Source organism: Sphingobium sp. B8D3A, assembly GCF_025961995.1.
Lineage (GTDB): Bacteria > Pseudomonadota > Alphaproteobacteria > Sphingomonadales > Sphingomonadaceae > Sphingobium.
On the sequence record NZ_JAOQOS010000001.1, the window covers coordinates 1979120 to 2437073 of the forward strand.

The window sequence follows — 457954 nt, forward strand, 5'->3', positions numbered from 1 at the left end:
GGTCTGGTCCTCTTGGCTGGCGCGTGCGTCGTGAAGTGGCTGCTGCTATAGTGAGCGAATGTCGGCAATGTTGTCGTGTCCGGACTGGCGGCCTCGTGACGACAATGCAGGATAGCCGACGTTTCGCGAAAGCAGCCAGCTTGTGCCCGCACCCTAGCAGGCGACTCATCTCTTCACCGTGGCGGCGCAGTGGGTTAGGGGGAGAGCGATGCTTGCGATCCGCACTTCCATGCCGTGCGCCTTGCCAGGGCGTTCTTTCTGGCTTGCCCTGCTCGCGATGCCGGCCCTCGCCGGCTGCGCCGGCAGCACCAAGTTCCGCCCGGTCAGCGATACACCAGTGCGCATCGGGCCGCCTTATGTGGTGCGCGGCGTCACCTACACGCCGACCGATGATCGCACGCTGGACATGCTGGGCGATGCGAGCTGGTACGGCGGCGAGTCCGGCAATCAGACCGCCAATGGCGAGCGCTTTGTAAAGCACGGCATTTCCGCCGCGCACACCACCTTGCCGCTGCCCAGCTATGTCGAGGTGACGGCGCTGGACACGGGCCGGACGATCCTGGTGCGCGTCAACGATCGCGGGCCGTTCGCCCGCAACCGGATCATCGACCTGTCGCAAGGGGCGGCAGAACTGCTCGGGATCAGGCAGCAGGGCACGGTGCAGGTGCGGGTGCGCCGGGTCGATCCGCCCGAGGCCGATCGGGCGCGGCTGCGGGCGGGAAAACCGGCCATGGCCCGGCCGGACGTGCCGCAACAGACGCTGGCGCCTTGGCGTGCCCGTCTCGCGGCCTATCGCGCCGCGCAGGCGCAGAATGGCGGCAGTCGGTAAGCGCGCCCGCGATCATGCCCGCCATCAATCCTGCAGGCGGCGCGCAACCTCGTTCATGAAGCGCACGTCGTCACCCGCAGCCAGCCATTCCGCCTCGCGGGACATGGCGCCGAGCAAGTCGGCCAGCGGATCGATCTCGATCTTGGCATAATTGCCGAGCACATGGCCGGTCACGCGGTCCTTGTCGCCGGGATGGCCGATGCCGATGCGCACGCGGCGAAAGTCCTTGCCCAGATGCGCGTCGGTGGAGCGCAGGCCGTTATGCCCGGCGGTGCCGCCGCCGCGCTTCACCTTCATCTTCATCGGCGCAAGATCGAGCTCGTCGTGGAAGACGGTCACGTCCTCGACACCGAGCTTGTAGAAATCACAGGCGGCACGGATAGACTGGCCGCTTTTATTCATGAATGTCTGGGGTTTGAGCAGCAGCACCTTGTACGGGCCGATGCGGCCTTCGGAAACGAGGCCCTGAAACTGCTTCTTCCACGGCGAAAAGCCGTAATCCACGGCGATGACGTCCAGCGCCATGAAGCCGACATTGTGGCGGTGGAGCGCATATTGCGATCCGGGATTGCCGAGGCCAACCCAGAGTTGCACAGATGCGCTCCCCCCGCGCGAAGAGGCTTACGCCTCGCCGGCCTCTTCGCCGTCCTTCGTCGTGTCGCCTTCGCTCGACTTGAGCGCGGACGGAGCAACGATGGTGGCAATGGTGAAATCGCGATCGGTGATCGCCGGCTCGGCGCCCTTGGGCAGCTTCACCGCGCTGATGTGGATCGAATCGCCCACATCGAAGCCGGTGAGGTCAACCGTGATGCTGTCCGGAATCTCAGCGGCATCCACGATCATTTCCAGCTCGTGACGGACGACGTTGAGCACGCCACCGCGCTTGAGACCGGGAGCGGCCTCTTCGTTCTCGAACACCACGGGCACATTCACATGCACCTGGGCGTGTTCGGAAACACGCAGGAAGTCGGCATGGAGCGGACGATCCGTCACCGGATGGAACGCCACGTCCTTGGGGAGCGTGCGGACCTTCTTGCCGCCCACTTCGACCATGACGACCGAATTGAAGAAATGGCCAGTGCCGAGCAGCTTGTTGAGGATCTTTTCCTCAACGTGAATCGACTGCGGCTCTTCATTATTGCCATAAATGACGGCGGGAACGCGGCCCTCACGGCGGAGAGCGCGGGAGGCTCCCTTGCCTGCCCGATCGCGTGCCTCGGCCGACAGCGTAAGCGTATCGCTCATGTGCGTGTCTCCAGAAGCTTAGTGCTAGAATCTCCGCCACGCCTCCAGGGATGACCATGACGGAAGCCGGGGCGCTTAGCGGCAAATTGCGGGGAAAGCAAGCGAAGCGGCCGAGGGCGCGTTCATTGCACCCGGTCGATGCGCCATCCGCGCGCGGCAAGGCGGGCCTGCAGGCTGGCATCGCCAACCAGATGCCCGGCGCCGACCGCCACGAAAGCGGTGCCGGGCCGGGCCATCATGGCCGCATCGAGATGCCGCGCCCAGCGCTCATTGCGCCCGTCGATCAGCCTTGCGCGCAGAGCCGGCGCGCGGGCGAACGGGGCGATGAACTCGCGTTCCAGCCGGGCTATGTCGCCGCTCGCCCAGGCGGTGAACAGGCTGCGGTAGAGGGCAGGGGCCTGCGCCGCGTCGGTGAGGGACTGGCTGAGCAACAGCCGTTGCTCGCTCTCCGGCATCCTGTCGAACAGGCCCAGCTGCTGGTCGATGGTCTCCAGCCCCAGAACCGGCCGGGAGGCCTTGTTGAAGCGCTGCTCCAGCACTGCTTCGCCCGCCTCCGCGGCGGTGAGCGAGAGGCCGGAGGCGGCCGCAGCGTTGAGGAGCAGCGCGGCGGCCCAGCTCTCATAGCTGTCCAGCTGATCGAGCGCCGCGCCGTGGTTCGCCTGCAGCGCCCGATAGCGCTCGGCATCCTCAGGCGAGAGGCGCGCGGCGATGGGCGGCAGGCCGGCGCGCCGCCCCAGCCGCTCGAACACCGCCCGGCTCTTGCGCTCACCTTCAAGCCCGGTGACCTCCAGATACAAGCGGTCGCTTTCGTCGGCCGCCTTGGCGATGGCCGGCGAGAGCCAGGCCTCGCCGCGCGGCACGGCATGGATGGTGCCGAACAGCCAGAGCCGCGCCTCGCCCTTGCTGGCCTGCCACAGCGCCGGGCGCGCCGTGACGGTGGCGGGATCGGGCTGCGTCGGCGCGCCGATCCGCCAGCCCAGCCACAGCAGGGCCGCCAGTGAGGCCAGCGCGAGCAGCAGCAGCGGCGCTAGGCGGCGCTTGTTCAAGGCTGGGTGCGGCGCACTCATCGATCAGCCCTTATGCTGCCCCGTCCATCACCGGGGCCATTTCACCCGCTTGGCGAACAGACCGTGCTTTTCCAGCATCGCCTGCACGCTCTTGTCTCCCGACAGATGACCCGCGCCTACCGCCATGAAGACCGTGCCGGGCTGCTTCATCCGCGCGGCGATCCACTCGGCCCAGCGGGCATTGCGGTCGGTGAGCAGGATGCGCTCGATTTCTTCGCTGCTCTCGGTCGTCTCGTTCATCAGCGCCGCGAGCCGCTCTTCGTCGCCAGCGCTCCACGCGGCGACCATGCCGTCGATGGTTTCGGCCAGGGTCGGCAGCTCCGCCAGCGTTTCCTTGAGCAGGGTCAGCTGCACACCCTCGGGCATCTGGTCGAAAAAGCCGATCTGCTCGCTGGAGGTCTCCAGCCCGACCAGCGACTTGCCCGCGTTGACCGCCGCAGCCTTCACCGCCTTGTCGACGCCGCTATCCGGCGAATAGCCGAGGGCATCGAGCGGCAGCACGGTCAGGGTCGTGGCCGCGAACCAGGGCTTCACATGGTCGAACAGCAGGGGCGAGACGCCATTTCTCCAGCGCGGCGAAATAGGCGGTGCGGGTCGCCTCATCGAGCTTGTTGGAGAGCGGCAGGCCCGGCGCCACCGCCCGCTGCATGATTGCCTCCCGCGTGGCGCCCTGATCCTGATCGATGACCTCGAGCACGACGGTATCCGCCTTGTCGAACGCCTTGCGCACCGGTCCCTCGAACCAGCTGATGCCCGGCTTGAGCAGATGAATCGTGCCGAACAGATAGATCGTCGTGTCCCTGTCCCGCACCACCCACGGGGCGGGGCGCGCGTGAACGGTGGGCGCCTCCGCAGCGGCTGCCGGTGTGGCCGGCGCCTTGGGTTGCTGGGCGAGCGCGGGCCCGGTGAGGGCCGGGGGCAGCAGCAGCGCCCAACCGAGGATCAATGTTTTCCAGTTCATGCACGCGCTCCTCAAATCACCGCCTGCATTGGGCAAGTTGGCGCGCGGACGCAACCCCGCCCGGCCCGGCGCCACCGCGCGGCTTGACCCCGTTAGCCCCATGGGCCAAAGCGCGCGCGTTCCGACAGGCGGTGCACAGCCGCTCAAGCTTAGACGTGAAACGGTTGAACCATGCAGGATAAGGCCTCCAAACCGCTGAGCTTTCAGCAACTCATCCTGACGCTGCATGACTATTGGGCAGCGCAGGGGTGCGTGATCCTCCAGCCCTTCGACATGCGGGTCGGGGCGGGCACCTTCCACCCCGCGACCACGCTGCGCAGCCTGGGGCCGAACCCGTGGAACTGCGCCTATGTGCAGCCCTCGCGCCGGCCGACGGACGGCCGCTACGGCGAGAACCCCAACCGGCTGCAGCATTATTACCAATATCAGGTGATCATGAAGCCGAGCCCGCCGGATCTGCAGGATCTGTATCTCGGCTCGCTCAAGGCCATCGGCATCGATCCGCTGCTGCACGACATCCGCTTCGTCGAGGACGATTGGGAGAGCCCGACGCTCGGTGCCTGGGGCCTGGGCTGGGAAGTCTGGTGCGATGGCATGGAGGTGACGCAGTTCACCTATTTCCAGCAGATGGGCGGCTTCGACTGCAAGCCGGTGGCGGGCGAGCTCACCTACGGGCTTGAGCGCCTCGCCATGTATATCCAGGGCGTCGACAGCGTGTACGACCTTGTTTTCAACGAGGCCGTGGGGGACCGGCCCGCCGTCACTTATGGTGACGTGTTCCTGGAAAATGAGCGCCAGCTCTCCAAGTGGAACTTCGAGGTGGCGGATACGGACAAGCTGTTCCGCTGGTTCAAGGATTGCGAGGAAGAGTGCAAGGCGAGCATCGCGGCCGGCGTTCCCCTCGCTGCCTATGAGCAGGCCATCGAGGCGAGCCATGTCTTCAACCTGCTGCAGGCGCGCGGCGTGATCAGCGTGCAGGAGCGCGCCAGCTACATGGGCCGCGTGCGCGATCTCGCCAAAGGAAGCTGCGAGGCGTGGATGACGCATAATGGGTGGGCGGAATGATGATCAGCACCTCATTTCCGTTCGTGTCGAGCCCTTCGACTGCCCGCAGGGCGGGCGCTCAGGATAAACTTCAGCCGAAGGCTGAAGTCGAGACACGTTCGGCGGCGCGGCAGAGATTCTCGACTTCGCCCGTCACGAACGGAGAGCATCAATGATCGCTGACTTCCTTCTCGAGCTGCGCTGCGAGGAAATCCCGGCGCGCATGCAGGCCAAGGCCAGCGAGGATTTCGCCCGGCTGTTCAGCGACGCACTGGCACAGGCTGGTCTCAAGCCCGAGGGCCTGACCGTCCATGTGACGCCGCGCCGTCTTGCTCTGATCGCACGCGCTCTGCCGCTTTCGACGCAAGCCGTCAGCGAGGAATTCAAAGGCCCGCGCACCTCGGCCCCGCCGCAGGCGCTGGAGGGCTTCCTGCGCAAGACCGGCCTCACGCAGGACCAGCTTGAGGATCGCGACGGCGTGTGGTTCGCCACGGTCGAGAAGCCCGGCCGCGCGACGGCCGATGTGCTGGCCGATGCGATCCCGCAGGTGGTGCGCGCCTTCCCCTGGCCCAAGTCGATGCGCTGGGGCGATGCCAGCCTCTCCACCGAGAGCCTGCGCTGGGTGCGTCCGCTGCAGGGCATCATCGCGCTGCTCGGCAATGATGTGGTGCCCTTCGCCATCGAGGGGATCGCAACCGGGCGGACGACGCGCGGTCACCGCTTCCATTCCAGCGGCGAGATCAGCATCGAGAGCGCCGCGACCTATGCCGAGCAATTGCGTGCGGCCTATGTCATCGTAGATCAGGAGGAGCGCAAGGCGATCATCGACCGGTGCGCCAATGAGCTGGCGACGCAGGCCGGTCTGGAGCTGATCCCCGATGCCGGCCTCGTCGCCGAGAATGCCGGGCTGACAGAATGGCCGGTGCCGCTGCTCGGCCGCTTCGATGCCGCGTTTCTGGAGGTGCCGCCCGAGGTCATCCAGCTCACGCTGCGCATCAACCAGAAATATTTCGTGCTGCGGGATAGTGCTGGCAAGCTCGCCAATGCCTTCATCTGCACGGCGAACATTGAGGCCAGCGATGGCGGCACCGCGATTGTCGAAGGCAATGGCAAGGTGCTCGCCGCACGTCTCTCCGATGCCCGCTTCTTCTGGGAGCAGGACAAGAAGACGAAGCTGGAAGACCATGCGCGCAAGCTCTCGCGCATCACCTTCCACGAGAAGCTGGGCACCGTCGCGGACAAGGTGGACCGCGTCGCGAAGCTCGCCCGCTGGCTGGTGGAAGAAGGCATCGTTGGCGCCAATCAACAAGCCAGTGTTCCTGCGAAGGCAGGAACCCGGGGCGATGTCGCCCAAGCTGGCCCTGGGCTCCTGCCTTCGCAGGAGCACAGCAAAGCGCAACTGGCCGACCTTGCCGAACAGGCCGCCCGCCTGTGCAAGGCCGATCTTGTCACCGAAATGGTCGGCGAGTTCCCCGAACTGCAAGGCCTGATGGGCGGCTATTACGCCCGCGCGGAAGGTCTGCCGGATGCGGTCGCCGATGCCATCCGCGATCATTACAAGCCGGTCGGGCAGGGGGACGAGGTTCCGACAGCGCCGGTGACGGTGGCGGTATCGCTGGCGGATAAGCTTGACACGATTGCTGCAGGTTTCTTTCCGATTGACGAGAAGCCTACCGGTTCACGCGATCCATTTGCGCTTCGTCGAGCGACTCTGGGAATACTGCAGCTAATCCAAACAAATGGCCTTCGCCTCAGAATAGTAGAAGCGGCTCGAACTGCATTTTGTAACCTTGCAGATTGGCCGGATCAATATCGCGTACTGCTGGCCAAAGTATCCGAAAAATTGGAAGGTCTCGCAGTTGTCGATGCTAGCGCCATCATCGCTTATCGAAATCAGAGTTTACGTCTAGCTCGCAATATGAATGTCCCGGACGGTACGCGACCCCAAATTAAAGATGTAGCGTTGCTCTCGCTTGATGATGTCGAAAGGAGCGTCCTCGACTTCTTCGCCGACCGCCTCAAGGTCCAGCAGCGGGAGGCCGGCGTCCGCCACGACCTCATCGACGCTGTGTTCGCGCTCGGCGGCGAGGACGATCTCGTTCGCTTGCTCGCCCGCGTCCATGCGCTGCAATCCTTCGTCAGCACCGAGGACGGCAAGAACCTCCTCGCGGGCTACAAGCGCGCAGCCAATATCCTCAAGAAGGAGCAGCCCGAGGGCGGTAAGCAGCAGAGCCAGCTTGGCGAGGAAGACCCCGGCGAAGCGCTGACCGATCCGGAAATGGCCGACGCCATGCGCGCGCATGAGGCGCAGTTCGTGGCTGAGCCCGGTTACGCACTGGAGCCCGCCGAGGCGGCACTGGTGAGCGCGCTCGATGAGGCCGAGCCGCGCGCGCAGGCTGCGATCGAGGCGGAGGATTTCGAGAGCGCCATGGCCGCGCTGGCCACGCTTCGCGCGCCGATCGATGCGTTCTTCGAGACAGTGACGGTGAACGATGCCGATCCGGTCAAGCGCCAATCACGGTTAAGTCTGTTGACCCGTATTCGCGCTGCGGTGCACAAAGTCGCCGACTTCTCGAAAATCGAAGGTTAGGTTCGCGAGCAATAATCGCGCGTCGGCGGCGAGATCATAACGGCCGCTTGCGCGCGCATTCCAATGCAGGTGGAGTGTCTGAATGACGAAATATGTGTACCGTTTCGGTGGTGGCGTCGATGATGGCGGCAAGGGCGACAAGAACCTGCTTGGCGGCAAGGGCGCCAATCTGGATGGCATGGCCGCCATCGGCCTGCCGGTGCCGCCGGGCTTCACCATCACCACCGAGATGTGCACGCGCTATTATGAGGATGGCGAGACCTATCCCGAGAGCCTGAATGCGGAAGTCGCCAGCGGCATCGCGCATATCGAGGGCGTCACGGGCAAGCGCTTTGGCGACAAGGCCGATCCGCTGCTGGTCTCCGTTCGCTCCGGTGCCCGCGTCTCCATGCCGGGCATGATGGACACGGTGCTCAACCTCGGCCTCAACGATGAAACCGTCGTAGGCCTCGCTACCGTCTCCGGCGACGCGCGCTTTGCGTGGGATAGCTATCGCCGCTTCATCCAGATGTATTCGGACGTCGTGCTCGGCCTCGATCATGGCAAGTTCGAGGAAGCGTTGGAGATTGCAAAGGAAGACAAGGGTGCCTTCCTGGATACCGAGCTGAGCGCGGAGGACTGGCAGGCGCTGGTCGCCGAGTACAAGGCGCTGGTGCAGCAGCTTTGGGGCAAGCCGTTCCCGCAGGATGTGCACGAGCAGCTTTGGGGTGCCGTGGGCGCCGTGTTCGGCAGCTGGCAGGCGGATCGCGCCAAGGTCTATCGCCGCCTCAACAATATTCCGGGCGACTGGGGCACGGCCGTCAACGTGCAGGCCATGGTGTTCGGCAATATGGGCGAAACGTCCGCCACCGGCGTCGCCTTCACCCGCGATCCCGCGACCGGCGAGAACGCTTATTATGGCGAATATCTCATCAATGCGCAGGGTGAGGATGTCGTCGCCGGCATCCGCACGCCGCAATATCTGACCAAAGCCGCGCGCGAGCGGGCCGGGGCCAAGCCGCTCAGCATGGAGGAATCCATGCCGGAGACCTATGCCGAGCTGGCCAAGGTCTTCCAGATCCTCGAGACGCATTATCGCGACATGCAGGACATCGAGTTCACCGTGCAGCAGGGCAAGCTGTGGATGCTGCAGACCCGATCGGGCAAGCGCACCGCCAGGGCCGCGCTCAAGATCGCGGTAGACATGGCCACGGAAGGGCTGATTACCAATGAGGAAGCCGTGGCGCGCGTCGATGCCGCCGCGCTCGACCAGTTGCTCCACCCGACGCTCGATCCGCAGGCGCCGCGCGATGTGCTGACCAAGGGCCTGCCGGCCTCGCCGGGCGCGGCATCCGGCCAGGTGGTGTTCGATGCCGAGACCGCCGAGCGGCTCAACGAGCTGGGCGAGGCGGTCATCCTCGTGCGCATCGAGACCAGCCCCGAGGACATTCACGGCATGCACGCCGCCAAGGGCATCCTCACCGCGCGCGGTGGCATGACCAGCCACGCTGCCGTGGTGGCGCGCGGCATGGGGCGCCCCTGCGTCTCCGGCGCGGGCAGCATCTCCATCGATACCGCCGGCAAGCTGATGCGGATCGGTGACCGTCTGCTCAAGGAGCGGGAGATCATCACCATCGACGGCGCGACCGGCGAAGTGATGGCCGGCGAAGTGCCGACCGTGCAGCCCGAGCTGGCCGGTGATTTCGGCACGCTGATGGAATGGGCCGATCAGGTCCGCCGCCTCAAGGTCCGCGCCAATGCCGAGACGCCGCTGGATTGCCGCACCGCGCGCGAGTTCGGCGCTGAGGGCGTGGGCCTGTGCCGCACCGAGCATATGTTCTTCGATGCCGCGCGGATCACCGCCGTGCGCCAGATGATCCTCGCCGAGACCGAGGCGGGCCGTCGCGAGGCGCTGGCCAAGCTGCTCCCCGAGCAGCGCGCCGACTTCACCGAGATCTTCACCGAGATGGCCGGCCTGCCGGTCACGATTCGCCTGCTCGATCCGCCGCTGCACGAGTTCCTGCCACATGAGGATGTCGATTTCGCCGACGTGGCCGAGGCTGCCGGCGTGAGTGTCGATCTGCTCAAGCGTCGCGCGGCCGAACTGCACGAGTTCAACCCGATGCTCGGCCATCGCGGCTGTCGTCTGGGCGTCACCTATCCCGAGATCTACGAGATGCAGGCCCGCGCCATCTTCGAGGCGGCGCTGGATGTCGCCAAGGCCAGCGGTGACGCGCCGATCCCCGAGGTCATGATTCCCCTCGTCGCCACCAAGCGCGAGCTGGAGCTGATGAAGGACATTGTCGACAAGACCGCCAAGGCCGTGTTCGCCGAGCGCGGTGCCTCGGTCGAATATCTCGTCGGCACCATGATCGAGCTGCCGCGCGCCGCGCTCAAGGCCGGCGAGATCGCGGAAGCCGGCGAGTTCTTCTCCTTCGGCACCAACGATCTGACGCAGACGACCATCGGTATCAGCCGGGACGACGCCGGGCGGTTCCTCACCCAATATGTCGACAAGGGCATCTTCGCGCGCGACCCGTTCGTGAGCCTCGATGTCGAGGGCGTGGGTGAGCTGATCGAGATCGCTGTGGAGCGGGGCAGGGCGACGCGCCCGGCTATCAAGCTTGGCATTTGCGGCGAGCATGGCGGCGATCCGGCCTCCATCGCCTTCTGCGAAAAGGCGGGCCTCGATTATGTCAGCGCCTCGCCCTATCGGGTGCCGATCGCCCGTCTGGCGGCCGCACAGGCGGCGCTCGCCGCGCGCGGTTGAAAGGACAAAAAGAATGCAAAAAAGGGGGTTGCCACAGACGGCGCCCCCGACTATCTGCGCCTCTCCCACGGCGGCCAACCGGCACCGTGAGATTGGCAAGCGCCCGTAGCTCAGCTGGATAGAGCATCAGACTACGAATCTGAGGGTCGGACGTTCGAATCGTTCCGGGCGCGCCATTTCTCCCCATCGCAAGCATGATGACCCGCACGGCCCGGCGCCGACGGATGGGGTTAGAAGGCGGTCCAGACCACATAGCCGCCTACGCCGATCACCAACATCGCAAAGCTGCGTTCGAGCAGCTTTTTGTGCGCAGCAAGCGCCGCCCCCGCGCGCATGCCCAGCACCGATCCCGCAGCACCGCCGGCGATCAGCAGCGCCGTCAGCGGCCAGTCGACATAGCCGGACAGCGCGTAGGATGTCGCCGTGGTCAGCCCCAATGCCGTCACCACCACCAGCGAGGTACCCACGGCCGTGGCGAAGGGCATCGCCGTCGCCGCGATGAGCGCCGGGACGATCAGAAACCCGCCACCAATCCCGAAGAACCCCGCCGCCAGACCCACGCCTGCGCCCATGGGAATCAGCCGCGGCAGCAGCCGCCCGGCGGATTGGCGGGTGAGACGCACGTCGGGATTGTCAGCGCTCTTGCGCCTGCGCAGCATCGCGATACCGACGCCGATCATCAACAGGCCGAACAGCGCGAGCAGCCGCCGGCCGTCCACCGCCTTGCCGATCTCTGCCCCCAGCGCTGCCGCCACGACGCCCGACGCCGCGAACACCAACGCGCAGGGCCATTTGACCCGCCCGGCCCGCGCGTGACCCGCAAGCCCCGTCGCCGCATTGGCCGCGACTGCCACGGCTGCTGTTGCAATCGCGGCATGGGTCGATCCGACCCCGACGACATAGACGAGCAGCGGCACGGCAAGGATCGATCCTCCGCCGCCCACCATTCCGAGTACGATGCCGATGAGGCCGCCCGAGAGGAGCGCGAGGAGGATCTGCGCGGTCGTCATGCGGTCAGGCCGCCTTGCGACGGTTCCAGGGCATGCGCTGGAGCAGCGTCGCCATGCCGCACCAGCCTGTCCCCCCCGCGAACATCAGGCCCGCGCCGACAAAGGCGGAAAGGCCGAAGAATCCCGGCGCGACGAGGAAGCCGAGCAATACGCCGATGAGCACCAGCCCGCCGGCGGTCAGTTGCACCTGCCGCATGATCTCGAGCGGCTGCCCGCTGTCGATGTGCACATCCAGCCCGGCCTTGCGCCAGGCGTCGATGCCGCCCTCCAGAATGAAGCAGGGGGCATCGCTGGCTGCGGCCAGACGGTCGGCATTGGCCTGTGTCCGCATGCCCGAGCGGCAGTGAAACACGATGGCATTGTTGCCGGCGTCGACCGTGTCGATGCGCTCCAGCGGCACGTTGACGGCCCCCGGAATGCGCTCGCGGGCATGTTCGTCCGCCGCGCGGATATCGATGAGCTTGGCGCCACCCTCAATGAGGCGCTTGGCGTCGGCGGGGGAGAGTGTCTGGATCGTCATGGGGTCAGTCCCCTGTGCAATAGAGTTGATAAAGCGTGGCAAGCAGGGTCTGGATCCGGGGATCGGCAATCCTGTACCAGATGGTCTGGCTCTCGCGGCGGGAGGTCACGAGGCCTTCCTCGCGGAGCCGGGCGAGATGTTGCGAGAGGGCCGATTGAGAGAGGCCGACATCATCCGCCAGATCGCCCACCATGCGCTCGCCATGTTCGACGAGCTTGCACAGCAGCATCAGGCGACGCCCGTTGCTCAACTCCTTCAGCACCTGCGCAACCTCTCCGGCGCGCGCCTCGAGCATGTCGAGATCCATGGCAGCTTTTAACATCAGTATCCTCTAAATTAGATATTGCTAATGTAGAAGGCGCTTCTATATTGTCAAGCATCGAACGGAGGCCCTTATGACCCCACCCATCATTGAGGCATTTTTTGACGAGCCCACCAACACGGTGAGCTATCTGGTGGTCGATCCGCAAACGCACATCGCGGCGGTGGTCGATCCGGTGCTGGATTTCGATCCAGCCAGCGGCGAGGTCGACACAGGCTCAGCCGAGCGCATTCTTGCCCGCGCCCAGGCGCAGAACTGGTCGATTGCCATGGTGCTGGAAACCCACGCCCATGCCGATCATCTCTCCGCCGCGCCCTTCTTCAAGGCGAAGACGGGCGCGAAGATCGGCATTGGCGAGCACATCCGGGACGTTCAAAAGATCTTCCGCCCCGTCTTCGCGCTGGACGATTTGCAGACCGACGGCTCGGATTTCGATTGCCTGTTTGCCGATGGCGAGCGGTTCTCGATCGGGTCGCTGGAGGTCGAGGTGCTGCATCTTCCCGGTCACACCCCGGCGGACATCGCTTACCGGATCGGCGACGCCGTGTTCGTTGGCGATACGCTGTTCATGCCGGATTATGGGACCGCGCGGGCCGACTTCCCCGGTGGCGATGCCCGCACCCTCTACCGCTCGATCCGCCGCCTGCTGAGCCTGCCGGACGAGACCCGCCTGTTCATGTGCCATGATTACAAGGCCCCGGGGCGGGATGATTATCGCTGGGAGACCACCGTCGGCCAGCAGCGGAAAAACAGCGTGCATGTGCGCGATGATGTCAGCGAGGATGACTTTGTGGCGATGCGCACCAAGCGGGATGCCGGATTGTCCGCTCCGCGCCTGTTGCTGCCCTCGATCCAGGTCAACATCCGCGCTGGGCGATTCCCGAAGGCGGAGGCCAATGGCGTGCGCTATCTGCGCATTCCGGTGACGGTGAAGGGCGACGCTGCGATAGGTTGACGCCCGGAAGGGGAAGGGCCGTGCCCCGCTCAGCCCAACGCTTCCAGCGCGGCGAGCAGCGCCTTCTCTTCGATGGTCAGGCGTTTCTGGAACTTGCGATTGCTCGCCTTCACCCGCTTCATCGCCTCGCGCTGCAGGGCTTCTCCCTGCGGCGTGAGCGTCAGACTCAGCGATCGCCCGTCTATGGGTGCATCGCTGATGAGGTCGCGGGCTTTGAGCCGGCCGATGAGTGGCGTCAGGTTGGCGCGCTTGATTGCCAGCGCCCGCCCGACATCGCTCTGCCGGCAACCCGGATTATGGCCGACGAGAATCAGCAAGGATGCCTCGCCGACGCTCAGGTCAATGGCACGCAGTGCCGCGATGACATCGCCCATCATCGCCATGGAGGCGCGGCGCAGTCGATAACCGAGCGTCCCGTCGAGCGGGCTGGCGAGCGTACTGGCGACCGGGGGCTCAGCCGGTGAATCCAGCGCCTTGTCGCGTCCCTGCCTCTGGTCCCTTGCCATCATGCCCCCGGATGAAAACCAGTCGCCAGCCCCTTGTGAGCCATGGTCGATAATGCTATGGCGCATAGCATAAATTGCCTTGAAGGGAAATCAAATGGCTGAGGAAAATACGTCCGTCGAGCGGGAAGAGGATACCGTTCGGGTCGAGATCGAGAATAATATCGCATGGGTCTATTATAATCGCCCCGCCAAGCGGAACGCGCAGAGCCCCAAGCTGAACCGCCAGATGCTCAAGGTTCTGACGGATCTCGAATTCCGGGACGATGTCGGCGTTGTGGTTCTGGGTGGCGAAGGCCCCGCCTGGTGCGCCGGCATGGACCTCAAGGAATATTTCCGCGAGACCGAGGCACAGGGCCTGGCCGGCACGCGCAAGGCACAGCGTGAGGCCTATACTTGGTGGGAGCGTCTGCGCTGGTTCCAGAAGCCGACCATCGCCATGGTGCATGGGTGGTGCTTCGGCGGCGCTTATGGCCCGCTGTTCGCCTGCGATCTCGCTTTTGCGGCTGATGAAGCGCAGTTCGGCCTGTCGGAAGTCAATTGGGGCATTCTCCCCGGCGGTGGCGCCACCAAGGTGGCCGTGGACCTGATGCCGATGCGCGTCGCCATGTATCACGCCATGATGGGCGAGAACCTCTCTGGTCAGGAAGCGGCCCGCTACAATCTCGTCAACGAGTCGATGCCGGTCGACCAGCTCAAGGCCCGCGTGAAGCAGGTCGCCGAGACGCTGATCGCCAAGAACTGGGCGACGGTGAAGTACACCAAGGACGCCGTCCGCCGGGTGAAGGAAATGACCTACGACAATGCAGAGGATTATCTGATCCGCCTGCAGGAAGGCCTCAACTGGTTCGACAAGTCGGATGGCCGCCATGTCGCGATGAAGCAGTTCCTCGACGACAAGACCTTCAAGCCGGGCCTGGGTCACTACGACAAGACCAAAACCGACGTCTGAGTTGCCGGAAGGGTGGCCCAAGCAGGGCCGCCCTTTCCTGTGTGTTATTCTTCGCCCCGGCTGCATCCGCCTCCGGGGCGAAAGGTCTGATTGCCACGAGCTGGTTTCGCGAAGGAGAGTTGAGTTATGACGGTTGAGGCCGGAGAGCGCCCGCAGGCGGGAACGCGTGACATCAATCGGTTGCTGCGTCCGCGGTCCATCGCGATCGTCGGGGCGTCCGAAACGCCGGGTTCGCTCGGTGCGAGCGTTCTGGCCAATCTCGTTCGGAACGACTTTTCCGGTGACATCCATCTCGTCAATCCCAAGCGCGAAACGATCAGCGGTCGACCTGCGGTGCCCAGCGTCGAGGCGCTGCCCGAGGGCGTGGATTGCGCGATCCTCGCCATTCCCCGCGTCGCCGTGCTCGATACGATGCGCCAGCTTGCTGCGCGCAAGGCCGGCGCCGCCATCATCTTTGCGGCAGGCTTTGCCGAGGGCGGCGAGCAGGGCATGGCCGACCAGCAGGAAATCGGGCGCATTGCGCGCGAGGCCGGCATCGTGGTCGAGGGGCCGAATTGCCTGGGTTCGGTGAACTATCTGGACCGCATTCCGCTCACCTTCATCGATACCGATATTAAGGCCCCGAGCCCCGGTGGCGTCGGCATCGTCTCGCAGAGCGGCGCCATGGCTGCCGTGCTCGCGGTGATGCTGGAGAGCCGCACGCTCGACCTCACTTACTCCGTCTCCACCGGCAATGAGGCCGGCAGCGGCGTCGAGGATTATGTCGAGTTCATGATCGCCGACGAGAAGACGCGCATCATCGCGATGATCGTCGAGCAGTTCCGTGATCCGGCCCGCTTCCTGGCATTGATGGACAAGGCGCGCGAGGCCGGCAAGCTCGTTGCCTTGCTGCACCCCGGCAAGAGCAGCGCGGCGCGCGAATCCGCTGCCACACACACCGGCGCCATGGCTGGCGACTATAAGCTCATGCGCGCCAAGGTGGAGCGGGCAGGGGTCGTCGTCGCCGAGACGCTGGAAGAGCTGGGCGACATCACCGAGATCGCGGCGCGTTGCCCGGCGCTGCCGAGTGGCGGCACCGCCGTGCTCGGCGAATCCGGTGCGCTCAAGGCGCTGACGCTGGACCTCGCCGAAGAGCTGGAGCTGTCGCTGCCGACCCTCGATGACAACAATGCGCCTGCCTTGCGCGCGGCGCTGCCCGAGTTCGTCCCGGTCAGCAATCCGCTCGATCTGACCGCGCAGGGGCTTGTCGATCCCGACATGTATTACCGCACCCTCGCGGCGCTGTTCGAGGATGATCGCGTCGGCACGATCTTCGCCGGCATCATCCAGACCAATCCGGCGACCATTGGCATCAAGCTGCCGCCGTTCCTCAAGGCCGTCCGTGAACTCAAGGCGACCAAGCCGGTGATCTTCGGCGGCGTGGACGAAGGTGCGCATGTGCCGGCCGACTGGATCGAGCAGCTTCGCGCCGAGGGCATCCCCTATTTCCCGACAACGGAGCGGGCCTTGCGGGCCATCAAGCGGCTTTCCGCTGCCGGTCAACGCGATGCGACGAAGACGGATGCGGCGCCGGCCAGCGTGCCTGCGCTGGCCAGCGAGAAGGGCGTCGTGCCTGAGTATAAAGCCAAGGCTCTGCTCGCACCGCTCGGCATTCCCTTCCCCAAGGGTCAGTTTGCTGCGACCGTTGAAGAGGCGATTGCTGCGGCCGACGCCATTGGCGGGCCGGTGGTCATGAAGGCGCAGGCCGCTGCGCTCAGCCACAAGAGCGATGCCGGCGGCGTAGCGCTCAATCTGGTCGGCGCCGAGGCGATCCGCGCGGCGTGGGACAAGATGTTCGCGGACGTGAAGCGCTATGACGCATCCATCATTCTCGATGGCGTGCTGATCGAGGCGATGGGCGCGCGCGGCATGGAGCTGATCGTCGGCGCCAAGAACGATCCGCAATGGGGTCCGGTGATCCTCGCCGGCTTTGGCGGCGTGACGGCGGAAATCCTGCAGGACGTGCGCCTGCTCTCGCCGGACATGACCAAGGCGGCGATTATGGCCGAACTCGGCAAGCTCAAGCAGGCCGCGTTGCTCAATGGCTATCGCGGTGCCCCCGCGCTGGACGTCGACGCGGTCGCCGATCTCATCGGCGGCATCGGGCGTTTGCTGCGCGGCGAACCGCGCATCCAGGAGCTCGATCTCAATCCGGTGGTCGTCTATCCCAAGGGGCAGGGCGTGGTCGCACTCGATGCCCTGATGCTGGTCGACTGACACCAGCGGGTCAATTCGTCCCGCAAGGGCACCGCCTTATAGTAGACCCTCCCGCGCCCGGCGTGGGAGGGTTGCTTGCATTGGGTGCCTGTGCATTTCTCATGTGCAGCAAAAATGCAGGCTCGACTTCGAATTGGTCTGGCCTAGCGCCCCGTTTTCGGGTAGATGAAGTTTTCGTATATACGAACGATTGGAAGCGATGAACGACTCGCCCTCTCTGGCCGCGCCGGTCTTGTTGTTGCCGGGCCTCATCTGCGATGCGCGCATCTGGGCGCCGCAGGTCGCCGCCTTGGGTCAAATCATACCAGTCACAGCCGTGGATGGATATGGCGAGGCGGACAGCCTCACCGCCATGGCCGATCAGGTGATCGAGTCAGCCCCCTCGCGCTTTGCTGTTGTCGGCCATTCAATGGGCGGCCGGGTTGCGCTCGAAATCTTCCGCAAGGTGCCCGAGCGGCTTGCCGGCATCGGCCTCATCAGTACCGGCGTTCATTTGCCCAAGCCTAACGAGGCGGACGGTCGCTTCGCGCTGCTTAACCGCGGCGTGGAAGAGGGCATGGACGCCCTGATCGATTCTTGGCTCCCGCCGATGGTATGGGAGCGCAACCGGCTCAAGCCGCAGTTGATGGACATGCTCTGGCAGATGTGCAGCGATGCCGGGATCGACATGTTCGAGCGGCAGATCCGCGCTTTGCTGGCGCGCCCCGAAGTCGAGAGCCTGTTGCCGCAAATTCATTGCCCTGCCTTGGTCGCAACCGGCGCGCACGACGCCTGGGCACCGCCTGTGCAGCATGAGCGGATTGCTGCAGCGATCCAGGGCGCGACCTATGCTGTCATCCCCGATTCAGGGCATATGCTGCCGGTCGAACAGCCCGATGCGATGTCCGCCCTGTTGCGCACCTGGCTTGACCGCGTCGCGCAGCAAGAGGCTGCGGCAACCGCGAACCCCTGACCAATTATAATTTCGTTTCCAACTTCAGTCCGAAGGAGAGTATCATGGCGAAGAATCTTCAAGACGTGCTGGATGGCGCCGGCAATGCCGTCGACTTCCTGCGCAACCAGCAGACCGGTCCGAACGTCTATCCGGGCGTGCCGGCGGAATATTCGAACTGGCGCAACGAGCAGCGCGCATGGGCCAAGACTGCCGTGCTGTTCAACCAGAGCTACCACATGGTCGAGCTGATGGTCGAAGGCCCCGACGCTTTCGAGTTCCTCAACTATCTCGGCATCAACAGCTTCAAGAACTTCAAGCCCGGCAAGGCCAAGCAGTGGGTCCCGGTGACGCCTGAGGGTTATGTCATTGGCGACGTGATCCTGTTCTATCTCGCCGAGAACCAGTTCAATCTCGTCGGCCGCGCGCCGGCCATCGAGTGGGCCGAGTTCCACGCCTCCACCGGCAAGTGGAACGTCACGCTGACTCGCGACGAGCGCACCGCGCTGCGCACGGACGGCAAGCGTCGCCACTATCGCTTCCAGCTGCAGGGCCCCAACGCCATGGCGATCCTGACGGACGCGATGGGCCAGGCTGCGCCGGACCTCAAGTTCTTCAACATGGCGGACGTCCAGATCGCCGGCAAGACTGTTGGCGCCCTGCGTCACGGCATGGCCGGTCAGCCGGGCTATGAGCTTTATGGTCCCTGGGCCGATTACGAAGCGGTGCACAGCGCGCTCGTCGCCGCCGGCAAGAAGCACGACCTCGCCCTTGTCGGCGGTCGCGCTTACTCGTCGAACACGCTGGAGTCGGGCTGGATCCCATCCCCGTTCCCGGGCTATCTGTTCGGCGAAGGCTCTGCGGACTTCCGCAAGTGGGCCGGCGAGAACAGCTATGGCGCCAAGTGCTCCGCGGGCGGTTCGTTCGTGCCCGAGACGCTCGAAGGCTACGGCCTGACGCCGTGGGATGTCGGCTATGGCATCATCGTCAAGTTCGACCATGACTTCATCGGCAAGGAAGCCCTTGAGAAGATGGCGAACGAGCCGCACCTGGAAAAGGTGACGCTGGCGCTCGACGACGAGGACATGCTGCGCGTGATGAGCAGCTACTTCGCCGAGTCCGGCCGCGCGAAGTATTTCGAGTTCCCGAGCGCAGTCTACTCGATGCACCCCTATGACTCGGTGATGGTCGACGGCAAGCACATCGGCGTCTCCACCTGGGTGGGTTACTCGTCGAACGAGGGCAAGATGCTCACGCTCGCCATGATCGACCCGAAGTACGCCAAGCCCGGCACGGAAGTCTCCCTGCTGTGGGGCGAGCCCAATGGCGGCACCTCCAAGCCGACCGTCGAGCCGCACGAGCAGACCGAGATCAAGGCGATCGTCGCGCCGGTGCCTTACTCGGCTGTTGCCCGCACCGGCTATGCTGACAGCTGGCGCACCAAGAAGGCCTGATCGGGCTCAAGAGCTTAAGGGCGGGGCTGCCGAAAGGCGGCCCCGTTTTTTATGGGCTGGACGACAGCCCGGTGAATAGCGATGAGTTTTGCGCGAGTGCCGGCCGTGGAACGACGCGGCGGGCGGGGCAGGCAGTGCGCGCAAGGGGCAAAGATGGTCGAAGACGAGAAACTCCCGCCATTCGAGCAATCGCTGGCTGCGATCCTGTTGAGCGCCAAGGAAGCGGTGATCGCCCCGATGCGCACCAAGTTGCGCGACTTCGACATCACCGAGCCGCAGTGGCGCGTGCTGCGGGTGATCAACGACCGGGGCACCACTGATGCGACGGACCTGGCGGAAGTCGCGCTGCTCCATGCGCCGAGCGTCACGCGCATCTTGCGCGAACTGGAAGCGCGTGTGCTGATCGTGCGCACGGCCGATCCCGATGATCGCAGGCGCTCCACCATCGCGCTCTCGCCGGCAGGCGCGCAGATCGTGACAGCGATTTCCGCCCATGTCGCGGCGATGATGCGGGTCTATTCCACCCGGTTCGGCGCGACCCGCCTTGAGGGGCTAGCCGCTGAGTTGCGCGCATTGTGCGCAGCAATCGATGAGGATTGAGCACGCGCGTTCCCGCTTGCGCTTGCGACGATATGCTTATCATGTTAAGTGATTTCGTATGACGCGCGCGATGGTCCTCCAGGGATCTTGTCGCGCGACCAGCATGATCCTTGGGAGATGAGTGAACGATGACCGGCTTTGCGCTTCGCGACCTGATCGACGACCGCCCGGAAGACGGCGTGTTCCGCGTCAACCGTGCCCTGTTCCGCGACCCCGATCTGTTCGATCTGGAGATGAAGCACATCTTCGAAGGCGGGTGGGTGTTCATCGGGCTCGCCACGCAAGCCGAGGATCCCCACGATTATTTCACCGGCTTCATCGGTCGGGTGCCGATCATCGTCAGTCGCGACGGCGAAGGGGTGCTGCACTGTTTCGTCAATGCCTGTCCGCACAAGGGCGTGCGCCTCATCCAGAAGCTGTGCGGCAATGCGCGCCGGCACGTTTGCCCCTATCATAGCTGGACGTTCGACAGCGCCGGCGCGAACAAGAACATCAAGTGGCAGAAGAGCGGCTGCTATGGCGCCGGGTTCGACGATGAGAACCACGATCTGGCACCCGTTGCAAAGTTCGGCGAGTATCGCGGCTTCCTGTTTGCCAGCCTGAATGCCGACGTGCCGAGCCTCGATGAGCATCTGGGTGAGGCCCGCAAATTGCTCGATCTGGTGGTGGACAAGAGCCCGGAAGGGGTCGAGCTGGTGCCGGGCCGCGTCACCTTCACTTATGCTGCGAACTGGAAGATGCAGCTCGAAAACTGCTCGGACCAGTATCACTTCACCTCCACCCATCCGAGCTACATCCGCATTCTCGATCAGCGCGCCAAGGAGCAGGCGGAGGATGTCGTGCAGTCCTCGCTGGGGGCCTCCGATTTCTGGCAGGAGGAAGCCAGCGGCACCAGCGGCGGCACGATGAGCTTCGATCATGGCCATGTGCTCAACTGGGGCATCATGCCCGTCTCCTCGGCCATTCCGGAGTTTGAGCGGGCCGAACAGCTCGCCCGCGATCATGGCGAGGCCAAGCGCAACTGGATGTTCAACATGCGCAACCTCACGATCTTCCCCAATCTGCAGATCGCGGAAAATGCGTCGAGCCAGATGCGGGTCATTCGGCCCTTGGCTGCGGGCCTCACCGAGATGCAGACCTGGTGCATCGCGCCGCGCGGCGAGAGTGCGCAGGCGCGGACATTCCGCATCCGGCAGTATGAGGATTTCTTCAATCCGACCGGCATGGCGACACCGGACGACACCGTCTGCTATGAGGAAGCCCAGCTGGGCATGGCCGAGCAGGACCGTCCCTGGCTGCAAGGCCATGCCCGCGGCCTGACCGCCTCGAAGGAGGGCGGGAACATGTACGCCGACATGATCGACCTCAAGCCCGCGCGCAACGTCGTCGCGGACGCGCAGCTGTGCGACGAGAGCCTGTTCGCGAGCTACTATCGCGCCTGGGCGCAGCGCATGGCGGAGGTGATCGCATGAGCCAGCTGAGCCACGCCGACGCCGCACAACTGCTTTATCGCGAGGCACTGCTGCTCGACCGTCTCGATCTCGAGGCCTGGCTTGAGCTGTTCACAAAGGATTGCGTGTTCTGGATGCCCGCCTGGCGCGACGACGGCACGCAGACCGAAGACCCCGAGGCTGAACTCTCGCTGATCTATTATCGCGGTCGCCGAAACCTGGCGGACCGCATCCAGCGCATCCGCTCGGGCTTTTCGGTGGCGTCCGCGGTCATGCCGCGCGTGTCCCACATGATTGGCAATGTCATCGCCGAGCCGGCGGGCGAGGGGATGGCGCGCGTGAATTCTACCTTCATCGTGAATGTGCACGATGTGCGCAGCAATCGCTCGCACGCCTATTTCGGGCGTTACGAGCATGAGCTGAGACACGAGGACGGCGCGTGGAAAATCTCCCGCAAGGTCATCCGCCTGCTGAACGACCGGGTGCCGACGATGCTGGACGTCTACGGCATCTGATCGTCCTGCAGACGCCCGCTTACATCGCCCGGTAGAAGCGGATGCGGACGGCGCTCACCTTGCCGTCCGCCATCACCGGCTCCAGCGTGCCGAGAAACGCGCTCTGCCCCAGCCACTCATATTTGCCGAGCGGTGCCTCGAACACCGGGTGGGTGCGACCGGGCCGAGGCTTGCCGTCCTTGTCCGGCCCGCACAACGTGCCCTTGTTGACGACGTTGATGATCACGCCATCATCGGTGCGGATCATGTAATCGGCCTTGATGTCCGTGCAGCCATCGCTGCGCCGCAACTGCCAGTCCCATCCGCCGGGGATGATCGTGCCCTTGATGCCCGGTCCCTCAAACGTCCCGCCGGTGATCGGAATGATCAGGCGCTCGCCATAGGGCGTCTTCCCGGCCGGCATGGCCGGCGAGAGCGTGACCATCTCTTCAAAGGCGAACTCCAGGCTGGGCTTGCTGGGGTCAGCGTCGGCGGCTTGAGCCGGGAGCGCCAACACGGAAATCAGCGCGACTGCACAGAGGCCGCGGCTCATGGCTTTTCCTCCACGTCAGGTTGGGTGCAGGTGAAGCTGCTAGCCTTGGTGGCATCGCCGCCGGTATAGCGCGCATATCCCGGGAACGGACAGAGCGGGCGACTGGCCGATCCATCGCGGCGGCTCGCGGTCACGCCTTCCGGCACCTTGCCTTGCTCGACCCAATCCACCACGGCGCCGAGCAGATCGAACTGATCGAAAGCATTGCCGCCGCCGCAATGCGCCATGCCCGGGACCATGTAGAAGCGGCTCGCCTTGTCCCACGCCTCGCCATTGGTTTCGGACGCGCGCAGCCAGTAATCCCACGTATCCCAGGCCGAGAACCAGGGGTCGCTCACGCCGTGGAAGAAGAGGATCTTGCTGCCCTTGTCGAGGAAGGTGTTGAGGTTGGTCCAGTAGGATGTGTCGGTGAGCCGCTGCTGGGCGTTGTTGCGCACCTCATTGATGCGGGCATCGAGATCGATTGCGAGGTCGCGCAGTGGCGGGCCGAACACGCCCGGCGCGCCGGTGGTGATGTAGCCGGACACCGGCCCCGAGGTATCGACGATGCCGGTATCAAAAGGCACCGGCGCATAGAGCGGGTAACCGGACTTGTCGCGCGGCCCGGCAAAGGCGCGCTCAAGGGCCTCGACCTGCGCCTTGCTCAGGCACGAATCCCCCTTCGCGCCGGTGCATTGCAGCCGGGAAGGCTGGAAGCGGCATTGGCCCACATTCTCGATCATCCCGTCCTTCAGGCCATCGAGTCCGTCGCACTGGTTGAGCAGTCCCTTGAGGATGAGCTGGCGGTCCGCCGGCGAGAAGGTCCGGTCGATCAGGGGCGCGCCCTTGTTATCCTTGGGCGCGGCCTGGTTGAACATCACCTGCGCATAGCTCATGCCGAGGTTTGAATTGCCGGTCCGCATGGCCGGCGCGCCGACTACGATTCCATCGAACAGCTCGGGATAACGCTGTGCGGCGAGCATGCCCTCCCGACCGCCGGTCGAGCACCCAGTCATGTAGCTGCGCGTGGCCGATTTGCCGTAGAAGCCCTGTGCGATCGCCTTGCCGGCGAGCGTGACGGTTCGCACCGAGCTTTCCGCAAAATCCAGCGTCGCGCGCTGGTCGATCATGAAGGCGTTGTCGAACACCGCGCCTTTGTGGCCGCTGTCATGGCTGAGCACCGCAAAGCCGCGGGAGAGGGCAGGGCGGTTGCCGGCCGCGACCGGACCGATCGGCTCGCGAATGCTGCCATTCAGTCCGCCGCCGCCCATCAGAAGGAAGCGACCGCTCCAATCCTTCGGCAGCGCAAGGGCGAAGCCGATGCCATAGGTCTTGCCACCGGCGCCCGTGCGCTGGTTGATGACGCCATCCACGCGGCAATGTTCAGGAAGCACTAGCGTGGCGGGTGGCTCGCCCGGTGGCGGTGGCGCCTTGGAGGGGCCGGCCTGTACCAGCATGGCGCTGGTGATCTTCACCTCGGCGCCGAAATTCTGGCTGGTGAGGGCCGCACAGCGCTGGGCTGCGTCCTGTGCGGCTGCGGGCGTCGGCGTAAGGGCAGCGCCGGCCAGCAAGGCGGCCAGAGAGGCGATGGATTTGCCGTTCATATATTCTCCCCTGTCTTTGCGTCTTATTGGATCGTCGCCGTCGCGCACGCAAGGCGCTCCGCCTTAGTTAGGTGAGGTCGCTCAAGCCGATCTTTGCGCCTTCCAGCGCGGCCTTGTTAGCGGCCCGGCGCATCCGCTCGACCTCAAGGCGCTCCGGCGGCGCGAGTTCATCCGGCAGGGCGGCGAGGCTGGTTTCGTAGATGTCCTTGAAGTCTTCCGCAAATTCGGGGTGAGTGAAGATCAGGCCCCGGTTCTCGACCATGCCGGCAAAAATCTTCTCACCGGCCTCCAGCGGGTCCATGCCATTCTCAAAGGCGGTCGCGAACTGGCGGATTTCCGCCTCGTCCACCGGGGCGAAACCGCTGCCCGAAAATTCGGCCGGGCGCTTCAGCGCAGAGAGCGCAGCGTCCGTGGCGACCAGCGCCGGACAGACCAGCGAGACGCCAATGCCATAGGGCACCAGATTATAGCGCAGGCACTCCGTCAGGCCGCGCACCGCGAATTTGCTGGCGGTATAGATCCCGGCTTGCGGCCCGGAGAGATATGCCGCCATGCTCGCGACATTAACCACATGGCCGCCTTCGCCGCTCGCCTTGATCTTGGGCAGGAAGGACACGATGCCGTTCACCACCCCGCCAAAGTTGACGCCCATGATCCAGTCATAATCGGCAAAGCTGGCTTCATCGGTGGGGCCGAATACGGAGACGCCGGCATTGTTCACCAGCACATGGCAGGCGCCGAAATGGTCGACGACCTGCTCTGCCGCCTGCTGGAACGCCGCCCGGTCGGTCACGTCGAGCTTGATCCAGAGCGGCACTTCCCGCCCGCGCTCCTCGAACCATTTGGTACAGTGCGCGCGCTGCTCTTCATTGCGGTAGGAGAGGGCAAGGCGCATGCCAGCGTTGCTGAAAGCCCGCGCGATCCCGAAGCCGATTCCGGTGCCCGCGCCGGTGATGAACGCGACCTTTCCGGACCAATCCGTGCTGCTCATGATGTCTCTTTCCTCTCGCCGGCTATTTGTGCTTTGTTGGCAAAACATACAGTCAAAGAGAGAGGAGTCGATAATGTCTGAGGTGGAATCGCGCCTGGCCAAGCTGGAAAAGAAGGTCCAGGAACTCGAAGATATCAACGCGATCCGTCGGCTCCAATGGGCCTATGGCTATTATATCGACTATAACCGCCCCGAGGAGGTTGCCGGTCTCTTCGCCAAGGAGGGTGTCGTGGTGTTCCTCTCCGGCGAATATGTCGGATATGAGGGCGTGATGCGGCTCTATGGAACATGGTTCCAGAACCTCTTCACCGGCGGGCGGCGCGGCCCGGTCCATGGCCTGTTGCTCGATCATTTTCAGTTGCAGGACGTCATCACGATTGGCGAGGACGGCCAGACCGCCAAGGGTCGCTTCCGCGGCATTCTCGCCGGTGGCTGGCATGACGACGCGCTGCACGAAAAGCCCGAAGGGGTGCCGCAGCAATTCTGGGAGTCCGGCATCTACGAGAATGACTATGTCAAGGAAGACGGCGTCTGGAAGATCAAGCGCCTCGACTATATGATGCAGTGGCAGGGCGACTATGAGAAGGGCTGGGCGCACACCACCGCGCACCTGCAGCCGGCGCAGAAACCTTATCCGGAAGATCCCAACGGCCCCGACCGCATCCTGCCCGAGAAAGAAGTGCGGCAGACCTGGCCGCACCGCTACGAAGTGCCGATGAGTTTTGCGCACCCGGTGCTCGGTCGCAGCTTCATCGTCGAGAATTTCACGCCGATGATGACCAAGCAGCCGCGGGGTAACTGACGGCCCGACACGTCGCCTGGCGGTTCACTCTGCCGGGCGATCCTGCGCGAAATGCACCGCCAGCCAGACGGTCGGCGGTGCTGCCTGCGTCCAGACGACGCGATGACGGACGTGAGCAGGGATAAGCATCGCGTCGCCGGGCGAGAGCGCGCACTCGCCCCGATCCTCCAGCCAGAGCCGGGCGCCGCCGGCCAGCAGCAGCACCCACTCGTCATGCGGCTGATCGTATGGCGCGACCTCGGGCGTCACTTGCCCCTGCGACACGATCCGCTCGATCCGGGCGCCTGCCTTTTCGAGGATCAGGTCGAAGACTTCCTCGACGCTGGCATCGGGAAGCGGTGCGAGGAGGTTGATGACCCCCTGCGCCTTGCCTTCATTCTCCGCCAAGGGCCTGGGCCGCCTGGGTGAGCAGGACGGCCGCGCGCTCCTCAAGCTCTGATGTAGCCCGCGCAACCGGGATGGCGGCGCTGATCGCGCCGACCAGACTCCCGCCCACATGCACGGCATGGCCGATGCCGATGATGCCGGGGGTGAACTCTTCCGCAGTGCGCGCAATACCGGTTTGCGCGATCTGTGCCAGTTCGCGGCGCAGCTCTGCCTCGGCAGTGCGCGTCTGTGGCGTGAACGCGGCGCGACTGGCCGCCGCGAAATAGGCGTCCAACTCCTGCGGATCGAGCGCGGCCAGAATGGCCTTGCCGGCGGCAAAGGCATGGAGCGGGACTAGGCGGCCAACCTCGATGGTATAGCGCAGGGCTTGCGGCGCCACTTCCCCCGCAATCGCCTCCATATTCTCACCATGGCGGACGAAGAAGGAGACGGTCTCGTTGAGTTGCCGCGAGACTGATCTCAGCACCGGATAGACCCGGTCCTTGAGCGGGATGGCCTCGGGCGCTGGGTTTAGACGGGCGAGCGCTGGCCCGAGCGAATGGAGCCGGCCGCTGCGTAACAGATAGCCGCGCTCGACCAGCGTCCCGAGCAGATAGGAGAGGCTGCTGACGGGAATCGCCAGGGAGAGCGCAATCTCGGCAGCACTGACCGGACGGCCACTGCTGACGACATATTCCAGAATGTCGAGCGTCCGCGTGGCCGATTTGACCGACGAGGACTCCGCCTTCGCTTCCATGCCGCGATCCCCCAATAGCCGTCGGCGGGCCTGCCCTATTGTGCCCGCCTCACTGCTTAAGCCCGAGCATCTGCCGGGTCTCACCCGGCGTGGCAAGCTCACCGCCGATCTTCTCAAGAATCTCGACGCCCTGCCGCACCAGATCGGCATTGCTCTGCGCCAGCACGCCCTTGCGCAGGTAGATGGTATCCTCGAACCCGACCCGCATATGCCCGCCCAGCAACACGGACTGCGCCGCCATGGGGAAGCTGTGGCGGGAAATGCCAAAGCCGGTGAAAGGCGCACCGCGCGGAATCTGGTTCTTGGAATACATCATCGCCTCCGGCGTCGCGGGCAGACCATATTTGGTGCCGAGGACGAAGGTGAACGGTGCGTTCTTTGGAATGAGGCCCTTGGCCATCAGATCGTCCGCGAAGACGAAATCGCCGGCCTCGAAGCATTCGATCTCGGTCAGCACGCCGGCATCCTGCAGCATGGTGCCCATCTTACCGACGATCATCTCCAGATTCATGGCGATGCCGCCCCACAGGTTCATGGTGCAGATATCGAGCGTGCACATGTCGGGCTTGAGGTCGAGGATGTGCTCGATCCGCCGCTCCGCCGTGAACATCAGGGTCTTTTCCAGGTCCGGCATCGCCGGCTCGTCGGCACTCTTGGGAAACCACATGCAGCCCGGGCCGGTCGTGACGTTGAGGATCACGTCGGTGTTCTTTTCCCGGATCAGGCTGACGACCTTGCGATAGTCGTCCATCTCCTGGCTCGGCGTGCCGTCCTCGCCATTGCGGACATGCACATGGATGATGGACGCACCGGCTTCGGCAGCATCGAGCGCCTCCTGCGCCACATGCTCGGGGCGGAAGGGGAAGTTGGGATGCTTCGGCATCGGCGATGCGCCGGTGATCGCGCAGGTAATGAATGTCTTGCTCATTTATTCTCTCCTATCGGACACCGGCGCTCGCCGCTCATGCTGCGCGCAGCATAAGTCTTAGCGCGCCCGCTCCACCATGACTTCCAGCAAGCGGGGGCCGCTGCCGGCAAACAGATCCCGGATCGCATCGTCCAGCGCTGCGGGGTCGGAAACGCGCGCACCGGGCACGCCCATGCTCTCACCGAGTTTGACGAAATCGATGCCCGGCAGTTTGCTGCCCACCACCTCGATATCGAACAGCGCGCCGAACTGGTCGAGCGCCGCATAGCCGCCATTGTTGACGATGAGGAAGCGCACGTCGAGCTTGAGGTCGCCCGCCGTCCAAAGGCCCTGAATCGAATACATCGAAGACCCGTCGCCCAGCAGGCACAGCACCGTGCGGTTCGGTTGCGCAAGGGCAGCGCCGACCGCAGCAGGCAGCGCAAAGCCCAGCCCGCCGCTGGCGGTGGCCATGAACTCATCCTCGAGCCGGATCGGGAAATGATCGTGCAACGGCCCGCGCGTGCTCGGCGCTTCCTCGCTGATGATGATGCCCTTGGGGCGCAGGGCATCGAGGCGCTGTATCAGATGTGGCTCGAAAATGGCGGCGCCATCGGCGCTTTCCGGCGCATGACTCGTGGCAGGCGCCGGCGCCGTGCGCGGTGCAGCATCGGATGCAGCATTAAGGCGCGCAATCGCGTCCGCGACATTGCCCACGATGGCCGTGCCGACCGGAGTGCGGGCCGCCGTGGCTGGATCATCGACAATCTGGATGATCTGCGCGCCCTCGGGCACATAAGGGCCGAAGCCCTCGACATGATAAGTAAAGACCGGCGCCCCCAGCACCAGTACCAGATCATGGCCATCCAGCGCGCCCACAATGGCTTCACGCGAAGCTGGGAGAAAGCCCGCGAACAGGGCATCGTCTTCCGGGAACACGGCGCGGGCAGCCATTGGCGCGACCCACACCGGCGCCTGATGCGCAGTCGCCAGGGCATGGAGCGCGGCGCGGGCATTTTCGCGACCCACGCCTGCGCCGGCAACAATCACGGGCGATTTCGCGGCGTTCAGTGCATCGGCGGCGGCACCGATGAGGGCAGGGGACGCCATCGATCCCTGAGAGACAGTCGAGGCACTGATCGGCTGGCAGGCCCGATCCCAATCGTCGATGGGCACGGAGACGAACACCGGACCGCGCGGCGCCTGCATCGCCATATGATAAGCGCGCAGGATGGCCAGCGGCACATCCTCGGCGCGCGCCGGCTCGCACGTCCATTTGACGAAGGGTTGCGGAAACTCCGTGGCGCGCTCGGCATAGAGGAACGGGTCGTAGGGGAAGATGCTGCGGGCCTGCTGCCCTGCGGTGATCACCAGCGGCGTCTGGTTACGGAACGCGGTGAAGATGTTGCCAAGCGCATGGCCCGTGCCGGCAGAGGAATGCAGGTTAACAAACGCAGCATTGCCGCTCATTTGCGCGAAGCCGTCCGCCATACCGACGACGACGCTTTCCTGCAGGCCCAGGACATATTGGAAATCCTGTGGCATGTCGCGGAACAACGGCAGCTCAGTCGAGCCGGGATTGCCGAATAATGTCGTCATGCCGAGATCGCGCAGCAGGCTCATCACGGCATCGCGCACCGTCGGTCCTTCGACTGCCTTGGGCTTCTCGACTGCCAGACCCCGCGCCGTCATGCCGCCGCTCCCATGATGTTTGTTGCTGCCGTCATTGTCATTCTCTCTATATATGAAATTATCACATACGCGAACGCATAATCGCGCCTGCGGCAGGGCCGTCAGCCCACGCAAAGTAATTAACATGTTCAGCAAAAGATGGAAGCGGCAACGCTAGCTCGTCACCGCATGGCCGATCCAAGCCACACCCGAAGAAGAACGGGCGCGGCTTGTCGAGGATCAGGCCACCGGTCAGGCATCCATCACAAGGACGGGCTTCACCACCGCGCCGCTCTCGCCGGCATGGAAGGCTTCATCGATCTGCGCGAACGGGAAGGTCTTGATGAGCCGGTCATGCGGGAAACGACCCGCAAGATGATGGTCGATCAACTCGGGCAGGAAGCCGAACAGATCGGAATCGCCACCCAGGATTCCCATCAGCCGCTTGCCGCCACCCATGAAGGCTGACTCGTTGAGTGTCAGATTGGCGGCGGGGTCGGATGCACCGACGATGCCGACGATGCCAAGCGGCGCAATCAGTCCGGCGGCGCTCTCGATGATCGCCTTCAGACCCGTCGTATCGAACGCATAGCCCAGACCCTGCGGGCAGAGTTTGCGGATTTCCTCCTCCGCATTGCTGGTTTTGCCGTTGATCGTGTGGGTCGCGCCCAGTTCGCGGGCCAGCGCGAGGCGATTATCGTGGATGTCGACGGCAATGATCGGGTTCGCGCCCGCGATCTTGGCGGCCATGATCGCGCCGAGGCCGACAGCGCCCGTGCCGAAGACGGCGATGGGCATGCCGGCGCGCACCTTCATGCTGCGCAGCACGGCACCGGCGCCGGTCATGAAACCGCAGCCGAGCGGCGCGAGGGTCGAGAGGGGTACATGGGCGGCGCTTTCGGGCACCTTCACGACGTTGCGGGCATGGCCGATGGCGTGAGTGGCGAAGGAAGACTGGCCAAAGAAATTCGCATTCACGCCCTCGCCATCGCGATGCAGCGTGTGGCTGCCGTCCGGCCTCGTGCCGATCCAGTTCTCGGGCACGAAATTGTAGCAATAAGTGGGCTTGTCGACTTCACAGCTCGGGCAGGTGCCGCAGCTGTTGAAGCTCATCAGCACCCGGTCACCGGGCTTCACATGCGTCACCTCGGACCCGACCTTCTCGACCACGCCGGCGCCTTCATGGCCCAGCACCATGGGGAGCGGGGTCGGGAGCTGCCCATCGCGTGCGGCCATATCGGTGTGGCAGATACCGCAGGCGTGGATGCGCACCAACACCTCGTCAGCGCGGGGCTCGTCCAGCGTCACGGCTTCGATAGCGAACGGCGCTTCGCCGCCCTTGCAGATGGCGGCCTGTGCGGATGTGGTCATGCGTGTCACTCCTGTTCTGGTCTTGGCTTGAGGCAGCGCGATATTGCTCAGCCGAGCCGGCCGAGCGACATGCCGCCATCGATCATCATCTGCGCTCCGGTTACATAGCTCGATGCGTCGGAGGCAAGGAACAATGCCAGCGGCTTGATCTGATATGTCTCGGCAATCCGCCCCATCAAGGTCGCATCGTCCCAGGCCTTGCGAACCACGGGGTCCTTGAGCGATCCATCCGCGATGTTTGTGACGAACGGCCCGGGCAAGATGGCGTTGACGCGGATCTGATAGGCCCCCAGCTCCAGCGCGAGGTGGCGCACCATATGGCTGACCCCGGCCTTGGACGGCATATAGGGCATGGGCACAATCGGCTCGCAGATCACGGCGGCGTTGGATGACGTAGCGATGATCGAGCCGCCTTTGCCGCCCTTCTTCATCAGCCGCGCAGCATCGCGCATCGTATTGTAGGCGCCGGTCAGGTTGATCGCGATGATCCGGTCCCAGATCGCCGGATCGTAGGTGTCGATCTGGCCCTTCGGGTCGCGGCCGCCTTCTGGCTTCCAGAAGCCGGGGCCGATCCCAAGGCCGGCATTGGCAAAGGCGATGTCCAGTCCGCCATAAGCAGCCTCGTGCGCATCGAACACCTGGGTGGTGCGGGCGCGGTCGGAGACATCGAGCTGGTCGGCGCGCACCTCATAGCCTTGCGCGCGCAGGCGTGCTGCTTCCCGCTCGGCGGCGGCACCATCGACATCCGTCAGTGTGACCCGTGCGCCGGCTTCCGCCATCGCCTCCGCATAAGCGAGGCCGATGCCGGAGGCGGCGCCTGTCACGAGCGCGCTGCGCCCCGCGATGTCGAACTGCTCAAGTGCCTTGGGGGGCTGTCCCGTGCCAGCATCGGTCATTCTGTGCGGTCCTCTCCGGTCAGGCGCGTTCAGGCCGGGTCTTCGTCGAACACATTCAGTTCGATCTGCACGCCTGTGGGATCGTGCAGGAAGACCTGTGTCATCTTGATCACCTCGACCCGATTCTCCCGCCAGGGCACGCCATGCGCCTCGAGCCGCTCGACTAGCGGTCCAAGGCCGACACACTGGAACGCAACATGATCGAGGCCGCCAGTCGTCCCAGTGATATCGTCGTAAACCCCATGTTCGGACAGCGCGCCGGGCGTGCTGATGTGGACGATCGGATCGTCCTTGTGATCATACATCCACCGGACCATTGTCCGGTCCAGATTGGACGGCGGATCGCGCTCCTCAAGCAGCAGAATGTCGCGGTAAAACGCCACCACCGGCGGCAGGTCACGGGTGCGGATGTTGACGTGGTCGAGCCGTTTGATGAGCATGTACGAGTCCTGTTCGTGGGAAGGCAGGCGGTCGGCTTATTGATAGTGTCCAAAGTATCTGCGGCGCAACCGCTTCTGGCCTTTTTGTGCGGCGATTGTGCGCACAATAAGATCGGGAGAGGCGATGGTGCGCCCCTCCCGATCCATTGGCTTGACGAGGCGGTCAGAAACTGCGGCGCACGGAGACCGCCCAGGTCCGTAATGGCGCGGGCACGCCCGTTACGACGCCAAGCGACGCGCTGACATCGCTCTTGGTCAGGAAGTAATATTTGTTGAACATGTTCTGCACTTCCAGCGAGATGCGCCAGTCCTTGTCCGTCGTGGTGAAAGACAGGCGGCCATTGGCGAGGAAGTTGCCCTCCACCCGGCTCCACTCAGAGTTGGATGTCTCGGTGAAGACATCGGACTGATAGGAGCCATCGAACCGCACGCTCACCGTGCCGGGCGTGATCTCATGATCATATTGCAACCCGAAGCTGTAGGTCCATTCCGGCGTGTAAGGCGTCACCGCATCCAGTGAAATGCCGGACGTGCCGACTTCCTTATACTGGAAGTTGATGTAGCTGAGGCTTCCATCGACGGTGAATCCCGCGAACGGATGAATGGTCGTTTCCAGCTCGAAGCCCTTGACGTCCGCCTTGCCGACATTGGTTGGCTTGAGGCACGGCACGGACGGGCAGGCCGAGAGCGTGAGGATCATGTCATTATATTTGTTCAGGAACACGGCGCCGTTGAGCCGCACGCGCCGGTCGAACAGGTCGGACTTGAATCCCAGCTCATAGGTGGTGAGCGTTTCCGGGTTGAAGCTGCCGAGTTGGTTGCAGGGTGCCGGAGCGACATAGCCCGGTGCCGTGCACGAACCCGCCGACGGGCCGAAGAACGGCCGAGGATTGACGCCGCCGCCCTTGAAGCCGGTGGCGACTGAGCCATAGACCAGCAGTTCCGGCGAGAATCGGAAGTCGGTGGAAATCCGCCAATCCCAACGATCGCCCTTGAAGCTGTCGCTGACATTGTAGAGGCCGGAGAGCAGGCAGTTGGGCGTGTTGCCGATGCCGGTCGGTCCTGCGGTCGGTGCGCCCTGGAAGAACTCGCAGATCGGGAGGGACGGCAATTGCGCCGGCGTCCAGTTGCCGAACGGAACCGTGCCGTCCGGGTTGCGGCGGAAGTAGGTGTAGGTCTTTTCATCACGCGTGTAGCGCAGACCGCCCGAGATGCTCCATCCTTCCAACGGCCGGATCACGCCATTGGCGAACAGCGCTTTGGAAGTGGACGGCGTGGTGTCGGGACCATGCAGGAAGTCGATGCCGGCATAGTTCAGGTCGACACGGGCGGAGTAGGTGCCTTTCTGATCGAAGTAGAAGCCGCCGAGGGTGAAGTCCGCGAACGTGCCGACCTTGCCGTTGAGGCGCAGCTCCTGGCTCCAGGCATGATGGTCGAGCTGGTTATCCAGTTGCGCGACGGGAACAGGGGTCGCGTCCTGATCCTGCCCAAAGTTCGACTGATATTCGCGATAGGAAGATATCCACACGACATTGAGGCTGTCGCTCAACGTCCACGTCACATTACCGTGAATGCCCCAGCCCTTGAAGTCCTGGTTCTGCAAGGCCGTGTAGGGCTTGTAGGGGGATTGGGACGTGGGCAGCATTCCATCCACGAAATTGGCGTAGCTGATGAAACGGCGGTCGCCGCCATAGGACGAGCTGGCCAGGGAATCGCAGCCATAGACCCCATAAGGCACGAAGGCGCAGCCTACCGGCACGGGGCTGCCATTCTTGCCCGGCAGCCAGGCACCGCCGTTGGCATTCGTGCCGGGGTTAGGGATGGCCGGGTTGAACGGATTGGGGTTGGTCGAGGTCGGCCCCGGCAGACCCGCCGCGACTAGGACGGTTGGCGCCGGCTCCGACTTATCCGACGTGTAGTCCCCGGACAGGTTCACTTCGAGCGCATCGGATGGCAGCCAGCGCAGCGCGATCCGCCCGGCGACATAGGATTGGCCGCCCTGCGTCCCGACAACGGGATCGGCGCCCCGATTGTTGCTGGCCGGCACGTTGGAGCCGGGGTGGGTCGCGCCATAATCCAGAAGTTTGAGGTAGCCATCGCGGCTCTTCGCGGCGCCGGACAGGCGGACGAACAGATTGTCCGTCACAGCGAAGTCGGCCATGCCGCGCAGATCGAGACGGTTGTAGGAGCCGTAGGTGGCCTCGAGCGTGCCGCCGCCAGAACCATCGGGCTTGGCACTGAACAGCTTGATGGCGCCGCCGATCGAGTTCTTGCCCGCCAGCGTCCCCTGCGGGCCGCGAAGGATCTCCACCCGGTCCAGATCCATGAGGTCCAGCAGCGAGCTGGAGAGGGTCGGAATGTAGACATCATCAATATAGACGCCCACGCCGGGGTCGAGGGCATAGTTGAAGTCGGTCTGCCCCACGCCGCGGATGAAGGCGATGAGGCCGGCGCCGCCATTTTGCGGTTGTGGCCGCAAGGTCACGTTGGGTGACTGGTTGGCGATGTCGGCAATGCTGGTCTGTCCGCGCTGTTCCAGCAGGGCGGCGTTGACCGCCGTGATGGCGATCGGCGTATCCTGAAGCCGTGTCTCGCGAAACTGGGCAGTGACGATGATATCGCCGGTAACATCCGTATTCTGGGCACTTTGGGGCTGTTCGCCGCTCTGGGCATAAACCGGCGCGGCTAGCGCACAGGCCAGGGCATAGGACGCAACGGATCGCGCGCAAAATCTGCGCATGGGCAATCTCCTCTCCATGTTGCCGTTGCTGATTTTCATGTCTCGTAGCGGACATGCAACGGCGTGGTGGCGGCATAACATGAGGGTTTGGAGCCAGCAATATGTGCAATAGTGTGAACAGCGGCGGGCCGGGCGGCTGCCCGGGTGATGCTGAGACATCATTGGATATTGTCAACAATGGCCGTCTCCGCAAATGGCGGTAAGCCTTGCGTTTTTGGTCCGACCTCTCTCGGGCTTGCCTGATTGCATCGGTCGTGCGAGGGGCGGCGCATAGCGTTGAATTGAAGAAAGGGTTGAGTACTGTGATCGCAACGACACATGTCGGAAGTCTGCCGCGCGGGCCGGAACTTGTTCCCTTGCTGCTCGCGAAGGATCATGGCGAGCCTTATGACGCCGCGCAGTTCGAGACGGTTGTGCAGCAGGCCATCGACGATGCCGTTGCCAAGCAGGTCGAGGCCGGAGTCAGCATCGTGTCCGATGGCGAACTCGGTAAGGTCGGTTATTCGACCTATATCATCGAGCGTCTGGAGGGCTTTGGCGGCCACACCGATCGAAAGCCGGCGCTCGACCTCGCGCCCTTGCCGGAGCTGCGCAAGAAGCTCGCCGCGATCATGGGCGATCAGGAATTCACCCGCGCCTCGTGCATCGCACCGGTGAAGCTCAAGAACCTGCAGCCCTGCCATGACGACATTCGCCGTTTCGATCAGGCGCTCAAGGCGCAGGGCAAGGGCGCACGCGGCTTCATGAATGCCGCGTCGCCCGGCCTGATCACGGCCTTCCAGCCCAATGCCTATTATCCCAGCCACGAGGCCTATCTCGCGGATCTGGTGACGGCCATGCGCCCCGAATATCAGGCGATCATCGATGCGGGCTTCGACCTGCAGCTCGATTGCCCCGACCTCGCCATGTCCCGCCACACCGGCTATCAGGATGTGAGCGACGCAGAGTTCGTGAAGATTGCCGAGGCCAATGTCGAGGCACTGAACGCGGCCACCGAAGGCCTCCCGCGCGACCGGCTGCGGATGCACATCTGCTGGGGCAATTATGAGGGCCCGCATGATTGCGACATCGATCTTGCCAAGGTGCTGCCGACGATCCTGCGGGCCCGCCCCGGCGTCGTGCTGTTTGAATCGGCCAATCCGCGCCACGAGCATGAGTGGACCGTGTGGCGGGATGCGAAGCTGCCCGACGATCTCGTGCTGGCCCCGGGCCTCATCGATAGCTGCTCGAACTATGTCGAGCATCCGGAACTGGTCGCCCAGCGGATCGAGCGCTTTGCTGGCATCGTCGGCGCTGAGCGCGTGATCGGCAGCACGGACTGCGGTTTTGGCACCTTTGCGGGCTACGGCAAGATCGATCCCGCCGTCACGTGGAAGAAGCTGCAAGTCCTGCGCGAAGGCGCCGATATTGCAGCCAAGCGCCTCGCGAGCGTGCCGGCCTGATTTAAAAGCTCCATGCCGGGCCGCGCTGTTCAGATGCGTGGCCCGGCATCGGATGCTGTCAGGACGCGACTGCCGTCCTTTCGCGTTGCGAGGGGGCGGTTTCGGTGAGGAACATCGCCACGATCCCGCCGAGGATCGCCAGCACCACCATGATCCACAAGGGCGCGGCAAGGCTGGTCGCGTCCGCCGCTACACCGGCGAGCGATGGGGCGAAGACCCCACCAAGAATTTCCGCCGATCCCATGGTAAGACCCAACGCCGTCGCGGCCTGCCGCGGATCGACGCTTTCGGATGGGACGGTGGCCATGAACAACGGGAAGATCCCGTTCAGGCCCCAACCAAAGAAGAAGATCGGAACCAGCCCCCAGATCGACCCGCTCCAGTAGAGCGCGCCCAGCGGCAGGATGATGCCGAGCAGAGGCATGGCGATCATGACGGGCCGCCGCCCGATCCAGTCCGACAGCCCCGAGATCGCGAAGCTGCCGATAGTCGCGGAAATGCCCAGGGTTGCGATCAGCCAGCTCATTTCCGTCGGGGTGTAGCTTCTGACGCTGGTGAGGTAGATCGGCAGGAAGGTCAGGCAGATGACGAAATAGCTGACCATCAGCACGCCCAGCAGCACGCAGACCAGCACATTGCGGGTGCGCAACACGCTGAGGACACCTTGCGCTTCGCCATCTTGTGCCTGCGGCCGAGCAGGAGCGGCCGGCTCTTCCAGCGTGAACCAGATCAGCAAGGCACAGATGATGCCGGGAATGGATGCGAGGAAAAAGGCGTTGCGCCACCCGAACTCCAGGCCGAACCACACCAGCAAGACAGGCGCGAGAAAAGACCCCAGCAGGTTGGACCCGAAATTCTGGGCGATCCCCTGCGCGAGGCCGCGACGGCGCGGGTCGACTTCGCTGGCGACCATGGCATGGCTGATCGGCATCACGCCGCCTTCCGCCGCGCCCATCAGCATCCGTGCGCACAGCATGAAGAGGAAGCTCGTCGCCATGCCGCTCAGAAAGCAGCAGAGCGAGAAGCCGAGCGTCGCGCCGACGAGCAGGAGCTTGCGATTCCCTATCGTGTCCGACAGGCGCCCGATGGCGAAGGCGGCAATGGCCCAGGTGAAGGAGAGGCCGCCCGCGAGCAGGCCGATCTGAGCGTTCGACAACCCGAGCTCGGGCTGGACGAACGGCATCAGCACGTTGAGCGCCTGCCGATCGAAAAAGACGATGCCGAAATTCAGGCTGAGCAGTCCGACCAGCCATGCCTGATAGCCGCCACTCCGCAGACGCGGCGTGCCCGCATCCCCCATCACCATAAGCCCCTCCATGAGTCCTCTTGTTATGAGGCATCATGACGCAGGCTTTGGCAAATGGATAGCCCTCTATCGAATGACTGCGCGCCCTCCATAGTTGGGCAGCCTTACGCTCCGGGCAGAGCGAACCGGGCGCGAATGTCATCGGGCACGCGCTCCGCGCGCATCCCGCCCGGGCGCTCGCTATCCCGCACGGTCCACACCCGCTTTTCCATGCCGCTTACGCAGACATGCCCGTCTTTGAGCAGGCGATGCCGAATGGTGAAACTGGAATTGCCGAAATCGGGCGCTTCCACCTCCAGCACCACATCGTCGCCATAGGCGGCGGGGCGCTGGAACTTGGCCGACACATCGACCATCGGAAAGCCGACCACGCCTTGGGCTTTCAGCATGTCCCGCTTGCGCACGCCAAGCGCCTTCTCGAACAGCATGATCGTGCTCTCGCCGAACATCTCGAGGAAGCGCGGCGCATAGACGATGCCTGCGGGGTCGCAATGTCCCCATTCGATGCGGTAGGGCCGGGACAGGAACGCCTGGAAGTCATCCGGCTGTGGTGTGGGTGCTCCGGTCATGCCGCAAAATCCAGACCGCCGCGCCGCTCTGCAAAGCGCCAACCCCCCAGTGTCTTGCGCAGGCGATCCGTGTAGGTGCCGATCAGCGGCCCTTTTGGATCGCGCACCGGCAGTCCACCGGTCTCGCTCGCAATGCCCTGATACAGGACGATGACCGACAGCGCCGTCGCCTCGGTCTCGCTTATAACGTCCACGACCACGTTGGAAACCACATGGCGCGCCGCACGGGCCGGCCGGCTCTTGAAGGTCGCGAGAATGGCGTCACGGCCCTTGATGGGCTGATCCGGTGCGCTCGGCCGGGCCATCTGACCATCCTCGGTGTAGAGGGCCGCGACGGCGTCCCAGTCGGCCGCATCGTTGAGCAGCGTGTAGCGATTGATGAGCGTGGTGCAGTCCCACTCGATCGCCCGCCGCATCGCGTCGTCCAGTGTCACGCTCATGCCGCGTCCGCCTCTTCGGGCAGCAATTCGGTATCGATCTGCTTCTGCACTGGTGCGGGATAACGCGCGCCCGCAACCGCGCCAGGCGCGAAGATCGCGTCCACGGCCGCGATGGATTCGGGCGTAAGGGTGATGGAGGCCGCTTTCACATTCTCCTCGAGATGCGCGATGGAGCGCGTGCCGGGGATCGCGATGATCTGCGGCGCCCGCGCCAGAACCCACGCGAGGCTGAGCTGTGCAGGTGTGACGCCGAGATCGGCCGCTACCGCATTGAATCGCTCGGCCAGCTTGAGGTTGTGGCTGAAATTCGGTTCTTGAAAGCGCGGCATGGGGATGCGGATGTCGCCGGGCTTGAAGTCGATGCTGCTGATCGCCCCGGCAAGCATTCCGCGCGCGACCGGCGAAAAGGCGACGAAGGCGATATCGAGATCGCGGCAGGCGTCCAGCACCGCTACTTCGGGATTGCGCACCCAGGGCGAATATTCGGACTGGATGGCCGCAATGGGATGCACGGCATGCGCGCGGCGGATGGTCGCCGCCGACATTTCCGACAGGCCGATAGCGCCGATCTTGCCCGCTTCCTTCGCGCGCACCAGAGCGCCCATCGAATCTTCGATCGGCACGTTCCGGTCGAGCCGGTGCATGTAATAGAGGTCGATAAAATCGGTATCGAGCCGCTTGAGCGAGCGTTCCAGCGATCCGGTGATCGTCTCCGGCCGCCCGTCGAGCACACGCTCGCCGTCGATCAGATCGAGCACGCACTTGCTCGACAGCACATAATCCTTGCGGCGATGGCCGACTGCGCGGGCAATCAGACCCTCATTCTTGCCACCGCCATACAGCGCTGCGCTGTCGAGATGCGTCACCCCGATGTCGAGCGCATGATTGAGCAGGCGCGCGCCTTCCTCCTCGCTCGGCGGGGCATCATAAGCGTGAGAGAGGTTCATGCAGCCCAGACTGATGGCGGAGACGGCCATATCGGCGATGCGGCGAGTGGGGAGGGGGGTGGATGGCGAAGTCATGGCCCGGCTTGTGTCGCCCCGGGCATCAAAAATCAATCCTCGCGGCGCTTTTGGCGAGGATTGCGTGCTTTATCGCCCAAAACCGAGGGTGGTTTCGATCCAGTCCCAGAAGTCCCGGGACGCATCCTTCACATGCTGGGATGCATCGCGATAGGCGATGGGATCGTCCCGGACACGGATGACCGGCCAGTCCGCCTGATTGATGGCATTGCGTGAGCGGAAAGCCGCCAGCAGGCGCATGGCTTGCGTCATCAGAGCTGGCGAGGCGAGCAGGATGGGTTCGCGCTGGAGCGCGGCGCTTACCAGCCCGAATTGCTCGACGAACTGCCGACGGAGCTGGAGTAATTCATGCATCCGCGCCGCTTGCGCGATCGTGCCCAACTGCACGATTTCAGTTTCGGTGGCAGAAAACGCGCGCAGCAGCTCCGCGAGATCTGAACTTAGCCCGGTCGCCACTGACATGCATCTCCCCCGCCGCCTATGGTCTGACGGTAGAGCGGCGCCTTAAATGGCAAAGCTTGAGAAATGACTACGGGCATGACGACGATGATTGAGTGTCGCCGGAAATGAGGCGGTGTGCAGCCGCGAACAGGCCGCACACCGCCCGTCTTTATCAGCCGGCCTTGTTGAGCTGAACTTCCAGCTCGCCGAGCACGCGATAGCAATCGAGCACCTGTGCGACCGAGCTGTTGGGCTCGCGGCCCTCGCGGATCGCGGCGATGAACTCGCGGTCCTGCAGTTCAATGCCGTTGTTGGAGACGGCGACGCCGCTCAGGTCCACAGGCTCTTCCTTGCCCGTCACCAGATCGTCATAGCGCGCGATCCAGGTGCCATTGTCGCAGATGTAGCGGAAGAAAGTGCCGAGCGGCCCATCATTGTTGAATGAGAGGGAGAGGGTGCAGATCGCGCCGCTCTCGCTCTTGAGTTGGATGGACATATCCATCGCGATGCCCAGCTCCGGGTGCATCGGGCCTTGCACGGCATTGGCCTGCACGATCTTGCCGGCCTGATAGGCGAACAGGTCGACCGTGTGCGCGGCGTGGTGCCACAGCAGATGGTCCGTCCAGGAGCGCGCTTCGCCCTTGGCATTCATGTTCTTGCGGCGGAAGAAATAGGTCTGCACGTCCATCTGCTGGATCGCGAGTTCACCGGCCGTAATCTTGTTATGGATATACTGGTGGCTCGGGTTGAAGCGGCGGGTGTGGCCGACCATGCAGACGAGGCCGGTTTCCTTCTGCGTGTCGATGACCGCCTGGGCGTCGGCCCAGCTGTCCGACAGCGGGATTTCCACCTGCACATGCTTGCCCGCCTTCATGCAGGCAATGGCCTGCTGGGCGTGCATCTGCGTGGGCGTGCAGAGGATCACCGCGTCCACGTCATCACGTGCAAGCGCTTCGTCCAGTTCGGTGCCGCTGTGCTTCGCGCCATATTTGGCGGCGACTTCGGCGGCCTGCTCGGCACGGCGGCTGATGATCGATACGATCTCCACGCCATCGATGTTCTTGAGGCCGTCGAGATGCTTTTCGCCGAATGCGCCGGCGCCTGCGAGTGCGATTCTCATGAGGGGGAGTCCTTTCTCCAGCTAACCCCTCCCTTTCAAGGGAGGGGCAAGGGGTGGGTGAGAGGCGAGGGGGCTCAATGCCCCCGAAGTCACTTCAAATGGGGTGATGGCCAGCACCACTCCAACCCCTCCTCTGAAGAGGAGGGGTGTTTGCGCGTGTCAGGCCTTCGCCATGCTATGGCCGCTCATCACCTTGCGCGGTTCCAGCGGCGCTCCGGCCGTTTCTTCCGGTTGCAGGATCATCGCGCCGAGCGCAGTGTTGGAGGCCGGGATGTGGTAGAAGGTGTAGAGGTCACGCACCTTCTCCGGCAGCGCGCCGCGCATGATCAGCCACATGACCAGCTCGATGCCTTCCGATCCGCTTTCGCGCAGATACTGGATGTGCGGCATCTTGCTCAGCTCTGCGGGATCGCTGATCAGCTTGTCGATGAAGTTCAGGTCGAACTCCTTGTTGATCAGGCCGGCCCGCGGACCCTGAAGCTGGTGGCTCATGCCGCCTGTGCCCCAGACGTGGACATTGAGGTCTTCCGGGAAGCTCTCGACCGCGGCGCGGATGCTGTCGCCCAGGCTGAAGCAGCGCTTGCCCGACGGCGGCGGATAGGTGACCACGTTGACCGGGAAGGGAATGACCTTGCACGGCCACTCTTCCGGCTCGCCGAAGATCATCGAGAGCGGCACGGTGCAGCCATGGTCGACGTCCATCTGGTTCATGATGGTCATGTCGAACTCGTCCAGGATCAGGCTCTGGGCGATGTGCCAAGCGAGATCGGGATGGCCCTTCACGTCGGGCACGGGGCGCGGGCCCCAGCCTTCATCAGCCGGCTTGAAGCTTTCGGCGCAACCGATCGCGAAGGTCGGGATGATGTTCATGTCGAACGCCGAGGCGTGGTCGTTATAGACCAGGATCACAACGTCGGGGGTGTTGCCCGGCTGCTTGATCCACTCCCGGATCGGCTCATAGCCCTTGAACACCGGACCCCAATAATCGTTGTCGCTGGTCTTGGTCTGCATCGCCGCGCCGAGCGCGGGAATGTGGCTGGACGTAATGCCCGTGGTAACGCGTGCCATGATCAAAATCCTCCCTTGATCGAGCGCACGCCCTCAGGCGAACGACCACCGTCGATCATCATCTGTGCATATTCTTCCTGCGTCATGCCGGTCATCGATCCGGCAGCGAACTGGAAGCTCTTGCCATCGGTCGAGAAGAGCTTGGAGAGGAAGTAAACATTCCCGCCCTCGTCGATCATGGCATTGTAGTCGCGGGCCAGCACGGCCGCTTTGGCGGCGGGCGTCAGGTTCCACTCGTCGAGATAGGCGCTCTCGTCCGCCTTGAACCGCTCGCGATTCTCGGCCTTCATCAGGCTCATCGCGAACTGATTGAGATTGTAGCCCCGGCGCGCGCGCTGGGCGGTGAACACGCGGGTGCCGGGAATGTCGTCAAACTCGGCAAGATAGGCGTGAACGTCGATTCTCTCTTTCTTCTCGGTCATGATATCCTCTCTTAGAGCCCGCGGGCGTTCAGCTTGGCGTCGAGACGCGGGAAGACGCGGCGGGTATTGCCCTCAAAAATCGCGTGACGCTCCTCGTCAGAAATGTCGAGCGCATCGATATAGCGCTTCGTATCGTCGAAATAATGACCCGTCGTCGGGTCGATCCCACGCACGGCACCGACCATCTCGCTGCCGAACAGGATGTTCTTGTTATCGATCACGTCGGCCAGCAGGTTGATGCCGGGCTGGTGATAAACGCAGGTATCGAAGAACACGTTGTTCATCAGCAGCGTATCGAGGCTGGGTTGCTTGAGCATGTCCGCAAGTCCGCGGAACCGGCCCCAGTGATAGGGCACTGCGCCGCCGCCATGCGGAATGATGAAGCGCAGCGTCGGGAAGTCGGCGAACAGATTGCCCTGCAGAAGCTGCATGAAGGCGATCGTATCGGCCGCCAGATAATAAGCACCCGTGGCGTGCATCGCGGGATTGCAGCTGCCCGAGACGTGGATCATCGCCGGGACGTCCAGCTCGACCATCTTCTCGTAGAAGGGGTACCAGAATTTGTCGGTCAGCGGCGGCTGCTTGAAGTGGCCACCGCTCGCATCCGGGTTCAGGTTGCAGCCGATGAAGCCCAGCTCATTGACGCAGCGGTCCAGTTCGGCGATCGAGCTGGTCATGTCCGCCTCTGGCGACTGCGGCAACATGCACACGCCAGCGAATGTCTCGGGGTAGAGATCGACGACGCGCGCAATGAGGTTGTTACAGGCCTGCGCCCACGGGACCGCGACCGACTGATCGCCGACATGGGGCGCCATGGCCGAGGCGCGGGGCGAGAAGATCGTCATGTCCGCGCCGCGCTCCTTGATGAGGCGCAGCTGGTTCTGCTCGATGGTCTCGCGAATGTCGTCGTCAGAAATCTCGGGATAGGGCGGGCAGGGCGTACCATTCTTGAACGCCGCCTTCTGCTGCTCGCGCCACTCGTCATGCGCCTTGGGCAGCACGGTATAGTGGCCATGGCAGTCGATGATCATCGTCATTCCGTCACCTTCCAGACTTTTCTGTTTCTGTAATTTTGGGCTGCGCAGCGGACACGGGCTTCGCGATCATCTCGGGATGCGCGGCATCCAGAAAGGCCAGCTTTGCCTCAAGCCCCTGCGGCATCTCGGCCGAACCGAGCAAGGCGCCCATCGCCCGCTGGCGTGTCACTGTCCCGCGTGTCATGGCCGGTTCGATGCCCAGCTCGGTGAGCGTCACGACCACCTCGTCCATCTCGGCAGCGCGGCGCGTGCCGTGCGCCAGCATGCGGTCGAGATTATAATTGATCTTTTCGGGCCAGTCTCCGCCGAGTGAGGCCAGCACATTCTCGGTCACGCCCGCGCGGCGGGCCGCGAGGATCATCTCTGCCGTCAGCGCCTCGATGCCCTTGATCATGACGGAACGGACCATCTTCGTCGCGCTGGCGGCGCCGACCTGATCGCCCGCAATCGCAACCTTGCTGAAGCCGATCGCGCGCAGCGCCGCTTCGCCCTGCGCAGCGTGCGGGCCGCTGATCAGCAGCGGCACAGTCATCGCGGCGGGCTGCACGGGCGACATGACCGCTACATCGACGTAACGACCGCCAGCCTGCTCGATCGCTGCAGCATTGCGCTTCTTGGCGCCCGGCGACACGGAATTCATGTCGAAGAACAGCGCGCCGGGGGACAGGTGCCGCGCGGCTGCGGACGCTGCCGCCTCGGTCTGATCGGCGGTGACGAGGCTCAGGATCACCTCCGCGCCGGCCAGCGCGTCCGCCAGGGACTCGCAGCCTGTGACGCCCGTTTCGGTGTACGCGGCGCGGATCGGGCCGGCAGTCTGCGGTTCGATTGCCTTGAGGTCGAATGCACGCGCATCGCTGCGCCACCCGGCAGCACCGGCGAAGGTCCGGCCCGCTTCCCCAAAGCCAATAAGGGCAATTCTCCCGCTCATGATCGACGCTGTGCCGCCTATCGCGCAGAATCGCAAATTTGTTCCCGCTCCGTGCCATAAGTAGAAGCGAATGGTTCCGTCGCGGCCCGGTCCAGCTCGGCGATAAAGGCTGCTTGTGCCGGGGCCGGCCGCCACTGTGCCCGGGTGGTGAGGGCGACCGCGCGGGAAAAGCCTCCGGGCGGGGCGCCGAGCGAGACGAGCCAGCCCGCCTCTTGCTCGACCGAAACCTGATCGGGCGAGAGCAGCGTCAGAAAGTCAGTCTGCATCAGGATTTCGCGGATCATCATCACCGAACCGCATTCGATCGGAACGGGCGGCGGGGCAAGTCCGGCCGTGCGGAACATCTCGTCGAAGCGCGCCCGCAGGGGCGCGCCGGGCGACGGCAAGATCCAGGCATAGCGCGCGAGATCGCTCAACGGGCGATCCCGTGCCGGACCGGCCTCAGGATGACCGGCCCGCGCGATGATAATCACCTCATCCTCGAACAGGGGGCGCTGCATGAGGTCCGGGCCGGGTGGCGGATCGCGCATGGCGCCGACCATCATGTCTATGCTGCCGTCGCGCAGGGATTCCGCCAGTTCGCCATGCGATCCTTCGACGATCACGATCTCTATGGCCGGAAATGCGGTGTTGAACCTTGCCAGCGCGCGCGGCAGCACCCGAGCGCGGGAGAGCGGCATCGCCCCGATGGTGATCCGCGCGGGCACGCCGCCGGATTGGCCCAGGGCTTCGTCGAGGCCGGCTTCCAGCTCTGTCCGGGCGAGGCGGAAGTTCCGGGCGGTGCGCCGGCCCGCGTCGGTCAGCGCAATCCCCCGTCCGCGCCGTTCGACGAGCGAGCGCCGGAGGATCAGCGACAGATCGCCAATGGCGCGATGCAGTGTCGGCTGCGAGAGGCCGCTCTGCGCCGCTGCAGCCGCATAACTTCCGCTATCCGCGACGGCGAGGAAGGCGCGCAACTGCGCCATGGTCACCCGTCGCGAGCCGATCAGTTCGGCCGCTTGCTCAACGCGCTCAGCCAGCGCCATCGCAGGAGGGAGGGGCGTCATGCCGTCCGTGCGCCGCTCGAACAGTTGCACGTCCATGATGCTTTCCACGCGAGCAATGGCTTGGGTCACAGCAGGCTGGGTCAGATGGAGCGTGCTCGCGGCGGCGGACACGCTTCCCTTGTGCGTTACCGCCGCAACGGCGGCGAGGTGGCGCAGATTGAACGAAAAGGGTGAGAGGCCCGATGCCATGAGGGCCAGACTTAGCAGATGCTTATGATCTGCGCAAAGTTCGGGGTGGATTGACCGGACGCCGTTCCCTTATTCTATACGGGAGCAAGGCTGTTGCCAGTTAATGTTGATCGAGAGGAGCAATCATGGGTGTGGTCGTACAGAATATCGAGCGTGCTGATCCTGAGGTGATTGACGGTCTGGCGGCGTGCGGTGTTGCGACGGTTCATGAGGCGCAGGGGCGCACGGGTTTGCTGGCGAGCTACATGCGGCCGATCTATGCCGGTGCGCGGATCGCGGGCAGCGCGGTAACGATCAGCGCGCCTCCGGGCGACAATTGGATGGTGCATGTCGCCATCGAGCAGTTGAAGGCCGGCGACATCCTGCTGCTGGCGCCGACCAGCCCGTGCGAGGATGGCTATTTCGGCGATCTGCTGGCGACCTCGGCGCAAGCCCGCGGCTGTCGCGGCCTGATCATCGATGCCGGCGTGCGCGATGTGCGCGACCTCACCGAGATGAACTTCCCGGTCTGGTCCAAGGCCGTCTATGCGCAGGGCACGGTCAAGAACACGCTGGGCAGCGTCAACATTCCGGTCGTCTGCGCCAATGCACTGGTCAATCCGGGCGATGTGATCGTCGCTGATGATGACGGCGTGTGCGTCGTCCCCCGCGCCAACGCCGCCAAGGTGCTGGAAGCGGCCCGTGCGCGGGAAGCCAATGAAGGCGAGAAGCGCGAGAAGCTGGCCTCCGGCGTGCTGGGCCTCGACATGTACAAGATGCGCGAGCGCCTGGAGAAGGAAGGCCTGAAATATGTGTGAGGCACGTCGGCCTCGGAACGCATCTCCGTTCGCTTCGAGCAGGAGGCTGTGATGGACGGCATTACCTGCATGTGGATGCGTGGCGGCACCTCCAAGGGCGGCTATTTCCTGGCAGACGATCTGCCCACGGATACCGCCGCCCGCGATGCCTTCCTCCTGCGCGTCATGGGCTCGCCAGACCCGCGCCAGATCGACGGCATGGGTGGCGCCGATCCGCTGACCAGCAAGGTTGGCGTGGTCAGGAAATCGAGCCGCGAAGGGGTCGATGTCGATTATCTCTTCCTGCAAGTGTTCGTCGATCAGGCGATTGTCACCGACGCGCAGAATTGCGGCAATATCCTCGCGGGCATCGGTCCGTTCGCCATTGAGCGCGGTCTCGTGCAGCCAACCGGCGATGAAACCCGCGTCGCCATCTTCATGGAGAATACCGGCCAGGTCGCCGTCGCCACGGTGCAGACGCCCGGCGGCCAGGTTCGCTATGATGGTGACGCCTCGATCAGTGGCGTGCCGGGTACATCGGCGCCCATTCCGCTGTTGTTCCGCGATACCGCTGGCTCATCCTGCGGCGCCCTGCTGCCGACGGGCAATGGCGTCGACGAGATCAATGGCATCAAGGTGACGATGATCGACAATGGGATGCCCTGCGTCGTCATGCTTGCCAGCGACGTCGGCGTGACCGGCTATGAGGATCGTGACACGCTTGACGCCAATAACGAGATGAAGGCGAAGGTCGAGGCCATCCGCCTCAAGGTCGGTGAGATGATGAACCTTGGCGACGTGACTGAAAAGTCCGTCCCCAAGATGATGCTGGTGGCGCCGCCGCGCGAGGGTGGGGCCGTTACCGTGCGTTCGCTCATCCCGCATCGTGTCCATGCCTCCATCGGGGTGTTGGGTGCGGTGAGCGTGGCGACGGCATGCCTTATCGAAGGCTCTCCCGCTGCCTCCGTCGCCAAGGTGCCCGCGAGTGCGACGAAGACGCTGGGGGTCGAGCATCCGACCGGCGTCACCGAATGCGTCGTGACCGTGGACGCTGACGGACAGCCGGTGGAAGCCGGCATGTTGCGCACCGCCCGCAAGCTGATGGACGGGGTGGTGTTCGGCTGAACATCCCCTGCGTCTATGGCAGGCTCCCTGCACCTCAGAACAAGTCCGTTCGCCCTGAACTTGTCAAAGGGCTGTTTCGTCTGAAACAATTGAACGGAAAGTGAGAAACGGGCTTCGACAGGCCCAGCCCGAACGGAACCAATGAGATGACCGACCGCATCCTTTCCTGGCATAGCAATCCGAGCAAACCCGCCTACACGCCGCCGCCGGGCGCCGTGGATGCGCATTGCCATGTGTTCGGGCCGATGGCGCAGTTCCCGTTCAGCGCGAAGGCCAAATATCTGCCGCAGGATGCAGGCCCGGACATGCTCTTTGCCCTGCGCGATCATCTGGGCTTTTCCCGCAATGTGATCGTCCAGGCGAGCTGCCATGGCATCGACAACGCCGCGACCCTGAACGGCATTGCCGTGTCCGACGGAAAGGCGCGCGGTGTCGCCGTGGTCGATCCGGCGATCAGCGAGGCCGAGCTTGAGGCGTTGCACGCAGGCGGCATGCGCGGCATCCGCTTCAACTTCCTCAAGCGCCTGGTGGACGATGCTCCCAAGGACAAGTTCCTTGAGGTCGCCAGCCGACTGCCGGAGGGCTGGCATGTCGTCATCTATTTCGAGGCGGACATTCTCGAAGAACTGCGCCCGTTCATGGATGCGATCCCGGTGCCGCTGGTGATCGACCATATGGGCCGCCCCGATGTGCGCCAGGGACCGGACGGTGCGGACCTGAAGGCCTTTCGCAACCTGCTCGACAGCCGCGAGGACATCTGGTTCAAGGCGACCTGCCCGGACCGGCTCGACCCCGCTGGTGCGCCGTGGGATGATTTTGCCAATGCCGTCGCCCCGCTTGTCGCCGATTATCAGGATCGGGTCATCTGGGGCACCGACTGGCCGCACCCCAACATGCAGGATGCCATCCCGGACGATGGCTTGCTTGTGGACATGATCCCACGCATCGCGACGACGGAAGCGTTGCAGCGCAAGATGCTGGTGACCAACCCGATGCGTCTATACTGGCCTGAAGAACTTCGCGCTGGGTCATAGCCAGTTCGATAACGAGAGACCAAACAGGCCCGAAACCGCAAGCTGACTGGAGAGAAGAATGCCGTTTCCCGCAACGCCGGACTATATGGGCCTCAACACGCCAGTCCGTCAGGAAGTTTCGCTCAAGGGCCTCACGGCATCCGAGGGCACCATTCCGGCGGATGTGCGCGGCGCTTTCTTCCGGGCAGTGCCCGATCCGCAGTTCGAGCCGTTCTTCCAGCCCGATACCGCGCTCTCCGACGACGGCATGATCAGCCGCATCCTCTTCAATGAGGACGGCACGGTCGATTATGACATCAAATATGTCCAGACCCCGCGCTGGAAGGCCGAGAACGCCGCCGGCAAGCGTCTGTTCGGCCGCTATCGCAACCCCTTCACCAATGACGCGTCGGCCGAGGGCGTGGAGGGGACCGTCTCCAACACCACGCCGGTCTGGCACGCGGGCAAGCTCATCATGACCAAGGAGGATGGGCCGGGCCATCAGGTCGATCCGCACACGCTGGAGACCATCGGCGCCTATGATTTCGGGGGCGCGCTCAAGTCGCAGACGATGACGGCCCATGTCCGCATCGATCCCGAGACGAAGGAAATGTTCGTTTACGGCTATGAGGCGGACGGCCTCTGCTCGAAGACCATCGCCTATTGGTGGACCGACAAGGACGGCAAGCTCGTCAAGGAGCAATCCTTCGAGGCACCGTTCTGCAGCCTCGTCCACGACTTCGTGATTACGCAGAATTACGCGATCTTCCCGCTCCAACCGACAACCGCTGACCTGGAGCGCGTGAAAGCCAAGGGCGCGCACTGGGTTCACCAGCAAGATCTGGAATATCACATCGGGGTGATGCCGCGTTATGGCGATGTGTTCGAGATCCGCTGGTTCAAGGGACCGAAGGGCGCCTCCAGCTTCCACATGATGAACGCCTTTGAGACGCCGGACGGAAAGGTCCATATCGATCACCACATCACCGATACGATCGCCTTCCCGCATATCCGCGCGGACAGCGGCATCGACGTGCAGCCTTGGGAACTGGGCGGCGGTTTTCAGCGCTGGACCGTCGATATGAAGGGTGAGAGCGACGGTGTGGAGGTCACGCCGCTCGGGCCTCCGGGAGACATGCCGCGCATTGCCGATGCCGATCAGGGGCGCCCGTACAAGCGGGGCTGGTATTGCAGCATGAACCCGCAGCCCATGGGGCCACCGCTGATGGGCGGCGTCGTCGGCGCCATGTTCACCGCGCTCCTGCGGAAGGATTTCGAGACCGGCGCAATCATCGGCTATAATCTGCCGCCGGCGCATGGAATGAGCGAGACCGTGCATGTGCCGTCGAGCGAGCCCGGTCATGAAGGCTGGCTGGTCGGCGTCGTCGACCATGAGACCGCGCCGGACCAGTTCGAGCACGCGGTGTGGATCTGGAACGCGGGCGACCTGCCGGCGGGGCCGGTCGCCAAGGTGCCCGTGCCCACCCGCATGCGGCCTCAGGTCCATGGCTGGTGGGTGCCGATGGCGGCCTATCAGGCGGCGAAAGCGGCCTGATCCTTTCGCACGCCCAAGGGCGCAGGCTGTTAGAGCCTGCCCCCTTGGACGGCGATGATGTTTCGCCATCCCACCTTGGCAATCAAAGCGTGCTGATCATCCGCACAGTCTCGTCAAACCGTCCCTCGCGCTCAGCCGAGCGAAGGAAGCGGACATTCTCGACGAGAATTTCCTCGGGTGTAGGCACTTGCTGAAAGAGCGCCATCACTTCCGCAGCATAATCCTCGAGCGGCATATAGTTTTCCCGGGTGGACTGGCCCGGGGTTAGCTCGGTGCGCACGGCTGGCGGGGCCAACTCGATCACCTCCACCTTGCCGCGCAGCTGTTCCCGCAGGGAGACCGTCCAGCTGTGCAGGGCCGCCTTGCTCGCGCTGTAGCTCGGCGTGCCGATCAGTGGGACGAAGGCGAGGCCGGAGGTCGTGTTGACGATCGCGGCGTCTTCCTGCGCCATCAGATGCTCGATCAAGGCATTGGTCAGGCGGATCGGCCCCAGCACATTAGTGATGAAGGTCTGCTCCGCCACAGTCGTGTCGCCACGTCGCGTCAGATCCTCGCGCTGCATGATGCCGGCATTGTTGAACAGGACGTTGATGGCCGGAAAGCGCGTCACCGCTTCGGCCGCGAATGCCTCAATGCTTGCCGGATCGCTCGCATCAACTGTGAGCATGTGCATGCCCGCGCGACCCTGGATGGTCTCAGCCAATGTCGCTGCTGTCCGCCCCGCGACGATCACCGTGTTGCCGAGCTCGTGGAAATGGCGCGCCAATGCGCGGCCAATACCGGAGCCGCCGCCGGTGATGAGAATGGTGTTGCCCGTGGTCTTCATGCCGTCTGCTCCAAATTCTGCTGGTGGACGACTGCTCATTTAAGTCCTAGCTTTCAGAACGAAAGAAGGCACCGGAAAGATTGATACTCACCGGAAAGAGAGTGTGAATGACAACCCAAGCGAAGCGCGCAAGCGTGCCAGCCAGCCCGGATCGCTACGATCAGATCGATCCCCGCGTGGAAGCGCTGGTCAATGACCTTATCGGCCAAGTCGCGGACAAATGGACCATGCTGCTGATCGAAGTGCTGCACGATCATGGCGAACAGCGCTTCACACGGATCTTCGAGAAGATGCCCGGCATCAGCCAGAAGATGCTCACACAGACCCTGCGGCAGATGGAGCGCAACGGTCTGGTCCACCGCACGGTGCATCCGGTCGTGCCGCCCCATGTGGATTATCGGCTGACGGAGATGGGTGCCAGTCTGGGCGAAGCATTTTGTGGCGTGTGGACCTGGGCGGAGGATCATCTGCAAGACATCGACGCGGCTCGCGCGAGATTTGATGAGGCACGCGCTCGCTGAGTGAGCCGGGCAGGGCGACCGTTAACTCGCCGCATTCTGTTTTCACGAACGCAGCGGCAACGAATCACGCATTCAAGTTGGGGTCTTAGCCGGCCTTCGCCTCCATCGCGGCGGCCGTTCGCCTTTGCCGTGCTTCAAAGATGCGCAACCAGACATGTTTCTGCACTCCTGAACAAGAGCGCTGATGCATAACTCCCACGCCGGGACCAAAAGTTCGGCCGTCGCGCCGCCGCCGTCTCCTTTAAGTTGATCCTGTCCGGAATTCCTGCCTATATCAACGAGCCTAAAAATACGGCTCCTGTATGCTCTGCGAGAGGTCGCAAAGACCCGCGCAATGTGAGGCTGCATCGAGCCGCACAGGTGAGGAGAAGATGTGATGAACAGGAAGTCCAGAATCCGCCCATTGCTGTGCGCCGGTTCGGTTATGGTGATGGCCATCGCGGCGGCGTCGCCCGCTATCGCGCAGCAAGATGCCGCCCCGCAGGCCGACAGCACCCCCGATATCATTGTTACTGCACAATTTCGGTCTCAGCGCCTGCAGGATACGCCACTGGCGATCACGGCGGTGGATGCGGCGCTACTTGAAGCGCGCAATCAGGATGACATCGCTGCGGTCGCCCGGCAGGCGCCCAGCGTGACCCTCACCCCCATGGGCGGCGCGTTCGGCGATTCCATGGGCGCCTCCATCCGCGGCATCGGGCAGTTCGATTTCAACCCGGCTTATGAGCCGGGCGTCGGGCTTTATGTTGATGATGTCTATTATCCGACCCTCACCGGTGCCAATTTCGACCTGCTCGACCTGGAGCGCGTGGAAGTGCTGCGCGGCCCGCAGGGAACGCTTACGGGTCGCAACTCGATTGGCGGCGCGATCAAACTGTTCTCGAAGAAACCGGAAGCCGATCCGAGCGGTTTTGCCGAAGTGAGCTATGGCTCGCGCAATCGCGTGGAAGTGCGGGCGGGAGCGAATTTCCCGATTACGGATATGCTCTTCGCTCGCGTTTCCGGCGTCCACAAGAGCCAGCGCGGTTATGTCCAGCAGATCGATTATGGCTGCGCCAATCCCGGCAATCCCGAGGGCATCCTGCCGGCCGTGCCGACCAACACCGACTGCGTGGTCGAGGATCTGGGCGGCATTAACTATTCCGGCGTGCGCGGCGCGTTGCGTTATGCAGGCGAGAAGCTCGATATCCAGATTATCGGCGACTATCAGTATTCCGATCGCCCCAGCGCTGCCGAAGTGCCGATCGTGGCGCAGGGCGACGCCTCGAACTTCCTGTGCGGGCCCTGGTGCACCTATGCAAGCTGGGGGCTGCCGGCGGGAGGTCAAGCCGGCAACTGGAATACGGGCAATCGGAACAAGTTCCGTGGCTGGGGCGTGTCCGGCCATATCGATTGGGATGTGACCGACAATATTCAGGTCCAGTCGATCACGGCCTATCGCTCCTACAATAACCGCTGGGGCACGGACGATGATTTCACGCCGACGCTGACGCGGGCCGCTGGCGGCTTCAACGATCTCGATTTCTGGTTCGTGAGCCAGGAGCTGCGCGTCAACGCCAAGCTTGGCGACATGGCCGATCTGACCGTTGGCGGCTATTATTCCGATCAGCGCAGCACATACTTCACCATTCAGGATATCCGCTACATCATCCCCGGCGTGCCGCTCCAGTTCCTCGGCAACGATCCGATCAATGCGGACAGCAAGGCCGTGTTCGGCACCGCGATCGTCCGCCCCGTTGATGGCATGACGATCACGGGCGGCATCCGCTACACTGAGGAGCACAAGGACTACACATTCATCCGGCGGAACCTCGACAATACCGCGCCGCTCTTCCCCGATCCGTTCGGCCTCTCGGCTCTCAACAATCTGAAGGCCGTGTATGACGGCAGCCGCGTCGACTGGCGCCTGTCCGTGGATTACCGCTTCTCGCCGGAAGTGTTGCTCTATGGAACCGTGGGCACGGGATTCAAGGGCGGGGGCGTCACCGCCCGCCCGTTCCTGCCGACGCACGCGACCCAAGGCACGTTCGGGCCGGAGACCGTCACAGCCTACGAGATCGGCCTCAAGACGGACTTGCTGGACCGTCGCCTGCGGGTGAACCTCGCGGGCTTCTATAACGACTATAAGGCGATCCAGCTGCCGCTCTCCGACTGTTCGGCTTATGGTGGCGGGCCCTGCGCGGTCATCGCCAATGCCGGCGACGGCAAGATGTGGGGCTTCGAAGCCGAGGTTTCGGCAACTCCGGTCGACAATCTGATGATCGACGCGTCGCTGAGCCTGATCGGTTCGGAATACAAGTCGATCTCGCCCGCCGTCGGCAGCACCATCACCGCCGGCAGCCCCATCGTTTCGCCCGAAACACAGTGGAGCGCAGGCATTCAGTATGAGATCGACATGGGCGGGTCCGGCTCGATTACACCGAGGCTGGACGTCGCCTATCGCGGCCGGCAGTTGGCCAGCAGAACGCTGAACGCGGTCAATCCGGACTTCGAATATTTTCCGTCCTACGTGCTCGGCAGCACCCGGCTGACCTGGCGCAATCAGGATCGCGACCTCGCCGTGTCGTTCGAAGTGACCAACCTCTTCGACGAATATTACTACACGTCGCGGTTTGACGCCGTCTACGGCTTCGCGGGCACGGCCTATGCCAATGTCGGCGCGCCGCGCGAATGGCGCGTGTCGATCAAGAAGGACTTCTGAGGCCCTAGGGCGAGATAAACTTGAGGAGGGCGGCCGCGTGGTCGCCCTCATTTCCTTTGACCGCCCCATGATCCCACAATAGCAATAGTCGCAAGAGCGAGAGGCCGCACAGGCCCGCAAGGAGAGGTGAGCGCATGAAGCTAGTTTTGCCGCCTGGAATGTCACCCCAACGCTTCGATGCCGCCGTCAAGGCGTTGCAGGCTGCGGTCGGTGCGGGCTGGGTGATGACCAGCGATGAAGATCGCGATGCCTATGCGGATATTTACGCGCCGGGGCCCGAGACGCTTTGGACGGCATCGGGCGCGGTAGCCCCGAGCACGGTCGAGGAAGTGCAGGCGGTGGTGCGCATCGCCAATGAGCACAAGCTCCCCCTGTGGACTGTCGCGCGCGGCAAGAACCTTGGTTATGGCACGGCAGCGCCGCGGATGCCGGGCTGTATGGTGCTGGATCTCGGGCGCATGAACCGCATTCTCGAGGTCGATCCGGAGCTGGGCTATTGCGTCATCGAGCCGGGCGTCGGCTTCATCGACTTGTATGAGCATATCCAGCGCGAGAAGCTGCCGCTGATGATGTCTGTCCCCGGCAATGGCTGGGGCTCGGTGCTTGGCAACGCGCTCGATCATGGCATCGGCTACACGCCCTACGGCGTCCACGCGAGCAACCTGTGCGGCATGGAAGTCGTGCTCGCCAATGGCGATGTGGTGCGCACGGGCCTTGGCGCCATGGAGAACAACAAGGCCGCGCATCTTTTTCCGTTCAGCTACGGCCCGAGCTGGGACCAGATGTTCACCCAGTCCAACCTGGGCGTCGTGACCAAGGCCGGCATGTGGCTGATGCCGGAGCCGGAAACCTCCGTAGAGCTGAACCTTGAAATCCCGCAGGCGGAAGACATCGGCTGGGTGATCGATACCCTCACGCCCCTGCGGCTCAATCGGATCATCGATCAGTCGATCTTCATCCCGAGTTGGCTCGGCAAGATGACCATTCTGGGACAACGCAAGGACTTCTGGGATAAGCCCGGCGCTATCCCTGACTGGCGCGTGCAGGAGCTGCTCAAGGAGCACAAGCTCAGCTACTGGAACATGCAGCTGCGCCTCTATGGCGAGGAATCGGTGACCAAGGCCAAGGCGGCTGTCGTGAAGGCCGCCTTCGCGCCGCACCTCAAGACGCCGATCGGCGAGCGCTGGTGGCGCAAGGGCGATGCGACCAATGTGATGGACCTGACGCTCGGCGTACCATCGGCCGTTCCGCTGCAGATGGGCGATTGGGTTGGCGGGCGCAGCGCCCATATGGGCTTCTCGCCGGTCGTCCCGGCCACCGGCAAGCATGTGCTCGACCAGATGCGCCGCAGCCGCAAGATCATCAACGATCATGATGTGGATTTCTATGCCAGCTTCACCATTGGCGGTCGGTTCTGCAACAATGTGAACATGCTCATGTACGACCGCGACAACGACAAGCAGGTCGAGACGATCAAGACGCTGTTCAACGCGCTGATCGCCGACGCTGCCGCCCATGGCTATGCCGAATATCGCACCCATCTCGGCTGGATGGACGCGATCTCCGATACCTTCGGGTTCAACAACCACGCCATGCGGCGGATGACCGAGCAGGTTAAGAACACGCTCGACCCGAACGGCATTCTCTCTCCCGGAAAGAACGGCATCTGGCCCAGCGCCTATGCCGACCAGCGTGGAAAGGCACTGGCATGAGGATAGGGCAGGTCACGAGCCTCATGACGCTGATGGCGGTCGGCGTGCTGATGACGACCTATGATCTGGGGACAAGGGACGCGCGGGCTGCCCAGCCCGGCGCCGCCCCCGCAGGTGGTCCGCCGCCCCCCTCCGCTTACGGTATGCGGGCGCAAATGGCGCCAGGGGACCGGCAGCATAATGCCAATAGCGGTGAAGCCCTGTTCTCCAATCGGTGCGGCGCCTGCCATTTCGATTGGGGGATGGGCACAAATCTGATCACCAAGCAGCAGGTGATGATGGGCAACCCGCCCGCCATGGGCCTGATCGCCAACCGGGACGATCTGACCGCCGATTATGTGAAGGCGGTCGTGCGCATGGGCAAGGGCGCTATGCCCCGCCAGACGCGCGTGGACATTACCGACTCCGAACTGGAAGCCGTGGCGGCTTATTTGGGGAAGGGCAAATGAGCGGCGTCTCGCGGCGGCAATTGCTGGGCGGCGCCGCGGTTGCAGGGGCTGTCGGCTTATTCGGCGCCCGGGCCGTCGCTGGGCCGGAGAAGGCCGCTCGCATCGTCGTCTATGACAGCCGCAGAGCCGCAAGCCGGTCTTTCGCCGGGCAGTTCTTCGGCTTGCAGCAGATCGATCTTGCCGGAGAGCATAGCCGCAACTGGGCCGGCGTCCGCGCGATCCGTCGTAGCGGTGCGATGTCTGGTCCGGTGGCCGGTCTGACCGGCTGGAATGACTATGTCGCCGCCCGGACCTGGCTTGAGGACCGCGGGTTGCGTCTGCGCTCTGAACGGCGCGACGCGACGCATGAGCTTATCGCTTGGACGATGGCCTGAAATTGATCGAGAGGAGAGGGCAGCGGCCCGCGTTACGATGAGCAGCAGCAACGACGTCACTTTGTACCATTGGGAGCCCAACGCCAATTCGGGCAAACCCATGCTCACCCTCATCGAGAAAGGTGTGGCGTTCAATAGCCATTATCTCGACCTGCTCTCGTTCGATCAGCACAAGCCGGACTATCTGGCGATCAACCCGATGGGGACGATCCCGGCGATGACCCATGGCGGCCGGCTACTCAATGAATCGACCGCCATGATGGAATATGTGGAGGAGGCCTTTCCCGGCCCCTCGATGATGCCTGAAGACCCGGTCGATCGCTGGCGTGTGCGCTGGTGGATGAAATATCTCGACCAGTGGCTTTGCCCGTCGTTCAGCATGATCGGCTGGAGCATCTTCATCGGCCCGCAAGTCCGGGCGCGCGACCCGGAAGAACTCAAGGCAGCGATCGACCGCATTCCCTTGCCGGAGCGCCGCACTGCCTGGCGCAAGGCGATCTACGGCTTGTTCAGCGAGGCGGAACTGGCAGAGTCGACGCGGCGGGTGAAGCTGGGCATCACCAAGCTGGAGGAGGCGCTGGGGCAGCGCGAGTATCTCGGCTCGGATCAATACTCGCTGGCGGATATCAATTGCTTCAATTCGGCTTACGGGCTCCCCTCCATGCAGCCCGATGACGTGAACGACGCAAAAACCCCCAACATCATGCGCTGGCTGCGCGCCATTGCGCGGCGCCCTGCGGTGCGGGAGACCTGGGCCTATAGCCGCGTGCCCCGTTTTGCCGAGCGCATCATTCCCTTGATCGAGGAGGCAGCGTGATGGCGATGACCCTGTATCATGGCGAGCCGACCGGCCCCTCGCTCACGGTGCTCGCCGCGCTGTTCGAGAGCGGTCTGAACGCGGAGCTTCGCCCTATCGACCTCGGCATGGCCGAGCGCCATGGCGGGACCGTGCCGCGCGCATTCGAGGCGGATTACAGCGTCGAAGGGGAAGGCCCGGTGCTCGTCGTCGACGGGCACGCGCTGTGCGATAGCGTGTTCATCGCCTGCTATCTGGATGACGCCGCGCCCGGTTGTGGCCTGCGCCCCACTGATCCCTATGCCCGGTGGGAAATGATGGCCTGGTGTCGCTGGATGATCGAGCGCGTCGCGCCCGGCGCGGCGGCCCTGGCCAACCTGGCGTGGACGACGCCGCGCTTGGCTGCGCTCGATGACGCGCGCTTCGATGCGCTGATTGCCCCCATTGCCTCGCAGGATCTGGCCGAGCGCTGGCGCGAGACGCGTAGCGGCCAGCTCTCGGCCGAGCATCGTGCTGCCAGCGAGGCACGGGTCCGTGAGGCCACGCAGAAGATCGAGGCCCGCCTTGAGGCGCGCGACTGGCTCATGGGCAGCTTCTCCATCGCCGATCTGGAAAGCTACGCCTGGGTGGCGCCGATGCGCGACCTGCTTTCCGATGCCTTCGCCGACAAGCCGCGCCTGGCGGCGTGGCTGGCGCGGGTTGAGGCGCGGCCCAGCGTGCAGCGGGCGCTCGCGCAGGCGCGCAGCCCGCAGCCGGCTCACGCCTTTGCGCCCGGCCCGGAAATCAATCGCTGGGGCTAGGACGGAACGTCCCCCGCGCTCTCTCGTTGGATGATCGGCGGCGCCTCTCGCGCCGCTGAGTCATCGGAGAGGAGCAGCATGAGCACACAAGCCCGCGACCTGACCAGCTTGCTGACCGTCTGTCTGGAAGACCTCTATGCAGGACGGGTTCTTGCCGCCGAGGCTTTGCCCTCAATCGCTGCTGCCGTCGGCCTGCCGGTTTCCCAGCTTGTCGATGCCTTGGCGCGCAGCTGGGACGATCAGGCGCGTACCATCAATGCGCTCGAGCCGATCGACGATCCCGCTGAGAACCTCTGGATGGGTGGCATCGTCAAGGATGCCCACCGCGATACCGAGACGATCCCGCAGGGGTCGTTACGCGACATCGCCATCATTGGCGCCGTGCGAAAAGCCGTGGCGGCCGATGCCGTCTCCCTGGAGACCGCCATCGCCGTTGCGAACAGGCTATCCCATGAGCGTGCGCAGGAGGTTCTGACCGCGATGCGCACGCATGCCCACGCCACCGATGAGCAGTTCCGCACGCTGCTGCTCGATGTGACGCGAGCCGCCGGTTGAACGCTTCTCTCATCTGAACAGCTGGCAGAGGCTGAAAGGCGGCGATGGCATGGTCCTATGTGGGAGGCGTTTGGCCGGTCTTGCCGTCGATCAGCACGGCCTGCTGCCATCGTCCGGGGGCCTTGTCCTTCCGGTGAATGCACCCGGCCCAACAGCAGGGCCGCTTCTTGCCTTCAAGCAGTTCCTCGCAGGTTCGCTGGATCCGTCTTTCGCGGGTCTTCGCCTGCTTCGCGTCCTCCACCCAGCAGATGAACTCGTTCCGGCCGAGTGGGGTCAGCTTCTCCCAGAGAGCGAACAGGTCGGCATCTGCGGTCAGCGCGTGCTGAAGATCGTCTGCGGCCCGATGGACGGTGCCATGCGGAAATGCGTCTGCCGTCTTGCCTACCAAATTACCCATGGGCGCATGGTGCCCGCGATGACCGGACAATTCAATGGGGTGAGGGAAGCGCTGGCTACGTGGGCGCACCCGCATTTGCGCTGCCCCGGCGCGACCTCGCAATGCGTAGTTTGACGTATTCCCTCCGAGCCCCTGGCAGCGCTCAATCATGGCACTTTCCGGCCGGTTTCGGAGTGCCTTATGACCCAGACTTCTCCATCACGCCGCCAGTTTCTCGCTGCCGTCGGCAATCTGGCCAGCGCGGCCTGGGTGACCTTGAACTGGCCACAGATCGCATCCGCCGCCGAGCATGTCGGGCATGGTCATGGCAGCGCCGGATCTGGCGAGGGGCATACGAGCTTTACGACGCTGAGCCCTGCGGAAGCGGCCAATGTCGATGCGGTCGCCAACCAGATCGTGCCGGGCGGCGCCATGCCGGGCGCGCGGGATGCGCATATCGTCTACTTCATCGACAATGCGATGGGCAGCTTCTTTGCTGAGCAATGGCCGTCCTTCAAGGCTGGCCTGACCGAGTTCAACGCTGGCTATGCCGCGAAACATGGAACGCAGGCGCCATTCTCCGCCGCGCCGGACGCCCAGCAGATCGCCTGGCTCAAGGAGGTCGACAAGACGCCCTTCTTCCTGGCGGTGCGGCGGCTGACGGTCCTCGGCCTCATCGCCATGCCCAAATATGGCGGCAATTTCGAGGGGGTTGGTACCAAGCTGATCGGCGTGGTCGACAGCCATTATTGGGAGCCGCCCTTCGGCTATTACGACAAGGATTATCCGGGGTTCGAGCCCTATCCCGGCACCAAGCCCTACATGGCCTGACGGAGGCGCCCCATGGATCGCAAGACATACAAGACCAGCGAAACAGTCGATTTCATTGTCGTCGGCTCGGGCGCTTCGGGCGGCATCATGGCGCGGGAACTGGCGCGCGCCGGCAACAGCGTCGTGGTGATGGAGCAGGGGCCTCGGCTGGAAGCCTACGAGTTCGAGCATGACGAACTGAAGTACCGGCACCTGTCCGGCATCACCAACAGCCCGACGGCCAATCCGCAAACCTTCCGCAGCGACCCGAGCAAGCCGGCGCAGCGCATGGAGCGGAATGCGCTGACCTATGCGCGCGTCGTCGGTGGCAGCAGCGCGCATTTCAACGCCAATTTCTGGCGACTGCACGAGATCGATTTTATCGAAGGCAGCCGGTGGGGCTCCATTCCCGGCGCCGATCTGGTCGACTGGCCGATCACTTATGCCGAACTCGAACCTTATTATACGATGGTGGAATGGGAAGTCGGCGTGTCCGGCCTCGCCGGTGCAAGCCCGTTCGATCCACCGCGCAGCAAGCCTTATCCGATGCCGCCGTTGCCGGTGAAGTCATCCGGCGTGCTGTTCGAGCGCGGCGCCCGCAAGCTCGGCCTGCATCCCTTCCCGGCGCCGCTGGCGATCAATTCGGTAATCTACAAGGATCGTCCGCCTTGCGCGCAATGCGGCCTGTGCGGCGGCTTTGGCTGTGAGGTGATGGCCAAGTCCTCCTCGGTCTGGACGGTGATCCCCGAGGCCGAGGCGACAGGCAATTGCGAGATCCGCTCGGAGAGCTACGTGTTCCGCATCGGCATGAACGATGCCGGGCGCGCCACCGGCGTCCATTATTTCGACAAGGATCGCAAGGAGCAGTTCCAGAACGCCCGCGCCGTGGTGGTGTGCGCCAATGGTGCGGAGACGCCGCGGCTGCTGCTCAACTCCGCGACCAATGCCTTCCCGGATGGGCTGGCCAACTCCAGCGGCAAGGTCGGACGCTATCTAATGTGCAACAAGGGCGGCGGGGCGATGGCTCGGTTCGAGCAGCCGCTCAACGAATATAAGGGCGCGAACGTCACCCGTATCTTGCACGATTTCTACGATGCCGACGAGAAACGCGGCTTCTACGGCGGCGGCGGGTTCGACGCGCGCTCGGGCGGCCCGCTCACCTGGGGGCAGAGCGTTCCCAAGGGCACGCCGACATGGGGGCCGGAGTTCAAGGAATATCTGGAATCCTATACCTATTGGATGAACTGCTCGGGCCACGGCACGTCGCTGGCGCAGGAGACCAACCGTGTCGACATCGATCCCGAACTCAAGGACGAGTGGGGCATTCCGGCGATCCGGGTGACGTACAAGGATCACCCTGACGACACCAAGCATGCGAACTGGCAGGCCGATCGGGCAGTGGAGATCATGGATGCAGCCGGCGCGACGCAGGTGGTCCGCAGTGAAGTGGGCGAAGGGCGCGGCGGCGTCCACCTGCTCGGCACCTGCCGCATGGGGAATAACCCGGAGACCTCGGTCATCGACAAATATCACCGGACCCATGACGTGCGGAACCTGTTCCTGTGCGACGGATCGAGCATGGTGACGTCCGGGCGCGGTCAGCCCACGCAGACGATCGAGGCCCTGGCCTTCCGCGCGGCCGAACATATCGCCCGGTTCGCGCGGACCAATCAGATCTGATCGCATGCGAAGGGGGCCGCCTGACACCAATCAGACGGCCCCTGAGCTGGCGCATTAGATGCGTTCGCCGGCGTGAATGGCGGCAATGACGGTTATCGCTACGCTCCCGCAATCACCCCATCGACTCTCATCATGACTTTGTCCTAAACCTGTCGTCGAGATCGATGATTTGGGTCATGCGCGTTCCTTCGCCGCCAAGTAGCGTCGGAGCGCTCTGGGCAGATGATATGCCCGGCACGCTGAGCCGGGTTCAAAGAGGAGCTGGATGAATGAACCAGATGAGCAACGTGAAGCTCGAGCAATTCCCCTATTCGGAAGCGGCCAAGAAGGCGCTCGCCCGCAAGCCGCAGCTGTTCATCGACGGGCAGTGGGTGGATTCCACCGGCGGTGAGACTCTGGGCGTGATCGATCCGAGCTCCGGCAAGGAAATCAGCCGCTTCGTTGACGCGAGCGACGCCGATGTTGATCGCGCCGTAGCCGCTGCCCGCCGCGCTTTCGACGATGGCCGCTGGTCCGACCTGCCGCCCATCGTTCGCGAGACGATGATGCGCAAGCTCGCCGATATCCTGGGCGCCCATGCCGATGAACTGGCCGAGCTGGAAGCCATCGACAATGGCAAGCCCAAGGGCATGGCCGGTGCCATCGACGTGCCCGGCGCCATCGGCATGATGCATTATATGGCAGGCTGGGCGACGAAGCTGGGCGGCGAGATGATCGAGCCCATGTCGGCACCGCGCGGTGCCTTCCACAGCTATGTCCGCCGCGAGCCGATTGGCGTCGCCGCGCAGATCGTGCCGTGGAACTTCCCGCTGCTGATGGCTGTGCTGAAGATCAGCCCGGCGCTGGCCGCTGGTTGCACGGTGGTGCTCAAGCCGGCCGAGCAGACCTCGCTCACCGCGCTGCGGCTGGCCGACTTCATCGCCGAGGCAGGCATTCCGGCGGGCGTGGTGAACATCATCACCGGCAATGGTCACACCGCTGGCGATCGGCTCGTGCGGCACCCCGATGTCGACAAGGTCGCGTTCACCGGCTCGACGGAAGTGGGCAAGATCATCAACCGCACCGCGACGGACAGCCTCAAGCGCGTCACGCTGGAGCTGGGCGGCAAGTCGCCGGTGATCGTGCTGCCGGACGTCGACCCCAAGGTCGTCGGCCCCGGCACGGCGCAGGCGATCTTTTTCAATTCCGGCCAGGTCTGCGTCGCTGGCTCGCGGCTTTATGCGCACAAGAGCGTGTTTGACAGCGTGCTGGAGAACTTCGTGGAAGCCTCCGCATTCTGGCAGCCGCGCGCCAGTCTCGATCCCGATGCGCATATGGGGCCGCTGGTCAGCGACGAGCAGATGCAGCGCGTGATGGGCTATATCGAGGACGGCAAGAAGGCGGGCGCCTCTGTCGCCGTCGGCGGCGATGCGCCGGCCAGCGAGGGCGGCTATTATGTCAACCCGACCGTGCTGGTGGACGTGAAGCCGGACATGCGGGTGGTGCGCGAGGAGATCTTCGGCCCCGTCGTTGTGGCCCAGCGCTTCGATGATCTGGATGAAGTCGCGCGGCAGGCGAACGATACGAGCTTCGGCCTTGCGGCCGGCATCTGGACCAAGGATCTCTCGGCCATGCACAAGCTGGCCGCGAAGCTGAAGGCCGGCACGATCTGGGGCAATTGCCACTCGATGATCGACCCCGCGCTGCCGTTCGGCGGTTATAAGGAAAGCGGCCTTGGCCGCGAGCAGGGCCGTCAGGGCGTCGAGGCCTATACCGAGCTGAAATCGGTCATCATCGCCCTTTGATCCACACATGAGCGCCCCCTCCTCCGTTGGGGAGGGGGCGAGATCGGTCGAGGGACATGGCGGACCCGGACGACATCCGGAACTTTCTGCGCGTCGATGCGCGGATCACGACGTCCGGGCGACTTCAGCCGGGCGATCCTGCGCGCCTTGCCGAGATTGGTGTGCGCCATGTCATTAATCTCGCGCTGGACAGTCACCCGGAGGCCCTGCCGAATGAAGCCGCGGAGATGGCCGAGGCAGGGCTGCGTTACACGCATATCCCCATCCCCTTCGATGCGCCGACCGAGCAGCATTATCAGGCGTTCGTCGCGGCGCTGGAGGCCGATGACGCGCCGGTGCACATTCACTGCATCATGAACTGGCGCGTTTCGGCCTTCGTCTATCGCTACCGCCGGGACGTGCTCGGTGTCGCCGACGAACAGGCACGGGCGCTGATGACGCAAATATGGGATCCTGCCGACATGGCGAAAGCCGGGAGCAGCCCGGACCTTGGGCCGTGGACCGAGATCATCGCGCCGCGCTAGACGGTGCGCAGGGAGAGGAGAGAGGCCATGACAGACTTTGCGGGGCGGCATGTGATCGTCACCGGCGCATCCAGTGGCATAGGACTGGCGACGGCGCGGATGCTCGCCGCCCGTGGCGCGAGGGTCTCCATGCTCGCGCGGCGCAAAGAGGCGCTGGCCGATCAGGCGCGGGCCATCGGCGATCATGCCGCCGCCTTCGCCGCCGATGTCGGTGACAAAGCCGCGCTTGAAGCCGCGCTGGCAGACGCCGTGGGGCATTTCGGGCCGGCTTATGGGTTGTTCGCCAATGCCGGGCTCGCGGGCAACTTCGCGCCGGCGCTGGCCTATTCGCCCGAGCTGTTCGACGAGGTGATCCGTGTCAACCTCACCAGCGTCTTCTGGGCGATCCAGGCGCTCGCGCCGGGAATGGTGGAAGCGGGCGAGGGCAGCATCCTCGTCACCGGATCGATGGCCAGCAAGCGCGGCATGGCGATGAACCCGGCTTATGTCGCGTCCAAACATGGCGTGCTTGGCCTCTCGCGCGCCATCGCCGTCGAACTGGCGCCGCAGGGTGTGCGGTGCAACTGCATCGTGCCCGGCTTCATCGAGACCCCGGCCTTCGACCTGATCCCGCCCGAGCAAGCCGCGCGCATCAATCAGCGCGTGCCCCAGCGGCGGATGGGCAGTGCCGATGAACTGGCGGAGGTCGCCTGCTTCCTCCTCTCGCCGGCTGCCAGTCATGTGACGGCGCAGAACTGGGCAGTCGATGGCGGCGTGCTCGATACGCTCGAAGTTTAAGGAACCCTCAGGATGACGCTCAAATATTACCACGCCGAGCCGCTGGCCAATTCGCTCAAGTCGATGATCCCCTTGAAGGAGAAGGGGTTGGCTTATGAATCGATCTATGTCGATCTCCACAAGTTCGAGCAGCATTCGGACTGGTTCAAGGAGATCAACCCGGAGGGGCAGGTGCCGGTGCTGGTCCATAATGGCGCCGTGATCACCCACACGACCGTCATCAACGAGTATCTGGAAGACGTCTTTCCCGAAGTCCCGCTGATGCCCTACGATCCGCTCGGCAAGACCAAGGTGCGCTACTGGAACAAGTTTGTGGACGAGCATGTCATGAACTATGTCTCCATGCATGGCTGGCACCGGCTCGTCGGCGTGATTGCCCGCAACATCGAGAATGGCGAGTTCGAGAAGTTGCTCGAGCATATTCCGCTCCCCGATCAGCGCAAGAAATGGGCGACCGCGCGCTCTGGCTTTTCCGAGACGGACCTCGCCAACGCGACCGATAAGATCATCTATGCGCTGCGCAAGATCGAGGCCCAGCTTGGTGAGACGCCCTGGCTGGCCGGCGAGATGTACACGACGGCGGACATCAATTTCTTCAGCCATTGCGGCGCGATGGTAGAGCGAATGTTCCCGGAGCTGGATGTTACGACCAACTATCCGCGGATCGTCGATTGGCGCGAGCGGGTGAAGGCGCGCCCGGCCGTCGCCGAGGCGCTGGCCAGCGAAGATCGCACCGCGCCGGGCCTGCGGACATGGTCTGGCGACCGCTAGGCGCTGTAGCCGGCGACACAGTGAATTGAGATGAGTGAAGGAGTTTGACGATGCGTGCATGGCAACTGGCGGCGGGGGCCACCTCGATCGACGATCTTCATCTGGTCGAGCGCGATCAGCCCGCGCCCGGCCCCGGTCAGGTGGCGATCCGGGTTCATGCCTGTTCGCTCAACTATCGCGATCAGGCGGTGGTGCTCGGGCGCTATCTCGGCGGTCCCGTGCCCAGCCCGACGATCCCGCTTTCCGACGGGGCTGGCGAAGTCATTGCCGTGGGTGCGGGTGTGACGCAGTTCAAGCCGGGCGACCGGGTGGCCGGCACCTTCTTCCAGAGCTGGGACGATGGCCCGCCCAATCCGGCTGCGGGCCTTGCGCTCGGTGCGGTAGGCGCTGACGGGATGCTCGCCGAAGTGGTCGTTCTGCCTGAGCAGGGCGTGGTCCCCATCGCCAAGTCGCTCAGCTATGCCGAGGCGGCTTGCCTGCCCTGCGCCGGTGTGACGGCCTGGAACGCGCTGTTTGAAGGCCCACGGCCGGTCAAACCCGGCGAACGCGTGCTGCTGCTTGGCACCGGCGGGGTGTCGATCCTCGCGCTGCAACTCGCCAAGGTGGCGGGCTGCGAGGTCATCATTACCTCCTCCAGCGACGCCAAGCTGGAGCGCGCCAAGGCGCTGGGGGCCGATCATCTCATCAACTATCGCGAGATCGAGGACTGGGGTCAGCATGTCTCCACCACGATGGGCGGCGTCGACAAGGTTGTCGAGGTCGGCGGTGCCGGCACGGTGCAGCAAAGCATGGCCGCACTGCGCCACAATGGTGAGGTTGCACTGATCGGCGTGCTCAATCCCGTTGGCGGGCCTAACCCATCAGGCCTGATGTTCGTCGGCGGCACGCTGCGGGGTATTTTCGTCGGCTCGCGCGGCATGGCGCGGCGACTGGCTGCGGCAATCGACGTCAACGGCATCAAGCCGGTCATCGGCGCCCGTTATGCATTCGAGGATGCCAAGGCGGCCTTCGCGCATGGCAGCGGTTCGGAACATTTCAGCAAGGTGGTGATCGACGTTCGCTGAGATCGCGTGGCCCGCTTCATGTTCATACCCGGGGCCTGGCATAGCGGGTCGTGCTCCGAGCGTCTGCGCGCGCCGCTGGGGCGGGCCGGGCACAGCATGATCGCGCTCGACCTGCCGGGTGCCGGTGGCGCTGCGCGCGCCATGGCGCAGGTCTCGCTGGAGGGCTGGGCGCAGTTTATCGTTGGGGAGGCCCGGCGTCAGCCTGCGCCGGTGATCCTGTGCGCCCATAGTCGCGGCGGCATCGTCGCCAGTCAGGCGGCCGAACTGGCGCCGGAGGCGTTCGCAGCGTTGGTCTATATCAGCGGCGCGCTCATCCCCGATGGGCAAAGCCTGTATGACGTGATCGGGCGCTCGATGGAGACGGGCCGCTTCGGCGCCGCGCTCAGCCCGGTCCATGGAGGCCTTGGCTTGCGGTTCGATCCAGCGGCTGCGGCGGAATTCTTCTATCAGCTGTGCAGTCCTGAGGACCAGCGGCAGTCGGCCGCGCAGCTTATCGATGAGCCGGCCAGGCCATTCGGCACAGCGCTGCGCCTCACTGTGGCTCGCTTTGGCCGCGTACCGCGCCATTACATCGAATGCGCGCAGGACCGGACCTTTCCATTGGACGTGCAACGCGCGATGCAGGCGGTGCTGCCTTGCCGCAGTGTGACCACGCTCGAAAGCGACCATAGCCCGTTCATTTCCATGCCGGAAACCCTCGCGGGTGCTCTGGCGACCATCACAGAACAAGAATGAAGAGGAGAAACGGATGACCAAGAAATTTGGCTTCGGCGGCGACATCGGCACCATCTGCCAGATGGCCTATGTGGTCCGCGACATCCATCAGGCGATCGACTGGTGGATCGAGCGCACGGGCGTCGGGCCCTGGTTCGTCCTGCCGAGCTTCGGGGGGCCGGATCATGTCTATCGCGGCGAGACGTGCAAGAGCAGCAGCGCCATCGCGATGAGCTTTGCCGGCTCGACCAATATCGAGCTGATCCAGCCTTTGGACGACCATCCGTCGGTCTACAAGGAGACGATCGATCGCGTGGGCTATGGCTTCCATCACTTTGGCGTCGCGCGCGAGGACATCGAGGACGAGGTGGCGCGCCGGATTGCCCGTGGGGAAACATTGGTCCAGCGGGCGCCGGTTCCGACCGGCGGCTCTGTCGCGTTCTTCGAGGGTGGGCCGGGCGCGCCGGGCTTCGTAGAACTGATTCCCGCCACGGCGGGCATGGATGCAGGCTTCACCGCCTTCTGGGAGCAGACGCAGGATTGGGACGGCCGCGACCCCGTCCGGCCCTTCCTGTGAGCCGGTTTAGGCCCCGCTCGGCCTCAATCATATTGCGCAGCAACATCGCGGTGCCTGATACCGCCCGCCGTGGAAATGGCATGAACCGGTGATCCGTGCGAACCGGCTCCGAAGGGACCCGAAACTGGTTCGCTGGTGCAGCATGAACGTGCAATTTTTTGACGCCGTTGCGAGGTGATAAATCCCTATCAATTCGCTAATTTCTGCGCCGGAGGGTCTGGGCGGCCTTCCAATTTTTCGTTTGTGTAACATACAAAATTTCGTATGTTCCGCCCGTCCATCGATTCGACGTTGTCGTCGAACGCAGACCCTTGTTTCTCGCGATCCAAATGGAGAGGCTCTCTGATGTCCAACCCTACCAATCTTGAGCAAGTGCTCAACGCCGCCGGCAATCCGGTGGAAATGCTGCGCAACAGCCAGATCGGCGCCTATGTGTATCCGGTCGTTGCTCCGGAATTCTCCAACTGGCGCTCCGAACAGTGGGCCTGGCGCAACGCTGCGGTGCTGTTCGATCAGTCGCACCACATGGTCAACCTGTTCATCAAGGGCAAGGACGCGCTCAAGCTCCTGACCGATACGATGATCAACTCGCCCAAGGGCTGGGAAGTCAACAAGGCCAAGCAGTATGTGCCCGTGACGCCTTATGGCCACGTCATTGGCGACGGCATCATCTTCTGGGAAGAGCCCGAAGTGTTCTGCTATGTCGGCCGTGCGCCGGCTGCCAACTGGCTGCAGTACCATGCCGAGACCGGCGGCTACGACGTCGAGATCGTCTATGACGACCGTTCGCCTTCGCGTCCGATGGGCAAGCCCGTCAACCGTAGCTACTGGCGCTTCCAGATCCAGGGCCCGAACGCCTGGGACGTGATCGAGAAGTTGCATGGCGGCAAGCTCGAGCAGCTCCGCTTCTTCAACATGTCCACCATGAACATCGCTGGCCGCTCCGTGCGCACGCTCCGTCACGGCATGGCCGGCGCGCCGGGCCTCGAAATCTGGGGTCCGTACGAAGAGATGGAAGACATCCGCGGCGCCATCGTTGAGGCTGGCAAGGATCTCGGCCTGGTGCAGGTCGGTTCGCGCGCTTATCCCTCGAACACGCTGGAATCCGGCTGGATCCCGAGCCCGCTGCCGGCCATCTACACCGGCGAGAAGCTGAAGGCCTATCGTGAGTGGCTGCCGGCCAAGAGCTACGAAGCCACCGGCGCGATCGGCGGTTCGTTCGTCTCGAACAACATCGAGGATTACTACACCAATCCTTATGAGATCGGTTACGGTCCGTTCGTGAAGTTCGACCACGACTTCATCGGCCGCGATGCGCTCGAAGCCCTCGACGCTTCGACGCAGCGCAAGAAGGTCACGCTGGCCTGGAACGGCGACGACATGGCGAAGATATACGGTTCGCTGTTCGATGCCGACGCCGACTCGCACTACAAGTTCTTCGACCTGCCGCTGGCCAACTATGCCAACACCAATGCCGACGCCGTCCTCGACGCCGCTGGCAACACGGTCGGCATCTCGATGTTCACCGGCTACTCGTACAACGAGAAGCGCGCGCTTTCGCTCGCGACGATCGACCACGAGATCCCGGTTGGCACCGAGCTGACGGTCCTGTGGGGCGAGGAAAATGGTGGCACGCGCAAGTCCACCGTCGAGCCGCACAAGCAGATCGCTGTTCGTGCCGTCGTGAGCCCGGTTCCCTATTCGGTGACCGCGCGCGAGACGTACGAAGGCGGCTGGCGCAGCGCTCGCGTCGACGCCTGATCCTGATCCGTTGCGGGCGGCCATCCTCCGGGGTGGCCGCCCCGACGACCTTCTAAAAACACAGTAAGCCCTAATCGAGGCGAGGACTTTTCATGGCTACGGCAACCCTGGACAAGACCGCACTGGCGCGGCTGTTTGAAGACTACTCGCTCGAAATCACGCCCAAGGACGTGGAAGCGCTGCAGAATGCCGCGCACATGATCCCGCAGGGTACGCTCATTTCCTGCACCTTTTTGCCGGGTGCCGAGTTCGAGGATCGCGTCCGCGCGGCTCGGGCCATTCAGGACCTCGGTTTCAAGCCGGTCCCGCACATTTCCGCCCGGCGCCTTCTGGTGAAGGAAGACCTCAACCGTTTCCTCGACATGCTCGCCGCGCAGATCGACCTCAAGCATGTCTTCGTGATCGCCGGCGATCCCTCCGAACCGCTTGGGCCCTATGATGACGCGCTGGCCGTGATTTCCTCGGGCACGCTCAAGGAATATGGCATCCAGCATGTCGGCATTTCCGGCTACCCGGAAGGCCACCCGGACATCACCAACGAAAAGCTCGTCAAGGCGATGCATGACAAGGTCGCCTCGCTCAAAGAGCAGGGGATCGACTATTCGATCATGACCCAGTTCGGTTTCGATGCCGATCCGGTGCTCGACTGGCTCAAGCAGATCCGCGCCGAGGGCATTGACGGCCCCGTGCGCATCGGCCTTGCCGGCCCGGCCTCGATCAAGACGCTCCTCCGTTTCGCCGCGCGTTGCGGTGTCGGCACCTCCGCCAAGGTCGTCAAGAAGTACGGCCTCTCGATCACCAGCCTGATCGGCAGCGCCGGTCCCGATCCGGTGATCGCCGATCTCGTCCCCGCGCTGGGCGAGGAACATGGCAAGGTCCACCTCCATTTCTATCCGTTCGGCGGTCTGGTGAAGACCAATGAGTGGATCGTGAACTTCAAGGGCAAGCAGGGCATCTGACGCTCCGGCGTCCGTTGCCGCTCAATTAATTCCAGACAAAGACGGTCGGCCCGTTCCGGGCCGTATCATGGAAAGGCTAGGAGAATCATGGCTCAAGGCTCCGACATCGAAATCGCACGCGAAGCGAAGATGCAGAACATCGCCGAGGTCGGCGCAAAGGTCGGCATCCCGCAGGACGCGCTGCTGAACTACGGCCCTTACAAGGCGAAGCTGTCCTGGGACTTCATCAACAGCGTCCAGGGCAATCAGGATGGCAAGCTCATCCTCGTCACCGCGATCAATCCGACGCCGGCAGGCGAGGGCAAGACCACGACGACGGTCGGCCTTGCTGACGGCCTGAACGCCATCGGCAAGAAGACGGTCGCTGCGCTGCGTGAGCCGTCGCTCGGCCCGTGCTTCGGCGTCAAGGGCGGTGCCGCCGGCGGCGGTTATGCGCAGGTCGTGCCGATGGAGGACATCAACCTCCACTTCACCGGCGACTTCCACGCCATCACCTCGGCGAACAACCTGCTCGCCGCGCTGATCGACAACCACATCTACTGGGGCAACAAGCTCGGCCTCGATCCGCGTCGTATCGCATGGCGTCGCGTGCTGGACATGAACGACCGCGCCCTGCGTTCGATCGTGAACTCGCTCGGTGGCGTGTCCAACGGCTATCCCCGCGAGGACGGCTTCGACATCACCGTGGCGTCGGAAGTCATGGCGATCCTCTGCCTCGCTTCGGACCTCAAGGATCTGGAGCGTCGGCTCGGCAACATCCACGCCGGCTACACGCGCGACCGCAAGGCCGTGCTTGCCCGCGAGCTGAACGCCTCGGGCGCGATGACCGTCCTGCTCAAGGACGCGCTGCAGCCCAACATCGTGCAGACGCTCGAAAACAACCCCGTGCTGATCCACGGCGGCCCGTTCGCGAACATCGCACATGGCTGCAACTCGGTGCTCGCCACCAAGACGGCGCTCAAGATCGCCGACTATGTGGTGACCGAAGCCGGATTCGGCGCTGACCTTGGCGCCGAGAAGTTCTTCGACATCAAGTGTCGCAAGGCTGGCCTGAAGCCCTCCGCGGCCGTCATCGTGGCCACCATCCGTGCGCTCAAGATGCATGGTGGCGTCGACAAGGCCGATCTCGGCACGGCAAACCCTGACGCGGTGCGCAAGGGCGGCGTCAACCTCGCCCGTCACATCGAGAACGTCCGTCAGTTCGGCGTGCCCGTGGTCGTGGCGATCAACCAGTTCGTCACCGACACGGCCGAGGAAATGGCTGTCGTTCAGGAAATCGCGGAAGCCGCTGGCGCCGAAGCGGTCGAGTGCAGCCACTGGGCCAATGGCTCCAAGGGCACCGAAGAGCTGGCCCGCAAGGTTGTCGCCCTCGCCGAGGGCGGTTCGTCCAACTTCGCACCGATCTACGAGGACGGCCTCTCGCTGTTCGACAAGATCGACACGATCGCCAAGCGCATCTACCGCGCTAGCGAAGTGACCGCCGACAGCAGCGTGCGCAACAAGCTCAAGGGCTGGGAAGCCGATGGCTATGGCCATCTGCCGGTCTGCATGGCCAAGACGCAGTACAGCTTCTCGACCGACCCGAGCCTGCGCGGCGCGCCGACAAACCACGTCGTGCCGGTGCGCGACGTGATCCTGTCGGCAGGCGCTGAGTTCATCGTTGCGGTGTGCGGCGATATCATGCGCATGCCCGGCCTGCCCAAGACGCCGTCGGCGGACTTCATCCGTCTGGACGACAAGGGTCAGATCGAAGGTCTGTTCTGATCAATTAAGATTGAAGGAGGCTAGCGGCCTCCTGCTTTGAGAGATTGGCCTGTCGGCGTTGCTGGCGGGCCATTTTCTTTTCCGGTTAACAAGTATTTACCGCGTATTAACCATCGGTTAAACAGTCCTTGTCTGTGGGGGGCAAGCGAACGATGGTGCGCTATAAAGTGATGCTGGTTTTCGGCACGAGGCCCGAAGCCATCAAGATGTTTCCTGTCTATGATGCGCTGAAATCTCTACCGCAGATCGAGACGAAGGTCTGCGTTTCCGCACAGCATCGGGCCTTGCTCGACCAGGTTCTCGACCTCGCCGGGGTTGTGCCGGACTTCGATCTCGACATCATGGCGCCGGACCAGACGCTCGATACGTTGACGGCGCGGCTCATCCTCGCCTTGGGTGCCGTGTTCGACGCCGAACGGCCCGACAGGGTGTTGGTCCACGGCGATACCAAGACTGCAATGATGGCCGCCCTTGCGGCTTATTACCGCCGCATTCCGGTTGGGCATGTCGAGGCGGGCTTGCGCAGCGGCGATATCTACAACCCATGGCCCGAAGAGGTGAATCGCCGCATCATCGCCTGCGCGGCCAATCTGCACTTCGCCCCGACGGCGGGGGCGGCGGCAGCGCTGGAAGCCGAGCATACCCAAGGGCGGATCATCGTGACGGGCAACACGGTGGTGGATGCCTTGCTCGCGACTCAGGTCAGGCTGCGGGAGCAGCCTTTTTTGGCGGGCTCGATCGCACCCGTGCTGCGGCGCTTTGCAGGGCGCCGGATCGTTATCGTCACCAGCCACAGGCGGGAGAATCTGGGGCAGGGGCTTTCGAACATTGCCGCCGCCATCCGCACCCTCGCCCAGCGCGACGATGTGGCCATCATCTGGCCGGTCCACCCCAATCCACAGGTCCGCGCCACGCTGGAGCCCGCGCTTTCCGGCCTGGAGAATGTCGCGCTGATTGAGCCGCTGGATTATCCAGGATTTGTAGGCCTGTTGGATGCAGCTTCCCTGGTGTTGACGGATAGTGGCGGCATCCAGGAAGAAGCGCCCAGCTTCGGCAAACCGGTGCTGGTCATGCGCGAGACGACCGAACGGCCAGAGGGCATCGAGGCAGGCACCGCCCGTCTCATCGGCACCGTCCCTGATCGCATAGTCGCTGAAGTCGCGCGGTTGCTGGACGACCCGCAGGCCTATGCCGCCATGGCCCATGCCCATAGTCCTTTCGGGGATGGCCAAGCCGCCGCGCGCATCGCTGCAATGCTGGCCGAGGAAGCCGCAGCGCGATGGGTGGTGGTGCCCAGTCTGGGAAATCTGCAATCGGTTTCCCAGGTGCAGAGCGCGCCCTGAGCGCGGCTTGCATCATGATCTCGTCTGCGATCGGGGCGAATAACCTGGCCGGGTCTATGGCGTGCGAGTCATTGTGGAAGTCGGGCGAATGGCCTGCACCTCGCGTATCGGCGGTTTATATGGGATTCGCAATGCAGGCTGATTGGAATCCCCGACATGTCCCTTCGAAGCAGTTCGATTCGTCTCCTTCACCAAGTCAACGGCAAGGAGCAGGTCATCCACCAATCAAGCAGCAGAATCCGACACAATCTAAAGCAGTTGTATTTGTCGGAGCAATCGATTGCAAAAATGCTTAGACAAAGTGTATTCATTTTCGTAAGTCGATATTGACGATCGACAGTAGGGCCGATCGCGCTGTCATATTGGGGAGGATCATGGCCAAAAATGGCTTCCGGCGCGCATCTGCGCTTGGCTTCGTGTCGTTTGCTGCGCTTGTTACGTCGCAGGGTGTCAGCGCTCAGACGGGCACCGCACAGACCAATCAGTCCGAGGATGATGCCGCGAACACCGCTGACATTGTGGTGACCGGCACCCAGTTGCGCGGGGTTGCGCCGGTGGGTTCCTCGGTGATTGCAGTCGGTCAGCAGGAAATCCGCGACACGGGGCTGGCCACGACATCGGATATCCTCAAGACCATTCCGCAGGTGTCCGCCTTGGGGCCGGGCGAAGCCACGCTGGGCACCAACGTCAACAGCGCGACGCTCAACAGCACCCGCGCCAACGGCGTTAACCTGCGCGGCCTCGGCACGCAGGCGACGCTCACCTTGCTCGATGGCCGCCGCGCCCCTCCGGGCGGTGTTGCCGGCCAGCTCTTCGATGCCTCGGTGATCCCGGCCATTGCGCTCGAACGGATCGACATCGTGGCGGACGGCGCTTCGGCCACTTACGGCTCGGATGCTGTCGCGGGCGTCGCCAACCTGATCCTGCGCCGCAACTTCGACGGTCTGGAGGCCAGCGCGCGTTACGGCTTCGCTGATGGCTATGACGAATGGCAGGGCAATGCCATTCTCGGTAAGAAGTGGGACACCGGCTCGGTGATGATTGCCGGCGACTATTATTACCACAGCCGCCTGCGCCAAGAAGATCGCGCCGAGCTGTTCCAGTGCGATCAGCGTGCTTTTGGGGGCTTGAACAACTGCGCCTTCACCAGCTCGCCGGGCAATGTGATCGATCCCGCGACCTTTACCCGTTATGGGCTTCCGGGGGGCAGCGGCGAGAATCTGACACCGGCGAATCTGTCTACGACGCCCAATTTCCAGCAAAGCTATGTGAACAATGATCTTCTGCCGCAGCTCAAGCGCTGGAGCGTCATTGGGCGACTGGATCAGGAACTGACGCCTGCGCTCAAGATGTGGGCCAGCGGCTTCTACTCCAAGCGGACCCTGAACCAGCGCGCGGGGTCTCTGACGTTGGGCGCCGCGACGCCTGTTCCGAGCAGCAATCCCTATTTCATCGAGTTCGCGCCGGGGCAGACCTCGCAGATCGTCGAATATGCCTTTAACGAATATGGGCCGATCCAGGGCAACATCTACGAAAGCTCCTACCAGCTGGCGACCGGGTTCGATTATTCGCTGGATGGCAATTGGCAGCTTTCCATCTACGGCTCCCATGGCGCCACGGAAGGCGGCGCCAAGACGGACGGTTTCCTGAACACGGCTTTGCTCTCCGCCGCGCTGGCCGATTCCAACCCCGCGACGGCCCTGAACGTCTACGGGACGGGTCAAAACAGTCGTGATCAGATCGACCGCCTTGTCGCCTTCTTCGACGTGACCGGCCTCTACACGGTCGACCTCGTCAACGTGAAGACGGACGGTGCGCTGTTCAACATCGGCGGCGGCGCGGTGCGCATGGCGGTGGGCGGCGAGTTCCACCATGATTATTACCGCAACACCGCTGCCGAGAATATCAACGGGCCATCGCTCTCGCAGATCAACCTCTTTGGCGATACGGCCAGCTCTCGCGACGTCTGGTCGGCCTTTGCGGAGGTGAACGTGCCGCTGGTCGGTGCGGCCAATGCCATGCCGGGCATTGATCGGCTCGAACTCAACATTGCCGGCCGCTATGATCACTATAGCGACGTCGGCGGCACGACCAATCCGAAGTTCGGCATTCGCTACGATCCGGTGCCGGGCGTCTCGGCTCATGCCAGCTACGGCACCTCGTTCCGGGCGCCGACGCTGTCCGATACCAACCCCGCCAGTACGGCGACGGTGTTTTCGATCCCCAATTTCGGGCCGTTCGGCAATGTGATCGAATATGTCGGCGGCAATGCCGATCTCAAGCCTGAGAAGGCCACGACCTGGTCGGTTGGCGTCAAGTTCACCCCGCCGAGCAGCGGCTTCACTGCGTCGCTGGATTACTTCAACATCGATTATAAGGACGTGATCGAGACAGCGCCGGTGTTCAGCGTGCAGGTCTTCACCGACCCGGCCTACGCGCCGTTCGTGACCTTCAACCCGACCGTCGCGCAGGTGAACGCGATTTACGATCTGCCCTGGGCGCCGCCGGCGATCATTGCAGCTTCCGATGTCGATGCCATTGTCGATGCCCGCCGCAACAATGTCGGGCGCATCAAGATGGACGGGCTGGATTTCCTCGCCAACTATGCGTTCGATCTGGGCGGTGGATCGGCCAATATCGGCGTCTCGGGCACCTATCTGCTCAGCTATGGGCGAGCGACCGGCCCGACCTCGCCAACGGTGGACCGACTGAACCTGGCCAACTTCCCGCTGCGGTTCCGTGGCCGCGCCAATCTCGGGTGGCGGGGCGACAATTTCGGCGCCACGATGTTCGTGAACTATACCAATGCCTACACCAACACGGTGGGCACCATCGCGCCATCGCAGCCGGTCGACTCCTACACGACGGTCGATCTGACGCTGACCTACGACGTGCCGAAGGCGGACGGCGTGCTGAGCGGTCTGTCCTTCTCGCTGAGTGCGCTGAACCTGTTCGATGCCGCGCCGCCCTTCGCGGCGATCGCCAACAATCAGGTCTATGACTCCACCGTGGCAAACCCGCTCGGCCGGTTTGTCTCGCTGACAGTCCGCAAGGCGTTCTAACCCTGTGTCACCCGCGCCCTCCAGCAGGGCGCGGGTAGCCGGATTGCTCTCGACGGGCAGGGGCGAGCGCGCTACCCCGCCGACATGATCGACTGTCCCTCATCACCGCTGGCCCTGCATCTGGATCGTGACGCGCTGATCGCCAATTGGCGCTGGCTGGCAGCGCAGAGTGGGGCGGCAGCCTGCGGGGCAGCCCTTAAGGCCAATGGCTACGGCCTCGGCGCGACCGAGGTTCTTCAGCATCTGCTGGCCGCCGGGTGCCGGGATTTCTTCGTCGCGACATGGCAGGAAGCGGCGGCTCTGCTGCCATTGCTGGAAGGCGCATCGCTGAGCGTGTTGCACGGGGTGCGTTCTGAAGACCTCGCCTTTGCGCTGGCGGTACCGGCAAGACCGGTGCTGAACAGCGCCGCGCAAGTCACCCGATGGAAAGCTGCAGGCGGCGGCCCGTGCGATGTCATGATCGATACCGGCATGAACAGGCTGGGCCTACGCCCCGATGAGCTTGGCTCTGGCCTGCTGGATCGGCTGGAGATCGAGACACTCTGCAGCCACCTTGCCTGCGCCGATGAAGCGTCCGATCTGAACGCGGTTCAGCGCGCGCGCTTCGAGGCCGTGCGGCAGCAGGTACCGGCGCGGCGGTACAGCCTGGCCAACAGCGCCGGCATTCTGCTCGGGAGCGACTACGCCTTCGATCTCACCCGGCCGGGGCTCGCGCTCTATGGCGGCCTGCCGACGCCAACTGCGACCGGCCATATCCGCCCGGTCGTGCGTCCCCATGCGCAGATCCTCCAGCGGCGCCGGGTCGAAGCTGGCGAAACAGTGGGCTATGGCGCGACCTTCACCGCGAAGGCGCCCGTCGAGACGGCGATCGTCAATCTTGGCTACGCAGACGGCTATCTGCGCGCCTTTGCCGGGGGAGGGGCGATGCTCCATGGCGGAGAGCGGCTGCCGCTGCTGGGGCGCGTCTCCATGGATCTGATCGCCGTCGATGTCAGCACGGCATCGGATTTGGAGGAAGGGGCGTGGCTGGAGGTGGCGTATGATCTGCCCAGCGCCTCAGCGCACACCGGTTTGTCGCAATATGAGTTGCTGACCGGGCTCGGCCAGCGGTTCGAGCGGCGCTGGGTTTAGTTATGAACCGCCCGCCAGCGCGCTCAAGGCAACGCTGACGGGCCTGTTCTTCATTCCGCGGTGTCGGATGCTTCGCCGTCGGCCGCCGGCATGTCCGCGTCGACCTCGTCCGTGCTTTCCTCAATCCGCGCGGCACTCACGACATGCTCGTTCTGCGCCACGTCGAACAGGCGCACGCCCGCAGAACCACGGCCGATCACGCGCAGGCTGCTGAGCCCCATGCGGATGAGCTTTGCCTGATCGGTCACCAGCATGAGCTGATGCTCGCGGGTCGCCGGGAAGCTCGCCACAACCGGGCCGTTACGCTCGATATTGTCGATATTGGTGATGCCCTGGCCACCACGCCCGGTGCGGCGATACTCGAACGCCGAGGAGAGCTTGCCATAGCCATTGGCGCAGACGGTCAGGATGAACTGCTCGCGGGCGCGCAGCGCCTCGAAACGGTCGGCGGCCATCTTCGGCTCGCCCTCCTTCTCACCCTTCCATGGAGCAAAGCGCAGATACTCCTCGCGCTCTTCCATGTCCTGAATACCGGCACGTTGGAGCACGGAGAGCGAGATGACCTCGTCGCCTTCCTTCAGCGTCATGCCGCGCACACCGGTGGAGTTGCGGCTCTGGAACTCGCGCACATCATCGCCTCGGAAGCGGATCGCCTTACCCTGGCGGGAAGCCAGCAGCACGTCATCCTCCTCGGTGAGCAGCGCGACGCCGATCAGGCGGTCGTCGGCGTCCTCACCCTCGAACTTCATGGCGATCTTGCCGTTCGAGGGGATGTTGGTGAAGGCATCCATGCCGTTGCGGCGTACGCTGCCCTTGGCGGTGGCGAACATGACATGGAGCTGCGCCCATTCATTCTCGTCTTCCGGCAGCGGCAGAACGGTCTGGATGGTCTCGCCCTCGGCCAGCGGCAGCAGGTTGACCATCGGACGTCCGCGTGTGGCCGGCCCGCCTTCCGGCAAGCGCCAGACCTTGAGGCGATAGACCTTGCCCAGCGTCGAGAAGAACAGCACCGGCGTGTGCGTGGAGGTCACGAACAGCTCGGTAACGACATCCTCTTCCTTGGTCGCCATGCCGGCGCGGCCCTTGCCGCCGCGGTTCTGGGCGCGGAAGGTATCGAGCGGCGTGCGCTTGATGTAACCGGACATGGTCACGGTCACGACCATGTCTTCGCGCTCGATCAGATCCTCATCCTCAATGCCGTCGGCAGCGGGGGCAAGGGTGGAGCGGCGGGGTGTCGCGAACTCTGCTTCAATCGCGTCGAACTCTGCGCGCATCACCTCGAACAGGCGAACGCGGCTGGCGAGGATCTCGAGATAGCCGGCAATCGCATCGGCCAGCCCCTTGAGCTCATTGCCGATCTCGTCACGGCCCAGCGCCGTCAGCCTGTGCAGGCGCAGATCGAGAATGGCGCGAACCTGCGCGTCCGACAGATGATAGACGCTGCCCGAGGGCTCATCATCTGCCGCTTCGACCAGCTTGAGATAGGGCGCGATGTCCCCGATCGGCCAGGCGCGCGCCAGCAGCGCCTCGCGGGCCGCCGCCGGACTGCTCGCCCCGCGGATCATGCGCACGACTTCATCGAGATTGCTGACCGCGATGACGAGGCCGAGCAAGATGTGCGCGCGGTCGCGTGCCTTGGCCAGCTCGAACTTGGTCCGGCGCGTGATCACTTCCTCACGGAAGCGCACGAAGGCCTCGATGATGTCGCGCAGCGTCAGCAGCTCGGGCCGCCCGCCACGGATGGCGAGAATATTGGCCGGGAAGCTCGACTGCGCGGGCGTGTGCCGCCACAGCTGATTGAGCACCACATCCGCCGTGGCATCGCGCTTCAGCTCGATGACGACGCGGACGCCCTCGCGGTTGGATTCGTCGCGAATGTCCGAGATGCCCTCGATCCGCTTGTCTTTGGCCGCCTCGGCGATCTTTTCGACGAGGCCGGCCTTGCCAACCTGGAACGGGATTTCGGTGAGGACGATCTGCTGACGGTCCCCGCGCAACGTCTCGATCACATGGCGCGAGCGCATGATGATCGATCCGCGCCCGGTCGTGTAAGCCGAGCGGGCACCGGACTGGCCGAGGATGAGCGCGCCGGTCGGGAAGTCCGGGCCCGGCACGATTTCCATCAGCTCCTCGGCAGAGATCGCCCCGTTATCCATGTACGCCTTGCAGGCACGCAGCACTTCGCCGAGATTGTGCGGCGGGATATTGGTGGCCATGCCGACCGCGATGCCACCGGCACCGTTGACCAGCAGGTTGGGGAAGCGGGCAGGAAGCACCTGCGGCTCGCTCTCGCTGCCATCATAGTTCGGCAGGAAATCGACCGTGTTCTTGTCGAGATCGTCGAGCAGCGCATTGGCGACCTTGGCGAGGCGCGCCTCGGTGTAGCGCATGGCCGCCGGCGAATCCGGGTCCATCGAGCCGAAGTTGCCCTGGCCGTCGATGAGCGGCACGCGCATCGACCAATCCTGCGTCATGCGTGCCAATGCGTCGTAGATCGAGCTGTCACCGTGCGGGTGATATTTACCCATCACGTCGCCGACGATGCGGGCCGATTTGCGATAGGGCTTGTTATAGGTGAAGCCCATTTCGTGGGCGCCGAACAGGATGCGGCGATGCACGGGCTTCAGCCCGTCGCGCACATCCGGCAGCGCGCGGGACACGATCACCGACATGGCGTAGTCGAGATAGCTCGACTTCATCTCATCGACGATGTTGATCGGGCTGATATCCGAGGGTTCGGCGAGGATTGTCTCGTCGCTCAAGCGTTTTCTCTTATGATTACGTGGTGGGAACTCGAAGCGGTGTGACTAGCCCGCGACTGCAGAAAAGGCCAGAGAAAAGGGCAAAATTGCACGCTGCCTCGAACCGGTCGAAGCCGAATGGGGGCGGCAGCGCGACGGCTTGCGGATTTCCCATGCCAACCGGCATCGCGCCCTCATGACAAGCCCGGGAACGGTGGTTATAGCGGCATTCAATTCCCGTTCACGCGTGATCCTGCAGTGCAGGGCCATGAAGTCAGCGGGATCCGCGACTTGGGGGCCGAGATCTTAGTTCTGGAGGAATATTTGATGCGTCTGTTCAATACCACTGCTCTTACGATCACCCTGGCCGCGTTTGCGGCGGGCGCCTTTGCAACGGCTCCCGCATCGGCGCAGAACCGGGATGGCAAGCAGGCCGAACAGAGTTCGGCACCCAAGATTTCGCTGAGCCGCGGCTTCCAGAAGGGAGCGGTCGAAGCCCAGGAGCTGGTCAAGAAGCAGGATTTTGCGGGCGCAAAGGCGAAGCTGGATGAGATCCAGTCCACGGCGACGAAGCCCGACGATCGCTATTTCTTCGGCAGCCTGCTGCTGCAGGTCGGCATCAACCAGAAGGATGAGGCCATCCAGCGCCAGGCTCTGGAAGCGATGATCGACTCCGGCATGACGCCGGCGACCGAAGTGGCGAAGTTCCACTATTTCGTCGGCCAGTTCGCCTTCAACGCCAAGCAATATGATCAGGCCCGCACGCACTTCCAGTCGGCGATCGACGGCGGCTACGGCGGCCCCACGCCCGACGTGCTGATCGCAAACACCTATTTCAACGAGGCGCAGGACCAGATCGTCAACAACCAGTTCACCGATGCCGGCAAGGCCAAGGTGGAGCAGGGCCTGCCGCACCTCAAGCGCGCGATCGAACTGCAGAAGGCATCTGGCCAGCCTGTCGATGCGAGCTGGTACAACAAGGGCCTGAGCATGGCGGTGTTCGCCAAGTCGCCGACGCTCTCCGACTGGACCAAGCTGGCACTGCCGGTCAGCGGCACGCCAGACAACTGGGCGCTGGTGCTGCGGATGTTGCAGGACGAATATCCCAATGCGACCCGCGACGAGAGCATCGACATCATGCGTCTGATGGCGGCCACCAAGTCGCTGAAGAGCGCCTATAATTACAATGAATATGCAGAGGCGGCCAATCGCCTCGGCCTGCCCGGCGAGGTCAAGGCAGTGATCGATCAGGGTCGCTCCAGCGGCGTTCTGAGCGGCACCACGCTGTCCGACCTCTATCAGGTCGCGACCAGCGGGATCACGCAGGATCGCGCATCGCTGGCAACTTCGGAGAAGAGCGCAGCGTCTGCCGCCACCGGCAAGCCCGCCGCAAACACCGCCAGCGCCTTCATGAGCTATGGCGACAATGCCAAGGCCGTGACCCTGTATCGCCTGGCGCTGCAGAAGGGCGGCGTGGATGCGGATGAGGTCAATACGCGCCTCGGCATCGCGCTGGCACGTTCGGGCGACAAGGCCGGTGCTCTCGAGGCATTCGGCAAGGTCAGCGGCACCGGCGTGCGCAAGCGGACCGCCGACCTCTGGACGGTGTGGCTGAACAGCCCCAACGCCTGAACCCCTGCGGGTGGATCGAAAAAGTTAGAATGCCGGCGGCTCTGTCGCCGGCATTTTTATTGGGCGTTGGACGGACTGCCTCAGCCCTCAGCCACGCCCGGGCTCAGCGGCCGACCGGCACCCCTGGCAGGTTCTTGGACGTGCGGATCGTCAGCGACGTCTTCACGCTGGCCACATTGGGCGCTTGCGTCAGCTGCGAGGTGAGGAACTGCTGAAAGCTGCGCAGATCCTGCGCCACCACCTTGAGGATGAAATCGATCTCGCCATTCAGCATGTGGCATTCGCGAACTTCCGGCAGCGCCGCGACATGGGCCTCGAATGCCTGCAAATCCTCTTCCGCCTGACTTTTCAGGCTGACCATGGCGAACACCGTCGTCGTGTAGCCCAGGGCGACCGGATCGAGATGGGCGTGGTAGGAGGCGATGAAGCCGCGATCTTCCAGGCTTTTCACCCGGCGCAGGCAGGGCGGGGCGGTCAGGCCGACGCGCCGTGCCAGCTCGACATTGGTCAGGCGGCCATCTTCCTGAAGCAGGTCGAGCAATTTGACGTCGGTCTCATCCAGCGAACTACCGGGCATAGAGGACATTTCCTTTCACGGTAGATGTTCTTGCAGACATATAATGTCGCTGCAACGTAATTGTCCCACAATGCAACGTCCCATTTTTTAACGCTAGGCGGGTCGGTTTACCATCAGTACACGCGGTTCCGTTACAGGGGCCAACTGAATGCGTTTCAACGATCTTCTGCGGACGGTGCTGGCCAATGGCGGCGAGGGCACAGGTGCCGCCGTGACGCGGTGGCGCCAGTGCATGGATCTGCTTGCCCAATATGATGTCTCTGGCGTGGAAACCCAGAAGCTTTCGCCGGACGAGGCGCATACCATCCTGACGATCCTGCAGGAGGCCCGCCCGAAGGTGAGCCTGGAAGGCCGCATCGCGTCCGTCGTGGAGCTTGGGTCCAGACTTCGCTCGCCCACGCTGGTGCAATGGCTGGCGGGCGACCATCCTTCGGTTGTCGTGGCGATGATGAAGTCTGTCCGTCTGACGGGCGAAGACTGGGCCGCGATCATACCCCATCTAGGTCCGCTGGCGCGCAGTGTTCTGCGTCGCCGTCCGGATCTGCCGGATGCCGCAATGGCTGCGTTACGACGCTTCGGCGAAGTCGATCTGTCGCTGCCGGCGGTCGAGGTTCGGCAGGCGGAAGCAGAGACGTCGAGTGCGGACCGGGTCGTTGCGACCGAGGAGCTTGATCGCCCGGGCAGCACGGACGAGGCAAGCCAGATCGGCCGGCTCGTTGCGCAAATCGAGCGGTTCAAGAAGGCGAACCCGTTCAAGGCGGCCGGCGCCGCTGACCCTCGGCCGGATGCAGTCCAGCCAGAGTCTCGGGTCCAGAATACGCCGGACGCCGATGTCGACAGCTTTCAGTTCGAGACCGATGCTTCGGGCCTCGTCCGCCTGACCGACGGCGCATTTCCCGAGGCGATCATTGGCCTGAGCATTGCGACGCCGGGCGTGGATGTCAGCCATGGGGTGGATGGCGCCACGCTTGGGGCATTTCGGCACCGCGCCGCGTTCGAGAATAGCCGCCTGACCTTGCAGGACGGTGCGCTGGCGGGCGAATGGCGCATCTCCGGCGAACCGCATTTTGACCGACAGAGCGGTCGCTTCCGGGGCTATACCGGCATTGCCAGGCGCGAGCGGCGGTTCGAGGCGCCGGTTCGCCCCATTGAAACGCAGGCGAGCGACGAGGGCGCCACGCTCTCTGCCACCAGCACGCGGCAACTGATCCATGAGCTGCGCACGCCGTTGAACGCCGTTCAGGGCTATGGCGAAATGATAGAAGCGCAGATCCTGGGCCCGGTCCCTGAGGTCTATCGCGACATCGCCCGGGCCATCCTGGCGGATGCACGGGCATTGCTGACGACCTTCGACGATCTCGACGCGGCAAGCCGACTGGAGCGGGGAGACCTCTCGGCCCAGCAGGATGATGTCGATCTGACCGCTGCCCTGCATAGGGTGGTGGACGCCGCCGGCTTTGGCCAGGCCGTCAATCTCTCGGTCGAGAGCGGCTCCAGCCTTGTGCATGGCGACCGCAACCAGATCGAACGCATGTTGAATCACCTGATCCGCATCGGCCATGCCGGCTTGGCTGCGGGGGAACAGCTTGTCCTGTGCGTCTGTCCGGCGCCGGAGCGCGCCTCCGTGAGCTTGACGATGAGTCGCCCGACGGCCTTGCGCGGCATCGAGGCGCGCGCCTTTCTCGAACAGGGTTATGTGGTCGAGCAGCGCCTCTATGGCGACACGCCGCCGCTCGGCCTTGCGTTCACCCTCAAACTGGTGCGGGGAATCGTCCGCCATCTCGGCGGGGAGTTCGCCATCACGGCACAGGCCTTTGGCATCGTGCTTCCGACCGCGCCCGAGGCCTATCGCGAGCAGGGCCATAACGGCTGATCCGACGCCTGTTCGCTCCGCTCGCCACCATGCATCAAGACTTGCCAAGCAGGATCGCCGCAAGCTAACGCGCCTAGAGCCGGCGCCATGCGCTGCGGTGGAGAATGGGGCCTGTAGCTCAATGGTTAGAGCTGGCCGCTCATAACGGCTAGGTTGCGGGTTCGAGTCCTGCCGGGCCCACCATCCATCGAAGAGCGGACGTTGCTGCGCTTTGCGCTTGCCGCAAAGGCACAGCGACCGCCCGGCTCAGCCGTGGCAATGCCGATCACACTATTCAGAAAATAAGGGAAAAGTGGTCGGGGAGACAGGATTCGAACCTGCGACCCTCTGCTCCCAAAGCAGATGCGCTACCAGGCTGCGCTACTCCCCGATCCAGGGCGGGCCTTAGCTTTCGCTTTGCCCTTGATGCAAGCACAAAGGCCGCGCCGATCCCGGATGTGTCCGGTGGCGAGGCGGCGATGATCGCAAGAAGATCACCGGTGCCTGTAACTGGCGGGCACGATCCAAACGGCATTGCCGGTGACCGTACCACCAAATGTAAAGGCGGCGCCGATGATCGACGCCGCCCTTGAACAATGCGCAGAAGCGCAGTCGCAGATTACTCTGCTGCGTTCGCCGCGTTGTTCGAGACGTTGGCGAGGTTGTCCATCGCGTTCGCAGCATTGTCAGCAGCGTTGGCAGCAGCGTCCAGCTCGTTCACAACCAGCTCGTTGGAGACGTTGTTGGTCTCAGCAGCCGGCTTCTCGCCGCACGCTGCAAGGCTCATGAGCGCGATCGCGGCGCCGGCCACAGCAAACTTCTTCATATTATTAGGCTCCCATAGCAAAGGTCGTGCACAGCAAAGGGCACGAGCGGCCCAATTAACGCATGCCGCAGGGAAATCAATAGCCTTATCAACCAAAGTGCTTGGCAATAAGGGACGGTTTTTCGTGTGGGACAGCGCTTTTACCGCGGGAAGGCGGAGAGTGCCGGAGCGGCACAAGCCGGGATTTGCCAATGGACCCTCCGTAAGCTAACCGGGCGCCAATTCAAAGATACACCATTCCGCTCAAGAGGACCGTTTCCCGATGGCCGTCCAGTACAGCTTTGTCATGAAGGGTCTGACCAAGACCTTCCCCGGCGCAAACAAGCCGCTTTTCAATAACATCCACCTTCAGTTCCTGCCGGGAACGAAGATCGCGATCATCGGCGTCAACGGCGCCGGTAAATCGACGCTGATGAAGGTGATGGCCGGCATCGACAATGATTACACGGGCGAGGCCTGGGCCGCCGAGGGGATTCGCGTCGGCTATCTGCCGCAGGAGCCGCAGCTCGATCCCGACAAGACGGTGATCGAAAATGTGAAGGACGGCGTGCGGCCTGTCGCCGATCTGGTCGACCGGTTCAACGAGATCAGCGCGATCATGGGCGACCCGCCGGAAGACTGCGATTTCGACGCGCTGATGACGGAGATGGGCGAGCTTCAGGAGAAGATCGACGCGGTCGACGGCTGGACGCTCGACAATCAGCTGGAGATCGCCATGGAGGCGTTGCGCTGCCCGCCGGGCGACTGGAGCGTCGACAACCTCTCGGGCGGTGAAAAGCGCCGTATCGCTCTGTGCCGTCTGCTGCTGGAAAAGCCGGACATCCTGCTGCTCGACGAACCGACCAACCACCTCGATGCCGAGAGCGTCCAGTGGTTGGAGCAGCACCTGATCAACTACACCGGCAACGTGATTCTCGTTACCCACGACCGCTACTTCCTGGACAATGTCGTCGGCTGGGTGCTGGAGCTGGACCGCGGTCGGGGCATCCCGTTCGAGGGCAATTATTCGAGCTGGCTGGACGCCAAGGCCAAGCGCATGGCGCAGGAAGAGCGCGAGGATGCCGGTCGGCAGAAGGCGATCAAGGAGGAGCTGGAGTGGATCCGGCAGTCGCCCAAGGCGCGCCAGACCAAGAGCAAGGCGCGTATCCGGGCGTTCGACGAGTTGGTCGAGAAGCAGGAGAATCGCGCGCCGGGCAAGGCCCAGATCGTCATCCAGACACCCGAGCGCCTTGGCGGCAAGGTGATCGAGGCCAAGAACCTCACCAAATCCTATGGCGACAAGCTGCTGTTCGATGATCTCTCCTTCACGCTGCCGCCGGGCGGCATTGTCGGCGTGATCGGCCCGAACGGCGCGGGTAAATCTACGCTGTTCCGGCTCATCACCGGGCAGGAACAGCCCGATTCGGGCAGCATCGAGGTCGGGCCGACCGTGCGCCTGGGCTATGTCGACCAGAGCCGCGATGCGCTCGATCCGAATCATAACGTCTGGGAAGAAATCTCCGGCGGGCATGATCTGATGACCATCGGCAAGCATGAGTTGCAGACGCGCGCCTATGTCGGCGCCTTCAACTTCAAGGGGCCGGACCAGCAGAAGAAGGTCGGCCAGCTCTCCGGCGGTGAACGCAACCGCGTCCATATGGCCAAGATGCTCAAGGAGGGTGGCAACGTCCTCCTGCTCGACGAACCGACCAACGATCTCGACGTCGAGACGCTGCGCGCTCTGGAAGACGCGCTTGAGAACTTCGCTGGCTGCGCCGTGGTCATCAGCCACGACCGCTTCTTTCTCGACCGCCTGGCGACTCACATCCTCGCTTTCGAGGGGAACAGCCACGTCGAATGGTTCGAAGGCAATTTCGAGGCCTATGAGGAAGACAAGCGCCGCCGCATGGGCGACGCCGCGGATCGCCCGACGCGACTCGCGTACAAGAAGCTGACGCGGTAACGAGGCTCACGAGGCCGGGCAGGGGGCAGCGATTAGCCGGAGGCTCTATCGCCAGCTCTCGCCAGGCCGATCGAGCGTCGGCCGACTCGGCGCGGATCGACCCAGTGTGGCGAGGGCGCTGGATGTCGGCGTGACGCCGGGCTAGGCATTGCGCCATTGGCCGTTGGCGATCACCGGTAGACCCTCAACACTGCGATTATACTCATAGGTCCAGACCCGGCGCCCACTGTCCAGCAGGTCGACCTCGACGCGGCGATACTCTGACGCACCGGGCTTCTCGGGATCGTACAACTCATAGACATCCATTTTCTCGAGCAGCAGCGGATCGCGGATGCCGATCAGTTCGCCATGCACCACGCCTGACTCGCCCGTGACCAGCCCGGGATAATCACCCAGATGATAGAGCCGGCCGACCACCCGGTCCGGCCCGAGGCGGCGAACGCCGCCCTCCATGCCGAGCGCCGCGAAGCCCGGTCCGCCTGTCATCAATAGTCCGTAGACGAAGAAAGCGACTTCTGTGTCCATCGCCTATTCGAACGGAGCGAAGTCGCCGCTCTGCTCATCGAGCACGTGCAGGACGCCATCCGATATGGCGAAGAATGCGCCTCGGAGCGCCAGCGCGCCGCTGGCTTCCTTTTCCGCGATCCACGGGAAGGTGCGCAGATTGGCGAGGCTGACCTTGACGGCGGCCAGTTCCATCGCCCGGCCTGCCGCGCCGCCATGGTCGCTGCCATGCGTCGCGACGACCTCCGCCCGCGCGTCGTCCAGCAGGGATATCCAGTTCGCGATGAATCCGCCTTCGCCGGGCGCCGCATCGTGCATGGCGCGGGTGAGCGCGGCGTTGCAGCCGCCGCACATGCCGTGGCCCATCACAAGAATTTCCCCCACGCCAAGGAACTGCACCGCGAACTCGACGGCAGCGGAGACGCCGTGCCGCCCTGGATTGGTTTCGAACGGGGGCACCAGCGCGGCGACGTTGCGGACGACGAAGATTTCGCCGGGACTGGTGTCGAAAATCTGGGTCGGATCGACGCGGCTATCGGAGCAGGCGATCACCATCACGCGGGGGCTCTGGCCCTCGCTCAGTTCCGCCCAGCGCGTGCGCTGTTCGGACCAGTCCTGACCGCGAAACCGGCGATATCCTTCGAGCATGTCTGAAAACTGTACCATGGCAATTTCTTTGCCGATGATCGTGGGGGCTGGCAAGCGGGCTTTGCGGTCGCTATCTGGGCGGCATGAACGATCTCTCGTCCGATCCCGCAGGCTTCCGCCCGCGCAAGCCCGACTGGATCCGCGTCAAGGCGCCGGTGAGCGCCGGTTACGAAGCCACACGCAAGTTGATGCGCGACAAGGGGCTGGCGACCGTCTGCGAAGAGGCGGCCTGCCCGAACATCGGTGAGTGCTGGACCAAGAAACACGCCACGGTGATGATCCTGGGCGACACCTGCACCCGGGCCTGCGCCTTCTGCAATGTGAAGACCGGGATGCCCCGGCCTGTCGATCCGCGCGAGCCGCAGAATCTGGCCGATGCCTGCGCCGAAATGGGTCTTGAGCATATCGTCGTCACGTCGGTGGACCGCGATGATCTCGCCGATGGCGGGGCAGGGCAATTCGTGAAGGTGATCGAGGCGCTGCGCCGCACGACGCCGGAAACGACGATCGAAATTCTGACGCCGGATTTCCGCAACAAGCATGAGGCCGCCGTGGAGGCCATCGTCGCGGCGCGGCCGGATGTGTATAATCACAATCTGGAGACCGTACCCCGGCTGTATCCTACGATCCGCCCGGGCGCGCGCTACTATGCTTCGCTGCGGCTGCTGGAGACGGTGAAGCGGCTCGATCCCTCCATTTTCACCAAGTCCGGCATCATGCTGGGCCTCGGCGAACAGCGTCTCGAGGTCCATCAGGTGATGGACGACATGCGCTCGGCGGATATCGATTTCCTGACCATGGGCCAGTATCTACGGCCGACGCCCAAGCATGCCGAGGTCGCGGAATTCGTGACCCCGCAGGCGTTCAAGGCTTATGCCGCCATTGCGCGGGCCAAGGGCTTCCTGCAGGTCGCTTCCAGCCCGCTGACCCGCTCAAGCTATCATGCCGGCGACGACTTTGCCCAGATGCGGGCCGCGCGCGAAACCGCGCTTGCCAAAGCCGCGATTAAAAGCAGCCTCTGAACGCCCATGCCCAAGCATAACGAAACCCGCCATCTGCCTTACTCGCCCGAACAGATGTTCGATCTGGTGGCTGACGTCGCGTCCTATCCGGAGTTCCTGCCGTGGGTCAGCGCCATGCGGGTCCGCTCGAACAGCGACACGGAGATGCTGGCGGACATGGTGGTCGGCTTTAAGGGGTTGCGCGAGACCTTCACCTCGCGTGTCGTCAAGGAGCGGCCGCACCATGTGCATGTCGATTATGTCGACGGGCCATTGCGCCATCTCTCGAATGACTGGCGCTTCCGGCCGGACGGGGAGGGCGGGGTGCTGATCGACTTCGAAGTCGATTTCGCGTTCAAGAGCCGCATGTTCGAGATGCTGGCCGGTCAGGTGTTCGACAGGGCGCTGCGTAAGATGATCGGCGCTTTTGAAGAGCGGGCGGCAGCCCTTTACGGCGCGGATGCCTCGGGCAGCAGCAGTTCGAGCGCACATAGCGCCGCCTGAAGCCGCACCTTCGCGCGGCCTTCATCCTCGAATTTCCGCAGGTCGGCGACGGCATCGGCATCCTGCATGCCCTTTTCAGCGCGGGCGAACACGACCGTGCCTACAGGCTTCAGCTCCGTTCCGCCATCTGGGCCGGCCACGCCGGTGATCGAGACGGCGACATCGGCTCCCGTCCGGTTGAGGGCGCCATGCGCCATCGCCCAGGCGGTGGCGATGGAGACCGCCCCGAAGGCATCGATCACATCTTCGCTGACGCCGAGCAATTTGACCTTCTGCGCGTTGGAATAAGTGACGAAGCCAGCCTCGAACACGGCGGACGATCCGGGAATTTCGGTCAATGCGGCAGCAACCAGCCCCCCGGTGCAGCTCTCCGCGACCGCAACGGTGCGGCCAATGGCGCGATTTTCCGCGATAACGCGACGGGCCAGCACGACAAGTTCGGCAGGCAGCACGCCATCGGCATTGTTCAGGGTCGACTCACTCATGATCGTCCACGCATGATCGCATCGGGTTGAAAAGCCAACGCCATTAACGATGGCCTCGACGAACGGGAACGGTGGCGACTGGCATTTGGTTGCCTTGAGGCCGCGTCACGATGCGGGTTCAACGTCATCATCCGGCACGCGCAGAGTCACCACGGCCTGCGCCGCGATGCCCTCGCCGCGGCCGGTCAGCCCCAGTCGCTCGGTCGTGGTGGCCTTCACGCTGATCCGGGCTTCCTGCAACATCATGATCTCCGCCAAGCGGGCGCGCATCGTCCCGCGATGCGGCCCGATCTTGGGCGCCTCGCAGATGATCGTCACGTCGACATGCTCGATCTGCCCGCCACGCGCCAAGACGCGATCGCAGGCGAAGGCCAGGAACCGATCCGAAGCCGCGCCCTTCCATTGCGGATCGCTGGGCGGGAAATGGCTACCGATATCCCCCTCGGCCAACGCGCCAAGCATCGCATCGACCAGCGCATGGATCGCCACGTCGGCATCGCTATGGCCGGAGAGGCCATGACTGTGGGGGATCTGCACGCCGCACAGCCAGAGATCTTCGCCTTCCACGAGGCGATGCACATCGAAACCCATACCCACGCGCGTGCTCATGCCGGCCGTCAATATTCGCTCCATCCGTTCATGATCGCCCGGTCCCGTGATCTTCTCAAGCGCGTTGTCGCCTGGCACCAATGCCACGTCGATGCCCGCGCGCCGTAGCATCTGCGCGTCGTCGGTCGGCTCCTCTGGCCCCGTCCAATTCTGATGGGCGGCTATGAGCGCGGCAAAATCGAAGCCCTGCGGGGTCTGCACGCGCGCGAGGATCGACCGGTCGACCACCTGGCCGGCCTCGTCGCCACCGGAGCGCACCAGTGTGTCGACCACCGGGAGTACCGGAACCACGCATCGGGCGCCATCGACGAGGGCGCCGAGCACGCGGTCGATGACGTCGACCGGAAGCAGCGGCCGGGCGCTGTCATGAACGAGCACATGGGCCGCACCGGGCTCGCTGCCTGCCAACGCCTCAAGACCGGCGAGAACGGAGAGGCGCCGGCTGCTGCCACCTGCAACGATCATCAGACCTTCCGCGCGGGGGCCGAGCAGGCTGCGCATCGCATCCTCGCTGCCTGGCGGCACGACGAGCGCCACAGGGCCAACGCCGGGATGGGCGCGCAACGCATCCAGCGCATGGGCCACAACCGGCTTGCCGGCGAGCGTTCGCAACTGTTTGGGTGTCTCGTGACCGGTGCGCAAGCCGGCACCGGCAGCGAGCAAAATCGCGGCTGACAGGCCTGCGGGAGGGGCTTGATCGGGCATGGGGGCGCGCTTAGCGCACGGCTTGCTTGCCCGCCAGCGTCATTCGCGGTAAGGGCTGCCTGTTTTTTAGGCAACATTCCGGTCATGACGCTGCTCAAACCCATCCAGATCGGTCCCGTGCGGATCGAGACACCGGTCGTTCTTGCGCCCATGACGGGCGTGACCGACATGCCGTTCCGCACGCTCGTGCGGCGCTATGGGTCGGGCCTTAACGTCACAGAAATGATCGCCTCACCCGCGATGATCCGCGAGACACGGCAATCGCTGCAGAAGGCCGCCTGGCACCCGATCGAGGAACCGGTGTCGCTTCAGCTCGCCGGCTGCCAGCCCGCTGAAATGGCTGAGGCAGCCAAGCTCAATGCCGATCGGGGCGCGGCCATCATCGACATCAACATGGGCTGCCCGGTGAAGAAGGTGGTGAATGGCGATGCCGGCTCGGCGCTGATGCGCGACCTGCCGCTCGCTGCCCGACTGATCGAGGCGACCGTGAAGGCGGTCGATGTGCCGGTGACCGTGAAGATGCGAATGGGCTGGTGCCATGACAGCCTGAACGCACCCGAGCTGGCACGCATCGCCGAGGATTTGGGCGCCAAGCTGATTACGGTTCACGGGCGGACCCGCAACCAGATGTACAAGGGCAGCGCGGACTGGGCGTTCGTGCGGCGCGTGAAGGATGCGGTGAAGTTGCCCGTCATCGTGAATGGCGACATCTGCTCGCTCGACGACGCGCGCACCGCGCTGGCGCAGAGCGGCGCCGATGGCGTGATGATCGGGCGCGGCGCCTATGGCAGGCCGTGGCTGCTCGGGCAGGTCATGCAGGGTCTGGTGAGCGGCCGGACCGTCGAGAACCCCAGTATTGCCGAGCAATATGCCGTGATTGTCGAGCATTATCGCGCGATGCTCGACCATTATGGCGAGACGACCGGCGTCAACATGGCCCGCAAGCATCTGGGCTGGTACACCAAGGGCCTGCCCGGCTCGGCCGAGTTCCGCAACATGGTCAATCAGGTGCCGGATGCGGCGACCGTGCTCGATATGCTGGAGCGCTTCTACGCCCCGTTCGTGACGCACCCTGAACGGCTCGATCAGGAACCGGAACAGGCCAGGAATGCAGCCTGAGGCCGATTTCAGGGCTGGGGCGGATGCGAATGCACCGACCCGATCCCTGCCTGCCGCTGCCGAAATCGTCTCCGCGCATCCCGTCGCGACATTGATGATCGATCCGGACGGCCGGATCGTCCTGGCCAATGCCCGCGCAGAGAATCTGCTCAATATGGCGCGCTCGGCACTGGTCGGCAGCGCCATCGGGCGTGTGCTGCGCATTGCCGATCCACGCGTCGATGCGGCGATCTGGATGACGGACAAGCCGCTGTCTGCCTATGATATTCAGGTCCATGCCGGGCGGAATGAAGCGTTGGAGATGGATATTCTCATTCATCCGCTGCTGGAGGACGATCGCTGGCGGATCGTCGCCCTGCATGTCCATGGCCAGTCGCAGGCACTCGGCACGCGGCGCACATCCATGGGCGTGCGCTCGGCGACCGGCGCGGCAGCGATGCTCGCTCATGAGATCAAGAACCCGCTTTCGGGCATTCGCGGCGCGGCGCAATTGCTGGAGGGCGATGCCGGGGAGGCAACCCGTCCGCTCACCAAGCTGATCTGCGACGAGGTGGACCGGATCGCTGCACTGATCGACCGGATGCAGCACTTCACCAGCAACCAGCCGCTCGAATGCCGGCCGGAGAATATCTATCCGCTGCTCGACCGAGCCGTGGAGTTGGCGTGCGCCGGGTTCGCCCGCAATTGCACGATCACCCGCACCTATGACCCGTCTCTCCCATTCGCACAGGTGAATGGCGACGCGCTGGTGCAGATCATGCTCAATCTGGTCAAGAATGCGGTGGAGGCCGTGGATGGCATGGCGGATGGCGCGGTTCAGGTTGCGACGGCCTACCGCCATGGCCTGTCAGTGATGGGCGCGCGCGGCAAGGGCGCCGCACCGCTGCAGATCGAGATACAGGTGATCGACAACGGCCCCGGCGTGCCGGACAATATCCGCGATGTGCTGTTTAATCCGTTCATTTCCAACAAGCGCAGCGGACAGGGCCTTGGTCTCGCGCTGGTCGACAAGCTGGTGCGCGATATGAACGGCCTGGTGCAGTATGAGCGGGACAAGGTGGCCGGGCGGTCGATCTTCCGGGTTCTCCTGCCCATGGGAGGGAGCCTATGACGCGCCTGACCGGCAAGGTCCTGGTGGTCGATGACGATCCGGCGATCTGCATGGTCGTCAGCGAGGCGCTCAAGCGGCAAGGCCACATCATCCGCACCGCCGGCTCGATAGCCGAGCGCCATGAGGCGCTGGCGAGCTTCACGCCCGATGTGCTGATTACCGACGTGATCCTGCCGGACGGCGATGGTCTCGATGATGTCGGCAATATTCTGGCTTCCGAGCCTGACCTCAAGGTCATCATCCTCTCGGCGCAGAACACGCTCAACACGGCCGTACGCGCCACGGGGCAGGGGGCATTTGAATATCTGCCCAAGCCGTTCGATCTGAATGAGCTTAGCCGCGCGGTAGCCGAAGCCCTCAGTGTTCGGGCCAAGGGCAAGCTGGCGGAACCCGCGGCTGGTGAGGGCACGGACGACGGCCTGCCCCTTATCGGGCGCTCGCCGCAGATGCAGGAGGTCTATCGCACCATCGCGCGGGTGGTGGGCAATGATCTCAACATTCTGGTTTTAGGCGAATCCGGCACCGGCAAAGAACTGGTGGCCGAGGCGATCCACAGCCTGGGGCCGCGCCGCAATGAACCCTTTGTGGCGATCAACATGGCCGCCATTCCCCGCGAGCTGATCGAGGCGGAGCTGTTCGGATACGAAAAGGGCGCGTTTACGGGGGCCTTCGCCCGAACGGCGGGCCGGTTCGAGCAGGCCGAGCGCGGCACGCTGTTTCTCGACGAGATCGGCGACATGCCGATGGATGCGCAGACGCGGCTGCTGCGGGTGCTCCAGTCCGGCGAAATCACGACAGTGGGCGGGACAAGGCCGGTGCGGGTCAACGTGCGCATCATCGCCGCCACCAATCAGGATCTGCCGACGCTGATCAGCGAAGGCCGGTTCCGCGAAGACCTGTTCTACCGGCTCAACGTCGTCCCGATTCGCCTGCCGGCGCTGCGCGAGCGAACGGGTGACGTCGCGATCCTCGCGCGGTATTTCCTCGATCAGGCTGTCTTCGAGGGATTGCCGAGCAAGCTGCTCTCCGAGCAAGCCGCCGCGCTGCTCGAGCGCTACGACTGGCCGGGCAATGTGCGCGAACTCCAGAACCTGATGAAGCGCCTGACCGTGCTCACGCGCGATCAGGAAATTCAGGTCCAGCATGTCCGGCAGGTGCTGCGCGTGCAGGATAGCGTCGGTGATCCGGCCGACAGCAGCGCCGCCGATCTGGCGGACGCGGCGCGGCGCTGGGCGCGGGATCACCTCGCGGTCGGCGGCAATGGCAGCCCCTGCGAGCTTTACGACCGGTTGCTCGATGTCATCGAACCTGTGCTCCTGAGCGAGGTGCTTGCCGCGATGGATGGCAACCAAATCAGGGCGGCGGCCACACTGGGGCTCAATCGCAACACCTTGCGCAAGAAGCTCAATCATTATGATATCGACCCCACCATGCCGCTGCGCCATCGCTGATTGCGGTGCGATAGACCGGGGCGGGCCAGCGCCGTAACTTCCACCGTGGCGCGTTAAGCGTGTTTGCTCCGCCACGCCGATGTTGTATCGGTGCCACGATGGATCAAAGATCGACTGTGCTGGACAACGTGAGCGATCCGTCGCGGCCGTTGCGCATCTGGCAGCGGCTCAGTCGTCTGGCTGTTCCGCTCACGGCGGGGGTCTTTGTCGCCACGGCGGGCTTCACTTGGTGGTTGCTCACCCGTCCGCAGGATGATGACACATTGCTCAGCGCCGCCGTGGTGGCGCTGCTGCTGGTCCTCAATCTTCTGCCCGCCATTCTACTGCTCGTTCTGCTCGGCCAGAGGATCGCCCGTCGGCGCGCCAATCGCAGTCTCGTGGGCGGCAACGGGCGGCTGCACGTCCGCCTCGTCGCCCTGTTCTCAGTGATCGCGAGCCTTCCGCTCCTGCTCGTCGTGATCTTTGCCTCGCTGCTCTTCCAATATGGCGTGCAGTTCTGGTTCTCGGCCGACGCGCGCGGCATGCTCCAGAACGCCTCCGATCTGGCGCGCGGCTATTATCAGTCCAACCTCAAGGAGTTGAGCGACGAGACCGTGACGATGGCGGGGGACCTGCGCAATTATCTCTCCCAATCAAGCATTTCCAGCCCGTCCTTCGCGGAGGGTTATATCTATCAGGTGGTCACGCGGAAACTGAACCGCTCGGCGATCATCGAGATCGGCAAGGATGGCGTCGCGCGGACAGCAGCGACGGTCGATCCGGAACGCCAGACCGCCACGGATATGCTGACGCCGGAGATCATCCGCGATCTGCGCAATGGCCAGCCGGTCGTGGTGCAGGCCAAGCCTAACCAGATCGAAGCCTTTGTGCTCCTTTATCCCGAGTCCAACACCTTCCTCTACGCCACCCGCGATTCGGCCGTCTCAGCTTTCAGCGAGATGGAGCGCGCTCAGGCCGTGCTCGCCGATTATGACGAGTTCGCCGCGCGGTCCCGGCAGTTGCAGTTGCGCTTCAACATCGCGTTGTTCATCGGCACCTTGATGCTGGTGGGCACAGCAGTTTGGATTGCGCTGGCCGTGGCGGATCGACTCGTCCGACCGGTGGGAGAGTTGGTGGATGCCGCGCGGCGTGTGACGGCAGGCGATCTGTCGGCGCGGGTCACTGACTCTCATTCTCGCGACGAACTGGGCACACTGGCAAGCGCGTTCAACCGGATGACCCAGCGACTGGAGGCGCAGACCGGCGCGCTCGTTTCGGCCAACAACCAGCTCGCCGATCGTCGGGCGCTCATCGAGGCCGTGCTATCCGGTGTCAGCGCGGGCGTGGTGTCTGTCGACCGCGACGGGACCATCCAGATCCTGAACAGCTCGGCAGCGGGTCTGCTCGTGCGCCCCGGCGAACAGGCAGTCGGCCAACGGCTTGCCGATGTGTCCGAGGAGCTGGCAGCGCTGATGGAGGCCGGCACCGGTGCCGACATCATCCAGATCCGCGCCCGGGGCGAAGTGCGTACGCTCGCCGTCCGCGTGGTCGTCGAGGATGGCAATCAGGTGCTGACCTTCGATGACATTACCGAGCAACTGCTCGACCAGCGCCGCGCCGCCTGGTCGGATGTCGCCCGCCGGATCGCCCATGAAATCAAGAATCCGCTGACCCCGATTCAGCTCGCCGCCGAGCGGCTGCAGCGGCGCTATGGCAAGGAGATCGAGTCCGATCCCAGCACCTTCCGCCGGCTGACCGAGACGATCGTGCGGCAGGTCGGCGATCTGCGCCGTATCGTCGATGAGTTTACCTCCTTCGCGCGCATGCCCAAGCCGGTCTTCCGGGAGGAAGCGGTAATCGACATCGCCCGCCATGCGATGTTTCTGCATGAGGTCGCGCACCCCGAGATTACTTTCACCTTCGCCAGCGAGGAAGCCGACCCGGCCTTGGTCTGCGATCGTCGGCAGATCGGCCAGGCGCTGACCAATATCGTCAAGAACGCGGTCGAGGCCATCGAGCAGCGGCATCTTGCGGACGCGCCTAAGGGGGAGGGCGATCAACCGCCCGCCAGTGCCCAGCATGGCCATGTGACGATGCTCGTGCTGCGTGAGGAAGGGCAGCTCGCCATTTCCGTGACCGACGACGGGATCGGCCTGCCGGAGCAGCGCGAGCGGATCATCGAACCCTATATGACGACGCGCGCCAAAGGCACCGGCCTCGGGCTCGCGATCGTGAAGAAGATCGTCGAGGAGCATTTCGGCTCCATCACCTTCGGCGATGCCGAAAGCGGAGGCACGGTCGTGACTCTCCGCTTCGACGTGGAACGGCTGTCGCGCCTCGCAGAGGGCGACGAGAGGGCCGAGACAATATGAAAGAGACGTTGAATGGCGCTTGATGTTCTGATCGTCGATGACGAAGCCGATATCCGGGAACTGGTCGCGGGTGTCCTCGAGGACGAGGGGTTCGAGACGCGCCTTGCCGCCAATAGTGACGAGACGTTGGAAGCGCTTGCCGCGCGGCGCCCATCGCTGGTGTTGCTGGACGTGTGGCTGCAGGGGTCAAAGCTGGATGGCCTTGAACTGCTCGACATCATTAAGGAGCGAGACCCCAGCATTCCGGTGCTGATGATCTCGGGCCATGGCAATATCGATACGGCTGTCGCGGCGATCCGGCGCGGGGCGGTCGATTTCATCGAGAAGCCGTTTGAATCCGACCAGCTTCTTCACATCGTCAACCGGGCGACGGAAACCGAGCGCCTGCGCCGGGAGAATCAGGTGCTGCGCGCGCGGTTCGGCCAGGAAGAGGAACTGACCGGCACCAGCAATGCGATCAACACGGTGCGTGCCACGATCAAGAAGGTCGCCGGCACCGGCAGCCGGGTGCTGATTACCGGACCGGCCGGCGTCGGCAAGGAAGTGGCGGCGCGAATGCTCCACAATTGGTCGACCCGGGCGAGCGGTCCGTTCGTGATCGTGACGGCGGCGCGGATCGAGCCGGAGCGCGCCGAAGAAGCGCTGTTCGGCGTGGAGGGATCCGACGGGGTGATCCGGCCCGGCCTGCTGGAGCAGGCCCATGGCGGCACGCTGTTTCTCGACGAAATCGCCGACATGCCGCTCACCACGCAGGGCAAGATCCTGCGGGTGCTGACCGACCAAAGCTTTACCCGTATCGGCGGGCAGCGGCAGGTGAAGGTCGACATTCGGGTCATCTCATCCACGGCGCGTGATCTCAAGGAAGAGATCGCCGAGCGGCGGTTCCGTGAAGATCTTTATTACCGGCTCAATGTCGTGCCGCTCACCTTGCCGCCGCTGGCAGAACGGCGGGATGACATTCCCGGTCTGGTCGAGCATTATCTGGCGCGCTTTGCCGCCGAGCGCGGCATGGCCTCCCCGAACATGGCGCCCAATGCGATGGCCGCCCTGCAATCGGCTGATTGGCCGGGCAATGTCCGCCAGCTCCGCAATGTCGTCGAGCGCACCGTCATTCTGGCGCCGATGAACTCGGGCGGCGTGATCGAGCTGGAGATGCTGCCCGCGGAGGCTACCGGCGGTGGCGACGACACCGGCATGTCCACCGCGATCATGGGCGCGCCGCTGCGGGAAGCGCGCGAGAATTTCGAGCGGGAGTATCTGCGCATCCAGATCAAGCGCTTTTCCGGCAACATTTCGCGGACCGCTGCGTTCATTGGCATGGAGCGCTCGGCCCTGCACCGCAAGCTGAAGTCGCTCGGGCTGGGAGATGAACGCGATAGTTGAACACTGAAAACCTTTGTGCAGCGCAACAAGCCGGGGCTGGATTTCTCCCCGGGAATCACATAGCGTGCACCAGTCACCCCGCTCATGGGGCATATCGACGCTTTGACAGAGCGCGACGCGGACAGCGAGCCGCCAATAATGGAGTAGAAAATGGCCGAAAAACTCAATAACTTACAGGACATATTTCTCAACAGCCTTCGCAAGAGCAAGACCCCGGTGACCATGTTTCTGGTCAAGGGCGTCAAGCTTCAGGGCATCGTCACCTGGTTTGATAATTTCTCGGTCCTGCTTCGGCGCGACGGTCAAACCCAACTGGTATACAAGCACGCCATTTCCACGGTCATGCCTGCGCATCCGATGGATCTCGCCAAGATTGAATCCGCCTTCTCATCAAATGAGCGCAAGCCGAAGCTTTTGCAGGAAATTTTCCTGTCGGCGGTCCATAAGTCCGGCGACCCGGTGACTATGTTTCTGGTCAACGGCGTGATGCTTCAGGGCGAGATCGCGGCTTATGACCTGTTCTGCATGTTGCTCCAGCGCGATGGTCTCGTGCAGCTCGTCTACAAGCATGCCATCTCGACCGTTCAGCCCACCCATCCGCTCGATCTCTCGGGCGAAAATGATGAAGATGAGGACTGAACAGATGGGGATGACCCATTAGTTTTCATCTCGATCAGGAAGAAGTGACGCGTGGAACGCGGGCCATCGTGGTCCACGCCGATCTCGGCCGACGCCAGCGGCGGGACGTCTCGGCCCGGCTGGAGGAAGCCAAAGGCCTCGCGCTTGCCATCGGGCTGGATGTGTGCGCGACCTCCGCGTTCCGCGTGCGGCAGTCCCGGCCAGCGACGCTGTTCGGCTCCGGGCAGGTGGAAGAGATCGCCGCGCTTGCCGTGCGTGAGCAGGCCGAGCTCATCGTCGTCGATAATAATCTGACACCCGTGCAGCAGAGCAATCTTGAGAAGAATTGCGCCGCCAAGGTCATCGACCGCACCGGCCTTATCTTGGAGATTTTCGGCGAGCGCGCCGCCACGGCCGAGGGGCGCCTGCAGGTCGAGCTGGCCCATCTCGATTATCAGGCCGGCCGGCTTGTGCGCAGCTGGACCCACCTGGAGCGGCAGCGCGGCGGCTTTGGCTTTCTTGGCGGCCCCGGCGAAACGCAGATCGAAGCCGACAGGCGGATGATCCGCGATCGCATGGCCCGCATCCGGCGCGAGCTTGAGCAGGTTACGCGGACCCGCGGGCTTCATCGTGCCCGGCGCCAGCGCGCGCCTTGGCCGGTGATCGCGCTCGCTGGCTATACCAATGCGGGCAAATCGACCCTGTTCAATCGCCTGACCGGATCGGCTGTGGTCGCGCAGGACATGCTGTTCGCCACGCTCGACCCCACGATGCGGCAAATCAGCCTTCCCGGCATCGACAAGGCTATTCTCTCGGATACGGTGGGCTTCGTGTCGGACCTGCCGCACCAGCTGGTCGCGGCCTTCCGCGCAACCCTGGAAGAGGTGCTCTCCGCCGATCTCATTCTCCATGTGCGTGATATCGCGCATCCTGACAGCGACGCGCAGAAAGCCGACGTGCTGGACGTGCTGGCCGATCTGGGCGCGGTCGCCGGTGAGGACGACGATGCGCCCGTGGATAGCGCCGTGCCGGTGCTGGAAGTCTGGAACAAGGTCGATCTGATCGACGATCCCGACCATCAGGCTGCGATCCGCAACCGGGCGGAGCATGAGCCCGATGTCGCCCTCGTTTCCGCGCTGACGGGCGAGGGGATCGAGGCGCTACGCCGGCGCCTTTCCGATATTCTCGGCAAGAGCCACCGGCGCTACGAGTTCGATCTGAGCGGACGTGAAGGCGCGGCGCTTGCCTGGCTTCATGCCCATGGCGAAGTGCTGTCCGAAACGGCAGAGGCCGATGGGGGCGAAGTCACCATCCACGTCTCTGTGCGGATGGAGCCGGCCGATTATGATCGCTTCGTGCGCCTGCACGGCGACCAGGCCGGGCTGATCGCCTGAGGCTCGCTTTCAACGCTCTGCGCGCTTGACCTTCTGCCAAAGCGCTTCCTTCTCATCCAGCGACAAGCCGGGAAATGCCTGGCCCGCGTCGGCCTCCATGGCGCGGAACCGCCGCTCGAATTTCCCGCTCGCCCGGCGGAGCGCCGTCTCGGGATCGACATGATGATGCCGTGCGAGATTGACGACCGCAAACAACAGGTCGCCGATCTCGTCCTCAAGCTCGGCCTGATCGGTGGCCTGTTCGACCTCCTCCAGCTCTTCCAGCACCTTGGCGCGCACATCTGCGATGTCATCCCAATCAAACCCGACGCGCGCGGCACGGTTCTGGATTTTCTCCGCCCGCGAGAGGGCGGGCAGGGAGAGCGCAACGCCTGACAAGGCCGAGCGGTCCTCCGAGGGCTTGCCGGCGCGCTCTGCAGCCTTGATCTCATCCCAACCGGGCGAGACCGACCCCGGCGCCGCAAAAACATGCGGATGGCGCCGCAACATCTTCTTGCAAATCGCGGAGATGACATCGGAAAGATCGAAGGCCTTTTGCTCCGAAGCCATCTGGCTGTGAAACACGACCTGAAACAGCAGATCGCCCAGCTCATCCTTGAGCGCCGCCATATCGCCGGACTCGATGGCGTCGGCGACCTCATAGGCCTCCTCGATCGTGTAAGGCGCGATGGTGGCGAAGGTCTGGGCGACATCCCACGGGCAGCCATCATCCGGATTGCGAAGCCGAGCCATGATGTCCTGAAGCGGTGCGATGTCTGCGGGTGTCTTGCTCAATGAAGGTTCCGTCACGATAGGATAGCTCGCCAGACGGTAGACAGGTCGATGTCCAAACTCCAGCGTCGACCGGAAAGAGCGCCCATCGGGCAGGGAGCCACCTTAAAAGTGGACCCGATTTTTCTTTTTTTATGAATGCGCTGAGGAATTCCGGGTAACGACGCTCATAGAAAACAGAACAAATGGACCTCTCACGGAGATGGCATAGGTGCAGGATAAATCCGTGCCTGTTTTGGATGACGAACGTGTGTCGCTGCACCGGCGCGCTTTGCATCGCTATTTCAGCAAACGGGTGCCCATCGGCGAGGTCGAGGATCTCGTGCAGGAAGTCCTGGCCAATCTGCACAGCCGCCAGAAAAGCGCGGAAATCGAGAATGTGCAGGGCTATCTCTTCACCATCGCCTCCCATGTGCTGGCGCGGCGGCACCACAAAAATGCCCAGTTGCGCTATGCCGACGAAGAGGTGCCGGATCAGATCGATCCCTTCTCACCAGAACGCATCCTGATCGGGCAGCAAAGCCTCACCGCTGCTCTGGAGGTGATCCGCACGCTGCCTCCGCGCACTCAGCAGGTGTTCGTTCTTCATCGCTTCGAGGAGATGACCTACGCCCGGATCGCGGCGCATCTGGGCATCTCGGCAAGCGCCGTCGAAAAGCACATCATGCAGGCTTTGAAAGCATTGCACGACAATGCCAGGGGGACGGAATGAAGTTTCTGCCTCGCCTCGTTCGGGTCGCCGACCGGCCGACGCCCGTGGATGCCCCCGGATGGGTGGCCCGTGTGCGCTCAGGCACATTGCCTCCGCAAGAGGTTCGCCAGTTCGAGCGTTGGCTGGCCGAACGCGACGAGAACCGCCGCGACTATGACGCGGTGGTCGCCCAGTTTCTGGAACTCGATCGCCTCCGTTCCCATCCGGAAATCATGGCCTTGCGCGAAGAGGCGCGCCAGGCGCCTCGGGGCAAACGCCGGCTCGCCATCGCGGCGGCTCTCGGCCTGCTGCTCACCGGCGCCGTGGCGGCCGTCGTTGCGCTCGATCTGCTGCCCACCAGCAACGAACAGCGAGCGTCCGTCGTCACAGCCTATTACGAAACGCCGGAGGGCAAGACGTCGGCGATCGTCCTGCCCGATGGCAGCAAGGTCTTCCTCGATGCGAGCAGCGCGCTCAAGGCGAGCATGGGGGAGACGACCCGGCGCATCGAGTTGCTGAGCGGCCGCGCCAACTTTGCGGTGGCGAAAGATCGCGAGCGGCCCTTCGTGGTGATGGCCGGTGGTGAGCGGATCAAGGCGCTCGGCACCCAGTTCGACGTCAATCTCGTCGAGCGCAGTGTCGAGCTGACGCTCATGGAGGGCCATGTCGTCGTGCAGGGCCTCAAGACAAAGTCGGACACGGCATCGACCGTCTTCATGCGCCCCGGCTACCGCCTCGTCGCGGGGGACGGCAATTGGACACTCGCCCCGGTCGACCTGCGCAATGTTTCGCGCTGGCGGGAGGGTGTCCTGATTTTCGACGAAGCCCGGCTCGGCGACATCGTGGCCGAGATGAACCGCTATCTCCCGGCCAAGATCCTCATCGGCACGCCCGCCATTGCCGAGCGGCGGATGAGTGCCGTGCTCCGCGCCGGCGACGTCTCCACATTTCTTTCGGCCATCGATGCCATGGGCGTGGCCCGGTGGACGCGGGTTTCCGACGGGGAATATCGGTTGCTGGATATCGCCCGTGAAAGAAATCTGAACGCACGACTGAGGTAAATCGCGCGAACCGCCTCATCAGGTAGAGAAGTCTAAAAACAGGTGAGGGGATTTTCATGTTCATGTCTGGTTTCAACACGCGCGGCGCCTTGATGCTCGGCGCGGCGGCGACCGCGCTGGTCGCTTCGGCAGCGCAGGCCAAGCCGGTCGATTTCGATATTCCATCGCAGCCTCTGCCTTCAGCCCTGCGGACGTTCGGGCTGCAGAGCGGCACGTCGATCGTCTTTTCCGCCTCGTCCACCGGCTATGGGCCGTCGGTGCCGATCAAAGGGCAGTATGAGCCCAAGGAAGCGCTGGCCCGGCTGTTGGGAAGCGCCCCTCTGCAGCCGCTGGAGCGCGGCAGCGGCTTCACCGTCGTGCGCATGGAGCCGCGGCCTGCCGCCGCCATGGCCGCACCAGCGCCCGCCGCGCCTGCGCCGCAAGCCATGGCTCAGACTGAGCCGGCGCCGGAGGCCGAGGAGGGCGATGCGATTGTCGTCACGGGCTCACGGATCGCCCGTTCCGGCTTCACCGCGCCGACGCCTGTCACGCAGCTCGGCAGCGAGCGTCTGGCGAATACCTCGGCGGCCAGCGTCGGTGAGGCGCTTGCCCAGCTTCCGGCCTTTCGCGCCACCACTTCGCCAACCACGTCCGGCGTGACCATTGGCGCCGGTGGCGCCCGCACGGTCGATCTTCGCGGTCTGGGCGCGCAGCGCTCGCTGGTTCTGGTCGACGGGCGCCGGTTCGTGCCCAGCACGATTGCCGGCGCTGTCGACACCAATCTCATTCCCGGCATCCTCATCAATCGCGTCGAACTCGTGACGGGCGGTGCCTCGGCGGCCTATGGCTCGGATGCCGTCGCCGGCGTCGTGAACTTCATTCTCGACAAGAAGCTGCAGGGCTTCCGGGTCAATGTGCAGGCTGGCATCTCCGAGCGAGGCGAGGATAGCGATCAGCTGATCGCCGCCGCAGCGGGCACCAGCTTTGCCGGTGGACGCGGCCACATCATCATCGGCGGCGAGTATAACAATAATCGCGGCATGGGCGGCTGCTACAGCTATGATCTGTGTGCGCAGGAATGGCAGGTTCTCACCAACACCGCCTACCGGACCAACGGCCAGGCCGCGCGGATCATCAGCCCGAACGTGCGCACGGCGACACAGACCTACGCCGGCAAGATCAACGCCCCGACCGCGCTCGCGACGATCCAGTTCGACGATGCAGGCAACCCGGTTCCGTTCGTGCGCGGGCAATATGCGACGCTGTTCATGCAGGGCGGGAGCGGGCAGGGGCAAAACGCCTTCCGGTCCGCCGGGGTGCTCAAAGTGCCGGTGGAGCGCTACGCCCTGTACGGACGCACCGAATATGAGCTGGGTGCGGTGACGCCCTTCATCGATGTGTCCTATGGCCGGGTTCGCGTCATCACGCCGGGCGCGCAGACCCGCGACACCAATCTGACCATCAATCGCGACAACCCCTATCTGCCGCGGTCGATCGTCAATCAGATGACCACGCTTGGCGCGCAGACGCTCACCTTCGGGCGCGTCGGGCAGGATCTTGGCGTGGCGGTGGGCGACAATGTCACCAAGACCTTCCGCATCGTCGGCGGTTTCGATGCCGATCTGGGCAATGGCTGGAAGGCGGATGCCTATTATCAATTCGGCCAGACCGACGCGAGCCAGATCGTCGAGAACAACCGCATCACCGCCAACTTCACGCGGGCGCTGGATGCCGTGGACGAAGGCCGGTTCCGCACCGGGGTGGACAATGGCAATATCGTGTGCCGTGCGACCCTCAGCCCCAATGCTGCGGTCCGCGCGGCCGCGACGGGCTGTCAGCCCCTCAACCTGTTCGGCCAGTATCGCTTCTCGGAGGCGGCGCGCGCCTACAGCTTCGGCACCTCCGAACAGCGCACGCGCTTTCAGCAGCATGTGGTCGCCGCCAACCTGCGGGGCGATCTGTTCGACTTCGGCTCCGGCCCGGTTTCCATCGCGGTGGGCGGCGAGTATCGCAGCGAGCGTGTGAGCGGCACGGCAGACCCGATCTCGCTGACCAACGGCTTTTACATCGCAAACGCCTCGTCCTTCGGGCCGGAAACGATCAACATCGTGGAAGGCTATGCGGAAACCGTCGTTCCGCTGCTCCGCGACATGCCCGGCATAGAACTGCTCGAGTTCAACGGGGCGATCCGCCGCACGAATTACAGCACCAGCGGCTCTGTGACGACCTGGAAGCTCGGTGGCATATATGAGCCGGTCGAGGGCGTGCGCTTCCGTGGCACACGGTCGCGCGACATCCGCGCGCCCAACGCCGCCGAGCTTTATACCCCGCTGGTGGCCTCGCAGGGCTCCATCTTCGACATCTCGAACAGCAGTCAGGTGCTTGCCCGCGTGTTCCGGGGCGGCAACCAGTCCCTGCGGCCGGAAATTGCGGATACCACCACGGCCGGCGTCGTGCTTCAGCCGCGGATGATCCCTGGCCTGCGCTTCTCTGCGGATTATTACGACATCAAGATCCGCGACGCGATCGACCTCGTCGGCGCGCAGGTGATCACGGATCGCTGTAACGCGGGCGGGGCCAGCTATTGCGCGCTGATCACGCGCGACACCGGCCCCAGCGGCCTGATCACGGACGTGGTGGACCAGTATCTCAACGTCAACCAGATCAAGACGCGCGGCATCGACTTCGAGCTGGATTTCTCGAAGCGCTTCGGGGCCGATAACCGCATCGCCATCAACCTGCTGGCGACCCGCGTGTTCGATCTGATCCAGGTGGATGCGACGGGCTCTCTGGACCGCGCCGGGCAGACCGGGCGTCAGGTCGGCGGCCCGATCGGCGTGCCTAAATATACGCTGGATGGGACCTTCACCTTCGAGAAGGGACCGTTCGGTGCCACGGTGCAGGGGCACTACATTCCCAAGGGCAGCTACGATGCGAGCCTGATCGGGCCGGACGATCCCAATTACAGCAACACCCTGGCCAACAGCATCAACAATAATGTCGTCGACGACATGCTGACCTTCAATCTCTCGCTGCGCTACACCATCGGTGGGGCAGGGGATTCCACGATGCAGATCTATGCCGCGATCAATAATCTGTTTGATACGGACCCGCCCATCGCGCCGGGCAACTCGGTGACCAACCCTGTTTTCTTTGACCAGACCGGCCGCAGCTACCGCGCCGGCGTGCGTCTGAAATTTTAAGAGGAGAGAAAGAGATGACCCTGGAACGCAGAGATATTCTGACCGGCGCGGCGGGCCTCGGCCTTGCTGCTATGGCCGGCAATGCCAGCGCGCAGCGACGCGGCGGCGCGAAAGTGCCTGTCATCGACGTTCACACCCACAATTTCACCCCGCGCTGGGTGGAAATGCTGCGCAAGCACCCGGATGCGGACACGAGCCTCCTCCCGACCAAGCCGGACGAAACGATCTCCTATCGTGGCGCGCCGATCGTGCGGCTGGCGCCGGATATGACCGACCTCGACATGCGCATTGCCGCCATGGACAAGGCCGGGGTCGATATCGCGATCATCAGCCTCACGGCGCCGAACGTGTTCTGGAGCACCCGCGAGGTTGCGATCCAGACCGCGCGCGAGGTGAATGACGACTTCGCGGCGGCGGAGAAGAAATATCCCGGCCGCATCAAATGGATGGCCTCGCTACCCTGGCAATATCCCGATGCCGCCATCGAGGAACTCGCCCGCGTGCGCGGCATGGGCGCCGCTGGCCTCTGCCTGCTCACCAACATGGTCGGCATGCTGCCGGACGACGAGCATTTCCATCCGGTCTGGAAGGCGGTGGAGGAATCCGGCCTGCCGGCGTTCATTCACCCGACTGTGCCGATGGTCGACATCAAGAAGTGGGGCGTGGAATCTTTCGGCCTCGCCAACACCATCGGTTTCACCAGCGATACCGCGCTGGTGTATGCGCGGTTCATCCTCACAGGCTTCATGGACAAGTTCGAAGGGTTGAAGCTTATCGCCTGCCACGGCGGCGGCACGCTGCCCTACCTCATCGCCCGGATGGACAAGATGTGGGAGAACACCACCAGCCGCCGGCTCGTCAACAAGCCGCCGAGCGCCTATTTCCGCAAGTTCTGGTATGACGCGATCGTCTATGACCAGCCCACGCTCGAATTTCTTGTGAAGCAAGTGGGCGAGGACCGGGTGCTCTACGGCTCGGACTATCCCTTCTCCATCCAGGACATGGTCGGCGTGAAGGCAAGGGTCAGCGCGCTGCCGCCGGTGCAGCGGGACAAGATCCTGGGCACCAACGCGCAGCAGCTTTTCAAGATCTGAGCCACAGCGGCGAAAGCAAAAACAGGGCAGGCCGCACCACTGGGTTGGTGCGGCCTGTTTCTTTTGGCTGAGGCGGGCCGGCCTGGCGGCCTCATATCGGCAACCTTGCTGAGCTTGTTCGTTCTGCTGACATTATACGCGCGCTAAGGCGCACGGATGGCGTAGGCAGCGAATGCCCACAAGCTGGCGATGGAAGGAGTCCGACATGGCGCATGATCATCACGGTGGTGGGCACGCCCATGATCATACCGCCGGAGCCAGCGCCCGGATGCTGGTCCTGGCTCTCATCCTCACCTCGATCTATCTCGTCGCGGAGGTGGTGGGCGCGTTCGTCTTCAACAGCCTCGCCCTGCTTTCCGACGCAGCGCACATGTTGACGGACGTGGCAGCTCTGGGGATCGCGCTGCTAGCCATCCGCATCGGCCGCAGGCCCGCCGATGACAAGCGGACGTTCGGCTATCGAAGGTTCGAAATTCTGGCAGCCGCTTTCAACGCGGTTCTGCTCTTCATGATCGCGATCTACGTCTTCACCGAAGCGATCTCGCGCTTCAACGCGCCGCAGGAGACGCAATCCCTGGGCATGATGATCGTCGCGGCGATCGGGCTGGTGGTGAACCTCGTCTCGATGCGGCTCCTTTCGGCCGGCAAGGACAAGAGCCTCAACGTGAAAGGGGCTTATCTGGAGGTATGGGCCGACATGATCGGCTCAATCGGGGTGATCGCGGGTGCCATTGCCATTCGCCTCACCGGGGCGACATGGATTGACCCGGCCGTGGCGATCGCGATCGGCCTGTGGGTCCTGCCGCGGACCTGGGTCCTCCTACGCGATACCACCAACATCCTACTGGAAGGCACGCCCCAGGGGCTCGACCTGGGCGAGGTCCGCCGCGTTATCGCTGCCGTGCCGGGTGTCGCCGATGTCCACGATCTCCATGTCTGGTCGATGTCGAACGACGATATCAGCTGTACCTGTCATGTCACCCTGACCGGGGAGGGGCGCGCGGATGCCATCCGCATGGCCGTGACCAAGGCCATCGCATCGCGCTTCGCCATTCACCATGTGACGGTGCAGACCGAAGCGCCCGATCTTACCTGCGCGGAAGAGCATCGGCACGGATGAGAACGCGACGCCCCCGACCGACTTAGAACATCTCCTGATCAAAGACTTTCCTGATCGAGCTCAAAACTCTCTTTTGAATATCATCTGAGCTTTTCTTGCTGCAGACGAACGTAATCCAGAACGTCGTTTCGTCATGAGATAATTTCACGATGTCACCACTCTCAACGGCAGAGCGGGCGTGATGATCGAGCAGGAACGTCTTGGCGCCCCTCTCAATGGCTTCCGCAATAATCTGGTCTGAAAAAACCTGAGACTGGATTATGTTGTGATTAAATTCGCGGGATTGAATTTCCTTGATGCAAATCTCGTTAACTCCGTGATTGGAGCTCGGAGTGACATAAGGCAAATCTTCGATGTTTATTTTTCCATCCACGCACATTTTATAAATGTTCGTAGGAACATAGACCGAGGCTAGAGATTTTTTGAGATAATGAAAATTCACCTGATCATTCTGCTGCACATATAATCTCGCGATGCAGAATGCATTGTGATTTGTGGAGAGACGATTCACGATCTCCGTTGTCGATTCAAGGATCGTCAACCGCAATTTGCTCGGATAAACGGCTTCATTGATAATTTTTATTTTAGGCTTCACGAATGTTTCGAAGAAATAAGGTCTCGTTATAAACTCCAAATCCTCTTCGATACCTGCGTTCAATTTCGGCGACTGGATTTGCTTTTTAAGCTGAAGGGTTTCGTTCGCGAGTTTCAGCGTGCGCTGACCGCCGCTGGTTAGCTCCGGCGATTTTCCAGCCGCGCGGTCGAAGAGGGCCGCCCCGCACGCGCGTTCCAGAGCTTTTATCTGCTTGCTGACGGAGGCTTCGCTGATGTCGAGCTTATCCGCAGCCCGGCGGAATCCGCCGGCCTCCACCACCGCCAAAAAAATCTCGAGCTGTCTCGTCGTCGCCATACCCACACCATACCGATAACCAATTGGTTATCACGGTGATAGCCCGCCGGTACATTGCTTCTCAAGCGCTTTCCTCCGAACTGACGATCAACCGGCCCGCGAGAGGGGACGGATCAATGTTTATAAGGGGGAGGAATCGTGTCCAAGATTCGCACTTTACTCGTACGGGCCAGCGTCGTGGCCGTCGCATTATCTGCCGTCACGCCTGTTATGGCACAGGGACAAGCCACAACCGACAATAGCGCGCAGGAGGCCGATGGGGGCGTCGGCGATATTGTGGTGACCGCCCAGTTCCGCTCGCAGCGTCTTCAGGACACGCCGATCGCCATTACCGCGATGGATAGCGCGATGATGGAGTCGCGCAGCTATAACACCGTCACTGATCTTACGAACAGCGCGCCCAACGTCGTCTTGAAGCCGACGACCTCGGCCTTCGGCCCTGGCGCGGCGATCTATGTGCGCGGTGTCGGACAGGCGGATACCAACTTCGCTTATGAGCCGGGCGTCGGCCTTTATGTCGACGATGTCTATCATGGCACGGTTTTCGGGTCTCAGCTGGACCTGCTCGATCTCGAGCGCGTGGAGATCCTGCGCGGGCCGCAGGGAACGCTGGCGGGCAAGAATTCCATCGGCGGCGCGGTCAAGCTCTTCACCAAGAAACCCTCGGGCGAAGGCGGCTTCATCGAGGCCACAACGGGCAGCTTCGACCGCCTCGACTTGCGCGGTGCAGGCGATTTCGCGCTCGTGCCGGACCGGCTCTTCGTGCGTGTATCGGGCGCCACGCGCAGCAAGAAGGGTTATCTCGACCGGCTGGATTTCGGCTGCGTCTACCCGACTAACGGCGTGTTCACGGCCTCTGCCGCGGTTGGCAAAGATTGCGTGATCGGACAGGAAGGCGGCACGAAGTACACCGCCGGGCGTGTCGCTATGCGCTGGATCGCCAGTGACGACATCGAGGTCAATGTGGCGGCCAGCCGTTTGGTGGACGATTCAGAGCCGAGCGCAACCAAGCTGCTCGCGATTACGGTGGCGCCGACGCTGACGCCCGGCATCACCAACCGCAACGTTTTCATCACCGGGCCGGAATCGTACACAAACTACGCCAATTACACGACGCCCGCATTCACCGATGCCGGCGGCAGCCACAATACGGTCGTGTGGCAGCCCAATACGCGTCTTCGCACCTGGGAAGTCTCTGGTTCGATCGACTGGAAGCTCGGCCCTGATCTGGCTCTGAAGTCGATCACCTCGTATCAAAGCATATCCGGCCGCTATGGCACGGATTTTGACACGACGCCCTATGGCATCAACACCAACAACATCACCAATACCCACCACCAGTTCACCCAGGAACTGCGCCTCAATGGCACGAGCATTTCGGGGCTGCTGGATTGGACGCTGGGCGGCTATTATTACAAGGCCACCAGCTATATCGAAGGCGGCAGCATCATTGCGCCGGGGGCTGCGACCTCTTCCGTCTTCTATTCGGATGACACCATTCCGGCACGCAGCGTTTCCGGATTTGCCCATGTCACGGCGCATCTCACGGATCGTCTCAACCTGACCGGCGGCATTCGCTACACCGACGACAAGAAGGACTATAACTTCCGCCGCTTCAACCCGTTCAACACGAGCCAGGTGAGCTATACCGCACAGCGCCTCATCGACGGTGCGGTGGGCAGTTACAGCGGGAAGCGCTGGGATTATCGCGCCAATATCGACTACCGCCTGACCGACGATCTGATGGTGTTCGCGCAATATTCCACGGGCTTCCGCGGTGGTGGCGTCAATCCGCGGCCGTTCGTCATTCAGCAGGTGGTGCCGTTCAATCCTGAATCGCTGGAAGCCTATGAAATCGGCTTCAAGAGCGATCTGCTCAATCGCGCTGTCCGGTTGAATGCGTCTGCCTTCATCAACAATTACAAGGACATCATCTTCTCGAACACGGCGCCAACCGTTGTGAACGGGGTTGTCCTGACACCGCAGAACGCGACCCCCACCAATGCCGGCGACGCCCGGTTCAAGGGGTTCGAGGCGGAACTGACCGTTAATCCGCTCCGTGGCCTGTCGTTCGACGGCAGTGTCAGCTACCTCGATTTCCAGCTCACGAAGCTGGGCGCGGCGGGCGCCACGATTGCCGGCATCACGCTCAATTCGATCGCGCCTTTCGTGACCGAGTGGAAGGTCAGCGCTGGTGCGCAATATGAGATCCTCGTCGGGAACGCGGGCACGCTGACCCCGCGCCTCGATCTCGCCTATCAGTCGTCCTTCTACACCAATTCGGACAATAACCCGGCGTCCCTGGTGCCGGCCTATACGATGCTGAATGGTCGACTGACCTGGCAGTCCGCCGATGAGGATTGGAAGGTCTCGCTCGCCGTGACCAACCTCACCGACAAGTTCTACTACCAGAACAAGACACGCCTGCCGATCGGCCTCGTCATCGGGACGCCCGGCGCGCCGCGTGAATGGTCGCTCACCGTCAGGCGGGCGTTCTGATCCGTTCCTGCCGCCCGGACACGCGCCGGGCGGCAGGGCATGTGAGGTTTTCTCTGATGCAACTGATCGCAGGCGGAACATTCACAATGGGGTCTGACGATCACGATCCGGAAGAAGCGCCGGCCCGGAAAGTGAGAGTTCGCTGCGCGCGGGATGCGTGAGCCAGAATAAGAGGACTGCCCCAATGTCACCCCGCTCTGCCAAGCTCCGCCTCTCTCTCCTTGTCGCCTCATTGCCGGTCCTGACCATGCAACCGGTGCCGGCCGTCGCGGCCGATGAGCCGGTGCAGACTTGGCAGGCCTATCCCAAGGAGCCGGTCGCTCCCAAGAACGCACCCAATGTGCTGCTGATCATGACTGACGATGTCGGCTTCGGCGCGGCCTCGACCTTTGGCGGACCCGTCCCGACACCGGCCTTCGATGCCCTGGCGCAGAGCGGACTGCGCTACAATGCCTTCCACACGACCGCGATGTGCTCCCCGACCCGCGCCGCACTCCTGACCGGGCGCAATCATCATGCGGTGGGAAGCGGATCGATTGCCGATGTGTCCCTCGATGCGCCCGGTTACACGTCCGTCATTCCCAAGAGCGCCGCGACGATCGCCCAAGTGCTCAAGTTGAACGGGTATGACACCAGCTTCGTCGGCAAAAATCACAATACGCCCGTGTGGGAAAACACGCCGGTCGGGCCGTTCGACAACTGGCCCAACGGCATGGGCTTCGATTATTTCTACGGGTTCAACGCGCCCTATGCTGATCAATTCAATCCCGCGTTGATCGAGAATCGCAACACCGTGCGGGCGCCAGAGGACCCCGATTACATTCTGGATCGGGATCTTGCCGACAAGCTGATCCACTGGATTGACGTGCAGCATAACCTGCGGCCGGAGCATCCCTTCTTCGCCTATTTCGCCTCTGGCTCGACGCATGCGCCGCACCAGGCACCGCCCGAGTGGATCGCGCGCTTCAGGGGCCAGTTCGATCAAGGATGGGACGTGCTGCGCCAGCAGACGTTCGAGCGGCAGAAACGGCAGGGCATCATTCCGGCCAACGCTCAGCTCTCTCCGCGCCCGGAGCAGATTCCGGCGTGGGATCAGGTCAGCCCCGAGGTTCAGCGCGCGTACGCGAAGCAGATGGAAGTGGCGGCCGCGCAGCTCGCTTTCTTCGATTTTCAGATCGGGCGCGTGCTCGATACGCTGCGACGGAACGGCCAACTCGACAACACCATGGTCGTCTATATCCAGGGCGACAACGGCGCGAGCGAGGAAGATCTGCGCGGCAGTGCGGACCTGCTCCGGGTGATCGCCGGCAATCCGACGACCGACCAAGACCTGATTGCCGCGATGGGCGACTATGGTGGCCCAAAATCCTTCGGCACTTATCCGGCCGGCTGGGCCTGGGCGACCAACGCGCCGTTCCAGTGGGGCAAGCGCGTCGCATCGCATCTGGGCGGCCTGCGCGATGGGATGGTGGTGAGCTGGCCGGCGGGGATCAAGAAGGGCGGGGCGATCCGCCAGCAATTCACCCATGTCATCGACGTCGCGCCGACCATTTTCGAGGCCGCAGGCGTTTCCGCGCCCGACGTCGTGAACGGCGTGCAGCAGCAGCCCATCGATGGGACGAGCTTTCTCTACACGTTCAAGGATGCGGCGGCGCCAGAGCGGCATCGCGAGCAATATTTCGAGATGCTGGGCAACCGGGCCTATTACAAGGATGGCTGGATGGCATCGACCCTGCCGGGCCGGGCCCCGTGGGATGGGGCGGCCAAGACACAGCCGGCCGATTTCAAATGGGCGCTCTACAACCTCCGGAGCGACTGGTCCCAGACGGAGGATGTCTCCTCCCAACATCCCGCGAAACTGGAAGAGCTCAAAGCGGATTTCGACGCCGCCGCGCGTCGATACGCAGTCTACCCCCTGAACGCCGATCTTCATACGCGCATGGAGCCCCAGTTCCGGCCGTCCTTGCTCGGGCAGAGGACCAGCTTCACTTACTACCCCGGCGATACGCGGTATACGAACTACGCTTTCCCGACGATCGCGGCCGGCTGGACCGTGACCGCCGACGTATCGACTGCGGGCCCAAGCTCCAGTGGGCCGATCTACGTGCAGGGGGACCATTTTGGCGGCATGGCGCTGGTGCTGAACGCAGGGCGCCCCACCTTCATCGTGAATCCCAGCAGTGCCGGGACGCCGGTGGAGATTTCTCCCCGAGATGCGCTGCCAGCGGGCCGTTACAAGATTGCGGTAGATTTCGAACCCGTCCCCGCAGGCGGCACTACCGTACGCCTCAGGGTCGACGGCGCCGAGGTCGCGTCCACGACGGTAAGCCAGGCCCTCCGCGGCCGTGGCGATGCCTATATCGGGCGCACCGGTACGGCGCCGCTCTCCTACACCCCGTCCGTGGCGCCAGTCGCAAGCCGCTGCACCTGCGACATCGCATCCGTCACGATCAGCAAGAACGCCCGGTAAACCAGGAAAGACCGATCATGCCCATGAAATCCCGTATCGCCCGCATCGCAGGATCGACGGCGCTCTCGCTCCTGGTCCTGGCCCACGGCGGCGCAGCGATGGCGAAAGAGCCCGCAGATCGCACGCAAGCGCCGGAATGGCGCTATTATCCGAAGGCACCCAGCGCCCCCAATGGCGCGCCGAATGTGCTGCTGATCATGACCGACGATGTGGGCTTCGGGTCGGCGAGCACCTTCGGCGGCCTGATCCCGACGCCGACCTTCGACGCCCTTGCCAAGCGGGGCCTGCGGTACAATGAGTTCCATACGACCGCGATGTGCTCGCCCACCCGCGCGGCTCTCCTCACCGGCCGCAATGCCCATGCCGTCGCCTCGGGCTCGATCACCAACGTCGCCATCGATGAGCCGGGCTATACCTCTGTCATGCCTAAAAGCGCGGCGACCATCGCACGGGTGCTGCGCGACAATGGCTATGACACGGCGTTCTTCGGCAAGAATCACAATACGCCGGTCTGGGAAACCGGGCCGATGGGCCCCTTCGATCGCTGGCCCAACGGGATGGGCTTCGACTATTTCTACGGGTTCAATGCCGCCGCCAGCGACCAGTTTCGTCCCGAGCTGATCGAAAACCGCAATGCCATCGAGCCCCCCAAGGATGGCGATTACATTTTCGACAAGGACATGACCAACCATCTGGTGGACTGGTTGCGGGTGAAGTGGAGCCAGAAGCCCGACAATCCCTTCTTTGTCTATCTCTCCCCCGGCACCATGCACTCGCCGCATCAGGCGCCGGCAGAATGGATCGCGCGTTTCAAGGGGCGGTTCGACATGGGCTGGGATGTCATGCGCCAGCAGATCTTCGACCGGCAGAAGCAGTCAGGCACGATCCCGGCCAATGCGGTTCTGACGCCTCGGCCCGATGCGGTGCCGGCCTGGGACAGCCTCAGTCCGGAAGCCAAGCGGACCTATGCCCATCAGATGGAGGTGGCGGCCGCGCAGCTTGCCTATTTCGATGACCAGCTTGGCCGGGTGATCCGCGAGATCGAGGCCAATGGCCAGCTCGACAACACCATGATCATCTATCTGCAGGGCGACAATGGCGCCAGCATGGATAGCCGGCGTGGCGCGGTGCAGGAGTTGCAGAGCCTGATCGGTATCGAGCCGACCGAAGCGGAACTGATCGAAACATCGGACCAGAACGGAACCCCGCATAGCTACTCGAACTACAATGCCGGCTGGGCATGGGCGCAAAATGCACCCTTCCCCTGGGGCAAGCAGATCGCCTCGCATCTCGGCGGGTTGCGCGATGGGCTGGTCATCAGCTGGCCGCAGCGCATCAAGACGACCGGGCAGGTCCGCAGCCAGTTCCACCATGTGATCGATATCGCGCCGACGATCTATGAGGCAGCCGGCGTCGTGCCGCCGACGGAAGTCGATGGCGTGACGCAGCAGCCGATCGACGGCGTCAGCATGGTCTATAGCTTTGGCAACGCGACCGCGCCCTCCACGCGCCGCGCGCAATATTTCGAGATGCTGGGCAACCGCTCCTATTACAAGGATGGCTGGCTGGCCTCGACCACGCCGCCCCGCGCGCCCTTTGACCGGTCTACCACCCCGCTGGACCCGTCGACGTTCAAATGGGAGCTCTACAACCTCACGCAGGACTATTCGCAGTCGCGCGATCTGGCCGCTCAATATTCCCAGAAACTGGCCGAATTGCAGAAGGATTTTGAGGAGGCGGCACGCCGCTATCAGGTCAATCCGATCCAGGCCGACCTGATCGGCCGTGTGGGGGCGGGGAAGCGGCCCTCGCTGGTCGATGGTCGCAACCAGTTCACTTATTATCCGGGGCCAACCCGTTATCCGCAGGGGACGTTCCCGGCCCTCGGCATGGACTGGACCATGCGCGCCGCGATCACCACCGCGAGCACGAACGCGAAAGGGCCGATCGTGATCATCGGGGATGAGGCCGGGGGCGGGGGGCTGATCATGCAGGATGGTCGCCCCACCTATCTCTACAACCCGAGCGGGCGGGAAGCCGAGCGTGTGCGGCTGGAGGGCGAGCCAGTCGCCGTCGGACGGCATGATGTCAGCATCTCCGTCACGGCCGCGCCCAAGGTCGGCCCGCGCGCTGCGACGATCGCCATGATCGTGGATGGCAAGGTGGTGCAGTCGCAGGATGTCGCGGTCTATTATCCGCTGCGGGGCAGCGGTGTGATCGGCCGGTACAATGTCCGCACCCTGCTGGAGAACATGGCCGAGCCGGCCATGTCCGAACTCTCGATCGACCGCGTCACCTTCGAGAAATCAACCAAGTGAACTGAGAGGGAAGGGGCCCGCAGCCAGCTGCCGCCTCCCTTGTCCTGGCCGAATCTAGGATAACAAGCGCATGAAAACATTCGTCAAAGTCTCGGCAGCCGCTTTCAAGGCCACCTCAAGCGCGCTGGGCCTCTCGCTGATGCTGTGGGCACAACCCGGCGTCGCGCGAACCGAAGATGCGCCCAAGGCCCGACCGAATATCGTCCTCGTCATCCTGGATGATGTGGGCGTTGACGCGGTGTCCGACATGTATCCTGGCATGATCGATCGTCTCGTGGAGCAGTACGGACCCTCGGGGCTCAATCATCCGAATTACCGGGCGATCAAGGGGCGTCCGGCCTCCACCCCCGTGCTGGATCGTCTGGCGGGGGAGGGGCGCACCTTCACCAACGCCTGGGCACAGCCCTTCTGCTCACCGACCCGCGCATCCATGCTCACGGGCCTGTACGCCCATAATACGGGACTGCGCGATTATGAGGATTGGCTGTCGCAAAAGCAGCATTCCTTCGTGGAGGATCTGCAGGCGGCCGGCTACACGTCCGCGGTGTTCGGCAAATGGCACATGGCTGGCCTTAACCAATATCCCGGCATGAAGCCCAAGGAAGCCGGTTTCGCGCTGTTCGAAGGCAATTTGAACGGGGCGATCACCGATTACTGGCATCATGATTATCAAGTGCAGGATTCTGCCAGCCCTGACTCGGAATGGCGAACCGAGCCGGCGCCGGTCCGCTCACTGCCAGGCATCGCGCCGACCAGTTTCGAGCCGGTCGTGCGGGCCGCCGATACGCTCAACTGGATCAAGCGCAACCAGGCTGAAGCGCCCGACAAGCCGTGGTTCGCCTGGCTCGCCTTCAACATGGTCCATATCACGGCAGGACCGCAGCCGTCCTTCGTACCGAATGCGGATACGCTCGATGCCAAGTCCCGCGCCGAGATTCAGGCGTGTGGCGGAAAGTTCGGCACCTCTGAGCTCGGCGAGTGCTCCCCGCCGGCCCTGAACCGGTCCTGGGCCAATTCGACCGATACGGTTCTCGGTATATTCCTCAAGGAGCTCAAGAAGCTCAGCCCGGACACCTATGTGATCATTCTGGGCGATAATGGCACGCCTATGTATGGCCGCCCGGCGGTCGATTTCATCGACAATATGTACCTGACGGCCAAGGGCAGGGCCAAGGGCACCGGTTATGAAAGTGGCATGCGGGTTCCGCTGGTGATGCTGGGGCCGGACATCAAGCCGGGCTACAGCGATGCGCTGACACACGTCGTCGATATCTACTCGACCGTCCTCGATCTGGCGCATGTGGCCAAGCCGCAGCAGGTTCCCAATCGCGCCGGCAACATGATTCCGCTGGATTCGGTGTCTCTCGCGCCTGTCCTCTTCGACGGAAAGGACAGCGTCCGTGACGAGGAGAAAGACTTCATCATATCCGAAACCGTAATCCCTCTGAAAGACAGGGAGCGGCAGGTCGCCATCCGCAACAAGCGCTATAAGCTGCTGTATATCAAGTCAGAAACGGGCAATCCCTCCTGCGCTTATTACAACCTCGCGAACGACCCGCTGGAAGAGTTTCCGATATCCAAAGCCGAGGTCGGCAGCCTGTTCGACGGGAGCATGAAGGGACTGAACATATCCTGTCAGGGCGGATCCTGATAATTTTGGCAGGCGTGCAAGATGACAGAATTTCGTCCTGCACGTTACCGCACTTGTCCGAAACCGCTTGGAGCGAGCGGACGCCCGACACGCGGGCATGACGGAATGGAACGGATCGGTTCAGATCGTGTCCCGGCGCGCGTGGGGGCAGAGCGTACCAACTCGTGAAGCGAACCCCACCGCCTTGGCACAAGTTCGATAATATATATTATGTTAAATTTATGCCGTCAGCCAGCAGTGGATTGATCATCACGACCACCGATACCCGGCCCGTTATATCGCCCTAACCTGTCCTTCGTGATCAGCCAGAAAAATTCCAGATTGCGGGCATAGCGCATGGCGTAGCGTCGTGGGTCGGATACGACGCGGTGAAACCATTCGAGACCGAGCTTGCGCATCCATACCGGCGCGCGCTTCACGACTTGCGCTTCGTAGTCAATTGTGGCGCCTACGCCCATGAAAAGCTTGACGCCTGGCATGCGGTGTTTGTGGCGACTGATCCAGATTTCCTGCTTCGGGGCCCCCAAGCCCACCACCAAGCATGTCGCGCCTGAGCGGTTGATCATGTCGATCGCCGCGTCGCACTCGGCTGGGTCGTCGACGAAATTCATGGACGGACCATGCGCGCCCACAACGATTTGGCGCCCGGCCAAGCGATTGATCCGCTCCTGGGCCGCTTGAGCGACGCCCGGCTTCGCGCCGAGCAGGAACATGGTCACATCGGGATTGTCGGCATGGTGCCGCCAGTAAGCCGGCACGATGTCCGAGCCGCATGCTTTCTTCATCGGGCCTCGACCAGTGAAGACCACGCCAGCCTTCACATATTTGCTGTCGCAAGAGATGACGGTCGCGGCCGAATAGGCTTCGCGGAAGGCGGCATTGCGCTGGAGTTGATACAGGTGATCGACATTGGCGGTGAAGAGAACATCGTCATCCAGATTGGCGACAATTTCTTCGACTGACAGGTCGTCGAGCCAGATGTTCAGTAGCCTGACTTTGCGCCACGTTTGGCCATTGGAGCGCTGGATTGTCCGGATATCCGTCATTCTGTTCCGCATTCGGGGATCTGAGGGAGCTTCCTCTTATAGATGGATATTGGGTTTGAAATGGTTAATCGCAGAGCATAACGGTTTTGCGAGGGCCGCCTTCATTGGGCGCTCATGCGCGGTCCTGACAGCTTCCCGCATTGACGGGCGCGCTTCACGGTCATACTCGGGCAGTGGGCGCCCGTAGCTCAGCAGGATAGAGCATCAGATTCCTAATCTGGGGGCCACAGGTTCGAATCCTGTCGGGCGCACCACCCTCCGGCGCCGATCAGTTGACCTGATCGGGTGGGGCGATGGGGATCAGCAAGGGGGCGACGGGTAGCCCCTCTTCCAGCATCTCGCGGGTTTCCCTGGCGTTGGCCGTCCCATGGATCAAGCGGCTCTCGGTTTCGCCATAATGCATCGCGCGGGCCTTGTCGGCAAAACGTTCGCCAACCCATTCAGATTGCCCGATCATTTCTGATTGAGCTTGGGCCAGCGCTGTCATCAACGCACCGATCCGCTCGGCATCCGCCTCGGACATGACTGGAATGGCACCCGCGCCCTCCGGCATGGCGAGATCGGTGCGACTCGATGTCCTCTGGTTGCCCTTGGCCGCCACGGCGGGAGCCATCACCGCTTTCTCGATCCTGTCATCCCCGCAGGTGGGACACAGCAACAGCCCCCCTCCCCACTGGGTTTCGTAGTCTGCGGATGACCGGAACCACACTTCGAAAACATGATGGTGGCCGCATTTGAGATCGAAGGAAATCACAACAAAACAACGCCCTGAATAGACTTTCTATGAGCCAGTACCGGGATTTTCGAGCGGACCTCGGCAATGCGATCAAGGTCAAGATCCGCGAAATACAGCCCCGGCACCTCCCCCGCATCGAGCAGTACGGTGCCCCATGGATCGATGACCAGACTGTGGCCGTAAGTCCGCCGACCATCCTCATGCAGACCGCATTGGGCGCTCGCAATGACGAAGGCGGCGGATTCTATGGCGCGGGCACGCAGCAGCACATGCCAGTGCGCCTCGCCCGTCGGCACGGTGAAGGCGGCGGGCACGGAGATGATGTCCGCCCCGGCATTGCTCAGCGCACGGAAAAGGTCAGGAAAGCGCAGATCGTAGCAGATTGTCAGGCCGATCTTGCCCAACGGCGTTTGCGCCAGAACCGCCTCTTGGCCGCTCTGGTACACGCTGGACTCGCGCCAGCGCTCGCCGCTCGTCAGATCAACGTCAAACAGATGAATCTTGTCATAGCGCGCGCGAATCTCGCTGGCGGCGTCGATGACAAAACCGCGGTTGAAGCGCTTGCCGGTTTCCGGATCGCGCAGAGCCAGCGATCCGAGATGCACCCACAAGCCCGAAGCCTGCGCGGCCTCCCGGACGGCGCGGAGCGTCTCGTCCTCATCCTCGGTCGCCAGCGCGGCTTCTGATCGGGTGCGATCCTGATCGAGCAGGCCGCTCATTTCCGGCGTGAACAGCATGGCTGCGCCGCCGGCCGCTGCATTGTGCACCGCCGTGACCAGTGTCTCGCGATTGCGTGCCGGATCGATGCCGGCATTCATCTGCAAAATGGCGACGCGCACGACGATGGCCCGGGTCAGGCGTTCAGCAACGGGTCGAGCTTGCCGCTCCGTTCGAGCGCCATCAGATCGTCGCTGCCGCCAATATGCTGGCCGTCGATAAAAATCTGCGGGAAGGTGGCGCGGCCATTGGCGCGCTCGATCATCTCGGCACGCTTCTCGCCGCCCATGGTCAGATCATATTCCTCGAAGTCGACGCCTTTCTCCCGCAGCAGCGCCGTTGCCCGCGCGCAATATCCGCAAAAGGCTCGCGTGTAGATCTCGACATGCGCCATGCGTGGCTGTTTCCCTTGTGATAAGTCTCAAGAACGGATGTCGTGCGCATGGAAACGAATGTCAATGTTCGCCCATGCCCACCCGCGTCCAGCACAGCACCTCGATCCGCCGCACGCCCGCAGACCGCAGCACGCGCGCGCAGGAGCTCGCGGTGGCGCCGGTCGTCCAGATATCGTCGATCAGGATCACATGGCGGCCCGCCAAACGCGCAGCCGCTCCGGGGGCGAGCGCGAAGGCGCCTTTCACGATCTTTTGTCGCTCCCGCCGGCTCAGCATATGGAGCGGCGGCGTCGCCTTCACGCGGCGCAAAAGCTCCGGCTCCAGCACGCCGCCAGTCCGGCGGGCAATATGGCGGCCAATCAGCGCGGACTGATTGAACCCACGGGACCAGAGTCGCCAGCGATGCAGCGGGACCGGCAGGAAAAGAGGGGGATCGGCTGATCCTGCGGCTTCGTCCAGCACGACCAGTCGCGTCATATGCTCTGCCATGACCCGCGCGAGGCTGAGCCGCCGGCCGTATTTCAGGCGATGGGCCACGGTTCGTGCAATCTCGCCATAGGTCATGACGGCGCGCGCGCGATCATAGGGCGGCGGCTCGGATAGGCAGGCCCCGCACCTGATGTCCCCGCCGAGCGGCCCCGGCAGGTCGGCCCCGCATGTCGCGCAGATCGGCTCGCCGATAAAATCGATGGACAGCCAACAGTCCGCGCAGAACGTCCCCACCGCGCCGACCACGACACCGCAGCCGGGGCATCGCGGTGGCAGCGCATAATCGAGCAGAGGCGCGAGTGCGGCCTGCAAAATCGTCCGAACGGCCATAAGCGGCTTGTTCCACGCGGCGGGAGTCGGCACAAGCCCGGCCATGACTGTCCCGGTGATCTTCAACGAGGCTTTGCGGGCCCAGCGCCGCGACCGCGCCTCCGGCAATTTCGCAGCGCATGACTTTCTTTACGCCGCGATGGCCGATGCAATGCTGGAGCGATTGGACGACGTGACGCGTGCCTTTCGGGACGCACTCGTCATCGGATGTCCGGATCGCCGCCTGATCGATGCCCTCGCTGCACGGGGTTGCTCGGTAACGGCCGCCGATCCCGGCGCGCGGTTCGCGCAGGCCTGCGGTGGCGACATTATTCGGGAGGATGCCCTCCCCTACCCGCCGGAACGCTTCGACCTCATCCTGTGCTCCGGCACGCTCGATACGATCAACGACCTGCCGGGCGCGCTGATTGCGCTGCGCCGCGCGTTGCGGCCCGATGGTTTGCTCCTCCTGACGATGATCGGCGCGGGATCGCTGGCGCGGCTCAAGGCAGCGCTGCTGGCGGCCGACGGGGAGAGGCCCGCCCAGCGCATTCATCCGCAGATCGACGTCCGCGCGCTCGGCGATCTGCTCGCCCGTGCCGGCTTCACCATGCCGGTGGCGGATAGCGACAATCTGGACGTGCGCTATGGCTCGATCTTCAGCCTGATGGCAGATCTCCGCGGCATGGGCGCGGCGCAGTGCCTCGCCTCGCCGCCGCCGCCGCTGACGCGCGCAGGGCTGTTGCAAGCGGCTGCGCACTTCGCGCAGGCCGCTGACCCGGATGGGCGGACGCGGGAACGCTTCGTGGTCCTGCATGGCAGCGGTTGGGCGCCCGATCCGGATCAGCCCCGCCCTGCAAGGCGCGGCAGCGCGACGGTGTCGCTGGCGGAGGCTCTGCGCCCCTCCCGCGCCACCGAGAACTAGGCGCTAGAGCAGCGCGTCCAGCATTGCCACGAGCGGTGCGTCGGCGGGGGGCATGTCGAGCGCGAACAACTGGCTCGTATGGAGCCAGCGGCTGTCCGGCGCTTCTGTCGGCTGAACGACGCCCCGCCATTTGCGGCAGACGTACAGCAAGAGGAGCAGTGGTCGCTCGCCGATCATGCCGGTCGCAAAGCTCGCTGGCGCGAGGCAGGCGGTTTCGGTCTCGATCGTGAGTTCTTCGCGCAGCTCGCGGATCAGCGCTGCTTCGGGGGTTTCATCGGGCTCGACCTTGCCGCCGGGGAACTCCCACAAGCCGCCCATCGCCTTTTCATGCGGGCGCTGCTGCACGAACACCCGGCCTTGCGCATCCACCAGCGCCGCGGCGACGACGACCAGTGGCGGTTTGCTTTGGTTCATTCCGGTCATGCTCGGGCGATCATCCTACAAATTGTTAACGGCTTGCGCTTTACACCGCGTTGGACCGACATCTGCTTTCAGGAAAACCCTCGTGCGGGCCTTCATCCACAGCCTTCTCGTATCCCAAAAAGGCGCCACCGCCGTCGAATATGGGTTGATCCTCTCGCTGATCGTGCTGGCGCTCGTCACAGGCGTATCGCACCTGGGTTCATCGACGACCCGTACCTGGAATGAAGTATCGAACGAAGTGACCAGCCATTAACCACCATTTTTTTACAACTGGGCCCTAGGTTAGGAATTTGGAAATCAATCGGCCGTATCGATAGCCTGCTTGCTGACCCCATTCAGTAGCCGGGTGTGATTGATACCAAGGATTTGAGGAGACCTCCTATGAAGACCCTTCGCAAGTTGTTCAAGAACGACAAGGGCGCGACCGCCATCGAATATGGCCTGATCGCAGCCCTGATCGCCGTCGCCGCCATCGCCGGCATGAGCGCCATTGGCGGAAGCCTCGGCAACACGTTTAATGGCGTGTCGGGCAAGCTTAATGCGTCTGGCGCTAGCGGTTCTAGTGCAGGAACCGGTAATAGCAGCAACTGAGGCAGTTTCGACGACTCCCTCATAAGAACGGGTGGCGACCTCGCGGTTGCCACCCGTTTTTGTTTATTCAACCCAGCGCTCAGTAGGTCACGATCTTGACCCGGCTGCCTGCGGACAAGGCGGTGTTGGACGACAATCCGTTCAGCACCAGGAACCGCTCGACCTTGTAATCGTCGAACGCCATGCGGCTGGCCAGCGTTTGCATAGTATCGCCCTGACGCACCGTCACCAGTTGCAAGCGGCGGGGCTTGATCGCCGCCGCCTCCTTGTCCGTCATGCGCGTCACGGAGTTGATGAGTGTGGAGAGCGATCCCAGTCCCCGCCCCGCCGGCGTGACCGTAATGAAGTGATAGGCCGTCGACGGGCCGAACTGATAGGCAACCACCGTCACGTCGAGCCGCGTTCCCTGGCTGTTGGCCATGCTGGCCGAGCCCGACGCGACCGGCAGGCCGTTGATGGTGGTGCGCTGGACGCGAATGTCCGGCGCCTGCCCTTGCCCAGCCAGCTGATTGAAGACTGACTGGACATAGCCATCCAGATTGCCATTGAACTGCGCCATCGAGAATTGCGCCTGGCCGGATTGGCCGACAACCGCCACGGCGCTGGCGCCGTTCTGGATCGAGAAACCCTGGGGCGCCGTGAACTTGAGCTTCATCACCGGATGCAGGAACTGATTGCCCTGCACGATCCCGTCCTTGGGATCGTCGCCGTAGATCATGCCGCCCAGTTGATTGAGGAACACGTCGCGATTGCGCAGCGTGTTGGTGGAGCGGGTCGCCTGCGCATTGGTGAGCGCGCGGCGCACGCGGGAGGCGGGATCGGGGTGTGTGCTGGCCCATTCGGGCACCGCCGTACCCTGACCGCGCACCTGCCCGTCCAGCGTGTTCTGCGCGGCCAGCGAGGCGAGCATGGACGAAAGCGCCTTAGGATCGTAGCCCGCGCTCGCGAGATAGCGGATGCCAAGATCGTCCGCCTCATATTCCTGCGACCGGGAGAATTTGAGGGTCAGCAATTGCGTGCCCGTGCCGATGCCACGTTGCAGGAGCTGGCCCAGCCCGGAGTCGCCCGCGACAGCGCCAACCAGCACCTGCCCCAGCACGCCGAGGATCGAGTTGCGGGTGGCTGCGCTCTGGCGGCGCTGGCCGTGCTGGGCTGCGACGTGGCCGACTTCGTGGCCAAGGACGCCCGCCAGCTCGGCTTCGTCATTCATGAGTGCCAGCAACTGGCGAGTTACATAGACATAGCCGCCGGGGATCGCGAACGCGTTATTCACCGATGAATTGAGCAGACTGATCGTGAAATCATTCTGCTGGTTCGACAGGCTCGACTGGACGGCGATGCGCTTGCCGACGCTGGTCACATAGGTGGCCTGCGGACCATTATAGACCCCGCCGAATTCCGCCAGAAGCTCCGGATGTGCCTTGGCGCCCTGCTGGCGCTCGGACTGGCTCATCGAGGTCGCCGTGCGGATACCGCCCTGCTGTGCCTCACTCGATTGCGTGGTTGCGCAGCCTGCCACGAGGGCGCCGCTCAACCACAGCATCAGATATTTGCGGCCCATAGCCTCCCCTTCTCATTCAGGTCTATTTTGCGACGAACCGAAAATAGACAGACGTTGAGGGAATGCAAATCGCCTTGGGCTGTTCCCGTTGTCAGGCGCCCATGGCCAGAAACTTCTGCGCTCGCTGCGTGCGCAGCGCATTCGAATCTTCGCTGGCGAGGGCACCAAGCTCTTCCAGAATTGCGCCCTTGAGGCTTGCGATAGCCGAGTCGGGCGCCCGATGAGCACCGCCCACCGGCTCCGGAACGATCCGGTCGATCACCCCCAGGCTGGCGAGCTGCTGCGCGGTGACCTGCATGGCTTGCGCCGCGTCCGCCGCCTTGTCGGCAGTCCGCCAGAGGATGGAGGCACAGCCCTCAGGCGAGATCACAGAATAGATCGCATGTTCGAACATCAACACGCGGTTGGCAGAGGCCAGCGCCACGGCGCCGCCCGATCCGCCTTCGCCCACCACGGCCGCGACCAGCGGCACGCCGAGGGTGAGGCAAGCCTCGGTCGCACGCGCGATCGCCTCCGCCTGGCCCCGCTCTTCGGCCTGCACGCCGGGGAAGGCGCCTGAGGTGTCGACCAGCGTTACCACGGGCAGGCCAAAACGATCGGCCATCTGCATCAGCCGGATCGCCTTGCGATAACCATCCGGCATGCCCATGCCGAAATTATGCTTTACCCGGCTAGCGGTATCATTGCCCTTCTCATGGCCGATCAGCATCACCTTGCGGCCCTCGATGGTCGCAAAGCCGCCCTGAATGGCCTGATCGTCGGCAAAGGCGCGGTCGCCAGCCAGCGGCATAAAGTCGCTGCACATGCCCTCGACGAAATCGCGGAAGTGCGGCCGCTGGGCATGGCGCGCGACCTGCGTCTTCTGCCAGGGCGTCAACCGCGCGTAGAGGTCCCCGAGCATCGCCGTCGAGCGCTGCTGCAGCTTTTCGACCTCCGCATCGATATCGATGGAATCATTGTCCGCCGTCTCGCGCAATTCGTCGATCCGGGCCTGGAGTGCCGCTACCGGCTTCTCAAAGTCGAGATAACTGATCATGCTGGCGCGCTATACGCCGCGTCGCTTGAGGTCAACGAGCGGATGGCGTGCGTTAACGAGTGCAACCAGTCGCGCGGCGTCGACATGGGTATAAATCTGGGTGGTCGCGATGTCGGCATGGCCCAGCATCGCCTGCAGTGCGCGCAGGTCTGCACCCCCTTCCAGCAGATGGGTCGCGAAGGCATGACGCAGGACATGCGGGCTGACCCGCGCCGGATCGATACCAGCCTCGGCGGCCAAAGCGCGCACCAGCTGGAAGAGTCGCACGCGGCTCAAATAGGATTTGCCCGATGGGAAGAGCCAGGCACTGTCCTCCGGCACATGCGCTCGCCACGCGGCCACCGCCGCGCGCGCACGGTCGGAGATCGGCACGAGCCGCTCGCGCCCGCCCTTACCCCGCAGGATGAGAAAGGGGCGATCGGTCGCCATGGCCTTGGCGGGCAACGAAACCAGTTCGGTCGCACGCAGCCCGGAACCGTAGAGCAACTCGATCAGCGCCGCGAGCCGTACGTCGAGCGGATTGACCGGCACGCGCGCAATCCGTTCGGCGATGACCGCAAAAATCGCATCGACATCCTGATGAGACAGTATTTTGGGGAGCGGACGCTGCAGGCTGGGCCTTGCCAGACTCGCGGCGGGATTGTCAGCCCGGACCGCCTCTGCCTCCAGAAAAGCGAAGAAACCTCGTAGCGCCGAAAGTTTGCGCGCGACCGTCGATGTCGCGAGATCTCGCCATGATGCAGCCAGCGAGGTGAGCCGGGTAGCGTCCGCATGTGCCAACCCCTGGCAGCGCACCGCGGCGTCTTCGAGATCGGTTCGATAGGCGAGCAATGTGTTGCGCGAGGCGCCGCGCTCGGCCGCCATCATGGTGAGATAGCGGCTGATCAGCGTGGCATCGCACGAACCGACGACCGACTCGCGCTCGTCCGCACCGGCCATCAGAGCCGGGCCATCGCCTCGGCGCCGATCATCCGCGCATAAGCCTCAAGACCGACAGCGTTCAGGCTCGATATGATGTAATAGAGCTGCTCGGGCGTCATGTTGCGCCAGTTGAGGCTCTGCATCCCGACGCCCGCCAGCAGCGCTACCGTGCCCTGCTCCCGGCGTGCCGCCGCCGCAACGATTGCCCGGACCCATGGACGCCGCGAGGACATGTTGATCCCGGCATCCTGCAAAAGCTGCGCCCGCTCGCCAGCAGGCAGGCGATTGAGCCCACCCAGCACGGCGACAAGGCTATGACCACGCAACTTGTCTTCTGCCTCATCGGCGTCGACAAAAGCGGCGATACGATTTGCGGACAGGTCCACCGCTGCATCGGGCAGGCCGGTCGCCAACAGGGCCCAGCTGCGTTGCTGCGCATCGCCATCCAGCCCCTCGAGCACGCTGCGCCAGCGCGCGGCGCTCCGATCATAGCCGCCCGCAAGCATGGCAGCGATCAGCCAGGGCGTATCCTCGCCTGCTTCGGCGTAGACCGGCAGCGCCGCAGCCGCGCGCGCGACAGCGGGCAAAGCGCCATAGTAAACGCCGCCCGGCCCCGCACTCCAGCCACCTGCCGGCTGGGCCTGCCAGAAATCGCGCATCGCGGAAATTCGCGCGCCGGTATCGCCCGAGCCATAGGCCGTCCGCAACCAGTCGACGCGATCATTCGCGGTAGCCTCGGCGGACTCGTCCTCTGCCAAGGCAGCGAAGAAGCCCAATGTTGCGGCGCCTGAGAAAACGCCCAGCTGTGAGGCGACTCCTACGCCGGCCAAACGATCCATCGGCGACAGATTGGCCGCGCGAGCCTGCCAGGCGAGCACCTGCGGCCCGGCTGTCTGGAACAGCGCTGGCGGAATAGCGACATTGGTCGCCGTCGCCAAGCCATAGCGCCATGTCGTAAGCTGGGTCACGCCATCCCACTCGATCTTCACCGAGCGGCGGCTGTTCGGCCCAGCGCCGACCACCTTTTCGGCAAGCCGGTAATCGATGCCCCGGGCGATGCCGCGCCGCTGCGCCTGGCTGAGCAATGCGCTCGCCGTGCCCTGATCTGCCGAGAAGGACGCGCAGATGGCCTGCGCCATGAACCAGCCCGGCTCGTCGCTCATATCCCGCGCGCGCGGCAGCAGCGGGCAGAAGCCGGCGGGATCGGCGGTAGCGAGTTGCACCTGCATCGCCACGGAATAGAGCCGGCGGCTATACTGATCGGCATCGACCTGCTGGATCAGCAGGCGCGCATTATCCGCCTCGCCCATGCGTAGCAGCAGCCATGCGCGCTCGGCCGCCCAGTCCGCACCACCGATGTCCGACGGCGTGGAGACCTGAGAAAGCAACGCCCGGCGCATCAAAATGCTCGCCCAGCGAGACATGACCGGCGCGCGCATCGTGCGCATTACGCCGGCAAGGGCCTGCCCATTGCGTTGCCCGAAGGCGCTTTCGCCCAAGCCGCCCTGCGCCCTCTTGAGTGGGCCGATCCGGTCCAGAGACCGGCGTGCGGACGGGGGCAGATCGTATTTCTCGGCGATTTCGTCGGCTACCGTCTCGTTCACCGCCTCGTCGGCCGCCAGGGCATTGGCGGCGCGGTCGACGACGGCGCCGGGCGGCAGCAGCGGCGTGGGCGCCGGTGCGGCCGGCCGCGCGGGCTGCGGTGTCGCCGGCTGCGGCCCGCTGGGCGACGGCGTCGGCGCGGCATCGCCAAATCCGGGCGGCAGCAGCGATTCAGGGCCGCTCTGCGCCAGCACGGGAATGCTGAGCGCCAGCGCGCTCAAACCCGCCAGCAAGCCAATCTGTCTGCCTCGCACTGCCCTGCCCTAACCGGCAAGTTGCTCGGCGGAAACCGGCAGCTCGATCTCGGTGACGGGTCGTTCAGCGCCATTCCACCAGGACAGCACGAGGAGCAGCACGATGACGACCAACAGAATGACGCCGATCAGCGACAGCGGATTGCGCGGACGGCGTGAGCGATAGGACTGTTGATAAGGGTCGCGGCGGCTGAGTTTCATGATGGGGGATCGGGCCTTACCGTTGCAGTGACATATGCCTGATGGCGTTCGAACGCCGTTGCCTCAGACGTTGGCGGCTGTATAGCCGCGCAGATCATGGGGCGAAACGATAAATATCGCGAAGAGGCCATCGCAGGGTTATCCGCAGGACCTTCCATCGTCCTGGTGGGCCTGATGGGCGTGGGAAAGTCCACCATCGGCCGTCGCCTCGCAGCCCGGCTCAACCTGCCCTTTGTCGATGCTGACGACGAGATCGAGCGGGCGGCCGGGATGACCATTCAGGAAATCTTCGACACCTATGGCGAGCCGGCCTTTCGCGATGGCGAACGGCGCGTGATCGCTCGGCTGATTGACGGTGTGCCCAAGGTTGTCGCCACCGGTGGCGGCGCTTTCGTCAATGACGAGACGCGGGCGCTGATCCTCGCGCACGCCACGGCCGTCTGGCTGGATGCCGATATCGACATTCTCGTTGACCGTGTTTCGCGGCGCGATGGCCGCCCCCTGCTCAAGGGCCGTGAGCCGCGCGAAGTGCTCAAGAGCCTCGCGGCGGCGCGCACGCCCTTTTACCAGCAAGCCCCCATCCACATCAAAAGCTCGGACTCGCCGCATGAGGCGACCATCGACAAGATCGTGAAAGCGCTCAACCCATGACCACCGTCCCCGTTTCCCTTGGTGAGCGCAGCTATGATGTCCGCATCGAAGCCGGGCTGATGGAGCGCGCGGGCGAGGCGCTGGCGCCTTTTGCCAGCAGCCGATCCTTTCTGGTCGTGACGGATACGCATGTTGCGACGGCCCAATGGCCGCGCCTTGCGGCCGCGCTGGAGCGGGCTGGACTGGCGGCCGAGCTGGTGACGCTTCCGGCGGGCGAATCCACCAAGAGTTGGCAGCATCTCGAAGCCCTGACCGACCGGATGATCGCCCATGGCATCGAACGGCGGGACCATGTGATTGCACTGGGCGGCGGAGTGATCGGCGATCTGGTCGGTTTCGCGGCATCCATCGTCAAGCGGGGCTGCAACTTCGTGCAGATCCCGACCACTTTGCTCTCGCAGGTGGATAGTTCGGTCGGCGGCAAGACCGCGATCAACAGCCGGGCAGGCAAGAACCTGCTCGGCGCGTTCCATCAGCCATCACTCGTGCTGATCGACCCCGACACCCTCGATACGCTCGGCCCGCGCGAAGTGCGCGCCGGCTATGCCGAGGTGGTGAAGTACGGCCTGATCGACGATGCCGAGTTTTTCGCGTGGTGCGAGGCGAACGGCACGGCGCTGATGGCTGGCGATCCGGATGCCCGCGCCCACGCCATTGCCCGTAGCGTCGCCGCCAAGGCCGCAATCGTCGCCGAGGATGAGCGCGAGACCAGCGGTCGCCGGGCATTGCTCAACCTTGGCCACACTTTTGGCCATGCGCTGGAGGCGGAAACCGGCTTTTCGGATCGACTGCTGCATGGCGAGGGTGTCGCGGCGGGCATGGCCCTAGCTTTTGGATACTCCATGCGGCGGGGCGAATGCCCTGCTGAGGATGCAGAGCGGGTCGTTGCACATCTGCGCGCCGTCGGCCTGCCGGCCTCGCTGGCGGATGCGGGTGTCTCCGCGTCCGGCGCGCGGCTCGTCGAGCATATGCTGCATGACAAGAAGATGAGCAGCGGCACCCTGCCCTTCCTGCTGGCCCGTGGCATCGGCAAGACCTATCTCGCCAAGGATGTCGATCTGGCGGACGTTGCCGCCTATCTCGACGGCGCCTGAACCTAGCAGGGTCGCGCTCAGTCAGCCCGCGTGAGTTGCCAGGCCAACCAGAGCCATCCCAGGATCATCACCACGCCGCCAATCGGCGTGATTGCGCCGAGCCAGCGCGGGGCACCCAGCGCCATGGCGTAGAGCGTCGCCGCGAACAGCGCGCTCCCGCCCAGCAGCGCCCAGGATGGACCGCTGCTGACCGGCAGGCGCAAAATCGCCAGCACTGCCACGGCATGGACAAGCTGATAGACGCCGCCGGTCCGTAACCACTCCGCCGCCTGCGGGCTGCTGGCAGCATGAGCGCCGAATGCCGACGCACCAATGGACAAGGCGGCGCTCAGCGCCGCCAGCATGCCGATCATGACGACGTCTCCGCCTGCGCGTCCCCATTTGCGCGGGCGAGAGCGGCGGCCGTGGCCTCGAACGCCAGTCGCATCGACGGGTGCCGGGCGGGATAATCGCGACCGGCTGCGAGCAAGGCGAGATCCGGCCAGTCCGGCAGGGCATCCTGCTCCCCGGCCAGATAGCCCCGCCATGCCTCGCTCACCGACTCGATGGTTGCGCGATCAGCGCCGATAGCTTGCGCGGCGAGAATCGCAGAGGCCGCCTGTCCCAGCGCGCAAGCCTTGGCATCGACCCCGAAGGCGGTGATGCGGCCGGCCTCATCCACCCGCAAGCTGACCGAGACACGACTGCCGCAGGTCGGCGAGCGCCGCTCTTCAACGAAATCAGCCTGATCGAGCGGCGGATAGGCCGAAATGCCGGCAGCGCGACGCAGCACATCCATGCTGTAGAGCGCGCTGCTCATGCGCCGGTGCCTTCACTGCGCGGCATTGCTGTCCTCGCCACTCGCGTTGCTACTCTCAGCGCCATCATCCTCAAGAATGCCGAGCAGGCCGCCGCGCCGGCTGTTCTCCGCCATCCAGCCGCTCATCGCCGCGCCGCTCGCGCTCAGCAGCGGATAGGACCGGGACAGCCGCATCCAGTCCGGCCGATTGGTCTGCACGCCGTAGATGGCATCATAACCGATCGTGAACAGCACGAAGGCGATGGTCGCCACCAGCAGGCCCTTGATGGCGCCGAAGCCAAGGCCCAGCGTCCGGTCGAACAGGCCGAGCAGCGAGGTCTTGGTCTTGTCGCCGATCCAGCGCGCCAGCAGCGTGCCCAGCATGAAGACGACGCCGAACACCGCGACGAATGCCAGCAGCGCCGCGACATACTCCGCCCCCACAATGGTATCGAGCAGAGCCGTGAATGGCGCGTGGAACAGCCGCACCGCGACGATGGCGCCAATCAGTGCAGCAAGCGACAGCGATTCGGTCACGAACCCGCGCAGGAAGCCCCGCACGGCCAAGCCACCGATGAGCAGAAGAACGGCAAAATCCAGCACGGTCATGCCGGCTGGCTAGTCCCGCCCAAGCAGATGGTCAACAAGATCGCCGAGCCGGCGGAATCCGGTCGTCGAAATGCCACTGGCCTGCGCCGCGCTGGATGCCGGCAACAAGGCACGCCCGAAGCCGAGCTTGGCGGCTTCTCGCAGGCGCAGCGCACTATGGGCGACCGGGCGCAACTCGCCGGACAGCGCGATTTCCCCGAGCATCACCGCGTCATGCGGCACGGGTTTTTCGGAAAGCGCCGAGATCAGGGCAGCAGCGACGGCAAGGTCGGCGGCAGGGTCCTGCAAGCGGTAACCGCCAGCGACATTGAGATAGACCTCGCAAGTCGCAAAGCTCAAGCCGCAGCGGGCTTCGAGCACGGCCAGCACCATGGCCAGCCGGCCGCTATCCCAACCCACGACGGCCCGGCGCGGGGTCGCGCCGCTGGCCAGTCGCACCGTCAGCGCCTGCACTTCCACCAGAACCGGCCGCGTACCTTCAAGCGCGGGAAAGACTGCCGTGCCCGCCACGCGCTCCTCACGGTCGGTCAGAAACAGCGCCGAGGGATTGCCGACTTCCTGCAGTCCCTCCTCGACCATTGCGAACACGCCGATCTCGTCCGTGCCGCCAAAGCGGTTCTTGATCGCGCGAAGGATACGATATTGGTGGCTGCGCTCCCCCTCGAAGCTGAGCACGGTGTCCACCATATGCTCCAGCACGCGCGGCCCGGCGATGGTGCCATCCTTGGTGACATGGCCAACCAGAATGAGCGCCGTCCCGCCGCGCTTGGCGAAGCGAATCAACTCCTGAGCGCTCGCCCGCACCTGACTGACCGTGCCCGGCGCGCCTTCGATCAGGTCGCTGTGCATGGTCTGGATCGAATCGATGATGAGCAGATCGGGCTCTTCCCGCTGCCCCAATGTCGTCAGAATATCCCGCACGGAGGTGGCGCTGGCGAGATGCACCGGCGCATCGCCCAGCCCCAGCCGCCGGGCGCGCAGCCTGACCTGATCGGCAGCTTCCTCGCCACTCACATAAACGACATGCCGCCCGGCCTTGGCCATCCGCGCCGCAGCTTGAAGCAGCAGGGTAGATTTGCCGATGCCCGGATCGCCGCCGATCAGACTTGCGGACCCCGCCACCAGCCCGCCGCCGACTGCGCGGTCGAATTCCGGCAGGCCAGTGTTCATCCGCTCGGGCAGAGCGATATCCGCATCGAGCCCAATCAGATTAATCGCCTGCCCGCCGGCCTGCAGATCGTGCTTGGCCGAGAACGCCGTGGGCGGCGCTTCCTCGATCAGACTGTTCCATTCTCCGCAGTCATCGCACTGCCCTTGCCAGCGGGACGCCACCGCCCCGCAGGCCTGGCACACATATCGACGTTTCACTTTCGCCATGCGCCCTCTTAGCAGAACGAAGAGGGAACGCCAGAGGCGAGATCAGCTCTTCATGAGGATCTGTTCGATCTCGTCGACCGGATGGCTGGTGAGCGTCTTGCCGATTTCGCCGGCGAGCCGATCCTTGAGCGTCTTGTGATAATGGCGGCGCATCTCACCCAGGGTGATCGGCGCGGCGACAATGACGAGCTGATCAAACGATCCCTCCATGGCGCGCTTGTTGAGCAGCGCGACCGCATCCGCTGCGAAGCGGTCTTCCGCCTGCTGCTTGAAGTCGGTTTCTTCCATCGCACTGCGATCCTGGCTGTTGGGTGCCGAAGCGAAGCTGCGCCCCGGCCGATCGGTCGAAAGATCCTGATCCTGCTCGGATTTCTGCTCCACCGCCTCTTCGACCTGAAGGTTGAGAAACTCCTCGTCGCCAGCATTACGGAACAGCAGCATCTTGCTGCCATCGACCACCATCACGAGCGCGTCATGAGCAACTTTCATCATCATCCTCCAAGATTGTGATATAAGTTGAATGGCTGAGCCGGCGCGGAGTTGCCTTTTTCTTGGCCATGGGGTTGCCTTGCGGCCGATAAGGCCAAATCTACGGCGCAATGATCAAGGTCGCTTCCTACAACATCCGCAAAGCCGTCGGCACCGATCGGCGCCGTATGCCAGAGCGCATCATCGATGTGCTGAACGAGCTGGATGCCGATGTGATTGCCCTGCAGGAAGCCGACCGCCGCTTCGGCATCCGTCATGCGGTGCTGCCGGATCGCCTGCTGGAGATGCATTCGGATTATCGCGCCATCGAGTTGCCGACGCGAGTCGAGAGCATGGGCTGGCACGGCAATGCGCTTCTCGTCCGGCGCGACCAGAGTCATGCCGATGCCAGCGTGATCCATCTCCCCTGCCTCGAGCCGCGCGGCGCTGTGATGGCCTGTATCGAGATCAAGGGCATTCGCTTGCGGACGGTGGGGATGCACCTCGACCTCTCCGGCCTCTGGCGGCGGCGGCAGGCTGCGGCGGTTCAGCATCATGTCGATATGGTAGATGTCCAGCATCCCGCCGATGCGACCATCCTGATGGGCGATACGAACGAGTGGACCGCCAATCGCGGGTGCCTGCAGGATTTCTCGCGCCACTACGACATCGCGCCATGCGGCCGCAGTTTCCACGCCCGCCGCCAGATTGCCGAACTCGACCGGATCATGTGGCGGGGCGGCCTGACGCTGACCGACAGCGGGGTCCATTCCTCCGTGCTGGCCCGGCGCGCGTCCGATCATCTTCCAGTCTGGGCCACGTTCGACCTTCGTTGATTTGCGGATAATCCGTGCAACGGCTCGACAAGCCGGCTGCGGCGCGCCAATCTGCGGTCATGCGGGAGAAGGAACTGAGGCTGGCGCTGGTCTGCTATGGTGGAGTCAGCCTCGCCGTCTACATGCACGGGGTCACCAAGGAGATCTGGCATCTGGCGCAGGCCAGCCGCGATTTCCGCAGCGGTCGACCGGGCAATCTCGTTTACCAGCGCATTCTGGAGACCTGCCTTGCGGAGACCGGCCTGCGAGTGCGGATTCTGCCGGACATCATTGCCGGGGCCAGCGCGGGCGGCATCAACGGCGTGTATCTGGCGCAGGCCATAGAGAGCGGTCAGTCGCTCGACCCGCTGACCGAACTTTGGCTGCGTTGCGCCGATGTCGACATTTTGCTCGATCCCGACGCGCGCCCGCTCTCGCGCTTCACCAAATTCTGGGCCGCGCCGCTGCTCTGGCTGCTGCTGCGCCGCCGCAATGACACGGTGTCCCGCACCGTGGCTCCGGAAACGCGCTCGGAAGTGCGACGCAAGCTCTCCAACTTCATCCGGGCGCGCTGGTTCGCGCCTCCCTTCGGCGGGAAGGGGTTTACCGAGCTGTTGCTCAATGCCTTCGATGCGATGGAAAAGGCTCGCGAGACAGCGCCGGAGAAGAGCGGAAGATCGCTGCTGCCCCGTGGGCATCCGCTGGACCTGTTCGTCACCGCTACGGATTTTACCGGCCATGAGGAACGGCTGCGCCTCAATAGCCCGCCGGAAATCAGCGAGACCGAGCACCGGCTTACGATTGGCTTCCATGCCCGGGGTGGGCAACCGCGCACACTCGCCGACCCTGCCGAACTCGCGTTTGCCGCCCGCGCGACGGCCAGCTTTCCGGGGGCCTTTCCGCCGTTCACGGCTCGGGAAATGGACAAGGTGCTGGCCGACCGCGACCGCGCCTGGCCCGGTCGCGATGCGTTTTTGCGCCGCGTACTGCCCGGTCACAGCGCCACCGGCGATGCGGAGGACGCCGTGCTGATCGACGGATCGGTGCTGGCCAATGCGCCCTTTGCGCAGGCAATCGATGCGCTCAAGAATCGCCCGGCGCGGCGGACGGTTGACCGGCGCTTTGTGTTCATCGAGCCGACGCCGAGTGCGCCCGGCTTTCGCCTCACCTCCCCTTCCCACCATGCCCAAAATGGTGAGCGCCCGGTCCCGGGCTTCTTCCGCACGATCTTTGGCGCGGTCAGCGATATTCCGCGCGAACAGCCGATCCGGGACAATCTGGAGGCGATAGGCGCCCGCTCCAGCCGCATTCACCGGATGCTGGAAATCACCGAACGCTTGCGGCCGGACATCGAGCGAACTGTGGACCAGACTGTCGGCCTCAGCCTACTGCTCAGCCGGCCCTCGCCGCGCCGTCTGGCGCATCTGCGCGCGAGGCTGCAGCAAAAGGCCTCGCGGGCGGCGGGCTTTGCCTATCCCGCTTATGGCTATCTCAAATATGCCGGCATCATCGATGAACTGGCCGATCTGCTCAGTCAACTCCGCGATGCCCCTGGCATGGCCGCGCGCGACAGTCTGCGGGAGCCGCTGCGTGCGCAGCTCCATGCGGCGGGCGTGGACCAGATGGACCCCGGATCGGGCGATGGCGCGAGCGCGGCGCTCATTCTGTTCTATCGCAATCACGACATTGCGTTCCGCATCCGCCGGCTGCGCTTCCTCGCCCGGCGCCTCGTCCAGCTCCGTGAGCAGACTGTGGAAGGCGCCAGCGAGGAGGATGAGGGGAACGGCGCCGCCCTCTCCGTCATGCAGGATATGCTCTACGAAGCCATCGGCCTTTATGCCGAACGTCAGACGCCGTCATGGTTTGGCGCGGGCACACGCGAAGCCCTGCGGCCGCACGGCGATAACCTGATGGCGTCCCTTGCGATCATCGCGGAGGCGCGGGGCTTGCGGGATCTGGACCAGCAGATCGACGCGCGCTTTGCGGCTGCCTGTGTGGCGCTCCCGGCCGAGGACCGGCGGACCTTGCTCAAGGCCTATCTCGGCTTCCCTTATTACGACATTGCGACCTTTCCGCTGCTGCAGGGAGAAGGTCTGGACGAGTACGACCCCATCAAGGTGGATCGCATATCTCCCGAAGATGCCGTGGCGATCCGCAAAGGCGGCGCACCGGCGACGCTGCGTGGCATCGAATTCAACTGCTTCGGTGCGTTCTTCAGCCGTGCCTATCGCGAAAATGATTATCTCTGGGGCCGGCTCCATGGGGCTGATCGACTGATCGACATCCTGCTCTCCACCATGCCGCCGGAAATCGCCGCCGATGACGCCCGCAAGGCGGCCTGGAAGCGCGCGGCCTTCGAAGCGATTTTGGATGAGGAAGAGCCCCGACTGACCCTGATCCCGGGCCAGATCGCGACGATCCGCGCCGAGATCGCTCAGATCGGCGCCTAGCGCTTGATCAGCGTCACCTGCGAGACATCGATACTGCGTCCAGCGAAACCGCCTTCGCAATACATGAGATAGTAGCGCCACATGTCCACAAACCGCGCATCGAACCGGGCGGGCAGACGACCTGCATCCACCACTGCGTCAAAGCGCGCGCGCCACTGTCGCAGTGTCCACGCATAATCGAGGCCGAAGCGAGTCTGGTCTGCCCATTCCAGCCCTTCGCGCTGGGCAAGATCGCGAAAGCGCCGCTCGGCAATCAGGCAACCGCCGGGGAAGATGTAGCGCTGGATGAAGTCGGCCCGCGCGGCATAGGCCGGGAAAATCTCGTCATCGATGCTGATATACTGGATGGCCGCGCGCCCGCCGGGCTTGAGCAGCCGGGCAATGCAGGCGAGATAAGTCGGCCAATAGCGCTCCCCGACAGCCTCCACCATTTCCACGCTGGCAATCGCATCGAACGGGCCGGCACAGTCGCGATAATCCTGCAGCAGGACCTGAGCCCGGTCCTGCGCGCCCAATCCCTCGATCCGGCCCCCGACGATCTGCTGCTGCTCAGTGGAGAGCGTCAGACCGGTGTAGCCGATATCGGCCCGCTCCAACGCACGCTCAGCCAGCCCGCCCCAGCCGCATCCAATTTCAAGCAGTTGCTGACCATTTTTAAGATCGAGCCTCGCCAGGAGCTCGTCGATCTTGCGAATCTGCGCGGCTTCCAGCGTCTCACGCGGATGCGCCGGGCGCGCGCTGGAGTAGGTCAGCGTCTCGTCCAGCCACAGCCGGTAGAAATCATTGCCGAGATCATAATGCTCGGCAATGTTGCGCCGCGCGCCGCGGCGGCTGTTATGCCGCCGCGCCAGCTTCCAGCGGCCCATCAGGCGCGGCAGGCCAGTCGAGCGCGCGGACTTCCCCAGCGAACGGGCATTGGCGCCGAACAGGGCGAATAGCGCAACCGGATCGGGGCTCGACCAGTCGCCATCCGCCCAGGCGCGATACCAGCCGGTCGAGCCGGATGCCGCCAGCCGGATCAAGGCCCGCCAATTGGCAAGGTGGACGATCGCGGAAAAGCCCTGCTTGCGCCCGCCGAGCAAGCGCACCGATCCATCCGGCAGATGCAGTTCGAGTGATCCACGCATCAAACCCCGGTCGGCCCTCACGAGCATGGGCTCGAACAGCCGGGTCGGCAAAGCCCGCCAGAAACGCCCACCCACCTGCGTGCCGGCCCGGCGCATCATGGCGCGCTGGCGGCTGGCTTTGGGATTGTGAATGGTCATGCGCCCATATGAGCGCATTCCTCACGCAAAGACAACCGGGGCCCGCTCAGCCTTTCGCGCGGGCATAGGCGGCGAGCGCCCGCTCTCGCGCGGCGCGATGCTCGATTAACTTGGCCGGATATTGCGCTGGCCTAACACCCGCGGACTCGGGATCGTGGATTGCGGCGTCCTTCACATGCGCCAGCTCCGGCACCCAGCGCCGGATATAGGCGGCCGCGTCGAACTTCTCGGACTGGGTGAGCGGCGCCATGATCCGCACGAACATGTTGGAATCGATCCCGGTGCCCGCGACCCACTGCCAGTTGACGGCATTGTTGCCATAATCGGCATCGACCAGCGTATCCCAGAACCAGCGCTCCCCTTCGCGCCAGTCGATGAGCAGATGCTTGATGAGGAAGCTCGCCGCGATCATCCGCACCCGGTTATGCATCCATCCGGTCTGCCAGAGTTGGCGCATCCCCGCATCGACGATCGGATAGCCGGTGCGACCCTCCTGCCAGGCCTTCAGGTCCTCCGCCGCCTCCTGGCCCGAGCGCCACGCAAAAGCATCGAACTGCGCCCGACCGTTGCGGCTGCCATAATCGCTCATCTGCGCGATCACATTCTGGGCATAATCACGCCAGCCCAGTTCGCGCAGATAAACCTCGCTGGCGCCATCCTCCCGGTCGAGTGCGTGCCACAGTGTTGCCGGCGAAATCTCGCCGAAATGCAAATGCGGCGACAAGCGCGAGGAGCCTTCGATGGAAGGCAGATTGCGGCCTTCGTCATAGTCACCGACATGGTCCATAAAGGCATCGAGCCGATCGTGGGCGCCCGTCTCGCCAGGCGACCAATCATGCGCGAACCCGCCCGCCCAATTAGGCGAAGTCGGCAGCAAGGCCCAGTCTTCGAGTTGATCACTCGCCGGCCATTTTTGCGGAGCGGGAACGGTATCGGGCGCCGGCACGGGCTGACCCGGCGGCATCACCTCCCGCAGCGCGCGCCAGAAGGGCGTGAAGATCTTGTAGGGACCGCCGCTGCCCGTGGTCAGTGCGCCCGGCGGCATGAGGTAATTGCCATCATGCAATATCAGTTCGTGAGAGCGCGCAACCGCCTTCTCTGCCTGGCGCCACCAGGGCTCATAATGGTGCAAGGCATGGATGCGGGTGGCGCCGGTCTCCGTGGCCAACGCGGCGAGAACCGCCTCGGCCTTGCCCCGGCGCAGGATCAGTCGCGATCCGCGCGCGCGCAGGGCGGCGTCGAGACTCTCGATACTATGATGCAGCCACCAGCGCGATGCGCCGCCCATCGCCCGGTGCCGCGCCGTCTCATCATCGAGAATATAGACCGGGATCACCTGCCCTTCCGCACACGCCTGTATGAGCGCGGCCTGATCGGTCAGGCGAAGATCCCGCCGGAACCATAAGATGCTCGCTGCCGACATCGCTCTACCGCACTGCTTGCGCAGGCACCTGCACGGAAAAGCTCGCGCTGGCGCCACGCCCCGCAAAGCGCTGGTCGGAAATCAGCAGATCGCCATTCTCAGCCCGCTGCGCGACCGGCATCCGCGACCAGAACAGGAAAGCCCGCGCATCCGCATCGCGCTGCCGCGCCCGCTCGACGCCGGGATCGTCCATGCCGGTCGGCATCCCTTCCGCTGCGCCTGCATCGGCTTCAAGCCCGGTGGCGAGGCTGTAGGGAAAGCCGCCGAAGCGCCCGTCCCCGCGCCAAAGCATTTCGCGCGACCAGGGTGCGAACGGACGCGGATTGGCGACCACCAGGTCCGCCTCGCGGCCTTGGGCGCGCAGCCATGCGGCGGCTTTCGCCTCCGCCGATCCGGTGATCAGCCCGTTGACGAAGATATAGGCGCAGGCGGCCGTCGCGATGATCCGCGCGCGCTGCATCATTGGCGCGGGCCCGGCGCGCTCGCCGCGCCGTGCCCAGAGATAGCCGCCGATCAGCAGCGCCCAGAGCCAGATATCGATGATGAACAGCGCATCGCCATGGAACCACTGGTCGCTGAACGGCGAGAGCAATCTGATGCCATAGCTGTTGAGCCAGTCGAACGCGGGGTGGCTGAGCGTCCCGATCTGCGCGACGACCCACAGCCAGACTATGTTCACCGGCGGCCGCGTCTCTGGCCGTGTCCCACGCTTCGCCTGCCAGCGGTCGAACGCGACCATGATTGCGGTGAGCATCAACGGCAGCAGGATCATCGCGATCGGCCCGTGCGTCAGCCCGCGTCGCAGTGCCAGCGCCTGTGTCCCCAGCAACGTGCAGGTCGCATCGATATCCGGGATGTTCGCCGCGATGATAATCGTCGGCATGGCAAGGCCAGAGGTGCGCTTGAGCCCGATCTGGCCCAGCACGGCGCCCACCATGCTGTGTGTGAGATTATCCATGCCCCCTGTCTTCACGACCCCACCGCTGCAGGTCAAGTTGCCCGAGAGGGCGGGAACGGATCAGGGGCGCGGCCGGGATCACGAAAAAAGGCGCGGACTTAGCCCGCGCCTTCTCACGTCTTCTCAGCCTTATGCGGCTTAGTAGCGGTAGTGATCCGGTTTGAACGGACCCTCGGGCGTCACGCCGATGTAAGCGGCCTGCTTGTCGGTCAGCTTGGAGAGCTTCACGCCCAGCTTCTCGAGGTGAAGCGCTGCGACCTTCTCATCGAGATGCTTGGGCAGAACATAGACCTCGTTCTTATAGGCATCGCTCTTGGTCCACAGCTCGATCTGCGCCAGCACCTGGTTGGTGAAGCTGGAGGACATGACGAAGCTCGGGTGGCCGGTCGCGCAGCCCAGATTCACCAGACGGCCCTTGGCGAGCATGATGATCTTCTTGCCATCGGGGAACTCGACCTCGTCGACCTGCGGCTTGATCTCGGTCCACTTCATGTTGCTGAGCGCCGCGATCTGGATCTCGCTGTCGAAGTGGCCGATGTTGCAGACGATGGCCATGTTCTTCATCGCGCGCATGTGGTCGAGCGTGATGATGTCCTCATTGCCCGTCGCCGTCACGAAGATGTCGGCGCGGGTCGCCGCCTCTTCCATGGTCACGACCTCATAGCCTTCCATCGCCGCCTGCAGAGCGCAGATCGGGTCGATCTCAGTCACCAGCACGCGGGCGCCGCCATTGCGGAGCGAGGCCGCCGAGCCCTTGCCGACATCGCCGAAGCCGGCGACGCAGGCGACCTTGCCGGCCAGCATCACGTCCGTGGCGCGGCGGATGGCATCGACCAGCGATTCCTTGCAGCCATAGAGATTGTCGAACTTGGACTTGGTGACGCTATCGTTCACGTTGATCGCCGGGAAGGGCAGCTTGCCCTTCTTGGCCAGCTCATAGAGCCGGTGGACGCCGGTGGTCGTCTCTTCGGACACGCCCTTGATCGCCGCGACGGTCTTGGTGAGATAGCCGGGACGCTCGGCGAGGAAGCGCTTGAGGGTTGCGACGAAGATCGTCTCTTCCTCGTTGGACGGCGCGAACAGCTCTTCACCGGCCTCGACACGGGCGCCCCACAGCGCGAACATTGTCGCGTCGCCGCCATCGTCCAGGATCATGTTGCAGGTCGTGTCCTGACCCCAATCGAAGATCTTGATGACATAGTCCCAATATTCCTCGAGCGTCTCGCCCTTGATGGCGAACACGGGGATGCCCCGCTCGGCGATCGCGGCGGCGGCATGGTCCTGGGTCGAGAAGATGTTGCAGGTGGCCCAGCGCAGCTCTGCGCCCAGCTCAGCCAGCGTCTCGATGAGCACAGCGGTCTGGATCGTCATGTGCAGCGAGCCGGTGATCCGCGCGCCCTTGAGCGGCTTGGATGCACCGAATTCCTCGCGCAGCGCCATCAGGCCCGGCATTTCGGTCTCGGCGATCTCGATCTCCTTGCGGCCGAAGCCAGCGAGGGAGATGTCCTTTACGATATAGTCCTGGGCCACGGTCGCCACTGATCATTCTCCTGATTGCCTGAGCCGGGGCCGCTACGCACGCCACCGGTAACACCGCGGCGCCTTACCAAGGCTATCGCTCCCTCGCAAATATAAAGATATCTTTATGTGATTGGGGTCGGGCGGAAGGGATAAAGGAAGCCAGCCCTGCCGTGTCAGGCGTGTCCCATATTGCCGGTCAGCATCGCGGGATCGATGCCTTCGAGCGAAAACGCCCCGGCCCAGCGGTTCTCCGGCGCCATCGAGAACAGCCGATAAGGCTGCGCCTTGCTGAGATACCAGCCCGGCGCGGCCAGCTCCGTTTCCAGCTGTCCCGCGCTCCACCCGGCATAGCCCAAGGCGACCAACCAGCGGGCCGGCCCGCCGCCCGAAGCAACGGCGTGCAGCACCTCCATCGACCCGGTGAGCGCAATCTCGTCATCGATGGGGTGGCTGTCCGCCGTCATCCAGTCCCGACTGTGCAGCACAAAGCCGCGGCGCGGTTCGACAGGCCCGCCTTGCAGCACCGGCTCATCGCCCACCGACTGCGCGTCGATGCTTAACGAGCCAAGCAGAGCATGCAGTCCCATGCCCTCCATCGGCTCGTGCAGCGCGATGCCCAGGGCGCCGCCCTCGTCATGCACGCACAGGAGAATGACTGCGCGCTCGAACCGCGCGTCCGGCATATCCGGCATGGCCAGCAACAATTTGCCGGCGAGGGAGAGTCTCGGTTGCGCGGGCGCGCTCATGCGATGGGCCTCCTGAGCGCGACCATGCCTTGTTGGGGACAATGCGTCCACCCCGCAGGCGCTTGACCCGTCCGGCTGAGCGGCCATCGTACCGCAGAGCCGCCCGGCCCCGCACAGCATCGACCTTGACAGGCGCAGGCCGAACACCGACTTGCTCGCTGCGCGCTGGTTCACCAGCCGAGCCCTTTCCCCCAGAACAGGAGACACCGATGACGATCAAAGTTGGCGACACGCTGCCCGAAACGACCTTCGTCAAGATGACCGAAAACGGCCCCGAACCGGTTGACAGCAAGAATTATTTTGCTGGCCGCAAGGTCGCGCTCTTCTCCGTTCCGGGCGCCTTCACGCCTACCTGCTCGGCCAAGCACCTGCCGGGCTATATCGAGAAGGAAAGCGACCTCAAGGCCAAGGGCGTCGACGAGATCGCCTGCACCGCCGTCAACGATCCGTTCGTCATGGGCGCGTGGGGCAAGGCCTCGTCGGCTGACGGCAAGGTGACAATGCTCGCAGATGGCAATGGCAGCTTCGCCGAAGCCGTCGGCCTCACCATGGACGGCAGCAAGTTCGGTCTCGGCACGCGCGGCCAGCGCTTCTCGATGCTGGTCAATGATGGCGTGGTCGAGCAGCTCCATGTCGAAGCGCCGGGCGAATTCCGCGTTTCCAGCGCCGGTTTCATGCTCGAGCAGCTCTAAGACCATTGCGAGCGGGGCGGCGGCACAGGTCGCTGCTGCCCCGCACCCCGCCCCTCTTCCGCCTGTCATACAGGCCAGCTATGAAGGGGCATGAACCAAGCTTCCAGCACCCACATCGTCGAAGCGCTGATCGCGGGCTATGAAACCGCGACCGCCAATCTGCGCGAGGCCATTTTCGCTTATGCCAAGGATGGCACCGTGCCTTCCGCCCGCTCGGTGGCGGACCGGGATTTCTGCTATCCCTCGCTGATCATCGATTATCATCAGACCAATGACGGCGTGCCGAGCCGCCGCTCCTTCGCGCGCCTCTCTCGCCCCGGCCATTATGTGACGACGATCACCCGGCCGCAGATGTTCGCGCGCTATCTGACCGAACAGCTCGATCTGCTGATGGCCGACTATGAGGTGGAAGTCAGCGTCGGCCGGAGCGATCAGGCGATCCCGTTCCCCTATGTGCTGGATTCGCTGCCCGCCGGCACACTTGCCGCAATTCCGCCGAGCGAGTTGGCGCGCCATTTCCCCTCGACGGAGCTCGCGCAGATCGGTGATGAGGTGGCGGACGGGCTGCTGCTGCCCGGCCCATCAGGCGAGCGACCGCTGGCGCTGTTCGATGCGCTGCGCACGGATTTCAGTCTAGCGCGTCTGCGGCATTACACCGGCACGCCGCCTGAGCACGTCCAGCGCTACATTCTGTTCACCAACTATCACCGCTATGTCGATGAATTCGTGCGCTGGGGCTGCACCGAACTCAAGCGACCGGGCACGCGTTTCACGGCGCTTTCCGGTGCCGGGGGCGTCGAGGTCACCGCCGACACCGCCAATCCGGAAAGCGCGATCGCTGACAGCGCCTGGCGGCGTCACCAGATGCCGGCCTACCACTTGATCGCCCCGGACGGCACCGGCATCACGCTGGTCAACATCGGCGTCGGCCCCGCCAACGCGAAGACCATCTGCGATCATCTCGCGGTTTTGCGCCCCGAGGCTTGGCTTATGATCGGTCACTGCGGCGGCCTGCGCCCGAGCCAGCGGATCGGTGATTATGTGCTGGCCCATGCCTATCTGCGCGACGACCATGTGCTCGATGAAATGTTGCCGCCGGAAATTCCGGTGCCCGCCATTGCCGAGGTGCAGGTGGCGATGGCCGAGGCGTGCGAGCATATTCTGGGCGCCAGCGGCGACATGAAGCGCCGCCTGCGCACCGGCACCATCGTGACGACGGACGACCGCAACTGGGAACTGCGCTACTCCCGCTCGGCCCTGCGCTTCTCCCTCTCGCGCGCGGTGGGCGTGGATATGGAGAGCGCGACCATCGCCGCCCAAGGATATCGCTTCCGGGTGCCCTATGGCACGTTGCTATGCGTCTCCGACAAGCCGATCCATGGCGAGCTCAAGCTGCCGGGCCAGGCCAATCGTTTCTACGAGGAAGCCATAGCGGGCCACCTCGCCATCGGCATCGAGACCTGCGAACGCCTGCGCCAGCAGGGCGACCGCCTGCACAGCCGCAAGCTGCGCGCGTTCAACGAGCCGCCCTTTCGCTGACGGCGCGAAGGGACGTCAGGCCGGGCTCTCCTCCGCCAGCCGGCCGGCAACGCAAAGCCGATCGCGGCCCCCGCGCTTGGCCTCATACAGCGCATCGTCCGCCCGGCGCAGGAAGGTCGTGCGCCCCTCCGCCTCCGCAAGCGTGGCCGCGCCGATGCTGGCGGTGACCGCCAGCGTGTCGCCATTGGGCAAATCGATGCTGTGGTCGCGCAACTGTCGCAGCAGCCGGTGCCCCAGCCGCGCCGCATCTTCCAGGCTGCTGTCCGGCGTGATTACAACGAACTCTTCGCCGCCATAGCGCACCACGATGTCATTCAGACGCACCTGGCTCTGGATCAGCGAACTCACGTGACGCAACACCTGATCCCCGACCAGATGCCCATAGAAATCATTGACGCCTTTGAAATGGTCGAGATCGATCATCAGCGTCGATAGGGGCAGTCCCGAGCGGCGGGAGCGGCTGATCTCTTCGTCCAGCCTTGTGTCGAGATAGCGTCGGTTGAACGTGCCGGTGAGCGGATCGCGCACCACGTCGCGCTCCAGTATGGCGATGCGCACGAGATCCTGCGTGGTCAGCGCGGAAAGCCGCGCCACGGCGAGCACGAAGAACCCGCCCGCCAGCAGAATCAGACTGCCGAGCAAATCCGTTGGCTCCGACACCGTGGCAAAGCGGGTGCTGCCGTACACGACATAGGCCATGATGAAGCCGACGACCAACCAGCGAAGGCGATTCCAGCGGCGGTACAAATCGCCACCTTTGAGGGCCTTGAGGATCGAATGGATCGAGGGAAGGGACGATGCGAGCAAGCCAATGCCGGCCGAGACGATTAACAGGAGAAGCCAGACCATATGCCCACCAGACCATCTAACATGCTGTCAAATAGCATGTTTATCTAAGCATTGCGCGCATTCCCTGCTGCGTTAACCATCATTTGCACGTCCACTCGCCTCGCCCGCGCCTAACGCATCAGCGGACGATCAAGGCTTCGGTGTAAGGACGGGGCAGAGCGGCTCGCCCTGCCCCGCTGGCGGCTCACCAGCCGCAGCTCTTTCCCTTGTTCTGCCGGTCCAGCCAGGTCTTCAGCGGCGAGAAATAGGCGGCCAGTGCCTTGCCGCTCATCTCGCGCGAGCCGGTGAAGGCCTGCAGCGCATCCGGCCACGGGCGGGAGGCGCCCATTTCCAGCATGGCGTTCAGCTTTTCGCCGACGGCCTTGTTGCCGTAGAAGGAACAGCGGTGGAGCGGCCCCTTCCAGCCCGATTGCTTGCACGCAGCCTCATAGAATTGGAACTGCAGCAGCCGCGCCAGGAAGTAGCGGGTGTAGGGCACACTCGCCGGAATGTGATATTTCGCGCCAGCGTCGAACGCGTCATCCGGACGGTCCGTCGGCGGAACGATGCCCTGATATTGCAGCCGCATGGCATTCCACGCCTTGTTGTAGTCCGCCGGCTGGATCGAGCCGTCGAACACACCCCAGCGCCAGCGATCGATCAGCAGGCCGAAGGGCAGGAAGGCGATCTTGTCCATCGCCTGCCGCAGCAGCAGGCCGATGTCCTTGTCCGTGCCTGGCACCTTGGACGGATCGAGCAGGCCGATGTCGACCAGATATTGCGGCGTAATCGACAGCGCGATGGTGTCGCCAATGGCCTCGTGGAAGCCGTCATTGGCGCCGTTCAGATAGAGGAAGCTCTTGTCCTTGTAGGCGCGCTGATAATAATTGTGCCCCAGCTCATGGTGGATGGTGACGAAGTCACCGCTGTCCACCTTGGTGCACATCTTGATGCGGATATCGTCCTTGTTGTCGATATCCCAGGCCGAGGCGTGGCAGACCACTTCCCGGTCGAGCGGCTTGATGAACTGGGTGCGCGTCCAGAAGGTTTCCGGCAGCGGGTCGAAGCCGAGGGAGGAGAAGAAGCCCTCGCCGAACTTGAACATCTGCGTTTCCCACTTGCCACGCTTGGCGGGGTCCGCCTCAGTCGGGCTGGTTTCCACATAGCCCTTGGCCTTGAGCAATGCGCCGATGTCATAGCCCAGATCCCCTGCTCCGGCCGGCGCGACCAGCGGGTAGATATTGCCCCATTCCTGCGCCCACATATTGCCGAGCAGATCGGCACGGATCGGCCCGGTCTTGGGCTGGACCGCATCGCCATATTTGGCGTTCAGCTTGTCCCGCACATAGCAGTGCAGCGAATCGTAGAGCGGCTTCACATCCTGCCAGAGCTTCTCGGTCAGCTTGGCGAAGTCGTCCGGCGGCATATCGTAATTGGAGCGCCACATCGCGCCTGCATCCGCAAAGCCCAGCTCCTTGGCGCCTTCATTGGCGATGGTTACCAGCCGCTCGAACTCGCCGCGCATCGGTTTGCCGACATTGTCGTGCCAGCTCGTCCACATCTCCCGATATTCGTTCGGCGTGTGGTCGAGATTGCCCATCTCCGCTTCGATATCGCTGCCGTTGATTGGCTTGCCGTCCAACGTGCCGCGGCCCTTGCCATAATCGGACTGCAGCTTGGTCGCGATGGCGTTCAGCTCGGCGGCAGCGCCGGGCGTGGTCGGCGCCGGCAGCACGATGCCTGCCCGCAAGATGTCGAGCTTGCGCTTTGTGTCGTAGGAGAGGCCCGGCACCTTCTCGAACTTGGCGGCCTCCAGCGCATAGCGGACCGACATCTCGGTGCCCTTGGCGCCGACGCGGGCGGCAAGGGCATCGGTATCCTCGGTCAGATAAGTCGCGTTGACCCAATAGACCTGATTGGCCTCCAGCGAATAATCGAAGAATTCCTTCTCGGCCTGCGCCACGAGCGCATCGGCCTGCGCCGCCGTGGGCGTGGCCTGCGCCGGAGCCGAATCGGTCTGGGCCAAAGCCGGCGCGCCGCAAACGGCCAATGAGAGCGCTGCCGCTACGGCAAGGCGCGAAACGGGATTGAGCATGATTGGTGTCCCTGAACCTGTGGCCTGAGCCTGTGGATTGCAGCCAAGCTGGCCTGTCAGGGCTAGGTTCGTCAACCCGCGAGATAGTCGGCGATGGCCTGTCCGAATTCCGGTTTGGTGATCGCTGTCATATGGGTGCCGGGGCACGTACCGCGCTGCGCATTGGGCAGAGCCGCGACCAGCGCATCGGCCGACCCGTTATCGTCATCATCCTCTCCGCATAGCACCAGGGTCGGCATCGTCACCTTGGTCAGCACCGCGCGATCCATATCGCTCATGCTCATCAGCAGCAGGCGCAAGGCGACCGGATCGATCTTCATGGTCTTCATGAACTGGATGGCCATATAGTCGCGGTCGCCCGGCCGTACCGTCTCGAAATGATTGAGCGCATTGAGGAAGAACTGCCGGCGGCGCGTCCACTCCAGCAGGCCTTCCAGCCCCATGCCACCGAGCACCAGTCGCCGTGGTGTCATGCCACGGTCGATCAGTCCCAGGCACAGCCGCGCGCCCATTGAATAGCCGACTAGATCGAACTGCGTGACGCCCAGCGCCCCGATCACCGCTTCCATGTCGAGCAGCATCACGTCCTGCGGATAGGCATCGGCATCCGTCGGCGCATCGCTGCTGCCATGCACGCGCTGATCGATCATGATCGCCTCGAAACCGGCATCGGCGATTTTCTGGGCCGTGCCATAACGCTGCCAGTTGATTTGCGCGCTTGAACTGAGGCCATGCAGCATGATGACCGCCGGCCCATCGCCGAGCCGATGGACGGCGATGCGCGTGCCGTCATGGCCCTGAAGATGGTCGAGGCGGATCGTCGATGTCTCTGTCATCGCCCGATTGTGGCGGAGATCGGGTCCGAAAGGCAAGGCCAATGCGCGGGAGATGAGGGCCCTGTCCCGCCATTGGGGTATGGAGTCTGGACTTGCTTTTAATAAGCCCGCTTACTAAATGCGCCGGCATCATGGACGGCAATCATCTCGCCTTTGCGATCGGCGACCTCGGGCGTCTGTATCGTCGCCGGTTCGACGAGCGCACCCGCAGCCTTGGCATTACCGGGCCGCAGATGCGCGCGCTCGCGCAGATCATGCGCTTTCCCGGCATCAACCAAGGCGCGCTTGCCGAGCGGCTGGATGTCGAGCCGATCACGACCTGCCGCATGGTGGACCGTCTCGAGCAGGCCGACATGGTCGAGCGCCGCCGTGATCCGCAGGATCGCCGCGCCTGGCAGCTGTTCCTGACCGAGGCGGCCAAGCCGCTCGCCGCCGAATTGCAGCAGATCGGCCAGCGGGTTCTGAATGAATCGCTCGCCGGCATTTCAGCGGCGGAGCAGGAAACCGTGCTTTCCGTGCTCTGCCGCATCCGCGACAATCTTTCCGGTGATAGCCAGCCTGCCACTGACGAGGCCGCAAAGGAGGCGGCAGTCCATGTCTGAAGCCGATCCTGCCCTGCGTCCGACCGCTCAGTCGCCTGCGCCTGCCGAGACCGTGGCTACCCCCGATGAATCTGCCGCAGCGGAGCCGCGCGGCAAGCGCTTGCGCAACCGCCTGCTCATGATTTCGGTACCGTTGATCATTCTGGCGGTGGGCGCGTGGTTCTGGGCGACGAGCGGGCGTACCGTGTCGACCGACAATGCCTATGTGAAGCAGGACATCGTAGCAGTCGGCAGTGATGTCGCAGGGCGGATCATCGAGGTGAAGGTTCGCGAGAACCAGATGGTGAAGGCCGGAGACGTGCTGTTCGTCGTCGACCAGCAGCCCTACAAGGTCGCGCTCCAGCAGGCCAACGCCCAGATCGCCAACGCGCAGGTCGCGGTCGGGCGCCTCCGCACGGATTTTCAGGCAACGAACGTCGACATCACCGGTGCGCGTGAGGATGTTTATTACGCCCAGCAGGATCTCAACCGGCAGCAGGCGCTGATGAAGGACGGGTTCACCACCCGCGCCCGTCTCCAGCAATCCCAGCAGGCGCTCGACAATGCCCGCACGCGGCTGCGCACGGCGGAAGCCGATGCCGCAAAGGCCAAGGCGGCCCTTGCCAACGGCGCGCAGGTGCCGGGCGTGAATCCTGAAATCGCCGCGGCGCAAGCCCAGCGCGATCAGGCCGCTCTCAACCTCGATCGCACCGTGGTCCATGCCCCGGTCTCCGGCCGGATCAGCCAGGCCAGTCGCCTGCAAGTCGGTCAGATGGCGGTGCAAGGTCTGCCACTGGTCAGCATCGTCGCTAGCGACCGGATCTGGGTGACCGCGAATTTCAAGGAAACCGATCTCGACAGGATGCGCCCGGGCCAGAGCGCCGATATCAAGATCGATGCCTATCCCGGATCGCATATCCGTGGCCATGTCGACAGCATCGGCGCAGGTACGGGCTCTGAGTTTTCAGTACTCCCTGCCCAGAATGCCAATGGCAACTGGGTGAAGGTGACGCAGCGCGTGCCGGTGCGCATCGCTATCGACGGCCATCCGGAGCGGCCGATGATCGCTGGCCTGAGCGCGAAGGTGACGGTGGACATTCACGCGACCAAAGCTGGCGCCGCAGTCGCCTCCGCCCGCTGACGCAAACCGGCATCATGGCTCCCGCGTCGGATCTTCCGCAACTGCAGGTGCGCCACAAGGCGCTGCTGACCATGGCGATCATGTCGGCCATGATCATGCAGGTGCTCGATACGACGATCACCAACGTGGCGCTGCCGCACATGCGCGCATCGCTCGGCGCCAGTGACGAGACGATCAGCTGGGTACTCACCAGCTACATCCTCGCCGCCGCCATCGCCATTCCCATCACCGGCTGGCTTGCGGACCGGATCGGGACGCGGCGCCTGCTGCTGATTTCCGTTTTCGTCTTCGTGGTGGCCTCCGTGCTCTGCGGCATCGCGCAGAGCCTGACGGAAATGGTGCTGTTCCGCGCCCTGCAGGGTGTCGGCGGCGCCTTTGTCGGCCCGCTGGCGCAGAGCCTGATGCTCGACATCAATCGCCCGTCCCAGCACGCCAAGGCGATGTCCGTCTATGGCATGGGCGTCATGATCGGCCCGATCATGGGGCCGGTGGTCGGCGGCTGGCTGACTGAGTGGATCGACTGGCGCTGGTGCTTCTTCGTCAATGTCCCATTCGGCATCGTCTGCCTGGTCGGACTTTACGCCCTTCTCCCCGAGAAGCCGCTGCAGCGGCGGAATTTCGACCTGTTCGGTTTCGCGCTGATCGCCTTGGGTCTGGCGAGCCTCCAACTCATGCTTGACCGCGGGCAACATGCCGACTGGTTCTCCTCGACGGAAATCTGGGTCGAGGCCGCTCTGGCCGTTAGCGGCCTGTGGATGTTCGCGGTCCACACGCTCACCGCCCGCAAGCCGCTCTTCGCCCCTGCCCTCTTTGCAGATCGCAATTTCCTGAGCGCCGCTGCGTTCATGTTCATCATCGGGCTGGTGATGTTCGCCGCCATGGCGCTGCTCCCGCCGCTGCTCCAGGGACTCTATGGCTATTCAGTGGTCGACACCGGCTGGATCCTGGCGACACGCGGCGCGGGCCTGCTGGTCGCGATGGCCCTTTCCAGCCGCCTGACCAGCCTCATCGATCCACGCGTGCTGATCGCCGGCGGTTTCTCGGTCACCGCCAGCTCCTTGTGGATGATGACCGGCTGGTCACTGGAGCAGAACTGGGTGCCGTTCGTGGTTACCGGCGTGGTTCAGGGGGCCGGCATCGGCATCGTGTTCGTGCCTCTGCAGATGCTCGCCTTCGGCACCTTGCCGCCCGGCGCTCGCACCGAGGGCGCTGCCGTGCTCAACCTCACCCGGAACATCGGCTCATCCATCGGCATCGCCGTGGTGATGGCGCTGCTGGCGCGCAACAGCCAGGTCAGCCATGCCGATCTCACGCAGCATATCTCGTCGGCCCATCTGCCGGTGGACCCGAGCGAGTTGCAGCGCTTCGGCAGCTTCGGCACGACCGTGCTCGCGACAATCGATGGCATCGTGAACCAGCAGGCGACGATGATCGCCTTCCTCGACGATTTCTACGCCATGGCCATCGTCAGCACGCTGATCATCCCGGCCGCCTTCTTCCTGCGCAAGCCCAAGCGAGGGCCAGGATCGTCCCCGCCACCCCCGATCAGCGAGTGAGGGGACTCCAGGCCCGGCGGACAGTCGCCGCCGGGCGGTGACAGGTATAAGGCTCAGCCCTTCTGCAGGTGCTTGCGGCCGAGCAGTTCGGCGATCTGCACCGCATTCAGCGCCGCGCCCTTGCGCAGATTATCCGAGACGCACCAGAGCGACAGGCCGTTCTCGACGGTCGAATCCTCGCGCACGCGGCTGACGAAGGTCGCATAGTCGCCCACGCACTCGACCGGGGTGACGTATCCGCCGTCCTCATGTTTGTCGACGAGCATCACGCCCGGCGCCTCCCGCAGGATCTTCTGCGCTTCCTTCGCGCTGATCTCGTCTTCGAACTCGATGTTCACGGCCTCGCTGTGGCCGACGAATACCGGCACGCGCACGCAGGTCGCCGTGACCTTGATCTTGGGATCGAGGATCTTCTTGGTCTCGACGACCATCTTCCACTCTTCCTTGGTGGAGCCATCGTCGAGAAACACGTCGATGTGGGGAATGACGTTAAAGGCGATCTGCTTGGTGAACTTCTTGGGCTCGGCGGAATCGCCGACGAAGATGTTACGGCTCTGCTCGAACAGCTCGTCCATCCCCTCCTTACCGGCGCCGGAGACGGACTGATAAGTCGCCACCACCACACGCTTGATCTTGGCGGCATCGTGCAGTGGCTTGAGCGCCACGACGAGCTGGGCTGTCGAGCAATTGGGGTTGGCGATGATGTTCTTGCGCTTGTAGCCCTCGATGGCCTCGGGATTCACCTCCGGCACGATAAGCGGCACATCGGGGTCCATGCGGTAGAGCGAGCTGTTGTCGATCACCACGCAGCCAGCAGCAGCGGCCTTGGGGGCATATTCCTTAGTCGGTCCGGAGCCGGCGGCGAACAGGGCCATATCCCAGCCCGTGAAATCGAAATGCTCGATATTCTTGACCTTGAGCATCTTGCCGGTCTCGCCGAATTCGATCTCGTCGCCCGTCGACCGCGCGCTGGCAACTGCCGCGATCTCGTCGATCGGGAACTCCCGCTCGGCAAGGATGTTGAGCATTTCGCGACCGACGTTGCCGGTGGCGCCTACGACGACGACACGATATCCCACAGGGGCTTCTCCAGCGGTTGAATGAGGGGAACTGCGGGCCGGATACCGCAAAAGGGCCGCAGAGGCAAAAGCGCAATCTTGTGGCGGGTACTTGTGACCCGCCGTTGAAGCGTCAGGGCTTTTCTGGTGGCGGCGCGCCGGTCAGCGCGCGCATATCCTCGTCTTTCCACGGTGCAGGCAGGCTGCTCTGCGGGCAGTAACGCGCCTTGTTGGCCCAGCCGCTGTCCGATTGGGCCGCGTAATTTTCCGCATCGGTCACGTCATAGGTCCGGGTGCTGGTGCGCACCTCCTGCCGGTTCGCGATGGCATCGCCTTCCCGGCATGTCTCGGTCACCCGATAGGTGGTGGGTCCGGTTTTCTCGATGGTGCCGAAGGTGCAACTGTAGCGCGCGCCGCTATAGCCATTCCGGCCGATCAGCGTGACCGTGGCTTTGGAGGCTGACTCACACGCCGTTTCATTGGAAACATAATAGCCCAGCCGCAAAGGCAGGCCGCCGACGAGCACTTTGCCGGGTTCTGAGCTGTTCCCCGCGCTATTGCCGGCGCTGTTCATCGCATTGGCTGCCTGGGCTTGCGATCCGACATCGCCTTCCAGCACGTTGAGGCTGTTCGAGACGTCCTCCGAGAGATTTGACCCGGATTGGCCGCAGGCAGAAAGAAGCGCCAGTGCCGCCACCAGGGTCAATCGTCTCATCATGCCTCCTCCATCTCATCAGCTTCGATAGAGAATGGGCGTTGGGGGCCGCAGTGACAACCCCGCGCGGCTGCATTTTTCCGCGAAACATGGACTTGGCTGCCTCACGCGCCTAAATGCGCGGCATGTCTGCCAACCCCGCCCTTCTCTCCTTCGCCAAGATGCACGGCCTTGGAAATGACTTCGTGGTCATCGATGCCCGCGAGCGACCAGTCGTCATGACCGAGCAACTGGCGCAGGCCATTGCCGACCGTCGGACCGGGGTGGGATGCGATCAGTTGATCGTCGTCGGCGCCTCCGAGCGCGCCGATGTCTCCATGCGCATCTTCAACCAGGATGGCAGCGAGGTCGATGCGTGCGGCAATGCCACCCGCTGCGTGCCGCTGTTCGTGGGGCGAGACGTCACCATCGAGACCAACGCCGGACTGCTGGAGGCGCATCGCCAGGGCGATCTGGTCAGCGTCGATATGGGCGAGGCGCGGACGGATTGGGAGCAGGTGCCGCTTGCTTATGCCATGGATACGCTCGCCATGCCGGTGAGCTGGGACGATCTGCCCGCGCCGTCCGCGGTGAGCATTGGCAACCCGCATGTGGTGTTCTTCGTCGATGCGCTGGATGATATCGACATGGCGCGCCTCGGGCCGTTGATCGAGCATGATCCGCTGTTCCCCGCCCGGGTGAACGTGAATTTCGCGCAGATGCTCGCGCCCGACCATATTCGGTTGGTGGTCTGGGAACGCGGAGCTGGCTTCACCCAGGCCTGCGGGACCGGCGCCTGCGCGACGGCAGTCAGCGCGCTTCGCCGGCGGATCGCGCAAGGGCCGGTGCGGGTCAGCCTGCCGGGCGGCGATCTTCTCATCGATTGGGCGCCCGGCGGCCATATCAGCATGACCGGCCCGGCTGCCCATGTGTTCGATGGCACGCTCGATCCGGCAGAGTTCGCACCCGCCGCATGACCGGCCCCGAGGTCATCACGCTCGGATGCCGGCTCAACATCGCCGAGAGCGAGGCCATTCGCCAGCAATTGGGCGGGCGGGATGATCTTGTCGTGGTGAACAGCTGCGCGGTCACTGGCGAGGCCGTTCGCCAGACCCGCCAGGCCATTCGCCGCGCCCACCGCGCCCGGCCGGAAGCTCGCATCGTGGTCACGGGCTGCGCGGCGCAGACCGACCCCGGAATGTTCGCTGCTATGCCGGAGGTGACTGCCGTCATCGGCAATGGCGAGAAAGCAGCCTTTGCAGAGCATCTCCGGACCTCTCCGTTCGTATCGAGCGAAGTCGAGATACGGCCAGGCTCGTCCTCTGGTGTCTCGACTTCGCTCGACACGAACGGAGGGGAGATTTCATCGCCCGAGCGGGTCCGCGTCGCCGATATCATGACCCTCGAACATCAGGCGCCGCACCTGCTGGCCGCCTTTGCCGAGCGGGTTCGCGCCTTCGTCGTGGTGCAGAATGGCTGCGATCATCGCTGCACCTTCTGCATCATCCCCTTCGGGCGTGGGCCGAGCCGGTCGGTGCCGGCCGGCGCCGTCGTGGATCAGGTTCGCGCGCTGGTCGATGAGGGCGTGCAGGAAATCGTGCTCACCGGCGTCGACGTCACCAGTTACGGCCCGGACCTGCCCGGCACGCCCAGTCTCGGGCTGCTGGTCGAGCGCATCCTGCGCCATGTGCCCGATCTGCCCCGCCTGCGCCTCTCCTCGCTCGACGGCATCGAGATCGACGACCGGCTGTTCGACCTCATCGCCGGCGAACCGCGGCTCATGCCGCATGTCCATCTCTCGCTGCAGGCAGGCGACGACATGATCCTCAAGCGGATGAAGCGCCGGCACAGCCGTGCTCAGGCCGTCGATCTGGTCGAGCGCTTGCACGCGCGGCGCCCGGAGATCGCCATCGGCGCGGACATCATTGCCGGTTTCCCGACCGAAGACGATGCGATGTTCGAGAACAGTCTCGCGCTGGTTCGTGATTGCCGCATCGTTCACGGCCATATTTTCCCTTATTCTCCGCGTGACGCCACCCCGGCAGCGCGGATGCCCCAGGTCGACCGGGCCGTCATCCGCGAGCGCGCCGCGCGGCTTCGGGCCGCCTCTGACGCCGAACGGACGGTATGGCTTCGCGCCCTCGTCGGCTCCACCCAGAGCGTGCTGGTCGAAACCAGCGGACTCATGGGCCATGGCGAAAATTTCGCGCCGGTCCGCTTTGCTACCCCACAAAAGCCCGGTGAGATTGTCCACGCCCGCATCACGGGGCTTGAGGGAAACACGCTCATCGCGCATGGAGCCGAGCATGGCTGAACTTTCCTGGCGCGACCGTCTTTTCGGCGGCTTCAAACGCACTTCCGACCGGCTCGGTGAGAGCATTTCCGGCGTCTTTGCCAAGGCGGCGCTGGATGAGCAGACGCTCGATGAGCTGGAGGAAGCGCTCTACACGACCGATCTTGGCCCGGCGATGGCCGCGCGCATCCGTGACCGGCTGGCCGAGGGGCGCTTCAACAAGGAACTTACCGAGGAATATCTGCGCGAGATCCTCGCCGAGGAAATCGAGAAGGTGCTGACCCCGGTAGCCAAGCCCATCGAGATCGAGGCTTTCCCGCGCCCGCAGGTCATCCTAGTCATCGGCGTCAACGGCTCGGGCAAGACCACGACCATCGCCAAGCTCGCGCATCTGTTCCAGGAGCAGGACTACAGCGTGATGCTGGCGGCCGGCGACACCTTCCGCGCCGCGGCCATCGGCCAGTTGCGCATCTGGGCCGAGCGGTTGGGCGTGCCCATCGTCACCGGGCCGGAAGGCGGCGATGCGGCAGGCGTGGTGTTCGACGCGGTCAAGCAGGCGACCGCGCAGGGCACGGACATCCTTATCGTCGATACCGCCGGGCGGTTGCAGAACCGCACGGAGTTGATGGACGAGCTGGCCAAGATCCGCCGCGTGCTGGGGCGCCTCAACCCCGCCGCGCCGCATGATGTCGTGCTCGTGCTCGACGCGACAACCGGCCAGAATGCGCTGTCGCAGATCGAGATTTTCCAGAATGTCGCCAATGTCACCGGGCTGGTGATGACCAAGCTGGATGGCACCGCGCGCGGCGGCGTTCTGGTCGCGGCGGCCGAGAAATTCGGCCTGCCCATTCACGCCATCGGCGTAGGCGAGAAGATCGACGATCTGCGCCCCTTCGACCCCGGCGAACTCGCCCACGCCATTGCAGGAGCGGCTTATGCACGCTGACGACAAAGCCCGGCCCCGCGTCGATGCGACCATCGATTCCGCGCCGATCGCACCCGGCCCGAAGGGCGAAAGCTGGCTGCCGATGGCACTTGATTTCGGGCCGTTGCTCGTCTTCTTCCTTGCCACCAAGTTCATCGGGATGTTTGCCGGCACCGCCGCCTTCATGGCCGCGATTGCGGTGGCCGTGGTGGTCAGCAAATGGCGGCTGGGCAAGGTGTCGCCGATGCTGTGGCTCTCGGCGATCCTGGTCCTCTTCTTCGGCGCCCTGACGCTGTATTTCCATGATCCGGCCTTCATCCAGCTCAAGCCGACGATCATTTACGGCTTCTTCGCGCTGATGCTGATCGGCGGCTGGATGGGCGGCCGCCCGTTGCTGCGCTACCTGCTGCAGTCGGCCTATAGCGGGCTGGATGAAACGGGCTGGCTCAAGCTCTCGCGCAATTGGGGCTTCTTCTTCGCGGCGCTCGGCGTAGCGAATGAACTGATGCGGATGTCGCTCGATTTCGATACGTGGCTGCTGGTCAAGGTCTGGGGCGTCACCGCTGCCTCGATGCTGTTCGCCATGGCCAATGTCCCCATGCTCATGAAGCACGGTCTGGAGCTGGGCGACAAGCAGAGCGGCCCAACGGCCTAAGACAAGCGCGCGACAAACACTGATGTTGGCCGAAGAATTTTAGCAATATTCTTCAAGGCTTAAGAAACGACCTTGCGCGTCGCGCGTTAATTTGTCACGTCAAAGAGAGGGAAGCCCGGAAAGTGACCGCAACGACGTTGGCAATGTCTCCCAAATTTTTGTTCCTTCAACAGTTCATCCGCCATCCGCGGATGGTGGGATCGGTGATCCCCACGTCCGACATCGCCATTCACGCCCTGCTCGATCCGGTCGATTGGCAGGATGTGCGTTGCGTCGTCGAATATGGGCCGGGCACGGGCGTGTTCACCCGGCGCATTCTTGAGCGGCTTGGGCCGGACGCGCGGCTGATCGCCATCGATACCAATCCCATGTTCGTAACCCACCTGCGCCAGCACATGGCGGACCCAAGGCTGATCTGCGTGGAAGGATCGGCCGCCGATGTGGAAGCCATTCTCGCACGTGAGGGTTTCGAGGCCGCGGATTACATCATCTCCGGCCTGCCCTTTTCCACCCTGCCCCCCGCTGTCGCCGACGACATCGCTGCCGCAACGGCGCGCGCCATCCGTCCGGGCGGGCAGTTTCTCGTCTATCAATATTCGCGCTTCGTGCTCGCACGCCTTGAAGCCAATTTCGCGAATGTCGCGCAAGGCATGGTGTGGCGATGCATTCCCCCTGCCCGCCTGTTCTGGGCGCGCAAGGGTGACGACGTGGGCGCCGCGCTCAGCGACGCCGAAAGTTTAGCCGTCGCGTGACGGTATAGTCGGCCACGCCGACCAGAAGATAATCGATCCACCATCGAAACCGACTGAACGGACTGGCGAGTGCCGCATAAGTGCGGCCGTCGATGACCGTGCTGTCCTTCGCCATGGTGTCGACAAGCGCGCGGGCCGCGCGGGCAAATTCGGCATCCTCAATGCGCAGCATCAGTTCAAGATTGATGAAGAGGCTGCGCATATCGAAATTGGCTGATCCCACATAGACGATGTCATCAATGACGATCAGCTTCATGTGCAGCTTCTGCGGCTGATATTCCATGATTTGCACCCCGGCCCGCAGCAGCCGCCGATAAAGGTGGCGGGCAGCACCGACCGTGGTGGTGTTGTCGGATCGCTCAGGGGTGATGAGCCGGGCGCTCCCGCGCTGGGCGATGCCCGCCATGCGGCGCATGATGCCGGGGCTCGGGGAGAAATAGGCCGCCGCCAGATCGAGCGTGCAGCCATGGTGCAAATCCGTCTTCACACACTTGGCCCAGCTGTTGAGAAAGCGCGTCGGTCCCCCGATCAGCCAGCGCGCCTTTCCTTCGCCGGGCTGCCAGGTGCGGACCAGCCGGCGCAGATGGCTGAACCGCTGCCGGCTCTCCAGGCTCCACTTCGCCAATCCCTCATACCATCGGCCGAGATCTTCGACGAGCGGTCCTTCCAGCGTGAGGCCGAGGTCGCACCAGCCATCCGCGTCCTCGGGGCCGACGAAGTAGCTGTTCTCGCAATTGAACCCGCCGATCATCGCCCGGCGGCCGTCGCAGATCACGATCTTCTGATGATTGCGGATCAGGTAGCGCATCGATCGGCGTGCACCAAACCGCGCAAAACGCCCGCCAGCACCGATGAAGGCATCGAAGAACCCATCGGGCGTCCGCGCCGATCCGAACGCGTCGATCATCAGTGTGACAGCGGCGCCGCGCTTGCAGGCCTCGACCAGAGCGTCACGGATCAGCGTGCTGCAGTCGTCCGCCGCGAAAATATAAAAATAGAGGTCGAGTGTCTCGCGCGCGTTGCCAATCAGGTCGAGCAGCGTATCGAGCCGATCCTGCCCGCCGGGCATCAACCTAAGCTTGTTACCGGCCACCTCGTGCAGGCGATCATCCTGCACGCGCGGTGCCAGCGTAGAGACGTTGCCTGTCATGCCCCCCCTCATGCGTCAACCACCCTGCCTTGCCAACCATCACGCGCGCATCCCACCCGTTCAATGCCGGATGGACACTATTGTTTCCATGATCGCAGCGCCGCGAGCCTCCCATCGCCCCTGCGATTTTCTTGACTTTCGCTCCCTCGACTGTTAGCCGACAGCCTTTCCCGCATTCTCCTTAATCTGCTCAGGAGCCAAGCATGGCGCGCGTTACTGTCGAAGATTGCATCGACAAGGTTCCCAACCGGTTCGACCTCGTTCTCCTGGCGGCGCAGCGCGCCCGGACCATCTCCGGTGGCGCCGAGCTGACCGTAGATCGGGATCGTGACAAGAACCCGGTCGTCGCTCTGCGCGAGATCGCCGAAGAGACGATCATGCCGGACGACCTCAAGCACGATCTCGTCGGCTCGATGCAGAAGATGCAGATCGACGACGACGACACGCCAGACGAAATCGGCTCGATCGCACGCTCTGCCGAGGCGCTGCGCCTCACGGCTGCGACGCCGCCGCGCTCGCACAGCCTGGGTGCCGATTACGACGGCTAAGTCCTCAGAACATCAGATCGAAAGGCGGTTTCGGCACAGTCGAAGCCGCCTTTTTTATGCGGCTAGGGACTGAATTCGACGTCAATCGTGCCTTGCCGTCACCGGATGCGGCGCGCGGGGTGCCGGCCTGCGGCGCAAATCGCTGGTTTGCAGCACGCCCCCGGCAAGAAAGGGATCGACAATGGTCTCGATCCGCGCGGAGCGGCCAGACCGGATCGCGATGTTGTAGAAACTGTTGGCGACCACATCGGCGATCTGCACCCCCGCCGAGCGCCTGCTGTCGATCATCTGCGCGCTGCCGCATCGCGCGAGCCTTTTGGCAATGTCGTGCCGCACGGATTCCAGCACTAGCGTGTCATAGCGACCCGCATCGATGAAGACCTGCAGACAATCCTCCTCCGCGTCCGGTCGCCATTCGTCCACCAGTTGGGTGAGCAGCGCGACATAGACGTCGAGGTCTTCGGGACGGCGTCCGGCGTCTTGCGGGTCGGCGCGGATGATGCAAATCTTGGCCCGGGCATCAAACCGGTCGAGCAGTTCGAAGAAGAAGGCGCGTTCGACCAGACCGATCCGGCTGCCCTTGAGCTCACCGCGCAAACCCACGACCGCACGAAACCGCGCCAGCAGCCGGTCGGCGGCATCCGCCTCGATCTCGACGCCAGCCATGATCATGGCGCCCGCGGGAAGACTGCCGCTCTCGTCAATATAGATGGGCATCCGTCCTCCTGCGCCGCTTCTTGAAATGGCCGCCTGTTGAAATGATTGTCGCCGCAAAGCCGGTCGGGCTCGCGGCGACAGTCAGTCTTAGGTGTCCGTCCCCATGAGGGTCAGACGTTTTGCGGCGTCGGATCGCTGATCGGGCCTTTGCGCTTGCCCGTCTTGGGGATCGACGTGCCCGTCACCGGGACCGGAGAGGGCCGGATCTTCTCACCACTCGGACGCACGAGTTCGCCCTTGTCGATCAAAGTCTTGATCTCGTCGCCCGAGAGCGTTTCGAACTCCAGCAGCGCATTGGCCAGCAGGTGAAGCTGATCGAGATGATCGCTCAGCACCGTCTTGGCCCGATCATAACCGGATTCGACAACCTTGCGGATCTCCGCGTCGATCTTCTGCGCGGTTTCATTGGACATGTGGACGCGCTGGCTCTGCGAGTAACCGAGGAAGGTCTCGCCCTGCGGCTCCTCATATTGCAGCGGGCCCAGCTCGTCGGACATGCCCCATTGGGTGACCATGTCGCGCGCGAGCCGCGTGGCGTACTGGATATCGCCGGACGCGCCGGACGACACCTTCTCGTGACCGAAGATCACTTCCTCAGCCACACGCCCGCCCATGGCGACGGCCAGATTGGCGTGCATCTTGTCGCGGTGATAGCTGTAGCTGTCCCGCTCCGGCAGACGCATCACCATGCCCAGCGCGCGACCGCGCGGGATGATGGTGGCCTTGTGGATCGGATCGGACGCCGGCTCGTGAATCGCGACGATGGCGTGACCAGCCTCATGATAGGCCGTCATCTTCTTCTCGTCCTCGGTCATGACCATGGAGCGCCGCTCGGAGCCCATCATCACCTTGTCCTTGGCCGCCTCGAACTCGGCGCTGGCGACAAGACGCTTGCCGCGCCGCGCCGCCATCAGCGCCGCCTCGTTGACGAGATTGGCAAGGTCGGCACCGGAGAAGCCGGGCGTACCACGTGCAATCGTGCGGGCATCGACGTCGGGCGCCAGCGGCACCTTCGCCATATGGACTTCGAGGATCTTGATGCGCCCCTCGATATCCGGGCGCGGCACGACGACCTGACGGTCGAAACGACCCGGACGCAGCAGCGCCGGATCGAGCACGTCAGGCCGGTTGGTCGCGGCGATGATGATGATGCCTTCGTTGGATTCAAAGCCATCCATCTCGACCAGCAGCTGGTTCAGCGTCTGCTCGCGCTCGTCATTGCCATTGCCCAGGCCCGCACCACGATGGCGACCGACGGCGTCGATTTCGTCGATGAAGACGATGCAGGGTGCGTTCTTCTTGGCCTGCTCGAACATGTCGCGCACGCGGCTTGCGCCGACGCCCACAAACATTTCGACGAAGTCAGAGCCGGAAATGGTGAAGAACGGCACGCCCGCCTCGCCCGCGATCGCGCGCGCCAGCAGCGTCTTGCCGGTGCCCGGCGAGCCGACCAGCAGCGCGCCCTTGGGGATCTTGCCGCCCAGTCGCGCAAACTTGCTCGGGTCCTTGAGGAACTCGACGATCTCCTGAAGCTCCTCACGGGCTTCATCGATGCCGGCCACGTCGTCGAACGTCACCCGGCCCTGCTTCTCGGTGAGCAGCTTGGCCTTGGACTTGCCAAAGCCCATCGCGCCGCCGGCGCCGCCACCCTTCTGCATCTGGCGCAGAACGAAAAAGGCGATGCCGAGGATCAGGATGAAGGGCAGCGACTGGTAGAGCAGGATCATCCAGAAGTTCGGCTGTTCTTCGGGCTGGCCGCTATATTTGACCTTATGCTCGTCCAGCAGCGCCGTGAGCTGCGGGTCCGGCACGGCGTAGGTGACGAAACGCTGATCGTTCTTGAGCACGCCACTGATCCGGTCCGGACCGATCGCCACTTCCTTCACCGCATCGGCGGAAACCCGGTCGCGGAAATCGGAATAGGCAATCGCGGTGCCGTTGTTGCTCATGCCCTTGCTGTCGAACACCGTCACGAACATCAGCAGCGCAAGAAACACGCCCGCCAATATGAGGGCGCTCTTGATCCATGGATTGCCTTGCGGCTCTTTGTTATCGTTCATCAACCACTCGCTTTCGCGGTCCAAAATAGGACTTCCTGCCCGGAACACAATGCCCGGAACGGCTTTGGGCTCAGCACGACCTGCGCGGTGGTGCCCGCCGCATCGTCCATCGCGCCCCTCCGGTGACAAGGCAGTCTGCCAAGGTGACGGTCTTACCATCGAAAAGTTGAACAAGCGCTTGATCCAGCGATGGCCCGCGCGGTTTTTCTGCCTGCGGATTGAGATGGGCAACCATGCGCAAGATCAGGCGGCGAAGGAGCTCCGGCGGCAGGTCCGTTCGGGTGAGGTCGGCGCGATCCTCGGCCAGCACAAGGTGCTCGGCGGCGAGCCGGTCCAGCATCCACGCGATGGCGTCCTCCGCTTCGCCCAGCGCTTCCAGCGCGCGGTTCATGCCACTGGGGTCGATGAGATCGCAGCCAGCCAGCGCCTGCCGAACCCTTACGCGGTCGAACCGCTGGTTCTCGTTGCTCGGATCGTCGATGAACGGGACGTTTTCGCGCTGGCACCACGCGCGCAGATCAGCGCGGCGCTCATTGAGCAGCGGCCGCAGCAATGTCCCGCGCCGGGCCCGAATAGCCGCCAGCCCCGCCACCCCTGCCCCGCGATTGAGCCGCAGGACGAGCGTTTCAAGCTGATCGTCCGCCTGATGCGCCGTCATCAGCCAGTCGAGGCCCCGCGCCTGCTGCCAATCCTCCAGCAACGCATAGCGCGCCGCGCGTGCCGCCGCCTGAAGATTGCCCTCAAGGGGCTGCGTGACCGTGAAAATGGCGTGGGGGACGCCCTCGCATTGGCACCAGCGGGCCACCATGGCTGCTTCCGCGGCGGAATCGGCTCGCAATCGGTGATCGACTGTCGCCGCCTCAACCTGCCCGGGCCAGCAACGCGCCGCCAGCGCGAGCAGCGCCATGCTGTCCGCCCCGCCCGAGACCGCGATGCCGATGCGCTCGGACGCTTGCAAGTCGCGCCCAAGCAGGTGCTGAACCGCCTCGGGCAATCGCTGCGCGAGCGTGTCAGCCACTACATTTGGCGCGGGTCCGGCCCTTGGTCATCATGTCGCGCACACTGCCCGGCATGTTGGCGCCGAACACCTCGTTCAGCTCGTCATAGGCGAGGCACGCGTCCTTCAGCCGGTTGAGCTGAATGAGCGACTCACCGACCCAGGCAAGGCTCTCGGCCGCGCGGTCGCCAGCCGGGCGTTGCCGGTAGTTTTCGTAGAAAATCTTGGCTGCAGCCGCCGGCTTCTTGTCATCGAGAAACGCACGGCCGAGCAGATTGTGGGCACGGCTGGCGACCGGGTCCTTGCCATATTTGTCGACGGTCTGCTGCAGCTGCACCTGCGCCTCGGGATAGAATTTCGCGGTCCAGAGGCGGAAGCCATAGGTGTAGCTATCCAGCGCGGCGTTGCCGGTGCTGGGGCGCTCGACCGCCGCCACCGCTTCGGTGCGGGCCACGAGGGACGGCTGCGCTGCTGGGCGTGGGGTCGCCGCAGGAGCAGCCTGCGCCGCGCGGTCGGGCAGCGGCGCGCTGGGTGGGCCAAAGGGACTGGCCGGATCGACGGCCGGAGCAGCCTGCGCGGCGCTCATCGCCTTGAAATTCTCTTCCAGCTGACGGAGCCGGTGCTCATTCTCCTCGACCTGACCGGTGAGGCGAGCGAGCTGCGCCTCGACGGCGTTGATTCGCGCCGTCAGATCGACAATCGGCGTCGTCGCGGGCGCGCCGGCTGCGACACCGGGCGTCGGCGCAGGCGGCGTGACTTCCGGCGCCATGATCTGGCCCGCCCCGCCGGGGAACACCTTGCGCTGCACGGCCCGCATTTCCTGCTCGAGCCGGTCCACGCGGCCTTCCACCGTGCGCTGGGCGCTCGCCGGGGCACTGAACAGCAGCGGCAGGCCGGCGCCGGCAAGGAGCAGGGTGCGGACAATCCCGCCGCCGGTCCGTTTGCTGGTCATCTCGTGGGGGGAAAGCTCTGCTGCCATGGTGAAATTCCTGATATGTTCAAATCATGTTGGCCGGTGGCGGAGGCGCAATGAGCGCTACCCCATCCGTTGGCGAGGCTGTGCCTGCTAGCATCAACCTGCCGGCGGTGCATCACCATTGCTGGTCTGCGATGCCGCCGGATCGGTGTCTGTGGGCTGAACGCGCCGTTCAAGCAAAGCCGCAGCCGTCAGCGGAACGTCCGATATCGTCCGCTCGGCAGTCCCGAGTGGCGGGATGGCCTGCCCGCCAACGGTCACCGCCAGCGCATCCGGGCGTCCGGTGAGGATCATCGGGTCCTGCGCCTCGGCCGGGACGGTGAAGCTCTTGTCCTTCTCCAGCGTCCCTTCGAAGAGACGCTTTCCGTCCGGCTGATAGATGCGCAGCCAAACCTCGTTTACCGCGGTCAGGACCACCGGGCCGTTTGGGCGTGCCTGTGCCGGGCTCTGCGCGGGCGCCGCCGATTTGTTGCGTGGATCGGCGATACGCGGCTCGGTCCGCTGCTCGATCGCAAGCTGGTCGTCAGTCGGCGGCGTGATGTACTGCGTCCGCCAGATCGCATAACCGCCCGCAAACAGCAGCGCGATCACGCCGGCGGCGATCACCAGATAGCGCGGTGGAACGCTGCTGGGATCGACCGGCTCCTCAATCTCATAAGGGTCCTGCTCGACGCCCATTTCCGCGATTTCTTCACGCACCTTGCTGACAAGGGCATGTTCGTCGATGCCGACCGCGCGGGCATAAGCGCGCGAGAAGCCCGCGCAATAGGTCGTTCCGGGAAGGGCCTGATAGTCACCGGCTTCCAGCGCGGTGAGATGGCGCAAGGTGATCCGCGTGCGGTTCGCAACATCATCAAGTGACATGCCCGCAGCCTCACGCGCCTGCCGCATCTGCGCCGATGCACTCAGTCCGCTGCGCGCGACCGTCTCTTTTTCGTTCGCATCTTCGCGCATTGAGGCCTTTTTCCGTCTATTTTCGGTCTTTTTGCCAGTTCCTTTGTTTCATCAGTCGCTATGCGGTGTCAACGCGCGAATTCGCTGGCGCAGCACCGCACAGGCTCTCAGCCGAGATCGACGCCGTTATCGTCGGCCCATTGCGACAGCGGCTCGCGAAGGTTGGCAACCCCGCCTTTTAGCAAATCGACCGTGACCTGCGACAAGGCCGTGAGGTCCACCGAGCGCACCATTGCCTTGACCGGGCCTATCGAGGCTGGCGTGATCGAAAGGCGGCGGATGCCAAGGCCGAGCAGGGCCATGGCTTCCAGCGTGCGTCCGCCCATTTCGCCACAGACCCCCACCGGCACCCCATGTTCGGAGCAGGTCCGCGTGACGCGTGCGAGAAAGCGAAGGATCGCAACGCTCAGCCAATCGTAACGCTCAGCCAGTTTGGGGTTGGCGCGGTCGGCAGCGAACAGGAACTGGGTGAGATCGTTGGTGCCGATGGAGAGAAAGTCCAGGTCCGGCAGCACGAAGTCGAGCGCCTCGGCGAGCGCCGGCACTTCCAGCATTGCGCCGTATTTGACGCTTTTGGGCAGCTTGCGGCCTCGCTTGGCAAGCCAGTCCTTCTGCTCGCGAAACAGAGTCATCGCTTGCGTCAGTTCCCATGGTTCGGAGATCATCGGGAACATGACATGCAATGTCCGCCCGGCTGCGGCCTCCAGCAACGCCCGCGCCTGCGCCTTCATCAGGCCATCGCGCTCCAGCGCGAGGCGAACCGCCCGCCAGCCCATGGCGGGGTTTTCCTCATCGTCGGAATCGCTCTTGCGCAGATAAGGCAGGGCCTTGTCCCCACCGATATCGACCGTGCGGAAAATGACCGGGCGGCTGCCCGCTGCGTCGAGTACTTCCTTGTAGAGCCGCTGCTGGCGCTCGCGCTGCGGCAGGGTCGCCGAGACGAGAAACTGGAACTCGGTGCGGAACAGGCCGATGCCATCGGCGCCCGTCACATCCAGCGCGGCGACATCGTCGCGCAGGCCGGCATTCACCATCAGCTCGATGCGCTGGCCATCCTTTGTCTCCGCCGGCAGATCGCGCTGGCCGGCATAGGCCGCGCGCCGCTTCTGCGTGAGCGCAAGGCCGCTCTCGAACGCCTCGTCCATCGGCTCGGAGGGGCGGATGTAAAGGCGGTTCTGGTTGACATCGAGCAGCAGCAGATCGCCCTCGTTGATCAGCGCCCGGGTGTTCTTGACCCGGCCCAGCACCGGCACCCCCATGGCCCGCGCCACAATGGTGACGTGCGCGGTCAGCGAGCCTTCTTCCAGCACGACGCCCTTCAACCGCCGCCGGTCATATTCCAGCAGTTCCGCGGGCCCGAGATTGCGGGCGATCAGGATCGTGTCCTGCCGCAGCCCCAGTTGCGCCGCCGTGCCGAGCTGCCCGGCCACGATGCGCAGCAGGCGATTGGAGAGATCCTCCAGATCGTGCATCCGGTCCTGCAGCAGCGGATCGTCGATCTGCCGCATCCGCATCCGGGTGCGTTGCTGCACCCGCTCGATTGCCGCCTCGGCGGTAAGGCCGGAGTCGATCGCTTCGTTGATCCGCCGCGACCAGCCTTCATCATAGGCGAACATCTTGTAGGTCTCGAGCACCTCCTTGTGCTCGCCGTCCATGCCGAACTCGGCCTGCCCCGCCATGCGCTCGATCTGCTCGCGCATCTTGGCGAATGCCGAATACACGCGCTGCCGCTCGACCTCGACATCCTCGGCGACGGTATGCTCGATGGTCACGCGCGGCTGATGGAACACCGCGTGACCGCGCGCCATGCCCATCACGAGTTGCAAGCCCGAGAGGATGCTCGCGCCCGTCTCGAGCGGGCGATCTTCGCCGGGATTTTCATCGACCAGATTGGCGTTGTTGATCAGCTCGGCGAGCACCATCGCCACCGTCTGCAGCGCCTCGATCTCGACTTCCTCATAACCGCGCGGGTCGAGATGCTGGACGCACAGCGCGCCAATCGCATTCTCACGGCGAACGATCGGCACACCGGCGAAGCTGTGGAAGCGCTCCTCACCCGTTTCCGGCCGATAGGCGAAGTCGGGATGGCCGGAGGCTTCCTCGAGATTGAGCGTTTCGACATTCTGGGCGATCGTGCCAACAAGGCCCTCGCCCGGCGCCAGGCGCGTGACGTGAACGGCCTCCTGCTTGAGGCCGCGCGTCGCGAACAGCTCCAGCATGCCATCGCGCAGCAGGTAGATCGAGCAAACCTCGCTGGAAAGCTCCTGACCGACGATCTCGACGACCTTGTTGAGCTTCACCTGGGTTTGCGTGCGCGCCGCCATCACCTCGTGGAGGCGAGAGAGAATTCTGCGCGCGGCCGTGGCCGCACTGCTCGATGGGGATTCCGGGCGCCGCGTTTGATCCATGCGTTCCTGCTATCAGAAACTGCCGCCGGGAACCAACCTCGTCTCGATCTTTCCGGGCGAGAAACCCGGCAAAAACGATGTTGGAATGGCGAGCAGCAGAGGAAGAAAGCCAGTCGGAAAAGAAGGAGACGCGGCAGACACGCAAGCAGGCGTTGAAACGCGCAACAACGCGCCCCTTATGCACCTGTCATTTGACCGGCCCTTCAGCACGGCACCTCTCCCGACGTCTTGTTCTTTTCGGCGGTCGCACCAGTCGGCGCGTTCGCACCGCTGTAAACGGAACGCCGTGATATCGCTACCCGTTAACCAATGAACGACAGGCTGTCTGCGAGAGCAGCGCCGCGATCAGCCGACCCGGCGGGTCAACGCGGCCCGCGCCTCGGCCACCAGGGTCGTGATGATCTCGGCGACGGGCTCTTCCTTCGTCACCATGCCCACCGACTGGCCGGCCATCAGCGAGCCATTTTCGATGTCGCCATCGATCACCGCCCGGCGCAGGGCGCCGGCCCAATAATGCTCGATCTGCAGCTGCGCTTCACCCATATCGACCTTGCCGTCGTCGAGCAGTTGCGCGACTTCGCGCTGCTTGGCGGTGAAGGCGTCGGTTCCGGCGTTGCGCAGGGCGCGCACGGGGATCACCGGTAGCCGCGAATCGATCTGCACGCTGGCAATGGCATCGCGCGCCGAAGCCCGGAAGAACGCCTTCTTGAAATTGGCGTGGGCGATGCTCTCGCTGGCGCAGGCAAAGCGGGTGCCGAGTTGCACGCCGGCCGCGCCCATGTCGAGATAAGCAGCGATCGCCTCGCCATGGCCGATGCCGCCGGCCACGAAGACCGGCAGCTCGCTTGCCATCACCGGGAGGATTTCCTGAGCCAGTACGCTGGTCGCCACCGGGCCGATATGGCCGCCCGCTTCCATGCCTTCGATGACCAGCGCATCGACGCCTGACCGGTGCAGCTTCTTGGCCAAGGACAAGGCTGGCGCGAAGCAGATCACCTTGGCGCCGCTCGCCTTGATCGCCTCGATGCTGCCCTTGGGCGGGAGGCCGCCGGCCAGCACGATATGCGTGACCGAATGGCGTGCGCAGACTGCGATCAAATCGAACAGCTGCGGGTGCATGGTGATGAGGTTCACGCCAAAGGGCTTGTCCGTCATCGCCTTGGTCGCGGCGATCTCGGTATCGAGCAGGTCCGGTGTCATGGCGCCGCACGCGATCAGGCCGAAGCCGCCGGCATTGCTGACAGCGGACACCAGATGCCGTTCGGACACCCAGCTCATCGCGCCACAGATGATCGCGGTCTCGCTGCCGAGAAATGCGGTGCCGCGGGCCATGAGGGAAGAAAGACGGTCGGTCATCACGATACCCAATCTGACCCTTCCCACCGGGAAGCGACGGCAAAGAGGAGATCAGCGGCCGACCGGATGCCGGCACGCTGCCTCGGAGCCTCTCCCGAACGGAAGCGGCTCCAAATAGATCAAGCGGGCGCCTGCTCCGCGTCGAGACCGTAGGCGGTGTGGAGCACGCGAACGGCCAGTTCGGTCTCGTCCTCGTCGATCAGCACCGAGACCTTGATCTCGCTGGTGGAGATCGCCTCGATATTGATGCCGCGCTCGGCCAGAGTCTTGAACATGGTCGCCGCGACGCCGGCATGGCTGCGCATGCCAACACCCACGACGCTGATCTTGGCGACCTGATCGTCGGTGATGATGCGGCGGAAGCCGATCTCGTCCTGCAGCTTCTCCAGAATGTCGACGCTGCGCGCGAGATCGGTGCGGGGGACAGTGAAGGTCACGTCCGTCTCCGCATTATCCTTGCTGTCATTCTGGATGATCATGTCGACATTGATGCTTGCGTCGGCCAGCGGGCCGAAGATGCTGGCAACCGCACCGGGCTTGTCCGGCACGCGGGTGACGATGATCTTGGCTTCGTTCTTGTCATGAGCGATGCCGGTGATGAGCTGCCGTTCCATGTCGCTTTCCTCAATTTCTGCTTCGCTGACGATCATCGTGCCGGGTTCGGGATCGTCCCCTGGCGCGTCGAAGGAGGAGAGCACCTGCACGCGCACCTTCTCCTTCATCGCCAGCGCGACGGACCGAGTCTGCAGCACTTTCGAGCCGACACTGGCCAGCTCCAGCATTTCCTCATAGGTGACCTTGTCGAGCTTGCGGGCCCGGCTGACGATGCGCGGATCGGTCGTGTAGACGCCATCGACATCCGTATAGATATCGCACCGATCGGCCTGCACCGCGGCGGCGACCGCCACGGCGGAGGTATCGGACCCGCCACGACCCAGGGTCGAGACCCGGCCGCTCTCCATCTGCCCCTGAAAGCCCGGAATGACCGCTACCTGCCCGGAGGTCATCGCCGCCAGCAGACCTTCGGTCTCGACCGTGTCGATCCGCGCCTTGCTATGTGCCTCGCTCGTGCGGATCGGCAACTGCCAGCCCAGCCAGCTGCGCGCATCGACGCCCAGCGCCTTGAGCGTCATCGCCAGCAACCCGGACGTCACCTGCTCGCCGGCCGCGACGACCACGTCATATTCCGCAGGGTCGTAAAGCGGGCTGGCTTCCTTGCAGAAGTTGACCAGACGATCGGTCTCGCCGGCCATCGCGGAGACGACGACGGCGACCTCGTTGCCCAGGCCAACCTCATGCTTCACCCGAAGCGCAACGTTGCGGATTCGCTCCATGCCGGCCATCGACGTGCCGCCAAATTTCATCACAATACGCGCCATGGACTTGCCGCGGACCTTTCTTGGACTATCAAGGGGGCATGAAATGCCGACGGATCGGTATTCACCGGCCTTCGAGCCGGCGCCCTATTAGTCAGCAGGATCGGCAATGGCAAGCGAACCGCACAGCAGCACCATCGACCCCAAAGAAGCCGCGCATTTCGGCGCGCACGCGGCCGATTGGTGGGACCCCAATGGCTCCAGCGCCATGCTCCACAAGCTGGGGCCGGTGCGCCTTGGCTTCATCCGCGCCGCCATTGACGCGCACTGGGGTGGATCGCCTCAGGATCTGCGCCCGCTGGCCGGCAAGCGCGTTCTCGATGTCGGCTGCGGGGCCGGGCTCGTCTCCGAGCCGCTCGCCCGCATGGGCGGCGCAGTGACGGCCGTGGATGCGGCGCCAGAGAATATCGCCGTCGCCCGCGACCATGCCGCCGCAATGGGCATGCCCATCGATTATCGCAATTGCGGGGTGGAGACGCTGACCGACCCGCAATTCGACCTGATCACGGCGCTGGAAGTCATCGAGCATGTCACCGATCCGGCGATGTTCCTCTCCGCCATCGCGCGGCTGCTCAAGCCGGATGGGCTGCTGATTATCTCGACCCCAAACCGGACGCCGCTCTCCAGACTGATGGTGGTGACGCTGGCAGAGGGCTTCGGCCGCATCGCCAGGGGCACGCATGACGCAGCCCGCTTCATCACCCCGGAGGAGATGGAGGCGCTGCTGTCCGACCGTGGCCTGCACGTCATGACGACCAAGGGCCTGATGGCCGATCCGCGATATGGCTTCGTGCTCAGCGACAATCTGTCCGTGAACTACATCCTCTCTGCGGCGTTCTCATCGCACGACATCCCCCAATCTGCGAGCACGCCAGCCTGATGACTGCTGCCCCGACGACAACTTCATCCCACGCCAATCCCCTCCGCAGCCTCGAACATGCCATGACATGGCTTGGCGAGAACTGGATCGAGGTGGCGATCGCCGTGGCCATCGGCATCGCCATCTATTTTGCGCTGGGGCTACTCAAGCGGATCGTGCAGCGGCTGCTCCTCAAGGCCGCGCACAGCGCCCCGATCATGGGCGCCGCCGCCAGCACCGTCGGGAAAACCGGGCATCTGTTCATGATGCTCATCGCGGCACGCCTCGTCGTCAATTATTTCCCGGTGCCGCCGGCATTGTTCAATGCGATCAACTTCCTGTTCATCGTGGTGACGGCCTGGCAGATCGCGGTCTGGGTGCGCCACATGGCGCTCGGCTTCATCCAGATGCGCTCGGACCCGGAGCTGGGCGGCAGCGAAGCCCTGGCCAATGCCAGCGGCCTCATCAAGGTTCTGCTCTCCATTGCGATTTTCGCCGTTGCGGCCATCGTCGTGCTGGACAATCTCGGCGTCAACGTCACGGGTCTGGTCGCCGGTCTCGGGATCGGCGGCATTGCCATTGGTCTGGCGGCGCAGGGGATTTTTTCGGACCTGTTCGCGTCCCTCTCGATCATCTTCGACAAGCCCTTCAAGGTCGGCGATGCGATCAATTTCGGTACGCAGACGGGCGTTGTGGAGCGCATCGGCCTCAAATCCACGCGCCTGCGCGTGGTGACAGGCGAACGCATGATCGTCTCCAACGCGCAATTGCTGAACAAGGAGATCACGAGCTACACCGGCCTCGACCGGCGCCGGATCAAGTTCGCCATCGGCGTGATCTACCAGACCGCGCCGGCTGAAGCAGCGAAAATTCCCGATTTGTTGCGAGAGATCGTCAACGCGCATGGCGGCGACTTCGTGCGCTCGGGCTTCATTGGGTTCGGGGCCAGCTCACTGGATTTTGAGCTGGAGTTCGACGTGCACTCGGCCGATTGGGATAAAATCTATATGATCCGCCACGCGATCGGCCTCGATATTCTCGGCCGCTTCAACGATCTCGGGCTGGAATTTGCCTATCCCACGCAGACCACATTTACCGCCGATCCGTCCGGCAAGATGATCATGCCCTACCCTGTTCTCCACGAACTGCCGGGCGCTCTGGCCCCGCGCAGCGTCGGCAGCGCCGATCAGGCTACGTCGGAATAATAGCCGGCCCAGACATGGTTCTGTTTGCGCTCGATCCGCATGAGCGCAAGCACGGCAACCATCATCGCGAGCAGCGCCAGCGCGGTGAACACCGGCCAGACTGATTCCGGCGACACCATGAGGCTCAGCACCGCGCTGGCCATCAGCAGCGGCACGAAGAGAACCGTCGCGAGCGCGGCGCGCTTGCGGGCTTTCTTGCGCTTGGGGGCCGTACGCCAGAACCAGAGGCACAGGCCGACGCCAATCGCCGCAGGGACGATCTGCAGCCAGGCGAAGGGCATGCGATAGAGGAAATAGGCCGACACGCCGACAGTCGCGAGTACCACCAATAATGCGAGAATTCGTGCTAGGCGCACGTACAGCCTCCTCCAATCGCGACCCGGCAATTGCCGGCCATCGGCCTTTACGACCGCTTCAAAACCCTATTGTCGTTCAACTTCGTTGAGCATCCGTTATAATCGCCTCGCCCCATAAAGTTCCGGGCGAAACATATCCGTTGGCGACTTTCATGGCGCCCTCGCGATCATGAGCTAGCAGCAAGGCGCCGTCGAGGTCCACCCAATCGGCGAACTGTGCAAGCAGAAAGGCAGGCGCAATGCCGAGCGAGCTTGCGAGCATGCAGCCGACCATGATCCGCTTCCCCGCGGCCCTTGCCGCATGGGCCATGGCGAGCGCCTCGGTCAGTCCACCGGCCTTGTCGAGCTTGATGTTGATTGCCTGATAGGCCCCAAGCCGCGCCAGATCAGCCAGCGACTGGCAGCTCTCGTCCGCGCAGATCGGCACCGGCAGAGCCAGCCCGGCCAGCGCGGCGTCAGCCTGCGCCGGCAAGGGCTGCTCGATCAATGTGACGCCCAGATCGGCCAGCGCACAAGCTTGCGCCTGCAAGTCCAGATCGGCCCAGCTCTCATTGGCGTCCACGATCAGGTCGACATCCGGGGCACCTTGGCGCACCGCTTCAATGCGGGCCTGATCGCCGTCGCCGGTGAGCTTGCATTTCAGCAGCGTGAACCCCCGCTCCCGTGCGTCTGCGGCCGCCTGCGCCATCTTCTCCGGCGTATCGAGGCTGATCGTATAGGCCGTCCGCACAGGCTGGGGCGCCTTCAGTCCGGCCAGCACCCAAACCGACTTGCCGGTCCGTGCTGCCTCCAGATCCCACAGTGCGCAATCGAGCGCATTGCGTGCGGCGCCCGGTGGCATCAGGGTGCGCAACGCCTCGCGGTCCGGCAGGCCGCCCTGCGCCTGCACCAGCGCCTCGATCGCAGCCGCACACCCTTCGGCCGTCTCGCCATGATAATAGATCGGTGTGCCCTCGCCCCGCCCGGTGAACGTGCCATCCGTGACCACGCACATGACCACATCCACAAATGTCTTGGCGCCACGGCTGATGGTGAAAGCGTCGCGCACGGCGAAGCGCTCGACCGCGACTTGCTGCAGGCCAATGTCGATCACTGCGAATCCGACCTCATGAGAACGGGCGATCAGCCGCGCGGCAGATCATCGTGGCGGGCAATCCATGCCTCGACCACTGGCGCAATGCGATTCCGCCATTTCGAGCCATTGAAGATGCCGTAATGGCCGACCGTTTCGGCGAGATAATATTGCTTCATCTCGTCCGGCAGGTTCGGGGAAATCTTGAGTGCCGCCCTGGTCTGGCCGATGCCAGAAATATCGTCATTCTCCCCTTCGACGGCGAGCAGCGCGACATCCGTGATCGCCGCGGTGTCGATGCGGACGCCGCGATGCATGAACTCGCCCTTGGGCAGGCTGTGCTTCTTGAAGACCTCATTGACGGTCTGCAGGTAGAATTCGGCGGTCATGTCGCAGACCGAGCGATATTCCTCGTAGAACTTCTTGGTCGCGTCCGCGCTCTCGTCATCTCCTTGAACGAGGTGGCGGAACATCTGCCAGTGGCTCATCAGGTGGTTGCCAAGGTTCATGGTCATGAAGCCGGCCAACTGCATGAAGCCGGGATAGACCTTCCGACCGGCGCCGGGATAATTGAACGGAACCGAGGTCACGACATTCTGGCTGAACCAGCTCAGCGGTCGCTCCTGCGCCAGCTGATTAACGGCGGTCGGCCCCTCGCGAGTATCGATCGGGCCGCCCATCATCGTCAATGTGCGCGGACGGCACGGATGTTTGGACGCGGACATGAGGCTCGCGGCCGCCAGACAGGGCACCGACGGCTGGCAGACCGCCAGCATATGTGCGCCCGGTCCGATATGCTCGAGCCACCCGACGAGATAATCGACATAATCATCCAGATCGAACGTCCCGTCGGAGAGCGGCACATCGCGGGCATCGCGCCAGTCGGTGATGTAGACGTCATGCCCCGGCAGCATCCGGGCCACTGTGCCGCGCAGGAGCGTCGCGAAATGGCCGGACATCGGCGCGACGATCAGCAGCTTGGGGTGCCGCCCCTCCTGCCCTTCCCGCACGAAATGACGCAGCTGGCCGAAGACCTGGCGCGCCTCGATGACTTCGTGCACCGCTACGGTCTGCCCGTCCACCTCGGTAGTCGGCAGGTCGAAGGCGGGCTTGCCGCGCGGCGCCGCGGCATGCGCGAACACATCCAGCGCGGAGGCGAGCATCGGACCGCCACCGAAATAAGCAAAGGGATTTGCGGGATTTTGGAGCAGTTCTACGCTCGCGGTCGCCATGGCACTGGCGCTTGCCAGAAAGCTGCGCTGAATTTCATAGGCACTATAGAGCATGTGTTTCCTTACTCGGGGCCATCTGTCTAAACCAGCACATCCAACGCCCTGACGCCAGCGCCGATGCCGGGCTTAGACGCATTAAATAGTGCCGACGCGTCTCCTTTGCCACACCAGAAGGCACAGCGCAGGTGCAAAAGCCCTCCCCTTGGTTGCAAAGTTGGTCTAGGGCGCGGCCATGGCTACCTCGGCGTCCACCCTAGACAATGACGATCGGCGCAAAGCGGGCGATCTTGGCAATCTTCGACTGATCTGGCGCGCCGCGCTCCGCTACCCCGGCCGCATAGCCGGCGCCGGCTTCGCACTGGTTCTCGCCTCTGCAGCAACGCTTGCCATCCCCAGTGGTTTCAAGCTGGTCATCGATCGCGGTTTCGCCTCTGGTCTGGATGGGGACATCAGCCGCTGGTTCCAGTATCTGCTGCTGATCGTGGTCATCCTGGCCTTTGCGACCGCCATGCGCTTCTACTTCGTCGCATGGCTGGGCGAGCGCGTGGTGGCCGATCTGCGGATCGCCGCGCAGGCCAATCTGCTGCGGCAGGAGCCGGCTTTCTTCGAGCATAACCGCCCCTCCGAGATCGCCTCTCGCATGACGGCGGATACGGCGATCATCGAGCAGGTCGTCGGCTCGACGGTCTCGGTGGCGATGCGCAATCTGCTCACCGGTTTTGGCGGCATCGTCTATCTGTTCATGCTCGCGCCGCGCCTTACGGCGATGCTGCTGTTCGGCATTCCCATCGTGCTCGGGCCGATCATTCTGGTCGGTCGGCGCCTGCGCGCGCTCTCGCGCAACAGTCAGGATCGGCTGGCTGCGGTCGGCAGCATCACCAACGAAGTGCTGAGCGCCATGAAGATCGTCCAGGCCTTCGGTCAGGAAGAGCGCGAGGCCGAACGGTTCCGGCGCGCGGTCGAGGACAGCTTCCGCACGGCCCGCCAACGGATCACTTTGCGGGCGGCTATGACCGCAACGATCATCCTGGTGATCTTCGGCTCCATCACGCTCATCATGTGGCAGGGCGCGCTTGACGTGGCGGCGGGCCGCATGTCTGGCGGCAGCATCGCCGCCTTTGTGATGACGGGCGGCCTTGTTGCGGGCGCATTCGGTGCGCTAACCGAGGTCTATGGCGATCTGCTGCGCGGGGCCGGCGCCGCCACCCGGCTGAGCGAACTGACCAGCGCTGTCTCCGAAATCCGTCAACCGGCCAGGCCGGTTGCCATCCCGCAGCCCGGCCAGGCGCGACTGACCTTCGAGAATGTGGCCTTCCGCTATCCGACGCGGCCGGATTTGCCGGCCCTCATGGATTTCTCCCTGGATGTCGCACCGGGCGAGACCGTGGCCATCGTCGGGCCATCTGGCGCGGGCAAATCCACGCTCCTTCAGCTTGCCGAGCGGTTTTACGATCCGTCGCACGGGCGGGTGCTCCTCAACGGCGTCGACCTGCGGCAGGCAGACCTGCTGAGCCTGCGCAGCATGATCGCGCTGGTACCGCAGGAAACCGTGATCTTTGCGGCCAGTGCGCGCGACAATCTGCGTTACGGACGCTGGGATGCCACCGACGAGCAGTTGATGGAGGCCGCGCGCGCAGCCAATGCCGACGGCTTTCTCAAGGCGCTGCCGCAGGGCTTGGACACCGAACTCGGCGAGAGCGGCGCCCGCCTCTCCGGCGGCCAGCGCCAACGCGTTGCGATCGCCCGCGCGCTCCTCAAGGACGCGCCGCTGCTGCTGCTCGATGAAGCAACATCGGCGCTGGACGCGGAATCCGAGAGCCTGGTGCAGGATGCCCTCGCCCGGCTGATGAAGGATCGCACGACCATCGTCATCGCCCATCGCCTGGCGACCGTCCGCGCCGCCGACCGCATCGTCGTCCTCGATCAGGGCCGGATCGCGGACATCGGCACCCACGCGGACCTGATTGCCCGCGGTGGCCTTTATGCCCGGCTCGCATCGCTGCAGTTCGACGAACCGGCCTGATCTCCGGAGGTTGACGGAGGTGGGCGCGGTGATCAGCTGTTGCTGATGCGGCGCCGGCTCTTAGCTGCTTAGGCTCGCGAAGGGCGTGCATGTTTGACCGGCAGCCGCGTGGCCAAGTGAGCGACGCTCAAACATAAGTAGGTTGCGTAGGGTTCAGGGTCTCAACTGGCAGCACCGAGAGCAGCAGCGCGCCCACGCGCAGCCCGAGCACATCCAAGCCCTGAAGAACGCATGCAGAATGGCATCGAAGCATCAACCAAGTCCTTACCACGCCCCGTCGATGTCGGAAGCGAGGTCCCTTTCGGTGCTGCCTGTTGTCTGCAGCAAACCGGCAATGGGTCGTCTGCATAAGTTGCACGGAACTGACCGAGTGTCCCACGATCAGGCCGAGCAAGCCTCAGTGCGCGCTCTTGCCCTTCTTCCGGCGAAGCGGCTCATTTGCCGAGCCCGCGCGCTTGCTTGGCCCGATGTCGTCAGTCCGCCTCAGCGCCGCGAACGATGTGATCGAAAATCGCCGGATGCATCGGTGTCTCGAACTCGCACCCCGCTTCATGGTCGCACACCCAGGTGACGAACGCCTTGCGCCCTTCAAAACCGGCGAACATCACCCACACTTCCATACCGACCTGAAGCTTGACGTAGCTCATCAAGCGAAAACCGGTGAGCGACATGTCCGAAATCCGGCTCTTGAACCAACTCTCGCCCTTGCGGCGCACGCGGACGCCAATCAACACCGACTGTCGCGCTAACGAACGAGCGGGCGGCTCATTCATTCTGTCTGGAACTGCGCCCATATCGACCTGCCTGCCTGGAACATCGCACGATACGACAGGGAAGCTTACCATCGTCCTAATCATACGAGGTCCTTCCGGCCCAGAAGATGAGGACTCTAAGACCTAGGAGTACCTCGACCGGCGGCCACTTCTCTATCCTGATCGCTTGAAATCAGCAGCGCTGCCTGAGTGCCCGACCCGAGGGCTAATGGCATTGCCAGCGCCGTTGGAAGGTCTAGAACCATCAACTGACTTGGCGTGTTTGTTCGCCACTCGCGTGCTCGCCTCCCAGCGCAATACAACAGTGCTCGCACGCGCAGCGCGGTGTCGAGGTCTTGAAGGCCGCTGACCCGCGCTCACGCCTAGGGCCGAAGCCTGCCCCCAGACGCCTTCCATCTTAACCCCAGACGCCTCGCTCAGAAGCCCAACAAAAAAAGGGGGCCGAAGCCCCCTTTTCCAAATGCATCCAGATCCGCGACGAAGCGCGTTTCCGCTATGATCAGAACACGCCGCCGTAACGGTCATTGCCGACGAAGCCCAGCTTGGTCACGCCAGCGCGCTTGATGATGGCGAGCACCTCATCAACCACCACATAACGAGCCGACTGGTCAGGCTCGAACTGCAGTTCAGGCTCCGGGGCCATACGGCTGGTCTGATCGAGATACTGGCGCAGCGTCACCCGGTCGACCGGGGCGCCATTCCAGTAGATCGTGCCTGCCGGATCGATGGTCAGACGATTCTTGACCGGGTCGATCGTGTTCTGAGGCGCGTCCGCGTTCTGCGGAAGGTCGATCTTCACCGCGTGGGTCTGGATCGGGATCGTGATAATGAACATGATGAGGAGCACGAGCATGACGTCGATCAACGGCGTCGTGTTCATTTCCATCATCGGCTCGCCGTCGTCGCGGCCACCACTCATTGCCATGGGACTGGTCTCCTAAACTTGGGCGTCAGAGGCGACGGACGGAAATCGAAGCCGGGTCGGGCTCGGAAATGAAGCCAACCTTCGGATAACCAGCGCGCTGCATCGTGAAGATCGTGCCGCCGATGCACCGGTACGGCGTATCGATGTCTGCACGGATGTGCGCTTCGGGCAGATCGTCGGGGTTCATGTTCTCCACGCCACCGGCCTTCTCGATATCCGCTTCCAGCTTCTTGACAGCGCGGTTGAGAAGGTCACCGGCCGTGACCTTGGTCACGTTCCAGTACACTTCGCACTGCCCATCCACTGCGCGAACCGTAAGGCTCACATTTTCCGGCTTCGTGGTCGTTGGCTCGAAGGCGATCTTCGGCAGCTTCACGTCCACTGTCTGGATCACCACCGGAATTGCGATGAGGAAGATGATGAGAAGCACCAGCATGACGTCCACGAGAGGCGTCGTGTTGATGTCCGACATCGGGGTGTCATCACCACCACCCCCAGAGCTAATTGCCATCGATCAAAATCCTAACTCTTGGCTTTGGAAGCACGCACGTCCTTGCGGAGGCTTGATGTGGCGACCGCTCGAGGATCGCCACACCTGCTTCATTTGATAGCTCAGGCCTTGGCGGCAGCCGGCTTGGCAGCGGGCGCGGCCGGGGCAGCAACCACGGTCGGACGGACCGCACCGTTGGACACCATGTAGCCGAGCAGGTCGTTGTTGAAGCCGCTCAGGTCTTCAGCAATCGACTTGTTACGACGCTGCAGCCAGTTGTAGGCAAGCACCGCCGGAACGGCCACGGCCAGACCCAGCGCGGTCATGATCAGAGCTTCACCGACCGGGCCGGCAACGGCGTCGATCGAGGCCTGACCGGACGCACCGATCTTGATGAGCGCGCGGTAAATACCGATAACCGTACCGAACAGACCGATGAACGGCGCGGTCGCACCGACGGTCGCGAGGAACGCGAGGCCACCGCCGAGCTTGGAGTTGATCGCGGCTTCCGAACGCGCGAGCGAAGCGTGCATCCAGTCATGCGCCTCGACCGGATCGGTCAGCTTGGCATGCTGTTCCTGCGCCATGATGCCGTCGTCGACCAGCTGCTTGTAGGCGCTGTTCTTCTCGAGCTTGGCCGAACCCTCCTTGAGGGTCGCCGAACGCCAGAACGTCGTACGGACCTTCTTGGCCTGGCCGATCACCTTCTGCTGCTCGATGAGCTTCGAGAACAGAATGAAGAACGAGAACACGGACATGCCGCAAAGAATGATGAAAACGGTCCAGGCGATCACGCCGCCCTGCTCGAGGGCTTCCATGAGACCGTAAGGGTTATCGGCCGGCGCAGCGGCTGCGGACAAATAAATCAACATTCGTGTATTCCTCTCAAACCAGTCGGTGAATGGGCCGTCCCTCGCCCCGGTTCGGGACGGCCGAAATCAGGATTAACGTTCAAGCTTCCAGACGACGCGACGCGAGCTGCTGGACTTGATCGGATTGCCGGCTTGATCGAGCGCGGGAGAATAACGTCCCCGGCGCGTGATCAGGCTGCAAGCGGTTTCGTCGAGGTCCTTGCGGCCGCTCGATGCGGTCACCCGGCAATTTTCGACGCGCCCCTGGGCATTGATATCCCAAGCGATCGTCACCGAACCCTCGGCCTCGTCACGACGAGCACCGGCAGGATAGTCGTCGGACGTAATCCAGCTCGCAGGGTTACCCCTGGCACCAGCGGCCTTGCTGACAACCGGCGCAGGCGGCGGCGGTGGTGCAGGCGGAGCCGGCGGCGGCGGATTCGGTGGTGGCGGCGGGGCCAGAACCGGAGCCGAACTCGGCAACGAAATCATCGGCGGCGGCGCTGTAGGCGGCGGCGGCGGTGGCGGCGGCATGTCCGGCGGAGGCGGCGGCGGTGGCGGCGGCTCCTCCTCTGGTGGCGGCGGCTCCTCTGCCACGTCGATGACGTTCAGCTGTTCTGCAGCCTGCTTGACATACTTGATGCCAAGCCCCGTCACAAACGCATAACCGAGGATCGCGTGAATGATTGCCACGATGATAAGAGAAACCGTCCTACCGGACGATTGTGACTGGTCAGCATAGGCCATTCAGCAATGACACTCCCTAGCTCGATACAGCGCTGACAATCAGACCACGAATCGACGAAATGCCGTAAAGCACGACGTCTTCCGTGCGATACTGATCGCTCGGGCTCCTAAATTCCGAGGCATGTCCTATCGTGGCAAAACGTGTGAAGCAAACGCTTTGTTGACGGTGGTCACCTCTGCTTAACCCCCTATGTTAGAGGCTGAGGAAGGCCTATCAGGAGAATTGCGTATGACCGACACAATCCGACGCCCAAAGGCCCGATCCAAACTGTTGGCAATCGGTTGCAGCGCCCTGTTGACAGCCGCTTTCCCCTTTATTTCCACTTCCGCTACGGCACAGGTGGCAGAATCGCCAGAGCCGGCAAGCTTGAGTTACGCGCGGATGGCCGAACTGGTATCGTCATCCCCCACGGTGGCGCGCATTACCGTGCGTTCTATCGTCGTCCTCAAGCGCGAGCGCGCGCCCGATCTGCCGGAAACGCGGAGCCGTTTTTACGTCCAGGCTGAAACGCTCGGCTTGATTCGCAGCGATGGCGTGATGTCCAAGCGAATCTCTTTCCTCGTGGACGGCTCAGCCGAAAATGCCGGACGCCCGAACCTCAAGAACAAGATTTTTCTCGCTTTCGGCAAAGTCGGCCAGCAGGTGAGCGAGTTCCAGTTGAGCGCGAGCACGGCGCTCGTGCCCTGGACCCCCGCCAACGAGGCGCTGGCCCGAAAGGTCATCGAAGATCTTTACGCGCCGGGCGCACCAGGTCCGATCACCGCAATCACCTCTGCCTTTCATGTGCCGGGCGCGATTGTGGGTGAAGGAGAGACCCAGATCTTCCTTGGCACGGCGGACGGCTCGCCGATTTCGCTGTCAGTGATCCGCCGGCCGCAGGAGCAGCCGCATTTCAGCGTGTCGCTGGGCGAGGTTGTGGACGATTCGGCGAAGCTCCCCGAGCGGGACACCTTGCTGTGGTATCGCCTCGCGTGCAGCTTACCCGATCAGCTCCCGCCCTTGTCCCTCACCGAACTGGCGCGCAACGATGCGGAAGCCGCCAGTCGCGATTACAACGCATTCCGGGCCGCACTGGGACCATGTGACCGCACGCAAACGCCGGTGATTTAGGCAGAGGGCTCTTTCCTGTACGGGATTACCCGCTATGAGCGGCGGCGGACCTCCGAGCGACCGCCGCTCACACATTTTTGCAGGACATGACCATGACCGACGCCTCTTCCCGCCCCCTTCGCCTCGCCATCGTCGGCTTGGGAACCGTGGGCGCCGGTGTCATTCGCCTGCTGGAGACCAATCGGGATCTGATCGCCCGGCGTGCAGGCCGCCCGATCGAGGTGGTCGCCATTTCCGCGCGGGACCGCAGCAAGGATCGCGGCCTCGATCTCTCCGCCTATGAATGGGTCGACGACATGGCGACCCTCGCGCAGCGCGAGGACATCGATACGGTCGTCGAGCTGATCGGCGGCGCGGATGGCCCGGCCCTGACGCTGGCCCGCCAATGCCTGAGCCAGGGCAAGCCTTTCGTCACGGCCAACAAGGCGATGATCGCCCATCATGGTCTCGATTTGGCACATGAAGCCGAGCGGAGCGGCGTTGCGCTGAAATATGAAGCGGCCGTCGCGGGCGGTGTGCCGGTCATCAAGGGCCTGCGGGAGGGCGCCGCTGCCAATCGCATCATGCGGGTCTATGGCATCCTCAACGGCACCTGCAATTACATCCTCTCCACCATGGAACAGCACGGCAGCCCGTTCGACCAGGTGCTGGAGGAAGCGCAGGCCAAGGGCTATGCCGAGGCCGACCCCACCTTCGACATCGACGGTATCGACGCCGCCCACAAGCTGTCGATTCTCGCCAGCCTCGCCTTCGGCACGGAGATCGATTTCGGCTCGGTGGATATCACCGGCATCCGCAATGTCATGGCTGCCGACATCCGCGAGGCGGCATCGCTCGGCTTCAAGATCAGGCTGGTCGGCATGGCGGAGTGCGAGGCGGACGGCAGCGAGAATGTCGGCCTCTTCCAGCGTGTTCACCCCATGCTCGTGCCCCTCGATCACCCCCTTTCCCATGTCGATGGCGCGCTCAACGCCGTCGTGGCAGAGGGCAATTTCGTCGGCCGCCTGTTCTTCCAGGGCGCCGGCGCCGGTGAAGGCCCCACCGCTTCGGCGGTGGTCGCCGATGTCATCGACGTGGCACGCGATGAATATGGCCCTGCCTTCGCCATGCCGGCCGAATGGCTGCAGCGCCAGGTCAAGGCCGATGCCGGGCAGCGCACCGGCCGCGCCTATCTGCGCTTCCAGGTCCAGGATCGCCCCGGCGTGCTGGCGGAAATCACGGCAGCGATGCGAGATTCGGGTGTATCGATCGAAAGCGTGATCCAGCGGGCCGCCACCGCGGACGAGGGCGTTCTCGTCGCCATCGTCACTCACCCGGGCGCCCTCTCCGCCATCGACGATCTGCTGCGCAGGCTCGGCGGATCGGACAGCCTGCTGGGCGCGCCGATGCTGATGCACATCCTCGACTGAGAGGCGGCGACCCGCGCTTACCGGCCGGGATGCGATATGCGCCCGGCCGCACCGGTAAGACGCTGGCTCATTATCGACATTGCAACAATCCTCGCCTATCGCGTCCCATCAATTCAGCAAAGGATGCCGCAGGATGGGGAAGTCGAATACCGTCGAAGCCAGTTCCGTACTCGATCGGGTACTTGTTCTTGAGATGGTGCGCGTCACCGAGGCCGCCGCGATCGCCGCGTCCAAGCTCGTGGGGCGCGGCGACGAGAAGGCCGCGGACGCTGCTGCCGTGGAAGCGATGCGCAAGGCCTTCGATGGCCTGTACATGGATGGCACGGTGGTGATCGGTGAAGGTGAGCGCGACGAAGCCCCCATGCTGTACATCGGCGAGAAGGTCGGCGGCGCGCCGGGCCGTGGTCCCAAGATCGACATCGCGCTCGATCCGCTGGAAGGCACGACCATCACCGCCAAGGCCGGCCCCAATGCGCTTGCGGTTCTCGCTGCGGCCGAGGAAGGCAATCTGCTCAACGCGCCGGACGTGTACATGGAGAAGCTGGCGGTTGGCCCCGGCTATCCGCCGGACATCATCGACATGCGCAAGAGCGCCACGGAGAATGTCGAGGCCGTCGCCAAGGCCAAGGGCGTGAAGCCCTCCGAGATCATCGTGTGCGTGCTGGATCGTCCCCGCCATGAGAAGCTGATTGCCGAACTGCGCGGCATCGGCTGCGGCGTGGTGCTGATCGGCGACGGCGACGTGGCCGGCGTGATCGCGACGACGGACCCGGACACCACCATCGACATGTACATGGGCTCTGGCGGCGCGCCTGAAGGCGTGCTCGCCTGTGCTGCCCTGCGCTGCGTCGGTGGCCAGTTCAACGGCAAGCTCCTGTTCCGCAACGAGGACGAGAAGGCCCGCGCCCGTAAGTGGGGCATCACCGACCTCGACCGCATCTACAAGCTGGAGGACCTCGCCAAGGGGGACTGCATCTTCGCTGCAACCGGCGTCACCGATGGTTCGCTGCTCGAGGGCGTCAAGCTCCTGCGCGGCGGCAAGATGACCACGAACAGCGTCGTGATGCGGGCCTCGTCGGGCACGGTGCGCTGGGTCAAGGGCGAGCATCGCGCCCGCGACTGACGCACCGAGTATTTAGAGACTGAACCGCCCGCCTGCGTTCGCGCATGGCGGGCGTTTTGGTATCTGACGCCCGTTCGCTCTACTTCTTGAGGCGATATCCGGTCTTGAACATCCAGGCGATTACCGCGAGGCAGATGACCAGCATCGCGCTGACGAACGCCACGGAGACGCCCATCGCGACATCGCCCTTCCCGAAGAAGGTCCAGCGGAACCCGCTGATCAGATAGACCACCGGATTGAACATGGTGATCGTCCGCCAAGGTTCGGGCAGCATATGGATCGAGTAGAACGCGCCGCCCAGAAAGGTCATCGGCATGACGACGATCAGCGGGATGACCTGCAACTGCTCGAAACTCTGCGCCCAGATGCCCAGGATGAACCCGAACAGGCAAAAGCTGATCGCGATCACCATCATGAACAGGAGCATCGCCGCAGGGTGAGCGATGGGCAGATCGACGAACAGATGCGCGGTCGCGAGAATCACGAGCCCGATGATCATCGACTTGGTCGCCGCGGCGCCTACATAGGCGATGATCGTCTCCAGCGCGGAAATGGGCGCGGAGAGCAGCTCGTAGATCGTGCCGCTATATTTGGGCATATAGATGCCGAAGCTGGCGTTGAAGATGCTCTCCGTGAACATCGACAGCATGATGAGGCCCGGCACGATGAACGCGCCATAGGGAATCCCGTCGACCTCCGTCATCCGCGAGCCGATGGCGCTGCCGAACACCACGAAATAGAGCGTGGTGGTCAACGCCGGCACGACCAGCCCCGTCATCAGTGTGCGCTGGAAGCGGTGCAGTTCGAACAGATAGATCGCGCGGATCGCGTGGATGTTAATGCCGCTCATGCCGCCTGCTCCGACCGGGTCGCGGGCTTGTGGACAAGATCCACGAAAATGTCCTCCAGCGAGCTTTCCTTGGTGTTGAGGTCCTTGTAGCCAATGCCGAGGGCGCTCAGCTGGCCGAGCAGCGCCGAGATCCCGGTGCGCTCGGCCTGGCTATCGAACACATATTCAAGCTCTGCGCCTTCGCTCTCCAGCGTCACACGCCAGTCAGACAGGGCAGCAGGCACCGCCGACATCGGCTCGTTGAGCGTGATCCGCAGCGTCTTCTTGCCCAGCTTCTTCATCAGCCGCGCCTTGTCTTCCACCAGAATCAGCTCGCCGCCGGTGATGACGCCCACGCGATCGGCCATGTCCTCGGCTTCCTCGATATAATGGGTCGTGAGGATGATCGTCGCGCCATTGTCTCGCAACTGGCGGACCAGCGCCCACATGTCGCGGCGCAGTTCCACGTCGACGCCGGCAGTCGGCTCATCCAGAAACAGCAGACGCGGCTCATGGGCGAGCGCCTTGGCGATCATCACTCGCCGCTTCATGCCGCCGGAAAGCTCCTGCAGCTTGGCGTGGCGCTTGTCCCACAGCGTCAGGTCGCGCAGCACCTTCTCGATATAGGCATCGTCGCGCGGCTTGCCGAACAGGCCGCGGCTGAAGCGCACCGTATCGATCACGCGCTCGAACTGATCGGTCGAGAGTTCCTGCGGCACCAGACCAATGGTGGCGCGCGTCTGGCGATAATCCCGCACGATATCGTGCCCGCCGACATGCACCGTCCCGCCACTGGCGCGCACGATGCCGCAGATGATGGATATGAGCGTCGTCTTGCCAGCGCCATTCGGCCCGAGAAGCGCGAAGATCTCGCCCTCCTCCACATCGAGATCGACGCTGCCGAGCGCCTTGTGACCGCTGGCATATTGCTTGGTGACGCCGCGGAGCGAGAGGATTGCCGTCATGATAGCGCAGCTACTCCATCGGCCGGGTCTTGCAAAGAGCGGCGTGCGGATAAACGCCGTTCCGCCCGAAAGACGCCCTGCGCAAAATGACGACATCTCGGATGATATCTCCGTTCGTCCTGAGTAGCTGCTGCGCCTGTAGAAGCGGCGTATCGAAGGCTTCGATGCTTCGATACGGCTCCTCGCTACGCGCCTGCGGCGCACCTAGACCCTGCCCAGCACGACCGGCGAAGACTAACCACACCCGCGTCACGACGCTCCTATCCTTTCCCCCACAAGCTCGGCTAAGGTGCCGCCATGCGCTTTGCTCTGGATATCGATCGATCGCTCACCGGCCGTGCCTGGCGTTGGCGCGGGCCTGAGCCCTGCGGCAGCGGCGGCAATCTCGTGGACGATCTGCTGCGCGCGCGGGGGTGCACGCATGACAGCCTGGAGCGCGAGCGCGCGCCGACCATCCGCAGCTTCCTCCCCGATCCGTCCATCTTCCAGGATATGGATCGCGCCGCCGAGCGGCTCGCCGCGGCCGTCATCGACCGGGAATCGGTCACCATCTTCGGCGATTATGACGTGGACGGCGCGACGAGCGCAGCACTGCTCGTCCGGCTGCTGCGCGAGCTCGGGCTCGATGCCGGCGTTTACATCCCCGACCGACTGATGGAGGGCTATGGCCCATCCGGTGAGGCGCTGGTAGCGCTGGCACGCAGCGGTGCCAGCCTCGTCGTCACGGTCGATTGCGGCGCCCAGGCCTTTGCCGCGCTGGAGGCCGCACGCGCCGTGGGGCTGGATGTCATCGTCGTCGATCACCACAAATGCGCCGCCTCGCTCCCCCCTGCCCTTGCGCTGGTCAACCCCAATCGCCTCGATGAGGCCGATGAGGCCGCCGGCCATGGCCATCTCGCCGCGGTCGGCGTCGCCTTCCTGCTCGGCGCCGCGCTGGTGCGCACCTTGCGCGCACGAGGGTGGTTCGCCGCCCGCCCGGAACCACGTTTGCTGGATCTGCTCGATCTGGTCGCGCTGGGCACCGTCGCAGATGTGGCGCCTATCCGGGGCCTCAACCGCGCCTTTGTCGCCCAGGGGCTCAAGACGATGGCGCGGCGCGGCAATGTCGGCCTCAACGCCCTGCTTTCCGCAAGCCGGCTGGAGCGTGCACCGCAATGCTCGGACCTCGGCTTTGCCCTGGGACCCCGCATCAATGCCGGCGGACGCGTGGGCCGCTCGGATCTGGGCGTGCGCCTGCTCACCACCGCCGACCCCGACGAAGCCGCCATGCTCGCCGCGGAGCTCGATCAGCTCAATCAGGAGCGGCGCGCGATCGAAGCAACCGTGCAGGAGGAAGCCGAGGCCCTTCTCGCAGAGCTGGGCGAGCGCTCCGTCGCCGTGATCGCCGGCGATCTGTGGCATCCGGGCGTAATCGGCATTGTGGCCGGGCGCCTGAAGGAAAAGATCACCCGCCCGGCCATCGTCATCGCCATTGACGAGGACGGCATCGGCAAGGGCTCGGGACGCTCCATTACCGGTGTCGATCTGGGCGCCGCCATTCTGGCCGCCAAGGACCACGGGCTGCTCATGGCAGGCGGCGGGCATGCCATGGCGGCCGGGCTTACCGTTCGCCGGGAGCAGGTGACCGCGCTGGCCGAATTTCTGGAGGAGCGGCTCCGCGAGGATGTCGCCCGCGCCGCCACCGCCCGCGCCCTCCTCATCGACCTGCTGGTAGCGCCGGCCGGACTGACACCGGAGCTGATCCAGTCGATGGAGCAGGCCGGCCCCTTCGGCAATGGCTGGCCCGCGCCCCGCGTCGCGCTGGGGCCGGTGCGCGTCGTGCGCGCCGATATCGTCGGAACGAGCCATGTCCGCGCCATCGTGGCGGGCGAGGATGGCCGCTCGCTCAAGGCCATGGCTTTCCGTCAGGCAGAGACCGAGCTTGGGCAGATGCTGCTCTCCTCCCGCGCCGGCACGCGCTTCTGGCTCGCCGGCCGCGCGAAGATCGACGACTGGGGGCCCCGCCCGGCCGCCGAGCTGCATATCGAGGATCTTGCGATCGCATGAGCAAATGGCCTTGACCGCGCCAGACCATCCCCGTAAAGGCGCCCTCTCACGGCAGCGATGCACATCGCTCGCTCAGTGGCCCCTTCGTCTAGCGGTCAGGACGCGGCCCTCTCACGGCTGAAACACGGGTTCGATTCCCGTAGGGGTCACCAGCCTTCCTGGCTGGGCAGGCTTGGAAAAGCCCTTCATCTCCCGACACAGCTATTCGGTGTGCGATCATCTCTTCGATGATCGGATGCGCGCATGTATAGCTCGCGATCGCGAAATTTCGCGCGATCCCAGAGGGCAGGCTACAAGGGAAAAGTCACAGCGGCCAAACCCCTTCCCCAGCGTGGAAAGAGCGAAATCATCGCTATTTGGGGTGTCAGGAAAATGGTGCCCAGAAGAGGACTCGAACCTCCACGACCTTGCGATCGCCAGCACCTGAAGCTGGTGCGTCTACCAATTCCGCCATCTGGGCACGGGGTAGGACCGGCGCTTTAGGGGGGCTGTTCGGGGGTGTCAACAGCCTCGAACAGATAAGATGGGATTGATGCAAAATATTGTGTTGGGGTCAGCCAGAGAGGCCGCGGAAGGCCAGAACGACGATCCAGACAGCGGCGAAAATCGCGAACCAGACGAGGATCATCTTCACCAGATGGTGGAGCGGGAGGCGGCGCAGGGCGAGGCTGCTGCCGACGAGGACGAAGGCCAGGACGAACCAGAGGCTGTGCGCAATCATATCGGCCATGGCCAACTCTCCTGCTGGAACGGACGCCCGCGAAGGGCGATCAGATCAGGGCGGTCAGACCATCGTAGCCGGGCTCAACGCCTTCGGGAAGCATGGCGCGCAGACGGGCATAGTCCATGCTGTTATCCATGTGGGTGAGGATGGCACGGCCGGGACGTATCCGCGCGATCGCCTCCAGCGTCAGCGCCAGATGGGCGTGGGTCGGGTGCGGCCGCTCGCGCAGCGCATCGATGACGAGACAATCCACGCCCGCATAGAGCGAGACCATCGCATCGGTCATCTCATGAAAATCCGTGGCATAGCCGAGCGACTGCCCCCCGCACGAGAATCGGAAGCCGCTCGAGGAGATGAAGCCATGGGGCTGATCGACATGGGTGACCGCGATGTCGCCCACCGTCACCCCCTCGTCGGGCAGGTCATGGCCCGCGATGGTCGCGCGATACCCCTCGCGCCCATCGAACGCATAGTCGAAGCGGCTGCGCAACGCCGCCATGGTCGCCTGGTGGCCATAGCCCGGCACAGGGATGCCACGATGATGCATGATCTGCCGCAGATCATCGATGCCGTGACAGTGATCGGCATGGTCGTGGGTCCAGAAGACGGCATCCAGATGCACGACATCGGCCGCCAGCATCTGCGCGCGGAAATCCGGGGAGGTGTCGACCAGCAACCGCGTGGTCGCGCTCTCGACAAGGATCGAGACGCGGGTGCGACGATTGCGCGGCTCGGCGGGATCGCACTGCCCCCAATCATTGCCGATGCGCGGAACGCCCGAGGAGGTGCCGCTCCCCAACATGACCAGCTTGAGCGTCATGGCGTCACGCGACCGGCGCGGCGCGGGAGAACAGGGCGAAGAAGTTGCGCGTCGTTGCCTGCGTCAGCGCCTCGAGGGACTCGCCACGGAGATCGGCCAGGAAGCGCGCGGTATCAGCGACGAACGCTGGCTCGCAGGGCCGTCCGCGGTGCGGCACCGGCGCGAGGAAGGGCGAGTCCGTCTCGACCAGCAAGCGGTCGACCGGGATGCGCGCCGCCGTCTGCTGCAAAGCCTTGGCGTTCTTGAAGGTCACGATGCCGGAAATGCTGATGAACAGGCCGAGTTCCAGCGCGATGTCGGCAAAGGCATCGCTGGCGGTGAAGCAGTGGATCACTCCGGTGAATGTCCCCTGCCCCATCTCGTCGCGCAAGATGGCGGCAGTATCCGCCTCAGCATCGCGGGTGTGGATGATGATCGGCAGACCGGTCTCGCGCGCGGCGGCGATATGGGCGCGAAAGCTCGTCTGCTGCTGGGCGCGATCGCTATGGTCGTAATAATAATCTAGCCCGGTCTCGCCAATGCCCACGACACGGGGATTGGTCGCAGCGGCCACCAGCTTGGCGGTATCGACATGGGCGTGGCTGTCCGCCTCATGCGGATGAATGCCGACGCTCGCCCAGACGTCCGCCTCGCGTTCGGCCAGTCCGATAATCGCGGCCCACTCGCGCTCGCGGGTGGAGATGTTGAGCATCGTGCCCACCCCCGCCGCACGGGCACGGGCGAGGACGGCGGGCTGATCCTCCACCAGCCCCTCATAATTGAGGTGACAATGGCTATCGACGAGCATCAGGCCTCCGCTGCGGGGAGTTCGAGGCGGGGGAAGAGCGGCTGCTGCGCGCCGACGACATGGCCGCTCGCGCGCAGCGGCGTATACCAGTCCGTGCCGATGGCGCTGAACGTGCGCGCATCCTGGGGCAGCCCCATGCGGTCGAGCAGGTCCTCTGCGCTGCGCGGGATGACCGGCAGTGCGGAGACGGCCAGCGTCGCGATGCAGACGTAGAGCGTTGCCAGCACCGCCTCCATACGGGCCGGATCGGTCTTGCGGAGCGCCCAGGGCGCCTGCGCATCCACATAGGCATTGCAGGCATAGGCCGCGCGCAGCCAGGCCTGGATCGCCTCGTGCGGGGCGAAGCGCTCGAAAGCACCCGGAACATCCTGCGTGGCGATCTGCCGCACCTGCGCCAGCAAGGCCTCGTCATCGACATTGGGTGCCGGTGTGGGCACACGGCCTTCCAGGTTCTTGGCAATGAAGCTCAGCACGCGCTGAGCAAGATTGCCGAAGGCGTTTCCAAGCTCGGTATTCGATTTATGAACAATGGCTTCCGCGCTATAGCTGCCATCATTGCCGAAGCCGACCTCGGCCAGCAGGAAGTAGCGCAGCGGATCGACGCCGAAGGCCTCGGCCAGCTCGACCGGATCGGCAACATTCCCCAGTGACTTGGACATCTTCTCGCCGCGGTTGAGCAGGAAGCCGTGGCCGAACACCGTTTTCGGCAAAGGCAGTTTCGCGCTCATCAGGAAGGCCGGCCAGTAGACCGTGTGGAAGCGTACGATATCCTTGCCGATGATGTGGACGATGTCGCCCCCTTCCGCCCAGTAGCGCGCCATGCGTTCTGGATCAGAGGGATAGCCGCAACCTGTGAGATAGTTTGTGAGCGCATCCACCCACACATACATGACGTGATCCGGCGAGCCGGGGACCTTCACGCCCCAATCGAAGCTGGTGCGCGAGACAGACAAATCGCGCAGCCCGCCCTCGACGAAACGGAGGATCTCGTTGCGGCGGCTTTCGGGCTGAATGAAGTCCGGCTGATCGCGATACAGCGCGAGCAGGCCGTCCTGATAGGCCGAGAGGCGGAAGAACCAGCTTTCCTCGACAGTCCATTCGACCGGCGTGCCCTGCGGGGAGAGCTTTTCCCCGCCATCGCTGAGGCTTAGCTCGCTCTCATCATAATATGCCTCATCGCGGACCGAGTACCAGCCTTCATAGCGATCCAGATAAAGGTCGCCATTGTCGACCATCGCCTGCCAGATGGCCTGGCTTGCGGTATGATGGGCCGGCTCACTGGTGCGGATGAAGCGATCATAGCTAATGTTCAGAAGATCATCCATCTCCCTGAAATAGCCTGACATCTCATCGGCCAGGGCGACGGGCTCAACGCCGCGCGCACGGGCGGCCTGCGCCATTTTAAGGCCATGCTCGTCGGTGCCTGTCTGGAAGAACACGTCCCGCCCCATCATCCGGGCCGCGCGGGCGAAGGCGTCCGTCGCGATTGCTTCATAGGCATGGCCGATATGAGGGCGGCCATTGGGGTAACTGATCGCCGTGGTAATGGTTAAGGGTTTGGGCATGATGTCCTGCTGGATAAGGGCCGTCTGAGGCGCGGCTTTCGCTTGCGGCTTCTCTAGCGGGGTACAGGGAGGATGCCTAGACTCCTCTCCGACCTCCCAGCACAGCGCCGCGCGAAAAGCCGTGACCTATAGCAGCGAGCGGATCTGATCCACGCACAACACCGCAAATAACAGCGAGGCCAGGCCGAGCATCAGGTTCGACCACCAGCCCGAGCGCCATTGCGCGGGCACGGCCTTCGAATTGAGCAGCCACATGAGCGTGACGGCGAGGAAGGGCATGAAGAAGGCCCCGAACGCGCCATAAGCGATGATGAGCGCAAAAGGCTGGCCCAGAAACAGCAGGAGCATGGGCGGGAAGGTGAGCCAGAGGACATAGAAGCGGAAGGCCGGCGTCCGGTCCAGCGTCGCCGCGATGGCCGGATCATGCACGGCAGTTTCCCCTGCCCGTTCCGCCCGGATACTGCGGACGAAGTCCGCGAACAGTAGGGACACGCCTTGCCAGACGCCGAGCACCGACGAAAAGGTCGTCGCCGCGAACCCGATGAGGAACAAGGTCGCCACGGTGCGCCCGAAGCGCGCCTCCAGCACCGCGCCCAGGTCGAGCAGGCCCCGGTCGCCACCGGAAAGCGCGATCTGCGCGGTGTAGAGCAGTTCGGCACCGACGATGAGCATGGCGATCACGAAGACCCCTGTCGCGATATAGGCCACGCGATTGTCGAACCGCATCATCGGGATCCAGGGTGGGGAGCGCCAACCCTTGGCGTTGACCCAATAGCCATAGGCCGCGAGCGTGATCGTGCCGCCGACGCCGCCGATGAGGCCCAAGGTGTAAATGGCCGAGCCCTCCGGCAGCGTGGGCGCGAGGCCGATCAGTGCTGCGTCGAGATCCGGCATGACGAGGATCGCAAGCCCGACAACGACGACGAACATGACGCCGATCAGCAGCTTCATCACGGCCTCGAACACCGCATAGCGATTGAACAGGACGAACAGCGCGCCGGCGAGGCCCGAGGCCATGCCCCACGCCCAGAATGGCAATAACCCCGGGAACATCGCGGCGAGCGGCAGCGCGGTCGCGCTCATCGCCGTGCCGCCATACACGAAGCCCCAAATCAGGATGTAGATGCCGAAATACCAGCTCGTCCAATGGCCGAGCGACCGCCAGCCTTGCAGCATCGTCGATCCAGTGGCGAGATGATAGCGCCCGGTCGCCTCGGCCAGCGCGATCTTGATGATGCAGCCGATGACGGCGGCCCAGAGCAACGCATAGCCAAAGCGCGCGCCGGCAATGAGCGTGGCGACAAGATCGCCCGCGCCCACGCCGGTCGCGGCCACGACGATGCCGGGGCCGAGCCGTTTCCAGCGCTCCAGTCCGACGGGCGGGGTTTCGTCTAGCGGTGTGGAAGGCAAGTCGGGCGCATCTCGGTTTTGCCTGTGCTCGCTTGCCATCCTGTCAGTCCCCCACACTTGCCGTCCGCGAGGGGTATAGCGCGATTTTGGCGGTGTGGTGATTTTCCTGCGGAGCGAGCCGATGATGTACGCTTGGATGCGCTCCTGCGAAGGCAGGAGCCTGGGGCGGCTAGGCTCGTCGGTTTGGCCCTGGGCTCCTGCCTTCGCAGGAATTCAGAAAGGCCAGCGAGCACCTATCGCCCCGCGCGCGCCACGGTCTCGCACAGGGTGTAGACCAGCGCGCCGGGCTCGAGCTGCAGCGGGGTGACAGCGCCGGCGCCGAGACGCTGCGCTTCCTCATAGGCGGCGATGCCCGGCCCGAGGCTGGGTGCGGGCGCGCCCCGCAGACGGCGGGCAATGTAGCGCGGCACAAGATCGACAAAGGCTTCGAGGCGGGGGCGAGCCGCGACGCCCGAGAGCGCGCTCATCAGGCCGGCGCGGGCGCCCTCCCCACCGCGTCCACCCTGCGCGATGGCATCGAGCGCGCGTTCCAGCCCAGGCAGATCCAGATCGCGATTGGCGATCGCCTGCCCCGGCGATCCCTCGGCACTGGCCGCCAGCGCGGCGCGCTCAGGCTCTGGCACCTCCGGCAGCGCGGTCGCCAGCGCCTGTGCCATGCTGGCATCATCGAGCGGTGCGAAGCGCATCACCCGGCAGCGCGAGCGGATGGTGGGCAGCAGGCGACCGGGCCGATGCGCCACGAGCAGGAAGATCGCGCCCGTCGGCGGCTCTTCCAGGCTCTTGAGGAGGGCGTTGGCAGCGCCCGCCTCCAGATCATCCGCGCTGTCGATCAGCACGACACGCCGGCTGCCCATGAAGGGCGCGCTGTGCAGCAGCCGCGAAAGGCTGCGCACCTGATCGACGGTGATGTTGCGGGCGAGTGCGCCGTTGTCAGTCTTGCTGTCGCGCTCAAGTCGTTCGAGCCGCATGAAATCGGGATGGGCGCCGCCGTCGAACAGGCGCATGGCCGGGTCTGTGGGGTCCGGCGCAAGCCGATCCGACGGGACGGGACGTCCCGCCCCGCTGACCAGCAGCCGGCGGGCGAAATCATAGGCGATCCCGGCCTTGCCCAGCCCTCGCGGCCCGGCGAAGATCCAGCCATGATGCAGACGCGTCGTCGCGCTCGCCTCAATCAGCGTCGCGATCTGCTCGTCATGGCCGAGCCAGCGCGTCATGGTAGCCAGTCGGCGAGCGCGGCCAGCAGCCGGTCGCGCACCGTTTCCATCGATCCGCTGGCATCAATTTCCCGGAAACGCGCGGGTTCAGCGGCTGCGAACCGGCGGAAGGACTCGGCGACATCGCGATGAAACCCAGCATCGCGCCCGCCGATCCGATCCACCGCCCCGGCATCCCGCGCGCCGGCCCGTTCGCTGCTCTCATCGAGCGGCAGGGCGAGCAGCAGGGTGCGATCCGGCAACAGCCCGCCCGAGCCGATGCGGTGAAGGGTCAGAATGTCGTCGTCGCTCAGCGCGCCGCCCACGCCCTGATAGGCACGGCTGCTGTCCAGAAAACGGTCGCAGATCACCCATTTGCCGGCCTCCACGGCCGGCAGAATGGTGCGCTCGGCATGATCGGCCCGAGCCGCAGCGAACAGCAGCGCCTCGGCGCGCACGCTCCAGCGATCCGCCGCACCGGAGAGCAGGAGGCCGCGAATGGCCTCGGCCCCCTCGCTGCCACCGGGCTCGCGGGTCAGCACTGTCTCGATGCCGCGCGCCTCAAGCGCCTCCGCGAGCAGACGGGCCTGCGTGGACTTGCCGACGCCCTCTCCGCCTTCCAGCGTGATGAAGCGGCCGCGCGTCATGCCGGCGCTCAGCTAAAGAAGGAGAGGAAGCCGTTCCACAGGCGAGCCAAGAAGCCGCCTTCCGAGACGGCTTCCTTGGCTACGAGGGGCAAGGTCTGCGTAGTGCCGTCACCGGCATCCACCACCAGATGAGCAATCTCCTGCCCCTGCGCGATCGGCGCCTTGATCGGGCCGCGATAGACGACACGCGCTTTGATCTCGCCATTCGCCGCCGCAATCGGCACGGTCGCGACGAGATCGCGCGGCGTCACCAGATCGACCGAGCGGGCCCAGCCGCCCTGGACCTGCGCCTGCCCCAGGGTAACGCCCTTCTTGGCCAGCGGTTTGGACCGCCAGGCCTTGAAGCCCCAATCCATGAAGCGCACCGATTCCTCGACACGGCCATTGAAGCTGGTGAGGCCCGCGACGACCATCACGAGACGGCGGCCATTCTGCTGGGCCGAGCCGGTGAAGCCGTAGCCTGCCTCCTCGGTATGGCCGGTCTTGAGGCCATCCGCGCCATCCACACGCCCGAGAATCGGGTTGCGATTGGCCTGGCTGATCTCCGATCCGCCCATGGTCTGGCCCCAGGTGAAGGACTTGACCGTGTAGAACTGCTTGTAGAGGTCTGGCGTCTCTTCCAGCGTGTTGCGGGCGAGCGTCGCAAGATCGCGCGCAGTGGTGTAGGTGCGGCCTTCGTCGGGCCAACCGGTGGTGTTCGCAAAATGGCTGTTGGTCATGCCCAGCCGCTTGGCTTCGGCATTCATGAGGTCGGTGAAGGCTTCTTCCGAGCCGGCAATGCCCTCGGCCAGCACCACGCAGGCATCATTGCCCGAGAGCGTGACAATGCCGTGCAACAGGTTCTCGACCGAGACCTCCTCATTGACGGAGAGGAACATGGTCGAGCCCTGGCTGTGCCACTTGCGCCAGGTTTCCGGACGGACCGTGAACTTCTGATCGAGCCGCAGCTTGCCCTGCTTGATGAGATTGAACGCCACATGCGCGGTCATCATCTTGGCCATCGAGGCCGGCGGCATCCGCCGGTCCGCATCCTTGTCGAACAGCACCCGGCCGGACGACAGATCGACCATATAGGCCACGGAGGCCTCGGAGGTGTAGCTTGGCGTGTTCGCCTGTGCGGCGGACAGGAAGAGCGGCAGGACGAGGGCAATCGGCAGAAGTGCGCGCATGGGAAAATCCGGTCGTTGACAGGTCATCGCGCGCCCTGCGGGCATCGCGGCTTCGCTCCGTCCTTAGCCATCCGCCATGGCTCTGCCTAGCCCCGGATCAAGGCCGTACCGCATCGGCGAGCAGGCCGACGGACAGCGCGTAGAAGTTCGAGCAGTTGTAATCGAGGATCACGCGATAATTGCCGGTGAGCAGATAGGCCGTCTTGCCCGGGCCATCCGGCTCGATCAGCGTCGCCTGAATGCTGCCATCCGGCCAGGAGCCGCCCTCCGGCATGATTCCGAGCGCCTGCCACTCGCGCATCGAAAGCCAGCGACTGTGGCGACCGAACACGCGCGGGCAGCGAGTGGGATTGAGCGTGCTGGCGATCCGGCCTCGATCGAACCCGGTCGGCAAGCGCACCGCGACGCCCCAAGGCTCGCCCTTGCGCCAGCCGGCGCGCTGGAAATAATTGGCGATGGAGGCCAGCGCATCGGGCTCGCTCGACCAGATATTGGGCGTCCCGTCACCATCGGCATCCACCGCATCGCGCAGATAGACGCTGGGCAGGAACTGCGGATAGCCAAACGCGCCAGCATAGCTGCCGACCAGCCGCTCACGCGGCACGCCGCGCTGCATCATCGCCATCACGGCCAGCAGCTCCGGCTCGAACAGCGCACGCCGGCGCCCTTCATAAGCCAGCGTCGCCAGCGAGCGGAGCAGGTCGAAATCGCCGCTGATCGTGCCGTAATTCGTCTCATGGCCGTAAATCGCGACCATGATCTCTTCCGGTACGCCCGCATCGCGCTCGATCGCCACCAGCAGCGCGCGATTGGCATTATAGACCGCGCGGCCGCGGGCAATCTTCCGCGCATCGATGTGGCGCTGGCGATAGGGCTCGAAGTCGGGAATCGGGGCATTGTCGGCCGTCGGCAGATTACCGCGATCCAGCGCCGCAACACGCGGATTGAAGCTCAGCCCGGCAATTGCACGGTCGAATGTCGCATCGCTCACGCCCTGCGCCCGCGCCTTGCCCCGCAGGCTCTCCAGATAGCTCGTAAACCCGGCCGCCGTCTGCGCATCCACCGGATCATTCGACGACGGCAGCGCCTGTGCCACGGCCGGGGCGTGCGTCGCGAGGGAAAGACCAAGAGCGAGACCGCAAAGCGGCAGGAGCCGGCGGCGAAGCGAGTGCGTTGTCATCGGTGCATATTGGCAGAGTTGACGCAGGACGCGCAAGGCAAGCCTCCGCAATTGGGCGCATCGCCCCTGCGACGAACCGCCCGCGCAACAATCCCTCGCTCGCGCGGGCTTCCTTTGCCGAACAGTTTCGACTAGGGCGCGGGACAACGGACAGGTGGCCGAGTGGTTTAAGGCAGCGGTCTTGAAAACCGCCGTGGGTGGAAGCTCACCGTGGGTTCGAATCCCACCCTGTCCGCCAATTACCATTGATTGTTCGATCGCTTTTAAGATTGCGGCCGCGATCCTCATAATCGCCGCCCCGCGATTAGGGAGACCTCCCGCCTGGTGCGGTGCAGTTCGATTTCGATACACGCTTTGCGCTATCAACCGGGAGTAAAATGGTGGTGTCGTAAGGGTCTGGAGAAGTGGCAGCCTCTCAATCATTAATACTTGCCACTTGGATTTGATTGAAGGCGCGGAAACCCCAGCGATACGGCGCAATCATAGTCGACTACTGCAAGTGTTGCTGATGGCTCGCCCCCACTGTAATGATAACGGCGCGACAAAAGGGGGAGAGGAATCACATGGACTGGCGTATTCTCGCAACGTCAATATTCGCGCTTCCGCTTGTCAGCGCACCGGCAATAGCAAGCGACTGGGAAAAATTTTTCACGGCCATACCACAGGAAGGAACAATAGACGCGTCGACGGCACCTGAAGTGCTGCCCTCGTCCGGCGATGTAGACAAGGACGTCGAAGCAATGTTCCGCAGGGGGTTCGTGCCGATTGGCTACACGAGCTTCAATACGTCAAACGACAAGACGAAGGACGGCGAGCGGTTGGCGGCAAAGCTCCGTGCCCGTTACCTCATCGTTAGTACGAAGCTGGCATCCTCGCAAAGTGCTGTGCTTCCGTTGACTTTACCGAACACAACTACGTCATACACAAACGGCACGGCATCAGCTTACGGGCCGGGAGGCTATGCCCATGGAACATATTCCGGCACGACAACCACCTACGGAACGCAGACCAGCTTCATCCCATATACGATCAATCGCTTTGACAAGACAGCGATCTATTTCAAAGAAATTCCGCGCAAAGGGGCAGGGCTGAAAATTCGCGATCTCACTAATCAAGAGATGGCAGCAATCGGAACACGACACGCGGTTTTTGTGCAGTTCGTGCGAGATGGATCGCCTGCATATGAAGCCGACATTTTTCCCAGCGATATTATCACTCAGGTCAATGGCGATCCTGCCGACGTCGACCATTGGCGCTCAGCGGTAAATGGGTCGCAGCCGATGCGCTTGCGTATAATCCGAAACGGCGTGCCGAAAGACATCGTGATGACCATCCCGCCCGAATGGCAAGGGCTTCCCTAAATACGTAATATGGGCTGAAATCGAAGCACCTACTTTCATCGTCGCTTGTAATCCGCGCTTGGCCGCTACGAGCGTAATGCGCCAGCCGCTCACGTCCGCAGATCATCAATGATCTGGAACAGTAACCGGATGCGCACGGTAGCTGCGCCCTCTGTCAATCTTAACTCACGTGCGTCCCCCTTCCGGTCGCTAGTCTTTGGCGGCAATGGATCGTGCGCCACCCCGATTCCCCACATGTCCAAAAGTTCATGCAGGCGCCATGCTCCGGTTCGGTGCTGGGAGCCATAAGGGGCTTGCGATCCACGAAGGGTCGCTTGTTGAAGGAGATACCCTCATGAACCGTCGCCTGATCATTGCCGGCATGGCATCCCTCGCAGCCATTGCCACGCCAGTTGTCGCGTCGGCCAAGACGGCACCGGCGAAGGAAAGCCATCACAAGGTGGCCAAGCCCGCCAAGCCGGCCAAGAGCACGACGACTGCATCGCTCGCTGCCCCGGCCAAGAGCACGACCGACAAGAAGTGACCCCCGTCACCGGAGCCATGCCGTCCCTCCCCTTGCCCGCATGGCTCCGGTCGACCGCTTCATCGAGACAGGCATGATCCTGTCAGCAGCGGAAGCAGACCGAAGGCCGCTCAGCCTCCCACGCCGATCAGAATTTCAACCGCGAACAGACCATGGCGGCGGGTGAAACGGACCTGACCGCCATGCATGCGCGCCACAGCCGCGACGAGCGATAACCCAAGGCCTGCCCCGGCCTGCCCGCGCGCGGCATCCAGCCGACCGAAGCGCCGCAGGGCCTCTGCTTCCCGATCCGGCGCGATGCCCGACCCTTCATCGGCAAGGCCGATGATCACGTCTGCGCCCTCGCGATCCAGATACAGCGTCATCGCACCCGCGCCATATTTGAGCGCATTGTCGAGGAGGTTGGCGAGCGCCCGCCCCAGCAGTTCCCGATGGACGCTGGCCTCGACCGGCCGCTCGATTGCGATGGAAAGGCTGCGGCCTTGCTCCTCGACCAGTGGCGCGTACAAGTCTTCCAGATCGGCGAGCATCTCGCCCAGCAGCGTGGGCCGAAAGCGCTCGCGCCCGATGCCCGCTTCCGCGCGGCTGATCTCCAGCGCGGTGGTGAGCATGGCGAGCAGCTGGTCCGCCTCACGGCTGATGCCCTCGATGGCCGTGCGCATTGCCGCCGGATCGTCCGTCTCCAGCGCCCGATCGATTCGTGCGCGCAGGCGGGTCAATGGCGAGCGCAGATCGTGCGCCATGCTATCGGTGACGGTGCGCAGTTCGCCGATCAGGCTGCCGATCCTGTCCAGCATCCCATTGATCGCCTCCCCCAACCGGTCGAAGCTGTCCCCGGAACCGTGCAGCGGCACGCGCTGCTCGATATCACCCGCGCCGACGCCCTCTGCCGTCGCGGCGATGTGCCCGATCCGCCGATCGATGATCTGCACCACGAACCAGGCGCCGGCGAGGGCGAGCGGCAAGGCGAGTGCCAGCGCGGTCAGCAGGGCCTCGTGAACAGTCTGGCGGATCTGATCGCTGGCCTCGGCGCGGCGGCCGACGAGCAAGCGGCGCCCATCGCCAAGACGTGCGGCGGTGATGCCGAAGGGGGCCGGCTCTGCATCTCCGAGCCGATAAAGCTCGGCACGCGTCCAGCCCGCCTCGGCCGGGACATTGGGCGGCCAGTCCGAGAGGTTTCCAGACACTTTGCGCCCGTTACGATCCACGAGCAGAATGAGCGCGTCGTCATCTTCCGCCGTTCGCTCGGCGATTGCCCGGTTCAGCGCCTGCGCGCCTTCATCCCGGCCGATCATCAGCAGGCTGTCGCGATCCTCAACGGCGATGCTGCGGTCGGCCGCCGCGAGGTCGGCGCGCACGAATTGCGTGACCGAGGCGAGTAACGCCGCGCCGAACACCAGTTCCAGCAGCAAGATCCAGCCCATGAAGCGGACATGCGACGAGCGCAGCCAGCGCAGGCCCGCCCCGGATGCGGCACCCGGTCGACTCATTCGCCCAGCCGGTAGCCCGCGCCGCGCACGGTGTGGATCAGGGGGACATCGCCCTCAATATCGATTTTCCGGCGCAAGCGGCTGACATGCACGTCGATGACGTTGGTGCCAGGGTCGAAATGATAATCCCACACGCCTTCGAGCAGCATCGTGCGCGTGACGACCTGCCCTGCGTAGCGCATCAGATATTCGAGCAGCCGGAACTCGCGCGGCTGAAGCTCGACGCGTCGACCGCCGCGCTGCACCGTGCGCTTGAGCAGATCCATGTGGAGATCGCTGCAGGCAAGCGTCGTCTCCACCGATGTACCATGGCCGCGCTTGCGCATCAGCAGTTCCAGCCGGGCGAGCAGTTCGGCAAAGGCGAAGGGTTTGACCAGATAATCGTCGGCACCCGCCGTCAACCCCGTCACGCGGTCGTCGACGGAGCCGAGCGCAGTCAGCAGGATCACCGGTGTTTCAATGCCGGCAGCACGCAGCGCACCCAGCACGGCCATGCCATCCATGCCCGGCAGCATCCGATCGAGAATGATCGCGTCATAGCCGCCATCGGTCGCCATGAAGAGGCCGTCGCGCCCATCCGCGCTGTGATCGCCGACATGGCCATGCTCGGCCAGCCCCTTCAGGATGAACTCGGCCGTCGCACGATCATCTTCGACCAGGAGTATTTTTCTGCCCATTCCACCGTCCCTGCCGCCATCAACTGCCGCATCGCCGAGCGCGGGCCTCATATCGCACGGCGCCGTGCGCCAGCGATAGCGGAATGTCGCAATGGGCGGGATCGTCGATCATGTGCCGCGCGACGCCGAGCCTTCGCACCGCATGCCCATCCACAGCGCGCAATTGATCGCCCACCGCAATCGGCCCGCCCCCTGCCTGCCCGTCCCGCAGGCTGGTCACGACGATCCGGCCTGCCTTGTCCTCGCCCAGCGTGAACCCGGCATGCGTAGCATGGCGAGGCGCGGCGGCTGACGGTGGCACGAGATGGGAGGACAGCAAGGGCGGCGCGCCCGCCAGCGGAACGAGAAAGAAATAGAGGAGGCGGTTCGAGAGGCCCATGACATGCTGCCTAAGCCCCCGCGAATGGCGGGCGGCTGACCGCCACATGACATGAAGTTCATGAAGCGGCCACCGCGTTGACCGGCTGTCACTGCCAGAGGATACCCTCGGACGATCATGGACATGAGAGCAGCATGACGAGGCGCGGAGGATGGATGCGGAAGACGGCAATCACGCTCGTTGCCCTTATGGCGCTGGTGCTCATGGCGTTCGGCTGGTTGGGCTATTTCGGCAGCGACCCGTTCACGATTTTGCGCCCCGCCGGCTATCATCCGCGCGCCGGTGCGCCCGTGGCGGTCATCTTTTCCGGCGACATGGGCTTTCGGGTCGGCATGGGGCCAAGGATTGCGCAGCGCCTTGAAGCAGCCGGCATCCCGGTGGTTGGCGTCAACAGCCTGACCTATTATCGCAAGACCCGCACCCCATCTGAGGCTGCTGCGCTCATCACCCAGGCACTGGCGCTGGCGCGCGCCGTGAACCCGCAGGGGCGCGTGGTGCTGATCGGCCAGTCCTTTGGCGCGGATATGCTCCATGTCGGCCTCGCCAACCTGCCGCAGGCGCAGCGTCGCAATATCGCTCTGGCCGCGCTCTTCGTGCCCGGCGCGACGGTCGAGTATCGTGCATCGCCAAGCGAGGTGCTGAGCTTCTGGGAGACCGAGCATGATGCCCTGCCTACCGCGCGTACGCTCAGCTGGCTCCCCTTGCTCTGCGTCTACGGCAAGGAAGAACCGCACAGCCTCTGCCCCCAACTCCACCTGCCTAATCTGCGCATTGGTGGCCTGCCCGGTGGGCATCAGCTGAACTGGGATGTCGCGGCGGTCACGGGACTATTGTTCGACGCGATGACCTCGGCCGGGGTCAATCCTCATGGCTAAGCTGCTCGCGATAGCCGTTGCCGCCATGATCGGCGCCTTCACGCCGGCCCATGCCGAGAATGCCATTGCCGGGCATTGGATCAATCCGCGCGGCACGGTGGTCGTCACCACGGGCGATTGCGACGGCGGCCTGTGCGGCTGGGTGAGCTGGGCGAACGCGACCGCCCTTGCCGATGCCGCCGACGCTGGGGTCTCCAGGCTGATCGGGACCAAACTCCTGCAGGATTATCATGCCAAGTCACCGGGGCATTGGGCGGGCCGCGTCTATGTGCCGGACCTTGGCCGCACCTTCTCGTCCACCATCGAGCAGCTCGACCGGGATCGGGTGAAGATTTCCGGTTGCCTGATCGGCGGCTGGCTGTGCAAAAGCCAGATCTGGGTCCGCCAGGTTCAGGCCGAATAGCGCCCGATGGCCTCCGGGGGGCAGATGAAGACCATGACTCAGCGCCATCGCACGATCCTGACCATCGGCGTTGCCTTGCTGTTGGCCGTGCTCGGCTTCGTGGCGCTCAGCCACTTGCTGCGCGAGGTCCATCTGCGCGACGTGCGGGCGGCATTCCACGCCTTGCCTCCACTCGCCTTTCTGGCTGCCGCGCTCCTCACCGCGTGCAGCTATGCCGCGCTGACTATGTATGATGTGATGGCTCTGCGCACCATTGGGCGCCCCCTGCCTAACCGCACCGCCGCGATCGCCTCGTTCACCAGCTACACGCTGAGCCATAATCTCGGCCTCTCGCTGCTGACCGGCGGGTCGGCGCGATATCGGGTGTACAGCGCCGCCGGTTTGGGCGCCGGGGATATTGCCCGCGTGATCCTGATCGCCAGCCTGACCTTCTGGAGCGGTGTGTTCGTGCTCTCAGGCGCCATGCTCGCCTGGCGGCCCGAAGCGCTGGCTTTTGACGGGATGGTCGTCCCGCCTGGTGTGCTGCGTGCGATTGGGCTCGCCTTGCTGCTCGCCACCGCTGCAGGCCTCCTCTGGTCCGGACAACGAGGACGGACGTTGCACGTCCGTCGCTGGTCGCTCCCGTTGCCGCCGGCGAAGCAGATCATCGCGCTCATTGGGATCAGCGCGCTCGATCTTGCAGCGGCCAGCGCGGCGTTGTTCGTGCTCATTCCCGGCATCGAGATCAGCGCCTGGCCAGCCTTCTTCATCGGCTATACCCTGGCAATCGTCGCCGTACTCATCACCCATGTTCCGGGCGGGATTGGCGTGTTCGAGGCAATCATGCTGATTGCCTTGCCGAATGTGGACCGGCCGGAGCTGGTCGCCGCCCTGCTGGCCTATCGCCTCATCTACTATGTCGCCCCGCTGATTGTGGCGGCCATTCTGATCGTGGTGCAGGAGGGCGCGCGCTGGCATAAGCCCATCGGACGAACGCTGCGCGGCGCTCAGGTCGTCGCCTCCGGCATGGCGCCACTGATGATCTCCGCGCTGGTGTTTTTCGGCGGCACGGTGCTGCTGATCTCCGGATCGCTGCCGACCATCCCCTAGCGCGCCAACACCGTGTCCGACATTGTGCCGCTGCCGTTCGTGGAGCTTTCCCACATGGGCGGGAGCCTGATCGGCGCGGCTCTACTGGTGCTCTCCGCCGGACTTTACCGCCGCCTCGACGGGGCTTTCTGGCTTACGCGGCTGCTGCTGCTCGCCGGCGCGGTCTTCTCGATCGTGAAGGGGCTGGATTATGAGGAAGCAGGCGTCATGCTGCTCATCGCGGCCGCGCTGCAATGGTCCAAGCCCGCGTTCTACCGGCGCACACGCCTGCTGGCGGAGGCCTTCTCGCCCGGCTGGCTGGCGACGATTGCGGTGGTGGTCGGCCTGTCGATCTGGATCGGTCTATTCGCTTACCGACATGTGGATTATCAGAACGATCTGTGGTGGCGCTTTGCCGAGCGCGCCGATGCCGCGCGATTCCTGCGCGCCAGTCTTGCCGTCGCGGTGTTGCTCGTGGGCGTCGGCCTTGCCCGCCTGTTCGAGCCGGCCCGGGCCGAACGCGCCGTAGAAGCTGGGGGCGATGAGCCGTCCCCCGCCGCTCTCGCGCTGGCGGATCGGACCGACGCAAATCTTGCCTTCACCGGAGACAAGCGCTTCCTCCACTCGCAAAGCGGCCGCGCTTTTTTGATGTATCAGATCAAGGGAGCGAGTTGGATCGTGATGGGCGATCCTGTCGGCGCCGAGGACGAATGGTCGGACCTGCTCTGGGACCTGCGCGAAAAGGCGGACGCGGCGCAGGGGCGCCTGCTGCTCTACCAGATCAGCCCGGTCGCTCTGCCGACGGCCATTGAGCTGGGCCTGCGCATCACCAAATATGGCGAGGAAGCCCATGTCGACCTCGCGACATTCTCGCTCGATGGCCCCAGCGCCAAGTCGCTGCGCCATGCAGAGCGCCGGGCGACGCGCGAGGGCGCGACGTTCGAGTTCATCCCTGCCACCGATGTGCCCGCCCATATGGGCGAGCTCGAGCGCGTTTCCGATTTCTGGCTCAAGGCCAAGGGCCAGCGCGAGAAGGGCTTTAGTGTCGGCCGCTTCGACCCGGCCTATCTGGCAAGGTTCGATTGTGCCGTCGTGCGCAGTCAGGGGCAGATCGTCGCCTTCGCCAATATCTGGCCGACACAGACCCGCTCGGAACTCTCCATCGACCTCATGCGCCATGACCACGCCGCACCTTATGGCACCATGGACTTTCTGTTCATCCGCCTGATGCAATGGGGGCAGCAGCAGGGCTATCGCTGGTTCAACATCGGCATGGCGCCGCTCTCCGGCCTGGAAGCGCGCCGCCTCGCGCCTTTGTGGTCAAAGCTCGGGGCTTTTCTCTACCAGCATGGCAATGCCTTTTACGGCTTTGAGGGGCTGCGCGCCTATAAGGAGAAATTCTCGCCCAAATGGGAGCCGCGCTACATCGCCGGGCGCCAGGGCATCTCGCTCGCCCGCGCGCTGATCGACCTGCAGAGCCTCATCGGCGGCAGCCCCCAGACCTGATCCATCGTCAGCGCTTCAGGGGCGCTTGCGAGCGAGGATGATCTGCGCCAGCAACGCCGCATTGCTATCGAAATGGTGCCCGCCCGGCACGACATATTGCTGGGCCAGCCCCTGCGGGATCTTGCCGCAGGCACTCTCGTCTTCATCCTGCCCGCGCACGCACTGGACCGCCAGGCCCCGCAGCCGCGTAATCGCCGGAATGGTCGGCAGCCCGCCGTTATCGCCCACATCCAGCCAGCTGCTGAGGTGAAACTGGAAATCCGCCGTGCTGCTCAAGCCCAGCAGGGACACGCGCTCGATCTTGCTGCGGACAGCCGACGGCAGAGCATCGACCATGAACGGGAGGGCATCCGCGCCGAAGCTGTAACCGATGAGCAGAACCCGCGGACGCGCCCAACGTTCGCTGAACGTCTCGATGAGCGCCGCGAGATCGCGCCCGGTCCCGGCAGGCGTGCGCGCGGTCCAGAAATATTCGAGGCTGTCCACGCCGACCACCGGTATCCCTGCCGCAGCGAGTTGGCTCGCCACGTCGCGGTCGATGCTCGCCCAGCCGCCGTCGCCCGAATAGATGATCGCCATCAGATCGCGGTTCATCGGCGTCGGCGCCGCCTGCACCAATGTGAGCGGCATGGTGAGGTGCGGGAGCGCGCCGGCGGGAGGGCGCGGCTGGTCACGCGGCAGCAGCGCCATCGTCGCATCGCCGATGGCTTGCGGCCACGCCTGCGCGGCTGAGGGCAGCGTTCTCTGGTTCGCGCTCGGCACCGCGCGCACGAAGGATTGCGTCCGGCTGACTTGCGCCGCCGTGCCCATGACGAGCCAGGGCACGCCAATCTGCCTATTCGGCTTCAACGACCAGCGGCCGGTCTGCCCGGCTCGCGCCAAGGACGCCCCTCCGGTCGCGCACCATGGGCTGGCGCTGGTCACCTGCGGCGTGAAACCGATCGAAATCACCCCGCGGTAGGGCGCGTTTGGCCATTGCGACAGCGCGGCATAGGCCAGGGCCGCTCCCGTACCCTGGCCGATCAGCACGGGCTTGAGATAGGCCTCAATTCCCGCACGATGCTGGAGATCCTTGGAGAGATCGTTGATCGGCGCATTCAGGTTGAGGCAGCGTTGATGCCAAGCCTGAACGGTCTTGAGCAACGTAGCGGCCGAAACCGTCGCGACCAGCAACCCGCGCTCGATCAAGCCCCGCGCGATCGGGGCGGCCGTCGGCGAATCCGAAAGGAAAATCACGACACCCTGCGGCGCACCGGCCGGCCGGTCGACATGCACGGCGCCGAAGGGCGCCAGCCGATAGGATGCGCCCGGCGCGGCGGAGGGTGTGCGCCCCTGCGCAGTCGCGCTGACCGCACCCAGCAATCCCAACGCCAGAAAGCCGAGCAGTTTCTTGCGCATGTTCTACCTCGCCTTCGATCCGACCGTCGGCGACCGCGCCGCCCGATGTCTCTAGCGGGCCGGAATACTACAGCGCCCGCTGCTCTGCGAGACGCAAGGTGGGCTCGTCGCAAAAGCGATCATTCACCCCTCTTGACGTGCCCCCTGCCCCGGCCGACTAGAGCGCGGCGAGGATGGAGCAGAGCATGACCGGCAGAGCAGTTCAGATGGCGGGATGGCAGACCGAGCATGTCATCGGATTTCGCCCGACCATGTCCGCATTCCTGCTCAAATCCTTCAAGGGCTGGCTGACCCTGGCCGGATCGATCCTGCTGCTCGGGATTCCGTTTATTGCCGTGGGCGTGGTCGCGCTGCGCTATCGCATGACATGGTACGAGCTGAGCGGCGAGCGCCTGTTCATTCGGCAGGGCATCCTCGCCCGGACGGAAGAGGAGATCGAACTCTACCGCATCAAGGATGTGCGCGCGGATTTCTCCATCATTCAGCAGATGTTCGACGTCGGCAATCTGCAGATCGTCTCCTCGGACCTGACGGGCGAAGGCGTAGATCGGCGCACCGTCCTGCGCATCAGCAACCTGGAAAATGCGCGCCATATCCGCACGGAACTGCGCAACCGCGTGGAGCGCGCTCGCAGGATCAAGGGCGTGCGCGAAATCGACATGTAAGCGCACCGGGCGCGCTGCCGGACCGGCGAGAACGACGCGCACAAAAAAGCCCGGCCGTTTCCAGCCGGGCTTCCTTGAAATCGAGCGTTCGACTCAGGCGAAGCTGACAGTCGTGCGACGACGACGCATCATCGTACCAGCAATCGCAAACCCGCCGATCAGCATCATCCACGTGGCCGGCTCAGGCACCGGCGCCGCAACCGGCGAAACGCTGCCGGACAGGGCGAAGCGCGTGCCGCCATTCCACTTCACGACGGTCTCGTTCGAGAGCGCCAGCGACGTGCCATCAGCCGTGAGCGGGCTCGCGAAGACCAGCGAGATGCTCGAAATCGGCGAGAGGAACGATGCGCTCAGACCGAGGGTCGAAGACCAAGTGAAGCCAAGGGCATCCGCCAGCGTGTAGGTGTCACCCGGGAAGTTGCCGAAGAAGCCGTAATTGTTCTTCGTGGTGCTGATCGAGAAATCGAGCAGCGTCGACAGATCGTTGCTGGTGGTGAACGATCCCGTCAGTGCACCGCCGCCGACGAAGTTCACATCATCCAGCGTGAACGTGACTGCTGCAGAGGCAGGCGCTGCCGCCAGCAGCATCGCACCGAGCGACGCTGCCGCCAAAAGTGATTTACGCATGATAATCTCCCACATGTGTCGCTGCGAGTCTGCAGCTGACGGGAGGCGCATAGCAGACCTTAGAATATGATTAACAAGAATATTAACCATTGCTGTTCTAAAATGGGCCACTCTTATCGTTTCGACCGCCACCAGCCCAGCAGGCTCGCACCGGGCCAATCAGGCATTCCTGCGAAAGCCCCAGCCTCGTTTGACTTGAATTATCCCGCCACTTATGGACGGCACCAAAGATCAGTTGCTTGGCTGCACTTGCTGCGTCGCGGCCCTTAAAGAGCAGTCGGCTCTATGAGGGCATTCCACCTGGGAGAGATCAAGCGCGACGCGCGCGACCGCCGGGCATGGGATCGGGACGAACAGCAAATGGGCCGACATCACAGGCCGCAACAGGAAAGGCAGGACCGCGTGAACGCTCTCGCAACGGACAATCGGCCAGTTGGCGGCGCCAAGCTGATCGACGGCAAGACCGTCGCCCTCAAGATGCGCGACGAGCAGCGCGCACGGGTCGAGGCGCTTCAGGCGCGCGGCGTGACGCCGGGTCTTGCGGTTGTGCTAGTGGGTGAGGATCCCGCATCCGCCATCTATGTCAGCCGCAAGGTGAAGGCCTGCGAGGCGGTCGGCATCAAGTCGATCAGCCATCGTCACCCCGCAACCATCACCAATGAGGAACTGCTGGTACTGATCGGCAAGCTGAATGCCGATCCCAATGTGCACGGTATTCTCGTTCAGCTGCCCCTGCCCAAGCATATCGACATGGAGAAGGTGCTGGAGACGATCGCGCCCGAGAAGGACGTGGATGGCTTCCACCTTTACAATGTCGGCGCGCTGGTGGTGGGACGCCAGGTCTTCCCGCCCTGCACGCCTTATGGCGTGATGAACCTGCTCAAGCATGAGGGCATCCCCATCGAGGGGCGCAATGTCGTCGTGGTCGGCGCATCCAACATCGTCGGCAAGCCGATGGCGCTTATGCTCATGGCCAATGATGCGACGGTCGCGATCTGCCATGCCAAGACGCGGGATCTCGGCCAGTGGACCATCCTCGCCGATATTCTCGTCGTCGCGGCGGGCGTTCCGAACCTGATCGTGCCGCAGATGGTGAAGACCGGTGTGGTGGTGATCGACGTCGGTATCAATCGCCTTCCCGATGGCCGCGTGGTCGGTGATGTGGATTTCGAGGGCGTTTCCAAAAAGGCGAGCCACATCACGCCCGTGCCGGGTGGCGTCGGCCCGATGACCATCGCGATGCTGCTGGAGAACACCATCCAGTCAGCCGAGCGGATCGCGGCCAACAAAGAGGGCTGATCGGCCTTGAGGCGCGCCGGCGGATCGCCCGCCGGTGCGCCCCGCTTTCGTCGATCAGCCGATGCGTCGCGCCTCAATGGCCGCATAGCGGTCATCGATGGGTGTGATGCCGGTCATTTTCAGCCCGGTCGCGCTCAGCAAGGCACGATATTCGGCCTCCGTCCGCTCCTTCCCGCCGACGCTGAGCATGATCAGGTCACCCCGGATCACGTCTTCGTCGCCCGGCCCGACACGCTCGGGCACGATCCGCTCGATGATCAGGATGCGCCCGTCCCCAATCGCATCCCGGCAGTTGGACAGGATTGTCCGACACCGCGCGTCGTTCCAATCGTGCAGAATGAATTTGAGAAGAATAAGGTCCGCGCCGGGCGGAATGGCATCGAAAAAGCTGCCGCCGAGATAGGCAATGCGATCTCGAACGGGCTGCCCGTCCTGCCAATTGAGCGCAGCGTCGCCGAGCGTTGCCAAGTCGAAAATTTCGCCGCGCAGATGGGGATGGGCTTCGAGCAAGCCGACAAGCAGTGCGCCATAGCCGCCGCCGACGTCCCGCACCGTCTTCGCGTCGGAAAAGTCATAAGCCCGCGCGAGAGCCCGGCCGACACGCAGGCTCCCTTCTGCCATGGCGCGGTTGAAGACATCCGCCCGCGCCGGATCAGCTTGCTGCTGGACGAAATGATCAGGGCCGGACGGCACGGAGGGCTCCCCGCTCTTCACGCTGACACCCAGATTGGCGAAGCTGTTCCACATCCGCTCATTCCAATGTCCGCTCATGCCATAAAGCGAATCCGGCGCGTCCTTGCGCAGGCAGTCCCCGAGCGGCGTAAGCGAGAAGCGATCCGAGCCCTCATGCGTGACAAGGCCAAGCACCGCCAGTGCGCGCAACAGGCGCATGACCCCGTCCTCACTGGCACCCAGTGACTGAGCGATAGCCGCGCTATCGTGGCGTCCGGCTGCCAGCGCCTCGATGAGGCCTAGCCCAACCGCCTCGCCAATCACCTTGGTCTTCCAGGCCGCCGTGATCATGTCGATTAGTCGATGCCGCTCTTCACGGTCGATTGTGCCGCCCATCCTCTTCCTCCGTTATCGGATGCCATGATGGCAGAGCCGCCATCAGCGCTCAACCGCGCCCATCATCGACGATTGACTTGTGCGGACACGCAGCGTCAAGAGAAGCGCCATGGCTGAACCGACCCGCCCGCCTGAAGCGGCTCCCGTCCTGTTCTTCGATTCCGGCGTGGGGGGGCTGTCCATCCTGCGCCCCGCCATGGCCCTCCTGCCGACGATGCCCATCGTCTATGCCGCCGACAATGCCGGCTTTCCCTACGGCATCAAGAGCGAGGCGGAGATCGCGGCGCGCGTCCCGGCGCTGCTGGGCCGGCTGGTGGAGCGCTACCGCCCCCGCATGGCCGTGATCGCCTGCAACACCGCTTCGACCATCGCCCTCGCCTCCGTACGTGCGGCGCTCGATATTCCCGTCGTGGGCACGGTGCCGGCGATCAAGCCGGCGGCGCTGGCCTCGAAGACGCGAGTCATCGGCGTGCTGGGCACGGATGCGACGGTGCGGCAACCTTATGTCGATCGGCTCGCCCGCGAGCATGGCGCGGACTGCACGGTCTTGCGCCATGGCAGCGCCGCTTTGGTCGCTTATGCCGAGGCGCGGTTGCGCGGCGCGCCAGCCGACCCGGAAATTCCAGCCACTGCCCTCGCCGGCCTGCTCGAGCAGCCGGTCGGAGACCGGATGGACATGGTGGTCCTGGCCTGCACGCACTTTCCGCTGGTGGAAGCTGAACTGGCCGCGGCCGCGCCGCGCCCCATCACCTTCCTCCACGGCGGCGACGGAATCGCGCGGCGGATCGCCTGGCTGAACGGCAAGGCGCCCTGGCCAGCCGAGCCGGCGCCAGGCAAAGCCGTCTTCACTGGTCCCTCGCCGGACATTGAAGCGCTCACCCCCGCGCTGCTCACTTACGGCATCACCAAAACCGAACTGCTTTGAGGCAAATCAAAGCGTCGCGGCGCTGCATCAGTAGACGCCAATATCGACTTGCAAGCCATTATCAGTGGAATTGCGAGCCATAGACCGCTAGAGGCGCGGTATCGAGACGGGACAAGCTGCCGACCATGAATTATCAGCATGTTTTCACGCAGGCGATCGAGCGGCTGCATGGCGAGGGCCGCTATCGAGTCTTCATCGACATTCTGCGGAACAAGGGCGCCTTCCCCAATGCGCGCTGCTTCGCGGGGCATAACGGCCCCAAGCCGATCACCGTCTGGTGCTCCAACGATTATCTCGCCATGGGCCAGCACCCCAAGGTGATCGCCGCCATGGAAGAGGCGCTGCACGATGTCGGCGCCGGCTCCGGCGGCACCCGCAATATCGGCGGCAACACCCATTACCATGTCGATCTGGAAGCCGAGCTTGCCGACCTGCACGGCAAGGAGAGCGCGCTGCTCTTCACCTCCGGCTATGTCTCCAACGAGGCGACGCTTGCCACGCTGGGCAAGCTGCTGCCCGGCTGCATCATCTTTTCTGATGCGCTCAACCACGCCTCGATGATTGCGGGCATCCGCAATTCGGGCTGCGAGAAGCGCGTGTTCCGTCACAATGACGTGGCCCATCTGCGCGAACTGCTGGCCGAGGCCGATCCGGATGCGCCCAAGCTGATCGCCTTCGAGAGCGTCTATTCGATGGACGGCGACGTGGCGCCCATCCACGACATCTGCGACCTCGCCGATGAGTTCAACGCCCTCACCTACTGCGATGAAGTGCATGCCGTGGGCATGTATGGCCGGCGCGGGGGTGGCATCACTGAGCGGGACGAGGCGGCGCACCGGATCACGATCCTCGAAGGCACGCTGGGCAAAGCCTTTGGCGTGATGGGCGGTTATATCGCGGCCGACAAGGTGATCATCGATGTGATCCGCAGCTATGCGCCGGGCTTCATCTTCACCACCTCCCTCTCGCCGGTGCTCGTTGCCGGCGTGCTCGCGGCCGTCCGCCACCTCAAGCAGAGCCAGGTCGAGCGCGACGCGCAACAGGCCGCCGCTGCCTTCCTCAAGGCCGAGATGGCCAATGCCAATCTGCCAGTCATGCCGTCGGTCACCCATATCGTGCCGCTGATGGTCGGCGATCCGGTGAAGGCCAAGCGGATCAGCGACATTCTGCTCGCGGAATATGGCGTGTATGTGCAGCCCATCAACTTCCCCACTGTGCCGCGTGGTACGGAGCGGCTGCGGTTCACGCCCGGCCCGTCCCACAGCGAAGAGATGATGCGTGAGCTTGTCTCCGCGCTGGTCGAAATTTGGGATCGGCTGGACCTGGAGTTCCGCAAGGCGGCCTGATCGGCGGCACGGGAAATCGGGCGAGCGGTTCCGATTTCCCACCCATTTTTTGCCAGCTGTGTTACACTTGTCGCGTTGAGGCGGGGAGTTTCGCTGTTTAACATCGAGTCGGCTGTGCATTTGCAACAGACGGTGCGCGGAATTCCGCTTTGCCCCTCGATAGGAGGGACATCCGATGAGAAAATTAACCGACGAATGCACGGACATGGCGAGAGCCATGCTGGATGCCGAGCTGTACGCAATCGCGCGGCGCGCGGCCGCGCGCGAGTCGAATACGCCGCTGCAACAGGCGGTGAACACCGAAATTGCCCGTCGTAATCTGCCCTTCCGGGGTGAACTGCGTTACGGTTGAGCGCGCCGCGCTAGGTGGCGCTACGCTGACTCGTGCGAACGAGATCGGCGAGCTTGTCGCTGGCAATGGCCGGCGAACGCAGAAAACCCTGATAACAGGTGCAGCCCGCCCGCGCGAGAAGTGCGAGTTGCTGCTCAGTTTCCACACCCTCGGCAATCACGCCCAGCCCGAGCGAGCGCCCCATATCGATGATCGCCCGGACGATCACGCGATCACGCGCAGTGCCCTCGATATCGCGCGCGATGCTCCGGTCGATCTTGAGATAATCGAGCGGCAGGGCCTTGAGATAGGCAAGGCTTGAATAGCCGGTTCCAAAGTCGTCAACGGCAACCTTGAGCCCCGCCTCACGCAATTGCGTGAGCAGCAGCGAGGCGCCGGCGAGATGCTCGACCAGGCCGCTTTCGGTCAGTTCGACGGTCAAACGCTCGCGCGCGAAGCCCGAAGCATCGACGGTCTGGAGGAAGTTCTGCAGGAAATCCGGCTCGGAGATATCAGCCGCGGTCACGTTGATCGCTAACCGCAGATCGCGCAGTTCCTCGGGCCATGCCGCCGCCTCCGCCAGTACCCGCGCATGAATATGATCGGAGAGCGGCAGCATGAAATCGGATCGCTCGGCGATGGCAAACAGCGCGCCGGCGCCGATCTCGCCATAATGGGGGTGCTGCCAGCGGGCGAGCGCCTCGACGCCCACGATGCTGTCATCCTCCATGGCATATTGCGGCTGGAACAGGAGCTGGATCTGCCCGGAATCGAGGGCGTGGCGCAGGTCGTTCTGCAAGCGATCATCATCCACGATGCGGCTGGCTTCGTCCGCCACGCGGATGCGGATGCCGCCCTGCGCACTCCCGCGCCGGGCGTCCGCGAGCGCATTGCTTGCGCGGCGCAGGATCGTCTCGGCCGCATCGCCCGATTGACCGGGCGCAAGGCCGCAGCGCGCCGTCAGGCGAATGAGATAGTCGCCCGCGTTGAAAGGCCGACTGATTTCCGCGACGATTTGCTGCGCAAGCAGCGTTGCCCGCTCTACGGATGGCAGCGCGGTTTCAGGCCCGCCCAGCACGGCGATGACGAACTCTGTGCCGGTGATCCGCGCCACCAGCGAGTCGCGCGGCGCCATGGCATCCACGAGCCGCTGGAGGCGTATCGCAACGCGAGAGAGCATCGCATCGCCGACCAGCCGCCCATAAGCGCTGTTGACCCGGTCGAAATCGCCAAGCCCGATCAGCAGAACCGCCGGCAGCCGCCCTTGCGCCAAATGATGGTCGAGCCAGCGGATCACGCCTTGGCGGCTGGCAAGGCCCGTCATCGGGTCCCGATCCCGCCGGTTGGCGCGATGATGCACATCGAGTTCCTCGACCTCACCGCTAAAGCCCTGCGCGTCCGGATAGAGATGCTGGACCAGCCGTCGATCCGGCTGGGACGGGACGGCATGGGCAAAGGCGGAGGGCATCAGGTCGTCAACGGCGCGACGGATCGCGGCCACGGCCCCTGCCCGATCCGCCCGATCCAGCGCACGGACCAGATCGGCAATGCCCAGCCGGGCATGGTCGGCATCCGGCACCATGATCCGCAGCAGATCGCCAAGCGCCGGGCTGATCGCAAGGGTCCGCTCCGCGCCATTCCAGCGCCAGAACAGGCCATCACTGCGTGCGACGGCATGGCGGTTGCCCGCCGCGGCAAGACTGCCGATCAGGCGCTCGGCCAGCTTGTCGGCGGTGCGCAGCGCGATGGTGAAGCGGGCCTCGTCGATCTCGCCATCGAGCAGATGGGTGGCACCGGCCCCGATCAGCCCGGGGACGTGCGGCGCGCCGACGTCTTCAACGAGCAGCAGCAAGGCGCCCCCGGAGGCTTCGACGGCGGCCGCCAGGGCTTTCACCATTTCGAGGGCATCATCCGGCGTCACACCCCGCAGATCGATGACCGCGATGCGCGCCAGGCTCCCGAGATAGCGGCTCTCGGCCCGGTCCAACCGCCGCGCCGCGATGGGCTTCCACCCGGCCTGCGCAGCACAGGCGGAAAGCGCGTCACGGTGCGCGGCCGAGAGAATGAACAGCGGCAGCCCGCCCATGTCCCCGGACAGGCCGGAGGACTGGTCTCCCTCTTCATGGGGCCGGGTTGCGGCAGGCTCACTCACAATGGTCGCGATCCGTTCAGGCTCGTGGATTAGCGGACGGGATCGAGCGCAACCGATGCGCGATGGTTGCGCCTTCCCCCCGCATCGCCTAGCTAATGCGTATGGCGAACGCAATCGACAGCCTCCCCGACGCAGCTCCGGCCATGCGCGACAGTCATGGTCGCCGCATCGACTATCTGCGGATTTCGGTGACGGACCGCTGCGATCTGCGCTGCCGCTACTGCATGAGCGAGACGATGCAGTTCCTCCCCCGGCGGGAAATCCTGACGCTGGAGGAAATTGCGGTCATCGCCGAGCGCTTCATTGCCCGGGGCGTCCGCCGGATTCGCCTGTCCGGCGGCGAGCCGCTGGTGCGCCGCGATTTCGGCGACCTCGCCCGTGCCCTTGGCCGCCATGTGAAGGCCGGTCGGCTGGACGAACTGACGCTGACGACCAACGGCACGCAACTCGCGACCTATGCCGACATGCTGTTCGATGCCGGCATCCGGCGCATCAACGTCAGCCTCGATGCGCTCGATCCGGACATTTTCGCGCATGTGACGCGCGGCGGCGATATCGCCAAGGTGCTCGGCGGTCTTGAGGCCGCACGGCAGGCGGGGCTCAAGGTCAAGCTCAACACCGTGGCGCTGCGCGACACCAACGAAAGCCAGATCCTGCCGCTGCTCGATTATTGCGCGGAGCAGGGCTTCGATCTCACCCTGATCGAGACGATGCCGCTCGGCGAAGTGGCGGAGGATCGCTCGGATCGCTTCCTGCCGCTGATCGAGGCAATCGCCCCGATTCGCGAGCGGCACGCTCTCATCCCGCTGGATGACCGCACCGGCGGGCCGGCGCGCTATTTTGCCCTCTCCGGCCTCAAGACCCGGCTGGGCCTCATCACCCCGCTCTCCCAGAATTTCTGCGCGGATTGCAACCGGATGCGCCTCACCTGCCAGGGCCGGATCTACATGTGCCTGGGGCATGAAGATCATATCGATCTCAAGGCCGCTTTCCGTGAACAGGGTGTCGCGGGAATCGATGCCCTGCTCGACCGGGCATTGGCTGCCAAGCCGCTGGCACATGACTTCAGCGTCGCGGCAGGCGCGCAGCCCGCCACGCGGCGCCACATGAGCGTGACGGGCGGATAACGCCACCTCATGGCCGATCGCAAACTTGCCCTGCTGGCCTCGCCCACGGACGCTGCGCAGGAAGCCGCGCGGCGGCTGCAGGCGGTCATTCCGTTCGTCAGCCTCAACGAGGCCGATATCATCATCGCGCTGGGCGGCGACGGCTTCATGCTGCAGACGCTCCATGCGCTGCTGGAGAGCCATCGTCGGGTGCCCGTGTTCGGCATGAACCTGGGCACCGTGGGCTTCCTGATGAACGAATGGCGGCAGGACGGGCTGGACCAGCGCCTCGACAAGGCCAAGGCCTTCAAGGTGAACCCCTTGCGGATGCACGCCGTGACAGTGAGCGGCGAAACCTTCGCGATGCCCGCGATCAACGAAATCTCCCTGCTGCGCGAAACGCGCCAGACCGCCTGGCTCGAAGTTTCGGTCAATGGGCGAGTCGTGATTCAGGAACTGGTTTGCGACGGCGCGCTGGTGGCGACGCCGGCCGGCTCCACGGCCTATAATCTATCGGCACACGGGCCCATTCTCCCGCTCGACTGCGGCCTCGTCGCGCTCACGCCGATCAGCCCCTTCCGTCCGCGCCGCTGGCGGGGCGCGATTCTGCCGGAGCGCAGCAAGATTCGGCTGCGTGTGGTCGATCCCGTCAAGCGCCCGGTCTCCGCCGTGGCCGACCAGCGCGAAGTGCGCGATGTCTCGCAGGTCGAGATCGCCGTGGATTTCGCCATGCCGCTCACGCTTTTGTTCGATCCCGAGCACACGCTGGACGATCGAATCGCGGCTGAACAATTTATCTCATGAGTGCTCTTGCGTTTCTTTCAAACCCGCTGCTATAGGCGCGGCCTCGCCGGACGAAAGCCCGGCTGCTCCCCGATAGCTCAGCGGTAGAGCATTCGACTGTTAATCGAATGGCCGTAGGTTCGAATCCTACTCGGGGAGCCACTACACCGCGAAATATCGCGCAATTACACATACTTACCCCCATATTCCAAATTTATGGCCCCTAGCGTGGCCCCCAGTTCAGTTCGCTGCGTTGGATTTTGATTCGCGCGCTTCGATCCAGGCCTCGACCTCCGAGCGGCGCCAAGCGACGCGGTTTCCGCCGAGATCCCGCCTCTGCGGGAAGGTGCCCGCATCCATTCGGCGATAAATTGTCGCGCGGCTCAGGCCGGTGACGTCGCTAACGCGCGGAAGGCGCCAGAGCGCCTCGCTGGAATGGCTTTGCGTTGTCATGATGCTCCTCCGTCTTCCGCCGGCGGCGGCAGCAAGGCCGGCATGTCTCCAGTTTCATAAGCCTGAGCGATTCGCGGGCGGACGAGCGCGCCCACCAACTGGCCGTCAGGCATCACGATGTTCGCCAGGAATTCGCTCTCGAACGTACTGATGCCGACCTCGACCGCTTCGAGCTTGGCCTTGATGACCAGGAGCAGCGCGCGCCATCGCGAGCGGCAGGCCTGCTCCCATTGTTTCTGCGCCGCATCCGCCGTGCGGAGGCGCTCGTATCCGTGGCGATCCCGATAGGTGGTGAAGGCCTTCCCGGCCGGATCGGGAAGCTGCAGTTGAAAGCGAACCTGACGGTCCGCCATCGTGAACCCGATGAACGCCCGTCTGGCGTCGTGGCCGCTCATATACTGCGCGGCGCCGTAGCGCTCGACCAGTTCCTCGATCTCCACGCGGGTCTTTGAGACCGGAACCTCGGTGCGTGACGCATATCTAGCGGACATGGCGGGGCGCCTCACGGGAGGATCCTGAAGTCGACGCAGTTTTCGCAGTCGTTGTTCGATCCGAGCTCCTGACCGCAATCGTCGCAGGGAGCGGGTGGTGGCAGCATCGTGCAGATCACGACGACGAAGGCGGTGACGCATGCCATCGCTCCCACAACAATCATCCAGATCATGCCGCGACGTCCTCAGCAACGGCCGCTGGCACTGAGCGCTGGGTGTTCGCGCGAAAGCGGAGCATCGGGTGGACGAACGCCTTTGCGTGGCGCAGGGCGCGCGTGACGGGCGCCACCAGCTCGGCCGCCTTCAGTTTCTGCCAGCCCCGGAACGTGGCGCCATCGACATGCGGCTCGGCGAGCGCCAGGCGCTGACTGCGCGGCAGCATTTCCACAAGCGCCTCGCCGGGTTCGATGAGGCCGCGCACGGCCTCGTCGTCGGCGAAGCCGCACAGGTCCGCCAGCTCGTCATGCAGCGGCACGCGATAGCCGTCGGCGTCAGCCGAGCGGGCCAGAACGCTGCCGGCGACGACCGACGCCGCCCATTCCTTCCAGCGCCAGTCTTCGGCGCGAAACGCATGATAGGCTGCCACCGGATCGCCATCGGTCATCGACGGATGATCGCGCAGCGCGGCCACAGCCTCGTGCCAGATCGCGCCGGCGGTGGTCGCGTCGGCCATCGCTTCGACGCCGATCGGTGCGGGATCGTGCAAGGTCGAAAGCCCGGCGATCCCGCGCTCGTGGGCTGCCTCCGTCGATCGGTTGCCGAACTTGTCCCGCGCCAGTGACCAGAGCAGATAATCCAGAGCGACCCCACTACTCTGCTGGTGCCAGCTTTCAGCGATCAGCCCGGCGCGCAGAGCCATCCGGCGCATCGAGCGGAGGCTCTGGATCGCGTCCTGGGTGAGGCCATGCTCCTCGCGGATCTGCGCATCCGCGCGCGGCTGCGCCGTGTAATCGGTCCGGATAAGTGCTGCTGCGCCGGTGACCGGCCTCGCAACGGGGCCATGGCTGTCCGCCTTGCGGATCGGGCCGGCCGAAACAGGCTTCTTGTCGACCTTGCCCGCTTTTTGCGCAGCGGCCATGGCCTTTCGGCTCGCCCACCAGAAGCGCATTTCCACCTCGCCTTCCTGTTCGATGACCAACGTCGCGAAAACATCGCCGGCCGGCAGGGTGAGCGAGCGAGTCGCCTCGATCTGCGCCTGTTCCTCGCGCAGTGCCGCCCATTCTTCCTCGAGCGGCTCCATGGCGGCCTGCAGCTGCGCGTCTTCCCGATCGGCGCCGGGCTCAACGATGATTGCGGCGCGCTGTTCAATCTCGGCCATTTCATTGGCGAGATAATCCAGGCGGTCTTGCTGCTCGGCACTAAGCTCGCCCCATTGCGGCGTGATTTCGAGATCGATCGCGACGCCGCCATAGTTGCTATCGCGCGGATAGGTCGCCTCGAATCGCAAGGGCACGTTGGCCTGCCCGCGCAGGCGATCGCGCATGACGGACAGCTTGGCCTCCACCATCTGCATGAGCAGCCCCTCGTCGGTGACGCGGCCGCGCTCGCCCGGCTGATCGGCAAACAGGTCCAGCTCAAACCGGCCGCCCGCTTTCCGGTACTGATAATCATCGACGAAGCGCAGCAGCTTGCGCTGCTCGTTATCGCCGACCTTCATGATCCGGCGGATGCCAGTGGGTTGGCGGCCGGGATGCGATTCCGGGAGCGTCATCACCTGATCGAACGCCCAGCGCTGCAGGGCATGGTCGTTCGTCGCCGCAAAGGCCTTGGCCTGCTCCTTGCCGATCTCGCCACGCGAAAGCGCCGCGAAGATCTCCGGCTCCAATGCCCCGAGGCGATCCCACTGGCGGACCGTCTCCACTGTCTGCCCGTTCGTCTGCGCGATCTCGGCGAAGCTGCGACCGCCGGCGTGGGCACGATGGACAGCCGCATAGACCTCATAGGCGCGCAGCTCGAAGCGGACGAGGTTCTCGGCCAAGCTCAGTTCGATAAGCTCGGCCTCGCTGGCGATATCGCGCACGATGACGTCGATCGGGTGCGATGCCGGCAAGCGACCATCTGCGATCAGCCGCTCGAACGCCCGGAAGCGTCGGCCGCCGGCGAGCACACCCCAGAGCTGGCGACAGCGCGAACCGCCCTTCCCCGTCGCCCGCGGCATCTTGTGAACGGCGAGCGGGTAGAGCTGGCCGACGCGCAAGAGTGATTCCGCCATGCCGTCAATGGCGTTGGCGTCGGCCTGATTGGTGCGGACGTTGTAAGGGGAGAGGCAAAGATCGGCGATTGTCATCGTGCTGATGGTCATGGCTGTGCTCCTTGGAGGGCGTGCGGTCTCCGGTTGGGTTGTGGACAAAGGGTTGGCATGAGCGGGTCAGTCTCGGCCGGCGTCAATCGCGCCGCCCTTGCGCAGGCGTGCAGACTTGCCCCGGACGGCGGGCAGGAGCAGCTGCCGGCCCTGATCCGGAAATGTGCGGTCGAGCGCGCGGCACTCGGCGCAATGACAGATCGCAGGGCGCCGCCTCATGATTGATCCAGCTGATCGGCGATGGACTGCAGGTCCGCGATCAGGCCACGCAGCCCTTCACGCGTGATGCTGAACACCACGCTCTCATCGGTTGGCTGTGCCGGATTACCGCCATAGGCTGAGATAATCGCGCCGCCGATCTCCTGAATGGGCCACCAGGCGATGCCCACGCCGCGCGTGATGGGCGTGTAAGCGCAGAAGCCTGGCCTGAAGGCATGGGGCACCCAACCGAAGCCGCGCTCGTCGATCAGCAGAGGATCCTGAGCCTGCGGAAAGGGCGTCGCGCCCTCCGGCGGCAGGATCTCTGCGACTGTGCCCCCCTGCCCCATCATTCCATCCCCAAGGCGGCGAGATAGGTCTGGAGGACTGCCTCCATCTCCTGGCGACCATGCGGAGGTAGCTTCCGCAGGCGGATGACCTGGCGCAGGATCTTCGTATCGTAGCCAGTGGCCTTGGCCTCGCCGTAAGCATCCTTGATGTCATCGCCGATGCCCTTCTTCTCTTCCTCGAGACGCTCGATGCGCTCGATGAGCAGGCGCAGCTGGTCGGCGGCGATGTTGTCGCTCATGATGAAACTCCGAAGATAGAGAGGACGCCGGGGCCACCGATTGCGAGATCGAGCAGACAGGCTGCGCCGAGGCCGAGGGCCAGGCCGATGAGGGTGAGGCGTGCCCAATGATTGAGGGCACGCATGGCCTCTCCCGTGCGGTGCGGCTCGCAATGCTGGCAGTGGCAGGCGATGGGATGGACGCGCGCTGGGCGCGGTCGCGGCGCTTCGGCGCGCAATGAGAGGGCGCGCCTCATGCTGCAGTCGTCCCGGCCGCGATCGGCGCCCTGCAGTTGTGGGCCGTCGCGAAGCGCAGTTCGTCCGCGCAGCTGGTGCAGAGATCAGGCTCTGCCCACCCGCACGTCAGATAGCCTTCACAGCACGGATCATGTTGCGTGCAGGCGCAGACGCGGCAGAGCTGCGGCGGCGTCCGCTCAGGCTGCTCGGCGCAAGCGGCGAGTTGCACCAGCACCTCGCCACTGAACGGGTAGAGCTGCTGCAGGGCGACGGCTGTGCTGATCGTCAAAGGCGAAACGTCCCGTTCGATGTTGCGCAGCCACGCCACGCGATCGCGCAGGTTCATCGGATAAGGCGTGGTCTCGATGCGGAGCGCGACGTCCTCGACTTCAAGGCCGGCAGCGGCGCGGCGGCGGGCGAGGTAAGTGCCGGGGCTCATGGTCATGTGCGGGCTCCAGACAGCAGAAAGCCGCTCCCGGAAGCGATGCTGCGGGACGGGCGGTGGACGGACAATAGATGGTTGAAATGGCCGGGGCTTAGGGCGGCGCGCGCGACTGGGCGGCGCTGTCGGCCGACCAATCCACCCTCTCGACGTGCTCGAGCAGCGGGAGAATGTTCTTCAGCTCAGTGAGAGCCTCGAGCACTTCCCTCTGCGCGGCACGCCGATCGGCTTCAGTCGCATCGGGGAGAGAGAGCTGCACCAGCGCAGACTTCGCCTCCCCTGTCTCCTTCACCACGCGAATGACGCGGCGGAGGATCTCGAATTGGTCCGTGTAGGCCTCCGCGACCGCGGCGCCCAGCATCAGGCCATAAACATCGTAGATCGGGCGGCCTTCCCCGCCGTGGTTCTGATATAGCAGGTCGAGTTTGATGGCGGCGGTAATATTGATCTCGCCATCCTGATCCTCATCGCCCCATTTGCGGACGGTGCGCTCCTCATAGCCGGTGGCCTTGGCCATGGCTCCCCAGCTCCCGGGCACCTGACCGGCGATGCGGGCCAAGGCGGAATCGATGCTGAGCGGGCGGCGCTCCTTGGTCATTCCACCACCTGCGCGGCGCAAGCCGGCGCCAGTCCCTTTGTTGTGGGAGCCGGGGCGCAAGGGCACCCCTTGCCGGACTGGCGCCGGTCGCGCGACGGACGGCTGGGAGCGTGACCGTGCGCATAGAATGTCGATTGAAGCCCCCGATCTGCGCCAGATCGGGACATGGCAAAAGCGTATGTCGTCTGCCCGATACAGGCGCCGATTGCCCGCCTAAGATCGCCTCCGGAGGTCGGGACGGAAACGCCCCGACCTCCTTCGGCCATCGCGGTTTCGCTTGGGGGGGAACCGCGACAGATCATCCCCGGACGCCTTCGATCCGCTCAGGCGCAGCGCGCAATGGCTCGCCCGGCGGTGGAACGTCCTCTTTTACTCCGAGGGCCACCGCAATGCGATGGGATTCCCCACGAATACAGCGGCGTTTACCGGCTAGAACATTGTGGACCATGTTTGGGCTGAAGCCGTGCTGATTGGCCCACTCAGTGATCGAAACTCCCGATGCGTCGAACTGCTGCCGCACCGCGCTGATGCGCTGCGCGAAGCTTTCGGGACGCGAGACTCCGAGTGCCGTCATGTGGCATGTCACCTTTGCGAGAATCTGTGAGGATAATTCACAATTGACTGTGAAAAGTCAAGTCGAATTCGGAAATGGCTATGAAATTGGCGAGCGACTGCGCGCCACGAGGAAGGAGCTCGCGCTCAATCAGACCGAAATGGCGAAGGTTGGCGGTGTGACGCTCAACACACAAAGCCGTTATGAATCAGGCGGTTTGCCGACGTTGGATTACTTGCAGCGTATCGCGGGCGTTGGAGCGGACTGGTTTTGGATCATCACCGGCCAGCGGCTAGAAACCGATCCTCTCGATTCGCAAACGGCCCAACTCGTCAAGCTCTTCAAACCGCTACCCGACTTTCTCAAGCCGATCGCCCTCGCCCAGGTGCGCGCCATGGCCGATCACCTTCCTCCTGAAAATCTGGACACGCCACCTCCACCCGAGGACCAGCAGCAGCAGGCGACCATGCACGATCGACGGCAGGACTACCGACACCAGTAATCATCGCGGATCATCAATGGGGGCGTGCCGGGGGGCATGAAGAACAGATCACTCTTTCCAGTCGCTGCGGTGGCAGTGATAGCAATCGTGTGCCTGGCGCTTGGCATAGGCGCCTATTTGGGGGCAGTAAGCGCGGCAAGATTGGTGGAGTTCAAGCTGCTCGACAACGCCGGCGCAACGGTCGTCAGTGACGCCGTACGCAATGCCCGTGACCTCGCCGCCCAAGAAGACATGGCCCGGTGGGCGTTATGGATGCTGGTGATATCATCGATCAGCGTGCTCATTACCGTATGCGCCACGTTGGCCGTGATTGAGCAGATCCGACTTACAAGCAAAGCTCTCAAAGCCGCCGACAAGGCAAATGCTATCAGCGAAAATATAGGCCGCGCTCAGATTCGCTGTTATGTCACTTTCAAGTCATGCGAAGTCACAATCCTTGCCAACGGCGCTGTCCGAATTGCCTTAAGTGTCCATAACAGCGGGCAGTCGCCTGCAAGACAATTATTGAATGAGGTGATGTTGGAGATATGGCATCGCGGAGAGGGTTGGCGTTGGCACCCGCCCCAGTATCACAGCGTCGCTGGCATCGACCTGAGCGCCAATGCGCCAGAAACGCTGGAAGTTCAGCTGCCCGATCTCATTCCGCCCGATGATTTGTCTGATCTAATCCACAGATCAGAACTGCAAACTCGTGTCCGCTGCTGCGCAATTTGGCAGGACGTCTTCTCTCAGCCGGAAGAAGGCGAATGGAGCTTCGAAACGACGTGCATTTTTCCCGGATTTGAAATGCCGATTCTCGTGAAAAGAACCAACGTGCCCATCCAAGCTATTCGCGAGCTTTCGAGCGGTCCGGCCGGAGGTGGAGCATGAGTTTTAATCAAGATGGCAAATTCGCCCACGTTGTGGATATGCCGACATTTGAGGCTGAATTAGGACGGCTACCCCCTCGATCTGCCCGCGCCGTTCTTATTCGCCTCCTCACGCAAAGCCTCAACATTATCGGTCCGAGTCAGGTTACGTCGCTCGGAAGGATCGCATTTTACCGACTAGCACTGTTTTTCCGGATTGCGTCGATTGGCAATAAGCCTTTCAGATCCCTAAGACCTCACAACCAATTTGCTCAGAAGATCAACACGCCTCATCCACAGAATTATATATCGCCGTCAATGTACAACCACGCTGGTGAGGCCCTTGAGCGCTTTTGCGGGCTCATTGCAGCGCTCGGGGAACACAACGACGATTTCATTCAATTCTCTGGAGACATTATCGAGGCATACCGCCAATATTATCTCGCGATGAATTCTCCAGACCCCCGGGTACTCCCACAATTTATTGCTCAAGAGCCGAACATCATCTTGAGAATAGAAGCCGATTCACACCAGGACGCGATGGGCGCGGCGCGTATGACTTTGCAGGCTTTCGCTAAAGCCGAAGCGGAGCAAAAACTTGGAGCCGATCCGGGAGAACACCTGCCTTTTTGCTTTCTGCAGAAGGATGACTCAAAGGATTCTTTCGGCGATGAGGATCCTTATCGCCGAAAGGATCCTTATCGCCGACTTCAAGAACTAGCCCGACGTGGGTCACCCGCGAGTTTTGGCCTGCGGCACGAGAGCGAACTCAAGATCATCTACCAGCTCAAGCAGCCCGAATTCTGGGAGCGCGACCCTGACGTAGTTATCGCAGAAATCGTTGAGCTGCTCGCCAATGCTGAAATCAGTGATGCCAATTCGGGTTCTGAACCGCGACACGACGAGGCCGCTCAGCATGGCGAGCAACTCGCCGGCAAATATCTCGAGTTCTTGCAGAGCGCAGCACGTCTTCACGATTGTTATCAGGCGTTTCCTGCCTCTCGAACCGGTATTGGTGGCAACGGACCGCCTGCCATGACCTGTTTTTCGGATGAGGCTCCGGCGCAACTTCAGAATGCCATCACGATTGTGGTGGAGCACCGCCCTGATCGATCTTCCGCTGCGAGCGCTGAGGCGCTGAAAGAAGCGCAGGCAATCTTTGAAGCCGTTGGTGCCGATGTGACCCATATCGTTGCGACATTGCCAGACAGCGAGAATGGTCAGTCTCTCGGTGCCGAGATGAACGAGGCCTTTGAACTAGGCAAAACCGTGCAGCGATTGATCGACTGGTTCATTCACCTGCTCAACGTCCTTCGCCACTCAAAGTGATCTGCTGAACAGTCGGTGCAAGGTCGTCCGATCACCCACTGAATGTCCTGGACAGGAACCTCGCGCTGATGTCCACATCGCTTTGCCCTCCAAGTCAGAAGGTCATCGCATGAACATCGCTGCGCGACCTGTGGTTGTGCTCAGCCTCTTCGTGCTGGCGTCTTGCAGCCCAAAGCCAGCTCAGAACTGCGCAGTGCCGTGGCCCTGGTTCTATTCATGGCACGACGAGAGCATAAGGGGCAGCGAGGGCTTTTCTGTCGAGCCGCTGCCTGCGAATATCATCAAAGTCACCCGCACCGGGCGCGTTCTCTGGAATGGCATCGATGTCACTGAGCGGGGCTACGAGGCGGTCACTGATGACTATCTCGACCAGCTCGCCCGGTCCGTGCCGCAGACCAAAGTCAGCCTCGACTTCGACGCTGGAGCGCCATGCTCAAAGATCATCAGAATACGGCAGATGATGATGCGGCACCTGCGCTGTGACGAGCAGCAGATCTGTCTGCAGGGTCCTCGGCCAATCGAAGAAGATCAAAGTTGAACAAGCGCCCCCCTGAACAGCTCGCTTCAAGGGGCTGGAAGGGTAGGAAAGGCTTGGTTAGCTGACGTTTGTCATCATTCAGCACTGTCGCGTGACGCTCGGATTAGAGCGCGGAAAAGAAGAAAGCCACCAGCCACCAGCACCGCCACGAACCATATGGCAAGCAATGCCAATACGGTTTTTCCGAATAAGGAAGCATCTGACCATTTCCGGATGAACGGCCCAATCAAAACCGCCGGGGCAATAGCCAACAGGAAATACTTCGCCTCGTTTCGTTTGGATTGGCGCAGTCCGTGAAAACGAACACCTGCGGTCTTCCCGTGGAATTGGTGCCTCAAAAATCTTTCCTCGCGACTGGTCCAACGCGAGACGATTTTCCCAATTTTCGCGAATAGTCGGGGCATCTGACAACGCTAAGCGGTGTCGGCAGTCTCCGCAACGTCGTGGTGTCTGGACTGGCAGCTTTCAGCATCCATTTTCTCGCTTTGCCACGCTCGCAAAGTCGGTAAACATCACGTGAACCTTGTGGGGGGTCATCGTGGGTAAGAATCGTTTTCGCGCGCAAGCCGGTGCTGCGGCGCTGGTCATTTTGTCTGGATGCTCGGAGCAAGGACCTCCCGACAGCACGACTGCCGGAAACGGCGCCGCCGTCGCCGCTGCAGCAAAGACCGAGGCCCCGACAAAGACGCCCGATGGAAGGCTGTATGTCTCGGCCCAGACCATGTTCGATAAGTTCAAGAATGGCGTGGTGTATTGCTATCGTCCTGGCGACGGCGACAGCTGCGATAACGTGCAATATGCCGAGACAGTCGTCAGCCCGACCCAAGTGAACACGATGACCGTCTACAAATGGGACAGTGCCGAGAAGCATGTGATGCGAGATCGGCAGATGCTCAAAGGCGACGCGATCTGTGTGACCACCGACGAATGGTCTGTGGAGCGGGCCAATTTCTACATCACGGCCGACAATGTCGCCAAGATCCAATCCACCGACATCAGCGCCCAACCGGCCACTCTCGAGACATGGCGTAAGGATCTGCGCGAGCGCTGGGCTGGCGTGATGGGACATGAGTTCTGTTACCGCTACGCCCTGCGGCTCGATGAAAAGGGCGAAACGCACGGCGGCGAGTTCGAGGAGTTCAAGTTCTCCGGCGGCGTGCTGCAGCCGGCAGAAAAGCCGGTCTATCTGAACACCTATGAACGCAAGGATCTGGACGCGTTGACGCTGCGGCCGCGAAACTAGGTGAGCCGCTGGCTGGCAAATATGCGGGGGAAATCATGACGACGGCTGTGTCTTGCAAGCTTTGTTACGGAAACGGATCGAGGGCATACGGGGCGGTATGCGAGGGATGCGGCGGTGCCGGATCCGTCCACGTTCTTGAACCCGCCACTCCGTGCAAACTCTGCTCCGGAAATGGCTCGAGGGCTTACGGTGCGATTTGTGAAGGATGCGGTGGCTGCGGCTATGCGGGCCGCATTGGCGGATCATCAGCCGCGGCAGGAGCGACTACGGCGCCGGGGCAGATTCTTGCGACCGTGGATAATTCCGAGATCCTGACAGAACTGCGGGCGATCAAGAACGCGACCGCCAGTTCAGCGCAACAGATCGCGGAAATGAGCTCCATCGCCTATTTTGTTGGCGTGTTCATATCGATGGGCATGAATTTCGCTGTTGGGCACGGCTTGGGCGCGCTGCTGGTGTGCTGGCTGTCATGGCTCAACGTCGGCTATGTCGTCGTCGGCCTGGCCACCGGCACTTACGCGACCCCTGCCCCGGCGTCGTAGCGTCGCCGCGCTCCTGGCGCAGGAAAGCGACGAACTGCACATCTGGGATGTTCCCAATCTGTTCTCTTTGGCGTTATGTGGGGTGACGAGCCAGGGAATCTGATCATGCTGCTGCCAATCGCGCAGCCGGTCCCGCTCGCCGATATGGCGCCGGGCATCCGGTTCAAGCCGATCGGCGTGGCGGGCGCCGGCTTTCCAAGCCCCGCCCAGGACTGGGAGGAAGACGCCATTAATCTGGCGGAGTTGCTGCGGCTCAACCGGGCCGGCAGCTTCGTGTTCCGCATCGATGGCTCCAGCATGATCGATGCCGGCATTTCCGACCGGGACGTGGTGGTGGTGGACCGCGATGTGACGCCGCGCAACGGCCATATCGTCATCGCGATCGTCGCCGGTGGCTTTGTGTGCCGCCAGCTCGTCTACCGGGGCGGCGTGCCCTATCTGGAAGCGCGCAACAGCCGGCAGAGCTATGCCGACCATCTGGCGGACGAGACCACCGAGATTTGGGGCGTGGTGCGCGCCGGCGTGCGCGACTATCAGCGATGAGCTGGCAGCGATGAGCTGGGCGATCGTCGACGTGGAGAATATGTATGTCTCCAGCGAGCGGGTGTTCGACCCGCAGTTGCGGCGCGTGCCGGTGATCGTCCTCTCCAACAATGATGGCTGCGCGATCGCGCGGAGCGCCGAGGCGAAGGCGCTGCACATCAAGATGGGCGATCCGGTGTTCAAGATCCGCGATGTGATCAAGCGGCACGGCATCGCGCTGCGCTCATCCAACTACGAGCTCTATGCCGACATGAACCGCCGGTTCAACGCGGTGATCGGCGCGCATAGCGACCTGGTGGAGATCTATTCCATCGACGAGAGCTTTTATCGGCTGCCGACGCGTGCGGATGGGCTTGGCGATGTGGCGGCGGCGCATGCGCTGCGCGCCGCGATCCTGCGCACAGTGGGCCTGCCGACGCGGATCGGCCTGGGGCCGACGCGCACGCTCTCCAAGGTGGCGAATGCGCTGGCCAAGGCGACCGAGAAGGTTTGGGGCGGCGTCATCGACCTGCATGATGTGGAGCTGCGCGCGCGGCTGTTTGCGCAATGGCCGGTGACCGAGGTGTGGGGCATCGCGCGAGCACTGGCGGCGCGGCTGCAGCCGCTCGGCGTGCGCACCGTGGCCGATCTGGTCGCCCTGCCCCCGGCGGTGGCGCGCTCGGTCGGCACAGTCGTGCTCGAGCGCCTGGTGCTGGAGCTGAACGGGGTAGCGTGCGACGACTTCAAGCCCGAGCCGGAGGCGCGCAAGGCGACGGCAGTGACGCGCCAGTTCGGCGCGCCGGTGACCGATGTGGGCGAGCTGCGGGAGGCGATGGTGCGGCGCGCGGTGCGCGCGGCCGAGAAGCTGCGCGAGCAAAGCCTGATGGCGACGCGGATGATCGCGTTTGCGCATGGATCGCGGTTTCGGGCGAATGCGCCCTCGGCAAGCCGGCAGATGCGCCTCTCCCCGCCGAGCAATGATCCGCGCATCATCGCTGCACATGCGGGGCGCATGATGGAGGCGATGTATCAGCCGGGCGGCGTCTACACCAAATGCGGGGTGCTGCTGGAGGAGCTGGTGCCGGAGGGGACCGGGCAAGGCGACCTGTTCGTCCAGGCCGACCCGCGCGCGCGAGGGCTGCTGACGGCTATGGACGGGCTGAACGAGCGGTTCGGTCGGGGGACGATCCAGCTGGCAGCGCAGGGCTTTGGTGGGCGGACTTTCGATACCAAGCGGGGGCAGAAGAGCCCCTCCTGGACGACGGATATTCGGGAGATCCCGGTGGCGCGGTAGAACGCACATTGATCATTGGTGCTGGTTGGCAGCATTTGCAGCCTGTTGAAGCTTCCTACGTCGGCGGAACGCGAGGAGCGTGAGCGGACCGCCGACTGCAAATCCTAAGATGAGATTCTGAATAAAGTTCTTGCCGGGGCTCTGTGATTTATCGAACTCCGACCGCCTCTTCAGATAGGCGAGCTGCTTTTGCTCACTCAAGATCATGCCATTCTTGTCAGCGGCGCTGATGATCAACCAGTGCTTTCTATAGTCCACCAAGGTTAGTTTGACACGTAGCGGAAAACGCTCTCGGGGGAGACAATCGGTGTCCCACGTACGCGTTCGAGCGGCCTCGCAACTTACTCGCCGGGTAGCATTGGGCATACGGAGCTGCATCCAGCGGCCGCGAATTCCAACGTCATCCACGACCCCTTCACGCACGAAGCGCGGAGCAGATCGGGCGAAATCATACATATCCGCCCGCTCATTCCTGGGGTCGAGATAAGCCATAGAGGCGAAGAGCAGAGGACCCCATAGCCACCACATAGCGAGGGTGCGCTTATTCCAAGCGGAGAACTGTGCCACGCCGCTTCGGAAGCTGGACCAATCCAGAGATTCTAGCTTCATCTGCCCCGATCCGCGCCATGCGCCGAACACCCGTAACCGGCATACAATCTAGGTGGCGAAGCACAAGCCGTTCTCAGGCGGAGGATCATCCGCAACCCCTTAACATCCTCGCATTTTTTGCATGTTCCCCTTATGTCTATCGGCGGAGGGTGAGGTTCCGATATGCATGACGTTCCCCGGCTCTCGCCCCTCATGGCGAGCCGCAAGCTGCAGGCGCTCGCGTTCATCGAGCAGTATTATGCCGCGCGTGGCGCCGGCCCAAGCCTCTCGGAACTGGCGGCGGCGTTGAACTGCAATCGGTCGCGTGCGCAGGACGCCGTGCGCCAGCTCGCCCGGGAAGGCCGCATCCGCCATGCACCGGGCGTGCCGCGCGGCATCCGCCCGATCTCGGCTGAAGAGGAGGCACTGCGCCGCCTGCAGGCGGCGGGCTACATCGTGACAAATGCGGGCCTGCTCCCGCCCGCCGTGCTGGATCATGTTCCGGCCCAGCATGGCAAAACGCAAAAACAGGAATCGGGCGGCACTGCGCCTCACGCCCGGCACTGAGCAAAAGACGCGCAGCAAACTCGAAAAAGAGCTCGACGCGCGCGCGGCGGCGATCAAGTCGGCGTGGGCAGCGCGGCATCCCGAACGCGCGGCCGAGGAGCGGCGGCTCCGCAAGGCCAATATCGCGGCGCGGGCGCGCTGGGCGCACAAGCGCAACGGCACACCCGAAACCCATGAACATTTCAGCCGCAAGCGCCAGGGCGCGCTTGCGCGTCTCCACATGAGCGGCGCCATCGATGCCGAGTTGCTCGCGGCCGGCGCCGAGATCGCGGCCGCATCCGCCCTCATCATGTGCGACGTGGCCGTCCGGACCGCCAGCCTCGAAACACGGATCGACAATACGCCGCATGGCGAGGTGTTCCATGAGGCGCTCGGCCGCGTATGGATGGAGGTAGCCTATAGCCAGTGGCGTGCGGACCCGCGCGTGCATGGGCCGCTGCTGCTGAGCGTGGTGCATGAGGACCTCGGCATCGCGGCTGCGGCCGCCCGACACCATATGGCGGCCCGGCGCGCCCGGGCGCTGGTCGTGACGGCCCTGCAGATCTGGATCGACATGTTCCGGCAGACCCGGCGCGACATTGACGAGGAGGCCGTGGCGCGCGCGCACGCGGCGATCGTGTGACGGGCGAACGCGGGAGCCTCGGCCCGGATCTCGACCTGGGCGAGCCGCAATGGGCGGTGTGCTTTGGCGATGAAGAGGCGCATTGGTTCATCGTCGATAAGGACAATGCTCATCGCGTCGTGACGACGTGCGGCAGGGCGATCATGAAGCCCCTGCTCTATCATCCGGGCAGCTTCCCGCTCTGCCGGCTTTGCGCATCACGACATCGGGCGCCCAGCCGGCGGTTTCTGAGCAATGGGGTGATCGACTGGTTGAATAGGCCGGCAGCGCCGGCTTATGCGGACAAGAGGCGCCCGCACCCGCAGCGCTGACGTAATCAGAATGGCTTCGCGATTCCGAAGTATGTCCACGCGTCGCCGGAAGCGATTAGCAACTGCAGATCTGGGCCAGTTGGCGCTTGAGAGTTAGACCATCCGCCTGGCGACGTGGCCTCGATCGTGTCTATGCCCGGACCGGTAATAAATATTTCAGCATCGGTCGATCCGCGCTGTCTTTTACTGAACATTGCGAGGTTCGCCGGACCGCCAAGGTCGATCATCAGTTTTTCAAAGTGACCCTGTACGATCGTCCATTCGTCAAACGACAACACCTTTGATCGCCAAACCATGACTAATCCCCTTCTCAAGAACGCGTTGCTTAATCCAATGATCACAGATCCTCATAAAAACCCTCAGGCAGAGGAAGGCTCTCCGCCTCAATGCGAAATCGCCGGCCCAGCGCCGGTAGCACCGTCATCATACCAAACGTTGATACCTCAATTGATGATCATCTTCCCCACATTCGCGAGCAGACGCGGATAATTCTGCACGGCCGTTAATTTCTCCTCTCCTTTCAACATTGAGCGGAGGACCAGAAATGACAAATGGTCAGAACTAGAGCTCATGTTTAAGTCTTGGACGCTCAGCCTTCCCAGACGAATTATTTCATTCATAAGCGCCTGCGGACTATACTGAACGTGACCAGATTCTCTTCGGAAATTGTAGATCAAGCTCCTCCCTGTCGGGGCGAAGCGCAGTTCATGAGGTTGTTCACCACGTATTTCACCAACAGCAAGAGGCACGAGCAATGGGTTGATCAATTCGACACCATTCGCGACAGAATAAGCCGTTTCCAGAATTTCAGCCAGCTGTTGCAACTCGCGGGGGGTCACCAATAAGCTCTCAACATAGTGATTAAAAACTGCCGAAAAAGGTAGGTCTTTGGGCCTGTCGTCAATTAGAAATGGGTAGCCGTCAGTCATCGCGAGTGCGGCTTCGCTCATCGCCTGAGACGTGAGCTTTTCCTTGGATTTCGACTGAAGAACATATCGGCGCCGCATAAATCGACGGAGATATTCCTCGCCCTTGAAGGAAGGGCCGTACGCGGCCTTCACCGCGTGGCTCAGCTGCTCGCCGTGCATTCCTAGAATGAATGCCAGGCCTGGAACGTCAAAAAGGTGCTTGATCTCTTCCAGGAGCTTAATTGCATAATTAGGGCGACACCGGTCCAGTTCGTCAATGATGATCACGAGTGGAGGCTTATAGTTCGACCCCGCAAGCGCCTCGACAAGCTTGCCCAGTTCTTCTTTCAGTTCGCGGATCGCCTCTTGGCCTGTTCGGAATGCGTCAACCCTGGACTTCATGTAGAGGCTAGAGGGAATGCTTAGGAGCCGGTCAAGTCCGGCCGCTGCATCGCTGCCAAGCTCCTCGACCTGATGAAATGCAACGTCGGGTATCTCGTCCCAAGCCGCCTCGATTGCTTCGACGGCGGTGGCGCTGATGGCCATTCCGGCTGCGCGCCGCAAAAGACCGAACGATGCTAGTTTCGCTATTTGTCCGGCCTTATCCATAACGGACTGCAAACGGCCTGTCAGCACTACTCCGCTGCCCACCGAAGCGAGAGGCTCAATCGCGGATGCTAGGGTGGCCACTAACGCGATAAGTGGCTCATCGGCCAGATCGTCTTTCCAGGCATCCACGAAAGCTACTGGATGGTGCCCCCTGATTTCATCAGCGAGTCTTTGTAAGAAAAATGTCTTTCCAGCGCCGTAGCCAGCATCTACGGCCAACGTTACCGCGCCCTTAGTCCTAGTTTTCATCGCCTGCGCTGTCGCGCCTTCGATGTAATTGATAATCATCGCGGCCTCATCACGACGGCCGAGCAAATCGTCACTCCAGAGTTCTTCGCTCACAGTTTCCATCCCCACCTTTCTGTTCAGGCCAAATAGACCACGGACATCTGGCCTGCTCAAGCCTGGCCGACGCGAGTAGCGTTACAAAAGCGGGCCTGCCAAACGGTCATGAAAGCGCGCAAAACGACCCCGTCACAATTGTGTCCGGAGCCCATGGCCGTATGTCCCCCCGGCCATGGGCTTCAATGGGGAAGTCGGATGTGATCAACCGCCGAGACGTCCAGATCGCCGCCGACATTCGCCTGATGGCCCTCTCGCTGCGCAAGATGTGCGGCGCCAGTCGGGACAAGGCGCCGGTCATCAGCGGGATGACCCGCGTGATCCGCGAATGCGACAGCATCATCGAGGCCGGGCCGAGCGAGTTTCACCACATTACCGCCGAAGCGGCCAGCCCCGAGGTGATCGCGCTGGACCTGCGCGAGATGGCCTACGGCCGCGTCCGGCGCTGATCGGGCTGACATGGGCGGGGAGAAAGCCGGCATGGCCAATGCTGAAGACAAGATCGATATCGTCGCCCTGCGTATGGAGGCCGACAATAGCGCTGAGCCTGTGGCCGTGACCCGTCGCTGGTTGCTCGCCGTTGTCAACGAGCTGGAGCAGGCCCGCGCCCTGCTGCGTGGTGGGCTGCTCGATCATGAGCCGGACGCAGGAGCAACGCAATGAGCGACCTGGCAGACCCGATCCGCGTCATCGATGGCGCTCGCTACATGGTCAACGCCGAGGGCGGCCTGATCCCCGAGAGCGTGGTTAAGCCGGTCGACAAGCTGCAGGACGAGCTGGTCCGCAAGGTGATCGGCTTTGCTCTGCCCCTCTCGGCCCAAGTGGCACGCTTCCGGCAGCACAGCTTCGATGATGTCGATGACTTCGTCGCGCTGCTGGAGCAGGAATATGGCGCGCGACGGGGCGGATCGAAGGGCAATCTGACATTCACCAGCTACGACGGGCTGCTCAAGATCGTCGTGCAGGTATCCGAGCATGTGGTGTTCGGACCGGAGCTGCAGGTGGCCAAGGGCATCATCGATGAGTGCCTTGTGGAATGGTCGGCCACCAGCGGGCCGGAGATCCGTGCCATCATCAATCGGGCGTTCGACGTGGACAATCAGGGCCGCGTCAATCGCAACGACCTGCTCTCGCTGCTGCGCCTAGAGTTCGCGGATGAGCGATGGAAGAAGGCCATGCAGGCGATCCGCGACAGCTTCCGCGTGGTGGGATCGAAGCGGTACATCCGCCTCTATCAGCGCGACACCGGCGATGGCCAGTGGAGGGCGATCTCGATCGACGTGGCGGCGGGCTGAGCGCGCGAGGCCGGCCGCCCCTCCCCCACCCCCCTCGCGGGTCCTTCCTGGCGCTCACGCTATACGGGGGGCGAAGGCGCGGGAGTTTTCTAGATACAGGGATTTTCCCTACTTCATCATCCTAGGGCGCTAAACTCATGAATTTGGCTGAATATCGGCCAACTTTGAATGAAGTTGCCAAATTGGTGGGAAAATCCTCCCGCTGGATCGCCAACCTCCGCGCTGAAGGCGAACTGCCCGGCGACGGCGCCACGCTGACCGAATGGGTCCAGGCCTGGACAAGTTACCAGGTCGGCGCCGGCAAGCCGAAGGAGAAGGAGGTCAACGAAGCGCGCATCCTCCGCGCCCAGGCCGACATTGCCGAGGCCAAGGCGCAGGAAATGAGGAAGCAGCTGCTACCACGCCATGAAGTCTCGAGCGCTGTTCAATCCGCCTTTGCTCGCGTGCGGGCGAAGCTGCTCAGCCTGCCTGCCAAGTGCGCCCCCCTCGTCCATGCCAAGCCGACGATCGCGGCCGTGCAGGACAAGCTGACGGAGCTGGTGCATGAAGCGCTCCTCGAGCTCGCGTCGACGAAAATCGCCACCGCTGATCCCGACGATCACGTCGATGGTGGTGGCGAGCGCGGCGATGGCGGCCACGGTGGCGACCTGGTGGCCGGTGCTGACGCCGCCGCCGAAACTGACGGTCAGCCAGTGGGCGGACACAAACCGGCAGCTCAGCGCCGAAGCAAGCGCCGAGCCGGGTAAATGGGACACGTCCCGCGCGGAATTCCAGCGCGGGATCATGGACGCGGTCAGCGATCCGCTGATCCAGGACATCGTCGTGATGAAGTCCGCCCAGGTTGGGTGGACCGAGATCATCGGAAACGTGGTCGGCTATTTCGTCGACCAGGATCCGGCGCCGATGCTGGTGATGCAGCCGACGCTGGAAATGGGCGAGGCATGGTCGAAAGACCGGCTCGCACCGATGATCCGGGACACGCCGTGCCTGACGGCGAAGATCTCGGACAGCAAGGCGCGGGATAGTGGCAACACCATCCTGCACAAGAAGTTCGCCGGCGGTCATTGCACGATCGCCGGGGCGAACAGCCCGGCTTCGCTCGCATCGCGCCCGATCCGCGTGGTATTGGCGGACGAGGTTGACCGTTACCCAGCCTCGGCCGGCGCCGAGGGTGATCCGCTCAGTCTCGCGTTCAAGCGCACCACGACGTTCTGGAATCGGAAGCGCCTCGCCGGATCGACACCGACCGTCGCCGGCGCCAGTCGGATCGAGGCAGCTTTCGAGCTGTCCGACAAGCGCTACTACTTCATCCCGTGTCCCAAATGCGGCACGAAACAGCGGCTCAGCTGGTCGCAGGTCAAATGGGAGAAGGACGAGGCAGGCAAACACCTGCACGAGACCGCCTATTATGAATGCGCGGCCGCAGATCCGGAGACGGGCGAGCTCTGCCAGCACCATTGGACCGATGCCGAGAGATGGGAAGCGGTCCGCAAGGGCGAATGGCGAGCGACGGCGCCGTTCAACGGTATCGCCGGCTTTCATATTTGGGAGGCCTACTCCTCCTGGGTGAAGCTGGCCGACACGGTGAAGGCCTTCGTGGATGCCAAGGGCAACCCGGAAACGCTGAAGACGTGGACCAATACCGCGCTCGGCGAGACATGGCAGGAAAAGGGCGAAGCCCCGGACTGGCAAAGGCTCTACGACCGCCGATCGAGGGAGCTGGTGTTGGAACAGGTCCCGGAATGGGCCGGCGCCATTACCGCTGGCATCGACATTCAGCGCAACCGCATCGAGTGCGATATCTGGGCCTGGGGGCCTGGCCTCGAAAGCGCGCTGGTCGATCACATCGTCATCGATGGCGATCCGGCCAAGGCCGAGATCTGGGAGGAAATGGACGCACTGCTCGGCCGGGAGTGGGAAACCGCCTCCGGACGGCGCTTGCGGCCGCTACGCTGGGCGATCGACACTGGCGACGGCTATTCGACCACCACTGTCTACGCCTGGGCAAGAAAATATCCCCGCCACGTCATGGCGATCAAGGGCACCGGCAAGTTCGACAGTTCATCGCCCGTCACCGGACCGACCTGGGTGGACACCACGGTCAACGGCCGGAAGCTGCGCCGCGGCGTGCAGCTTTGGACAATCGCCGTCTCGGTGTTCAAGTCCGAGACCTATGCCTGGCTGAACCTCGATGCCCCGGTCGACGGCCAACCGCACCCGCCGGGCTACATTCACCTGCCACAGGGCACGAACGAGACCTGGATCAAGCAGCTGGTCGCCGAGCAGCTGGTCAGGGTGAAGAGTAGATCCGGTTTCGGCCGGCTCGAATGGCAAATCACGAGCGGCACCCGTAACGAAGCCATCGACATGCGGGTCTATGCCCGCGCGGCTGCCTATGCGGTTGGCATCGATCGGTGGACGCTCCGACACTGGGCCAGGGTTCGCGGGCAGATCAGCGAACCAGGCGCAACGCCGCAAGCAAAGCCGGCCGAGCAACCGGCCCAACCGACTGAAACCCCTCCGCCGCAGCCCCAACAAGGCAGCGACTGGATCAACGGCGGCCGCTCTGACGGCGGCAGCTGGCTTTAGGATTTGAGCATGGCCTTGCAGCAGAGCGATATCGACGCCCTCAAATCAGCGATCGCGACCGGCGCCACGCGCGTCCGCTATCCGGACGGCCGCGAGATCCAGTACCGGACGCTCGACGAGATGCAGCGGATCCTCCGCATGGCGCAGGACGACATCGCCGCTTCATCCTCCGCTGGTCGGCCGCAAAGCCGCACCAGCGTGGCAGGGTTCTGACGTGAACTGGCTCGACCGCTCAATTGGCTGGGTATCGCCCAGCTCGGCGTTGCGGCGTGTTCGCGCGCGTGCAGCGCTGCAGCTCGCCACCCGGGCTTATGACGCTGCACGGCGCGATCATCGCACCATGAGCTGGAAAGCTGGCGGCACCGACGCCAACACCGAGATCGGCGCGGCCGAGGAGACTGTGCGCAACCGTTGCCGGGAGCTTGCCCGCAATAGCGGCTATGCCGTGCAGATCCTCGACACCTTCGCGGACAATGTTGTCGGCACAGGCATCATTGGCGCGCCGACCGGCCTGTCGAAGCGCAATCAGAAGATTGTTTCGGGCCTATGGACGGGCTTCAAGGACGAGTGCGACTGGGATGGCGACAACGATCTCGACGGGCTGCTCTGGCTCGCTTGCAAAGCCATGGCGGAATCGGGCGCAGCGATCATTCGCTTCCGTCGGCAGCGTTTCGATGCCAGCACGACCCGCACGCCGCTCAAGCTGCAGCTGCTCGAGCCGGATCTGATTGACGTCACCAAAACGACGATGCTGGCGGACGGCTATATCGACCGCGGCATCGAGTATGATGTGGAAGGCCGCGTGCGGGCATGGTGGCTTTACCCTGGGCACCCGGGGAACATGGCGAGCTGGCGCAGCCGGGCCATGACCAGCGAAAGGATCCCCGCCAGCGAGATCGTCTACCTCTACGACAAGCTGCGGCCGGGGCAGGATCGCGGGATGCCCTTGCTCGCGCCGGCTGTGATGCCGCTGCACGATCTGCGCGGCTATTTCGATGCGGAGCTGGTCCGCAAGCGGATCGAGAGTTGCCTTGCCGCCTTCATCAAGCCTGGCCTCGATGGCGCCGACGCGCAGATCGGCACGAGCACCGAAGCGGCGCGCCCCGGCAAGCTCGCCGAGAAGTTTGAGCCAGGAATGATCATGCGCCTGCGCGACGGCGAGGAGGTCACCGTCAGCACACCGGGCAGCTCGCAAGGGGTGGAGGAGTTCGCGACGCTCTACCTGCGCGAGATCGCGGCCGGCGCCGGCGTCATGTATGAGCATGTGACCGGCGACTTCAGCCGCGTGAACTATTCGAGCTGGCGCGCCGGCGGCCATGGCTTCCGTCGCCGCATGGAGCGCAAGCAATGGCACATCATGATCCATCGTGCCTGCAAGCCGATCGGCGCGCGCTTCAGGGAGGCGAGCATGGCGGCCGGGTTGCTGCCGTCGCAGGACTTCGGGATGCGCTGGACGCCGCCCGGCTTCATCTCGGTCGATAAGTACAAGGACGCCCAAGGCGATCTGCTCGATCTGCGCCTCGGCAAGGTGACCCCGAGCCAGCTCGTCGAGGCCAATGGCTACGATTATCTCGAGTTCCTGGAGCAACTCGCCGAGGATCTCGCGGCAGCCGACAACACACTTGGTCCCGGCGTCCATTTCGACGGGGATCCGCGCAAGGCCGCTCCCAATCAGGCCAGCGCCAACAGCGAGAGCAATCAGGACAACGGCAAGAAGGCCGCCTGACCCCCGGAAAGGATCGACATGCCCCAACGCAATACTGGCGCGGATCCCGCGCCGGCGCAGGAAACGCGCACCCACGACATCCCGATGGTCACTCGCGAGCTCCAGCTCCGGACCGACACCTGGAACGAAACCGAGCGCACGATCGAGGTGGTGTTCACCACCGGCGCGCGGGGTGCGCGGTTCGACTGGAATCGCTGGGAGTTTATCGACGAGGAGCTGGCCACTGAGCCGGCCAATGTTCGCCTCGAGCGGCTCAACAATGGTGCGCCGGTCCTCAACACGCACGCCCGTTACCAGCTCAGCGACCAGATCGGCGTGGTCGTGCCGGGCAGCGCCCGGATGGAGAACGGCCTCGGTATTGCCACGCTGCGCCTTTCCGATCGGGCGGAGGTTGCAGGCATCGTCGCCGATATCGCCGCCGGCATCATCCGCAATGTCTCGGTCGGCTACATCGTCCACACCTACGAGATCACCGAGCGCGACGGTCAGCGCGCCCTCTACCGGGCGATCGACTGGGAACCCTCCGAAATCAGCTTCGTGCCGGTGCCGTTTGACCACGGCGCGCAGTCGCGAAGCCAGACAACCGCGCAGGGCGGCTCCCCCTGCACCTTCCGCCGCATTTCGCCGGCACCCACCGTGGAGAATGAATCCATGCCTGCACGCAACTCGCAGGCCGGTAACGAGCCGGCCAACCAGAACGATCAGACCCGCAGCGCGCCGCAGGACGGCGATCAGGGCAACCAGAGCAATCCCAACCAAGAGCGCAACAACGAGGATAAGGCCGGCGCTCCGGCTCCGGAAACGCAGCGCTCGGCCGTCCTGACCTCGGCGACCGTCCTGACGCTATGCCGCAATGCCGGCCTCGACGCCGACGCGCAGACCGCGTTGGTCGATGCGCATGTGGCAACGCCGTTCACGCGTGCCGCGCTCATGGCCGAGCTGGGTGAGCGCTTCGTGGCGCGCGACGCCACCGCTCAGACCAACGGCCGCGTGCCTGCCCGCCCGGGCAGCGGCGTGACGATGGTGCGCGCGATGACCGACAGCCTCGTCCATCAGATGGCGCCCAGCGCGCAACTGAGTGAGGCCGGCCGCGAGTTCCGTGGTCTGTCCATGTATCGCATGGCCGAAGAGATCCTCGCGCAGTCCGGGGTTAATACGCGCGGGCTCTCCCGCACCGAGATCGTCGAGCGCTCGCTGCACACCACCAGCGACTTCTCGGCGCTGATGGGCGAGACGCTGCGCCGGCGCCTGCGCATGGCCTATGATGAAAATCAGCCGACCTATCGCATCTGGGCGCGCCGGGCGCCGAACGCGCCTGACTTCCGCAAGGTCGACGTCGTGCAGATGTCGGCCATGCCTGACCTGCTGCGGACCAATGAGGCCGGCGAGTTCCAGTATGGCACCGCCTCGGACGGCAAGACCAGCTACGGCCTGCTCACCTATGGCCGCATCATCGGCGTGTCCCGTCAGCTGCTGATCAACGACGATTTGCGCGCGCTTGAGCGGATTACTGTCGGTTATGCCGCCGCAGCCGCGCGCCTCGAGAACCGCACGGTCTATGCGCAGCTTACGTCCAATCCTGCCATGAACGATGGAACTCCCCTTTTCCATGCCGACCATGGCAATCTCGCTGGCTCTGGCGGCGCAATCTCCGAGGCAACGCTCGGCGCCGGCCGCACCCGCATGCGTTTGCAGAAAGGGATGCAGAAGGAGGAGCTCAACCTGGCGCCTGCCTATTTGATCGCACCGGCGACGCAGGAGCAGAAGGCCTATCAGTACACCAGCGCGCAGTATGTGCCGGCGACGGCGGCGGCCACCAACGAATTCCGCGCTGGCGGCCGAACGTCGGTGGAACCGGTCATCGACGCAGTCCTCGACGCCGTCAGCACCACGGCCTGGTACTTGGCTGCCAGCAACACCGCCGTCGACACGATCGAGTATACCTATCTCGATGGCGCCGAGGGCGTGCAGCTGAGCTCGCGGCCGGGCTTCACCGTTGATGGCATGGAGTTCAAGGCCAGCCTCGACTTCGCCGCCTCCACCATCGACTGGCGCGGCCTCGACAAGAACCCGGGCGCCTGATCGGACCGCTCGATTGATCAGCGGCTGGCCCTTGCGGTCGCTGATTTCCTTCCCCTCACATTGATGGAGATACCGTCATGAAGAATTTCGTGCAGGATGCCGAGACGATCGAAGTCCCGGCGCCTTATGACGTCGCGTCGGGCGGGGCGTTCCTCGTCGGCGCGCTCTTCGCCGTTGCACTCGTCGCGGCAAAATCCGGCGAGCTCGTCCGCGGCAAGCGCCGCGGCGCAATCACGCTCCCCAAGGCCACCGGCGCGGCGTGGGCGATCGGCGACAAGCTCTATTGGGACAACACCAACAAGGTGCTCACCAAGACTGCCTCGGGCAACACGCTGGTCGGCGTTGCGCTTGCCGTGGCCGCATCCGGTGACACGATCGGCCTCGCGCTGCTCACGGGCCAGATCGCCTGATCCCACAACGCTAGGCGGCGCCGCTTCATTCTCAGCGGCGCCGTTGTTCTTCAGCCAGCATGGAGATCGCCATGGGCCTGCCAACCGCCGGTCTGGCGACCATCCATCGCACAATGGCCGATCCGATCATCTACACCGGCGCCGGCGTGTTGGAGAAGGCAATAACCGGCGTTCATAGCGACGTGCCGGCCGACACATTCACCGGCGCCGGTGCCACGGCCCGCCACGTCTCATTCGAGATCCAATATGTCGATCTGCCAGGCATTCCGGCCAAGGGCGACGTGATTGTCCACTCCACCGGCCGCTGGGGCGTGATCGACCGCGCCAAGGACGACAGCATCGGCGCCTGGATCCTAGCGGTGGCGGCCGCATGATCGCCATCCGCGACCAGATCATGACGGATGCGGAGGCATCCCTACAGGGCAAAGCCGCCGAGATCGAGGTCATGCCGAGCGGCGACCCGATGCAGTTCGACGCGCTCCACCTTTACGATGACGGACAGCGGCCCGACCAGCGCACCGAAACCGGAACGCAGCGCCAGGGCATGACGCTCAGCATCGAGGGCTTTGTCGAGGACGCGAGCGGTCGTGCCGCGCTCGCCCGCCTGAATGCGCTCTATGCCGCAACCGTGACGGCAATCTTCGGAATGGCGGACGCCTCTTCGCTGATCGAGAACATCGAGGAGGGCGACATGCGGATCAATCGGGTGCCGCTGGGCAGCACCCACCGCCTCGCCTTCTCGCTCGACTTCCTCATCACCTTCCCGACCCGCCGCGGTGACCCGACCGCAACCTGACCCTCCGACCAGAAGCGAGACACCGACATGGACCAGACGATCCGTCCGGCCAACAGCGTTATGCTGTTCAAGCTGGAAACCGCCGAGGGCGTTGACGCCGGCCCCACCGCCGCCAACGCCTTTCCCTACGAGGCCGATGGCTTCAGCTATAACACGCCCTTTACCGAGGAGCAGAGCAACGAAGCGACCGGTAGCCTGGTCAGCGGCGCGCCACTGATCGTTGGGCAGCCGGCCGAGGTTACGATCCGCTTCCGCATGAAGGGCGCAGCTGCTGCTTACAGCGCCAGCGTGAAGCCGCCCCATCATGATCTTTTGGCTTCGTGCGGCCTGCGCGGCGTATTCCAGGCCGCGATCGCAGCGGCTGCCCTGACTGCCGGCAGCGCGACCACCGCGACCCTGGGCACGGGCTTTGCGACCACCGCGCAGCTTTATCGCGGCATGCCACTGGTGCTTTCCGGCGGGCCTGGCGCCGGGCGCACGACGCTGATCGCCGATTACACAAGCGGCAAGGTCGCGACCCTGGTCGACACGTTCGACACGCCGCTCACGACCAGCACGCAAGCTGCCATCCCGCCGAACTGGACCTATGCCGGCACCTCGCCGGCCGACGCGGCCGCTCGGATCACCGACCATCCCTCCGGCACCCTTTATCTTTATGAGGACGGCGTGCTCCTCAAGTTCGTCGGTTGCCGCGGCATCATTCAGGAGTGGGGCGGCGACACGGCTAAGCCGGGCTTTATCACCGTCAAGCTCATGGGCGTTTTCGCCGGCCGCACGGACGCCGCAGTGCCGGTCGTCTCGGTGGCCGCCCATGCCGCACCGATGCTGGTGCAGGGCGTCAACCAGCCCAACCCCGCCTTCCTCATGGATCGCAAGGGTCTGCCGATCGACCGCTGGTCGATCAACCTGCAGGCCGAACAGGAATCGCCTGGCGATCCGAACACCAATTATGGCTTCGGTCCATCGATCCTCGGCAAGCGCACCGGTCGCCTGGAATGCGACCCCAAGGCCACGCTGGTCGCCACTCGCGACATTCTGGCCGAGATCCAGAACTCGGCCGTCTACAATGGCGTGATCCGCGCCATGGGCAGCGCCAATAATCGCTGGGCCGTCACGCTTCCGCAGCTCACCCCTGTCGGCGCACAGCCGGGGACCAGCGGATCCCTGCGCACCTTCCAGGAGCGTCGCGCCATGACGACGCCGGGCAAGGACAGCAACGGTCGCGACGGCGACTTCATCCTCTCTTTCTGGTGATCTCATGACGATAGTGACATCGACAGCGGCATCTGCCGCCCTGCGCTACACACCCGAATGGCTCAAGCAGGACGAGAAGCCACCCGTCTTCCTGCTGCGCGCCGGCAACGTCCTGGAGCGCGAGCTCATGGAGGCCGAGTTGGCGAGCGAACACCTCGCCGGCACTGTATGGCCCTGGGAGCTCGAGGAGGCCTGTGTCACGGGTCTGCGCGAGCTGGGCGGCGAAGGCAGCGAGGAGCTCATCCTCCTCGCCCATACCGCCCATAGCGGCGAGACGATCAGCGATCGCGACCAGGCTGTCCTGTCTGAAGCCCTGGCGCTGCTCGCGCTGCATTGGCCGCCCTATAAGCTGCTGCTCGCCCAGCAGCAACGCCGCAGCCAGATGATCCCGATCGTGGCCTTCCGGCGCTTCTGCATCGGGTGGGAGAATATCGAGACGCCGTTCAAGCGCGGCATCGACAAGCTGGTCGAGCTCGATTCGCTGGCCGGCATCCCGTCCACGACGCTGCGCGCCGCCGGCGCGCAGGCCTGGCGCCTGCAACACGGAGCGCTCGAGCGAAAAAACTCCGATGCGCCCTCGAAATCCGCCGGCGACCCGGGGACTTCGAATTCGGGCGCAGATACCCCGGCGGATGGGTCATCGACGGACAGCAATACGCCGAAAACCCCCGACTGACCGTTCCGCGCTGGGCGCTGTTCGTCGTGGACCTGTGGCTCCGCGCCCGCCTGCAAACCGCCCTCGGGCCGTTCGGCATGCGCGGCGCGGCGCCCCTGCCCTGCGCCGGCGGATGGCAGGAACAGCCAGCGGCCTTGATGGACTGCTTCGCCGCCCTCGATGACATGACGGCGGAAAAGGATTGAGCCATGCCCTCGATCGAACTCAGGCTCGATCAGCGTGAGATCGATCGGTCGGCCGACCTGGTCGTGCGCGCGATCCTGACACAGGCAACGGCCGCTGTGCGTGCCGAAACCAGGGGGCTCGAACGCGACCTTGAGGGCCTGACCCGCGAAGCCGCCGGCGGCAATCTCTGGCGAGCATGGAAAAGCGCGACCTTCCCGCGCGGATCCCGCCTCGCAGCCGCGCCGGCAGGCGAGGTGTTCGTCAATGGCGGCTCACGCACCCGGGGCGCGATGACCTTCTGGTCGCAAGCGGGGGTCAACCGCTCCAAGGGCGGTTTCTATCTCGCCATCCCGACCGAACATGCCGGCGTCAACACACGCTCCCGGGATCTCTCGCCAGGCGAATGGGAGCGGCGCAACGGCCAGCGGCTCGTCTTTGTCTACCGCGGCGGGGGCAAGCCCTCCCTCCTCGTTGCCGAGCATCGTTACCGCGCGCGCAACGGGCGTGGATCCCGCGCGGCCACGTCGCGCCGGCAAGGCGGCGCCTATAGCGGTTCCGCCACCGAAACCCTGCCGATCTTCGTCCTCATCCCCGCCCAGCGTTTCGCCAACAAATTCTCGATCGAACCGGCCATCGAGCGACGCGGCCGAATGCTCCGCGACAATTTCACTCGGCGCATGAACCGCCTGCGCACCGCCATCGATGGCACGCGCGAGAGCTGACCCGGAGGCCCTATGCAGTTCGACATCAATGGGCGTCTGCAGCTGAACGGCGAGGCCCTGTCCTCCAGCGTCAAGAAACTGACTTCGGGTCTCGGACCCGCCATGGAAGCCGCCGGCGCCGAGGCCGGCGCAAAACTCGACCGCGCGCTCGATCCCGGCCTGCGCGCCGTCGAACGCAAAATCGAGAGCACCTTCAAACGGGCGCTGAAGGTCACGCCGGACGCCGGCATCCTCGATCTGGATCTGCCCGGCCTGCGCGCCGGCGCGATCGCCATGGAGCAGCAGGCCACACAGGCCCGCGCGCTGGCGGCGGCGAAGGAGGCGCTCAACCGCTCCAGCGGCGTCGTGACACGCGCCCAGCAGCTTGAGATCGCGGCGGCCCAGAACGTCGCCACCAAGTATGAGCGACAGGCCCGCGCTGCCCGCGAGGAAGTCCAGGCGCTCGAGCTGCTGCAGGCCGAGCTGGGGCAGACGGCTAACGCGCAGCGCGACATGGCGCAGGCCTCGGGCGCGCAACGTAATGGCCTTCAGCAGGTCGGATATCAGTTCCAGGACTTTTGGGTGCAGGTTGCTGGCGGCACGAGCGCGATCCGCGCGGCCTCGCAGCAGCTGCCCCAGCTGATCGGCGCGCTCCAAATGATGGGTAATAGTGCGGAGAGCGCCAACACTAAGTTCGGCAAGTTCACCCGCTTTCTTGGCGGCGGGTTCGGCGTTGCGCTCGGCGTCGCCATTCCCATGGTCGGAATGTTGGTCGAAGGGCTACTGAGCTCGGGGGACGCTGCCGAGGAAGCGCGAAAGGGCGCACTCGATCTCACCCAAGCAATCGACTTCCAGAGTATGAGCGTGCGCGATCTCGTCGCCGCGATCGACGAGCTCGAGGCAGCCCAGCGCAAGCAGCTGGTGAGCGCCCGCGCGATGGAGGAGCAGGCCGTCCGGAACGCCGCTCGGGCAGTCGAGGCAGCGAAAGCCCAGCGCGAGCAGGCAATCGCAACCCTGGAAGCCCTGAAGGCAACCGAACAGTCCAATTTTGCCGCGCTGACCGGCGGTGTTGGCGCCGACTCTGCGCAGTTCGCCCTCCGTCAGTCGATGGGCAATGTCGACAAGCAAATTAAGCAGCTCGCGGGCGCGCAGACCAAAGCTGAACTGCTACTGCGTCAAACTGAGATACCGGTGCTCCGGCGGCGCATCGATGCGCAGACAGATCCTCGCAAGGCAGCGGACGAACGCCGCCAGGCTGCGCAGGACATGCTCGATCGGCAATATCAGATGGGCGCGCTGCGACTGGAGCATTATGCGGCAGCCAGCGCCGCTGTTGCCAAGGCCCACGACAAAGAGATTGAGACCCTCAACAAGAAGACGCCGGCGATGCGCAACGCCGCGGCGGCAACGCAGCGGCTCGCCGAGCGCGGCGAGGATGCGGCCAAGCGGATCGCAAATATCACCGACCGCTTCACCGACATGCCGAGCGAGCTGCAGCAGACGCAGCGCGCCCTGCGTGAGCTCGACGACCTGGCCAATGATTTTGCGCTCAAGAAGCCGCCGAACTACGAGCAGCTGCTCGATCAGATCGAGAAGGCCCGCGATCTCATCAGCAACGCGCCAGGCCGTCGACTGCAGAAGGAGCTGGACGAAGAGCTCCAGCATATGGAGGAAGCGGCGCGCCTGGAGGCGATCCGCGCCACAGAAGGCGAGCATGCTGCCGAGGCGGCGGCTGAGTATCTCCGGATCGTGCGCCAGTTTCCGACGGCCACGCCCCAGCAGCTCGCGCCCTTGCAGCAGGCGATCGACAAGCGCCGCCTGCAAGCAGAACTTGGAGACTTAGCCGACGAGGTCACGGTCGATGTCGGCATCCGCGTCGACAAGGCCAATGAGGAGCTTGGTCGGCTCGCCGACGAGTTCGAGGATCTGTTTAGCAACGGCGTCGATTCCGTCTGGGAGCGATTTGAGCGGATCGGCATGGGGACGATCGCCAAGACGGCCGCCGAGCTCGCGATGGGCAAGTGGGACAGTCTGTCCGACAAGAGTAAGGCCACGCTCCGCGAGATCAGCGGCAACGCCGGCGTCGGCGCTGCAGCCGCGCGGATGGCGGGCGGCAACAGCCTGGGCGGCGCATTCGGTGGCGCGATCGGCGGCGAGATCGGCAAGCGGCTCGAAAAGCCGCTGACTGACGTTCTCGGCAAAACACTTGGCTCCATAGCCGGACCGCTGGGATCCATTGCGGGCGGACTGCTCGGCGGCGTGATCGGCGGGCTGTTCAAGAAGACGCCGATGGGCTCGACCATCGTTACCAACAATACGGCGAACCCAGTTATTTCGGGCACCAAGGATGCGGGCGTCGTCGATTCCCTCACCGGCATGTCCAAGGGTCTGCAGCAGAACATCCAGCGGATCGCGGACCAGCTCGGCGCCGAAGTCGGCCAGTATGCCGTCAGCTTCGGACAGCGCGGCAGCTATTATCGCGTGGCCGGCACTGCCACAAATGCGGTCGGGAACAAGCATCCCTCGCGCACGCCCGGGATCGAGCTTCTCTATGACGGCGAGGATCCGGAGACGGCCATGCGGCTCGCGGTTCTGAACGCCCTGCAGGACGGCGCGATCAAGGGCGTCCGCGAGGGCACACAGAAGCTGCTGAGAGAAGCCAGCGACATAGAAACCGGGCTGAGCAAGGCCCTCAGTTTCGAGCAGGCGTTCAAGGATCTGAAGCGCTACACCGACCCGGTCGGCGCCGCGCTGGACGAGGTGAACCTCAAGTTCAAGCAGCTGGTCAAGATCGCCAAGGAAGCCGGCGCGACCGACGAGGAGATGCGCCAGCTCGAGCAGCTCTACAAGCTGCAGCGCGACGAGGCGGTCAAGGCGGCCGGCGTCGCCACCGACGCGCTGAAGGACTTCCTGCAGTCTCTGAAGGCGGGCAGCAATTCGCCACTGTCGCTGCGAGAGCAGCAGGCCAATGCCCGGGCTGCGCTGGATCCGTTCATCGCCGATATCAACGCCGGCAAGAATGTCGACACCTCCAAATTCCAGGAGGCCGCCCAGACATTTCTGCAGATCGAGCGGGACATCAACGGCTCCACCAAGGAATATTTCGCGCAGTATGACATGATCACCAAGCTCACCGAGCAAGCGATCAGCGCAATCGACAAGCAGAACGCCAACAACGGCACGGGCAGCGAGAACCCCTTCGAGAAGGCCATCGCGAAGAATAGCGAGGCGACGGCCAACATCCTCGAGCAGCAAAGCACCATGTTGGCCGAACAGACCCAACTGCTGAAGGTGATCGCCGGGAGCGGCAGCCTGGACACCTGGTGGCAAGCGCAGCGCGGATACTGACGAGGATCCATGGCAGCACTTCCTGAAGATGTCGCAGCGTCATCGCGGGCGGCGGCGATCGTCATTGTGTCGGACACGGCGCTCCTGGACCGCTTCCCCACGGCCCGCGATGGCAAGAAGGCTCCGGCCGAGGGCTATTGCGACAGCGCGGCGGACACCGAGGCCATCCTCGACGCCCGGGCCGCACTGATCGGCCAGCAGGGCCGGCGCCGGTTCGCCGTCAAGATCGCGGCCGTCCTGGACATCAGCCTCGATGGAGGCGTGCCTTGCTATCGCTTGATCGACGATGAGCAGCAGGTCGACGCCACGATGGTGGTGGGCCGGATCGAGATCGATCTCGAGGACGAGACGAGCACCGTGGAGCTGTTCGGATGAAGGCGACGCTCTGCAGGATCGATGCCTGGTCAGGCACGACGCCCACCACGCTGCGGCTTTCCAACATAGACGACGAGCGCGTCTGCCATCTGGATAGTGCCAGCTGGCGGCCAGCGATCGCCCGACTGCCCAAGCTGCGCTACGACATCTTCGATGGATCGTTCGGCAGCCAGCTCACCGCGCCGACCGGCGAGCTCGCGATCCAGTTTTCAGCCTTGCCGGAACTGCCGGCGCTGGATCTCTACGATGGGCGCGTGCGCCTGTGGCAGGGAGAGCTCGGCGCGCCGTGGAGCGATTACGCGCTGATCTTCGACGGCCGCGTGCGTGAGCAACCGCCCAGCGGCGAAGGCGCCATGCCCCTGTCCATCGGCTGCGACGACGCCTGGCTCGATGAGCCTTTGCTTGGCACCTATGCCGGCACCGGCGGGGCGCAGGGCAGCATCGAGCTCAAGGGCAATGTGATCCCCTGGCTGATCGGATCACCGCGCTTTGTCGAAGGCGTGTTGATCGACGCCGTCGACAATATTTATCAGCTCAGTAATGGCAGCATGGCTGGCGGCCAGATGGCGTTCGACCGGCTCAGCCGTCTCGGACCGCCAGTGGCAAACTATCCCAGCTTTGCCGCGCTGAAGGCGGCGACGATCGCCAATGGCGACTGGGCCACGTGCGTAACACTTGGCCTGGTCCGGCTTGGTGCTCCGCCGGCCGGCCTGCTCACTTTCCACGCCTTGGGCGACAATGGCGGCGCACGCGCATGGGTGCGCCGGCCCGGGTCGATCATCTATCGCATTGCCGAGCGCCTCGGGAAACTTGACCGCGTCGTCGTTGCAGATCTCGACGCCCTCGATGCGGCCTGCCCTTACAACCTGTCCCTGGCCCTCACTTCACAGACCACCGCCCGCGATGTCATTCTGAGCATCGCGCAGAGCATCAACGCCACGGCTCTGATTGATTGGCTCGGTCGCTTGCGCGTAAGAGCGGTGCAGATCGGCGCGCCGGCCGGCACGCTCGCGTCGGATGGCAGCAATTGGCCGCCAGTCGCATCTGTCGAGCAGATGTCGGTCAGCACGCCCTACTGGCGCCTGGCGCAAAAGGCCGCGGTCACCAACCGCGTGCACACGCTCAGCGAAATGGCGCTGAACGACCCGGCGCTGGCTGCAGCGATCGCGGCGCAAGAAGCGGCCGACGCCGCCAGCATCCGGATCGGCCGCATCACCTCGGATGGCTGGCTCACCGCCGGCGCCGACAAGCAGGGCCTGGTGCGCGAGCATGACTCGCTGACGACCCGGTTCACCGCCGCCTATGACAAGGCAGCCGACCTGGGCGTGGCCGCATCGGAACGCGCCGCTGCACAGGCCGACATGGAAGCGCTTCTCGATTTCCTCGAGGCAGTTACGCCCGACTGGGATAATGCCGGCGTCGACAGCCCCGTGAACGGGCCGGAGCTCGATGCCCTGTTCTACGCTGCAAGCGTTACTGTCGCGATCCTGGAGAACGCGGTGCGGGGCCTTCCGGGCGATCCGGGGCCAGAGGGGCCGCCGGGCCTCGATGGTTACAACACAGCCGTCGTGTTTCTCTTCAGGCGAGCTTCCAGCGCTCCCCCTCCCCCGTCCACGATCGCCACCTACACGTTCGCGACCGGGGTTCTCACGAGTCATAATAACAGCTGGTCACAAGAGCCACCGGCCGGCGCCGAGCCGCTGTACATGATATCGGCAACGGCGCGCTCGAAGCTCGCGACCGATACGGTCGAGGCCTCTGACTGGAGCACGCCGCGCATTCTTGCCCAAAATGGAGCGCCGGGCGCCGCCGGGCCTGCCGGCGCTTCCGCGATCGGCTTCGTCCAGGATGACCACCCCGGACCCGGCCAGTTCGTCTCGCAGACCTGGTACCGCCCGACGTCGAAACAATGGTTCCGGTGGACGGGCGGCGATTGGGAGCGGATCCTCGGCGCAATTTCAGCGCTCGACATCGTCGCTGACAGCGCATTCCTTGGCAACGCCGTCGTTGTTAATGCGAAAATTGGCAACCTAGAAGTCAACACCATCAAAATTGCCGGCAATTCGGTGACCGACAAAGGGTCGGTACAGATGGTCTCGGGTGTGACGGTACCACGCTTTGCCACGCAAACCTTGATGACGCTCACCAAGACGAAGATCGAGGCCGCTTCTGACCTCGACTTTGATGTCAGTTTGTTCGTTCAGACCAATGACGATCTGAACGGCATAGTTGTTCTCCGCACCGCGGCCGAAACCTTCGACCCATATTACGGCTATAATGTGCCGCTGTTCCAATATGTCGTGCCGATGCGAGCGGGCGGGACTGGTCCCGGCTTCGGGATGCCGTTCAGCTGGGGCATCAGCCTGGGTGGCTTCGCTGCCGGCACCCACACATGGCAGCTCCTCTACACCAACAATGGCGGTGACTTCGTTAACGCGCTCACCGTCCTGGGCGGATCCAATCTACGTTATGGCGAGGTGAAAAGATGACCCCGGAGCGAGAGTTCTGGCTTGTCTGGTCCGATGCGTCCGCGAGCATCGTGAGCAAAGGGCATGGCATATCGGGCGACTTCGCCAGCCAGCATTTCCCAGATGCATTGAGAGCTGTGCCAGTCGATCAGTCCGCCTGGATCAAGAATGCGAACTGGACCGCCGACGACGTTCGCGAACCACTGCTGGCACAGCTTTCGGGGCGCTTTGCGCTTGAGGTAAAGGCCGGCTGCCCCTCGCCCTCCGGCCGCATCTGCTGCGATGATCAGGCGCAGTCCCGCTTCGAGAGCACCCTGCGATATTTCAAGGAAGCGATCAGGCGGGGCGAGCCGGTCTCCTCCATCAACTGGACGATGTGGGATCGATCGCAGGTGCTCTTAAGTCTTCCAGAGTTCGAGGACATGGGCCACGCGCTGGACAAAGGCTTCCAAGCCAAAATGGCAGTCCGGCAAGCTAAAGAGGCCGCTTTGCGCGATCCCGACGCGAGTTTTGCAGACCTAATGGCGGTCGACATTTCTGCCGGTTGGCCTCCGAGTGAACAATAGCCTTCGCCAACACATTTTGCAGCTTTGCGCTCCGGGACCAGGGCCAACGCAAAGCATGACCGAACCGCCTCAGCCGGCCCCCTTGCAGTTTTGAGAGAACCGACCGATGAGCAACGCAATCATCATGCGGCCGCTGCCGGTCGCCGTCTTGAGCGGCACGAACAGCTTATCCGGATACCAACCCCTCAATGTCGCCAACGACTGGCTGGGCATGGTGTGGAAGGCGCAGGCCTCCGGCGCCGCCAGTCAGTCCTTCATCATCGACCTGGGAGAGGATCTACCGGCTGATACGATCGCCTTGCTTGGCCTCACCGGCGCGACAAGCAGCTGGCAGCTGCAGGTGAGCGCGGCGACCAACGCGCAGGGCGCCTTCAGCGGCGCCAGTCACGCCTGGCCAGCGGTCCCTCTTCTCGCCGGCATCGCCACGTTCCCAAGTGGGCGCGGCCGGGCCTATTGGGAGAAGCCGGCGAGCGGGCCGAGTGCCGCCCGCTACTGGCGTATCACCATCACGACGCCGGCGAACAACACGGCCGTCACAGTCGCCCGCGTAGTGATCGGGCAGCGGCTGCAGCCCGCACGCAATTTTGCCTTCGGCGCCGCATTTGGCGTTCGCGACCATGGCAAGGCCGAATGGTCGGCCAGGGCGGTTCTTCTTCGTCGCCGCGGCCTCAAGCTGCGCAGCACGGGGCTGTCGTTCGCATCGCTGTATCGCGACGAAGTCGAAAAGCTGATCGACCCGCTGATCGCGGCGGTCGGCGCCACCGATCCCATCCTGCTGGTGACAGATCCGGATCCGCACGCTCAGCGACAGAACAGGATCTACTTCGGGCCGCTGATCGGCGACCTCGGGACCATCTGGGCGCGAGCCAATGCGGGTTTCCAATGGCAGGCCAATGTCGTCGACCTGGAGCCGATCGGCGATGTCGGCGCCAGCTTTGCCCCGCCGACCCCGACGCCGGCGCCGAGCTGGACCAGCCCGCCGACCGTGAGCGGCGCAGGTTCTCCGCCGCGCGTCGGCGACATGCTGACAGCCGCCGGCGGCACAATCCTCAACGGTGATCATGCCGGATGGCGCTGGCTCAGAAATGGCGCGCTGATCTCCGGCGCAACAGGAGTGACCTATGTGTTGACGATCGACGATCTCGCAGCGCTGGTTGGGCCGCGCCAGCTGGCGTCTGGACCGGGCGGCAGCGGCTCCAACGACGGCGACCCTGTCGGGCCGGTCAACCCCACGGTGCCGGGGGTGATTTCCGGGCTGACCGCGACGCCCGGAAATGGCCAGGTCGTGCTTTCCTTCGACGCGCCTGCAAATGGCGGGTCGCCGATCACGGACTATGTCTACCAATACAAGCTTGCCGCCGCGTCGACCTGGACGACATTCGCAGATGGCACTTCCGGCGTCACGGGAGCCGTCATCACCGGCCTGACGAACGGCCAGGCACATAATTTCCGCGGAGCGGCGGTGAACAGTGTCGGCCAGCAACCGACGTGGTCGAATGTTGCGACCGCCACGCCAGTTGCACCGGCCGCGAGCTATACCGCTGGGTTCACGCTCTCCCAATTCCCGGCGTATGACGACAAGCGCATCTATCAGCGCACCACGACAGCGGGCGGCGGCCAGGGCAAGGGCACCGGTACGATCCGCGTGCCATTGTCAGGCACGGTGACGGCAGGCACGATCGGTGCGCGCATCCGCTCTGCGGCTGACGGCACGACGATCCTCCAAACCGAGTGGACGGCCGGCACAGTCGCCAACGGTGCCAGCTTCATCGACGTGAGCGGCATCGACGCGCGGCTTGGCTGGTTCTTCGTGGACCTGAAGGGCGCGGACGGCGCGTGGCAGCTCGGCACCGTCAAGGTCGGCATGGGCATGCTGACCGGCTTTGCGGGCCAGTCGCTCGCGGTGCGGATGCTGGGCCGTCAAGCCACCGATTCCACGGCCACCTTCGCCTCGCTGGATATCGTGCCAGATCCTAACAGCGCTGTGCTGGCGCGCTACGTGGATGGCAACAGCTACAATCCTACCGCCGCGACTATGCCCTGGCAGACGCCGGCTGATATGAGCAACAGCACCGGTCCTAACTCGGTCGGCGTCGGCGAATATCTCAATCGCATGATCGCGCTGACCGGCGTCAACTGCGGCGTTGTCGGTCATGCAGTCGGCGGCACGACCATTACGAGCTTCTACAATGGTCAAGGCAACTGGACCGCGCTCACCGAGGTGATGAACCGCGCAGGCAACGGCTTTGAAGCTTTCGTGTGGGGCCAGGGCCATACCGAGGCCTCGAACGGCATCCCACCCAAGGTTTATGGTCAGGCCCTCGGCACAGTCTTCAATCAGTTGGCCGCGCTCAACAGCCTGTCATCCTTCGCCAAGCTCGTATGGACCATCCCCTCCATGGGGCTGGTGCGCAGCTGGGGCACGCCCTGGCAGGTGAGCCGCATCCGCAAGGGTGCGCAGGACTGGTGCGCGGCCAATGGCGCAACTTACGTCCACATGGACGATGCCCTGATGAGCAGCGACGGTATCCACCAGACGCAGGCCGGATCGCTGACCATGGCCCGACATCTGTATCGCGCGCTGCGCAGCCACTATGGCGCCAGCGCCGGCCTTGGCCCAGCACCGCTCTCCGCCACGCGATCAGGCGCTACGATCACACTTACGCTGAGCAATGTCGGCCAGACCGGACTGGTGCTGAGCGGCACACCGGGCAACCGGTTGTGGGTGTTCCCGCGCGGCCGGGTCAATCCGCTGGCGAACAACGCGACCGACAACCGCTTCCCGGTTTCCTCCGTCAGCGTCGTGAACGCCACGACGCTGTCGATCACGCTCGCCAACGATCCTGGTCCCGGCCACGAGCTCGACCTGTGGGTCTACTTCCCGAGCGGCCCTGCCAATGCGGCGACCGACACGATCCGCGACGACCGCACCGATGGCGACGGGATCGCCACGGGGCGCATCGTGCAGGCAAGCATGGCGCCGATCGCCATCGCGGCGCCGACGCCGGGCGGCGCCGTGAATGCACCACCCAGCGGCTTCATCGCGCCGGCCAGCCCGCTCAGCATGGTGGAGACGAGCACCGCTTATGCGACCAGCACCGGCGGCGCGTCGTTCGGCCAGCAGATGACCGGTGGAACCGCGCGCGCGAGCAAGTGCCCTGTTTTCGCGCCGATTACGGTCGAGGGTTTCTTCACCTGCCCCGACCCGCTTCCGGGCGCGCTCCAGGTTCTGTTCGGTGGGTTCGGAAGCAGCGGCGCCCGCTTCGTCGCCATTGATACCGCCGGCAAGCTGCGTGTTTGGAGCGGTCTCACCGGCACCACCGTGCTGGTGCCGGGCAAGCGATATCATGTCGCGTGCCAGGCCGGGCCGGGAGGGCTGGCGCTTTATGTAACCAACGTCACCGATGGCCTGCCCGGCACCCGCGAGAACTTCGCTGCGTTCGGCGAGACGATCGCGCCAGGCGGCTCGGGCTATTCGCTGCGCAATCACAATGGCGAATATGCGCTCACCGCGGGCGCGCTGGATGAATGGGCGGTGTTCAACAGCGAGCGCTACAGCGGCACGACCTACACCTGCCCGAGCGCCCCATTCACCGGTGAAGAACCCGACATCGTCGCGCTCTACCGCTGCGATGGAACCGCCAAAGATGCGGTGGCGCGATGAACATGATTGACCGTCACGACATCATCAAGCGCGGCTTTGACGCCGGCGCGATCGCCACCGCCTTTGGAGGCCTTATCGAGATGCTGCCAGCTATCGCCACCAGTCTCTCGATCATCTGGATGGCGTTGCGGATCTACGAAATGGACACAACCCAGCGCCAACTCGGCCGCGTGCGATCGACGGTCGCCCGGTTGAACGCCTGGCTTAAGAAAGGACGATAAATGGCCGACGCTAAGATGCTCGCGACTGGCGTCGCCAGTGCCATGCTGGCGATCGCCGTTCCATTCGGCATCAGTTGGGAGGGCATGAAGCTCAACCCCTACAAGGACCTGGTCGGCGTGTGGACCGTCTGCGGCGGCGCCACCCATGTCCCGATGCGTCCATATACCGAGGCCGAGTGCCGCGAGATCACGCTCGCCCAGTACCGGGACTTCGGCGAGGGCGTGCGCGCCAGCGCGGCCGGGATCGATCGCGAGCCCTGGCAGTGGGCCTCGCACACCACTTTCGCCTCCAACATCGGGATCTCGGCTTATGCCCGCTCGAGCGTGCGGCGGCTGTTCGTCCAGGGCCGCTATGTGGAAGCGTGCCGAGCGATGCGGCTCTACAAATATGCCGGCGGCAAGGTCGTCGCCGGCCTCGTCTATCGCCGCGAAGGCAAAGACCGGCGGATCGGCGAATATGAGCTCTGCATGGTCGGCGCCGTGCCGGCCGAGCTGGGAGGCGCCTGACCATGTCCCTCCTCATCCGCGCGCTGCCGCATGTGCTGGGCGTCGGCGCGATCCTGGGCGCGCTGTGGTGGCTCGATGACCGAGGCTATACCCGCGGCCAGGCCGACGCGGAGCGCGAGCGCATGATCACGGCCGTCATGCTGACGCGCAGCGCGCGCGAGACAGAGCAGGCGATCGGCGAGCAGATCAATGCGGCCAGTGCTCGTTACGAAGCGGGGCGCTCGGCCCTGCAGGCGACCCGAACCATCATCCAGCCCACCGTCACCAAGGAGATCATCCGTGAGCCGCGTCTTTCCAATCCTGCTGCTGGCCTCACTGACGGCCTGTTCCGCGAAGTCAATCGCGCCCGGGGAGCGGTTGGCGCCTGTGCCTCCACCACTGCCGGCGGCATTGTCTGTCCCCTGCCCGGCGCCGGCGCTTCTGACTGACAAGAGCATCGGTGAACTGGCGCAGGGCGATATCGCCGCGGTACTGGACGGGCACGACTGCCGACTGCGCCATGCGGAAACGGTCAACGCCTATGTCGCAGCACGGCAGGCGGCGATCGATTGGAACCAGGAGAAGCAGCTGAACGGCAAGCCGCTCAAGCCGCCGGTGGCGCGTAGCGGCCGATCGACATCAGCTGGCTCGGATAAGGGGCCGCGAGACTGAGCGCATCGTCCAGATCGGTGCGAAGCCACCGATCGTAATCCTCCGGATGCAGGATCACCGGACAGGCCTTGGGGTGAATGGCCCCGACGACATGAGCGGCCGGATCGCCCTCATAGCCGCAGGTGAGAAAGGAATAGACCGGATCGGCCTCGGTCGGCCGCCAGATGCCCGCGAAGGAGAATGTGGGCTGTGATGGCACCGTGAACCAATAAGGGCGCTTCTTTCCTGTCTCCGGATCCGCCTGGACGCTCCACTCCTGGAATTCATTGACCGGGACGAGGCAGCGTCGGGCTGGATTGGCGAGCGCCGACTTCCAGAACGGCGACGTGTAGTTGCGCACATTGGTGACCGGCTTGCCCTGGAAGGGGAAGCCCCAGCTCATCACCGAGAGCAAGCGCTCGCCACCTTCCTCTCGCACGACGTAACCGGGCTTGCCCGGCGCAACATAATCCTTTTCGACCAGCAGGGTCCCTGCAGGATCCTGGCGCGCATCGAACCGTGCGAGAAAGTCCTTCAGCCCGACCTTGACGCTGTAAAGATTGCACATGGTGCCTCCTATCCCCTGAACCGGTTCGCGGCGCGTCGCCATTCGCCTTTTGGAGGAAGCGGCGGCTGTTCGCCAGTCGGGTCCTCGCGGCATAGCCTGACCTCAATGTACTTGTGCCGGCATTGAGTGCAGCGGAAGTGCCGCCACAACTGCTTTAGATGATCGTTCCAACCCTTGCGATGGAACAGCCACCACAGAGCGTGCGGGTCGTAAATCTTGAAATGGCCGCACCGCCGGCAGCGGATCGTGACGGTATATTGGAAGGCGGCCGCCTCGAAAATGCAGTCTGGCCCGGTGTGTAGCGGCATGAACGAATGGAGAACATTCGGCCGCCGAGTCGGTCAATAGCTGGGGTATCGGTTGGGGTATCGGCCCGTCGCAAATCGCTGAAATGCGCGACCGGGGCGGAGGGAATATCCGTCGCGGAGAGGCACTAGGCGTCGTGCTTAATCTTTTCCAGCTGCTCGCGACGGTATGAAAACAGCTTCTTGAGATTTGCAGCAGTGGTGGCAGCGGCCATCCAGTCGCCGCCTTCCAACCGGACCATGAAATCGCATTCCGAAATCAGCCTCCCGATCTCGCTGAATACGCGGGGATCGTCACGTGCAAGCGACTGGAGCGCTTCGAACTGGCCGCGATACCCAGCGAGCGTGACGAGGTAAAACTGCCAAAGCGACTGGGTGGGTTCAAGACCGACGGGATTGCTGATCCATTCGATGGTGACTTCAACGTGGGAGGCGACCCTAATCACCTCATCAATAAGGTGAATTCTCCGTTGCTCCGCTTGTTCCTGTTCGTCACGACGCCGCTTGTTGAACTCGCGCTCCTGACGAAACGCAATGAGTAACGCGCAGATTACTGCCGCCAAACTGCCGACGCCCGCCGCCCAATCCGCCGCGCTTCCCAACTCCATCTGACGCCCCTCGACAAACCAAGCGAGTGTATCATGCTCACAAATGCTGCGGTCAAGGCTGCGCGGATCCAGCCGCGCGCCTACAAAATGTTCGATGAGCTGGGGCTTTTCCTGTTCGTGGCACCGAGCGGCCTCAAGTCCTGGCGCCTCAAGTATCGCGTCGGCGGGAAAGAGCAGCTGCTCTCGCTTGGCCGGTGGCCCGATATGTCGCTGATCGAAGCCCGCGACGGCGCCGATCGTGCGCGATCGCTGATCGCGGCGGGGCTCGATCCGCGCGATCGCGACGCTGCGGCCCATGCCGACCAGTTCGAAACGGTGGCCCGCGCCTGGTTCGAGGACCGCCGCAGCCGCTGGTCGGCCGAACATGCCCGCGACGTGATCTTGAGCTTGGAGCGCGACGTTTTTCGGTCTCTGGCGAAAAACCCCATCGGCGGAATCGAGGCCGTGCAGCTGCTCGAGCTCGTCCAGTCGATCGAAGCGCGCGGCGCCATCGAAACGGCGCGTAGAATCCGGCAACGCCTGGACGCGATCTTTTCCTACGCGATCGTGCGCGAGCTCTGCACGACGAACCCGGCCGCAGCGCTCCGCGCCGAGCTGGCGCCGCCGCCGAGCGTGCAGCGGCACCCGGCGCTGGTCGATATCGATCAGCTGAAGGCGCTGCTGGGCGCCGTCGACGCGCTGGACGCTGCGCCGCGCGTGAAGCTCGCCTCGCGGTTTCTCGCGCTGACAGCCGTCCGCATTGGCGCGCTGCGCCTGGCGCGCTGGGGTGAGATCGAGGATCTAGACGGCCCTGCCCCGCTCTGGCGAATCCCGGCCGCGCACATGAAGCTGACGCGGGTGCGCAAGGCGGACGCATCCAATGATCATCTGGTTCCGCTGAGCCTGCCGGCAGCCGAGCTGCTGCGCGGCGCGGCCGCGCGAGGGTATGATACCCATTCTCTGATCTTCCCGATCGGCGCCGGCGCAATCGGCGAGCTCTACAATCGCGCCGGCTATGCCGGTCGGCATGTGCCGCATGGTTGGCGCGCGAGCTTTTCGACCATCCTCAACGAGGAATGCCCAACCGAAAAGGACGTCATCGACCAGGCGCTCGCCCATGTGTCGACCAATAAGGTGGAGGCAGCCTACAACCGCGCCGAGCATCTGGCGCGCCGGCGCGATCTGTTTTGCCGTTGGGCGGAGCTGCTGATGCGCTGACAAGTTGCTGCTGCAAACTTTACACGAGCTTCACCAACTGAGCCCATTCACCTACGATCTAGAATTCCGATAACGAACCTAAGCTATCTTTGGCACCGCCCAAGATTGAGTAGATTGTTAGGCGGAAACCCGTCTCCCTCGGTGGTAAGGTAGAAACGACCGGAAGTAGGATGGACACGCACCACGACGTCCACTGCCCTATTTCCCACCATAGTATAAAAGCTGTGCGTGCCGTTTCGGATATAATTTATGATATTGTCGATGGGATCTTCCCACCGCTCTGGTCCATCTGGTCTAGGGCCGCCGAGGCGGTCGATCCGCCGATCGGCGTCTGCTCCATCTGGAATTATACAATCGATCCTCACCACTGACATTTCACTACCCCCCTGTTTCGAGTGACGCAATCCGTCAGAGCTGATGATCCAATGTTGGTTGTTCGGAGTCCATATCTATTACACATAATGTTCTACTGTTGTTCGAGAGCAACATTTAAAGATTTCGACATATAACGCCTCCGTTAATTCACCGTTTTGGCGCGGAGCTATTGAATACTGAGGCACCCCTAGCAGTGATTTTCACCTCCTATCGCCGAGCTTGCCAGCAGCCAGCCGGCGCCGCCCTGGCACAGTTCTTGCCCCGCTATCCCCCTGGATAGCCCCCGGACCGGCCCAAGCCGGTCCGGCCCCTCCGGCGCGCCGGAGAGCTGAGTGTGCCTATGGGCGGTTGCTTGCGTCGGATATCCCTCATCGGGGCCCCGCGACGCGGGGTTGGAGCATCGAGCGTAGCTCGATTCCTTATCCCTTGTTCTTACAGGGCCTGATTCTGACCGTCTGGAGGACTCGCACCCTCCAAAAGACGGCGCATGCGGCGGAACGTCGAGCGAAGCCCTTCGTCGGCGATCGTCGCCAGCTGCTCGTCAGGCGTCATGGTGTTGAATTGGTCGAGGAACTGGCGCTGCTGTTCCGCTCGCCGGCTCTGCTCGGTCGGCCGTCGCATGATGCGGCGCACGAGCTCGGCCGCCTTGCGCGGCAGCGTCAGGAAATAGGCATTGGAGATCTGCTGGACGTACTGGCCGCCTGGCTCGGGATCCTCGACGGGGGCCGTGCGTCGGCGCCAATCCAAAAAGCCCAGCTCCTTCAGGCGCGCCAGGGCATTGACGACGGCTGACCGCGCGCGGCGGATTTCGGCGGCGATGGTGTTGATCGCGTAGTCCAGCCGGCCATTCATGCGACCGCGCCGCTTCAACAAGAAGCGATAGACGTCCATCTCGATATCGCCGACGACGCCGCGGCGTCGGCCGGGCAGCTTGGTCGACCGCATCAGCTGCTCTAGCTGCTTCAAACGGGCGTTGTTCTCTGATCGCGGGAACATATTCTCGCGCTTCCAGCGCTCGATCTCATATTCGCCGGCATAGGGGCTGTTGCGCCGCACGGGCTGGAGCGTGCGCCGGCCGAGGCGACGAACGCCGGCGATGTTGGCGGCGAGATCGCCAATCGAGCGGGCGTTCATGCCCGCGCTCCGGCGGCTAAGCTCAGTCGATGGGAAGCAGCGATGCCGCCGGTGGCGCATCCTTCAGCAACATGTCTGCCCAAATCTGTGCCAGCTCGCGCCGGCGGGGCATGTAGGCCGCCCGATTGTAGGCGGCTTCGACGTCGCCACGCATGTGGGCCAACATCAGGTCGATGATCGCCCGATCCAGCACATTGTCGTTCTGTGCCGCCATTTCGTTCATGATCGTCGAGAAGGTCGCACGCCAACCGTGCGGGACATGGCGCCCCTGATAGCCCGCGTCGCGGTAAATCTTGCTCAGCGTACTGTCCGAGATCGGCCTGCTTGCCTTGACGGTGTTGGGAAAGAGATAGGGCCGCCCATCCGAGACGATGGCGGCCGCCTTGACCACTTCCACCGCTTGGCGCGCGAGCGGCACAACGAACTGATAGGCCGCATCCGCCTTGTTCTCCCGGGCGAGCTTCATTTTCGCTGCCGGAATTCGCCACAGTGGCGCCGGTCCATCGAGATCCTCGAACTCGGTCTGCTCGGCCAGCCTCAATACGCCTGGCCGAACCGCTGTGAGCGCCAGCAGTCGCGACGCGAGCTTGGTTCCCACGAAGGCATCGGTCGTGGCCTCCACCGCGTTGATCAGCTCGCGCGCCTCCTCGATCCTGAGCACTGCGGGACGCAATGACCGCGTTCGCGGCTTCAACGTCGGCTGGATGATGTTCGCTGGATCCGTTTCGGCCAGGCCGGCGCCAATCGCGAACACGAAGATCGACGAGATATGCTGCCGCACCCGTTGCGCCATCACCAGCGCGTCGCGCGCCTCGATCGACCGGATAACCTTCAGGACAGTCGCTGCCGAAATGGCACCCAGCGGCAATGAACCGATTGCGGGGAAGACGTCCGTCTCGAGCCGGTCGAGGATCTGGCGCGCGTAGCGTGGAGCCCGCACGAGGGACTGATGCTTGTGCCAATCTCGGGCGACCTGCTCGAACGTCGGCAGCGTCTCCGGGGTTGCCGCCCGTGCGCCTGGGTCCCCACCGGACCGCAATATCCTCCGGGCTTCGTCGCGCAGCTCCCTCGCCCTGGCCAGGGACACTTCCGGGAACTGACCGAAGGAAAGCTTCTTCTCCACGCCGCCGATGCGGTACTTCCAGCGCCAGCTTCGCGTTCCGGAGGGCATGACGTGTAAATATAGCCCATTTGCGTCCGCCAGCTTGTATGCTTTCTCTCGCGAAACCGCATTCCGGCACGCCAAAACTGTCAGCAATCAGGCCCCCACTGGCCCCCAACGAGGCCCCCAAATCGGTCTGGCTGCACCGAGTTTTTCCGGGACAGCTTGAGACAGATAACTGCCCGTTTACAAATACTTTGACAAGAGTTTCGAGAAGGTGTGAGAGCGGTGAAGCTGGCCCCAATGCTGCTACTCGGGGAGCCACTTTCCACACATTGCCGGACTGCTGAGGCGGACTTGCCGGCCCGCACTGCCGCAAAAAGGGTTAGCCGCGTTGACAGGCTCGCCTCTCCGCTCCCATGAGCGGTCGGCCATGAAACTTGCTTATCTTCTCAACATGTATCCGCTGATCAGCACGACGTTCATCCGCCGCGAGATCGGCGCGATCGAGGCGCTCGGCCAGCCGGTCGAGCGTTTTGCCCTGCGGCACTGGGATGGTGAGCTGGTTGACCCAGAAGATATCGCCGAGCAGGCGCGCACGCACTATATCATCACCGGCAGCAAGGCGGCGCTGCTGTGGGACGTGCTGCTCACCTGCCTGCTACATCCGGTCAGAACGCTGCGGGTACTGCCGCTCTGGTGGCGGGTGTGGCGCAACGCGGGGCGAAACCTTGTCGCCCATGTCGCCTATCTGCTGGAGGCCATGGCTTTCGCCCGCCGCGCCAATGCGCAAGGGATCGATCACGTCCACACCCACTTCTCCACCAACGCGACCACCGTGGCGATGCTGGCCCGGCGGCTGGGTGGGCCGTCCTACAGCTTCACGGTCCATGGTCCCGATGAGTTGGTGCCCGGCGAGCCGGCCCGCCTCTCCATCCGCGAGAAGGCACGCGATGCGGTTTTCATCGTCGCCATCACCCGTTACTGCCACGATCGCATCGTAGCGGAGGCCCCAGAGGCGGCCCAGAAGGTCCGCATCGTCCATTGCGGCATCAACCTCTCCGACTTCCCCTATCAGCCTGCCCCGCCCGAGAGCAGCCGAGTGATCTGCATCGGCCGCCTGTGCGCCAACAAGGGCCAGATTCATATTCCGCCCGCCGTCGCTGCCGTGATCGGGGAGTTTCCCGACTTGGTGGTCGAGCTGATCGGCGGCGGGGACGACGAGCACGCGCTACGGCAGGCGATCCGGGCACATGGCGTCAAGGATCATGTCATTCTGCACGGCTGGGGCACCGGTGCCTATGTACGGGAGCAATTGCTGGCCGGTCGCGCCATGCTGCTGCCAAGCTATGCCGAGGGCCTGCCCATCGGGATCATGGAAGCCTTCGCCATCGGTCGACCGGTGCTGAGCACGACCATTGCGGGCATCCCCGAGTTGCTGGACGAACGCTGTGGCTGGATTTTCGCGCCTGGCGATGAGGAGGCCATTGCCGAGGCGTTACGCGGGATCATGCGCGCCACGCCCGAGCAGCGGGCTGCGCTGGGCGCCGAGGCGCGGCGCCGCGTGGAAGAGCGGCACGATCTGTTCAAATCGGCCCAGACCTTGCTCGATTATTTCGAGACGGAAGCAGCCGCTGGCCGGCAGCGTTAAACCAAACAAAAAAGGCGCCGGACCCGATGGTCTGGCGCCCTTTTTAGAAGGCCGACGGTTAGACGGCCGTCGGATTAGCCGACGATTTCTTCCGGCTTGAAGAAGTAGGCGATCTCGATCGCAGCATTCTCTTCGCTGTCCGACCCGTGAACGCTGTTGGCTTCGATCGACTCGGCCAGTTCCTTACGGATGGTGCCGGGCTCGGCATTGGCGGGGTTGGTGGCGCCCATGATGTCGCGATTGCGCTTCACGGCGTCCTCGCCTTCCAGAACCTGCACGACGACCGGGCCGGAAATCATGAACTCGACCAGCTCACCGAAGAAGGGACGCTCCTTGTGCACCGCGTAGAAACCCTCGGCCTGCTCGCGGCTCATGTGGATGCGCTTGGATGCCACGACGCGCAGGCCGGCTTCCTCCAGCATCTTGGTGACAGCACCGGTCAGGTTGCGACGGGTCGCGTCGGGCTTGATGATCGAGAAGGTGCGGGTCGCCGCCATGAGAAATGCTCCGGTAAAGAAAACGAAAGAGTTGAGGTCGCGCGCGCTCTACCCGCGAAGCGACGGCCGATCAAGAGCAGCAGGCGTCCACGGGTTACGATCAATTAAGCGCTTTGAGTTCACATTGTTACGGTTTGCCATGGTTGGGTGCGCAAAGGGGGAATGGGAACATGCAGGGCGCGGAGCCGAAGGAATCCATTTATCGGATCGACAGGCATGATGACGGGTCGCTGCGCTTTCACAGCATTGCACCGGGACAGCACCGCTCCTTTCCTGATGCGGCGACGGTGACGACGCCCTGCCTGACCCTACCAGCAGAGGCGGCGGAGCCGGCACTGGCTCGAGCCGCTGCGCGTAAAAGCTCAACCTGCAATCGGGCTTCCCAATATCCTGCCATTTGCTGGCCGGACCTCGGACCGGGCGAGAGCCTGAATGCCTTTGGCATGTTCTGGAAACGCGAACTGGTGCCCTGGTCCGGACCGCCCCTCCTCCTCGGCCGGCGCACCAAGGGGGCGCCATTGTTCAACTTTGCCCGTCAGGTGGGCCTATACCTCCTGCAGGATGGCGCGCGGACCGTCTATGTCGGGCGTGCCAGCAATGATCTCTATGCGCGACTCAAGACGCATACGACCGACCGGCTTGCCGGCCGGTGGAATCGCTTCTCCTGGTTCGGCCTGCGAGACGCCAGTCAGCATCTGCCTTTCGCGCAAAGCGCGTGCTGGAGCGAAGCCAATATGCTCAGAACCATGGAAGCGCTGTTGATCGAAACACTCGAACCGCCGCTCAACCGACGCGGCGGAGACGGGCTGAGCGGCCGTGAATTTCTTCAGGCCAGCGCACCGACGTCCCTCAAGAGCCGTCACGCAGAAGCGCGCGCCGATACCACCAAGAAGCCGCGTCACATGCGGTGAGCGAATCCGGCGCGCCGCTGGTGCCTCAAGGCCCTTGGCGCCACCGCCCGCCATCCTGCTTCCAGAAGCGCGGCGTGACGTCCTCCGATCGACTCAGCGCCTTCCAGGCCAGCCGCGCCCCGCCCACCGTGGCATCGTCGAAAAAGTAGAAGACCCGCTCGAAGCCCAGCGCTTCATCCCGCCACAGGCCATCGGCCAGCGCGACATGGCGCGCACCATTGGCGGCATCACAGCTCGGCGCGAGGAGGATCGGCTGGACCTGCGGCATGGGTGCATCCGCATGATCGTTGGCCAGATAGCTCTCCGGCCCAGCACTCCACAGACCCTCGGAGATACGGTCGAGCTGGTCGCGCTCGGCGGAAACGACCAGCAGTCGCCCGCCGCCATCAAGCACCCTGCGCGCGATGGCGGGCACCGTCGCCTCGACGGGATCCCGGCTGAGCTGATAGAAATCCACCTGCATGTTACGGCTCTAGCGCGATCCGGCCCGGCTGCGAAGGCCGGGCCGAAATATGCGCAAGACCTCAACCGGCCTGATAGCGATCGCGGATCAACTGATCGAGCAGGCGCACGCCATAGCCGGTAGCGCCTTTCTCCCATGTCGCGCCGGGCTTGTCGGCCCAGACCATGCCGGCAATGTCCAGGTGCGCCCATTTTACGCCCTCCTGCACATAGCGCTTGATGAACTGCGCCGCCGTGATCGAGCCGGCATAACGCGGGCCGATGTTCTTCATGTCGGCAATGGGGCTGTCGATCAGCTTGTCATAAGCTGGCGACAGCGGGAAGCGCCACAATTTGTCACCGCTCTCGCGACCGGCCGCGAGGAGCTGTTCGGCAAGGTCATCGTCATTGCTGAACAGGCCGCCATGCTCGCTGCCGAGCGAGATCAGCATCGCCCCGGTGAGGGTCGCGAGGTCGATCACAGTCTCGGGCTTGTAGGTCTGCTGGGTCCACCAGATCGCATCGCACAGCACCAGACGCCCCTCGGCGTCCGTGTTCAGCACTTCCACGGTCTGGCCGGACATGGTTTTGACGATATCGCCGGGACGCTGCGCGCCGCCGTCCGGCATATTCTCGACCAGCCCGCAGATGCCGACGACATGCGTGGGCGCCTTGCGCAAAGCCAGCGCCTTCATCGCGCCGGCAACGGCACCGGCGCCGCCCATATCCCACTTCATGTCTTCCATGCCCGCACCGGGCTTGAGCGAAATGCCGCCGGTATCGAAGGTGACGCCCTTGCCGACCAGCGCCAGCGGCTTGGCCTGCGCGCCATTGGTGCCGTCCCAACGCATCGCAAGAATGCGCGGCTTGCGCACCGAGCCCTGCGCAACGCCGAGCAAGGCACCCATGCCGAGATTGGCCATGTCCGTCTCGTCCAGCACGCTGATTTCGATGCCGAGATCGACCAGATGGCGACAGCGCTCCACGAAGCTCTCGGGATAGATGATATTGCCTGGCTCGGCGACCAGTTCGCGCGTGAATGCAACACCTTGTGCGACGGCTTTAGCATCATCCACGAGCGCCGCCAGCTCGCCGGACTCATGAACCAGCGTTACGGTTTCGAGCGTCGGCTTGGCCTTCTCCGCCAGCTTCGTGCGATAGGTGTCAATGCGCCATGCGCGCAATTCTGCGCCCAGCGCGATCCGGGCGAGCGCGTCGGCAGTAAGCTCCGCGCCGTCGATCGCGACATGCTTGACGCCGGAGGTCTGCAGCCGTGCCGTCACCGCGCCGCCTGCCTTCTCCAGATCGGCCGGCGTGCCCTCGCCCGTTCCGACGAGCAGGACGCGGAGAGTCTTGCCCGCCTCGGCCACGAACAGTTCCACCACGGCGCCTGCCTCGCCGCCAAAGCGCGATGCCGCCGCCGCCTGCGCCGCCAGAGCCTGCGCCTCGATGCCCGGCGACACGGCGGCGCCCTTTGCGACCGGGAAAACGAGGCAGTCCATGTCGGCAGGGCGACTGGCGGAAATGGTGATGTGCATGGATACAAGCTCCTGGAAAGGAATTATGTGGCCAGATGACCTGGTGTGAATATGGAAGCGGAATAGCGCCTTGCCAGGGGGTATGCCACGGCAAAGGGACCGTTAAGCGCGATTTCACGCTTGGGAAGGCAATTGCGGAGCGGGCGCTGCAGTGCAATAGGGCAGCGTTGCACACGGCGCGCGCAGACCGCGAGCCGCGCTGGGAGAATGACGATTGGTTGCCACGATGAGCCGTGACACGCGCGAGCGGACTATGATGCGCGTGCACCTGTGCATCAGCGCGCCAGCTCTGATTCTGGCGATGGTCATGGCCGCGCCGGCCTACGCCCAGACGCAGGCCGAGCCGCCGACGCAGGGCGAACCGCCGCTCACCATCGACAATGTAGCGCCGCAGGATATCCCCGCCGGCGCTGAACCCGATTTTCAAGACCGCCCGGCCAAGGAAGAGGCCGAGGCCGTCCCCATGCCGGCAGCGCCGGTCTCCAAGAACGAGATCAATTTCCAGGCCGACCGGATCGATTACGACAGCAATGCCGATATCGTGCGCGCCTCCGGCAATGTCCGCGTTGCCCGACAGGATGCCAATCTGTCCGCCGACCAGGTGGAGTGGGATCGCAAGGCCGGCACCGTCATCGCGCGCGGCGATGTGCTGCTCGTCAATGAGCGTGGCGACCGCGCTTATGCCGACGAGATGGACGTCACCGAAAGCCTGCGGGACGGCGTCATCGAAAATCTGCTGATCGTCACCAACAGCGAGAATCGGCTGGCGGCGGTGAAGGCCCAGCGCACCGACAACATCTACGTGCTGGACAAGGCGGCATTCACGCCCTGCAAGGTCGAGACGGTCAAAGGCTGCCCCAAGGAGCCGACCTGGCAGATCCAGGCCGATCGCGTCATTCTTGACGATGCTCGCCAGCGGGTGCGCTATGAGAATGCGCGCGTCAGCATGTTCGGCCTGCCCCTGCTTCCCCTGCCGGGCCTGCGCCACAGCATTGGCGATGAAGGCAGCAGCGGCTTGCTAGTGCCGGACATCGGCTATGATCGGCGCAACGGGGTGCAATATGTGCAGCCTTATTACTGGCGGCTTGCGCCAAATCGCGATCTGACGCTCACGCCCTATGTCTACAGCGCGGTGCTGCCGATGCTCGGGGCCAGCTATCGCGCACTCCTGCCCAAGGGCGCCTATCAGATCACCGGCTACGGCACGGTCAGCGCCGTTACGCCGGTCACGGGCGAAACCGATGTCACCAGCGATGAGCGTCTGCGCGGCTACATCGCTGCCAGCGGCAAGTTTCAGTTCGACCCGCTCTGGTCGTTGACCGGATCGCTGCGTTACGCGTCCGACCGTACCTTCCTCAATCGCTATGACCTGAGCCACGAGGATCGTCTGCGCTCCACGCTCAATCTGGAGCGGATCGGCACGCGCAGTTATCTCTCGATTGCCGGCTGGGCCTTTCAGTCATTGCGCTCGGGGGACCGGGCCGGCCAGGTTCCTATCGCCATTCCCGCCATCGACTACCGCCTGCGCACCACCGATCCGCTGTTCGGCGGACGGGTGGAACTGCAGGCCAACAGCCTGTCGATCCTCCGCACAGACGGGCAGGATACCCAGCGCGCGTTCGTCGGCTTCACCTGGAAGCAGAGCCGGCTGACCGGCATGGGACAGGAGGTCTCATTGACCGCCTATGCCCGCGGCGACGTCTACAACAGCGCGCAGAACGATCTTTCGCCAACGGTGGTCTATCGCGGTGAGGAAGGCTGGCAGACGCGAGGAATCGCCGCGTTGGCGCTGGATGTGCGCTGGCCGTTCATCGGGCAGGCTTTTGGCGGCACCCAGCGCCTAACGCCGCGCGTCCAGCTGGTTGCCGCGCCGCGCCTCGCCAACCTGAATGTACCCAACGAGGATGCCCGCGCGATTGACCTGGAGGATTCCAACCTCTTCGCGCTCAATCGCTTCCCCGGCTATGACCGCTTCGAGGATTCGACCCGCATCACCTATGGGTTCGACTACCGCTTCGACGTGCCGAATTTCTCGTTCGATACCACCGTCGGCCAGAGCTACCGCATCGATGACCGCCCGTCCCTGCTGCCCAATGGCACCGGCCTGTCCGATCGGCTGTCGGACATCGTTGGTCGGTCGGAAATCCGCTACAAGGATTTCCTGTCCTTCACCCACCGCTTCCGGCTCGACAAGGATGGCTTCGCCGTCCGCCGTAACGAGATCGAGGCGACGGTCGGAACGCGCCGCACTTATGCCGAGGTCGGCTATCTGCGGCTGGACCGGAACATTACGTCCGGCGTCGAGGATCTACGCGATGTCGAGGAAATCCGCCTTGCAGCGCGCGTCGCCTTTGCGCGCTTCTGGTCGGTCTTCGGCTCGACGAACATCGATCTGACCGGCCAGCGGGACGATCCGACGAGTACCCTGTCCGGCTTCGAGCCGGTGCGCCACCGCCTCGGCATCGCCTATGAGGATGACTGCCTGGAACTCGGCTTCACCTGGCGGCGCGATTACCAGACGGTCGGCGATGCCCGTCGCGGCAATTCGTTTCAACTGCGGCTGGTATTTAAGAATCTCGGCCTGTAAAGACTCCAGCTTCGCAAAGGGTGTGAAGGCCGGGCGTCATCCGTCGCTCAGGCCCGGTTCAGCCGCCGCGCATTAATCCGCCGGGCAGGTCCGCGGCCTCTTGAGGCCGCCTGCTTCTGAATGGAGAGCAAGTTTGACTGACGTGAACAGCGTGAAAAGGATTTCCTCCCGTTTCACCGCCCGGATTCTTGCAGGCGCCGCGACGGGCCTTTTGGCGTGCTCAGCCATTGCTCAAGCGCCGGAAGGCCAGGCTGAGGATGCCGCCGGAGCGACCGCGTCCGCGCTCGATATTCCTGCCTCGGTGGTGCTCTTCGGCAAGCGCGACCCCAATGTCCGCACCGCGACGGCGCTGGTGAACGGCGAGGTCATTACCCAGACGGATGTGGAGCAGCGGCTCGCACTGGTGGTTCTCGCTAATGGCGGCAATGTCAGTGCCGAGGAAAAGGACCGTCTGCGCCTGCAGGTGCTGCGCAATCTCATCGACGAGACTCTGCAGATTCAGGAGGCAGCGGCCAAGGACATTCGCGTCCCCGCCGCCGAGCTTGACGAGAACTTCGCGCGCGTCGCCGCGAACTTCCGCTACACACCGGACAATTTCGCAAAATATCTTGCCGCGCAGGGCTCGTCCGCACGCAGCATCCGGCGCCAGATCGAAGGCGAGGTCGCTTGGAGCCGCCTGCTGCGGCGTCAGGTCCAGCCTTTCGTGAACGTCTCCGAAGACGAGGTCCGCTCGACCTATGAGCGCCTCCAGGCTGCCAAAGGCAAGGAAGAGTTCCACATCGGCGAGATCTATCTCTCCGCCAACCCGTCGAACAGCCAGCAGGTGGCCGAGAACGCCCAGAAGATCATGGCGCAGATTCGCCAGGGTGGCTCGTTCCAGGCCTATGCGCGGCAATATTCGGAAGCATCGACCGCTGCGGTCGGCGGCGATCTCGGCTGGGTACGCGCCGCGCAGTTGCCCGAGCCGCTGGCCGAAGCCGCGCAGCAGCTCCAGGTCGGCCAGATCGCCGGCCCGATTGCCATTCCGGGCGGATTTTCGCTCGTTTATCTGATCGACAAGCGCCAGGTGCTGATGGCCGACGCACGCGACGCCGTTCTGAGCCTCAAGCAGGTCGCCATCGACTTTCCCGCCGGCACATCGGCGGCCGAAGCCCAGCGCCGGGCCAACGCCTTCGGTGAGGCGCTCAAGAAGCTTCAGGGCTGCGGATCGGTCGAGGCGATGGCCAAGGGCGTTGGCGCGACCGTCATCGAAAACGATATTCAGGCGCGCAACCTGCCCCCGCAGCTCCAGTCCATCCTGCTCTCGATGCAGGTCGGCGAATCCACGCCGCCCTTCGGCTCGGCAACGGAAGGTGTCCGCGCGCTCGTTTTGTGCGGCCGGGACGATCCGCCAGACGCGAGCGCGCCCTCGGTGGAGTCGATCATGGCGCAGATGGAGGAAGACCGCGTAAACAAGCGTGCACGCACATATCTGCGCGACCTTCGTCGCGATGCGGTGATCGACTATAACTGACGTCTTCCGCACGATGTATTCCGCGTCCGCGCTGCCGCGGCCGATCGCGATATCGCTGGGCGACCCCGCGGGGATCGGCCCGGAGGTGACCGCGAAAGCCTGGGAAGCGCGGGACACGCACAATCTGCCGCCTTTCTTCGCGGTCGGTGATAGCGCCTCGATCGCCGCCGTCTGGCAAGGCCCGGTCGCGATGATCGGCGACCCGATCGAAGCCGATGCGGTGTTCGGCAAGGCGCTGCCCTGCCTGCAGGTCGCCGATGCCGGTGAGATCATCCCCGGCCAGCCCTCGATCGACGGCGCGCGCTGCGCCTTCCAAGCGTTGGAAGCGGCGACCGGCTTGGTCAGGGCGGAAAGCGCCAGCGCCCTTGTGACCGCACCCGTCTCCAAATCCCAGCTGTCGCAAGTCGGCTTCACGCATCCCGGCCAGACCGAGTTCGTGGCCGAGCGCTGCGGTGTTTCGCGCGGCAATGTGGTGATGATGCTGGCGGGCCCATCGCTGCGGGTCGTGCCGCTCACCATCCACATTCCCTATACGGAAGTCCCCGAGGCGCTCACCGCCGCGTTGATCCGCTCTCGGGCGCTGGCCACCGCGCGCGGTCTCAAGCGCCTGTTCGGCATCGAGAACCCGCGCCTCGCCATGGCCGGTCTTAATCCTCATGCCGGCGAAAATGGGATGCTCGGCACGGAAGAAACAACGCTGATTGCGCCGGTGCTCGAGCAATTGCGCGAAGACGGGCTCGACATTTCCGGGCCGCATTCGCCGGACGCCTTGTTCACGCCCCGCGCCCGTGCGCTCTACGATGCGGCCTTGTGCTGCTATCACGATCAGGCGCTGATCCCGATCAAGGCGCTGGATTTTGACGAAGGCGTCAACATCACGCTTGGCCTGCCGATCGTGCGCACATCGCCCGACCATGGCACGGCGTTCGATCTGGCGGGCAAGGATCGGGCGCATCCTGGCGCGATGATCGCCGCCATTCGCATGGCGCAGCAGGCCGAGCTCAATCGCCGCGCCTGGGTCGATCCCTGCCAGCCCTCATGACCCCGCTTCCACCGCTGCGCGAGGTCATTGCCACGCATGGCCTGCGGGCCAGCAAGGCGCTGGGCCAGAACTTCCTGCTGGACGAGCAGTTGCTGGATCGCATCGCCGCGATTCCGGGGGATCTGACCGGTGCGCGCGCGTTCGAGGTTGGCCCCGGTCCCGGCGGGCTGACCCGTGCCCTGCTCCGCGCCGGCGCGCAGGTGACCGCTGTGGAGCGTGACGCCCGCTGCATTCCGGCGTTGGCCGAAGTCGCAGCGGCCTTTCCGGGCCAGTTGCGCGTCATCGAGGATGATGCGCTGCGGGTCGACCCCGTAGAGGTCTGCGGAGGACCGGCGCATATCGTTGCGAACCTGCCTTATAATATCGGCACAGCCCTGCTCGTCGGCTGGCTGGAGAGCGGCGTGTGGCCGCCCTGGTGGCTCTCCGCCTCGCTCATGTTCCAAGCCGAGGTTGCCGAGCGGATCGTCGCGCAGCCCGGCAGCGATACCTATGGGCGGCTCGCGGTACTGGCCCAGTGGCGCAGCCGTGCGCGCATCGCGATGAAAGTCCATCGCTCCGCCTTCACGCCGCCCCCCAAGGTGATGTCCGCCGTGGTCCACATCGTCCCGGCAGACGCACCCGACGGCGTCGAGGTCGCAACGCTCAGCCGGTTGACGGCCGCCGCCTTCGGTCAGCGGCGCAAGATGCTGCGGCAGAGCCTCAAGGGGCTGCCCGGCGCGCTCGATGCTTTGGCGGAAGCCGGGATCGACCCCAGCCGCCGCGCCGAGACACTCAGCGTGGACGATTTCGTGATGCTCGCACGCCTGATGGGACGCTGAGCAGCTTCACGGCGCGAAATTTACTGCTGTTCGACCTTCGGCGCGTTGGTGACGGCCTCGGCCGTCGTCACCGGCGGCTTGGTCGTGGCGATCGCGGACGCCAGCTGATCCGCACTGGCACATTGCGTCTTGCAGAGCAGGCGCAGCTTGGCGAGCGTCTCGCGGGCGCTTTCCACCGCGCCCTTGTCCAGCATCGCGAGCCCTTCGCCTTGCAGGGCCGCCTGATTGCCGGGCTCCAGATCCAGCGCGCGACCATAATAGCGGATCGCCTTGCCGGGGAGCTTCTGGGCGCGGGCGATCTTGGCCAGCGACATGAAGATACCGGGCTGATCGGGCGCCAGAAGAAGCGCGGTTTCATAGGCATCGCGGGCCTTGCTGAGATCACCGGCCTCTGCGGCGGCCTTACCCTTCGCCATCCACTCGGCTGCGCGCGGGCTGGGCGCGGGCGTCGCGCTCTGCTGGGAAAATCCACTGCTCGCCGACAGGGCAAGCGCACTCGCAAGTAAAATGGAGGCGGGGGTGAACCGCATGATTGTCTCCCAGATCGAGCCCTGCGCAACAGACGCCATGGTCGACGACGCTAGCATGGTTTTTCGAGCACCGCGAAGAAAAAGCCGTCGGTTCCGTCATGTGCGGGCGTGAGCAATGTGCCCTCGCCCCATGAACGACCCGGCGCCTGTTCCGACCCGGCAGAGTGTACCGGCTGCCATAGGGGATCGGTCCTGACGATTTGCTGAATTTGATCGCGCCCTTCCCGGTCGATCAGCGAGCAGACCGCATAGACCAAGCGCCCGCCCGGCTTCACCAGCGGTAGCGCGAGCCGCAGCAGCCGCGCCTGAAGCGCGACCACGCGGTCCAGCCGCGCCGGCGTTAGCCGCCAGCGCGCCTCGGGGTTGCGTCGCCAGGTGCCCGATCCACTGCAGGGCGCATCGATCAAGACGACGTCGCACTGCCCGACGAGCGGCTTGAGCGCCGCTTCCTCCCGACCAGAATCGAGCAGCAGTGTTTCGATCTGTCCACCATAGCCGGCGCGCTCGGCACGCGGCGTCAATCGCGCGAGGCGGTCACGCACCGCATCGGCCGCGATCAGCCGCCCTGCAAGGGCGCCGTCTTTGACCATGTCCGCCGCCAGGGCGAGCGTCTTGCCCCCTGCCCCGGCGCACAGATCGAGCACGGTCAGGCCGGGCGTGGCGTGACAGGCCTGCGCGATCAGCTGACTCCCGGCATCCTGCACCTCGGCAATACCATCATCCGGAACGTCCGTGCCGGCCGGCAGAGCATAGCCATATGTCGTTGCCCCGATTGGCCGGGCATCGGGCCAACGCGCCAACATCTCGGTATCGCTCGCCCTCAGCGGGTTACGCCGAACGTGGAGAGGCGCACGATCGAGCAGTGCTTCCTGCTCGGCCTCATCGACCAGTTCCGCGAAAGTCTCGGCGACCCAGCCCGGCAGGCGCGAGCCATCCGGCCCGCGTTCCGCCTCGCCCAAGGGCGTCGGCGCATGGGCCGAGCCATCAAACAGCGCCGCCAGCGCCGCATCCGCGCGCGCCAGACCGACCATGGCCGCACGGCCGGAGGATGGCGGATCGCCATAAGCCCGCACCGCGCGATAGACGAGATCGCGCACCGCGCGGCGATCCTTCGACCCGGCATAGCGGCGCTCGCGAAAATAGCGGGCGATTAGCGTATCGGCGGCGGCGCCATCATCGCGCGCACTGGCGATGATGAGATCGAGCAGATCGATGGCGGCCTGCACCCGCGCGGCGGGCGTCATACCGCTGCCCCCAATGCAGGGCTGATATCGTTATCGTGTGGGATAATTCGGCGCTTCACGCGTGATCGTCACGTCATGCACATGGCTCTCGGAGAGGCCGGCATTGGTGATCTGCACGAAGCGGGCGCGCTCCTGCAGTTCGCGGATCGTCTTGCTGCCGGTATAGCCCATGGCGGCCTTCACACCGCCGACCAGCTGATGGATGACATCGCGCGCCGGCCCCTTATAGGGCACCTGGCCTTCGATCCCTTCCGGCACCAGCTTCATCTGATCCTTGATGTCCTGCTGGAAATAGCGGTCCGCACTGCCGCGCGCCATCGCGCCGACGGAGCCCATGCCGCGATAGCTCTTATAGGCCCGGCCCTGATAGAGGAACGTCTCGCCCGGTGCTTCCTGCGTGCCGGCCAGCATCGATCCGATCATCACCGCAGCGCCGCCAGCCGCCAGCGCCTTGGCAACGTCGCCCGAGGTGCGCAGGCCGCCATCGGCGATCACCGGAATACCGCTCTTGAGCGCTTCCTTTGCCGCATCCATGATCGCGGTGAGCTGCGGAACGCCGACACCGGCAACCACGCGCGTGGTGCAGATCGAACCGGGGCCGATGCCGACCTTCACGCCGTCCGCGCCGGCGTCGATCAGCGCGCGCGTGGCCTCGGCGGTCGCGACATTGCCGGCCACGAGCTGGATCTCATTGGAGAGCTTGCGAATACGCGCGACGCTCTCGGCCACCATCTTGGAGTGGCCATGGGCGGTATCGACCACGATCAGGTCGCACTCGGCGTCGATCAGCGCTTCGGTGCGCTCGATACCTTTGTCGCCGACCGTCGTTGCCGCGGCGACGCGCAGGCGGCCGGAAGCGTCCTTGGTGGCCTGCGGATAGGTGACGGCCTTCTCGATGTCCTTGACGGTGATGAGGCCCACGCAGCGGAAGGCATCATCGACCACCAGCAGCTTCTCGATCCGGCGCTGATGCAGCAGGCGGCGGGCCTCGTCCTGCGAGACGCCGGTGCGCACGGTCGCGAGATTCTCATGCGTCATCAGCTCGCGCACCGGCTGGGCCGGGTTTTCGGCAAAGCGCACGTCGCGGTTCGTCAAGATGCCGACCAGCTTGCCGGTCGACTCCACAACCGGAATGCCGCTGATCTTGTGACGCGCCATCAGCGCCTGCGCCTCGGACAAAGGCTGATCCGGGCCGATGGTGATCGGGTTGACGACCATACCGCTCTCGAACCGCTTGACCGCGCGCACCGCCGCGCACTGCTCCTCGATGGAGAGATTGCGGTGCAAGACGCCGATACCGCCGAGCTGCGCCATCACAATGGCCATGTCTTCCTCAGTCACAGTATCCATGGCCGAGGAGAGAATGGGGATATTCAGCGAAATGTTGCGGCTGACCCGCGTGGACACATCGGCCTGACTCGGCAGCACATCGGACTCGCCCGGCTGAAGAAGCACGTCGTCGAAAGTGAGGCCGAGCCGAATGTCCATATATGTCGCCACCTGATCTGGAGAGACCCCTTGGGGGAATCAGTGGCGGCCCATGTAACCATTTCCCCCGTGCAGGGCTAGGGGGTCGTCAAAGAGAAGGGCGCGAAGGCTGGTTTGCGCCTATCCGAGGGCGGGACGGACCACCCCGCGCTCCGCACGATCGCTGGCGATCATCTGCGTCAACGCGAGCAGAAGGGCTGGCACGGCCAGCGTCCAGACCAGATCGGACAGTGTATCGTCGAGGCGCAGCGACCGGTAATAGGCCGCTTGAAGGCTCTCGTTGATGAGCTCGGCCAGCGCCACCACAGCAAATGGCAACGCCGGATGGCGGCGCGTGAGCGGCCAGGCAGCGACCATAGCATAGAGCAGCAAGCCGCCGATCAGGTGCCCGCGCTCGTGCGAAATGGCGAGAAAGCGCAGGCTTCCCTCCACCAGGGCGACATAAGCGGCGGGAATATCCATGTAGCGATTCGTAAAGAAAGCAGGTTAGCGATCCGTTACGAAGCGATCCAAAGCCTAGCTGCGCAGATGCTCGGCCCGGTCGATGATCGCCTTGGCTTCCTCGACGTGCATCGCCTCGATCATGCGCCCATCATAGCGCTGGGCGCCGCCGGTAAAGGCGTCGACCAATGCGCGGGCCTGTTCCACCGCCGGGCCGCTGGGCGAGAAGGCATCATTGGCGATGTCGATATGGCTGGGGTGGATGATGGTCTTGCCATCGAACCCCATCTGCCGCCCTTCGTCGCACTCGGCGGCCAGACCGGCCGGGTCTTCCAGATTATTGTAGACCCCGTCGAACGCGGCCACTCCTGCGGCGCGCGCTGCCAGCACGATCGACTGGAGCGAGTAGGAAATCGCGCTGCGCGGTGCATCAGGCGGCACGGCCAAGCCCCGGCGCAGATCGTTGGTGCCGGCGACCAGCGCCGAGACGCCTGGCTCGCGCGCGATGGACAAGGCATTGATGATCCCCGCCGGACTCTCGATCATCGCGATGACCGGCCGTTGCGTGACGCGATTGACGTCGTGGACCTGCCGCGCCTCGATCACCTTGGGCACGATGACATAGGGCACGCCGGCACTGCGCGCCGCAACCATGTCCAGCCCGTGCTCGGGCCGCCCCTCGGCATTGATGCGGATGGCGCAGGGACGCCCATCGAACCCGGCCTGCACAGCCTCCACGGCGCGCTGCCGGGCGGCGTCGCGGTCTTCGGCGATCACCGAATCCTCAAGGTCAAGAATGATGAAGTCGCAGTCGAGTTGGCGCGCTTTCTCGATCGCGCGCGGGCGCGAGGCTGGTACGAACAGCAGCGTCCGCACGAGGCGCAACGGCAAATCAATTCTCTCGACCGGACGACGCTTCTGCATGCCTTTTCAATCCTCTTATCCTGCCGATTCCGCTTTCCGGCACTGTTCTGAAGGGCCATAGTAGCGACCGCAAGCGCAGGAGGCTATCGACCATGGATCTGGTCACGTTCGCAATGTTCATCGCCATTCTGGTGATCTTCTATCTGTTTGCCAGCGTGAAGATCGTCCGACAGGGCCATCGCTACACCATTGAACGGTTCGGCCGGTTCACGGAAGTCGCATCTCCCGGTTTCAACATCTACCCCGCCTTCTTCTACCGGGTTGGTCGCAAGATCAACATGATGGAGCAGGTGATTGATGTTCCGTCTCAGGAAATCATCACCCGCGACAATGCCATGGTGGCGGTGGATGCGGTGGTGTTCTTCCAGGTGCTGGATGCCGCCAAGGCTGCTTATGAGGTGAGCCACCTCAATACAGCACTGCTCCAACTCTCGACCACCAATCTGCGCACGGTGATGGGGTCGATGGATCTGGACGAGACCCTCTCCAAGCGGGATGAGATCAACGCCCGGCTACTGAGCGTGGTCGATCACGCTACCAATGCCTGGGGCGTCAAGATCACCCGCGTCGAGATCAAGGACATCCGCCCGCCGCAGGACATCGTGAACGCGATGGCCCGGCAGATGAAGGCCGAGCGTGAGAAGCGCGCCAATATCCTCGATGCCGAAGGGTTCAAGAGCGCCGAGATCCTGCGGGCCGAAGGCGCCAAGCAGGCGCAGATCCTCGAAGCCGAGGGCCGGCGTGAGGCAGCGTTCCGTGACGCCGAGGCGCGCGAACGCGAGGCGGAGGCCGAGGCGCGGGCGACCCAAGTGGTGAGCGAGGCCATTGCGGGCGGCAATGCCCAGGCGATCAACTATTTCGTGGCGCAAAAATATGTCGAGGCGGTGGAGAAGTTCGCGACCTCCAGCAATGCCAAGACCATCCTCTTCCCGGTGGAAGCTACCCAGCTCATCGGCACGCTCGGCGGCATCGGCCAGCTCGCCAAGGAAGCGCTGGGCGATCATGCAGCAACGCAGCCTGCACGGCCCGTGTCCGGCACCGGCGTGCCTCACACGCGGACGCCGTGACGCCGATGCTGGACAGCATGCATCCTTCCATCCTCTGGGGTGTGTTCGCGGTGATCCTCGCCGGGGCGGAGATCATCGTGCCCGGCGTTTTTCTGATCTGGCTGGGCGTAGCTGCGGCGCTCACGGCCGGGCTCAGCCTGGTCCTGCCGATCGATCCGGCCTTCCAGCTGCTCGCCTTTGCCATCTTCACCGCGATTTCGGTGAGCGGCGGACGGCTCTGGTATCTCGCCCGCCCGGTCGCCTCGCAGGACCCGATGCTCAATGACCGGGCCGCGCGCCTTGTTGGCCGCGAATTGCTGGTGGTCGAACCGATCAATCATGGCGTCGGCCGGGTGAAGGTGGATGACGGAAGCTGGACGGCGACCGGACCGGATGCAGATGCCGGCAGCTATGTGCGGGTGACGGGCACCAAGGGCGCGGCGCTGATTGTCGAACCCCTGCCCACTCCGCTCGCCCCGCCCGACGTGGCCCGTGACGGCAAGGACATGCCGGAGCCGGAATGACCGCTTTCGCCTTTATCGGCGCGGCGCTGGCAGAAATCGCCGGTTGCTTTGCGTTCTGGGCATGGCTGCGGCTCGACAAATCGCCGCTCTGGCTGCTCCCCGGCCTCGCCTCGCTGGCGGTTTTTGCCTGGCTTCTCACGCTGGTGGAAGCCGATTATGCGGGGCGGACTTACGCCGCTTATGGGGGTGTTTACATCGCCAGCGCGCTTGCCTGGCTCTGGCTTGCAGAGGGCACCAGGCCGGATCGCTGGGATCTGCTGGGCGGCGCAGTCTGTTTGTGCGGCGCCGCGATCATTCTCTTCGGGCCACGCACAGCCTAGCGATCACCCGGCATTCGCCCGTTCAGTGACATCCCGCGCCAGCAGGCCGCGGTGGCGGGGCAGCGCTTGAGGCATCTCATCGCGGATGAAGGCCAGCACCTTCTCACGAATCTCACAGCGCAGGTCGAATGCCTCGCCCGCATTGCGCGCGCTGGCGAGGCCGCGCACCTCGATGGCGTCCGGGCGCACCTCCGTCACCTGAAGCACCTTCACCCGCCCATCCCAAAGCGGCGAGGCAGCCACGATCGCTTCATAGCGGGACCGCAACTGATCGATATCGGCCGTTGGGTCGAGATGGAAGAAAACCGAACCAAGCAACTGACTTGTCGAGCGAGTCCAGTTCTGGAAACTGTCTTCGAGAAAGCGGGAGATGGGCACGACCAGCCGTCGCTCGTCCCACACCGCCACGACCACATAGGTCATGTAGATCGCCTCGATCTTGCCCCACTCGCCTTCGATGATGACAACGTCATCGATGCGGATCGGCTCGGTGAAGGCAAGCTGGATGCCCGCGATTACGTTTTTGAGCAAGGGCTGCGCAGCCGCGCCGACCGCCAAGGCCGCAAGGCCGGCCGAGGCCATCAGCGTCACACCCACCGCCCGCACCGAGGGGATGCTGAACAGCATGAGGCACAGGGTGATGAAGATCACCAGCACCACGGCGATCCTGCCGAGAATGCCCGTCCGCGTTCGCTTTCGCCGGGCGCGGAGATTGTCGGCCACGCTGATATCCGTCCGCTGCTCGACCACATCCTGCGTGCCCCGAATGAGGGCAACGGCCAGCCAGCCGATCAATCCCGGCACGATCATCGCCGCCGCCTGGCTCCAGATCAGGTGACCGCGCTCTCCCAACGTTAGCGACGGACGGAGGAACGCCAGCGCGAAGGCAACCAGCAGCCAGCGCGACGGCCACTGCGCCCGGCGGAGCAGGGCGAGGCCGCCCTCCGAATGCGCGTGGGTGAGCAGACGACGCAGCACCCGCACGCTGATCCAGTGCAGAGCCAGAGCCGCCAGAACGGCGAGAACGCCCAGCATCAGCGATTCCAGTAATGGCGGCAGGGTCCAATGGTGGGGAAACATGTCCCTTTTACTGCTCAGGCGCGATCCGGTTCCCGCGGCAGATAGAGAAGCAACGCTGCCAGCGCAGGCGTTTCCAGGTCCGGCGGCGTGTAGGACAGCCGCGCTTCGACCGAGAAGAGACGCTCGCGCGACCAGAAATTGAGCGGCCAGTCCCGTGCGCTCTGTGCTGAGGTCAGCAGGCCATTGACCTGATCCAGCAGGGCACCGCCTATATGCTCGGCCCGATAAAGCCGCACTCCCCCGAGGAACGCGCGCGTGATCGTTTCATGATAGCCGTGGCGATCATCGTTCGGCACGCCCACGCTGGCATTGTAACGGCGGATGATCGGCGCGATCTCCCGGTCCAGATCGATATCCGGTCGCTCGACCATCAGCCAGAGACAGGCAGCGAGGTGCGCCTCATGCGTCCACCGCTCGCGCGGCAAGGTGCAATCCAGCAGCCCTTCTCCAATTGCGTGGATGGCGGCGGCATCGCTGAACAAGCGATGATTGTTATCTGTCGTCACGACGGCGCCCTAAGCTTGCGCGGCATCATTTGCGACCGACAGGCCATTCCATATGCTCATGCGTACCCCCCGCAGATATGAGAACGGCGGCCACCCTAGCATGGGCAGCCGCCGCTCATAAGCCTCGAAAGGCGTCAGCCGGCGCGGGTTCAGGCCGCGACGGGCGACTTCAGCACGTCGCGGACGGACGCGTCCACGTCGGCCTCGAACTGCGCGAAGTTGGCGACAAACTTGCCGACCAGCTCGGCGGCCGTCTCGTCATAGCGCGCCTTGTCGCTCCACGCGGCGCGCGGATCGAGCATATCGGGGTCGATATCACCAACCGCCACCGGCACCTCGAACCCGAAATTGGGATCGATGCGGAATTCGGCGTTGTTCAGGCTGCCGTCGAGCGCTGCGTTGAGCAGCGCACGCGTCACCTTGATCGGCATACGGCTGATGCCCGGATCGGTTGCCTTGCCGCCGGTCCAGCCGGTGTTGACCAGCCAGCACTTCACGCCACCCTTTGCGATCCGCTCCTTGAGCAGATTGCCGTAGACGCTCGGGCGACGCGGCATGAACGGCGCGCCGAAGCAGGTCGAGAAGGTCGCCTGCGGCTCGGTCACGCCGATTTCCGTACCCGCGACGCGCGCGGTATAGCCCGAGAGGAAGTGATACATCGCCTGATCGGGCGTGAGACGCGCGATCGGCGGCAGCACGCCATAGGCATCGGCGGTGAGGAAGATGATGTTCTTCGGCACCGGGCCGAGATTGTCGGCCGAGGCATTGGGGATGAAGTCGATCGGGTAGGAGCCGCGGCTGTTCTCCGCCAGCGTCGCATCGTCCAGATCGATCTCGCGCGTATCGGGATCGATCACGACGTTTTCCAGCACCGTGCCAAAGCGCTTCGTAACCGCGTAGATTTCCGGCTCGGCCTCGGCCGAGAGGCGGATCATCTTGGCGTAGCAGCCGCCCTCGAAGTTGAAGACGGCGGTATCCGACCAGCCATGCTCGTCGTCACCGATCAGCGTGCGGCTGGCGTCGGCGCTGAGAGTCGTCTTGCCGGTGCCGGATAGGCCGAAAAACACCGCAGTGTCGCCATTCGGGCCGATATTGGCCGAGCAGTGCATCGGCATGATGCCCTTGGCCGGCAGCAGATAGTTGAGGATAGAGAAGACCGACTTCTTCATCTCGCCGGCATAGGCCGTGCCGCCGATCAGGATCAGCTTCTCGGTGAAGTTGACCGCGATAATCGTCTCGCTGCGGCAGCCATATTTGGCGGGGTCCGCGCGGAAGGTCGGCAGATCGATGATCGTATATTCGGGCTTGAAGCCGGCCAGCTCATCGCGCTCGGGGCGCACGAGCAGCGTGCGGATGAACAGATTGTGCCAGGCAAACTCGTTGATCACGCGCACGTTGACGCGGTGCTCGGGCTGCGAACCACCGAAAAGGTCGGCGACGTAAAGCTGCTTCTTCTCGCCCAGTGCCGCGAAGAAATCCGCCTTGAGCGTGGCGAACTGCGCCGGCGTCATCGGCACGTTCACGTCGCCCCAGGCGACCGTGTCCTCGGTGGTGCCATCGCGCACAATGAACTTGTCTTTCGCGCTGCGGCCGGTGTGCTTGCCGGTCTCGACAACCAGCGGCCCATCCTTGGCCAGCACGCCCTCGCCGTTGCGAACCGCTTCTTCCACCAACGGCGCGGTCAGAAGATTCCATTTGACGTCAGCCGACGTCGATATGCCTTGGTCGCCAAGACCAAAGGAAGAGATAACCTGCACACCTGTCTCCTAAGCAAAAACGCAGGGCGGGCTCCTACGGCCGTCCTCCGCGAGAAAACTTCAAATTCAGCCCCGTCCCCGGCGCATAAGGGTTTGATGGCCCAGCGTCAAACGCCACCCGTTGTGCAGTGCCGCGCATCTGTCGCTTTCGTCCGGTGGCGGGACAAAACAGCGGATTCCCTATCGTCCGCCCGGCCCAGGTTGCGCCCGGTCCCGCGTTCGTCTAGGCCGAATGACCAGCAATAGTCAGAGGATCGGCGCAAAGCTCGATGAGCGCTACCATCGCCCTGGTCGACGACGATCGGAACATCCTGTCTTCGCTCAGCATCGCCCTGATCGCGGAAGGGTTCATGACGCGACTCTATCCGGACGGTCAGGCCGCGCTCAAGGCGCTGATCGAGAACCCGCCGGATATCGTGGTGTGCGACATCAAAATGCCCAATCTGGATGGCATCGAGCTGCTCCGCCGGCTGCGGGAGAAGAGCGATCTGCCCTTCATCTTCCTGACTTCCAAGACCGACGAGCTGGACGAGGCACTTGGCTTTGCGATGGGCGCGGACGATTATATTGCCAAGCCCTTCTCGCAGCGGCTGCTGATTGCGCGGGTACGGGCGCTGCTGCGCCGCACGGCGCTCAGCCAGCCCCGCGATGACAATGGCGGCGAAGGCGAGACCGAAACCATCGCACGCGGCCGGCTGAGCATGGACCCCGCCCGCCACCGGGTGCAATGGGATGGCCGGGACGTCGCGCTGACTGTCACCGAGTTCCTGATTCTCGAGGCGCTGGCCCAGCGGCCCGGCATCGTGAAGACCCGCAATCAACTGATGGATGCCGCCTATCAGGACGACATCTATGTCGATGACCGCACCATCGACAGCCACATCAAGCGCCTGCGCCGGAAATTCCGCGAAGTCGCTCCCGAGTTCAACGCAATCGATACGCTCTATGGCGCCGGATATCGCTTCAACGAGGAATGAGGAGCGCCTGGCGAGCGGCGAATGGACCACGCGCATCTCGCTCACCCGGCGGATCCTCGCGGTCAACATCTTCGCGCTTGCCATCCTGGCTGGCGGCTTCTTCTATCTCGACAGCTATCGTGCGCGGCTGATCGATGGCAGGCTGGTGTCGATCAGCCGGGAAACCGCCCTGATCGCCGCTGCGATGGAGACAGCCCCGGCCAGCGATCGCGCCCGGTTGCTGCTGCGCACAGCGCAAACAACGGGTTTGCGGCTGCGCATCTATGATGCGGACGGCACCAAATTGGCTGATAGCTTTCGCCTCATCCCACCCAGCTACACGCTGCGTGATCCGATGCGCGATCCGCTCCACATCAAGCTGGCGCGCGTCTTGGACCGCGTTGTCGAGACCATCGCCCTCGCCGACCGTCCTGCCTATGTGAAGGAGCCGGCGCAGGATCGCCGCGATGCCTGGCCGGAAGCCCGCGAGGCCGCCCGCACCCGCGCGCCCGCTTCGGCCTATCGGTTCGCGCCGGACCGCACACCTTTCCTCAGCGTCGCCCGCCCGCTCGACGAAGCCGGGCGCGGCGATGTACTGCTCGCCACCGCAAACACGCGGGACCTCACGGATATCGTCCGTGCCGAGCGCCTGCGCATCGCCCTCGTCTTTGCGGCGGCGATTCTGGTGTCCGTGCTGCTCTCGCTCTTTCTTGCGCGGACGATCGTGCTCCCGCTCCGTCGCCTCGCCCGCGCTGCGGTGCGCGTGCGCCTGGGGCGCGCGCGGGAAGTCATCGTGCCGCGCCTGCCGGATCGGCGCGACGAAATCGGGATGCTGGCCCGCGCCGTCTCCGACATGAGCCAGGCATTGCGCCAGCGCATCGATGCGACCGATGCCTTCGCGGCAGATGTGAGCCATGAGCTCAAGAACCCCATCGCGTCGCTGCGCTCGGCGCTCGAGGGGCTGGCCCAGATCAAGGACCCGGCCTTGCAGGCCAAGTTGCTCGCCATCGCGCAGGACGACGTGCGCCGGCTCGACCGGCTGGTCAGCGACATTGCCGAGGCAACCCGCATCGACGCACAGCTCTCGCGCACGCCGTTCGAGACCATCGATCTCGGGCGGATGATCGGACGGATGGTGCGCAACCATGCACCGCGGGAGGATGGTCCCGCGGTTCGGCTGAGCTATGCAGGGTCGGGACGTGGCGCCGTATTCGTCTCCGGTGACCCGCAGAAGCTGGTCCGCGTGGTGGATAATCTCGTCGACAATGCCCGCTCCTTTTCACCCGATGGCGGGCGGATTCGCCTGACGCTGTCAGCCGAAGACGGCAAGGCTATCGTGGCGGTGGAAGACGAGGGACCCGGCGTGCCGGAGAGCGAGCGGGAAGCGATCTTCCGGCGGTTTCACAGCGTGCGCCCGGAGCGGGATGGCTTTGGCAAGCACAGCGGCCTGGGCCTTGCCATCGCCCGCACAATTCTGGAGGGCCACCACGGCTCCATCCATGTCGAGGCGCGTCTCGATGGCAAGGCCGGTGCGCGATTTGTCGTGACCCTGCCCCTAGCCGAGCAGGATGTGCCGCCGCCGAACAGCGCGAAGGCGCGCAGCGGCGCATGAGCGACGATCCCGCCCATTGCCAAACCATCCACGCTACCAGCGTCGCCATCGGAGGCAAGGGCGTGCTGCTGATCGGCGGAAGCGGGTCCGGCAAGTCAGACCTTGCCCTGCGCCTCATCGATCGCGGCGCGATGCTGATCAGCGACGATTACACCCGCGCCTCAAAGCGGGACGGCAAGCTGATCCTTGACGCGCCGGAAACCATTGCGGGCAAGCTGGAAATTCGCCACCTTGGCATCGTCGAAACGCCCCATGTCGGTGGCGTGATTGCGTGTCTTGCGATCAGACTGGATGAAGCGCCCGTGCGCATGCCTGACATCGGGTCCACATTTTCCCTTCTGGGTGTCGAACTGCCGCTGGTCGTGCTGGCCGGTCTGGAGCCTTCCGCCCCGATCAAGGCCGAATGGGCATTGCTTCGTCTCGATGGGCAGGCGAAGGGGTAGGCATGGACCAGCCCCCTGCCCTGTCACCTGTCTCCCATGCTCCCGGCGCCAAGCGCATCCTGGTGGTCACCGGCCTTTCGGGCGCCGGCAAATCGACCAGCCTGCGCACGCTCGAAGATGCCGGCTGGGAAACGGTCGACAATCTGCCGCTGGTTCTGCTCGACCGGTTGCTGGCTGCCCCGCTGCCGGCTGGTCATGAGCAACAGGCGGGCCGCCCGGTCGCCATCGGCATCGACAGCCGCACGCGCGGCTTTGCAGCCGACACCATCCTTTCGGCTATCGCCGCGATGCGCGAGCGCACTGGCTATGAGGTTGAGATGCTGTTCCTCGATTGCTCGGGGACGGTGCTTGAGCAGCGTTATGCCGAGACGCGGCGGCGCCACCCTCTGGCGTTGGATCGCCCGGCGGCGGACGGCATTGCCCGCGAGCGCGAGCTGCTGGAACCGCTCCGCCGCGCGGCGGAGCATGTCGTCGATAGCTCGGACCTCACCAGCAACGGCCTGCAGCAGGCGATCCGCCAGCGCTTTGCAGGCAGTTTCGAATCGACCCTGACCCTGCTGTCCTTCGGCTTTGCGCGGGGCGTTCCGCGAAATGCGGACCTGATGTTCGACATGCGGTTCCTGCGCAATCCCTATTGGGACGAGACGCTGCGCCCGCTCACCGGCCTCGATCCCGATGTCCGCGATTATGTGATGGCCGACACGCTGTTCGAGGCGGCCGTCGGCCAGATCGAGAAGCTGCTGGTCACCATCCTTCCTCGCTACAGCGAGGAGGGGAAAGCCTATGTCACCATCGCCTTTGGCTGCACGGGCGGTCGCCACCGCTCGGTGTGCGTGACGGAAGAGATCGCAGAACGCTTGCGCCGGGCGGGCTTTTCGCCCACCATTGCGCACCGCAATCTGGATTCAGTCCAGTTGGACGCCTATGAGAACCGGCGCCAGGGCAAAAAAGAAATCGTACCAACGGAAATCGAAGGGCGGGGCGCACACTCACCATGATTGGACTCGTGCTCGTAACCCATGGCGGGCTCGCGACGGAATTTCGCGTCGCCATGGAACATGTCGTAGGGCCGCAACAGGCCATAGAAACCGTCTGCATCGGCCCCGATGACGATATGGAGGTACGGCGCGCCGACATCGCCGCCGCCGTGCAGCGCGTCGATGATGGCTCGGGCGTGATCCTGCTGACCGATCTGTTTGGTGGCACGCCCTCCAACCTTGCCATTTCCCTGCTCGACGCAGGGCGGGTGGAAGTCATCGCCGGCGTCAATCTCCCCATGCTGATCCGTCTCGAAAGCGCCCGCCGCAATATGAGCGTCACGCAGGCGGTCGCCGCCGCACGGGAAGCGGGCCGCAAATATATCAGCGTTGCCTCGGAGCTGCTGGGAGACGCTACTTGAGCGGCGAGACCGCCAGCGCGACCGTGCGCATCGCCAACCGGCGCGGCCTGCATGCGCGGGCCAGCGCCAAGTTCGTTACGCTGGCGAGCAGCCTGCCGGCGACCATCATGGTGCGCAAGGATGGGCAGGAAGTGGTCGGCACATCGATCATGGGCCTGATGATGCTGGGCGCCGCCATGGGCGATGATATCACCGTCTCGGTGAGCGGTGACGATGCCCCAGCGGCGCTGGCTGCCGTCATCGAGCTGGTCGAAAATCGCTTCGGCGAAGACTGATCCTGTGCGGCCCTGCTGACCATGCCCCGCGAAATCACCGGCTTCTCCAACCCGCTCGTCAAGCGCGTGCGCGGCTTGCGGGAAAAGAAGCTGCGCAAGCGCGAAGGCCTGTTTCTGGCCGAGGGCCTGCGTATCCTCACTGAAGCGCGCGAGCGCGGCATTCTGCCGGAGATGCTGTTCATGGCGAGCGATGCCCGCCCGCATCCGCTGGCCGACGAGCTAATCGCGGCGGTCGAGGCGCAAGGGGGCGACGTCATTCTCACCAGCGCGGATATTCTCGGCAAGATTTCCGGCAAGGATAATGCGCAAACGCTCGTCGGCGTCTATCCCGACCGGCTGACACCCCTCCCCGCGCTTGATCGTAGCGCGGCACCAATCTGGTTCGTCGCGCAGGCCATGCGCGATCCCGGCAATCTGGGGACGCTGCTGCGCATTGGCGATGCGGTCGGCGCGGGCGGCGTGATCCTTGTGGATGACTGTGTCGATCCCTTCTCCGTCGAGACGGTACGCGCGTCGATGGGCGCCCTCTTCACCCAATCCATCGCGCAGGCGAGTTGGGCTGACTTCCTCACTTGGCTCCGCACGGGGCCGGGCCAGCTTGTCGGCACCAGCCTCAACACCGAGCATGATTATCAGGCGCCGCGTTACGAGGCCCCGACCTTTCTGGTGATCGGCAATGAGGCGCGAGGCCTGCCCGCCGATTATGAGGCCGCGTGCGACCTGCTGGTCAAAATCCCGATGATGGGCCGTGCGGACAGCCTCAATGCGTCCGTCGCCGGGGCCGTGATGGCCTATGAAGTGCTGAACCAACAGCGCCGGCGCTGATCTCTCTTCTGTCACCCCCATCCGCGCCATCTAGCGCTGCTGCCCGGAATTGAGCTAGGGCATCGCCGTCATATGTGAGGGGGGCCAACTTTGAACGACGCAGCAACCGCCGGAACGCCGGCGCCCAGCGGCCTGTCTGCTATGGTGAAGCACCGTCGCGTGCTCGTCGCGAGTCTGGCCGGCACCACGGTCGAGTTCTACGATTTCTATATCTATGCGACGGCGGCGAGCCTCGTCTTCGGTCCGCTCTTCTTCCCCGCCACGTCGCCGACAGCGCAGCTGATGGCGGCTTATGCCAGCTTCGCCCTCGCCTTTCTGGCGCGCCCGCTCGGCGCCGCCGTGTTCGGCCATTATGGCGACCGGATCGGCCGCAAATCGACGCTCGTCGCCTCGCTCATGCTTATGGGCGGCTCGACCTTCCTCATCGCCTTCCTGCCGACTTATGCGATGATCGGCTGGGTCGCGCCGCTGCTGCTCTGCATCCTGCGCTTTGGCCAGGGCTTCGGCCTGGGCGGCGAATGGGGTGGTGCTGCGCTGCTGGCGGTGGAGAATGCCCCCCCGGGCTGGCGCGCGCGCTTCGGCATGATGCCGCAACTTGGCGCACCGCTGGGCTTTGTCGCCGCGAATGGCCTGTTCCTGCTGCTCGGCCTTTGGCTCAGCGATGCGCAATTCATGGCGTGGGGCTGGCGCCTTCCCTTCCTTGCCAGCGCGCTGCTGGTGATCATCGGCCTGTGGGTGCGCTTGAAGATGGGCGAGACGCCCGAGTTCAAGGCGGCGCTGGAGGCCGAGCCGCCGGCAGCCATTCCGTTGGCGGAACTGCTCACCCGCCATGTGCGCGCGACCATGGCCGGAACGCTCGCCGTCGTCTGCTGCTTCGCGCTGTTCTACATCTCCACGGCCTTCGCGCTGGGCTATGCCACGGTGAACATCGGCATGGCGCGCAGCGAGGTGCTAACCATCCAGCTTGCGGCCATCCTGATGCTCGCGCTGGGGATCATCGTGGCCGGCTGGTGGTCGGACATGCGCTCGGCGAGCCGTGTACTGATTGCCGGATGCGCCGCGACGGTGCCGCTCGGCATCGTCTTCGGCGCCGGGTTCGATGCCGCCAATCCGCTGGCGCTCTTCCTCATCCTCGCCATGTCGCTGCTGCTGATGGGATTCACCTATGGCCCGCTCGGCGAATGGCTGACCGCCCTCTTCCCGCCGCGCGTGCGCTATTCTGGCTCATCCTTCGCCTTCAATGTTGGCGGCATCATCGGCGGGGCCATGGCACCCATCGCCGCGCAATATCTGGTGAGCACGCATGGCGTGGGCGCTGTGGGCCTCTACCTTTCAGGCGCGGCCGTGATCAGCCTCATCGGGCTGGTGTGGCTGGCGCCGAGGGACTCGCAGGCAGACTGAAGGCCGCCGGGAAGACGTGACCGGGCTCTCGCCCGGCCACCAGATCATTGTCAGGATTCTTGTCAGGCCAGCGCGCCGTGACAATGCTTATACTTCTCGCCGGAGCCACAGGGGCACGGCGCGTTGCGGCTGATTTCCTCACCCGCATAGGGATTGCCCTCACCCACCGCCGCAGCCGTCGCGGCGCGCGGAATGGTGGTGGTGATGAACCCGCGCGTGCCGGCATCGATGTCCGCGCTGTTATCCTCACCCGTGAACGGGTCGATATGGCTGGTGAGGAAGTCCGGCAGCTCGGGCAGCGGCGGCGGCACAGGATCCTGCATCTGGAACTGCACATGGCTCACCGTGCGGCTGACATCCTCGCGGATGTTCTCCAGCATCCGCTCGAACAGGGCGAATGCCTCCTGCTTATACTCGTTGATCGGCGTCTTCTGCGCATAAGCGCGCAGGTGGACGACCTGACGGAGGGCATCCAGCGTCGCCAGATGCTCTTTCCAGTGATGGTCGAGATTCTGCAGCAGGATGCTCTTCTCGATCTGCGCCCAGGTCTCGGGCTTGAGATCATTGACCTTCTCCGCCAGCGCAGCATCGGACAGCGCGGTGAGGCGCTCGACGAACAGCTCCGGATCGACCACGTCCTCGGTCAGCCAGCCATCGATGTCCGGCGTCAGACTCATCACCGCCTCAAGGCGCTCCTTGAGCTGCGGAATGTTCCACTGCTCGGGGTAGGTGCCCGGAGGACAGGCGGCGCCGACGATGTCGTTGATCGTCTCATGGCGCATCTCGGTGACGACGTCGCCGACCGTCTCGGCATCCATGATCTCGCTGCGCTGCTCGTAGATCACCTTGCGCTGGTCGTTCATCACGTCGTCATATTCGACGACCTGCTTGCGGATTTCGTAGTTGCGCTGTTCGACCTTCTTCTGCGCGGTCTCGATCGCCTTGCTCATCCACTTGGACGGCGGAAGCGCCTCGCCATCCTCAAGGCTGGAGCGCATCATGCGTGCGAACAGCGTGTCCGGGCCGAAGATGCGCAGCAGATCGTCATCGAGGCTAAGGTAGAAGCGGGACAGGCCCGGATCGCCCTGCCGGCCGGAGCGGCCACGCAGCTGGTTGTCGATACGGCGGCTTTCGTGCCGCTCCGTGCCGAGCACGAACAGGCCGCCGGCGGCGAGCACCTGCTGGCGCTCGGCCTCGATTTCCTCTTCGATCCGCGCAATTGCGGCATCGCGCTCAGGGCCTTCCGGCATGTCCTTGAGCTCATCCTCAACCCGGAATTCCAGGTTGCCGCCCAGCTTGATGTCGGTGCCACGGCCGGCCATGTTCGTCGCGATGGTAACCGCGCCGAGCCGCCCGGCCTGAGCCACGATGCCGGCTTCCTGCTCGTGGAAGCGCGCGTTCAACACCGAATGCTTCACGCCTTCCTCCTTGAGGAAGCTGGAGAGCAGTTCGGACTTTTCGATGGAGACGGTACCCACCAGCACTGGCTGACCCTTGGCGGCATGTTCGCCAATCGTCCGGGCGATGCCTTTGAACTTGTCCTCAAGGCTCTTGTAGAAGAGGTCCTGATCGTCCTGACGCTGCACTGGCAGGTTGGTCGGGATGGTCACCACGTTCATCTTGTAGATGTCGTAGAATTCCGCCGCCTCGGTCGCCGCCGTGCCGGTCATGCCCGAGAGCTTCGGGTACATGCGGAAGTAATTCTGGAAGGTGATCGAGGCGAGCGTCTGGTTCTCCGGCTCGATATTTACGCCTTCCTTGGCTTCCACGGCCTGGTGCAAACCGTCAGACCAGCGGCGCCCGTCCATCATGCGGCCGGTAAACTCATCGATGATGACGACCTTGCCGTCTTTCACGATATAATCGATGTCGCGCCGGAACATGAAGTTGGCGCGCAGAGCCTGGTTCACATGGTGGACGACCTGTGTGTTCTCGAAATCATAGAGATTGGCGCCCTGGAGCAGCCCTGCGTCCTCCAGCATCCGCTCCACCTTCTCGGTGCCGTCCTCGGTCAGCACGATGGAGCGCTGCTTCTCGTCCTTTTCGTAATCCTCATCCGCGAGGTTCTTCACCAGCGCGTTGACGGACATATACATCTCGGACTTGTCGTCCGTCGGGCCGGAAATGATCAGCGGCGTGCGCGCCTCGTCGATCAGAATCGAGTCCACCTCGTCGACGATCGCGTAATTGAACGGGCGCTGGACCATCTGGTCACGCTCATATTTCATGTTGTCGCGCAGATAATCGAAGCCAAGCTCGTTGTTGGTCGCGTAGGTGATGTCCGCATCATAAGCCGCGCGACGCTCCGGCTCAGAAAGATTGGGTACGATCACGCCCGTGGTCAGCCCAAGGAAGTTATAGAGCTGGCTCATCCACTCGCAGTCGCGCCGGGCGAGATAGTCGTTGACGGTGACGACATGGACGCCCTTGCCGGGCAGCGCGTTGAGATAGGTCGCGAGCGTCGCGACCAGCGTCTTGCCTTCACCGGTGCGCATTTCGGCAATCTCGCCGCGGTGGAGCACGATGCCGCCGACCATCTGCACGTCATAATGCCGCTGGCCGAGCGCACGCTTCGCGCCCTCGCGCACCGTCGCGAACGCCTCGGGCAGGATCTGGTCGAGCGTCGCGCCGTCGGCGAGCTGGCTGCGGAACTTGGCGGTCTGCGCCTTGAGCTCATCATCGCTCATCGCGACCATCGTCGGCTCGAAGGCGGCAATCTGATTGACCGTCTTGCTGAGAGACTTGACGTAACGCTCATTTGAAGAGCCGAAGAAGAATTTGGCAACGCCGCCGAGCATATCGGAAATTCCTGTCTGAAAACGGAAAGGTCGGGCGCCGGTTCACACACCGGCAAGCGAACGCGCCGTGAGCCAGCGCGCGAACAGCAGAATGGCAGACCAGCACATGGCGGCCTGCGGCGGGCTTAGATCAGCCAGCTCTGCTTCAGAGAAAGATGGGTGCGGCCATTACGGGCCGGCAGCGCGAGTGCCGTAGCCTGATCTGCCCGTACAAGGACGGCCTCGGCCCGCGTGTCACCGCGGGACAAGACCCGCGCGACCGCAATCGCCTGCTCACTGGAGGGAGCCTGCTGCGATTCTGCACTGAGTTCCACCTGCGCAGGCGCCACGCGGCTCTCGCCGACCATCAGGCCGGACAGCGACGCAAGAAGCGCAGACAGGAGGATCATCAATTGCAAGTCGCAGGCATCCCGGCCGGTAAGACGCACCCCACATAGGATGCGGCAGGCGGTTCGTCTACGCCCTTCACCATGAACGATCCGGAAACGGGCCGTCCATGGCTGGTGCAGGATCAGACGAGCCGGCTCTGCTTGAGCGCCGCCGCAATGAAGCTGGCAAACAGCGGGTGCGGATCGAACGGCTTGGACTTGAGTTCCGGGTGGAACTGCACGCCAATGAACCATGGGTGATCCGGCCGCTCGACGATCTCCGGCAGCGTGCCATCCGGCGACATCCCGGAGAAGATGAGGCCGCCCTGTTCGAGCGGTTGGCGATAGGCCGCGTTCACCTCGTAGCGGTGACGATGGCGCTCGCTGATATCCTCGGCACCGTAGATGCTGGAAACGACGCTGTTGCCGCTCAGCTTGGCCGGATAGGCACCCAGGCGCATGGTGCCGCCGAGGTCCGTATCGACATTGCGGGTTTGCAGCCCCTCGGCGCTCATCCACTCGGTGATGAGACCCACGACCGGCTCGCTGGTCTCGCCGAACTCGGTGGTCGAGGCGCGCTCGATCCCGGCGGTGTTCCGCGCACCCTCGATGCAGGCCATCTGCATGCCGAGGCAGATGCCGAAGAAGGGCACGCCCCGCTCGCGCGCGAACCGCACGGAGGCGATCTTGCCTTCCGATCCGCGCACGCCGAAGCCGCCCGGCACAAGAATGCCATGCATCGGCTCGAGCTGGGCCGCGATGTCGCTGTCTTCGGCCTCGAACAGCTCGGCATCGAGCCACTGGACCTTCACCTTCACGCGATTGGCCAGCCCGCCATGCACGAGCGCCTCGTGCAGCGACTTGTAGGCATCCGGCAAGCCGACATATTTGCCGACGACGCCGATGGTCACTTCGCCTTCGGGGTGGACCTGCCGGTCCATGATATCGAACCAGCGGGTCAGGTCCGGCTCGCGCGAGCCTTCGATCCCGAAGGCGCTCAGCACGGCGCGGTCCAGCCCTTCACGGTGATACTGCACCGGCACGGCATAGATGCTGCTGGCATCGAGGGCGGGAATCACGGCTTCCGTGCGCACATTACAGAACAAGGCGATTTTCGCCCGCTCGCTGTCCGGCAGCGGATGCTCGGTGCGGCAGAGCAGAATGTCGGGCTGAATGCCGAGCGAGGTCAGTTCGCGCACGCTGTGCTGGGTCGGCTTGGTCTTCAGTTCGCCGGCCGCCGCAATATAGGGCACCAGCGTCACATGCACGAGCACGGTCTGGCCGTGGCCCAGCTCATTGCGGAGCTGGCGGATGGCCTCCATGAACGGCAGGCTCTCGATGTCGCCCACCGTGCCTCCGATCTCGCACAGCACGAAATCGACATCGTCCGTCTCGGCCAGAGCGAAGCGCTTGATCTCGTCCGTCACGTGCGGGATCACCTGCACGGTGGCTCCGAGATAATCGCCGCGCCGCTCGCGCTGGATGATCGTCTGGTAGATGCGCCCTTGCGTGACGTTGTCGGCCTGCCGGCTCGCAACGCCCGTAAAGCGCTCATAATGGCCAAGATCGAGATCGGTCTCCGCCCCGTCGTCCGTCACATAGACTTCGCCATGTTGATAAGGCGACATCGTGCCGGGATCGACATTGAGGTAAGGATCGAACTTACGGGTGCGGACCTTGTAGCCACGCGCTTGGAGGAGCGCCGCAAGCGACGCAGCCATAAGGCCTTTTCCAAGCGAGGAGACCACGCCGCCGGTGATGAATATGAACCGCGCCATGGGAGAGGAGGCTTACGCTGAACTCGAACGGAAGGGCAAGCGAACGAATCCGCTACCGGTGAAAAAAACTGGTGGATCGTTACTGCGCGAGCGGGGCGCCAGCAGCGCCATTGGCAGGCGCCGAGGCCGGACCGGCCGGTGCTGCCGCGCTGTTGGCCGCGCCGGAAATGCCATCACCATCGGCAATCGGCGCCGACATGTCGCTGGTGCCGGACTGGCCGACCAGCGAGGTATCGATCGTCGCGGCCCGGTGCTGCGTAGCGGCAATCACCGCCAGCACGATGCTCATGCCCACGAACAAAGTCGCGAGAATCTTGGTCGCCCGGCTGAGGAAATCCGCCGCGCCGCGCGCCGACATCAGACCAGACGGGCTGCCACCGCCACCCATGCCGAGCCCGCCACCCTCGGACCGCTGCATCAGAATGACAGTGACGAGCGCGAAGGCGATGATCGCCTGGACGACAAGGAGAAAGGTGAACAGCATGAGCGGTTAGGACATCCCGACGGGTGTTGAAGCAGCGCCCTTAGCGCGCATTGCGCCGGGCATCAACCTTTGCTCTTGCTGTCACCGGTCGATGGGCGAACTACCACAAGGCGGGCTTGGCGATCATTAGCCAGAAGGTCGCGATGAGCCCAAGGAAAGCGGGCCAGCCAAGGGCAAACCACAAGCTCATGGCTCGTGCGTACTCTAATCCCAACGGAACGCCATTCTCCCATGCCTCATGGGCCAGTCGCTGCGCCTTGATTTGCAGCCAGACAACCGGCACCCAGCAGCCAAAAGCAACGGCATACAAAACAAGCGCCACGAGCAACCATGGTTCGGTAAGAGACCAACCGGCGAGATGGGCGAGCCAGATACCGGTCACCGGTTGGACGATGCCGCTCGTACCCGTAAATATCCAGTCCGCGCGCACCACCATCCGTCCGACGCTGGCAATGGTCGCGGGATCCCGCGTGAGGTGCGCATTCCAAAGATACCAGGCTGTCCCGGCTCCAAAGCCGAACAGAATGGTGCTGCTCAGGACATGCACCCACTTCAGGATCAGATAGGACTCCATCAACGCCGATCCGCGATCGCTCCGTGCATCAACACGGCAAGGAGAATAGGCGCATTCTTAAGAAGCGGCCCCAGAGGATCAATCCAGAGTTCTGGAAGCGCATAACCGATCACCGCAGTATAGCCGATGATAAGCAGGCATTGGCCGAGAGTGGACCATCGGCCGAAACGATCCACAAGCAGCCATCCCGCCATCGCTATGTCCAGTAGGCTCCCAGCGATGCGCAATGGTTCTGTCCAAAGCAAAGGCAATCCGAGTCCACTCGTCACCTCCTCCGTACGGACCTGACCATGAGCGAAACCCAGCCAGGCCGACACTAACCACATAAGCACAAGAACGATCTTGAGTGCCGGCGCCAGAAAATAGAGCCGGGCGTGCCAGCGATCCTGCACCTGCGCAGGACTCGCCTGAAGCGCCACATCGAGACTGCGGGGCCGAAAGCCGATGGCCCGCTCGAAAGCGGCACTGTCACCAGCGTTTCCCGCGACCATCTGGTCAAGGCTGGACGAGGACACCGGGCCAGAGCCGAAAAAGTCCCCGGCCTTTCCAAGAACGCGCATGAGGGGCATCGGCACACGCAAGATGGCAGCATCGCCAAAACCCAGCCAGCGGCGATAGCGCACAAGAAGATCGCGCAGTTCCATCGTGTCGGGTCCAACCGGCTCCAGCACCTGTCCCGCGAAAGACTCGTCCTCGCAAACGATGCGGATGGCACGGGCCAAATCTTGCGCGTGGACAGGCGTGAACGGGAAGCGCCCATCACCGGCCATCGGAATCGCCCAAGGCAGTCCCGCCAATCCACGCATCAGGGACGTGCCGCCATAGCTGCCATCCCCGTAAACCAGTGACGGGCGCAGAACGGTCCAGTCGACTCCCGAGTCCCGCAAGGCAACCTCGCCCGCCAACTTGGTGCGGGCATAAGCGGTCTGCACGTCCGGCCGCGCGCTGATCGCCGATAAGAGTAGCACCCGCTGTACACGGGCGAGTCGAGCGGCTTCGTATAAGGCCGAAGGCATCGTGACATGCACCGAGGTCATCTCTCGTCCGCGCAAAACACCTGCGCAATTGATGATGACATCCACGCCAACGAGAACCGGCGACCAGTCGGCCACCTGCAACGCGCGGGAAAGGTCTACCCGTATGAAAGATACGGCAGGAAAGCGCGCTTCGAGGCCGTCCAGCGACCGCGCTGTCGCGACGAGGTCATGCCCGGCTGCGAGAAGTACCGCCATCACTTCCCGGCCGATAAAACCGCCCGCGCCCAGCACCAGAACTCGCATGCACACCCCGCCCCTTGTTCCCATCAATTCATAGACGAGAATCAGTCTCAGCCATGGAAATAATCATAGACCGTCTGCGCGACCGCCGATGAAACGCCGGGCGCGCGCTGGAGGTCGTCGAGGCTGGCGTTGCGCACGGCGCGGGCGGTACCGAAATGCATGAGCAGCGCTTTTTTGCGCGCGGGACCGATGCCGGGCACCTCGTCCAGCGAACTGACAGTGATCGCCTTGGCCCGCTTCTGCCGGTGTGCGCCGATCGCAAAGCGATGGGCCTCGTCGCGCAGGCGCTGCAGGTAGAACAGCACCGGGTGATTGACCGGGAGCTGGAAATCCCGCCCGTCCAGCAGGTGGAACACTTCCCTGCCCTCGCGACCATGATGCGGCCCCTTGGCGACGCCGACCATGGGGACATCCTCGATGCCCATTTCTTCCAGCGCCTTGCGCGCTGCGTTGAGCTGGCCCCGGCCGCCATCGATCAGCACCAGGTCCGGCCATTCCCCGGATTCGCGATCGGGATCTTCCTCGGCGGCGCGGCCGAAGCGGCGGCCGAGCACTTCGCGCATCATGCCATAATCGTCGCCCGCGACCGTCTCGGGGCGCTTGATGTTGAACTTGCGATAGCCGCTCTTGCGGAACCCCTCAGGCCCCGCCACCACCATGGCGCCCAGCGCACTGGTGCCCTGAATGTGGCTGTTATCGTAAATCTCGATGCGATTGGGCGGCCCTTCCAGACCCAGCAATTCGGCCATATCAGCGAGAATCTTGCCCTGCGCACTGCTCTCGGCCTGACGGCGCTCCAGCGCTTCCTCGGCATTGCGCTGGGCCTGCTTGATGAGCTTCACGCGGCTGCCGCGCTGCGGCACCTCGATGCGCACCTTGCGGTCCAGCTTCTGGCTCAGCGCCTCGGCGAGCAGCAGCGTCTCGGACGGCTCGCGGTCGCAGAGCACCAGCGGCGCGGGCGGCACATCCTCATAAAATTGCGCCATGAACTGCATCAGCACCTCATCCTCCCCCACCTCGGCGGTGTGGACCGGGAAGAAGCTGCGATGCCCCCAATTCTGCCCGCCGCGAATGAAGAAGGCCTGGATGCACATGCCGCCATTGCGGCTGGCGAGCGCGAAGATATCGGCATCGCCCAGCCCCTCGGCGTGGATCGCCTGGCTGCCCTGGATGAAGGTCAGCGCCTTGAGCCGATCCCGGTAGACGGCAGCCATCTCGTAATCGAGCGACTCCGCCGCCGCGTTCATGGCCTCGCCGAGCCGCGCCTGCACCGCCGTGGACTTGCCGCCGAGAAAGTCCTGCGCGTCCTGGGTCAGGGCCGCATAATCCGCCTCGTTGATCCGCCCCACGCAGGGCGCGGAGCAGCGGCGAATTTGATACAGCAGGCAGGGCCGCGACCGATTGGCGAAGAAGCTGTCCGTGCAACTGCGCAGCAGGAACAGCTTCTGCAGCGCGTTGAGCGTCTTGCGCACCTGCCCCGCCCCCGCGAAAGGCCCGTAATATTGCCCCTTGTAGCGCCGCGCACCGCGGTGGAGCTGCACGCGCGGAAAGGCGTGATCCTCACGCAGCAGGATGAACGGGAAGCTTTTGTCATCGCGCAGCAGCACATTATAGGGTGGCCGAAAGCGCTTGATGAGTTGCGCTTCCAGCAGCAGCGCCTCGGCCTCGCTCTGGGTGGTAACGATCGTCATCGAGCGGGTCTGCGAGACCATGCGCTGCAGCCGGCGCGGCAGGCGATCGACCTGTGTGTAGTTGGACACCCGATTCTTGAGCGCCCGCGCCTTGCCGACATACAGCACGTCGCCGCGCGCATCCTGCATTCGATACACGCCGGGTCGCGTGCCCAAGGTCTTCAGCGTCCCGCGAATCGCTGCGACGCCGGCGTCCACGTCCGGCAGTTCACTACCCCGGATGGTGGAGGTCGCCTTTTCTTCATTGAAGCGATTGGGGGACGATGGCCGCTCGGTCATCCGCGCCATTTAGGGGCGAGAGGCGGACAGGACAACGGCCTCCTGCCTCAACCGGCCGAAGCACGGCCCGTCAAATGCAGAAAGGCGGGACCAATCGCTCGGCCCAGCCTTTCTAAAGCCATCGATCTGAAGTTCGTTCAGTGCGCGAGCTTGCCGATCACGTCGTCGACGAGGCCCTTGTCGGCCGCGGCACTGTGGGTCTCGCGGATCAGCACGCCGGCTGCTGCCGTCGCCGCTGCAGCCGCCTTGGCGCGCACATCGGCAATGGCCGCGCGCTCAGCTGCGGCGATCTTGTCTTCCGCCATCTTCTGGCGACGGACGACCAGCGCTTCGGCTTCCGCCTGCGCTGCAGTGATGAGATCGGCAGCTTCCTGCTCGGCCGCCGAGCGCATCGCATCGGCTTCCTTGGCGACAGAGGCGATCCGGCCTTCATACTCGGCCTTGAGCGCTTCGGCTTCCTTCCGGAGCCGCGCGGCTTCGTCGAGCTGATTGCGAATCGTCGCGATCTTGGCGTCCAGCGACCGGGCGATGAGCGCCGGCACCTTCTTCCAGATCAGCACCGCGACGAACACGAGCATCGAGAGGCTGACCCAGCCCGTCGCATCCATCCCCAACGCGGTGGCGTCCGGAACATGGTGCTCGGGGCCGCCCACGGCTTCCGTGGCCGCGTGGATGTCGCCGTCCAGATTCTGGACCTTGTCGGCGTTTTCGAGATTGAACTGCACGGCGCCGGAGCCGTTGTCGCTTGCCGGGGCTGTCTCGGCAACCTGTGTCATGGTCTGGTTTGCCATATCAGAGTACCGCCTTCACTGCCTTGAGCGCCGCATCCGGCGACACCTGCGTGCCGGCGACCTTCTGCACGATGTCCGCTGCGGCGTCCGCTGCAACGGTTTCGATCTGCGCCAGCGCCTTCACACGACCGGCCTCGATCTCGCCTTCGGCTGCGGCCAGCTTTTCGCTGAGCGCTGCGTCGGTTTTGGCCAGCGCAGCCTCGCGATTGCGAGCAGCTTCAGCCTTTGCCTGGGCCAGACGGCCCTGCGCAGCGGCACGCGCTTCATTTTCCTTCGCCCGCCAGTCGGCTTCGAGCGCATCGGCCTTGGCCGAATTCGCACGGGCCGCTTCGAGATCGTCGGCGATCTTCTTGTCGCGCGCATCCACCGTGGACTGGATCTTCGGCACCATGCCGCGACCGATCACGAAAAACACGAACCCGAATGTCAGCAGAACCCAGAAGATCTGCGACGAGTAGGTTGCGGCGAGCTGGGCTATCTGAGGCATATCACCTGTCCGTTTGCGCGGTCCGGCGGCAGCCCGTCATTGGGCAGCCGCCGGCTCCACATCATCGTCTGTCGTCTTGCGGGCGATCAGGCGACGAAGATCAGGATCATCGCGACGACGAACGCCAGCAGGCCGAGAAGCTCTGCGGCGGCGAAGCCGATGAACAGACGGCCCTGCTGGCCGTCGGCAGCGCCCGGATTGCGCAGCGCGCTCTCAAGGAACGAGCCGAAGACGTTACCCACGCCAAGCGCGGCCACGCCGGCACCGATAGCAGCCAGACCGGCACCGATCAGCTTTGCGGCTTCTGCGTCCATGTTACTTAACTCCTTTTCTGAAACTCGATTTGGTCGTTGGTTGAAACTCAGTGCAGATGCTCGGCGTCGTGAATGTACAGCGACGTGAGCAGTGCGAAAACATAGGCCTGGATGCCAGCGACCAGGATCTCCAGCGCAGAGATGCCGACCATCAGGGCAAAGCTGGGGATGCCGACGCCAAGGCCGGGCGCCACGCCGGCAGCCGAAGCGTTGATCACGAAGCCGGCAAGCACCTTGAGCAGAATGTGACCGGCGATCATCGCGACGAATAGTCGCAGGCCCAGCGAGAAAGGGCGCACCATGAACGAGACGAACTCGATGATGGGGATCAGCCAGATAAGCCACAGCGGCGTGCCGTGCGGCACGAACAGCGAGAAGAACTTGAGGCCATGCTTCCAGAAGCCGACGATCAGCACGATCGAAAAGCTCAGGATCGCGAGAACGCCGGTTACCGTGAAGTGGCTGGTAAAGGTGAAGGGATGCAGGCCGAAAATGCCGATGGGCAGCAGGCCGAGCAGGTTGGCGAAGAGGATGAACATGAACAGCGAGAAGATGTAGGGCACATATTTGCGCCCGCCCTTGCCGATATTGTCATCGGTCAGCTTCGCGATGAAGCCGGTCATCGACTCTACAGCCGCCTGCCAGCGCCCCGGCACCAGATCGCGCTTCATGCCGAGCAGCATGAAGCCCCACAGAACGACGACCGTGATCACCATCCACAGCGCGCTGTTGGTGAACGCAATGTTGTAACCACCGAGGCTCCACTGTTCGGTACCGAACAGCGGCTCGATGGCGAACTGGTGCATAGGATCGATCTTGCCGGGTTCTGCCACGTCTGATTCCCAAAAAGCCGTCTGCGATTATGACGAAAGCGCCCTTACTTCTCAGGACGCTTCATCGAAATCTTCCAAATGTTCCTGAAGGCTACGATGATCCCCAGAAAGAGGAAAACCAGCAGGAGCCAGGGCGATGTGCCGATGAACCGGTCCAGGACCCATCCAATCAGCGCGCCGCCGACAAGACCGCCGATCAGCTCCGCAAGAACCCGGTTGCCGAGGCGATAATTCTTATCGCCGCCAACTTCCCGGTCCGCTCCGGTCCTGACCTTTTCGACTGCCTCGGCACGTTCCAACCGCTCGCTGAGCGACTTGATGCGTTCATCTTCGGCAATCGGGTCTCGCCCAGGTTCGGTCTCTGTCATCGTGCCAACTCCCGTTCACGCCAAGAGACGTAAAAACCAGCGCTGCATGACGTGCCTGAGCCGCCCCCGTCAAGGCGCGGCCCGTGTAGAAAGCGTTGGCGTGCAAGTCAACACTGGTGACCGCGCCGGAGGGATCAGGCGGATTTTCGAGGAAAATTAGGCCCTCAGTGGCGCGAATCGCTCAACGTGTGGCGGTGGCGCAATAATCCGGCAGCGCAATCGGCCCGGCGCCTTTGGTCTGCCACGGACCATTGCCGATCCGGTAGATCTGCCCTTCCGAAACGCGCCCGGCCAGCGTCTGACAACCGGTCACGGCCGCCATGTCCTGTACGGTCACGCCACGCTTGGCCGCCAGATCGGTGTAAGCCGCGCGGCGCTTGATGTTGAGCGCATCCACGGCGGCGCGCACATCGCTGCTCACCGAGCCGTTGACGCCCAGATAGCCATCCGACTGCTCGCCGACCGTGCCGGCCGACTTGGCGGCACTCACCACCGCGTCCTGCGCGATAGCCGGAGCCGCTCCGACGACGCCGAGACCGAAAACTGCCGCAAGCGCTGCGGCGCGAATGCTGTGCATATATGTCATTTCGGGAAAAGCTCCGGATTGTTCTCGATGAGGTCCTTGGCGTCCTGCTGCAGGCGCACGACCACTTCCTGCTGAATCTTCACGTTGAGATTGATCTCGATCGGCTTTTCGGGCGCGCGCACCTGAATGCAGCCGCCTGCCGCTCCGGCAAGCGCCAGCCCCATCCCCAGTCGCGTCGCGCGCGATGTCCATCGTCGGTGCCTCATTTCCTGTCCCCTTCTATCCTCTTGTCGCTGTCCACCGGCTGAACGGCCACCCCGGAGGCCCGCGTGGACGCTCCGCTGCCGACGGGCACAAACTGGTCGCCCAGACTGCCATTGATGAGCTTGGTCGGATCGGCAAGCCCGGTCGCGGTGTTGAGCAGCCCCCGGAAGGGCGCCTCGATCCGCACATTGAACAGGAAGGGCAGGCCAAGAAACGGCCGCGCCAGGAAGCTACGGCGCGTTTCTTCCGTGCCCTGATTGACCCCGTTGATGCTGACCTGCGTGACAAACTCGCCATCGATGGCGCCATCCAGCCGGATTGCGAGGCAGCGATAGCCCAAATTCTTGAGCGCGTCGAAGGCCAGCCGCGCCATCGCGTTGAGCTGCGCGTTGGACACCTCACCCACATAAGAAAGGCGTCCGGCCCGGCGCTCTGGATCGCACGGGATCGTCAGGCCTTGCGTGCTGGTGAGGTAGCGTGGCTCGTCGCCCTCCTGCCGCGCAACCAGCAGGCCGCCAACGATCCGCCCGCCATCCTTGTCGAACACCATGGGCAGCAAACCATCGAAGGTGCCCGTCGCGGAGATATTCTCCAGTTCCAGCGTATTGATAAAGGCGCCCGCATCCAGCCCGACGACGCGGAAGGTGAGATTGCGCGGCTGGCGCGAATCCAGCGCGAGGGGGGCGGGCATCAGCTCCAGCATGCCGCCGGAGAACGGCCAGCGCCCGCCCTCGATCTCCGCCACCTCGCTGGAGAGCAATTGATAGCGTATGGTGCCGTCGCGCACCTCGATGCCCGGGTTGACGCTTTCCACCGTCACCACCTGGCCGGGTTCGGTGCGCAGGCCGAGCAGGTCCGTGAAGCGGATCGTCGTCGACAGGCCGGCGACCGGGCCGAAGGCGGCCGCGAAAGCCATATTCTCGGTCGAGAAGGTCCCGTCGCTGGTCACCTTGTCGCCGGTCCAGCGGATCTGGCCGGCGCCATTCACCATCCCGACCACGTTAGCGACCACGCCCAGCGAGAGCGGCGTGAGATCGTCCGGCTGAAGCGCATTGCCGAAGCGCAGGCCGTTCACGGTCAGATCGGCGCGGCCTGCGCCACGGCTTAGGTCGTGCCAGATCACCACATCGGCGACCTTGGCCTTTCGTTCCGGATGCACCAGCACACCAGTCGCCTCGATGCGATTGTCGGCCAGGGTCAGGCGCACCTGCTCGCCGGCCAGCGGATTGAAGCGCCGATCGGCCTGCGTGTCCGCGACGCGCAGATTGCCATCGACGGCCAGACGTCCGTCGGCGAACTGCCATTGCCCTTCCATGGCGGTGAGATCGAGCGGCACAGAGCCGATCCGGCCCCGGCCTGCCGAAATCGTCCCGGCAAGGCCGCCCGCCGACCCACGTCCGCCCGTCAGGCGATCGGCAGCGAGCCGGACCGGGGCTTCGGCCGCGCCAATGCGCACGTCCGGCTGCTGGATTTCGAAGCGGCCGGTGGTGAGGCCGTAACGCGCTGCGCTTGCATCAAATGCGAAGGGATTGTCGCCCAGCCGGCCGCGCAATGCCACGTCGCGGATCGCGGCCGTGCCCTCGCCCAGCCCGCAAACCTGTAACGCCGCAGGATCGAGGACGAGGCCGGACGTGCTGAGCGACGCCCAGCGCAAGGGCACGCAAGTCCTTGATAGACTGACCGACCCGCCTGCCCCGATGCGAGCATCCAGCGGCATCTGCAGGCCCTTGACCGCGCCGCCCGGCAAGGGGCCGTCCAGCGTCACCTGCGTCTGGAGGCTGCCGCGCCCCGCGCCATCCACGGCAAAGCGCAGCGGGGTGAGCGCAAGCCGCGCCCCGCCGGCATCATAAGGCCGCAACGTCGCGGTGCCGCGCACACCGCCTTGCTCCTGCGTGGCGAACTCGATGCGCCCCTCCGGCAGATCGCCGCCGGAAATATCCAGCCGTCCCGAAGCCCGAAGGCCGCCGGGCCAATCGATGCGCACCGCGCTGCCTTCCCAGTTCTCGATCCGCGCGCCGCTGGCGGACCGCAGCGCGAACCGGTCGAGCCGTGCATTGCCGTGAGACCCGAGCATATTGACCTGGCCCGCCAGTTCGATGTGATTGCGCCGGCCGATCGCCTCGACGGCGCGCGCCAGCTTGTTCGCGATCGGTTCCAGCGGACTGCCATCGGCCGCCGAAGCGAGGCGCGCGAGATTGATCCCGCGGGCCGGCCGGGCATTTTCGATGGTCCCGGTGCCTTGCCACGCCAGAGCGCGATTGCGGGAATCGAGCTGCACCGCGAAATTGCCGCCCAGCTTCGCCGCGTCACTTTCAAGGCCGTCGACAAGCGCGCTAACGGCGGCAAGCGAAGCGCTCCCCCGCAGGGTATCGCCTTCGCCTTTAAAGGTAATGAGCCCGGACAGTTCCTTGAACTCGCGCTTGCCCCGCCCGTCCCCTTGCTCGGCCAATGGCGCTGCGAGGCTCACTGCACCGCCCAAGGGTTCCAACGCCAAATTTGTGCGGATGTTGAGATCGAGCGTGGGGGCCGTCAGCCGGAGCTTCGCCGCCTCGCATCCAACGCCGCTGACATGGGCAGGGCCTTTGAGGTGAATCTCGCCATTCTCGGTCGCCACGTCCACTGGCGCCCGCAGCGCCCGCAGCCTGCAATCGCCAAAGGCTAGCGCCGGGCTCGCGAGATTAAGCTGACCATTGAACCCCGACGATAACGGCCCGCTGCCATCCAGCCCCAGCTCGACCGTGCCGTTGTTGGTAACGATCCGCGCCTGTGCATCCTCGATCACCGCCGTCCAGTCGGGCAGCTTGGGATCGCCCGTGCCGCCTTCCAGCAAGCGACTGACCTGACCCAAGTCCAGCGTGCCATCGGCAATCCGCCCACGCAGCCGAACGCCGCTGGCTTCAAGGCGATCGATATAAGGCCCGGTCAGGCCCCAGGCGAGTTCGAGCTCGATGAAGCGGACCGTGAGATCGGGCGATTTCGGATCGCCAATGACGAGATTGTCCAGCCGCTGGTGCTGCGGGCCAATCCGGGTGATCTCATATCGGCCCTGTACGCCCCGCTTGGCCAGTTCGCGGGCGATGAAGCTGTCGGCAATCGGCTCGCGCGCAAACCAGAGGCCGCCCGCGACCAGCAGCAGCGCCATCGCGCTCCCGCCGGCGATCCAGCGCACACGTTGACGGCGCCGGTGCAGCCGCTCTGCTGCACCCGCCTCTAGTCCGTCATCCTCTTCGACCCACTCGGTCAGACGTTTATCCCCGTCATTCCCGCTTGCCGCTCTGGCGGCTCGCGCTTAGCTACAATGTTCATGGGCGAAGGGCGATCCCGGGGCAAGAGCGAGACGAGTCATGATGGCGTTGGCCACCGCGCCCGCCTGCGGCAGCGACTCGCGTCCGGACCGGATGGGCTGCTCGACCATGAACTGATTGAATATCTGCTTGCGCTCGCCCTGCCACGGCGGGATACCAAGCCGCTGGCAAAGGCCCTGATCGCCCGCTTCGGCTCGTTGGGCGCCGTGCTCAGCGCCGATTGGGCCACGCTGATGCAGGTCGACGGCATGGGCGAGACCACGACCGCCGCGCTCAAGGCGACACAGGCCGCCGCCCTGCGGATGCTCCGCAACGAGGTGGCGGAGCGGCCGGTGCTGGCATCATGGCAGGCCCTGCTCGATTATTTGCGCGCCGACATGGCCCATCTCTCGATCGAGCGCGTGCGCGTGCTTCATCTCAATGCCCGCAACATCCTGCTGCGTGACGATCATATGGGGGACGGCTCGGTGGATGAAGCTGCCATCTACGCCCGGCAAGTTGCCCGGCGCGCACTGGAGTTCGGCTCTGCGGGCGTCATCCTCGTGCACAATCATCCCAGCGGCCTGCCCGAGCCGAGCCGGCAGGACATCCTCATGACTCGCGACGTCATCGCCGCGCTCAAGCCCCTCGGCGTGACCGTCCACGATCATGTCATTATCGCGACCGAAGGTCACCGTTCGATGCGGGCCATGGGACTGATCTGAGGTTGCGGCACGCGGATGAGGCTCTGATCAATCGGTCGACGCGCACCCATCTGCGGACGATTCGTTTCATTTCGCCGCGACCACCCACCACGGACAGCATTGATTTTTATCGCTATATCTCAGCACCTTGAGTCATAACCGCCGCCCTCACCCGGGTGATTTGCCCGTTTCGCCGCAGCCTGCTAGGGGCAGGCCGTCTCCAATTTGTCTCATCAGGAACCCGCCTCATGGTGCCTCGTTACGCCCGCCCGCAAATGACCGCGATCTGGGAGCCGGAAGCGCGCTTCCGCATCTGGTTCGAGATCGAGGCTCACGCGACCGAAGCGCTGGCCGAGCTGGGCGTGGTACCCAAAAGCGCCGCCAAGGCCCTTTGGGACTGGTGGGCCACCAACCCCTCTATTGACGTGCCCGCCATCGATGCCATCGAGGCTGTCACCAAGCATGACGTGATCGCCTTCCTCACCTGGGTGGCCGAGCAGATCGGCGATGAAGCCCGCTTCATGCACCAGGGCATGACCAGCTCGGACGTGCTGGACACCTGCCTCAATGTGCAACTTGCCCGCGCGGCCGATCTGCTGATCGCCGATCTCGATGCGCTGCTGGAGGCAATCAAGCGTCGCGCGTTCGAGCACAAGCTGACCCCGACCATTGGTCGCAGTCACGGCATCCACGCCGAGCCGGTCACCTTCGGTCTCAAGATGGCGGAAGCCTATGCCGAGTTCTACCGTTGCAAGGCGCGCCTGATCGCGGCCCGAGAAGACGTCGCCACCTGCGCCATCTCCGGCGCGGTCGGCACCTTCGCCAATATCGATCCCAAGGTGGAAGAGCATGTCGCGGCCAAGCTCGGCCTCACGGTGGAGCCGGTCAGTACGCAGGTTATCCCGCGCGATCGCCACGCCATGTTCTTCTCGACGCTGGCCGTGATCGCGGGCTCCATTGAGCGGCTCTCCGTCGAAGTGCGCCATTTGCAGCGCACCGAGGTGCTGGAAGCCGAGGAATATTTCTCGCCGGGCCAGAAGGGCTCGTCGGCGATGCCGCACAAGCGCAACCCGGTGCTCACCGAGAATCTGACCGGCCTGGCCCGCATGGTGCGCGCTTATGCCCTGCCCGCGCTCGAGAATGTCGCGCTGTGGCATGAGCGGGACATCTCCCACTCCTCGGTCGAGCGCTTCATCGGCCCGGACGCCACGATCACGCTCGACTTCGCCCTCGGTCGGCTCACCGGCGTGATCGACAAGCTGCTCGTCTACCCCGAGCGGATGATGAAGAACATGAACCGGATGGGCGGCCTCATCCACTCGCAGCGCGTGCTGCTCGCCCTCACCCAGGCTGGCGTGAGCCGCGAGGACAGCTATGCGATGGTCCAGCGCAACGCCATGCAGGTGTGGCAGTCGGATGGTGCGCATTCGCTGCTCGATCTGCTCAAGGCCGACCCGGCCGTTTCCGCGCATCTCTCCGGTCCACAGCTCGAGGCACTGTTCGACCTCGACTATCATCTGAAGCATGTCGACACGATCTTCACGCGGGTGTTCGGAACCGCTGGCTGACACGCCCGTTCCGGAAGCTCCCATGTCCGCAGGGAGGCGTTGAACTGCGCCCCTAGGCAAGCCGTCGCGGCGCGCTTATGGTCAGGCTCTACGGACCAAGCAGAGGAAGAGAAGCCATGCAGTTCCTCCGGACAGCCTTCTGGGTCGTACTGGCGATCATCATCGTCATTTTCAGCTTCGCCAACTGGACCCCCGTGATGATCAATCTGTGGGGCGGTCTCCAGCTTGAAACCAAGCTGCCGGTTCTCGTGATCGTCGCGTTTCTCGCCGGTTCTCTGCCGTTCTGGGCGCTGCACAAGGCCACCAAATATCGGATGCGTCGGCGGCTCGACAGCGCCGAGCGCGCCCTCGCGGCTTCTGCGCCGGCTGCGACGGCGCCGGTGGTTCACACCCAGGACCACCCCACGCCAACCGCCACGCCCGATCACATCACCCCCGCGGGATTCGACCCCGCACCGCCCGTTCGCACCATCGATGTGCGGGTGGACGACGATCTTAAACCGGCAGGCAGAACCGACACTCCATGACCAGCATCATCTATATCGCCATCGACACGCCCTCCCTGCCCCATGCGCAGGAGCTGGTTCAGAAGGTCCGCAACCATGTCGGCGGCATCAAGCTGGGGCTGGAATTCTTCTGCGCAAATGGCCACCATGGCGTGCATGAGATGCGCAAATTCGGCCTGCCGATCTTTCTCGACCTGAAGCTTCACGACATTCCGAACACCGTAGCCAAGGCGGTTCAGGCCCTGCACGCGCTCGAACCGTCGATCCTCACCGTCCATGCCTCTGGCGGACGGGCGATGCTGGAAGACGCCAAGGCTGCGGCCGGGGTCCACACCAAGGTCGTCGCCGTGACGACGCTCACGAGCCTTGACCAGACCGATCTGGAAGAAACCGGCGTCCACGGCGGTACGCAGGAACAGGTCGAGCGGCTGACGCTGCTTGCCAAGGAGGCTGGTCTCGACGGCATCGTCTGCTCCGGCAATGAGGTCGCCCGCGCGCGCAAGCTGTGGCCGGCCGGCTTCTTTGTCGTGCCCGGCGTGCGCCCGAGCGGTGCCAGCAAGGGCGATCAGAAGCGCGCGGTCACGCCGCGTGAAGCGGTGGATGCTGGCGCATCGCTGCTGGTCATTGGCCGCCCGATCACCCAGTCGCCCGAGCCTGATATGGCGGCACGCGAAATCGAGGCGACGCTTTAGGCGACAGACGACATACTCCCCTCCTCTTCAGGGGATCGTTGCAAAACGGTGTGACATTTGATTCACTTGGTTTGCGTTGAGGAGGCAGGTGATGACAGGTCAGCTCGGTTTTGCGGAAGGTTGGGTGTCGCCCAAACTTGGTCGGAACGAGAGCCTGGATCGGCTATCGCAGGACGTGCGGTGGTATCGGTTCGAGAAGCTGCTGGTGCGGCTCGATCAAGGGGGCGGACGGCCGCCGTTTCCACCGTTACTGATGCTCAAGGCCTTGCTTTTACAGCAGTTCTATGGGCTGTCGGATGCCGATCTGGAAGAGGCGATCAACGATCGGGTGTCGTTCCGGCGGTTCATCGGCCTGCCGCTCGAAGCGTCGTCGCCCGATCACACGACGCTGTGCCGGTTCCGCAATCGCCTGGCCGAGGCCGGGCTGAGTGAAAAGCTGTTTGGCGCGTTCTCGCGCCAGTTGGAGGCGCGCGGTCTCGTGCTCAAGCGCGGCACGATGATCGATGCCTCGCTGGTGGCAACGCCCTTCCGCCCCGGCTCGAGCAGCGGCACGCGCGAGGCAGTGGACGATGATGCGACGCTGACCATGCGCAAGCATCGCGCGCATTATGGCTACAAGGTGCATATCGGCACGGATCAGGACAGCCGCCTGATCCGCCGGCTGGTACTGACCGGAGCAAATGTGGCCGACACCGACATGGCAGAGCGCCTCGTGTGCGGCGACGAGCAGGCGGTCTATGCCGACAAGGCCTATGCCAAGCGGGCGCGGCGACAGTGGCTCAAGGCAGCCGGGATCAAGCCGCGGATCATGCACAAGACTTGGGGCGGCGGCCCGCCGCTTACACCCTTGCAGCGCCGCCACAACGACCTGATCTCCCCCATCCGTGCCCAGGTCGAGGGCGTGTTCGCCACGCTCAAGCGATGGATGGGGTTTACGGCGGTGCGCTATAACGGCCTGAAAGCAAACCGAAGTCACTGCTTTCTGCTCGCCCTTGCCTACAACATGAAGCGATCGCTTAAACTGGCCTGAGCCAGACACCAGAACGCCAAGAGGGCGGCCTCCCGATGCCGAAACGCCGCCCTCTTCAGGGCCCCAGTACGTACCCAGATCCGCCGTCGCTTACCAAAAAGACCCAATCACACCTTTCGCAACGATCCCCTTCAGAGGAGGGGCCAGGGGGTGGTGGCGATGCGCAGCATCGCTCTATCGGTGAATAACCGAGAGGTTGCTGCACCACCCCAACCCCTCCTCTGAAGAGGAGGGGTTAAATCCGGCCCTGAATACTTCGCGTAATTCAACAGCGGGATGTGCTTGGGGCACGGCGCTCATCGCCCCCGACTCCCACGTAGATCCGGCCCATTGCCCGAGCCGCGTCCCACCGCAAATACGCAAAACCTCGTATCAACAGCAGCGAGCCGCAGGCCGATCACTGGCTTCGCGACGAGGTGCTGCACAGGTTGGTGCGAGTCGGGTCAATGCCCGGTTCGCCCACCATGGCTCCCCTCACGCAAAGGGGTGACATGGGATATAACCACATATGACAGACACTAACGCGCTGCGCATGAGCAAGCGTGATCTGCTGGCGCTCATTGGAACCACAGCGGGCGCATCGGCGATGTACATGGCGATGTCGAGCCTCGGCCAGGCTCAGGCCTCGACGTTCAAGGGACCGATCAAGCTGGAGGGCGGCGCCAAGGGCGCGAGCGTGCTCATTCTGGGCGCCGGCGTCGCGGGGATGACCGCCGCGCTGGAGCTCAGCCGCGCCGGCTACAAGGTTCAGGTGCTGGAGTATAACGACCGCGTGGGCGGTCGCTCCTGGACGCTCAAGGGCGGCGACACCTACACCGAACTCGGCGGCGCGACGCAGAAGTGCGACTTTGCGCCCGGCAACTACATCAATCCCGGCCCGTGGCGCATTCCATGGCACCACCATGGCATCATGCATTATTGCCGCGAACTGGGCGTCGCGCTCGAACCGTTCATGCAGGTCAATTACAACGCCTATGTCCACTCGACGAAGGCGTTCGGCGGGGCCCCGCAGCGCTACCGGCATGTGCAGGCCGATTTCTACGGCCATGTCAGCGAATTGCTCGCCAAGGCCGTCAACAAGAACGCCCTAGCGGATACGCTCAGCAAGGAGGATGGCGACATCCTGCTGGAATCCCTGCGGAGCTGGGGCGCGCTCGACAAGGACATGCGCTATGTGAAGGGCCGCGAGTCCAGCAACCGCCGTGGCTGGGATAAGCAGCCGGGCGGCGGCCTGACTGCCGAGCCGATCCCCTCCGAGCCGATGACCGCCGAAACGGTGCTCCGTTCACGCCTCTGGCGCTCAATTGGCGGCAACCTCACCTGGGATCATGAGTTCGCCATCTTCCAGCCGGTTGGCGGCATGGAAATGGTCGCCCAGGGCTTTGAGCGGGCGGTCGGCCATCTGGTTCGCCTCAACAGCAAGGTCACGGCGATCAAGCAGGGCGCGAAAGGCGTCACGGTCGATTATGTCGACACCAAGTCCGGTGCCGCCGCGCAGGCCAAGGCTGACTGGTGCATCTGCACGATCCCGCTGCCTATCCTCGCGCAGATCGACATGAATGTCGGCCCCAAGCTGGCCGGCGCCATCCGTGCCGTGCCCTACTCGACCAGCGTCAAGGTCGGGCTGGAGTTCAAGCGGCGCTTCTGGGAGCAGGACGACCAGATCTATGGCGGCATCACCACCACGGATCTGCCGATCTCGCAGATCAGCTACCCCAGCAGCAATTATGGCGCCAGCGGCCCGGGCGTGCTTCTGGGCGCTTATACCGGCGGCTCGACAGGGTTCGAACTGACCGCGCTGCCGCCGGAAGAGCGCGTCAAGCGCGCGCTCGAATGGGGCGCGCAGATCCATCCGCAATATAAGGCCGAGTTCATGAACGGCGTGGCCGTCGGCTGGCACCGGGTGCCCTGGGTGCTCGGCTGCTTCGGGCAATGGACGGAGGAAGCGCGCGCCGAGCACTACCGGAACATGTGCGAATTCGACGGGCGGATCGTCCTGGCGGGCGAACATACCTCCTATATCGGCGGATGGCAGGAAGGCGGTATCACCTCCGCCATCGATGCGATTACGCGGCTCCATCAACGTGTCACCGCGAGCTAATATCATGAAGATCAGCACATTGGCCTTTGGCCTCGCCGCCGGCATTCTCACCGGCTCGGTCTCCGTCGCACTCGCGCAGGATGCTGCCCAGCCACGCCAGGGCGATCCCGCCGCTCTGGTCGCCCAGCAAGGCGATGCCGACGGGGCGTTCGTGATGCCTGGGCGGTTCAGCGAACCCGATGGCGAAAAAATGTACCGCCGGGTCTGTGCCGCCTGCCACATGCCGGACGCAGCCGGCGCGACGGGCGCGGGCAAATATCCCGCGCTCGCCAACAACCCCAATCTCGCCGCCAGCGGCTATCCCATGCTGGTGACGCTCAAGGGCCTGAACGGCATGCCGCCGGTGGGGGAGATGATGACGGACCAACAGGTCGCCAATGTGGTGAACTATGTCCGCACGCATTTCGGCAATCATTATGAGGATGCGATCACCGCCGAGGACGTCAAGGCGATGCGCTGAGCCGGTGCAGGCCTCGCCCCTTAACGGCGGGGCTTGCGCGTCGGCGCGTGGAAGTCCGCCGGCTTGCCGGCGACCCAGCACAGAAAGGCGGCGAGCGCGGGATCACCGCGCAACGCCGCCTGATCGCGCCCCATGCGCGCCAGCTGGCCATTGCTGAAGTGCGCGTGGATCGCGCGATGGCAGATCGGATGCAGGGGCACCGTCTCCCGGCCGCCCTTGGCCTTGGGCACGGGATGATGCCACTCGACGCGTGCGCCCAATGGCCGCTCGCAAAGCCAGCATGAATCAGAAGCGCGCTCCAACGCCTAGCTCAGCGCGCCAGCTTTTCCGCCCGCACCCGCCACGCGTCAGCAAGGACGCGGGTTTGCGCCAGTTGCGCGACGCCCGCTGGATCGGCCTTGTGTCCGCCTGCGATCAGCAGGTTGAACACCCGCGCAATCGGCCAGTCTTCCAAGGGGCGCTCCAGCAGGATCATCGCATCGCCCGCCTTGGTCTCACCCTGCTCGATCACGCGCAGATAGAGACCGCAATGGCCACTCGCGATGGCCTGACCCAACACATCGTCGCGGCCGAAGCGTGCATTGAGCTTGGCGCAGGGCTGCCGGCCGTGGCTGACCTCCAGCACGGCGCTGCCAAGCGCGAACCGGTCGCCAAGGCACAGATTGGCCTCGGTGGCCCCGCGCGTCGAAATATTCTCACCAAACGCGCCCGGCCCGTCGAGCAGCGGATGATCGTCGAGCACGCCGCGCCACCAGGCATAATGCTCATGCGGCAAGAGGTGGACAGCCTTGTCATGCCCGCCATGACGAAGGGGGTCGGCGACGCTATCGCCCTCCAGCCCCAGCCAGCCGATCCGGACAGGCCCGCGCACCGCGCGTTTGCCCATGGCGCTCATCACGCCCGGCGCCAGCAAGGCCGGCGACCCGACCAGCAGCGCGTCAACGGAAAGGGAAAGGGATGGCTCGTCCATGTCCTGTCATGGCACGACCCTTGTGAGTCGCGCCAGTGCAACAACGGACGGACAAGTTCCCGCCGATGGTGCAGCAGCACTTTGACCGCACGGCCCGCCTCGCTATAGGGCCCCGATGCTCCCCAGCGACCTCCGCATTGCCTTGTTCAGCGGCAACTATAATTACGTCCGCGATGGCGCCAATCAGGCCCTCAACAATCTGATGGCCTCTGCGCTCGCGAGCGGCGCCAGCGTGCGCGTCTATTCCCCCACCATCGATCCACCGGCGTTCGAACCGGCTGGCGAGCTGGTGTCGGTGCCGAGCTGGTCCATGCCGGGCGGCCGGGGCGAATATCGGCTCGCCAAGGGGCTTTCAGCGCAGACTCGGGCGGACCTGGCAGCTTATGCCCCCAATATCGTCCACGTCTCCGCGCCGGACATTCTAGGGCATCGCGCATCGAGCTGGGCGCGGCGAGAGGGCATTCCTTGTGTCGCCTCCCTGCACACCCGCTTTGAAACCTATCCGCGCTATTACGGTCTTGGCGTCATCGAACCGCTGCTGGTCCGCCTGCAGACGCGCTTCTACAATCGCGTCGACCAGGTGATGGTGCCGAGCGGCAGCATGGCGACGCTGCTGCGCGAATGGGGCGTGACGACGCCGATCGGCATCTGGTCGCGCGGCATCGATCATGCCCGGTTCAACCCGCAGCGGCGGGACAATGGCTGGCGGCGCTCGCTCGGCATCGCCGATGACGAGATCGCCGTCGGGTTCCTTGGGCGGCTTGTTCTGGAAAAGGGCCTCGGCGTCTTTGCCGATGTGATCGCGGCGCTCAAGGCGCGCGGCGTTCGCCACCGGGTGCTGGTGATCGGTGAAGGACCCGCGCGCCAGTGGTTTGCGGAGCGGGTGCCGGAGGCGGTGTTTGCGGGTTTTCAGGGCGGCGATGACCTCGGTCGGGCGGCCGCCTGCATGGATATCTTCTTCATGCCCTCGGTCACCGAGACTTTTGGCAATGTGACGACCGAAGCCATGGCGGCGGGCGTGCCGGTGGTCGCTGCCCGCGCCACAGGCGCGATTGATCTGGTCGCGGACGGTGAGACCGGCTTCCTAGTTCCGCCGCGCGACGTGCAGGCTTATGCCGACGCCATCCAGCGTCTCATCGAAGATCCCGCCTTGCGCGCAGCGGCGGGGCAAGCCGGCCATCTGCGGGTGCAGGATTACAAATGGGATCAGGTGAACGCCGCAATGATTGAAACATATTGCGGCTTGGCGAAACGCCGCGCCGGCTGATCACACGGCGACGAAGACTGAGTGTGACGGTCTGCAACCGTTCATCCCTCGGCGCGTTATGTGTCCGATGAGACAAAGGCCGCCCCTGCCCCGAATTGCGCCATTCCTTTCGCCGCGGCTCGCAAGATCACGCGTTGTATATTGCCGGCACGCGCTGTAAATTCACGGCAATGTCTTTCGATACTGATCCCGGCGTGGCGGAAATCCCGACAACAGCCGCGGCTCAGCCAGTGGCCTTCCATCAAGTCCTGAAGAAAGAGACGCGTGCCGACCACGACGAAGTCGACAGCCTGTTCAGCCAGTTCGATCTGACAAGCCGTGCGAGTTACGGCCGCTTTCTGTCTGCCCATGCTGCAGCGCTGGTACCGCTCGAGCGCTGGCTGCGTTCAGCCTCGCCCAATATCGACGCGGCCGCGCGCGTGCGGGCCCTGACGGCCGACCTCGACGCCTTGGGCCAGGCCGTTCCCGAGGCCGAGCCGCTGACATGGGCCCCGAGCACGGCGGCTCATTGGGGTGCCGCCTATGTGACGGAAGGCTCGCGCCTGGGTGGCGCGATGCTCGCCCGCCGCGTGCCCGACGATTTTCCGCGTGATTATCTGAGCGCCGTGCATCCTCAAGGCGCGTGGCGTGCCTTCATCGCCGCTCTGGAAGATCAGGCCCTGACTCACGGCCCCGTCTGGCAGCGCGAAACCCGCGCAGCAGCGACGCGGACCTTCGCCCTTTACCGAAATTGCGCCATCGCGATGGGAGCCAGACTTGGCCAATGATCCTGCCGGCTTTCGGGTCGACCTCACCAATTGCGACCGCGAACCGATCCATATTCTCGGAACCATCCAGCCGTTCGGTTTCCTGCTGGCGGTCAGTGCCGACTGGATGATCGGGCGCGTATCGGACAATATCGCCGCGTTCACGGGTAAATCGGCGGATGCGCTGCTCGGTTCCAAGCTCACCGATCTCATCACGCCCGCTGCCCAGCACGACATCCGCAACCGGATCTCGATGCTGCGCGGCAATGATTCCGTAGAACGCCTGTTCTCGCAGCCGCTGTTCGATGATGGCAAGCTGTACGATGTCGCCGTGCATTTCTCGGGCAACAGCATCGTCATCGAATGCGAGCCCGCGCTCGAAGATCCGGGTGAAGCGGCGACGCTGGTCCGCACGCTCATGTCCCGCCTCGCCCAGGCCGACACGCTCACCTCCTTCATTCGCGAGAGCGCCCGGCAGGTGAAGGCGATCACCGGTTTCGACCGGGTGATGGTCTATCGCTTCGATGCCGAGGGCTCGGGCGAGGTCGTTGCCGAGGCCCTGAGCGCCGGCGTCGACAGCTTCCTTGGCCTGCATTACCCCGCGTCGGATATTCCGGCACAAGCGCGCCAGCTCTATGTGCGCAATCCGTTCCGCATCATCGCTGATGTGAATGCAGAACCGGTGCCGATCGTGCCGCAGACCGACCCGAGCGGCGCGGTCCTCGACCAATCCCTGTGCCTGCTCCGCGCGGTTTCGCCGATCCACGTCGAATATCTCCGCAATATGGGCGTCAGCGCGTCGCTGTCGATCTCGATCATCGTCGAAGGCAAGCTCTGGGGGCTCTTCGCCTGCCACCATTATCAGCCGCGCCTGCCTGGCCTCGCCATGCGTACGGCCGCCGAACTGTTCGGCCAGATCTTCTCGCTGATGCTCGAGAGCCGGGAACGCAGCGAGAATGCCGGCTATGAGTCGCGCGCACGCGGCGCCACCGATCGCTTGATGGCCTCCATCGCGCAGGATGGGGACCTGCTGCGGGACGCGGACTGGCTTGGCGAGGTCGTGTTCGATACCATTCCCGCCGACGGCGTCGGGGCTTATGTCGATGGCTCTGTCTCGCTCAGCGGCCTGACGCCCTCACGCGAGCAGTTCATAAGCCTCGTCTCTATCCTCAATCAGCTTTCGCACGGCGAGGTCTTTGCGACGGACTGCATTTCATCCGTCCTGCCCGAGGCGGCCGCTTATGCGGATGTCGCCGCCGGCCTGATCGCCATCCCGCTCTCCCGAAAGCCGCGGGACTATGTAGTGTTCTTCCGCAGCGAGCAGATGCGCTCGGTGCGCTGGGGCGGCAACCCGGAAAAGCCGGTCGAGCTCGGCCCCAATGGCGACCGGCTAACGCCGCGCAAAAGCTTCGAAAGCTGGTCGCAACTGGTGAAGGGCCGCAGCCTGCCGTTTACCACGGTGGAGCGCCGCGTTGCCGAAGCGCTGCGGGTCGGCATGCTGGAAGTGCTCATCCGCCTTTCCGAAAGCGCGGGCGAGGAGCGGCAGCGGGCGCAGGAGCGGCAGGAGCTGCTGATCGCCGAGCTCAATCACCGCGTGCGCAATATCCTCTCGCTCATTCGCGGCCTCGTGTCGCAGACCCGCGACGGGGCGGCCAGCGTCGAGGATTTTACGCGCAATCTGGACGATCGCCTGCAGGCGCTCGCCCGTGCGCACGACCAGGTAACGCGCGATCGCTGGGGTCCGGCGCGGTTGCGCGATCTTATCGACATCGAGGCCAATGCCTTCCTGCGCGACAAGCGCACCAATGTGGACACCAAAGGCTCCAACATCCTGCTTCAGCCGGTCGCCTTCACCGTGCTGTCGCTAGTCTTCCACGAACTCATGACCAATGCCGCCAAATATGGCGCGCTCTCCGACAGCGGCACAGTGCTGATCAGCTGGCAGCAGGACGAGGATGGCAGCCTGTTGATCGACTGGTCTGAACTCGGCGGACCGGCGGTCACCCCGCCCTCCCGCCGCGGCTTTGGTTCGACGGTGATCGAAAAGACCGTCCCCCACGATCTCGGGGGCGATGCCAAGATTCACTACAGACTGAGCGGTGTGAAGGCGCATTTCTGCATTCCCTCCCGCTTCGTGGCCGGCGTCGCGCCGGAGGACCGGATCGATGCGACGGACGGCGCGTCTGCCGATCTGCGCGAGCCGGCGAAGCTGCCGCTAGCCGGGCAGCGCGTGCTGCTGGTGGAAGACAGCCTCATCATCGCGCTCGACGGGCAGGATGCGTTGATGGAACTCGGCGCCGAAAAGGTCGAGGTCGCCTCCAGCGTCACGGCCGCGCTGCGCGCCTGCGCAACCGTGCCACTCGATGTGGCGATGCTCGACTATAATTTGGGCGCGGAGACGAGCGAGCCGGTCGCCAGGGCACTGGCCGAACGCGGCATCCCGTTCGTCTTTGCGACGGGCTATGGCAGCGGTCTCGATTCCTCGCGCTTCCACGCCGTGCCGATCGTCACCAAGCCTTATGGCACGGCGCAGATCGCAGCCGCCCTTGCAGAACTGAAGACCGAACCGGCGGACTGATCGCGCCGGTTCAAACCCTCACAACCAGGGAAAGCTGAGCGGCGCCTCACGGAACGCGAAGCGATCGAGATGGCGGGCGACCGTGTTTTTGAGGCCTTCGAGATGCTCCGGGCTGCTGGCGTCGATGGTCACGTCGAGCGTGTCGGGTTGCGCGACCATCGTCACCAGAGCGTCAGCCGGCCAATCGGCGCCGCGCGCGTCGCGCGGAAACACGATCGTGCCGCGCTCAGGTGTGAACTCCACCTTGAGGTTGTGCGACCAGTGCTTGCACAGTTGCTGGAGATAGCGGCTACCGCTCTGCGTAGGCACCTTGGCTGTTGCGCTGTTCATGACATTGTCTTTCTGTTGGTGGCTCCACCGTCCGGCGGTGGAGCGATTGGAATTATGCTGTGCAGTCTTACAACCGCTCGATCTTCCGCGCTGCCTCATCGAGAATCGCGGCGATCTCATGCGGCAGATCGTCTGTGGTCTCGCCTTCGCGCAGCCGGCCCATCAGAGCCGTCTTGAGATTGCCCATGGCGCGGCGGACCGGGCCGCTGTTCGATCGATGCTGCTCGGCGCCGAGGCCGGCCAACCGGTCCATCAGGCCGCCGATCTCGTCAGCCTTCTCGGCAAGATGGGCCTCTCCTGCGGGGGTAATCGCGTACAGCTTCCGCGCCCCTTCGCTCTCGCTGTCGGCGATGAGGTCCATTTCCGCCAGCAGGGTGAGCGTGGGATAAACGACGCCGGGGCTGGGCGCATAAGCGCCGCCGGTCAGCTCCTCGATCGCACGGATGAGGTCATAGCCGTGGCGCGGCCCCTCGCCGATCAATTTGAGCAGCACGAGTCGCAACTCGCCGCCATCGAACAGGCGTCCGCGTCCGCGACGGCCGCCGCGCGGACCGCCATGGCCGCCCTGCCCGTCCCACTCTGCGCCGCCCCAGCCGCCGCCGAAACGACCGCCCCGGCCCATCATGGCCTTGAGCGCGTGACGGTGCCCATGCGGGCCGCGCCGTCCATGTGTGCGTGTGTCAAACATCAAAGATTCAATCCTTCCAAAATTCAGATTGATCGAAGATATATCTTAGACTGATTTCCACAAGGCCCTTTTAGCAATTTTTTCGAGCATGCCTGCGAATGGCCTGCAGTCCGATGCAAGCTGGCCCGTGCAACCGGTGACGGGCCGACCTATATGAGTCCGCATGTCTGATCTCTTCGGCGGCCTTGCCGCCGCCTCCAGCCCTGCCGAGCCTCGTGCGGATGCGCCGCTGGCCGACCGTCTGCGCCCGCGCACGCTCGATGACGTGGTCGGGCAAGACCATCTCACCGGTACTGACGGTGCCATCGGGCGGATGGTCGCGGCGGGACGGCTCTCCTCAATGATCCTGTGGGGGCCGCCGGGCACCGGCAAGACCACGCTTTCGCGACTGCTGGCCGAAGCGGTGGACATGCGCTTTGCTCCGATCTCGGCGGTCTTTTCCGGCGTGGCGGACCTCAAGGCTGCCTTCGCCGCCGCGCGCGACGCTGCCCGGGCCGGGCAGCGCACGCTTCTGTTCGTGGATGAAATCCATCGCTTCAATCGCGCACAGCAGGATGGCTTTCTGCCTTATGTCGAGGATGGCACCGTCACGCTGGTCGGCGCCACCACCGAAAATCCGAGCTTTGCTCTCAATGCGGCGCTGCTCAGCCGCGCGCAGGTGCTGATACTACGCCGGCTGGACGAGACCGCGCTCGATACGTTGATCTCCCGTGCGGAAGCTCTGACCGGCGCGCCGCTGCCGTTGACCGACGATGCCCGCGCCGCGCTCGTGGCTTCGGCTGATGGTGATGGCCGCTTCCTGCTCAATCAGGTGGAGACGCTGCAGGGCATCGGCCTCACCGAGCCGCTGGACCCGGCGGGCCTTGCGGCCCTGCTTCACCGCCGGATGCCGGTCTATGACAAGGATCGCGACGGGCATTACAATCTCATTTCCGCGCTCCACAAGGCGCTGCGCGGCTCCGATCCGCAGGCCGCGCTCTATTATCTCGCGCGGATGCTGGTTGCCGGAGAGGAACCGCTTTACGTCCTGCGCCGGCTGGTGCGCTTCGCCAGCGAAGATGTCGGCCTGGCCGATCCGCAGGCGCTCACCCAATGCCTGGCCGCGAAGGACGCCTATGAATTCCTTGGCTCGCCCGAAGGCGAGCTGGCGATCGTGCAGGCCTGCCTGTATCTCGCGACCGCACCCAAATCCAACGCCGCCTACAAGGCGCAGAAGGCGGCCTTTGCCAGCGCCAAACAAACCGGATCGCTGATGCCGCCCGCGAACATCCTCAATGCGCCGACCAAGCTCATGAAGGAGATCGGCTATGGCAAGGGCTATAGCTACGATCATGATGTGGAAGGCGGCTTCTCAGGCGACAATTACTGGCCCGAGGAGATGGCGCCGCAGACCTTCTACGCTCCTACCGAGCGCGGGTTCGAGAAGCGGATCGCCGAGCGCATCGCCTGGTGGGACGAGCGTCGGCGCGACTTGCGCGGTGACTGATCCCGCCCGCCACCCGTGAGCCGCTTCCGCCATTTCGCCGCAATCGACTGGTCGGGTGCACAGGGACCGCGACAGCCGGGCATCGCCGTCGCCATCTGCGACGCAGATAGCGACGCTGGCCCGGCGCTGGTCCGCCCCGGCCACATCTGGTCACGCCTCGATGTACTCGACTGGATGCGCCGCGACATGCCGCGCGAGACGTTGGTCGGCCTTGATCTCGGCCCGTCCCTGCCCTTCGCCGACAAGGGCGCCTTCTTCCCGGGCTGGGATCGCACTCCGCCCGACGCCCGCCAGCTCTGGGCGCTTGTCGAGGACATCTGCGCCGATGAGCCGCATCTGGGGGCCGGCGCCTTTGTCGATCACCCGGAGGCCGCGCGGCATTTCCGGCGCCATGGGGGCCGGGAAGGCGATCTGTTCGGCGGCGGACGCGGGCGGCTGCGCCAGACGGAGCTGGCCCAGCAGGCACAGGGCCTCAATCCCTGCAGCAACCTCAATCTTGTGGGTGCCGCGCAGGTTGGCAAATCCAGTCTGACCGGGATGCGGGTGCTGCACCGTATCCAGACGGACATGCCGATCTGGCCGTTCGACGCCGACCCCGGCTCAGGCAGTCTGATCGTGGAAATTTACACGAGCCTTGCCGCGCTCGCCGCCGGCAAGCGCAAGGGCCAGACCAAGGTTCGCGAGGCCGAATTGGATGCCTGCCTTGCGCGGCTCGCCAGCGGGCCGCATGTGCGGTTCACCGGCCGGTACAGCGACCATGCCACCGATGCGCTGCTCAGCGCGGCCTGGCTGCGGCTGGTGCATCGCGAGCCGGCCCTGTGGGCACCACAGGCGCTGACGCCGGAACTGGCGCGGACGGAAGGCTGGACCTTCGGCGTGCTTTGACACGCAGACGCCCGCGCGGCCGGCCGAGCTAAACTATCACCCCTGCAAAGATCGCTTGATTGCCGAGATCACACCTCCCGGCTTAAACCCCTTTTGTCCGGAACGACGGGCGGCCCTGCCGCCCCCAGCCCGGAACGCGGCTTTTGATGTTTGTCAGCTTGCTCCGCGTCACCAACCGCTAAAGCGCACGAATCCTACGCGACAACGCCGGTTTCGTGCTCCGCTCTGGAGAAACGATATGGCTATCCGTTCCATTCCCCGCCGTAACCGCAATCACGCCCAGCGAGCCATCCGCGCGCTGGCGCCGCTTCCGCACCCCAGCTGGCGGCTGGCGCCTACGGCCCCGCACGACTCGCCGCCTCTCGCCAGCGCGAGCGACTTCTGGTCGCGCCTCGGCCTCTGACGCTCATTTCGAGAGGCCACTGAGGATGAAGCGCGCGCTTGTGATTCGGCACGTCCCCCATGAGGGCATGGCGGGATATCGGGAGCCGGTGGAAGCCGCCGGCTATGCGATCGACCGGATTGACGTGACGGACCCTGCCTTCGCCACGCTCGACTTGCGAGAACCCGATCTGCTCATCATGATGGGCGGGCCGATGGGGGTGTATGAGCAGGACCGCTATCCGTGGATCGCCTGCCAGTTGCGCCGCCTGGCGCTGCGGCTGGCGGCCGACCGCCCCACGCTCGGCGTGTGCTTCGGCGCGCAGATGATCGCGGCGGCGCTCGGCGCGAAGGTCTATCCCGGCCCGATCAAGGAGGTCGGCTTTCATTCGGTCAAGGTCAACGATGCCGGCCGCACCGGCCCGCTCTGTCATCTTGTCGACGTGCCGGTTCTGCACTGGCACGGCGACACGTTCACCCTGCCGGAGGGCACCCAACTGCTTGCGTCCAGCGACCGCTACACGCATCAGGCCTTCCGGCGGGGACAACATCTGCTTGCCTTGCAATTCCATGCCGAGATGGGCGAGGATGCGCGCTTCTACCAGTGGATGGAGGAATGGCCGGAAGCTGCGATGGAATCCGGCGGCTGCAACGTGAGCCTGCGCGCCGCCCATGATCGGCTCGGACCTCGGGCCGTTTCCGCCGGGCGCGCCATGCTCGGCAACTGGCTGGCGGGACTGAAAGCGGCCGCGTGACTGCGCCCGCATGATCGCCACATCACCAGTCTGACCAGCGCGCGGGCCATGCGTGCACACCGCCTTTTGCAAGCCTCTCGCAACAACGCGATCCAGCGGTTTGCGCTTGCCAGCCGCGCAAAAAATAGGCAGTAACACAAACGAATTTCAGCAACGAAAGAAGACTTGGGAGACCCGCGCGCATGAGAGACGCCAAAGCCGATCGGCTGGACGAGATCATCGCGAGCCATAGCCGCCGCGAAGGGCCTCTTCTCCCCATCCTCCATGACGTGCAGGCAGAGTTCGGCTGCGTGGACGAGGCGTCCAAGCGCCAGATCGCCCTCGCGCTCAACCTGAGCCGTGCCGAAGTGCATGGCGTGGTGAGCTTCTATCATGATTTCACCGCCGAGCCCAAGGCAGCGCCGGTGCTCAAGCTGTGCCGTGCGGAATCCTGCAAGGCACGCGGCGTCGAAGCGCTGGTCGATGGCGCGGTTGCCGCGGCCGGCGAGCGCGTGAAGATTGAAACCATTTATTGCCTCGGCCTGTGCAGCGTCGGCCCCAATGCGATGATCGGCAATGCCGTTCACGCCCGGCTGGACGCGCCCAAGCTCGAGAAGCTGATCCGGGAGATTGCCTGACATGGTCATGGTGCGCATTTCCGACGACGCGCTGGCCATCGCCTGCGGTGCCGACGCGGTTGCCGATGCCTTTGCAAGGGCGGGCGCGACCGTCGAGCGAGTTTCGAGCTGGGGCATGCAGTGGCTGGAGCCGCTGGTGGAGATCGACGGCAAGGGCTTCGGCCCGACAACGGCCGATGATGTTGCGGCGATTCTGGACGGCTCGTCGCCGCTCGGCATCGGCGTGATTGCCGAGCATCCGTTCATTGCCAAGCAGCAGCGGCTGACGTTCGCCCGCGCCGGCAAGACGCGCCCGACCGAGCTTGCGGACTATGAAGCGACCGGCGGCTGGAAAGGCCTCGCCCGCGCCCGCGAGATCGGCGCCGAGGCGACGGTCGAGGAAGTCGTGGCCTCGGGCCTGCGCGGTCGCGGCGGCGCCGGCTTCCCCACCGGCATCAAGTGGCGCACCGTCGCGGCTGCGGTAGCGGACCAGAAGTACATTGTCTGCAATGCCGACGAAGGCGATAGCGCGACCTTCGCCGACCGTATGCTGATGGAGGGCGACCCCTATTGCCTGATCGAAGGCATGGCGATTGCCGGCCTCGCGACCGGCGCGACCAAGGGTTATATCTACGTCCGCTCGGAATATCCCCACGCCATCGCCAAGCTGGAAGAAGCGATCCGCCGCAGCGCGCATCTCGTTGCGCCGTTCGTGCTGGAAGTTCGCGTCGGCGCCGGCGCCTATGTGTGCGGCGAGGAAACCTCGCTGCTCAACAGCCTGGAAGGCAAGCGCGGCGAAGTGCGGGCGAAGCCGCCGATCCCGGCACTGGTCGGCCTGTTCGGCAAGCCCACCATCGTCAACAATGTGCTCAGCCTTGCGGCTGTGCCTTACATTCTGGCCGAGGGTGCCAAGGCCTATGCCGATTATGGCATGGGTCGCTCGCGGGGCACGATGCCGATCCAGCTTGCCGGCAACATCAAGCATGGCGGCCTTTACGAAACGGCGTTCGGCATCACGCTTGGCCAGCTCGTCAACGAGATTGGCGGCGGCACGGACGACGGCTCGCCGGTAAAGGCCGCGCAGGTCGGCGGCCCGCTCGGTGCCTATCTGCACCCGGACCAGTTCGACATTCCGTTCGATTATGAGGCTTATGCCGCCGTCGATGCGCTGATCGGCCATGGCGGCATCACTGTGCTCGGCCAGGGCGCGGACATGGCCGGCATGGCGCGCTTCGCCATGGAATTCTGCGCGGCGGAAAGCTGCGGCAAGTGCACGCCCTGCCGCATCGGCTCGGTACGCGGCAAGGAACTGATCGACCGGATCATGGCGCGTGTGCCGCGCCAGCGCGATACGCTCGAGGGTCTGCCGCAGATGCACAACGCCCCCACCGCGCCGCGTAGCCTGGAGGACGAGATCGTCCTGCTGGAAGATCTGTGCGAGACGATGAAGTTCGGTTCGCTCTGCGCCCTGGGCGGCTTCACGCCCTATCCGGTGATGAGCGCGCTCAAGCACTGGCCCGAGGATTTCGGCGCCCGCCAGAGCCTCCCCGAGGCGGCTGAATGAGCTGCTGCGTCGGCCTGCTTCCCATCGATCGCGCGGCCGTTCTCGGCGCGGTGATCGCTGGCGGCAAGTCGACGCGCTTCGGCAGCGACAAGGCCGTGGCGACCTTCCATGGTCGCGCTTTGATCGACCATGCCATCGACGCCGTGGCTGCACATAGTGCGCAGACAATCGTGGTGGGGCGTGAACATGACGGCGTGGCCAGCATCGCCGACCAGCCCGCCCCGCACATGGGACCGCTTGCCGGACTCGCCGCGGCCTTGCTCGAAGCGCAGGCGCGCGGGCTCCCCGCCGTGCTGAGCGTACCGTGCGATGCCATCGATCTGCCGCAAGACCTCTTGCAGCGCCTGTCGCCATACCCAGCTTATGTCGAGAGCCTGCCGGTGATCGGCCTGTGGCCCGCCTCGGCGGCCGGCGACGCGCTCGACATCCTCAAGAGCGAGGGCGTGCATTCGATGAAGGCCTTCGCGAACCGTATTTCCGCGCGCGCCGTGCAATTGCCGCGCGAACCTGTTAATATCAACACTGCTGCTGACCTGGAGAGAGTTGAACGTCATGGGCTATGAACCTCAGGCCGATTTCGGCACGCCCGCTTCCACATCGGAGAAGATGGTCACGCTGACCATCGACGGTCGCTCCGTCACCGTCCCGGAAGGCACGAGCGTGATGCGCGCGGCTGCCGAATGCGGCGGCGACATTCCCAAACTCTGCGCCACAGACAGCGTGAAGAGCTTCGGCTCCTGCCGCCTCTGCCTGGTCGAGGTCGACGGGATGCGCGGCACCCCCGCCTCCTGCACCACGCCGGCGATGGACGGCATGACCGTTCACACCCAGACCCCCCGCCTGCAGAAGCTGCGCAAGGGTGTGATGGAGCTCTACATCTCAGATCACCCGCTGGACTGCCTGACCTGCTCGGACAATGGCGACTGCGAACTGCAGGACAATGCGGCCGCCGTCGGTCTGCGCGATGTACGTTATGGCTACACGGGCGATAATCATCTGGGTCTCCAGAAGGACACGTCCAACCCCTATTTCGATTTCGACCCCAGCAAGTGCATCGTCTGCTCGCGCTGCGTGCGCGCCTGTGACGAAGTGCAGGGCACCTTCGCGCTCACGATCGATGGCCGCGGCTTCGGCTCCATGGTGTCTGCGGGTGTCGCGTCCGACGATTTCCTCTCCTCCGAATGCGTGTCATGCGGCGCCTGTGTGCAGGCCTGCCCCACCGCCACGCTTCAGGAAAAGGCGATGGTCGAGATCGGCAAGCCCGAGCGGGCCGTCGTCACCACCTGCGCCTATTGCGGCGTCGGCTGCACCTTCCGCGCGGAAATGCGCGGCGAGCAGCTAGTGCGCATGGTGCCCTGGAAGGACGGCAAGGCCAACCGCGGCCATAGCTGCGTCAAGGGCCGCTTCGCCTGGGGCTATGCCAACCATCAGGACCGCATCACCCAGCCGATGATCCGCAAGAGCGTGGACGATCCCTGGCAGGTGGTGAGCTGGGACGAGGCCATTTCCTATGCCGCATCTGAACTCAAGCGCATCAAGGCCGCCCACGGTGCGCGCGCATTGGGCGGCATCACGTCGTCGCGTTGCACCAATGAGGAAACCTTCCTCGTCCAGAAGCTGATCCGCGCCGGCTTTGGCTCCAACAATACCGACACCTGCGCCCGTGTCTGCCACTCGCCGACCGGCTATGGCCTCAAGACCACCTTTGGCACGTCCGCCGGCACGCAGGATTTCGACAGCGTGATGGACAGCGACGTCATCCTGATCATCGGCGCCAACCCGACGGACGGCCACCCGGTGTTCGCAAGCCGGATGAAGCGCCGCCTGCGTCAGGGTGCCAAGCTGATCGTCATCGACCCGCGCCGCACCGACATGGTCAAATCGCCGCACATCGCCGCGCAGCACCATCTCGCGCTGCAGCCCGGCACCAACGTCGCCGTGCTCACCGCCCTGGCGCATGTGATCGTGACCGAAGGCCTGGCCGACGAAGCGTTCATCCGTGAACGCTGCGACTGGGACGAGTATCAGGACTGGGCCGCCTTCGTTTCGCAGGAGCGCAACAGCCCTGAGACGTTGGAGCCCGTCACCCGCGTGCCCGCCGAGGAATTGCGCGGCGCGGCCCGCCTGTTTGCGACTGGCGGTAATGGCGCCATCTATTATGGCCTTGGCGTCACCGAGCATAGCCAGGGCAGCTCGACGGTGATGGCCATCGCGAACCTTGCGATGGTAACCGGCAATATCGGGCGCCGCGGCGTAGGCGTGAACCCGCTGCGTGGTCAGAACAACGTGCAGGGCGCTTGCGACATGGGCAGCTTCCCGCACGAATTGCCCGGCTATCGCCACATCAGCGACGATGAAACGCGCGCGCTGTTCGAGGCGGACTGGGGCGTGACCCTGGATGCCGAGCCGGGCCTGCGCATCCCCAATATGCTGGACGCCGCGATCGACGGTACGTTCCGCGCGATCTATATCCAAGGCGAGGACATCCTTCAGTCCGACCCCAATACCGCGCATGTCGCGGCGGGCCTTAAGGCGATGGAGTGCGTCATCGTGCAGGACCTGTTCCTGAACGAAACGGCGAACTACGCGCATATCTTCCTGCCCGGTTCGACCTTCCTTGAAAAGAACGGCACCTTCACCAATGCAGAGCGGCGCATCCAGCCGGTCCGCAAGGTGATGGAGCCCGCCAATGGCTATGCCGACTGGGAGATCACGCAGCTTCTCGCCAATGCCATGGATCTTGGCTGGAACTACGAGCACCCCAGCGAAATCCTCGCCGAAATCGCCCGTTTGACGCCGTCATTCGCGGGCGTATCCTGGGCGCGTCTGGAGCGCGAGGGATCGCTGCAGTGGCCGGTTAAGGACGAGACGCATGAAGGTTCGCCGATCATGCACGTCGAAGGCTTTGTGCGCGGCAAGGGCAAGTTCGTCGTCACGGATTATGTGCCGACCGACGAGAAGACCGGCCCGCGCTTCCCGCTGTTGCTCACCACCGGCCGCATCCTCAGCCAGTATAATGTCGGCGCGCAGACACGGCGCACCGGCAACACGGCCTGGCACCCTGAGGATCTCCTGGAAATCCATCCGACCGATGCCGAGAATCGCGGTCTCAAGGATGGCGACTGGGTAAAGCTCTCCAGCCGCACCGGCGAGACGACGCTGCGGGCGACGATCACCGAACGGGTTGCCCCGGGCGTGGTCTATACCACCTTCCATCACCCCGCCACGCAGGCCAATGTCGTGACCACCGAATATTCGGACTGGGCCACCAACTGCCCTGAGTACAAGGTGACAGCTGTCCAGATCACGCCCTCCAACGGCCCGACCGATTGGCAGGAGGATTATAACAGCTGGTCCGAGCGCTCGCGGCGGATCGTGGCCAGCCTGACGGCTGAAGCGGCGGAGTAAGCATCATGGAAGCCAGCCGCCTCATCTACATGGCGAACCAGATCGCGCGGAATTTCGAAGCGTTGGGCCACGATCAGGCGGCCCTCGCCACCGCCGACCATATCAAGATGTATTGGGATCCGCGGATGCTCGCGGGCATCAAGGCCGTCGACCCCGCCGACATGTCGCCGCTCGCCGCGCGCGCCATCGCCATGGTGGATGGGCCGGTGCCGCACATGACGCGGGCCACCGAATTCGCGAGCGCGGATGAGAACGATCCTGGCTACAACGACGCCGGCTGACCTCGTCGCCCTTCGACCGGATGGCTCCAGCCGTCCGGTCGCGCGCCCTTTTGCGCCGGAAGTGCCGGTCGCGCTGGAATATAACGGCCTTTCCTATGCCGTAATGATGGCCAGTCCGTTTGATCTGGACGACTTCATCACCGGCTTCGCACTGACTGAAGGTCTGGCTGCGCAACCGGGCGATGTCACTGGCATCGATATCGTCGAGACCGATCTCGGTTGGATCGCGCGTGCGACCATCACCTCGCTGGCGCTCGAAAAGCTTGAAGAGCGCGTGCGCACGCGCGTGGCCGAGTCGAGTTGCGGCCTGTGCGGCATCGATAATCTGGAAGCCGTTTCGCGCGCCCTCCCCCCGGTCGCCGCGCATGCGGCGCTCGCACCGGCGGCGATCTTCGCGGCGCTGGACGCCTTGCGGGCGCATCAGCCGGGCAATCGCGCCACAGGCGGGATGCACGCCGCTGCCTTCGTGGCACCGGATGGGGCGATCCTGATGGCCCGCGAGGATGTCGGCCGGCACAATGCGCTGGACAAGCTCGTCGGCGCCATGGCCCGCGCAGGGCAGACGATGGACACAGGCTTCGTGCTCTCCACGGCACGATGCAGCTACGAGATCGTGGAGAAGACGGTTCGGGCCGGCGCCCACACCCTTGTGACCATCTCGGTCCCAACCAGCATGGCGGCAGCGCGGGCCGAGGCTGCGGGCCTCTCGCTCTATGCGCTGGCCCGGCCGGATGAAGTGCTCCGCGTCACGGCGGGCTGACCGTCTCGCCCCCCTGCCCTCGTCACATCAGTCAGTATCTGACGATCCGCCGCCCCGCATAGAGGGGGCGGCGGACCCAGATCTCAGGCCTTGGCCTCGGCTTGCGCAATCGCATCGCCATCACGCATCGGCAGCAACAGCAGCATGAAGATGGCGCACACCGAGCCCAGGCTCATGATGAGCGACACGGTGAGCAACTCGCCCTTGCCCAGTACGTCAAAGAGCAGCCCGGCGACGATGGGCGAGCCAGCCGCGCCAGCGCGCCCCACGCCGAGGACGAAGCCCGTACCCGTGGCCCGGGCATAAGCCGGGAAGCCCCGCGCGAAGGCGGCATAGAAGCCCACAATGGCCGCGTTGAGGAAGAACATCGACAGGAATGCCGCCACGCGCCATTCGCCAAGCTCACCATGCCCCATGCCGAACCATGCCACCGCGACCACGCCGGCAATCATCATGGCAATCGTCGGCCCCTTGATGTCCCACTTCTTGAGCAGGAAGCCGAACAGACCGCCGCCGATCGCACCGCCGATATTGGCCCAGGTGAGCGTGCTGGCGGCATCCGCCTGCGAGAAGCCGGAATCCGCGACGATCTGCACTGCGAACTTGAGGATGTAATAAAAGGTGAGCGTGTGGAACATGTAGCCGAAGGCCAGCAACCAGGTGACCTTGCGCAGGCCCGGCTTGGACAGGATGTCGGTCACCTTGGGCTGCGGCCCCTCCGTGCGCAATGGCGGCAACGCCTCAATGGTCCGCTTGCGCAGCGCGCGAAGCGAGCGGTTGACCTTTTCGATCGCGTTTGAGGGCCTGCGCGCAGCGTAGAATGCGGGCGTCTCCGGCACGAGGAAGAAGACAAGCGGTATCATGATCGCGGTCACCACGGCGCCGAACATGAACACCGCGCGCCAGTCATATTCCACCAGCAGCCAGCTTTGCGCGGCAAAGCCGCCAACCACGCCGCCGATCGGGTAGCCAATGACGTAAAGCGCCATGGCGAGGCTGCGGGAGGATTTGCTGGTCGATTCCGCCGTCACGGCGTTGGTCGCCGCCAGCATCCCGCCGATGCCGAGGCCGGTGACGAAGCGCCATACCGTCAGGAGCGTCACGCCGGTCGCGGCATGGGCCAGATACATGCCGATCGCCATGACGAAGAGGCAGATCAGCATCGTGTCCTTGCGGCCGATGCGGTCTGCGACACCACCGAGGATGACCGAGCCGAAGCCCATACCGACCAGCTCGGCCGAGAGGACGATGCCCAGCGCCGAGCGCGGGATGCCCCATTCCGCCGAAATGCCCGGCGCCGCGAAGGCGCTCGACAGCACGTCGAAACCATCCAGCGCGTTCAGCAGGATCATCAAGACCACGACAATCCACTGCCGAACGGACATCGGCGACTCATTAATGATCTCAACAGGATCAGACGATGACATGGTTGGGCTTTCCTCTCCAGGCAGTGGACCGCATCGGCGATCTCACAGGCCGAATCTACTCGTGAATACGGCGCAATAACTCGATGAGCAACGTGGCTTCTTTCTTGGTGAAACGGGACTTGAGCCATTGCTCATGCTCGTCGATGCAGCGCCGCGCCTCGCTAAGGGCCGCCTGCCCGTCCGCAGTCAGCGTGAGCGTCTGCCGGCGCCGGTCCAGCGTGGACGCGCCGCGCACCAGCAGGCCGCGCGCTTCCAACCGGTTGATGATCGCCATCGTCGTCGCCCGGTCCATTTGCAGACGGCGGCCGATATCGGCCTGCGCGATGTGCGGATGATCGCTGATCAGCCAGAGGACGGAGACCATCTTCTGCGTCAGGCCAAGCTCGGAAAAAGTCTCGGTGAAATGGCGGTAGGCCGCGCCATGGGCAAGGCGGATGTGGAACCCGATAATGTCGTCGATCGCGCCGATATCGTCGTCGATCTGCGCGGGCGCAGGCGATGGCGTCGCACTTCCACCACCCTTGGCGGCCACAAGAGGACGTTGACGTGCGCGTGCTTCCAAAATCTTTACCCCCGAGAACCGGAACGGTTCGGCCATTGATTAAGCAATGGGAATTGCCCAATTGGTATGCATAGCATACAAACCTGCGCAAGAGGAGCAAGCTATGGCGCAATTCCCCAATACCCCCGCTTTCACAGGTTTCAACAGCCCGTCGCGCATCGAATGCGACATTCCGAATCTCGTGCACGAGGGCACGATTCCGCCGGAGCTGAATGGCGCCTTCTTCCGCGTGCAGCCGGACCCGCAATTCCCCCCCCGCCTGGGCGATGACATCAGCTTCAACGGCGATGGCATGATCACGCGCTTCCACATTCATGATGGCCAGTGCGACATCAAGCAGCGCTGGGCCAAGACCGCCAAGTGGAAGCTGGAGAACGAGGCCGGCAAGGCGCTCTTCGGCGCCTATCGCAATCCGCTGACGGACGATGAGTCCGTCAAGGGCGAGTATCGCTCGACCGCGAACACCAACGCCTTTGTGTTCGCCGGCAAGCTCTGGGCCATGAAGGAGGACAGCCCGTCCCTCGTCATGGAGCCGGACACGATGGAGACCATCGGCTTCGAGAAGTTCGGCGGCAAGATGACCGGCCAGACCTTCACCGCGCACCCCAAGATCGACCCGCACACGGGCAACATGGTTGCCATCGGCTATGCCGCGAGCGGCCTGTGCTCCGACGATGTGTGCCTCTATGAGGTCAGCCCTGAAGGCGAACTGGTCCGCGAACTGTGGTTCAAGGCGCCCTATTACTGCATGATGCACGACTTCGGCGTGACCAAGGATTATCTGGTCCTGCACATCGTGCCCTCGATCGGCAGCTGGGAGCGCCTCGAGAAGGGCCTGCCGCATTTCGGCTTCGATACCACCCTGCCCGTCTATCTCGGCATCATTCCCCGCCGTGACGACGTGAAACAGGAAGACATCCGCTGGTTCAAGCGCGACAATTGCTTCGCGTCGCATGTCATGAACGCCTATCAGGACGGCACCAAGGTCCACATCGACGTGCCGGAAGCGGCAAACAACATGTTCCCCTTCTTCCCGGATGTGCATGGCGCGCCCTTCAACCCGCAGCAGGCGGCGAGCTACCTCACCCGCTGGACGGTCGACATGGCGTCCAACAGCGACGAGTTCGATAGCGTCACCCGCCTCACGGAGACGTCGGGCGAATTCCCCCGGATCGACGACCGCGTCACCGGCCTGCCCTATCGCTATGGCTGGATGCTGGAGATGGACATGAAGCGTCCCGTCGAGCTCAAGGGCGGCAGCGCCGGCGGCTTCCTGATGAACTGCCTGTTCCTGATCGACCACCAGACCGGCAAGGAGCAGCACTGGTGGTGCGGCCCCACCTCCTCGTTGCAGGAGCCGGCCTTCGTGCCCCGCTCCAAAGACGCGCCGGAAGGCGATGGCTGGATCGTGCAGGTCTGCAATCGCCTGGCCGACCACAAGAGCGACCTGCTGATCTTCGAAGCGCTGGACATCGAGAAGGGACCGGTCGCCACGATCCATATCCCCTTCGCGCTGCGCTTTGGCCTGCACGGCAACTGGGCCAGCGCGGACCAGATCGGCCTGGAACGCGAAGCCGCCTGACCCTAGCGATCATCCAGCCACAGCCCCGGCCCGCGCTCATGCGTGCGCGCCGGGGCTGCTGCCTCACACTTCAAGTCTCAAGGAAGCACGTTCATGATTCAGCCCGGCCTGGAATTCGTCTATGAAGCCGGCGGCGATCTCGGCGCGCCGGTGCCGCTCGGCAACACCGTCGATGGCACCCGCCGCATCATCCCCATCTTCGAGGGCGGCCGGGTCGAAGGCCCGCTCATCAAGGGCAAGCTGCTCGGCAATGCCGCCGACTTCCAGCTCACCCGGCCGGACGGCGTCACCGTCGCCGACGCCCTTTACGCGCTGCAGACCGATGACGGCGTCGTCATCCAGATCCGCAATCGTGGCCTGCGCCATGGCCCGCCCGATGTGATGGCGCGACTGGCGGCAGGCGATGAGGTCGATCCGGCGGATTATTATTTCCGCACCGTGCCGGAATTCATCGCGCCGGAAGGAAAATATGACTGGATGAACCGCAGCATCTTCGTCTGCTCGGGCGCGCGCTACAAGGCGGGCATCAAATTGTGGGTCTGGCGCGTCACCTGATCCCCAAGCGCCCCGCCCGCCACCGGTTGCGTAGCGGGGGTGCCGATCCCATCTTGGATCGATGACCAAACTCAGCTTCCTCGACCTCGTCAACGTTGTCGAAGGCGAGAGCGCCGGCGATGCGATCAAGCGCGTCGGCCCGCTCGCCGCCCATGCCGAAGCGCTCGGCTATCATCGCTACTGGATCGCCGAACATCACGGCATGGCCGGCGTGGCAGCAGCGGCCACCGCGCTCATCATCGCCGAGGCCGGGCGGGCGACCAAGACCATCCGCGTCGGCTCGGGCGGCATCATGCTGCCCAATCACTCGCCCTATATCATCGCCGAGCAGTTCGGCACGCTGGATGCACTCTTCCCCGGCCGTGTCGATCTCGGCCTCGGGCGTGCACCGGGTGCGGACGGGCGACTAGTCCGCGCCATCCGCCATGACACCCGGCAGGAGGCCGAGGAGTTTCCCCGCAGCGTGGTGGAATTGCGCGCTCACTTTACCGGCGAGCCTGACCTCGGCCTGCTCGCCGTGCCCGGGCGCGGTGCGCAGATCGACATGTGGATTCTGGGCTCCAGCCTGTTCGGCGCGCGGCTCGCGGCGGCACTCGGGATGCCCTACGCCTTCGCCTCACATTTCGCGCCCGATCTGCTGGATGAAGCGCTGACCATCTATCGCCGCGATTTCCGCCCGTCCGCCTCTCTGCGCGAACCCTATGCGGCGGCGGCGATGAGCGTCGTCGCTGCCGACACGGTGGCGGAGGCGGAATATGTCGCCAGCTCGATGATGCAGAACTTTGTCGCGCTGCGCACCGGTCGCCCCGGCAAGTTGCCGCCGCCGGTGGAGAATTATGTCGCGAGCCTCGATCCGTCGCTCAGCGCAATGCTGGGGCATGTCATGCAATGCAGCGCCTTTGGCACCGCCGATGATGTCGCGCGCGGCCTGCGCCAGTTCGTCCAGCGGACGCAGGTGGATGAGGTGATCGTCCACAGCCCCGCCTTCGATCCGCAGGCCCGCACCAAGTCGCTCACGCTGATCGCGCAAGCCTTCCATGAAATGACCGAAGCCGCCTGACGCGCAGGCGGCCTCGTTTTCCGTTCAGCATTGATGCCGCACGCCGGCCGGTTCAGGCCGGTGCGAGTTCCTTCGCGTCTTCCAGGATCATTTCCGATCCCTTCTCGCCGATCATGATCGTCGCGGCATTGGTGTTGCCGGAGACGATCTTGGGCATGATCGAGGCATCGACCACGCGCAGGCCCTGAACGCCATGGACGCGCAGGCGCGCATCGACCACCGCCTTGGGGTCGCTGCCCATGCGCGCCGTGCCGACGGCGTGATACAGCGTGCCGCCGGCGACCTGCGCATAGAAGAACATCTGATCGTCCGTCTCGCCGAACGGATCGGGGCCGGCCAGATATTTGGCGATTGCCGGCTGCTGCCAGATTTCGCGAATAATCTTGAGCTGCGTGACGGCCATCTGCTGGTCGATCGGGTCCTGCAGATAATTGGGCGTGATCTTGGGGGCCTGCGTGCCATCGGGTGAGCGGGCGTGGATGTGCCCGCGCGATTCCGGGCGAAGCTGGCAGGGGTTGGAGGCCATGCCCGGCTCCTTCTCCAACGCCAGCTGCTGCTTGGCGTTCAGCACTTCCAGATCCATTGACGCCGCCATGGTGTGGATCTGGATGTCCGGCGTCTCCAGCCCTTCGCGCGACCGCAGGAAGGTGCAGCCATGCGCCACAGCGTAGGAGAGCAGGCCCTTGCGGGTCATGCCATATTTGAGCACCTGGCCGATCAGCGGCAGCCCGCTGGCCATGGAGTTGACCGACGGCGTGCCCGGCTTCAGCCGCGCCTGGCAGCCAATCATATAGTGGTCCTGAAGGTTCTCGCCGACGCCGGGCAGCTCGTGCACCAGCTTCACGCCCAGCTCCCGGACGACCCCGCCCTGCCCGATGCCGGAGATTTCCAGCAGCTTGGGACTCTCGACCGCGCCGGCGGCAAGGATCACTTCCTTGCGCACCTTCACGCGGCGCAGACGACCATGCTGGACGAACTCAACCCCCACCGCGCGCTTGCCCTCGAAGAGGATGCGCGTCGTCATGGCGCGCAGTTCGACCGTGAGATTGACCCGATCCATGACCGGATGGAGGAAGCCCACCGCCGTCGAGCAACGCTTGCCGTTGCGCGCGGTCATCTGGAACCAGCTCGTCCCTTCCTGATCGCCGTCGTTCAGATCATCCTTATAGGCATAGCCGGCCTCGACGCAGGCATCGATGACCGCCTTGCTGATCGGGTGATGCTCGGGGAAGTCGGAGACAGCCAGCTCACCGCCCTGCGCATGACATTCCATGGCGCCACGGGTCTGGTCTTCGCTCCTCTTGAAATAGGGCAGCACGTCGTCCCACGCCCAGCCCTCATTGCCCATCTGGCGCCAGCCATCATAGTCAGCCGACTGGCCGCGCACATAGAGCATGCCGTTAAGCGAAGACGAGCCGCCGAGCACCTTGCCCTTGGGCCATTTGTGGGGGCGACCGCCTGAGCCCTCGTCGACCTCCGTCTCATACAGCCAGTTGACCTTGGGGTCATTCAGCGTCTTGCCGAAACCGATCGGGATATGGATCATCATGTTGGAGCGGAACTGGCTCAATTCCCGCGTCGGGCGGTCATCGCCGCCAGCCTCGAGCAGGACGACTTCCGTGCCCCGATCCGCCGAGAGCCGGTTGGCGAGAACGCATCCCGCGCTACCCGCTCCGACGATCACGTAATCGACAGTTCTCTCGTCCGTCATGCTCTTGTCATCCTCTCATTGCACCGCGCACGTCCCCCGCGCGGCTCGACTCAGTTCTTATGACACAAAGCGCCATTTCGAACAAAGTCAACAATGAGAGGATGCTGAGCAGGTCAAAGCATCAGACAGGCTCCCCTGCATCCCGGGCGCGGACCAGAATGAGGCTCTCGTCCTTGCGGATGCGGGTGAGGAGAATGATGAGCAGGATGATGATGGGAATCGCCATCCAGTTGACGCTGAGGATCGCGGTGCGCAGATCACCCGTGGCATCCGAGATCATCCCGACCAGATAAGGCCCCATGCCGAGGCCGAAAATGGTGGAGATGATGAGATAGGTGCTCGCGGTGATGCCGCGCATGCGGGGCAGCACAAGTCCGTAGATCAGCGAGTAGAGCGGCGGCATCCAGCAGGTGAGGATGACGCTGTAGAGGACGAAGCGGCTGTAGAAGCCGAACGCATCCGGCGCATGATAGGTCCAGACTCCGATCAGTGGCGAGACGCCGAGCGCGAACAGCGTGAGATACACGCGCCCGGTCGCCGGCATGGACTTGTCGAACCAGTCAGCCAGAGGCCCCGAAATCATCGGGCCGATCACGCCGATCACCAGCGAGAGCAGGCCGAAGGTGACGCCTGTTTCTGCGGGCGATGTGCCATAGGTCTGCATGATGAAGGCGGGCGTGAAGCCCATGATGCCGTAATTGATCACCGTCTGCAGCGCGCCGACCGCGATGGCGATCATCAGCGCGGGCGAGCGCACCGTCACCTGATAGGTCGGCGGATCGGCAAGCGCCAGCCGCTGCAACAGGTTGAAGATCACGATGATGCCAAAGCCCATCACACCCCATTGCAGGATGTGGGGATTGAGCGGCACGCCACCGAAATTGAGCGCCGGGCGCGGCGAGAAAGCCGAAGCCAGATGCACGAACAGCGTCATCAGGCCGACCACGAGCACCATGACGCCGATATTGGCGGTCCAGTGGCGGGCACTGGCCTTGCTGGCGGCGAGGCTCAGCAAATTGGTGCCGGGCGTCACTGCACCGAGCAGCGCGAGGCTCGAGCGGAACGGCGCCGGATCGGGCCGGGACGCGATGCCATCCATCGCGCCGCGCTGAGGCTCCTTGAGGTGCCATAGCAGCAATGCGAGCAGAAATCCGGGCACCGAGGCGACCAGGAACGCGAACTGCCAGCCGGCAAGGCCCAGCGGCGCTGACTGAGCGGAAGGATAAAGCCCTTCCCACCAGCCCGCCGCGACCCCGCCGACCACGTTGGACATGCCAAGGCCGACGGCAATGGAGGCAGCAATCGTGCCCATCACGAGACCGCGCCGATGCTTAGGGAAATAATCGAACAGCAGCGATGTCCCCGCCGGCGACGTCGCTCCCTCGCCGATCCCGACCCCGAGGCGGGAAATGGCAAGCATCGCAAAGCCGCTGGCGAAGGCAGCGAGACCGGCGGAAAAGGACCAGAAGCCGATGGCGAGAGCCAGAATGCGCGTGCGAATCCAGCCATCCGACAGGCGACCGAGCGGCAGGGAAAACAACGCATAGAACAGCGCGAACACCGTTCCGTACAGCAGCCCCAGCTCGGCATCGCCAATCTGCAGGTCCGCCTTGATGCGCGGCGCGAGAATGGCGAGGATGTTGCGATCCAGCAGCGACATGGCGTTGGTGAGAGCCACCAACGCCAGCGCATACCAGGCGGTGCCGGTCACCCGGCCCGACACCGGCGGGGTCGTCACAGGTTGAAGACCCGCTCGGCATTGGTCTGCATCAGCTTCTTCTTGGCTTCTGCAGAAATGTCGAGATTGTCGTGCGTACGCACCTCATCGGCGACATATTCATAGGGATAATCCATCGCGTACATCACCCGGTCCTCACCGAGTTGATCGATGCACAGCTTGATCGCCAGCGGACAGGCCATGCCGCTGGTCGTCACGCAGACATTGTTGCGCATGTAGTGGAACAGGTCGTGGTTGAGCGGCTTGAGGCGCTCATAGCGCTTCGAGCGGACGCCAGCCTGATGCATGTAGTTCATGCGGAACAGCCAGTAGGGGATCGCCTCGCCGCCATGGCCGACGCACACGGTCAGGTTGGGATAGCGGTCGAACACGCCCGTCGTCAGGATGCGCAGCAGATGATAGCCAGTCTCGACACCGAAGCCAAAGATCGCGCCATCGAGGCCAGCCTCGACCATGCCGGCGATCATCGCATCCGGCGGCGATTGCGGGTGGATGTACAGCGGCAGATTATTGTCGGCGCAGGCCTTCAGGATCGGGTCGAACTGCTCTTCATCCAGATAGTGACCCTTGGTGTGGCTGTTGACCATCACGCCCTTGAAGCCCAGCTCGTTCTTGCCGCGTGCGATTTCCTCGACGGACCACTGCACGTCCTGCGGGACGATGGAGACCATGCCGACATAGCGCGACGGGTGGCGTTCGCAAGCGGCCTTCAGAACGTCGTTGGCATTGCGGACCAGCGTCTTGGCTTCATCGGTCTCGAATGCCTGTCCACCGGGCGATGTCAGAGAGAGAATGGCGACGTCGATTCCGGTCTCGTCCATCGCCTGGATGCGCAGATCGTCCAGATCGAGCAGCCGATCGCGAATGAACTGGGTCCGCTCGGAAGGCGAGGTGCCGTAGAAACCCCAGAGCGACGTGGTCGCCTTGTCGGCCCGGCCCTCTTTGACCAGCTTCAGAAAGGCGTCGAGCTGTTCGGCCGTCGCGAAAGCCTCTTCGGTCGCGATGCGAAGATAGCCGCGATCGCCGCCGGTGTTGAGCGCGTGAGTCATGTTACTCTCCTGAGAAATGGGGAAAGAAAGCCCCGGCGCCTGCACGGGCACCGGGGCTTGTATTCTGGATCAGCCTTCGTGGACGACCTTGGTCACGAGGCAGGCATGGAGGCCCTCGGGGCCATCCTCATGGCCGTGGCCCGACCACTTGACGCCGCCAAAGGGCGAGTCCGCACCGCCGATGGCGACGCTGTTGACGCCGAGCATGCCGGTCTCGACTTCCCGCGCCACGCGGCGCTGCAGCTTGACGTCGTCCGTCCAGCTGTAAGCGGCGAGACCATAAGGCAGGCGATTGGCCTCCGCGATCATGTCGTCGACCTTGCCAAACGGGTTGATCAGCGCGACCGGACCGAACGGCTCCTCGTTCATGATCTCGGCATCGAGCGGGATCTCGCTAAGCACGGACGGGGCATAGAAGAAGCCCTGATTGCCGATGCGCTCGCCGCCCGCATTGAGCTTGGCACCACTGCTGACAGCGCCGCCGATGAGGCGCTCCATGGCGTCCGGGCGACGCTCATTGGCCATCGGGCCCATTTGGATGCCATCCTCAAGGCCGTTGCCGACCTTGAGCGCCTTGGCACGGCTCGCGAACCCGTCACGGAACCGCTCGTAGACATTTTCCTGCACGATGAAGCGGGTTGGCGAGACGCAAACCTGGCCGGCGTTGCGATATTTGTGGCCGACCATGACGTCCAGCACGCGGTCCACGTCGACATCGTCGAACACCAGCACCGGGCCGTGACCACCGAGTTCCATCGTGGTGCGCTTCAGGTCTTCGGCCGCCAGCTTGGCGAGGTGCTTGCCGATCACGGTCGAGCCGGTGAAGCTGAGCTTGCGAATGATCGGCGAGGCCAGCAGGTGGCGCGACACCTCATCGGGCACGCCGAACACGGCCTGCGCGACGTCCTTGGGCAGGCCGGCATCGAGCAGGCACTGCAGCACGCCGAGCGCGGACGCCGGGGTCTCTTCGGCAGACTTCATGATCACCGAGCAGCCCGCCGCGATCGGCGCGCCCAGCTTGCGGCCAGGATTGCCGAGCGGGAAGTTCCAGGGCGAGAAGGCCGCAACCGGGCCGACCGGCTCGTAGGTCACCGTCGAGCGCATGCCGGCCGGGCGCACCAGAGCGCGGCCATAAAGGCGCGAAACCTCGCCGGCGTAGAAATTGAACAGGCCGGCGACCATCATTACTTCGATGCGGGATTCAGGCAGGGTCTTGCCCTGCTCCATCGTGGCGATGCGGGCCAGCGTCTCCTGCCGCTCCATGAGCAGACGCGCTGCGCCGGAGAGCACCGCAGCGCGCTCCTGCGCCGTCGAGTTGCGCCAGCGATTGAACCCGCGCTGCGCGGTTTCCAACGCGCGGTCGATATCCGCCGTGCTGGCCAGCGGCAGCTCGCCAAGGGTCTCGCCCGTCGCAGGATTGACGATGGTCTGCGTTCGGCGATCACCGCCGGTCACGGCCTCGCCATCGATGATCATGTGCAGGGCAGGATAATTGGTCATAGCCATCCTCTCGGGACTCTCAGCAAAACAGAGTGACGCCGGACCAAAGCCCGGCGTCGCGCAATATCCCCTGTGAGAACTCAATGATGAGTCGTCAACTCCCCGCAGGCATTGCTTTGCTCACAGCCGCAACTTCTGCTGCCTCCAAGCGCTCGATTTCCTCACGATAGGGCTTGCAGGCACGCCACATGCTGATCGTGGCGAGCGGCAGCAGCACGAGCGCGGTGATGAAGATCGCCTGCCACAGCCGTGCCTCATCCCGCACGACATATTGCGCCACCACACCGATCACGAGGCTGCCCATCGCGCCGAAGAAGGTGAACATAAACAGGTACAGCGCCGTCACCTGCCCGCGCATGGCTTGCGGCGCGACGCGCTGCACGGCGGCATTCTGCGCCGGCGCGCCCGCAAGGCCGAAGAGCGTCGCCACAGCCATCGCGCCCATGGCGAGGTGCCCGGTCGGCATCAGCGGCGCGGCCAGCGTGCAGATGGTGACCGCGGTGAAGCAGATCGCCGCCGTGCGAACGTTCGCATCCTTATACTTGCGGCCGAACCACGAGACCATCAGGCCACCGAGCACGAGGCCGGCAAGCTGCGCGACCAGAAGCATGGGCGCGAGCACCGCGCCAATCTGCGCCTCGTCCATGCCATAGGTCCGCACGAGGAAAGGCACGCGCCAGAAGCCGATGCCCTGGCTTTCCGTCGCGCTGAGCGCCAGCGCGATGAACAGCGGGTAATAGACCATGCCTTTCGCCTGAATGCCGCGAATGGCGTCGAAGCCCATGAACGTGGCGATCTTGCGGCCGAAGCTGGCTTTCTGAGGCACTGCGATCGGGTCGGCCACAGCCGCCCGCCGCGCCGGCTCCTTCACCAGTAGGAACAGCAGCGCCGCCGGGAAGGACAGCAGGCCGAGGCCGATCAAGATCCACTGCCAGTTGAAGATGCGCAGGCCCCACACATAGCTGGTATCCCAATGCGATACCGCGCCGATCATCATACCACCGAACAGCACGCCAAGCGTGGTGCCGCCGATGAAGCCGAACTGCAGCAGCGCGAAGGCAATCGGGATTTTCTTGGGCCGGAACATGTCCACAATGAGCGAATAAGAGCCGGGGCCATGCGCCGATCCACCAGCGCCCAACAGCATCCGCGCCGCGATGAACTGGCCGAAGCCCTGCGCCAGACCGCTGAGCATGGTGACGCCGCCCGTCACCGCCGCGCTGATCGCGAGGATCATCTTGCGTGGATAGATATCCACGAGCCGGGCCAGCGGAATGCCGACGAAGACGTAGAAGATGATGCTTGCCGGACCACCCAATATGCCAAGCTGCGTATCGGACAGGCCGAAATCGACCTTGATCCGCTCCGCCAGCATCCCGAACACGGTAGCATCGAAGAAGCTCAGGAAGGTGGCGATGATGATGACAGTCAGCGCGAAATAGGCCCGCGGGCTCGAGGGCCATTGCTGCGACGCGGCCCCAGCATCGTCGCCCGGCACGGAGTGTGCCGCCTGAGGTGCCATTGCCATGTCGTGAATTCCTCTCTGCTCGCCCTGGCGCCGCACCGGTTCCATTTCCTGCGGCTCGTTATCCTGCCAGTTTCAACCGCTGAGATTGATTCTGTCCAGCTTTAATTGCGCATGCGAGGCTCCTCGTCTAACCTCTTGCGAGCCTGCGCCATGGCGCAGGCAGAGGAGAGGACATCATTATGCCGAACGAAACCGGACGCCCGACAGCGGCGCAGGAGGATTATGCCGCCGATCGCGCCGCGATCATGCAGCTCGAAGCCGAGTATCTCATGGCGCTCGATTGGGGCGATGCCGAAAGCTACGCCGCCCTGTTCGCGCCCGAAGGCGTGCTGGAATGGGCAGGCGGCACCGCCGTCGGGCCGGAGGAAATCTACAAGGAAATCGGCGTCTACAAGGAAGCCATCAAGCAATATTATGGCGACGATGGCTCAGGCCAGCCTGTCACCCTGCGCCACTTCATCACCAATCAGGCCATCTATGTGCATGGCGATACGGCCAAGGGCGTGATCTACTGGTTCGAGGTAGCCAATAACGGCACGGGACATACCCCGCATATCGGCAGCTACGGCCATTATGAGGATAAGATGCGCAAGGTGGATGGCGCCTGGAAGTTCGTCAGCCGCAAGATTTTCAACGAGCAATTGCCGGGCCGTCGCGCCGGTGCCGAAAATCCGGGACGCGCCGCGCGCCTTCCCTGAGTTAAGACAGAGAATGGAGGGACAAAGGCTTGTGCTCCTGCGAAGGCAGGAGCCCAGGGCAGCCAAGACCTCTCGCGCCATCAAAGGTCGCGGGGCGCCCGTAATGAGCGCCCCACCCTATCTCAGTCCCGATAGCAGACCTTGCGGGCAGCCTTCACGACCCGCGCCGCATCGATCAGCGCCGCCTTTTCGAGATTGGCCGCATAAGGCAGCGGCACATCCTCATTGGTCACGCGCAGAACCGGCGCATCCAGATCGTCGAAGCCCTGCTCCATGCAGACCGCCGCAATCTCGCTGGCGATGGAGCAGACCGGCCAACCCTCTTCGACCACCACGAGGCGGTTGGTCTTCTTGAGGCTTTCCAGCACCGTCGCAGTATCGAGCGGGCGCAGCGTGCGCAGATCGATCACCTCGGCATCGATGCCATCGGCAGCGAGCGTTTCCGCTGCCTCCAGCGCCACGCCGACGCCGATGGAATAGCTCACCAGCGTCACATCCTTGCCGGGCCGGACGATGCGTGCCTTGCCGATCGGCAAAACATGATCGTCAAGCTGCGGCACCTCGAAGCTCCGCCCGTAGACCAGCTCGTTCTCAAGGAACACCACCGGATCTTCGCTGCGGATCGCCGCCTTGAGCAGGCCCTTGGCATCCGAGCTGTCATAGGGCGCGATCACGATCAGGCCCGGCACGGCGGCATACCAGGGGCCGTAATTCTGGCTGTGCTGCGCGCCAACCCGGCTCGCTGCGCCATTGGGACCACGGAACACGATCGGGCACCGCATCTGACCGCCGGACATATAATTAGTCTTGGCGGCCGAGTTGATGATCTGGTCCATCGCCTGCATGGCGAAGTTGAAGGTCATGAACTCGACAATTGGCTTGAGACCGCCCATCGCAGCGCCGGCACCGATGCCGGCAAAGCCATGCTCGGTGATCGGCGTGTCGATCACGCGCTTGGGGCCGAACTCGTCGAGCAGGCCTTGGGTCACCTTGTAGGCGCCCTGATATTCGGCGACTTCCTCGCCCATCAGGAATACGCGCGGATCGCGCCGCATTTCCTCGGCCATGGCATCGCGCAGCGCTTCGCGGACAGTCGTCTTGACCATCTGCGTGCCTTCGGGGATCGCCGGATCCGTCACCGCGCTCGCCTTGCTGCCGGAGAGATTGGCGGTGCCGCTCTCGGCCTTCTTGGGGGCCTCGGCCTCGTCCGCAGCCTTGGGCGCGGCCTGCGCTTCGGCCTTGGGGGCTTGCGCAGCCGGTGCGGGCGCTTCTTCGCCTTCGCCGGAGAGCATCGCGATCACGGTGCCGACCTTCACATTGTCGGTGCCCTCGGCGATCAGGATCTTCTCGATGGTGCCTTCATCGACAGCCTCGAATTCCATCGTCGCCTTGTCGGTCTCGATCTCGGCCATGATGTCGCCGGCCTTGACCTCATCGCCTTCCTTGACGAGCCACTTGGCCAGCGTCCCCTCTTCCATCGTCGGCGAGAGGGCCGGCATCTTGATCTCGAGACCCATCAATACTGCTCCACCAGCACATCGGTATAAAGTTCGGCCATGTCAGGCTCGGGCGACGTTTCCGCGAAGTCCGCCGCCTCGCTCACATCCTTGCGGATCTTCGTATCGATGGCCTTCAAATCCTCTTCCTTCACGCCAGCGTCGGCGAGAATCTTCTTGAGGCCCTCGATCGGATCGGACGTGTCGCGCATGTGCTGCACTTCGTCGCGCGAGCGATACTTCGCCGGATCGGACATCGAGTGACCGCGATAGCGATAGGTCTTCATTTCCAGCAGAATCGGCCCCTTGCCGGAGCGGACATACTCCAGCGCTGCCTCGGTGGCGCCGCGCACGGCCAGCACGTCCATGCCATCGACCTGGATGCCCGGAATGCGGAAGCTCTCGCCGCGACGATAGAGCTGGTCCTCGGCGGAGGAACGCGCCACGGAGGTACCCATGGCATATTGGTTGTTCTCGATCACATAGATGATCGGGAGCTTCCACAGCTCGGCCATGTTGAAGCTCTCATAGACCTGGCCCTGATTGGCCGCGCCGTCGCCGAAGTACGCGACGCACACGCCGCCATCCTCATTATATTTGTGACCGAACGCCAGACCGGTGCCGAGGCTGACCTGCGCGCCGACGATGCCATGGCCGCCGAAGAACTTATGCTCGACGCTGAACATGTGCATCGAGCCGCCCTTGCCGCGCGAAATGCCGGCCTCGCGGCCCGTCAGCTCGGCCATGATGATCTTGGGGTCGATGCCGTAAGCGAGCATGTGGCCATGATCGCGATAACCGGTGATCACGCTGTCCTTGCCCGGCGTCAACGCCGACTGAATGCCGACCGCAACCGCTTCCTGACCGATATAGAGGTGGCAGAAGCCACCGATCAGGCCGAGACCGTAAAGCTGCCCGGCCCGCTCCTCGAAGCGGCGGATGAGCAGCATCTGACGGTAGAATTCGAGCAGCTCTTCCTGGCTCGCGTCATAGGGATTGGGCTCACCGGGGCGCTCCCGGTTATGGTCCGCAGACGGCGCCGTGGCAGTGGATGCAGGGGCATTTTGCGCGCGTCTGGAAGCTGGCTTCGCCAATGTTTCAGGTCCTTCTCGCGTGGCTGTTACAGCCAGCTATAGGCACGGCACCGGCAGGAGCGCAATGTCCAGATAGGTTAAATGGGTGGCGAAATCTGGTTAGTCGACCGCACCCTTAGTCATTTCATCGGAACGACGACTTCATCGGGGTGCGTGACGCCGAGCTGCTTGCGAACCAACTCGTCGACCATATCCGGATCGGCATGGCGCGGATCGAGCAGCTTCACCCGATTCTCCAGCGCGGCCTTCTGCTTGTGCAGCGCCGACAACTCGGCCTGCCGCTGCTTGAGCTGCCGGCTGTAATCGGACCAGGCGAGAATGCCGTTCGGGCCAATGATGGCATAGCCGATGAAGAGCAGGAGCAGGAAAATGGCAATGGCCGGCGTGAACGCCGAACCAAGAAGAAACCTCAATTTTGCCAGATGCGCCATGGGCCCTTGGAATCACGCCGACCGTCGCAATGCAAGCCCAAAATGAACGAATGCGACAAATTGCATTAACTTTGTAGACAAGCCGTCGGCCCGGGGGATGCGCAACGGATCGTTCGCCTCCACCCGGACCGTTGAAAACGCCTCAGCGGAAAATCGACGTTCCCGCATAATAAGCGCGGTCGCCCAGTTCTTCCTCGATGCGGATGAGCTGGTTGTACTTGGCGAGCCGGTCGGAGCGCGCCAGCGAGCCGGTCTTGATCTGGCCGCAGTTCGTGGCGACCGCCAGGTCGGCAATGGTCGCGTCCTCGGTCTCGCCCGAGCGGTGCGACATCACATTGGTGTAGCGCGCCCGGTGTGCCATATCGACGGCGGCGAGCGTTTCGGTCAGCGAGCCGATCTGGTTGACCTTGACTAGCATGGAGTTGGCGAGTCCCTTCTCGATGCCCATGGCGAGGCGCTTGGGGTTGGTGACGAAAAGATCGTCGCCCACCAGCTGGCACTTGTCGCCGATCTTGTCGGTCAGGATCTTCCAGCCCTCGAAATCGTCCTCGCTCATGCCGTCCTCGATCGACTTGATCGGGTAGCGCGCGACGAGGTCCGCGAGATAGTCGGCCATTTCAGCCGGGGAGAGCGTCTTGCCCTCGCCGGAAATCACATAGCTGCCGTTCTTGAAGAATTCGGTCGCTGCGCAATCGAGCGCGAGCACGACATTCTCGCCCGGCTTGTAACCGGCCTTCTCGATGCTCTGCATGATGAAGTCGAGCGCTTCGACCGTTGAAGCGATGTTGGGCGCAAAGCCACCCTCGTCGCCCACGCCGGTCGCAAGACCCTTGTCGTGCAGGCCCTTCTTGAGCGTGTGGAAGATTTCCGAGCCGATCTGCACGGCGTGGGCGATGCTCTCCGCGCCCACCGGCATGATCATGAACTCTTGGAAGTCGATCGGATTGTCGGCATGTTCGCCGCCATTGATGATGTTCATCATCGGCACCGGCAGCACATGGGCAGAGACGCCGCCGACATAGCGATACAGCGGCAGGCCGCGCGCATCGGCAGCCGCCTTGGCTGTCGCGAGGCTCACGCCGAGAATGGCGTTGGCACCGAGCCGCGCCTTGTTCTCCGTGCCGTCCAGCTCGATCATCGCGGCGTCGACATCGCCCTGATCCTCGGCATCCATCCCGGTGATCGCTTCGGCAATCTCGCCATTGACCGCATCGACGGCCTGGAGAACGCCCTTGCCGAGATAGACGGACTTGTCGCCATCGCGCTTCTCGACCGCTTCATACGCGCCGGTGGATGCACCCGAGGGAACGGCGGCGCGGCCGAAGCTGCCATCTTCCAGCAACACGTCGACTTCCACCGTCGGGTTGCCGCGGCTGTCCAGGATCTGGCGGGCGTGAATGTCGAGAATTGCGGTCATGGCTGTGCCTTCCCCTTCCGTCTGGCAAATTATCGGCGCGGATTAGCGAGCGGACTCCCTCATGGCAATGGCGGGCGGCTCGGCTTATCTTGCTGTTTCTGTGCAATGGCGGGAACATTTGCCGCCGCAGGTCTGTTAAAGAGGGCGAGCCTTGCTATAACAGGCAAGCCTGTTCTGTATCAAAAGAGGAACCCGCCATGGCTGAGACCAATAGCACTGGAACGACCCGCAAGAGCACGTCGAAGGCGACGTCGGCGCGCAAGGCTGCATCGGATGCCACGAGCGCGAAGTCGGCTGCGCTGTCCACGGCAGCAGAGGCGCGGGGCGCGGAGACCGGATCGAGCACCGACTGGCGCGAGCAGGCCGGCGAATTTGCCGAGCAGGCTAAGGCCACCGCACGCGGTGCCGCCACGACGGCTAAGAACACGACGGGCGATGCCCTGCATGGCCTCTCGAAGCTGATCGCCGAGACCGCCGAAACCGTCGATTCCAAGCTCGGCCCGCAATATGGCGATTATGCCCGCAAGGCTGCGGAAACCGTCGCCGGCGCGGCGGACTCGCTGGACGCCAAGGATATCGACCAGCTGACCGAGGAAGCACGCAACTTCGTGCGCAAAAGCCCTGCGGTGGCGATCGGTGCGGCGGCCGTGGTTGGCTTTGTGCTCATGCGCATGATGCGGGGCTCGTCGAGTGAAAGCTGAGGCTGGAAGGACCGGCCGGCATTGATCGATGAGTGATCCCGACACCATGCACACTGCGGCGGGCACCCCGCCGAACCCTGAAGACGCGCTTGAAAAGGAGACCATTGGCGAGAGCTTTTCGCGGCTGATTGCATCGGGCCGCGAACTCGCCGAGGCGGAACTGACGTGGGCGAAGCTCAAAGCGGCATTGATTGCCGCAGCGGCCCGACGCGCGGCGCTGTTCGGCGTCCTCGCCTTTTTGTTTGTCAGTCTGGCGCTTGTTGCGCTGGTCGCGGCGGCGGTGATTGCGCTCGCTCCGTCCGTGGGTTGGCTTGGCGCGGCTCTGATCGTAGCCGGTGTCCTCCTGCTGCTCGCTCTACTTTGCGGCCTGATGGTCAAGCGCGCCCTCTCCCCCCTCAGCAAGGCAGACCGGCCATGAGCAGCGCGCCCTCCCCCCTCGAACTGGCCGAGGCTCGCCAGCGCGCGGATGGCGCAAGAGAGCGCTTCCGCTCCGCAGTGGACGGAGTTCGCGAACGGTTGAGCCCGGCGCATCTGAAGGACGACGCCGTCGAGGCGGTTCAGCAGAAAGTTTCGCAGGCCAAACAGGCCGCGCGCGGAACGCTGCGTCGCCATCCCGTCCTGACGACGCTGGGCGCGACCGGTGCGGTCGGCCTTCTCTTCTGGCGCCCCGTGCGATTCATCTTGCTCTACGTGATGCGTGGTGCTTGGCTCGTCTGGTTGAATCGCGCTCTGTGGAGCCAGAAAGAGGACAGTTGATCAGACGATGACCGCCCCGAAGACGAAGAAAGGCCGCCCAACGGCTTCTACGCTTGACCAGGTGAAGGACAAGGTCGGGAGCACGCTTGCCACGGTGCGCGAGCGGGGCGAGGACGTGGTCGCTGACACGCGGGAAAAGGCCTATCGCGCGGCCAATGAAACCAACCGGATGTTTCAGGAACATCCCATCGCGGCAGTGGCCGCGGCGGCCGCAGCCGGGGCCGTCATCGCCATTTTCCTGCCCAAGCTCGCCATCGGATCAGCTGCGGGCAAGGCCGGGCGCGCCGCGCAGCGCGCTGTGCGCAACTCCGGGGCGCGTCAGGCCGCGCAGACCATGTTCGCCAATCTTGCAAAGACGGAAAAGGCCGCGCTTCAAACGGCGGCGGTCGAAGCCGCCCGCCTGATCGGCAAGCGCATCAAGAAGCCGCGTTCGGACAAGAAATCGGACGCCTAGGATCGCAAGGCCAGTGTCGCCATTCTTGGCAGAACCGGCCGAGGCTGCTAGCAATCGACAACGCCCAGGCGCCTCTTGCCGGGCATAAATCCGGAGCACTTTCTTGAGCCTCATGCACCTTGTGATGGGCGGTCGCGTCAAAGACCCGCAGAAACTCGAATTTGAAGATCTGAATGCCATCGACATCGTCGGCATCTTCCCGAACTATGCGAGTGCCGAAGCGGCCTGGCGCGGCGCGGCTCAGCGGACCGTGGACGATGCGGAAATGCGCTATGTGATCGTCCATCTGCATCGCTTGCTCGATCCGAGCGCGGATGATGCCGAGGATCACGCCCACTGACGGACTGGCTCGGCTGGCGGTGCTAGACCAGCTTTAGCACGCTTCCGTCAGGACGCCCGGAACCGTCGGGCCAGCAAGGGGCGCGCGAGCAGCAGGCCGGCGATGAAGCCGCCGATATGGGCGCCCACAGCGATCCCGCCGAAGAAACTGTCGAACCCGCCGGCCAGCGCGATTAGCAATTGCAGGATGGTCCACGCCGCGCCAAGCCAGACCATGCGCACGATATAGGCCGGGACAGGCCCGATCGCCTTTACGCCGCGCTGGCTGTAGATGAACGCATAGGTTCCGAGCACGGCGGAAATCGCGCCGCTTGCGCCGATCATCGGCACCCAGCCCTCCCCTTGCGCATAAAAGAAACTCGAAAGCCATTGCCCGAGCGCTGCGGCATAGGCGCCGACGACATAGATCACCACGAGCCGACCTGGACCGAGCAGATTTTCAACGAAGCGGCCGCAGAAGATCAGCATCAGCACATTGAAGGCCAGATGCATCCACCCGCCATGCAGCAACGTGGCGGTGAGCGGCGTGATCCATAGCGGCAGCCACGGCACGTTGAAGGTCAGCGCTTCGGACGACGAGAGCAACGTGACGCGCTCGGAAATGAACCCGGCAATCAGCGCCGCGCGCCCCATCTCTCCGGTGAGATACAACGGCAGGAAGACGATGACGATGATCGCCGCCAGAATGTTGGTCGCCGGACCTTTGGGAAGCTGCATCGCGATGTCAGCCGGCTGCGGCGCGAACCGACAGCGTAAACGCTGCCGGTGCGGCAACCAGAAAAGACATAATCATGGCGCGGCTGCGGATCAGATGAATTCGATCTTGTTGACCAGATAGAACTTGTCGCCGGACGGTACCGTCACCTCGACATCCTCGCCGACCTGACGGCCGATGAGGGCGCGACCAAGGGGGCTGTTATAGCTGATCATGCCCAGCTTCGCGTCCGCCTCGGCCTGGCCGACGATCTGGTAGCGCACCGGCTTGTCATCCTCGTCCAGCAAGGTGACCGTGGCGCCAAAGATGATCTTGTCGCCCGACAGCGTGGTGGGGTCGATAACCTGCGCGCGGGAGAGCTTGTCTTCCAGATCGGCGATTGTCGCCTCGACCTGGCCCTGACGCTCTTTGGCGGCGTGATATTCGGCGTTTTCCGAAAGATCGCCATGGGCGCGTGCCTCCTCGATCGCATCCACGATCTTGGGACGCTCGGCCTTGAGCGCGCGGAGCTGGTCGGTCAGCTTGTCATAACCGACTTGCAGCATCGGCATCTTCTCAACGGTCGCCATCTCGACTCCCTATTTCCAGCGCAACAATGCGCGAACTCCCTAGTCCGCCGGGGATCCGGTCGGCCCGCAACTGATTTCTTGTGTTCTGGAAGATCAGTCGTGCGACGCCTGATAATAGGATTGCAGCGACTTCACTTCAAGAGGACGCGCACGCAAAGCCTCAATTGCGTCCACAGCAGCCAGACTTGCCGCCGCAGTCGTGAAGCTCGGCACCTTGCCGCGCAACGCGCTCGTGCGGATCGCCTTGCTGTCCTTGAGCGACTGCCAGCCTTCCGTGGTGTTGAAGATGAGATCCACCTCGCCATCTGCAATGCGATCCACAATATGCGGACGGCCCTGCGCGACCTTGTTCACCTTCTCCACCGGCAGGCCGTTCTCTGCGAGGAAATCGGCCGTTCCACCCGTTGCGACGATCTTGAAACCGAGATCGGCAATCTTGCGGGCCCCGGGCAGGATCACGCTCTTGTCGCTATCCTTAACGGAGATGAAGACCGTCCCCTGCTTGGGCAGCACCGTGCCCGCGCCGATCTGCGCCTTGGCGAAAGCAGTCGCGAAATCGCTGTCGATGCCCATGACCTCGCCGGTCGACTTCATCTCCGGGGAAAGGACCGGATCGACGCCGGGGAAGCGATTGAACGGGAACACGGCTTCCTTGACCGCAATATGGCGGATCGCATTGCGGTCGATCTTCGGCAGGCTCGCGAGCTTCTCGCCGGCCATCACCCGCGCGGCGATCTTGGCGATCGGCGTGCCGATGGCCTTCGCCACGAACGGCACCGTGCGCGAGGCGCGCGGATTGACCTCGATGAGGTAGACCAGCCCATCCTTGACCGCGAACTGGATGTTCATGAGGCCCCGCACGGAGAGCGCGCGGGCCAGCACATCGGCCTGCCGCTCGATCTCGGCGATGAGATAATCGGGCAGGCTGTAAGGCGGCAGCGAGCAAGCGCTATCACCGGAGTGGACGCCGGCTTCCTCGATATGCTGGAGCACGCCGGCGACGACGACATCCTCACCATCGCACAGCGCATCGACGTCAACCTCAACGGCATCGCGCAGATACTGGTCGATCAGCACCGGCGAGTCGCCCGAGACCTGCACCGCCGTGGCGATATATTCCTCGAGCTGCGCCTGGCCGTCGACGATCTCCATCGCCCGGCCACCCAGCACGTAGCTCGGGCGCATCAGCACCGGGTAGCCGATGCGGTTGGCCACCGCGATGGCTTCTTCCCGGCTGCGGGCGATGCCATTGGCCGGCTGTAGCAGGCCCAGTTTCTCGATCAGCGCCGCGAACCGCTCGCGATCTTCGGCAAGGTCGATGGCATCCGGCGAGGTGCCGAGGATAGGAATGCCGGCCTCTTCCAGCGCCTGCGCCAGCTTGAGCGGGGTCTGCCCGCCAAACTGCACGATCACGCCGACTAGCTCGCCCTTCGACTTCTCGACATGCAGGATCTCCAGCACGTCTTCCGCCGTCAGCGGCTCGAAATACAGGCGGTCGGACGTGTCATAATCGGTGCTCACCGTCTCCGGGTTGCAGTTGATCATGATCGTCTCATAGCCCGCATCTTCCAGCGCGAAGCAGGCGTGGCAGCAGCAATAGTCGAACTCGATGCCCTGGCCGATGCGGTTGGGTCCGCCGCCCAGGATCACGACCTTGCGCCGATCGCTCGGCTGGCTCTCGTCCTCCGGCTCACCAAAGGTCGGCGCCTCATAGGTCGAGTACATATAAGGCGTCTTGGCCTCGAACTCGGCCGCGCAGGTGTCGATCCGCTTGAACACCGGACGCACGCCGAGCTTGTGGCGCAGCGCGCGCACTTCCTTCTCGGTGACGCCGCCGGTCATCGCCACCACGGCATCGCGGACGAGGCCCGAGCCGCGCTTGATCGCGTTGTCCATGCCACCGGGAATGTTGGCCGACTGCAGCGCCAGCCAGGCAAGACGCTTGTCCGAAAAGCCCATGGACTTGAGCTTGCGCATGGCCTCCGCATCGCGCGGCAGGCCATTCGCGAGCACGCCCTTCTCGGCCTCGACGATCTCGGCAAGGCGCTGCAGGAACCAGGGGTCAAACTTGGCGACGGCATGGATTTCATCCACGCTCAGCCCTTCACGCAGCGCCTGTGCCGCGATCAACAGCCGGTCCGGCGTCGGCTGACCCAGCGCCGCAACGATCTGTTCCTTGGGCGCCCCGACCAGATGATCGACCTGATTGAAACCGGCGAGGCCTGTCTCGAGCCCGCGCAGGGCCTTCTGCATGGATTCGTGAATATTGCGGCCAATTGCCATCACTTCGCCGACGGACTTCATGGCGGTTCCGAGCAGCGGCTCGGCGCCCTTGAACTTCTCGAAGGCAAAGCGCGGAATCTTCGTCACGACATAATCGATGGTCGGCTCGAAGCTCGCCGGCGTCACGCCGGTGATATCATTGGTGATCTCGTCCAGCGTGTATCCAACCGCCAGCTTGGCCGCGACCTTGGCGATCGGGAAGCCAGTGGCCTTGGATGCCAGCGCCGAGGAGCGCGACACGCGCGGGTTCATCTCGATGACGATCAGCCGCCCATCCTTGGGATTGACTGCAAACTGTACGTTGGAACCACCTGTTTCCACGCCGATTTCGCGCAGCACCGCAATGCTGGCGTTGCGCATGATCTGATATTCTTTGTCAGTCAGCGTCAGCGCCGGCGCGACAGTGATGGAGTCACCCGTGTGGACGCCCATCGGATCGACATTCTCGATCGAGCAGATGATGATGCAATTGTCCGCGCGGTCGCGAACCACTTCCATCTCATATTCCTTCCAGCCGAGCAGCGATTCCTCGATCAGCACTTCGGTGGTCGGCGACGCATCGAGACCGGTGGTCACAATGCGGACGAACTCTTCCTTGTTATAAGCGACGCCGCCGCCGGTGCCGCCCATGGTGAAGCTGGGGCGGATGATCGCCGGCAGGCCGGTGAATTCCAGCGCGGCCATGGCTTCGTCCATGGTGTGCGCAATGCGCGACCGGGCGCTTTCGAGGCCGATCTTGTCCATCGCGTCGCGGAATTTGAGCCGGTCCTCGGCCTTGTCGATCGCTTCGGCATCGGCGCCGATCATCTGCACGCCGTATTTCTCCAGCGTGCCGTCGTTGAACAGCGCCAGCGCCGTGTTCAGCGCGGTTTGCCCGCCCATCGTCGGCAGGATCGCGTCGGGGCGCTCCTTCTCGATGATCTTGGCGACGATCTCCGGCGTGATCGGCTCGATATAGGTCGCATCGGCCATTTCCGGATCGGTCATGATCGTCGCGGGATTGGAGTTGACCAGAATGATCCGGTAGCCCTCTTCCTTCAGCGCCTTGCAGGCCTGCGTGCCCGAATAATCGAACTCGCACGCCTGGCCGATGATGATCGGGCCAGCGCCGACGATGAGGATCGAGGAAATATCTGTTCTTTTTGGCATTATTTGTTCCGAGCCTCGTTCCCGGTGGAACCGATTTGAAGATCCTTGCGCGATCGCACCTTGTCGAGCGCGCATTGAAGGGCGTTGGTCTCGCTGACCGATGGCAGGGCATCGCGTCGGAGCATGTCAAAGCTCACCCGATCCGTACCATGGGCTACCAGACGGACGACCTGGTCGGCGCGGCAGGTGGCGACCATATGATCGAGCTGACGCTGCAACTGGCCCTGATCGCCTGCCGCGCCCGCCGCAAGGAGCGCGAGCGCAATCACTTTAGCCCCTCCACGAACCGCTGGAACAGGTAGAAGCTGTCCTGCGGCCCCGGCGAGGCTTCGGGGTGATATTGCACGGCGAAAGCCGGCTTGTCCGTGAAGGCGATGCCGCAGTTGGAGCCATCGAACAGGCTCACATGGGTCTCGACGACATTGGCCGGCAGCGTGGCGGTATCGACCGCAAAGCCGTGGTTCATCGAGGTGATTTCCACCACGCCGTCTTCCAACCGCTTGACCGGGTGATTGGCGCCGCGATGGCCCTGATGCATCTTGGTGGTCTTCGCACCGGCGGCCAGCGCGAGCAGCTGATGACCAAGGCAGATGCCGAAGATCGGCACATTCTCGTCGAGCAGCTTGCGGATCACCGGCACGGCATAGTCCGCTGTCGCCGCCGGATCGCCGGGACCATTGGAGAGAAACACACCGGCGGGGTTGAGCGCCTTGATCTGATCGTAGGAGGCCGTGGCGGGAAGCACCGTGACCTTCGCACCCGCCTTAACGAGGTTGCGGAAGATATTGTCTTTCGCGCCAAAATCCATGGCGACAACATGGGGCCGCTCGCCCGCTTCCATTGCCTCATAACCGAAACCGAGGCGCCAGGCGCCGCCGGTCCACTCCCGCTGTGCGCCGGTCACCTCGATGGCGAGGTCCATGCCTTCCAGCCCGGGCCAGGCCTTCGCCTTCTCATGCAGCGCCGCGAGATCGAACTGGCCCTGCGGATCATGGGCGATCACCGCATTGGGCGCGCCCTTCTCGCGGATCAGGCGGGTCAGTGCCCGCGTATCGACACCTGCGAGACCGATCCGGCCGTTAGCCTTCAGCCAGGCATCGAAGGGCTGGACGTTACGGAAGTTGGACGGCGCGGTCACATCCTCACGCACGATGCACCCCAGCGCCCAGGGCTGCTGGCACTCGACGTCGTCGGCATTGGTACCGACATTGCCGATATGCGGGAAGGTGAAGGTGATGATCTGCCCGGCAAAGCTCGGGTCGGTCATGATCTCCTGATAGCCGGTCATCGCAGTGTGGAAGCACAGCTCGCCGACCGCGTCTCCCTCGGCACCGAAGCCGCGCGCGAAGACGACGGTGCCATCGGCTAGAACCAATACCCCCGTCGCTCCTTTGGGCACGGTCGGGTATTTGGCGTTCGCCATGGCTGTCTGATCCTTCGCTTTTTGCTTTCTGGCAGGCGCCCCAAGCGCCCGGCTAAACGGCCGGCTCACTATGGGTTCACACATGCACGGTCAATCTATTAAAAATTCCGCATCGCCGCTATATCTGATCCTTTCCCGCACGGTGACTCGGAGATTACGTGATGATTCGCGACGGCATCAAGGCTGCCCAGATTGAGGCGATGAAGGCCGGCGACAAGGCCCGGCTGGCCGCTGTGCGCCTGATCCTGGCCAAGCTGAAGGACCGCGACATCGAACTGCGCACCGCCGCCAGCACGCCCGATGACGACGTGATTGTCGTCGATGTGCTGCAGAAGATGGTCAAGCAGCGCCGCGAATCGATCACCATGTACGAACAGGGCGGCCGCGCCGAACTCGCCGCGCAGGAGCAGGCCGAGCTTGAGGTGATCGAAGGCTTCCTGCCCAAGCAGATGAGCGAGGACGAAACCCGTGCCGCGATCGAGGCCATCAAGGCCGAAGTCGGCGCGTCGTCGGTAAAGGACATGGGCAAGGTGATGGCCGTGCTCAAGGACCGCCATGGGACGGTGCTGGACATGAGCAAGGCCAGCGGCTTGGTGAAGGCGGCGCTGGGGTGATTGGGGGGATCGGCCCCTCTGTTGCACTCTTCTCCCCTCCCGCGTGCGGGAGGGGTCGGGGGAGGGCATGATTTGGCCCAACCGCGCCAACACCGATCGTGCACGCGAACTTCGCAATAATGCGACAGATGCCGAGCGCAGGCTTTGGACCGCCATCAGCAATCGCAAAGTCGCCGGCACTCGGTTCAACCGGCAGGTGTGCATCGGTACTTATGTCTGCGATTTCGTTGCCCGCACGCCACGCCTGATCGTCGAGGTGGACGGGGGCCAGCATGACGAAGACGGCGAGATGGATCAAGCGCGGACCGCATGGCTTGAGGCGCAAGGTTATCAGGTGCTGCGCTTTTGGAATCATGATGTGCTGGGCAATGTCGAAGGGATCGCGCTAGAGATTGAGAGAGCGCTTGCCGCCCTCCCCCAACCCCTCCCGCTAGCGGGAGGGGAGCGATCCGTTACAAAGGGGCGCATGAAATGAGCCTCACCCCGCAATGGCTGGACGAACTCCGCGCCCGCACCACCCTCTCCACGCTCATCGGCAAGACCATCAAGGTCCAGAAGGCCGGGCGGGAATACAAGGCGTGCTGCCCCTTCCACAATGAGAAGACGCCCAGCTTCACGATCAACGACGAGAAGGGCTTCTACCATTGCTTCGGCTGCGGGGCGCATGGCGATGCGATCCGTTGGATGACGGATCAGCGCGGCCTGCCCTTCCTGGATGCGGTCAAGGAGTTGGCCGCCGCCGCCGGCATGGAGGTGCCCGCGCCCGATCCGCGTGCCGCCAAACGAGCCGAGCAGGCAAAATCGCTGCATGACGTGACCGCCGCGGCGCAGGACTGGTTCGAGGATCAGCTTGGGGGCCTCGATGGCGCCGAGGCGCGCGCCTATCTGCATAAGCGCGCGCTGACGGACGCGACGCGCCGCGCGTTTGGGCTAGGTTTCGCGCCGGATAGTCGCGGCAAGCTCAAGACCGCGCTGAGAGACTTCCCAGAGGATATGCTGGTCGAGGCCGGGATGCTCATCCGGCCGGAAGACAGCGAGCGAGACAGTTACGATCGTTTTCGCGGGCGGCTGATGATCCCGATCCGCGACCAGCGCGGGCGCGTGATCGCCTTTGGCGGACGGATTCTGGGCCAGGGCGAGCCCAAATATCTCAACTCCCCCGAGACGCCGCTCTTCGACAAGGGCCGCACGCTCTTCAACCTCGACAAGGCGGCGCCTGCCGCGCGCAAAGCGGGCCGCATCATCGTCGTCGAAGGCTATATGGACGTGATCGCCATTGCCCAGGCCGGCATCGCCGAGGCCGTGGCGCCGCTCGGCACGGCGCTGACGGAGGCGCAGATCGAGAAATTGTGGAGCATGGTGGAGACGCCGATCCTCTGCTTCGACGGCGATGGCGCCGGCCAGCGCGCGGCAATCCGCGCTGCCCACCGCGCTTTGCCGCTGCTGCGCCCCGGTCATAGCCTCTGTTTTGCGACGCTGCCGGCCGGGCAGGATCCCGATGACCTGCTGCGGGCCGAGGGGCTTCAGGCCTTCGAGACTGTGCTCGCAAGCTCGATCCCGCTGGCGGACCTCATCTGGCGCAGCGAGCATGATGCCGCGCCGCTGGCCACGCCGGAAGAACGTGCCGGCTTGAAGCAGCGGCTCAATGCGCTCGCCGCCACAATCGCCGATAGCGATATCCGGGCCCTCTATTCTCGCCTGTTCAAGGAGCGTTACGACGCGCTGTTCTTCGCGCCGCGCGCCGCGCCCAACGCCCGCTTCGAGGGGCGATCGGCGGGTCGCGGCGGCGGCACGATGAAAGGGGGGCGCTGGATCGCCCCGCCCCCGCCGGCTACACAGGATGCCAAGGCGATCCGCGAAACCGGCGGAGACATGCTGCTTCTCCGCGCCGTTCTGGCCGGCCTCCTGCGCTTTCCGGGCGAAATCCTCGTCCACCGCGAGGCACTGGACAGCCTGTCGCCCCCCGACTCCGGGCTGGCAAAGTTGCTCGATGCTCTGCTCAAAGCGGCCGATCGCCAAGAAACTGTTGAAACCGAGGCGCTCCTTACCATATTGGGCAGCACTGAGCTGTATAATATGGCGAAGGGGTTGCTCCGCGCCGACGCGCTGCATTTCACCTTCACCCAGGCCGAAGCCGACGGATGGCGTGCACAGCGCGATCTGGCGGAAGCCATCGGGGTGCTGGTGGCGATGCCGCGAATCGAAGCGGAGCTGGCGGCGGCGACGAGAGCGATGGCGGAGAATCTGGACGAGGCAAGTTTCGCCCGCCAGCAAGCCCTGCGCAAGCTCAAGGAAGACCTGGCGGCACGAGCCGCCGAGCTGGCCCAACCCCTCGAAGAGTGAATAACAGGCCCGCGCGGCACCGCGCTTGGCCCGGAGCAAGGCAACGCATGGCGACGAAGATCAATGGAAACGCTGGAAACCAGGAGAGTGGCGAAGAAGGCGGCGATGCCCCCCTTCTCGATCTCAACGAAGCGTCCATCAAAAAGCTGATCGCCCGTGCCAAGAAGCGTGGCTACATCACCTATGACGAGCTGAACAGCGCCCTCCCGCAAGGCGAGATGTCCTCCGACCAGATCGAGGACATCACCTCGGCGCTTAGCGACATGGGCATCAACATCGTCGAGAACGAAGAACAGGGTGATGACGGCGAAGAGCAGCCCGAATCCGAAGTCGAGTCCATCGACAATGGTTCGGACGAGGAAGATGGCTCCGGCAATGTCGCCGAGAAGAAGCAGACGACGACCGACCGCACCGACGATCCGGTGCGCATGTACCTGCGCGAAATGGGCGCAGTGGAACTGCTCAGCCGCGAGGGCGAGATTGCCATCGCCAAGCGGATCGAGGCCGGTCGTGACACCATGATCCTCGGCCTGTGCGAAAGCCCAACGACGTTCAACGCGATCATCGGCTGGTCAACCGCGCTCAACAATGGCGAGATGCAGTTGCGCGAGATCCTCGATCTCGACGCCATGCTCTCCAAGGACCCCGCGCCGGAAAGCCTGTCGGAAGATGGCGAAGACGACGATGGCGAGATTTCCGAAAAGACCGCCGGTCCCTCGTTCAAGGACGAGGACGAGGTAAAGGACGAGCCGGAAGCCGACGGTGACGACGATGATTCCATGGTCGAACGCCGCACGGCGCGCCAGGAAGAGGATGACGAGGAGGATAACACCCTCTCGCTCGCCGCAATGGAAGAGCTGCTCAAGCCCGCCGCGCTCGAAAAGTTCGCCAACATCACCGAGCTGTATGGCAAATTCGGCAAGATCCAGCAGGCCCGGCTGGTCGCGCTCGGCAATGGCATGGAATTCCCGGCCAAGGACGAAGCGACCTATCACAAGCTGCGCGAGGACCTGACGGCGGAAGTCGAGAGCGTCCAGTTCCACCAGCAGAAGATCGAATATCTCGTCGATCAGCTTTACGCCTTCAACCGGCGCCTGACGACGCTGGGCGGCCAGATGCTGCGCCTCGCAGAGCGCCACAAGGTGCCGCGCAAGGACTTCCTCGACCAGTATGTCGGCCAGGAGCTGGACGATGGCTGGCTGGAGAAGGTCAGCAAGCTCGACAAGAAATGGGCGGCCTTTGCGGCCAATGAGGTCGATGCTGTCGAGCGCATCCGCGCGGAAGTCTCCGAAATCGCGCAGTCGACCGGCACGTCTCTGCCCGAGTTCCGCCGCATCGTGAACATGGTGCAGAAGGGCGAGCGCGAGGCGCGCATTGCGAAGAAGGAAATGGTCGAGGCCAATCTGCGCCTCGTGATCTCGATCGCCAAGAAGTACACCAATCGCGGCCTGCAGTTCCTGGATCTGATCCAGGAGGGCAATATCGGCCTGATGAAGGCCGTCGATAAGTTCGAATATCGCCGCGGCTACAAGTTCAGCACCTATGCGACTTGGTGGATCCGCCAGGCGATCACCCGCTCGATCGCCGATCAGGCCCGCACCATCCGTATTCCGGTGCACATGATCGAGACGATCAACAAGCTGGTCCGCACCAGCCGTCAGTTCCTCCACGAGCAGGGCCGCGAGCCCACGCCGGAGGAAATGGCCGAGCGCCTCTCCATGCCGCTCGAGAAGGTGCGCAAGGTGATGAAGATCGCCAAGGAGCCGATCTCCCTCGAAACGCCGATCGGCGATGAGGAAGATTCGCACCTCGGCGATTTCATCGAGGACAAGAACGCGATCATTCCTGTGGATGCCGCCATCCAGGCAAACCTCAAGGAAACGGTCACCCGCGTCCTGGCGAGCCTTACCCCGCGTGAGGAGCGCGTGCTGCGCATGCGCTTCGGCATCGGCATGAACACCGATCACACGCTGGAAGAAGTCGGCCAGCAATTCTCGGTGACGCGCGAACGTATCCGCCAGATCGAGGCCAAGGCGCTGCGCAAGCTCAAGCACCCGAGCCGCAGCCGCAAGATGCGCAGCTTCCTGGACCAGTAAAGCCGCTCATGGGCACAGCGATGGCCACGCAAGAACCTTCCAACGCTGCAGGACAAGCGCTGCTAGCTGCCTTTGATCGCGTGGTCATCGTCAACTTGGCCCATCGAACCGATCGACTGAATGAGATTTCGCAGCAATTGGCGCGCTTGGGATTATCATTTAACCACCCAGCGGTACTTCGCTTCGAAGCCAAAAAATTCGATGAAACTGCGGGTTTTCCGACAGCCGGGACCAGAGGATGCTTCCACAGTCATCTGGGCGTCTGGCGCGAGGCTCTTGCACGCGGTGATCGCTCGACCCTTCTACTGGAAGACGATCTGGATTTTTCTTCAAACGTGCAGTTGGATATGCCGGGTACCTTGCATGCGTTGGGCCTTAAACCGTGGTCGGTATTTTACGGCGCCGTTCTGGAATGGTCTTCGGCCCAGCCCTTGACGCCTCCCCTCGCCGAAGCCTCCGCAAATGAACCCATTTTGGGCGGGCACTTCATCGCGATGCGAAGGAACGCGATAGAGTCTATCGTCCCTTATCTGGAACATATGCTTGAACGTCAGCCAGGGTCCAATGAAGGCGGCCCAATGCATGTTGATGGAGCGTATAGCTGGTTTCGCCGCGAACACGCTCAGAAGCGAACCTTCGTTGCGCATCCCGATTTAGGAAAACAACGTCGCTCAAGAACGGACATCCATAGTTTAAGCTGGAAAGATCGCTTGCCGGTCGTCCGCAGCCTCACAGCGCAAGCACGAAAATTCCTTCGACGCTAGCGGGGTTTACCAGCGCTGGACATTAGGAAAGAGGGTCCTGCTCCCTAGCAAAATCAACATCTTGTTAACTTCCTGCGCGTTACATCGCCGCGGGGAAAATTGCCGGCCCGTCGGTTCGGCGTTCTAAGGCTTGATATGGACCCGCGCCCGCTTGATTTCGTTGAGACCGGCCTTTCCGCCCGAGTGCTTGCGCTTGTGGAGAGCGAAGGGTCCGCGACACATTCCTACTGCGCGCCCGTGCTGGCCGGCGAGCGGATATCCTTTGCGCGGCACTCGGCCGACTTTGCGGACTTCATCCACCTTCTCGTTCTGCTCCACGGCCAGATACCGGGCGTTGTCGATCATGCGGCTGTTCACACAGCAGAGCCGGTCGCCCGCGATTGGCTGATCCGCTCGACCAGCGCCTTCGCCGAAGAGCGCGACTATATGCATCGCCTCTGCGCTGCGGCCGGGCCGGTGCCGAGCACGCCGCGCCATAGTGAGGCGACTGCGGCCATCGCCCAGCAAAGCCACGCGATTGAGATGCTTGCTCAATCGGAACGGCGCGGTTGCGCGCTCGGCACGGCGATCACGCTGGTGCTGGAATGGCAGGCCCTCCGCAAGATCCTCGACGTCGGTGCGCTCAGCCTCGGCATCGAGCCGGCCGAAACCACCCTCCCCAGCCAGTCTGACACGGTGGCTCTGCTGGACGACCTTCCCCAGGTCGAGCGCTTCTCGCGTGCCGTGCAATTCGGCGCCGATCAGTTGCTCGTGCAGCATCGCGGCATGTGGAACTTGCTCAAGGCCAGGGCTGGCGCGCGACAGAGCAGCCAGTAAGATCGATTGAACGCCGGACTTATGCCGGCATGGCCTTTCTCCGGCTCATCACCGACCCCATGCTGGCCGTCACAACCATCGCGATGCCGGCGAGTTGGATGGCGCTGAGACGTTCGTCCAGCATGAGTAGCCCGGCCAGAACGGCGAAGGCCGGTTCGAGGCTGGTCAGCACCGCAAAGTTACGCGCTGGCAGCCTCGGCAACGCATAAAGCTCCAGCGTTAAGGGAATGGCTGCGGACAGGATCGCCACCAGCAGTGCGAGCGGAAGCAAGGCGGGCGTGAAGAGACCCACCCCGTTCTGCATCATGCCCACCGGTACGACGAGAAGCGCGGCCACGCAGAGCGACAAGGCCGCACCCCCGGCGCCAAATGATGTTGCAACCCTGCGGCCGCACAGGATGTAGCCTGCCCAGCAGGCTGCAGCGATGAGCGCGAACAGCAGCCCCACCGGTTCCAGCGCGCCTTTTGCGCCACCGCCACCCACCAGGCACCAGATGCCGAGACCCGCCAGCGCGACCCAGAACAAGTGGACGGCACGCTTCGCCATGCAGGCGGCGAGCGTCAATGGCCCTAGCGACTGAATGGAGATTGCGATGCCCAGCGGCAGATGCGCGATGGCGAGGTAGAAAAAGAGAATAGCCCCCGCAACGCAGGTACCAAGGCCCAGCAGCGCCAGCCAGTCCGGCCGCGCAGGCCACGCCCGCCACGGCCGGACCAACACCAGCAGAATGAGCGCCGCGAACAGGATGCGCAGGGCTGACGCGCCGATCGGCCCGACCACGGGATACAGCCCCTTGGCGAAAGCCGCCCCGAACTGGAAACAAGCCGTCGAACCCACCACAGCCAGCACCGGCAACAGCGCCAGCCCCGCCGCTGGTTCTGGGCCACGCTCCATCGTCGCGCCGCTCAGTAAAGCAGATGTGCCGCGCGGGTCTCCGCCCAGGCACGTTCGTCAGCCTCCGCGAGGTCATCGAGGTCCGCTGGCGTCGCCGCACCATCGTCCACCCACTCGCGCAGCAAGGGCGATCCGTTGATCACGTCTATGGGCAGCTTGCCAAGCTCATACTCATAGGGAAAATCGCGCCAGAGCGGATAGTCCGGGTACAGTGCCCGGATCGCCTTGAAGGCCAGTGCCTGCACCCGCCATGGGCGGAAGGTCTGATGTGCGTAAGCCGGCCCTTCGGCGTGGATATGGACGCCGGCGCACAAGGTGCCGACATGCTTGTGAAAGGTCGGCTCGAACCAGCAGTCGCGCAGGATGCATCCGTCCAGCCAATGCGGGGCCAGCGCCTGCATCCTGGCGATCACCGCCCGGGCATCGATATCGGGCGCGCCGAATAGCTCCAGCGGGCGGGTGGTGCCGCGCCCTTCCGATAGCGTCGCGCCTTCCAGCATCACCGTCCCGGCATAACAGCGGGCCATGTTGAGATTGGGCGCGTTGGGACTGGGATTGACCCAGATGCGCTCGGTGGGCCAGCCGAACCCCGGGGCCGCCTCGGGCGCGTAATCCTGCATAGCGATTACGCGATAATCCACGTTCAGCCCGAAATGTGCGATGAACCAGTGCCCCAGCTCGCCCATGGTGAGGCCATGGCGCATGGGCATCGGCCCGGCACCGACGAAGCTCTCCCAGCCTGACCTCAGCGTCAGACCCTCGATGGGCCGCCCGGCGGGATTGGGCCGGTCCAGCACCCACACGCTCTTGCCGGCCTTTTCCGCCGCTTCGAGCAGATAGAGCAAAGTCGTCACGAAGGTGTAGATGCGACACCCCAGATCCTGCAGGTCGACGAGGAATATGTCGGCCGAGTCCATCATCTGCGCAGTCGGCCGGCGCACCTCGCCATACAGGCTGAACACCGGAATGCCGTGGGCAGGATCGATGAAATCCGGCGATTCCATCATATTGTCCTGCTTGTCGCCCCGCAGGCCGTGCTGCGGCCCCATGGCGGCAGTCAGCCGGATGTCGCCACAGGCCGCGAGCGCGTCGAGCGCATGGGTGAGGTCCGCGGTGACGGAAGCTGGATGCGCCAGCAGACAGATGCGCTGGCTGGCAAGCGGTGCACGCAGCGCGGGGTCGGCCAGCAGGCGATCGAGACCGGTGAGAAAGCTCATGCCCGGTCCACTGGCGGAAGCCGCAGCGCGAAGCAATCCCGGTGGTGAAAGTCTGGCCGTCCGGGTGGATGCGCCAGCGCCCAATAGCTCAGAGTCCCGTTCGCCTCCTCGATGACCGCGCTGGCGCCGATCGCCCCTGATCGATCCCAGACCAGAGCGTCCTCGGCCAAGCGGATGGACAGTGACAGCCGCTCGGCATCTGCCGCCTGCACGATGTGCGGCGCCGGGATCTCGAGAGGCTTCATGCCGGTGCGATAATGGTCGAAATGATAGGCCGCGAAGGCGCCGGAAGGCGAGAAATTATACTCGGCATAGGCATCATCGTCCTGCGCCACGAACAACTCGAAACAAGTGGTGCGCCATAGCTCATCGGTATGAATGCCTGGCGCGGCCTTGGGCAGACGCAGATCGGCAATCCGACCCATCGCCACGAAGCCGATCTCCCAACCATGATCGTCGGTCAGCTCAATCTGCATGCCCAGCGCCGCCAGTGCATCGCAGGGCGTATCCGGATGGCAGACCAGAGCGGCGCGGGCCAAAATACTACTCATCCTTCCCATCCCATGCTAAGCGCCCCCGCGTTTCAATAACCCCGCGCTTCCCAAAGGGCGATCATGACAAGCTACAAGTCCGACCTGCTGAACCTGCTCGAAGAGCGGGGCTATATCCACCAGATTACTGATGCAAGCGCGCTGGATGCGCTCGCCGCCAGGCAGGTCGTTCCGGGCTATATCGGCTTTGATCCTACGGCGCCCTCGCTGCACGTCGGCTCGATGGTGCAGATCATGCTGCTGCGCCGCATGCAGCAGACCGGCCACAAGCCCATCGTGCTGATGGGTGGCGGGACCGGCAAGGTTGGCGACCCCAGCTTCAAGGATGAAGCGCGCAAGCTAATGACCGTCGAGACGATCAACAGCAACATCGCTTCCATCAAGACGGTGTTCGAGAACTTCCTGACCTTCGGCGATGGTCCGACCGACGCGATCATGGCCGACAACGCCGAGTGGCTGGACGCGCTCGAATATCTGCCGTTCCTGCGGGATTACGGCCAGCACTTCTCGGTCAACCGGATGCTCAGCTTCGATTCGGTCAAGCTGCGGCTGGATCGCGAGCAATCGCTGAGCTTCTTGGAGTTCAATTACATGATCCTCCAGGCCTATGACTTCCTCGAGCTTTCCCGTCGGGCGGGTTGCCGGCTGCAAATGGGCGGATCGGACCAGTGGGGCAATATCGTCAACGGTATCGAGCTCTCGCGCCGGGTGGATGGCACGGAAGTCTACGGCGTCACCACGCCGCTCATCACCACAGCCGACGGCGGCAAGATGGGCAAGACGATGGCGGGCGCCGTCTGGCTGAACGAGGCGATGCTGCCGCATTTCGACTATTGGCAGTTCTGGCGGAACACCGACGATCGCGATGTCGGGCGGTTCCTGCGCCTGTTCACCGATGTGCCGATGGACGAAATCCGGCGGCTCGAAGCGCTGCAAGGCGCGGAGATCAACGAAGCGAAGAAGATCCTCGCCAATGAGGCTACGGCGCTTTGCCGTGGCCGGGCCGCTGCGGATGGCGCTGCCGAAACCGCCCGCCTCACCTTCGAGCAAGGCGCGGCGGCGGCTGCGGATTTGCCGACCGTCCACGTCTCGGAAGGCAGCATCGCCCTGGTCACGGCCCTCACCCAGGCCGGGCTGGCCGCCTCCAATGGCGAGGCGCGCCGCAAGATTGCCGAAGGCGCCGTCCGCGTCGACGACGAGCCGGTACGCGACGAAAAGCATCTGATCGAGATTGGCGGGACGCCGGTGAAGCTCAGCCTCGGCAAGAAGCGGCACGCTCTGCTCAGCCGCTAAGCTGCCGGAGCGGGGCGTTCGCGCCTCGATTACGCCGAGTTTATCAGATGTTTACCGGTGACTGACAGGATCAGACTCCGACTGGGAGTCTGATCCATGACGTTTGCCTTCTCGATGGACGAGCCGCGCCGCTACGAACGGGACGCCGTGGAAAGCCCCGTGCAGATCTGGGGGGGCACCCTACCGCCATCGCCGGCCGTGCTCATCAACATTTCGCCGAGCGGCTGCATGATCCGCTGCGATCAACTGGTGTCGATCGGCGAAAGCCTCACCATCGATGTGCCGCAGATCGGTATGTTGCGGGGGCGCGCGATCTGGGCGAATAGTGCGCGCCTCGGTGTCGAATTCGAGTCCGCGATCGCGGACAAGGAGTATGACATCATGCTCCTGCGGCTGAAGGGCCCCGATCATCCCGGCCGCTGACCCTCATGCCAGCCGCGCCGGAGCCTGAACGATGGGCGACGAAGCATGGAGCCGGGCTGTCCGATCCGAGCTGAGTCACAGCCGGCGCCGCGTCGTTTCACGCGACGCCATCTCCTTCCAGACCCATGTATCCCGGCCGCGCGGCGCGGACCCCGTCGAGGTCGAGCTGATCGACTTTTCGGTCTGGGGATTTCAGGCCCGCTGCGGTTTCGCACGCTTTGAGCGGGGCGAACCCGTCGCCCTTCGCCTGCCGCTCATCACCACGCAGGATGCGCAAATCCGCTGGAGCCTGCGGGGATGCTTTGGCGCGCAATTCCTCCAGCCCATCGATGCGCGGGCCTATCTCGATATTCTGGCACGCATCACCCGGCCCCAGACCGACGGCTGACGCTCAGCCGCTGGCGAGCAGACTGATCGCCGCATCCCGCTCGAACAGATAGAGGCACAGCCGCGCGGCCTGCCCGCGCGGGGAGGCCAGCCCGCCATCGCGGTCTATGAGCAGCCGGGCATCGTCGTGCGCTGCATCCAGCAGCGACTGGATCTGTTCCGGGCTGGCCAGCCGAAAGCGCTGCTCGCCCGATTGGCGCGTACCGAGGATTTCGCCAGCCCCGCGCAATTTCAGATCTTCCTCTGCGATGCGGAAGCCATCATTGGTCTCCCGCATCAGGGCGAGACGCGAACGCGCCGTCTCGGAGAGGTTGCTCCCGTGCAGCAACATGCAGAAACTGCGCTGATCGCCGCGCCCCACGCGCCCGCGCAACTGGTGCAGCTGCGCAAGGCCGAAGCGCTCCGCCGCTTCCACGATCATCAGCGTGGCATTGGGCACGTCCACGCCGACCTCGATCACCGTCGTCGCAACCAGCAGCTTGAGCTGCCCGCGCGAGAAGGCCTCCATGACCGCATCCTTCTCCGGGCCGGGCATCTGCCCGTGGACCATCCCGACGACATCCGCGCCGAACCGCGCCTTGAGCATCGCAGCGCGCGCTTCCGCTGCCGCCTCGTCGCCATCCTCGCTTTGCTCGACCAGCGGGCACACCCAATAGGCCTGACGCCCCGCCGCAATATGGCGGCCGAGTGCGGAAACGATATCCTCCAGCCGATCGTCACCGATGACCCGCGTGTCGATGCTCTGGCGGCCCGGCGGCATCTCATCCAGCCGGGAGACATCCATATCGCCATATTGCGCGAGGCAGAGCGTGCGGGGAATGGGCGTGGCGGTCATCACCAGCAGATGCGGCGTCCGTTCCGCCTTGGCCGTCAGCATCAGCCGCTGCGACACGCCGAAGCGATGCTGCTCGTCAATGACCGCGAGGCCGAGATTGCGATAGGTCACGGCCTCCTGGAAAATCGCATGGGTGCCCACGAGGATATGGATGCTGCCATCGGCCAGCCCCATCAGCGTCGATTCGCGCGCCTTGCCCTTGTCCCGCCCGGTCAGGATCGCGACATTCACCGGCAGGCCCGCCAGCATCGCCTGGAGGCTGGCATAATGTTGGCGGGCGAGAATTTCCGTCGGCGCCAGAAAGGTCGCCTGCGCGCCGGCTTCCACCGCGTTGAGCAGCGCCATCAGGGCAACCAGCGTCTTGCCGGAGCCGACATCGCCCTGCAGCAGCCGCAGCATCGGCACGGCCTGCGCCATATCACCCTCGATCTCGGCAGACGCCCGGCGCTGGGCACCGGTCGGGGCGAATGGCAGGCGCAAGGCGTCGCGCAAGCGCCCGTCCCCGGCCAGCGGAAGCCCGCGCCGGCGGCGGGTCGAGGCCCGCAGCAGCATCAGCGCAAGCTGGCTTGCGAACACCTCGTCATAGGCCAGGCGCTCGCGCGCGGCCTTTGCGCCGGGCGTCTCGTGCGTGGCCTTGAGCGCCTCCTGCCAGCTCGGCCAGCCCTTGTGGGCGCGCAGCCCCGGTTCGATCCACTCATCCAAAGCCGGGCCGCGCTCGACCGATTGCGCGACGAGATCGCGCAGCCGTCCATTGGTGATGCCGTCCGAAAGACCGTAGACGGGCTCGCAATCGGCAATCTGACCCGCCTCTTCCACCGGCACCACATGATCGGGGTGGACGATCTGCAGCTCGTCCCCGAACTGATCGAGGCGGCCGGAGACAAAGCGCGGTTCACCCAGCGGGAAGAGCTTGCGCGGCCATCCGCTGTTCTTGCCGAAATAGACGATGCTCACCGGATCGCCGGCCATATCCACGGCGCGGATGCGGAACGGCGCCCGTGCCGTGCCCGAGGCGCGATAGTCCTGCGCCGTCAGCACCAGCGCGACCATCCGCCCCGTCTCGGCTTCCGCGAGGCGTCGCACGCGCTGCCGCTCGATCCAGCTCACCGGCAGATGGAAAGCAAAGTCGACCACGCGCGTCAAGCCCAGGCGCTCCAGCGGCTTGGCCGAAGCGCTCCCCACGCCCTTGAGCGCCGTGCTTTCCGTGAACAGCGGATTGAGAATGTCGGGCCGCATCGCTATCTGCCCTAGTCGAAGCTGGAGGGCCGGAAAAGTGCCCGCCGGCCAATCATGATAAATCGCGCACCCGAGCGCCGCGCGAAAAGGACCGGACATGATCGACGAGACCCGCCTGCGCCGCCTCAAATTCCGCGCCTGGCACCGGGGCACGAAGGAAGCGGATCTGATGATCGGCGGCTTCTTCGATGCCCACGCCGCGAGCTTCACGCAGAAACAAGCCGATCTGTTCGAGGCGCTGCTCGAGGAAGAGGATGTCGACATCATGGCCTGGGCCATCGGCACTCTTCCCTGCCCCGCGCATTACGAAGGCGCGATGATGGAAGCGATGCGCAGGCTTGATTATGTTCCGATTGCGAAGTGAGATTTCTCTCATGCCCCGCCACCTCCGTTCGGTTCGAGCGTAGTCGAGAACCCGCCGGATAATACCGCCCTATTAGTGCTACCCGTGTCTCGACTTCGCTCGACACGAACGGAAGATCGTCCGAATAATCCATGACCGACATTTCCCGCATCCTCTCGGCCAAGGCGCCGCTTACCCTCTCCGGCGTGCCCGCGGGCTTCCTGCCCGTGCTGCTGGCCGACCTCGCCCGCGCGGCGAAGGAGCGCGCCTGCTTCATCGCCGCCGACGGCCAGATGGCGGACGCGATAGCGCAGACCGTGCATTATTTCGCGCCAGAGCTGGAGGTGGTGAGCATCCCGGCCTGGGATTGCCTGCCCTACGACCGCGCTTCCCCTTCGCTGCGCGCCGCATCCGAGCGGCTGGCTGGTCTGCATGCCTTGCAGGGCAAGCCCAACGGCCCCCAGCTGGTCATCACCACCGTCAATGCGGTCACGCAGAAGACGCTCACGCCCTTTCGCATCCGCCAGATGGTTGCGCGCCTGGCTCCAAACGAGCGGATCGCCATCGACCGGCTGGTCAGCCTGCTTCAATCCAACGGCTATGTCCGCACGGATACCGTGCATGATGCCGGCGAATATGCCGTGCGCGGCGGCATCGTCGATCTATACCCCTCCGGCGAGCCAGGACCGCTGCGGCTCGATTTCTTCGGCGACGAGATCGAGACGCTGCGTCGGTTCGATCCCGCGACCCAGCGTACCACCGGGGCGGTCGATGGCTTCATGCTCCTGCCCGCCTCCGAGGCGCTGCTCGATGAGGAGAGCATCAAGCGCTTCCGCAGCCGCTACCGCGAGATGTTCGGCGCGACCGCCACCGGCGATCCACTCTATCAGGCGGTGAGCGATGGCCGGCGTCTGGCCGGCATGGAGCATTGGCTGCCGCTGTTCGAGGACCGGCTCGTCCCGCTCGCCGAGCATCTGCCGGAGGGAACGCTGTGGATTCGCGAGGGCGGCACCGCTGGCGCGGCCGAAGCCCGCTTCGAGGCGATCCGCGATTATCACGCCAACCGCACGACCGCCGCAGCGGCCTCGCCGGGCAGCTATCGCCCGCTGCAGCCTGATCAGCTCTATCTGACTGCCGATCAGTGGGCACAAAGCATCGAGGCGCTGCCGATCCACCTCACGTCCAGCTTCCACGAGCCCGAGAGCGCCCAGGTGCTCGATTTCGGCGTGGACAGCGCCCGCGACTTCGCGCCCGAGCGGGCGCAGGGCGGCAATGTCTATGAGGCCGTGGCCAAGCATCTGGAGCAAAGCCAGCGCAAGGGCCGCAAGCGCATCATCGCCAGCTACTCCATCGGCGCGCGCGAGCGACTGAAGGGCTTGCTTGAAGACCACGGCGTGCGCGGCGTCACACTGGTCGATAGCTGGCAGGAAGCGCTCGGCGCGCCCCCGGGCCGCGTCGCGCTGGCCGTGCTGCCGCTCGATCACGGCTTCGCCAATGCCGAACTGGAGGTGCTGACCGAGCAGGACATGCTCGGCGATCGTCTGGTGCGGCGCCAGAAGCGGCGCAAGAGCGCGGACGCCTTTCTCGCGGAACTCGCCACGCTCACACCGGGCGATCTTGTCGTCCATGTCGATCATGGCATCGGGCGCTATGAGGGCCTGACCTCGATCCCGGTCGGCAAATCGCCGCATGATTGCGTGGCGCTGGCTTATGCCGGCGGCGACAAGCTCTACGTGCCGGTCGAGAATCTCGACGTGCTCTCGCGCTACGGTTCGGGCGAGGATGCGGTCGCGCTGGACAAGCTCGGCGGCGAGGCCTGGCAACGCCGCAAGGCGCGGATGAAGGAGCGCATCCGGGAAATCGCCGGAGAGCTGCTCGCCACCGCCGCCCAGCGCGCCTTGCGTGCCGCCCCTGCTTATGAGGTGGAGAGCGCCGGCTACCCCGCCTTTGTCGACCGCTTCCCCTATGAGGAAACCGAGGATCAGGACCGCGCGATCAGCGATGTGCTGGACGATCTGGCCGCCGGCAAGCCGATGGACCGGCTGGTTTGCGGCGATGTCGGCTTCGGCAAGACGGAGGTCGCGCTGCGCGCCGCGTTCGTCGCCGCAATGGCCGGGGCGCAGGTTGCGCTGATCTGCCCGACCACCCTGCTCGCGCGCCAGCATCACCTCAATTTCGAGGAGCGGTTCCGCGGCTTCCCGCTCAAGGTCGGGCGCCTCTCGCGCCTTGTCGGCACCACCGAGACCAAAGCGACCAAGGATGGCCTGGCCGACGGCACCATCGACATCGTGATCGGCACGCACGCGCTGCTGACCAAGGGGCTCGAGTTCAAGCGGCTCGGGCTGGTGATCGTGGATGAAGAGCAGCGCTTTGGCGTGGTCCACAAGGAGCGCCTCAAGCAGCTCAAGGCAGACGTCCATGTCCTCACCCTCACCGCGACGCCGATCCCGCGCACGCTACAAATGGCGATGAGCGGCCTGCGCGAGCTGTCCGTCATCCAGACGCCGCCCGTGGATCGCCTCGCCGTGCGCACCTATGTCATGCCCTGGGATGACGTGGTGCTGCGCGAGGCGCTGCTGCGCGAGCATTATCGCGGCGGCCAGACCTATTTCGTCGTGCCGCGTATCTCGGACATGCCGGACATGGAGGATTTCCTCCGAGAAAAGGTGCCCGAAGTGCGCGCCATTTCCGCCCATGGCCAGATGTCGGCCAGCGAGGTCGAGGAGCGCATGTCCGCCTTCTACGAGCGCAAATATGATGTGCTGCTCTCAACGACCATCGTCGAATCCGGTCTCGATATCCCGAGCGCCAACACCATCATCATCCATCGCGCCGATCGCTTCGGCCTCGCGCAGCTCTACCAGCTGCGCGGCCGCGTGGGCCGATCCAAGACGCGCGCCTATGCCTATATGACGACTCCCGCCGATCGGCTGACGACGGAGACGGCCGAAAAGCGGCTCAAAGTCCTGTCCGATCTCGATACGCTGGGCGCCGGCTTCCAGCTTGCGAGCCATGATCTCGACATTCGCGGTGCGGGCAATCTCGTCGGTGACGAGCAGAGCGGCCACATCAAGGAGGTTGGCTTCGAGCTTTACCAGTCGATGCTGGAAGAGGCGATCATGGAAGCCAAGGCCGGCGGTGCCGCGCTCGCCCCGGCACCGGACAAGTCCTCGCCGCAGATCAATGTCGAGGCGCCGATCATGATCCCGGAGGATTATGTGCCGGATCTCGACCTGCGCATGGGCCTCTATCGCCGCATCAACGAGCTGGAGGACAAGGGCGCCATCGAGGCCTTCGCCGCCGAGCTGATCGACCGCTTCGGCCCGCTACCGGACCCTACCCAGAATCTGTTGACCCTAATCGACGTGAAGCTCAATTGCCGCAAGGCCGGCATCGCCAAGATCGACATCGGCCCGCGCGGCGCGCTGGTGAGCTTCCAGAACGACCAGTGCCGCAATCTTCCCGGCCTGATCGGCTACGTCCAGAAACTCGGCGCCATCGCCAAGCTGCGGCCCGACAGCAAGCTGGTCATCCAGCGCGCCTGGGGCGACCCGAAGGCACGGTTGAATGGGGCGCTGAAGCTGAGCCAGGGGCTGGCGAAGAGTATTGGTTGAGGGGTGGATTACCGCGACGGCGCGCGATGTGGAGCATGTGTTGGGGCGGCGCTGAAGGGACGAAGCAGAGAATCCGGATTGTGAGCTTTCCTCGACACTGAGGAGCCATCATGGCTGCTGTCGATAAAAGCTCCCCGCCTGCGAACAAGCTATGGAAATCGGCCTTCTTACCTTTACCGCTCGTGCTGAGTAGGGTCTGAGGAACGTCGCAGGCGCGTATCGAAGAGCCGTATCGAAGCATCCCAGTGCACGGGCCGGTCCTTCGATACGCCGCTTCGACAAGCTCAGCAGCTACTCAGGACGAACGGAGGGAATTCCGACAATCGCTTCGCGCCTGATCAGTCCGTGTTCAACACCAACGTCGGACCACAGCCGTAGCCGCTTTGAAGCGGTGACGAAGGATCGGTGAACGACATGTTCTAGCGTGGGAAGCGGCCGCTCAAGCCGGAACGCGTTTGTCGAAGAATGAACAAGGCTCAGGGATTTTGATAAGTGGGCTGAAATCAACCTTCCAAAGATCAAGTTCGTACAGATCCCCGTCTTGGTCCAGAATCAACCCAACCCTAACTTGCATCCCATCTTCGTCGTAAAAGCCGCAAGAGCCAGCCTCGCCTCCATATGTGCGTTCGAGCTTTTGCGATACAAATGACAGGCTTCCCATCCCGCCATCATCCATCTCCTCAACGAGAAGCTCAGGCGGCAGGGCGTTACTGCACTCGTTCACCTCCCAAAGGTAGGCAACCAACGCCCGCTCTTCAGGCTTAAGAGGGCGACGTGCAGAGTGCATTTAACGTCAAATAAGGGATTCAATATTGACTGCAATGACATGGTATCTGGACAGGCAGGTTTTAAGATTGCCGATGATAGCTGACGTTCTTGCCACCAACCCACTTCACGGCCGCCCCTGGAAGCGTCCCGCCCGAACCGTCCTATTCAATCCATAGCCCATGCGCCCGGTGCCAGTCTTCCAGCCCCTCGTCTGGATAGCCGTCGAAGCACTGGTCGTTCCGCCCGATCTGCGGTTCGACCCAATTCGCCTTTGATCCGAGCATCATGTGCACGAGCGACGGCGCCTTGGGCAAATCGCTGTCGATCGCGGAAGCGAAAGGGTGGAGCAGGTCAGGATACTCCGGGCTGAACACCCAGAGCGCGCTCGCGCAGGACGGGCAGAAGTGCCGCTCGCCGGTGCTGACCTGGCAGCTGCCTTCACCATCGTCCAGCGTAGCGTGATAGATGGCGGTCTCGCCTTGCACCTTGAGCGTGCGCTTGTCGGCGTGGAGATTGATGGCATAGCCGCCACCGCCGGCGGTCTTGCGGCAGATCGAGCAATAACAGCGCAGGAATGGCACCGGCGCGTGGCTGTCGACGGAAAAGCGCACGGCGCCGCATCGACAGGAACCTTCGAGCTTGAGGGGCATGGCACGGTCCTCTTGTGGTGATCGTCTCTCGAGCTGAACCGCTCTTATCTCCGCCGGTTCCCTCAGCGCCCATTGCGCGCTTCCCCTTGCGGCCACTTAATCCTTGATCTGCGCGCGCATCCTCCGCATGGCGAGCGCGCCCGGTGCCCGGCCCATGTCCGGTGGCCGCGTGCCCTGGCAGGAGATGTCCGCCCGTGATCGTTCGCAACCGCCTTGGCTTGCTCGAAGTGCTGTTCGCCTATCGCGGCACGATCATGCCGCATATCCAGCATCGGCTGGCGGGCATCGCCGTGGCCAGCGTGGCGGCCATTCTCGCGGCGCGCGCCTGGCCCGGGCTGTTCGCGCAGATCAGCGGCATTCCATTCGCGCTGATCGGCCTGTCGCTCTCCATCTTCATGAGCTTCCGCAACAGCGCCTGTTATGATCGCTGGTGGGAGGGTCGCAAGCAATGGGGCGCGCTGATCATCGCGAGCCGCTCCTTCGCGCGACTCACCTCCTCGCTGCCTGAGGAGGAACGCACCCCGCTGCTCCGCGGCATCTGCGGCTTCACCAACGGTCTTGCTTCCCGCCTGCGCCAGCATGACGAGGCGGCCGCGATCGGCAGGTGGGTAAAGGATGGGCCTTGGCGCACCTCCCCGAACCCTACCGACACCGTGCTCTACGAGATGGGCGCGCACTGCCTGCACCTGTCCGCAGACGGGCGGATCAACCCGATCCATCATTCGCTCATCGAGGGGCAGCTCAAGGCGCTCAGCGATGTGCAGGCGGCCTGCGAGCGGATCGCCAGCACGCCGGTACCGTTCACCTATTCGCTCATTCTCCACCGCACGACCTACGTCTTCTGCCTGTTGCTGCCTTTCGCCCTGGCTGGTTCGCTGGGCTGGTGGGCCCTCATTCCGGTGCTGGTGGCGAGCTACACCTTCTTCGGGCTGGACGCCTTGGGCGATCAGCTGGAAGACCCGTTCGGCTATGATCCCAACGATTTGCCGCTCGATGCTATGACGCGGACGGTGGAACGCGAAATGCTCGCCCGCCTCGGCGCGACTGATCTCCCCGCGCCCATCGCGCCCGATCAGCACATCCTGACCTGATCGCTCGCTAGCGCAAGGCTGGAGCGCCAGCCCACCGAAACGCGAGATATTCGGCCGATCCGTGTTGACGTGGCTCGATTCGTTTCCTAAACGTTCTCCGTCCGTTCCATATTGGGGAACCACTCATGTTGACCGCCAAGCAACAGCAACTGCTCAGCTACATCAAGCAGCATCTCGATCAGGGTGGCGTCTCGCCCAGTTTCGAGGAGATGAAGGAGGCGCTGGACCTCAAGTCGAAGTCCGGCATCCACCGGCTGATCAGCGCGCTGGAAGAGCGCGGCTTCATCCGTAGGCTGCCCAATCGTGCGCGGGCGCTCGAAATCCTCAAATTGCCGGACGGTATGCCCGTGGCGGAGCGGACGGAAGAGCCGGCGGCGGCCACCAACGTGACCCCGCTGCGCAAGGTGCCCACTGCGCCGGCGCGGACGATCCCCATCGCCGCCAATGACGTGATCGAAATTCCGCTGCATGGGCGTATCGCTGCTGGTCTTCCCATCGAGGCAATGGAGAGCGATACCATGCTGCCCGTCCCGGCCGCATTGCTGGGCGCCGGCGATCATTACGCTCTGGAAGTCTCCGGTGACTCGATGATCGAAGCAGGGATTTTCGACGGTGACTTCGCGCTGATCCAACGGACCGAGACGGCGCGCGATGGCCAGATCGTCGTTGCCCTCATCGACGAGAATGAAGCGACGCTCAAATATTTCCATCATGACGGCCGCAAGGTGAGGCTCGACCCCGCCAATCGCGATCATGAGCCGCAAACCTATGAGGCGCGGCAGGTGCGCATTCAGGGTCGGCTCGCAGGGCTATTGCGGCGCTATAACTGAGACGGGCGGTTTGGGACGCTGGCTCTAGCGCGAGCCGGTGCCCGCTATCCAGGGATGGCGACTGCGCGGGTCGTGGCCCGGCACGATCTCCCGGCTGTCCAGCAGGACCAGTGCGCCCCCCATGGCACTCAGTGCGGGCCGATCCAGCTTTGCCCAGCGCGGCACACATCCGGGCGGCAGGCGTCGGTCGGCAATCACAAGATCAGCCTGTGCGCAGGCGGCCACCAACTCGGGATAGGGAACGAGCAAGCGCGAGCGACTGATCAGCAGGTGAACCGGCGGCTGGCCGGTACGGCCCGGCAATGTCATCGCGCACATGTCCCGCGTGCATCGCGTGTCCGGCGCCTGCGCGAGGGACGCAAACTCGCCGTCATAAGCGCTCGCCTCGGCCAGAGTCGTGCGAACATAGTCCCCGCTTCGGTCCCGCAGCAGTGCCATCCGCCCGTCGCCCAGGCGCACCGCCACATGATGGCCGTCGGCGGTGACGAGCACATCAGCGGACGGTGCCAGAAATGTCAGAAGAAAACCCAAAGCCACCAGAGGCAAGCCCCACCAGCGCAGCGCCGTGTGCCAGAGCATCAGCCACAAGAGGCCGATCATGGCGAGCGCAAAGGCCAGTCCGCTGGAGACGGGCAGCGACAGCGTCGCAAAGGGCTGACTGGCGACACTATGCGCAATCCACAGCAGGAATTTGAGCGCCACGCCGACGACCCACCAGACCGGAGCCCCCAGCCCGACGGCATCGAGTACCAGCGCGAACACCTCGGCGGGCATCACCACGAAACTTGTGAGCGGAATGGCGATCATATTGGCCGCAGCGCCCAGCAGGCCGGAGCGATGAAAATGAGCGAAGGCAATCGGCGTCAGCACCAGCTCCACCAGCAAACCTGTCGCCAGCAAGGCGCCGAGGCTGCGGGTCCAGCGCTTTATCCGCCCCTCGTCGCGTCGCTCGAACAGCCGCCGTGCGGGGGGATATTCGTAAAGCGCCACGATTGCGGTCACGGCAACGAAGCTCATCTGGAAGCTAGGGCCGATGACAGCCTGGGGCCAGAAGATCATCACGATCAGCGCGCCGGTCGCGATCAAGCGCAGCCCGATTGCTTCGCGGCCCAGAGCCATGCCCGCGATCACCAGCAGAGCGGCAATGCAGGAGCGGATCGTCGGCACCTGCGCCCCGGTGAACACAGTGTATCCGATGCCCGCCGCGCCGCCCACGCAGGCGGCGATCATCAGCACCGGCCAGCGCAGCGCAAGGGTCGGCGACAGCGCAAGCAGACTGACCATGATGAGAATCACGCCGCCGATCAGCGCGGAGACGTGCAAGCCACTGATCGAGAGCAGATGGGCAAGCCCGCTGCGCCGCATCGCGTCCGCATCCGCCTCGCTGATCCAGTTCTGATTGCCCGTGGCGAGCGTGATCGCAATCGTCCCTTCCGGCCCCGGCAACCGCGCGGCGATGTGGTGGGCGAGTGACGCGCGCGCATCCCCGCCAGCGGTTGCCGCATCGAGGCGCTGCACTTTGCCGAGTGCCCGCCCGGTAGCGCCGAGGCCGGAAAAATAGGCCGCCCGCGCAAAATCATAAGCGCCCGGCAGGGCAGCCGGTGCAGGCGGCATTAGCCGCGCTCGGACGGCAATGCGGTCCCCTGCGGCAATCTCCTCTGCCATCTGATCGGGCGCCGCGTTGATGCGGACCCGCGCCGGCAGGTCAGGGCGGGACAGCGGCGCGACCTCCAGCCGCACCAGTCCCCGGGCAGCCAAGGGCGTTGCCGAGAGGACTCGAGCCTCCATCTCCACCACCGCGGCGCGCGAAAGTGGCGGCTGCGCCACGAGCAGCGCTTTGGCCCAGATCAGCAGACAGCCCGCCGCCAACAGCACCGCCCCGATGGCCAGCGCAGCAGGCAATCGCCCTCCGCGCCCCACGGCGCCAAAGGCAGCGGCGGCGCCCAGCCAGAAGGCGATCCACGCCATCCACTGCGGTGGCGCAGGCAAGGTGAACCAGGCGATGATCCCGGCGCCCAGCAGGATCGGCACCCACAGCGGTAGCTGCGCCCGCTCGGCCTCCAGCACCGATTCCGTCCGCGCGTGAAGCCGTCCCAACCAGACACTGCTGCGGCGCAACAACGGTATTTGTCGAGCCGGAAAAGGCGTGCTAGGGGCATTCTCGTTCACTAGGAAACCCACCCGCGACATAAGGGAAAAGCAGGCATAGCGTGGCAGAAGGACGGAAACAAACAGGCACGGTCGTCACCCGCTTTGCCCCCTCGCCTACGGGATATCTCCACATTGGCGGCGCACGCACGGCGCTGTTCAACTATCTTTTCGCTCGTCACCACGGCGGCAAGTTCCTGCTGCGCGTCGAGGATACCGACCGCGCCCGCTCGACCGAATCCGCGATCGAGGCGATCTTCGACGGCTTGAGCTGGCTGGGCCTCGCCGGCGATGACGAGCCGGTCTTCCAGTTCGCGCGTGCGGCACGCCATGCCGAGGTCGCCAACGCCCTGCTCGACGCCGGCCATGCCTATAAATGCTTCGCGACTCCCGAAGAGCTGGCAGCCCTGCGCGAGCAGCAACGCGCCGCGCGTCAGCCGATGCGCTACGACGGGCGCTGGCGCGACCGCGATTCCTCCGAAGGCGGCGATACCCCCTATGTCATTCGCCTGAAGGCGGCCCGCGAGGGCGAAACCGTCATCGAAGATGCCGTGCAGGGCCGTGTGGTCGTGCAGAATGCCGAGCTGGACGACATGATCCTGCTCCGCTCGGACGGCACGCCCACCTATATGCTGGCCGTCGTCGTGGACGATCATGACATGGGCGTCACTCATGTGATCCGTGGCGATGACCATCTCAACAACGCCTTCCGCCAGCTCGGCATCATCCGCGCGATGGGCTGGCCCGAACCGGTCTATGCGCACATCCCGCTGATTCACGGGCAGGATGGCGCCAAGCTCTCCAAGCGACATGGCGCCATGGGCGTCGATGCCTATCGTGACGAGCTGGGCATGCTGCCCGAGGCGGTGAACAACTATCTGCTGCGACTCGGCTGGGGTCATGGCGATGATGAGATCATCAGCCGCGAGCAGGCCGTCGAGTGGTTCGATCTGCCGGGCGTGGGTCGCTCGCCGTCGCGATTCGACCTCAAGAAGCTCGAGAATCTGAATGGCCATTACATCCGCGAGGCCGATGACGGTCGCCTCGCTCTGCTGGTCGCCGAGCGGATGGAACCGCTGGCCGACGATGCCGCCGCCGAGGCCCGGCTGCACCAGCTTGCGGCGATCATGCCCGCGCTCAAGCCCCGCGCCAAGACGCTGCTGGAGCTGACTGACGGCGCCGCGTTCCTGTTCGCCAAACGGCCGCTCGCGGTCGAGGAGGCTGCCGCCAAGCTACTCGACGAAAATGCCCGAGCCCTGCTCGGCACGGTGGTCGAGCAGTTGCGGGCGCTGCCCGACTGGTCACTTGAGTCGCTTGAGGCGGCCATACGCGCGATCGCGGAAGAGGCAGGCCTTGGCCTTGGAAAGATTGCACAGCCACTGCGCGTTGCGTTAACGGGACGGACGACGTCGCCCGGTATCTTCGACGTGCTACTCCATCTTGGTCGGGACGAAACCTTGGGCCGCCTGCAGGATCAGGCCGGACTCCTCCAGGCTTCCGGGTCCGGGCCGCAAATTTGAGCAATAAGGGGTGAAGGAATGAGCGACAGCACAGTCAAAATGACCGTCGAGGGCAAGGATCTCGACTGTAAGGTCGTCGAAGGTTCCGTCGGCCCCAAGGTCATCGACATTCGCAAGCTCTATGCCCAGACGGGCATGTTCACCTACGACCCCGGCTTCACCTCGACGGCAAGCTGCGACTCGGCCCTGACCTATATCGACGGTGATGAAGGCGTGCTCCTTCACCGCGGCTATCCCATCGATCAGCTCGCCGAGCAGTCGAGCTTCATGGAAGTCGCCTATCTGCTGCTGCGCGGCTCGCTGCCTTCCAAGGAGGAATTCGAGCTGTTCGAGCGGACGATCACCCGCCACACGATGGTGCACGAGCAACTCTCCACCTTCTTCCGTGGCTTCCGTCGCGATGCGCACCCCATGGCGATCATGTGCGGCGTGGTCGGCGCGCTGTCGGCCTTCTATCACGACTCGACGGACATCACCGATCCGCATCAGCGGATGATCGCGAGCCACCGTCTCATCGCCAAGATGCCGACGCTTGCCGCCATGGCCTATAAATATTCGGTGGGTCAGCCTTTCGTCTATCCGAGCAATGACCTGAGCTACACCGGCAACTTCCTGCGCATGACCTTCTCGGTGCCCGCCGAGGAGTATGTGGTCGATCCTGTGGTCGAAGCAGCGATGGACAAGATCTTCATCCTGCATGCCGATCACGAGCAGAACGCTTCGACCTCGACGGTGCGTCTGGCCGGTTCGTCCGGCGCCAATCCGTTTGCGTGCATCGCGGCCGGCATCGCCTGCCTGTGGGGCCCGGCGCATGGCGGCGCTAACGAAGCGGCGCTCAACATGCTCCGCGAGATCGGCACCGTCGATCGCATCCCGTCCTACATCGCCCGCGCCAAGAACAAGGACGATCCGTTCCGCCTGATGGGCTTTGGCCACCGGGTCTATAAGAACTACGATCCCCGCGCGAAGGTGATGCAGGCGACCGCCAAGGAAGTGCTGGACAAGCTGGGCGTCAGCGACCCCATCTTCGACGTCGCCCGCGAGCTGGAGCAGATCGCGCTGCACGACGACTATTTCATCGAGAAGAAGCTCTACCCGAATGTGGACTTCTACTCAGGCGTGATCCTGTCGGCGATCGGCTTCCCGACGGACATGTTCACCGTGCTCTTCGCCCTCGCTCGCACCGTCGGCTGGGTCGCGCAATGGAACGAAATGATCTCGGACCCAGAGCAGAAGATCGGTCGTCCCCGTCAGCTCTACACCGGCCCGACGCAGCGCGACTATGTGCCGATGGACAAGCGCTGAGCCCCGGCTGGCTTATTCCTGGATTAGAAAAAGGGGCGCCCGAAGCGCCCCTTTTTTTCTTGCCGATCAAATTCGAAGACCAAGCCGCGCCGCAATGGGGCGCGGAAGCTCAGGCCGCCTTGCGAGTCTTGGCCAGTTTCTTGAGCAGCATGTCCCGCTTCAGGCGGGACAGATGGTCGATGAAGAGAATGCCTTCGAGATGGTCCATCTCGTGCTGCAGGCAGGTCGCGAGCAGCCCTTCCAGCTCTTCCTCATGAATCCGCCCCTGCCGATCCATCCAGCTGGCGCGGATGCGCGCTGGCCGCTCGACCTCGGCATATTGGTCCGGCACGGAGAGGCAGCCCTCGTTGTAGACCGAGCTTTCCGGGGAGCCATCAAGGATCTCCGGATTGATGAATACCAGCGGATTCTTGACCGGCGGGGCACCTTCCTCCTCGGACTCGGGCTCCTGCAGATCGATCACCAGCACCCGCTTGGGCACGCCGACCTGAATGGCCGCCAGCCCAATGCCCGGCGCATCGTACATGGTGTCGAACATGTCATCGATCAGCGTCTGCAAATCATCGTCGATCGCCTCGACAGGCGTCGAAATCGTCCGCAGAATCGGGTCCGGGGTCTCAAGGATCGGTCTAATGGCCATGGTGTCCAGATATGAAAGCCAAGGCGCGAGATCAAGCCGTTGTTAACGCTTTGTTCCGATCAGGCTGATCGAACGCGGCAGGATCTGCCCGCGTATCCGCCCCTCAACCAATCGGCCGCCGCGCCCGCAGCGCCTGCGCCAGCGTGCCCTCATCAAGATAATCGAGTTCGCCCCCGACGGGCACGCCATGAGCCAGTTGTGTCAGCCGCACCGGATAGGCCTCCAGCCGCTCCGCGATGTAATGGGCCGTCGTCTGCCCCTCCAGCGTGGCGTTCATCGCCAGCACGACTTCATCGATGCCGCCATCGGCGACGCGTTGGACAAGGCTGGCGATCGACAGGTCTTCGGGCCGCACGCCATCCAGCGCGGAGAGCCGGCCACCCAGCACGTGGAACCGCCCAGGAAACAGGCGCGACTTTTCCAGCGCCCACAGGTCCGCCACATCCTCCACCACGCACAAAGCGCGGGCATCGCGGCGAGTATCGGCGCAGATCGCACAGGGATCGATGGTGTCGACATTGCCGCAGACCGAACAATGCACCATCCGCTCGCTCACGCTTTCCAGCGCGCGCAGCAGCGGCACCATCGCCGCATCGCGCCGTTGCAGCAGGTGCAGCACCGCCCGTCGCGCCGAACGGGGGCCAAGGCCGGGCAGCCGGGCAAGCGCCTGCGTGAGCGCGTCGATCTCTGGCGAGGACATGACTGCCAAATAAGGGCTTGCGCTGCGATGATACAAGCGTTTCAGAGGGCCGCATGAAAGAGCCTTTGCGGATCGTCTTCATGGGAACGCCGGATTTCGCGGTGCCGACGCTCGATGCGTTGATTGATGCCGGTCATTCCGTGGTGGCGGTGTATACGCAGCCACCACGTCCGGCAGGTCGCGGCAAGGCGCCTCGCCCGAGCCCGGTGCAAGCCAGAGCGGAGGCGCTGGGCCTTCCGGTGCGGACGCCCCTTTCCCTGAATGACGCGGCCGAACAGGAGGTCTTCGACGCTTTCGAGGCGGACGTCGCCGTGGTCGCCGCCTATGGGCTGATCCTGCCGATCCCGGTCCTCCACGCCCCGCGCCTCGGCAGTCTCAACGTCCACGCCTCTTTGCTCCCGCGCTGGCGCGGCGCGGCACCGATCCAGCGTGCCATCCTCGCAGGCGACGAGCGCACCGGCGTCACCATCATGGCGATGGCCAAGGGTCTCGATACCGGGCCGATGCTGGCAAAGGTCAGCACGCCCGTGGACGAGAAGACCGCTGGCGCGCTGACCGAGGAGCTGGCGCATGCCGGCGCCGCGTTGATGGTCCAGGTGCTCGATCAGATCGGGGCCTATCCGCCGATCGTCCAACCCGAGGATGGGGTGACCTATGCGGCCAAGATCGACAAGGCGGAGAGCCACCTCGATTTCACCGCCGGGCCAGTCGCGGTCGAACGGCACGTTCGCGCCTTCAATCCCGCGCCGGGCGCATGGTTCGCGCACAAAGGCGAGCGCTACAAGGTTCTGGCTGCCTCAGTCGATTCTCAGCCCGGCCCCGCGGGAACCGTGCTCGACGAGGGTCTGCTGATCGGGTGCGGCGAGCAGGGCTCGCTGCGCCCCACCCTCATCCAGCGCGCCGGCAAGGGCGCCATGGCCACCGCCGATCTGCTGCGTGGCACCGCCATTCCGGTCGGCACGCTTTTGGAATGACCCGCTTCGCTTTCACGGTCGAATATGACGGACGGCCCTATATGGGCTGGCAGCGCCAGGCCCATGGCCCGAGCGTGCAGCAATGCATCGAGGAAGCGCTGGGCCGCATCGCCGGCGGCGCGCCGATCGTCCATTGCGCCGGGCGCACCGACGCGGGCGTTCACGCCCTCGCCATGCGAGCGCATGTCGATCTGGACAAGGCGATCACGCCTTTTCGCCTGATGGAAGCGCTCAATGCCCATCTGCGACCCGAGCCGATCGCCATCCTGACCTGCGAAATCGTGCCGGAGGATTGGCACGCCCGCTTCTCCTGCGTCGCGCGCGCCTATGAGTATCGCATCCTTAACCGCCGCGCGCCGCTCACCTTCGAGCGCGGGCTTGTCTGGCGTGTGCCGCAGGTGCTGGACGCCGAGCGGATGCACGAGGCCGCACAGGCCCTGGTCGGCCGACATGATTTCACCACCTTCCGCTCCGCGCAATGCCAGGCGGACAGCCCCCACCGCACCCTCGCCCGGCTCGATGTCATGCGCGTTGGCGAGCGCATCACCGTTCACGCCAAGGCCCGCAGCTTCCTTCATCATCAGGTCCGCTCGATGGTGGGCTGCCTTGCCTTGGTCGGCACTGGCACATGGTCGCCCGATGACCTCAAGGCGGCGCTGGACGCGCGCAATCGCGCCGCGCTGGGGCATAATGCACCACCGGACGGCCTTTATTTCATTGCGGCGGACTATCCCCTAACCGCCTGACAACACATTGTTAAAGCTCCCGGGCGCAGATTGGATGCTCAGATGGACATGCGAGCGGTGTCGCGAGGCAGGCTAAGACATGGAATTGGGGTATCTTCAGGCTGAACATATGGCGCTGCTCGAGCTGTGCCAGCAAGTCACGAGCCCGGCGACGCAGCGATCCGGCGCGGAGGTGGGCGAACTGATCGCGGTGCGCAGCAAGTTGAACCGCATCTTGATCCGCCATCTGGCCAAGGAGGACAAGCACGTCTATCCGGCCCTGCGCGCCAGCGGCAACGGCAGGATCGCCACGCTCGCCTCGCAATATCACGCGGAGACCGGCCATCTGGGGGATCTATGGGCCGATCTGATGAAGGCCTGGCCGGACTGTCGGATTTTCCAGGAACCCGAAGCCTTTCGCGCCGCCCTCAGGCCCGCGCTGGAGGCTCTGGTCGACCGCATCCAGCGGGAAGAGCAGATGCTCTATCCGGCCTATCTGGAGTCGCAGGGCCTGAGTGGGATCGGGATTGCGCCCGATCAGGCATCAGCCGCCTGACGCGCATCAATCCTCTTCGACCAGCAACTCGGGGGCCGGGGCATGGCCCAAGAAGGCCGCCGGACTCGCACTCGCGCCATAAGCGCCGGCCATGAACAGCGCGACGAGATCGCCGACCGCGACAGGCGGGAGCATCACGGCATCGCCGAGCCGATCCAGTGGCGTGCAGAGGCACCCGACCACATGGACCGGCTCGCTCGCCGGCGGCTCATCGAAGCGGTTTGCCAGCGCTATCGGGTAATTGCGGCGGACCACGGTGCCGAAATTGCCGCTGGCCGCAAGCTGATGGTGCAGGCCGCCATCCACCACGACGAAAGTCTCGCCGCGGCTTTGCTTCACGTCGATCACGCGGCTGAGATAGATGCCGGCCTCCGCCACCAAGAAGCGTCCCAACTCGAGCGCGAACCGGCTCTCGCGCAGGATGGCGGGGCGGTCGGCCAGCAGACGGTTCAGCCCGTCGCCGATGACGGAGATGTCGAGCGGCAAGTCACCGGGGAAATAGGGCACCCCGAAGCCGCCGCCGAGATTGACCAGCGGCGGGCTTAGCCCCACCTCCTCCGACAAGCGCGCGACAAGCTCCATGGTGGCCGACTGGGCCGCAACGATGGCCTGCGCATCCAGCGACTGCGAGCCAGCAAAGACATGCCAGCCGCGCCATTCCGCTCCTGCGGCGATCAGGTGGCGGGTCAGTGCGGCCGCACGATCGGCATCCACGCCGAAGGGCCGCGCGCCGCCGCCCATCCGCATGCCCGAGCCTTTCAACTCGAAATCGGGATTGACGCGCACCGCGAGCCGGGGCCGGACATTGGCGCGTGCAGCCAGCGCGAGTGTGCGCTCAGCCTCGCCTTCCGACTCCAGGTTGATCGTCACGCCCGCCGCAAGGGCATCGGCAAGCTCCCGGTCGGTCTTGCCCGGCCCCGCGAAGCTGATCCGGCTGCCGGCCATCCCGGCTACCCGCGCCATCTCCAGTTCTCCGGCGGAGGCAATGTCGAACCCGTCCACCAGCCCCGCCATGAGTGAGAGAAGCGGCGCGAAGGGATTGGCCTTCATCGCATAATGAAGGTCGACCCCGGCCGGCATGGCCGCCCGCAGAGCCGCCACGCGCTGGCGGAGCTTGCCGGCGTCATAGAGAAAGGCCGGCGTCTCCCCGACCTGATCGATCAGCGCGGCCACGCCCTGTCCGCCGACCAGCAGCATGCCGCCCTCGCTCTCATAACCGGGCGGGATCGGCCCCATCGGCTTGGGCTTGAGGGGCGTCATGCGCCGCCCTCCCCGGCCAGCGCGGCAAGCGCCACGCGGTCGATCTTGCCATTGGGGTTACGCGGCATCTGCGCCAAAATCCTGATCTCCGCCGGTTGCATGAAATTTGGCAGCGTCTGCCGCAGCTGCGCCGCGAGACGGTCGCCGAGCGAGTCGCGATCGGTCTCGCATAATGCCGCTTCCGCCCGCACGAACAGCACGATGGCCTGGCCAAGGCGCTCATCCGCGCGACCAAGCGCACAGGCTTCCGCCACGCCCGCGACGGCCACCGCCGCCTCCTCGACCTCGCTGGGGCTGATGCGAATGCCGGCGCTCTTGATCATCGCGTCGTCCCGGCCGACGAAGCGCAGCAAGCCCGCGCCATCGCGCACCACGGTGTCGCCGGACCACACCGCCATGCCACCATAAGCGGAGGCAGCCGGCGCCGGGCGGAAGCGCTCCGCCGTCCGTGCCGCATCGTGCCAATAGCCTTGCGCCACCAGCGGGCCACTGTGAACCAGTTCGCCGGGCTCATCATCGTCGGTCAAAGTGCCATCTGCCCGCACGACGAGCACTTCCGCGTCCGGTATCGCCTGGCCGATACTGTCCGGGTGGCGATCCAGCAGGTCGGGAGGGAGATAGGTGGAGCGAAACGCCTCGGTCAGCCCATACATGGCGAACACGTCCACACCGGGGAATGTCTCGCGCAAGCGTGCGATCAACGGACGCGTGAGCGCCCCGCCGCTGTTGGTGAGGCGGCGCAAGGCAGCGCGCGCCTCTGGCGGCCAGTCGATCTCGGTCAATTGCACCCAGAGCGGCGGGACGCCGGCCAGCGTCGTGATCGCGTGCCGGGCTGCGACTTTCGCGACCTCCCGCGGCAGCAGATAATCCAGCGGCACCACGCATCCGCCGGCCCACCATGTCGAGAGCAACTGATTCTGCCCATAGTCGAAGCTGAGCGGCAGGAGCGCGAGAGTACGGTCCGTCGCGTCGAGGCCGAGGTAGCCGGCCACCGACCGCGCGCCGATCATCAGATTGGCGTGGCTGAGCATCACGCCCTTGGGCCTCCCGGTCGATCCCGATGTATAGAGAATCTCGGCCAGATCGCCGGGGCGTCCCGTGCCGGGCGGCAACGTCGCGGCGTCCGCATCCTCAATCACAGCGAGCAGCGCGGCCTCTTCCACGCGCGCCACAGCCTCGGCCAGATCGCCTGGCTCCAGCGTCCCTAGCCGCGCTGGCTGCGAGATCAGCATCCCCGCGCCGCTATCCCGCACGATATGGGCAACCTGCGCCCGCTTGAGCAGCGGATTGATCGGCACATAGACATGCCCGGCCCGCACCACGGCCAGGGGCAGCAGCGCTGCCAGAAGGCCCTTGGGCAGCCACGCCGCCACCCGACTGCCGGCGGGCGCGCCTGCCCCGTCGAGACGCGCGGCGAGCAGGTGCGCGAGCCGCCCCACCAAGTGCTCCATCGTCGCATAATCGATCGCGCCGAACTTGCCCGCCAGAGCAATGGCAGTCGGCTCGCCCTGCTGCGTCAGATGGTCGAGGGGCGGTGGCATCCTCCGCCCATATCATGTTCTTTCAAGGCATGAATAGGCGCGCACGTGGCGAACGTGGATCGGCCGCAACAGTCGGGCAAGATCGGCCCGGCCCCGCATCGCCATGCTTTCCAAAATGATATCGACCCGCTAGGGGCCCGATGATGCAGACGAGCCAGGATCGAGAGGGCAATGGCGCCTCCAACAGCGCGGCCAGCGATGCGTTGCGCGCATCGCTCGTGGATGTGCTCGGGCTCTCCCCGCAGCGTGTCGATCTGTTCGACGCCGACACGGGTCTGTTCGGGTCGCTGCCGGAACTGGATTCCATGGCTGTCGCCACCTTGCTGACCGATCTTGAGGATCGGCTCGATATCGTCATCGATGATGATGATGTGGATATGGACAGCTTCGAGACGTTCGGCAGTCTGGCCGCCATGCTGAGCCGCAAACTGGACAGCCGCGCCGCCTGACAGGCGTACTCCTCCGTATCCGCTTTTCGCACGTAGCGCTGCACCGCGTCATCGGTTTGCATCAAATGCAATCGCTCCGCCGCTTTTTGCGTTTGTGAGCCATGGTGCAGCGCAGCACTATGACCACGGAAGAACATGGGATGCCGAGCAAGGCTCTTTTGCAACTGACAAAGGAGACTGTTCGTGAAAAATGCTTTTTTTGCCGCCGCACTGCTTTCGTTTGCCGTCGTCACACCCGGCCACGCGAAAGAGGCTGAGAAGACCTTCACGCATGAAGGCGTCAGCTACAGCTACACCGTCACCGAACTCGGCGACAGCCGCCGGGTGATCGAGGGCCGCGCAACGCCCGGCTCGACCTTCCGTCTCACCGTCGCCAAGGGCCGCGTGATCGGCAGCGCCAACGGCATGCCGGTATCCTTCCGCGTGAAGGATGCGGTCCTGCTGAACGAGACGCCGCTGACCAAGGTTGCCTCGCGCTAATCGCGACACGTGACCCGTCTGGGCTCGCGCTCAGGCTCAGGACAAAGGAAAGCCGGGCAGACCTTCGCGGTCGCCCGGCTTTTCACATTCTAGTTCACCGTGATGCCGCGATCAGGCCGGGACATGCTCGCGCTGTGATTCAAAGTCGGCTTCCGCAAGGAAGCGCTCGGCATCCAGCGCCGCCATGCAGCCCATGCCGGCCGCCGTCACCGCCTGGCGGTAGATCTTGTCGGTGACGTCGCCAGCCGCGAACACGCCGGGAATGCTGGTGCGGCTCGTACCCTTCTCGACAACCAGATAGCCTTCGTCGAGCGGCAGCTTGCCCTCGAAAAGCTCCGTCGCCGGCTTGTGCCCGATCGCGACGAACGCACCGTCCGTCTCGATATGGCTCTTCTCGCCCGTCTCGGTATCGACCAGATCGACGCCGACGAGTCCTTCCGGATCGCCCCCGCCGACAAACCGCTCGACGGCCTTGTTCCACACCACCTTGATGTTGGGATGCGTGAACAGGCGATCCTGCAGGATTTTCTCCGCGCGCAGGCTGTCGCGGCGGTGGATCAGCGTCACGTCATGGCTGTGGTTGGTGAGGTACAGCGCTTCCTCGACTGCGGTGTTGCCGCCGCCGATCACCACTACCTTCTTGCCGCGATAGAAAAAGCCATCGCAGGTGGCGCAGGCCGAGACGCCCTTGCCCTGCAGCAGATGCTCGCTCTCCAGCCCCAGCCACTTGGCCTGCGCGCCGGTTGCGATGACCAACGTGTCGCCATAATATTCGGTGCCGCCGTCACCGGTCAGCTTGAAGGGGCGCTTGCTGAGGTCGACGTCGACGATCTGGTCGTACATCATCTGCGTACCGACATGCTCGGCCTGCGCCTGCATCTCTTCCATCAGCCACGGGCCCTGAATGACCTCGCGGAAGCCGGGATAATTCTCGACATCGGTGGTGATGGTCAGCTGACCGCCCGGCTGCATTCCCTGCACCACAATCGGCGCCATGCCGGCGCGCGCGGCATAGATGGCGGCCGAAAGACCGGCCGGCCCGGAACCGAGAATGATCATGCGCGAGCTGTGCGTGGCGGTCATGGGTCGATGTCTTCCTTCGCGGACAGATAGGGTTGTTTATGCGCCAGCACGGGGTGGCGATTGTCATTCGCATTTAGGGTGTGCGACGCGGAACTCAATGCTTGGGCGACGAGGTTGGGCTTTTCCAACCTCCCCTCCTCTTTAGGGGATCGTTGCGAAAGGTGTGATTGGGTCTTTTTGGTAAGCGACGGCGGATCTGGGTACGTACTGGGGCCCTGAAGAGGGCGGCGTTTCGGCATCGGGAGGCCGCCCTCTTGGCGTTCTGGTGTCTGGCTCAGGCCAGTTTAAGCGATCGCTTCATGTTGTAGGCAAGGGCGAGCAGAAAGCAGTGACTTCGGTTTGCTTTCAGGCCGTTATAGCGCACCGCCGTAAACCCCATCCATCGCTTGAGCGTGGCGAACACGCCCTCGACCTGGGCACGGATGGGGGAGATCAGGTCGTTGTGGCGGCGCTGCAAGGGTGTAAGCGGCGGGCCGCCGCCCCAAGTCTTGTGCATGATCCGCGGCTTGATCCCGGCTGCCTTGAGCCACTGTCGCCGCGCCCGCTTGGCATAGGCCTTGTCGGCATAGACCGCCTGCTCGTCGCCGCACACGAGGCGCTCTGCCATGTCGGTGTCGGCCACATTTGCTCCGGTCAGTACCAGCCGGCGGATCAGGCGGCTGTCCTGATCCGTGCCGATATGCACCTTGTAGCCATAATGCGCGCGATGCTTGCGCATGGTCAGCGTCGCATCATCGTCCACTGCCTCGCGCGTGCCGCTGCTCGAGCCGGGGCGGAAGGGCGTTGCCACCAGCGAGGCATCGATCATCGTGCCGCGCTTGAGCACGAGACCGCGCGCCTCCAACTGGCGCGAGAACGCGCCAAACAGCTTTTCACTCAGCCCGGCCTCGGCCAGGCGATTGCGGAACCGGCACAGCGTCGTGTGATCGGGCGACGACGCTTCGAGCGGCAGGCCGATGAACCGCCGGAACGACACCCGATCGTTGATCGCCTCTTCCAGATCGGCATCCGACAGCCCATAGAACTGCTGTAAAAGCAAGGCCTTGAGCATCAGTAACGGTGGAAACGGCGGCCGTCCGCCCCCTTGATCGAGCCGCACCAGCAGCTTCTCGAACCGATACCACCGCACGTCCTGCGATAGCCGATCCAGGCTCTCGTTCCGACCAAGTTTGGGCGACACCCAACCTTCCGCAAAACCGAGCTGACCTGTCATCACCTGCCTCCTCAACGCAAACCAAGTGAATCAAATGTCACACCGTTTTGCAACGATCCCCTTTAGGGGAGGTGCCGGGGGTGGTGGCGATGCGCCAGCATCACACGCGCGGTGGATAACAGAAGCGTTGCTACACCACCCCAACCCCTCCTCTGAAGAGGAGGGGCTAAAATCTTCAGGATCCCGCGCCAATCATGGACGGCAGCGAATCAAAGCCGGACTTCAGCACCTCTCCCCATTGCCGGGAAATGGTCGAGAATTCCGGGTCGTCTGCTTCGATTCGGCGACGGACGCTGAACTCATATTGATCGCGTGGGATGATGCTCAGATCGAGCGGCATCCCGACCGACAGGTTGGAGCGCAGCGTCGAATCCATGGAGACGCACACCGCCTTGGCGGCATCCGAGAGCGACGTGGTCGGCTTGATCATCCGGTCAAGGATCGGCTTGCCATATTTGTGCTCGCCGATCTGGAAGAAGGGCGTGTCCGCCGTGGCTTCTATGAAATTGCCCTGCGAGTAGACCAGGTACAGGCGGGGCTTGCCACCCTTGCGCTGCCCGCACAGCAGGATGCTGGCACTCAGCGACGGACTGGTACCGCTCATCCCCTCGCGCATTTCCTTCTGAACCGCCTTCATCGCCTCGCCGACCAGATGGGCGGCGCGGTGCATGGTGGCGCAGTTCAGCAGGGTCTCGACCTCGGGATTGTCGACCGCGTCCTTCATGGCGCGGGAAAGCTTGGTGCGCACTTCCTGCGTGACTGAGAGGCTTCCGGAACACAGCAGCGCAATCGCCCGCTCGCCAGGGCGCTCATAAGTGAAGGTCTTGCGGAACATGCCGATATTGTCGAGCCCGGCATTGGTCCGCGTGTCAGAGAGCATCACCAGGCCGGCCTCGACCCGCAATGCCACGCAATACGTCATTTTATGCCCCTTTTTCATGCCCGCATTGAGCCGCCCGCCCGACTCACTGTTGCGTCTGGGATTGTGTGGTATCCTCAGATGGCAGACTGGCAATCTGCACGTCGTGCGACAATGCGGTTTCGCCCCCTGCGATCATCACGCCCCGAATCGGCGCGGCATCTGCGGCATCAAGGCCACAGCACAGGCGCACATGCCCCTCCACCGGGCAGATGCCCAGGGTAATATCGAACCCGATCCAGCCCAGCCCCTCTACCCAGGCTTCCGCCCACGCATGGGGCTCATGGTCGCTATCCGGCCGCTCGTCGTCCCGCAGATAGCCGACCACATAGCGGGCCGGGATGAGCAGGCTGCGGGCCGCCGCAATGAAGACATGCGCCTGATCCTGGCACACCCCCGATTTCTGGGCAAAAGCCTGCGCGGCCGTGGTTTCCATGCTGGTGCTGCCGGATCGATATTCGATCTCCTCGTGCACCAGATCGGAGAGGGCGTGCAGGCTGGCGAGCACGCCCTCCACCCGTCGCGCGCGAAGGGCCAGATCGGCAATCGCCGCGTCGATCTCGGTCAGCGGTGTTGCGCGCAGGAACAGCTGGGGCCGTACCGCGCCATCGGCAGGCTTGAGCACACCGGCGCAATCGACGGTCCGCACTGTCCCTTCTGAGAGGATCGTGACGCTGTCGACGCGACCGGGCGCGCGCCACACGGCCTCCGCGTCGCCATATCCGTTGATGATCCAGCGTTCGATGGGCTGGCCGTTCGCTGTCACCGTCCATTGCTCGACGGTTTGCGCATTGCTAGTCGCGGGTAACAGGCGCAGGCGCATGACCACGCCGCCAGCCTCCTCCTCATACCGATAGACAGTCTCGTGACGGATCGTGATCCGCATGGCCCGGTCGCCTCCCGCTCAGCCGAAATGATAGGCTTGTGCGATTTCGTGCCCAAGCATGTTGCACTGGACAATCTTGCTCTGGACGGTTTCGTGCAAGCCCCGCCGGAAAATATCTCCGCTATTGGCCTGCGCGAGCGTCTCCACCATCTCCTCGCTGCGCAGATTGGCCGGCGTGCGCTGGCCGTGCCAGCTGGCCAGCCGCTGCAGCCGATAGGCGATCTGATCGAAGCAATAGAGCGTGCTGCGCGGAAACTGCCGGTTGAGCATCAAGAAGTCCGTGATCTGCGCGGGCGTGTAGGAGCCGCCATAGACATGGTGATAGGCGCGGCTGCCCGACAGCGCGTGCAGCACCGAAGTCCATTGATAATGGTCGCGGTGGCCGCCGACCACTTCGGTCTCCGGCAACAGGACGTAATATTTGACGTCGAGCAACCGCAACGTCATCTGCGCCCGTTCCAGCGCGCCGCCCACGCGCAGGAAATCGTGCCCCTCGTTGCGCAACTGGCCGCTCTCGGTGGCGCCCCGGAAGATCATCGCGCGGGTCTTCACCCAGTCGATGATCTCGGCGAACTCTCGGCGCGCATCGTTGACGCCATAGGTTTCCAGTTTGCGCCAGCCCTCGTTGAGCGCTTCCCACATCTCCTGTGTGAGCGCGGTGCGCACCGACTTGCCGTTCTGCCGTGCCCGCGCGAGGCAGGCGCGGATGGAAGCAGGGTTATCGGCATTCAGGATAAGATGTTCGACGATGTCGCTCTCGCGGATGATGGCATCCTTGCCGAACACATCCTCGCACTCGGTGACCTGCACGACCGAGCGCCACTCGTCGCGCATCGTCGCGCCGGGCAGGATGGTCATCCGCTGCCCCATAGTGAGCAGCCGCGCGGTCGCTTCGGCGCGCTCCATATAGCGGGCCATCCAGAACAGATTCTCGGCGGTCCGGCTCAGCATGGGCGGCCTCCCTTTGGTTGGACCTGTGTGCCGCAAAAGGCCTCTCTCATCGCAGCCCTCCTCACCGCAGCACCCACGTATCTTTGACGCCGCCGCCCTGGCTTGAATTCACCACCAGCGATCCTTCCGCGAGCGCAACCCGCGTCAGGCCTCCGGGCACCAGCCTGATCTCCTTGCCGACAAGGCAGAATGGCCGGAAATCGACATGGCGCTGCACCAGCCCGACCGGCCCGAGTGTGGGCGCGGCCGAAAGGTCGAGCGTCGGCTGCGCAATGAATTCGGCGGGATTGGCGCGGATCCGCCCGGCATAAGCCTCGATCTCGCTCGCGCTGGCCTTGGGGCCGATCAGCATTCCATAACCGCCCGAGCCGTGAACCTCCTTCACGACCAACTCGGGGAGATGGTCCATCACATAGGCGAAATCGTCCGGCTTGGAACATTGCCAGGTCGGCACATTCTGGAGGATCGCCGTCTCGCCCAGATAGAAGCGGATCATCTCGGGCACATAGACGTAGATCGCCTTGTCATCCGCGATGCCCGCACCGGGCGCGGAGCAGAGCGTCACGCCGCCGCCGCGATAGGCATTGAACAGCCCCGGCACGCCCAGCAGGCTATCGGGCCGGAAGGCGAGCGGATCGATGAAATCATCGTCGATGCGCCGGTAGATCACATCCACCCGGCGGGGGCCGCGCGTGGTCTGCATGAAGACCAGCCCGTCTTCCACGAAGAGATCGGCCGGCTCGACCAACTCGACGCCCATCAGGTCGGCCAGATAGCTATGCTCATAATAAGCGCTGTTGAACGAGCCAGGGGTGAGCACCACGACCTGCGGCACGCCCTTGCAGGCGGGCGGCGCCACCTCCTGCAGCGAGCGCAGAAGCTGGCTCGGATAATCGTCGACCGGCGCAACACGCTGCCGGGCGAACAGCTCCGGGAACATCCGCGTCATGATCTCGCGGTTTTCGAGCATGTAGGAGACGCCCGACGGTGTGCGGCAATTATCCTCCAGCACCATGAAATCGTCGAGACCAGTGCGGACGATGTCGATGCCGACGATATGGCTGTAGACCCTGCCCGGCGGGGTGAAGCCGGCCATCTCCGGCTTATAGGCCTTGTTCTGATAGACGATGTCGCCCGGCACGATCCCGGCCCGGATGATTTCGCCGCGATTATAGACGTCGAGCAGGAAGGCATTGAGCGCCGCCGCGCGCTGGCGAATGCCGGCTTCCAGGCGCGCCCATTCCGCAGCAGTGAAGATGCGCGGCAGCAGATCGAAGGGAATAAGCCGCTCTGGGTCGCCGCCCTCCCCGTACACAGCAAAGGTGATGCCGATGCGCCGGAAGATCGCTTCCGCCTCGCTCAATCGTCGGTGCAACCCCTCGATGCCGGTCTCATCCACCCATTGCTGAACCACCGCGTAACAATCGCGAACGTCTCCAGCCTCACCCAGCATCTCGGAACATGTCATCAGCGTATGCGTTTCTCTATCTTATTGTGCATTGCAGCATAGTGAGCCGGGGAAATTCAAAATCAAGAGTAAAAATCGCGGGAGGGACGATCGCGTTCCGCGCGGTTAAAAATATCTGGGCAAGGCGCTGCAGCGGATTGACGCACCGCGAAAAATATGGCCGATTACCGCCGTTTTTCTACTTCATGCTGGACGGACACTGATTTTCCGTGCATGGGAGCGCGCATGGACTTTTGGCTGGCCCTTCGCCTTACGCGACTTACGCGCCCTTAGGCGCGATACCCAAGCGGTTGCCGCAGGCGGCCCGCTGCGCCTAAGGGCCTTTTAGCCACAGAATCAGATCCTCATCAGTGCAAATGGATAGCGCCTGCGTGCATTTGGCTGTGAACAATGAAATGTCCGAACCATGATGCTGAGCGACCCGTCACAGAAATACCGTCCCTTCCCACAAGTGGACCTGCCGGACCGGCAGTGGCCCTCGCGCACGATCACGCAGCCGCCCCGCTGGCTCTCGACCGATCTGCGCGATGGCAATCAGGCGCTGATCGATCCGATGGATACCGAGAAGAAGACCCGCTTCTTCGAGCTGCTGACCCGCGTCGGCCTCAAGGAGATTGAGGTCGGCTTCCCCTCGGCCGGCGCGACCGAGTTCGATTTCATTTCCGGTCTCGTCAAATCGGGCCGCATCCCGGACGACGTGATCATCCAGGTGCTCACGCAGGCCCGCCGCGACCTCATCGAGCGCACGTTCGAGAGCCTGCAGGGCGCGCGCCAAGCCATCGTCCACGTCTACAACGCCGTCTCTCCGGCGTGGCGGCGGATCGTGTTCAACATGGAGCGGCCGCAGATCAAGCAGATCGCCGTCGATGCCGCCAAGATCATTCGCGACGAGGCCGCCAAGCAGCCGAACACCGATTGGCGGTTCGAGTACAGCCCGGAGACCTTTTCCACCGCTGAACTGGATTTCAGCCTGGAGTGCTGCGAGGCGGTGATGGACATTCTCCAGCCCACGCCGGAGAAGCCGCTGATCCTCAACCTGCCCGCCACGGTCGAGGCCGCGACGCCCAATATCTATGCAGACCAGATCGAATGGTTCTGCCGCCACATCCGGAACCGCGACAGCGTGGTCATCTCGCTGCACCCGCATAACGACCGGGGCACCGGCGTGGCGGCGGCGGAGCTGGGGCTGATGGCCGGCGCGGACCGCGTCGAAGGCTGCCTGTTCGGCAATGGCGAGCGCACTGGCAATTGCGATCTGGTGACCGTGGCGCTCAATCTGTACACTCAGGGCGTCTCGCCCGGCCTCGACTTCTCCAACATGGAGGAGGTCGTGCAGACGGTGACCTATTGCAACCAGCTCCCCGTCCATCCGCGCCACCCTTATGCTGGCGATCTGGTGTTCACCGCCTTCTCCGGCAGCCATCAGGATGCGATCAAGAAGGGCTTCGCCGCGCAGGAACAGCGCAATGACGAGATCTGGGACGTACCCTATCTGCCCATCGATCCGGCGGATATCGGCTGCTCCTATGAAGCGGTGATCCGCGTCAACTCGCAGTCCGGCAAGGGCGGCGTCGCCTGGGTGCTGCAGCAGGACAAGGGGCTCAAGCTGCCCAAGCGGATGCAGGGCGATTTTTCCAAGGTCGTGCAGGACATGGCGGACAAGTCCAGCCGCGAACTGCATGCCGCCGACATCTGGGAAGCGTTCGAGCAGCATTACTGCCTCACCGGCGCACAGCCCTATGCGCTGGTCGATTATGTCGAGAGCGGCCCCGCGGGGAACCGCGTGTTCACCGGCAAGATCGTCCATGATGGCAGGGAGCGCAGCATTTCGGGCCGGGGCAATGGCCTGATTTCGTCGGTCCTCTCGGCCCTGCGCGATGAACTCGGCATCGGGCTCGACGTGGTCGACTATAATGAGCACGCCATCGGCACCGGGGGCAACGTCCTCGCGGCGGCCTATGTCGAATGCCGCACCGATGATGGCACCACATTCTTCGGGGTCGGCACGGATGAAGACGTGGCGACGGCATCGGTGAAGGCCGTGCTGTCGGTCGTGAACGCCTATCACCGCCGCCAGAATGCAGCAGCGAAGGCTGCCTGACAGGCCCGATCCTGCAGAGCATCGATAAACCCGGCCGGAGCATCCATCCGGCCGGGTTTTCATATCCCGCGCAGGTCGCGCCCGCGCGTCACACCATCCGGATAATCAGTCCGTCCCGCCGGATGAACTGGTGCCAAAGCGCCGCGCCGATATGGCCGATCACCAGCGCTCCGAAGATAAGCCCAAGCACCTCATGGGAACCGGCCATGGTCACGATGGCATCGCCCCTTGCCACCGCGAATTTGGGCACGTCGAAGACATTGAACCAGTTGAGCGGACGCGGCCCTGCCGAGGACATGATCCAGCCGGTGAGCGGCATGAGGATCATCAGCGCATAGAGCAAACGGTGCATCAACGCCGCCGCGCGCTTGGTGCGTCTGGATATCGTCGTCGGCAGCGGCGGCGGGCTGTTCATCAGGCGCCAGAGCAGGGCGAGCACGGACAGGACCAGCACAGTCAGCCCGATCGACTTATGGATATTCATGACGCCGGGGATCACCGCACCCAGCGGATCATGCCCGAGGCCGATCGCGATATTGGCGATAATCAGCAGCGCAATGATCCAGTGCAGCCAGATTGCCACCATGGAATAGCGCACCCCAGCGTAAGTCCCCATTACGTCCTCCAACATGCCCAACAATGGGCAGAATGCGGACAAGGGCCCCGCTGCGCAAGAGGCCGCTCAAATATGCGAGCGCGACGGAGGCGCTATCCCGCGATCTGGATGCCGATCCAGAAGGTCTGCGGCGTGCCGAGGTCTGTGCTCACGGCGCCGTTGGTCGAGGTGACCTGTCGGGTCACAACGCGCTCGTCGAACAGGTTCTCGACCCGGCCGACCAGCGCCACCCGGCCGGTCAGTGGCACGCGGGCATAGCCATCGAGCGTGGTTGCGGCGGGCATCCGGTCGGCCTGCAGATCGTCCTCATATTGCGGGCCGGCATGGCGCACGGTGAGCGCGAGCCGGGCATTGCCGGGCGCGTGCCAGCCCAGCGTGGCGCTGGCGCCATGGCGCGGGCTTTGTGCCGGTTGCAGGCCATCGAGTTGGGATGCCGCGCCGCTCGCCTCCACGCGGCTGTCATTATAGGCATAGGATGCCGCGAGATCGAAATCCCCGAACGTCATCGTCCCGCTCACTTCGATGCCCTTCGCCACAATCGCATCGACATTGCGGCGCTGGCGCAGATTGGTGCCGATCGTCACGTTCGCGACAGCATCGGCCAGATGATTGTAGAAGGCGGTGGCAGAGAGCGTCAGGCCGGGAGCCGGGGTCAGGTCGAACCCGGTCTCAACGCCTCGCAGCCGCTCGGGGGCGAGATCGGCATTGGCCTGCGTCGTCACCGGGAACACCGTGAAGCCGCGATACAGCTCGTTGATCGTCGGCAGGCGGAAGCTAGTATAGCCTGCTGCACGCAGGGCGACTCCCGGCGTTGCCTGCCAGATCAGTCCTGCACGGAAGCTGCCTTCCCAATCCTCGCGGTCGGCATAAGTCACCGTCCTGACCACCCCTGAGGCCGGCGTTCGCTCGGTGAAGCGCCCGCCACTGATCCGCCAATAGTCGAGGCGCGCGCCGCCGGTCAGGATGAGGCGCCCGAGCGACCAGTCATCCTCCACATAAATGCCGCTCGTGACCTGCCGGCCGCTGGCTTCACGCCGCGCGGTCGCGGCGCCGGTCGTGGCGTTAAGCGCCTCCTCATACATGTCCGCGCTCGCGAACCGGCTATCGGCGCCGATCCGTAGCAGATGATCCTCACCCACCGGCGGGCGCACCTCCAGCTTGCCGCCGAGCCCTGTCGACGGAGTGTTGCGCTGGTTCAGCGTCGGGCGAAAGCTCGTCGCGCTGACCACGATGTTGCTGAAGTTGCGCAGTTGCACATAGCCCAGCGCCTCGACCTGCCAGTCGCCGCGCCCGACATAACGGAGGCTGGCGTCCTGCCCTTCCTGCGCGCTATCTGCCCCGGCGAAGCGCAAGGTCCGGTCATCGCGAAACAGGCCGATGCGTGCCTGAATCTCGCTCGACTCGCCCACGGCGGCGACACCGCGCGCGCTCACCGCCCATGTCTCGTAGCCCGCCGGCACGCTGGCCGCGACGCGCTGGTCCGCAGGCGTCGTCCAGAAGCCATCACCCCGGGCATAGCTGCCGGAGATGGAGACGAAGCCATTGCCGAGATCGGGACTAAGGCTCGCCTCGATCTGCTGCGCATTACGCGAGCCATAGAGCGCCCGCGCGCTATAGCGCGGCAATTGCGTGCGATCGGCGCTGAACAGCTCGATGCTGCCGGCGACCGTGCCGGCCCCGAAGCTTCCCGCACCACCGCCCCGGGTGATCCGCGCCGCGCCGATTCCGTCGAGCGGCAGGGCATTGAACGGAATGGAACCGAAGAAGGGATCGGCCAGCGGCACGCCATCCAGCAGCACGACCGCCCGGCTGGTCGCATTGCCGCCCAGCGCGCGCAGCGTGACGCCCTGCGCCGAAGGATTGGCCGAGCGGCTATCCGACCGGCGGAACTGCTGGAAGCCGGCGACGTCGCCGAGCGCGTGCTCAATGGTGCCGGAGGCGTCCTCCGCCAGCCGCGTCTTTTCGAGCGTGACCGATCCATAAGCCGGCGTGCCCGGCGGCAGCGCAAGCCCCTGCCCCAGCACCACCACATCCGGGCCGGTTTCCTGCGCATGAAGCGGCATCGAGAGCAGCAGACTGGTGCCGCTGAGCAGCACGACGAAACGGAAATGGGTCATCATGGGGCCGGGCCATGCCGGATCGGCCCGGCCTTGGCAACGCCGCGATAAATAAGCGGGGATGTCTGACCATTTGCTTTGACAAGGCTCGGCACCTGTCTCAATACAGGATCGGAGTTGAGGAGATGGAAGCAGTCAATCTCGAGGGTCTATCCTCGGTTGTCGACCTGAGCGGCTTTGATCGGGCCAAGCGCGCGGACATATGGGCTGGCGCGGCGCCGAATGTTTTTCCCGGCCTGTGCGTACAGGCGATCGAGGCCAATCCCACAATCGGAGCGATCCTGCATCGCCGTGTTGGCCCGGGCGCGCTGTTCGCCGTGTCCTCCGCCCCGGCCGAGGTGACATACGCGCCCACCGGCAGCCCGGAATCCCACCAGTTTCTCACCATGATGTTGCAGGCTGAAGGCAGCTCTCTTGCCACCCAGCGGCAACGCCAGTGCGAGATGGCGCCGGGCGACATCTGCTTTATCGACGAGCGCTACCCGTTCCGCCTGTGCGGGCTGGATTACAGCCAGCTGCTGCTGCTGCGCATGCCCCGCGCGCTGGTGATGAGCCGTTTCCCGGACATGGAGCATCTCGTCGCGACGCTCATTCCCGGGCGCGATGCCGGCACCTCCCTGCTCGCTCACACCGTGCTGCACCTGCTGCGCGTGGCGGGCGACCTGCGAGAGGCGCAGCAGCACGCGGCGATGAATGCCGTCATCCAACTCCTCGGCGCGACTTCCGGCCTCGCGGTGGAGCTGGAAAATGTCCACTGGCGTGTGCAGAAGGCGCTCGACTATATCGAGCTCAATCTCTCGATCCCCGGCCTGACCGCCGAACAGATCGCGCAGGCGCAGCATATTAGCCGCCGCCGGCTCGATCAGCTGATGCGCGATGCGCTCGGCGTTTCGATCACAGGGCAAATCTGGAATCGCCGCCTGCAGCGGGCCGCCGACGATCTGCGCGATGCGCGCTGGGCCGGCGCCTCGATCTCGCAGATCGCTTTTGCCAACGGCTTCGAAGACCCGGCCCATTTCGCCCGCGCCTTCAAGCGCCGGTTCGAGACGACGCCCGGGCAATGGCGCGCCCTCGCGCGGCCTTTGACTCACTGACCAGTCAGGACTCGTTCGGTGCCGCCGCAATCGCGCGGCGCTCATAGACGCGCGCCAGGAACGCGCCGGTCACCAGCTGGACGATGTGGAACATCATTACCGGCAGGACGACGGCGCCGGCCATGGCTGCGGGGAAAAGCACATTCGCCATCGGCACGCCCGTCGCCAGCGATTTGACCGAGCCGCAGAATACCAGCGAAGCCTCGTCAGGACGCGCCAGGCCGGTCAGCCGCGCCGCTAGCCGCAGCACGATGACGACCACGGCCAGAATGAGCAGGCAGAAGCCGAGCAGAATGGCGATGTCGATGCCGGAGATCGCCTGCCAAAGGCCGCCGGTCACCGCCTTGCCGAATGCCCCATAGACCATCACTAATATGGCGCCGCGATCCACGAATGAGGTGAGCATCTTGTGGCGCAGCAGCCAGGCGCCGATCCAGCCGTGCAGCGCCTGACCGATGGAGAAGGGGATCAGGATCAGGCCCACGATCGCCCAGACGGCATCCATGTTGATTGCCGCGCTGCTCGCCAGCAGCAGGCCCGTCAGCAGCGGCGTAAAGACCACGCCGGCCAGATTGGAAGCCGCCGCCGCGCATACCGCTGCCGGCACATTCCCCCGCGCAATCGACGTCAGCGCGATGGACGACTGCACTGTCGAGGGCAGGCAGCACAGGAAGAGAATGCCGGTGAACAGCATCGGCTCGATAACCGGCCCGGAGAGCGGCTTGAGGGCGATACCGATCAGCGGAAACAATGCGAAGGTCGCCGCGAGGATGAGCAGTTGCAGCTTCCATTGGCCGATGGCGCCGACCACCGCCTCGCGCGGCAGACGCGCGCCGTGGATGAAGAACAGCGCAATCACCAGCACCTTGCCGAGCAGATCCACCGCCGGGACCAGACTGCCGCGCGCCGGCAAAAAGCTCGCCAGCAACAGCGTGCCCAACAGCATCAGCGTGAAGCGGTCGATCTTCAGCCAGGCAAGGCGACCGGTCTTTTTCAATTGCTATCCCCCAATCGGATGAATGTCTGGCAGGCACCCTTAGGGCCATCCCGGCAAAGCCCATAGGCTCATGGCGCACAAATTCTAGTCGGCAAAACCCTCGGACGTCTGCCGCACGCCTTGGCCCGCCATCCATAAAGCCTCAGCCGGCTAGCCCGTCGCGGAACCATTCGATATGCTCGCGCTATTCCGAAACAGCCGGCTCCCCCTTCCCAACGGACGACCGGCCCATCGAGAGACATGCTTTATGAAGAGGCCGACCTGCGTGACGACATTTGCCCTTGGTTTCATGCTGGCTGCCGGCGGCGTGCCCGCGACGGCGAGCTTCGCGCAGGATGCGCCGATCATCGAGCGGCAGCGCCTGTTCGGCAACCCGGACCGCGCGCAGCTGCGGGTGAGCCCGGATGGCAAATATCTCTCCTGGCTCGCGCCCCGCGATGGCGTGATGAACATCTGGGTCGCCCCGGCAGACCATCCCGATCAGGCCAAGCCGATGACGGCAGAGAAAGACCGGCCCATTGGCGTGCACTACTGGACGGCCGATTCCGCCATGCTGCTCTATGTGCAGGACAAGGGCGGGGACGAGAATTACCTTCTCTACGGGGTCGATGTCGCCACCGGCGCCGAGAAGCTGCTGACGCCCTTCGAGAAAACGCGCGTGCAGATTGTCGGCACTTCCACCACGATCAGCGACCGCATTCTCGTCGGCATCAACAACCGCGACGAGCGCTGGCACGATGTCTATAGTCTCAACCTGAAGACCGGGACGCTGACCGAGGTCATCCGGGGCGACGGCTATGCCGGCTTCCTCGCCGACAATAATCTCGTGTTGCGCATGGCACTGCGCCCCAATGCCGAGGGCGGCTATGATTTCTTCCGGGTCACGAACAACGTCGTGGAAGACAAGCCCCTCTCCCGCACCACGCTGGAAGATGCCCTGACCACCCAGCCCGCCGGCTTCACCACGGATGGCAAGACGCTCTACTGGCTGGACAGCCGGGGCCGCGACACCGCCGCGCTGATTGCGCAGGACGTCGCTACGGGGAAGAGCCAGGTGCTCGCCGCCAATGACAAGGCCGATGTCGGCGGCGCGATGGCCGATCCCGTGACCGGCGAGATCGAGGCTTATTCGGTCGAGTATCTGACCACCGAATGGACGGCGATCGACCCCGACGTCGGCCAGTCGCTGGCGTGGCTGCGCGAGCGGCTGAAGGGCGATTTCCAGGTCACCTCCCGCACCCGCGACGATACCGTCTGGACGATCTATAACGATCCGGTCACCGCGCCGGCCGCCGCCTGGCTGTACGACCGCAAGAAAGGCGCGCTCACCAAGCTCTACGTCAGCCGCCCCGATCTGGAAGGCGCGCCGCTGGTGCCCATGCATGCACGGGAGATCCCCGCACGCGACGGCCTCACTCTGGTCTCCTACCTCACCCTGCCGCCCGGCAGCGATGCCAATGGCGACGGCGTACCGGACAAGCCGGCGCCGATGGTGCTGCTCGTCCATGGCGGCCCGTGGGCGCGGGACAGCTTTGGCTATAACAGCTACCACCAGTGGCTGGCCAATCGCGGCTATGCTGTGCTGTCGGTCAATTTCCGCGGTTCGACAGGCTTTGGCAAAAGCTTCATCACAGCGGGCAACCTGCAATGGGGCCTCAAGATGCATGACGACCTGATCGACGCGGTCGATTGGGCAGTCAGCAAGGGCATCACAGCCAAGGACAAGGTCGCGATCATGGGCGGCAGCTATGGCGGCTATGCGACGCTCGCCGGCCTTGCCTTCACGCCGGACGCCTTTGCCTGTGGCGTCGATATCGTCGGCCCCTCCAATCTGGAGACGCTGCTGAACACCATCCCGCCCTATTGGACCGCCGGCATCGAGCAATTCCACCAGCGCATGGGCAATCCCAATACGCCCGAGGGGCTGGCGCTGCTCAAGGCGGCCTCCCCACTGCACAAGGCGGGCCAGATCAGCAAGCCGCTGCTCATCGGCCAGGGCGCGAACGACCCACGCGTGAAGCAGGCGGAGAGCGACCAGATCGTCGAGGCGATGAAGGCCAACAATATTCCGGTCACCTATGTGCTCTACCCGGACGAAGGCCACGGCTTTGCCAAGCCGCAGAACAATATCGCCTTCAACGCGATCACCGAGAGCTTCCTCTCGGCCTGCCTCGGCGGGCGGGCAGAGCCAATCGGCGCCACGGTCAAGGAGTCGAGCGCCAAGGTGCTGGCCGGCGCGGAGATGCTGCCGGGCCTGAGCGATGCGCTGAAGTAACTCGAAACAAAGGCAGGCCGGTGCCGTCCGGCCTGCCGCGCTCTAGGCGCATGTTCGAAAATGAGACAGTCTGGCGCATCCTTTAGGGAGGCGTTCCATGTTGAAGCCTGTGCTAGCGGCCGCTCTGGCCACCCTGTCTCTCCCCGCTCATGCCATCACCCCATTCGAGATCAGCGGCACCGCCGATGTATACCGGATCGATCAGGTCGCGCAGACCACGACCTATCTGGGCAAGACGACATTCTTCGCCAGCGGCGATCTCGCAGTGGGCGGCAATGGCGGTGGCACCATGCCCGGCGATTTCACCTATTCCGCCTTGTTTGGCCACATGACGCGCTGGGACATCGGCTTTTCGTTCGGGCCGGAGACGGCCGATCCCTTTGACGGGCTGTTTCACGCCACGCAGGGCGGCGGCCTCTTCATGTCCGGCTACGAGGTGTTTGACCGCGCCGACCTGACGATCACCAGCGCGCGCATGTGGCAGGATGAGAGCTGGCCGGCCGAACCCTTCCCAGATATCCGCTTCGGCTCCTTCGTCCCCGAACCCGCAAGCTGGGCGATGATGATGGGAGGCCTGGCGCTGGTGGGTGCGATGATTAGGCGGCGGGAGATGTCGTTGAGCTTGGCGCGGGCCTGAGGAGCACACCTCCCGAGCAGCACTACTAGTGCTCCTGCGAAGGCAGGAGCCCAGGGCCCAACCACAGCGCGCTATCGCCCTGGGCTCCTGCCTTCGCAGGAGCACGCGCTTTTCTTGCTTGTAAGTCCCTGATGCCAGCGCCCGCCCGCAACAATCGCGGGCGGGCGTCCGACCAGATCAGGCGAAGTAAACCGCCTTCGTCTCGGTGTAGTTTTCCAGACCCTCGACGCCGCCGTCGCGACCCAGGCCAGACTGCTTGAAGCCGCCGAAGGGCATGTGAATGTCCACCATCATGCCGTTGATCGTCACCGAACCGGCGCGATATTCGCGCGAGACGGCGAAGCCGCGCTCGGCATCCTGCGTGTAGATTGCGCCGTGCAGACCGTAGACGGTGTCATTGGCCTTGGCGATCATGTCCGCCTCATTGTCATAATCGACGAACGAGACGACCGGGCCGAAAATCTCTTCCTGGAAGATCGTCATGCTCGGGTCGACATCGGTGAACACCGTCGGCTCGATGAAGAAGCCACGGTTGAGGTCGGCCGGGCGACCGCCGCCGAGCGCAAGCTTGGCACCCTCGGCCTTGCCCTTGGCGATATAGCCCTGCACGCGCTCAAGCTGGCGCTGCATGGTGAGCGGGCCCATGCCGGTATCGGCCTCGAACGGATCGCCGACCTTCACCTTGGAGACGGCGCTCGTATAGGCGTCGATGATCTCGCTCTTGCGGCTCTTGGGCACCAGTACGCGGGTCAGCGAGAAGCAGACCTGCCCGGTGATCGGCATGGAATAGGGCACGAGGCTCTTGAGCACATGGTCCATATCGGCATCGTCGAGGATCATCGCCGCCGACTTTCCGCCCAGCTCCAGGCTGACGCGGGCGAGACGCTCTGACGCGACGCCGGCAATGTGCTTGCCCGCAGCGGTTGAGCCGGTGAAGCTGATCTTGTCGATGCCCGGGTGACGGATGAGGTGATCGCCCACCTCGCGCCCGGCCGGCAGCATGTTGAACACGCCGGCGGGGATGCCCGCTTCCTTGATCGCTTCAGCAAGGATGTGCGCATCGATGGGCGTTTCCGGCGAAGGCTTGCAGACCATGGTGCAGCCGGCGGCCAGCGCGGCTGCGACCTTGTAGACCAGCAGCACCAGCGGGGCGTTCCAAGGCGTGACCGCCGCGACGACGCCAACCGGCTCCTTCACGACGCGCACCTTATTGCCGCCCATCGAGCCAATGCGCTCATCGACGAACTTGTAGCTGTCGCACAGCTCGCCATAGAATTTGAACAGGCCGGGCACCTGATAGCTGGCCTTGCTGGAGAAGCCGATCACGGCGCCGACCTGGCCCGTCCAGGCCTCGGCCAGCTCGGGCATGCGCGCCATGAGAATGTCAGAGACCTTCTTGAGGTACACGCCGCGCTCGGCGGGCGCCATGCGCGGCCACGGGCCGGTGTCGAAAGCCTTGCGTGCGGCGGCGACAGCGACGTCCACGTCCGCCGTGGTCGGCTCGAAATAGGTGAGGACGGTTTCCTCGTCATGCGGGGTCACCACCGACAACTCATTGGTGCCGCTGCTCTTGCGCCATTCACCATCGATGAACAGTTGTGCCGCGCCGCGATCCTTTATGCCTTTGATCGTCTTGTTGAAATTTTCCATGCCGAATCTCCTAAGATCGAACGTCCTCTTCGTGGCGCCTTAATTGGCGATTGGCGCGCGAAGGCGCAAGCATGCGATGGCCACTTTCCGGATCGATCCCTGCCTCATGCTGCATTGACAGGGCGCCCGGCCGTGCCGAAGAAGGAGCGGAAAGGCATCGCGAACCGATGGGAAGGCGAACGCCTGCCGGCAAAGAGAGATCAGCCATCATGACCAGCGAAATGATCACCGTCGAAGCGCTTGTGGAAGCGCCCATCGATCATGTCTGGCGGTGCTACACGACGCCGCAGGACATCATGCAGTGGAATGCGGCATCCGATGACTGGCATACGACCGCGGCAAGCGTCGACTTGCGTGAAGGCGGCGCATTCTCCTCGCGCATGGAAGCCAAGGATGGCAGCGTCGGCTTCGATTTCGCGGGCACCTACACCCGCATCGAACCGGAGCGCCTGATTGAATATGCGTTCGGGGAGCGCACGGCCCGCGTGACGTTCGCGTCCGAAGAAAATGGCACCCATGTTCAGGTGCAGTTCGAGCCGGAGGACGAACATAGCCGCGATTTGCAGCGGGACGGCTGGCAAGCGATCCTCGACAATTTCGCGCGCCACGCCAAACAGGCGCATCAGGCAGGCTGATCTGCCCAAGGGGTGGCGGTCAGTCGATCACGTCCATCACCATGAGCCGCGCGACCGTCTCGTGCCGGAAGCGCTCGAAACTGCTGCGTGCGTCGGGCACCGGCAGACCGGTCACGAAGGCGGTTTCCAGATCCTGATGCATCGCGCGCATTTCCGGCAGGAATTCGCTGTGCGTGAGGATGTGCGGGCGGTTTTCGCGGATCGCCTCGACAACCAGCCGGCCCATTTCCAGAGGGTCCATGGCCGCGCGCATCGCGGCCCAGAAGCGCTTGACGAACACACCCTCCTCGCCCGGCGGCGCGCTGCTGTCATCTTCCGGCACCGGCATCAGCGCGCTCTGCACGGCGCCCGGATAGAGGCAGGACACGCCAATGCCATGCGGCGCCAAATCGAGCCGGAGCGTCTGGGTGTAGCCGCGCACGGCATATTTGCTCGCGGCATAGGCGCCGGCGCCGGGCAGCGGCACCATGCCGGCCATGGAGGCTGTGTTGATGACATGGCCGCCCTCACCCTGCGCCTTGATGATCGGCACGATGATCTTGCAGCCGTTGACCACCCCGCCCAGATTAATCCCGATGGTCCGGTCCCAATCCTCAAAGTCTGGATCATCCGCCGCACCGCCGCCACCGACGCCCGCATTATTGGCCAGCAGGTGGATTTTGCCGAACACGTCCAGCGCTTCCTGCGCCGCTGTGCGCAGCGCCGCCCGGTCGGTCACGTCCACCTTGATAAAATGCGTGGCGTTGTTGCCCGTCATCAGGTCACGGGCGGCGTCGAGATGGTCCTGATTGTAATCGGCGATAACGAGCTTCATGCCCTCGGCCAGAAACGTGCGCGCCATGCCGAGGCCAATGCCACTCGCCCCGCCCGTCACGAAGGCCACCTTGCCCGCAAAATTCTTCATGCCCGCCTCTCCTCATGGTCCGTGCGCCTTTGAGCGTCACATATTGCAAACAGGGTAACCCGCCGGAGGATCGGCGCCAAGCGGCTTGACCCATGCCGGACCGGACGCCATCAGGGCGGCGCGTGAAGGCTGCCGGGCAGCGATGGAATAAGGAGACGCAGGTGCAGTCCATTTTGGTGATCGGCGCGGGCTCGATGGGCTGCCTGTTCGCGGCACGTATTGCCGAGAGCGGCGCGAACGTCCTGCTCATCGATGTCGACAAGACCCGCATCGAAGCGATCGACCGCGACGGCATCCACCTCACCGACGACAATGGCACACGCACCATCTCGCTGCGGGCCGGACTTGCGGCCGATGCCCAGCCGCCCATCGATCTCGCTCTGCTCTTTACCAAGGGGATGCACAGCCGCTCGGCGATCCAGTCGATCGCGCATCTCGCGGCCAGCGGCACCTATGTGCTCACGCTCCAGAATGGCCTCGGCAATCCGGAGATTGTGGCGGAGAGTTTCCCGCAGGACCAGATCCTCAAGGGGATCGCCGCGCTTCCGGCCGACCTCCATGGCCTCAATGGTGTGGAATCCCACGGCACCGGCCATGTCGAGCTGGGCGCGATGACGCCGGCCGGCGCGCAAGCGGCGCAGGCCGCGACCGCCCTGCTCGCCCGCGCCGGTTTCGACGCGCGCTACAGCACGGACATCGATGTCGCGATCTGGGAAAAGGTCGCCTTCAACGCCGCGCTCAACCCGCTCGGCGCCGTCACCGGCCAGCCCAATGCCGGCGTGGACAACGCACCGGGCCGCCGCATCATTGCAGCGATCGTCGACGAGGTGGTGGCCACGGCCAAGGCCCATGGGGTGACGGTCGATCATGCGCGCATCACCGCCAGCATCGACCATGCCCTGGCCGAACATCGCGGTCACAAGGCATCCATGCTGCAGGACATGATTGCCGGCCGTGCCAGCGAGATCGACTTCATCAACGGCGCCATCTGCGACCGCGCCCAAGCGGTCGGCGTCCCCGCGCCCAGCAATCAGACGATGGCCGATCTTGTCCGGTTGATGGAGCTGGCCCGGCGATAATCCGAGCTAAAACATCATTTATTGCAGCGCCTTGCAGGCTGCATTGAAGACCATTTCGCGCAGTGCCGGAAAATCGTCGATGCCGTAGTCGGCAGCGTCATCGCTGCAGGCGATCTCGACGCGGCCTTTCCACAGGCGCAGGTCGATATCCTCCGGCTTGATCACCCGGCGCGCGGCGATGTCGTAGAAGCTCCAGACCCGCGGCGTGGTGTATTCGCCGACATTCTGCTCCACCACCAGCGCCAGGCGTCCGTTGCTCAGGCGTACAACCGAGCCGATGGGATAGACGCCGACGCTCTCGATGAAGTGATCGAGAATCTCGTCATCCAGCTCGCCTTCCATGCCCCGCATCAGGCCGAGCGCGGCATTGGGGTCGATCCGTGGCCGATGCGGCCGGTCGGACGTCATTGAGTCATAGACGTCGCATACCGCCGCCATGCGGCCGAACAGGCTGATATTCTCGCCAGTCAGTTGGTTGGGATAACCCGAGCCGTCGCAGCGCTCGTGATGCTCAAGGCAGACCAGTGCGACATCCTCGGCGATTTCGCCGCCCATCTGGAGGAACTCATAGCCAAGCGTGGTGTGCGTCTCTACGATCTTGCGCTCGCCCTCGCTCAAATCGTCGCTGATCGTCGCCACGTCGATGGGCAGATGGCCCATGCCCACGTCCATGAGCAGCCCGGCCAGCCCGGCTTCCTTCACCCGAGCATCATCGAGGCCCATCTGGCGGCCCAGCGCGATCATCAGCGCGCTCACCGCCAGGCCGTGCGCATAAAGCGAACTATTCTCGCGGCGGATGCGCATCAGGCCGTTGAAGGCGTGCGGATTGCGCTGCACGGAGGCGAACAAATCCTCGATCACCGGCTCCACCTGCCCTCGCGAGATGGCTTTGCCCAGCCGCGCCTGCTCGAAGACGGCGCTCATCACGCGGTTGGACCGCGCCACCACGGCCTTGGCATGGCCCACCTCCGCACCGACGCTCAAGGCCGTCGTGGAGCGTGGGTTGAACGGAACGACGTTCGATCCGCTCGCGCGCTCCGGCACCAGCTTGCGCAGCCGCTCCATGCGCACCCGCTCGGCAAGACCGACACCGCCCGAGGGGGCGGAGGAGCCCGCCGCCACGAGCGGTCGACGCAGCGTCGTCGCCGGCGGACGCGGACCGCCCGCACCCGCGACATCATCGCCCTTGTCGATGTCGATCATCACGCCCTCAACCTCGCTGGCGCGCAGGTCGGCGAGGATCTGGGGATCGGTCAGCAGGAATTTCGTCCGCCAGAACGGATGCTTGAGCCACGGCCCTTCAAGTTTGTGAATGAACATGCCGAGTTTCACGTCAGCAACATCGATTCTCTTGAGCATCTGGACTCCGCCGGTCAGGTACGAGCGACGACGATGGCGCCCGCACGATACTGAACGGCTAAGAGCCATGGTTATTTAATGGTTCGCCTTGTCCATGCACCATGATTGTCGGCCTTTTTACGCCGAGAGGCGAAACGGCGCTGCATTGACATCGTGAACAGGACGCAGCACGCAGCCCGCATGGCAAAGGAAACCCGCGCCACTCGGGCGCTGAGCAAGGCCGGCATCGCCTTCACCATCCATCTCTACGATTATGATCCGGCTGCCGCCCATATCGGCTTGCAGGCCGCCGAGGCGTTGGGTGAGCCACCCGAGCGCGTCTTCAAGACACTCATGACGCTGGTGGATGGCAAGCCGGCCTGCGCCATCGTCCCGGCGAGCAGCGAAGTGGCGATGAAGAAGTTTGCAGTAGCCCTCTCCGCCAAGAGCGCTGCGATGATGAAGCCGGCCGATGCCGAGCGCCTGAGCGGCTACAAGGTCGGCGGCATCAGCCCCTTCGGCCAGATGAAGCCGATCCGCGCGGTGATCGACGAGAGCGCTTTGGCCCAGCCGCACATTTATCTGAATGGCGGCCAGCGCGGCCTGCAGCTGTGCTTGGCGCCAGATCAGGCGATCGCCGCGCTCGGCGCGACGGTTGCGGCCATCACCGCCTGAACCGCAAGGTCAGTCCAGATCGGCTTGCATCGGCGCCGATGGGCCGCGCGGCTTCCATCGCGACAGGGTGAGGGTGAAGCAGGAGCCCCCATTGACCGTGCGGTAGGTCGCTGCGCCGCCATGCGCCTCGGCAATGCCCCGCACCACGGAGAGGCCAAGGCCGCTGCCTTTCGCCGCCCCGCCCTGCTCCATATACCGACGAAACGGATCGAAGGCATGGCGGGCGAACTCCTCCGTCATCCCTGGCCCTTCATCGGTCACGCTCAGGAGCACGCTGGACGAAGAGATACGCAACGTCACGGCCAATTGACCGGGATCGGCATGGCGATGGGCATTCTCGAGCAGCGCCATCAGGGCCTGTCGAATACGTGCGGTATCGACATAGCATAGGCCGCGATCGAAGGCGGTGACGATGCGGAAGCCCGCGGTCTCCAGCTCGGGCTGCATCAGCCGGACGACCGTCTCCATTTCTTCGGCGAGATCGACCTGCTGGAAGCGCATGTCCAGCCGGCCGCCTTCCATGAGGCTCACCGTGCGTAGATCCTCGATCAAGCGGGTCAGGGCATTCACTTGCGTGACGAGCGAGCGCAGCAGCGGCGGATCGGGCGCAAACACCCCGTCGGCGAGGCCCTGGAGACGCCCGGAAAGGATCGTCACCGGGGTGCGCAGTTCATGCGCGATGGTCGCGTTCCAACGGCGGACGGCCTCCCCCGCCTGCTCCAGCCGGTCGGCCAGCAGATTGAAGTCCTCCACCAGCATCGTGGCCTCGGTCGGCGCCCGATCATCGCTGCGCGCACGGACCTTGATATTGCCATCCGCAATGATCCGAGCGGTCTGCGCAACCGAAACCAGCGGCTGAACGATCCGCCGGGCCAGTCGCGTGGCCACCAGCACGGCGATTCCGGTCGAGACGACGCAGAACAGCCCGATGAGCAGCCATTCGATGCCGTGCGGGCGCCAGTCATCCGTCAGCGGAAACAGCATATGCGGCGCTACACGGATGATGACGCCATAAAAGATATAGAGCCCGATGATCGTGATCAGCACCGAGGCGACGGTGGAGATCACCGTGGACAACACGATCTGCCGCCCCAGACCGCCTGCCGGCTTCTTCATGAAATATCTGCCAGGCGAAAGCCGACGCCGCGCACATTGTTGATGAAACCGTGGGCGCCGGCGTCCTCCAGCTTGCGCCGCAGCTTGCTCAAATGCGTATCCACCGTCCGGTCGAGCGCGTCGCCGCCCGGCAGGCAGGCATCGACCAGTTCACCACGCGAGAACGCCCGCCGGGGTGCGCGCGCCATGTGCGCAAGAATGCGGAACTCGGTGAGGGTGAGGGACAGGCTCACGCGCAGCGGATCGTCCCCGACGATCACGCTGGCCAGATGGCTATCCATATCGATTTCGATGGGCCCGACCCGCAGGGTGGAGCCCCGGCTGCCGCCGGACCGGCGCAGCACCGCACGCGCCCTTGCGGCCACCTCCAGCGCGTTGAACGGCTTGACGACATAATCGTCCGCGCCGATGCGCAGCGCCTGCAGCTTGTCGATATCCTGATCGAGCGCAGTCAGCATGATAACCGGGGTCGAGCCGCGACGCCGCAACTCGGCCAGCACGTCCCAACCATTGAGCCGTGGCATCTGCACATCGAGCATTACGAGGTCCGGCTTGAGCGCAAGGTGCAACTCCAGCGCGGTCCGCCCATCTGCGGCACGAACCGTCCGGAAGCCTTCCCGCTCCAGATAGGCGGCGATGACATCGGCGATTTCCGGTTCGTCTTCCGCGACCAGCACGAGCGCGTTTTCGGCATCCATAGCATATCCTTCTGCCTGCAAGCCGTTACCGTAGTTCCAAACGGGGGGCCACCGGCCTCCACAATTTCTCTACACTTGACCAACACTGCCTCGACAAGCCAGTCCCAAAGGGCCAGCGCGGACAAGCAAAAATCAAGAGTCGGACATGATGACAAAATGCCCCCCCAGGCGCTCCGGCGCCTATATCGTTATCGCGTCGATGGCGCTTGTGTTGTCCGCCTGCTCAGGAGGTGAGACCCCATCCTCGCCTCCGCCGCCAGAGGTATCGGTCGTGAAGGTCTCCCCCTCGCGCGTCGACGTGGCGGACGAACTGCCGGGCCGGGTGATGGCCTTCCGTGTGGCGGAAATCCGCCCGCAGGTGAATGGCGTCATCCAGCGCCGGCTGTTCGAGCAGGGCTCCGAAGTGCGGGCCGGCCAGCCCCTGTTCCAGATCGACGCGACGCCGTTCCGCGCGGATACACAGAGCGCCGCGGCCGCCGTGCAGCGCGCCCAGGCCGCCCTCAACCGCGCTCGCATCCAGGCCGAGCGCCTGGCGCCGCTGGTGAAGGTCGATGCGATCAGCGGACAGGCCTATGACGATGCCGTCGCCGCGCGCGATCAGGCCGCTGCCGACCTCGCCCAGAGCCGCGCCACGCTGGCGCGCCAGCAGGTCGATCTCGGCTTCGCCACGATCCGCTCGCCGATCAGTGGCCGGATCGACCAGTCCATGGTGACCGAGGGCGCCCTTGCCGCCGTCGGCGGCGCAGAGCCGCTCGCCACCGTCCAACAGATTGACCGCGTCTATGTGGACGTGCGTCAGCCGGCCGCCCGCCTCGAAACGCTGCGCGAGGCGGCGCGTGCCGGCAATGCCGCCCAGGGTGCGCCCGTGGAGATCCTGTCGTCCGAGGGCAAGCCCTATGCGGCGACCGGACGCCTGCTCTTTTCCGGCATCAGCGTCGATCCCGGCACGGGCGAGGTGATCGCCCGGGTCGAGGTGCCCAATCCCACGCGGGCGCTGCTGCCCGGTATGTTCGTGCGTGCGCGCCTCCCCCGCATGGTCCTCCCCAATGCGCTGACTCTGCCGCAACAGGCCGTGCTGCGCGATCCTGCCGGTCAGGCCAGCGTCCGGATTGTTGGGAAAGACGGCAAGGTCGAGCTGCGGCCGGTGCAGACCGGGGATGTGCGCGACGGAAACGTCCTGATCACGCAGGGCATCAAGGCTGGTGAAACCGTGATTGTCGAAGGGCAGGATCGGGTCCAGCCCGGCGCCACCGTTTCGGCCAAGCCATGGCGCCCTGCAGCCGCCGCAAAGCCCGCCGCGCCCGCGGCCGCGCGCTGAAGACGAAAGCGAACCCATGCCCCGTTTCTTCATCGATCGGCCCGTTTTCGCCTGGGTGGTCGCCATCGCGATCATCCTTGCGGGCGTCATCGCCATCCCGCGCCTGTCGCTGGAGCGCTATCCGAGCATCGCGCCGCCAAGCGTCGAGATCACCGCGACCTATCCCGGTGCCACGCCGCAGACGCTGAATGACAGCGTCGTCAGCCTGATCGAGCGCGAACTCTCAAGCGTGCGCAACCTGCTGTACTTCGAAAGCTCGACGGATACGTCCGGTCAGGCCACGATCACCGCCACCTTCCAGCCGGGGACCAACCCGGAACTGGCGCAGGTCGACGTGCAGAACCGGCTCAAGGCCGCCGAGCCGCGCCTGCCGCAGATCGTCCGCCAGCTCGGCATCCAGGTCGATTCCGCCAATCGCAACTTCCTCAATCTGGTGAGCCTGGAATCGTCCAACGGCCAGCAGAACCTCGAGGAACTGTCGGATTATGCCGCGCGCTATGTTGTCGAGGAGCTCAAGCGCCTCCCCGGCGTCGGCCGTGTCCAGCTGTTCGGCGCCGAGCGCGCGATGCGCATCTGGGTCGATCCGGCAAAGCTGGCGTCCTACGACATTGCGATGAGCGATATCACGGCGGCGATTGCTGCGCAGAACACACCGGTTTCGCCCGGCGTGCTGGGCGGCGAGCCGATTGCCGAAGGCCAGCGCGTCAAGGTTCCGATCACCGTCGAGGGTCAGCTGAAGACCCCCGAGCAGTTCCGCGAGATCGTGCTGCGCGCCGGAACGGATGGCTCCGCCCTGAAGCTGGGCGATGTCGCCCGGGTCGATCTTGGTTCCGCGTCCTACTGGTTCCAGACTCGCCTCAACGGCAAGCCCGTGGCGTTGATGGCCGTCCAGCTCGCGCCCGGCGCCAATGCGGTCTCCACCTCCGCCCGCGTGCATGAGCGCATGGTCGAGCTCGCCAGGGCCATGCCCAACGGCATGTCGTACCGCATTCCGTTCGACACCGCGCCTTATGTGAAGATCTCGATCGAGAAGGTCATCGAGACACTGGTCGAGGCCATGGTGCTCGTCTTCCTGGTGATGTTCGTCTTCCTCCAGAAGTTCCGCTACACCATCATTCCCGCCGTCGTCGCGCCGATCGCCCTGCTCGGTACCTGCGCGGTGATGATGCTGGCCGGCTATTCCGTGAACGTGCTGACCATGTTCGGCATGGTCCTCGCCATCGGCATCATCGTCGACGATGCCATCGTCGTGGTCGAGAATGTCGAGCGCATCATGGCCGAGGAAGGGCTGCCGCCCAAGGAAGCGACGCGCAAGGCCATGGGCGAGATTACGGGTGCCATCATCGGCATCAGCCTCGTCCTCACCGCCGTGTTCGTGCCAATGGCATTCTACAGCGGCTCGGTGGGCGCGATCTACCGGCAGTTCACCATCTCCATGGCGGTCTCCATCCTGTTCTCGGCCTTCCTTGCCCTGAGCCTGACGCCAGCGCTCTGTGCAACATTGCTCAAGCCGGTCACTGGCCATGAGACCAAGAAGGGCTTCTTCGGCTGGTTCGACCGCAAGTTCGACACGATGACGCACGACTACCACAATTGGGTGACGCGCGCCTTGAAGCGCAGCGCGCGGATGATGGCGAGCTTCGCGGTCATCGTGGTGCTGATGATCGTCGGCTATACGAACCTTCCGTCATCGTTCCTGCCCGATGAAGATCAGGGCTATTTCATGACCGTCTTCCAGCTTCCCTCGGACGCGACGTCCGGCCGGACGCTGGAAGCGCTGGAAGTCTTCGAGAAGCACACCGCGCAGCGCGCCGGCATCGCCGATACCATCTCTGTGCTGGGCTGGGGCTTCTCCGGCGCGGGCGCCAATGTCGGCCTCGGCTTCACGATGCTCAAGGATTGGAGCGAGCGTGACGGCGCGACCGCATTTGGCGAGGCCGGCGCGGCAAATCAGGCCACCGGCGCCGGCGTGCGCGAAGGGCTCGTGATGAGCCTCATCCCGCCCTCCATCGATGGCCTCGGCACCACCGGCGGCTTCTCCGCGCGCCTTGAGGACCGCTCGGGCCGTGGGTTCGATGCCCTGATGGCCGCGCAGTTCCAGCTGCTCGGCATGGCCGCGAAAAACCCGGCCCTTGCCGGCGTCTATCCGGAAGGCTTGATGCCCGGCACCAGCGTCGAGATGGTGATCGACCGCCAGAAGGCGCAGGCCATGGGCGTGCCCTTCGAGTCCATCACCTCCACGCTGAGCGGGGCCATGGGCTCGGCCTATGTCAACGACTTCCCCAATAATGGCCGGATGCAGCAGGTCATCGTGCAGGCGGATGCCCCCTTCCGCATGAACCTTGAGGACGTGCTCAAGCTCTATGTCCGCAACGCGGCCGGAAACACGGTCCCGCTCTCGGAGCTGGTCACGCCGCGCTGGGAGACCATGCCGCTGCAGCTGGTGCGTTATAATGGCTATCCCGCCATGCGCATTGCCGGCCAGCCCGCGCCCGGCCACTCCAGCGGCGAGGCCATGGCGGAGATGGAGCGGCTTGCGAGCCAGCTGCCGCCCGGCTTCGCCATCGAATGGACCGGTCAGTCGCTTCAGGAAAGGCTCGCTGGCAATCAGGCGATCCTTCTGCTGGGCCTCTCGATGCTGGTCGTCTTCCTGGTGCTGGCCGCGCTGTACGAAAGCTGGGCAATCCCGGCGGCGGTGATGCTGGTCGTGCCGCTCGGCGTGCTCGGCGCCGTGCTGGCGGTCACCCTGCGCAGCATGCCCAACGACGTGTTCTTCAACGTGGGCCTCATCACGATCATCGGCCTCAGCGCCAAGAACGCGATCCTGATCGTGGAGTTTGCCAAGCACGCTTATGACAACGGCATGTCTGCGGTCGACGCCGCGTTGCACGCCGCGCGCCTGCGCTTGCGGCCGATCCTGATGACCAGCTTCGCCTTCACGCTTGGCGTTGTTCCTCTGATGCTGGCGGGCGGTGCGAGCAAGGAGACCCAGCGGGCCATCGGCACGGGCGTCTTCGGCGGCATGATCAGTGCCACCATTCTCGCGATCTTCTTCGTCCCTGTCTTCTTCGTGGTGGTGATGAAGCTGGTCGAGCGACAGAAGCGCAAGAAGCATGTCGATGGTTCATCGCAGACGCCTGCCGCCTACCCCGCATCGGAGAACTGAGATGCGTAAATTTGCCCTCGCAGCGCTGCTGCTGACCAGCGCCTGCTCCATGAATCCGCGGCTGGAGACGCCGCCTGCCCCAGTTGCGCCAGTCTACCCGCTCGCCTCTCCCGAAGAGGCAGCCAGTGCCGCGGCGCTGGACTGGCGCGAGATGTTTGGCGATCCGCGCTTGCAGCGGCTCATCGAGCTGGCGCTGGAGAATAACCGCGATCTGCGCGTCGCCACGCTCAACGTCGAGGCTGCCCGCGCGCAGTTCCGCGTCGCAAGAGGCGCGCAACTGCCGACGCTGGATGCCAGCGCCGCTTATTCCCGGCAGCGCGTCTCGGCGGCCGCCTCACAAACCGGCGCTGGGGCGGAGTTCAGCCAGTTCTCCGCCAATGCCGCACTGACCAGCTTCGAGATCGATCTGTTCGGCCGCCTCCGCTCGCAGAGCGAGGCCGCATTCGAGCGCTATCTCGCCACCGACGAAGGCCGCCGTGCCGCGCGCATCGCGCTGATCGGGTCGATCGTCGATGCCTATCTGGCCGAACGGCTCGCCGAGGAGCAGCTTGCCCTCACCGACCGCACGCTGGGCGATTGGCAGGATTCGCTGGCGATCACTCGCCGTCTCCAGCAGGCGCGGCAGGTCAGCGGGCTGGATGTTGCGCAGGCAGAGGGACAGGTGAGCCAGGCCCAGGCCGATCAGGCGATGCGCACGCGGATGCTGGCCGAGGCGCGCAACGCGCTGCAATTGCTGGTCGGGGCGCCCCTGCCCGCCGACCTGCCCGCCCCCATCGCGCTCATGGACCAGCCGATCCGCACCCAGCTGCCGGTCGGCCTGCCCTCCGCCCTGCTCGCCAGCCGGCCGGACATCCGTCAGGCCGAGCATGAACTGGTGGCCTCCAATGCCGATGTCGGCGCCGCGCGTGCTGCCTTCTTCCCGCGCATTTCGCTCACAGGTCTGTTCGGCTTCACCAGCATGGCGCTGGACAGCCTGTTCGATAGCGCAAACCGCAACTGGTCGTTCACGCCGCAGATCACCCAATCGATCTTCAACGGCGGCAGTTTGCAGGGCCAGCTCGATCTGGCGAAGGTTCGCAAGTCGATCGCCATCGCAAACTACGAAAAGGCCATTCAGTCTGCGTTCCGCGAGGTCGCAGACGGGTTGGCCGGCCGGGAGACCTATACCCGCCAGATCGAAGCCCAGCGTGGCGTCGCCCAGTCGGCCGCGCGGCGTGCCGAGCTTTCCCGCCTGCGCTATCAGGCCGGGGTCGATGCCCGGCTGGAACTGCTCGATGCGCAGCGCAGCGACTATGCTGCACGGCTCGCGCTGCTGGAATTGCGGCGTCAGGAGCTCTCCAGTGCCGCCGGGCTCTACCGGGCCCTGGGCGGGGGCGATGAGCCGACCGCGCCGACTGCTGGTCAGCCGACGCCGCCGAACTCCCAGTGACCATAGGCTTTCCCTCGCAGCAGTGAGGGCACCTGTGACGCCGGAACCGGCTTACTGAACAAGAAGCCCTGCCCCAGCGTGCAGCCCCGCGCGCGGAGATAGCGGGCCTGCGCGATGGTTTCGACGCCTTCCGCGACCGTCTGCATCCCCAGGCGCCGGGCCATCTGCAACACGGCGTCGATAACGGCCGTCGCGCCGGGGGTGCTGTCCTCGATCCGGTCGATGAACGACTTGTCAATCTTGATCACGTCGACCGGAAATTGCTGGAGATGGCTGAGCGAAGCATAGCCCGTGCCGAAATCATCCAGTGCGACCATCACGCCAAGGCCGCGCAGCTCCTCGAGCATCCGCGCGACTTCTGGCCCCAATTGCCCGATGAGCACAGTCTCCGTCACTTCGATGTCGATCTGGGCCAGACCCTGCCGATGGGCCCGGGCGGCATCCTCAAGACGGGCCGGCAAACTCGGCGCGCGAAAATCGCCCGCAGACACGTTGACTGCGATCCGCCCCGGCTCCAGCCCATCGGCCCGCCAGCGCGCGATGTCCGCAAAGATGCCGCAGATCATCCGGTCCGTGAGCCGCACCGACATTTCGGCATCCGAGAACGCCGCCTCGATGGCGGCGGGCGGCAGAACCTGGCCGTTCTCAGCCACCCGCAGCAGCGCTTCCCAGCCGTCGATCTGCCCGGTCTGGAGGTTTACCTTCGGTTGGTAGAACGGCACGATGCGGTCCTCGTCCAACCCTGCGCGCGCCATGACCAGCATGCGGGTTCGCCTCTCGGATGCGACCTTGAGTGACGGGGAGAACTCCCGGACAGAGCCGGGCATGTCGGCCTTAGCTGCATAGAGAGCAAGGTCAGCCGCGATCAGGAGGTCCCCGGGCTCAAAGCCATCGCGCGGCCAGACAGCGACACCGACGGAAAAGCTAACCGGAATGCGCAGTTCTTCGATCTGCACCGGCACTTCAAAGCAGCGCTTCAAGGCGTCCGCTACCGGGCGATATTCGTCCGCCGCAGACAGGCCAGGCAAGATGATTGCAAACTCGTCGCCGCCCAGCCGAGCCGCTGTCGCCCCCTCGGGGATACAGGAGGACAGGCGCCGAGCGACCTCCACCAACACCCGGTCGCCTGCGGCATGGCCGAGCGAATCGTTCATTTCCTTGAACCCATTGAGATCCAGGATCATGAGCGCCACCGGATCACCGGAATCACATGCCGCGTCGATCGCGGCCTGGATGCGAACGCCGAAAAGAGCCCGGTTCGGGAGCCTCGTAAGGTGGTCGTGATACGCAGCCCAGTTCAGCTCGGCCTGCGCCTGCTTCTGCTTGGTGATATCCAGTATCGATCCGACAAGCCGGACTGCTACGCCCTTGTCGCCGCGCACGATGACACTTCGCGCCTTGGTATCGATGAACGTCCCTTTGGCCGTGCGAAACCGAAACTCCTCGAGCCAGAACTTCTGGCCACTCTCCAGGGCCCGCCTCTGGTTCGCGAGGACCCGCTCCCGGTCCTCGGGGTGAATACGCTCGATCCACCAATCGAAATGCGTGGCCTGATCCAGTTCCGGATAGCCCAGGACTTTTTTGTACGCCCCGCTCCAGGTCGTAATGCCGGTTGGCAGGGAGCAGTCCCATATGACGTCGTTCCCAGCTTCCGCCGCCAGGCGGTAACGCTCCTCGCTCTGCCTGAGCGCGGTTTCGGCGATCACATGGTCGTGGATGTCTTCCAGCGTGCCATACCAGGCGAGGACTTTGCCATCTTCACCCCGGTGAGGCCGCGCCCGCGCCCGGTACCAGCGGTACATCCCGTTCGCCATGCGGATGCGATAGCGGACATCGGCGGCATCCGACTGATTTTTGACGACGTCCGCCCATAAGGCCTGAACGGTCGGAAGGTCATCAGGATGAACGGCCTGCGTCCATCCATATCCTAGCCCGGCCTCTAGATTGAGGCCCACCTGTTCAGCCCAAAGTGGGCCAATTTCGGTGATGCGTCCCTCCGCATCGGCCATCCAGGCGATCTGGGGATTGAGCTCGACATAGGCGCGATGATGCGCTTGCACATGGGCTAGTTCATCGAGCGCCTCGGCAAGCTGGCCGTCATCCGCCGATGCCGCACTGCCACCCATCAATCCACGCCAGGCCAGAACAAGGGCGGTCATGAAGAGCAGACTGGCCGCGCCTTCGACGATGATACGATCCATGTCAGGCCCGGTAGTCGTTCCGGCACGCGCACCCAAGGCCGCAACCCCTGTCAGCAGGATCGCTGAAAACGAAACGCCTGTCACCAGCCCCGCCATCACAAGCCAGGTCCGACGTACGCTCTGCGATTTCATGTTGAACGTATGACCGAGAATGGCCGTGGCCGTTAAAATGCCAGACCCGCAAATCGCCACAATGATCAGCATGCCCCGAATCTGCTGATCAACCACGACCAGATGGTAAAAGCTCTCCACGCCGTCCAATCGTCTCTGAGTTTAGGAGAGTGCTAAGCGTTCAAAGGTTAGTAAAACGTTGCCACAGGACGAAACGAACGGGCTATCGTCAGATCGATCAAATGGTGCTCACAAACCAGGAAAGATGACGCAAAGAAAAATCGCATTTTTCGGCTCGACTCGCTCAATCCCCCTGGAAGCGCGGCACCCGCTTCTCCAGAAAGGCCGCGACGCCCTCCTGAAAATCCGCGCTGTGGCCGGCCGCTGCCTGATTGGCGGCTTCGATGCCCATCGTCTCCGACAGGCTGTGATTGAGTGCGGCAGCGACCTGCTTACGGATCATGCCGATGGCGCGGGTCGGCCCTTGCGCGAGTTTGAGAGCAAGACCGCGTGCGGTTTCGCCGAGCCTCTCGTCGTCGGTCACGCGGGCGACCAGTCCGGCGTCCTGCGCCTCCTGAGCGCTCATCGGCTCACCAAGAAGCGCCAGTTCCAGCGCCTTGGCGCGCCCGGCGCTCTTCGCGACCAGCCATGTCGCCCCGGCATCGGGCACCAGCCCGATATTGACGAAGCCAAGCTGCAGATAGGCAGAGCGCGCCATCACCACGATGTCAGCGGCCAGCGCCAGGGCGACGCCAGCGCCGACAGCCGGTCCGTTGATCGCGCTCACCACCGGGATATCGAGGCCGGCCAACCGGAGGAACAGAGGATGGTAATAGGTCGCCAGGGTCTCCCCGAGATCGGCGCCGATGCCTTCGCTATCGGCCAGATCCGCGCCGGAGCAGAACGCCCTGCCCGTCCCGGTGATCAACACGGCCCGCGCACCTGCACGCACGCCCTCATCGAGCTTGCGGGTCAGGTCTGCCAGCAGGCCGGTGGACAAGGCATTAAGCCGCTCGGGGCGGTTGAGGGCAAGGGTCAGCACCCCATCGTCCAGCGTGGACAGCACGATCTCGCTCAATCGATCCTCCCTTGCGGCGCGGTTGCCGACCGCTGTTCTGACTGAACGCAGGCTAGCATCGTGCCCGCGCGCCGCAAGCGTCGCGCCAGAGCGAGTATGGATCGGCAAACACGAGCAGCAATTTGCGGAATTGCGAAATGAACGGGTTCCGCTACGGTGTGGGCGCCTTGAAGGGTCGTCCTGGTTTATCGGCACAGCAGCTAAGCCGCGCATGAAATTTGCGGATTGTGCTCACCGTCCCGGCCAGTGCGGCGATCCCTCACCCCGACTCGTACCCGGAGACAGTCCTTGCCACGCGGAAACAGATTATTCGTTGGCCAGAAAGTGCGCGATCTGCGCCTGCAGAGCCGGCTCGATCAGGGGGATATGGCCCGACTGCTTGGCATCTCCGTCTCTTATCTCTCGCAACTGGAGAATAACGACCGCCCCCTCACCGCGCGGGTGAAAGCGGCGCTGGCGGCGACCTTTCCGCTCGACTGGTCCGATTTCGACGCCCGGCCCGAGGAACAGTTGCTCGGCGCCTTCAACTGGGCGCTCGCCAATCCCGGCCATCGCTCACCGGCCCCCGACCCACAGCGGACCGAGCGGCTGCATGTTCAATATCCTGAATTCGCAGCGCGCTATGTGGAATTGCATCACGCGCTCCGGCAGACCGAGGGTCGGCTGGCCATGGCCGAACAGGCGCTTGGTAACGGCCTGCTGCCGGGCGCACGCGCGACTTTCGATCAGGTGAGCGATCGGCTGCGGCTGTTCGACAATTATTTCCATGATCTGGACACCGCCGCCGAGGATCTCGCCACGCAGCTCAGCATCGGCGCGCGCTCCGATGCGGAAGGCACCTTAGCGGCGCTCAGCGCGGCACTGCGCGACGAGCATGATTGCACCGTCAGTCGCGAACCACTCAAGACCACGCTGTTGCGCGCGCCCTCCCCCGATGGCCGGACCTTGCACGTCAATGATCGCCTGCCCGCCGCAAGCATCGCCTTCCAGCTCGCCAGTCATATCGTGCATTTGCGCGAGCTGGCCGATCCCACGATGCGCGCCGTCATCGCCCAGCATCCGGTCGGCGCGCCTGCCGATGCCCTGCTGCATCACGCGCTCGTCAATTATGGCGCTGCCGCCTTGCTCATGCCTTATGGCCTGTTCCGCGAAACGGCCCGGACGCTCCGCCATGATGTCGATGCGCTGGCGGCGCGGTTTGGCGTAAGCATCGAGCAGGTCGCGCATCGCCTCGCCACGCTGCAGCGACCGGGGCAGCGCGGCATTCCCTTCTTCTTCTGTCGCATCGATCCGGCCGGCAACATCACCAAGCGGCACAGCGCGACGCGGCTCGACTTTGGTAGCTATGGCCCGCTCTGTCCCCGCTTGAGGCTGCACGAGGCGCCAACGCGGCCCGATTACAGCGGAGCGGAGCGCGCGGAAATGCCCGATGGCGTGCACTATATCCTGCTCGCCCGTGCCATCGCACGGCCGGACCGCCGCCATGCCATCGTGCTCGCCTGCGAACGCGATTATGCCGCCCATCTCGCCTGGGCGGACGGGCTGGACCTCGCCGATGATACCGCAGTCACCCCCATCGGGCCCGGGTGTCGCCTGTGCCCGCGCGAAGGCTGCCCCCAGCGCGCCTTCCCGCCCATCGACCGCCCCATCCATGTCGAGCGGGATGGCCGGCACGTCATTCCCTACAGCATCGGCTGAAGGGCGTGCCGGCCTGAACCTTCAGCGCATCAGCACCAGCTCTTCCGCCATGCTGGGGTGCAGCGCCACGGTGGCGTCGAAATCGTCCTTGGTCAGGCCCGCCTTCACCGCGATGGCCGCCGCCTGCAGGATCTCGGGCGCATCCGGGCCGATCATATGGATGCCGACCACCCGCCCGGTCGTTTCCTCGCAAATCAGCTTGTAGAGACTGCGCTCGTTGCGATTGGCCAGCGTGTTCTTCATCGGCCGGAAGTCGGAGGTATAGACCTTGACCGCGCCCAGCGTGTTGCGCGCCTCGCCCTCAGTCATGCCGACCGCGCCGATCGGCGGATGGCTGAACACGGCAGATGGAATGCAGCCATAATCCACCGTCCGGGGATTGCCGCCGAACACGGTGTCGGCGAAGGCATGGCCCTCCCGGATCGCCACCGGGGTGAGCTGCACCCGGTCGGTCACGTCGCCCACCGCGTAAATGCTCTCGACGTTGGTGCGGCTATATTCGTCGACCTTGATCGCGCCCTTCTCCGTCTCCACGCCAACCTTGTCCAGGCCCAGCCCGTCGATCTTGGGATTGCGGCCGGTGGCGAACAGCACCAGATCGGTCTCGATCGGATCGCCCCCCTCGATAAACACCTTGAGGGAGCCATCCTCCTGCTTCTCGATCTTTTCGAGCGGGGTGTTGAAGCGGAAGTTGATACCCTTGGCCATGCTGATCTGCAGCAGCCGGTCGCGAATCTGCTCGTCATAGCCGCGCAGGATCTGGTCGCCGCGCAGCAACACCGTCACCTGACAGGCGAACTCGTGGAAAATGCCGGCAAACTCGTTGGCGATATAGCCCCCGCCAAAGATCGCAACGCGCTTGGGCATCTTTTCCAGATGGAAGACCTCGTTGGAGGTGATCCCCAGTTCCGCGCCGGGCACGTCAGGCACATTCGGCCAGGCGCCGACCGCGATGAGGATGACCTCGGCGGTCACCAGCTTGCCGCTGGCCAGACGCACCTCATGAGGCCCCTCCACCGTCGCGCGCTCGTGGAAGGTCGTCACTTTGTTATTGTCGAGCGTCTGCTGATAGAGCCCTTCGAGCCGGGAGACCTCGCCGATTACATTGTCGCGCAGGGTCGGCCAGTCGAAGCTGCAGTCGGAAATATCCCAACCGAACCGGCGGGCATCCTTGATGTCCTCGGCAAAGTGGGCACCGTAGACGAGCAGCTTCTTGGGCACGCAGCCCCGGATCACGCATGTCCCGCCGACCTTGTGCTCCTCCGCCACGGCGACCTTGGCACCATGCGCCGCTGCAATGCGCGAAGCCCGCACGCCGCCCGACCCGGCACCGATTACGAACAGGTCGAAGTCATAGTCGCTCATCAGGGGAGATCCTCGGAATGTCTTGATCGTGTCCGCGCATATGGGCGTGAGCGCATCGCACGCAAAGCAATTTTGCGAGGGGCGCCACCAGATTCGCTACGTCTTCCGGCGCCGCGCAACGCTGTGAGTGGACGGAAAGGCGCCGCGCACCGGGCAATTGCGCCCGCTATCGCTAGCCTCTTGTCACGCCCCGCCCTAGGCTCTAGGGCATCTCCAGATTGAAGACCAAAGTAAAGCAAAGGACCTCTCATGAGTGAGACCGCGGATCGCGTGAAGAAGATCGTCGTCGAGCACCTCGGCGTCGAGGCGGACAAGGTGACCGAAGACGCGAGCTTCATCGACGATCTGGGCGCTGACAGCCTCGACATCGTCGAGCTCGTCATGGCTTTTGAGGAAGAGTTCGGCGTCGAAATCCCCGACGATGCTGCCGAGAAGATCGCCACCGTCAAGGACGCGATCGATTTCATCGACGGCAAGCAGTAAGATAGCGGGAGCCCGGTTCGCGGCCTCGTCGCGGACATGCACCGGCCAGTGAATACACATGGATACGGCTCTCCGGTTGCGGGTTTGACTCGCTATGGGAGGGCCGTTCGTGTTTGATCAGCGCCTGGCGTTCCGGGCAACTGGCCGGGTGACTGGATCAGGAGAGTGAAATGCGTCGTGTCGTCGTAACAGGTCTCGGCATGGTTTCGCCCCTTGGCGGCGACGTGGAGACAAGCTGGAAGAACATCATTGCCGGCCGGTCGGGCGCGGAAACGATCACCCGTTTCGACGCGACCGATTTCCACACCAATTACGCCTGCGAAGTGAAGGCACCGGATCATGAATTCGGCTTCGACCCGAATAAGCGCGTGGATCACAAGGTCCAGCGTCAGGTCGATCCGTTCATCGTCTATGGCATCGACGCGGCCGGCCAGGCCATAGAAGATGCCGGCCTGACCGAGATGAGCGAAGCCGAGCGGCTGCGCACCGGCTGTTCGATCGGCTCGGGCATCGGCGGCCTGCCAGGCATCGAGAGCGAATCGCTGGTGCTGGAGCATAAGGGCCCCAAGCGGGTCTCCCCGCACTTCGTCCACGGTCGCCTGATCAACCTGATCTCCGGTCAGGTCTCGATCAAATATGGCCTGATGGGCCCTAATCACGCCGTCGTTACGGCCTGCGCGACGGGCGTTCACTCGATCGGCGACGCGGCGCGGATGATCGCGCTCGACGATGCCGATGTGATGCTCGCCGGCGGCGCGGAAAGCGCCATCTGCCCGATCGGCATTGCCGGCTTCGGTCAGGCGCGTGCCCTTTCGACCGAATTTCGTGACGAACCCTGGCGTGCCAGCCGCCCGTGGGATCAGGCCCGCGACGGCTTTGTCATGGGTGAAGGGGCCGGCGTGGTCGTGCTCGAGGAATATGAGCACGCCAAGGCGCGAGGTGCGAAGATCTATGCGGAGATTCTCGGCTACGGTCTCTCGGGCGATGCCTATCACGTCACCGCACCGCACCCCGAGGGCTCAGGCGCCTATCGCGCGATGGAAATGGCTATGCGCAGGTCCGGGCTTTCGCTTGCCGATATCGATTATGTGAACGCCCATGGCACCTCCACCCCGCTCGGCGACGAGCTGGAGCTTGGCGCAGTGCGGCGGCTGTTCGGCCCGGCGCTGGAGACCATGTCGATGTCGTCCACCAAGTCGGCCATCGGGCATCTGCTCGGCGGTGCCGGCGCGGTCGAGACGATCTTCTGCATCCTCGCCATGCGCGATCAGATCGTGCCGCCCACGCTCAACCTGGATGATCCCAGCGAAAGCTGCCAGGGTGTCGACCTCGTGCCGCACACCGCCAAGCAGCGGAAGGTCAAAGCCGTGCTCAACAACAGCTTCGGCTTTGGCGGTACCAACGCCAGCCTTGTGCTCAAGGCTCTCTGACGGCTGCAATGCGCCGCATCGTCCTCACGGTCGCTGCTCTGCTGCTGGCCGGACTGGCCGTTGCGGCGCTTCTTTTCGTCCATGGCTGGTCGAGGCCCGGCCCGCTTGAGGCCGATGCGACGATCATCGTTCCCGAGGGGGCGACGCTGCGCAAGGCGGCCGATGAGCTGGAAGCGCAAGGTGCTATCGGCTCCGCCACCGCCTTCCTTGCCCGCGCGCGGGTGCTGGGCGGCGATGGATCGATCAAGGCGGGCGAATATCGCATTCCCCGGCGGGCGAGCAACGCCGACATTCTGGGCATTCTCCAGAGCGGCAAGACCCTCGTCCACCTCGTCACCATCCCAGAGGGTATGCCCTCCATCCTCGTCCATGAGCGGCTGATGGCGAATGACGAGCTGATCGGAGACATTCGCGTGCCCGAAGAAGGCTCGGTGATGCCGGACAGCTATGGCTACCAAAAGGGCGAGACCCGCGCGGCAGTGCTTGGACGGATGCAGGCCGCGATGACGAGCTTCATTGCCGCGCAGTGGCCCAAGCGCTCGACTGCAACGCCAGTCAAGACACCTGCGCAGGCCGTCACCCTCGCCAGCATCGTGGAGAAGGAAACCTCCATCCCCGCCGAGCGACCGACGGTGGCCGGTGTCTACGCCAATCGGCTGCGCGAGGGCATGATGCTGCAGGCCGACCCCACGATCATCTACCCAATCACCAGGGGCAAGCCGCTCGGACGCCGCATCCTCCAGTCAGAGATTCGCGCGGTGAACGACTATAATACCTATGCGATGACCGGCCTGCCCAAGGGGCCGATCGCCAATCCCGGACGCAGTTCCATAGAGGCCGTGCTGCGGCCGGCCGCGACGAAGGCGCGCTACTTCGTCGCGGATGGCAAGGGCGGCCATATCTTCGCGGAGACGCTGGCCGAGCATAATGCGAACGTGCGCAAATGGTATGACATCCGCCGTGAACGCGGCGAAATGTGAGCTTTGCTCAGCGGAGCAAACCCCTGCTCCGCAATCGCAGCGCATAGCCCAGTTGCAGCAGCGCAATCAGCACGATGAAGGCCGGGAACAGCGCAGCACTCGCCCCCTTGACCGCCAGCAGATCGGTGCCGAGGAAGGAATAGCCGAACTGGACCAATATGGCGATCAGCGCGATGAGCGAGAACCAGACGGCGGCGGCGCGCCGTGCCAGAAGGGCAACGGCGCCGGCAAACGCGGCGGCAACGGCCACGCCGTAGCTCAGCCAGGCCCAGCGCGGCATGTTGGCCCAGATTTCCGCCTGATAGGGATCGGCCATCGCCAGCTCTTCGAGATTGGCGGTCGATTGGACAATGAAGGCGGCGATGCCGATCAGGGTCCATATTAGAAACAGAATAGCCGGGATCCGCGACATGCTCCGGCTGCGATGGTCCCCCACACCTGTCATCACACACCCCCTCCCCATGGCTTGTTGCACGGCCATTTTAACCCGGTTCTGACATGACGCCAACTGTCCTCGAACTGCCCCGCGGCCCCCTCATCGTCACCGCTCAGTTGAGGAGCGCGGACCAAGCCTGGGCCGACCGGCTGCGTCAGACCCATTATCCCGCCGCTCGCAATCAGGTGCCCGCCCACATCACCTTGTTCCACCATCTCCCGCCGTCCCTGCATACCGAACTACGGACGATGTTGAAGGGACTGGTCGATCGCCCCCCACCTCCCGCCAGTCTGGGCGAGCCGTTCGGGTCAGGCGGCCTTGTCGCGCTGGCGGTGGAGAGTGGCGAACTTCTCGACATACGCGCCATGATCGCCGAGCGGTTTGAGCGGCACCTCATCCCGCAGGACCGAGCACTCAAGCGCCTGCACATCACGGTCCAGAACAAGGTCACTCCCTCCGTCGCGAAGGAGACGCTGGCGCTGTTGCGGGCACAGATCCGCCCTGCCCCTCTCGGCATCGCCGGCCTTGCGGTATGGGTTTATGAAGGCGGCCCTTGGTCTGCGCTGAGCCAGCACCCCTTTCGTCGCTGATCGTCGTCACAAACGAAACGGCCCGCTTCATCACGAAGCGGGCCGCTGCATCAGCCGGGCCTTGCCCGCCGTTTCGTCACAATCAGAACGAGATCGACGCCTGCACATACCAGCTGCGCGGACGTGCGTAGATCTTCTCGGCATAGCCGAGCGTGCCGAGCGACGCATTGCCCTGCACCAGATACAGCTCGTCGAACAGGTTCTGCACGCCACCGGTCAGCTTCCAACCGGTCGCCTTGTTAGCCAGCGTGACGGAGGCATTGCCGACGAAATAGCCGTCCTGCTCGATCTCCGGCACGCTGCCGGTGATGAACTTGAGGCTGGCGCTGTAATTGCCGTCGAAGCGAGGCGTCAGCGTCACGTCGTCGTTGAGCGGGATCTCATAGCCGATGCCGAAATTGCCCTGGAAGGAGGGCGTGAACGGCAGGTCATCGCCCGGCTGAACCGTCGCCGTCGCGCCCGGAACAGGCGTGATGCTCAGGATCTCATCGTTGAGCGTGCTCGCCGCGATGTCGATCCGCAGGCCGTAAGCGCGCGGATGATAGCTCAGCTCGCCTTCAAGCCCGCGAATACGCGCCTTGCCGCCGTTGAACAGCAGCGGCACGACACCCTGACGGAAGATCAGCTGGATATTGCTGTAATCCGCCTGGAAAGCCGCCGCGTTGAAGCGGAAATCGCCGAAATCGAACTTGGCGCCAATCTCGTAGCTATCCACCTTCTCCTCGTCGAACGGCGTCGGCACATTGCCCGGAGGCGCCGCATTGTAGCGCGTGTTGAAGCCGCCCGACTTGAAGCTGCGCGAGTAGGAAATGTAGGTGCTGACATTGCGCGTCCACGAATAGCGCACGCTCGCCGAGCCGGTCAGCGCAGAGAAGCTCTGCGAATAGGGGCCCGGATAGATGAACAGCGGGCCACCCTGCGGGATCGCCAGCGTCGGCAGCGGATCCGGGTCCGGCAGCGTGGCTGGGAACAGGTTGAACACGATGCCGTGATATTTCTTCTTGTCCCGCGTGTAGCGCAAACCGCCAGAAATCTCGAGATTCTGGATCGGCTTGACCGAAAGCTCGCCGAATACCGCGATGGAATCCGTTTCCAGATCAGAAACCTGCAGGTCGCGCGAGCCGGGGCCGCCTGCCAGCAGGGACCCGATGACCGGCGGCGACGGCGGGAAGGCCAGCGGCACGGTCGCCCGCTCGTTGGTCTTCTCATTGAAGTAATAGCCACCGATGATGCCGTTGAGCACCGGCGATTCATACTGCAGCTGGAGTTCCTGGCTATACTGGTCGGACTGCGAGCCCACATCCGTGGTGATCAGCAGCAGCGGGGTATTGTCCGCATCGCGCACGCCGCGCGACTGGGTGGAGCGATAGGCGCTGATCGACTTCAGCAGGACATTAGAGGTCACATTCGCGGTGACCGTGCCCGAGACGCCCCAGACTTCCGAAGTACTCAGCACCGGCGCCGTGCCGCCATTGACGAACGGGCCCTTGTCCTGGAAATTGTTGGCGCAGCGAGCATCGTTGATCTGCGGCACGTTCGGCGCACCGAAGCGCGGATCGCCGGGCGTGAGCGGCGCGAACGGAATGGTGGCGCCGGGGCAGCCGGCCGCCACGCTTGCGATCGCCGCGACCGGTGCGTTCCGGTTCACGCCGGCGAAGACGAACGGCGCACCGTTCTCGTCCCGCTTGGTGTAGTCACCGCGGATGTTCACCTTGATGTCCGGGCTGGCTTCCCAATAGAGCGCGCCATTCAGCGTCGCGCTATCGTCATTGCCGAGATCAATGCCATCATATTCGCGGATCACATAGCCATCGCGCTTGCGGAAACCGCCCGAGACGCGCGCCGCCAACGTGTCGCCCAGCGGAATGTTGAGGGCGGCAAAGCCTTCCATCAGACTGTCCGAGCCAAGGCGCAGACGCACATCCGCGCCGAACCGGCCCAGCTCCGGCTGCTTGGTGCGCACGAGAATGGCGCCGCCAATCGTGTTGCGACCAAAGAGCGTGCCCTGCGGGCCGCGCAGCACTTCAACGCCGGCGATATCGCCGAAGTCGATGGCGCCACCGACAGCGCGGCCGACATAGACTTCATCCAGATAAATGCCCACGCCCGGATCGACGGCTGCTGTGGGATCGAGCTGGCCGATGCCGCGGATGAACACCACCGTCGCAGCGGAGTTGCCGGAGAGCTGGCCGGCTGTCTTGAACTGGAGGTTGGGTGTGATCGTCTCGAGATCGGACGTCTGGTTGATCTGACGGTCTTCGAGCACCTGCGCATCGAAGGCGGAGATCGCGACAGGCGTATCCTGCAGGGATTCGGCCCGGCGACGCGCGGTCACGATGATTGTGCCGGCTTCCGATTCCGTATCCATCGCCTGGGGCGTCTGAGTCGCGGCCGTATCCTGCGCCAAGAGCGGCGTGGAGATCAGCGCGCCGAGCGCTGCGCCAATGAGAAATGGGGCTTTCATGATATCCTCCCTGTGGTTTCTTGGTCGGCGCAGCGAGGCCGCGCGTGCCCCGCAGGGCATTGACCTGGTCGCAAAAATAAGCCCATCATGCGCAACTAGCAATGCGGCATAACAATCAGTGCGCGGCTGTGATATACGCGCAACACACCGTTAGCTGGGAAATGATTTTCAGGCGGGAAGCCATAGCCATGAGGCAACCGCAAGCATGAGGAGGGGAGCGATCGACCAACCTGCCGAACCGTCCGATGCTCTTTCGCTCGGTCTTCTGGGCGATCTAGCCGGCTATCATCTTCGCCGCGCCTTCGCGGTAATGTCTGCCGACTTCTCCCGCACCTTTGCCGATAGCGACATGCGGCAAGTGCTCTTTGCTGTGTTGTCGGTCGTCTCCGCCAATCCCGGCATCAGCCAGGGCCGGGTGGGCACCGCGCTCGGCATCAAGCGCACCAATATGGTGACCCTGGTCAATCAGCTCGTCGCGCTCGATTTCGTGACGCGCCGGCCTTCGACCTCAGACCGCAGGGCGTTTTCCCTCACGCTGACGGACAAGGGCGCCACCGCCTTCACCGAGGCCGCCGCACGCATCCACCGCCACGAAACCCAGCTTCTGGCGCATCTCGATTCACGAGAGCAACAGTTGCTGATCGATCTGCTGCGCAAGATCAGGCCGGTGGGCGCCGAGGACTTGTCCCCCTCAGACGCGCCAGACCTCAGCCGCTAGGCGACGCCGACCTCTTTCAACGGAATTTCGCCATCTGCCAGTTGCGCCCGGTCCAGGCGGCTCCCGGCGACGACATGGGCGCGGCCCTGCACATAATCCTTGGTGCGGTTGACGCAGTCGAGCGCAATGACATGCCCCTGCCGCAGATAGACGACCGAGAAGCTGCGCGAAGCTGGATCGCCGCGCACGATGCACTCGTCGAAATCCAGCGACAGGCCGATCGTCTGCAAGCGCAGATCATATTGGTTGGACCAGAACCACGGCACCGCCTCGTAGGGAGCGGGGTTGCCCATGATATGCTGCACGGCCGTGCGCGCCTGATCATTGGCGTTCTGCACCGATTCGAGCCGCATCCGGCGCCCCGCCGCAAAGCGGTTCTCATGCGCGGCGCAATCACCGATCGCGTAGACGTCAGGCAGCGAGGTCTCGCAATATTGATCGACATCTACGCCGTTGCCGCCGCTCGCCCCCGCGAGAATCAGCGGCCCGGTCTCCGGCACAATGCCGATACCGACGATCACCGCATCAGCCGGGATCACCTCGCCATCGGCCAACCGAACGCCGGTGGCCTGCCCCTGATCACCGGTCTCGATTGCATCCACCGAGGCCGAGAGGCGCACGTCCACACCATGGGCGCGATGTTCCTGCGCGAAGAAGTCGGACAGTTCCGGCCCGGCAACGCGCGCCAGCAGCCGCTCCTGCGCCTCCAGAAGCGTGACCTGCTTGCCGAGCTTGCTCAGCACTGCCGCCGCTTCAAGGCCGATATAGCCGCCGCCGACGATGGCGAACCGCTCCGCCGTGGGCAGAATGGCCATCAACCCATCGACATCGGCGCGCGATCGCACGGTGAACAGACCGCTCGCCGTCGAACCCGGACAGGACAGCCGCCGGGCCGAGCCACCGCCCGCCCAGATCAGCTTGCCATAGGAAAATTCCGTACCCTTGGCCGTGACCACCTGATGCGCGACCGGATCGATCGTCTTGACCCGCTCCCCGAGGAACAGCGAAATCGCCTGATCCGTCCAGAAATTGGCCGGGCGCAGCAGGATGCGCTCGAAGGTCTTTTCGCCGGCCAGATAGTCCTTGGACAGCGGCGGGCGCTCATAGGGAAACTCCGGCTCATCGCCAATCAGGCCCACGGACCCCTCATATTTGAGCTGGCGAAGCAGGATCGCCGCCTGCGCACCGGCATGGCCTCCCCCCACGATCAAGCAGTCGAAATGCTGCACGTCATCTCCCCAATGCAAATTACCCCGCGGCCTTGCCAGAGAAACGAAGGTGCCGCAATCGAACGGTCAACCATTGACCATCCGATTTCGCCTGCGTATAGCGCGCCGGCCTGACGCCGCAAGGCGGCAGCATGCCCTTGGGGCGGAGTAGCTCAGCCGGTTAGAGCAGCGGAATCATAATCCGCGTGTCGGGGGTTCGAGTCCCTCCTCCGCTACCATCCTTTCAGCATCGTAGATCGCAAGCCGCGCCTTGTCCGAGGCTGGAAGAGCGGGCCGTAGACGTGGCGCGCCCTCCCCTGCTCAGACGAGTTCCTGAAGGTCTGCCGGGCTGAAGCCCTTGAGGTCGCTCCACGCCTGCTGCTGCACTTTGCGGGGCCATTGCGCATCGCTGATCAGCGCGCGGCCTACGGCGATGAGGTCGAATTCGTCGCGCTCCATCCGCTCGATGAGGCGATTGAGCTCCACGCTTGTCGAGCTTTCACCGCCGAAAGCCGCCAGAAACTCGCCCGAGAGGCCGACGGACCCGACGCTGATCGTCGGCGCGCCGGTTAGCTTCTTGGCCCAGCCAGCAAAATTGAGGCCGGCCTCGCCGTCGATCTCCGGGAATTCAGGCTCCCAGAAGCGGCGCTGCGAGCAGTGGAGGATATCGACGCCGGCATCCACCAGCGGCTGCAGCCAGTCCTCCATCTCGGCAGGCGTCGCGGCCAGCCGGGCGGAATAATCCTGCTGCTTCCACTGGCTAACGCGCAGGATCACCGGGAAATCTGGCCCGACGGCCGCGCGAATGGCGGCGACGACCTCACCGGCAAAGCGCGCCCGCTCGCGGATGGTAGATCCGCCATAGCGATCCTCGCGGACATTGGTGCCGGACCAGAAGAACTGGTCGATCAGATAGCCATGGGCGCCGTGGATTTCGATGGTATCGAAGCCGAGGCGCTTGGCGTCGGCGGCTGCCTTGGCGAAGGCCGCCACGGTATCGGCGATATCCTCCTCGGTCATCGCGACGCCGCGCGGTTCGCCGGGCGCGAGCAGACCGGAGGGGCTTTCCACCGGCGCGTCCGGCTCCCAGCCGCTACCGGTGCGAGTCGAGCCGGTATGCCAGAGCTGCGGCCCCATTCGCCCGCCGGCGGCATGGACTGCCTCGATCACTCCCGCCCAGCCGGCCAGCGCCGCCTCGCCATGGAAGAAAGGAATGCCCGGATCGTTGCGCGAGGCTGGCCGGTCGATCACCGTGCCTTCCGAAAGAATGAGCCCTGCCCCGCCCTCGGCCCGCCGCCGGTAATAGTCCGCATTGGGCTGGCCAGGAATGCCGCCGGGGGCCTTCGCCCGCGTCATCGGCGCCATCACGATGCGATTGGGGAGGGAAAGCGATTTGAACTGAAAAGGCCGAAAAAGTACGTCGCCAATGCCAGGCATAGCCGGTAACTCCAGGGTTCAGAGTGGGTCGTCGGCTTGGTAGATAGGGGCGCGACGCCAAATGCCAAATGCCTGGGAGGATTTGCGGGCAGCGACCTTCCCAGCTGTTCGCCGCAAGCGCGGTCATCTGGCGTTCAGGCTGAGATGCGATACCTGCGGCGTGCCGACCGACCGCCTGTACGCGCAACCAACCCGCGCGCTCATCTTCCGCCAAGGCCGGCATTTCCGCCCGACCATCATTGCCCTGAGTTTCAGGGTGACCCCGCACGCAATGGGCAATAGACTGGCATCATGACCTTTTCCGATATCTTCCGGCCCATCGTTTCCGCGACCGTTGTCCTCGGCCTGATCGCTTCGGCGCCACTGGCCGCACAGGGCGAGGTGCCCGGCCTTCTCCAGCCCCAATCCAAGGCGGGCGAGCCGACGCTCAAGCCCACGGTTCCGGCCGAGCGCCCGTGGCTCTACGAGAAGAGCGACGTGCCCATCGACCCGGCATGGCAGTTCGGCGTGCTGGACAACGGCCTGCGCTATGCGGTGCGCCGCAACGATGTGCCGGCCGGACAGGTATCGATCCGCGTGCGGGTGGATGTCGGCTCGCTGATGGAAGAGCCTGCCGAAGCCGGCTTTGCGCATTTCATCGAGCATCTCTCCTTCCGTGGATCGCGGGATGTACCCGATGGCGAATCGAAGCGGATCTGGCAGCGGCTGGGCGCCGAGTTCGGCAGCGACAGCAATGCGCAGACCACGCCCACCGGCACAACCTATGCGCTCGATCTGCCGCGCGCGACGAACGAAGGCATTGACGAGAGCCTGCGCATTCTCGCCGGGATGATGCAGCAGCCCAACATCAGCAAGGCGCCCGTGGAGGCCGAACGCGCCGTCATCCTCGCCGAGCGGCGCGAGAGCCTTGGCCCCGGCGCCCGGCTGGGAGACGAAATCCGCGCTTTCTATTTCGCCGGCCAGCGCCTCGCCAGCCACAGCCCCATCGGCACCGAGCAGACGCTGCTCAAGGCGACGCCGCAAGCCCTGCGCGCCTTCCACGACCGCTGGTATCGCCCCGATCGCACCGTGATCGCCATTTCCGGGTCCATGGAGCCGGCCGCTCTCGAAGCGATGGTCCGCGCGCATTTCTCCGGCTGGAAGGCCAAGGGCCGCGCGACGCCGCTGCCCGACTTCGGCAAGCCCGATCCCTCCGCCCCGGCCACCAAGGTGATCGTCGAGCCGAGCGTGCCCTATAGCGTGGGCCTCGCTTATTTGCGGCCATGGGTGTTCAACGAGGACACGATCGTCTTCAACCAGATGCGGCTGGCCGACATGGTCGCGCTGGAACTGATCAATCGGCGCCTCGAAGCCGTGGCCAGCGACGGTGCGTCGTTCGTGCAGGCCAATGTGTCGCTGGATAACAGCATGCGCTCGGCCAATGCGACCTATGTGACCATCGTGCCGAATGGGAGTGATTGGGAGAAGGCGCTGCAGGAAGTGCGCGCGATCATCGAGGATGCCCGCCGGGTCGCCCCCAGCCAGGTCGATATCGACCGCGAGTTTCAGGGCATGGAAGCCGGCTTTGCCGCGCTGGTGGCCAGTGCAGCCATTGAGGGTAGTCCCCAGCAGGTCGAGAGCATCGTGCAGGCGGTGGATATTCGCGAGACGGTCGTCTCCCCGCAGGACCAGCTCGCCATCTACCAGTCCTCCAAGAAATATATGACGCCCGAGCAACTGCTCGCGGCGACCAACCGGCTGTTCTCCGCTACGGTGGAACGCTCCCTGCTCAGCCTGCGCGCGCCCCAGGACAATGCCGAACAGCGCCTGCAGACTGCCTTCAGCGCGCAGGTAGAGCCCAATTCCCGCGCGCGCCTGAGCGATTCGCGGGTGACCATGGCCGCGCTGCCCAAGCTGCCCGCGCCGGGCAAGGTTGCCTCGCGCACGGACCTCGGTGTGCTCGGCATCCAGAACGTCACGTTCGAGAATGGTGTTCGCTTGCTGGTCGCCGGCAATCAAGCCGAACCGGGCAAGGTGCATATCAATGTGCGCTGGGGCCATGGCCGCCAGAGCTTCGCGCCGGATGAGCGCGCCGCCTTGTGGGCGGTGCCCTATGCGCTGACTGCCAGTGGCATCGGCGACCTCGGCCAGCGAGAGCTGAACGATCTGATGAGCGGCCGCCGCCTGTCGCTGAACTTCGGCATCGATGACGATGCGTTCACGCTCAGCGGCACGAGCAGCCCGCAGGATTATCCCGATCAGCTGCGCCTGTTCGCCTCCAAGCTGGCTTTCCCCCGCTGGGACGAGGCCCCGCTGCGCCGCTCCATGGCGATGCTTGAGGCTAGCTATGATCCGGTGCCGGCCTCCGCTGCGGAAGCCATTGGCCGCGATCTTGAATGGATGCTGCGTGACAAGGATGCCCGCTTCAGCCCGGCCTCTCCGGATGATCGCACGGCGTTGACGCTGGATACCTTCCGCAAGGTCTGGGCGCCCCGCCTCGCCAACGGCCCCATTGAAATCCAGGTGTTCGGCGATCTCGATGTCGAGCAGGCAATTGCCGCCGTGGCCGCCAGCTTCGGCGCTCTGCCCAAACGCGCCGACGCACCGCCACCGGCCCGCAACCTCGCGCTCAATTTCCCCGCTCATGTCGCGACCCCGGTTCGCATCGTCCATGACGGGCCGGACGAACAGGCCGCCGCGATCATCGCCTGGCCGACCGGCAGTGGCGTCGCCGACATTCGCGAGAGCCGCCAGCTTGAGATGTTGGCCCGCATCATCACCGACCGGCTGTTCGAGCGGCTGCGCTCCATCGACGGTGCGGCCTACACGCCCAGCGCATCGAGCAACTGGCCGGAACGGATGAACGGCGGCGGCTTCCTGGTCGTGCAGACCCAGCTCAAGCCGGAGCGCATCCCGTATTTCTATCAGCTGGTGGATGAACTGGTGCGCGATCTGACCACCAATCCGGTGACGGAGGATGAACTCAACCGCCAGATCGCGCCGGTGCGTCAATTGTTGACGCGCGCGGCCTACAGCAATGCCTTCTGGATGGACCAGTTGCAGGGCTTCTCCCGGGACGAGAACCAGCTTGGCTATGCGCGCGCCCTTGGGCGTGACCTCACGAGCATCACGCCGGCCGACCTGCAGGCGCTCGCTGCCCGCTATCTCGTGCCGGAGAAAAGCTGGTCCGCGGTGGTTCTGCCCGAGAGCGCGCCGGCCCCGGCGCTCGGCACATCGGCCGGATCGGCATCCGCTCCGACGCGCTAGGCGCCAACTCGCCCCTTGCACGAGCGCCGGTGACGGCCCAAATGGGAGGCAGTCGCATCCTTGGCCGGCGCGCGTTCAAGCCGGCCTCCGTCCTTCGCGCGAGAGCCAGCATGTTCATCGAAACCGAGCAGACCCCCAATCCCGCAACCCTGAAGTTTCTGCCGGGGCGCCCGGTCATGACCTCCGGCACGCGCGATTTCGCAAGCGCAGACGAGGCGACGGCCTCGCCGCTCGCCGAAGCGCTGTTCAACCTCGGGGATGTGACCGGCGTGTTCTTCGGCCGGGATTTCATTTCGGTCACGGCAGCGCCGGGCGTTGCGTGGAGTTCGCTGCGCACCGACGTAATCGCGATCCTGCTCGACCATTTCTCGGCGGACATGCCGCTGTTCGCGCCGGGCACGGCGCACGATATCCGCGTTCCGGCGGAGAATGAGGACGATGGCGCCATGCCCGGCGACGACCCGGCCGATGCCGACATCGTCGCGCAGATCCGCGAACTGATCGACACCCGCGTGCGCCCCGCCGTCGCCAATGATGGCGGCGATATCGTCTATCGCGGCTTTGAGCGCGGCACGGTCTTCCTGCGGATGCAGGGCGCCTGCGCCGGCTGCCCCTCCTCAACCGCGACACTCAAGAACGGCATCGAGCAGCTGCTCAAGCATTATGTGCCGGAAGTGACCGAAGTCCGGGCCGTCTGAGCCGATCGATGCGCCGGATCGTTCCCCCACGCGCACGATGAGCCAGCCCTTGGCGCAGCGCACGCTCATCATCGATTGCGCCACGCCGGCGCTCTCCATCGCCCTTTTCGATGGCGACCGGTTGATTGAGGCAACGCATCGCGAGTTGGGGCGCGGTCATGCCGAAGCGCTGCTGCCCGCTATCGCCGCGCTGCCCGAGGGCGGCCGCGCTGACGCCATTCTCGTGAACATTGGCCCCGGCAGCTTCACCGGCGTGCGCGTGGGGCTGGCCGCTGCGCGCGCGCTGGGCTTCGCATGGCACGTGCCTGTGTCCGGCTATGGCTGTCTCGATCTGGTTGCCGCCATCGCCCGCGCCGAGCTTGCACCGACAGAGCCGTTCGCAGTGACAATGGTCGGCGGACATGGCGAAATCTTCTGGGCAGAAGCGGCATCGCCCGTCACACCCGACAGCCCACCCCTCATCGTCCGATCCACGCCAATCGACGAACTGGCGGCGTCTCTCAACGTCGGCCTGCTCGTCGGCTCGGGTGCCCAGACGCTGGTCGATGCCGGCGCGCGGGGTCAGGCCGTTCCGCTGCTTCCCGATGCCCGCGCGGTGGTCCGCCTGCCCGTCACGCAGCGCACCCGCCCGCCCGTGCCCGATTACGGGCGCGGGGCAGACGCGAAGCCCATGGCTGCCTTAAGCAAGCCCAGACCAGCGCCGGTTCGCTGATGCAGGACAAGGAGGCGCTCCGCATCGTGGCCAGTCTCGATCCTTGTGTGGACGAGATCGGCGCCGCCATGCAGGTGATGTCGGCCGCCTTCCCACCGGAATTTGGCGAAGCATGGTCCTCTGCGCAATTGATGGGCATGATGCAGTTGCCCGGCTCCATTCTGGTGACTGGCTACACCCATGCCGGACCGGTCGGCTTCGGCCTGATCCGCAGTATTGCCGGCGAAGCTGAGCTTCTTTTGCTTGCCGTCCATCCGAATCATCGTGGGCGGACACATGGCCGCCGATTACTTGATCGCTGTATGACAGAGGCCGAGGGAACCGGCGCAGAAACAATTTTTCTGGAAGTGCGATCAGGGAATCCAGCTCTTCATCTTTATATCAAAGCCGGCTTTCATCAGTATAATGTTCGACTTAACTACTATTGTGGATCGAACGGTTCCCGGTTTGATGCTTTGAGTTTGAAACTCGTTTTGGGACAGGGAGCGTCCTGAGTCCGAAACTTCTCTTGCGCTCATCGTTCAATCCCCATAATGTTTAATGGTAGAATATAGCCTAAGAATAGCGATTCTACGGGTCGCAAGTTGATAATGGGAACTTCATATGTCCGATACTAACGCTCAAGACGAAGTGCTGATCACGCTCACCTCGGATATCGTGGCTGCCCACGTATCCAATAACAGCGTGGCTGTGTCGGACGTGCCGACGCTGATCCAGAATGTTTACAGTGCGCTGGCCGGTCTTCAGCAGGACGTCCCGCCGCCGCAGCCCAAGCAGGAGCCGGCAGTATCTGTTCGTTCTTCGATCAAGCCCGATTACATCGTGTGCCTGGAAGACGGGAAGAAGCTGAAGATGCTCAAGCGGCATCTCATGACCCATTATCAGATGACGCCGGAAGACTATCGCGCCAAGTGGGGCCTCCCCGCTGACTATCCGATGGTCGCGCCCAACTATGCCGAGCAGCGCCGCACGCTGGCCAAGAAGATCGGCCTCGGCACCACGCGTAAGCGCGGCCGCAAATAATCCCGCGCCCCGCGCGAATACAAAAATCGAACGATGCCGCCTTTGCACAAGGGCGGCATTTTTCTTGTCTGCCAATCGTCAAAAAGCCGAAATTGCGGGTTCCAGAACGGCTAAATTAAGCTACACAGTCCCCATGTCCCGGACGATTGACATAGAAGCGCTGTGCGCAGAGCGCGGCCTGCGCATCACCGAGCAGCGGCGCGTGATCGCCCGCGTGCTCTCCGAAAGCGAAGACCATCCCGATGTGGAAAAGCTGCACGAGCGCGCCTCCGCGATCGACAGCAACATCTCCATCGCCACGGTGTACCGCACTGTACGCCTGTTCGAAGAGGCAGGCATATTGGAGCGTCATGATTTCGGCGATGGCCGCGCGCGCTATGAGCCCGCGCCCGAAGCCCATCACGATCACCTGATCGACGTGGAATCCGGCAAGGTCGTGGAGTTCGTGGACCCGGAGCTTGAGCAGCTCCAGCGCCAGATTGCCGAGAAGCTGGGCTATCGGCTCGTGGATCACCGCATGGAGCTCTACGGCGTCTCGCTCGATCGCGATCGCAGCAAGGACTAAGTGAGCCGCCTGCGCGCGCTCGCGAGGCTTGCGCGCCTGATCGGCGTCGTCATTGCCTGCGTCATCCCGCATCTTCTCGCCCGGCGCCGCGGCGTTTCGCCCTGGCCCCAGCGCTTTCTCGCGCGCGCCGCGCACGCGACGGGCTTTGACGTCCGCATCGAGGGCACGCCCTTGCTGCACGATGTGTTCTTCATCGCCAATCATGTGAGTTGGATCGACATATTGGCGTTGGGCGGCGCCACGGGGACCGCGTTCATCTCCAAGGATGATGTCGCGCGCGCGCCCATCGTTGGCTGGCTCGCCGCGCAGAACAATACCGTGTTCATCACGCGCGAGCGGCGCGGTGCCGTCTCCGGGCAGATCGACGCCGTGCGCACCGCACTGGCAGCGCATCAGCCCATCGCGCTGTTCCCGGAAGGGACGACTGGGGACGGCCGATCTCTGCTGCCGTTCAAGCCCGCGCTCTTTTCGGTTCTTCTCCCGCCGCCCCGCTCGATCCATATCCAGCCGGTCGTCATCGATTACGGCGCGGGAACCGATCTCGTCGCCTGGAAGGAGGGCGAGAGCGGCATCGCCAATGCGCTCCGCATCCTCGGCGCGCCAGGCCGGCGCACCCTGACGCTGCGATTCCTCGATCCATTCGATCCCGGCGATCATCCCGATCGCAAGGCGCTGGCCGCCAGCGCACGCGCGAGGCTTGCCGCGGCCATGGGCCTGCCCGGCTGAACGGCAGGCCCCGCAGCGGCCTGCCCTTCCCCCACCGTCCTAACGGCTGTATAGGCGCGGGCATGACCCAGACCCCACCCAAGACCTACCATGTCAAATCCTTCGGCTGCCAGATGAACGTCTATGATGGCGAGCGCATGGGCGAGTTGCTGGCGGCGCGCGGCATGACGGCGGCGGGCGATGGCGAGGAGGCGGATCTGGTGGTGCTCAACACCTGCCACATCCGCGAGCGGGCCGCCGAGAAGGTCTATTCGGACATTGGCCGGCTGCGGCGGGAGGATGGCACGCGCCCGATGATCGCCGTCGCGGGCTGCGTGGCGCAGGCGGAAGGGTCGGAAATCACCCGGCGCACCAAGGCCGTCGATATCGTCGTCGGCCCGCAGGCCTATCACCGCCTGCCCGGCCTCATCGACGATGTGGTGGCGGGTCGCGAGGCCGTCGATACGGACATGCCCGCCGATTCCAAATTCGACGTGCTGCCGGGTCGGGCACGCCGATCCGCACCGTCTGCCTTTCTCACCGTGCAAGAGGGGTGCGACAAGTTCTGCACCTATTGCGTCGTGCCCTATACGCGCGGCGCGGAAGTCAGCCGCCCTTGGAGCGCCATCATGGATGAGGCGCGCGCGCTGGTCGATGCCGGCGCCTGCGAGATCACCCTGCTCGGCCAGAATGTGAATGCCTGGTCCGGCGAAGACGAAGCCGGTCGCCCGCAGGGGCTGGACGGGCTCATCCGCGCGCTGGACAGGCTGCCCGGCCTCGCCCGCATCCGCTACACCACCAGCCACCCCAACGACATGACGCAGGCACTGATCGATGCCCATGCCGAGGTGCCGGCGCTGATGCCGTTCCTCCACCTGCCGGTGCAGGCCGGCTCGGACCGCATCCTCAAGGCCATGAACCGCAGCCACAGCCGCGACTCCTACCTACGCATCATCGAGCGCGTCCGCGCCGCGCGGCCGGACATCGCCCTGTCGGGCGATTTCATCGTCGGCTTTCCAGGCGAGACCGATGCCGAGTTCGAGGAGACGCTGAGCATCGTCAACGAGGCGCGCTATGCGCAATGCTTCAGCTTCAAATACAGCCCGCGCCCGGGCACGCCCGCTGCCGATATGGAAGGCCAGATCGCGCCGGAGGTAATGGACGAACGCCTCAAGCGCCTGCAGGCCACGCTGAACGTTCATCAACTGGCGTTCAATCAGGCCAGCGTCGGCCAGCGCACGACCATTTTGCTGGAGCGCAAGGGGCGGCACCCCGGCCAGCTCATCGGCAAGACGCCCTGGCTCCAGTCGGTCCATATCGATGGCACGAGCGCGGCCATCGGCGATCTGATCGCGGTGGATATTCTCTCGGCCGGGCCCAACAGCCTCGCCGGCGCGCTCGCCAGTCCGCTTGCCGCCTGAGGTGGGCAGGCGCGGGCAACGGTCCCCTGAAAACACCGCTTCACCTCTTTGCAGAATACGCCACCGTGCCCGCGCGGCATGTGAACGGCTTCACTCAGTGACGATCTCGAGGGTATGAAGTTTTCCCGCTTTTTCAGCTTTTCCGGCCATGATCTCGCCATCGATCTGGGCACCGTCAACACATTGGTTCACGTCGCCGGCAAGGGCGTCGTCCTGAACGAGCCGTCCGTCATCGCGATCGAGACGATCGCGGGCGTCGGCCATATCAAGGCCGTCGGCAATGAGGCCAAACTGATGTTGGGCAAGACGCCGGAAGGCGTGCGCGCCCTGCGTCCGCTGCGTGACGGCGTGATTGCCGACATCGAAATCGCCGAGCAGATGATTAAGCATTTCATCGATAAGGCGCTGGGCAGTGCCCGCATGGGCCGAAATCGCGTGGTGGTCGCGGTGCCCTCGGGCGCGACGATGGTGGAGCGCCGCGCAATCCGCGACGCCACCTCGCGCGCAGGCGCTGCCGACGTGCAGCTCATCGAGGAGCCCATGGCAGCGGCGATCGGCGCGGGCTTGCCAGTCGTGGACCCGATTGGCGCCATGGTCGTCGACATTGGCGGCGGCACCACTGAGGTGGCCGTGCTGTCGCTCAGCGGCATCGCCTATAGCGGCTCGGTGCGTGTCGGCGGCGACAAGATGGACGAAGCCATCTCCTCTTACGTCCGGCGCCATCATAATCTGATGATCGGCGAGATAACGGCCGAGCGCGTCAAGCAGCAGATCGGCAACGCGATGACGCCCGACGGCGCTGGCATAACCCTAGGCGTGCGCGGACGCGACCTGGTCAATGGCCGCCCGGTCGAAATCGAGATCAGCGAAGCCCAGATCGCCGAGGCCCTGCGCGAATCGATCAACCAGATCGTCGGCTCGGTGATGACCGCGCTGGAGGAAACCCCGCCGGAGCTGTCCGCCGACATTATCGATGAAGGCATCACCCTCACAGGCGGCGGCGCGCTGCTGCGGGGCATGGACGAGGCCATTGCGGTCGCGACCGGCTTGCCCGTGAAGATCGCCGAAAACCCGCTGATGTGCGTGGCGATGGGCGCCGGTCGGGCATTGGAAGATTCGATCTACGACGGCGTGCTAGCCCCGGCCTGAGGTTCTGCGTGCGAGCAGGTGCCCGAGCACGCCTTCCAATCACCATTTTACCTGTCGGTGGAACCCGCTAGTCATGCGCGACACTGCTGGGGAGAGGATATGGCGCAGTCGCCGGAAGCCGCCGCGCTCGCGGCCAACAAGCAACTTGTGCTGGCGATGTGGCACGACGTCATCGACGGCCGCAACATCGAGTCTGCGGGCAAATATATCGCGCCCGATTACATCCAGCATTCGCCCGGCATCGGCCAGGGACTGGCAGCGCTCATCGCCTTCCTACGCACCGAATTTCCAGACATGAAACCGCTGGAGCCGGGCACCTATCCGCTGACCCGGTTCGAGTTCGTCCTCGCCGAGGGCGACCTCGTCCAGCTCATGTTCCAGCGGCATTTACCGGACCCGCACGATCCCGCGCGGCTCACGCCGGTCTGGTGGTACGACACCTATCGCATTCGCGATGGCCTGATCGTGGAGCATTGGGATTCGGCGCACGGCTAGCGGATCGGACGACGAATTGCGTCCAGCCATGCCCCCTTCTCCCCTTGCGGGAGAAGGATACGCAGCCTTGCCGCCGTCAGGCGGGTAGGCGCAGTTAGATGAGGGGTGGCGGATCTCCGATCAACGCCATCCGGCGGATCGCATACCCCTCTCTCAGCTTCGGCTAGGCAGCCCGCTGCCAAGCCTGCGCATCCCTCTCCCTCAAGGGGAGAGGGACGAGCCAACGACATCGCCACCATTTGTGCGGCGCAAATCCGCCGCCCCTCTTTTCACCTCAAGGGCGAGACTTCGCGCTTGTCGCTCCCCCCGCCCTTCTGGCATGAAGCTTGGCAATGACAGACACTCTCATCGCGCCCCGCGCCCTGAGTCGACCGCTTGGTCGCCCGCTTGCCTAAGCGCCCCGTGCCAGCCCAGGCCGGAGAACGGGCCCGCCTCGAACTGGTCTTCGACAAGCCGTTTCTGCTCGGCGCCTTGTTCGGGGAATATGACCAGAACCTCGTGGCCATCGAGAACCGCCTCGGCGTGTACATCTCCGCACGGGGGAACAAGCTGCAAATCGAAGGGAATGCGGAAGGCGCCGCTCGCGCCCGCGATGTCCTCCAGGGACTCTACAATCGCCTCGCCGCTGGCCAGACGGTCGACAGCGGCGCGGTGGAGGCGGTGATCGCCATGTCCGCCGAGCCGACGCTCGATGGCATCATCCGGCATGATGTGTCGGAGCCGCCCAAGGTGATGATCCGCACCCGCAAGAAGACCATCGTGCCGCGTTCGGCCAATCAGGGCGTCTATATGGACGCGCTGGCCCGCCACGAGCTGATCTTCGCCCTCGGCCCGGCCGGCACCGGCAAGACCTATCTCGCCGTCGCGCAGGCAGTGAGCCAGCTCATCACCGGCTCTGTGGACCGCCTGATTCTCTCGCGCCCTGCCGTCGAGGCCGGCGAGCGCCTGGGTTTCCTGCCCGGCGACATGAAGGAGAAGGTCGATCCCTATCTCCGCCCGCTTTACGATGCCCTCTACGACACGCTCCCCGCCGAGCAGGTCGAGCGGCGCATCGCCTCAGGCGAGATCGAGGTCGCGCCGCTCGCCTTCATGCGTGGCCGCACGCTCGCCAATGCCTTCATCATCCTCGATGAAGCGCAGAACACGACCATCGCGCAGATGAAGATGTTCCTCACCCGCTTTGGCGAAGGCAGCCGCATGGTGATCTGCGGCGACCCCAAGCAGGTCGATCTGCCGCAGCCCGGCGCATCGGGCCTCGCCGATGCGGTCGAGCGGCTGGAGGGCATTGAAGGCATCGCCGTTACCCGCTTCACCACGGCCGATGTGGTGCGCCACCCCATCGTCGGACGGATCGTCGCGGCTTATGAGGGCCCGAATGCTTGAAGTGCTGACCGACGCCGGCCCCGAATGGGCCGAGAAAACCGACTGGAACGCGCTCGCTGATCGAGCCGTGCGCGCCGCGCTCGCGCAAACCTCGCAATCGGTGATTATCGACAGCGATGCTTGCGTCGAACTCTCCATCCGGCTGGCAGACGATGCCGAAGTCCAGCAGCTCAACGCCTCCTTCCGGGGCAAGGATAAGCCGACCAACGTCCTCTCCTTTCCGATGATCCAGAGCGATCTCATCGAATCCATCGAAAATAGCGACGATGGTGAAGTGCTGCTCGGTGACATCATCCTCGCCTATCAAACCTGCGCCCGCGAGGCGCTGGAACGCGCGGTTTCGCTGGAAAATCACGCGACGCATCTCATCGTTCACGGCACGCTCCACCTGCTCGGCCACGATCATGAAAATGATGCCGAGGCCGAGGCGATGGAGCGCCTTGAAATACGAGCCCTTGAAACGCTGGGCATTGATGATCCATATGGGGATCGCGAGCCCGGCATGACCGGGCCGATTGACGAAACAGGGAATTGATCCAGAAGATGTCGGAGACATCCGCACCGTCCCCCTCCAAAGAGGGCGACAGTAGTAGTAGCAGCGACGGCGGACGAATATGGCAGGGCCTCAAAGCCCTGCTTTTCGGCGATAATGGATCGACCAGCCTCAGGCACGAGCTTGAGAGCGTCATCGAGCAATATGACGATCAGGAAGATGAGACGTCCCGTAAGGGCGACCTCACCCCGATCGAGCGTCAGATGCTCCGCAACATGCTGCATTTCAGCGAGCATACTGTGGACGATGTCGCCGTGCCGCGCGCGGACATCATCGCCATTTCGCAGGATGCCAGCTTTACGGAGCTGATGGCGCTTTTCGCTCAGGCCGGCCACAGCCGCATCCCCGTCTACAAGGACACGCTCGATCATGTCACCGGCATGATCCACATTCGCGATGCCTTCGCCATTCTGGCACGCGGAGAAGCGCACCCGGAGTCGCTGGAGACGTTGATCCGTCAGCCACTCTATGTGCCGCAGAGCATGGGCGTGCTGGATCTGCTCGCCGAGATGCGCGCCAAGCGCACCCATCTCGCGATCGTGCTCGATGAATATTCAGGCACGGACGGGCTGCTGACCATCGAGGATCTCGTCGAGGAAATCGTCGGCGATATCGAGGACGAGCATGACGAGGAACCCGAGGCGCTGCTGGTGCCGCTGGAAGATGGCATGTGGGATGCAGACGCGCGCGCCGAGCTGGAAGATATCGCCCGGACCATCGATCCACGCCTCGCCGAGGTCGATTCCGACGTTGACACCATTGGCGGTCTGGCCTTTGTGATCGCGGGGCGCGTGCCGGAGACGGGCGAAATCATCGAGCATGAACCAAGTGGCTGGCGCATCGAAATCGTCGAGGCCAATCCGCGCCATGTCGCGCGGGTGCGCCTGCATCCGCCCGAGGCACTGGCCGACGATCTGGAGCAGTAGGCCAAGGCTGCCGCGAGGTTCGCCGGCGGCCGGTCTAACGCGATCCTAAGCGGCGCGCGCCGCTGGCCTGGCCATGTCGCTCTCGGCAATCAGACCCGCCATGAGCTGGGCCAGCCAGCGCGCATCATCCTCGGCGCGGTGGCGCCGCGCCCGCTGACGATCCGCCGCGTCGAGCAGCCGCGTCAGAACGGTGCGATCCGTATCATGAAACAGGCGAAGCTCGGCGAGGCAGCGGATCGGCAGATGCGTCGCTTCGCCCGCCGCTGCAAAGAGCGTGCGCGACCACGCATCATCGAAATAGCTGTCGGCAATCACCTCATGCCCAGCCACGGCCGCGCGCAATTGCCGTGCGACGCAGCGGGCATCTAGCCCATCCCGCTCAAGCTGCGCGCGCGAAATGCCGTGCAGGCTCTCGGCTTCCTCGCTCCACTGCCAGTCGGCCCAGTCCGCATGAGGACGGATCAGCCAGGATCGGCTCCAGCCTTCGGTGCTGGCAATGCCGACTTCAATGGGGAAAGACCGGCCATATTGCGGCAGGCAGGACGCTTCAAAATCAACGGCGATGACGGCCATGCGACATACTCACATAAGGAGCTGCCCCATCACGCTCCATCCTCACCCGTACAGGACGCCCGTTGCCGGATTTTGTTCCTGCCTTTTCTGATCCTGGAAACAGGTCTAGCGGACTGAGGTTAAGATTTCGCGTCATGCCCGGCGCTTCGGGCGCGGGCTGTCAGTTGCTCATCGATGCGGGAGCAGCGCGCCGACGATCTGCCGGTCTTCCTGCCGCAGCACACCCCAGGCGCGCGCCGCCGCGCGGCTGTCCATGGCCTCCACGCCGATCCCCATGGCTTCGACGGCGCGGACGAACGCTGCCGAGGGCCTGACCAGCCTGGGTCCAGTGCCGAGCAGGAGAAATTCCGCCGGCGGGTCGAGATCCAGGATCGGGCGCAGCATCTCGACAGTCAGTTGGTCGATCGTCGCCGGCGCGTCCCACGGGACCACGCCAGCCGGATCGATCAGGATGCCGCTGTCGAACACATGATCGCGCACGCGAAAGCCGCGCCCGGCAAAGCCGGTGATGACCGGGCCCGCGGGCTTCTCGTCGCGGAGCAGTTCCATGCTCTTTCCTCCCCGCCCGACGGATGCCGCGAGATCAGCGCGGCATCGTCTCGTTCTTGAGGGTCCGCTCGGCGCCGGCCACCTGACCGCCCGCCTTAGCAACGAAGCTGTCCGAGCCGACCTTGGTCCACACCAGCAGCGGCGCGGACATGTACATCGACGAATAGGTGCCGACGAAAATGCCGAACAACATGGCGGCGGTGAAGCCGAAGATCACTTCCGGCCCCAGAAGCAGCAGCACGACCAGGGTGATGATGATCGTCAGCGAGGTCATCACCGTGCGTGCGAGCGTCTCGTTGATCGAGAGGTCAAGCAGCGGAACCAGCTCCATCTTGCGATATTTGCGCAGGTTCTCGCGGATACGGTCATAGATGACGATGGTGTCGTTGAGCGAATAGCCGATGATCGTCAGCAGGGCCGCGACGATGTTCAGGTTGAACTCCATCTGGGTGAGCGCGAACAGCCCGAAGGTGAGCGCCACGTCATGGAACAACGCAAACAGCGCGCCGAGACCGAACTGCCATTCGAAGCGGAACCAGATGTAGATGGAGATCGCCAGCATCGCGAAGAACATCGACCAAGCGCCAGTCTCGAACAGTTCGCCCGAGACCTTGCCGGATACGGTATCCACGCTGCCGAACACCGCATCGGGATGGGCCTTGAGGATCGCCGCCTTGAGCCGCTCGGCGGCCTGGTTCGCGGCATCCTCGCCGCCCTCGGGCAGCGACGTGCGGATGGAGACATCCTGGGCCGAACCGAACTGCTGGATATTCACCTCGCCGGCCACCGCTGCGTCGACCGTGCCGCGCAGCGCATCGAGATTGACGGGTTGCGAGAAGGTGACCCGCATCATCTGACCGCCGACGAAATCGACGCCCAGATTGAGGCCGCGCGTGGCCACCAGGGCAATCGACGCGATGATCGAGATCATGCTGATCGCCATGGCGACATGGCGCCACTTGAGGAAGCCGATGTTGGTGTTGTCCGGGACAAGCTTGAGCAAGCGCATTGGTCTTGTGCCTCAGATCGTCAGTGTCGTCGGCCGCTTGCGCAGCCAGAAGGAAGCGAACAGGCGCGTCACCGTCACGGCCGTGAAGACCGAGGTGAAGATGCCGATGGTGAGCACGACCGCGAAGCCCTTGATCGGCCCGGAGCCGAAGTAGAACATCAAAGCGGCAGCGATCACGTTGGTCGTGTTGGCGTCAAAGATCGCGCGCTGCGCTTCCTTATAGCCTGTCTCGACGGTCTGCATGATGCTCCGCCCCCGTCGCTGCTCCTCGCGGATGCGCTCGTTGATCAGCACGTTGGCGTCCACCGCCGCGCCGACCGTGAGCACGAACCCGGCAATGCCCGGCAGGGTTAGCGTCGCATTGAACAGCGCCATGATGCCGACGATCATCAGCACGTTGAAGATCAGTGCCAGGTTCGCGTAGATGCCGAAGCGGCCATAAGCCATGACCATGATCAGCAGCACGGCAGCCGTTGCCACGCCGCCGGCGATGATACCCTTGCGGATGGAATCAGCGCCAAGATCCGGCCCGACCGTGCGTTCTTCCACCACCGTCAGTTTCACCGGAAGCTGGCCGGAGCGCAGCGCGATCGCCAGCTGGTTGGCGCTTTCCACGGTGAAGTTGCCGCTGATCTGCGCCGATCCGCCGAGGATGGGCTCGTTGATGTTGGGCGCCGAAAGCACCGTGCCATCGAGGATCATTGCGAACGGCTTGTTCACGTTCTGCTGCGTGGTGCGCGCGAACTTGTTGGCACCCGAGCTATTGAAGCGGATGCTCACCACCGGCGCATTGGTCTTGGGATCATAGGATTGCTGGGCGTCGATCAGCTCATCGCCCGCCACCATGGTCTGCCGCTTCACCGCGATGACCGGCTGGCCGAGTGGATTGTCTGGATACGGCACAAGCACGCTGCCCACCGGCGCGATGCCACGCGCCAAGTCGGCCGGATTGGCCGTCGTGTCGACCAGCTTGAACTCAAGCTGCGCGGTCTGGCCGAGCAGATCCTTGAGCTGAGCGGGGTCCTGAAGGCCCGGCACCTGCACGACGATGCGATTGCTGCCCTGGCGGATGATGGTCGGCTCGCGCGTGCCCATCTCGTCGATGCGCTTGCGGATGACTTCCGTCGCCACTTCCATGGCGCTCTCGACGGCAGCGTTGATGCCGGCTTCGGTCGGCGTCACAACGATGGTGCTGCCATCGCGCACCTGTACATCGAAGTCGCGCTGGCCCGTGAGGCCGGCACCGCGCGTCAGCGGACGGATGCGCTCGACGGCGGCATCCACCTGCGAGGCATCGCGCACCATGAAGCGCAGCGCGTTGCCCTGCGTCGACATCTCGCCAATGGCAATGCGGCTATCAGCCCGCCGCAGATCGACGCGGATCGCTTCCTCGATATTCTGGATGCGCTGGCGGGCCACGTCCTTCGTGTCCGCCTCAAGCAGAATGTGACTGCCGCCGGAGAGGTCGAGTCCCAGATTGACGCGCGCCTGCATGAAGCGCGGCAATTGCGAATAGGTCTGGTCGGGCAGGAAGCTCGGCACGGCATAGAGACTGCCGACGACCAGCGCCACAAGGACGAGCCAGATCTTCCAGCGGGGAAAGTCGAGCATGGCCCGTCAGTCGTTCGCGGGCTTGGCGGTCATCGGATCGACGACATCGCTCAGGGTCGCCTTGACCGCCTTCACCTTGATGCCCTGGCCGAGCTCGACATCCACATAGGTGTCGTCCACCCGGGTCACCTTGCCGACAAGGCCGCCGCCGGTGACGACCTGATCGCCTTTCTTGACCGCGCCGATCTTGGCGCGATGCTTCTTCATCTGCTGCTGCTGCGGGCGAATGAGCAGGAAGTAGAACACCGCAAAGATCAGGATCAGCGGGACGAAGCTCATGAAGCTGGCCATTCCGGAAGAGCCCGGTGCAGCGGCGGCGAGTGCAAAAGTTGTGAACATTGCGATCCTTGAGCAGGGCAATCAGCAGATTGATAAACAGCGCGCCCCGCAGATGCGGCCTCACGCACACTGTTTCAAGGGCGCGCGGCTAGCATATCGCCCCGGTGCAGGCAACCGAGATCGCCGGGCGCCCTTCCCCCGCGCTGCCGCCGCGCCGCACGCCGGCCGAGCAAAGCGCCCCGAACAATCGCCCCCTCACCCCGCCCCGCCTGCCGGTCCCCAGCAAAATGAAAAATCATGCGCAAGGAGGCGCCAACGGACCTTGCAACTTCCGTGCGATACGCCTAGGAGCGCACCTCCGGTCGGGACGTAGCGCAGCCTGGTAGCGCATCACACTGGGGGTGTGGGGGTCGGAGGTTCGAATCCTCTCGTCCCGACCAATTATTTTCCCCTACATCGTAAAAAGCCCAGAAAACCGCCATTTCATCAATGGCGGGAAAATTGGTTGGGAACACGTTTGGGCACGTTTGTGCTTTGGATTGTGCTTTCCGCTGTGCTTGCCCGCCCCTGCAAGGGGCCCACGATGCCTTCAAATATCTACCGCCGAGGCGCCATCTACTGGTGGCGCAGGACCGTTCGTTTTGGTTCTGTGAGCCTCCATCCTACAACTGTCCGAGTGTCACTAAAAACGCCGGACCTGCAGCTCGCTCGCACCCGTTCGGCTTGGATCGAGATGGAACTGGGAAAAATGGAGCATGAAGTCAGGACGTCCGCCGCGGGACTCACACCAGAGAAACTGCGCGCCGTATATCATAATGCAGTCAAGACCGCACTTGATCGATATCTGACACAGCAAGCGAGCTCCCCGTGGCTCGCCGAGGATCACCTGCTGAGCAACATCGATCACGCAAGGTACTTCACGATGATAGCGTCATCGGAGAGCGCCCCCCGCCCCGGCTATGCCTTCTATCGGGATCTGAAAGACGCTGGCCTGAGTTCGGAAGAAATCAATCGGATGCAGACGGTCGCGTCCTACTACGATGGCGGCTCTGCGATTAATCCGGCTTATGCGGCTGCTTATCTGCGAGAGGCTGGATGCAGCCCCACTCACGCAAATATCGAACGGGTGCGAAGAATTGTCGCTGCGGGGTATCGTGCGGCCTGCATCGAAGCTTCCGCAGCACTCGGCGCACCTGATTCAGCCAATCAGCTGCCCCCGCTTCCCAAGGCGCTTGAGGCTGTCGTAGGAACACCCGCGCTAGCGAGCTGCGCTAATCCTGCCCAGCCTCCGACGATTGCGCCACCTCCTAACGCGGGCACACTCCCCACTCCGCCTACTGCCCCCGAACTTGAAGGGATTGATTGCCCCATCTCTGAGCTCGCTCAAATTGCATTCGAGACCTGCTTCGCGAATAAAAAGTGGAGCGACACGTGTCGAGGCGACGTGCGCGGGGTGCTCAAGCTGTTCATTGCAGCCAATGGCGACCTCATGCTGTCTCAAATTCGCCAGAGCCACGTCGCTCTTATGTCCAGGTTGTTCCCTCAAATGCCTGCCACCTGGGGAAAGATGCAGAAGGG

The 457954-nt window shown here is 64.2% G+C and carries 433 protein-coding genes, 10 tRNA genes and 3 pseudogenes (1 of these 446 only partly in view); 239 read left to right on the forward strand and 207 right to left on the reverse strand.

The features are described from left to right. The first annotated feature begins 241 nt into the window (after positions 1-241). Positions 242-829, forward strand: a complete 588-nt coding sequence (locus M2342_RS09115; protein ID WP_413715129.1) for a septal ring lytic transglycosylase RlpA family protein — start codon at positions 242-244, stop codon at positions 827-829. Between the two features lie 24 nt (positions 830-853). Here M2342_RS09115 and pth read toward each other — a convergent pair whose 3' ends face one another. The 4 genes and pseudogenes from pth to M2342_RS17100 all read right to left on the reverse strand — a co-directional run bounded on the left by pth (position 854) and on the right by M2342_RS17100 (position 4330). Further along, the gene (gene pth / locus M2342_RS09120; protein ID WP_264578840.1) at positions 854-1423 is read right to left on the reverse strand and encodes an aminoacyl-tRNA hydrolase; all 570 of its coding nucleotides are present in this window, start codon (positions 1421-1423) and stop codon (positions 854-856) included. Positions 1424-1450: 27 nt separating this feature from the next. Then, complete coding sequence (locus M2342_RS09125; protein ID WP_181559604.1) at positions 1451-2074, reverse strand: 50S ribosomal protein L25/general stress protein Ctc; 624 nt, start codon at positions 2072-2074, stop codon at positions 1451-1453. Between the two features lie 122 nt (positions 2075-2196). Further along, a complete protein-coding gene (locus M2342_RS09130; RefSeq protein WP_264578841.1) occupies positions 2197-3141 on the reverse strand; it encodes a TraB/GumN family protein in 945 nt (314 codons plus the stop codon). A gap of 27 nt (positions 3142-3168) precedes the next feature. After that, a pseudogene (locus M2342_RS17100) lies at positions 3169-4330 on the reverse strand (TraB/GumN family protein). Between M2342_RS17100 and M2342_RS09145 the strand changes: the two are divergent. The 4 genes from M2342_RS09145 to M2342_RS09160 all read left to right on the forward strand — a co-directional run bounded on the left by M2342_RS09145 (position 4274) and on the right by M2342_RS09160 (position 10661). Then, positions 4274-5167 (forward strand): glycine--tRNA ligase subunit alpha, encoded by an 894-nt coding sequence (locus M2342_RS09145; protein ID WP_264578844.1) that lies wholly within the window; start codon positions 4274-4276, stop codon positions 5165-5167. The pseudogene M2342_RS17100 and the gene M2342_RS09145 overlap by 57 nt on opposite strands. 154 nt (positions 5168-5321) lie before the next feature. Then, positions 5322-7736 (forward strand): glycine--tRNA ligase subunit beta, encoded by a 2415-nt coding sequence (gene glyS / locus M2342_RS09150; protein ID WP_413715166.1) that lies wholly within the window; start codon positions 5322-5324, stop codon positions 7734-7736. Between the two features lie 82 nt (positions 7737-7818). After that, complete coding sequence (ppdK, locus tag M2342_RS09155) at positions 7819-10485, forward strand: pyruvate, phosphate dikinase (protein ID WP_264578846.1); 2667 nt, start codon at positions 7819-7821, stop codon at positions 10483-10485. A gap of 99 nt (positions 10486-10584) precedes the next feature. Further along, positions 10585-10661, forward strand: a tRNA-Arg gene (locus M2342_RS09160). Between the two features lie 54 nt (positions 10662-10715). On the opposite strand, the gene M2342_RS09165 is transcribed toward M2342_RS09160, so the two are convergent. The 3 genes from M2342_RS09165 to M2342_RS09175 are packed head-to-tail and all read right to left on the reverse strand — an operon-like array spanning position 10716 to position 12337. Beyond that, positions 10716-11495 carry a sulfite exporter TauE/SafE family protein gene (locus M2342_RS09165; protein WP_264578847.1) on the reverse strand — a complete coding sequence of 260 codons (780 nt, stop codon included), beginning with the start codon at positions 11493-11495 and terminating at the stop codon, positions 10716-10718. A gap of 4 nt (positions 11496-11499) precedes the next feature. After that, positions 11500-12015 (reverse strand): rhodanese family protein, encoded by a 516-nt coding sequence (locus tag M2342_RS09170; RefSeq protein ID WP_264578848.1) that lies wholly within the window; start codon positions 12013-12015, stop codon positions 11500-11502. A gap of 4 nt (positions 12016-12019) precedes the next feature. Beyond that, positions 12020-12337, reverse strand: coding sequence for an ArsR/SmtB family transcription factor (locus tag M2342_RS09175; protein ID WP_264578849.1), 318 nt, complete (start codon positions 12335-12337; stop codon positions 12020-12022). Between the two features lie 73 nt (positions 12338-12410). Between M2342_RS09175 and M2342_RS09180 the strand changes: the two genes are divergently transcribed. Then, on the forward strand, positions 12411-13292 hold the full coding sequence (locus M2342_RS09180; protein WP_264578850.1) for an MBL fold metallo-hydrolase: 882 nt from the start codon (positions 12411-12413) through the stop codon (positions 13290-13292). Positions 13293-13321: 29 nt separating this feature from the next. Here M2342_RS09180 and M2342_RS09185 read toward each other — a convergent pair whose 3' ends face one another. Further along, positions 13322-13864, reverse strand: a complete 543-nt coding sequence (locus M2342_RS09185; RefSeq protein WP_264578851.1) for a MarR family winged helix-turn-helix transcriptional regulator — start codon at positions 13862-13864, stop codon at positions 13322-13324. Between the two features lie 28 nt (positions 13865-13892). On the opposite strand from M2342_RS09185, the gene M2342_RS09190 reads away from it, so the two are divergent. The 7 genes from M2342_RS09190 (at position 13893) to M2342_RS09220 (ending at position 21954) form a co-directional block, all read left to right on the forward strand. Then, positions 13893-14747: a p-hydroxycinnamoyl CoA hydratase/lyase gene (locus M2342_RS09190; protein ID WP_264570257.1), complete on the forward strand. Its 855-nt coding sequence runs from the start codon at positions 13893-13895 to the stop codon at positions 14745-14747. A gap of 126 nt (positions 14748-14873) precedes the next feature. Then, positions 14874-17003 (forward strand): acetate--CoA ligase family protein, encoded by a 2130-nt coding sequence (locus M2342_RS09195; RefSeq protein ID WP_264578852.1) that lies wholly within the window; start codon positions 14874-14876, stop codon positions 17001-17003. Between the two features lie 199 nt (positions 17004-17202). Continuing rightward, complete coding sequence (locus tag M2342_RS09200) at positions 17203-17955, forward strand: alpha/beta fold hydrolase (RefSeq protein ID WP_264578853.1); 753 nt, start codon at positions 17203-17205, stop codon at positions 17953-17955. 44 nt (positions 17956-17999) lie between these two features. Then, a complete protein-coding gene (gene desA / locus M2342_RS09205; protein WP_264570260.1) occupies positions 18000-19388 on the forward strand; it encodes a syringate O-demethylase in 1389 nt (462 codons plus the stop codon). A 153-nt stretch (positions 19389-19541) separates the two neighbouring features. Continuing rightward, a complete protein-coding gene (locus M2342_RS09210) occupies positions 19542-19988 on the forward strand; it encodes a MarR family winged helix-turn-helix transcriptional regulator (RefSeq protein WP_264575817.1) in 447 nt (148 codons plus the stop codon). A gap of 128 nt (positions 19989-20116) precedes the next feature. Continuing rightward, the gene (locus M2342_RS09215; protein ID WP_264578854.1) at positions 20117-21460 is read left to right on the forward strand and encodes an aromatic ring-hydroxylating oxygenase subunit alpha; all 1344 of its coding nucleotides are present in this window, start codon (positions 20117-20119) and stop codon (positions 21458-21460) included. Next, positions 21457-21954 carry an aromatic-ring-hydroxylating dioxygenase subunit beta gene (locus tag M2342_RS09220; protein ID WP_264578855.1) on the forward strand — a complete coding sequence of 166 codons (498 nt, stop codon included), beginning with the start codon at positions 21457-21459 and terminating at the stop codon, positions 21952-21954. The genes M2342_RS09215 and M2342_RS09220 overlap by 4 nt, the downstream gene beginning before the upstream one ends. Positions 21955-21973: 19 nt before the next feature. On the opposite strand, the gene M2342_RS09225 is transcribed toward M2342_RS09220, so the two are convergent. From M2342_RS09225 to M2342_RS09235, 4 genes and pseudogenes are all read right to left on the reverse strand, one after another. Continuing rightward, the gene (locus tag M2342_RS09225; protein ID WP_181559621.1) at positions 21974-22486 is read right to left on the reverse strand and encodes a DUF3237 domain-containing protein; all 513 of its coding nucleotides are present in this window, start codon (positions 22484-22486) and stop codon (positions 21974-21976) included. Continuing rightward, on the reverse strand, positions 22483-23013 hold the full coding sequence (locus M2342_RS17105) for a tannase/feruloyl esterase family alpha/beta hydrolase (protein ID WP_413715167.1): 531 nt from the start codon (positions 23011-23013) through the stop codon (positions 22483-22485). Before M2342_RS17105 ends, M2342_RS09225 begins: the two co-directional genes overlap by 4 nt. A gap of 3 nt (positions 23014-23016) precedes the next feature. Beyond that, positions 23017-24069 (reverse strand): annotated as a pseudogene (locus M2342_RS09230) (tannase/feruloyl esterase family alpha/beta hydrolase); the annotation flags it as partial. Positions 24070-24136: 67 nt separating this feature from the next. Then, positions 24137-25060, reverse strand: coding sequence for an SDR family oxidoreductase (locus M2342_RS09235; RefSeq protein ID WP_264578857.1), 924 nt, complete (start codon positions 25058-25060; stop codon positions 24137-24139). A 73-nt stretch (positions 25061-25133) separates the two neighbouring features. Between M2342_RS09235 and M2342_RS09240 the strand changes: the two genes are divergently transcribed. Then, positions 25134-25862: a nuclear transport factor 2 family protein gene (locus M2342_RS09240; protein WP_264578858.1), complete on the forward strand. Its 729-nt coding sequence runs from the start codon at positions 25134-25136 to the stop codon at positions 25860-25862. A 24-nt stretch (positions 25863-25886) separates the two neighbouring features. On the opposite strand, the gene M2342_RS09245 is transcribed toward M2342_RS09240, so the two are convergent. The 8 genes from M2342_RS09245 to M2342_RS09280 form a co-directional block, all read right to left on the reverse strand. Next, complete coding sequence (locus M2342_RS09245; RefSeq protein WP_264578859.1) at positions 25887-26249, reverse strand: cupin domain-containing protein; 363 nt, start codon at positions 26247-26249, stop codon at positions 25887-25889. Next, positions 26236-26985, reverse strand: a complete 750-nt coding sequence (locus M2342_RS09250; RefSeq protein WP_264578860.1) for an IclR family transcriptional regulator — start codon at positions 26983-26985, stop codon at positions 26236-26238. The genes M2342_RS09245 and M2342_RS09250 overlap by 14 nt, the downstream gene beginning before the upstream one ends. A gap of 49 nt (positions 26986-27034) precedes the next feature. Next, positions 27035-27913, reverse strand: a complete 879-nt coding sequence (locus M2342_RS09255) for a 3-keto-5-aminohexanoate cleavage protein (RefSeq protein WP_264572799.1) — start codon at positions 27911-27913, stop codon at positions 27035-27037. Between the two features lie 57 nt (positions 27914-27970). Beyond that, the gene (gene mdlC / locus M2342_RS09260) at positions 27971-29584 is read right to left on the reverse strand and encodes a benzoylformate decarboxylase (protein WP_264578861.1); all 1614 of its coding nucleotides are present in this window, start codon (positions 29582-29584) and stop codon (positions 27971-27973) included. Between the two features lie 231 nt (positions 29585-29815). Continuing rightward, complete coding sequence (locus tag M2342_RS09265; protein ID WP_264572800.1) at positions 29816-30934, reverse strand: NAD(P)-dependent alcohol dehydrogenase; 1119 nt, start codon at positions 30932-30934, stop codon at positions 29816-29818. A gap of 47 nt (positions 30935-30981) precedes the next feature. Next, a complete protein-coding gene (locus M2342_RS09270; RefSeq protein ID WP_264578862.1) occupies positions 30982-31830 on the reverse strand; it encodes an SDR family NAD(P)-dependent oxidoreductase in 849 nt (282 codons plus the stop codon). Positions 31831-31859: 29 nt separating this feature from the next. After that, positions 31860-32270 (reverse strand): VOC family protein, encoded by a 411-nt coding sequence (locus M2342_RS09275; RefSeq protein ID WP_264578863.1) that lies wholly within the window; start codon positions 32268-32270, stop codon positions 31860-31862. 163 nt (positions 32271-32433) lie between these two features. Continuing rightward, positions 32434-35010, reverse strand: coding sequence for a TonB-dependent receptor (locus M2342_RS09280; RefSeq protein ID WP_264578864.1), 2577 nt, complete (start codon positions 35008-35010; stop codon positions 32434-32436). A 302-nt stretch (positions 35011-35312) separates the two neighbouring features. Here M2342_RS09280 and M2342_RS09285 point away from each other — a divergent pair, with 302 nt between their 5' ends. Further along, positions 35313-36452, forward strand: coding sequence for a cobalamin-independent methionine synthase II family protein (locus M2342_RS09285; protein ID WP_264578865.1), 1140 nt, complete (start codon positions 35313-35315; stop codon positions 36450-36452). A 58-nt stretch (positions 36453-36510) separates the two neighbouring features. Here M2342_RS09285 and M2342_RS09290 read toward each other — a convergent pair whose 3' ends face one another. The 11 genes from M2342_RS09290 to M2342_RS09340 form a co-directional block, all read right to left on the reverse strand. Beyond that, positions 36511-37770, reverse strand: a complete 1260-nt coding sequence (locus tag M2342_RS09290; protein WP_264578866.1) for an MFS transporter — start codon at positions 37768-37770, stop codon at positions 36511-36513. A 92-nt stretch (positions 37771-37862) separates the two neighbouring features. Continuing rightward, positions 37863-38327: an acyl-CoA thioesterase gene (locus M2342_RS09295; protein WP_264578867.1), complete on the reverse strand. Its 465-nt coding sequence runs from the start codon at positions 38325-38327 to the stop codon at positions 37863-37865. Then, complete coding sequence (locus M2342_RS09300) at positions 38324-38767, reverse strand: nuclear transport factor 2 family protein (RefSeq protein ID WP_264578868.1); 444 nt, start codon at positions 38765-38767, stop codon at positions 38324-38326. The genes M2342_RS09295 and M2342_RS09300 overlap by 4 nt, the downstream gene beginning before the upstream one ends. Next, positions 38764-39789: an aldo/keto reductase gene (locus M2342_RS09305; RefSeq protein ID WP_264578869.1), complete on the reverse strand. Its 1026-nt coding sequence runs from the start codon at positions 39787-39789 to the stop codon at positions 38764-38766. Before M2342_RS09305 ends, M2342_RS09300 begins: the two co-directional genes overlap by 4 nt. 69 nt (positions 39790-39858) lie before the next feature. Beyond that, positions 39859-40251: a hypothetical protein gene (locus tag M2342_RS09310; RefSeq protein ID WP_264578870.1), complete on the reverse strand. Its 393-nt coding sequence runs from the start codon at positions 40249-40251 to the stop codon at positions 39859-39861. Positions 40252-40402: 151 nt separating this feature from the next. Further along, positions 40403-41350 carry a Gfo/Idh/MocA family oxidoreductase gene (locus M2342_RS09315; RefSeq protein ID WP_264578871.1) on the reverse strand — a complete coding sequence of 316 codons (948 nt, stop codon included), beginning with the start codon at positions 41348-41350 and terminating at the stop codon, positions 40403-40405. A 159-nt stretch (positions 41351-41509) separates the two neighbouring features. Further along, positions 41510-42418: a class III extradiol dioxygenase subunit beta gene (locus tag M2342_RS09320; RefSeq protein WP_181559639.1), complete on the reverse strand. Its 909-nt coding sequence runs from the start codon at positions 42416-42418 to the stop codon at positions 41510-41512. A 2-nt stretch (positions 42419-42420) separates the two neighbouring features. Further along, positions 42421-42840 (reverse strand): protocatechuate 4,5-dioxygenase subunit alpha, encoded by a 420-nt coding sequence (ligA, locus tag M2342_RS09325; protein ID WP_181559640.1) that lies wholly within the window; start codon positions 42838-42840, stop codon positions 42421-42423. Positions 42841-42851: 11 nt separating this feature from the next. Next, positions 42852-43877 carry an amidohydrolase family protein gene (locus M2342_RS09330; RefSeq protein ID WP_181559641.1) on the reverse strand — a complete coding sequence of 342 codons (1026 nt, stop codon included), beginning with the start codon at positions 43875-43877 and terminating at the stop codon, positions 42852-42854. Positions 43878-43881: 4 nt separating this feature from the next. Further along, on the reverse strand, positions 43882-44805 hold the full coding sequence (locus tag M2342_RS09335; RefSeq protein ID WP_264578872.1) for an NAD(P)-dependent oxidoreductase: 924 nt from the start codon (positions 44803-44805) through the stop codon (positions 43882-43884). A 17-nt stretch (positions 44806-44822) separates the two neighbouring features. Then, entirely contained in the window at positions 44823-46040 is a 1218-nt protein-coding gene (locus tag M2342_RS09340; protein ID WP_264578873.1) for a LysR family transcriptional regulator, read from the reverse strand. A 122-nt stretch (positions 46041-46162) separates the two neighbouring features. Between M2342_RS09340 and ligK the strand changes: the two genes are divergently transcribed. From ligK to M2342_RS09360, 4 genes are all read left to right on the forward strand, one after another. Then, complete coding sequence (gene ligK, locus M2342_RS09345) at positions 46163-46837, forward strand: 4-carboxy-4-hydroxy-2-oxoadipate aldolase/oxaloacetate decarboxylase (RefSeq protein WP_319799422.1); 675 nt, start codon at positions 46163-46165, stop codon at positions 46835-46837. A gap of 51 nt (positions 46838-46888) precedes the next feature. Continuing rightward, the gene (locus tag M2342_RS09350; RefSeq protein WP_264578874.1) at positions 46889-47941 is read left to right on the forward strand and encodes a 4-oxalomesaconate tautomerase; all 1053 of its coding nucleotides are present in this window, start codon (positions 46889-46891) and stop codon (positions 47939-47941) included. 146 nt (positions 47942-48087) lie between these two features. Next, entirely contained in the window at positions 48088-48975 is an 888-nt protein-coding gene (locus M2342_RS09355; protein ID WP_264578875.1) for an amidohydrolase family protein, read from the forward strand. Positions 48976-49033: 58 nt separating this feature from the next. Further along, positions 49034-50509, forward strand: coding sequence for a carotenoid oxygenase family protein (locus M2342_RS09360; RefSeq protein ID WP_264578876.1), 1476 nt, complete (start codon positions 49034-49036; stop codon positions 50507-50509). Positions 50510-50591: 82 nt separating this feature from the next. Here M2342_RS09360 and M2342_RS09365 read toward each other — a convergent pair whose 3' ends face one another. Further along, positions 50592-51335, reverse strand: a complete 744-nt coding sequence (locus M2342_RS09365; protein ID WP_264578877.1) for an SDR family oxidoreductase — start codon at positions 51333-51335, stop codon at positions 50592-50594. Positions 51336-51442: 107 nt separating this feature from the next. Here M2342_RS09365 and M2342_RS09370 point away from each other — a divergent pair, with 107 nt between their 5' ends. From M2342_RS09370 to M2342_RS09405, 8 genes are all read left to right on the forward strand, one after another. Next, positions 51443-51856, forward strand: a complete 414-nt coding sequence (locus M2342_RS09370; RefSeq protein WP_264578878.1) for a winged helix-turn-helix transcriptional regulator — start codon at positions 51443-51445, stop codon at positions 51854-51856. A gap of 376 nt (positions 51857-52232) precedes the next feature. Then, positions 52233-54557: a TonB-dependent receptor gene (locus M2342_RS09375; protein ID WP_264578879.1), complete on the forward strand. Its 2325-nt coding sequence runs from the start codon at positions 52233-52235 to the stop codon at positions 54555-54557. A gap of 134 nt (positions 54558-54691) precedes the next feature. Then, positions 54692-56269 carry an FAD-binding oxidoreductase gene (locus tag M2342_RS09380; RefSeq protein ID WP_181559649.1) on the forward strand — a complete coding sequence of 526 codons (1578 nt, stop codon included), beginning with the start codon at positions 54692-54694 and terminating at the stop codon, positions 56267-56269. Then, entirely contained in the window at positions 56266-56718 is a 453-nt protein-coding gene (locus M2342_RS09385; RefSeq protein ID WP_264578880.1) for a c-type cytochrome, read from the forward strand. Before M2342_RS09380 ends, M2342_RS09385 begins: the two co-directional genes overlap by 4 nt. Further along, a complete protein-coding gene (locus M2342_RS09390) occupies positions 56715-57092 on the forward strand; it encodes a twin-arginine translocation signal domain-containing protein (protein ID WP_264578881.1) in 378 nt (125 codons plus the stop codon). Before M2342_RS09385 ends, M2342_RS09390 begins: the two co-directional genes overlap by 4 nt. A 37-nt stretch (positions 57093-57129) precedes the next feature. Next, positions 57130-57909, forward strand: a complete 780-nt coding sequence (locus M2342_RS09395; RefSeq protein WP_264578882.1) for a glutathione S-transferase family protein — start codon at positions 57130-57132, stop codon at positions 57907-57909. Next, positions 57909-58688: a glutathione S-transferase family protein gene (locus M2342_RS09400; protein WP_264578883.1), complete on the forward strand. Its 780-nt coding sequence runs from the start codon at positions 57909-57911 to the stop codon at positions 58686-58688. Before M2342_RS09395 ends, M2342_RS09400 begins: the two co-directional genes overlap by 1 nt. Before the next feature lie 78 nt (positions 58689-58766). After that, the gene (locus M2342_RS09405) at positions 58767-59243 is read left to right on the forward strand and encodes a ferritin-like domain-containing protein (RefSeq protein WP_264578884.1); all 477 of its coding nucleotides are present in this window, start codon (positions 58767-58769) and stop codon (positions 59241-59243) included. A gap of 55 nt (positions 59244-59298) precedes the next feature. On the opposite strand, the gene M2342_RS09410 is transcribed toward M2342_RS09405, so the two are convergent. Beyond that, positions 59299-59790: a YdeI/OmpD-associated family protein gene (locus M2342_RS09410; protein ID WP_264578885.1), complete on the reverse strand. Its 492-nt coding sequence runs from the start codon at positions 59788-59790 to the stop codon at positions 59299-59301. 30 nt (positions 59791-59820) lie between these two features. On the opposite strand from M2342_RS09410, the gene M2342_RS09415 reads away from it, so the two are divergent. The 15 genes from M2342_RS09415 (at position 59821) to alr (ending at position 78340) form a co-directional block, all read left to right on the forward strand. Further along, on the forward strand, positions 59821-60450 hold the full coding sequence (locus tag M2342_RS09415) for a gluconate 2-dehydrogenase subunit 3 family protein (RefSeq protein WP_264575782.1): 630 nt from the start codon (positions 59821-59823) through the stop codon (positions 60448-60450). A 12-nt stretch (positions 60451-60462) separates the two neighbouring features. After that, positions 60463-62109 carry a GMC family oxidoreductase gene (locus M2342_RS09420; protein WP_264578886.1) on the forward strand — a complete coding sequence of 549 codons (1647 nt, stop codon included), beginning with the start codon at positions 60463-60465 and terminating at the stop codon, positions 62107-62109. Positions 62110-62378: 269 nt separating this feature from the next. Further along, positions 62379-63893, forward strand: a complete 1515-nt coding sequence (locus tag M2342_RS09425) for an aldehyde dehydrogenase family protein (RefSeq protein WP_181559658.1) — start codon at positions 62379-62381, stop codon at positions 63891-63893. Positions 63894-63949: 56 nt separating this feature from the next. After that, positions 63950-64417, forward strand: coding sequence for a protein tyrosine phosphatase family protein (locus M2342_RS09430; RefSeq protein WP_264578887.1), 468 nt, complete (start codon positions 63950-63952; stop codon positions 64415-64417). A 27-nt stretch (positions 64418-64444) separates the two neighbouring features. Further along, positions 64445-65194 (forward strand): SDR family NAD(P)-dependent oxidoreductase, encoded by a 750-nt coding sequence (locus tag M2342_RS09435; protein ID WP_264578888.1) that lies wholly within the window; start codon positions 64445-64447, stop codon positions 65192-65194. 12 nt (positions 65195-65206) lie between these two features. After that, positions 65207-65965: a glutathione S-transferase family protein gene (locus M2342_RS09440; RefSeq protein WP_264578889.1), complete on the forward strand. Its 759-nt coding sequence runs from the start codon at positions 65207-65209 to the stop codon at positions 65963-65965. 50 nt (positions 65966-66015) lie between these two features. After that, positions 66016-67029: a zinc-dependent alcohol dehydrogenase family protein gene (locus tag M2342_RS09445; protein WP_264578890.1), complete on the forward strand. Its 1014-nt coding sequence runs from the start codon at positions 66016-66018 to the stop codon at positions 67027-67029. Between the two features lie 18 nt (positions 67030-67047). Further along, positions 67048-67764, forward strand: a complete 717-nt coding sequence (locus M2342_RS09450; RefSeq protein WP_264578891.1) for an alpha/beta fold hydrolase — start codon at positions 67048-67050, stop codon at positions 67762-67764. A 13-nt stretch (positions 67765-67777) separates the two neighbouring features. Further along, positions 67778-68320: a VOC family protein gene (locus M2342_RS09455; RefSeq protein WP_264578892.1), complete on the forward strand. Its 543-nt coding sequence runs from the start codon at positions 67778-67780 to the stop codon at positions 68318-68320. A gap of 345 nt (positions 68321-68665) precedes the next feature. Continuing rightward, positions 68666-70081, forward strand: a complete 1416-nt coding sequence (gene ligM / locus M2342_RS09460; RefSeq protein ID WP_264578893.1) for a vanillate/3-O-methylgallate O-demethylase — start codon at positions 68666-68668, stop codon at positions 70079-70081. A 92-nt stretch (positions 70082-70173) separates the two neighbouring features. Then, on the forward strand, positions 70174-71040 hold the full coding sequence (locus M2342_RS09465) for a methylenetetrahydrofolate reductase (RefSeq protein WP_264570305.1): 867 nt from the start codon (positions 70174-70176) through the stop codon (positions 71038-71040). A gap of 87 nt (positions 71041-71127) precedes the next feature. After that, entirely contained in the window at positions 71128-72804 is a 1677-nt protein-coding gene (locus tag M2342_RS09470) for a formate--tetrahydrofolate ligase (protein WP_181559667.1), read from the forward strand. Positions 72805-72956: 152 nt separating this feature from the next. Next, complete coding sequence (gene wecB, locus M2342_RS09475; RefSeq protein WP_264578894.1) at positions 72957-74147, forward strand: non-hydrolyzing UDP-N-acetylglucosamine 2-epimerase; 1191 nt, start codon at positions 72957-72959, stop codon at positions 74145-74147. A 374-nt stretch (positions 74148-74521) separates the two neighbouring features. Beyond that, on the forward strand, positions 74522-77209 hold the full coding sequence (locus M2342_RS09480; RefSeq protein WP_264578895.1) for a TonB-dependent receptor plug domain-containing protein: 2688 nt from the start codon (positions 74522-74524) through the stop codon (positions 77207-77209). Between the two features lie 84 nt (positions 77210-77293). After that, positions 77294-78340 (forward strand): alanine racemase, encoded by a 1047-nt coding sequence (gene alr, locus M2342_RS09485; protein WP_264578896.1) that lies wholly within the window; start codon positions 77294-77296, stop codon positions 78338-78340. Positions 78341-78390: 50 nt separating this feature from the next. Here the strand turns inward: alr and gyrA are convergent, their stop codons facing one another. Further along, complete coding sequence (gene gyrA, locus M2342_RS09490) at positions 78391-81102, reverse strand: DNA gyrase subunit A (RefSeq protein ID WP_264578897.1); 2712 nt, start codon at positions 81100-81102, stop codon at positions 78391-78393. Positions 81103-81408: 306 nt separating this feature from the next. Between gyrA and M2342_RS09495 the strand changes: the two genes are divergently transcribed. Further along, a complete protein-coding gene (locus tag M2342_RS09495; protein WP_264578898.1) occupies positions 81409-82713 on the forward strand; it encodes a hypothetical protein in 1305 nt (434 codons plus the stop codon). A gap of 103 nt (positions 82714-82816) precedes the next feature. Here M2342_RS09495 and M2342_RS09500 read toward each other — a convergent pair whose 3' ends face one another. Next, positions 82817-83290 carry an Lrp/AsnC family transcriptional regulator gene (locus M2342_RS09500; protein WP_181559673.1) on the reverse strand — a complete coding sequence of 158 codons (474 nt, stop codon included), beginning with the start codon at positions 83288-83290 and terminating at the stop codon, positions 82817-82819. A 148-nt stretch (positions 83291-83438) separates the two neighbouring features. Between M2342_RS09500 and M2342_RS09505 the strand changes: the two genes are divergently transcribed. Next, positions 83439-85163 carry a sensor histidine kinase gene (locus M2342_RS09505; RefSeq protein WP_264578899.1) on the forward strand — a complete coding sequence of 575 codons (1725 nt, stop codon included), beginning with the start codon at positions 83439-83441 and terminating at the stop codon, positions 85161-85163. 107 nt (positions 85164-85270) lie between these two features. Then, a tRNA-Ile gene (locus M2342_RS09510) sits at positions 85271-85346 on the forward strand. Between the two features lie 110 nt (positions 85347-85456). Here the strand turns inward: M2342_RS09510 and M2342_RS09515 are convergent. Together M2342_RS09515 and M2342_RS09520 are read right to left on the reverse strand one after the other, a co-directional pair. Then, positions 85457-85533: transfer RNA gene (locus tag M2342_RS09515), tRNA-Pro, on the reverse strand. A gap of 228 nt (positions 85534-85761) precedes the next feature. Further along, positions 85762-85968, reverse strand: a complete 207-nt coding sequence (locus M2342_RS09520) for a hypothetical protein (protein ID WP_181559675.1) — start codon at positions 85966-85968, stop codon at positions 85762-85764. 262 nt (positions 85969-86230) lie between these two features. On the opposite strand from M2342_RS09520, the gene ettA reads away from it, so the two are divergent. Continuing rightward, positions 86231-87910: an energy-dependent translational throttle protein EttA gene (gene ettA / locus M2342_RS09525; RefSeq protein ID WP_264572842.1), complete on the forward strand. Its 1680-nt coding sequence runs from the start codon at positions 86231-86233 to the stop codon at positions 87908-87910. Positions 87911-88051: 141 nt separating this feature from the next. Here the strand turns inward: ettA and M2342_RS09530 are convergent, their stop codons facing one another. Further along, positions 88052-88435, reverse strand: coding sequence for a gamma-glutamylcyclotransferase (locus M2342_RS09530; protein WP_264578900.1), 384 nt, complete (start codon positions 88433-88435; stop codon positions 88052-88054). 3 nt (positions 88436-88438) lie between these two features. Further along, positions 88439-89080 carry a carbonic anhydrase gene (locus M2342_RS09535; protein WP_181559678.1) on the reverse strand — a complete coding sequence of 214 codons (642 nt, stop codon included), beginning with the start codon at positions 89078-89080 and terminating at the stop codon, positions 88439-88441. A 65-nt stretch (positions 89081-89145) separates the two neighbouring features. Between M2342_RS09535 and lipA the strand changes: the two genes are divergently transcribed. Continuing rightward, complete coding sequence (lipA, locus tag M2342_RS09540; RefSeq protein WP_264578901.1) at positions 89146-90084, forward strand: lipoyl synthase; 939 nt, start codon at positions 89146-89148, stop codon at positions 90082-90084. Positions 90085-90090: 6 nt separating this feature from the next. Continuing rightward, positions 90091-90567 (forward strand): type II toxin-antitoxin system RatA family toxin, encoded by a 477-nt coding sequence (locus M2342_RS09545; protein ID WP_181559680.1) that lies wholly within the window; start codon positions 90091-90093, stop codon positions 90565-90567. On the opposite strand, the gene M2342_RS09550 is transcribed toward M2342_RS09545, so the two are convergent. Further along, complete coding sequence (locus tag M2342_RS09550) at positions 90513-91052, reverse strand: CinA family protein (RefSeq protein ID WP_264572845.1); 540 nt, start codon at positions 91050-91052, stop codon at positions 90513-90515. The genes M2342_RS09545 and M2342_RS09550 overlap by 55 nt on opposite strands. Before the next feature lie 105 nt (positions 91053-91157). Beyond that, positions 91158-92366 (reverse strand): bifunctional 2-C-methyl-D-erythritol 4-phosphate cytidylyltransferase/2-C-methyl-D-erythritol 2,4-cyclodiphosphate synthase, encoded by a 1209-nt coding sequence (locus M2342_RS09555; RefSeq protein ID WP_264578902.1) that lies wholly within the window; start codon positions 92364-92366, stop codon positions 91158-91160. Between the two features lie 84 nt (positions 92367-92450). Between M2342_RS09555 and dusB the strand changes: the two genes are divergently transcribed. From dusB to hflX, 7 genes are all read left to right on the forward strand, one after another. Beyond that, positions 92451-93485, forward strand: coding sequence for a tRNA dihydrouridine synthase DusB (dusB, locus tag M2342_RS09560; protein WP_264578903.1), 1035 nt, complete (start codon positions 92451-92453; stop codon positions 93483-93485). Next, a complete protein-coding gene (locus M2342_RS09565; protein ID WP_264578904.1) occupies positions 93475-94596 on the forward strand; it encodes a two-component system sensor histidine kinase NtrB in 1122 nt (373 codons plus the stop codon). The genes dusB and M2342_RS09565 overlap by 11 nt, the downstream gene beginning before the upstream one ends. Then, a complete protein-coding gene (ntrC, locus tag M2342_RS09570; protein ID WP_264578905.1) occupies positions 94593-96047 on the forward strand; it encodes a nitrogen regulation protein NR(I) in 1455 nt (484 codons plus the stop codon). Before M2342_RS09565 ends, ntrC begins: the two co-directional genes overlap by 4 nt. 98 nt (positions 96048-96145) lie before the next feature. Further along, positions 96146-98398, forward strand: coding sequence for an ATP-binding protein (locus tag M2342_RS09575; protein ID WP_264578906.1), 2253 nt, complete (start codon positions 96146-96148; stop codon positions 98396-98398). 12 nt (positions 98399-98410) lie between these two features. After that, a complete protein-coding gene (locus tag M2342_RS09580) occupies positions 98411-99781 on the forward strand; it encodes a sigma-54-dependent transcriptional regulator (RefSeq protein ID WP_181559687.1) in 1371 nt (456 codons plus the stop codon). Between the two features lie 150 nt (positions 99782-99931). After that, a complete protein-coding gene (hfq, locus tag M2342_RS09585) occupies positions 99932-100420 on the forward strand; it encodes an RNA chaperone Hfq (protein ID WP_264570320.1) in 489 nt (162 codons plus the stop codon). A 44-nt stretch (positions 100421-100464) separates the two neighbouring features. Continuing rightward, positions 100465-101793: a GTPase HflX gene (gene hflX / locus M2342_RS09590; RefSeq protein WP_413715130.1), complete on the forward strand. Its 1329-nt coding sequence runs from the start codon at positions 100465-100467 to the stop codon at positions 101791-101793. 9 nt (positions 101794-101802) lie between these two features. On the opposite strand, the gene mazG is transcribed toward hflX, so the two are convergent. After that, positions 101803-102567 (reverse strand): nucleoside triphosphate pyrophosphohydrolase, encoded by a 765-nt coding sequence (gene mazG, locus M2342_RS09595; protein ID WP_264578907.1) that lies wholly within the window; start codon positions 102565-102567, stop codon positions 101803-101805. A gap of 223 nt (positions 102568-102790) precedes the next feature. On the opposite strand from mazG, the gene M2342_RS09600 reads away from it, so the two are divergent. The 5 genes from M2342_RS09600 to M2342_RS09620 all read left to right on the forward strand — a co-directional run bounded on the left by M2342_RS09600 (position 102791) and on the right by M2342_RS09620 (position 109712). After that, positions 102791-103276: an RNA polymerase sigma factor gene (locus tag M2342_RS09600; protein WP_264572854.1), complete on the forward strand. Its 486-nt coding sequence runs from the start codon at positions 102791-102793 to the stop codon at positions 103274-103276. Further along, on the forward strand, positions 103273-104316 hold the full coding sequence (locus M2342_RS09605) for a FecR family protein (RefSeq protein ID WP_264578908.1): 1044 nt from the start codon (positions 103273-103275) through the stop codon (positions 104314-104316). Before M2342_RS09600 ends, M2342_RS09605 begins: the two co-directional genes overlap by 4 nt. Positions 104317-104372: 56 nt before the next feature. Then, a complete protein-coding gene (locus M2342_RS09610; protein WP_264578909.1) occupies positions 104373-107498 on the forward strand; it encodes a TonB-dependent receptor domain-containing protein in 3126 nt (1041 codons plus the stop codon). A 14-nt stretch (positions 107499-107512) separates the two neighbouring features. Continuing rightward, a complete protein-coding gene (locus tag M2342_RS09615) occupies positions 107513-108592 on the forward strand; it encodes an amidohydrolase family protein (RefSeq protein ID WP_264578910.1) in 1080 nt (359 codons plus the stop codon). Between the two features lie 205 nt (positions 108593-108797). Then, positions 108798-109712, forward strand: coding sequence for a cation diffusion facilitator family transporter (locus M2342_RS09620; RefSeq protein ID WP_264578911.1), 915 nt, complete (start codon positions 108798-108800; stop codon positions 109710-109712). Between the two features lie 22 nt (positions 109713-109734). On the opposite strand, the gene M2342_RS09625 is transcribed toward M2342_RS09620, so the two are convergent. Beyond that, on the reverse strand, positions 109735-110622 hold the full coding sequence (locus M2342_RS09625) for a LysR family transcriptional regulator (protein WP_264578912.1): 888 nt from the start codon (positions 110620-110622) through the stop codon (positions 109735-109737). Between the two features lie 138 nt (positions 110623-110760). Here M2342_RS09625 and M2342_RS09630 point away from each other — a divergent pair, with 138 nt between their 5' ends. The 4 genes from M2342_RS09630 to M2342_RS09645 all read left to right on the forward strand — a co-directional run bounded on the left by M2342_RS09630 (position 110761) and on the right by M2342_RS09645 (position 119560). Continuing rightward, complete coding sequence (locus M2342_RS09630; RefSeq protein ID WP_264578913.1) at positions 110761-113121, forward strand: TonB-dependent receptor; 2361 nt, start codon at positions 110761-110763, stop codon at positions 113119-113121. Between the two features lie 184 nt (positions 113122-113305). Beyond that, positions 113306-115591, forward strand: a complete 2286-nt coding sequence (locus tag M2342_RS09635; protein WP_264578914.1) for an arylsulfatase — start codon at positions 113306-113308, stop codon at positions 115589-115591. 17 nt (positions 115592-115608) lie between these two features. Continuing rightward, a complete protein-coding gene (locus tag M2342_RS09640; RefSeq protein ID WP_264578915.1) occupies positions 115609-117909 on the forward strand; it encodes an arylsulfatase in 2301 nt (766 codons plus the stop codon). A gap of 70 nt (positions 117910-117979) precedes the next feature. After that, positions 117980-119560: a sulfatase gene (locus tag M2342_RS09645; RefSeq protein ID WP_264578916.1), complete on the forward strand. Its 1581-nt coding sequence runs from the start codon at positions 117980-117982 to the stop codon at positions 119558-119560. Between the two features lie 227 nt (positions 119561-119787). Here the strand turns inward: M2342_RS09645 and M2342_RS09650 are convergent, their stop codons facing one another. Then, positions 119788-120606 carry a WecB/TagA/CpsF family glycosyltransferase gene (locus M2342_RS09650; RefSeq protein WP_264578917.1) on the reverse strand — a complete coding sequence of 273 codons (819 nt, stop codon included), beginning with the start codon at positions 120604-120606 and terminating at the stop codon, positions 119788-119790. Between the two features lie 177 nt (positions 120607-120783). On the opposite strand from M2342_RS09650, the gene M2342_RS09655 reads away from it, so the two are divergent. Beyond that, positions 120784-120860 (forward strand) — tRNA-Arg (locus M2342_RS09655). 14 nt (positions 120861-120874) lie between these two features. On the opposite strand, the gene M2342_RS09660 is transcribed toward M2342_RS09655, so the two are convergent. The 4 genes from M2342_RS09660 to M2342_RS09675 form a co-directional block, all read right to left on the reverse strand. Then, positions 120875-121360: a DUF1178 family protein gene (locus tag M2342_RS09660; RefSeq protein WP_264578918.1), complete on the reverse strand. Its 486-nt coding sequence runs from the start codon at positions 121358-121360 to the stop codon at positions 120875-120877. After that, positions 121357-122181 carry a carbon-nitrogen hydrolase family protein gene (locus M2342_RS09665; protein WP_264578919.1) on the reverse strand — a complete coding sequence of 275 codons (825 nt, stop codon included), beginning with the start codon at positions 122179-122181 and terminating at the stop codon, positions 121357-121359. The genes M2342_RS09660 and M2342_RS09665 overlap by 4 nt, the downstream gene beginning before the upstream one ends. A 14-nt stretch (positions 122182-122195) precedes the next feature. After that, on the reverse strand, positions 122196-122453 hold the full coding sequence (grxC, locus tag M2342_RS09670; RefSeq protein ID WP_181559704.1) for a glutaredoxin 3: 258 nt from the start codon (positions 122451-122453) through the stop codon (positions 122196-122198). Between the two features lie 61 nt (positions 122454-122514). Next, a complete protein-coding gene (locus tag M2342_RS09675) occupies positions 122515-123273 on the reverse strand; it encodes a ComF family protein (protein ID WP_264578920.1) in 759 nt (252 codons plus the stop codon). 43 nt (positions 123274-123316) lie between these two features. On the opposite strand from M2342_RS09675, the gene M2342_RS09680 reads away from it, so the two are divergent. Further along, positions 123317-124177 (forward strand): class I SAM-dependent methyltransferase, encoded by an 861-nt coding sequence (locus M2342_RS09680; protein ID WP_264578921.1) that lies wholly within the window; start codon positions 123317-123319, stop codon positions 124175-124177. Between the two features lie 3 nt (positions 124178-124180). On the opposite strand, the gene M2342_RS09685 is transcribed toward M2342_RS09680, so the two are convergent. After that, positions 124181-124591: a (deoxy)nucleoside triphosphate pyrophosphohydrolase gene (locus tag M2342_RS09685; protein WP_264578922.1), complete on the reverse strand. Its 411-nt coding sequence runs from the start codon at positions 124589-124591 to the stop codon at positions 124181-124183. Between the two features lie 91 nt (positions 124592-124682). On the opposite strand from M2342_RS09685, the gene M2342_RS09690 reads away from it, so the two are divergent. Both M2342_RS09690 and M2342_RS09695 read left to right on the forward strand, forming a co-directional pair. Beyond that, positions 124683-124853, forward strand: a complete 171-nt coding sequence (locus M2342_RS09690; protein WP_264578923.1) for a Flp family type IVb pilin — start codon at positions 124683-124685, stop codon at positions 124851-124853. 128 nt (positions 124854-124981) lie between these two features. Then, positions 124982-125191 carry a Flp family type IVb pilin gene (locus M2342_RS09695; protein WP_264578924.1) on the forward strand — a complete coding sequence of 70 codons (210 nt, stop codon included), beginning with the start codon at positions 124982-124984 and terminating at the stop codon, positions 125189-125191. Between the two features lie 79 nt (positions 125192-125270). Here the strand turns inward: M2342_RS09695 and M2342_RS09700 are convergent, their stop codons facing one another. The 5 genes from M2342_RS09700 to M2342_RS09720 form a co-directional block, all read right to left on the reverse strand. Further along, complete coding sequence (locus M2342_RS09700) at positions 125271-126752, reverse strand: M48 family metalloprotease (RefSeq protein WP_264578925.1); 1482 nt, start codon at positions 126750-126752, stop codon at positions 125271-125273. Positions 126753-126843: 91 nt separating this feature from the next. Next, positions 126844-127788, reverse strand: a complete 945-nt coding sequence (locus tag M2342_RS09705; protein WP_264578926.1) for an acetyl-CoA carboxylase carboxyltransferase subunit alpha — start codon at positions 127786-127788, stop codon at positions 126844-126846. A gap of 9 nt (positions 127789-127797) precedes the next feature. Beyond that, complete coding sequence (locus M2342_RS09710; protein WP_264578927.1) at positions 127798-128727, reverse strand: tyrosine recombinase; 930 nt, start codon at positions 128725-128727, stop codon at positions 127798-127800. Beyond that, complete coding sequence (locus tag M2342_RS09715; RefSeq protein ID WP_264578928.1) at positions 128727-130565, reverse strand: hypothetical protein; 1839 nt, start codon at positions 130563-130565, stop codon at positions 128727-128729. The genes M2342_RS09710 and M2342_RS09715 overlap by 1 nt, the downstream gene beginning before the upstream one ends. A 9-nt stretch (positions 130566-130574) precedes the next feature. After that, the gene (locus M2342_RS09720; protein WP_181559713.1) at positions 130575-130766 is read right to left on the reverse strand and encodes a hypothetical protein; all 192 of its coding nucleotides are present in this window, start codon (positions 130764-130766) and stop codon (positions 130575-130577) included. 96 nt (positions 130767-130862) lie between these two features. Between M2342_RS09720 and M2342_RS09725 the strand changes: the two genes are divergently transcribed. Both M2342_RS09725 and aroB read left to right on the forward strand, forming a co-directional pair. After that, complete coding sequence (locus M2342_RS09725) at positions 130863-131417, forward strand: shikimate kinase (RefSeq protein WP_264578929.1); 555 nt, start codon at positions 130863-130865, stop codon at positions 131415-131417. After that, positions 131414-132511: a 3-dehydroquinate synthase gene (gene aroB, locus M2342_RS09730; protein ID WP_264578930.1), complete on the forward strand. Its 1098-nt coding sequence runs from the start codon at positions 131414-131416 to the stop codon at positions 132509-132511. The genes M2342_RS09725 and aroB overlap by 4 nt, the downstream gene beginning before the upstream one ends. A gap of 17 nt (positions 132512-132528) precedes the next feature. Here the strand turns inward: aroB and M2342_RS09735 are convergent, their stop codons facing one another. The 5 genes from M2342_RS09735 to M2342_RS09755 are packed head-to-tail and all read right to left on the reverse strand — an operon-like array spanning position 132529 to position 135764. After that, positions 132529-132864 carry a DUF423 domain-containing protein gene (locus tag M2342_RS09735; protein ID WP_264578931.1) on the reverse strand — a complete coding sequence of 112 codons (336 nt, stop codon included), beginning with the start codon at positions 132862-132864 and terminating at the stop codon, positions 132529-132531. Beyond that, positions 132861-133310 carry an iron-sulfur cluster assembly scaffold protein gene (locus tag M2342_RS09740; RefSeq protein WP_264578932.1) on the reverse strand — a complete coding sequence of 150 codons (450 nt, stop codon included), beginning with the start codon at positions 133308-133310 and terminating at the stop codon, positions 132861-132863. Before M2342_RS09740 ends, M2342_RS09735 begins: the two co-directional genes overlap by 4 nt. Positions 133311-133322: 12 nt before the next feature. Further along, positions 133323-133898 carry a CvpA family protein gene (locus M2342_RS09745; protein ID WP_181559718.1) on the reverse strand — a complete coding sequence of 192 codons (576 nt, stop codon included), beginning with the start codon at positions 133896-133898 and terminating at the stop codon, positions 133323-133325. Between the two features lie 9 nt (positions 133899-133907). Continuing rightward, complete coding sequence (gene radA / locus M2342_RS09750; protein WP_264578933.1) at positions 133908-135275, reverse strand: DNA repair protein RadA; 1368 nt, start codon at positions 135273-135275, stop codon at positions 133908-133910. A gap of 42 nt (positions 135276-135317) precedes the next feature. Beyond that, entirely contained in the window at positions 135318-135764 is a 447-nt protein-coding gene (locus M2342_RS09755; protein ID WP_264570351.1) for a host attachment family protein, read from the reverse strand. A gap of 110 nt (positions 135765-135874) precedes the next feature. Between M2342_RS09755 and M2342_RS09760 the strand changes: the two genes are divergently transcribed. Both M2342_RS09760 and M2342_RS09765 read left to right on the forward strand, forming a co-directional pair. Further along, on the forward strand, positions 135875-136579 hold the full coding sequence (locus M2342_RS09760; protein ID WP_181559721.1) for an endonuclease/exonuclease/phosphatase family protein: 705 nt from the start codon (positions 135875-135877) through the stop codon (positions 136577-136579). 59 nt (positions 136580-136638) lie between these two features. Further along, complete coding sequence (locus M2342_RS09765; RefSeq protein ID WP_264580030.1) at positions 136639-139008, forward strand: patatin-like protein; 2370 nt, start codon at positions 136639-136641, stop codon at positions 139006-139008. Here M2342_RS09765 and M2342_RS09770 read toward each other — a convergent pair. From M2342_RS09770 to M2342_RS09790, 5 genes are all read right to left on the reverse strand, one after another. After that, positions 139005-140273 carry an SAM-dependent methyltransferase gene (locus M2342_RS09770; RefSeq protein ID WP_264578934.1) on the reverse strand — a complete coding sequence of 423 codons (1269 nt, stop codon included), beginning with the start codon at positions 140271-140273 and terminating at the stop codon, positions 139005-139007. The genes M2342_RS09765 and M2342_RS09770 overlap by 4 nt on opposite strands. 46 nt (positions 140274-140319) lie before the next feature. Then, the gene (locus M2342_RS09775) at positions 140320-141696 is read right to left on the reverse strand and encodes a cryptochrome/photolyase family protein (RefSeq protein ID WP_264578935.1); all 1377 of its coding nucleotides are present in this window, start codon (positions 141694-141696) and stop codon (positions 140320-140322) included. Positions 141697-141700: 4 nt separating this feature from the next. Then, positions 141701-142654 carry a metal-dependent hydrolase gene (locus M2342_RS09780; RefSeq protein WP_264578936.1) on the reverse strand — a complete coding sequence of 318 codons (954 nt, stop codon included), beginning with the start codon at positions 142652-142654 and terminating at the stop codon, positions 141701-141703. A 138-nt stretch (positions 142655-142792) separates the two neighbouring features. Then, entirely contained in the window at positions 142793-144193 is a 1401-nt protein-coding gene (ahcY, locus tag M2342_RS09785) for an adenosylhomocysteinase (protein ID WP_181559725.1), read from the reverse strand. Positions 144194-144348: 155 nt separating this feature from the next. After that, positions 144349-144921, reverse strand: a complete 573-nt coding sequence (locus tag M2342_RS09790; RefSeq protein WP_181559726.1) for a YqgE/AlgH family protein — start codon at positions 144919-144921, stop codon at positions 144349-144351. 209 nt (positions 144922-145130) lie between these two features. Here M2342_RS09790 and M2342_RS09795 point away from each other — a divergent pair, with 209 nt between their 5' ends. Beyond that, positions 145131-145613 carry a peroxiredoxin gene (locus tag M2342_RS09795; RefSeq protein WP_264578937.1) on the forward strand — a complete coding sequence of 161 codons (483 nt, stop codon included), beginning with the start codon at positions 145131-145133 and terminating at the stop codon, positions 145611-145613. 90 nt (positions 145614-145703) lie between these two features. Beyond that, positions 145704-147152: an AMP nucleosidase gene (locus tag M2342_RS09800; RefSeq protein WP_181559728.1), complete on the forward strand. Its 1449-nt coding sequence runs from the start codon at positions 145704-145706 to the stop codon at positions 147150-147152. Between the two features lie 15 nt (positions 147153-147167). Here M2342_RS09800 and M2342_RS09805 read toward each other — a convergent pair whose 3' ends face one another. The 3 genes from M2342_RS09805 to M2342_RS09815 form a co-directional block, all read right to left on the reverse strand. Next, on the reverse strand, positions 147168-148001 hold the full coding sequence (locus M2342_RS09805) for a GGDEF domain-containing protein (RefSeq protein ID WP_264578938.1): 834 nt from the start codon (positions 147999-148001) through the stop codon (positions 147168-147170). A 184-nt stretch (positions 148002-148185) separates the two neighbouring features. Beyond that, positions 148186-150075, reverse strand: a complete 1890-nt coding sequence (locus M2342_RS09810; RefSeq protein WP_264578939.1) for a M2 family metallopeptidase — start codon at positions 150073-150075, stop codon at positions 148186-148188. 71 nt (positions 150076-150146) lie between these two features. After that, positions 150147-150911, reverse strand: a complete 765-nt coding sequence (locus M2342_RS09815) for an alpha/beta fold hydrolase (protein WP_264578940.1) — start codon at positions 150909-150911, stop codon at positions 150147-150149. A 131-nt stretch (positions 150912-151042) separates the two neighbouring features. Between M2342_RS09815 and M2342_RS09820 the strand changes: the two genes are divergently transcribed. From M2342_RS09820 to M2342_RS09830, 3 genes are read left to right on the forward strand one after another with little or no spacing between them, the layout of a single operon-like run. Beyond that, positions 151043-151513: a MarR family winged helix-turn-helix transcriptional regulator gene (locus M2342_RS09820; RefSeq protein ID WP_264578941.1), complete on the forward strand. Its 471-nt coding sequence runs from the start codon at positions 151043-151045 to the stop codon at positions 151511-151513. Then, positions 151506-152633, forward strand: coding sequence for an HlyD family secretion protein (locus M2342_RS09825; RefSeq protein ID WP_264578942.1), 1128 nt, complete (start codon positions 151506-151508; stop codon positions 152631-152633). Before M2342_RS09820 ends, M2342_RS09825 begins: the two co-directional genes overlap by 8 nt. Positions 152634-152647: 14 nt before the next feature. Beyond that, positions 152648-154189: a DHA2 family efflux MFS transporter permease subunit gene (locus M2342_RS09830; RefSeq protein ID WP_264578943.1), complete on the forward strand. Its 1542-nt coding sequence runs from the start codon at positions 152648-152650 to the stop codon at positions 154187-154189. 53 nt (positions 154190-154242) lie between these two features. Here M2342_RS09830 and M2342_RS09835 read toward each other — a convergent pair whose 3' ends face one another. Both M2342_RS09835 and M2342_RS09840 read right to left on the reverse strand, forming a co-directional pair. Further along, on the reverse strand, positions 154243-155268 hold the full coding sequence (locus tag M2342_RS09835; protein ID WP_264570363.1) for an aspartate-semialdehyde dehydrogenase: 1026 nt from the start codon (positions 155266-155268) through the stop codon (positions 154243-154245). Between the two features lie 112 nt (positions 155269-155380). Beyond that, a complete protein-coding gene (locus M2342_RS09840) occupies positions 155381-155965 on the reverse strand; it encodes a hypothetical protein (RefSeq protein WP_264578944.1) in 585 nt (194 codons plus the stop codon). Between the two features lie 122 nt (positions 155966-156087). Here M2342_RS09840 and dapF point away from each other — a divergent pair, with 122 nt between their 5' ends. The 5 genes from dapF (at position 156088) to M2342_RS09865 (ending at position 160566) form a co-directional block, all read left to right on the forward strand. Beyond that, complete coding sequence (gene dapF / locus M2342_RS09845; RefSeq protein ID WP_264578945.1) at positions 156088-156918, forward strand: diaminopimelate epimerase; 831 nt, start codon at positions 156088-156090, stop codon at positions 156916-156918. Next, positions 156915-158255, forward strand: a complete 1341-nt coding sequence (gene mtaB / locus M2342_RS09850; protein ID WP_264578946.1) for a tRNA (N(6)-L-threonylcarbamoyladenosine(37)-C(2))-methylthiotransferase MtaB — start codon at positions 156915-156917, stop codon at positions 158253-158255. The genes dapF and mtaB overlap by 4 nt, the downstream gene beginning before the upstream one ends. Next, positions 158248-159180: a signal recognition particle-docking protein FtsY gene (gene ftsY, locus M2342_RS09855; protein ID WP_264572890.1), complete on the forward strand. Its 933-nt coding sequence runs from the start codon at positions 158248-158250 to the stop codon at positions 159178-159180. Before mtaB ends, ftsY begins: the two co-directional genes overlap by 8 nt. Then, entirely contained in the window at positions 159170-159814 is a 645-nt protein-coding gene (locus M2342_RS09860) for an inner membrane-spanning protein YciB (RefSeq protein WP_413715131.1), read from the forward strand. The genes ftsY and M2342_RS09860 overlap by 11 nt, the downstream gene beginning before the upstream one ends. A 203-nt stretch (positions 159815-160017) precedes the next feature. Then, positions 160018-160566 (forward strand): class I SAM-dependent methyltransferase, encoded by a 549-nt coding sequence (locus tag M2342_RS09865; protein WP_264578947.1) that lies wholly within the window; start codon positions 160018-160020, stop codon positions 160564-160566. Here M2342_RS09865 and M2342_RS09870 read toward each other — a convergent pair. Then, complete coding sequence (locus M2342_RS09870) at positions 160535-161716, reverse strand: phospholipase D-like domain-containing protein (RefSeq protein ID WP_264578948.1); 1182 nt, start codon at positions 161714-161716, stop codon at positions 160535-160537. The genes M2342_RS09865 and M2342_RS09870 overlap by 32 nt on opposite strands. 203 nt (positions 161717-161919) lie before the next feature. On the opposite strand from M2342_RS09870, the gene rpoZ reads away from it, so the two are divergent. Then, a complete protein-coding gene (rpoZ, locus tag M2342_RS09875; protein WP_181559744.1) occupies positions 161920-162264 on the forward strand; it encodes a DNA-directed RNA polymerase subunit omega in 345 nt (114 codons plus the stop codon). Between the two features lie 81 nt (positions 162265-162345). Here rpoZ and M2342_RS09880 read toward each other — a convergent pair whose 3' ends face one another. From M2342_RS09880 to M2342_RS09915, 8 genes are all read right to left on the reverse strand, one after another. Continuing rightward, on the reverse strand, positions 162346-162981 hold the full coding sequence (locus tag M2342_RS09880) for a DUF3800 domain-containing protein (RefSeq protein ID WP_264578949.1): 636 nt from the start codon (positions 162979-162981) through the stop codon (positions 162346-162348). A 110-nt stretch (positions 162982-163091) separates the two neighbouring features. Next, the gene (gene ftsH / locus M2342_RS09885) at positions 163092-165041 is read right to left on the reverse strand and encodes an ATP-dependent zinc metalloprotease FtsH (RefSeq protein WP_181559746.1); all 1950 of its coding nucleotides are present in this window, start codon (positions 165039-165041) and stop codon (positions 163092-163094) included. Between the two features lie 70 nt (positions 165042-165111). After that, entirely contained in the window at positions 165112-166059 is a 948-nt protein-coding gene (gene tilS, locus M2342_RS09890) for a tRNA lysidine(34) synthetase TilS (RefSeq protein ID WP_264578950.1), read from the reverse strand. Then, entirely contained in the window at positions 166052-167017 is a 966-nt protein-coding gene (locus M2342_RS09895; RefSeq protein ID WP_413715132.1) for a hypothetical protein, read from the reverse strand. Before M2342_RS09895 ends, tilS begins: the two co-directional genes overlap by 8 nt. A gap of 93 nt (positions 167018-167110) precedes the next feature. Further along, on the reverse strand, positions 167111-167968 hold the full coding sequence (locus tag M2342_RS09900; RefSeq protein ID WP_264578951.1) for a helix-turn-helix domain-containing protein: 858 nt from the start codon (positions 167966-167968) through the stop codon (positions 167111-167113). A 107-nt stretch (positions 167969-168075) separates the two neighbouring features. Then, positions 168076-170376 carry a phosphoenolpyruvate--protein phosphotransferase gene (ptsP, locus tag M2342_RS09905; protein ID WP_181559749.1) on the reverse strand — a complete coding sequence of 767 codons (2301 nt, stop codon included), beginning with the start codon at positions 170374-170376 and terminating at the stop codon, positions 168076-168078. Between the two features lie 345 nt (positions 170377-170721). After that, on the reverse strand, positions 170722-171732 hold the full coding sequence (locus M2342_RS09910; RefSeq protein ID WP_264578952.1) for an NAD(P)H-dependent flavin oxidoreductase: 1011 nt from the start codon (positions 171730-171732) through the stop codon (positions 170722-170724). 119 nt (positions 171733-171851) lie between these two features. Next, complete coding sequence (locus tag M2342_RS09915) at positions 171852-173111, reverse strand: aspartate kinase (RefSeq protein ID WP_264570375.1); 1260 nt, start codon at positions 173109-173111, stop codon at positions 171852-171854. Between the two features lie 106 nt (positions 173112-173217). On the opposite strand from M2342_RS09915, the gene ubiG reads away from it, so the two are divergent. Next, the gene (ubiG, locus tag M2342_RS09920; RefSeq protein ID WP_264578953.1) at positions 173218-173988 is read left to right on the forward strand and encodes a bifunctional 2-polyprenyl-6-hydroxyphenol methylase/3-demethylubiquinol 3-O-methyltransferase UbiG; all 771 of its coding nucleotides are present in this window, start codon (positions 173218-173220) and stop codon (positions 173986-173988) included. Then, positions 173988-175172, forward strand: coding sequence for a mechanosensitive ion channel family protein (locus M2342_RS09925; protein WP_264578954.1), 1185 nt, complete (start codon positions 173988-173990; stop codon positions 175170-175172). Before ubiG ends, M2342_RS09925 begins: the two co-directional genes overlap by 1 nt. Here the strand turns inward: M2342_RS09925 and M2342_RS09930 are convergent. The 3 genes from M2342_RS09930 to M2342_RS09940 form a co-directional block, all read right to left on the reverse strand. Next, positions 175154-175528, reverse strand: coding sequence for a hypothetical protein (locus M2342_RS09930; RefSeq protein ID WP_181559754.1), 375 nt, complete (start codon positions 175526-175528; stop codon positions 175154-175156). The genes M2342_RS09925 and M2342_RS09930 overlap by 19 nt on opposite strands. 76 nt (positions 175529-175604) lie before the next feature. Further along, positions 175605-176621 (reverse strand): N-acetyl-D-Glu racemase DgcA, encoded by a 1017-nt coding sequence (gene dgcA, locus M2342_RS09935; protein WP_264578955.1) that lies wholly within the window; start codon positions 176619-176621, stop codon positions 175605-175607. Between the two features lie 29 nt (positions 176622-176650). After that, positions 176651-177886 (reverse strand): polyhydroxyalkanoate depolymerase, encoded by a 1236-nt coding sequence (locus M2342_RS09940; protein WP_264578956.1) that lies wholly within the window; start codon positions 177884-177886, stop codon positions 176651-176653. A 178-nt stretch (positions 177887-178064) separates the two neighbouring features. Between M2342_RS09940 and M2342_RS09945 the strand changes: the two genes are divergently transcribed. Further along, positions 178065-179855 carry an ABC transporter transmembrane domain-containing protein gene (locus M2342_RS09945; protein ID WP_264578957.1) on the forward strand — a complete coding sequence of 597 codons (1791 nt, stop codon included), beginning with the start codon at positions 178065-178067 and terminating at the stop codon, positions 179853-179855. A gap of 473 nt (positions 179856-180328) precedes the next feature. Here the strand turns inward: M2342_RS09945 and M2342_RS09950 are convergent, their stop codons facing one another. The 5 genes from M2342_RS09950 to M2342_RS09970 form a co-directional block, all read right to left on the reverse strand. After that, a complete protein-coding gene (locus tag M2342_RS09950) occupies positions 180329-180649 on the reverse strand; it encodes a PilZ domain-containing protein (protein WP_264580032.1) in 321 nt (106 codons plus the stop codon). 478 nt (positions 180650-181127) lie between these two features. Further along, positions 181128-181553, reverse strand: coding sequence for an ExbD/TolR family protein (locus M2342_RS09955; protein WP_181559759.1), 426 nt, complete (start codon positions 181551-181553; stop codon positions 181128-181130). Between the two features lie 25 nt (positions 181554-181578). Continuing rightward, complete coding sequence (locus tag M2342_RS09960) at positions 181579-182064, reverse strand: ExbD/TolR family protein (RefSeq protein ID WP_181559760.1); 486 nt, start codon at positions 182062-182064, stop codon at positions 181579-181581. Between the two features lie 101 nt (positions 182065-182165). Then, positions 182166-182915, reverse strand: coding sequence for a MotA/TolQ/ExbB proton channel family protein (locus M2342_RS09965; protein ID WP_181559761.1), 750 nt, complete (start codon positions 182913-182915; stop codon positions 182166-182168). Positions 182916-182987: 72 nt separating this feature from the next. After that, positions 182988-183641, reverse strand: coding sequence for an energy transducer TonB (locus M2342_RS09970; RefSeq protein ID WP_264575704.1), 654 nt, complete (start codon positions 183639-183641; stop codon positions 182988-182990). A gap of 229 nt (positions 183642-183870) precedes the next feature. Between M2342_RS09970 and M2342_RS09975 the strand changes: the two genes are divergently transcribed. The 3 genes from M2342_RS09975 to glpX all read left to right on the forward strand — a co-directional run bounded on the left by M2342_RS09975 (position 183871) and on the right by glpX (position 187284). Continuing rightward, positions 183871-184752 carry a hypothetical protein gene (locus tag M2342_RS09975; RefSeq protein WP_264578958.1) on the forward strand — a complete coding sequence of 294 codons (882 nt, stop codon included), beginning with the start codon at positions 183871-183873 and terminating at the stop codon, positions 184750-184752. 92 nt (positions 184753-184844) lie between these two features. Beyond that, complete coding sequence (locus tag M2342_RS09980) at positions 184845-186161, forward strand: homoserine dehydrogenase (protein WP_181559764.1); 1317 nt, start codon at positions 184845-184847, stop codon at positions 186159-186161. Between the two features lie 133 nt (positions 186162-186294). Then, the gene (gene glpX / locus M2342_RS09985) at positions 186295-187284 is read left to right on the forward strand and encodes a class II fructose-bisphosphatase (protein WP_181559765.1); all 990 of its coding nucleotides are present in this window, start codon (positions 186295-186297) and stop codon (positions 187282-187284) included. A 79-nt stretch (positions 187285-187363) separates the two neighbouring features. Here glpX and M2342_RS09990 read toward each other — a convergent pair whose 3' ends face one another. Both M2342_RS09990 and M2342_RS09995 read right to left on the reverse strand, forming a co-directional pair. Further along, on the reverse strand, positions 187364-188134 hold the full coding sequence (locus tag M2342_RS09990) for an ABC transporter permease (RefSeq protein WP_264572906.1): 771 nt from the start codon (positions 188132-188134) through the stop codon (positions 187364-187366). Then, positions 188131-189078 carry an ABC transporter ATP-binding protein gene (locus M2342_RS09995; RefSeq protein WP_264578959.1) on the reverse strand — a complete coding sequence of 316 codons (948 nt, stop codon included), beginning with the start codon at positions 189076-189078 and terminating at the stop codon, positions 188131-188133. The genes M2342_RS09990 and M2342_RS09995 overlap by 4 nt, the downstream gene beginning before the upstream one ends. A 297-nt stretch (positions 189079-189375) precedes the next feature. On the opposite strand from M2342_RS09995, the gene recJ reads away from it, so the two are divergent. Then, positions 189376-191124, forward strand: coding sequence for a single-stranded-DNA-specific exonuclease RecJ (gene recJ / locus M2342_RS10000; protein ID WP_264578960.1), 1749 nt, complete (start codon positions 189376-189378; stop codon positions 191122-191124). A gap of 77 nt (positions 191125-191201) precedes the next feature. Further along, a tRNA-Glu gene (locus M2342_RS10005) sits at positions 191202-191276 on the forward strand. Positions 191277-191497: 221 nt separating this feature from the next. On the opposite strand, the gene M2342_RS10010 is transcribed toward M2342_RS10005, so the two are convergent. From M2342_RS10010 to M2342_RS10055, 10 genes are all read right to left on the reverse strand, one after another. Beyond that, positions 191498-191584: transfer RNA gene (locus M2342_RS10010), tRNA-Leu, on the reverse strand. Positions 191585-191677: 93 nt separating this feature from the next. Next, positions 191678-191854: a hypothetical protein gene (locus M2342_RS10015; RefSeq protein WP_264578961.1), complete on the reverse strand. Its 177-nt coding sequence runs from the start codon at positions 191852-191854 to the stop codon at positions 191678-191680. A 40-nt stretch (positions 191855-191894) separates the two neighbouring features. Beyond that, positions 191895-192668: an MBL fold metallo-hydrolase gene (locus M2342_RS10020; RefSeq protein WP_264578962.1), complete on the reverse strand. Its 774-nt coding sequence runs from the start codon at positions 192666-192668 to the stop codon at positions 191895-191897. A 4-nt stretch (positions 192669-192672) separates the two neighbouring features. Beyond that, positions 192673-193455, reverse strand: a complete 783-nt coding sequence (locus tag M2342_RS10025) for a TatD family hydrolase (RefSeq protein ID WP_264578963.1) — start codon at positions 193453-193455, stop codon at positions 192673-192675. Then, positions 193455-195020 (reverse strand): methionine--tRNA ligase, encoded by a 1566-nt coding sequence (gene metG / locus M2342_RS10030; RefSeq protein WP_264578964.1) that lies wholly within the window; start codon positions 195018-195020, stop codon positions 193455-193457. Before metG ends, M2342_RS10025 begins: the two co-directional genes overlap by 1 nt. A gap of 126 nt (positions 195021-195146) precedes the next feature. Continuing rightward, on the reverse strand, positions 195147-196430 hold the full coding sequence (locus M2342_RS10035; protein WP_264578965.1) for an Nramp family divalent metal transporter: 1284 nt from the start codon (positions 196428-196430) through the stop codon (positions 195147-195149). A gap of 233 nt (positions 196431-196663) precedes the next feature. Then, the gene (locus tag M2342_RS10040; protein ID WP_264578966.1) at positions 196664-197644 is read right to left on the reverse strand and encodes a DNA polymerase III subunit delta'; all 981 of its coding nucleotides are present in this window, start codon (positions 197642-197644) and stop codon (positions 196664-196666) included. Continuing rightward, positions 197641-198270 (reverse strand): dTMP kinase, encoded by a 630-nt coding sequence (gene tmk / locus M2342_RS10045; RefSeq protein WP_264578967.1) that lies wholly within the window; start codon positions 198268-198270, stop codon positions 197641-197643. The genes M2342_RS10040 and tmk overlap by 4 nt, the downstream gene beginning before the upstream one ends. An 8-nt stretch (positions 198271-198278) precedes the next feature. Further along, the gene (locus tag M2342_RS10050) at positions 198279-199439 is read right to left on the reverse strand and encodes a D-alanyl-D-alanine carboxypeptidase family protein (protein ID WP_264578968.1); all 1161 of its coding nucleotides are present in this window, start codon (positions 199437-199439) and stop codon (positions 198279-198281) included. 97 nt (positions 199440-199536) lie between these two features. Further along, complete coding sequence (locus M2342_RS10055) at positions 199537-200619, reverse strand: lytic transglycosylase domain-containing protein (protein WP_264578969.1); 1083 nt, start codon at positions 200617-200619, stop codon at positions 199537-199539. A 148-nt stretch (positions 200620-200767) separates the two neighbouring features. Between M2342_RS10055 and M2342_RS10060 the strand changes: the two genes are divergently transcribed. The 3 genes from M2342_RS10060 to M2342_RS10070 all read left to right on the forward strand — a co-directional run bounded on the left by M2342_RS10060 (position 200768) and on the right by M2342_RS10070 (position 202503). Next, a tRNA-Ser gene (locus tag M2342_RS10060) sits at positions 200768-200857 on the forward strand. Positions 200858-201182: 325 nt separating this feature from the next. Next, positions 201183-201980 carry a PDZ domain-containing protein gene (locus M2342_RS10065; RefSeq protein WP_264578970.1) on the forward strand — a complete coding sequence of 266 codons (798 nt, stop codon included), beginning with the start codon at positions 201183-201185 and terminating at the stop codon, positions 201978-201980. Positions 201981-202314: 334 nt separating this feature from the next. Then, entirely contained in the window at positions 202315-202503 is a 189-nt protein-coding gene (locus tag M2342_RS10070) for a hypothetical protein (protein WP_264578971.1), read from the forward strand. 110 nt (positions 202504-202613) lie between these two features. Here the strand turns inward: M2342_RS10070 and M2342_RS10075 are convergent, their stop codons facing one another. From M2342_RS10075 to M2342_RS10085, 3 genes are read right to left on the reverse strand one after another with little or no spacing between them, the layout of a single operon-like run. After that, positions 202614-203993, reverse strand: a complete 1380-nt coding sequence (locus tag M2342_RS10075) for an ATP-binding protein (protein WP_264578972.1) — start codon at positions 203991-203993, stop codon at positions 202614-202616. Continuing rightward, positions 203990-204670: a winged helix-turn-helix domain-containing protein gene (locus M2342_RS10080; RefSeq protein WP_264570397.1), complete on the reverse strand. Its 681-nt coding sequence runs from the start codon at positions 204668-204670 to the stop codon at positions 203990-203992. Before M2342_RS10080 ends, M2342_RS10075 begins: the two co-directional genes overlap by 4 nt. Positions 204671-204689: 19 nt before the next feature. After that, a complete protein-coding gene (locus tag M2342_RS10085) occupies positions 204690-205049 on the reverse strand; it encodes a PDZ domain-containing protein (RefSeq protein WP_264578973.1) in 360 nt (119 codons plus the stop codon). Positions 205050-205204: 155 nt separating this feature from the next. On the opposite strand from M2342_RS10085, the gene M2342_RS10090 reads away from it, so the two are divergent. The 3 genes and pseudogenes from M2342_RS10090 (at position 205205) to mprF (ending at position 208901) form a co-directional block, all read left to right on the forward strand. After that, on the forward strand, positions 205205-205924 hold the full coding sequence (locus tag M2342_RS10090; RefSeq protein ID WP_264578974.1) for a virulence factor: 720 nt from the start codon (positions 205205-205207) through the stop codon (positions 205922-205924). After that, positions 205917-206327: a DUF2147 domain-containing protein gene (locus M2342_RS10095; RefSeq protein WP_264575688.1), complete on the forward strand. Its 411-nt coding sequence runs from the start codon at positions 205917-205919 to the stop codon at positions 206325-206327. The genes M2342_RS10090 and M2342_RS10095 overlap by 8 nt, the downstream gene beginning before the upstream one ends. A gap of 24 nt (positions 206328-206351) precedes the next feature. After that, positions 206352-208901: pseudogene (gene mprF / locus M2342_RS17110) on the forward strand (bifunctional lysylphosphatidylglycerol flippase/synthetase MprF). Between the two features lie 15 nt (positions 208902-208916). On the opposite strand, the gene M2342_RS10110 reads toward mprF, so the two are convergent. Continuing rightward, the gene (locus M2342_RS10110) at positions 208917-210299 is read right to left on the reverse strand and encodes an AcvB/VirJ family lysyl-phosphatidylglycerol hydrolase (protein ID WP_264578977.1); all 1383 of its coding nucleotides are present in this window, start codon (positions 210297-210299) and stop codon (positions 208917-208919) included. Between the two features lie 185 nt (positions 210300-210484). Here M2342_RS10110 and M2342_RS10115 point away from each other — a divergent pair, with 185 nt between their 5' ends. Beyond that, positions 210485-210964, forward strand: coding sequence for a PH domain-containing protein (locus M2342_RS10115; RefSeq protein WP_264578978.1), 480 nt, complete (start codon positions 210485-210487; stop codon positions 210962-210964). A gap of 93 nt (positions 210965-211057) precedes the next feature. Here M2342_RS10115 and M2342_RS10120 read toward each other — a convergent pair whose 3' ends face one another. Next, a complete protein-coding gene (locus M2342_RS10120) occupies positions 211058-211591 on the reverse strand; it encodes a PEPxxWA-CTERM sorting domain-containing protein (protein ID WP_264572938.1) in 534 nt (177 codons plus the stop codon). A 402-nt stretch (positions 211592-211993) separates the two neighbouring features. Here M2342_RS10120 and folD point away from each other — a divergent pair, with 402 nt between their 5' ends. Then, on the forward strand, positions 211994-212890 hold the full coding sequence (gene folD, locus M2342_RS10125) for a bifunctional methylenetetrahydrofolate dehydrogenase/methenyltetrahydrofolate cyclohydrolase FolD (RefSeq protein ID WP_264578979.1): 897 nt from the start codon (positions 211994-211996) through the stop codon (positions 212888-212890). Positions 212891-212944: 54 nt separating this feature from the next. Here folD and M2342_RS10130 read toward each other — a convergent pair whose 3' ends face one another. Then, entirely contained in the window at positions 212945-213958 is a 1014-nt protein-coding gene (locus M2342_RS10130) for an acetylserotonin O-methyltransferase (RefSeq protein ID WP_264578980.1), read from the reverse strand. Between the two features lie 109 nt (positions 213959-214067). On the opposite strand from M2342_RS10130, the gene murI reads away from it, so the two are divergent. The 3 genes from murI to M2342_RS10145 all read left to right on the forward strand — a co-directional run bounded on the left by murI (position 214068) and on the right by M2342_RS10145 (position 216581). Next, complete coding sequence (murI, locus tag M2342_RS10135; protein ID WP_264578981.1) at positions 214068-214883, forward strand: glutamate racemase; 816 nt, start codon at positions 214068-214070, stop codon at positions 214881-214883. Between the two features lie 125 nt (positions 214884-215008). Then, entirely contained in the window at positions 215009-216229 is a 1221-nt protein-coding gene (hemA, locus tag M2342_RS10140) for a 5-aminolevulinate synthase (protein WP_181559791.1), read from the forward strand. 175 nt (positions 216230-216404) lie between these two features. Further along, the gene (locus tag M2342_RS10145; RefSeq protein ID WP_181559792.1) at positions 216405-216581 is read left to right on the forward strand and encodes a hypothetical protein; all 177 of its coding nucleotides are present in this window, start codon (positions 216405-216407) and stop codon (positions 216579-216581) included. Between the two features lie 10 nt (positions 216582-216591). Here M2342_RS10145 and M2342_RS10150 read toward each other — a convergent pair whose 3' ends face one another. Then, positions 216592-218712 (reverse strand): putative bifunctional diguanylate cyclase/phosphodiesterase, encoded by a 2121-nt coding sequence (locus tag M2342_RS10150; RefSeq protein WP_264578982.1) that lies wholly within the window; start codon positions 218710-218712, stop codon positions 216592-216594. Positions 218713-218807: 95 nt separating this feature from the next. Here M2342_RS10150 and moaA point away from each other — a divergent pair, with 95 nt between their 5' ends. The 3 genes from moaA (at position 218808) to M2342_RS10165 (ending at position 220763) form a co-directional block, all read left to right on the forward strand. Then, positions 218808-219839 (forward strand): GTP 3',8-cyclase MoaA, encoded by a 1032-nt coding sequence (moaA, locus tag M2342_RS10155; RefSeq protein WP_413715133.1) that lies wholly within the window; start codon positions 218808-218810, stop codon positions 219837-219839. 9 nt (positions 219840-219848) lie between these two features. Beyond that, complete coding sequence (locus M2342_RS10160) at positions 219849-220622, forward strand: NAD kinase (RefSeq protein ID WP_264570410.1); 774 nt, start codon at positions 219849-219851, stop codon at positions 220620-220622. 66 nt (positions 220623-220688) lie between these two features. Next, positions 220689-220763: transfer RNA gene (locus M2342_RS10165), tRNA-Asn, on the forward strand. A gap of 78 nt (positions 220764-220841) precedes the next feature. Here M2342_RS10165 and M2342_RS10170 read toward each other — a convergent pair. The 10 genes from M2342_RS10170 to M2342_RS17115 all read right to left on the reverse strand — a co-directional run bounded on the left by M2342_RS10170 (position 220842) and on the right by M2342_RS17115 (position 226464). Next, complete coding sequence (locus M2342_RS10170) at positions 220842-221054, reverse strand: helix-turn-helix transcriptional regulator (RefSeq protein WP_264578984.1); 213 nt, start codon at positions 221052-221054, stop codon at positions 220842-220844. Then, entirely contained in the window at positions 221051-221545 is a 495-nt protein-coding gene (locus M2342_RS10175; RefSeq protein ID WP_264578985.1) for a hypothetical protein, read from the reverse strand. Before M2342_RS10175 ends, M2342_RS10170 begins: the two co-directional genes overlap by 4 nt. Before the next feature lie 11 nt (positions 221546-221556). Continuing rightward, the gene (locus M2342_RS10180) at positions 221557-221718 is read right to left on the reverse strand and encodes a hypothetical protein (RefSeq protein ID WP_264578986.1); all 162 of its coding nucleotides are present in this window, start codon (positions 221716-221718) and stop codon (positions 221557-221559) included. Further along, positions 221715-223847 carry a ParB/RepB/Spo0J family partition protein gene (locus tag M2342_RS10185; protein ID WP_264578987.1) on the reverse strand — a complete coding sequence of 711 codons (2133 nt, stop codon included), beginning with the start codon at positions 223845-223847 and terminating at the stop codon, positions 221715-221717. The genes M2342_RS10180 and M2342_RS10185 overlap by 4 nt, the downstream gene beginning before the upstream one ends. Positions 223848-224062: 215 nt before the next feature. Beyond that, entirely contained in the window at positions 224063-224398 is a 336-nt protein-coding gene (locus tag M2342_RS10190) for a hypothetical protein (RefSeq protein WP_264578988.1), read from the reverse strand. Further along, complete coding sequence (locus tag M2342_RS10195; RefSeq protein ID WP_264578989.1) at positions 224395-224634, reverse strand: DUF2312 domain-containing protein; 240 nt, start codon at positions 224632-224634, stop codon at positions 224395-224397. Before M2342_RS10195 ends, M2342_RS10190 begins: the two co-directional genes overlap by 4 nt. After that, entirely contained in the window at positions 224631-224759 is a 129-nt protein-coding gene (locus tag M2342_RS10200) for a hypothetical protein (RefSeq protein WP_264578990.1), read from the reverse strand. Before M2342_RS10200 ends, M2342_RS10195 begins: the two co-directional genes overlap by 4 nt. Positions 224760-224866: 107 nt before the next feature. Next, the gene (locus tag M2342_RS10205) at positions 224867-225295 is read right to left on the reverse strand and encodes an XRE family transcriptional regulator (RefSeq protein WP_264578991.1); all 429 of its coding nucleotides are present in this window, start codon (positions 225293-225295) and stop codon (positions 224867-224869) included. Positions 225296-225386: 91 nt separating this feature from the next. Then, positions 225387-225890: a hypothetical protein gene (locus M2342_RS10210; RefSeq protein WP_264578992.1), complete on the reverse strand. Its 504-nt coding sequence runs from the start codon at positions 225888-225890 to the stop codon at positions 225387-225389. Positions 225891-226188: 298 nt separating this feature from the next. After that, a complete protein-coding gene (locus M2342_RS17115; protein WP_413715134.1) occupies positions 226189-226464 on the reverse strand; it encodes a DNA-binding protein in 276 nt (91 codons plus the stop codon). Between M2342_RS17115 and M2342_RS10215 the strand changes: the two genes are divergently transcribed. The 4 genes from M2342_RS10215 to M2342_RS10230 all read left to right on the forward strand — a co-directional run bounded on the left by M2342_RS10215 (position 226373) and on the right by M2342_RS10230 (position 229660). Beyond that, positions 226373-226945 carry a helix-turn-helix domain-containing protein gene (locus M2342_RS10215; protein ID WP_264578993.1) on the forward strand — a complete coding sequence of 191 codons (573 nt, stop codon included), beginning with the start codon at positions 226373-226375 and terminating at the stop codon, positions 226943-226945. The genes M2342_RS17115 and M2342_RS10215 overlap by 92 nt on opposite strands. Before the next feature lie 36 nt (positions 226946-226981). After that, on the forward strand, positions 226982-227815 hold the full coding sequence (locus M2342_RS10220) for a hypothetical protein (protein ID WP_264578994.1): 834 nt from the start codon (positions 226982-226984) through the stop codon (positions 227813-227815). Continuing rightward, positions 227812-229122 (forward strand): hypothetical protein, encoded by a 1311-nt coding sequence (locus M2342_RS10225; RefSeq protein ID WP_264578995.1) that lies wholly within the window; start codon positions 227812-227814, stop codon positions 229120-229122. The genes M2342_RS10220 and M2342_RS10225 overlap by 4 nt, the downstream gene beginning before the upstream one ends. Before the next feature lie 109 nt (positions 229123-229231). Next, positions 229232-229660 (forward strand): hypothetical protein, encoded by a 429-nt coding sequence (locus tag M2342_RS10230; protein ID WP_264578996.1) that lies wholly within the window; start codon positions 229232-229234, stop codon positions 229658-229660. Between the two features lie 74 nt (positions 229661-229734). Here M2342_RS10230 and M2342_RS10235 read toward each other — a convergent pair whose 3' ends face one another. Next, positions 229735-229998, reverse strand: coding sequence for a hypothetical protein (locus tag M2342_RS10235; RefSeq protein WP_264578997.1), 264 nt, complete (start codon positions 229996-229998; stop codon positions 229735-229737). A 185-nt stretch (positions 229999-230183) separates the two neighbouring features. Here M2342_RS10235 and M2342_RS10240 point away from each other — a divergent pair, with 185 nt between their 5' ends. From M2342_RS10240 to M2342_RS10255, 4 genes are all read left to right on the forward strand, one after another. Then, positions 230184-230903, forward strand: coding sequence for a hypothetical protein (locus M2342_RS10240; RefSeq protein ID WP_264578998.1), 720 nt, complete (start codon positions 230184-230186; stop codon positions 230901-230903). A gap of 293 nt (positions 230904-231196) precedes the next feature. Then, positions 231197-231445: a hypothetical protein gene (locus tag M2342_RS10245; RefSeq protein ID WP_264578999.1), complete on the forward strand. Its 249-nt coding sequence runs from the start codon at positions 231197-231199 to the stop codon at positions 231443-231445. A 105-nt stretch (positions 231446-231550) separates the two neighbouring features. Then, complete coding sequence (locus tag M2342_RS10250) at positions 231551-231988, forward strand: LexA family protein (protein ID WP_264579000.1); 438 nt, start codon at positions 231551-231553, stop codon at positions 231986-231988. A gap of 10 nt (positions 231989-231998) precedes the next feature. Continuing rightward, positions 231999-233261, forward strand: coding sequence for a Y-family DNA polymerase (locus tag M2342_RS10255; RefSeq protein ID WP_264579001.1), 1263 nt, complete (start codon positions 231999-232001; stop codon positions 233259-233261). 12 nt (positions 233262-233273) lie between these two features. On the opposite strand, the gene M2342_RS10260 is transcribed toward M2342_RS10255, so the two are convergent. Beyond that, a complete protein-coding gene (locus tag M2342_RS10260; RefSeq protein WP_264579002.1) occupies positions 233274-233717 on the reverse strand; it encodes a hypothetical protein in 444 nt (147 codons plus the stop codon). 315 nt (positions 233718-234032) lie between these two features. Here M2342_RS10260 and M2342_RS10265 point away from each other — a divergent pair, with 315 nt between their 5' ends. Genes M2342_RS10265 through M2342_RS10275 form a run of 3 tightly spaced genes read left to right on the forward strand, consistent with a single transcriptional unit; the run spans position 234033 to position 235349 of the window. Beyond that, positions 234033-234416 (forward strand): LexA family protein, encoded by a 384-nt coding sequence (locus tag M2342_RS10265; RefSeq protein ID WP_264579003.1) that lies wholly within the window; start codon positions 234033-234035, stop codon positions 234414-234416. Beyond that, positions 234346-235038 carry a hypothetical protein gene (locus M2342_RS10270; RefSeq protein ID WP_264579004.1) on the forward strand — a complete coding sequence of 231 codons (693 nt, stop codon included), beginning with the start codon at positions 234346-234348 and terminating at the stop codon, positions 235036-235038. Before M2342_RS10265 ends, M2342_RS10270 begins: the two co-directional genes overlap by 71 nt. After that, complete coding sequence (locus tag M2342_RS10275; protein ID WP_264579005.1) at positions 235035-235349, forward strand: hypothetical protein; 315 nt, start codon at positions 235035-235037, stop codon at positions 235347-235349. The genes M2342_RS10270 and M2342_RS10275 overlap by 4 nt, the downstream gene beginning before the upstream one ends. A gap of 5 nt (positions 235350-235354) precedes the next feature. Here the strand turns inward: M2342_RS10275 and M2342_RS10280 are convergent, their stop codons facing one another. Further along, positions 235355-235645, reverse strand: a complete 291-nt coding sequence (locus M2342_RS10280) for a hypothetical protein (RefSeq protein WP_264579006.1) — start codon at positions 235643-235645, stop codon at positions 235355-235357. 147 nt (positions 235646-235792) lie between these two features. Beyond that, positions 235793-237208, reverse strand: coding sequence for a KAP family NTPase (locus M2342_RS10285; RefSeq protein WP_264579007.1), 1416 nt, complete (start codon positions 237206-237208; stop codon positions 235793-235795). A gap of 185 nt (positions 237209-237393) precedes the next feature. Between M2342_RS10285 and M2342_RS10290 the strand changes: the two genes are divergently transcribed. The 23 genes from M2342_RS10290 to M2342_RS10400 all read left to right on the forward strand — a co-directional run bounded on the left by M2342_RS10290 (position 237394) and on the right by M2342_RS10400 (position 260479). Beyond that, positions 237394-237657 carry a hypothetical protein gene (locus tag M2342_RS10290; protein WP_264579008.1) on the forward strand — a complete coding sequence of 88 codons (264 nt, stop codon included), beginning with the start codon at positions 237394-237396 and terminating at the stop codon, positions 237655-237657. 31 nt (positions 237658-237688) lie between these two features. Continuing rightward, a complete protein-coding gene (locus M2342_RS10295) occupies positions 237689-237871 on the forward strand; it encodes a hypothetical protein (RefSeq protein WP_264579009.1) in 183 nt (60 codons plus the stop codon). Beyond that, the gene (locus M2342_RS10300; protein ID WP_264579010.1) at positions 237868-238503 is read left to right on the forward strand and encodes a DUF3164 family protein; all 636 of its coding nucleotides are present in this window, start codon (positions 237868-237870) and stop codon (positions 238501-238503) included. Before M2342_RS10295 ends, M2342_RS10300 begins: the two co-directional genes overlap by 4 nt. Before the next feature lie 137 nt (positions 238504-238640). Further along, positions 238641-239249 (forward strand): hypothetical protein, encoded by a 609-nt coding sequence (locus M2342_RS10305; RefSeq protein ID WP_264579011.1) that lies wholly within the window; start codon positions 238641-238643, stop codon positions 239247-239249. Further along, positions 239131-241092 (forward strand): phage terminase large subunit family protein, encoded by a 1962-nt coding sequence (locus M2342_RS10310; protein ID WP_264579012.1) that lies wholly within the window; start codon positions 239131-239133, stop codon positions 241090-241092. The genes M2342_RS10305 and M2342_RS10310 overlap by 119 nt, the downstream gene beginning before the upstream one ends. Positions 241093-241101: 9 nt before the next feature. Then, positions 241102-241305: a phage head-tail joining protein gene (locus tag M2342_RS10315; protein ID WP_264579013.1), complete on the forward strand. Its 204-nt coding sequence runs from the start codon at positions 241102-241104 to the stop codon at positions 241303-241305. Between the two features lies 1 nt (position 241306). Further along, entirely contained in the window at positions 241307-242818 is a 1512-nt protein-coding gene (locus M2342_RS10320) for a phage portal protein (protein WP_264579014.1), read from the forward strand. An 18-nt stretch (positions 242819-242836) separates the two neighbouring features. Continuing rightward, a complete protein-coding gene (locus M2342_RS10325; RefSeq protein WP_264579015.1) occupies positions 242837-244900 on the forward strand; it encodes a prohead protease/major capsid protein fusion protein in 2064 nt (687 codons plus the stop codon). Between the two features lie 77 nt (positions 244901-244977). Next, complete coding sequence (locus M2342_RS10330; protein WP_264579016.1) at positions 244978-245310, forward strand: DUF2190 family protein; 333 nt, start codon at positions 244978-244980, stop codon at positions 245308-245310. 71 nt (positions 245311-245381) lie between these two features. Further along, complete coding sequence (locus M2342_RS10335; RefSeq protein ID WP_264579017.1) at positions 245382-245684, forward strand: hypothetical protein; 303 nt, start codon at positions 245382-245384, stop codon at positions 245682-245684. Continuing rightward, complete coding sequence (locus M2342_RS10340; protein ID WP_264579018.1) at positions 245681-246106, forward strand: hypothetical protein; 426 nt, start codon at positions 245681-245683, stop codon at positions 246104-246106. Before M2342_RS10335 ends, M2342_RS10340 begins: the two co-directional genes overlap by 4 nt. A 27-nt stretch (positions 246107-246133) precedes the next feature. Continuing rightward, positions 246134-247360 carry a hypothetical protein gene (locus M2342_RS10345; RefSeq protein ID WP_264579019.1) on the forward strand — a complete coding sequence of 409 codons (1227 nt, stop codon included), beginning with the start codon at positions 246134-246136 and terminating at the stop codon, positions 247358-247360. 13 nt (positions 247361-247373) lie between these two features. After that, positions 247374-248036 carry a hypothetical protein gene (locus M2342_RS10350; RefSeq protein WP_264579020.1) on the forward strand — a complete coding sequence of 221 codons (663 nt, stop codon included), beginning with the start codon at positions 247374-247376 and terminating at the stop codon, positions 248034-248036. Positions 248037-248062: 26 nt separating this feature from the next. Then, positions 248063-248221: a hypothetical protein gene (locus M2342_RS10355; RefSeq protein ID WP_264579021.1), complete on the forward strand. Its 159-nt coding sequence runs from the start codon at positions 248063-248065 to the stop codon at positions 248219-248221. A gap of 3 nt (positions 248222-248224) precedes the next feature. Then, positions 248225-248923: a DUF6441 family protein gene (locus tag M2342_RS10360; protein ID WP_264579022.1), complete on the forward strand. Its 699-nt coding sequence runs from the start codon at positions 248225-248227 to the stop codon at positions 248921-248923. A 12-nt stretch (positions 248924-248935) separates the two neighbouring features. Beyond that, positions 248936-252250: a hypothetical protein gene (locus M2342_RS10365; protein WP_264579023.1), complete on the forward strand. Its 3315-nt coding sequence runs from the start codon at positions 248936-248938 to the stop codon at positions 252248-252250. A gap of 9 nt (positions 252251-252259) precedes the next feature. Then, entirely contained in the window at positions 252260-252625 is a 366-nt protein-coding gene (locus tag M2342_RS10370; RefSeq protein WP_264579024.1) for a hypothetical protein, read from the forward strand. After that, positions 252622-255114 (forward strand): hypothetical protein, encoded by a 2493-nt coding sequence (locus M2342_RS10375; protein WP_264579025.1) that lies wholly within the window; start codon positions 252622-252624, stop codon positions 255112-255114. The genes M2342_RS10370 and M2342_RS10375 overlap by 4 nt, the downstream gene beginning before the upstream one ends. Further along, positions 255111-255659: a hypothetical protein gene (locus M2342_RS10380; protein WP_264579026.1), complete on the forward strand. Its 549-nt coding sequence runs from the start codon at positions 255111-255113 to the stop codon at positions 255657-255659. Before M2342_RS10375 ends, M2342_RS10380 begins: the two co-directional genes overlap by 4 nt. Before the next feature lie 106 nt (positions 255660-255765). Next, positions 255766-259323 (forward strand): fibronectin type III domain-containing protein, encoded by a 3558-nt coding sequence (locus M2342_RS10385; RefSeq protein WP_264579027.1) that lies wholly within the window; start codon positions 255766-255768, stop codon positions 259321-259323. Further along, positions 259320-259544: a hypothetical protein gene (locus tag M2342_RS10390; RefSeq protein WP_264579028.1), complete on the forward strand. Its 225-nt coding sequence runs from the start codon at positions 259320-259322 to the stop codon at positions 259542-259544. The genes M2342_RS10385 and M2342_RS10390 overlap by 4 nt, the downstream gene beginning before the upstream one ends. Next, complete coding sequence (locus M2342_RS10395; protein ID WP_264579029.1) at positions 259545-260051, forward strand: glycoside hydrolase family protein; 507 nt, start codon at positions 259545-259547, stop codon at positions 260049-260051. Between the two features lie 2 nt (positions 260052-260053). Beyond that, on the forward strand, positions 260054-260479 hold the full coding sequence (locus M2342_RS10400; RefSeq protein WP_264579030.1) for a hypothetical protein: 426 nt from the start codon (positions 260054-260056) through the stop codon (positions 260477-260479). Positions 260480-260634: 155 nt separating this feature from the next. On the opposite strand, the gene M2342_RS10405 is transcribed toward M2342_RS10400, so the two are convergent. Next, on the reverse strand, positions 260635-261249 hold the full coding sequence (locus M2342_RS10405; RefSeq protein ID WP_264579031.1) for an SOS response-associated peptidase: 615 nt from the start codon (positions 261247-261249) through the stop codon (positions 260635-260637). 433 nt (positions 261250-261682) lie between these two features. Beyond that, the gene (locus tag M2342_RS10410; RefSeq protein WP_264579032.1) at positions 261683-262162 is read right to left on the reverse strand and encodes a hypothetical protein; all 480 of its coding nucleotides are present in this window, start codon (positions 262160-262162) and stop codon (positions 261683-261685) included. Between the two features lie 33 nt (positions 262163-262195). Here M2342_RS10410 and M2342_RS10415 point away from each other — a divergent pair, with 33 nt between their 5' ends. Further along, a complete protein-coding gene (locus M2342_RS10415) occupies positions 262196-263359 on the forward strand; it encodes a tyrosine-type recombinase/integrase (RefSeq protein WP_264579033.1) in 1164 nt (387 codons plus the stop codon). An 83-nt stretch (positions 263360-263442) separates the two neighbouring features. Here the strand turns inward: M2342_RS10415 and M2342_RS17120 are convergent, their stop codons facing one another. The 3 genes from M2342_RS17120 to M2342_RS10425 all read right to left on the reverse strand — a co-directional run bounded on the left by M2342_RS17120 (position 263443) and on the right by M2342_RS10425 (position 266126). Next, positions 263443-263733: a DUF3892 domain-containing protein gene (locus tag M2342_RS17120; RefSeq protein WP_413715135.1), complete on the reverse strand. Its 291-nt coding sequence runs from the start codon at positions 263731-263733 to the stop codon at positions 263443-263445. Positions 263734-264166: 433 nt separating this feature from the next. Then, positions 264167-264868 (reverse strand): hypothetical protein, encoded by a 702-nt coding sequence (locus tag M2342_RS10420; RefSeq protein WP_264579034.1) that lies wholly within the window; start codon positions 264866-264868, stop codon positions 264167-264169. 22 nt (positions 264869-264890) lie between these two features. Continuing rightward, positions 264891-266126 carry a tyrosine-type recombinase/integrase gene (locus M2342_RS10425; protein WP_264579035.1) on the reverse strand — a complete coding sequence of 412 codons (1236 nt, stop codon included), beginning with the start codon at positions 266124-266126 and terminating at the stop codon, positions 264891-264893. 277 nt (positions 266127-266403) lie between these two features. Between M2342_RS10425 and M2342_RS10430 the strand changes: the two genes are divergently transcribed. After that, on the forward strand, positions 266404-267621 hold the full coding sequence (locus M2342_RS10430) for a glycosyltransferase family 4 protein (RefSeq protein WP_264579036.1): 1218 nt from the start codon (positions 266404-266406) through the stop codon (positions 267619-267621). Between the two features lie 74 nt (positions 267622-267695). Here M2342_RS10430 and ndk read toward each other — a convergent pair whose 3' ends face one another. After that, positions 267696-268118, reverse strand: a complete 423-nt coding sequence (ndk, locus tag M2342_RS10435; protein WP_181559849.1) for a nucleoside-diphosphate kinase — start codon at positions 268116-268118, stop codon at positions 267696-267698. A 443-nt stretch (positions 268119-268561) separates the two neighbouring features. Here ndk and M2342_RS10440 point away from each other — a divergent pair, with 443 nt between their 5' ends. Continuing rightward, positions 268562-269029, forward strand: coding sequence for a hypothetical protein (locus tag M2342_RS10440; protein WP_264579037.1), 468 nt, complete (start codon positions 268562-268564; stop codon positions 269027-269029). A gap of 25 nt (positions 269030-269054) precedes the next feature. Here M2342_RS10440 and M2342_RS10445 read toward each other — a convergent pair whose 3' ends face one another. Further along, positions 269055-269492, reverse strand: coding sequence for a DNA polymerase III subunit chi (locus tag M2342_RS10445; RefSeq protein ID WP_264579038.1), 438 nt, complete (start codon positions 269490-269492; stop codon positions 269055-269057). A gap of 61 nt (positions 269493-269553) precedes the next feature. Then, positions 269554-271008 carry a leucyl aminopeptidase gene (locus tag M2342_RS10450; RefSeq protein WP_264579039.1) on the reverse strand — a complete coding sequence of 485 codons (1455 nt, stop codon included), beginning with the start codon at positions 271006-271008 and terminating at the stop codon, positions 269554-269556. A 226-nt stretch (positions 271009-271234) separates the two neighbouring features. Here M2342_RS10450 and M2342_RS10455 point away from each other — a divergent pair, with 226 nt between their 5' ends. From M2342_RS10455 to rsmA, 4 genes are all read left to right on the forward strand, one after another. Continuing rightward, positions 271235-273595 (forward strand): LPS-assembly protein LptD, encoded by a 2361-nt coding sequence (locus M2342_RS10455; RefSeq protein WP_264579040.1) that lies wholly within the window; start codon positions 271235-271237, stop codon positions 273593-273595. Between the two features lie 142 nt (positions 273596-273737). Further along, the gene (locus M2342_RS10460; RefSeq protein WP_413714889.1) at positions 273738-275108 is read left to right on the forward strand and encodes a peptidylprolyl isomerase; all 1371 of its coding nucleotides are present in this window, start codon (positions 273738-273740) and stop codon (positions 275106-275108) included. Positions 275109-275121: 13 nt separating this feature from the next. After that, entirely contained in the window at positions 275122-276150 is a 1029-nt protein-coding gene (pdxA, locus tag M2342_RS10465) for a 4-hydroxythreonine-4-phosphate dehydrogenase PdxA (RefSeq protein ID WP_264579042.1), read from the forward strand. Further along, a complete protein-coding gene (gene rsmA / locus M2342_RS10470) occupies positions 276147-276968 on the forward strand; it encodes a 16S rRNA (adenine(1518)-N(6)/adenine(1519)-N(6))-dimethyltransferase RsmA (protein WP_264579043.1) in 822 nt (273 codons plus the stop codon). The genes pdxA and rsmA overlap by 4 nt, the downstream gene beginning before the upstream one ends. A gap of 20 nt (positions 276969-276988) precedes the next feature. Here the strand turns inward: rsmA and M2342_RS10475 are convergent, their stop codons facing one another. The 5 genes from M2342_RS10475 to M2342_RS10495 form a co-directional block, all read right to left on the reverse strand. Then, positions 276989-277498 carry a tetratricopeptide repeat protein gene (locus M2342_RS10475; protein ID WP_264579044.1) on the reverse strand — a complete coding sequence of 170 codons (510 nt, stop codon included), beginning with the start codon at positions 277496-277498 and terminating at the stop codon, positions 276989-276991. Positions 277499-277548: 50 nt separating this feature from the next. Further along, the gene (locus M2342_RS10480) at positions 277549-278742 is read right to left on the reverse strand and encodes an RsmB/NOP family class I SAM-dependent RNA methyltransferase (protein ID WP_264579045.1); all 1194 of its coding nucleotides are present in this window, start codon (positions 278740-278742) and stop codon (positions 277549-277551) included. 30 nt (positions 278743-278772) lie between these two features. Next, positions 278773-280230 (reverse strand): IMP dehydrogenase, encoded by a 1458-nt coding sequence (gene guaB, locus M2342_RS10485; RefSeq protein ID WP_264579046.1) that lies wholly within the window; start codon positions 280228-280230, stop codon positions 278773-278775. Between the two features lie 120 nt (positions 280231-280350). Further along, complete coding sequence (locus tag M2342_RS10490; protein WP_264579047.1) at positions 280351-280692, reverse strand: hypothetical protein; 342 nt, start codon at positions 280690-280692, stop codon at positions 280351-280353. Positions 280693-280746: 54 nt separating this feature from the next. After that, positions 280747-281595 (reverse strand): HpcH/HpaI aldolase/citrate lyase family protein, encoded by an 849-nt coding sequence (locus M2342_RS10495; RefSeq protein ID WP_413714717.1) that lies wholly within the window; start codon positions 281593-281595, stop codon positions 280747-280749. Between the two features lie 92 nt (positions 281596-281687). Here M2342_RS10495 and M2342_RS10500 point away from each other — a divergent pair, with 92 nt between their 5' ends. The 3 genes from M2342_RS10500 to M2342_RS10510 are packed head-to-tail and all read left to right on the forward strand — an operon-like array spanning position 281688 to position 283485. Then, on the forward strand, positions 281688-282662 hold the full coding sequence (locus tag M2342_RS10500; RefSeq protein WP_264579048.1) for an SPFH domain-containing protein: 975 nt from the start codon (positions 281688-281690) through the stop codon (positions 282660-282662). Positions 282663-282679: 17 nt separating this feature from the next. After that, on the forward strand, positions 282680-283165 hold the full coding sequence (locus tag M2342_RS10505) for an NfeD family protein (RefSeq protein WP_264579049.1): 486 nt from the start codon (positions 282680-282682) through the stop codon (positions 283163-283165). After that, the gene (locus M2342_RS10510; protein ID WP_264579050.1) at positions 283162-283485 is read left to right on the forward strand and encodes a YnfA family protein; all 324 of its coding nucleotides are present in this window, start codon (positions 283162-283164) and stop codon (positions 283483-283485) included. The genes M2342_RS10505 and M2342_RS10510 overlap by 4 nt, the downstream gene beginning before the upstream one ends. A 3-nt stretch (positions 283486-283488) precedes the next feature. Here the strand turns inward: M2342_RS10510 and M2342_RS10515 are convergent, their stop codons facing one another. The 3 genes from M2342_RS10515 to M2342_RS10525 form a co-directional block, all read right to left on the reverse strand. After that, positions 283489-284565 carry a mechanosensitive ion channel family protein gene (locus M2342_RS10515; protein ID WP_264579051.1) on the reverse strand — a complete coding sequence of 359 codons (1077 nt, stop codon included), beginning with the start codon at positions 284563-284565 and terminating at the stop codon, positions 283489-283491. A 14-nt stretch (positions 284566-284579) separates the two neighbouring features. Then, positions 284580-285071 (reverse strand): hypothetical protein, encoded by a 492-nt coding sequence (locus M2342_RS10520; RefSeq protein ID WP_264579052.1) that lies wholly within the window; start codon positions 285069-285071, stop codon positions 284580-284582. Between the two features lie 149 nt (positions 285072-285220). Next, positions 285221-286828, reverse strand: coding sequence for a phosphoenolpyruvate carboxykinase (locus M2342_RS10525; RefSeq protein ID WP_264579053.1), 1608 nt, complete (start codon positions 286826-286828; stop codon positions 285221-285223). A 269-nt stretch (positions 286829-287097) separates the two neighbouring features. Between M2342_RS10525 and M2342_RS10530 the strand changes: the two genes are divergently transcribed. The 8 genes from M2342_RS10530 (at position 287098) to M2342_RS10565 (ending at position 293739) form a co-directional block, all read left to right on the forward strand. Continuing rightward, positions 287098-287805: a response regulator transcription factor gene (locus tag M2342_RS10530; protein ID WP_264573007.1), complete on the forward strand. Its 708-nt coding sequence runs from the start codon at positions 287098-287100 to the stop codon at positions 287803-287805. Continuing rightward, complete coding sequence (locus tag M2342_RS10535) at positions 287774-289396, forward strand: sensor histidine kinase (RefSeq protein WP_264579054.1); 1623 nt, start codon at positions 287774-287776, stop codon at positions 289394-289396. The genes M2342_RS10530 and M2342_RS10535 overlap by 32 nt, the downstream gene beginning before the upstream one ends. After that, positions 289393-289839, forward strand: coding sequence for an HPr kinase/phosphorylase (locus M2342_RS10540; RefSeq protein WP_264573009.1), 447 nt, complete (start codon positions 289393-289395; stop codon positions 289837-289839). Before M2342_RS10535 ends, M2342_RS10540 begins: the two co-directional genes overlap by 4 nt. Before the next feature lie 2 nt (positions 289840-289841). Beyond that, on the forward strand, positions 289842-290837 hold the full coding sequence (gene rapZ / locus M2342_RS10545) for an RNase adapter RapZ (protein ID WP_264575662.1): 996 nt from the start codon (positions 289842-289844) through the stop codon (positions 290835-290837). Further along, positions 290834-291238: a PTS sugar transporter subunit IIA gene (locus tag M2342_RS10550; protein WP_181559869.1), complete on the forward strand. Its 405-nt coding sequence runs from the start codon at positions 290834-290836 to the stop codon at positions 291236-291238. The genes rapZ and M2342_RS10550 overlap by 4 nt, the downstream gene beginning before the upstream one ends. After that, a complete protein-coding gene (locus M2342_RS10555; protein ID WP_181559870.1) occupies positions 291235-291513 on the forward strand; it encodes an HPr family phosphocarrier protein in 279 nt (92 codons plus the stop codon). The genes M2342_RS10550 and M2342_RS10555 overlap by 4 nt, the downstream gene beginning before the upstream one ends. A gap of 21 nt (positions 291514-291534) precedes the next feature. Next, positions 291535-292338 (forward strand): TrmH family RNA methyltransferase, encoded by an 804-nt coding sequence (locus M2342_RS10560; protein WP_264570576.1) that lies wholly within the window; start codon positions 291535-291537, stop codon positions 292336-292338. 141 nt (positions 292339-292479) lie between these two features. Beyond that, complete coding sequence (locus M2342_RS10565) at positions 292480-293739, forward strand: MFS transporter (RefSeq protein WP_264577488.1); 1260 nt, start codon at positions 292480-292482, stop codon at positions 293737-293739. A 62-nt stretch (positions 293740-293801) separates the two neighbouring features. Here the strand turns inward: M2342_RS10565 and secA are convergent, their stop codons facing one another. From secA to M2342_RS10640, 15 genes are all read right to left on the reverse strand, one after another. Beyond that, on the reverse strand, positions 293802-296537 hold the full coding sequence (gene secA, locus M2342_RS10570; RefSeq protein WP_264579055.1) for a preprotein translocase subunit SecA: 2736 nt from the start codon (positions 296535-296537) through the stop codon (positions 293802-293804). 125 nt (positions 296538-296662) lie between these two features. Then, a complete protein-coding gene (locus M2342_RS10575) occupies positions 296663-296935 on the reverse strand; it encodes a hypothetical protein (protein ID WP_264579056.1) in 273 nt (90 codons plus the stop codon). A gap of 113 nt (positions 296936-297048) precedes the next feature. Beyond that, positions 297049-298683 (reverse strand): CTP synthase, encoded by a 1635-nt coding sequence (locus M2342_RS10580; protein ID WP_264573014.1) that lies wholly within the window; start codon positions 298681-298683, stop codon positions 297049-297051. A gap of 79 nt (positions 298684-298762) precedes the next feature. Then, positions 298763-299164, reverse strand: coding sequence for a preprotein translocase subunit SecG (gene secG / locus M2342_RS10585; RefSeq protein WP_181561429.1), 402 nt, complete (start codon positions 299162-299164; stop codon positions 298763-298765). 103 nt (positions 299165-299267) lie between these two features. Further along, positions 299268-299741, reverse strand: coding sequence for a DUF2269 family protein (locus M2342_RS10590; RefSeq protein WP_264579057.1), 474 nt, complete (start codon positions 299739-299741; stop codon positions 299268-299270). Further along, positions 299741-301021 (reverse strand): SDR family oxidoreductase, encoded by a 1281-nt coding sequence (locus tag M2342_RS10595; RefSeq protein ID WP_264579058.1) that lies wholly within the window; start codon positions 301019-301021, stop codon positions 299741-299743. Before M2342_RS10595 ends, M2342_RS10590 begins: the two co-directional genes overlap by 1 nt. A gap of 47 nt (positions 301022-301068) precedes the next feature. Further along, positions 301069-302991 (reverse strand): excinuclease ABC subunit UvrC, encoded by a 1923-nt coding sequence (gene uvrC / locus M2342_RS10600; protein WP_264579059.1) that lies wholly within the window; start codon positions 302989-302991, stop codon positions 301069-301071. Between the two features lie 137 nt (positions 302992-303128). Then, positions 303129-303782 (reverse strand): F0F1 ATP synthase subunit B, encoded by a 654-nt coding sequence (locus tag M2342_RS10605; RefSeq protein ID WP_264573015.1) that lies wholly within the window; start codon positions 303780-303782, stop codon positions 303129-303131. A gap of 1 nt (position 303783) precedes the next feature. Then, positions 303784-304269, reverse strand: a complete 486-nt coding sequence (locus tag M2342_RS10610; RefSeq protein WP_181559876.1) for an ATPase — start codon at positions 304267-304269, stop codon at positions 303784-303786. Between the two features lie 86 nt (positions 304270-304355). Then, entirely contained in the window at positions 304356-304583 is a 228-nt protein-coding gene (locus tag M2342_RS10615; protein ID WP_014076610.1) for a F0F1 ATP synthase subunit C, read from the reverse strand. A gap of 47 nt (positions 304584-304630) precedes the next feature. Further along, a complete protein-coding gene (locus tag M2342_RS10620) occupies positions 304631-305416 on the reverse strand; it encodes a F0F1 ATP synthase subunit A (RefSeq protein ID WP_181559877.1) in 786 nt (261 codons plus the stop codon). 44 nt (positions 305417-305460) lie between these two features. Continuing rightward, entirely contained in the window at positions 305461-305784 is a 324-nt protein-coding gene (locus M2342_RS10625) for an AtpZ/AtpI family protein (RefSeq protein ID WP_181559878.1), read from the reverse strand. A gap of 181 nt (positions 305785-305965) precedes the next feature. Continuing rightward, the gene (locus tag M2342_RS10630; RefSeq protein WP_413715168.1) at positions 305966-306361 is read right to left on the reverse strand and encodes a YdbL family protein; all 396 of its coding nucleotides are present in this window, start codon (positions 306359-306361) and stop codon (positions 305966-305968) included. Between the two features lie 5 nt (positions 306362-306366). Further along, positions 306367-306534, reverse strand: coding sequence for a YnbE family lipoprotein (locus M2342_RS10635; RefSeq protein WP_181559880.1), 168 nt, complete (start codon positions 306532-306534; stop codon positions 306367-306369). Positions 306535-306572: 38 nt separating this feature from the next. Beyond that, the gene (locus M2342_RS10640; RefSeq protein ID WP_264579060.1) at positions 306573-309716 is read right to left on the reverse strand and encodes a YdbH domain-containing protein; all 3144 of its coding nucleotides are present in this window, start codon (positions 309714-309716) and stop codon (positions 306573-306575) included. Positions 309717-309878: 162 nt separating this feature from the next. On the opposite strand from M2342_RS10640, the gene radC reads away from it, so the two are divergent. The 7 genes from radC to M2342_RS10675 all read left to right on the forward strand — a co-directional run bounded on the left by radC (position 309879) and on the right by M2342_RS10675 (position 316919). Beyond that, entirely contained in the window at positions 309879-310583 is a 705-nt protein-coding gene (gene radC / locus M2342_RS10645) for a RadC family protein (RefSeq protein ID WP_264579061.1), read from the forward strand. 227 nt (positions 310584-310810) lie between these two features. Further along, entirely contained in the window at positions 310811-312130 is a 1320-nt protein-coding gene (gene purB / locus M2342_RS10650) for an adenylosuccinate lyase (protein ID WP_264579062.1), read from the forward strand. Positions 312131-312246: 116 nt separating this feature from the next. Next, positions 312247-312657 (forward strand): hypothetical protein, encoded by a 411-nt coding sequence (locus M2342_RS10655; protein WP_264579063.1) that lies wholly within the window; start codon positions 312247-312249, stop codon positions 312655-312657. Next, positions 312654-313328, forward strand: coding sequence for an orotidine-5'-phosphate decarboxylase (gene pyrF, locus M2342_RS10660; RefSeq protein WP_264575651.1), 675 nt, complete (start codon positions 312654-312656; stop codon positions 313326-313328). The genes M2342_RS10655 and pyrF overlap by 4 nt, the downstream gene beginning before the upstream one ends. 91 nt (positions 313329-313419) lie before the next feature. Next, entirely contained in the window at positions 313420-314358 is a 939-nt protein-coding gene (locus M2342_RS10665; RefSeq protein ID WP_264577804.1) for an IS5 family transposase, read from the forward strand. A 508-nt stretch (positions 314359-314866) separates the two neighbouring features. Next, the gene (locus M2342_RS10670) at positions 314867-316459 is read left to right on the forward strand and encodes an NAD(P)/FAD-dependent oxidoreductase (protein ID WP_264579064.1); all 1593 of its coding nucleotides are present in this window, start codon (positions 314867-314869) and stop codon (positions 316457-316459) included. 4 nt (positions 316460-316463) lie between these two features. Continuing rightward, complete coding sequence (locus tag M2342_RS10675; protein ID WP_181559886.1) at positions 316464-316919, forward strand: c-type cytochrome; 456 nt, start codon at positions 316464-316466, stop codon at positions 316917-316919. A gap of 20 nt (positions 316920-316939) precedes the next feature. Here M2342_RS10675 and M2342_RS10680 read toward each other — a convergent pair whose 3' ends face one another. Both M2342_RS10680 and M2342_RS10685 read right to left on the reverse strand, forming a co-directional pair. Beyond that, on the reverse strand, positions 316940-317221 hold the full coding sequence (locus M2342_RS10680; protein ID WP_413715136.1) for an HNH endonuclease: 282 nt from the start codon (positions 317219-317221) through the stop codon (positions 316940-316942). 8 nt (positions 317222-317229) lie between these two features. After that, positions 317230-317889 carry an MOSC domain-containing protein gene (locus tag M2342_RS10685; protein ID WP_264579066.1) on the reverse strand — a complete coding sequence of 220 codons (660 nt, stop codon included), beginning with the start codon at positions 317887-317889 and terminating at the stop codon, positions 317230-317232. 115 nt (positions 317890-318004) lie between these two features. On the opposite strand from M2342_RS10685, the gene M2342_RS10690 reads away from it, so the two are divergent. From M2342_RS10690 to M2342_RS10700, 3 genes are all read left to right on the forward strand, one after another. Then, entirely contained in the window at positions 318005-319156 is a 1152-nt protein-coding gene (locus M2342_RS10690; RefSeq protein ID WP_264570586.1) for a glycosyltransferase family 4 protein, read from the forward strand. Positions 319157-319290: 134 nt separating this feature from the next. After that, positions 319291-319923 (forward strand): biliverdin-producing heme oxygenase, encoded by a 633-nt coding sequence (locus M2342_RS10695; protein WP_264579067.1) that lies wholly within the window; start codon positions 319291-319293, stop codon positions 319921-319923. Beyond that, positions 319913-322480 (forward strand): HWE histidine kinase domain-containing protein, encoded by a 2568-nt coding sequence (locus tag M2342_RS10700; RefSeq protein ID WP_264579068.1) that lies wholly within the window; start codon positions 319913-319915, stop codon positions 322478-322480. Before M2342_RS10695 ends, M2342_RS10700 begins: the two co-directional genes overlap by 11 nt. A gap of 18 nt (positions 322481-322498) precedes the next feature. Here the strand turns inward: M2342_RS10700 and M2342_RS10705 are convergent, their stop codons facing one another. Next, positions 322499-322810 (reverse strand): DUF2218 domain-containing protein, encoded by a 312-nt coding sequence (locus tag M2342_RS10705; protein WP_264570589.1) that lies wholly within the window; start codon positions 322808-322810, stop codon positions 322499-322501. A gap of 67 nt (positions 322811-322877) precedes the next feature. Beyond that, complete coding sequence (locus M2342_RS10710; protein WP_413715137.1) at positions 322878-323498, reverse strand: PadR family transcriptional regulator; 621 nt, start codon at positions 323496-323498, stop codon at positions 322878-322880. Between the two features lie 163 nt (positions 323499-323661). Here M2342_RS10710 and M2342_RS10715 point away from each other — a divergent pair, with 163 nt between their 5' ends. The 10 genes from M2342_RS10715 (at position 323662) to fdhD (ending at position 333614) form a co-directional block, all read left to right on the forward strand. Beyond that, positions 323662-324984 carry a replication-associated recombination protein A gene (locus M2342_RS10715; RefSeq protein WP_264573026.1) on the forward strand — a complete coding sequence of 441 codons (1323 nt, stop codon included), beginning with the start codon at positions 323662-323664 and terminating at the stop codon, positions 324982-324984. Positions 324985-324999: 15 nt separating this feature from the next. Then, positions 325000-325869, forward strand: a complete 870-nt coding sequence (locus M2342_RS10720) for a hypothetical protein (RefSeq protein ID WP_264579069.1) — start codon at positions 325000-325002, stop codon at positions 325867-325869. 238 nt (positions 325870-326107) lie between these two features. Next, a complete protein-coding gene (locus tag M2342_RS10725) occupies positions 326108-326272 on the forward strand; it encodes a hypothetical protein (RefSeq protein WP_264579070.1) in 165 nt (54 codons plus the stop codon). Between the two features lie 25 nt (positions 326273-326297). Next, positions 326298-327005: a glutamine amidotransferase gene (locus M2342_RS10730; RefSeq protein ID WP_264579071.1), complete on the forward strand. Its 708-nt coding sequence runs from the start codon at positions 326298-326300 to the stop codon at positions 327003-327005. A 182-nt stretch (positions 327006-327187) separates the two neighbouring features. Continuing rightward, entirely contained in the window at positions 327188-327622 is a 435-nt protein-coding gene (locus tag M2342_RS10735) for an NAD(P)H-dependent oxidoreductase subunit E (protein WP_264579072.1), read from the forward strand. 1 nt (position 327623) lies between these two features. After that, positions 327624-329165 carry an NADH-ubiquinone oxidoreductase-F iron-sulfur binding region domain-containing protein gene (locus M2342_RS10740; RefSeq protein WP_264579073.1) on the forward strand — a complete coding sequence of 514 codons (1542 nt, stop codon included), beginning with the start codon at positions 327624-327626 and terminating at the stop codon, positions 329163-329165. Beyond that, positions 329162-329728: a molybdenum cofactor guanylyltransferase gene (locus tag M2342_RS10745; protein ID WP_264579074.1), complete on the forward strand. Its 567-nt coding sequence runs from the start codon at positions 329162-329164 to the stop codon at positions 329726-329728. Before M2342_RS10740 ends, M2342_RS10745 begins: the two co-directional genes overlap by 4 nt. Then, positions 329718-332573 (forward strand): formate dehydrogenase subunit alpha, encoded by a 2856-nt coding sequence (fdhF, locus tag M2342_RS10750; protein WP_264579075.1) that lies wholly within the window; start codon positions 329718-329720, stop codon positions 332571-332573. Before M2342_RS10745 ends, fdhF begins: the two co-directional genes overlap by 11 nt. 5 nt (positions 332574-332578) lie before the next feature. Then, positions 332579-332854, forward strand: a complete 276-nt coding sequence (locus M2342_RS10755; protein WP_264573033.1) for a formate dehydrogenase subunit delta — start codon at positions 332579-332581, stop codon at positions 332852-332854. Then, positions 332820-333614, forward strand: coding sequence for a formate dehydrogenase accessory sulfurtransferase FdhD (fdhD, locus tag M2342_RS10760; RefSeq protein WP_264579076.1), 795 nt, complete (start codon positions 332820-332822; stop codon positions 333612-333614). The genes M2342_RS10755 and fdhD overlap by 35 nt, the downstream gene beginning before the upstream one ends. A gap of 83 nt (positions 333615-333697) precedes the next feature. On the opposite strand, the gene M2342_RS10765 is transcribed toward fdhD, so the two are convergent. Together M2342_RS10765 and M2342_RS10770 are read right to left on the reverse strand one after the other, a co-directional pair. After that, on the reverse strand, positions 333698-334999 hold the full coding sequence (locus tag M2342_RS10765; RefSeq protein ID WP_264579077.1) for an MFS transporter: 1302 nt from the start codon (positions 334997-334999) through the stop codon (positions 333698-333700). Between the two features lie 97 nt (positions 335000-335096). Continuing rightward, on the reverse strand, positions 335097-335573 hold the full coding sequence (locus M2342_RS10770; protein ID WP_264579078.1) for a MarR family winged helix-turn-helix transcriptional regulator: 477 nt from the start codon (positions 335571-335573) through the stop codon (positions 335097-335099). A gap of 133 nt (positions 335574-335706) precedes the next feature. Here M2342_RS10770 and M2342_RS10775 point away from each other — a divergent pair, with 133 nt between their 5' ends. The 3 genes from M2342_RS10775 to M2342_RS10785 all read left to right on the forward strand — a co-directional run bounded on the left by M2342_RS10775 (position 335707) and on the right by M2342_RS10785 (position 338800). Further along, positions 335707-337185, forward strand: a complete 1479-nt coding sequence (locus M2342_RS10775; protein WP_264570600.1) for a carotenoid oxygenase family protein — start codon at positions 335707-335709, stop codon at positions 337183-337185. A 93-nt stretch (positions 337186-337278) separates the two neighbouring features. Beyond that, positions 337279-337740 (forward strand): DUF3237 domain-containing protein, encoded by a 462-nt coding sequence (locus tag M2342_RS10780; RefSeq protein ID WP_181559904.1) that lies wholly within the window; start codon positions 337279-337281, stop codon positions 337738-337740. Between the two features lie 61 nt (positions 337741-337801). Then, the gene (locus M2342_RS10785) at positions 337802-338800 is read left to right on the forward strand and encodes an LLM class flavin-dependent oxidoreductase (protein ID WP_264579079.1); all 999 of its coding nucleotides are present in this window, start codon (positions 337802-337804) and stop codon (positions 338798-338800) included. 52 nt (positions 338801-338852) lie between these two features. Here the strand turns inward: M2342_RS10785 and M2342_RS10790 are convergent, their stop codons facing one another. From M2342_RS10790 to M2342_RS10810, 5 genes are all read right to left on the reverse strand, one after another. Continuing rightward, the gene (locus tag M2342_RS10790) at positions 338853-340511 is read right to left on the reverse strand and encodes a GMC family oxidoreductase (protein ID WP_264579080.1); all 1659 of its coding nucleotides are present in this window, start codon (positions 340509-340511) and stop codon (positions 338853-338855) included. A gap of 121 nt (positions 340512-340632) precedes the next feature. Beyond that, positions 340633-342249, reverse strand: a complete 1617-nt coding sequence (locus M2342_RS10795; protein ID WP_264579081.1) for an MFS transporter — start codon at positions 342247-342249, stop codon at positions 340633-340635. Beyond that, complete coding sequence (locus M2342_RS10800) at positions 342246-343298, reverse strand: amidohydrolase family protein (RefSeq protein WP_264570604.1); 1053 nt, start codon at positions 343296-343298, stop codon at positions 342246-342248. Before M2342_RS10800 ends, M2342_RS10795 begins: the two co-directional genes overlap by 4 nt. A 69-nt stretch (positions 343299-343367) precedes the next feature. Then, positions 343368-344798, reverse strand: coding sequence for an NAD-dependent succinate-semialdehyde dehydrogenase (locus tag M2342_RS10805; RefSeq protein WP_264579082.1), 1431 nt, complete (start codon positions 344796-344798; stop codon positions 343368-343370). Positions 344799-344892: 94 nt separating this feature from the next. Then, on the reverse strand, positions 344893-346326 hold the full coding sequence (locus tag M2342_RS10810) for an MFS transporter (RefSeq protein WP_264579083.1): 1434 nt from the start codon (positions 346324-346326) through the stop codon (positions 344893-344895). A gap of 179 nt (positions 346327-346505) precedes the next feature. Between M2342_RS10810 and M2342_RS10815 the strand changes: the two genes are divergently transcribed. Further along, positions 346506-347024, forward strand: coding sequence for a nuclear transport factor 2 family protein (locus M2342_RS10815; RefSeq protein ID WP_264579084.1), 519 nt, complete (start codon positions 346506-346508; stop codon positions 347022-347024). A gap of 122 nt (positions 347025-347146) precedes the next feature. Here M2342_RS10815 and M2342_RS10820 read toward each other — a convergent pair whose 3' ends face one another. From M2342_RS10820 to eno, 4 genes are all read right to left on the reverse strand, one after another. Continuing rightward, a complete protein-coding gene (locus tag M2342_RS10820) occupies positions 347147-348541 on the reverse strand; it encodes a pyruvate dehydrogenase complex E1 component subunit beta (RefSeq protein WP_264570608.1) in 1395 nt (464 codons plus the stop codon). Next, entirely contained in the window at positions 348541-349614 is a 1074-nt protein-coding gene (pdhA, locus tag M2342_RS10825) for a pyruvate dehydrogenase (acetyl-transferring) E1 component subunit alpha (RefSeq protein WP_181559911.1), read from the reverse strand. Before pdhA ends, M2342_RS10820 begins: the two co-directional genes overlap by 1 nt. A 119-nt stretch (positions 349615-349733) precedes the next feature. After that, complete coding sequence (locus M2342_RS10830) at positions 349734-350045, reverse strand: FtsB family cell division protein (protein ID WP_181559912.1); 312 nt, start codon at positions 350043-350045, stop codon at positions 349734-349736. A 142-nt stretch (positions 350046-350187) separates the two neighbouring features. Next, positions 350188-351462: a phosphopyruvate hydratase gene (gene eno / locus M2342_RS10835; RefSeq protein ID WP_264570610.1), complete on the reverse strand. Its 1275-nt coding sequence runs from the start codon at positions 351460-351462 to the stop codon at positions 350188-350190. Between the two features lie 197 nt (positions 351463-351659). On the opposite strand from eno, the gene M2342_RS10840 reads away from it, so the two are divergent. The 5 genes from M2342_RS10840 to M2342_RS10860 all read left to right on the forward strand — a co-directional run bounded on the left by M2342_RS10840 (position 351660) and on the right by M2342_RS10860 (position 353713). Continuing rightward, positions 351660-352163 carry a hypothetical protein gene (locus M2342_RS10840; RefSeq protein ID WP_264570611.1) on the forward strand — a complete coding sequence of 168 codons (504 nt, stop codon included), beginning with the start codon at positions 351660-351662 and terminating at the stop codon, positions 352161-352163. Positions 352164-352191: 28 nt separating this feature from the next. After that, complete coding sequence (locus tag M2342_RS10845; protein WP_264579085.1) at positions 352192-352581, forward strand: phage holin family protein; 390 nt, start codon at positions 352192-352194, stop codon at positions 352579-352581. Next, a complete protein-coding gene (locus M2342_RS10850) occupies positions 352578-352919 on the forward strand; it encodes a hypothetical protein (RefSeq protein WP_264579086.1) in 342 nt (113 codons plus the stop codon). Before M2342_RS10845 ends, M2342_RS10850 begins: the two co-directional genes overlap by 4 nt. Before the next feature lie 7 nt (positions 352920-352926). Next, the gene (locus M2342_RS10855) at positions 352927-353373 is read left to right on the forward strand and encodes a hypothetical protein (RefSeq protein ID WP_264579087.1); all 447 of its coding nucleotides are present in this window, start codon (positions 352927-352929) and stop codon (positions 353371-353373) included. A gap of 103 nt (positions 353374-353476) precedes the next feature. Then, the gene (locus tag M2342_RS10860) at positions 353477-353713 is read left to right on the forward strand and encodes a DUF4170 domain-containing protein (RefSeq protein ID WP_181559918.1); all 237 of its coding nucleotides are present in this window, start codon (positions 353477-353479) and stop codon (positions 353711-353713) included. Between the two features lie 47 nt (positions 353714-353760). Here M2342_RS10860 and M2342_RS10865 read toward each other — a convergent pair whose 3' ends face one another. The 3 genes from M2342_RS10865 to carB form a co-directional block, all read right to left on the reverse strand. Beyond that, on the reverse strand, positions 353761-354429 hold the full coding sequence (locus M2342_RS10865) for a rhomboid family intramembrane serine protease (RefSeq protein WP_264579088.1): 669 nt from the start codon (positions 354427-354429) through the stop codon (positions 353761-353763). Between the two features lie 90 nt (positions 354430-354519). After that, positions 354520-354996, reverse strand: coding sequence for a transcription elongation factor GreA (greA, locus tag M2342_RS10870; RefSeq protein ID WP_181559920.1), 477 nt, complete (start codon positions 354994-354996; stop codon positions 354520-354522). Between the two features lie 93 nt (positions 354997-355089). After that, on the reverse strand, positions 355090-358428 hold the full coding sequence (gene carB, locus M2342_RS10875; protein ID WP_264579089.1) for a carbamoyl-phosphate synthase large subunit: 3339 nt from the start codon (positions 358426-358428) through the stop codon (positions 355090-355092). A gap of 35 nt (positions 358429-358463) precedes the next feature. Here carB and M2342_RS10880 point away from each other — a divergent pair, with 35 nt between their 5' ends. Then, the gene (locus M2342_RS10880) at positions 358464-358730 is read left to right on the forward strand and encodes a hypothetical protein (protein WP_264579090.1); all 267 of its coding nucleotides are present in this window, start codon (positions 358464-358466) and stop codon (positions 358728-358730) included. Here the strand turns inward: M2342_RS10880 and carA are convergent. Further along, positions 358694-359851 (reverse strand): glutamine-hydrolyzing carbamoyl-phosphate synthase small subunit, encoded by a 1158-nt coding sequence (carA, locus tag M2342_RS10885; RefSeq protein ID WP_264579091.1) that lies wholly within the window; start codon positions 359849-359851, stop codon positions 358694-358696. The genes M2342_RS10880 and carA overlap by 37 nt on opposite strands. A 161-nt stretch (positions 359852-360012) precedes the next feature. On the opposite strand from carA, the gene M2342_RS10890 reads away from it, so the two are divergent. From M2342_RS10890 to M2342_RS10915, 6 genes are all read left to right on the forward strand, one after another. Then, complete coding sequence (locus M2342_RS10890) at positions 360013-360465, forward strand: GatB/YqeY domain-containing protein (RefSeq protein WP_264580033.1); 453 nt, start codon at positions 360013-360015, stop codon at positions 360463-360465. 67 nt (positions 360466-360532) lie between these two features. Then, positions 360533-360940 carry an endonuclease domain-containing protein gene (locus M2342_RS10895; protein ID WP_264579092.1) on the forward strand — a complete coding sequence of 136 codons (408 nt, stop codon included), beginning with the start codon at positions 360533-360535 and terminating at the stop codon, positions 360938-360940. Continuing rightward, complete coding sequence (gene dnaG, locus M2342_RS10900; RefSeq protein ID WP_264579093.1) at positions 360937-362808, forward strand: DNA primase; 1872 nt, start codon at positions 360937-360939, stop codon at positions 362806-362808. Before M2342_RS10895 ends, dnaG begins: the two co-directional genes overlap by 4 nt. A gap of 47 nt (positions 362809-362855) precedes the next feature. Continuing rightward, a complete protein-coding gene (rpoD, locus tag M2342_RS10905) occupies positions 362856-364904 on the forward strand; it encodes an RNA polymerase sigma factor RpoD (RefSeq protein ID WP_264579094.1) in 2049 nt (682 codons plus the stop codon). A gap of 20 nt (positions 364905-364924) precedes the next feature. Then, the gene (locus M2342_RS10910) at positions 364925-365668 is read left to right on the forward strand and encodes a glycosyltransferase family 25 protein (RefSeq protein WP_264579095.1); all 744 of its coding nucleotides are present in this window, start codon (positions 364925-364927) and stop codon (positions 365666-365668) included. A gap of 135 nt (positions 365669-365803) precedes the next feature. Further along, positions 365804-366484, forward strand: coding sequence for a DUF6975 family protein (locus M2342_RS10915; protein WP_264579096.1), 681 nt, complete (start codon positions 365804-365806; stop codon positions 366482-366484). A gap of 19 nt (positions 366485-366503) precedes the next feature. Here the strand turns inward: M2342_RS10915 and M2342_RS10920 are convergent, their stop codons facing one another. The 3 genes from M2342_RS10920 to M2342_RS10930 are packed head-to-tail and all read right to left on the reverse strand — an operon-like array spanning position 366504 to position 369147. Then, positions 366504-367379, reverse strand: a complete 876-nt coding sequence (locus M2342_RS10920) for an EamA family transporter (RefSeq protein ID WP_264579097.1) — start codon at positions 367377-367379, stop codon at positions 366504-366506. Positions 367380-367390: 11 nt separating this feature from the next. Then, the gene (locus M2342_RS10925) at positions 367391-368596 is read right to left on the reverse strand and encodes a DUF1343 domain-containing protein (protein WP_264579098.1); all 1206 of its coding nucleotides are present in this window, start codon (positions 368594-368596) and stop codon (positions 367391-367393) included. Beyond that, positions 368593-369147 (reverse strand): DOMON-like domain-containing protein, encoded by a 555-nt coding sequence (locus M2342_RS10930; protein WP_264579099.1) that lies wholly within the window; start codon positions 369145-369147, stop codon positions 368593-368595. Before M2342_RS10930 ends, M2342_RS10925 begins: the two co-directional genes overlap by 4 nt. Positions 369148-369210: 63 nt before the next feature. On the opposite strand from M2342_RS10930, the gene tyrS reads away from it, so the two are divergent. From tyrS to M2342_RS10945, 3 genes are all read left to right on the forward strand, one after another. After that, positions 369211-370440 carry a tyrosine--tRNA ligase gene (gene tyrS, locus M2342_RS10935; RefSeq protein WP_264579100.1) on the forward strand — a complete coding sequence of 410 codons (1230 nt, stop codon included), beginning with the start codon at positions 369211-369213 and terminating at the stop codon, positions 370438-370440. A gap of 96 nt (positions 370441-370536) precedes the next feature. After that, positions 370537-370863 (forward strand): PilZ domain-containing protein, encoded by a 327-nt coding sequence (locus tag M2342_RS10940; RefSeq protein WP_181559932.1) that lies wholly within the window; start codon positions 370537-370539, stop codon positions 370861-370863. 31 nt (positions 370864-370894) lie between these two features. Beyond that, positions 370895-371251 (forward strand): hypothetical protein, encoded by a 357-nt coding sequence (locus tag M2342_RS10945; protein WP_264579101.1) that lies wholly within the window; start codon positions 370895-370897, stop codon positions 371249-371251. Between the two features lie 3 nt (positions 371252-371254). Here M2342_RS10945 and recG read toward each other — a convergent pair whose 3' ends face one another. Further along, positions 371255-373321 carry an ATP-dependent DNA helicase RecG gene (recG, locus tag M2342_RS10950; protein ID WP_264579102.1) on the reverse strand — a complete coding sequence of 689 codons (2067 nt, stop codon included), beginning with the start codon at positions 373319-373321 and terminating at the stop codon, positions 371255-371257. Positions 373322-373418: 97 nt separating this feature from the next. Between recG and M2342_RS10955 the strand changes: the two genes are divergently transcribed. Continuing rightward, positions 373419-373685: a succinate dehydrogenase assembly factor 2 gene (locus M2342_RS10955; RefSeq protein WP_181559935.1), complete on the forward strand. Its 267-nt coding sequence runs from the start codon at positions 373419-373421 to the stop codon at positions 373683-373685. A 131-nt stretch (positions 373686-373816) separates the two neighbouring features. Then, a complete protein-coding gene (gene mfd / locus M2342_RS10960) occupies positions 373817-377278 on the forward strand; it encodes a transcription-repair coupling factor (protein WP_264579103.1) in 3462 nt (1153 codons plus the stop codon). 439 nt (positions 377279-377717) lie between these two features. Here the strand turns inward: mfd and M2342_RS10965 are convergent, their stop codons facing one another. Further along, positions 377718-378065: a DUF6984 family protein gene (locus M2342_RS10965; RefSeq protein WP_264588499.1), complete on the reverse strand. Its 348-nt coding sequence runs from the start codon at positions 378063-378065 to the stop codon at positions 377718-377720. Positions 378066-378207: 142 nt separating this feature from the next. Then, positions 378208-378696: a GFA family protein gene (locus M2342_RS10970; protein WP_264579105.1), complete on the reverse strand. Its 489-nt coding sequence runs from the start codon at positions 378694-378696 to the stop codon at positions 378208-378210. A gap of 194 nt (positions 378697-378890) precedes the next feature. Between M2342_RS10970 and M2342_RS10975 the strand changes: the two genes are divergently transcribed. Both M2342_RS10975 and lexA read left to right on the forward strand, forming a co-directional pair. Then, entirely contained in the window at positions 378891-379787 is an 897-nt protein-coding gene (locus M2342_RS10975) for a bestrophin family protein (RefSeq protein WP_264579106.1), read from the forward strand. 125 nt (positions 379788-379912) lie between these two features. Further along, positions 379913-380617 (forward strand): transcriptional repressor LexA, encoded by a 705-nt coding sequence (gene lexA / locus M2342_RS10980; protein ID WP_264579107.1) that lies wholly within the window; start codon positions 379913-379915, stop codon positions 380615-380617. A 24-nt stretch (positions 380618-380641) separates the two neighbouring features. Here lexA and M2342_RS10985 read toward each other — a convergent pair whose 3' ends face one another. Beyond that, a complete protein-coding gene (locus M2342_RS10985; RefSeq protein WP_264579108.1) occupies positions 380642-382714 on the reverse strand; it encodes a ComEC/Rec2 family competence protein in 2073 nt (690 codons plus the stop codon). Between the two features lie 113 nt (positions 382715-382827). On the opposite strand from M2342_RS10985, the gene gltX reads away from it, so the two are divergent. Together gltX and M2342_RS10995 are read left to right on the forward strand one after the other, a co-directional pair. Continuing rightward, the gene (gltX, locus tag M2342_RS10990) at positions 382828-384285 is read left to right on the forward strand and encodes a glutamate--tRNA ligase (protein ID WP_264579109.1); all 1458 of its coding nucleotides are present in this window, start codon (positions 382828-382830) and stop codon (positions 384283-384285) included. 18 nt (positions 384286-384303) lie between these two features. Beyond that, positions 384304-385590, forward strand: coding sequence for a citrate synthase (locus M2342_RS10995; RefSeq protein ID WP_264579110.1), 1287 nt, complete (start codon positions 384304-384306; stop codon positions 385588-385590). Positions 385591-385699: 109 nt separating this feature from the next. Here the strand turns inward: M2342_RS10995 and def are convergent, their stop codons facing one another. Together def and recR are read right to left on the reverse strand one after the other, a co-directional pair. Continuing rightward, positions 385700-386230 (reverse strand): peptide deformylase, encoded by a 531-nt coding sequence (gene def / locus M2342_RS11000; protein ID WP_264579111.1) that lies wholly within the window; start codon positions 386228-386230, stop codon positions 385700-385702. A 103-nt stretch (positions 386231-386333) separates the two neighbouring features. Beyond that, positions 386334-386930 (reverse strand): recombination mediator RecR, encoded by a 597-nt coding sequence (recR, locus tag M2342_RS11005; RefSeq protein WP_264579112.1) that lies wholly within the window; start codon positions 386928-386930, stop codon positions 386334-386336. A gap of 65 nt (positions 386931-386995) precedes the next feature. On the opposite strand from recR, the gene fmt reads away from it, so the two are divergent. The 3 genes from fmt to M2342_RS11020 all read left to right on the forward strand — a co-directional run bounded on the left by fmt (position 386996) and on the right by M2342_RS11020 (position 389185). Continuing rightward, positions 386996-387904, forward strand: a complete 909-nt coding sequence (gene fmt, locus M2342_RS11010) for a methionyl-tRNA formyltransferase (RefSeq protein ID WP_264580034.1) — start codon at positions 386996-386998, stop codon at positions 387902-387904. After that, positions 387901-388650: a tRNA pseudouridine(38-40) synthase TruA gene (truA, locus tag M2342_RS11015; RefSeq protein ID WP_264579113.1), complete on the forward strand. Its 750-nt coding sequence runs from the start codon at positions 387901-387903 to the stop codon at positions 388648-388650. The genes fmt and truA overlap by 4 nt, the downstream gene beginning before the upstream one ends. 79 nt (positions 388651-388729) lie before the next feature. Continuing rightward, on the forward strand, positions 388730-389185 hold the full coding sequence (locus M2342_RS11020; RefSeq protein WP_264579114.1) for a hemerythrin domain-containing protein: 456 nt from the start codon (positions 388730-388732) through the stop codon (positions 389183-389185). A gap of 6 nt (positions 389186-389191) precedes the next feature. On the opposite strand, the gene M2342_RS11025 is transcribed toward M2342_RS11020, so the two are convergent. Both M2342_RS11025 and M2342_RS11030 read right to left on the reverse strand, forming a co-directional pair. Further along, on the reverse strand, positions 389192-390445 hold the full coding sequence (locus tag M2342_RS11025; protein ID WP_264579115.1) for a pyridoxal-dependent decarboxylase, exosortase A system-associated: 1254 nt from the start codon (positions 390443-390445) through the stop codon (positions 389192-389194). Continuing rightward, entirely contained in the window at positions 390442-391986 is a 1545-nt protein-coding gene (locus M2342_RS11030) for an AMP-binding protein (RefSeq protein ID WP_264579116.1), read from the reverse strand. The genes M2342_RS11025 and M2342_RS11030 overlap by 4 nt, the downstream gene beginning before the upstream one ends. 143 nt (positions 391987-392129) lie before the next feature. Here M2342_RS11030 and M2342_RS11035 point away from each other — a divergent pair, with 143 nt between their 5' ends. Together M2342_RS11035 and M2342_RS11040 are read left to right on the forward strand one after the other, a co-directional pair. Then, positions 392130-392435 carry a phosphopantetheine-binding protein gene (locus M2342_RS11035; RefSeq protein WP_264572267.1) on the forward strand — a complete coding sequence of 102 codons (306 nt, stop codon included), beginning with the start codon at positions 392130-392132 and terminating at the stop codon, positions 392433-392435. 183 nt (positions 392436-392618) lie between these two features. Then, the gene (locus tag M2342_RS11040; RefSeq protein WP_264579117.1) at positions 392619-392915 is read left to right on the forward strand and encodes a hypothetical protein; all 297 of its coding nucleotides are present in this window, start codon (positions 392619-392621) and stop codon (positions 392913-392915) included. A gap of 111 nt (positions 392916-393026) precedes the next feature. Here M2342_RS11040 and trxB read toward each other — a convergent pair whose 3' ends face one another. The 7 genes from trxB to M2342_RS11075 form a co-directional block, all read right to left on the reverse strand. Next, the gene (gene trxB, locus M2342_RS11045) at positions 393027-393998 is read right to left on the reverse strand and encodes a thioredoxin-disulfide reductase (RefSeq protein ID WP_264579118.1); all 972 of its coding nucleotides are present in this window, start codon (positions 393996-393998) and stop codon (positions 393027-393029) included. After that, on the reverse strand, positions 393995-394126 hold the full coding sequence (locus M2342_RS11050; protein WP_264573070.1) for a hypothetical protein: 132 nt from the start codon (positions 394124-394126) through the stop codon (positions 393995-393997). The genes trxB and M2342_RS11050 overlap by 4 nt, the downstream gene beginning before the upstream one ends. Positions 394127-394272: 146 nt before the next feature. Further along, entirely contained in the window at positions 394273-395211 is a 939-nt protein-coding gene (locus M2342_RS11055) for an IS5 family transposase (RefSeq protein ID WP_264577804.1), read from the reverse strand. A gap of 175 nt (positions 395212-395386) precedes the next feature. Then, positions 395387-396133, reverse strand: a complete 747-nt coding sequence (locus M2342_RS11060) for a peptidase (protein WP_181559951.1) — start codon at positions 396131-396133, stop codon at positions 395387-395389. A gap of 43 nt (positions 396134-396176) precedes the next feature. After that, a complete protein-coding gene (locus M2342_RS11065) occupies positions 396177-397016 on the reverse strand; it encodes a transglutaminase family protein (protein ID WP_264579119.1) in 840 nt (279 codons plus the stop codon). An 18-nt stretch (positions 397017-397034) separates the two neighbouring features. Beyond that, a complete protein-coding gene (locus M2342_RS11070; protein WP_181559953.1) occupies positions 397035-397967 on the reverse strand; it encodes an alpha-E domain-containing protein in 933 nt (310 codons plus the stop codon). A 61-nt stretch (positions 397968-398028) separates the two neighbouring features. Next, on the reverse strand, positions 398029-399435 hold the full coding sequence (locus M2342_RS11075; RefSeq protein WP_264579120.1) for a circularly permuted type 2 ATP-grasp protein: 1407 nt from the start codon (positions 399433-399435) through the stop codon (positions 398029-398031). A gap of 406 nt (positions 399436-399841) precedes the next feature. Between M2342_RS11075 and leuA the strand changes: the two genes are divergently transcribed. After that, complete coding sequence (gene leuA / locus M2342_RS11080; RefSeq protein ID WP_264579121.1) at positions 399842-401536, forward strand: 2-isopropylmalate synthase; 1695 nt, start codon at positions 399842-399844, stop codon at positions 401534-401536. A gap of 88 nt (positions 401537-401624) precedes the next feature. On the opposite strand, the gene M2342_RS11085 is transcribed toward leuA, so the two are convergent. Further along, on the reverse strand, positions 401625-402152 hold the full coding sequence (locus M2342_RS11085; RefSeq protein WP_264579122.1) for a cytochrome b: 528 nt from the start codon (positions 402150-402152) through the stop codon (positions 401625-401627). Between the two features lie 92 nt (positions 402153-402244). Further along, positions 402245-404272 carry a TonB-dependent receptor gene (locus M2342_RS11090; protein ID WP_413715138.1) on the reverse strand — a complete coding sequence of 676 codons (2028 nt, stop codon included), beginning with the start codon at positions 404270-404272 and terminating at the stop codon, positions 402245-402247. 122 nt (positions 404273-404394) lie between these two features. Between M2342_RS11090 and M2342_RS11095 the strand changes: the two genes are divergently transcribed. After that, the gene (locus tag M2342_RS11095; RefSeq protein WP_181559957.1) at positions 404395-405363 is read left to right on the forward strand and encodes a helix-turn-helix domain-containing protein; all 969 of its coding nucleotides are present in this window, start codon (positions 404395-404397) and stop codon (positions 405361-405363) included. Between the two features lie 4 nt (positions 405364-405367). On the opposite strand, the gene M2342_RS11100 is transcribed toward M2342_RS11095, so the two are convergent. After that, complete coding sequence (locus M2342_RS11100; RefSeq protein ID WP_264573075.1) at positions 405368-406360, reverse strand: bile acid:sodium symporter family protein; 993 nt, start codon at positions 406358-406360, stop codon at positions 405368-405370. 265 nt (positions 406361-406625) lie between these two features. On the opposite strand from M2342_RS11100, the gene M2342_RS11105 reads away from it, so the two are divergent. Both M2342_RS11105 and M2342_RS11110 read left to right on the forward strand, forming a co-directional pair. Next, positions 406626-408635 (forward strand): S9 family peptidase, encoded by a 2010-nt coding sequence (locus M2342_RS11105; protein WP_319801093.1) that lies wholly within the window; start codon positions 406626-406628, stop codon positions 408633-408635. Between the two features lie 97 nt (positions 408636-408732). Then, a complete protein-coding gene (locus M2342_RS11110; RefSeq protein ID WP_264579123.1) occupies positions 408733-409272 on the forward strand; it encodes a PEPxxWA-CTERM sorting domain-containing protein in 540 nt (179 codons plus the stop codon). A gap of 177 nt (positions 409273-409449) precedes the next feature. Here M2342_RS11110 and M2342_RS11115 read toward each other — a convergent pair whose 3' ends face one another. After that, positions 409450-410922, reverse strand: coding sequence for an aldehyde dehydrogenase (locus M2342_RS11115; RefSeq protein WP_264579124.1), 1473 nt, complete (start codon positions 410920-410922; stop codon positions 409450-409452). Positions 410923-411131: 209 nt separating this feature from the next. Here M2342_RS11115 and M2342_RS11120 point away from each other — a divergent pair, with 209 nt between their 5' ends. Continuing rightward, positions 411132-411557 (forward strand): SRPBCC family protein, encoded by a 426-nt coding sequence (locus M2342_RS11120; RefSeq protein ID WP_220128537.1) that lies wholly within the window; start codon positions 411132-411134, stop codon positions 411555-411557. Between the two features lie 19 nt (positions 411558-411576). On the opposite strand, the gene M2342_RS11125 is transcribed toward M2342_RS11120, so the two are convergent. Beyond that, the gene (locus M2342_RS11125) at positions 411577-412461 is read right to left on the reverse strand and encodes an SDR family oxidoreductase (RefSeq protein ID WP_264579125.1); all 885 of its coding nucleotides are present in this window, start codon (positions 412459-412461) and stop codon (positions 411577-411579) included. A gap of 161 nt (positions 412462-412622) precedes the next feature. Here M2342_RS11125 and M2342_RS11130 point away from each other — a divergent pair, with 161 nt between their 5' ends. Next, on the forward strand, positions 412623-413540 hold the full coding sequence (locus tag M2342_RS11130; protein ID WP_264579126.1) for a ketopantoate reductase family protein: 918 nt from the start codon (positions 412623-412625) through the stop codon (positions 413538-413540). Positions 413541-413558: 18 nt separating this feature from the next. Here the strand turns inward: M2342_RS11130 and M2342_RS11135 are convergent, their stop codons facing one another. Continuing rightward, positions 413559-414899 carry an HD-GYP domain-containing protein gene (locus M2342_RS11135; protein WP_264579127.1) on the reverse strand — a complete coding sequence of 447 codons (1341 nt, stop codon included), beginning with the start codon at positions 414897-414899 and terminating at the stop codon, positions 413559-413561. 180 nt (positions 414900-415079) lie between these two features. On the opposite strand from M2342_RS11135, the gene ybaK reads away from it, so the two are divergent. After that, on the forward strand, positions 415080-415553 hold the full coding sequence (gene ybaK / locus M2342_RS11140) for a Cys-tRNA(Pro) deacylase (protein WP_264579128.1): 474 nt from the start codon (positions 415080-415082) through the stop codon (positions 415551-415553). A gap of 9 nt (positions 415554-415562) precedes the next feature. On the opposite strand, the gene M2342_RS11145 is transcribed toward ybaK, so the two are convergent. Together M2342_RS11145 and M2342_RS11150 are read right to left on the reverse strand one after the other, a co-directional pair. After that, a complete protein-coding gene (locus M2342_RS11145) occupies positions 415563-416669 on the reverse strand; it encodes an ATP-binding protein (protein ID WP_264579129.1) in 1107 nt (368 codons plus the stop codon). Further along, entirely contained in the window at positions 416666-417367 is a 702-nt protein-coding gene (locus M2342_RS11150) for a response regulator transcription factor (protein WP_264579130.1), read from the reverse strand. Before M2342_RS11150 ends, M2342_RS11145 begins: the two co-directional genes overlap by 4 nt. A gap of 271 nt (positions 417368-417638) precedes the next feature. Here M2342_RS11150 and M2342_RS11155 point away from each other — a divergent pair, with 271 nt between their 5' ends. The 3 genes from M2342_RS11155 to M2342_RS11165 are packed head-to-tail and all read left to right on the forward strand — an operon-like array spanning position 417639 to position 423280. Beyond that, positions 417639-418685: an efflux RND transporter periplasmic adaptor subunit gene (locus M2342_RS11155; RefSeq protein WP_264579131.1), complete on the forward strand. Its 1047-nt coding sequence runs from the start codon at positions 417639-417641 to the stop codon at positions 418683-418685. A 16-nt stretch (positions 418686-418701) separates the two neighbouring features. Further along, complete coding sequence (locus M2342_RS11160) at positions 418702-421851, forward strand: efflux RND transporter permease subunit (protein ID WP_264579132.1); 3150 nt, start codon at positions 418702-418704, stop codon at positions 421849-421851. Between the two features lies 1 nt (position 421852). After that, positions 421853-423280 carry an efflux transporter outer membrane subunit gene (locus M2342_RS11165; RefSeq protein ID WP_264579133.1) on the forward strand — a complete coding sequence of 476 codons (1428 nt, stop codon included), beginning with the start codon at positions 421853-421855 and terminating at the stop codon, positions 423278-423280. Here the strand turns inward: M2342_RS11165 and M2342_RS11170 are convergent. Both M2342_RS11170 and M2342_RS11175 read right to left on the reverse strand, forming a co-directional pair. Continuing rightward, the gene (locus M2342_RS11170) at positions 423253-425685 is read right to left on the reverse strand and encodes a putative bifunctional diguanylate cyclase/phosphodiesterase (RefSeq protein WP_264579134.1); all 2433 of its coding nucleotides are present in this window, start codon (positions 425683-425685) and stop codon (positions 423253-423255) included. The two genes, M2342_RS11165 and M2342_RS11170, sit on opposite strands and share 28 nt — an antisense overlap. A 211-nt stretch (positions 425686-425896) precedes the next feature. Then, positions 425897-426670 (reverse strand): enoyl-CoA hydratase-related protein, encoded by a 774-nt coding sequence (locus tag M2342_RS11175; RefSeq protein ID WP_264575588.1) that lies wholly within the window; start codon positions 426668-426670, stop codon positions 425897-425899. Between the two features lie 288 nt (positions 426671-426958). Here M2342_RS11175 and M2342_RS11180 point away from each other — a divergent pair, with 288 nt between their 5' ends. Further along, positions 426959-428368: a helix-turn-helix domain-containing protein gene (locus M2342_RS11180; RefSeq protein WP_264579135.1), complete on the forward strand. Its 1410-nt coding sequence runs from the start codon at positions 426959-426961 to the stop codon at positions 428366-428368. Positions 428369-428389: 21 nt separating this feature from the next. Here the strand turns inward: M2342_RS11180 and gor are convergent, their stop codons facing one another. Further along, the gene (gene gor, locus M2342_RS11185) at positions 428390-429733 is read right to left on the reverse strand and encodes a glutathione-disulfide reductase (protein WP_264579136.1); all 1344 of its coding nucleotides are present in this window, start codon (positions 429731-429733) and stop codon (positions 428390-428392) included. A 249-nt stretch (positions 429734-429982) separates the two neighbouring features. On the opposite strand from gor, the gene M2342_RS11190 reads away from it, so the two are divergent. The 3 genes from M2342_RS11190 to mltG all read left to right on the forward strand — a co-directional run bounded on the left by M2342_RS11190 (position 429983) and on the right by mltG (position 432626). Continuing rightward, on the forward strand, positions 429983-430216 hold the full coding sequence (locus M2342_RS11190) for an acyl carrier protein (protein ID WP_181559973.1): 234 nt from the start codon (positions 429983-429985) through the stop codon (positions 430214-430216). 170 nt (positions 430217-430386) lie between these two features. Further along, a complete protein-coding gene (fabF, locus tag M2342_RS11195; RefSeq protein ID WP_264579137.1) occupies positions 430387-431646 on the forward strand; it encodes a beta-ketoacyl-ACP synthase II in 1260 nt (419 codons plus the stop codon). A gap of 8 nt (positions 431647-431654) precedes the next feature. Then, positions 431655-432626, forward strand: a complete 972-nt coding sequence (gene mltG / locus M2342_RS11200; protein ID WP_264579138.1) for an endolytic transglycosylase MltG — start codon at positions 431655-431657, stop codon at positions 432624-432626. A 7-nt stretch (positions 432627-432633) separates the two neighbouring features. Here mltG and M2342_RS11205 read toward each other — a convergent pair whose 3' ends face one another. Next, complete coding sequence (locus M2342_RS11205) at positions 432634-433038, reverse strand: sugar transporter (protein WP_264579139.1); 405 nt, start codon at positions 433036-433038, stop codon at positions 432634-432636. A gap of 86 nt (positions 433039-433124) precedes the next feature. On the opposite strand from M2342_RS11205, the gene M2342_RS11210 reads away from it, so the two are divergent. Further along, a complete protein-coding gene (locus M2342_RS11210; protein WP_264579140.1) occupies positions 433125-433652 on the forward strand; it encodes a 2'-5' RNA ligase family protein in 528 nt (175 codons plus the stop codon). Positions 433653-433734: 82 nt separating this feature from the next. On the opposite strand, the gene M2342_RS11215 is transcribed toward M2342_RS11210, so the two are convergent. Continuing rightward, entirely contained in the window at positions 433735-436116 is a 2382-nt protein-coding gene (locus M2342_RS11215) for a TonB-dependent receptor (RefSeq protein WP_264575581.1), read from the reverse strand. 205 nt (positions 436117-436321) lie between these two features. Here M2342_RS11215 and M2342_RS11220 point away from each other — a divergent pair, with 205 nt between their 5' ends. Then, positions 436322-436834 (forward strand): MarR family winged helix-turn-helix transcriptional regulator, encoded by a 513-nt coding sequence (locus M2342_RS11220; RefSeq protein WP_264579141.1) that lies wholly within the window; start codon positions 436322-436324, stop codon positions 436832-436834. On the opposite strand, the gene M2342_RS11225 is transcribed toward M2342_RS11220, so the two are convergent. Continuing rightward, positions 436831-438063 carry an NAD(P)/FAD-dependent oxidoreductase gene (locus tag M2342_RS11225; protein WP_181559980.1) on the reverse strand — a complete coding sequence of 411 codons (1233 nt, stop codon included), beginning with the start codon at positions 438061-438063 and terminating at the stop codon, positions 436831-436833. The genes M2342_RS11220 and M2342_RS11225 overlap by 4 nt on opposite strands. 141 nt (positions 438064-438204) lie before the next feature. On the opposite strand from M2342_RS11225, the gene M2342_RS11230 reads away from it, so the two are divergent. After that, positions 438205-438281: transfer RNA gene (locus tag M2342_RS11230), tRNA-Met, on the forward strand. Positions 438282-438363: 82 nt separating this feature from the next. On the opposite strand, the gene M2342_RS11235 is transcribed toward M2342_RS11230, so the two are convergent. After that, on the reverse strand, positions 438364-439479 hold the full coding sequence (locus M2342_RS11235; protein WP_264579142.1) for an NADH:flavin oxidoreductase: 1116 nt from the start codon (positions 439477-439479) through the stop codon (positions 438364-438366). 291 nt (positions 439480-439770) lie between these two features. Here M2342_RS11235 and M2342_RS11240 point away from each other — a divergent pair, with 291 nt between their 5' ends. From M2342_RS11240 to M2342_RS11300, 13 genes are all read left to right on the forward strand, one after another. After that, positions 439771-442725 (forward strand): M16 family metallopeptidase, encoded by a 2955-nt coding sequence (locus M2342_RS11240; protein WP_264579143.1) that lies wholly within the window; start codon positions 439771-439773, stop codon positions 442723-442725. Positions 442726-442835: 110 nt separating this feature from the next. Further along, positions 442836-443423 (forward strand): NifU family protein, encoded by a 588-nt coding sequence (locus tag M2342_RS11245; protein ID WP_181559983.1) that lies wholly within the window; start codon positions 442836-442838, stop codon positions 443421-443423. A gap of 49 nt (positions 443424-443472) precedes the next feature. Further along, complete coding sequence (tsaB, locus tag M2342_RS11250; RefSeq protein ID WP_264579144.1) at positions 443473-444135, forward strand: tRNA (adenosine(37)-N6)-threonylcarbamoyltransferase complex dimerization subunit type 1 TsaB; 663 nt, start codon at positions 443473-443475, stop codon at positions 444133-444135. Next, a complete protein-coding gene (locus M2342_RS11255; RefSeq protein WP_264579145.1) occupies positions 444135-444629 on the forward strand; it encodes a GNAT family N-acetyltransferase in 495 nt (164 codons plus the stop codon). Before tsaB ends, M2342_RS11255 begins: the two co-directional genes overlap by 1 nt. Before the next feature lie 109 nt (positions 444630-444738). Beyond that, positions 444739-445158 (forward strand): MucR family transcriptional regulator, encoded by a 420-nt coding sequence (locus tag M2342_RS11260; protein WP_181559985.1) that lies wholly within the window; start codon positions 444739-444741, stop codon positions 445156-445158. A 133-nt stretch (positions 445159-445291) separates the two neighbouring features. Continuing rightward, entirely contained in the window at positions 445292-445723 is a 432-nt protein-coding gene (locus M2342_RS11265; RefSeq protein WP_181559986.1) for a Fur family transcriptional regulator, read from the forward strand. Further along, entirely contained in the window at positions 445724-446449 is a 726-nt protein-coding gene (locus M2342_RS11270) for a lysophospholipid acyltransferase family protein (RefSeq protein WP_264579146.1), read from the forward strand. It begins immediately after the preceding gene. 50 nt (positions 446450-446499) lie between these two features. Next, positions 446500-447849, forward strand: a complete 1350-nt coding sequence (gene miaB / locus M2342_RS11275) for a tRNA (N6-isopentenyl adenosine(37)-C2)-methylthiotransferase MiaB (protein ID WP_264580037.1) — start codon at positions 446500-446502, stop codon at positions 447847-447849. Between the two features lie 114 nt (positions 447850-447963). Beyond that, on the forward strand, positions 447964-448998 hold the full coding sequence (locus tag M2342_RS11280; RefSeq protein WP_181559988.1) for a rod shape-determining protein: 1035 nt from the start codon (positions 447964-447966) through the stop codon (positions 448996-448998). Between the two features lie 99 nt (positions 448999-449097). Next, positions 449098-449493 (forward strand): nuclear transport factor 2 family protein, encoded by a 396-nt coding sequence (locus M2342_RS11285; RefSeq protein WP_264579147.1) that lies wholly within the window; start codon positions 449098-449100, stop codon positions 449491-449493. 387 nt (positions 449494-449880) lie between these two features. Next, positions 449881-450876, forward strand: a complete 996-nt coding sequence (locus tag M2342_RS11290; RefSeq protein WP_181559990.1) for a PhoH family protein — start codon at positions 449881-449883, stop codon at positions 450874-450876. Further along, complete coding sequence (ybeY, locus tag M2342_RS11295) at positions 450869-451411, forward strand: rRNA maturation RNase YbeY (RefSeq protein ID WP_264579148.1); 543 nt, start codon at positions 450869-450871, stop codon at positions 451409-451411. The genes M2342_RS11290 and ybeY overlap by 8 nt, the downstream gene beginning before the upstream one ends. 8 nt (positions 451412-451419) lie before the next feature. Beyond that, positions 451420-452355 (forward strand): hemolysin family protein, encoded by a 936-nt coding sequence (locus M2342_RS11300; protein WP_264579149.1) that lies wholly within the window; start codon positions 451420-451422, stop codon positions 452353-452355. A gap of 45 nt (positions 452356-452400) precedes the next feature. Here M2342_RS11300 and M2342_RS11305 read toward each other — a convergent pair whose 3' ends face one another. From M2342_RS11305 to yajC, 5 genes are all read right to left on the reverse strand, one after another. Beyond that, positions 452401-452928, reverse strand: a complete 528-nt coding sequence (locus tag M2342_RS11305) for a hypothetical protein (protein ID WP_264579150.1) — start codon at positions 452926-452928, stop codon at positions 452401-452403. A gap of 168 nt (positions 452929-453096) precedes the next feature. Beyond that, a complete protein-coding gene (locus M2342_RS11310) occupies positions 453097-453477 on the reverse strand; it encodes an Mth938-like domain-containing protein (RefSeq protein ID WP_264579151.1) in 381 nt (126 codons plus the stop codon). 34 nt (positions 453478-453511) lie between these two features. Next, a complete protein-coding gene (secF, locus tag M2342_RS11315; RefSeq protein ID WP_264579152.1) occupies positions 453512-454486 on the reverse strand; it encodes a protein translocase subunit SecF in 975 nt (324 codons plus the stop codon). Positions 454487-454498: 12 nt separating this feature from the next. Further along, the gene (gene secD / locus M2342_RS11320; protein WP_264579153.1) at positions 454499-456097 is read right to left on the reverse strand and encodes a protein translocase subunit SecD; all 1599 of its coding nucleotides are present in this window, start codon (positions 456095-456097) and stop codon (positions 454499-454501) included. A gap of 6 nt (positions 456098-456103) precedes the next feature. Further along, positions 456104-456436 carry a preprotein translocase subunit YajC gene (gene yajC / locus M2342_RS11325; RefSeq protein ID WP_181559997.1) on the reverse strand — a complete coding sequence of 111 codons (333 nt, stop codon included), beginning with the start codon at positions 456434-456436 and terminating at the stop codon, positions 456104-456106. Between the two features lie 303 nt (positions 456437-456739). Between yajC and M2342_RS11330 the strand changes: the two genes are divergently transcribed. Next, positions 456740-456816, forward strand: a tRNA-Pro gene (locus M2342_RS11330). Between the two features lie 308 nt (positions 456817-457124). After that, a protein-coding gene (locus M2342_RS11335; protein WP_264579154.1) for a tyrosine-type recombinase/integrase crosses the window boundary here: on the forward strand, positions 457125-457954 show its beginning. The gene runs 1003 nt beyond the window's last position; only the first 830 of its 1833 coding nucleotides appear in the window; it begins with the start codon at positions 457125-457127; its stop codon lies beyond the right edge, outside the window.

Coding starts and splice junctions, on each gene's coding strand:
- M2342_RS09125 (WP_181559604.1), bottom strand. CDS start 2,074: ATGAGCGATACGCTTACGCTGTCGGCCGAGGCACGCGATCGGGCAGGC.
- M2342_RS09130 (WP_264578841.1), bottom strand. CDS start 3,141: ATGAGTGCGCCGCACCCAGCCTTGAACAAGCGCCGCCTAGCGCCGCTG.
- M2342_RS09145 (WP_264578844.1), top strand. CDS start 4,274: ATGCAGGATAAGGCCTCCAAACCGCTGAGCTTTCAGCAACTCATCCTG.
- ppdK (WP_264578846.1), top strand. CDS start 7,819: ATGACGAAATATGTGTACCGTTTCGGTGGTGGCGTCGATGATGGCGGC.
- M2342_RS09165 (WP_264578847.1), bottom strand. CDS start 11,495: ATGACGACCGCGCAGATCCTCCTCGCGCTCCTCTCGGGCGGCCTCATC.
- M2342_RS09170 (WP_264578848.1), bottom strand. CDS start 12,015: ATGACGATCCAGACACTCTCCCCCGCCGACGCCAAGCGCCTCATTGAG.
- M2342_RS09175 (WP_264578849.1), bottom strand. CDS start 12,337: ATGTTAAAAGCTGCCATGGATCTCGACATGCTCGAGGCGCGCGCCGGA.
- M2342_RS09180 (WP_264578850.1), top strand. CDS start 12,411: ATGACCCCACCCATCATTGAGGCATTTTTTGACGAGCCCACCAACACG.
- M2342_RS09185 (WP_264578851.1), bottom strand. CDS start 13,864: ATGCGCCATAGCATTATCGACCATGGCTCACAAGGGGCTGGCGACTGG.
- M2342_RS09190 (WP_264570257.1), top strand. CDS start 13,893: ATGGCTGAGGAAAATACGTCCGTCGAGCGGGAAGAGGATACCGTTCGG.
- M2342_RS09195 (WP_264578852.1), top strand. CDS start 14,874: ATGACGGTTGAGGCCGGAGAGCGCCCGCAGGCGGGAACGCGTGACATC.
- M2342_RS09200 (WP_264578853.1), top strand. CDS start 17,203: ATGAACGACTCGCCCTCTCTGGCCGCGCCGGTCTTGTTGTTGCCGGGC.
- desA (WP_264570260.1), top strand. CDS start 18,000: ATGGCGAAGAATCTTCAAGACGTGCTGGATGGCGCCGGCAATGCCGTC.
- M2342_RS09210 (WP_264575817.1), top strand. CDS start 19,542: ATGGTCGAAGACGAGAAACTCCCGCCATTCGAGCAATCGCTGGCTGCG.
- M2342_RS09215 (WP_264578854.1), top strand. CDS start 20,117: ATGACCGGCTTTGCGCTTCGCGACCTGATCGACGACCGCCCGGAAGAC.
- M2342_RS09220 (WP_264578855.1), top strand. CDS start 21,457: ATGAGCCAGCTGAGCCACGCCGACGCCGCACAACTGCTTTATCGCGAG.
- M2342_RS09225 (WP_181559621.1), bottom strand. CDS start 22,486: ATGAGCCGCGGCCTCTGTGCAGTCGCGCTGATTTCCGTGTTGGCGCTC.
- M2342_RS09235 (WP_264578857.1), bottom strand. CDS start 25,060: ATGAGCAGCACGGATTGGTCCGGAAAGGTCGCGTTCATCACCGGCGCG.
- M2342_RS09240 (WP_264578858.1), top strand. CDS start 25,134: ATGTCTGAGGTGGAATCGCGCCTGGCCAAGCTGGAAAAGAAGGTCCAG.
- M2342_RS09250 (WP_264578860.1), bottom strand. CDS start 26,985: ATGGAAGCGAAGGCGGAGTCCTCGTCGGTCAAATCGGCCACGCGGACG.
- M2342_RS09255 (WP_264572799.1), bottom strand. CDS start 27,913: ATGAGCAAGACATTCATTACCTGCGCGATCACCGGCGCATCGCCGATG.
- mdlC (WP_264578861.1), bottom strand. CDS start 29,584: ATGACGGCGCGGGGTCTGGCAGTCGAGAAGCCCAAGGCAGTCGAAGGA.
- M2342_RS09265 (WP_264572800.1), bottom strand. CDS start 30,934: ATGACCACATCCGCACAGGCCGCCATCTGCAAGGGCGGCGAAGCGCCG.
- M2342_RS09270 (WP_264578862.1), bottom strand. CDS start 31,830: ATGACCGATGCTGGCACGGGACAGCCCCCCAAGGCACTTGAGCAGTTC.
- M2342_RS09275 (WP_264578863.1), bottom strand. CDS start 32,270: ATGCTCATCAAACGGCTCGACCACGTCAACATCCGCACCCGTGACCTG.
- M2342_RS09280 (WP_264578864.1), bottom strand. CDS start 35,010: ATGCGCAGATTTTGCGCGCGATCCGTTGCGTCCTATGCCCTGGCCTGT.
- M2342_RS09290 (WP_264578866.1), bottom strand. CDS start 37,770: ATGGAGGGGCTTATGGTGATGGGGGATGCGGGCACGCCGCGTCTGCGG.
- M2342_RS09295 (WP_264578867.1), bottom strand. CDS start 38,327: ATGACCGGAGCACCCACACCACAGCCGGATGACTTCCAGGCGTTCCTG.
- M2342_RS09300 (WP_264578868.1), bottom strand. CDS start 38,767: ATGAGCGTGACACTGGACGACGCGATGCGGCGGGCGATCGAGTGGGAC.
- M2342_RS09305 (WP_264578869.1), bottom strand. CDS start 39,789: ATGACTTCGCCATCCACCCCCCTCCCCACTCGCCGCATCGCCGATATG.
- M2342_RS09310 (WP_264578870.1), bottom strand. CDS start 40,251: ATGTCAGTGGCGACCGGGCTAAGTTCAGATCTCGCGGAGCTGCTGCGC.
- M2342_RS09315 (WP_264578871.1), bottom strand. CDS start 41,350: ATGAGAATCGCACTCGCAGGCGCCGGCGCATTCGGCGAAAAGCATCTC.
- M2342_RS09320 (WP_181559639.1), bottom strand. CDS start 42,418: ATGGCACGCGTTACCACGGGCATTACGTCCAGCCACATTCCCGCGCTC.
- ligA (WP_181559640.1), bottom strand. CDS start 42,840: ATGACCGAGAAGAAAGAGAGAATCGACGTTCACGCCTATCTTGCCGAG.
- M2342_RS09330 (WP_181559641.1), bottom strand. CDS start 43,877: ATGACGATGATCATCGACTGCCATGGCCACTATACCGTGCTGCCCAAG.
- M2342_RS09335 (WP_264578872.1), bottom strand. CDS start 44,805: ATGAGCGGGAGAATTGCCCTTATTGGCTTTGGGGAAGCGGGCCGGACC.
- M2342_RS09340 (WP_264578873.1), bottom strand. CDS start 46,040: ATGGCATCGGGCCTCTCACCCTTTTCGTTCAATCTGCGCCACCTCGCC.
- M2342_RS09350 (WP_264578874.1), top strand. CDS start 46,889: ATGGACGGCATTACCTGCATGTGGATGCGTGGCGGCACCTCCAAGGGC.
- M2342_RS09355 (WP_264578875.1), top strand. CDS start 48,088: ATGACCGACCGCATCCTTTCCTGGCATAGCAATCCGAGCAAACCCGCC.
- M2342_RS09360 (WP_264578876.1), top strand. CDS start 49,034: ATGCCGTTTCCCGCAACGCCGGACTATATGGGCCTCAACACGCCAGTC.
- M2342_RS09365 (WP_264578877.1), bottom strand. CDS start 51,335: ATGAAGACCACGGGCAACACCATTCTCATCACCGGCGGCGGCTCCGGT.
- M2342_RS09370 (WP_264578878.1), top strand. CDS start 51,443: ATGACAACCCAAGCGAAGCGCGCAAGCGTGCCAGCCAGCCCGGATCGC.
- M2342_RS09375 (WP_264578879.1), top strand. CDS start 52,233: ATGAACAGGAAGTCCAGAATCCGCCCATTGCTGTGCGCCGGTTCGGTT.
- M2342_RS09380 (WP_181559649.1), top strand. CDS start 54,692: ATGAAGCTAGTTTTGCCGCCTGGAATGTCACCCCAACGCTTCGATGCC.
- M2342_RS09385 (WP_264578880.1), top strand. CDS start 56,266: ATGAGGATAGGGCAGGTCACGAGCCTCATGACGCTGATGGCGGTCGGC.
- M2342_RS09390 (WP_264578881.1), top strand. CDS start 56,715: ATGAGCGGCGTCTCGCGGCGGCAATTGCTGGGCGGCGCCGCGGTTGCA.
- M2342_RS09395 (WP_264578882.1), top strand. CDS start 57,130: ATGAGCAGCAGCAACGACGTCACTTTGTACCATTGGGAGCCCAACGCC.
- M2342_RS09400 (WP_264578883.1), top strand. CDS start 57,909: ATGGCGATGACCCTGTATCATGGCGAGCCGACCGGCCCCTCGCTCACG.
- M2342_RS09405 (WP_264578884.1), top strand. CDS start 58,767: ATGAGCACACAAGCCCGCGACCTGACCAGCTTGCTGACCGTCTGTCTG.
- M2342_RS09410 (WP_264578885.1), bottom strand. CDS start 59,790: ATGATTGAGCGCTGCCAGGGGCTCGGAGGGAATACGTCAAACTACGCA.
- M2342_RS09415 (WP_264575782.1), top strand. CDS start 59,821: ATGACCCAGACTTCTCCATCACGCCGCCAGTTTCTCGCTGCCGTCGGC.
- M2342_RS09420 (WP_264578886.1), top strand. CDS start 60,463: ATGGATCGCAAGACATACAAGACCAGCGAAACAGTCGATTTCATTGTC.
- M2342_RS09425 (WP_181559658.1), top strand. CDS start 62,379: ATGAACCAGATGAGCAACGTGAAGCTCGAGCAATTCCCCTATTCGGAA.
- M2342_RS09430 (WP_264578887.1), top strand. CDS start 63,950: ATGGCGGACCCGGACGACATCCGGAACTTTCTGCGCGTCGATGCGCGG.
- M2342_RS09435 (WP_264578888.1), top strand. CDS start 64,445: ATGACAGACTTTGCGGGGCGGCATGTGATCGTCACCGGCGCATCCAGT.
- M2342_RS09440 (WP_264578889.1), top strand. CDS start 65,207: ATGACGCTCAAATATTACCACGCCGAGCCGCTGGCCAATTCGCTCAAG.
- M2342_RS09445 (WP_264578890.1), top strand. CDS start 66,016: ATGCGTGCATGGCAACTGGCGGCGGGGGCCACCTCGATCGACGATCTT.
- M2342_RS09450 (WP_264578891.1), top strand. CDS start 67,048: ATGTTCATACCCGGGGCCTGGCATAGCGGGTCGTGCTCCGAGCGTCTG.
- M2342_RS09455 (WP_264578892.1), top strand. CDS start 67,778: ATGACCAAGAAATTTGGCTTCGGCGGCGACATCGGCACCATCTGCCAG.
- ligM (WP_264578893.1), top strand. CDS start 68,666: ATGTCCAACCCTACCAATCTTGAGCAAGTGCTCAACGCCGCCGGCAAT.
- M2342_RS09465 (WP_264570305.1), top strand. CDS start 70,174: ATGGCTACGGCAACCCTGGACAAGACCGCACTGGCGCGGCTGTTTGAA.
- M2342_RS09470 (WP_181559667.1), top strand. CDS start 71,128: ATGGCTCAAGGCTCCGACATCGAAATCGCACGCGAAGCGAAGATGCAG.
- wecB (WP_264578894.1), top strand. CDS start 72,957: ATGGTGCGCTATAAAGTGATGCTGGTTTTCGGCACGAGGCCCGAAGCC.
- M2342_RS09480 (WP_264578895.1), top strand. CDS start 74,522: ATGGCCAAAAATGGCTTCCGGCGCGCATCTGCGCTTGGCTTCGTGTCG.
- alr (WP_264578896.1), top strand. CDS start 77,294: ATGATCGACTGTCCCTCATCACCGCTGGCCCTGCATCTGGATCGTGAC.
- M2342_RS09495 (WP_264578898.1), top strand. CDS start 81,409: ATGCGTCTGTTCAATACCACTGCTCTTACGATCACCCTGGCCGCGTTT.
- M2342_RS09500 (WP_181559673.1), bottom strand. CDS start 83,290: ATGCCCGGTAGTTCGCTGGATGAGACCGACGTCAAATTGCTCGACCTG.
- M2342_RS09505 (WP_264578899.1), top strand. CDS start 83,439: ATGCGTTTCAACGATCTTCTGCGGACGGTGCTGGCCAATGGCGGCGAG.
- M2342_RS09520 (WP_181559675.1), bottom strand. CDS start 85,968: ATGAAGAAGTTTGCTGTGGCCGGCGCCGCGATCGCGCTCATGAGCCTT.
- ettA (WP_264572842.1), top strand. CDS start 86,231: ATGGCCGTCCAGTACAGCTTTGTCATGAAGGGTCTGACCAAGACCTTC.
- M2342_RS09530 (WP_264578900.1), bottom strand. CDS start 88,435: ATGGACACAGAAGTCGCTTTCTTCGTCTACGGACTATTGATGACAGGC.
- M2342_RS09535 (WP_181559678.1), bottom strand. CDS start 89,080: ATGGTACAGTTTTCAGACATGCTCGAAGGATATCGCCGGTTTCGCGGT.
- lipA (WP_264578901.1), top strand. CDS start 89,146: ATGAACGATCTCTCGTCCGATCCCGCAGGCTTCCGCCCGCGCAAGCCC.
- M2342_RS09545 (WP_181559680.1), top strand. CDS start 90,091: ATGCCCAAGCATAACGAAACCCGCCATCTGCCTTACTCGCCCGAACAG.
- M2342_RS09550 (WP_264572845.1), bottom strand. CDS start 91,052: ATGAGTGAGTCGACCCTGAACAATGCCGATGGCGTGCTGCCTGCCGAA.
- M2342_RS09555 (WP_264578902.1), bottom strand. CDS start 92,366: ATGCCCGATCAAGCCCCTCCCGCAGGCCTGTCAGCCGCGATTTTGCTC.
- dusB (WP_264578903.1), top strand. CDS start 92,451: ATGACGCTGCTCAAACCCATCCAGATCGGTCCCGTGCGGATCGAGACA.
- M2342_RS09565 (WP_264578904.1), top strand. CDS start 93,475: ATGCAGCCTGAGGCCGATTTCAGGGCTGGGGCGGATGCGAATGCACCG.
- ntrC (WP_264578905.1), top strand. CDS start 94,593: ATGACGCGCCTGACCGGCAAGGTCCTGGTGGTCGATGACGATCCGGCG.
- M2342_RS09575 (WP_264578906.1), top strand. CDS start 96,146: ATGGATCAAAGATCGACTGTGCTGGACAACGTGAGCGATCCGTCGCGG.
- M2342_RS09580 (WP_181559687.1), top strand. CDS start 98,411: ATGGCGCTTGATGTTCTGATCGTCGATGACGAAGCCGATATCCGGGAA.
- hfq (WP_264570320.1), top strand. CDS start 99,932: ATGGCCGAAAAACTCAATAACTTACAGGACATATTTCTCAACAGCCTT.
- M2342_RS09605 (WP_264578908.1), top strand. CDS start 103,273: ATGAAGTTTCTGCCTCGCCTCGTTCGGGTCGCCGACCGGCCGACGCCC.
- M2342_RS09610 (WP_264578909.1), top strand. CDS start 104,373: ATGTTCATGTCTGGTTTCAACACGCGCGGCGCCTTGATGCTCGGCGCG.
- M2342_RS09615 (WP_264578910.1), top strand. CDS start 107,513: ATGACCCTGGAACGCAGAGATATTCTGACCGGCGCGGCGGGCCTCGGC.
- M2342_RS09620 (WP_264578911.1), top strand. CDS start 108,798: ATGGCGCATGATCATCACGGTGGTGGGCACGCCCATGATCATACCGCC.
- M2342_RS09625 (WP_264578912.1), bottom strand. CDS start 110,622: ATGGCGACGACGAGACAGCTCGAGATTTTTTTGGCGGTGGTGGAGGCC.
- M2342_RS09635 (WP_264578914.1), top strand. CDS start 113,306: ATGTCACCCCGCTCTGCCAAGCTCCGCCTCTCTCTCCTTGTCGCCTCA.
- M2342_RS09640 (WP_264578915.1), top strand. CDS start 115,609: ATGCCCATGAAATCCCGTATCGCCCGCATCGCAGGATCGACGGCGCTC.
- M2342_RS09645 (WP_264578916.1), top strand. CDS start 117,980: ATGAAAACATTCGTCAAAGTCTCGGCAGCCGCTTTCAAGGCCACCTCA.
- M2342_RS09650 (WP_264578917.1), bottom strand. CDS start 120,606: ATGACGGATATCCGGACAATCCAGCGCTCCAATGGCCAAACGTGGCGC.
- grxC (WP_181559704.1), bottom strand. CDS start 122,453: ATGGCGCATGTCGAGATCTACACGCGAGCCTTTTGCGGATATTGCGCG.
- M2342_RS09675 (WP_264578920.1), bottom strand. CDS start 123,273: ATGGCCGTTCGGACGATTTTGCAGGCCGCACTCGCGCCTCTGCTCGAT.
- M2342_RS09680 (WP_264578921.1), top strand. CDS start 123,317: ATGACTGTCCCGGTGATCTTCAACGAGGCTTTGCGGGCCCAGCGCCGC.
- M2342_RS09685 (WP_264578922.1), bottom strand. CDS start 124,591: ATGAACCAAAGCAAACCGCCACTGGTCGTCGTCGCCGCGGCGCTGGTG.
- M2342_RS09695 (WP_264578924.1), top strand. CDS start 124,982: ATGAAGACCCTTCGCAAGTTGTTCAAGAACGACAAGGGCGCGACCGCC.
- M2342_RS09700 (WP_264578925.1), bottom strand. CDS start 126,752: ATGGGCCGCAAATATCTGATGCTGTGGTTGAGCGGCGCCCTCGTGGCA.
- M2342_RS09705 (WP_264578926.1), bottom strand. CDS start 127,788: ATGATCAGTTATCTCGACTTTGAGAAGCCGGTAGCGGCACTCCAGGCC.
- M2342_RS09710 (WP_264578927.1), bottom strand. CDS start 128,727: ATGGCCGGTGCGGACGAGCGCGAGTCGGTCGTCGGTTCGTGCGATGCC.
- M2342_RS09720 (WP_181559713.1), bottom strand. CDS start 130,766: ATGAAACTCAGCCGCCGCGACCCTTATCAACAGTCCTATCGCTCACGC.
- M2342_RS09725 (WP_264578929.1), top strand. CDS start 130,863: ATGGGGCGAAACGATAAATATCGCGAAGAGGCCATCGCAGGGTTATCC.
- aroB (WP_264578930.1), top strand. CDS start 131,414: ATGACCACCGTCCCCGTTTCCCTTGGTGAGCGCAGCTATGATGTCCGC.
- M2342_RS09735 (WP_264578931.1), bottom strand. CDS start 132,864: ATGATCGGCATGCTGGCGGCGCTGAGCGCCGCCTTGTCCATTGGTGCG.
- M2342_RS09740 (WP_264578932.1), bottom strand. CDS start 133,310: ATGAGCAGCGCGCTCTACAGCATGGATGTGCTGCGTCGCGCTGCCGGC.
- M2342_RS09745 (WP_181559718.1), bottom strand. CDS start 133,898: ATGACCGTGCTGGATTTTGCCGTTCTTCTGCTCATCGGTGGCTTGGCC.
- radA (WP_264578933.1), bottom strand. CDS start 135,275: ATGGCGAAAGTGAAACGTCGATATGTGTGCCAGGCCTGCGGGGCGGTG.
- M2342_RS09755 (WP_264570351.1), bottom strand. CDS start 135,764: ATGAAAGTTGCTCATGACGCGCTCGTGATGGTGGTCGATGGCAGCAAG.
- M2342_RS09760 (WP_181559721.1), top strand. CDS start 135,875: ATGATCAAGGTCGCTTCCTACAACATCCGCAAAGCCGTCGGCACCGAT.
- M2342_RS09765 (WP_264580030.1), top strand. CDS start 136,639: ATGCGGGAGAAGGAACTGAGGCTGGCGCTGGTCTGCTATGGTGGAGTC.
- M2342_RS09770 (WP_264578934.1), bottom strand. CDS start 140,273: ATGACCATTCACAATCCCAAAGCCAGCCGCCAGCGCGCCATGATGCGC.
- M2342_RS09775 (WP_264578935.1), bottom strand. CDS start 141,696: ATGTCGGCAGCGAGCATCTTATGGTTCCGGCGGGATCTTCGCCTGACC.
- M2342_RS09780 (WP_264578936.1), bottom strand. CDS start 142,654: ATGGATAATCTCACACACAGCATGGTGGGCGCCGTGCTGGGCCAGATC.
- M2342_RS09790 (WP_181559726.1), bottom strand. CDS start 144,921: ATGAGCGCGCCCGCGCAACCGAGACTCTCCCTCGCCGGCAAATTGTTG.
- M2342_RS09795 (WP_264578937.1), top strand. CDS start 145,131: ATGACGATCAAAGTTGGCGACACGCTGCCCGAAACGACCTTCGTCAAG.
- M2342_RS09800 (WP_181559728.1), top strand. CDS start 145,704: ATGAACCAAGCTTCCAGCACCCACATCGTCGAAGCGCTGATCGCGGGC.
- M2342_RS09805 (WP_264578938.1), bottom strand. CDS start 148,001: ATGGTCTGGCTTCTCCTGTTAATCGTCTCGGCCGGCATTGGCTTGCTC.
- M2342_RS09810 (WP_264578939.1), bottom strand. CDS start 150,075: ATGCTCAATCCCGTTTCGCGCCTTGCCGTAGCGGCAGCGCTCTCATTG.
- M2342_RS09815 (WP_264578940.1), bottom strand. CDS start 150,911: ATGACAGAGACATCGACGATCCGCCTCGACCATCTTCAGGGCCATGAC.
- M2342_RS09820 (WP_264578941.1), top strand. CDS start 151,043: ATGGACGGCAATCATCTCGCCTTTGCGATCGGCGACCTCGGGCGTCTG.
- M2342_RS09825 (WP_264578942.1), top strand. CDS start 151,506: ATGTCTGAAGCCGATCCTGCCCTGCGTCCGACCGCTCAGTCGCCTGCG.
- M2342_RS09830 (WP_264578943.1), top strand. CDS start 152,648: ATGGCTCCCGCGTCGGATCTTCCGCAACTGCAGGTGCGCCACAAGGCG.
- M2342_RS09840 (WP_264578944.1), bottom strand. CDS start 155,965: ATGATGAGACGATTGACCCTGGTGGCGGCACTGGCGCTTCTTTCTGCC.
- dapF (WP_264578945.1), top strand. CDS start 156,088: ATGTCTGCCAACCCCGCCCTTCTCTCCTTCGCCAAGATGCACGGCCTT.
- mtaB (WP_264578946.1), top strand. CDS start 156,915: ATGACCGGCCCCGAGGTCATCACGCTCGGATGCCGGCTCAACATCGCC.
- ftsY (WP_264572890.1), top strand. CDS start 158,248: ATGGCTGAACTTTCCTGGCGCGACCGTCTTTTCGGCGGCTTCAAACGC.
- M2342_RS09860 (WP_413715131.1), top strand. CDS start 159,170: ATGCACGCTGACGACAAAGCCCGGCCCCGCGTCGATGCGACCATCGAT.
- M2342_RS09870 (WP_264578948.1), bottom strand. CDS start 161,716: ATGACAGGCAACGTCTCTACGCTGGCACCGCGCGTGCAGGATGATCGC.
- rpoZ (WP_181559744.1), top strand. CDS start 161,920: ATGGCGCGCGTTACTGTCGAAGATTGCATCGACAAGGTTCCCAACCGG.
- M2342_RS09880 (WP_264578949.1), bottom strand. CDS start 162,981: ATGCCCATCTATATTGACGAGAGCGGCAGTCTTCCCGCGGGCGCCATG.
- ftsH (WP_181559746.1), bottom strand. CDS start 165,041: ATGAACGATAACAAAGAGCCGCAAGGCAATCCATGGATCAAGAGCGCC.
- M2342_RS09895 (WP_413715132.1), bottom strand. CDS start 167,017: ATGGCAGCAGAGCTTTCCCCCCACGAGATGACCAGCAAACGGACCGGC.
- M2342_RS09900 (WP_264578951.1), bottom strand. CDS start 167,968: ATGCGCGAAGATGCGAACGAAAAAGAGACGGTCGCGCGCAGCGGACTG.
- ptsP (WP_181559749.1), bottom strand. CDS start 170,376: ATGGATCAAACGCGGCGCCCGGAATCCCCATCGAGCAGTGCGGCCACG.
- M2342_RS09910 (WP_264578952.1), bottom strand. CDS start 171,732: ATGACCGACCGTCTTTCTTCCCTCATGGCCCGCGGCACCGCATTTCTC.
- M2342_RS09915 (WP_264570375.1), bottom strand. CDS start 173,111: ATGGCGCGTATTGTGATGAAATTTGGCGGCACGTCGATGGCCGGCATG.
- ubiG (WP_264578953.1), top strand. CDS start 173,218: ATGGCAAGCGAACCGCACAGCAGCACCATCGACCCCAAAGAAGCCGCG.
- M2342_RS09925 (WP_264578954.1), top strand. CDS start 173,988: ATGACTGCTGCCCCGACGACAACTTCATCCCACGCCAATCCCCTCCGC.
- M2342_RS09940 (WP_264578956.1), bottom strand. CDS start 177,886: ATGCTCTATAGTGCCTATGAAATTCAGCGCAGCTTTCTGGCAAGCGCC.
- M2342_RS09945 (WP_264578957.1), top strand. CDS start 178,065: ATGGCTACCTCGGCGTCCACCCTAGACAATGACGATCGGCGCAAAGCG.
- M2342_RS09950 (WP_264580032.1), bottom strand. CDS start 180,649: ATGGGCGCAGTTCCAGACAGAATGAATGAGCCGCCCGCTCGTTCGTTA.
- M2342_RS09955 (WP_181559759.1), bottom strand. CDS start 181,553: ATGGCAATGAGTGGTGGCCGCGACGACGGCGAGCCGATGATGGAAATG.
- M2342_RS09960 (WP_181559760.1), bottom strand. CDS start 182,064: ATGGCAATTAGCTCTGGGGGTGGTGGTGATGACACCCCGATGTCGGAC.
- M2342_RS09965 (WP_181559761.1), bottom strand. CDS start 182,915: ATGTTGATTTATTTGTCCGCAGCCGCTGCGCCGGCCGATAACCCTTAC.
- M2342_RS09970 (WP_264575704.1), bottom strand. CDS start 183,641: ATGGCCTATGCTGACCAGTCACAATCGTCCGGTAGGACGGTTTCTCTT.
- M2342_RS09975 (WP_264578958.1), top strand. CDS start 183,871: ATGACCGACACAATCCGACGCCCAAAGGCCCGATCCAAACTGTTGGCA.
- M2342_RS09980 (WP_181559764.1), top strand. CDS start 184,845: ATGACCGACGCCTCTTCCCGCCCCCTTCGCCTCGCCATCGTCGGCTTG.
- glpX (WP_181559765.1), top strand. CDS start 186,295: ATGGGGAAGTCGAATACCGTCGAAGCCAGTTCCGTACTCGATCGGGTA.
- M2342_RS09990 (WP_264572906.1), bottom strand. CDS start 188,134: ATGAGCGGCATTAACATCCACGCGATCCGCGCGATCTATCTGTTCGAA.
- M2342_RS09995 (WP_264578959.1), bottom strand. CDS start 189,078: ATGACGGCAATCCTCTCGCTCCGCGGCGTCACCAAGCAATATGCCAGC.
- recJ (WP_264578960.1), top strand. CDS start 189,376: ATGCGCTTTGCTCTGGATATCGATCGATCGCTCACCGGCCGTGCCTGG.
- M2342_RS10015 (WP_264578961.1), bottom strand. CDS start 191,854: ATGGCCGATATGATTGCGCACAGCCTCTGGTTCGTCCTGGCCTTCGTC.
- M2342_RS10020 (WP_264578962.1), bottom strand. CDS start 192,668: ATGACGCTCAAGCTGGTCATGTTGGGGAGCGGCACCTCCTCGGGCGTT.
- M2342_RS10025 (WP_264578963.1), bottom strand. CDS start 193,455: ATGCTCGTCGATAGCCATTGTCACCTCAATTATGAGGGGCTGGTGGAG.
- metG (WP_264578964.1), bottom strand. CDS start 195,020: ATGCCCAAACCCTTAACCATTACCACGGCGATCAGTTACCCCAATGGC.
- M2342_RS10040 (WP_264578966.1), bottom strand. CDS start 197,644: ATGACGCGCTGGCTCGGCCATGACGAGCAGATCGCGACGCTGATTGAG.
- tmk (WP_264578967.1), bottom strand. CDS start 198,270: ATGACGCGCGGCCGCTTCATCACGCTGGAAGGCGGAGAGGGCGTCGGC.
- M2342_RS10050 (WP_264578968.1), bottom strand. CDS start 199,439: ATGCGCGCACTTCTGCCGATTGCCCTCGTCCTGCCGCTCTTCCTGTCC.
- M2342_RS10055 (WP_264578969.1), bottom strand. CDS start 200,619: ATGACAACGCACTCGCTTCGCCGCCGGCTCCTGCCGCTTTGCGGTCTC.
- M2342_RS10065 (WP_264578970.1), top strand. CDS start 201,183: ATGGACTGGCGTATTCTCGCAACGTCAATATTCGCGCTTCCGCTTGTC.
- M2342_RS10070 (WP_264578971.1), top strand. CDS start 202,315: ATGAACCGTCGCCTGATCATTGCCGGCATGGCATCCCTCGCAGCCATT.
- M2342_RS10075 (WP_264578972.1), bottom strand. CDS start 203,993: ATGAGTCGACCGGGTGCCGCATCCGGGGCGGGCCTGCGCTGGCTGCGC.
- M2342_RS10080 (WP_264570397.1), bottom strand. CDS start 204,670: ATGGGCAGAAAAATACTCCTGGTCGAAGATGATCGTGCGACGGCCGAG.
- M2342_RS10085 (WP_264578973.1), bottom strand. CDS start 205,049: ATGGGCCTCTCGAACCGCCTCCTCTATTTCTTTCTCGTTCCGCTGGCG.
- M2342_RS10090 (WP_264578974.1), top strand. CDS start 205,205: ATGCGGAAGACGGCAATCACGCTCGTTGCCCTTATGGCGCTGGTGCTC.
- M2342_RS10095 (WP_264575688.1), top strand. CDS start 205,917: ATGGCTAAGCTGCTCGCGATAGCCGTTGCCGCCATGATCGGCGCCTTC.
- M2342_RS10110 (WP_264578977.1), bottom strand. CDS start 210,299: ATGCGCAAGAAACTGCTCGGCTTTCTGGCGTTGGGATTGCTGGGTGCG.
- M2342_RS10115 (WP_264578978.1), top strand. CDS start 210,485: ATGACCGGCAGAGCAGTTCAGATGGCGGGATGGCAGACCGAGCATGTC.
- M2342_RS10120 (WP_264572938.1), bottom strand. CDS start 211,591: ATGCGTAAATCACTTTTGGCGGCAGCGTCGCTCGGTGCGATGCTGCTG.
- M2342_RS10130 (WP_264578980.1), bottom strand. CDS start 213,958: ATGGGCGGCACAATCGACCGTGAAGAGCGGCATCGACTAATCGACATG.
- murI (WP_264578981.1), top strand. CDS start 214,068: ATGGCTGAACCGACCCGCCCGCCTGAAGCGGCTCCCGTCCTGTTCTTC.
- hemA (WP_181559791.1), top strand. CDS start 215,009: ATGAATTATCAGCATGTTTTCACGCAGGCGATCGAGCGGCTGCATGGC.
- M2342_RS10145 (WP_181559792.1), top strand. CDS start 216,405: ATGAGAAAATTAACCGACGAATGCACGGACATGGCGAGAGCCATGCTG.
- moaA (WP_413715133.1), top strand. CDS start 218,808: ATGCGTATGGCGAACGCAATCGACAGCCTCCCCGACGCAGCTCCGGCC.
- M2342_RS10160 (WP_264570410.1), top strand. CDS start 219,849: ATGGCCGATCGCAAACTTGCCCTGCTGGCCTCGCCCACGGACGCTGCG.
- M2342_RS10170 (WP_264578984.1), bottom strand. CDS start 221,054: ATGACAACGCAAAGCCATTCCAGCGAGGCGCTCTGGCGCCTTCCGCGC.
- M2342_RS10175 (WP_264578985.1), bottom strand. CDS start 221,545: ATGTCCGCTAGATATGCGTCACGCACCGAGGTTCCGGTCTCAAAGACC.
- M2342_RS10180 (WP_264578986.1), bottom strand. CDS start 221,718: ATGATCTGGATGATTGTTGTGGGAGCGATGGCATGCGTCACCGCCTTC.
- M2342_RS10185 (WP_264578987.1), bottom strand. CDS start 223,847: ATGACCATCAGCACGATGACAATCGCCGATCTTTGCCTCTCCCCTTAC.
- M2342_RS10190 (WP_264578988.1), bottom strand. CDS start 224,398: ATGATGGGGCAGGGGGGCACAGTCGCAGAGATCCTGCCGCCGGAGGGC.
- M2342_RS10195 (WP_264578989.1), bottom strand. CDS start 224,634: ATGAGCGACAACATCGCCGCCGACCAGCTGCGCCTGCTCATCGAGCGC.
- M2342_RS10200 (WP_264578990.1), bottom strand. CDS start 224,759: ATGCGTGCCCTCAATCATTGGGCACGCCTCACCCTCATCGGCCTGGCC.
- M2342_RS10205 (WP_264578991.1), bottom strand. CDS start 225,295: ATGACCATGAGCCCCGGCACTTACCTCGCCCGCCGCCGCGCCGCTGCC.
- M2342_RS10210 (WP_264578992.1), bottom strand. CDS start 225,890: ATGACCAAGGAGCGCCGCCCGCTCAGCATCGATTCCGCCTTGGCCCGC.
- M2342_RS17115 (WP_413715134.1), bottom strand. CDS start 226,464: ATGACGGCACTCGGAGTCTCGCGTCCCGAAAGCTTCGCGCAGCGCATC.
- M2342_RS10220 (WP_264578994.1), top strand. CDS start 226,982: ATGAAGAACAGATCACTCTTTCCAGTCGCTGCGGTGGCAGTGATAGCA.
- M2342_RS10225 (WP_264578995.1), top strand. CDS start 227,812: ATGAGTTTTAATCAAGATGGCAAATTCGCCCACGTTGTGGATATGCCG.
- M2342_RS10230 (WP_264578996.1), top strand. CDS start 229,232: ATGAACATCGCTGCGCGACCTGTGGTTGTGCTCAGCCTCTTCGTGCTG.
- M2342_RS10250 (WP_264579000.1), top strand. CDS start 231,551: ATGCTGCTGCCAATCGCGCAGCCGGTCCCGCTCGCCGATATGGCGCCG.
- M2342_RS10255 (WP_264579001.1), top strand. CDS start 231,999: ATGAGCTGGGCGATCGTCGACGTGGAGAATATGTATGTCTCCAGCGAG.
- M2342_RS10260 (WP_264579002.1), bottom strand. CDS start 233,717: ATGTATGATTTCGCCCGATCTGCTCCGCGCTTCGTGCGTGAAGGGGTC.
- M2342_RS10265 (WP_264579003.1), top strand. CDS start 234,033: ATGCATGACGTTCCCCGGCTCTCGCCCCTCATGGCGAGCCGCAAGCTG.
- M2342_RS10270 (WP_264579004.1), top strand. CDS start 234,346: ATGTTCCGGCCCAGCATGGCAAAACGCAAAAACAGGAATCGGGCGGCA.
- M2342_RS10280 (WP_264579006.1), bottom strand. CDS start 235,645: ATGGTTTGGCGATCAAAGGTGTTGTCGTTTGACGAATGGACGATCGTA.
- M2342_RS10290 (WP_264579008.1), top strand. CDS start 237,394: ATGGGGAAGTCGGATGTGATCAACCGCCGAGACGTCCAGATCGCCGCC.
- M2342_RS10295 (WP_264579009.1), top strand. CDS start 237,689: ATGGCCAATGCTGAAGACAAGATCGATATCGTCGCCCTGCGTATGGAG.
- M2342_RS10300 (WP_264579010.1), top strand. CDS start 237,868: ATGAGCGACCTGGCAGACCCGATCCGCGTCATCGATGGCGCTCGCTAC.
- M2342_RS10305 (WP_264579011.1), top strand. CDS start 238,641: ATGAATTTGGCTGAATATCGGCCAACTTTGAATGAAGTTGCCAAATTG.
- M2342_RS10310 (WP_264579012.1), top strand. CDS start 239,131: ATGGCGGCCACGGTGGCGACCTGGTGGCCGGTGCTGACGCCGCCGCCG.
- M2342_RS10315 (WP_264579013.1), top strand. CDS start 241,102: ATGGCCTTGCAGCAGAGCGATATCGACGCCCTCAAATCAGCGATCGCG.
- M2342_RS10325 (WP_264579015.1), top strand. CDS start 242,837: ATGCCCCAACGCAATACTGGCGCGGATCCCGCGCCGGCGCAGGAAACG.
- M2342_RS10330 (WP_264579016.1), top strand. CDS start 244,978: ATGAAGAATTTCGTGCAGGATGCCGAGACGATCGAAGTCCCGGCGCCT.
- M2342_RS10335 (WP_264579017.1), top strand. CDS start 245,382: ATGGGCCTGCCAACCGCCGGTCTGGCGACCATCCATCGCACAATGGCC.
- M2342_RS10340 (WP_264579018.1), top strand. CDS start 245,681: ATGATCGCCATCCGCGACCAGATCATGACGGATGCGGAGGCATCCCTA.
- M2342_RS10345 (WP_264579019.1), top strand. CDS start 246,134: ATGGACCAGACGATCCGTCCGGCCAACAGCGTTATGCTGTTCAAGCTG.
- M2342_RS10360 (WP_264579022.1), top strand. CDS start 248,225: ATGCCCTCGATCGAACTCAGGCTCGATCAGCGTGAGATCGATCGGTCG.
- M2342_RS10365 (WP_264579023.1), top strand. CDS start 248,936: ATGCAGTTCGACATCAATGGGCGTCTGCAGCTGAACGGCGAGGCCCTG.
- M2342_RS10370 (WP_264579024.1), top strand. CDS start 252,260: ATGGCAGCACTTCCTGAAGATGTCGCAGCGTCATCGCGGGCGGCGGCG.
- M2342_RS10375 (WP_264579025.1), top strand. CDS start 252,622: ATGAAGGCGACGCTCTGCAGGATCGATGCCTGGTCAGGCACGACGCCC.
- M2342_RS10380 (WP_264579026.1), top strand. CDS start 255,111: ATGACCCCGGAGCGAGAGTTCTGGCTTGTCTGGTCCGATGCGTCCGCG.
- M2342_RS10385 (WP_264579027.1), top strand. CDS start 255,766: ATGAGCAACGCAATCATCATGCGGCCGCTGCCGGTCGCCGTCTTGAGC.
- M2342_RS10390 (WP_264579028.1), top strand. CDS start 259,320: ATGAACATGATTGACCGTCACGACATCATCAAGCGCGGCTTTGACGCC.
- M2342_RS10395 (WP_264579029.1), top strand. CDS start 259,545: ATGGCCGACGCTAAGATGCTCGCGACTGGCGTCGCCAGTGCCATGCTG.
- M2342_RS10400 (WP_264579030.1), top strand. CDS start 260,054: ATGTCCCTCCTCATCCGCGCGCTGCCGCATGTGCTGGGCGTCGGCGCG.
- M2342_RS10405 (WP_264579031.1), bottom strand. CDS start 261,249: ATGTGCAATCTTTACAGCGTCAAGGTCGGGCTGAAGGACTTTCTCGCA.
- M2342_RS10410 (WP_264579032.1), bottom strand. CDS start 262,162: ATGGAGTTGGGAAGCGCGGCGGATTGGGCGGCGGGCGTCGGCAGTTTG.
- M2342_RS10415 (WP_264579033.1), top strand. CDS start 262,196: ATGCTCACAAATGCTGCGGTCAAGGCTGCGCGGATCCAGCCGCGCGCC.
- M2342_RS17120 (WP_413715135.1), bottom strand. CDS start 263,733: ATGTCAGTGGTGAGGATCGATTGTATAATTCCAGATGGAGCAGACGCC.
- M2342_RS10420 (WP_264579034.1), bottom strand. CDS start 264,868: ATGAACGCCCGCTCGATTGGCGATCTCGCCGCCAACATCGCCGGCGTT.
- M2342_RS10430 (WP_264579036.1), top strand. CDS start 266,404: ATGAAACTTGCTTATCTTCTCAACATGTATCCGCTGATCAGCACGACG.
- ndk (WP_181559849.1), bottom strand. CDS start 268,118: ATGGCGGCGACCCGCACCTTCTCGATCATCAAGCCCGACGCGACCCGT.
- M2342_RS10440 (WP_264579037.1), top strand. CDS start 268,562: ATGTTCTGGAAACGCGAACTGGTGCCCTGGTCCGGACCGCCCCTCCTC.
- M2342_RS10445 (WP_264579038.1), bottom strand. CDS start 269,492: ATGCAGGTGGATTTCTATCAGCTCAGCCGGGATCCCGTCGAGGCGACG.
- M2342_RS10450 (WP_264579039.1), bottom strand. CDS start 271,008: ATGCACATCACCATTTCCGCCAGTCGCCCTGCCGACATGGACTGCCTC.
- M2342_RS10455 (WP_264579040.1), top strand. CDS start 271,235: ATGAGCCGTGACACGCGCGAGCGGACTATGATGCGCGTGCACCTGTGC.
- pdxA (WP_264579042.1), top strand. CDS start 275,122: ATGTATTCCGCGTCCGCGCTGCCGCGGCCGATCGCGATATCGCTGGGC.
- rsmA (WP_264579043.1), top strand. CDS start 276,147: ATGACCCCGCTTCCACCGCTGCGCGAGGTCATTGCCACGCATGGCCTG.
- M2342_RS10475 (WP_264579044.1), bottom strand. CDS start 277,498: ATGCGGTTCACCCCCGCCTCCATTTTACTTGCGAGTGCGCTTGCCCTG.
- M2342_RS10480 (WP_264579045.1), bottom strand. CDS start 278,742: ATGACGCCCGCCGCGCGGGTGCAGGCCGCCATCGATCTGCTCGATCTC.
- guaB (WP_264579046.1), bottom strand. CDS start 280,230: ATGGACATTCGGCTCGGCCTCACTTTCGACGACGTGCTTCTTCAGCCG.
- M2342_RS10490 (WP_264579047.1), bottom strand. CDS start 280,692: ATGGATATTCCCGCCGCTTATGTCGCCCTGGTGGAGGGAAGCCTGCGC.
- M2342_RS10495 (WP_413714717.1), bottom strand. CDS start 281,595: ATGCAGAAGCGTCGTCCGGTCGAGAGAATTGATTTGCCGTTGCGCCTC.
- M2342_RS10500 (WP_264579048.1), top strand. CDS start 281,688: ATGGATCTGGTCACGTTCGCAATGTTCATCGCCATTCTGGTGATCTTC.
- M2342_RS10505 (WP_264579049.1), top strand. CDS start 282,680: ATGCATCCTTCCATCCTCTGGGGTGTGTTCGCGGTGATCCTCGCCGGG.
- M2342_RS10510 (WP_264579050.1), top strand. CDS start 283,162: ATGACCGCTTTCGCCTTTATCGGCGCGGCGCTGGCAGAAATCGCCGGT.
- M2342_RS10515 (WP_264579051.1), bottom strand. CDS start 284,565: ATGTTTCCCCACCATTGGACCCTGCCGCCATTACTGGAATCGCTGATG.
- M2342_RS10530 (WP_264573007.1), top strand. CDS start 287,098: ATGAGCGCTACCATCGCCCTGGTCGACGACGATCGGAACATCCTGTCT.
- M2342_RS10535 (WP_264579054.1), top strand. CDS start 287,774: ATGGCGCCGGATATCGCTTCAACGAGGAATGAGGAGCGCCTGGCGAGC.
- M2342_RS10540 (WP_264573009.1), top strand. CDS start 289,393: ATGAGCGACGATCCCGCCCATTGCCAAACCATCCACGCTACCAGCGTC.
- rapZ (WP_264575662.1), top strand. CDS start 289,842: ATGGACCAGCCCCCTGCCCTGTCACCTGTCTCCCATGCTCCCGGCGCC.
- M2342_RS10550 (WP_181559869.1), top strand. CDS start 290,834: ATGATTGGACTCGTGCTCGTAACCCATGGCGGGCTCGCGACGGAATTT.
- M2342_RS10560 (WP_264570576.1), top strand. CDS start 291,535: ATGCCCCGCGAAATCACCGGCTTCTCCAACCCGCTCGTCAAGCGCGTG.
- M2342_RS10565 (WP_264577488.1), top strand. CDS start 292,480: ATGGTGAAGCACCGTCGCGTGCTCGTCGCGAGTCTGGCCGGCACCACG.
- secA (WP_264579055.1), bottom strand. CDS start 296,537: ATGCTCGGCGGCGTTGCCAAATTCTTCTTCGGCTCTTCAAATGAGCGT.
- M2342_RS10580 (WP_264573014.1), bottom strand. CDS start 298,683: ATGGCGCGGTTCATATTCATCACCGGCGGCGTGGTCTCCTCGCTTGGA.
- M2342_RS10590 (WP_264579057.1), bottom strand. CDS start 299,741: ATGGAGTCCTATCTGATCCTGAAGTGGGTGCATGTCCTGAGCAGCACC.
- M2342_RS10595 (WP_264579058.1), bottom strand. CDS start 301,021: ATGCGAGTTCTGGTGCTGGGCGCGGGCGGTTTTATCGGCCGGGAAGTG.
- uvrC (WP_264579059.1), bottom strand. CDS start 302,991: ATGACCGAGCGGCCATCGTCCCCCAATCGCTTCAATGAAGAAAAGGCG.
- M2342_RS10605 (WP_264573015.1), bottom strand. CDS start 303,782: ATGGCAAACCAGACCATGACACAGGTTGCCGAGACAGCCCCGGCAAGC.
- M2342_RS10610 (WP_181559876.1), bottom strand. CDS start 304,269: ATGCCTCAGATAGCCCAGCTCGCCGCAACCTACTCGTCGCAGATCTTC.
- M2342_RS10615 (WP_014076610.1), bottom strand. CDS start 304,583: ATGGACGCAGAAGCCGCAAAGCTGATCGGTGCCGGTCTGGCTGCTATC.
- M2342_RS10625 (WP_181559878.1), bottom strand. CDS start 305,784: ATGACAGAGACCGAACCTGGGCGAGACCCGATTGCCGAAGATGAACGC.
- M2342_RS10630 (WP_413715168.1), bottom strand. CDS start 306,361: ATGCACAGCATTCGCGCCGCAGCGCTTGCGGCAGTTTTCGGTCTCGGC.
- M2342_RS10635 (WP_181559880.1), bottom strand. CDS start 306,534: ATGGGGCTGGCGCTTGCCGGAGCGGCAGGCGGCTGCATTCAGGTGCGC.
- M2342_RS10640 (WP_264579060.1), bottom strand. CDS start 309,716: ATGGCGCTGCTGCTGGTCGCGGGCGGCCTCTGGTTTGCGCGCGAGCCG.
- radC (WP_264579061.1), top strand. CDS start 309,879: ATGGGCGAAGGGCGATCCCGGGGCAAGAGCGAGACGAGTCATGATGGC.
- purB (WP_264579062.1), top strand. CDS start 310,811: ATGGTGCCTCGTTACGCCCGCCCGCAAATGACCGCGATCTGGGAGCCG.
- M2342_RS10655 (WP_264579063.1), top strand. CDS start 312,247: ATGCAGTTCCTCCGGACAGCCTTCTGGGTCGTACTGGCGATCATCATC.
- pyrF (WP_264575651.1), top strand. CDS start 312,654: ATGACCAGCATCATCTATATCGCCATCGACACGCCCTCCCTGCCCCAT.
- M2342_RS10665 (WP_264577804.1), top strand. CDS start 313,420: ATGACAGGTCAGCTCGGTTTTGCGGAAGGTTGGGTGTCGCCCAAACTT.
- M2342_RS10670 (WP_264579064.1), top strand. CDS start 314,867: ATGACAGACACTAACGCGCTGCGCATGAGCAAGCGTGATCTGCTGGCG.
- M2342_RS10675 (WP_181559886.1), top strand. CDS start 316,464: ATGAAGATCAGCACATTGGCCTTTGGCCTCGCCGCCGGCATTCTCACC.
- M2342_RS10685 (WP_264579066.1), bottom strand. CDS start 317,889: ATGGACGAGCCATCCCTTTCCCTTTCCGTTGACGCGCTGCTGGTCGGG.
- M2342_RS10690 (WP_264570586.1), top strand. CDS start 318,005: ATGCTCCCCAGCGACCTCCGCATTGCCTTGTTCAGCGGCAACTATAAT.
- M2342_RS10705 (WP_264570589.1), bottom strand. CDS start 322,810: ATGAACAGCGCAACAGCCAAGGTGCCTACGCAGAGCGGTAGCCGCTAT.
- M2342_RS10710 (WP_413715137.1), bottom strand. CDS start 323,498: ATGTTTGACACACGCACACATGGACGGCGCGGCCCGCATGGGCACCGT.
- M2342_RS10715 (WP_264573026.1), top strand. CDS start 323,662: ATGTCTGATCTCTTCGGCGGCCTTGCCGCCGCCTCCAGCCCTGCCGAG.
- M2342_RS10725 (WP_264579070.1), top strand. CDS start 326,108: ATGGCTATCCGTTCCATTCCCCGCCGTAACCGCAATCACGCCCAGCGA.
- M2342_RS10730 (WP_264579071.1), top strand. CDS start 326,298: ATGAAGCGCGCGCTTGTGATTCGGCACGTCCCCCATGAGGGCATGGCG.
- M2342_RS10735 (WP_264579072.1), top strand. CDS start 327,188: ATGAGAGACGCCAAAGCCGATCGGCTGGACGAGATCATCGCGAGCCAT.
- M2342_RS10740 (WP_264579073.1), top strand. CDS start 327,624: ATGGTCATGGTGCGCATTTCCGACGACGCGCTGGCCATCGCCTGCGGT.
- M2342_RS10745 (WP_264579074.1), top strand. CDS start 329,162: ATGAGCTGCTGCGTCGGCCTGCTTCCCATCGATCGCGCGGCCGTTCTC.
- fdhF (WP_264579075.1), top strand. CDS start 329,718: ATGGGCTATGAACCTCAGGCCGATTTCGGCACGCCCGCTTCCACATCG.
- M2342_RS10755 (WP_264573033.1), top strand. CDS start 332,579: ATGGAAGCCAGCCGCCTCATCTACATGGCGAACCAGATCGCGCGGAAT.
- fdhD (WP_264579076.1), top strand. CDS start 332,820: ATGAGAACGATCCTGGCTACAACGACGCCGGCTGACCTCGTCGCCCTT.
- M2342_RS10765 (WP_264579077.1), bottom strand. CDS start 334,999: ATGTCCGTTCGGCAGTGGATTGTCGTGGTCTTGATGATCCTGCTGAAC.
- M2342_RS10775 (WP_264570600.1), top strand. CDS start 335,707: ATGGCGCAATTCCCCAATACCCCCGCTTTCACAGGTTTCAACAGCCCG.
- M2342_RS10780 (WP_181559904.1), top strand. CDS start 337,279: ATGATTCAGCCCGGCCTGGAATTCGTCTATGAAGCCGGCGGCGATCTC.
- M2342_RS10785 (WP_264579079.1), top strand. CDS start 337,802: ATGACCAAACTCAGCTTCCTCGACCTCGTCAACGTTGTCGAAGGCGAG.
- M2342_RS10790 (WP_264579080.1), bottom strand. CDS start 340,511: ATGACGGACGAGAGAACTGTCGATTACGTGATCGTCGGAGCGGGTAGC.
- M2342_RS10800 (WP_264570604.1), bottom strand. CDS start 343,298: ATGACTCACGCGCTCAACACCGGCGGCGATCGCGGCTATCTTCGCATC.
- M2342_RS10805 (WP_264579082.1), bottom strand. CDS start 344,798: ATGACCAATTATCCTGCCCTGCACATGATCATCGATGGCGAGGCCGTG.
- M2342_RS10810 (WP_264579083.1), bottom strand. CDS start 346,326: ATGGCAATGGCACCTCAGGCGGCACACTCCGTGCCGGGCGACGATGCT.
- M2342_RS10815 (WP_264579084.1), top strand. CDS start 346,506: ATGCCGAACGAAACCGGACGCCCGACAGCGGCGCAGGAGGATTATGCC.
- M2342_RS10820 (WP_264570608.1), bottom strand. CDS start 348,541: ATGGGTCTCGAGATCAAGATGCCGGCCCTCTCGCCGACGATGGAAGAG.
- M2342_RS10830 (WP_181559912.1), bottom strand. CDS start 350,045: ATGGCGCATCTGGCAAAATTGAGGTTTCTTCTTGGTTCGGCGTTCACG.
- eno (WP_264570610.1), bottom strand. CDS start 351,462: ATGACCGCAATTCTCGACATTCACGCCCGCCAGATCCTGGACAGCCGC.
- M2342_RS10840 (WP_264570611.1), top strand. CDS start 351,660: ATGGCTGAGACCAATAGCACTGGAACGACCCGCAAGAGCACGTCGAAG.
- M2342_RS10845 (WP_264579085.1), top strand. CDS start 352,192: ATGAGTGATCCCGACACCATGCACACTGCGGCGGGCACCCCGCCGAAC.
- M2342_RS10850 (WP_264579086.1), top strand. CDS start 352,578: ATGAGCAGCGCGCCCTCCCCCCTCGAACTGGCCGAGGCTCGCCAGCGC.
- M2342_RS10855 (WP_264579087.1), top strand. CDS start 352,927: ATGACCGCCCCGAAGACGAAGAAAGGCCGCCCAACGGCTTCTACGCTT.
- M2342_RS10865 (WP_264579088.1), bottom strand. CDS start 354,429: ATGCAGCTTCCCAAAGGTCCGGCGACCAACATTCTGGCGGCGATCATC.
- greA (WP_181559920.1), bottom strand. CDS start 354,996: ATGGCGACCGTTGAGAAGATGCCGATGCTGCAAGTCGGTTATGACAAG.
- carB (WP_264579089.1), bottom strand. CDS start 358,428: ATGCCAAAAAGAACAGATATTTCCTCGATCCTCATCGTCGGCGCTGGC.
- carA (WP_264579091.1), bottom strand. CDS start 359,851: ATGGCGAACGCCAAATACCCGACCGTGCCCAAAGGAGCGACGGGGGTA.
- M2342_RS10890 (WP_264580033.1), top strand. CDS start 360,013: ATGATTCGCGACGGCATCAAGGCTGCCCAGATTGAGGCGATGAAGGCC.
- M2342_RS10895 (WP_264579092.1), top strand. CDS start 360,533: ATGATTTGGCCCAACCGCGCCAACACCGATCGTGCACGCGAACTTCGC.
- dnaG (WP_264579093.1), top strand. CDS start 360,937: ATGAGCCTCACCCCGCAATGGCTGGACGAACTCCGCGCCCGCACCACC.
- rpoD (WP_264579094.1), top strand. CDS start 362,856: ATGGCGACGAAGATCAATGGAAACGCTGGAAACCAGGAGAGTGGCGAA.
- M2342_RS10910 (WP_264579095.1), top strand. CDS start 364,925: ATGGCCACGCAAGAACCTTCCAACGCTGCAGGACAAGCGCTGCTAGCT.
- M2342_RS10915 (WP_264579096.1), top strand. CDS start 365,804: ATGGACCCGCGCCCGCTTGATTTCGTTGAGACCGGCCTTTCCGCCCGA.
- M2342_RS10920 (WP_264579097.1), bottom strand. CDS start 367,379: ATGGAGCGTGGCCCAGAACCAGCGGCGGGGCTGGCGCTGTTGCCGGTG.
- M2342_RS10925 (WP_264579098.1), bottom strand. CDS start 368,596: ATGAGCTTTCTCACCGGTCTCGATCGCCTGCTGGCCGACCCCGCGCTG.
- M2342_RS10930 (WP_264579099.1), bottom strand. CDS start 369,147: ATGAGTAGTATTTTGGCCCGCGCCGCTCTGGTCTGCCATCCGGATACG.
- tyrS (WP_264579100.1), top strand. CDS start 369,211: ATGACAAGCTACAAGTCCGACCTGCTGAACCTGCTCGAAGAGCGGGGC.
- M2342_RS10940 (WP_181559932.1), top strand. CDS start 370,537: ATGACGTTTGCCTTCTCGATGGACGAGCCGCGCCGCTACGAACGGGAC.
- M2342_RS10945 (WP_264579101.1), top strand. CDS start 370,895: ATGGGCGACGAAGCATGGAGCCGGGCTGTCCGATCCGAGCTGAGTCAC.
- recG (WP_264579102.1), bottom strand. CDS start 373,321: ATGCGGCCCGACATTCTCAATCCGCTGTTCACGGAAAGCACGGCGCTC.
- M2342_RS10955 (WP_181559935.1), top strand. CDS start 373,419: ATGATCGACGAGACCCGCCTGCGCCGCCTCAAATTCCGCGCCTGGCAC.
- mfd (WP_264579103.1), top strand. CDS start 373,817: ATGACCGACATTTCCCGCATCCTCTCGGCCAAGGCGCCGCTTACCCTC.
- M2342_RS10965 (WP_264588499.1), bottom strand. CDS start 378,065: ATGCACTCTGCACGTCGCCCTCTTAAGCCTGAAGAGCGGGCGTTGGTT.
- M2342_RS10970 (WP_264579105.1), bottom strand. CDS start 378,696: ATGCCCCTCAAGCTCGAAGGTTCCTGTCGATGCGGCGCCGTGCGCTTT.
- lexA (WP_264579107.1), top strand. CDS start 379,913: ATGTTGACCGCCAAGCAACAGCAACTGCTCAGCTACATCAAGCAGCAT.
- M2342_RS10995 (WP_264579110.1), top strand. CDS start 384,304: ATGAGCGACAGCACAGTCAAAATGACCGTCGAGGGCAAGGATCTCGAC.
- def (WP_264579111.1), bottom strand. CDS start 386,230: ATGGCCATTAGACCGATCCTTGAGACCCCGGACCCGATTCTGCGGACG.
- recR (WP_264579112.1), bottom strand. CDS start 386,930: ATGTCCTCGCCAGAGATCGACGCGCTCACGCAGGCGCTTGCCCGGCTG.
- truA (WP_264579113.1), top strand. CDS start 387,901: ATGACCCGCTTCGCTTTCACGGTCGAATATGACGGACGGCCCTATATG.
- M2342_RS11020 (WP_264579114.1), top strand. CDS start 388,730: ATGGAATTGGGGTATCTTCAGGCTGAACATATGGCGCTGCTCGAGCTG.
- M2342_RS11025 (WP_264579115.1), bottom strand. CDS start 390,445: ATGACGCCCCTCAAGCCCAAGCCGATGGGGCCGATCCCGCCCGGTTAT.
- M2342_RS11030 (WP_264579116.1), bottom strand. CDS start 391,986: ATGCCACCGCCCCTCGACCATCTGACGCAGCAGGGCGAGCCGACTGCC.
- M2342_RS11035 (WP_264572267.1), top strand. CDS start 392,130: ATGCAGACGAGCCAGGATCGAGAGGGCAATGGCGCCTCCAACAGCGCG.
- trxB (WP_264579118.1), bottom strand. CDS start 393,998: ATGACCGCCACGCACAGCTCGCGCATGATCATTCTCGGTTCCGGGCCG.
- M2342_RS11055 (WP_264577804.1), bottom strand. CDS start 395,211: ATGACAGGTCAGCTCGGTTTTGCGGAAGGTTGGGTGTCGCCCAAACTT.
- M2342_RS11060 (WP_181559951.1), bottom strand. CDS start 396,133: ATGACGTATTGCGTGGCATTGCGGGTCGAGGCCGGCCTGGTGATGCTC.
- M2342_RS11065 (WP_264579119.1), bottom strand. CDS start 397,016: ATGCGGATCACGATCCGTCACGAGACTGTCTATCGGTATGAGGAGGAG.
- M2342_RS11070 (WP_181559953.1), bottom strand. CDS start 397,967: ATGCTGAGCCGGACCGCCGAGAATCTGTTCTGGATGGCCCGCTATATG.
- M2342_RS11075 (WP_264579120.1), bottom strand. CDS start 399,435: ATGACATGTTCCGAGATGCTGGGTGAGGCTGGAGACGTTCGCGATTGT.
- leuA (WP_264579121.1), top strand. CDS start 399,842: ATGATGCTGAGCGACCCGTCACAGAAATACCGTCCCTTCCCACAAGTG.
- M2342_RS11085 (WP_264579122.1), bottom strand. CDS start 402,152: ATGGGGACTTACGCTGGGGTGCGCTATTCCATGGTGGCAATCTGGCTG.
- M2342_RS11090 (WP_413715138.1), bottom strand. CDS start 404,272: ATGATGACCCATTTCCGTTTCGTCGTGCTGCTCAGCGGCACCAGTCTG.
- M2342_RS11095 (WP_181559957.1), top strand. CDS start 404,395: ATGGAAGCAGTCAATCTCGAGGGTCTATCCTCGGTTGTCGACCTGAGC.
- M2342_RS11110 (WP_264579123.1), top strand. CDS start 408,733: ATGTTGAAGCCTGTGCTAGCGGCCGCTCTGGCCACCCTGTCTCTCCCC.
- M2342_RS11115 (WP_264579124.1), bottom strand. CDS start 410,922: ATGGAAAATTTCAACAAGACGATCAAAGGCATAAAGGATCGCGGCGCG.
- M2342_RS11120 (WP_220128537.1), top strand. CDS start 411,132: ATGACCAGCGAAATGATCACCGTCGAAGCGCTTGTGGAAGCGCCCATC.
- M2342_RS11125 (WP_264579125.1), bottom strand. CDS start 412,461: ATGAAGAATTTTGCGGGCAAGGTGGCCTTCGTGACGGGCGGGGCGAGT.
- M2342_RS11135 (WP_264579127.1), bottom strand. CDS start 414,899: ATGCTCAAGAGAATCGATGTTGCTGACGTGAAACTCGGCATGTTCATT.
- ybaK (WP_264579128.1), top strand. CDS start 415,080: ATGGCAAAGGAAACCCGCGCCACTCGGGCGCTGAGCAAGGCCGGCATC.
- M2342_RS11145 (WP_264579129.1), bottom strand. CDS start 416,669: ATGAAGAAGCCGGCAGGCGGTCTGGGGCGGCAGATCGTGTTGTCCACG.
- M2342_RS11150 (WP_264579130.1), bottom strand. CDS start 417,367: ATGGATGCCGAAAACGCGCTCGTGCTGGTCGCGGAAGACGAACCGGAA.
- M2342_RS11160 (WP_264579132.1), top strand. CDS start 418,702: ATGCCCCGTTTCTTCATCGATCGGCCCGTTTTCGCCTGGGTGGTCGCC.
- M2342_RS11165 (WP_264579133.1), top strand. CDS start 421,853: ATGCGTAAATTTGCCCTCGCAGCGCTGCTGCTGACCAGCGCCTGCTCC.
- M2342_RS11170 (WP_264579134.1), bottom strand. CDS start 425,685: ATGCTGATCATTGTGGCGATTTGCGGGTCTGGCATTTTAACGGCCACG.
- gor (WP_264579136.1), bottom strand. CDS start 429,733: ATGAGCGACTATGACTTCGACCTGTTCGTAATCGGTGCCGGGTCGGGC.
- M2342_RS11190 (WP_181559973.1), top strand. CDS start 429,983: ATGAGTGAGACCGCGGATCGCGTGAAGAAGATCGTCGTCGAGCACCTC.
- fabF (WP_264579137.1), top strand. CDS start 430,387: ATGCGTCGTGTCGTCGTAACAGGTCTCGGCATGGTTTCGCCCCTTGGC.
- mltG (WP_264579138.1), top strand. CDS start 431,655: ATGCGCCGCATCGTCCTCACGGTCGCTGCTCTGCTGCTGGCCGGACTG.
- M2342_RS11205 (WP_264579139.1), bottom strand. CDS start 433,038: ATGTCGCGGATCCCGGCTATTCTGTTTCTAATATGGACCCTGATCGGC.
- M2342_RS11210 (WP_264579140.1), top strand. CDS start 433,125: ATGACGCCAACTGTCCTCGAACTGCCCCGCGGCCCCCTCATCGTCACC.
- M2342_RS11215 (WP_264575581.1), bottom strand. CDS start 436,116: ATGAAAGCCCCATTTCTCATTGGCGCAGCGCTCGGCGCGCTGATCTCC.
- M2342_RS11220 (WP_264579141.1), top strand. CDS start 436,322: ATGAGGAGGGGAGCGATCGACCAACCTGCCGAACCGTCCGATGCTCTT.
- M2342_RS11235 (WP_264579142.1), bottom strand. CDS start 439,479: ATGCCTGGCATTGGCGACGTACTTTTTCGGCCTTTTCAGTTCAAATCG.
- M2342_RS11240 (WP_264579143.1), top strand. CDS start 439,771: ATGACCTTTTCCGATATCTTCCGGCCCATCGTTTCCGCGACCGTTGTC.
- M2342_RS11245 (WP_181559983.1), top strand. CDS start 442,836: ATGTTCATCGAAACCGAGCAGACCCCCAATCCCGCAACCCTGAAGTTT.
- M2342_RS11255 (WP_264579145.1), top strand. CDS start 444,135: ATGCAGGACAAGGAGGCGCTCCGCATCGTGGCCAGTCTCGATCCTTGT.
- M2342_RS11260 (WP_181559985.1), top strand. CDS start 444,739: ATGTCCGATACTAACGCTCAAGACGAAGTGCTGATCACGCTCACCTCG.
- M2342_RS11265 (WP_181559986.1), top strand. CDS start 445,292: ATGTCCCGGACGATTGACATAGAAGCGCTGTGCGCAGAGCGCGGCCTG.
- M2342_RS11280 (WP_181559988.1), top strand. CDS start 447,964: ATGAAGTTTTCCCGCTTTTTCAGCTTTTCCGGCCATGATCTCGCCATC.
- M2342_RS11285 (WP_264579147.1), top strand. CDS start 449,098: ATGGCGCAGTCGCCGGAAGCCGCCGCGCTCGCGGCCAACAAGCAACTT.
- ybeY (WP_264579148.1), top strand. CDS start 450,869: ATGCTTGAAGTGCTGACCGACGCCGGCCCCGAATGGGCCGAGAAAACC.
- M2342_RS11300 (WP_264579149.1), top strand. CDS start 451,420: ATGTCGGAGACATCCGCACCGTCCCCCTCCAAAGAGGGCGACAGTAGT.
- M2342_RS11305 (WP_264579150.1), bottom strand. CDS start 452,928: ATGGCCGTCATCGCCGTTGATTTTGAAGCGTCCTGCCTGCCGCAATAT.
- M2342_RS11310 (WP_264579151.1), bottom strand. CDS start 453,477: ATGGAACTGCTCCGCGACGAGAAGCCCGCGGGCCCGGTCATCACCGGC.
- secF (WP_264579152.1), bottom strand. CDS start 454,486: ATGCGCTTGCTCAAGCTTGTCCCGGACAACACCAACATCGGCTTCCTC.
- secD (WP_264579153.1), bottom strand. CDS start 456,097: ATGCTCGACTTTCCCCGCTGGAAGATCTGGCTCGTCCTTGTGGCGCTG.
- yajC (WP_181559997.1), bottom strand. CDS start 456,436: ATGTTCACAACTTTTGCACTCGCCGCCGCTGCACCGGGCTCTTCCGGA.